At 71.2% G+C, this 461,373-nt stretch carries 365 protein-coding genes, 1 tRNA gene and 14 pseudogenes (2 of these 380 running past the window's edge); 178 read left to right on the forward strand and 202 right to left on the reverse strand.

Features of this window, described 5'->3' with window-relative positions:
• Together J2S42_RS07455 and J2S42_RS07460 are read left to right on the forward strand one after the other, a co-directional pair.
• Positions 1–281, forward strand: the 3' end of a protein-coding gene (locus J2S42_RS07455; RefSeq protein ID WP_307236617.1) for a hypothetical protein. It extends 406 nt beyond the left edge of the window; 281 of the gene's 687 nt are visible here — the last part of the coding sequence; the start codon falls outside the window, past its left edge; the stop codon is at positions 279–281.
• Positions 278–1,093, forward strand: coding sequence for a HoxN/HupN/NixA family nickel/cobalt transporter (locus J2S42_RS07460; protein ID WP_307236620.1), 816 nt, complete (start codon positions 278–280; stop codon positions 1,091–1,093). The genes J2S42_RS07455 and J2S42_RS07460 overlap by 4 nt, the downstream gene beginning before the upstream one ends.
• A 5-nt stretch (positions 1,094–1,098) precedes the next feature.
• Here the strand turns inward: J2S42_RS07460 and J2S42_RS07465 are convergent, their stop codons facing one another.
• Both J2S42_RS07465 and J2S42_RS07470 read right to left on the reverse strand, forming a co-directional pair.
• The gene (locus tag J2S42_RS07465; protein WP_307236623.1) at positions 1,099–2,349 is read right to left on the reverse strand and encodes a glycoside hydrolase family protein; all 1,251 of its coding nucleotides are present in this window, start codon (positions 2,347–2,349) and stop codon (positions 1,099–1,101) included.
• A 79-nt stretch (positions 2,350–2,428) separates the two neighbouring features.
• Positions 2,429–5,626 (reverse strand): GH92 family glycosyl hydrolase, encoded by a 3,198-nt coding sequence (locus J2S42_RS07470; RefSeq protein WP_307236626.1) that lies wholly within the window; start codon positions 5,624–5,626, stop codon positions 2,429–2,431.
• 97 nt (positions 5,627–5,723) lie between these two features.
• Here J2S42_RS07470 and J2S42_RS07475 point away from each other — a divergent pair, with 97 nt between their 5' ends.
• Positions 5,724–7,304, forward strand: coding sequence for a sensor domain-containing diguanylate cyclase (locus J2S42_RS07475; protein ID WP_307236627.1), 1,581 nt, complete (start codon positions 5,724–5,726; stop codon positions 7,302–7,304).
• Between the two features lie 177 nt (positions 7,305–7,481).
• Here J2S42_RS07475 and J2S42_RS07480 read toward each other — a convergent pair whose 3' ends face one another.
• From J2S42_RS07480 to J2S42_RS07490, 3 genes are all read right to left on the reverse strand, one after another.
• Complete coding sequence (locus tag J2S42_RS07480) at positions 7,482–8,414, reverse strand: GntR family transcriptional regulator (protein ID WP_307236630.1); 933 nt, start codon at positions 8,412–8,414, stop codon at positions 7,482–7,484.
• 68 nt (positions 8,415–8,482) lie between these two features.
• Complete coding sequence (locus J2S42_RS07485) at positions 8,483–9,010, reverse strand: GNAT family N-acetyltransferase (RefSeq protein WP_307236632.1); 528 nt, start codon at positions 9,008–9,010, stop codon at positions 8,483–8,485.
• Between the two features lie 49 nt (positions 9,011–9,059).
• Positions 9,060–10,940 carry a hypothetical protein gene (locus tag J2S42_RS07490; protein ID WP_307236635.1) on the reverse strand — a complete coding sequence of 627 codons (1,881 nt, stop codon included), beginning with the start codon at positions 10,938–10,940 and terminating at the stop codon, positions 9,060–9,062.
• A 125-nt stretch (positions 10,941–11,065) separates the two neighbouring features.
• Here J2S42_RS07490 and J2S42_RS07495 point away from each other — a divergent pair, with 125 nt between their 5' ends.
• Both J2S42_RS07495 and J2S42_RS07500 read left to right on the forward strand, forming a co-directional pair.
• Positions 11,066–12,547: a hypothetical protein gene (locus J2S42_RS07495; protein ID WP_307236638.1), complete on the forward strand. Its 1,482-nt coding sequence runs from the start codon at positions 11,066–11,068 to the stop codon at positions 12,545–12,547.
• Positions 12,548–12,564: 17 nt separating this feature from the next.
• A complete protein-coding gene (locus J2S42_RS07500) occupies positions 12,565–13,593 on the forward strand; it encodes an FAD-dependent monooxygenase (RefSeq protein WP_307236641.1) in 1,029 nt (342 codons plus the stop codon).
• An 863-nt stretch (positions 13,594–14,456) separates the two neighbouring features.
• Here the strand turns inward: J2S42_RS07500 and J2S42_RS07505 are convergent.
• The gene (locus tag J2S42_RS07505; RefSeq protein ID WP_307236644.1) at positions 14,457–15,881 is read right to left on the reverse strand and encodes a tetratricopeptide repeat protein; all 1,425 of its coding nucleotides are present in this window, start codon (positions 15,879–15,881) and stop codon (positions 14,457–14,459) included.
• Between the two features lie 304 nt (positions 15,882–16,185).
• On the opposite strand from J2S42_RS07505, the gene J2S42_RS07510 reads away from it, so the two are divergent.
• The 4 genes from J2S42_RS07510 to J2S42_RS07525 all read left to right on the forward strand — a co-directional run bounded on the left by J2S42_RS07510 (position 16,186) and on the right by J2S42_RS07525 (position 19,560).
• Entirely contained in the window at positions 16,186–16,737 is a 552-nt protein-coding gene (locus J2S42_RS07510; RefSeq protein WP_307236646.1) for a hypothetical protein, read from the forward strand.
• 151 nt (positions 16,738–16,888) lie between these two features.
• A complete protein-coding gene (locus tag J2S42_RS07515) occupies positions 16,889–17,881 on the forward strand; it encodes an endo alpha-1,4 polygalactosaminidase (protein ID WP_307236649.1) in 993 nt (330 codons plus the stop codon).
• Between the two features lie 88 nt (positions 17,882–17,969).
• Positions 17,970–18,503 carry a SigE family RNA polymerase sigma factor gene (locus J2S42_RS07520; RefSeq protein ID WP_307236652.1) on the forward strand — a complete coding sequence of 178 codons (534 nt, stop codon included), beginning with the start codon at positions 17,970–17,972 and terminating at the stop codon, positions 18,501–18,503.
• Positions 18,496–19,560 (forward strand): hypothetical protein, encoded by a 1,065-nt coding sequence (locus tag J2S42_RS07525; protein WP_307236655.1) that lies wholly within the window; start codon positions 18,496–18,498, stop codon positions 19,558–19,560. Before J2S42_RS07520 ends, J2S42_RS07525 begins: the two co-directional genes overlap by 8 nt.
• 38 nt (positions 19,561–19,598) lie before the next feature.
• On the opposite strand, the gene J2S42_RS07530 is transcribed toward J2S42_RS07525, so the two are convergent.
• Positions 19,599–21,575 (reverse strand): AfsR/SARP family transcriptional regulator, encoded by a 1,977-nt coding sequence (locus J2S42_RS07530; protein WP_307236658.1) that lies wholly within the window; start codon positions 21,573–21,575, stop codon positions 19,599–19,601.
• A gap of 236 nt (positions 21,576–21,811) precedes the next feature.
• On the opposite strand from J2S42_RS07530, the gene J2S42_RS07535 reads away from it, so the two are divergent.
• Positions 21,812–23,137, forward strand: a complete 1,326-nt coding sequence (locus J2S42_RS07535) for a glycoside hydrolase family 16 protein (protein ID WP_307236661.1) — start codon at positions 21,812–21,814, stop codon at positions 23,135–23,137.
• Here the strand turns inward: J2S42_RS07535 and J2S42_RS07540 are convergent.
• The 5 genes from J2S42_RS07540 to J2S42_RS07560 form a co-directional block, all read right to left on the reverse strand.
• Positions 23,125–23,637, reverse strand: coding sequence for a response regulator transcription factor (locus J2S42_RS07540; RefSeq protein ID WP_307236663.1), 513 nt, complete (start codon positions 23,635–23,637; stop codon positions 23,125–23,127). The two genes, J2S42_RS07535 and J2S42_RS07540, sit on opposite strands and share 13 nt — an antisense overlap.
• Positions 23,638–23,696: 59 nt before the next feature.
• On the reverse strand, positions 23,697–25,907 hold the full coding sequence (locus J2S42_RS07545) for a glycoside hydrolase family 65 protein (RefSeq protein ID WP_307236666.1): 2,211 nt from the start codon (positions 25,905–25,907) through the stop codon (positions 23,697–23,699).
• Positions 25,908–26,274: 367 nt separating this feature from the next.
• Positions 26,275–27,987, reverse strand: coding sequence for an ABC transporter ATP-binding protein (locus J2S42_RS07550; protein ID WP_307236669.1), 1,713 nt, complete (start codon positions 27,985–27,987; stop codon positions 26,275–26,277).
• On the reverse strand, positions 27,984–29,531 hold the full coding sequence (locus J2S42_RS07555) for an ABC transporter transmembrane domain-containing protein (protein ID WP_307248654.1): 1,548 nt from the start codon (positions 29,529–29,531) through the stop codon (positions 27,984–27,986). The genes J2S42_RS07550 and J2S42_RS07555 overlap by 4 nt, the downstream gene beginning before the upstream one ends.
• Before the next feature lie 143 nt (positions 29,532–29,674).
• Entirely contained in the window at positions 29,675–29,908 is a 234-nt protein-coding gene (locus J2S42_RS07560) for a transporter associated domain-containing protein (protein ID WP_307248656.1), read from the reverse strand.
• A 182-nt stretch (positions 29,909–30,090) separates the two neighbouring features.
• On the opposite strand from J2S42_RS07560, the gene J2S42_RS07565 reads away from it, so the two are divergent.
• Together J2S42_RS07565 and J2S42_RS07570 are read left to right on the forward strand one after the other, a co-directional pair.
• Positions 30,091–30,354 carry a GlsB/YeaQ/YmgE family stress response membrane protein gene (locus J2S42_RS07565; RefSeq protein ID WP_307236671.1) on the forward strand — a complete coding sequence of 88 codons (264 nt, stop codon included), beginning with the start codon at positions 30,091–30,093 and terminating at the stop codon, positions 30,352–30,354.
• A gap of 28 nt (positions 30,355–30,382) precedes the next feature.
• Positions 30,383–30,847 (forward strand): DUF234 domain-containing protein, encoded by a 465-nt coding sequence (locus tag J2S42_RS07570; protein ID WP_307236673.1) that lies wholly within the window; start codon positions 30,383–30,385, stop codon positions 30,845–30,847.
• A 3-nt stretch (positions 30,848–30,850) separates the two neighbouring features.
• Here the strand turns inward: J2S42_RS07570 and J2S42_RS07575 are convergent, their stop codons facing one another.
• Positions 30,851–31,645, reverse strand: coding sequence for a GNAT family N-acetyltransferase (locus J2S42_RS07575; RefSeq protein WP_307236674.1), 795 nt, complete (start codon positions 31,643–31,645; stop codon positions 30,851–30,853).
• A 154-nt stretch (positions 31,646–31,799) separates the two neighbouring features.
• On the opposite strand from J2S42_RS07575, the gene J2S42_RS07580 reads away from it, so the two are divergent.
• Complete coding sequence (locus J2S42_RS07580; RefSeq protein WP_307236676.1) at positions 31,800–32,198, forward strand: Fur family transcriptional regulator; 399 nt, start codon at positions 31,800–31,802, stop codon at positions 32,196–32,198.
• Positions 32,199–32,223: 25 nt separating this feature from the next.
• Here J2S42_RS07580 and J2S42_RS07585 read toward each other — a convergent pair whose 3' ends face one another.
• Entirely contained in the window at positions 32,224–32,373 is a 150-nt protein-coding gene (locus J2S42_RS07585; RefSeq protein ID WP_307236679.1) for a hypothetical protein, read from the reverse strand.
• A gap of 194 nt (positions 32,374–32,567) precedes the next feature.
• On the opposite strand from J2S42_RS07585, the gene J2S42_RS07590 reads away from it, so the two are divergent.
• Positions 32,568–32,765, forward strand: a complete 198-nt coding sequence (locus J2S42_RS07590; protein ID WP_307236682.1) for a hypothetical protein — start codon at positions 32,568–32,570, stop codon at positions 32,763–32,765.
• Between the two features lie 317 nt (positions 32,766–33,082).
• Here the strand turns inward: J2S42_RS07590 and J2S42_RS07595 are convergent, their stop codons facing one another.
• On the reverse strand, positions 33,083–33,229 hold the full coding sequence (locus J2S42_RS07595; RefSeq protein ID WP_307236685.1) for a hypothetical protein: 147 nt from the start codon (positions 33,227–33,229) through the stop codon (positions 33,083–33,085).
• A 72-nt stretch (positions 33,230–33,301) separates the two neighbouring features.
• Between J2S42_RS07595 and J2S42_RS07600 the strand changes: the two are divergent.
• Positions 33,302–33,634: pseudogene (locus J2S42_RS07600) on the forward strand (response regulator); the annotation flags it as partial.
• A gap of 108 nt (positions 33,635–33,742) precedes the next feature.
• Positions 33,743–34,741, forward strand: coding sequence for an SEC-C domain-containing protein (locus J2S42_RS07605; RefSeq protein WP_307236689.1), 999 nt, complete (start codon positions 33,743–33,745; stop codon positions 34,739–34,741).
• 54 nt (positions 34,742–34,795) lie between these two features.
• On the opposite strand, the gene J2S42_RS07610 is transcribed toward J2S42_RS07605, so the two are convergent.
• The 5 genes from J2S42_RS07610 to J2S42_RS07630 form a co-directional block, all read right to left on the reverse strand.
• A complete protein-coding gene (locus tag J2S42_RS07610; protein ID WP_307236692.1) occupies positions 34,796–35,263 on the reverse strand; it encodes an RICIN domain-containing protein in 468 nt (155 codons plus the stop codon).
• 145 nt (positions 35,264–35,408) lie between these two features.
• Positions 35,409–36,062 carry a hypothetical protein gene (locus tag J2S42_RS07615; RefSeq protein ID WP_307236694.1) on the reverse strand — a complete coding sequence of 218 codons (654 nt, stop codon included), beginning with the start codon at positions 36,060–36,062 and terminating at the stop codon, positions 35,409–35,411.
• Positions 36,063–36,119: 57 nt separating this feature from the next.
• Positions 36,120–36,377: a hypothetical protein gene (locus J2S42_RS07620; RefSeq protein WP_307236697.1), complete on the reverse strand. Its 258-nt coding sequence runs from the start codon at positions 36,375–36,377 to the stop codon at positions 36,120–36,122.
• A 78-nt stretch (positions 36,378–36,455) separates the two neighbouring features.
• Positions 36,456–37,097 carry a response regulator gene (locus J2S42_RS07625; RefSeq protein WP_307236700.1) on the reverse strand — a complete coding sequence of 214 codons (642 nt, stop codon included), beginning with the start codon at positions 37,095–37,097 and terminating at the stop codon, positions 36,456–36,458.
• Positions 37,094–38,206, reverse strand: a complete 1,113-nt coding sequence (locus J2S42_RS07630) for a sensor histidine kinase (RefSeq protein WP_307236703.1) — start codon at positions 38,204–38,206, stop codon at positions 37,094–37,096. Before J2S42_RS07630 ends, J2S42_RS07625 begins: the two co-directional genes overlap by 4 nt.
• A 129-nt stretch (positions 38,207–38,335) precedes the next feature.
• Between J2S42_RS07630 and J2S42_RS07635 the strand changes: the two genes are divergently transcribed.
• The 6 genes from J2S42_RS07635 to J2S42_RS07660 all read left to right on the forward strand — a co-directional run bounded on the left by J2S42_RS07635 (position 38,336) and on the right by J2S42_RS07660 (position 44,119).
• Complete coding sequence (locus J2S42_RS07635; protein ID WP_307236705.1) at positions 38,336–38,908, forward strand: hypothetical protein; 573 nt, start codon at positions 38,336–38,338, stop codon at positions 38,906–38,908.
• Positions 38,909–39,220: 312 nt separating this feature from the next.
• Positions 39,221–42,565, forward strand: coding sequence for a 3-keto-alpha-glucoside-1,2-lyase-like domain-containing protein (locus tag J2S42_RS07640; RefSeq protein ID WP_307236708.1), 3,345 nt, complete (start codon positions 39,221–39,223; stop codon positions 42,563–42,565).
• A gap of 95 nt (positions 42,566–42,660) precedes the next feature.
• Positions 42,661–43,155 carry a hypothetical protein gene (locus J2S42_RS07645; protein ID WP_307236710.1) on the forward strand — a complete coding sequence of 165 codons (495 nt, stop codon included), beginning with the start codon at positions 42,661–42,663 and terminating at the stop codon, positions 43,153–43,155.
• A 34-nt stretch (positions 43,156–43,189) separates the two neighbouring features.
• Positions 43,190–43,621, forward strand: a complete 432-nt coding sequence (locus J2S42_RS07650; protein ID WP_307236713.1) for a hypothetical protein — start codon at positions 43,190–43,192, stop codon at positions 43,619–43,621.
• Positions 43,540–43,887: a DUF4132 domain-containing protein gene (locus J2S42_RS07655; protein ID WP_488193136.1), complete on the forward strand. Its 348-nt coding sequence runs from the start codon at positions 43,540–43,542 to the stop codon at positions 43,885–43,887. Before J2S42_RS07650 ends, J2S42_RS07655 begins: the two co-directional genes overlap by 82 nt.
• A gap of 43 nt (positions 43,888–43,930) precedes the next feature.
• Positions 43,931–44,119 carry a hypothetical protein gene (locus J2S42_RS07660; protein ID WP_307236719.1) on the forward strand — a complete coding sequence of 63 codons (189 nt, stop codon included), beginning with the start codon at positions 43,931–43,933 and terminating at the stop codon, positions 44,117–44,119.
• Between the two features lie 184 nt (positions 44,120–44,303).
• Here J2S42_RS07660 and J2S42_RS07665 read toward each other — a convergent pair whose 3' ends face one another.
• Together J2S42_RS07665 and J2S42_RS07670 are read right to left on the reverse strand one after the other, a co-directional pair.
• Complete coding sequence (locus tag J2S42_RS07665; protein ID WP_307236722.1) at positions 44,304–44,972, reverse strand: hypothetical protein; 669 nt, start codon at positions 44,970–44,972, stop codon at positions 44,304–44,306.
• 24 nt (positions 44,973–44,996) lie between these two features.
• The gene (locus J2S42_RS07670) at positions 44,997–46,418 is read right to left on the reverse strand and encodes an amidohydrolase family protein (RefSeq protein WP_307236725.1); all 1,422 of its coding nucleotides are present in this window, start codon (positions 46,416–46,418) and stop codon (positions 44,997–44,999) included.
• A 188-nt stretch (positions 46,419–46,606) separates the two neighbouring features.
• On the opposite strand from J2S42_RS07670, the gene J2S42_RS07675 reads away from it, so the two are divergent.
• From J2S42_RS07675 to J2S42_RS07685, 3 genes are all read left to right on the forward strand, one after another.
• Positions 46,607–48,091 carry a hypothetical protein gene (locus J2S42_RS07675; protein ID WP_307236729.1) on the forward strand — a complete coding sequence of 495 codons (1,485 nt, stop codon included), beginning with the start codon at positions 46,607–46,609 and terminating at the stop codon, positions 48,089–48,091.
• Positions 48,092–48,109: 18 nt separating this feature from the next.
• Positions 48,110–48,523 (forward strand): hypothetical protein, encoded by a 414-nt coding sequence (locus J2S42_RS07680; protein WP_307236732.1) that lies wholly within the window; start codon positions 48,110–48,112, stop codon positions 48,521–48,523.
• 76 nt (positions 48,524–48,599) lie between these two features.
• Complete coding sequence (locus J2S42_RS07685) at positions 48,600–49,793, forward strand: glycosyl hydrolase family 18 protein (protein ID WP_307236735.1); 1,194 nt, start codon at positions 48,600–48,602, stop codon at positions 49,791–49,793.
• Positions 49,794–49,849: 56 nt separating this feature from the next.
• On the opposite strand, the gene J2S42_RS07690 is transcribed toward J2S42_RS07685, so the two are convergent.
• Complete coding sequence (locus tag J2S42_RS07690) at positions 49,850–50,437, reverse strand: TetR/AcrR family transcriptional regulator (RefSeq protein ID WP_307236737.1); 588 nt, start codon at positions 50,435–50,437, stop codon at positions 49,850–49,852.
• 255 nt (positions 50,438–50,692) lie between these two features.
• Between J2S42_RS07690 and J2S42_RS07695 the strand changes: the two genes are divergently transcribed.
• Positions 50,693–52,216, forward strand: a complete 1,524-nt coding sequence (locus tag J2S42_RS07695; RefSeq protein ID WP_307236740.1) for a cytochrome P450 — start codon at positions 50,693–50,695, stop codon at positions 52,214–52,216.
• A gap of 65 nt (positions 52,217–52,281) precedes the next feature.
• Here J2S42_RS07695 and J2S42_RS07700 read toward each other — a convergent pair whose 3' ends face one another.
• From J2S42_RS07700 to J2S42_RS07720, 5 genes are all read right to left on the reverse strand, one after another.
• Positions 52,282–52,737 (reverse strand): nuclear transport factor 2 family protein, encoded by a 456-nt coding sequence (locus J2S42_RS07700; RefSeq protein WP_307236743.1) that lies wholly within the window; start codon positions 52,735–52,737, stop codon positions 52,282–52,284.
• Positions 52,738–52,802: 65 nt separating this feature from the next.
• Positions 52,803–53,621: a carbohydrate ABC transporter permease gene (locus J2S42_RS07705; protein WP_307236745.1), complete on the reverse strand. Its 819-nt coding sequence runs from the start codon at positions 53,619–53,621 to the stop codon at positions 52,803–52,805.
• The gene (locus J2S42_RS07710) at positions 53,618–54,583 is read right to left on the reverse strand and encodes a carbohydrate ABC transporter permease (protein WP_307236747.1); all 966 of its coding nucleotides are present in this window, start codon (positions 54,581–54,583) and stop codon (positions 53,618–53,620) included. Before J2S42_RS07710 ends, J2S42_RS07705 begins: the two co-directional genes overlap by 4 nt.
• Positions 54,584–54,589: 6 nt before the next feature.
• Positions 54,590–55,879: an extracellular solute-binding protein gene (locus tag J2S42_RS07715; protein WP_307248658.1), complete on the reverse strand. Its 1,290-nt coding sequence runs from the start codon at positions 55,877–55,879 to the stop codon at positions 54,590–54,592.
• 265 nt (positions 55,880–56,144) lie between these two features.
• Positions 56,145–57,074, reverse strand: coding sequence for a PaaX family transcriptional regulator (locus tag J2S42_RS07720; RefSeq protein ID WP_307236750.1), 930 nt, complete (start codon positions 57,072–57,074; stop codon positions 56,145–56,147).
• Positions 57,075–57,277: 203 nt separating this feature from the next.
• Between J2S42_RS07720 and J2S42_RS07725 the strand changes: the two genes are divergently transcribed.
• The 6 genes from J2S42_RS07725 (at position 57,278) to J2S42_RS07750 (ending at position 64,436) form a co-directional block, all read left to right on the forward strand.
• Entirely contained in the window at positions 57,278–58,600 is a 1,323-nt protein-coding gene (locus tag J2S42_RS07725) for an extracellular catalytic domain type 1 short-chain-length polyhydroxyalkanoate depolymerase (RefSeq protein ID WP_307236754.1), read from the forward strand.
• Positions 58,601–58,667: 67 nt separating this feature from the next.
• Positions 58,668–59,945 (forward strand): CE1 family esterase, encoded by a 1,278-nt coding sequence (locus tag J2S42_RS07730; RefSeq protein WP_307236756.1) that lies wholly within the window; start codon positions 58,668–58,670, stop codon positions 59,943–59,945.
• 492 nt (positions 59,946–60,437) lie between these two features.
• Complete coding sequence (locus J2S42_RS07735; protein WP_307236759.1) at positions 60,438–61,376, forward strand: LysR family transcriptional regulator; 939 nt, start codon at positions 60,438–60,440, stop codon at positions 61,374–61,376.
• A gap of 154 nt (positions 61,377–61,530) precedes the next feature.
• Entirely contained in the window at positions 61,531–62,106 is a 576-nt protein-coding gene (locus J2S42_RS07740; RefSeq protein ID WP_307236762.1) for a nucleosidase, read from the forward strand.
• Positions 62,107–62,405: 299 nt separating this feature from the next.
• Complete coding sequence (locus J2S42_RS07745; protein WP_307236764.1) at positions 62,406–63,236, forward strand: helix-turn-helix domain-containing protein; 831 nt, start codon at positions 62,406–62,408, stop codon at positions 63,234–63,236.
• Positions 63,237–63,305: 69 nt separating this feature from the next.
• On the forward strand, positions 63,306–64,436 hold the full coding sequence (locus tag J2S42_RS07750; protein WP_307236767.1) for an acyl-CoA dehydrogenase family protein: 1,131 nt from the start codon (positions 63,306–63,308) through the stop codon (positions 64,434–64,436).
• Between the two features lie 294 nt (positions 64,437–64,730).
• Here the strand turns inward: J2S42_RS07750 and J2S42_RS07755 are convergent, their stop codons facing one another.
• A complete protein-coding gene (locus J2S42_RS07755; RefSeq protein WP_307236769.1) occupies positions 64,731–65,132 on the reverse strand; it encodes a substrate-binding domain-containing protein in 402 nt (133 codons plus the stop codon).
• On the opposite strand from J2S42_RS07755, the gene J2S42_RS07760 reads away from it, so the two are divergent.
• Positions 65,125–66,333 carry an RICIN domain-containing protein gene (locus J2S42_RS07760; RefSeq protein WP_307236772.1) on the forward strand — a complete coding sequence of 403 codons (1,209 nt, stop codon included), beginning with the start codon at positions 65,125–65,127 and terminating at the stop codon, positions 66,331–66,333. The genes J2S42_RS07755 and J2S42_RS07760 overlap by 8 nt on opposite strands.
• 563 nt (positions 66,334–66,896) lie before the next feature.
• Positions 66,897–67,130 (forward strand): hypothetical protein, encoded by a 234-nt coding sequence (locus tag J2S42_RS07765; RefSeq protein ID WP_307236775.1) that lies wholly within the window; start codon positions 66,897–66,899, stop codon positions 67,128–67,130.
• A gap of 38 nt (positions 67,131–67,168) precedes the next feature.
• Here J2S42_RS07765 and J2S42_RS07770 read toward each other — a convergent pair whose 3' ends face one another.
• The 11 genes from J2S42_RS07770 to J2S42_RS07820 all read right to left on the reverse strand — a co-directional run bounded on the left by J2S42_RS07770 (position 67,169) and on the right by J2S42_RS07820 (position 79,154).
• Positions 67,169–68,650 (reverse strand): non-reducing end alpha-L-arabinofuranosidase family hydrolase, encoded by a 1,482-nt coding sequence (locus J2S42_RS07770; RefSeq protein ID WP_307236778.1) that lies wholly within the window; start codon positions 68,648–68,650, stop codon positions 67,169–67,171.
• Between the two features lie 427 nt (positions 68,651–69,077).
• Complete coding sequence (locus J2S42_RS07775) at positions 69,078–70,907, reverse strand: AfsR/SARP family transcriptional regulator (RefSeq protein ID WP_307236781.1); 1,830 nt, start codon at positions 70,905–70,907, stop codon at positions 69,078–69,080.
• A gap of 157 nt (positions 70,908–71,064) precedes the next feature.
• On the reverse strand, positions 71,065–72,357 hold the full coding sequence (locus J2S42_RS07780) for a TrpB-like pyridoxal phosphate-dependent enzyme (protein ID WP_307236783.1): 1,293 nt from the start codon (positions 72,355–72,357) through the stop codon (positions 71,065–71,067).
• A complete protein-coding gene (locus J2S42_RS07785; protein WP_307236786.1) occupies positions 72,354–72,611 on the reverse strand; it encodes an acyl carrier protein in 258 nt (85 codons plus the stop codon). Before J2S42_RS07785 ends, J2S42_RS07780 begins: the two co-directional genes overlap by 4 nt.
• A 25-nt stretch (positions 72,612–72,636) precedes the next feature.
• The gene (locus tag J2S42_RS07790) at positions 72,637–73,788 is read right to left on the reverse strand and encodes a 3-dehydroquinate synthase family protein (RefSeq protein WP_307236789.1); all 1,152 of its coding nucleotides are present in this window, start codon (positions 73,786–73,788) and stop codon (positions 72,637–72,639) included.
• 4 nt (positions 73,789–73,792) lie between these two features.
• The gene (locus tag J2S42_RS07795) at positions 73,793–75,406 is read right to left on the reverse strand and encodes an AMP-binding protein (protein WP_307236792.1); all 1,614 of its coding nucleotides are present in this window, start codon (positions 75,404–75,406) and stop codon (positions 73,793–73,795) included.
• Complete coding sequence (locus J2S42_RS07800) at positions 75,403–76,305, reverse strand: hypothetical protein (RefSeq protein ID WP_307236795.1); 903 nt, start codon at positions 76,303–76,305, stop codon at positions 75,403–75,405. Before J2S42_RS07800 ends, J2S42_RS07795 begins: the two co-directional genes overlap by 4 nt.
• Positions 76,302–76,919: a 4'-phosphopantetheinyl transferase family protein gene (locus tag J2S42_RS07805; RefSeq protein WP_307236798.1), complete on the reverse strand. Its 618-nt coding sequence runs from the start codon at positions 76,917–76,919 to the stop codon at positions 76,302–76,304. The genes J2S42_RS07800 and J2S42_RS07805 overlap by 4 nt, the downstream gene beginning before the upstream one ends.
• Positions 76,916–78,025 (reverse strand): acyl-CoA dehydrogenase family protein, encoded by a 1,110-nt coding sequence (locus J2S42_RS07810; protein ID WP_307236800.1) that lies wholly within the window; start codon positions 78,023–78,025, stop codon positions 76,916–76,918. The genes J2S42_RS07805 and J2S42_RS07810 overlap by 4 nt, the downstream gene beginning before the upstream one ends.
• Entirely contained in the window at positions 78,022–78,276 is a 255-nt protein-coding gene (locus J2S42_RS07815; protein WP_307236802.1) for an acyl carrier protein, read from the reverse strand. The genes J2S42_RS07810 and J2S42_RS07815 overlap by 4 nt, the downstream gene beginning before the upstream one ends.
• 11 nt (positions 78,277–78,287) lie before the next feature.
• Positions 78,288–79,154, reverse strand: a complete 867-nt coding sequence (locus J2S42_RS07820) for a hypothetical protein (RefSeq protein ID WP_307236805.1) — start codon at positions 79,152–79,154, stop codon at positions 78,288–78,290.
• 298 nt (positions 79,155–79,452) lie between these two features.
• Between J2S42_RS07820 and J2S42_RS07825 the strand changes: the two genes are divergently transcribed.
• From J2S42_RS07825 to J2S42_RS07840, 4 genes are read left to right on the forward strand one after another with little or no spacing between them, the layout of a single operon-like run.
• Positions 79,453–80,790 (forward strand): KamA family radical SAM protein, encoded by a 1,338-nt coding sequence (locus J2S42_RS07825; RefSeq protein WP_307236808.1) that lies wholly within the window; start codon positions 79,453–79,455, stop codon positions 80,788–80,790.
• Entirely contained in the window at positions 80,787–82,079 is a 1,293-nt protein-coding gene (locus tag J2S42_RS07830) for a pyridoxal phosphate-dependent aminotransferase (protein ID WP_307236811.1), read from the forward strand. Before J2S42_RS07825 ends, J2S42_RS07830 begins: the two co-directional genes overlap by 4 nt.
• Positions 82,076–82,345: an acyl carrier protein gene (locus tag J2S42_RS07835; RefSeq protein WP_307236814.1), complete on the forward strand. Its 270-nt coding sequence runs from the start codon at positions 82,076–82,078 to the stop codon at positions 82,343–82,345. Before J2S42_RS07830 ends, J2S42_RS07835 begins: the two co-directional genes overlap by 4 nt.
• Positions 82,342–83,517 (forward strand): acyl-CoA dehydrogenase family protein, encoded by a 1,176-nt coding sequence (locus tag J2S42_RS07840; RefSeq protein WP_307236817.1) that lies wholly within the window; start codon positions 82,342–82,344, stop codon positions 83,515–83,517. The genes J2S42_RS07835 and J2S42_RS07840 overlap by 4 nt, the downstream gene beginning before the upstream one ends.
• 4 nt (positions 83,518–83,521) lie before the next feature.
• Here the strand turns inward: J2S42_RS07840 and J2S42_RS07845 are convergent, their stop codons facing one another.
• Positions 83,522–84,700, reverse strand: a complete 1,179-nt coding sequence (locus tag J2S42_RS07845) for an MFS transporter (RefSeq protein ID WP_307236820.1) — start codon at positions 84,698–84,700, stop codon at positions 83,522–83,524.
• Between the two features lie 189 nt (positions 84,701–84,889).
• Between J2S42_RS07845 and J2S42_RS07850 the strand changes: the two genes are divergently transcribed.
• The 6 genes from J2S42_RS07850 to J2S42_RS07875 are packed head-to-tail and all read left to right on the forward strand — an operon-like array spanning position 84,890 to position 91,631.
• On the forward strand, positions 84,890–86,161 hold the full coding sequence (locus J2S42_RS07850; protein WP_307236823.1) for a DegT/DnrJ/EryC1/StrS family aminotransferase: 1,272 nt from the start codon (positions 84,890–84,892) through the stop codon (positions 86,159–86,161).
• Between the two features lie 18 nt (positions 86,162–86,179).
• Positions 86,180–87,265, forward strand: a complete 1,086-nt coding sequence (locus J2S42_RS07855) for a glycosyltransferase family 2 protein (protein ID WP_307248659.1) — start codon at positions 86,180–86,182, stop codon at positions 87,263–87,265.
• Positions 87,265–88,677, forward strand: a complete 1,413-nt coding sequence (locus J2S42_RS07860) for a condensation domain-containing protein (RefSeq protein ID WP_307236825.1) — start codon at positions 87,265–87,267, stop codon at positions 88,675–88,677. Before J2S42_RS07855 ends, J2S42_RS07860 begins: the two co-directional genes overlap by 1 nt.
• Complete coding sequence (locus J2S42_RS07865) at positions 88,674–90,206, forward strand: amino acid adenylation domain-containing protein (RefSeq protein ID WP_307236828.1); 1,533 nt, start codon at positions 88,674–88,676, stop codon at positions 90,204–90,206. Before J2S42_RS07860 ends, J2S42_RS07865 begins: the two co-directional genes overlap by 4 nt.
• Positions 90,203–90,712 carry a flavin reductase family protein gene (locus J2S42_RS07870; RefSeq protein ID WP_307236830.1) on the forward strand — a complete coding sequence of 170 codons (510 nt, stop codon included), beginning with the start codon at positions 90,203–90,205 and terminating at the stop codon, positions 90,710–90,712. Before J2S42_RS07865 ends, J2S42_RS07870 begins: the two co-directional genes overlap by 4 nt.
• A 1-nt stretch (position 90,713) precedes the next feature.
• Positions 90,714–91,631 carry a LysR family transcriptional regulator gene (locus J2S42_RS07875; RefSeq protein WP_307236833.1) on the forward strand — a complete coding sequence of 306 codons (918 nt, stop codon included), beginning with the start codon at positions 90,714–90,716 and terminating at the stop codon, positions 91,629–91,631.
• Between the two features lie 53 nt (positions 91,632–91,684).
• On the opposite strand, the gene J2S42_RS07880 is transcribed toward J2S42_RS07875, so the two are convergent.
• Genes J2S42_RS07880 through J2S42_RS07905 form a run of 6 tightly spaced genes read right to left on the reverse strand, consistent with a single transcriptional unit; the run spans position 91,685 to position 97,414 of the window.
• A complete protein-coding gene (locus J2S42_RS07880; RefSeq protein ID WP_307236837.1) occupies positions 91,685–92,686 on the reverse strand; it encodes an LLM class flavin-dependent oxidoreductase in 1,002 nt (333 codons plus the stop codon).
• A complete protein-coding gene (locus tag J2S42_RS07885) occupies positions 92,683–93,753 on the reverse strand; it encodes a hypothetical protein (protein ID WP_307236839.1) in 1,071 nt (356 codons plus the stop codon). Before J2S42_RS07885 ends, J2S42_RS07880 begins: the two co-directional genes overlap by 4 nt.
• The gene (locus tag J2S42_RS07890; protein WP_307236842.1) at positions 93,750–94,745 is read right to left on the reverse strand and encodes a phosphotransferase family protein; all 996 of its coding nucleotides are present in this window, start codon (positions 94,743–94,745) and stop codon (positions 93,750–93,752) included. The genes J2S42_RS07885 and J2S42_RS07890 overlap by 4 nt, the downstream gene beginning before the upstream one ends.
• Positions 94,742–95,986 (reverse strand): ATP-grasp domain-containing protein, encoded by a 1,245-nt coding sequence (locus J2S42_RS07895; RefSeq protein WP_307236844.1) that lies wholly within the window; start codon positions 95,984–95,986, stop codon positions 94,742–94,744. The genes J2S42_RS07890 and J2S42_RS07895 overlap by 4 nt, the downstream gene beginning before the upstream one ends.
• Positions 95,983–96,240, reverse strand: a complete 258-nt coding sequence (locus tag J2S42_RS07900) for an acyl carrier protein (RefSeq protein ID WP_307236846.1) — start codon at positions 96,238–96,240, stop codon at positions 95,983–95,985. The genes J2S42_RS07895 and J2S42_RS07900 overlap by 4 nt, the downstream gene beginning before the upstream one ends.
• Positions 96,241–96,244: 4 nt before the next feature.
• Positions 96,245–97,414 carry a radical SAM protein gene (locus J2S42_RS07905; RefSeq protein ID WP_307236849.1) on the reverse strand — a complete coding sequence of 390 codons (1,170 nt, stop codon included), beginning with the start codon at positions 97,412–97,414 and terminating at the stop codon, positions 96,245–96,247.
• A 152-nt stretch (positions 97,415–97,566) separates the two neighbouring features.
• Between J2S42_RS07905 and J2S42_RS07910 the strand changes: the two genes are divergently transcribed.
• From J2S42_RS07910 to J2S42_RS07925, 4 genes are read left to right on the forward strand one after another with little or no spacing between them, the layout of a single operon-like run.
• A complete protein-coding gene (locus J2S42_RS07910) occupies positions 97,567–98,946 on the forward strand; it encodes a condensation domain-containing protein (protein ID WP_307236852.1) in 1,380 nt (459 codons plus the stop codon).
• The gene (locus J2S42_RS07915) at positions 98,937–99,935 is read left to right on the forward strand and encodes an ABC transporter ATP-binding protein (RefSeq protein WP_307236855.1); all 999 of its coding nucleotides are present in this window, start codon (positions 98,937–98,939) and stop codon (positions 99,933–99,935) included. Before J2S42_RS07910 ends, J2S42_RS07915 begins: the two co-directional genes overlap by 10 nt.
• Positions 99,935–100,723, forward strand: a complete 789-nt coding sequence (locus tag J2S42_RS07920; protein ID WP_307236858.1) for an ABC transporter permease — start codon at positions 99,935–99,937, stop codon at positions 100,721–100,723. Before J2S42_RS07915 ends, J2S42_RS07920 begins: the two co-directional genes overlap by 1 nt.
• A gap of 1 nt (position 100,724) precedes the next feature.
• Positions 100,725–101,516 (forward strand): ABC transporter permease, encoded by a 792-nt coding sequence (locus tag J2S42_RS07925; RefSeq protein WP_307236860.1) that lies wholly within the window; start codon positions 100,725–100,727, stop codon positions 101,514–101,516.
• Between the two features lie 47 nt (positions 101,517–101,563).
• Here the strand turns inward: J2S42_RS07925 and J2S42_RS07930 are convergent, their stop codons facing one another.
• Entirely contained in the window at positions 101,564–101,938 is a 375-nt protein-coding gene (locus J2S42_RS07930) for a peptidase inhibitor family I36 protein (RefSeq protein WP_307236863.1), read from the reverse strand.
• Between the two features lie 229 nt (positions 101,939–102,167).
• On the opposite strand from J2S42_RS07930, the gene J2S42_RS07935 reads away from it, so the two are divergent.
• Together J2S42_RS07935 and J2S42_RS07940 are read left to right on the forward strand one after the other, a co-directional pair.
• Entirely contained in the window at positions 102,168–106,721 is a 4,554-nt protein-coding gene (locus J2S42_RS07935; RefSeq protein WP_307236865.1) for a glycoside hydrolase family 2 TIM barrel-domain containing protein, read from the forward strand.
• Between the two features lie 153 nt (positions 106,722–106,874).
• Positions 106,875–107,699 carry a hypothetical protein gene (locus tag J2S42_RS07940; protein WP_307236870.1) on the forward strand — a complete coding sequence of 275 codons (825 nt, stop codon included), beginning with the start codon at positions 106,875–106,877 and terminating at the stop codon, positions 107,697–107,699.
• A gap of 312 nt (positions 107,700–108,011) precedes the next feature.
• Here the strand turns inward: J2S42_RS07940 and J2S42_RS07945 are convergent, their stop codons facing one another.
• Genes J2S42_RS07945 through J2S42_RS07955 form a run of 3 tightly spaced genes read right to left on the reverse strand, consistent with a single transcriptional unit; the run spans position 108,012 to position 114,828 of the window.
• Entirely contained in the window at positions 108,012–111,719 is a 3,708-nt protein-coding gene (locus J2S42_RS07945; protein ID WP_307236873.1) for a CHAT domain-containing protein, read from the reverse strand.
• Positions 111,716–113,590 carry a caspase family protein gene (locus J2S42_RS07950; protein WP_307236876.1) on the reverse strand — a complete coding sequence of 625 codons (1,875 nt, stop codon included), beginning with the start codon at positions 113,588–113,590 and terminating at the stop codon, positions 111,716–111,718. Before J2S42_RS07950 ends, J2S42_RS07945 begins: the two co-directional genes overlap by 4 nt.
• Positions 113,587–114,828 (reverse strand): hypothetical protein, encoded by a 1,242-nt coding sequence (locus tag J2S42_RS07955; RefSeq protein ID WP_307236879.1) that lies wholly within the window; start codon positions 114,826–114,828, stop codon positions 113,587–113,589. Before J2S42_RS07955 ends, J2S42_RS07950 begins: the two co-directional genes overlap by 4 nt.
• Positions 114,829–115,180: 352 nt before the next feature.
• Between J2S42_RS07955 and J2S42_RS07960 the strand changes: the two genes are divergently transcribed.
• The 7 genes from J2S42_RS07960 to J2S42_RS07990 are packed head-to-tail and all read left to right on the forward strand — an operon-like array spanning position 115,181 to position 121,630.
• A complete protein-coding gene (locus J2S42_RS07960) occupies positions 115,181–115,624 on the forward strand; it encodes a hypothetical protein (protein WP_307236882.1) in 444 nt (147 codons plus the stop codon).
• 9 nt (positions 115,625–115,633) lie between these two features.
• Positions 115,634–117,421 carry a hypothetical protein gene (locus J2S42_RS07965; RefSeq protein WP_307236885.1) on the forward strand — a complete coding sequence of 596 codons (1,788 nt, stop codon included), beginning with the start codon at positions 115,634–115,636 and terminating at the stop codon, positions 117,419–117,421.
• Entirely contained in the window at positions 117,418–117,579 is a 162-nt protein-coding gene (locus J2S42_RS07970; RefSeq protein WP_307236888.1) for a hypothetical protein, read from the forward strand. Before J2S42_RS07965 ends, J2S42_RS07970 begins: the two co-directional genes overlap by 4 nt.
• A 2-nt stretch (positions 117,580–117,581) precedes the next feature.
• Positions 117,582–118,118 (forward strand): hypothetical protein, encoded by a 537-nt coding sequence (locus tag J2S42_RS07975; protein WP_307236892.1) that lies wholly within the window; start codon positions 117,582–117,584, stop codon positions 118,116–118,118.
• A gap of 17 nt (positions 118,119–118,135) precedes the next feature.
• Positions 118,136–119,707 carry an AAA family ATPase gene (locus tag J2S42_RS07980; protein WP_307236895.1) on the forward strand — a complete coding sequence of 524 codons (1,572 nt, stop codon included), beginning with the start codon at positions 118,136–118,138 and terminating at the stop codon, positions 119,705–119,707.
• A 10-nt stretch (positions 119,708–119,717) separates the two neighbouring features.
• A complete protein-coding gene (locus tag J2S42_RS07985) occupies positions 119,718–120,722 on the forward strand; it encodes a hypothetical protein (RefSeq protein ID WP_307236898.1) in 1,005 nt (334 codons plus the stop codon).
• Complete coding sequence (locus J2S42_RS07990; protein WP_307236901.1) at positions 120,719–121,630, forward strand: hypothetical protein; 912 nt, start codon at positions 120,719–120,721, stop codon at positions 121,628–121,630. Before J2S42_RS07985 ends, J2S42_RS07990 begins: the two co-directional genes overlap by 4 nt.
• A 40-nt stretch (positions 121,631–121,670) precedes the next feature.
• Here the strand turns inward: J2S42_RS07990 and J2S42_RS07995 are convergent, their stop codons facing one another.
• Positions 121,671–122,201 (reverse strand): DUF2510 domain-containing protein, encoded by a 531-nt coding sequence (locus J2S42_RS07995; protein ID WP_307236903.1) that lies wholly within the window; start codon positions 122,199–122,201, stop codon positions 121,671–121,673.
• Positions 122,202–122,408: 207 nt separating this feature from the next.
• Here J2S42_RS07995 and J2S42_RS08000 point away from each other — a divergent pair, with 207 nt between their 5' ends.
• Together J2S42_RS08000 and J2S42_RS08005 are read left to right on the forward strand one after the other, a co-directional pair.
• Positions 122,409–125,153 carry a CHAT domain-containing protein gene (locus J2S42_RS08000; protein WP_307236906.1) on the forward strand — a complete coding sequence of 915 codons (2,745 nt, stop codon included), beginning with the start codon at positions 122,409–122,411 and terminating at the stop codon, positions 125,151–125,153.
• Between the two features lie 16 nt (positions 125,154–125,169).
• Positions 125,170–127,365, forward strand: coding sequence for a hypothetical protein (locus tag J2S42_RS08005; RefSeq protein ID WP_307236908.1), 2,196 nt, complete (start codon positions 125,170–125,172; stop codon positions 127,363–127,365).
• A 207-nt stretch (positions 127,366–127,572) separates the two neighbouring features.
• Here J2S42_RS08005 and J2S42_RS08010 read toward each other — a convergent pair whose 3' ends face one another.
• The 3 genes from J2S42_RS08010 to J2S42_RS08020 all read right to left on the reverse strand — a co-directional run bounded on the left by J2S42_RS08010 (position 127,573) and on the right by J2S42_RS08020 (position 131,763).
• Entirely contained in the window at positions 127,573–129,804 is a 2,232-nt protein-coding gene (locus tag J2S42_RS08010) for a xanthine dehydrogenase family protein molybdopterin-binding subunit (protein ID WP_307236911.1), read from the reverse strand.
• 130 nt (positions 129,805–129,934) lie between these two features.
• Entirely contained in the window at positions 129,935–130,789 is an 855-nt protein-coding gene (locus J2S42_RS08015; RefSeq protein ID WP_307236914.1) for a carotenoid biosynthesis protein, read from the reverse strand.
• A 230-nt stretch (positions 130,790–131,019) separates the two neighbouring features.
• The gene (locus J2S42_RS08020) at positions 131,020–131,763 is read right to left on the reverse strand and encodes an SDR family oxidoreductase (protein WP_307236917.1); all 744 of its coding nucleotides are present in this window, start codon (positions 131,761–131,763) and stop codon (positions 131,020–131,022) included.
• 104 nt (positions 131,764–131,867) lie between these two features.
• Between J2S42_RS08020 and J2S42_RS08025 the strand changes: the two genes are divergently transcribed.
• On the forward strand, positions 131,868–132,497 hold the full coding sequence (locus J2S42_RS08025; RefSeq protein ID WP_307236920.1) for a TetR/AcrR family transcriptional regulator: 630 nt from the start codon (positions 131,868–131,870) through the stop codon (positions 132,495–132,497).
• On the opposite strand, the gene J2S42_RS08030 is transcribed toward J2S42_RS08025, so the two are convergent.
• A complete protein-coding gene (locus J2S42_RS08030) occupies positions 132,489–133,139 on the reverse strand; it encodes a hypothetical protein (RefSeq protein ID WP_488193138.1) in 651 nt (216 codons plus the stop codon). The two genes, J2S42_RS08025 and J2S42_RS08030, sit on opposite strands and share 9 nt — an antisense overlap.
• On the opposite strand from J2S42_RS08030, the gene J2S42_RS08035 reads away from it, so the two are divergent.
• The 5 genes from J2S42_RS08035 (at position 133,020) to J2S42_RS08055 (ending at position 135,944) form a co-directional block, all read left to right on the forward strand.
• The gene (locus J2S42_RS08035; protein WP_488193130.1) at positions 133,020–133,571 is read left to right on the forward strand and encodes a YcaO-like family protein; all 552 of its coding nucleotides are present in this window, start codon (positions 133,020–133,022) and stop codon (positions 133,569–133,571) included. The genes J2S42_RS08030 and J2S42_RS08035 overlap by 120 nt on opposite strands.
• The gene (locus J2S42_RS42180) at positions 133,561–133,731 is read left to right on the forward strand and encodes a hypothetical protein (RefSeq protein WP_488193131.1); all 171 of its coding nucleotides are present in this window, start codon (positions 133,561–133,563) and stop codon (positions 133,729–133,731) included. The genes J2S42_RS08035 and J2S42_RS42180 overlap by 11 nt, the downstream gene beginning before the upstream one ends.
• Positions 133,732–133,952: 221 nt before the next feature.
• A complete protein-coding gene (locus J2S42_RS08045) occupies positions 133,953–134,081 on the forward strand; it encodes a hypothetical protein (protein WP_307236926.1) in 129 nt (42 codons plus the stop codon).
• Positions 134,082–134,223: 142 nt separating this feature from the next.
• Positions 134,224–135,363 carry a zinc-dependent alcohol dehydrogenase gene (locus tag J2S42_RS08050; RefSeq protein WP_307236930.1) on the forward strand — a complete coding sequence of 380 codons (1,140 nt, stop codon included), beginning with the start codon at positions 134,224–134,226 and terminating at the stop codon, positions 135,361–135,363.
• A gap of 14 nt (positions 135,364–135,377) precedes the next feature.
• Positions 135,378–135,944 carry a hypothetical protein gene (locus tag J2S42_RS08055; protein WP_307236933.1) on the forward strand — a complete coding sequence of 189 codons (567 nt, stop codon included), beginning with the start codon at positions 135,378–135,380 and terminating at the stop codon, positions 135,942–135,944.
• Here the strand turns inward: J2S42_RS08055 and J2S42_RS08060 are convergent.
• The 3 genes and pseudogenes from J2S42_RS08060 to J2S42_RS41905 all read right to left on the reverse strand — a co-directional run.
• Entirely contained in the window at positions 135,931–136,536 is a 606-nt protein-coding gene (locus tag J2S42_RS08060) for an Atu4866 domain-containing protein (RefSeq protein WP_307236936.1), read from the reverse strand. The two genes, J2S42_RS08055 and J2S42_RS08060, sit on opposite strands and share 14 nt — an antisense overlap.
• 130 nt (positions 136,537–136,666) lie before the next feature.
• On the reverse strand, positions 136,667–136,834 hold the full coding sequence (locus J2S42_RS41900) for a hypothetical protein (protein ID WP_370879150.1): 168 nt from the start codon (positions 136,832–136,834) through the stop codon (positions 136,667–136,669).
• Between the two features lie 22 nt (positions 136,835–136,856).
• Positions 136,857–137,021: pseudogene (locus J2S42_RS41905) on the reverse strand (LuxR C-terminal-related transcriptional regulator); the annotation flags it as partial.
• Between the two features lie 8 nt (positions 137,022–137,029).
• Between J2S42_RS41905 and J2S42_RS41910 the strand changes: the two are divergent.
• The 3 genes and pseudogenes from J2S42_RS41910 to J2S42_RS08070 form a co-directional block, all read left to right on the forward strand.
• A pseudogene (locus tag J2S42_RS41910) lies at positions 137,030–137,197 on the forward strand (helix-turn-helix domain-containing protein); the annotation flags it as partial.
• A gap of 200 nt (positions 137,198–137,397) precedes the next feature.
• On the forward strand, positions 137,398–138,180 hold the full coding sequence (locus J2S42_RS08065) for a hypothetical protein (protein ID WP_307236939.1): 783 nt from the start codon (positions 137,398–137,400) through the stop codon (positions 138,178–138,180).
• A gap of 37 nt (positions 138,181–138,217) precedes the next feature.
• A complete protein-coding gene (locus tag J2S42_RS08070; RefSeq protein ID WP_307236941.1) occupies positions 138,218–138,766 on the forward strand; it encodes a tetratricopeptide repeat protein in 549 nt (182 codons plus the stop codon).
• Between the two features lie 61 nt (positions 138,767–138,827).
• Here J2S42_RS08070 and J2S42_RS41915 read toward each other — a convergent pair whose 3' ends face one another.
• Positions 138,828–139,193, reverse strand: coding sequence for a helix-turn-helix domain-containing protein (locus tag J2S42_RS41915; RefSeq protein WP_370879151.1), 366 nt, complete (start codon positions 139,191–139,193; stop codon positions 138,828–138,830).
• A 133-nt stretch (positions 139,194–139,326) separates the two neighbouring features.
• On the opposite strand from J2S42_RS41915, the gene J2S42_RS08080 reads away from it, so the two are divergent.
• Positions 139,327–139,617, forward strand: coding sequence for a DUF1330 domain-containing protein (locus J2S42_RS08080; RefSeq protein ID WP_307236944.1), 291 nt, complete (start codon positions 139,327–139,329; stop codon positions 139,615–139,617).
• Between the two features lie 33 nt (positions 139,618–139,650).
• Here J2S42_RS08080 and J2S42_RS08085 read toward each other — a convergent pair whose 3' ends face one another.
• The 5 genes and pseudogenes from J2S42_RS08085 to J2S42_RS08105 all read right to left on the reverse strand — a co-directional run.
• Positions 139,651–140,067, reverse strand: a complete 417-nt coding sequence (locus J2S42_RS08085; RefSeq protein WP_307248663.1) for a zinc-binding dehydrogenase — start codon at positions 140,065–140,067, stop codon at positions 139,651–139,653.
• Positions 140,068–140,769: 702 nt separating this feature from the next.
• The gene (locus J2S42_RS08090) at positions 140,770–142,941 is read right to left on the reverse strand and encodes a hypothetical protein (RefSeq protein WP_307236946.1); all 2,172 of its coding nucleotides are present in this window, start codon (positions 142,939–142,941) and stop codon (positions 140,770–140,772) included.
• Positions 142,942–143,057: 116 nt separating this feature from the next.
• Entirely contained in the window at positions 143,058–148,103 is a 5,046-nt protein-coding gene (locus J2S42_RS08095; RefSeq protein WP_307236948.1) for a hypothetical protein, read from the reverse strand.
• A gap of 208 nt (positions 148,104–148,311) precedes the next feature.
• On the reverse strand, positions 148,312–148,983 hold the full coding sequence (locus J2S42_RS08100; RefSeq protein WP_307236950.1) for a CE1 family esterase: 672 nt from the start codon (positions 148,981–148,983) through the stop codon (positions 148,312–148,314).
• Positions 148,984–149,047: 64 nt separating this feature from the next.
• Positions 149,048–149,545 (reverse strand): annotated as a pseudogene (locus J2S42_RS08105) (glycoside hydrolase N-terminal domain-containing protein); the annotation flags it as partial.
• Positions 149,546–150,037: 492 nt separating this feature from the next.
• On the opposite strand from J2S42_RS08105, the gene J2S42_RS08110 reads away from it, so the two are divergent.
• Positions 150,038–150,523, forward strand: coding sequence for an alpha/beta hydrolase family protein (locus tag J2S42_RS08110; protein WP_307236953.1), 486 nt, complete (start codon positions 150,038–150,040; stop codon positions 150,521–150,523).
• A 325-nt stretch (positions 150,524–150,848) separates the two neighbouring features.
• Here the strand turns inward: J2S42_RS08110 and J2S42_RS08115 are convergent, their stop codons facing one another.
• A complete protein-coding gene (locus tag J2S42_RS08115; protein ID WP_307236955.1) occupies positions 150,849–152,306 on the reverse strand; it encodes a GGDEF domain-containing protein in 1,458 nt (485 codons plus the stop codon).
• 364 nt (positions 152,307–152,670) lie between these two features.
• Between J2S42_RS08115 and J2S42_RS08120 the strand changes: the two genes are divergently transcribed.
• On the forward strand, positions 152,671–153,543 hold the full coding sequence (locus tag J2S42_RS08120; protein ID WP_307236958.1) for a helix-turn-helix transcriptional regulator: 873 nt from the start codon (positions 152,671–152,673) through the stop codon (positions 153,541–153,543).
• 25 nt (positions 153,544–153,568) lie between these two features.
• Here J2S42_RS08120 and J2S42_RS08125 read toward each other — a convergent pair whose 3' ends face one another.
• The gene (locus tag J2S42_RS08125; RefSeq protein WP_307236961.1) at positions 153,569–154,288 is read right to left on the reverse strand and encodes an SDR family oxidoreductase; all 720 of its coding nucleotides are present in this window, start codon (positions 154,286–154,288) and stop codon (positions 153,569–153,571) included.
• 256 nt (positions 154,289–154,544) lie between these two features.
• Between J2S42_RS08125 and J2S42_RS08130 the strand changes: the two genes are divergently transcribed.
• From J2S42_RS08130 to J2S42_RS08150, 5 genes are all read left to right on the forward strand, one after another.
• Positions 154,545–157,307, forward strand: coding sequence for an AfsR/SARP family transcriptional regulator (locus J2S42_RS08130; protein ID WP_307236963.1), 2,763 nt, complete (start codon positions 154,545–154,547; stop codon positions 157,305–157,307).
• A gap of 164 nt (positions 157,308–157,471) precedes the next feature.
• Positions 157,472–159,049, forward strand: a complete 1,578-nt coding sequence (locus J2S42_RS08135) for a cellulase family glycosylhydrolase (RefSeq protein ID WP_307236966.1) — start codon at positions 157,472–157,474, stop codon at positions 159,047–159,049.
• A 171-nt stretch (positions 159,050–159,220) separates the two neighbouring features.
• Positions 159,221–160,381, forward strand: a complete 1,161-nt coding sequence (locus J2S42_RS08140; protein ID WP_307236968.1) for a HesA/MoeB/ThiF family protein — start codon at positions 159,221–159,223, stop codon at positions 160,379–160,381.
• A gap of 97 nt (positions 160,382–160,478) precedes the next feature.
• Positions 160,479–161,648, forward strand: a complete 1,170-nt coding sequence (locus J2S42_RS08145) for a hypothetical protein (protein ID WP_307236970.1) — start codon at positions 160,479–160,481, stop codon at positions 161,646–161,648.
• Between the two features lie 71 nt (positions 161,649–161,719).
• Complete coding sequence (locus J2S42_RS08150; RefSeq protein WP_307236974.1) at positions 161,720–164,836, forward strand: AfsR/SARP family transcriptional regulator; 3,117 nt, start codon at positions 161,720–161,722, stop codon at positions 164,834–164,836.
• Between the two features lie 116 nt (positions 164,837–164,952).
• Here the strand turns inward: J2S42_RS08150 and J2S42_RS08155 are convergent, their stop codons facing one another.
• Genes J2S42_RS08155 through J2S42_RS08200 form a run of 10 tightly spaced genes read right to left on the reverse strand, consistent with a single transcriptional unit; the run spans position 164,953 to position 174,731 of the window.
• Positions 164,953–166,161: a glycosyltransferase family 2 protein gene (locus tag J2S42_RS08155; RefSeq protein ID WP_307236976.1), complete on the reverse strand. Its 1,209-nt coding sequence runs from the start codon at positions 166,159–166,161 to the stop codon at positions 164,953–164,955.
• Positions 166,162–166,182: 21 nt separating this feature from the next.
• Complete coding sequence (locus J2S42_RS08160) at positions 166,183–166,581, reverse strand: holo-ACP synthase (RefSeq protein WP_307236979.1); 399 nt, start codon at positions 166,579–166,581, stop codon at positions 166,183–166,185.
• Positions 166,578–167,780, reverse strand: a complete 1,203-nt coding sequence (locus tag J2S42_RS08165; RefSeq protein ID WP_307236982.1) for an acyl-CoA dehydrogenase family protein — start codon at positions 167,778–167,780, stop codon at positions 166,578–166,580. Before J2S42_RS08165 ends, J2S42_RS08160 begins: the two co-directional genes overlap by 4 nt.
• On the reverse strand, positions 167,773–168,336 hold the full coding sequence (locus J2S42_RS08170; protein WP_307236985.1) for a hypothetical protein: 564 nt from the start codon (positions 168,334–168,336) through the stop codon (positions 167,773–167,775). Before J2S42_RS08170 ends, J2S42_RS08165 begins: the two co-directional genes overlap by 8 nt.
• A gap of 12 nt (positions 168,337–168,348) precedes the next feature.
• The gene (locus J2S42_RS08175; RefSeq protein WP_307236989.1) at positions 168,349–169,164 is read right to left on the reverse strand and encodes a hypothetical protein; all 816 of its coding nucleotides are present in this window, start codon (positions 169,162–169,164) and stop codon (positions 168,349–168,351) included.
• Between the two features lies 1 nt (position 169,165).
• The gene (locus tag J2S42_RS08180; RefSeq protein ID WP_307236992.1) at positions 169,166–169,423 is read right to left on the reverse strand and encodes an acyl carrier protein; all 258 of its coding nucleotides are present in this window, start codon (positions 169,421–169,423) and stop codon (positions 169,166–169,168) included.
• A 3-nt stretch (positions 169,424–169,426) separates the two neighbouring features.
• Positions 169,427–170,710, reverse strand: coding sequence for a type III PLP-dependent enzyme (locus J2S42_RS08185; RefSeq protein ID WP_307236995.1), 1,284 nt, complete (start codon positions 170,708–170,710; stop codon positions 169,427–169,429).
• Positions 170,707–172,068, reverse strand: a complete 1,362-nt coding sequence (locus J2S42_RS08190; RefSeq protein WP_307236998.1) for a preATP grasp domain-containing protein — start codon at positions 172,066–172,068, stop codon at positions 170,707–170,709. Before J2S42_RS08190 ends, J2S42_RS08185 begins: the two co-directional genes overlap by 4 nt.
• Before the next feature lie 9 nt (positions 172,069–172,077).
• Complete coding sequence (locus J2S42_RS08195) at positions 172,078–173,016, reverse strand: 3-oxoacyl-[acyl-carrier-protein] synthase III C-terminal domain-containing protein (RefSeq protein ID WP_307237002.1); 939 nt, start codon at positions 173,014–173,016, stop codon at positions 172,078–172,080.
• On the reverse strand, positions 173,007–174,731 hold the full coding sequence (locus tag J2S42_RS08200) for a condensation domain-containing protein (protein WP_307237004.1): 1,725 nt from the start codon (positions 174,729–174,731) through the stop codon (positions 173,007–173,009). Before J2S42_RS08200 ends, J2S42_RS08195 begins: the two co-directional genes overlap by 10 nt.
• A 180-nt stretch (positions 174,732–174,911) precedes the next feature.
• On the opposite strand from J2S42_RS08200, the gene J2S42_RS08205 reads away from it, so the two are divergent.
• From J2S42_RS08205 to J2S42_RS08215, 3 genes are read left to right on the forward strand one after another with little or no spacing between them, the layout of a single operon-like run.
• Positions 174,912–175,526 (forward strand): GNAT family N-acetyltransferase, encoded by a 615-nt coding sequence (locus J2S42_RS08205; protein WP_307237007.1) that lies wholly within the window; start codon positions 174,912–174,914, stop codon positions 175,524–175,526.
• Positions 175,523–176,479, forward strand: coding sequence for an ATP-binding cassette domain-containing protein (locus J2S42_RS08210; protein WP_307237011.1), 957 nt, complete (start codon positions 175,523–175,525; stop codon positions 176,477–176,479). Before J2S42_RS08205 ends, J2S42_RS08210 begins: the two co-directional genes overlap by 4 nt.
• An 18-nt stretch (positions 176,480–176,497) precedes the next feature.
• Positions 176,498–177,259 carry an ABC transporter permease gene (locus J2S42_RS08215; RefSeq protein ID WP_307237014.1) on the forward strand — a complete coding sequence of 254 codons (762 nt, stop codon included), beginning with the start codon at positions 176,498–176,500 and terminating at the stop codon, positions 177,257–177,259.
• Between the two features lie 16 nt (positions 177,260–177,275).
• Here J2S42_RS08215 and J2S42_RS08220 read toward each other — a convergent pair whose 3' ends face one another.
• Positions 177,276–180,008, reverse strand: coding sequence for a helix-turn-helix transcriptional regulator (locus J2S42_RS08220; protein ID WP_307237017.1), 2,733 nt, complete (start codon positions 180,006–180,008; stop codon positions 177,276–177,278).
• Between the two features lie 234 nt (positions 180,009–180,242).
• On the opposite strand from J2S42_RS08220, the gene J2S42_RS08225 reads away from it, so the two are divergent.
• The 3 genes from J2S42_RS08225 (at position 180,243) to J2S42_RS08235 (ending at position 185,283) form a co-directional block, all read left to right on the forward strand.
• On the forward strand, positions 180,243–182,657 hold the full coding sequence (locus J2S42_RS08225) for an ATP-binding protein (protein WP_307237020.1): 2,415 nt from the start codon (positions 180,243–180,245) through the stop codon (positions 182,655–182,657).
• A gap of 189 nt (positions 182,658–182,846) precedes the next feature.
• Positions 182,847–184,856, forward strand: coding sequence for a DUF8224 domain-containing phage-derived protein (locus J2S42_RS08230; RefSeq protein WP_307237023.1), 2,010 nt, complete (start codon positions 182,847–182,849; stop codon positions 184,854–184,856).
• A gap of 31 nt (positions 184,857–184,887) precedes the next feature.
• Entirely contained in the window at positions 184,888–185,283 is a 396-nt protein-coding gene (locus J2S42_RS08235; RefSeq protein ID WP_307237026.1) for a hypothetical protein, read from the forward strand.
• 101 nt (positions 185,284–185,384) lie between these two features.
• Here the strand turns inward: J2S42_RS08235 and J2S42_RS08240 are convergent, their stop codons facing one another.
• The gene (locus J2S42_RS08240) at positions 185,385–185,951 is read right to left on the reverse strand and encodes a hypothetical protein (RefSeq protein WP_307237029.1); all 567 of its coding nucleotides are present in this window, start codon (positions 185,949–185,951) and stop codon (positions 185,385–185,387) included.
• A gap of 15 nt (positions 185,952–185,966) precedes the next feature.
• Between J2S42_RS08240 and J2S42_RS08245 the strand changes: the two genes are divergently transcribed.
• Entirely contained in the window at positions 185,967–186,194 is a 228-nt protein-coding gene (locus J2S42_RS08245) for an SDR family oxidoreductase (protein ID WP_307237032.1), read from the forward strand.
• A 101-nt stretch (positions 186,195–186,295) separates the two neighbouring features.
• Here J2S42_RS08245 and J2S42_RS08250 read toward each other — a convergent pair whose 3' ends face one another.
• Genes J2S42_RS08250 through J2S42_RS08265 form a run of 4 tightly spaced genes read right to left on the reverse strand, consistent with a single transcriptional unit; the run spans position 186,296 to position 189,697 of the window.
• Positions 186,296–187,510, reverse strand: coding sequence for an ABC transporter permease (locus tag J2S42_RS08250; protein WP_307237035.1), 1,215 nt, complete (start codon positions 187,508–187,510; stop codon positions 186,296–186,298).
• A gap of 20 nt (positions 187,511–187,530) precedes the next feature.
• Entirely contained in the window at positions 187,531–188,211 is a 681-nt protein-coding gene (locus J2S42_RS08255) for an ABC transporter ATP-binding protein (protein ID WP_307237038.1), read from the reverse strand.
• A complete protein-coding gene (locus tag J2S42_RS08260) occupies positions 188,208–189,236 on the reverse strand; it encodes an RND family efflux transporter (protein ID WP_307237041.1) in 1,029 nt (342 codons plus the stop codon). The genes J2S42_RS08255 and J2S42_RS08260 overlap by 4 nt, the downstream gene beginning before the upstream one ends.
• A complete protein-coding gene (locus J2S42_RS08265) occupies positions 189,233–189,697 on the reverse strand; it encodes a lipoprotein (RefSeq protein WP_307237044.1) in 465 nt (154 codons plus the stop codon). The genes J2S42_RS08260 and J2S42_RS08265 overlap by 4 nt, the downstream gene beginning before the upstream one ends.
• Positions 189,698–189,783: 86 nt before the next feature.
• On the opposite strand from J2S42_RS08265, the gene J2S42_RS08270 reads away from it, so the two are divergent.
• From J2S42_RS08270 to J2S42_RS08280, 3 genes are all read left to right on the forward strand, one after another.
• Positions 189,784–190,452 carry a response regulator transcription factor gene (locus tag J2S42_RS08270; protein ID WP_307237047.1) on the forward strand — a complete coding sequence of 223 codons (669 nt, stop codon included), beginning with the start codon at positions 189,784–189,786 and terminating at the stop codon, positions 190,450–190,452.
• Positions 190,446–191,600 carry a sensor histidine kinase gene (locus tag J2S42_RS08275; protein ID WP_307237050.1) on the forward strand — a complete coding sequence of 385 codons (1,155 nt, stop codon included), beginning with the start codon at positions 190,446–190,448 and terminating at the stop codon, positions 191,598–191,600. Before J2S42_RS08270 ends, J2S42_RS08275 begins: the two co-directional genes overlap by 7 nt.
• Positions 191,601–191,780: 180 nt before the next feature.
• Positions 191,781–192,116 carry a hypothetical protein gene (locus J2S42_RS08280; RefSeq protein ID WP_307237053.1) on the forward strand — a complete coding sequence of 112 codons (336 nt, stop codon included), beginning with the start codon at positions 191,781–191,783 and terminating at the stop codon, positions 192,114–192,116.
• Positions 192,117–192,383: 267 nt separating this feature from the next.
• Here J2S42_RS08280 and J2S42_RS08285 read toward each other — a convergent pair whose 3' ends face one another.
• Positions 192,384–192,803, reverse strand: coding sequence for an HIT family protein (locus J2S42_RS08285; protein WP_307237056.1), 420 nt, complete (start codon positions 192,801–192,803; stop codon positions 192,384–192,386).
• A gap of 466 nt (positions 192,804–193,269) precedes the next feature.
• Between J2S42_RS08285 and J2S42_RS08290 the strand changes: the two genes are divergently transcribed.
• The 5 genes from J2S42_RS08290 to J2S42_RS08310 all read left to right on the forward strand — a co-directional run bounded on the left by J2S42_RS08290 (position 193,270) and on the right by J2S42_RS08310 (position 203,553).
• Complete coding sequence (locus J2S42_RS08290; protein WP_307237059.1) at positions 193,270–193,521, forward strand: hypothetical protein; 252 nt, start codon at positions 193,270–193,272, stop codon at positions 193,519–193,521.
• A 549-nt stretch (positions 193,522–194,070) separates the two neighbouring features.
• Entirely contained in the window at positions 194,071–199,743 is a 5,673-nt protein-coding gene (locus J2S42_RS08295) for a hypothetical protein (protein ID WP_307237062.1), read from the forward strand.
• Between the two features lie 711 nt (positions 199,744–200,454).
• Complete coding sequence (locus J2S42_RS08300) at positions 200,455–201,741, forward strand: ABC transporter substrate-binding protein (RefSeq protein WP_307237065.1); 1,287 nt, start codon at positions 200,455–200,457, stop codon at positions 201,739–201,741.
• 1 nt (position 201,742) lies between these two features.
• Positions 201,743–202,729, forward strand: a complete 987-nt coding sequence (locus J2S42_RS08305) for a carbohydrate ABC transporter permease (protein ID WP_307237068.1) — start codon at positions 201,743–201,745, stop codon at positions 202,727–202,729.
• Positions 202,729–203,553: a carbohydrate ABC transporter permease gene (locus tag J2S42_RS08310; protein ID WP_307237071.1), complete on the forward strand. Its 825-nt coding sequence runs from the start codon at positions 202,729–202,731 to the stop codon at positions 203,551–203,553. The genes J2S42_RS08305 and J2S42_RS08310 overlap by 1 nt, the downstream gene beginning before the upstream one ends.
• Before the next feature lie 139 nt (positions 203,554–203,692).
• On the opposite strand, the gene J2S42_RS08315 is transcribed toward J2S42_RS08310, so the two are convergent.
• Together J2S42_RS08315 and J2S42_RS08320 are read right to left on the reverse strand one after the other, a co-directional pair.
• Entirely contained in the window at positions 203,693–205,582 is a 1,890-nt protein-coding gene (locus J2S42_RS08315) for an alpha/beta hydrolase (protein WP_307237074.1), read from the reverse strand.
• An 82-nt stretch (positions 205,583–205,664) separates the two neighbouring features.
• A complete protein-coding gene (locus J2S42_RS08320; RefSeq protein ID WP_307237077.1) occupies positions 205,665–206,198 on the reverse strand; it encodes a MarR family winged helix-turn-helix transcriptional regulator in 534 nt (177 codons plus the stop codon).
• A 46-nt stretch (positions 206,199–206,244) separates the two neighbouring features.
• Here J2S42_RS08320 and J2S42_RS08325 point away from each other — a divergent pair, with 46 nt between their 5' ends.
• Positions 206,245–208,353: an MMPL family transporter gene (locus J2S42_RS08325; RefSeq protein ID WP_307237080.1), complete on the forward strand. Its 2,109-nt coding sequence runs from the start codon at positions 206,245–206,247 to the stop codon at positions 208,351–208,353.
• Between the two features lie 118 nt (positions 208,354–208,471).
• Here J2S42_RS08325 and J2S42_RS08330 read toward each other — a convergent pair whose 3' ends face one another.
• The 4 genes from J2S42_RS08330 to J2S42_RS08345 form a co-directional block, all read right to left on the reverse strand.
• On the reverse strand, positions 208,472–208,903 hold the full coding sequence (locus J2S42_RS08330) for a MerR family transcriptional regulator (protein WP_307237082.1): 432 nt from the start codon (positions 208,901–208,903) through the stop codon (positions 208,472–208,474).
• Between the two features lie 7 nt (positions 208,904–208,910).
• Positions 208,911–209,930: an NAD(P)-dependent alcohol dehydrogenase gene (locus tag J2S42_RS08335; RefSeq protein ID WP_307237083.1), complete on the reverse strand. Its 1,020-nt coding sequence runs from the start codon at positions 209,928–209,930 to the stop codon at positions 208,911–208,913.
• 307 nt (positions 209,931–210,237) lie between these two features.
• The gene (locus tag J2S42_RS08340; RefSeq protein WP_307237085.1) at positions 210,238–211,434 is read right to left on the reverse strand and encodes a mannosyltransferase family protein; all 1,197 of its coding nucleotides are present in this window, start codon (positions 211,432–211,434) and stop codon (positions 210,238–210,240) included.
• Positions 211,431–212,420: a glycosyltransferase family 2 protein gene (locus tag J2S42_RS08345; protein ID WP_307237087.1), complete on the reverse strand. Its 990-nt coding sequence runs from the start codon at positions 212,418–212,420 to the stop codon at positions 211,431–211,433. Before J2S42_RS08345 ends, J2S42_RS08340 begins: the two co-directional genes overlap by 4 nt.
• Before the next feature lie 239 nt (positions 212,421–212,659).
• Here J2S42_RS08345 and J2S42_RS08350 point away from each other — a divergent pair, with 239 nt between their 5' ends.
• Entirely contained in the window at positions 212,660–214,630 is a 1,971-nt protein-coding gene (locus J2S42_RS08350) for a hypothetical protein (RefSeq protein WP_307237089.1), read from the forward strand.
• Between the two features lie 268 nt (positions 214,631–214,898).
• Here J2S42_RS08350 and J2S42_RS08355 read toward each other — a convergent pair whose 3' ends face one another.
• Positions 214,899–215,594, reverse strand: coding sequence for a hypothetical protein (locus J2S42_RS08355; protein ID WP_307237092.1), 696 nt, complete (start codon positions 215,592–215,594; stop codon positions 214,899–214,901).
• Positions 215,595–215,750: 156 nt separating this feature from the next.
• On the reverse strand, positions 215,751–216,245 hold the full coding sequence (locus J2S42_RS08360; protein ID WP_307237095.1) for a GyrI-like domain-containing protein: 495 nt from the start codon (positions 216,243–216,245) through the stop codon (positions 215,751–215,753).
• Positions 216,246–216,396: 151 nt separating this feature from the next.
• On the opposite strand from J2S42_RS08360, the gene J2S42_RS08365 reads away from it, so the two are divergent.
• Positions 216,397–217,218, forward strand: coding sequence for a phytanoyl-CoA dioxygenase family protein (locus tag J2S42_RS08365; RefSeq protein WP_307237098.1), 822 nt, complete (start codon positions 216,397–216,399; stop codon positions 217,216–217,218).
• Between the two features lie 23 nt (positions 217,219–217,241).
• Positions 217,242–218,066, forward strand: coding sequence for a TrmH family RNA methyltransferase (locus tag J2S42_RS08370; RefSeq protein ID WP_307237100.1), 825 nt, complete (start codon positions 217,242–217,244; stop codon positions 218,064–218,066).
• A 762-nt stretch (positions 218,067–218,828) separates the two neighbouring features.
• Here the strand turns inward: J2S42_RS08370 and J2S42_RS08375 are convergent.
• The 3 genes and pseudogenes from J2S42_RS08375 to J2S42_RS08385 form a co-directional block, all read right to left on the reverse strand.
• Entirely contained in the window at positions 218,829–219,734 is a 906-nt protein-coding gene (locus J2S42_RS08375) for a hypothetical protein (protein WP_307237103.1), read from the reverse strand.
• Between the two features lie 38 nt (positions 219,735–219,772).
• The gene (locus J2S42_RS08380) at positions 219,773–220,000 is read right to left on the reverse strand and encodes a hypothetical protein (protein ID WP_307237105.1); all 228 of its coding nucleotides are present in this window, start codon (positions 219,998–220,000) and stop codon (positions 219,773–219,775) included.
• 50 nt (positions 220,001–220,050) lie between these two features.
• A pseudogene (locus tag J2S42_RS08385) lies at positions 220,051–220,184 on the reverse strand (IS630 family transposase); the annotation flags it as partial.
• A 12-nt stretch (positions 220,185–220,196) separates the two neighbouring features.
• Between J2S42_RS08385 and J2S42_RS08390 the strand changes: the two are divergent.
• Complete coding sequence (locus tag J2S42_RS08390) at positions 220,197–220,721, forward strand: recombinase zinc ribbon domain-containing protein (protein ID WP_307237108.1); 525 nt, start codon at positions 220,197–220,199, stop codon at positions 220,719–220,721.
• Positions 220,722–220,889: 168 nt separating this feature from the next.
• On the opposite strand, the gene J2S42_RS08395 is transcribed toward J2S42_RS08390, so the two are convergent.
• The 4 genes from J2S42_RS08395 to J2S42_RS08410 form a co-directional block, all read right to left on the reverse strand.
• The gene (locus tag J2S42_RS08395; RefSeq protein WP_307237111.1) at positions 220,890–222,059 is read right to left on the reverse strand and encodes a hypothetical protein; all 1,170 of its coding nucleotides are present in this window, start codon (positions 222,057–222,059) and stop codon (positions 220,890–220,892) included.
• Between the two features lie 353 nt (positions 222,060–222,412).
• Positions 222,413–222,985, reverse strand: coding sequence for a sigma-70 family RNA polymerase sigma factor (locus J2S42_RS08400; protein WP_307237114.1), 573 nt, complete (start codon positions 222,983–222,985; stop codon positions 222,413–222,415).
• A gap of 12 nt (positions 222,986–222,997) precedes the next feature.
• Complete coding sequence (locus J2S42_RS08405) at positions 222,998–224,014, reverse strand: CapA family protein (protein ID WP_307237118.1); 1,017 nt, start codon at positions 224,012–224,014, stop codon at positions 222,998–223,000.
• A complete protein-coding gene (locus J2S42_RS08410) occupies positions 224,011–224,940 on the reverse strand; it encodes a hypothetical protein (protein ID WP_307237121.1) in 930 nt (309 codons plus the stop codon). The genes J2S42_RS08405 and J2S42_RS08410 overlap by 4 nt, the downstream gene beginning before the upstream one ends.
• A 278-nt stretch (positions 224,941–225,218) precedes the next feature.
• On the opposite strand from J2S42_RS08410, the gene J2S42_RS08415 reads away from it, so the two are divergent.
• The 3 genes and pseudogenes from J2S42_RS08415 to J2S42_RS08420 all read left to right on the forward strand — a co-directional run bounded on the left by J2S42_RS08415 (position 225,219) and on the right by J2S42_RS08420 (position 227,470).
• The gene (locus tag J2S42_RS08415) at positions 225,219–226,514 is read left to right on the forward strand and encodes an FAD-dependent monooxygenase family protein (protein WP_307237124.1); all 1,296 of its coding nucleotides are present in this window, start codon (positions 225,219–225,221) and stop codon (positions 226,512–226,514) included.
• 87 nt (positions 226,515–226,601) lie between these two features.
• Positions 226,602–226,766: pseudogene (locus tag J2S42_RS41920) on the forward strand (cytochrome P450); the annotation flags it as partial.
• Positions 226,712–227,470, forward strand: a complete 759-nt coding sequence (locus J2S42_RS08420; RefSeq protein WP_307237127.1) for a cytochrome P450 — start codon at positions 226,712–226,714, stop codon at positions 227,468–227,470. The pseudogene J2S42_RS41920 and the gene J2S42_RS08420, both read left to right, overlap by 55 nt.
• Positions 227,471–227,571: 101 nt before the next feature.
• On the opposite strand, the gene J2S42_RS08425 is transcribed toward J2S42_RS08420, so the two are convergent.
• The 4 genes from J2S42_RS08425 to J2S42_RS08440 all read right to left on the reverse strand — a co-directional run bounded on the left by J2S42_RS08425 (position 227,572) and on the right by J2S42_RS08440 (position 232,286).
• Positions 227,572–228,369 carry an SGNH/GDSL hydrolase family protein gene (locus J2S42_RS08425; RefSeq protein WP_307237129.1) on the reverse strand — a complete coding sequence of 266 codons (798 nt, stop codon included), beginning with the start codon at positions 228,367–228,369 and terminating at the stop codon, positions 227,572–227,574.
• A 116-nt stretch (positions 228,370–228,485) separates the two neighbouring features.
• On the reverse strand, positions 228,486–229,061 hold the full coding sequence (locus J2S42_RS08430; protein WP_307237132.1) for a Pycsar system effector family protein: 576 nt from the start codon (positions 229,059–229,061) through the stop codon (positions 228,486–228,488).
• 113 nt (positions 229,062–229,174) lie between these two features.
• Positions 229,175–230,068 (reverse strand): pyridoxamine 5'-phosphate oxidase family protein, encoded by an 894-nt coding sequence (locus tag J2S42_RS08435; RefSeq protein ID WP_307237135.1) that lies wholly within the window; start codon positions 230,066–230,068, stop codon positions 229,175–229,177.
• Positions 230,069–230,162: 94 nt separating this feature from the next.
• Positions 230,163–232,286 (reverse strand): MMPL family transporter, encoded by a 2,124-nt coding sequence (locus tag J2S42_RS08440; RefSeq protein ID WP_307237138.1) that lies wholly within the window; start codon positions 232,284–232,286, stop codon positions 230,163–230,165.
• A gap of 198 nt (positions 232,287–232,484) precedes the next feature.
• Between J2S42_RS08440 and J2S42_RS08445 the strand changes: the two genes are divergently transcribed.
• Both J2S42_RS08445 and J2S42_RS08450 read left to right on the forward strand, forming a co-directional pair.
• Positions 232,485–233,924 (forward strand): FAD-binding oxidoreductase, encoded by a 1,440-nt coding sequence (locus J2S42_RS08445; protein ID WP_307237141.1) that lies wholly within the window; start codon positions 232,485–232,487, stop codon positions 233,922–233,924.
• A 118-nt stretch (positions 233,925–234,042) separates the two neighbouring features.
• Positions 234,043–235,551, forward strand: coding sequence for an FAD-binding oxidoreductase (locus tag J2S42_RS08450; RefSeq protein WP_307237145.1), 1,509 nt, complete (start codon positions 234,043–234,045; stop codon positions 235,549–235,551).
• 65 nt (positions 235,552–235,616) lie between these two features.
• Here the strand turns inward: J2S42_RS08450 and J2S42_RS08455 are convergent, their stop codons facing one another.
• A complete protein-coding gene (locus J2S42_RS08455) occupies positions 235,617–236,507 on the reverse strand; it encodes an AfsR/SARP family transcriptional regulator (protein WP_307237148.1) in 891 nt (296 codons plus the stop codon).
• 129 nt (positions 236,508–236,636) lie between these two features.
• Between J2S42_RS08455 and J2S42_RS08460 the strand changes: the two genes are divergently transcribed.
• Complete coding sequence (locus J2S42_RS08460) at positions 236,637–237,563, forward strand: LysR family transcriptional regulator (protein ID WP_307237151.1); 927 nt, start codon at positions 236,637–236,639, stop codon at positions 237,561–237,563.
• A 4-nt stretch (positions 237,564–237,567) separates the two neighbouring features.
• Here J2S42_RS08460 and J2S42_RS08465 read toward each other — a convergent pair whose 3' ends face one another.
• From J2S42_RS08465 to J2S42_RS08495, 7 genes are all read right to left on the reverse strand, one after another.
• The gene (locus J2S42_RS08465) at positions 237,568–238,929 is read right to left on the reverse strand and encodes an FAD-binding oxidoreductase (RefSeq protein WP_307237154.1); all 1,362 of its coding nucleotides are present in this window, start codon (positions 238,927–238,929) and stop codon (positions 237,568–237,570) included.
• A gap of 2 nt (positions 238,930–238,931) precedes the next feature.
• On the reverse strand, positions 238,932–240,152 hold the full coding sequence (locus J2S42_RS08470) for an MFS transporter (RefSeq protein WP_307237157.1): 1,221 nt from the start codon (positions 240,150–240,152) through the stop codon (positions 238,932–238,934).
• A 147-nt stretch (positions 240,153–240,299) separates the two neighbouring features.
• Entirely contained in the window at positions 240,300–241,634 is a 1,335-nt protein-coding gene (locus J2S42_RS08475; RefSeq protein ID WP_307237159.1) for an amidohydrolase family protein, read from the reverse strand.
• Between the two features lie 70 nt (positions 241,635–241,704).
• Positions 241,705–243,099, reverse strand: coding sequence for a phenylacetate--CoA ligase family protein (locus tag J2S42_RS08480; RefSeq protein WP_307237162.1), 1,395 nt, complete (start codon positions 243,097–243,099; stop codon positions 241,705–241,707).
• 111 nt (positions 243,100–243,210) lie between these two features.
• Positions 243,211–245,055, reverse strand: coding sequence for an AfsR/SARP family transcriptional regulator (locus tag J2S42_RS08485; RefSeq protein WP_307237165.1), 1,845 nt, complete (start codon positions 245,053–245,055; stop codon positions 243,211–243,213).
• 40 nt (positions 245,056–245,095) lie between these two features.
• Positions 245,096–247,849: a helix-turn-helix transcriptional regulator gene (locus J2S42_RS08490; protein WP_307237168.1), complete on the reverse strand. Its 2,754-nt coding sequence runs from the start codon at positions 247,847–247,849 to the stop codon at positions 245,096–245,098.
• Between the two features lie 106 nt (positions 247,850–247,955).
• Entirely contained in the window at positions 247,956–250,718 is a 2,763-nt protein-coding gene (locus J2S42_RS08495; protein ID WP_307237171.1) for an ATP-binding protein, read from the reverse strand.
• 128 nt (positions 250,719–250,846) lie between these two features.
• On the opposite strand from J2S42_RS08495, the gene J2S42_RS08500 reads away from it, so the two are divergent.
• A complete protein-coding gene (locus tag J2S42_RS08500; RefSeq protein ID WP_307237174.1) occupies positions 250,847–252,247 on the forward strand; it encodes a phenylacetate--CoA ligase family protein in 1,401 nt (466 codons plus the stop codon).
• 14 nt (positions 252,248–252,261) lie between these two features.
• Here the strand turns inward: J2S42_RS08500 and J2S42_RS08505 are convergent, their stop codons facing one another.
• The 3 genes from J2S42_RS08505 to J2S42_RS08515 form a co-directional block, all read right to left on the reverse strand.
• Complete coding sequence (locus J2S42_RS08505) at positions 252,262–252,870, reverse strand: hypothetical protein (protein ID WP_307237177.1); 609 nt, start codon at positions 252,868–252,870, stop codon at positions 252,262–252,264.
• Positions 252,871–252,986: 116 nt separating this feature from the next.
• Positions 252,987–253,622: a hypothetical protein gene (locus J2S42_RS08510; RefSeq protein WP_307237180.1), complete on the reverse strand. Its 636-nt coding sequence runs from the start codon at positions 253,620–253,622 to the stop codon at positions 252,987–252,989.
• A 31-nt stretch (positions 253,623–253,653) separates the two neighbouring features.
• Entirely contained in the window at positions 253,654–253,797 is a 144-nt protein-coding gene (locus J2S42_RS08515; RefSeq protein ID WP_307237183.1) for a hypothetical protein, read from the reverse strand.
• A 231-nt stretch (positions 253,798–254,028) separates the two neighbouring features.
• Between J2S42_RS08515 and J2S42_RS08520 the strand changes: the two genes are divergently transcribed.
• Both J2S42_RS08520 and J2S42_RS08525 read left to right on the forward strand, forming a co-directional pair.
• On the forward strand, positions 254,029–255,285 hold the full coding sequence (locus J2S42_RS08520; protein WP_307237186.1) for a glycosyltransferase: 1,257 nt from the start codon (positions 254,029–254,031) through the stop codon (positions 255,283–255,285).
• Positions 255,286–255,424: 139 nt separating this feature from the next.
• A complete protein-coding gene (locus J2S42_RS08525) occupies positions 255,425–257,032 on the forward strand; it encodes a thiamine pyrophosphate-binding protein (RefSeq protein WP_307237189.1) in 1,608 nt (535 codons plus the stop codon).
• 50 nt (positions 257,033–257,082) lie between these two features.
• On the opposite strand, the gene J2S42_RS08530 is transcribed toward J2S42_RS08525, so the two are convergent.
• Both J2S42_RS08530 and J2S42_RS08535 read right to left on the reverse strand, forming a co-directional pair.
• Positions 257,083–258,501, reverse strand: a complete 1,419-nt coding sequence (locus J2S42_RS08530; protein WP_307237191.1) for a glucose/sorbosone family PQQ-dependent dehydrogenase — start codon at positions 258,499–258,501, stop codon at positions 257,083–257,085.
• A gap of 390 nt (positions 258,502–258,891) precedes the next feature.
• The gene (locus J2S42_RS08535; protein WP_307237194.1) at positions 258,892–259,341 is read right to left on the reverse strand and encodes a hypothetical protein; all 450 of its coding nucleotides are present in this window, start codon (positions 259,339–259,341) and stop codon (positions 258,892–258,894) included.
• A 486-nt stretch (positions 259,342–259,827) separates the two neighbouring features.
• Here J2S42_RS08535 and J2S42_RS08540 point away from each other — a divergent pair, with 486 nt between their 5' ends.
• Together J2S42_RS08540 and J2S42_RS08545 are read left to right on the forward strand one after the other, a co-directional pair.
• On the forward strand, positions 259,828–260,139 hold the full coding sequence (locus J2S42_RS08540; protein WP_307237197.1) for a transposase: 312 nt from the start codon (positions 259,828–259,830) through the stop codon (positions 260,137–260,139).
• Positions 260,136–261,050, forward strand: coding sequence for an IS3 family transposase (locus J2S42_RS08545; protein ID WP_307237199.1), 915 nt, complete (start codon positions 260,136–260,138; stop codon positions 261,048–261,050). The genes J2S42_RS08540 and J2S42_RS08545 overlap by 4 nt, the downstream gene beginning before the upstream one ends.
• 224 nt (positions 261,051–261,274) lie before the next feature.
• Here J2S42_RS08545 and J2S42_RS08550 read toward each other — a convergent pair whose 3' ends face one another.
• The 3 genes from J2S42_RS08550 to J2S42_RS08560 are packed head-to-tail and all read right to left on the reverse strand — an operon-like array spanning position 261,275 to position 272,169.
• Positions 261,275–261,796 (reverse strand): hypothetical protein, encoded by a 522-nt coding sequence (locus tag J2S42_RS08550; protein ID WP_307237202.1) that lies wholly within the window; start codon positions 261,794–261,796, stop codon positions 261,275–261,277.
• A 9-nt stretch (positions 261,797–261,805) separates the two neighbouring features.
• Entirely contained in the window at positions 261,806–268,756 is a 6,951-nt protein-coding gene (locus J2S42_RS08555) for a polymorphic toxin-type HINT domain-containing protein (protein ID WP_307237205.1), read from the reverse strand.
• Between the two features lie 2 nt (positions 268,757–268,758).
• Positions 268,759–272,169, reverse strand: coding sequence for a LamG domain-containing protein (locus J2S42_RS08560; RefSeq protein ID WP_307237207.1), 3,411 nt, complete (start codon positions 272,167–272,169; stop codon positions 268,759–268,761).
• A gap of 387 nt (positions 272,170–272,556) precedes the next feature.
• Here J2S42_RS08560 and J2S42_RS08565 point away from each other — a divergent pair, with 387 nt between their 5' ends.
• The gene (locus tag J2S42_RS08565) at positions 272,557–273,018 is read left to right on the forward strand and encodes a hypothetical protein (protein ID WP_307237209.1); all 462 of its coding nucleotides are present in this window, start codon (positions 272,557–272,559) and stop codon (positions 273,016–273,018) included.
• Positions 273,019–273,325: 307 nt separating this feature from the next.
• Here J2S42_RS08565 and dnaB read toward each other — a convergent pair whose 3' ends face one another.
• From dnaB to J2S42_RS08620, 11 genes are all read right to left on the reverse strand, one after another.
• Positions 273,326–274,672, reverse strand: coding sequence for a replicative DNA helicase (dnaB, locus tag J2S42_RS08570; protein ID WP_307237211.1), 1,347 nt, complete (start codon positions 274,670–274,672; stop codon positions 273,326–273,328).
• Between the two features lie 140 nt (positions 274,673–274,812).
• Complete coding sequence (locus J2S42_RS08575; RefSeq protein WP_307237214.1) at positions 274,813–276,120, reverse strand: DUF2399 domain-containing protein; 1,308 nt, start codon at positions 276,118–276,120, stop codon at positions 274,813–274,815.
• A 3-nt stretch (positions 276,121–276,123) separates the two neighbouring features.
• On the reverse strand, positions 276,124–280,275 hold the full coding sequence (locus J2S42_RS08580) for an SbcC/MukB-like Walker B domain-containing protein (protein ID WP_307237216.1): 4,152 nt from the start codon (positions 280,273–280,275) through the stop codon (positions 276,124–276,126).
• On the reverse strand, positions 280,265–281,497 hold the full coding sequence (locus tag J2S42_RS08585) for a TIGR02678 family protein (RefSeq protein WP_307237218.1): 1,233 nt from the start codon (positions 281,495–281,497) through the stop codon (positions 280,265–280,267). Before J2S42_RS08585 ends, J2S42_RS08580 begins: the two co-directional genes overlap by 11 nt.
• The gene (locus J2S42_RS08590; RefSeq protein WP_307237221.1) at positions 281,494–283,470 is read right to left on the reverse strand and encodes a DUF2397 domain-containing protein; all 1,977 of its coding nucleotides are present in this window, start codon (positions 283,468–283,470) and stop codon (positions 281,494–281,496) included. Before J2S42_RS08590 ends, J2S42_RS08585 begins: the two co-directional genes overlap by 4 nt.
• 1,257 nt (positions 283,471–284,727) lie before the next feature.
• Complete coding sequence (locus J2S42_RS08595) at positions 284,728–285,168, reverse strand: AlbA family DNA-binding domain-containing protein (RefSeq protein ID WP_307237224.1); 441 nt, start codon at positions 285,166–285,168, stop codon at positions 284,728–284,730.
• Positions 285,169–285,499: 331 nt separating this feature from the next.
• Positions 285,500–288,439 (reverse strand): NaeI family type II restriction endonuclease, encoded by a 2,940-nt coding sequence (locus J2S42_RS08600; protein ID WP_307248665.1) that lies wholly within the window; start codon positions 288,437–288,439, stop codon positions 285,500–285,502.
• Entirely contained in the window at positions 288,351–289,277 is a 927-nt protein-coding gene (locus J2S42_RS08605) for an AAA family ATPase (RefSeq protein ID WP_307237227.1), read from the reverse strand. Before J2S42_RS08605 ends, J2S42_RS08600 begins: the two co-directional genes overlap by 89 nt.
• The gene (locus tag J2S42_RS08610; RefSeq protein ID WP_307237230.1) at positions 289,274–291,226 is read right to left on the reverse strand and encodes a vWA-MoxR associated conflict system protein; all 1,953 of its coding nucleotides are present in this window, start codon (positions 291,224–291,226) and stop codon (positions 289,274–289,276) included. Before J2S42_RS08610 ends, J2S42_RS08605 begins: the two co-directional genes overlap by 4 nt.
• Positions 291,223–292,158 (reverse strand): hypothetical protein, encoded by a 936-nt coding sequence (locus J2S42_RS08615; RefSeq protein WP_307237232.1) that lies wholly within the window; start codon positions 292,156–292,158, stop codon positions 291,223–291,225. The genes J2S42_RS08610 and J2S42_RS08615 overlap by 4 nt, the downstream gene beginning before the upstream one ends.
• Positions 292,159–293,168: 1,010 nt before the next feature.
• Positions 293,169–293,867, reverse strand: coding sequence for a hypothetical protein (locus J2S42_RS08620; protein ID WP_307237235.1), 699 nt, complete (start codon positions 293,865–293,867; stop codon positions 293,169–293,171).
• 392 nt (positions 293,868–294,259) lie between these two features.
• Between J2S42_RS08620 and J2S42_RS08625 the strand changes: the two genes are divergently transcribed.
• The 9 genes and pseudogenes from J2S42_RS08625 (at position 294,260) to J2S42_RS08665 (ending at position 300,873) form a co-directional block, all read left to right on the forward strand.
• Complete coding sequence (locus J2S42_RS08625) at positions 294,260–294,568, forward strand: hypothetical protein (protein WP_307237238.1); 309 nt, start codon at positions 294,260–294,262, stop codon at positions 294,566–294,568.
• The gene (locus J2S42_RS08630) at positions 294,565–295,233 is read left to right on the forward strand and encodes a YdcF family protein (protein ID WP_307237240.1); all 669 of its coding nucleotides are present in this window, start codon (positions 294,565–294,567) and stop codon (positions 295,231–295,233) included. Before J2S42_RS08625 ends, J2S42_RS08630 begins: the two co-directional genes overlap by 4 nt.
• 447 nt (positions 295,234–295,680) lie before the next feature.
• Positions 295,681–295,932, forward strand: coding sequence for a hypothetical protein (locus J2S42_RS08635; protein ID WP_307237243.1), 252 nt, complete (start codon positions 295,681–295,683; stop codon positions 295,930–295,932).
• A gap of 68 nt (positions 295,933–296,000) precedes the next feature.
• Positions 296,001–296,648, forward strand: a complete 648-nt coding sequence (locus J2S42_RS08640; protein ID WP_307237246.1) for a hypothetical protein — start codon at positions 296,001–296,003, stop codon at positions 296,646–296,648.
• Positions 296,582–297,401, forward strand: a pseudogene (locus J2S42_RS08645) (IS5 family transposase). The gene J2S42_RS08640 and the pseudogene J2S42_RS08645 overlap by 67 nt, the downstream one beginning before the upstream one ends.
• A 111-nt stretch (positions 297,402–297,512) precedes the next feature.
• On the forward strand, positions 297,513–297,971 hold the full coding sequence (locus J2S42_RS08650) for a hypothetical protein (protein WP_307237249.1): 459 nt from the start codon (positions 297,513–297,515) through the stop codon (positions 297,969–297,971).
• 136 nt (positions 297,972–298,107) lie between these two features.
• Complete coding sequence (locus tag J2S42_RS08655) at positions 298,108–298,563, forward strand: hypothetical protein (protein ID WP_307237251.1); 456 nt, start codon at positions 298,108–298,110, stop codon at positions 298,561–298,563.
• A 35-nt stretch (positions 298,564–298,598) separates the two neighbouring features.
• A complete protein-coding gene (locus tag J2S42_RS08660; RefSeq protein ID WP_307248643.1) occupies positions 298,599–299,837 on the forward strand; it encodes an IS701 family transposase in 1,239 nt (412 codons plus the stop codon).
• Positions 299,838–300,366: 529 nt separating this feature from the next.
• Positions 300,367–300,873 carry a hypothetical protein gene (locus tag J2S42_RS08665; RefSeq protein WP_307237254.1) on the forward strand — a complete coding sequence of 169 codons (507 nt, stop codon included), beginning with the start codon at positions 300,367–300,369 and terminating at the stop codon, positions 300,871–300,873.
• Here the strand turns inward: J2S42_RS08665 and J2S42_RS08670 are convergent.
• Positions 300,821–302,707 carry a sensor histidine kinase gene (locus tag J2S42_RS08670; protein WP_307237257.1) on the reverse strand — a complete coding sequence of 629 codons (1,887 nt, stop codon included), beginning with the start codon at positions 302,705–302,707 and terminating at the stop codon, positions 300,821–300,823. The two genes, J2S42_RS08665 and J2S42_RS08670, sit on opposite strands and share 53 nt — an antisense overlap.
• A 517-nt stretch (positions 302,708–303,224) precedes the next feature.
• Between J2S42_RS08670 and J2S42_RS08675 the strand changes: the two genes are divergently transcribed.
• On the forward strand, positions 303,225–304,412 hold the full coding sequence (locus J2S42_RS08675) for an HD domain-containing phosphohydrolase (RefSeq protein WP_307237259.1): 1,188 nt from the start codon (positions 303,225–303,227) through the stop codon (positions 304,410–304,412).
• On the opposite strand, the gene J2S42_RS08680 is transcribed toward J2S42_RS08675, so the two are convergent.
• Together J2S42_RS08680 and J2S42_RS08685 are read right to left on the reverse strand one after the other, a co-directional pair.
• A complete protein-coding gene (locus J2S42_RS08680) occupies positions 304,381–305,544 on the reverse strand; it encodes an HDOD domain-containing protein (RefSeq protein WP_307237261.1) in 1,164 nt (387 codons plus the stop codon). The genes J2S42_RS08675 and J2S42_RS08680 overlap by 32 nt on opposite strands.
• A 14-nt stretch (positions 305,545–305,558) precedes the next feature.
• Positions 305,559–307,739 (reverse strand): two-component system sensor histidine kinase NtrB, encoded by a 2,181-nt coding sequence (locus J2S42_RS08685; RefSeq protein WP_307237264.1) that lies wholly within the window; start codon positions 307,737–307,739, stop codon positions 305,559–305,561.
• Between the two features lie 169 nt (positions 307,740–307,908).
• On the opposite strand from J2S42_RS08685, the gene J2S42_RS08690 reads away from it, so the two are divergent.
• From J2S42_RS08690 to J2S42_RS08725, 8 genes are all read left to right on the forward strand, one after another.
• Positions 307,909–309,117, forward strand: coding sequence for a two-component system sensor histidine kinase NtrB (locus J2S42_RS08690; RefSeq protein ID WP_307237267.1), 1,209 nt, complete (start codon positions 307,909–307,911; stop codon positions 309,115–309,117).
• The gene (locus J2S42_RS08695) at positions 309,114–310,289 is read left to right on the forward strand and encodes a response regulator (protein WP_307237270.1); all 1,176 of its coding nucleotides are present in this window, start codon (positions 309,114–309,116) and stop codon (positions 310,287–310,289) included. The genes J2S42_RS08690 and J2S42_RS08695 overlap by 4 nt, the downstream gene beginning before the upstream one ends.
• 25 nt (positions 310,290–310,314) lie before the next feature.
• Positions 310,315–310,692, forward strand: coding sequence for a response regulator transcription factor (locus J2S42_RS08700; RefSeq protein ID WP_307237273.1), 378 nt, complete (start codon positions 310,315–310,317; stop codon positions 310,690–310,692).
• 196 nt (positions 310,693–310,888) lie between these two features.
• Entirely contained in the window at positions 310,889–312,523 is a 1,635-nt protein-coding gene (locus tag J2S42_RS08705; RefSeq protein WP_307237274.1) for a S8 family serine peptidase, read from the forward strand.
• An 83-nt stretch (positions 312,524–312,606) separates the two neighbouring features.
• Positions 312,607–314,790: a sensor histidine kinase gene (locus J2S42_RS08710; RefSeq protein WP_307237276.1), complete on the forward strand. Its 2,184-nt coding sequence runs from the start codon at positions 312,607–312,609 to the stop codon at positions 314,788–314,790.
• Between the two features lie 118 nt (positions 314,791–314,908).
• Positions 314,909–315,319 (forward strand): response regulator, encoded by a 411-nt coding sequence (locus J2S42_RS08715; RefSeq protein WP_307237277.1) that lies wholly within the window; start codon positions 314,909–314,911, stop codon positions 315,317–315,319.
• Between the two features lie 1,503 nt (positions 315,320–316,822).
• Complete coding sequence (locus J2S42_RS08720; protein WP_307237280.1) at positions 316,823–318,058, forward strand: GAF domain-containing sensor histidine kinase; 1,236 nt, start codon at positions 316,823–316,825, stop codon at positions 318,056–318,058.
• 77 nt (positions 318,059–318,135) lie between these two features.
• Positions 318,136–320,154, forward strand: coding sequence for a GAF domain-containing sensor histidine kinase (locus J2S42_RS08725; protein WP_307237283.1), 2,019 nt, complete (start codon positions 318,136–318,138; stop codon positions 320,152–320,154).
• A gap of 57 nt (positions 320,155–320,211) precedes the next feature.
• On the opposite strand, the gene J2S42_RS08730 is transcribed toward J2S42_RS08725, so the two are convergent.
• Complete coding sequence (locus tag J2S42_RS08730) at positions 320,212–321,279, reverse strand: HEAT repeat domain-containing protein (RefSeq protein WP_307237286.1); 1,068 nt, start codon at positions 321,277–321,279, stop codon at positions 320,212–320,214.
• 482 nt (positions 321,280–321,761) lie between these two features.
• Here J2S42_RS08730 and J2S42_RS08735 point away from each other — a divergent pair, with 482 nt between their 5' ends.
• From J2S42_RS08735 to J2S42_RS08750, 4 genes are all read left to right on the forward strand, one after another.
• Complete coding sequence (locus tag J2S42_RS08735; RefSeq protein WP_307237289.1) at positions 321,762–323,072, forward strand: PP2C family protein-serine/threonine phosphatase; 1,311 nt, start codon at positions 321,762–321,764, stop codon at positions 323,070–323,072.
• Positions 323,073–323,473: 401 nt separating this feature from the next.
• On the forward strand, positions 323,474–324,070 hold the full coding sequence (locus tag J2S42_RS08740) for a response regulator (RefSeq protein ID WP_307237292.1): 597 nt from the start codon (positions 323,474–323,476) through the stop codon (positions 324,068–324,070).
• 218 nt (positions 324,071–324,288) lie between these two features.
• Entirely contained in the window at positions 324,289–325,401 is a 1,113-nt protein-coding gene (locus J2S42_RS08745) for a sensor histidine kinase (protein ID WP_307237294.1), read from the forward strand.
• A gap of 390 nt (positions 325,402–325,791) precedes the next feature.
• On the forward strand, positions 325,792–328,581 hold the full coding sequence (locus J2S42_RS08750) for a response regulator (protein ID WP_307237296.1): 2,790 nt from the start codon (positions 325,792–325,794) through the stop codon (positions 328,579–328,581).
• 433 nt (positions 328,582–329,014) lie between these two features.
• Here the strand turns inward: J2S42_RS08750 and J2S42_RS08755 are convergent, their stop codons facing one another.
• From J2S42_RS08755 to istA, 7 genes and pseudogenes are all read right to left on the reverse strand, one after another.
• The gene (locus J2S42_RS08755) at positions 329,015–329,443 is read right to left on the reverse strand and encodes a hypothetical protein (protein WP_307237298.1); all 429 of its coding nucleotides are present in this window, start codon (positions 329,441–329,443) and stop codon (positions 329,015–329,017) included.
• 248 nt (positions 329,444–329,691) lie between these two features.
• Positions 329,692–331,368, reverse strand: coding sequence for a sensor histidine kinase (locus tag J2S42_RS08760; RefSeq protein ID WP_307237301.1), 1,677 nt, complete (start codon positions 331,366–331,368; stop codon positions 329,692–329,694).
• Positions 331,369–331,988: 620 nt separating this feature from the next.
• On the reverse strand, positions 331,989–332,888 hold the full coding sequence (locus J2S42_RS08765) for an IS3 family transposase (RefSeq protein ID WP_307237304.1): 900 nt from the start codon (positions 332,886–332,888) through the stop codon (positions 331,989–331,991).
• Entirely contained in the window at positions 332,885–333,187 is a 303-nt protein-coding gene (locus J2S42_RS08770) for a transposase (protein WP_370879152.1), read from the reverse strand. Before J2S42_RS08770 ends, J2S42_RS08765 begins: the two co-directional genes overlap by 4 nt.
• A 234-nt stretch (positions 333,188–333,421) precedes the next feature.
• Positions 333,422–333,616, reverse strand: a complete 195-nt coding sequence (locus J2S42_RS08775) for a hypothetical protein (protein WP_307237306.1) — start codon at positions 333,614–333,616, stop codon at positions 333,422–333,424.
• A 43-nt stretch (positions 333,617–333,659) separates the two neighbouring features.
• Positions 333,660–334,427 carry an IS21-like element helper ATPase IstB gene (gene istB / locus J2S42_RS08780; RefSeq protein WP_307237311.1) on the reverse strand — a complete coding sequence of 256 codons (768 nt, stop codon included), beginning with the start codon at positions 334,425–334,427 and terminating at the stop codon, positions 333,660–333,662.
• 124 nt (positions 334,428–334,551) lie between these two features.
• Positions 334,552–336,114 (reverse strand): annotated as a pseudogene (istA, locus tag J2S42_RS08785) (IS21 family transposase); the annotation flags it as partial.
• A gap of 490 nt (positions 336,115–336,604) precedes the next feature.
• On the opposite strand from istA, the gene J2S42_RS08790 reads away from it, so the two are divergent.
• Positions 336,605–337,561, forward strand: a complete 957-nt coding sequence (locus J2S42_RS08790) for a hypothetical protein (RefSeq protein WP_307237318.1) — start codon at positions 336,605–336,607, stop codon at positions 337,559–337,561.
• A gap of 27 nt (positions 337,562–337,588) precedes the next feature.
• Here J2S42_RS08790 and J2S42_RS08795 read toward each other — a convergent pair whose 3' ends face one another.
• The 6 genes from J2S42_RS08795 to J2S42_RS08820 all read right to left on the reverse strand — a co-directional run bounded on the left by J2S42_RS08795 (position 337,589) and on the right by J2S42_RS08820 (position 343,911).
• Positions 337,589–338,503: an IS3 family transposase gene (locus J2S42_RS08795; RefSeq protein ID WP_307237321.1), complete on the reverse strand. Its 915-nt coding sequence runs from the start codon at positions 338,501–338,503 to the stop codon at positions 337,589–337,591.
• A complete protein-coding gene (locus J2S42_RS08800) occupies positions 338,500–338,802 on the reverse strand; it encodes a transposase (RefSeq protein ID WP_307237324.1) in 303 nt (100 codons plus the stop codon). Before J2S42_RS08800 ends, J2S42_RS08795 begins: the two co-directional genes overlap by 4 nt.
• 114 nt (positions 338,803–338,916) lie before the next feature.
• Positions 338,917–339,816 carry an IS3 family transposase gene (locus tag J2S42_RS08805; RefSeq protein WP_307237304.1) on the reverse strand — a complete coding sequence of 300 codons (900 nt, stop codon included), beginning with the start codon at positions 339,814–339,816 and terminating at the stop codon, positions 338,917–338,919.
• Positions 339,813–340,115, reverse strand: a complete 303-nt coding sequence (locus tag J2S42_RS08810) for a transposase (protein WP_370879152.1) — start codon at positions 340,113–340,115, stop codon at positions 339,813–339,815. Before J2S42_RS08810 ends, J2S42_RS08805 begins: the two co-directional genes overlap by 4 nt.
• Positions 340,116–340,256: 141 nt before the next feature.
• Positions 340,257–342,239: a dynamin family protein gene (locus J2S42_RS08815; RefSeq protein ID WP_307237327.1), complete on the reverse strand. Its 1,983-nt coding sequence runs from the start codon at positions 342,237–342,239 to the stop codon at positions 340,257–340,259.
• Entirely contained in the window at positions 342,232–343,911 is a 1,680-nt protein-coding gene (locus tag J2S42_RS08820) for a dynamin family protein (RefSeq protein ID WP_307237330.1), read from the reverse strand. The genes J2S42_RS08815 and J2S42_RS08820 overlap by 8 nt, the downstream gene beginning before the upstream one ends.
• A 1,132-nt stretch (positions 343,912–345,043) precedes the next feature.
• Between J2S42_RS08820 and J2S42_RS08825 the strand changes: the two genes are divergently transcribed.
• The 4 genes from J2S42_RS08825 to J2S42_RS08840 all read left to right on the forward strand — a co-directional run bounded on the left by J2S42_RS08825 (position 345,044) and on the right by J2S42_RS08840 (position 346,667).
• Positions 345,044–345,196 carry a hypothetical protein gene (locus J2S42_RS08825; RefSeq protein WP_307249313.1) on the forward strand — a complete coding sequence of 51 codons (153 nt, stop codon included), beginning with the start codon at positions 345,044–345,046 and terminating at the stop codon, positions 345,194–345,196.
• A 99-nt stretch (positions 345,197–345,295) separates the two neighbouring features.
• Positions 345,296–345,685: a hypothetical protein gene (locus tag J2S42_RS08830; RefSeq protein ID WP_307249315.1), complete on the forward strand. Its 390-nt coding sequence runs from the start codon at positions 345,296–345,298 to the stop codon at positions 345,683–345,685.
• Positions 345,682–346,311: a recombinase family protein gene (locus J2S42_RS08835; protein WP_307248667.1), complete on the forward strand. Its 630-nt coding sequence runs from the start codon at positions 345,682–345,684 to the stop codon at positions 346,309–346,311. Before J2S42_RS08830 ends, J2S42_RS08835 begins: the two co-directional genes overlap by 4 nt.
• 119 nt (positions 346,312–346,430) lie before the next feature.
• Positions 346,431–346,667, forward strand: a complete 237-nt coding sequence (locus J2S42_RS08840; RefSeq protein ID WP_307237333.1) for a DUF6328 family protein — start codon at positions 346,431–346,433, stop codon at positions 346,665–346,667.
• A gap of 359 nt (positions 346,668–347,026) precedes the next feature.
• Here the strand turns inward: J2S42_RS08840 and J2S42_RS08845 are convergent, their stop codons facing one another.
• The 3 genes from J2S42_RS08845 to J2S42_RS08855 all read right to left on the reverse strand — a co-directional run bounded on the left by J2S42_RS08845 (position 347,027) and on the right by J2S42_RS08855 (position 349,109).
• On the reverse strand, positions 347,027–347,500 hold the full coding sequence (locus tag J2S42_RS08845) for a PfkB family carbohydrate kinase (protein WP_307237335.1): 474 nt from the start codon (positions 347,498–347,500) through the stop codon (positions 347,027–347,029).
• A gap of 11 nt (positions 347,501–347,511) precedes the next feature.
• Positions 347,512–347,769: a PfkB family carbohydrate kinase gene (locus J2S42_RS08850; RefSeq protein WP_307237338.1), complete on the reverse strand. Its 258-nt coding sequence runs from the start codon at positions 347,767–347,769 to the stop codon at positions 347,512–347,514.
• Between the two features lie 92 nt (positions 347,770–347,861).
• On the reverse strand, positions 347,862–349,109 hold the full coding sequence (locus J2S42_RS08855; protein WP_307237341.1) for a cation:proton antiporter: 1,248 nt from the start codon (positions 349,107–349,109) through the stop codon (positions 347,862–347,864).
• A 193-nt stretch (positions 349,110–349,302) separates the two neighbouring features.
• On the opposite strand from J2S42_RS08855, the gene J2S42_RS08860 reads away from it, so the two are divergent.
• The 3 genes from J2S42_RS08860 to J2S42_RS08870 all read left to right on the forward strand — a co-directional run bounded on the left by J2S42_RS08860 (position 349,303) and on the right by J2S42_RS08870 (position 350,319).
• Positions 349,303–349,524, forward strand: coding sequence for a hypothetical protein (locus tag J2S42_RS08860; protein ID WP_307237344.1), 222 nt, complete (start codon positions 349,303–349,305; stop codon positions 349,522–349,524).
• 79 nt (positions 349,525–349,603) lie between these two features.
• The gene (locus J2S42_RS08865) at positions 349,604–349,768 is read left to right on the forward strand and encodes a hypothetical protein (protein WP_307237347.1); all 165 of its coding nucleotides are present in this window, start codon (positions 349,604–349,606) and stop codon (positions 349,766–349,768) included.
• A 287-nt stretch (positions 349,769–350,055) separates the two neighbouring features.
• On the forward strand, positions 350,056–350,319 hold the full coding sequence (locus tag J2S42_RS08870; RefSeq protein WP_307237350.1) for a hypothetical protein: 264 nt from the start codon (positions 350,056–350,058) through the stop codon (positions 350,317–350,319).
• Between the two features lie 530 nt (positions 350,320–350,849).
• Here J2S42_RS08870 and J2S42_RS08875 read toward each other — a convergent pair.
• Positions 350,850–351,248, reverse strand: a pseudogene (locus J2S42_RS08875) (ChaB family protein).
• 147 nt (positions 351,249–351,395) lie between these two features.
• Here J2S42_RS08875 and J2S42_RS08880 point away from each other — a divergent pair.
• From J2S42_RS08880 to J2S42_RS08895, 4 genes are read left to right on the forward strand one after another with little or no spacing between them, the layout of a single operon-like run.
• Positions 351,396–352,598, forward strand: a complete 1,203-nt coding sequence (locus J2S42_RS08880) for a zinc-dependent alcohol dehydrogenase (RefSeq protein ID WP_307237353.1) — start codon at positions 351,396–351,398, stop codon at positions 352,596–352,598.
• 14 nt (positions 352,599–352,612) lie between these two features.
• Positions 352,613–352,759 (forward strand): hypothetical protein, encoded by a 147-nt coding sequence (locus J2S42_RS08885; RefSeq protein ID WP_307237356.1) that lies wholly within the window; start codon positions 352,613–352,615, stop codon positions 352,757–352,759.
• A 13-nt stretch (positions 352,760–352,772) separates the two neighbouring features.
• Positions 352,773–353,003, forward strand: a complete 231-nt coding sequence (locus J2S42_RS08890; RefSeq protein WP_307237359.1) for a four-helix bundle copper-binding protein — start codon at positions 352,773–352,775, stop codon at positions 353,001–353,003.
• Positions 353,004–353,008: 5 nt separating this feature from the next.
• Positions 353,009–354,106 (forward strand): L-dopachrome tautomerase-related protein, encoded by a 1,098-nt coding sequence (locus J2S42_RS08895; RefSeq protein ID WP_307237362.1) that lies wholly within the window; start codon positions 353,009–353,011, stop codon positions 354,104–354,106.
• A gap of 269 nt (positions 354,107–354,375) precedes the next feature.
• On the opposite strand, the gene J2S42_RS08900 is transcribed toward J2S42_RS08895, so the two are convergent.
• The 3 genes from J2S42_RS08900 to J2S42_RS08910 are packed head-to-tail and all read right to left on the reverse strand — an operon-like array spanning position 354,376 to position 357,687.
• On the reverse strand, positions 354,376–354,834 hold the full coding sequence (locus tag J2S42_RS08900; protein ID WP_307237365.1) for a hypothetical protein: 459 nt from the start codon (positions 354,832–354,834) through the stop codon (positions 354,376–354,378).
• Positions 354,834–357,170 carry a molybdopterin oxidoreductase family protein gene (locus J2S42_RS08905; protein WP_307237368.1) on the reverse strand — a complete coding sequence of 779 codons (2,337 nt, stop codon included), beginning with the start codon at positions 357,168–357,170 and terminating at the stop codon, positions 354,834–354,836. Before J2S42_RS08905 ends, J2S42_RS08900 begins: the two co-directional genes overlap by 1 nt.
• A complete protein-coding gene (locus tag J2S42_RS08910; RefSeq protein WP_307237371.1) occupies positions 357,163–357,687 on the reverse strand; it encodes an HPP family protein in 525 nt (174 codons plus the stop codon). Before J2S42_RS08910 ends, J2S42_RS08905 begins: the two co-directional genes overlap by 8 nt.
• Before the next feature lie 303 nt (positions 357,688–357,990).
• Between J2S42_RS08910 and J2S42_RS08915 the strand changes: the two genes are divergently transcribed.
• Positions 357,991–359,205, forward strand: coding sequence for a cation:proton antiporter domain-containing protein (locus J2S42_RS08915; RefSeq protein ID WP_307237375.1), 1,215 nt, complete (start codon positions 357,991–357,993; stop codon positions 359,203–359,205).
• Between the two features lie 29 nt (positions 359,206–359,234).
• Here the strand turns inward: J2S42_RS08915 and J2S42_RS08920 are convergent, their stop codons facing one another.
• The 3 genes from J2S42_RS08920 to gnd all read right to left on the reverse strand — a co-directional run bounded on the left by J2S42_RS08920 (position 359,235) and on the right by gnd (position 361,754).
• Complete coding sequence (locus J2S42_RS08920) at positions 359,235–359,726, reverse strand: DUF389 domain-containing protein (protein WP_307237378.1); 492 nt, start codon at positions 359,724–359,726, stop codon at positions 359,235–359,237.
• A 365-nt stretch (positions 359,727–360,091) separates the two neighbouring features.
• The gene (locus tag J2S42_RS08925) at positions 360,092–360,613 is read right to left on the reverse strand and encodes a DUF6328 family protein (RefSeq protein WP_307237381.1); all 522 of its coding nucleotides are present in this window, start codon (positions 360,611–360,613) and stop codon (positions 360,092–360,094) included.
• A gap of 121 nt (positions 360,614–360,734) precedes the next feature.
• Entirely contained in the window at positions 360,735–361,754 is a 1,020-nt protein-coding gene (gnd, locus tag J2S42_RS08930) for a phosphogluconate dehydrogenase (NAD(+)-dependent, decarboxylating) (protein ID WP_307237384.1), read from the reverse strand.
• 300 nt (positions 361,755–362,054) lie between these two features.
• On the opposite strand from gnd, the gene J2S42_RS08935 reads away from it, so the two are divergent.
• From J2S42_RS08935 to J2S42_RS08950, 4 genes are all read left to right on the forward strand, one after another.
• On the forward strand, positions 362,055–362,642 hold the full coding sequence (locus J2S42_RS08935) for a DUF305 domain-containing protein (RefSeq protein WP_307237388.1): 588 nt from the start codon (positions 362,055–362,057) through the stop codon (positions 362,640–362,642).
• Between the two features lie 167 nt (positions 362,643–362,809).
• Positions 362,810–362,953, forward strand: coding sequence for a hypothetical protein (locus tag J2S42_RS08940; protein WP_307237391.1), 144 nt, complete (start codon positions 362,810–362,812; stop codon positions 362,951–362,953).
• Positions 362,954–363,187: 234 nt separating this feature from the next.
• Positions 363,188–363,472: a hypothetical protein gene (locus J2S42_RS08945; RefSeq protein WP_307237395.1), complete on the forward strand. Its 285-nt coding sequence runs from the start codon at positions 363,188–363,190 to the stop codon at positions 363,470–363,472.
• A 66-nt stretch (positions 363,473–363,538) separates the two neighbouring features.
• Positions 363,539–364,009 carry a copper chaperone PCu(A)C domain-containing protein gene (locus J2S42_RS08950; protein ID WP_307237398.1) on the forward strand — a complete coding sequence of 157 codons (471 nt, stop codon included), beginning with the start codon at positions 363,539–363,541 and terminating at the stop codon, positions 364,007–364,009.
• Between the two features lie 75 nt (positions 364,010–364,084).
• Here J2S42_RS08950 and J2S42_RS08955 read toward each other — a convergent pair whose 3' ends face one another.
• Both J2S42_RS08955 and J2S42_RS08960 read right to left on the reverse strand, forming a co-directional pair.
• Positions 364,085–364,636: a BON domain-containing protein gene (locus J2S42_RS08955; RefSeq protein WP_307237400.1), complete on the reverse strand. Its 552-nt coding sequence runs from the start codon at positions 364,634–364,636 to the stop codon at positions 364,085–364,087.
• Between the two features lie 262 nt (positions 364,637–364,898).
• Positions 364,899–365,183 (reverse strand): hypothetical protein, encoded by a 285-nt coding sequence (locus J2S42_RS08960; protein WP_307237403.1) that lies wholly within the window; start codon positions 365,181–365,183, stop codon positions 364,899–364,901.
• Between the two features lie 573 nt (positions 365,184–365,756).
• Between J2S42_RS08960 and J2S42_RS08965 the strand changes: the two genes are divergently transcribed.
• Genes J2S42_RS08965 through J2S42_RS08975 form a run of 3 tightly spaced genes read left to right on the forward strand, consistent with a single transcriptional unit; the run spans position 365,757 to position 368,364 of the window.
• Positions 365,757–366,707 (forward strand): ABC transporter substrate-binding protein, encoded by a 951-nt coding sequence (locus tag J2S42_RS08965; RefSeq protein WP_307237406.1) that lies wholly within the window; start codon positions 365,757–365,759, stop codon positions 366,705–366,707.
• The gene (locus J2S42_RS08970) at positions 366,707–367,537 is read left to right on the forward strand and encodes an ATP-binding cassette domain-containing protein (RefSeq protein WP_307237409.1); all 831 of its coding nucleotides are present in this window, start codon (positions 366,707–366,709) and stop codon (positions 367,535–367,537) included. The genes J2S42_RS08965 and J2S42_RS08970 overlap by 1 nt, the downstream gene beginning before the upstream one ends.
• On the forward strand, positions 367,534–368,364 hold the full coding sequence (locus J2S42_RS08975) for an ABC transporter permease (RefSeq protein WP_307237412.1): 831 nt from the start codon (positions 367,534–367,536) through the stop codon (positions 368,362–368,364). Before J2S42_RS08970 ends, J2S42_RS08975 begins: the two co-directional genes overlap by 4 nt.
• A gap of 333 nt (positions 368,365–368,697) precedes the next feature.
• Here the strand turns inward: J2S42_RS08975 and J2S42_RS08980 are convergent, their stop codons facing one another.
• The gene (locus tag J2S42_RS08980; RefSeq protein WP_307237415.1) at positions 368,698–369,492 is read right to left on the reverse strand and encodes a hypothetical protein; all 795 of its coding nucleotides are present in this window, start codon (positions 369,490–369,492) and stop codon (positions 368,698–368,700) included.
• A 740-nt stretch (positions 369,493–370,232) separates the two neighbouring features.
• On the opposite strand from J2S42_RS08980, the gene J2S42_RS08985 reads away from it, so the two are divergent.
• The 3 genes from J2S42_RS08985 (at position 370,233) to J2S42_RS08995 (ending at position 373,231) form a co-directional block, all read left to right on the forward strand.
• Positions 370,233–372,047: a glycoside hydrolase family 15 protein gene (locus J2S42_RS08985; protein WP_307237418.1), complete on the forward strand. Its 1,815-nt coding sequence runs from the start codon at positions 370,233–370,235 to the stop codon at positions 372,045–372,047.
• A 186-nt stretch (positions 372,048–372,233) separates the two neighbouring features.
• Positions 372,234–372,800: a PRC-barrel domain-containing protein gene (locus J2S42_RS08990; RefSeq protein WP_307237421.1), complete on the forward strand. Its 567-nt coding sequence runs from the start codon at positions 372,234–372,236 to the stop codon at positions 372,798–372,800.
• Positions 372,797–373,231, forward strand: coding sequence for a PRC-barrel domain containing protein (locus tag J2S42_RS08995; protein ID WP_307237425.1), 435 nt, complete (start codon positions 372,797–372,799; stop codon positions 373,229–373,231). Before J2S42_RS08990 ends, J2S42_RS08995 begins: the two co-directional genes overlap by 4 nt.
• 157 nt (positions 373,232–373,388) lie before the next feature.
• Here J2S42_RS08995 and J2S42_RS09000 read toward each other — a convergent pair whose 3' ends face one another.
• From J2S42_RS09000 to J2S42_RS09015, 4 genes are all read right to left on the reverse strand, one after another.
• On the reverse strand, positions 373,389–374,267 hold the full coding sequence (locus J2S42_RS09000; RefSeq protein WP_307237428.1) for a class I SAM-dependent methyltransferase: 879 nt from the start codon (positions 374,265–374,267) through the stop codon (positions 373,389–373,391).
• A 142-nt stretch (positions 374,268–374,409) separates the two neighbouring features.
• Positions 374,410–374,544 carry a hypothetical protein gene (locus tag J2S42_RS09005; protein WP_307237430.1) on the reverse strand — a complete coding sequence of 45 codons (135 nt, stop codon included), beginning with the start codon at positions 374,542–374,544 and terminating at the stop codon, positions 374,410–374,412.
• Positions 374,545–374,643: 99 nt separating this feature from the next.
• A complete protein-coding gene (locus J2S42_RS09010) occupies positions 374,644–375,423 on the reverse strand; it encodes a potassium channel family protein (RefSeq protein ID WP_307237433.1) in 780 nt (259 codons plus the stop codon).
• Positions 375,424–375,616: 193 nt separating this feature from the next.
• Positions 375,617–376,171 carry a DUF421 domain-containing protein gene (locus J2S42_RS09015; protein ID WP_307237436.1) on the reverse strand — a complete coding sequence of 185 codons (555 nt, stop codon included), beginning with the start codon at positions 376,169–376,171 and terminating at the stop codon, positions 375,617–375,619.
• 234 nt (positions 376,172–376,405) lie between these two features.
• On the opposite strand from J2S42_RS09015, the gene J2S42_RS09020 reads away from it, so the two are divergent.
• Complete coding sequence (locus J2S42_RS09020; RefSeq protein ID WP_307237439.1) at positions 376,406–376,822, forward strand: PRC-barrel domain-containing protein; 417 nt, start codon at positions 376,406–376,408, stop codon at positions 376,820–376,822.
• Between the two features lie 147 nt (positions 376,823–376,969).
• Here J2S42_RS09020 and J2S42_RS09025 read toward each other — a convergent pair whose 3' ends face one another.
• The gene (locus J2S42_RS09025) at positions 376,970–377,965 is read right to left on the reverse strand and encodes a potassium channel family protein (protein ID WP_307237441.1); all 996 of its coding nucleotides are present in this window, start codon (positions 377,963–377,965) and stop codon (positions 376,970–376,972) included.
• Between the two features lie 531 nt (positions 377,966–378,496).
• Between J2S42_RS09025 and J2S42_RS09030 the strand changes: the two genes are divergently transcribed.
• Positions 378,497–379,846, forward strand: coding sequence for a sensor histidine kinase (locus tag J2S42_RS09030; RefSeq protein WP_307237444.1), 1,350 nt, complete (start codon positions 378,497–378,499; stop codon positions 379,844–379,846).
• Positions 379,843–380,421, forward strand: coding sequence for a GerMN domain-containing protein (locus J2S42_RS09035; protein ID WP_307237447.1), 579 nt, complete (start codon positions 379,843–379,845; stop codon positions 380,419–380,421). Before J2S42_RS09030 ends, J2S42_RS09035 begins: the two co-directional genes overlap by 4 nt.
• Before the next feature lie 99 nt (positions 380,422–380,520).
• On the opposite strand, the gene J2S42_RS09040 is transcribed toward J2S42_RS09035, so the two are convergent.
• The 3 genes from J2S42_RS09040 to J2S42_RS09050 all read right to left on the reverse strand — a co-directional run bounded on the left by J2S42_RS09040 (position 380,521) and on the right by J2S42_RS09050 (position 381,357).
• Positions 380,521–380,817, reverse strand: coding sequence for a BON domain-containing protein (locus tag J2S42_RS09040; RefSeq protein WP_307237450.1), 297 nt, complete (start codon positions 380,815–380,817; stop codon positions 380,521–380,523).
• A 79-nt stretch (positions 380,818–380,896) separates the two neighbouring features.
• Positions 380,897–381,058 (reverse strand): hypothetical protein, encoded by a 162-nt coding sequence (locus tag J2S42_RS09045; RefSeq protein WP_307237453.1) that lies wholly within the window; start codon positions 381,056–381,058, stop codon positions 380,897–380,899.
• Positions 381,055–381,357 carry an iron-sulfur cluster assembly accessory protein gene (locus J2S42_RS09050; protein ID WP_307237456.1) on the reverse strand — a complete coding sequence of 101 codons (303 nt, stop codon included), beginning with the start codon at positions 381,355–381,357 and terminating at the stop codon, positions 381,055–381,057. Before J2S42_RS09050 ends, J2S42_RS09045 begins: the two co-directional genes overlap by 4 nt.
• A 377-nt stretch (positions 381,358–381,734) precedes the next feature.
• Here J2S42_RS09050 and J2S42_RS09055 point away from each other — a divergent pair, with 377 nt between their 5' ends.
• From J2S42_RS09055 to J2S42_RS09065, 3 genes are all read left to right on the forward strand, one after another.
• On the forward strand, positions 381,735–382,067 hold the full coding sequence (locus J2S42_RS09055) for an STAS domain-containing protein (protein WP_307237459.1): 333 nt from the start codon (positions 381,735–381,737) through the stop codon (positions 382,065–382,067).
• Positions 382,068–382,216: 149 nt separating this feature from the next.
• Positions 382,217–382,513: a hypothetical protein gene (locus J2S42_RS09060; RefSeq protein WP_307237461.1), complete on the forward strand. Its 297-nt coding sequence runs from the start codon at positions 382,217–382,219 to the stop codon at positions 382,511–382,513.
• A gap of 55 nt (positions 382,514–382,568) precedes the next feature.
• A complete protein-coding gene (locus J2S42_RS09065) occupies positions 382,569–384,251 on the forward strand; it encodes a serine/threonine-protein kinase (RefSeq protein WP_307237464.1) in 1,683 nt (560 codons plus the stop codon).
• Positions 384,252–384,466: 215 nt separating this feature from the next.
• Here J2S42_RS09065 and J2S42_RS09070 read toward each other — a convergent pair whose 3' ends face one another.
• The 9 genes and pseudogenes from J2S42_RS09070 to rpmB form a co-directional block, all read right to left on the reverse strand.
• Positions 384,467–385,156, reverse strand: coding sequence for an STAS domain-containing protein (locus J2S42_RS09070; RefSeq protein ID WP_307237466.1), 690 nt, complete (start codon positions 385,154–385,156; stop codon positions 384,467–384,469).
• Positions 385,153–385,626 carry an STAS domain-containing protein gene (locus J2S42_RS09075; protein WP_307237469.1) on the reverse strand — a complete coding sequence of 158 codons (474 nt, stop codon included), beginning with the start codon at positions 385,624–385,626 and terminating at the stop codon, positions 385,153–385,155. Before J2S42_RS09075 ends, J2S42_RS09070 begins: the two co-directional genes overlap by 4 nt.
• A gap of 33 nt (positions 385,627–385,659) precedes the next feature.
• Positions 385,660–386,163 (reverse strand): BON domain-containing protein, encoded by a 504-nt coding sequence (locus J2S42_RS09080; RefSeq protein ID WP_307237472.1) that lies wholly within the window; start codon positions 386,161–386,163, stop codon positions 385,660–385,662.
• 321 nt (positions 386,164–386,484) lie between these two features.
• Positions 386,485–386,745 carry a hypothetical protein gene (locus tag J2S42_RS09085; protein WP_307237475.1) on the reverse strand — a complete coding sequence of 87 codons (261 nt, stop codon included), beginning with the start codon at positions 386,743–386,745 and terminating at the stop codon, positions 386,485–386,487.
• 415 nt (positions 386,746–387,160) lie between these two features.
• On the reverse strand, positions 387,161–387,367 hold the full coding sequence (locus J2S42_RS09090; RefSeq protein ID WP_307249317.1) for an ATP-binding cassette domain-containing protein: 207 nt from the start codon (positions 387,365–387,367) through the stop codon (positions 387,161–387,163).
• 261 nt (positions 387,368–387,628) lie between these two features.
• Positions 387,629–388,130 (reverse strand): annotated as a pseudogene (locus tag J2S42_RS09095) (iron chelate uptake ABC transporter family permease subunit); the annotation flags it as partial.
• Positions 388,131–388,206: 76 nt separating this feature from the next.
• Positions 388,207–388,512 carry a 30S ribosomal protein S14 gene (gene rpsN / locus J2S42_RS09100; protein WP_307237478.1) on the reverse strand — a complete coding sequence of 102 codons (306 nt, stop codon included), beginning with the start codon at positions 388,510–388,512 and terminating at the stop codon, positions 388,207–388,209.
• On the reverse strand, positions 388,512–388,679 hold the full coding sequence (gene rpmG / locus J2S42_RS09105) for a 50S ribosomal protein L33 (RefSeq protein ID WP_307237481.1): 168 nt from the start codon (positions 388,677–388,679) through the stop codon (positions 388,512–388,514). The genes rpsN and rpmG overlap by 1 nt, the downstream gene beginning before the upstream one ends.
• On the reverse strand, positions 388,679–388,912 hold the full coding sequence (gene rpmB / locus J2S42_RS09110) for a 50S ribosomal protein L28 (protein ID WP_307237484.1): 234 nt from the start codon (positions 388,910–388,912) through the stop codon (positions 388,679–388,681). Before rpmB ends, rpmG begins: the two co-directional genes overlap by 1 nt.
• A gap of 59 nt (positions 388,913–388,971) precedes the next feature.
• On the opposite strand from rpmB, the gene J2S42_RS09115 reads away from it, so the two are divergent.
• Positions 388,972–390,252, forward strand: coding sequence for a CobW family GTP-binding protein (locus J2S42_RS09115; protein WP_307237486.1), 1,281 nt, complete (start codon positions 388,972–388,974; stop codon positions 390,250–390,252).
• Positions 390,253–390,725: 473 nt separating this feature from the next.
• On the opposite strand, the pseudogene J2S42_RS09120 reads toward J2S42_RS09115, so the two are convergent.
• Positions 390,726–390,953 (reverse strand): annotated as a pseudogene (locus J2S42_RS09120) (IS701 family transposase); the annotation flags it as partial.
• 290 nt (positions 390,954–391,243) lie between these two features.
• On the opposite strand from J2S42_RS09120, the gene J2S42_RS09125 reads away from it, so the two are divergent.
• Entirely contained in the window at positions 391,244–391,897 is a 654-nt protein-coding gene (locus tag J2S42_RS09125; RefSeq protein WP_442320085.1) for an IS701 family transposase, read from the forward strand.
• Here J2S42_RS09125 and J2S42_RS09130 read toward each other — a convergent pair.
• The 4 genes from J2S42_RS09130 to J2S42_RS09145 are packed head-to-tail and all read right to left on the reverse strand — an operon-like array spanning position 391,885 to position 396,003.
• Positions 391,885–393,027 (reverse strand): hypothetical protein, encoded by a 1,143-nt coding sequence (locus J2S42_RS09130; protein ID WP_307237489.1) that lies wholly within the window; start codon positions 393,025–393,027, stop codon positions 391,885–391,887. The genes J2S42_RS09125 and J2S42_RS09130 overlap by 13 nt on opposite strands.
• The gene (locus J2S42_RS09135) at positions 393,024–393,926 is read right to left on the reverse strand and encodes a class I SAM-dependent methyltransferase (protein ID WP_307237492.1); all 903 of its coding nucleotides are present in this window, start codon (positions 393,924–393,926) and stop codon (positions 393,024–393,026) included. The genes J2S42_RS09130 and J2S42_RS09135 overlap by 4 nt, the downstream gene beginning before the upstream one ends.
• 39 nt (positions 393,927–393,965) lie before the next feature.
• A complete protein-coding gene (locus J2S42_RS09140; protein WP_307237495.1) occupies positions 393,966–394,646 on the reverse strand; it encodes a potassium channel family protein in 681 nt (226 codons plus the stop codon).
• Entirely contained in the window at positions 394,639–396,003 is a 1,365-nt protein-coding gene (locus J2S42_RS09145; protein ID WP_307248668.1) for a TrkH family potassium uptake protein, read from the reverse strand. The genes J2S42_RS09140 and J2S42_RS09145 overlap by 8 nt, the downstream gene beginning before the upstream one ends.
• A 491-nt stretch (positions 396,004–396,494) precedes the next feature.
• Between J2S42_RS09145 and J2S42_RS09150 the strand changes: the two genes are divergently transcribed.
• Together J2S42_RS09150 and J2S42_RS09155 are read left to right on the forward strand one after the other, a co-directional pair.
• Positions 396,495–396,818, forward strand: a complete 324-nt coding sequence (locus J2S42_RS09150; protein WP_307237499.1) for a transposase — start codon at positions 396,495–396,497, stop codon at positions 396,816–396,818.
• A gap of 64 nt (positions 396,819–396,882) precedes the next feature.
• Positions 396,883–397,665 (forward strand): transposase family protein, encoded by a 783-nt coding sequence (locus J2S42_RS09155; protein WP_307237502.1) that lies wholly within the window; start codon positions 396,883–396,885, stop codon positions 397,663–397,665.
• An 810-nt stretch (positions 397,666–398,475) separates the two neighbouring features.
• Here J2S42_RS09155 and J2S42_RS09160 read toward each other — a convergent pair.
• The 4 genes from J2S42_RS09160 to J2S42_RS09175 form a co-directional block, all read right to left on the reverse strand.
• Entirely contained in the window at positions 398,476–399,918 is a 1,443-nt protein-coding gene (locus J2S42_RS09160; protein ID WP_307237506.1) for a hypothetical protein, read from the reverse strand.
• Positions 399,919–400,046: 128 nt separating this feature from the next.
• On the reverse strand, positions 400,047–400,331 hold the full coding sequence (locus tag J2S42_RS09165) for a hypothetical protein (RefSeq protein ID WP_307237508.1): 285 nt from the start codon (positions 400,329–400,331) through the stop codon (positions 400,047–400,049).
• A 195-nt stretch (positions 400,332–400,526) separates the two neighbouring features.
• Positions 400,527–401,102: a GNAT family N-acetyltransferase gene (locus J2S42_RS42105; protein ID WP_307237511.1), complete on the reverse strand. Its 576-nt coding sequence runs from the start codon at positions 401,100–401,102 to the stop codon at positions 400,527–400,529.
• Between the two features lie 18 nt (positions 401,103–401,120).
• Positions 401,121–401,294, reverse strand: coding sequence for a hypothetical protein (locus J2S42_RS09175; protein ID WP_307237514.1), 174 nt, complete (start codon positions 401,292–401,294; stop codon positions 401,121–401,123).
• 129 nt (positions 401,295–401,423) lie between these two features.
• On the opposite strand from J2S42_RS09175, the gene J2S42_RS09180 reads away from it, so the two are divergent.
• The gene (locus tag J2S42_RS09180; protein WP_307237516.1) at positions 401,424–402,224 is read left to right on the forward strand and encodes an alpha/beta fold hydrolase; all 801 of its coding nucleotides are present in this window, start codon (positions 401,424–401,426) and stop codon (positions 402,222–402,224) included.
• 218 nt (positions 402,225–402,442) lie between these two features.
• On the opposite strand, the pseudogene J2S42_RS09185 reads toward J2S42_RS09180, so the two are convergent.
• From J2S42_RS09185 to J2S42_RS09210, 6 genes and pseudogenes are all read right to left on the reverse strand, one after another.
• Positions 402,443–402,799, reverse strand: a pseudogene (locus J2S42_RS09185) (IS5 family transposase); the annotation flags it as partial.
• 298 nt (positions 402,800–403,097) lie between these two features.
• Positions 403,098–403,322 (reverse strand): hypothetical protein, encoded by a 225-nt coding sequence (locus J2S42_RS09190; protein WP_307237519.1) that lies wholly within the window; start codon positions 403,320–403,322, stop codon positions 403,098–403,100.
• A 75-nt stretch (positions 403,323–403,397) separates the two neighbouring features.
• Complete coding sequence (locus J2S42_RS09195) at positions 403,398–403,535, reverse strand: hypothetical protein (RefSeq protein ID WP_307237523.1); 138 nt, start codon at positions 403,533–403,535, stop codon at positions 403,398–403,400.
• Entirely contained in the window at positions 403,532–404,329 is a 798-nt protein-coding gene (locus tag J2S42_RS09200; RefSeq protein ID WP_307237526.1) for a hypothetical protein, read from the reverse strand. The genes J2S42_RS09195 and J2S42_RS09200 overlap by 4 nt, the downstream gene beginning before the upstream one ends.
• A gap of 568 nt (positions 404,330–404,897) precedes the next feature.
• Positions 404,898–405,418, reverse strand: a pseudogene (locus J2S42_RS09205) (transposase family protein); the annotation flags it as partial.
• Positions 405,419–405,424: 6 nt separating this feature from the next.
• The gene (locus tag J2S42_RS09210; RefSeq protein ID WP_307237529.1) at positions 405,425–406,030 is read right to left on the reverse strand and encodes a site-specific integrase; all 606 of its coding nucleotides are present in this window, start codon (positions 406,028–406,030) and stop codon (positions 405,425–405,427) included.
• Positions 406,031–406,056: 26 nt separating this feature from the next.
• Between J2S42_RS09210 and J2S42_RS09215 the strand changes: the two genes are divergently transcribed.
• The 3 genes from J2S42_RS09215 (at position 406,057) to J2S42_RS09225 (ending at position 407,654) form a co-directional block, all read left to right on the forward strand.
• Positions 406,057–406,662 (forward strand): DUF3732 domain-containing protein, encoded by a 606-nt coding sequence (locus J2S42_RS09215; protein WP_307237531.1) that lies wholly within the window; start codon positions 406,057–406,059, stop codon positions 406,660–406,662.
• A gap of 414 nt (positions 406,663–407,076) precedes the next feature.
• Positions 407,077–407,358, forward strand: a complete 282-nt coding sequence (locus J2S42_RS09220; RefSeq protein WP_307237534.1) for a hypothetical protein — start codon at positions 407,077–407,079, stop codon at positions 407,356–407,358.
• 2 nt (positions 407,359–407,360) lie between these two features.
• Positions 407,361–407,654, forward strand: coding sequence for a hypothetical protein (locus tag J2S42_RS09225; protein WP_307237536.1), 294 nt, complete (start codon positions 407,361–407,363; stop codon positions 407,652–407,654).
• A gap of 592 nt (positions 407,655–408,246) precedes the next feature.
• On the opposite strand, the pseudogene J2S42_RS09230 reads toward J2S42_RS09225, so the two are convergent.
• The 3 genes and pseudogenes from J2S42_RS09230 to J2S42_RS09240 form a co-directional block, all read right to left on the reverse strand.
• Positions 408,247–409,414: pseudogene (locus J2S42_RS09230) on the reverse strand (IS3 family transposase).
• Positions 409,415–409,452: 38 nt separating this feature from the next.
• A complete protein-coding gene (locus J2S42_RS09235) occupies positions 409,453–410,517 on the reverse strand; it encodes a tyrosine-type recombinase/integrase (RefSeq protein WP_307237539.1) in 1,065 nt (354 codons plus the stop codon).
• Positions 410,518–410,711: 194 nt separating this feature from the next.
• Positions 410,712–410,795, reverse strand: a tRNA-Leu gene (locus J2S42_RS09240).
• 263 nt (positions 410,796–411,058) lie between these two features.
• On the opposite strand from J2S42_RS09240, the gene J2S42_RS09245 reads away from it, so the two are divergent.
• From J2S42_RS09245 to J2S42_RS09255, 3 genes are all read left to right on the forward strand, one after another.
• Positions 411,059–412,030 (forward strand): lipid II:glycine glycyltransferase FemX, encoded by a 972-nt coding sequence (locus tag J2S42_RS09245; protein ID WP_307237542.1) that lies wholly within the window; start codon positions 411,059–411,061, stop codon positions 412,028–412,030.
• A gap of 17 nt (positions 412,031–412,047) precedes the next feature.
• Entirely contained in the window at positions 412,048–413,553 is a 1,506-nt protein-coding gene (locus tag J2S42_RS09250) for a UDP-N-acetylmuramoyl-L-alanyl-D-glutamate--2,6-diaminopimelate ligase (RefSeq protein ID WP_307237545.1), read from the forward strand.
• Between the two features lie 248 nt (positions 413,554–413,801).
• Positions 413,802–414,392: a hypothetical protein gene (locus tag J2S42_RS09255; protein WP_307237546.1), complete on the forward strand. Its 591-nt coding sequence runs from the start codon at positions 413,802–413,804 to the stop codon at positions 414,390–414,392.
• A gap of 45 nt (positions 414,393–414,437) precedes the next feature.
• On the opposite strand, the gene J2S42_RS09260 is transcribed toward J2S42_RS09255, so the two are convergent.
• The 3 genes from J2S42_RS09260 to J2S42_RS09270 all read right to left on the reverse strand — a co-directional run bounded on the left by J2S42_RS09260 (position 414,438) and on the right by J2S42_RS09270 (position 445,137).
• Positions 414,438–414,902: a DUF5980 family protein gene (locus J2S42_RS09260; RefSeq protein ID WP_307237549.1), complete on the reverse strand. Its 465-nt coding sequence runs from the start codon at positions 414,900–414,902 to the stop codon at positions 414,438–414,440.
• A 187-nt stretch (positions 414,903–415,089) separates the two neighbouring features.
• Positions 415,090–443,931 carry a hypothetical protein gene (locus tag J2S42_RS09265; protein ID WP_307237552.1) on the reverse strand — a complete coding sequence of 9,614 codons (28,842 nt, stop codon included), beginning with the start codon at positions 443,929–443,931 and terminating at the stop codon, positions 415,090–415,092.
• Between the two features lie 678 nt (positions 443,932–444,609).
• Positions 444,610–445,137: a YbhB/YbcL family Raf kinase inhibitor-like protein gene (locus J2S42_RS09270; protein ID WP_307237555.1), complete on the reverse strand. Its 528-nt coding sequence runs from the start codon at positions 445,135–445,137 to the stop codon at positions 444,610–444,612.
• Positions 445,138–445,278: 141 nt separating this feature from the next.
• Between J2S42_RS09270 and J2S42_RS09275 the strand changes: the two genes are divergently transcribed.
• On the forward strand, positions 445,279–446,124 hold the full coding sequence (locus J2S42_RS09275; protein WP_307237558.1) for a helix-turn-helix transcriptional regulator: 846 nt from the start codon (positions 445,279–445,281) through the stop codon (positions 446,122–446,124).
• A gap of 153 nt (positions 446,125–446,277) precedes the next feature.
• Positions 446,278–447,105, forward strand: a complete 828-nt coding sequence (locus tag J2S42_RS09280) for a TIGR03621 family F420-dependent LLM class oxidoreductase (protein WP_307237561.1) — start codon at positions 446,278–446,280, stop codon at positions 447,103–447,105.
• Positions 447,106–447,211: 106 nt separating this feature from the next.
• Here the strand turns inward: J2S42_RS09280 and J2S42_RS09285 are convergent, their stop codons facing one another.
• Positions 447,212–448,126: a helix-turn-helix transcriptional regulator gene (locus J2S42_RS09285; RefSeq protein ID WP_307237564.1), complete on the reverse strand. Its 915-nt coding sequence runs from the start codon at positions 448,124–448,126 to the stop codon at positions 447,212–447,214.
• A gap of 142 nt (positions 448,127–448,268) precedes the next feature.
• Between J2S42_RS09285 and J2S42_RS09290 the strand changes: the two genes are divergently transcribed.
• Positions 448,269–449,261: an SMP-30/gluconolactonase/LRE family protein gene (locus J2S42_RS09290; protein ID WP_307237567.1), complete on the forward strand. Its 993-nt coding sequence runs from the start codon at positions 448,269–448,271 to the stop codon at positions 449,259–449,261.
• A 68-nt stretch (positions 449,262–449,329) separates the two neighbouring features.
• Here J2S42_RS09290 and katG read toward each other — a convergent pair whose 3' ends face one another.
• Together katG and J2S42_RS09300 are read right to left on the reverse strand one after the other, a co-directional pair.
• On the reverse strand, positions 449,330–451,621 hold the full coding sequence (gene katG, locus J2S42_RS09295) for a catalase/peroxidase HPI (RefSeq protein WP_370879155.1): 2,292 nt from the start codon (positions 451,619–451,621) through the stop codon (positions 449,330–449,332).
• 52 nt (positions 451,622–451,673) lie between these two features.
• On the reverse strand, positions 451,674–452,351 hold the full coding sequence (locus tag J2S42_RS09300) for an MIP/aquaporin family protein (RefSeq protein ID WP_307237572.1): 678 nt from the start codon (positions 452,349–452,351) through the stop codon (positions 451,674–451,676).
• A 450-nt stretch (positions 452,352–452,801) separates the two neighbouring features.
• Here J2S42_RS09300 and J2S42_RS09305 point away from each other — a divergent pair, with 450 nt between their 5' ends.
• From J2S42_RS09305 to J2S42_RS09315, 3 genes are all read left to right on the forward strand, one after another.
• The gene (locus J2S42_RS09305; protein ID WP_307237575.1) at positions 452,802–455,030 is read left to right on the forward strand and encodes a glycoside hydrolase family 3 N-terminal domain-containing protein; all 2,229 of its coding nucleotides are present in this window, start codon (positions 452,802–452,804) and stop codon (positions 455,028–455,030) included.
• Positions 455,031–455,200: 170 nt separating this feature from the next.
• On the forward strand, positions 455,201–457,015 hold the full coding sequence (locus J2S42_RS09310) for an RICIN domain-containing protein (protein ID WP_307237578.1): 1,815 nt from the start codon (positions 455,201–455,203) through the stop codon (positions 457,013–457,015).
• 149 nt (positions 457,016–457,164) lie between these two features.
• On the forward strand, positions 457,165–458,382 hold the full coding sequence (locus tag J2S42_RS09315) for a sialidase family protein (protein ID WP_307237581.1): 1,218 nt from the start codon (positions 457,165–457,167) through the stop codon (positions 458,380–458,382).
• Positions 458,383–458,453: 71 nt separating this feature from the next.
• On the opposite strand, the gene J2S42_RS09320 is transcribed toward J2S42_RS09315, so the two are convergent.
• The gene (locus tag J2S42_RS09320) at positions 458,454–459,470 is read right to left on the reverse strand and encodes a cation diffusion facilitator family transporter (protein ID WP_307237584.1); all 1,017 of its coding nucleotides are present in this window, start codon (positions 459,468–459,470) and stop codon (positions 458,454–458,456) included.
• Between the two features lie 141 nt (positions 459,471–459,611).
• Between J2S42_RS09320 and J2S42_RS09325 the strand changes: the two genes are divergently transcribed.
• Together J2S42_RS09325 and J2S42_RS09330 are read left to right on the forward strand one after the other, a co-directional pair.
• Positions 459,612–460,535, forward strand: a complete 924-nt coding sequence (locus J2S42_RS09325; protein ID WP_307237587.1) for a class I SAM-dependent methyltransferase — start codon at positions 459,612–459,614, stop codon at positions 460,533–460,535.
• A gap of 115 nt (positions 460,536–460,650) precedes the next feature.
• Positions 460,651–461,373, forward strand: the 5' portion of a protein-coding gene (locus J2S42_RS09330) for a glycoside hydrolase family 5 protein (protein WP_307237590.1). It continues 273 nt past the right edge of the window; the window shows 723 of its 996 coding nt (coding positions 1–723); it begins with the start codon at positions 460,651–460,653; the stop codon falls past the right edge of the window.

The raw sequence follows: 461,373 nt of genomic DNA on the forward strand, positions 1-461,373 counted from the left end.
GCCCCGGGCCGGTCACCTCGGTGACCGTGGCCGTGCGTACGCTGACCGACCTGCACCCGGCGTACCGCACGATGGCCACCGGGCCGGCCGGGCAGCGCGCGGTGTACGAGGGCGCGAACGACACGCACACGTGGTCGCTGACCGGATCCGGTCCCGGGCTCGGGCGCAGTGCGCTGGTGCAGATCGCGGCCGTGTTCGGCGCGCTCCTGCTGACCGCCGTCGCCGTCGTGTTCACGGTGAAGCGCCGGGCGTTCACGGTGAACCGCCGGGTGTCCGCATGAACCCCGGCTCGCTCTCCGACCGCCTCCAGGACCTGATCCACGCGCCCGGGGTGGCGCCGCTGGCGTTCGTGTTCGCGTTCCTGGCCGGTGCCGGGCACGCGCTGGCCCCCGGCCACGGCAAGACGCTGGCCGCCGCGTACCTGGCCGGCTCGCGCGGCCGGATCCGCGACGCGGCCTGGCTGGGCGGCTCGGTCGCCGCCATGCACACCGTGTCGGTGCTGGTCATCGGCGTGGCGTGGACGTTCTTCTCGCTCTCCGACCTGATCCGGATGGAGCAGCTGACCACGTGGCTCCAGATCGCCGCCGGGCTCCTGGTCCTCGGCACCGGCCTCTGGATGCTCCGCCGCCACCTGCGCGGCAGCCACTCCCACTCCCACTCGCATGATCACGACCACGGCCATGATCACGGTCATGGCCATGATCACGGTCATGGCCATGATCATGACCGCGGGCACACGCGTCACCACCAGCACGACGGCGGACAGCGGCCCGGACTGTTCCTGCTCGGCGTCTCCGGCGGCCTGACCCCCTCCCCCGCCGCGTTCCTGGTGCTGGCCACGGGCCTGTTCCTCGGCCGGGCCGGCTTCGCGCTGCTGCTGGTGCTCACCTTCGGCGCCGGCATGGCCGTGGTCCTCTTCGGCATCGGCGTGCTCGCCGTCGCGGGCAGCACCCTGGTCACCCGCAACGCCCGCACCCACGCCACCCTGCGCCTGGCCACCCGCTTCACCCCGATGCTCGCCGCCGGTGGCATCACCGCCTTCGGCGCCGGCATGATCGCCGTCGCCGCCGTCCACCTCGCCGCGCTGGCCTGACCGTCTCAACCCGCCGCGCGGTACGCCCGGCCCGCCTCGGTCGGCGTGGTCGCGTCCCGGTACAGCCCGTACGGGAGCGAGTCACCGACCGCGGGCAGGGAGAACCAGGCGTACCGCTCGACGTACGGTGCGGCCTCCAGCTCCCGGGTGGAGGCGGTGATGAACGCGGTGATCTGCGCGGTGCTCGGGAAGCGCGGCTCGGCGGAGAAGTTCATCAGGCCGTACTCGGTGACCCAGATCGGCAGGCCGTAGCGCTCGTGAACGGCCCTGACGTACCCCATGAACTGGCCGGTGGCGGCCGCGCTGAAGTCGCCGCCGTACCAGTGCAGCGTGATGAAGTCGACGCGCAGGCCACGCTGCCGGGCGCCGGTCATGAACCGGTCCAGCCAGCCGCCCGGCGCGTCGCCGCCCCACGCGACCGCGGGGCTGCCCAGCCGCATACCCGTCGCCTCCAGCCGGGGCCACAGGCCGAGGGCCTGCTCGACGCTCATGTTCGCCTGCTCGGCGAGGTCCGGCTCGTTGAAGCCGAGCAGCGTGTCACCCTCGGCCCGGACCTTCGCCAGGTTCGCGGGCGTGACCACGTTCTCGTCCCAGATCATCGGCACGAACTCCGCCCCGGCCGGCATGGCGTCGTTGTTCGTGCCCCAGTTGTAGTACCAGGACACGCCGGCATCGTCGACGGCACCGGCCAGCCCGGCGAACTCCCAGCTGCTCACGCCCTTCTTGGCACCGTCGCCGCCGCTGTCGCCGCCGGTCGGCGACGGCGCCGGGGCCGGCGTGGAGACCCGCCAGGACTGGTTCGGGTTGCCGGTGCACGACCAGATCTGCAGCCGGGTGCCGCTGGCCGTGCTCATCCCGGTCTCGTCGAGGCACTTGCCCGACCCGGTGTTGACCAGCTGGGAGCCGCGCACCGCCCAGGTCTGCGCGCCGGTGCCGTTGCACGTGTGGAGCTGTACGCGCGCGCCGTCCGCGCGCGACGCCGACGTCACGTCCAGGCACTTGCCCAGCGCCCGGAGGCTCGCGCCCTCGAACCGCCACTGCTGCGCGCCGGTGCCGTTGCAGTCCCACAACTGCACGGCGGTGCCGTCGGCCCGGTTCGCCCCGGCGACGTCGACGCACCGGCCACCCAGGCCGGTGATCGCGGTGCCGTCGGCGGCCAGCACGTCGGTCACCCAGATGCCACCGCCGAGAGCGGCGACGACCGTTGCGGACACGCCGGCGCCCAGGACCCGGCGGCGGACTTTCGATGCGGACATGGCAGCACCGTAGCCGCGGCCGGGCCGGACACGGAGAGAACGCTCCCTGGTCCCGGGATTTCCCTCACTCCCGGCCCGGTCAACGGAGCGTGATGGCGTACAGCTGGATGCGGTTGTCGTCCGGGAGGGTGAGGGAACGGATCTGCTTGCCCGGGGTGAGCGGCACGCTGATCGCGAAGAGGCTGACCGGTGGGCCGTCGACGCCCTGGCCGGCCCTGATCCGGTGGGGCATGGCCAGCGCGGTGGTGGAGCCGGCCGCGGGTGAGCCGCACCAGTCCGCGACCGTGACCGCGCGGGTGTCGGTGCCGCCGTCCGTGTAGCCGATCGTGAACGCGCCGGTGACCGGGCCGTTGTGGCTGGTCGCGACCAGCTCCAGCGACGTGTGTGAGCCCTGCGGCAGCACCAGTGACTGACCGGTCGCGGTGACCAGGTTGGGTGCGGTGCCGGCCGGGTCCGGGGCCTGGTAGGTGACGCCGTTCCAGACGACCGGGCCGGCCGGTGGGAGCAGCGCCGCGTCGTAGCTCCAGCCGACCGTGTCGAAGTTGCCCTCGGTGGTCGCGGTGACGGTGGCGGTGCCGTCCCGCGTCAGTTCCGGTGTCAGGTCGACCGCGCAGGACGTGCCGGCCGCGCAGGTCAGCGCGGGCCGGACCGTGACCGGGACGGTACGCGTGACCGAGTTCGCGCCACCGGCCGTGACCTGCACCGGGTACGTCCCGTCGGCCACGCCGGCGGGCGCGGTGACCGTGACCGTGGCCGTGGTCGCGACCGGCAGGTGCGACGAGCGCAGCACCGGCAGCCGGGCCGGGTCGACCGTCACGGTCCAGCCGGCCGGGCCGGTCGCGGTGACCGTGGGCCGCAGCGTGGCCGGTGCCTGCGCCACGACGTCCACGGTGAACGTGGTGGTGCCGCCGGCCGGCAGCGCGGCCGAGGCCGGGCGCACGGACGCGTCGACGTGCCGGCGGGCGTCCTGCGGCGCCCGGTTCACCGACGGCGGCTCCGCCTGCGGCGCGGTGCCCCACGACGACGGGCGGCTGCCGACCGTGTGGGCGAGCGTGCCGCCGTCCGCGACCGAGTCCCAGGTCACCCAGTTCCTCGTGAGCCGGCCGCCGTCCAGCCGGACGTTCTGCACGTACCGGTTCGGGTCGGAGACGCCCGGCGCGGTGATCCGCAGCGTGCCGGTGCCGGTCCGCACGGTCGCGGCCGGGAAGACCGGGCTGGACACGGTGAGGAAGTCCGCGCCGCTCATCGTCGGGTAGAGGCCGAGCGCGGAGAAGACGTACCAGGCGCTCATCGTGCCCAGGTCGTCGTTGCCGGTCATGCCGTCCGGGCCGGTGGTGAACAGCGTCATCGCGGCCCGGACCACGGTCGCGGCCTTCGCCGGCGCGCCGGCCCAGTGGTACATGTACGGCGCGAGCAGGTCCGGCTCGTTGTTCGGGTTGTAGGTGGGCTTGGCGTAGTAGTCGTACGGCGCGGCGATCCAGTCGGTGCGCGCGGTGCCGGCCGGGTCGGTGAGCAGCTCGTCGTACACGAAGAACTCGTCGAGCCGCTGCTCGGCGGCGTGCCGGCCGCCCATCAGCGAGACCAGCCCGGCCGGGTCCTGCGGGACCAGCCACTGGTACTGGTACGCGCCGCCCTCGTGGAACTGGTGCGACGCCGCGACCGGGTCGTACGGGGTGAGCCAGGTGCCGTCCACGGTGCGCGGGCGGAACCGGCCGGCCGCGGAGTCCCACAGGTTGCGGTACCACTGACCGCGGGCGGCGAACATCCGCGCGTCCGCGGTCTTCCCGAGGCCCTGTGCCATCAGTGCGAGCGCGGCGTCCGCGGCGGAGTACTCCAGCGTGGCGGAGGCCGGGTGCACGCAGTCGTTGTCCCCGCCCTTGTGCACGCAGTCGGTGCCGAGCCGCAGGCCGGACGGGATGTAGCCGCGGCCGGCGTAGTGGTCCTGCCCGGTGCGCCCGTTGAACGGTGAGGAGGCCGGCGGCTGGCTGGTGGCGTTCGCCCGCAGCAGCGCGTACGCCTCCTCCTCGTACCCCTCGAGCAGGCCCTTCGACCAGTTCTCGACCAGGAACGGGGTGACCGGGTCGCCGGTCATGATGTTGGTTTCGCTGTTCGCCAGCGCCCACCGGGGCAGCCAGCCACCGTCCCGGCCGATCGCCAGCACGGAGAGCGCGACGTCGCGCGCCACGTCCGGCGCGATCAGCTCGAGCAGCTGGTTCTGCGGGCGGTACGTGTCCCACAGCGAGAAGTTCTGGTACGGGGTGTAGCCGCTCGCGGTGTGCACCTGCCGGTCGAAGCCGACGTAGCGCCCGTCCACGTCACCGGCCACGTTCGGGTGCAGCAGCGAGTGGTAGAGCGCGGTGTAGAAGACCGCGCGGCGCTCCTCCGTACCCCCGTCGATCGCGATCTTGCTCAGGGCCTCGGACCACTCGGCGCGGAGCGCGTCCCGGACCGCGTCGAAGTCGAAGCCGTCACCGGTCTCCGCGGCCAGGTTCGCCCGTGCGCCGTCCGCGCCGGTATAGGACAAACCGACCTTGACCACCACATCCCGGTCGGTACGGGTGTCGAACGTGACGTAGGCGCCGTTACCGCCCGCACCGGATGCGTCCCGGCCACCGGGAGCGAGGTCCGCGCCGCGCCAGGTGCCGAACGCGGTGAACGGCCGGTCGAACTGGGCCGTGAACCACACCGTGTGGTCGTCCTTGCCGGCGCAGAAGTTGCCCGCGTTCACCCGCCCGGTCAGCGTCCGGTCGCCGATCACGTGGATCTCCGAGTCGAACACGTCCTGGTTCGCCTTACCGGTGTTGAACAGCACGTTCGCCTGCTCGGTAGCCGGGAACGCGTAGCGCTGCCAGCCGGTCCGCGCGGTCGCGGTCAGCTCCGCGTCGATGCCGTAGCGGCTCAGCCCGACCCGGTAGTAGCCCGGGCTCGCCTCCTCGTCGTCGTGCGAGAACGCGGACCGGTACGCGTGATGGTCGGTGCTGGTCACCGCGCCGGTGGTCGGCATGATCGGCAGCTCACCGGCCACGCCGCAGCCGACGCCGGACAGGTGCGTCTGACTGAAGCCGTAGATCGAGCCGGCCAGGTAGTCGTAGCCGCCCTGGCCGCCGGTGTCCGGGCTGACCTGCACCATGCCGAACGGCGCGGCGGCACCGGGGAACGTGTTGCCGAAGTTCTGCGTCCCGACGAACGGCCGGACCAGATCGACGGGCTCGGGCGGTGCGGCCACCGGCGCCTCCGGAACGAGCAGCAGCGCGGCCACCAGCACATTGCGAATCATCGACACTCCCGTCACCGATGTGTGATCACGTTGCCACCATCGAGCGACGAAAGTCAATGATCCTCAGGTCCCGGCCATAACGGCCGATAAGCACCAGGTGGGTACGTCGCGGAGGCGCTGGACCAGCGTCCTGCTCGTCGCGCTCGTGCTGAGCGGTGGCCTGTCCATGACCGCGGCCGCGCACTCGGTGGTCCGGGCCGGCGATGCCCGGTACACCGCCGCGGCCATGGACTCCAGTGCCGGCGACGTCACCGCCGCGGTCGCGCACGCGGCCACCGACTACGGCAGCGTGCTCAGCGACCTCGCCTACTCGCTGGCCTCGCAGACCGACCTGTACCGCAACGACTTCCTCCGGATCACCGCCGGGCTGACCAACGTCCGGCTGCACGGCGCGACCCGGATCGGCTACGTCGTGCCCGCCACCAGCGCACAGATCCCGGACGTGCAACGGCGCTGGCGCGGATACGGCGCCGACGGGCTGACGCCGCGCCCGGCCGCCGGCACGGACGTCCACTCGTTCGTCATCTACGACAAGGTCTTCGACGGCCACCCGAACCAGCAGGGCGTCGACCTGGCCGGCAACCCGGCCGCGGCCGAGGTGCTGCGGCACGCCCGCAACCGGCGCGCGCTGGCGATCAGCCCGGCGTTCCAGCCCGCCCTGGACAACGAGACCGCCACCGGGTCCCGGCGTACGTTCGTGATGCTCGCCGCGCCGGTCTTCTCGTTCGCGGACAGCGCGGACGCGTTCCGCGGCTGGGCCGTGATGATGCTGCGCACCCAGGACTTCCTGGCACAGACCCTGCTCGACCGCGGCGCGAACGCGGTACAGGCCCGGGTCGTCGACCCGGCCGCCGGCCTCGAACTCGCCTCCGTCGCCCCCGGCCGGCGCGCGACCGGCACCGCGCTCGACCGACGGCACGAACTCACGGTCGGCGGACGCCGATGGCAGATCTCGATGACACCGACCACCCGCCTGGTGTCGGACGCCTCCGGCGGCCTGAGCGGACTCACGCTCGCGTCCGGCGCCGCGCTGACCGTCATGCTGGCCGCGATGACCGGCATCCTGGCGGGCAGCCGCGGTCGCGCACTCGACCAGGTGGACCGGGCCACCACGGCACTGCGGCTCGACATCGCGCGGCGCCAGCAGATCGAGGCGCAGCTGCGGGAGCGCGAACAGGAGTTGCAGCACCTCGCGTTCCACGACCCACTGACCGGGCTGGCGAACCGCTTGCTGTTCTACGACCGGCTCACGCACGCGCTGCACACGCACGCCCGGGAGGGACGCACGTTCGCGGTGCTGTTCATCGACCTCGACGGCTTCAAGGAGATCAACGACCGGCACGGTCACCAGGCGGGCGACACGGTGCTGCGTACGGTCGCGGACCGGCTGCGGGAAGGGCTTCGGGTGGCGGACACCGTGGCCCGGTTCGGCGGCGACGAGTACGCGATCATCCTGGAGTCCCTCACCGGGGCGGACGACGCACGGGTGGCGGCGGAGCGGGTCATCGCGGAGGTCCAGGCACCGATCGCGCTGAAGGACGGGACCGCGGTAGGGGTGTCGGCCAGTGTGGGGATCGCGGTGAACCAGCCCGGAGCGAGTGCGGACGACATCATCCGCGACGCGGACACGGCGATGTACACGGCGAAGACGGCGGGGAAGAACCGTTTCGCTTTCTGACCACGGCGGCCAGCGCCGGAGCCCGTTCCGGGGTCCCGGCATCCGGGCGGCTTCCCCGAAACCCGTACCACCCACGAGAGAACAGGCGCGCGCCGGCGGCCCCGACCAGGCCGAAAGCCCGGAGGCCACGCCCGCCCGCGAAGGCCACGCCCAGCCGCGGAGTCGCTCTCCAGCTCGCTACGGCCGGCGCATGGTCGTCTTCGCCAGCTGCAACTCGCGCATCACCTCACCCGCCATCCGGACCGAGGCCGCGTCCAGCACGTTGCCGAACTCGATCACCCGCACCCGCCCCTCCAGCCGCCGGGCCAGTTCCGGGGACTCGCTCGGCACGACCACCAGGTCCACGTCGCGCAGATCCTCGTCCGTCGTTCCCGTCAGTACCTCGATGTTCGACACCCCGGCCTGGGTCAGCGAGTCCCGGATGCTGACCGCCTGGTCCTCGGTGGAGTACAGCAGCCCGACCGTACGGTCCTTCGGCACCTGGGCGATCTGCACCAGCGTCTGGATGTGCGGCGCGGCGACGATCGCGACCACCTCGGTCTCCGGCCGGCGCAGCAGCGTGCGCGCCTCGGACAGGTGGAAGAACGTGGTCAGCACCAGGTCGGGCCGCTCCCCCGCGGCGTCGAACGCGCCCAGCACCAGTGGCTTGACCGCCACGCCGAGTTGCCTGCCCAACTCGGTCGCGAAGTATCGCGCGCGCTCGTCGTTGCATTCGACGAACGACACCGCGAGCGTCTTGTCGGCCTCCCACGCGGCCAGGCCGGCGATCAGGTCGCGAATCTCGGCGGCGGTCAGTCCCAGGCCGAGGCATTCGCGGGCGGCGGCGGAGAGGATCTCGCGCGCCCGGTTGCGGGTCTCGGACGTGGTGCGGGCCCGGCCGCCGCCGACGACCACCATGCCGTTGCGGCCGCGGGGTTCGATCAGGCCGAGTTCGCGCAGTTCACCGTACGCGTGGGCGACGGTGTTGCGGTTGATGCCGAGGTTGCTGGCGAGCAGCCGGGAACCGGGCAGCCGATCGCCGTCGCCGAGCAACCCCATCTCGATCATGAGCGTGACCTGGGAGACGATCTGACGGTAGACGGGAACGTCCGACTGCCGGCTGACACTCATGCTGGAGATCAAAGGTCACTTCCCCGCCGCTGTGTCCTGAGGATGCCGCGAGTGTAGTGGCCCGCTCGTCAGTCCAGCATCCGGCGCATCCGCAGGCTGACGATGTGGTCGTCGACCCGGGACAGCGACGCCTGCACCGTGCTCACCGGCTGGAAGCCGCGCGCGCGGTAGAACGCGATGCCGGGGCTGTCACCGAGGAACACCGACACCCACACCTCCCGGCCGCCGGCCTCGCGGATCTGCGTGACGACCCGGTCCAGCAGCAGCGTGCCGAGGCCACGGCCGCGCGCGGCCGCCTCGAGGTAGACCAGGGACAGTTCACCGGCGCGGGCGCTGATCATGCCGCCGCCGGCCGCGCCGAGCACCCGGCCGTGCTCCTCGACGACCTGGTAGCCGAACCATTGGGACGGTGCCGGGGCGATCTCCCGGGCCACCCGGCGCTCGTCGTAGAACGCGACGACGCTGCGCTCTATGTACCCCTCCGGCAGCAGCTCACGGTAGGTATCCCGGTACACCGTGCTGCAGATCCGGGCGATCTCGGCGACGTCGGCATCGGTGGCTTGTCGAACAACGGCGGTCAACGACGGTCGTGGCACGCCGAACAGATTAGCGGCCGGGGTCACACCGGCCCCGGCCGCCACTGCGTTACGGACGGGAGCGCGGGCCGCTACCCGGCTCCAGCGTGTCGATGAACTCGTGCGGGTTCTCCGCCTTCGCGGACACCCGCATCGCCTCGGCCTCGGCGTGCATGGCGCGGGCCGCGCTCGCCGGGTCGACACCGGCCTTGGCGGCCGCCCGGACCACGCGGTCGTACGCGCTCTCGGCCAGCGTGTAGGCGAGACGGTAGTCGTGCGCGGCGAACGCCTTCTTCGCCAGCCCGATCGTCAGGTCCGCGGCGTGGAGGTCCGCGGTCGCCTTCCGGGCGTCCGGATCGGCCAGCACGTCCGCGGACAGCCGGTTCGCCGCCTCGATGTACGCCGCGGTCAGGAACCGGTCGCTGTTGTCCCGGTCGAACTGGCTGAAGTCCCAGTTCACGTCGATGTAGCTCATCATCGAGTTGGACTCGTCGCCGACCCACGCGAAGTAGTGGTCGCCGGTCGGGACGATCTCGGTCGCCGACTCGCTGTCCCACCCGTCGTGCGGGTGGTGCATGCCGAGGTGGTGACCGACCTCGTGGATCTGCGTGGTGGTCAGGCCGTAGCCGGCCGCCACCACCTGCGGGTTGAGGAACGAGTAGACGTAGCTGGCGGTGCCGTCCACCCAGTTGTCGTCCGCGTAGCCGAGCAGGCCGCTGAGGTTCGCCTCGGTCACGTAGTTGAACAGCGGCATCTCGTAGTCGACCCGGCCGGCATCGTCCTGGGTCCGCTCCAGGTTCTCCAGGTTGTAGAGGTACAGGTTCGCGGACGGCGGCAGCGTCTGGTCCGGGTAGCACGGTTCCCCGGTCACGTACTGGCCGGTGTAGCAGGCCCGGTTCTGCGCGTCGAACGCCAGGTCCTGCTCGTCGAAGTCCAGCCGGTTGCGCCAGCGCAGCTCGGACAGCTCGTCGACCAGCAGCTCCGGCGTTATGTACGAGGAGCCGTCCACACCGGGCCAGCCCTCGTACGTGTTGCTGTCCAGGTTGATCGACTTCGGCAGCCGGGCGGGCAGCTCGACCGGGTAGATCGGCGACGTGGTCATCAGCAGGTCCAGCGCCACGTACCGGGTCAGTCTGGCCAGGTCCCCGGCGAGCGCGCCGGGTGCCCGGAAGCCGCCGTCGGCGTACTCCCAGGAGGTCGGCAGGCGGTAGTCCGGCTCACCGTCGCCGTCCACGTCCTGCTCGTCGACGAGGTAGTTGGTCATGTTCGCGTCCGGGCCGGCGGACAGGTCGGCGAACCAGACCCGGCGGGTCGCGCCGAGACCGGTCTCCTCGTCGTCCGCGGTGGTGCCGCCCCAGGCCATCAGCTTGCGGCTGTCCCGGTTCGCCCCGAAGTCGAAGCCGGTGTCCGGGTCCGGCTCACCGGTCTTGGTGTAGACGTGGAACTTGAAGTCCGCCCGCCCGTACCAGTTGATCAGGAAGACCGTGTTGCGCCGGGTGTCGACGCCGTGCGGCGGGTTGAACGCGAGGTACTTCTCCACCGTCGGCGCGTCGATGTAGTGGTTGTCCGTGACGTCCAGGACGTTGCGCTCCTGCGCGTTGTAGGTCTCCTGGTACTCGGTCAGCGGTGCCGGCGTGGCGAGGCTGGACAGCTTCCGGAAGAACCGGTCCTCGTACCCGCGGTCCGCGTAGGAGACCTTGTAGTCGTAGATGTACGTGATGCCGAGCTTCTCCTGCTCGCCGTACCACCGGCGCGAGGTCACCTCCGGCTCGTACGTCCGGGCCAGGCCGGACGTGAACGCCCGCTGATCCACCTTCGTCCGGTCGAAGCCGAGGAACACCACGTTGACCGGGACCTTCTCCACGAGGTTCGGCTGGCCGCCGGGCACCAGATGAGTGAACCTCGGTGCCGGTGCCGCGGCGCTCGCCGGTGTCGCCGACGCCCCGATCATCGCCGCGATTAGCGCTGTCACTAGCGCTGCTCTCCGTCTCATGCCGCTACGCTGCCACCGGACGGCCGATGAGTAAATGGCCGCATGTGGATATGTCCATTGTTGAATCACGGGGGTAACACGGGGTGAGACGCCTCATCGCGCTCGTCGTCACGCTCGCGACGCTGATCCTGATCGCACCACCGCCCGCGCAGGCCGCGCCGCCGGTGTTCTCCAATCAGGACGTCGGGCTGGGCGGCCCGGACCAGATACCGGACCCGGCGGGCAAGCCGATCCGGATCGAGGTGTCCTGGTGGGGCGTGCAGGACCGGCCGGAGCTGGCCTACGACTGGTCGCGCTACGACCCGGCGATCGAGCGCGCGCACGCGGCCGGCATGAAGATCCTGCTGCTGGTCACCTACTCGCCGCCGTGGGCGAGCGGCGGGCACGGCGCGTCGGACGGCCTGGACCACTGGTTCCCACTGCCCGAGTGGGACGACGAGTGGGGCGCGTTCATGACGGCCCTGACCCGGCGGTACGCGGGGAAGGTCTACGCGTACGAGATCTGGAACGAGCCGAACCACGCCACGTTCGGCAACTACGGCGACGGCTCCGACCTGGCCCGCAGGACCCGCTACTGGGAGGTGGTCCGGCTCAGCAACGCGCGGATCAAGGCGGAGTGCGCGGGGTGCACCGTGCTCGCCGGCGGCTCCGCGGCCGGCACCCGGCCCGCGAACCAGCCGGCCGTGCCGGACACCGTGCCCAACCCGAACTCCCCGGCCGCGTGGCTGACCTGGGCGTACGCGAACGGTTTCGGCGGCACCTTCGACGCGGTGGCGCACCACCCGTACCCCATCTGGCATCAGCGCCAGGGTCCGGCCCAGTCGGACTGCGCGCGCCCGGACCGGGTGCTGTTCGGGCCGCGCTACGTGCCCGGGTCGGCGCCGTGCGGGCAGCTGGCCGCGCTGCGCAAGGTGCTGGTCGACAACGGTCACCCGGACAAGAAGATCTGGGGTACGGAGTGGGGCTACCCCACCGCGTCCGGCCTCGGCGCGAACCACCCGTCGCTGGAGCTGATCCGCGACTTCGACGTCGAGGGCGTGCACATGTGGCGCGAGCTCGACTACGCCGGCCCGCTGTTCCTCTACCAGTTCCGGGACTCGGCCGCGTGCACGGACGCGAACCAGGACCCGGAGTGCCACTACGGCATCGTCTACCGCGACGGCACGCCGAAGGAGCCGCGCTACAGCGAGCTGGTGAACAAGGTGGCGAACTACATGCCGGCCAGCCTGGCCACCGGGCAGAGCATCCGCAAGCTGTCCGCGATGCGCTCTCCGAACGGCCGCTTCTACCTGTGGATGCAGGCCGACGGGAACCTGGTGCTCTACGACTCGTCGAACGGCCGGGCACTGTGGAGCGTGCTGAACACCGGCGGCCGGCGGCTGCTCAACCAGCCGGACGGCAACCTGGTCCTCTACAGGAACCCGGACGCGCCGGTCGCGGTCTGGGACACGAAGACCTGGACGGCCGGCCCGAGCACGCTGCACCTGCAGAACGACGGCAACCTGGTGCTCTACCGCAACGCCACCGGCAAGCCGATCTGGGCGAGCAACACGGTGGTGCGCTGAGTTCTAAGCTGGCCCGCATGGAGCGGACCCAGGCACTGATCATCGGTGGCGGCGTCGCCGGCGCCGCCACCGCGCTCGCGCTGCACCGGGCCGGCCTCACGTCCACGGTCTTCGAGGCGCACCGGTCCGGCGGCGACGACGCCGGCGCGTTCCTCACCGTGATGGCGAACGGCATGGCCGCGCTCGACTCGCTCGGCGTCGCGCAGGCCGTGCGCGACGCGTCCTACCCGGCCGCGGCCGTGGCGCTGTTCGACGCGGACGGCCGGTGCCTGGGCGAACGCCCGATCGAGGGGCCGGCCCGCACGATGCGCCGGGCCGCGCTCTACCGGGTGCTGCAGGAGCAGGTGGCGGCGCGCGGCATCCCGGTCCACCACGGCCGGCGGTTCACCGGCGCGACCGCGGGCGTCCACGCCCACTTCGCGGACGGCGGCACGGCCGAGGGCGCGTTCCTGGTCGGCGCGGACGGCATCCACTCCCGCGTCCGCGGCCTGATCGACCCGGACGCGCCACGGCCGCGCTTCACCGGCCGGCACGTGGTCTACGGCTACGCCGGCGGCAACCCCGGCGACGTGCCGCCGGACACGTACCACATGATCAACGGCAGTCGGGCGTTCTTCGGCTGCACGGCGCCCGGCGACGGCCGCACCTGGTGGTTCGCCCGGATCCCCGGCGAGCCCGGCAGCGGCGGCGCCACCCCGGCCGAGTGGCGCGAGCTGGCGCTGACGGTGTTCCGCGACGACGCCGCACCGGCGGCCGCGATCATCGCCGCGACCGGCGCCGAGGTGGTCGGCGGCGACTCCTACGACATCCCGGCCACGCCCCGCTGGCACGACGACCACATGGTGCTGACCGGCGACGCGGCGCACGCGGCCTCCCCGGCCGCGGCCCAGGGCGCCTCGATGGCGCTCGCGGACGCGGTCGCGCTGGCCGACGCACTCAGCAGACACGGCGGCGACCACCGGGGCGCGTTCGCCGACTACGAGTTGCAGCGCCGCGCCGAGACCGAGGAGACCGTCGCGGCGAGCGCCCGCCTGAACTCCCGCTGAGACAGACCAAAAGCGCTCCCGGCGCGGTGCGGTCCGCCTGCTCCCGGCGCCGTCGCCCATTCCCCCGCTCCGCTCGCCCCGCCCGGCCGTCTTCCGCCAGCCCGACGCCGCGTCGGCAACCCGGCTCCTTGCCGGCAATCCGGCTCCGCCGCGGCAACCCAGCGCCGCGTCGGCAATCCGGCACCGCCGCGGCAACCCAGCGCCGCGTCGGCAATCCGGCACCGCCGCGGCAACCCAGCGCCGCGTCGGCAATCCGGCACCGCCGCGGCAACCCAGCGCCGCGTCGGCAATCCGGCACCGCCGCGGCAACCCAGCGCCGCGTCGGCAATCCGGCACCGCCGCGGCAACCCAGCGCCGCGTCGGCAATCCGGCACCGCCGCGGCAATCCGGCACCGCCGCGGCAATCCGGCACCGCCGCGGCAATCCGGCACCGCCGCGGCAATCCGGCGCTACCCGCCCGAAATATCACGGTATTTCACCCTACGTGGGAAGCACTGCCGTCGGCGAGCATCGCCGCGCAGCCCTGTGTGATCAATCAGTGGAGCAAAATGGATATCAACTTCGCTCGATGATCTCCTTTTCGCTCCACTGATTGATCACACAGGCGCCGGACCGGCGGCGGGTGCGATCACCAGGCGCAAACGGCCGCGAACTTATCCGGAAATTTCGGGCGGACAGCGCGCATGGGCGTCATGCAGGCTGGGTCCGCACCGACGAGGTGAGGCCGCCCGGTACGCGCGGCCGACCTGCGGCCAGCGCCTCGGCGGGAACGCGCACCAGAGTCGCTCCCGCGGGCACCGCCGCGTCGCCGGTCACCACGAGCCACGACCCGCATGCGTGCCCGGGTCACGGCTCGGGCACGCTCAGCTGGTCTTGGTGATCACGACGGAGCTGACCGGGGTCTTGTTGAGGCGGTCGATCGGGGTGGTGACCCCGGCGCCCCACGTGCCGTCCTCGGTGGCCTTCCGCTTGTGGTCGGCCAGGAACGTGTAGTCGGCCTGGGACAGGCGGTCGATGCGCACCGTCCACTTCTCGCCGACGCCCTCGCCGTCCTTGGGACCCAGCGTGACCGTGTAGTCCTCGGCGACGCCGTTCTTGATCGTGATCGGCCCGTCGAGGAAGCACCATTCCTTGACGCAGACGGTCAGCGCGAGCTTCGTGCCGGTCGCGGCCACGTCCGCGCCGGAGAGCGCGACCGAGACCGTGAAGTCCCGGGAGACGCCGTCCCCGTTCTTCGGCGAGACGATCCGTGTGGTGGCCGCCGGCGGTTTCGCCGGTGCCGCCGTGGTCGCCGCCGGTGCCGGTGCGGCCGGGGCGGGCGTGGTGGCGGCCGGGGCGCCCGTCGCGGACGCGGACGGCGTGGCCGACGGCAGCGTGCCCAGCGCGGAGTCGCCCGCGCCGGAGGGCCCTGCCGTGGCAGCCGGCTCGCCGGTCGCGTCGGCCACCGGCGTCACCGGATCCGCACCCGGCCGGACCAGCACGACGACCAGCATGATCACGGCGAACACGACCGCGGCCGCGGCGATCACCCAGGGCGTACGGTTCTGCTTCCGCGCCTCGCCCGGCTCCCCGAACGGCGACGACGGCACTCCGGAAACCGGCGCCCCGAACGTCGGCGAGCCGGACACCGGCTGGCCATAGCCCGGCCCGCCGGAAACGGGCTGACCAGGCCCGCCGGACACCGGCTGCCCGTAACCCGGCTGGCCACCATGAGGTGCGCCGGAGACCGGCTGGCCACCATGAGGTGCGCCGGAGACCGGCTGGCCTACGGCCGGGGTCGCGAACGGCGGCATCGGGGTGGTCGGCGTCTCCGCGGCCGGGACCGCGGGCAGCTGGGTGGTCGGGAAACCGTCCTCGGTCGCGGTCGGCGCACCCGCTGCCACGTACTCACGGGCGTGCGCCACCGCCGGGTGACCCTCGCCGAGCGCGGCCGGCCCGTGCTCCGCGACCAGCGCGAAGTTCTTCTTCGCCACCAGCCGGTTGGCCAGCTCGTCCGCGACCACGGCCAGGTCGTACGCCAGCAGCACCATCACCGGGTCGACCGGCTGGATCCGCTGCTGACCGGCCGCGTACGCCTCCTCCAGCAGCCGCCGCGCGCCGGTGTGGTCGCCGGCCTGCGCGTACAGCCCGGCGAGCTGGCGCATGGTGGTGAGCAGCTCCGGGTCACCCGTGGTAAGCCCGGGCCGGCCCTGGTCGACGGCCTTCTCCAGCAGGGCCCGGGCCGCGGCCGGGTCCCCGCCCTCCGCGATCCGCTGGGCCTGCTGGCGGGCTTCGGGATACGAGTGCACCCGGACATGGTTCCTGATCGCCGCAACGCCCCGCCACCCCGGTCCCGCGGTCCCGCGAGCAGGGCACGATCCACCGGCAGCCCGGCTCGGGGACCGCCGTGGCCCGGTACCGGCGGTCCCCGAGCCACGCGTAACCGGTGGCGCGGGTGGCGTACCGTCCCAGGTCATGATCGCCGTACGCCCCTGGCACCTGGTAGTCCTGCTGATCTGCATGGGCGGCACCGCCGCGCTCGTCGCCGCCGCGGTAGCGCTGAGCCGGCGGCGGTAGCGGCCGGCCGTTGCCGGCCATGCGCACACTGGACCCGTGCCCCCGACGCGGAAGACCCCACCGAGGATCCCCACCCCGGTCGCCTGGCTGGTGGCCGCCGTGGTCGTACCGGTATGGATCTGGTGCTGCGTGGCGGGCGTGTGGGCCTTCGGCAAGGAGTCGCTGGCCCGGGCCGGGTGGATCGGCGACCGCGGCACGGTGGTCGTCGACGGCTGCGCGGACGACCTGATCACCATCGGCATCGGCGCGAAATGGGAGGACTGTTCCGGCCTCTTCACCGCGGCCGGCGGCACCACGGCACCGGAGCCGGTGGTGATCGCCAACTCCCGCGAGCTCGCGACCGGCAGCCGCGTCGAGGTGCTGCTGGTCGGCGACGTGGCGTACCTGCCGCACTGGGGTGACGCCATCGCCGCCGCGATCACCATGCTGGTGTGCGCCGCGTTCGGCGGCATCGTGATCGTCCCGCTCCTGCTGGCGCTCCACGCGCGGGTGACGCGGCGGAACCCGCCGGTCGTGACGCAGCGCCGCCGGATCGGGAGATCCCGCCGCGGCCGCCGGGCGGCGTCGCGCGGCGGACGGCCGAACTGATACGCAAAGTCACCGCAAAACTACCCAAAAAATTCTCGGATCCGGGGCAGCAGCGACGACGGTTGACCGCGTTCAGGGGGTGGAGAACAACCGGCGAGGTCCGAGGAGAACAGCACCGATGGCATCCAAGCGCAGGCGGATCACAGTGGGAGTGACGGTCACCGCGGCCGTGGCCGTGCTCCTCGGGGTCGGCATCGGCACCGCGAACGCGGGCACCCGCCCCTGGTGGGACCGGTGGAAGCCGCGGCCGAAGCCGGTCGCGTCCGCACCGGCCACGCCGACGCCCACGCCGTCCGCCGTCGCCACCACGAAGGCACCGGCGCCGAGCGTGTCGCCGTCGCGCACCACCGCCGCGCCGAGCGTCACCCCGGCCACGTCGAAGCCGGCGGCGTCACCGTCGGTGACCGCCCCCGCCACCGGCGCCTGGACGCCGCCGCCGGCGAACGCGGGCTTCGACTACCAGATCGGCGGGGCGTACGCGCCGCCGTCCGGCGTGACCGTGGTCAGCCGGGACAGCGAGGCCAGCCCGGCCGCGGGGCTCTACAACATCTGCTACATCAACGCGTTCCAGGTGCAGCCGGGCGCGCAGTCGTGGTGGGAGAAGAACCACAACGACCTGCTGCTGCGGGACAAGAGCGGCAACCTCGTGATCGACGAGGACTGGGACGAGGCGATGCTGGACTTCTCCACCGCGGCCAAGCGCGCCGCGCTGACCACGGTCGCGGCCGGCTGGATCGACCAGTGCAAGGCCAAGGGCTTCCAGGCGATCGAGCCGGACAACCTCGACTCGTACACCCGGTCCAACGGGTTGCTGACCCAGGCTCAGGCGGTGGAGTACGCGGCGGCGCTCTCCGCCTACGCACACGGCAAGGGCCTGGCCGTCGGTCAGAAGAACCTGGCGGAGCTGTCCACCGCGAACGCGAAGAAGGCCGGGTTCGACTTCGCGGTCGCCGAGGAGTGCGGGGCGTGGAACGAGTGCGACCGCTACACCGCTACGTACGGTAACAACGTCGTCGTGATCGAATACACTCAGAGCGGCTTCACGAAGGCGTGCAACGGGTTCGGCAGCAAGCTCTCGATCGTCCTGCGGGACGTCGACGTGACGGCGCCGGGGTCGCGTTCGTACGTGTTCAAGGGCTGCTGATCTGCTTTCCCGATTCCGCTACGCCCCCGAGATCTCCGGTGCCCCGCGCGGGCCCGGAGATCTCCGGCGTCGAGGCGAACAGGCCACGATGAGCACCAACGAGTCGACGACGGTCGTCACCGGCCGTGCGGAGGACTTCGACGACTTCGTGCACGGCCGCGGCCGGGCGCTGCTGCGGTTCGCGTACGTGCTGTCCGGTGACGCGCACCTGGCGGAGGACCTGGTGCAGGAGGTGCTGGCGCGCATGCACCGGCGCTGGCACAAGGTCACCGTGATGGAGAGCCCGGAGGCGTACGTGCGGACCGCGATCGTGCGCCAGTTCGTCTCCTGGCGCCGGCGCTTCTCCGCCCGGGAGGCGATCCTCGCGGACGTGCCGGAGCCGGCCGGTGTCGACGAACCACAGGCGCGGGTGGCCGCCCGCGACCAGATGTGGCAGCTGATGGCCGGGCTGCCGCGCTCTCAGCGCGCGGTGCTGGTGCTGCGCTTCTACGAGGATCTGCCGGACGACGAGATCGCCGCGCTGCTGGGCTGCGGGCAGTCCACGGTCCGGTCCCAGGCGGCCCGCGCGCTGGCGAGGATGCGGACCATGTTGAGCGAGAGAGGAGTGGGCGGCGATGGATGAGCTGGACCGGTTGCTGGCGGAGACGATGCACGACGCGGCCGGCCGCGCCCCCTCCGACGACGGCCTGCTGCGCGGCGTGCACACGCGGTCCCGGGTGCTCCGCCGGCGCCGCATGATCACCACGAGCGTTTCCGCGGTGGTGGCCGTGGTCGCGGTCGGCGTGCCGGTCGCGGCCGTGCTGACCACCCGGCCCGAGCCGGTCGTGCCACCGGCCGCCACCGCACCGGCCGTGCCGCCCTCCCCCACCGCCGCGGCCAGCGCGTCCCCGTCCCCGCCGGCCGCGCCGCCGTCGAGCGGCCCGCCGTCGCCGTCCGCGCCGCCGCCGGAGAGCGAGGCGCCGGCCGGCACCGCGGTGACGCTGGCCGAGGGCTGGACCGCGCCGGTGTTCCCGTACACGCTGCCGCCCGCGGACGACCGGCGCACGCCGGTGGCCACGATGAGCGGCGGCGACCTGATCGGCTTCTTCGAGACCACCGACCCGGCGCACGAGGCGGACATCACGGTCACGGTGTCCGGCGTGCGCCCGTCGTTCGGCACGCCCGGCACCGAGACCGCGCGGCAGGTGCGCGGCAGGGCCGGCACGCTGCGGACCGTGGACGTGCAGCCGGCCCGGCAGCTCACGCTGTACTGGCAGGAGTCGCCGGGCCGGTGGATCTCGCTGACCACGGACGACACGTACACGCCGGACCAGGTGGTCGAGTGGGCCGGCGCGCTGTCCGAGGCGTCGATCGCGGTGCAGCCGCCGTTCCGGCTCGGCGTGTCCCCGGCCGGGCTGACCACCACGACCGTCACCAAGTCTCGGATGATCTTCACCGGCCCGGGCGACGTCAGCCTGATCCTGCGCAAGCGGCAGCAGCTGACCGGCACGAACCAGACCATCAACGGGTACGCCGCGGCGCTCACCCGGGACGACGCCGGCGCCCGGCTGACCATCGACGTGGACGACTGGGACGCCACGCTGGAGATCACCGTCACCGGCGGCCTCACCATCACCGACGCCGACCTGCTCCGCCTCGGCACCGGCGTGCAGCTGCTGACCCGCTCCAACCCGGAGTAGCAGGCCGTTTCCCCAGGGGGTCCCGCCCGTCCGCCGGCTCAGCGGGCGGGCGGGAACTGGCCGTAGTCCTGCACGATGCCGGTGGTCAGCGTCATCAGCTCGGGTGACTCGCGCTGCAGGTCCGGGTCCTTGAAACTGAACGCGAACAGGCCGTCCGCGACCAGCCGGGCCAGCGCCTCCGGCGGGAACGTGCGGTGCAGGTCGTCCAGGTAGACGGCGAGCGAGTCCTCGTGCGGGCCGTAGTGCGAGACCATCACCGGGCCGTGCGCGCCGAGCACGCCGACCATCTGCGCGATGTGGTCCGCGTTGCCGTCCTCGGTGAACGCGCCGAAGCTCTGGAAGTCGGACGCGCGCATGACCTCCACGAAATACTGGAACATCGACCGGCCGGCGCCGTTCTCCGGGTCGTCGTGGGAGGCGTTCCAGCCGTCCCAGTTCAGCGCGATGCGCAGGTTCGGTGCGGCGGCCCGCATCACCCGGATCAGCTCGAGGTATCGCTCCTTGAGCGCCATGTAGTAGTTCGTGGTCGCCGGGTCGTCGAGGTAGCCGTTGTCCGCGCAGGTCAGGTGCTGGAGGCCGGAGAACATCGAGATGTACAGCGGCGGCCCGTCCGCCCGGCCCGCGAATGCGGCCGCCAGCCGCCGCATGTCCGGCACGAACTCGTCGGACAGCGGGTAGGGCTGACCGCACGCGTGGCCGAACCGGGTGTCCAGCGACTCGCCGTCCTCCCAGGTGCCGACGATCACGTGCATGGCCAGACCGGACGCGTACGTCTGCGGGATCACGTCGGCCCGCCAGCCCTCGAACCGCTCCAGGTCGCCCTGCTTGTGGTACCAGGTGGTGACCATGCCGATGCCGGACTGCATCAGCGGTGACTTCCCGGCCCGCACCGGGTCCGGCCCGAGGCCGAAGAGGATCCGCGGCGCGGCCGCCACCCCGCCCGCGACGCCACCGGCCCGCTGGAGACCGCGACCGGCTACCGTGGCCGACCCGCCGGCCAGCACCAGCACCCCGGCCAGCACCAGCGCGAGCAGCGCGGCCGGCACCCGCCGCCGGTCCGCCCGCACCGGCCGCCGGGGCGGCGCGGCCGGCACCGGCGACGTCACGGCCACCGCCGGGCCGGGGGCGTGCGACGCAGGCGCCGGGGAGCCCGTCGCCGGGGCCGCGGCGTGCGGGCCTGACGTCGCAGGAGCCGCATCGCGGGAGCCGGAGGCCGCCGGGCCCGTGGTCGGTGGGCCGGCGGCCGGGTCCGGCCGGTCCGCGGTCTCGGTGAGCAGCGCCCGGTAGGCCTCGCGGAGCCGGCTGCCCGGCTCCGCGCCGAACGTGTCCAGCAGCAGCACGCGCGCCGCCTCGTAGCTGGCCAGCGCGTCCACCTGCCAGCCGGCCGCGCGCTGCGCGACGACCAGCCGCTCCCAGGCCGGCTCGCGCAGCCGGTCCTCGGTCAGCATCGCGCGAGCCAGCGCGATCGCCTCGCCCGCCTCGCCGGTCGCGATCAGCGCGTCGGCCAGCGTGTACCGCGCGCTCCAGCGCAGCTCGGTCAGGTGCCGGACGGTGACCGTGTCGAGCGCGTCCGCCTCCGGGTCGCCGCGCCACAGCGCCAGCGCCCGCTGCTCCAGCCGCACGGCCGCGGCCGGGTCGCCCTGCCCGAGCGCGGCCATCCCGGCCTCGGCCAGCGCACTGAACACGTCCGCGTCCAGCTCGCCCTCCGCCACCGTGAGCCGGTAGGCGCCGCCACGGCCGGCCAGGCGTGCCTCCCCGTCCGTACCCGGTGGGAGGATCTTGCGCAGTTGGTGGATGTAGGTCTTGATGCTGCCGCTGACCGAGCTGGGGTAGTCGGCGCGCTCCCAGAGCGCCGCGGCCAGCGTGTCGTTGTCGACCCAGCGGTTGCGCCCGCGCAGCAGCGCGGCGAGCAGCGTGCGGCGGCGGCCGGGCGGCAGCGGCACGTCGGTCCCGTCCGGCCCGGTCACGGCGAGCGGGCCCAGCACGGCGAACGACGGCTCCACGGGATGAGACAACAGACACTCCTGGAAATCGATATCGACCGTCACAGCCTAGGACAAGAGGTGCCGACCGCGTCACCCGTCCGTACCGCTTCTGAACTGCGGTTTCACCATTTGCTCACCGCGACCTGACCGAATCGGCGGGCACAGTGGACGGAGTGCGCGTCCCCTGTTCCCGGGTCATGACGCCCAACCGCACGCGTCCCTAGCGTGACCTGCGCCGAGCTTCACCGCTAGCAGAGGGAGGGATCATGCGGACTCATCTGGCCGCCGCGGCCGCCGGGCTCGTGGTCATCACCGGAACCGGGATCGCCGTGGCACAGGCCGCACCCGCGGCCGACGCCGTGACACGCACCGGATCACTGGTCAACACGTGCGCGAACCCGGTCGTGGACCGGGACGTCACCGGCTGGGGCCGGCACGGCACCGGCGCGGCCGGCGCGCGGGTCGCGATCGGCGCGCACGTCGTGGCCGATCACGCCTATCGCCAGCCGTCCGGGAACGGCGTGAACCCGGAGATGTACCTGCCGCAGAAGGACGTCACCGAGGCCGAGCGCTGGCGGTTCGCGATGGACACCTGGGTCAGCGGCACCACCGCGGCGGTGACCGCGCGGATGCAGGTGGACTGGTACGGCCCGGCCAGTGCCTACCTCGGCCACTCCAACGGCGCCGAGGTCCCGGTCACGCCGAACGCGGTGGAGACGTGGACCCGAGTCGCCGGCGAGTTCACCGCGCCGGGCGGCGCCACCCGCGCGAACGTGACCGCGCAACTGACCGGCCCGGCCGGGATGACCTGGTCCGCGACCGCCTGCGACTACCAGCCGATCTCGTTGCCGGACCCGACGACCCCGCCGGCCACCCCGCCGCCGGGCGGCGCGGACACCGCGGCGCAGCGCTACAACTGGGGCACCCCGCTGCCGGCGTCCGACGAGTTCGACTACGGCAGCGCGGCCGCGCCCGCGAAACCGGACGCGACGAAGTGGACGCTGGCCGGCAGCGAGGCCAGCGGCTGCTGGGAGGGGCACAACGGCAACGGGCGGCGCTGCGAGGAGAACAGCCGGGTGCTGGGCGGCATCATGCGGATGACCGGCGAGGCCGGCGGCGACACCGGCCTGCTGGGCAGCAAGTTCGCGCAGCGGTACGGCCGGTGGGAGGTGCGGGCCCGCTCGCAGGCCACGTCCGCGAACAACGGCAAGCAGTACCACCCGGTGCTGCTGCTCTGGCCGGACGACGAGGAGTGGCCGGAGGGCGCGGAGTACGACTACCTGGAGAACAGCGCGCCCGGCGAGCAGTGCGCCGAGGCGTTCATGCACTACCCGAACCACCAGCCGAAGGTGCAGGAGCATGCGACGAAGTGCAACGTCGACCTGACCCAGTGGCACAACTTCGCGTTCGAGTGGACGCCGCAGCACGTCAAGGGCTTCATCGACGGGCAGCAGTGGTTCGTGTTCAGCGCGGACTGCATCCAGTGCGCGCCCGGCCCGATGTTCCAGACGATCCAGCTGGACAACTTCCACGGCACCGGCCTGCAGACCGCGATCTTCGAGGTCGACTGGGCACGGGTCTACTCGCTGTGAGTCCGGTGGCCGGCGAGCCCGGCCGGGGTGTAGAGCCCGTCGGCCACCGCCCGCACCAGCAGGTCCGCCTTGGTCGGCAGGTGGTGGCCCAGCTCCGCGTACTTCTGCCGGATCCGTTTGATGTACATCTCCACCGTGTGCGGTGAGATGCCCATCCGGCGGGCCACCGACGCCTTGGTCAGCGAGCCGAGCCACCAGCACAGCGCCGCGTGCTCGCGCGCGGACAGGTGCGGGACGATCCTGGGAGCCGTGCCCCGCCCGTGTGGCACGGCCGCCAGGATCTCGGCGATCAACTCGCGCCGGTCCCGGTCCACGGTGAACACCACGACCGGACGGCGGTGCAGGCCGAGGACGCACGCGCCGGAGTCGCACACCAGCACGTCCGCGTCCTCGGCCTCGGTCACCGCCAGCCGTGGGTCCTGCCGCAGCCAGGAGCGCACACCCTCGGCCACCACCGGACGCATGCCGGCGACGCCGACGCGGATCGTCACCACATCCATGACCACCGAGCCTGCGGTACGGCGGTCAGCGGTGGGTCAATCCGCGGTGAAGGTCCGGGTCAGCGCGGTGCCGGTGGGCGCGGTGACGGCGGCGCGGGCCGGTCCTCGACCGGCGTGAGCGGGAACGTCACGCTGTCGCCGTCCGCGACCGTCACCTCCGTACCCTCGTGGCCGAACGTCGCGGCGTCGCCGCGCACCGCGTAGGTCACCTCGCCGGGCGTGACGGTCACGGTCAGCCGCGCCCGCCGCCAGCGCATCCGGAACCGCAGCCGGGACAGGCCCGGTGCCAGCCGGGGCGCGAACGACAGCCGCCCGCCGCAGTCGCGCAGCCCGCCGAAACCCATCACCAGCGCCATCCACGCGCCCGCGCACGCGGCGATGTGCAGGCCGTCGCCGCCGGACTCGCCGCCGCCGCGCAGGTCGAGCAGCGCGGCCTCGGCCAGGTACGCGTGGGCCAGGGACAGGTGCCCGGTCTCCGCCGCGAGCACGGCCTGGACCGGCGCGGACAGCGACGAGTCACGGACCGTGCGGGCCTCGTAGTAGGCGAAGTTACGCCGTTTCTGCTCCGGCGTGAACACGTCGCCGCGCATCAGCATGGCCAGCACCAGGTCCGCCTGCTTGACCACCTGACGGCGGTAGAGGTTCAGGTACGGGTGGTGCAGCATCAGCGGGAACCGGTCCCCCGGGAAGGTCCACTCCTCCAGGCGGGTGAACCCGGCCGACTGGTCGTGCACGTCGTGCCGTTCGTCGTACGGGATCGCGATCCGGTCCGCTATCTCCAGCGAGTGCTGGTCGAGCGCGGCGGCGCGCAGATTCTGCTGCGCCATCAGGTTCGTGTAGACGTTGTCGTCCATCAGCGCGCTGTACTCGTCCGGGCCGGTCACGCCCACGATGTGCGCGACGCCGTCCGCGTCCAGATGCGACACGCTCACCCACAGCCGCGCGGTCTCGTCGATCAGCTCACGGCCGGCCTCGCGCATGAACGTCTCGTCGCCGGTGGCCGCGTGGTAGCGCAGCACCGCACCGGCGATGTCCGCGTTCACGTGCAGGCCCGCGGTGCCGGCCGGCCAGTAGCCGGAGCACTCCGGGCCGGTGATCGTCCGCCAGGCGAACGCGGCACCGGCCAGGCCCAGCTCCCGGGCCCGGTCCCGGGCGTGGCCGAGCGTGTGGTGCCGCCAGCGGAGTGCGCGCTCGGCGTACTCCGGGTGGGTGTAGGTGAGCACCGGCAGCACGTAGATCTCGGTGTCCCAGAGCGTGTGGCCGTCGTATCCGTTGCCGGTCAGGCCCTTCGCCGGGATCGGGCCGGGCACGGACAGCGCACCGGCCTGCAGCACGTGGAACAGCCCGAACCGGACCGCCTGCTGCACCTCCGGGTCACCGTCGATCTCCACGTCCGCGTCCGCCCAGAACGCCTCCAGGTGCCGGCACTGCTCGTCGGTGAGCACGTCGAACCCGGCCGCCACGGCCGCGTCCCGCTCCCGCAGCGCGGACTCGCGCACGTCCTCGTCGCCACCCCACCGGTACGCCACGATCTTGTCGAACCGCAGCTCGCCGTGGCCCTCCGCGGTCCACCGGAGCAGGTCCGGCTCCGACGACACGATGCCGTCCGCGCCGACGTGCGCGACCGCGGCCGCCACCGAGATCTTCGAGCGGCGGGTCCGGTGCACCAGCGCGTCCCGGTCGTGCGCCACCGGCTCGAACGGCCGCGGGATGATCTCGCTGGCCCGCGGGTCGTCCCGCTGCTCCGGCGGCTCCTCGTTGACCCGCACGTCCGACTCGGCCCGCAGCGGCGCGTCGGCCCGGGCCACGTACCGGACCGCCGCGATCGACGGCCGGGTGAACGAGACCAGCCGCTCGGTGCGCAGGCTCAGCCGCACGCCCCGCGGCGAGGTCCACTCGACCTCCCGGACCAGCGTGCCGCGCCGCAGGTCGAGCACCCGCTCGTGCCGGGTCACGGTGCCGGTGCGCACGTCGAAGCGCTCACCGCCGACGGTCAGCGTGATCGGCTTGGCGTTCGGCGCGTCCACGATCGTCTCGGTGCGCTTCGGGAACGCGTATCCCTCCTCCGGGTAGCTCAGGTCCCGCTCCTCGAACAGCGAGTTCAGGTAGGTGCCCGGCATGCCGCAGATCTCCGGCTCGTCCAGGTTGCCGCGCAGGCCGATGTGGCCGTTGGCCAGCGCGAACACGGACTCCCGCTGGCGCAGCTCGCCGTCGTCCGGCACGCCCGTCTCCCGTACCGCCCACGGCTCCGCCGCCCCGATCTCAGACATCCGCACCCTCTCGCCGCTCCGGTATCCAAGTCCCTTACCCAGCTCACCACGGATTGGCACGAGTGATCTCGGTGGCCGGTCGCTACCCTTGATCACCCCGAGCCGACCCGATGATCATCGAGCCCCGCGCATCCGGCGGCCCCGCCGCCGGCGACACGAGGGACATCAGGAGCGACCGCCGATCGGCGCGGTCGGCCCGGCGGCGTACTCACCCTGCCGCATGCCGCGTTCTCCCGGCCCGGCGTCAAGATCCTTTCATGCGTCACGGCCCTTTCGCGGGGGCTGGAAGGGCCGTGACGCATGAAAGGATCTTGAGTCCTGATGCGTGGGTGACGACATGCCGGGCGCGCGGCGCGCGACGACGTCGTCAGGACGACACGTTGGACTCGTCGCCGTGCCAGGAGTGCCAGAGGTCCGCGTACGGGCCGCCGGCGGCCAGCAGGTCGTCGTGCGCGCCGATCTCGATGATCCGGCCGGCGTGCATGACCGCGACCCGGTCCGCGTCGTGCGCGGTCTGCAGGCGGTGCGCGATCGCGATGACCGTGCGTTCGTGCAGAACCGCGGCGAGCGCGCGCTCGGCGGTGCGGGCCGCGGTCGGGTCGAGCAGCGCGGTGGCCTCGTCCAGGATGACGGTGTGCGGGTCGGCCAGCAGCACCCGGGCGAGCGCGAGCTGCTGGGCCTGCGCGCCGTCGAGCGGGGTCGCGCCGAGGTCACGGTCGAGGTCGTCGGCCCAGTCCGCGCCGACCGTGCGCAGCGCACGGTGCAGCTCCTCGTCCGGCGCCGCGGTCATCAGGTTGGCGCGCAACGTGTCCCGGAAGACGTGATGCTCCTGGGTGCAGAGTACGACCTGGCGGCGCAGCAGGTCCGGCGGCAGGTCGGCGATCGGCACGCCGCCGGCCAGCACGGACCCGGCGGTGGGCCGGTCGACGCCGGCGAGCAGACGGCCGAGCGTGGACTTGCCGGCGCCGGAGAGGCCGACCACGGCGAGCCGCTCCCCCGGCCGTACCGTCAGATCGACGTCGTGCAGCACGTCCGGGCCGGTGCCGTAGGCGTAACGGACGCCGATCACCTCGATCCGGTCGCCGTCCGGCACGCCGGCGGTCACCGCGGGCGGCGCCGGGATGGTGGCCACGCCTTCGATCCGGGCGAACGCGGCGCCGCTGCTCTGCACCTGCTCCATGTAGATGAGGATGGTGTCCAGCGGGTTGACCAGCTGCCGCAGGTAGAGCACGGCCGCGGCGACCGTGCCGAGGCTGACCCGGCCGTCCGCGTAGAGCACGCCGCCGAGCAGCAGGACCAGCACCGCGGGTACGGCGTAGACGGTCTCCGCGACCGGGAAGAACACGCTGCGCAGCGCCAGCGACCGCAGCCGGGTGCGGCGGGTCTCCGCGATCGCGGCCCGTCCGGCGTCGAGCCGGCGCCGGTGCAGGCCGAGCGCCTCGACGGTGCGCGCACCGGTCGTGGTCGCGGACAGCTCCTCGGCCAGCCGCGAGTTGGCCTGCCCCTCGGCGAGGTAGACCGCGCGGGCCCGGCGCAGGTAGTAGCGGGCGGTGAACCAGATGCCGGACAGGCCGAGGACGCCGCTGACACCGAGCAGCGGGTCGAGAACGATCACGGCGGCGACCAGGAAGATCATCTGCACGACGCTCAGGAACATGCCGGGCAGCACGTCGCGCAGCGTGGTGGCGACCGTGTCGACGTCCGTGGTACCGCGTGCGACCAGGTCGCCGGTGGGCACGCGTTCGGCGACCGAGGCGGGCAGCGCGAGCACCCGGCGCAGGAACGTCTCCCGGATCCGGGCCGCCGTACGCTCGCCGAAGCGGTAGGCGGCGCCCAGCGCGTACCGGTTGAGCAGGGTCTCTGCGACGGCGCAGCCGACCACCGCGAGCGCGAGCCGGTCGACGTCGGTGACGCCGCCACCGGCCCCGACCGTGTCGATCACCCGGCCGAGCAGGTAGGGCGCCCCCAGCCCGGCCAGCGCGGCCAGCGCGCTGAGCAGCATCATCATCGCGACGGTACGGCGTTCCGCGCCGATCAGCCGGGCGGCGGCCCGGGCCACGTGCCGCTGGTCCGCGATCATGAGTCCTCCCCGAACGCCCGGGTGACGAGCGCGCGGTAGCCGGCCGACCCGGCCAGCAGCGCGCGGTGCGTGCCGCTCGCCGCCACCCGGCCGTCAACCAGGTAGTACACGATGTCGGCGCGGTCCAGCAGCACCGGCGAGGTGGTCGCGACGACCGTGCCGCGGCCGGCCCGGGCCGCGCTGAGCCGTTCCGCGATCGCCGCTTCGGTGTGCGCGTCCACCGCGGAGGTCGGCTCGACGGCCAGCAGCATCTCCGGGTCGGCGTGCACCGCACGGGCCAGCCGGACCCGTTGCCGCTGACCGCCGGAGAGGTTCCGCCCGCCCCAGTCGACCGGCCGGTCCAGGTCGTCGCCGACGTCGTGCGCGACCGCGGTGTCCAGCGCCGGCCGCACGTCGCCGTCGTGCCGGCCGGCGACCACGTCGCGCAGCGGAGCGGCGAACAGCGCGGCGTCGTTGTCCGCGACCAGGATTCGCCGCCGGATCTCGTCCCGGTCGATCGTGGACAGTGGCGTGCCGTCCCAGGTGGCCTCGGACGGCGTGTACCGCCCGAGCCGGTCGATGATCTCGCGCGCGTCCGCGGGCCGGGAGCCGGCCAGCGCGGTCAGCCGGCCGGGTGCCGCGGTCACGCCGGACTCCGGGTCGTGCAGCGCGGCCGGGCGGTCCGGTCCGGGCACCCCGGCCGGTTCGTCCACCGGTACGCCGAGGAACGTGACCACCCGGCGGGCCGCCACCACGCCGTGCGCGAGGTCGCGGCCGCAGAGGATCAGCACGTCGACCGGGATGACCAGCATCGCGGTGTAGCCGTAGACCGCGACCAGCTGGCCCGGCGTCAGGTCACCGGTGACGGCGAGCCGGGCGGCCAGCCAGATGACCACCGCGAGGAAGACGATCGGCAGGCCGCCGCCGAGCGCACCGATCCAGCTGGACGGGCCGCCGACCCGGTAGCCCTGGTCGCGCAGCAGCGCGGACTGGAGTTCGTACCGTCGCTGATGGGTGTCCTTGCCGCCGAGCCCGTTGAGGATCCGCAGGCCGCCGATGATGTCGGTGAGCAGGGTGTTCAGCGCGCCCTGCCGTTCGCGGTAGCGGTCGCCCGCGTCGCGGGTGCGGGCCAGCAGCGGCACGATCAGCAACGCCAGCACCGGCACGCCGACCAGCACCACCGCGGCGAGCAGCGGCGAGATGTCGCGGAGCAGCAGCGCGACCGCGAGGCAGGCCACGACGGAGGCGACGCCGACGCCGGCGACGTTCAGCGCGCGGCCGATCGTCCACACGTCGGAGATGCCGATCGTGACCACCTCGCCCGCGGTGATCCGGCGCGGGAGCGCGGCGCCGAGCCGGGTCGCGTGCCGCAGCACCAGCTCCGCGGTCTCCAGCGCCGCGGCCAGCCGCATCTTCGTCATGCTGCGGTGCCGCATGATGCCGAGCCCGGCGCTGAGCACGCCGACCGCCAGCAGCACCACGGACCAGGTGATCAGCGCGGCCGGCCGGCGCGGTGCGAGGCCGCGGTCGATCGCCTGGGAGATCAGCCACGGCGTGGCGGCCATGCTCAGGAACCACGCCGACCCGAAGAACGCGCCGAGTGCGACGCGCCGTTTCAGCCGCCGGGCCAGCCACCACAAATATCGCCAGGGTCCGCGGGTGTCCACCCACGCATCCTTCCGTACCCGTTCGGCACCGGTCCTCCGATTTATCCGGCCTTCCGCACCCTGACCTGGGTGATCGCCCGGCCTTTGATCTGCGTCACCTCGGCGGTGTGCGCGCCCGGGCCGACCACCCCGCCGGGGGTGGTGGGGATGTGGCCGAGCCGGGACAGCACCAGGCCGGCGAGCACGGTGTCGGCCGCGTCCCGGCGCTGCGCGGCCAGGCCCTCCTCCGCGGTGGACGCGCCGCGGGCGACGTACCCATCGTCGGCCAGCGCCATGGTCAGCGACCGCCGGATCCGGTCGTCGTCCTCGATCGGCGACACGGTGCCCGTACCGGCATGATGCCCGGCCCCGGTTGCACGGCGCGGGTCCGGGTCGCACATGACAGATCGATGACATGCCGCCATCACTTCCGACACATCCGTTTGCCGTGGCCCGGCGGCCGGGAAACCCGGCGGCCATGGAGATCTCCGGCATCCTCACCGCGATAGTCATCGGCCTGGTCATCGGCGCGCTCGGGCGGCTCGTCGTACCGGGTAAGCAGAACATCCCGATCTGGCTCACCATCGTGATCGGCATCGTCGCCGCGATCATCGGCACGTTCATCGCGGCCGCGCTCGGCGTCGCGGAGACCCGCGGCATCGACTGGATCGAGATCGCGATCCAGGTGGCGCTGGCCGCAGCCGGCGTCAGTGTGGTCGCCGGTCTGCGCGGTCGTCGCTGACGGTTCCCGCTCCCCGAGAGCCCGGGCGGTGACCCGTCCGGGCTCTCGATGTGCGCACCTGCCCGAGATCGAACGGCTCCGCGGCGACCTCACGCTGGCGCGCATCCGGCGGAGCTGGACCGGCTGGCGCGGGCGCGTGATCGAGCCGGTGCTGCGCGAGTCCCTGGCCCGGCTGCTGCCCGACGACGTGCTGCCGGCCGCGCCGGTGGTCGGCGCGTACTGGACCCGCAGCAACTCGGTCGAGATCGACGTCGTCGGCGCGGACCGCGGCCCGGTCGCCGAGGAGCTGCTCTTCCTCGGCTCGATCAAGTGGCTGGAGAACTGCCCGTTCGACGCGCACGATCTCGCCGCGCTGCAACGGCACCGCGCCGCGATCACCGGCGACCCGGTGCCGCTGCTCGCGATCAGCCGCAGTGGCATCGACGCCGACGGCCTCCGGGCCGGCTACGCCCCGGCCGAGCTGCTGGACGCCTGGCGGCCGAGGAACCGGTAGCCGTCAGGCCGCCCAGCGCACCGTGCGGTAGTCGTAGGTGCGGGTGAAGCCGAGGCGTTCCAGGTTGCGCAGCGAGGTGTGGTGCTCGCCCGGTTCCGGCGCGCTGGTCTCCGAGACCACCCAGTCGCAGCCGGCGTGCCGGGCCGCGGCGATCCGGGCCGCGATCAGCGCGGACTGTGCGCCACGGCCACGGTGTGAGGCGCGGGTGACGCCGCTCTTCAGGACCCCGGCAGGGCCGTGGGTGAACAGCTGCGCGGCCGCGACCATCTCGCCGCCGTCCCAGGCCGCGAACCGGTGGCCGCGCGGGTCCCGGCCGGGGCCGGGCAGCAGGTCGGCGAGGTGCGGCACCGGGTCCAGCGCGGACATGACCAGGTCGGTCCAGGCCGCTTCCGCGTCCGCCGGCACCGGGCCGACGCGCAGGCCGGTGCGGATCCGCGGCGGTCCGGCGGCCGACCGGGCGACCTTGACCGAGTCCGGCAGCGGTGCCAGGCCGCGTGCGGCGCACAGCTCGGCCCAGTCGTCCGGCAGCAGCGGCGGCGGGAGCTTCAGCACCGCGCTCGGCGCGCCGGCCGCGCGGTAGACGTCCAGGATCCGGTCCAGCAGGCCGGCGGTGACCGGCGCGGTGAACCCGATCGCCCGGTTGAACATCGGGATGCCGGCGCGCACGGTCAGCACGGTGACGCCGTCCACCCGCGTCGCGCGCAGGCCGAGCGTCTCGCGCAGCGCGGCCGGCGCGTGCTCCGCGATCGCGCGGAGGAACGCGCCCTCCACCGCCTCACCGGCCACCGGCAGCTCCATGATCCGAGCGTGGCCGCCGGGACTGTTCACCGTCCAGCCCACTCGATGATCACCGTGCCGGAATGCCGCCGCCGGTGAACCAGCACCATTAGCGGCAATGATAGTCATCTTCTATAGTCGGTTCCTGCTTCGGACCCCGCAGGAGGCACCCGACATGACCAACGGCGACCGGCCGCGCCGGCGCACTCGCCATCGCGCCGCGATAGACGCGCTGCTGCGGGAGTCGACCGAGTTCCTCAGCGCACAGCGGATCCACGCCGGCCTGCGCGGGCGCGGCATCCACATCGGGCTGACCACGGTCTACCGGGCGATGCAGGTGATGGCCGAGGAGGGCACCGTCGACGCGACCCGCACCGCCACGGGCGAGCTGGTCTACCGCCATTGCAGCCCGCGCCACCATCACCACCTGATGTGCCGCTCCTGCGGCCGGGTGATCGAGGTCGAGGGTCCCGCCATCGAACGGTGGACGACCGCCGTCGCCGAACGCCACGGCTTCCGCGACCTCAACCACAACGTCGAGCTCTTCGGCACCTGCCCCTCCTGCGCCGCCTGACCGCCCGGAGCGCGCAGAAGGCCGGTCAGCGGGGGTGGCGGCGCGGGGAACGGCCGAGGATCACGGCGAGGACCAGGGCGGCCGGGATCGCGGGCCACACCGCCCAGATGCCGATGACGGTGGACAGCAGCAACACGAAGACGGCCGCCACGACCGCGACGGCGACGGCGATCACGGCCGAGAGCACCACCACCGGCTCGGCCGGGCGGCGGGTCAGGCCGGCGGCGGCGATCAGCAGGCCGATACCGGCGAAGCAGAGCGCGGGCGTGGCGAGCAGGAAACCCTCGCTGCCGGGCAGGACCCAGCTCCAGAACGGAGTCTCGCCGAGGTCGTATCCCCGCCCCGGCGTACCCGGTGAATCGCACGGTGGTGAGCAGCGCGACCGGCGTGCGGAACAGCGAGGTCACCACCGTGCACAGCGTGAGCAGCGCGCCGGTGAGCGGGCGGGCCTCGGTGCGCCGGCTGATCGCACCGGCGAGGAACCAGCCGAGGATCAGCCCGGCCGGCGCACCGGCGATCGTGCCCGCGGCCACGCCGGGCGGGTCGGTCCCGCGCACCCGGAGGTAGGTGACGCCGCCCTCGGCGGAGCGATGGTCGTCCAGCGTGAGCAGCCGGCCGTCTCGGGTGCCGGCGACCGTCTGCCACGAGTCGCCCAGCTCGACGAGCGGGCTGCCGGGCCGGCCGAGCCGGCCCGGGGCGCGCGGCGCAGCACGTCGAGCGTCTCGCGCGCGGTCGGGTGGCGGCGCCCGCCGGCCGTGGCGGCCATCAGCATGGTGTCCATCAGTTCCGCGCGGCGGTCTCCCGGCGGGTACGCGTGCAGCAGCCGCAGCGTCCAGTGTGGCGTGCCGTTCAAGACATCAGACCCCACGCCCGCAATATACAGATCATCTAACTATGGGCCGAGCGGCCAGCGCGTGTGCGGCGCGCTGTACGGCGACGCCGACGGCGAGCGCGGTGGCGGCGGCTCCGGCGGCGGTGGCGACGACCGGGAACGCGATGACGGCTCCGAGGATGACGAGTTGGCGATGCATGACGTGCCTCCTCTCCTGACCGACGGTAACGAGCGGGACGCTGCACGGGTCAGGGGCGAAGGTCCCGTACGCGTGGGACTACCGTGGCGCCGTGCGAGTCAGATCCTGGTCCGCACCGGCCTCACCACGATCATCGACGCGCAGCCGGACCTGACCGTGGTCGGCGAGTGCGGCGACGGGCAGGCCGCGGTCGAGCTGGCCGCCCGGCTGCGCCCGGACGTGGTGGTGATGGACGTGCGCATGCCGGTGCTGGACGGCATCGAGGCGACCCGGCGGCTGGCCGGCGCCGGCGTACCCGATCCGGTCAAGGTCCTGGTGGTGACCACGTTCAACCTGGACCGGTACGTCTACGACGCGCTCCGCGCCGGTGCGAGCGGCTTCCTGCTCAAGGACGCGCCGTACGCCTACCGCAACGGGCTGGTCACCTGACGTTCTTCCGATACGCCCAGAGCTGAAGTGAGACCCAGATCAACGAATCCGGTGCACCGCGCGCAGTACGGTGGCGGTGTGCCGATGAAAGCTGACTTGACCAGCGACGACCTTCTCCAGATCCGGCAGTCCGCGCTGGGCGCCGCCGACCCGCTCGGCGTGGCCGCCGAGCTGGCCGACGCGGTGGACGCCGGGCGGCTCGCGGACGCGGGTGACGCGGGGCTCGCGCTGACGCTCGCCGCGGAGATCGCCGAGAGCCGGAACAAGATCGATGCCGCGTTGCGGTACGCGGAGCGGGGCCTCGACGCGTACGGGACGCGGGACGACGAGAAGGTCGCCGCCGCCCGCGCGCTGCGGGCGCGGATCCTGTTCCGCGCCGGGCGTGCCGACGAGGCGGAGGCCGCGATCGAGCCGCTGCGCCCGCTGCTGACCCGATACACCGACGCCCCGGCGTACGTGAGCGCCGCGCTGGCCGTGGGCGGCCGTGCCAAGATCGCCGAGCAGTGGCTGACCGAGGCCGTGCAGTCCGCGCTCGCCGAGCGCGGCGGGTCCGCGGACCCGGCCAGCGCGGAGGAGGCGGGCCAGCTGTTCTTCCTGCTGCAGCAGCGGCACCGGCTCCGGCACGCGCTCGGGCTGCCGCACGACGGGCACGACAACCTGGCCGACCGGCTGGAGACCAAGCTGGCCAACGCGGGCGTCGCCGCGACCGCGAACGCGGCCGAGGCAGAGCTGCTGTTCTGGCCGCAGGCGGAGTTCGACCGGCTGGTGTCGCAGTGGCCGGCGCTCGGCGAGGCGTACGGCACCACCTGGGACGAGCACCGCGCCCGCCTGGAGAAGGAGCTGGTCCGGCTGGCCGCGGCCGGCGGCGTCGGCCTGACGCTGGGCGTCGGCTCGGTCGACGCGCTGGTCCGCACGGCCGGTGCGGACGGCGACCCGGCCGACCCGAAGACCCGCGCCGGGTACGCGCGCACGCAGGCCACGCGGTCGACCGCGATCTCCTGGCCGGTGGAGCGCAACGGGCCGTGCTGGTGCGGGTCCGGTCAGAAGTACAAGAAGTGCTGCCTGCCGCGCTCGCGCGGCTGACCGGCCACACGGGGACGGCCGGGCGGATGCCCGGCCGTTTCCCGTGGTGCGATCTCAGTACCAGGCCTGGTTGGCGTTGCCGTGACAGGTCCAGGTGATCAGCCGGGCACCGCGGGCGTAGCTGCCGCCCTCGATGTCCAGGCACAGGTTGTTGAGGCCGCTGCGGATCGTGTCGCCGTACCAGTACCAGCTCTGGTTCGCGTTGCCGTGGCACGGCCACATGATGATCCCGGCGCCGCGGGCGTAGTCGCCGCCCGCGATGTCCAGGCAGAGGTTGTTGAGCCGGCTGCGGATCGAGTCGCCGTCCCAGTACCACCGCTGGTTCGCGTAGCCGTGGCAGTCCCAGGTGATGACCCGGGCACCGGCGGCGTAACTACCGCCCTCGATGTCCACACACAGGTTGTTCAGCTCGCTGCGGATGGTTCCGGGCGGTGCCGCGCTCGCGGCCGCGGGCGCGGCCAGCAGTGCCGCGGCCGTGGCTACCACCAGGAAGAACAGGCGAGCCTTGAGAGAGCCGTTCATGACCAGTCCTTGCGTCGTTCGTGTTGGCGAATATGACGTGCCAGGCCCGGCAGACCCACCATAGGCGACCGCCGGACCGGCCGGAGCCGATCGGCGAAAGGCGAACCGGAAAGCGCTTTGCCCGACATTCGCCCGACTGCGGCGATCACCCGATGCGGCCGGGCGCGGGCCGGCCGCCGGCGGGCGCCACCGTCCACGATCGACGGACGGCCAGGACGACGACGATCAGGGCGATCGACAGCAGCGGCATCGGATGGCCGAGCACGAGGGCGAGGGCGAGGTCGGCCAGCCCGCCCAGCACGGCCGCCACGAACACCCAGGCCGGGCCGGTGTTCCCACCCCGGCGGCGACGCCCGACCGGTCCCCACGGCTTCGCGACGGACAGCCAGGCCTGGAACGCGATCGCCGAGGCCATCAGCGCGGTGGCGACCACCTGCGCCGGCACCGGGCCGGTGACCGCGGACTGCTGCAACTGCGGTGACAGCAGGAAGATGCCGGCGTACAGCTGGACCAGCGTGATCACGAACTTGACCAGGACCCACCGGTGCCGGAAGAAACCCCACGGCGTGGCCGCGGACAGCATGATGCCGGTGAACGCGGACACGTCGGCCATCGGGGCGAGCAGCCGGGCGTCGGTGGCCAGCGACATGGTGGTGGACGCGGCGCGGACGGCCGGGTCGTCGGTGGCCAGCCCGGTGCTCAGCATGACGCACAGCGCCATCGCCTGCGCCATCCACCCGGCGGAGCTGAGAATGTGCAGCCAGACGGTCAGCCGGCGCCAGCGCTTGCGTGTGTCCACGTCGTTCATCGTGGTCCGGCGTGCCGCCGCCGCCATCCGGAATGATATGTAGTCTCCCTACGGGTTGCCCCGGGTGGCACCCTGATCGCAGCGGGTGCGGAAGCGGTCCTCGACCGTGGCGGCCGCGGGGTGCCGCAGCTCGGTGAGGATTCGCCGGGCGTGCCCCCAGGCCGCCCGGGCCGCGTCCGGGTCGCCCTCGTCGCGGTGGCAGTCGCCGAGGTGGATCAGCGTGTCCGCCTCGTGGTAGCGGTCGCCGGCCTCCCGGTGGAGCGCGACCGCGCCGGCCGTAGCGGCCCGAACCACCAGCAACTGCACGTCCGGGTCAACGAACTCGAGGCGTACGCCAACTGAGTCCCGGCCGGTCCGCGGGGTCCCGGCCCCACGGACCGGCGGTCACAGCAGCCCGCGATCCCGGGCGTAGAGCGCGGCCTGGGTCCGGTCGCGCAGGCCGAGCCGGGTCAGGATGTGCGAGACGTGGTTCTTCACCGTGCCCTCGCTGACGTACAGGCGCCGGCCGATCTCCCGGTTGGTGGCGCCCTGTGCGATCAGGCGGAGCACGTCGATCTCGCGTGCCGTGAGGTCCGGCGCCGGCGCTACCGGCGCACCGGGACGCCGGCCCACCGCCTCGGCCAGGCGGCGCAGCGCGGCCGCGTCGTGCTGGCCGATGCCGGCGTGGGCCAGCCGGACCGCCTGCGCCAGATCCCGCGCCGGCAGATCCTTGAGCAGGTAGCCGCTGGTGCCGGCGCGCAACGCGCCCAGCACGTACTCCTCGTCGTCGAACGTGGTCAGCATCAGCACCCGGCAGGACGGCAGCCGTTCGCGCAGCAGGTCCGCGGCGCGCAGCCCGTCCAGCACCGGCATCCGCACGTCCATCAGCACCACGTCCGGCAGGGTGCGCTCGGCCAGGTCCACCGCGGCCCGGCCGTCCGCGGCCACGCCGACCACGGTGATGCCGGGTTCGAGCCCGAGCAGCGACGCGATGCCCTCCCGGATCAGCGCCTGGTCGTCGGCGACGAGGACGCGCACGTCCGTCATGCCGGGCCGCCGGCCCGCGCGGTCACCCGGGTCCCCCGGCCGGGCGCGGACTCGATGCGCACCTCGCCGCCGAGCGCGGCCAGCCGCTCCCGCATGCCACGCAGCCCGCCGCCCTCGGCGGTGCCCACGGTGAACCCCCGGCCGTTGTCGGTCACCTCGACGGTCACGGCGTCGTCGAAGCGCAGCGCGACCCGCACCTGGTCGGCACCGGCGTGCCGGCAGGCGTTGGTCAGCGCCTCCTGCGTCACCCGGTAGAGCGCCTCCAGCGTCGGGCGGGCGTGCCCGATCTCGCTGCCGTCGCGGGTGACCGCGACCCGCAGACCGGTGCCGGTCAGCCCACCGGCCAGCGTCTCGACCGCGGCTACCAGCGAGAACGTCCCGGTGCGCAGCGTACCGACGGACTCGCGTACCTCCTGCAGCGCCCGGGTCGTGGCGGCCCGGGCGTCCGCGACGGCCCGGTGCGCGACGACCGGGTCACGGGCGCGGAACGCCTCCGCCTTCGCCAGCTGCACGCTGATCGCGGTCAGATGGTGGCCGACGCTGTCGTGGATGTCCCGGGCCAGCCGGTGGCGCTCGGCCGCCGCGCTCAACTCCGCGACCTGCCGCTGCGCCGCGCGCAGCTCGCCGACCAGCGCCTCCGCGCGTTCCCGGCCGCGCCGCCGGTCGTCCGCGACCGCGGCGGTGACCAGTGTCAACGCCAGCCCGATCAAGAACATCAGCAGGTCGGAGACGGTCTCCGGGTCGGTGTGCCAGCCCGGCGTGAACGCGGCGGCCGAGACCGCACCGAGCAGGCACGCGGCGGCCAGCACCAGCGCGGCCCGGCGACCGAGCAGCTCGTACCCGAAGAACGGCACCAGGATGAACAGCGCCCGGCCGAACCCACCCGGATCAGAAACCGCGACCACCGCGTAGAGCGCGATGCGCGCGGACAGCAGCACCACCGCACGACGCCGGCCGGTACCGCCGACCGCCTCGACGAGCAGCAACAGGACGATCGCCCCGGCGAACACCGCGACCGGGACCGGCACGCGCCGCACCGGCCCGGCCGCCGACCAGTAGAGACCCGCTGCCAGCACGGCGAGGTAGAGACCGGAGGCCATCCAGCGCATGGTCGTCACCATAGGACGGTGCCGGTCCGCACGCCTACCGCTTCGTCCGGAACCAGCCGTTCGTCATGTGCCGCGGACTGGCCGGCCGGCACTGCCCCGCCCGGTCACCGCGACGGCACGCTGACCGGCATGACCGACACCCTGCTGTACCGCCTCGCCGCGATCGCCGGCCTCGCCGGCGGCACCCTGACCCTGCTCGCCGTCGCCCGCCGCGCCGGCCTGCTGCCGGCCAACGCGCTGACGCACGCGCTCGCGCCACCCGCGGCCGCGCTGCTGCTGTTCACGCTGACCGCGCTCTACCTGGTGCAACGACACGCCGCCGGCCGGCTCGGCCTGGCCGGTTTCAGCCTCCACCACCTCGGGTTGAGCGGCCTGTTCGCGATCGAGTTCCTCACCCACGCGGTCCTGCGCTTCCACGATCCGGCCGTCCTGACCGCCCCCGGCCGCCCGTACTTCCTGGCCGTCGCGCTGACGTTCCTGACCGGCGTGCTGCTGTTCGGCGCGGCATCCTGGCGGGCCGCCGTGCTGCCGCGGGCCCCGCTGGCCCTGTACGTCACCGGCCTGAGCGCCGCCGCACTACGCGGATCCGTCCCGGAATGGGTCTACCTCGGCGGCCTGCTGCTCGGCTCGGCCGGCGTACTGTGGCTGTCGGTCACGCTCCCCCGCACCGCCGCCCGCCGCCCGGCCGTCGCGCTCAGGTGAGATCGACGCGGCTCTCCCCCGGTCCGGTGAGGACCGGGAACGACGTTCTGGATCTTCCCCACCTCCGGCGTGGCCGGGCTCCGCATGCTCCCGCGGGCAGACCTCGCCGCCCGTCAGGACTCCGGCCGAGACCGGCGCCGGGACCACGAACCACAACGCCACGCGGGAGGCGCAACCCGGGCACGCGCGGGACCAGCGGCGTTCCTTACTGGAAACAAACTTTTAGATAATCGCGCGGAAGTTATGGACGAACGAGCAGAAGGGGTCTAGCGTCCGCAGACATCGATTTATGTCGAGGTCTGGGGTGGTTCGATGAAGACACGGACAGTGCTGATCGCCGCCGCCGTGCTCGCGGGCTTGGTGCCCGCGGTGCCGGCCGTCGCGGCGCCGCCGCCGCAGGAGCCGGGGGTGACGTTGCGGACGTTCGATCTGCAGGCGTCACGGGACTCGCTCTGCACGCTCAAGCCCGGCCAGACGCCGAACGTGGACAAGCTGATGCCGACGATCAACTGGTCGGCCGCGGCGGATTTCGGGGTGGACAACTTCTTCCAGTCCGAGGTGATCGGCAACATCAACATCACCACCGCGGGTACCTACGCGTTCCGGCTGACCAGTGACGACGGCTCGCGGCTCAGCATCGACGGCAGCACCCTGATCAACAACGACGGCGCGCACGGGCCGACACCGGTGGAGGGCACGGTGGCGCTGACCGCCGGCTACCACGCGCTGCACATCGACTACTTCGAGCGGGAGGGCGGCCAGCAGCTCACGCTGGACTGGCGGCCGCCGGGCGCGACCTCGTTCACATTGGTGCCGAACACGGTGCTGAGCACGGACGTGGGCGTGGTGCGGGTGACCGCGCCGGGGCGCAAGGAGTGCGAGACCGCGGGCGACTCCCCCGGCGACGGGCTGCCGCTGACCGGCGTGCACCCCGGCTACACGCTGGCGAACCTGCGCCCGGCCGGGTTCCAGCCGCAGGTGAGCGCGATGGACTGGTTCCCCGACGGGCGGCTGGCCATCGCGACCTGGGGCGGCAGCGAGACCACGGCCGGTGAGGTCTACGTGCTCAGCGGCGTGACCGGCGCGAACCCTCAGGTCACCGCTCGGCGGATCGCGACCGGGCTGCGCGAGCCGATGGGGCTGAAGATCGTCGACGGCAAGATCTACGTCTCGCAGAAGCACGAACTGACCGAGCTGAACGACACCAACGGCGACGGCACGATCGACCAGTACCGGCGGGTGGCGACCTGGCCGTTCGACGGTAACTTCCACGAGTTCGCGTTCGGGCTGCTCTACCAGGACGGGTTCTTCTACCTGAACCTGTCCGTGTCGATCAACCTCGGTGGTGCGACCACGGACCCGCAGGGCTCGCCGAACCGGGGCACCACCGTGAAGATCAATCGGTCCACCGGCGCGGTCGAGTACATCGCGGGCGGCCTGCGTACCCCCAATGGCCTGAACTTCGGCCCGGAGGGCGACATCTTCGTGCTGGACAACCAGGGCGGCTGGCTGCCGTCGTCGAAGCTGGTGCAGGTCAAGCCGAACCGGTTCTTCGGCCACTACACCAATCCGGACGGGCCGTTCGACCTGCAGCCGGTCACCCAGCCGGTGCTGTGGCTGCCGCAGAACGAGATCGCGAACTCGCCGAGCACGCCGATCATGCTGAACTCCGGTCCGTACGCGGGGCAGATGCTCTTCGGTGACGTCACCTACGGCGGCATCCAGCGCGGGTTCCTGGAGAAGGTCGGCGGCCAGTACCAGGGCGCGGTCTTCCGGATGACGCAGGGCCTGGAGATGGGCGTGCTGCGGCTGAGCCAGGGCCCGGACGGCGCGCTCTACGTGGGCGGGCTCGGCGCCGGCGGCAACTGGGGACAGGAGGGCAAGCTCACCTACGGCCTGCAGAAGCTCGTCCCGAACAACACCGGCGTGTTCGACATCAAGTCGATGAAGGCGATCGCGGACGGGTTCGAGCTGGAGTACACCCAGCCGGTCTCGGACGCGACCGCGGCGCAGCTGGCCGCGCGCTACCGGGCGAAGCAGTGGCGGTACGTGCCGACGCCGGCCTACGGCGGGCCGAAGGTGGACGAGGAGACGCTGCCCGTCACGTCCGCCACGCTGTCGGCGGACCGGCTGAAGGTGACGCTGAAGCTGGCCGGACTCAAGCCGGGCCGGGTGGTGCACGTGCGCTCGCCGCGCCCGTTCACCTCCACGTCGAATCAGTCACTGTGGAGCACCGAGGCCTGGTACACGCTGAACAGCCTCGCCAACGGCACGATCCTGAAGTCGGGCCTGGTGGAGGCGGAGAACTCCGGGCTGACCGGCAGCACGTCGGTCGCCACCGACCACCCGGGCTACACCGGCACCGGTTTCGCCGCCGGGCACGGCGCGGCCGGGTCCGCGACCACGTTCTCGGTCGACGCGCAGACGGCCGGCACGTACCCGGTCTCGCTGCGCTACAGCAACGGGCCGAACCCGTCCCAGATGACCAAGACCATGAGTCTGTACGTGAACGGGGCGCGGGTGAAACAGGTCAGCCTGCCCAGCACCGCGAACTGGGACACGTGGGCGACGCTGGCCGACTCGGTCACGCTGCGGGCCGGCGCGAACGCGGTGTCGTACCGGGTGGACACCGCGGACACCGGGCACGTCAACCTGGACAGCCTGACCGTCGGCAACGCCTCGGCCGCGGCCACCGGCACCGGCACGATCACCGGGATCGGCGGCAAGTGCCTGGACGTGGACAACGCCGGCATCGCGGACGGCACCAAGGTGCAGATCTACACCTGCAACAACTCGACCGCGCAGAGCTGGACCCGGGAGGGCGACACGCTGCGCGCGCTCGGCAAGTGCCTGGACGTGTCCAACTCCGGCACCGCGGACGGCACCCGGGTGCAGCTGTGGACCTGCAACAACAGCGGCGCGCAGGTGTGGCAGGCGCGGCCGGACGGCGCGCTGGTCAACCCGCAGTCCGGCAAGGTGCTGGACGTGGCCGGTGGCGCGACCGCGGACGGCACCGCGGTGCAGCTGTGGACGTGGTCGAACGTGGCACAGCAGCGCTGGACGCACAACGGTCCGAGCCGGGTCACGCTGTTCGACGGCGGGAGTCTCAACGCGTTCCGCAACGCGGACGGCAGCGCGGTGACCTGGCCGGTCTCCGGCGGCTCGGCCGAGGTGCTGGGCGGCGACATCCGGACCAAGCAGGCGTACGGCGACTTCAAGCTGCACGTCGAGTTCTGGCTGCCGAACCTGCCGGGTGACGTGACCGGTCAGGCGCGCGCGAACAGCGGCATCTATCTGCAGGACCGGTACGAGCTGCAGGTGCTGGACTCGTACGGCAAGGCGGTGCCGGCCGCGGACGACGCCGGTGCGATCTACCTCAAGCGGGCGCCGTCGTCGAACGCCGCGACCGCGCCGGAGACGTGGCAGACGTACGACGTCACGTTCCGGGCGGCCCGCTGGAACGGGACCACGAAGACCGAGAACGCCCGGGTCACCGTCGTCTGGAACGGCGTCACCGTGCACAACGATGTCGCGATCGACGGACCGACCGGGGCCGGTGCGGCGGAGGGCCCGGCCGCACTGCCGATCCGCCTCCAGGACCACGGCGATCCGGGCGCGAACGTGCGCTACCGCAACATCTGGATCGAACCCGCGTGACCTGCCCGCTCGTCCTCCCGGGCGGCCGGGAGGACGAGCGGGCGGAGCCGGCCGGACCGCGGGTCGCGGTCCGGCCGGCTGGGTAAAGCGCGGACATGGATACTCAGGAACCGTTCGAGGGACTGCTGCGGCACGTCATGGACCTGCGGGACGGCACGCACGGGGACGCCGCGGACCGGGCCGCGAAGGAGGCGCTGTTCGGGACGGCGGTCGAGCTGCTCGATCCGTACGCGCGGCAGGTTCTGGCGGAGGCAGACCGGGCACTGCTGCGCGGCACCGGCGAGATCACCGCGACCGGCGTGCGGCGCACCGAGGACGGGCCGCGGGCGGAGTGGTCGCTGTCCTGGCCGGAGCAGCGCGCCACCGGGCTGCCGCCGCTGGCCCTGGCCGCGCACTTCGGCAGCGGCTTCCACCACCCGCACCTGCGCGGCGTGACCGTGCACGACTGGGCGCTGAACGTGTTCAGCGACGCCGACGCGGCGGCGCAGGTGCCGACGCTACGCGCGATCGTGGCGGGCGACCTGCACAACATGGTCTTCCAGCGGGACTACCGGATCATCCCGGCCGTGCTTGTCACACCCGCTCCGTAGACTTCGCCTCCGTTCGATGCCAACGGAGGTATGGATGCGATTCGACCACGGCTGGGACGGGCCGGAGAAGTGGCGGGGCCGGCAGCTGCCGCGGCGCGGCGGGCTGCCGTTCCCGGCGCCGGAGGCCGGCCCGGAGGCGCCGGCCCGGCTGGCGCAGCTGCTCGCCGCATCCGATCTGGACGCGGCGAGCCTCTCGGACTACCACCCGGGGTTGCTCGACGAGGCCCGCCGGTTCGCCGTGGATCTCGGCCGGCCCGGTGTGCCGTCCCCGCGTGGCGCGGCCGCGGCGGCGCTGGTCGTGGCCGCGGAGATCTCCGAGGGCGCATCGAGCTGGACGAGGAGCGGCGGGTCACGCTGTACCACCCGGCGCAGGCCGGCCCGGAGCTGGCGCTGTGGGCGGAGACGTTCGCCGACTACGAGATCCTCCCGCCGTTCCCGCAGCTCGGCCGCGAGGTGCACCGGATGACCGCGGAGCAGGCGGCCGCACGCGAGCTGCCGCTGGACACCGGGCGGGAGGGCGACCTGGACATGCTGCATCCGCTGGCGGCGCGCGGCTGGCGATTCAACCCGAACGGCGGCGTCGAGCGGGACTGGCCGGGCGGTCTCCCGACCCAGATCACGCCGCACGACATCAGCGTCACCGCACCGGCCGGAGCCACGTTCGGTGACCTCGGGCCGGTCGCGGCGTCGGAGACACTGCGCGACGCGTACCGGCTGACGAGCCACGCATAGCATTTCCAGGCACCAGAATGAGGGTGAGGAAAGGACGACGGACATGGTGAGACAACCCAGCGACTCTCTCGGGCGCCGGCCGGGCCGCGGTAAGGACTCGGCGACGCTGGCCGGGCGGGTGGCGAACCAGAGTGAGGCGGCGCAGCGGCGGCAGAGCCTCGCGGAGAAGATGCGTGCCCGCACCAAGGACGCCAACCAGGCGGACGAGACCGGCAGCGCACCAACGGACTGAGCCCCACCGGTCCGCGCCGCGGACTGAGCCCCACCGGTCCGCGCCGCGGACTGAGCCCCACCGGTCCGCGCCGCGGACTGAGCCCCACCGGTCCGCGCCGCGGGCCGGGACCGCGGGCACGGACCGTGCGGTCAGGATCGCGACGGCCGGGCCCGTGCCGGTGGACGTGGCGCTCCGGCCGCGGTCACGCGCCGTCACCGGCCATCACCGGCCGGCGTAGGCTGCCCGCCCGGCCGGTGGTGGCCCGGCCGGCGCGGGCGCCCCGGTAGGCGTCCGCGCGCAGTGCCGCGATCGGGCCGGGCAGCACCAGGCCGGGCAGCGGGTGCAGCACCGGGTCGAACGCGATCGGCTCGTCCGGGCCGGGCGCTCCCAGCACCAGCAGCCCGAACTCGCGCGCCGCCCGGCCCGGCCCGGCCGCGGACAGCAGGAACAGCGGTCCGCCGCGGCGGACCGGGCGCGGCCGGGCGGTGATCGTCACCCGGCGGCGCCCGGCCCGGTACGGGAACACCGTGGTGTACCCGCCGCGGAACGGGTCCCGCCGCACGGCCAGCAGGTGCCGGGTCACCCGCCCGGTGCCGCCGGCGGACAGCAGCAGGTCGTGCCGGGCGCCGCCCGGCGTGCCGAAACCGAACGCGAGCCCGAGCACGTCCGGCAGCGCCCCCGGCAGCCCGGCACCGCGAGAGAGGCGCACCACCCCCGCGTCCTCGCCCGGCTCGTCCAGCCACGGCACGCCCCACCGGCCTCCGCCGCGGCGGAGCAGGCGAGCCTCGTACACCCGGCCGGTGGTGTGTATGGGTTTGCCGCCGCGCAGTCGCGCGAGCCGGTTGAAGACGCCGCCCACTCCCCAGGTCATGACGTCCGCATACCCCGGATCGGCTCAGGCGAACAGGTTCCGCTTGATCCCGGCGGCCTGGAACAGGTGGTCGCGGGACGCCTCCAGCTCGCTGCCGAGCCGGCCGAGGTCCGCGTCGAGCAGCCGGCCCCGCCACTTGCGCACCGTGCCGCCGACGATCACGGTCTCCACGTTCGTCCGGTCCATCAGCGTCACCACCGCGCCGGGTGCGCTGTTCATCGGTGCGACGTTGAGCGCGGTCGCGTCCAGGATGACGATGTCCGCCTCCTTGCCCGGCGTCAGCGAGCCGGTCCGGTGGCCGAGCCCGAGGTGCTCGGCGCCGTTGATGGTCGCGAAGCGCAGCACGTCCCGGTCGAGCAGCAGCTCCGGCGTGCCCGGCGCCGGGGCGGGCCAGAAGTTCTCCGGTGTGCGGCCCGGCTGCGCGAAGACCCGCTCGTGGACCTGCATGCGCTGCAGCGTCAGCGTGGCGCGCATCAGCGTGAACGGGTCCGCGGCCATCGTGGTCTCGACGTCCGAGCTGAGCGACGGCTCCATGCCGAGCGCCTGCACGGTCAGCAGCGGCGGCGTGCCGTGCCGCATCGTCATCTCGATCGGTACGGCGAGCGAGACCCGCACGCCGGCGTCGCGGACCGACTGCCACACCTCGTCGGAGACGTGCACCATGTGGATGAACAGCACGTCCGGGCCGAGCCCGATGCCCTGGTCGCCGCGGGCCAGGCCCTGCATGATCGGGTTCATCATGAAGCCGAGCGCGTGCGCGGCGATCGGCACGTCCAGCTCGCGAGCGAGCGTCCAGACCGGGGCGTACGCGTCGATGCCGCCCATGATCTCGCCGCCCATCGCCATGGTCAGCAGCCCGTCGCCGGAGAAGTACCGGCTGCGCAGCCGCCGGGCGTCGTCGGGGAACCGGGAGCCGGGACGGCCGTCACCGGCCCAGTAGCCGGCCACCGACCGGGCGCCCGCGTCGGTCAGCGCCGCGACCGCGGCGTCGCTGTGCTCGGGCGTGTGGTGGATCTGCGAGGTGTCCAGCACGGTGGTGACGCCCGCGTCGAGCTGGGACAGCCGGCCGTACAGCATGTTGATGTAGACGTCCTGCGGCCGGTACGCCGGGGCGAACCGGCCGATGATGTGCTCCATGTAGGACGGGTCCGCGCTCGGCGAGCCGGACCCGTCGTTGATCAGCAAGCCGTTCGGCAGGTACGAGCGCAGCGCGGTCTCGAACAGGTGATGGTGGGTGTCGACGAAGCCGGGCAGCACGACCCGGCCACGCGCGTCGATCACGTCCGCGCCGTCCGGTGCGTCGACGACGGGCCCGACCGCGGCGATCCGCCCGCCGTCGACCAGCACGTCGGCGCGCTCGAAGTCGCCGACGGCCGGGTCCATGGACATGACGGTGCCGCCGCGGATCACGTACGGCCGGCCGGGTGTGGGAGCAGTGTCGTTCATGCGGCCAGCGTGGCGGGACGTGCTTGCAACTTTCTTACAAACGGCTTGACGACGAAATGGACCGGGCGGGTCGGCGGTGCGCGTGCCCTCTCGCGGTCCGGGTCGCCACTGTCCGCGCCGGTGATCTGCACCGGGCCCGCCGGGACGCCGTAGTAGCAGGCCCGTCCCCTCTCCTGGAGTTCCGTCCGGTGACCCACCCGATGCTCGACGTCGTCTGCCGCGACGGCATGTTCCTGCCGATCCCGGGCGGGGTGTACTTCCACCCCGGGCAGACGCGCGCGAGCGTCGACCTGATGGCGCTGGTCAAGGCCATGAACGCGCCGGCGTCCGCCGCGTACCCGCTGGCCGTGGGCATGGTGGTGACCGGCACGGACGCCGGCTGGGACCCGGCCCGGCTCACCCCGCCCACGGTCGACGAGATCTGGGACCGGTTCGGCGGCGGCCCCGCACCGGAGGACGTGCCCGCGGCGCTGCTGTCCGCGCCCGGCTCGGCCGCGCTGATCCGCACCTCCGGGCGTGCCGGTGCGCCGCTGACCTGGATTTTCGTCGACGGCGGGATGCTGTGGTCGGCCGGTACCGAACTCACCCCGGCACCGGCCCGGCTGCTGGACGCCGTGCGGGCGCCGGGCGCGGCCGTCGCGTTCCTGCCGCCACCGGCGGACCCGGCGATCACCACCGGGTCGGTGCTGGACGGCCCGCCGCAGATCATGATCTTCTCGGACGACCCGCCGATGCCGGACGCGGTCGGCCCGCTGCGCGCCCGCATGCGCCGGGACGCGCCGGTGCACCCGGTGTTCGGGCCGGACTGGTTCGGCGTGCGCACTCAGGCCCCGGCGCCCGCGTTCGCCAGGCCGCCGGGCGACGTGGACCCGGCCGGGGCGGACGCGTTCTTCCGGCGGCTGGATCTGGCGGCACGCACCGGACCGGTGTCGTTGGACGACCTGCCGGCGACCGGTGCGGTGCTGCGGAACGCGGCCGGGCAGCAGATGCCGCTGCACGTACCGATGATCTGGACCGGTTCGCCGATCTCGCCGGACAACCCGGTCGCCGCGGCGTTCATGGCCGGTGCGGCCCAGCAGGCCCGCGCGGTGGCCGGTGCCGGGTACTTCACCACGCTGTGGGTGACCGAGCCACCGACCGGCGCGGGCCTGGCCTGGGCGCGCGAGCACGGCATCCGGCTGATCTCGGTCTGGGACGTCTACCACGCGGCGAACCCGGTCGACGACGAGTTCCTGATCCGCCTCGCCGAACACACCGTGGACGGGTTCGCGGCCGCGGCCGACATCCTGCGCTGGCGGATCATCGCGGGACCCGGGCACGCCGGCCGGGCCGCGGGGCGGGGCCGCGGGCGGGCTGCCGGTCGCGCTGGTGGAGTGGCTGCGCACGCACGAGCCGGACCCGGCCGAGGCGTACCACCGGGCGAACCGGGAGCGGCTGCACGACCCGGCCGTGGCCGCCGCGCTGGACCGGCTGGCCGCGGCGCACCCGGACGACACCCGGCTCGCCGTGTTCCGGACCGCGCTCGAGGTGGCGTGCCGGGCCGGTGGCCCGCTCCCGGCGTCCGGCCCGCGACCGGCCGTCACGTCCGCGCTGGACGTGGAGCCGCCGTGGACGGTGGACCGCGGACCGGTGCCGGCCACGGTCGTCTACGACTACGTGCGGGCCGGTGGTGACCGGCGGGCCCGGTTACCGTGGGACGGCCTGCTGTTCAGCTGCTGCGCGCCGGTGAGCTGACGGCCGGGCAGGTGCTGTCGCTGGTCCGCGCCACGGCGGTGACCGCGCAGGACCGGGCGAACCTGACCATGATGGAGTCGCTCATCGAGATCCGTGACCTGCCGGACGACGAGTCGCTGCTGGACGCGGACCCGATGACGCACCCGCGGCTGCGGCCGATCTTCACCCGGATCGGCAGGATCACCGAGGGCGTGAACGGGTCCTACAAGGACTGCCTGAGCGCGGACGACCGGGTCGCCTGGGTGGGCCGGCTGGACGCCTGGGCGACCGCGCTGACCGCGACCGGCGACCGGTTCCAGCGGATGCGCGCGGCGCTGATCGGCGTCGCCACGTACAAGGCCTCCAATTTGCTGACCTTAGGGAACATTTAGGGCGGCGCACCCTGGACCCCCACTGTTAACAGTCCTAATAATTGGCGAACCCCGATACCCCTGGAGCTGGTTCGCCATGTCACTCCGCCGTTCGTTCGCCGCCGCGATCGCGACCGCCGTGGCCGGGACCGCGATCGCGGCCTCGGTCGCGCTCGCCCCCGGCGCCTCCGCCGCGGCCGCCTGCGCCACCGCCTGGAGCGCGTCCGCCGTCTACGTCAAGGACAACACCGTCTCGTACGCGTCCCGCAACTACACCGCGAGGTGGTGGACCCAGAACGAGCTCCCGACCGCCAGCGGCCAGTGGGGCGTCTGGGCCGACAACGGCGCGTGCGGCGGCACCACCACGCCGACCACGCCGCCGCCGACCGGACCGACCACGCCGCCGCCCGCCACCGGCACCAAGATGGCGTCCGCGCCGTACATCTACCCCGGCTGGGGCAACCCGCCGGCGCCGGCCACCGTGATGAACGCGACCGGGATCAAGGCGTTCACCATCGCGTTCGTGCTGGCCAACGGCTGCAACCCGGTCTGGGACGGGGAGAGCGGGCTGACCGGCGGCGTGCACGCGAGCACGATCGCGGCGATCCAGGCGGCCGGTGGCAGCGTGGTCCCGTCGATCGGGGGCTGGAGCGGCAACAAGCTCGGCCCGAACTGCGCCACGCCCGAGGCGCTGGCCGGCGCGTACCAGAAGGTCATCAACGCGTTCGGCCTGAAGGCCATCGACATCGACATCGAGAACACCGACGAGTTCGAGAACTACGTGGTCCAGGACCGGATCCTCGGCGCCCTGAAGATCATCAAGCAGAACAACCCGTCGGTGACCACGATCCTCACCTTCGGTACCACGCCGACCGGCCCGAACGCGCACGGTATCCGTCTGATCAACCAGGCGAAGGCGCTCGGCGCGAACATCGACGTCTTCACCCAGATGCCGTTCGACTTCAACGGCGGCGCGGACATGTACGCCAGCACCGTGGGCGCGTCCGAGGGCCTGAAGAAGCAGCTCAAGACCACGTTCGGCTGGACCGACGCGCAGGCGTACTCGCGGATGGGCATCTCCGGCATGAACGGCCTCTCCGACCAGCAGGAGCTGACCACGGTCGAGACCTGGACCCGGATCCGCGACTACGCCCGCGGCAACAACCTCGCCCGCTTCACGTTCTGGGCCGTCAACCGCGACCGCGGCTGCGCCGGCGGCGGCGTCGTCTCCGACTGCAGCGGCATCGCGCAGGCCGACTGGGCCTTCACCAAGGTCAGCGCCGGCTTCTAGAACCCGTGCCGGAAGCGCTGCCGGGGGTACGTCGTACCCCCGGCAGCGCTTGTCTCTCAGGCCAGGGACGCGAGGATGAGCTGCGAGGTGGCGCGAGTGGTGGCCGCGACCGTGGCCGGGTCCCGGCCGGCGCGCTCCGCACCGGCCCGCATCACGCCGGACAGCAGCTCGACCGTCAGCGGCACGTCGCCGACGTCGCGGAACTCGCCGCGCGCGATCCCGTCCCGCAGCACGCGCTCCACCTCGGCCACGATCGCCGGGAACGGGCCGCCCGGCGCCTTCGGCGCGTCCGCGCCCACCGGCCGGAACATCAGCTGCAGCACCGGGTCGGTCAGCGCCGCCAGCACCACCTCGACGATCTCCCGCAGCCGCACGGCCGCCGGATCCGCCACCCGCGCCCCGATCCCGGCCACCCGCGCCACCGTGGGCCGGGCGATCCGCTCGGTCAGCGCCGCGATCAGCGCCCCTTTGTCGCGGGCGTAGTTGTACAGCGTGTTGCGGGCCAGCCCGGCCCGGGCCCCGATGTGCCCCATGGTGATCGAGTCGTAGTCGCGCTCGCGCAACAGCTCCCGCGTCGCCTGCTCCAGCCCGGCCCACACCATCTCATGGTGCTCCCCGATGCTGGCTCCCCTGATCCGCGGCATCCGGTCATCCTCCCCCACCGCGGCTGCCACCCCTGCGCGACCCGGCCGCCGTAGCCCCAACCCGCCGGCATCGAGGACCAGAACCGGGACATTTCTTTTCCCGCTTCCGGCGTGCTCGCGTTCCGAGTGCTCCCGCGGGCCCCGGTCGTCGCTGGCGCTCCTCCCTGCCGGTCGCGTGGTGGCCGAGCCGAACCCCCGCGCCCTACCCGGTCCCGGGTGCCGCCGCATTTCCGGGACTCGCTCGTTTCGCACCTCATGGAGGCCGAGCCTCGGACCACGAATCTCCCCTTCAGGAAGAAAGAATCGTTGGCGAACCGGGCGGGTTCGCGGAACCTGAGGAGGGTGAACACCATCGACGACCTTCCTGGGCCGCCCCGGCGTCCGGTCGTGGGCAATCTCCTGGATCTGGTCCGCACCCGGACACCGCACCGGCTGCTGGAGGGATGGGCCGACGATCATGGGCTGACCTTTCGGTTCCGCCCCGGGGGACAGCGGGACGTCGTGGTCACCGCCGATCCGGTGCTGGTGGACCTGGCGCTGCGCCGCCGCCCGGACGACTTCGGCCGGGACACCGGGATGTCCGCCGTGATCAACGAGATCGTCCCGCACGGCGTCTTCACCGCCGAGGGCGACCGGTGGCGGCGCCTTCGCAAGGTCGCTACGCAGTCGTTGAACGCGGCCTACCTGCGGCAGTACTTCACCACGATCACCAAGGTCACCGAGCGCCTCCTGCGGCGGTGGGAGGCGGCTGCGGCCGCCGGCGAGCGCGTCGACGTCCTGGACAGCATGATGCGCTACACGCTCGACGTGACCTCGGGCCTGGCGATGGGCCACGACCTCAACTCACTGGAGAGCACCGGTGAAGGCCTGCACCGCCGGCTCCCGATGCTGTTTCCCGCGTTCGCCCGGCGGATCAACGCGCCGTTTCCCTACTGGCGCCGGTTCAAGCTGCCCCAGGATCACCGGCTGGACGCCACCGTCCGTGAGATCGAGGCGCTGGTCAAGGAGCGCTTCGCGCACGCGAGGGCACGGGTGGCAGCGGGCGAGTCACCGGCCAACTTCCTCGAAGCGCTGGTGAAACCCTTGGAGAACGAGCCGGGGATCACCGACGAGGAAGTCTTCGGCAACGTCCTGACCATGCTGCTGGCGGGTGAGGACACCACCTCGTCGACCGCCGCGTGGGCGCTGCACTTCCTGGCCGAGCACCCGGACATCGCCGCGAAAGTCCGGGCCGAGGCCGACGAGGTGCTCGGCGATCAGCGGGTGCCCGGCGACCCGGCGACGATCGGCCGGTTGAGGTACGCCGAGGCGGTCGTCCACGAGGTCCTGCGGCTCCAGCCGGTCGCACCCATGGCGGGTCTGCAGAACCTCCGGGACATGACCGTTGCCCGCAGCGACGGGCGCGAGTTGTTCCTGCCCGCGAACACGCCGATCGTCGTGCTCACCTCCTACGGTGCCCGCCGCGACACGGCCCGGTTCCCCGACGCCGGCGTGTTCCGTCCCGAACGCTGGCTGGACGGCAGGCTGCCCGCCGAGGCGCTCCCGTTCGCGCCGTTCGGCAGCGGACCCCGCTTCTGCCCCGGTCGTAACCTGGCCCTGATCGAGGCGGCCATGGTCACCTCGGTCCTGGGCCGCCGGTTCGACCTCGCCGGAGACCGCACGGCCGGCATGGTCCACGAGCGAATGTCGTTCGCGGCCTACCCGGTCAACCTGCATCTGCACGTCACGGCCCGGCGCGACTCCCGGGACAGCGCGAACCCGGGCTCAGCGGTCCGGTAGGTCAGGGACCGCCGGGCGGGCCGAGAACCGGGCTCCGCCCCCTGAGGAGTCGGCCGGCGGACGAGTCAGCCGGGCTGGACGGCGGTGCGGGCCAGGTGCGGGTTCTCCTGGTGGGTGGCGGTGAGGCGGACCCGGGTCAGGCGCCAGCCGCCGGGCGTGCGGATCGCCTCGTTGTCGTAGAAGCCGGCGACCAGCCACCGGTCCGGGCCGTCGCCGGCGGTCTCCGGCGGCAGCCAGTGCTCGGCGCGGACATGAGCGTGGATCGTCGCCCGGTCGCCGTCGACCTCGATCACGTGGCCGGTGATCGCGTGGTGGGTGGCGGTGAACGTGGCGAACGAGGCGCGCAGGACGGCGGTGTAGTCGCCGAGCGGCACGGTCATCGGCGGGATGCCGGCGACCGAGGAGAAGTCGAGCGCGACCGGGTCGGCGAGCACGCGGCCGGGCAGGTCGGTGAAGTCCTTCAGGTCGGCGATGTCGGCGTATCGGCCCATCAGCTCGACGAGTGCGGCACGGTCGTCCATGCGAGTCCCCCTTTTAGCGACAACCTGTCGTGAAACATTACGACAGGATGTCGCGAAAAGGAAGCTCAACCTTTGCCGATGCCACTGGTCAGGCCACCGACCAGCTGGCGCTCCGCGAACGCGTAGCAGAGCAGCGCGGGGATCATGGCGAGCGTGACGTAGGCGAGGATGCGCGCGGTGTCGGCGGAGTACTGCGACTGGAACTGCTGGACGCCGAGGGGCAGCGTCCACCAGCGGGAGTCGTTGAAGACGATCAGCGGCAGCAGGTAGTTGTTCCAGCTGCCGACGACCGCGAGCACCGAGACCGTGCCGAGCGCGGGGCGGGACATCGGCAGCAGGATGCGCCAGAAGAACCGGACCGGGCCGGCGCCGTCCAGCACCGCGGACTCCTCCACCTCGGGCGGGATGCCGCGGAAGAAGCCGCGCAGCACCACGATGGTGACCGGCAGGCCGAACGCGATCTGCGGCAGCACCACGCCGAGCGGGTTGCCGAGCAGGCCCATCTCGCGCAGCAGCACGAACAGCGGCAGGATCGCGACCGCGAACGGGAACATCAGACCGATCGCGAACACGGTGAACAGCGTCTCCCGGCCCGGGAACGCGTAGCGGGCGAAGATGTACGCAGCCATCGCGCCGACCCCGACCACGCCCACGGTGGTGGCGATCGCGATACCGACGCTGTTGCCGGCCTGCCGCCAGAACGCGCCGGAGCCGAGGATGTCGGTGTAGTTGCCGGGGATCCACGGGTCCGGCAGCCCGAACGGGTTCGTGAACAGCTGGCCGTTGTCCTTGAACCCGCCGAGCACGCCGAACAGGATCGGGACCACGATGGCCGCGCCGACCAGGATGCTCAGCAGGTGCAGCGCGGCGTGCCGGGCCTTCATCGCCGGTCTCCCATCGTGGTGACCGCGCCCTCGAGGTCGCGGCGCAGGACGAAACGCTGGTAGAGCAGGCCGAAGACGAGACTGATCAGGAAGATCGCCATGCTGAACGCGCTCGCGTAGCCCACGTGGAACCGCTTGAAGCCCTCCTGGAACATGCTCACCGCGAGCGTCTCCGAGGAACGGATCGGCCCGCCGCCGGTGAGCACCCAGACCATGTCGAACAGCTGCACCGTGCCCAGCACGGACAGGAACACGCTGATCCGGATGGTCGGCCCGAGCAGCGGCAGCGTGATGTGCCGGAACGCGCGCCACGGGCCGGCGCCGTCGGTCGCGGCCGCGTCGTGCAGTTCCGGCGGGATGCTCTGCCGGGCGGCCAGGTAGAGCAGCGTATGGAAGCCGAAGTACTTCCACGAGATGACCAGGAACAGCGAGTACATCACGGTGTCCGGGTCGGCGAGCCAGGTCGCTCCGAGGTCGCCGAGGCCGATCAGCCGGGTGATGTGGTTGGCCAGGCCCTGGTTCGGCGAGAAGATCATGGTGAACAGCACCGCGGTGACCACTTCGGACAGCACGTACGGCGCGAAGAACACCAGCCGGTAGACGCGCCGGCCGCGCAACGGCTGGTTGAGCAGCATCGCCAGGCCGAGCGAGACCGGCAGCTGGATCAGGATCGACAGCGTCACCAGCAGCAGCGTGCGCCGCAGGTCACCGACGAAGATCTCGTCGACGAGCAGCCGCCGGAAGTTCTCCAGGCCGACGAACTCGGTGGGTACGCCGAAGCCGTTCCAGGTGAACAGGCTCGCGTAGCCGGCGACCACGATCGGGGCCAGCACCAGCAGCCCGAACAGCAGCAGCGCGGGCGCGAGGAACAGCACGATGGTCGGCCAGGGCCGGCGGCGCCGGGCCCGGGTGCGGACCGGCGGCCGGGCCGGTGCGGCCGGCCGCCGTTCGATGATGACCACCGTCCGTCAGCCCTGCTTCGCCACGGTGGTGATGGCCGCGGCGACGTCCTGCGGGCTCGCCTGACCGGCCAGCAGCTCCGCCACGCTGTCGTTGACCTGCTGGCCGACCGCGGGCGCGAACGCCTGGTCCAGGTAGAGCTGGAAACCGGTCGAGGAGCCGAGGATGTCCGCCACGCTCTTCAGGTTCGGGTCGGTGACCGCGTCCTGGGCGGCCTTGACCACCGGCAGCACGCCCGCGGTCTTCGCCTCGATGCGCGCGTTGTCCGGCTGGGCGATGAAGCGGAGGAAGTCGATCGCCTTCGCCGGTGCGTTCCGGCCGATCGCGAACCCGCCGCCGCCGCCGAACGCGTCGGTGATCCGGCCCCTGCCGCCGTCGACCGCGGGGAACGGGAAGAAGCCGAGCTTGTCGCCGAGCCCGGCCTTGCCGGCCGAGGAGTCCTTCTGCACGGTGGGCGCCCATTGGCCCATCAGTTCCATCGCGGCCTTGCCGTTGCCCATCGTGGCGGCCTGGCCGTCCGCCGTGGAGTACCCCGCGGCGAGGAAGCCGGTCTGGAACGGTTGCAGCGCCACGAGTTCGGACAGCCGCTCGCCGGCGGTGACGAAGTCCGGTGCGGCGAAGCTCTTGTCGGCCGCGGCCTGCCGCATCAGGTCCAGGCCGCCGATCCGCAGCGCCAGGTAGGCCCAGTAGTAGTGGCCGGGCCACTTCTCCTTGCCGGCCAGCGCGATCGGCGTGACGCCCGCGCTCTTGAGCCTGCCGACCGCGTCGAGCAGCCCGGCCCAGGTGTCCGGCGGTGTGGTCACGCCGGCCTTGGCGAACAGTTCCTTGTTGTACCAGAAGCCGACCATGCCGGTGTCCACCGCGGACGCGTAGACCTTGTCGTCGATGGTGTAGGCGTCCAGCGCGGCCGGGATCAGCTGGTCGCGCCAGCCGCCGACGTCGGCCGTGAGGTCCTTGATCATCCCGGCCTCGGCCTGCTGGGCGAGTACGCCGCCACCCCAGGTGTGGAAGATGTCCGGCGGGTCACCGGCCTGGATGTTCGTGGTCAGCTTGGTCTTGAACGCCTCGTTCTCCAGCGCGGTGATCTCGATGGTCACGCCGGGGTTCGCGGCCTCGAACCGGCGGGCCATGTCCGCCCACGCGGACAGCATCGGGTCGGTGTTCGCGATGTGCCACCACCGGATCGTCCCGCCGGCGGCGCCGCCGCTCCCGCTCCCGCCGTCACCGCATGCACCGAGCGCCAGGCCGGCGGCTCCGGCACCGGCCAGGCCCAGCAACGACCTGCGACTGATTCGCATCACCAGGGACCCCTTTCCGCAAGGGCGTATCGGAACGGCCGGCATCACGATTGCCGAAACTTTCGCCCACCGACCGGAATTTGCGAAGCTGCATGCGCACGTTACGAGACGGTGATCGATGGGTCAAGAGGATGAATCGCCCTGTCAGATGGCCTGCGACCTGCCGATCCGGCTGTTAGTAACCCTTTTTCGACGGTACGTCGTGCGGGCGCTGTGCACGGAGCGCGCAGCCGCGCAAATCGGTACGTAGTCTGAAAGTTTCGGACTAGCCGGTGAGTCCGGCGGCCATCTCGGCCACGGTGTGCGCGTGGATGCCGGGCCACGGCGCACCAGCGACCCGCTCCGCCACGTCGCGCACGTGCCGTTCGGCGGTGTGCGCGAGCCCGTCGTAGACGGCGGCGAACAGCTCGCGGGCGGGCTCGCGCGGCCAGTCCGCCGGGAGCAGCCGGGCCGGCAGCGCGGGGTCGAGAACCGGCATCCGCCGGTAGTCGTCCATCACCTCGGTCCGGATCCGCACCGCCTCCGCACCGGACGCCGGCCGGGCCGGCGTCGCGTGCCAGCGCGCCACGAACGCGGCGTACTCGCCCGCGATAGCCGCGACGTCCCACGCCTCGAGCGGCGCGCGGCCGTCCCCGGCGTGCCGGGCCCGGAACACGGTCAGCGCACCGGGCGCGAGCCGCTCCAGTTCCGCCTGCGCCGGCGCGTCGAGCGCGCGCGGCGAGACCCACAGCCCGTCGTACAGCGGGGCGTACCCCATCCACCGCAGCTGCGTGCGGAGCCCGCGCCGGCGCGTGGTCTCGGCCTGCGGCAGCGAGAACGCGACCAGCGTCCAGTGCTCGTCCCACGGCTCCACGCCGGCCGGCGAGACGATCGCGCGCCCACCCACGGTCAGGAAGGCGGCCGCGGCCGCGGTGAGCCGGTAGGAGCTCTGCCGCCCGCGCCGGGCGCCCTCCAGCACGCCGCGGCGGGCGAGCCGGCTGATCGCGGTGCGCGCACCGGCCGGACTCACGCCGGCCTCGCCGAGCAGCGCGACGACCGCAGCCGACGGCAGCCAGGCCCGGGTGCGCAGCGTGTAGTCGGCCAGCAGCGTCACGGCCAGGCCCTGCGGCGAGTTGCCGTTCTGGCGCCGCGGCAGCCGCACCGCACCGGCCGCGTCCTCCGGAAAGATCTCCTCGATGTCGTACGGGCTGGTCACGCGACGCTCCGGCGGGCTGCTGAGGACGGTCGATCTTCACTTTAGACCGCCGCGGCACAATTTAATTGATATGCGTCGATTGACAGTTCGGTGGCCGCGGAGCAAGCTAAGTGTCACGCGTCGGTCCACGCGAGCCGACACGTCCGGGCGATCGCCGGCTCCGTGCCGCCGCCTCCTCTCGCCTCCCTCGAGGAGATGCCACCATGAGATTCAAGAAGACACTGCTGCTCGGTACGGCCGCACTGACCGTCCTCGCCGCACTCACGCTGCCGGCGGGCCGTCCCGCGTTCGCCGCCTCGCTGACCGAGGTGACCTCGTTCGGCGACAACCCGGGCGGCATGCGCATGCACGTCTACGTCCCGGACTCCCGACCGGCGAACCCGCCGATCGTGGTGGCCATGCACGGCTGCGGCGGCTCCGGGCCCGGCTTCTACAGCGGCAGCGAGTTCGCCGCGCTGGCCGACCGGCACGGGTTCATCGTGATCTACCCGTCCGCGATGCAGGAGGCCGGGTTCGGCAAGTGCTTCGACACCTGGTCGGCCGCGGCGAAACGACGCGGCGGCGGCAGCGACCCGGTCTCGATCGCGTCGATGGTCGCCTACGCCGGCCGGCAGTACGGCGGCGACCAGAACCGGGTCTACGCCACCGGCAGCTCCTCCGGCGGCATGATGACCCAGCACCTGCTGGCCGTCTACCCCGACCTGTTCCGGGCCGGCGCGTCGTTCATGGGCGTGCCGTACGACTGCTTCGCGAACGCGGCCGACTACCCGCCCGGCGCCAGCCGGTGCACCGGCGGCGCGATGAACCGCACGCCGCAGCAGTGGGGCGACGCCGTCCGTCAGGCCTACCCGGGATACACCGGGCCGCGGCCTCGGGTGCAGCTGTGGCACGGCACCAACGACACGCTGGTGCCGTACTCGCTGCTCCAGGAGTCGGTGGAGCAGTGGACCGACGTGGCCGGGCTGTCCCAGACCCCGACGTCCACCGACACCCCGCAGGCCGGGTGGAACCGCCGCCGGTTCGCGGACGCCACCGGCGACGTACGGGTCGAGGCGTACGCCGTCCAGGGCGCCGGCCACACGCTGCCGAGCACCGGCATGGCCGCGGCGGCCGTCGCGTTCTTCGGCCTCACCACGCCGCCGTCCACCCCGCCGTCCACTCCGACGCCCACGCCGCCGAACACCCCCACACCCACGCCACCGGTGACCGGGGCGTGCCGGGTCACCGACGCGATCAACGCCTGGAACACCGGGCTGACCTCGGCGATCACGATCGCCAACACCGGCACCGCGCGCGTCGACGGCTGGTCGCTGTCGTTCACACTGCCCGCCGGGCAGACGATCACGTCGGGCTGGAACGCCACGTACACGCCGTCCTCCGGCCAGGTCACCGCGCGCAACGCCGGCCACAACGCGGCGATCGCGCCCGGAGCCTCGGTCTCCATCGGCTTCCAGGCCACGCACACCGGCAACACGGCCGCACCGTCGTCGTTCAGCCTGAACGGCGCCGCCTGCACCGTCGCCTGAACCTCCGTTCCCCGCCACCGTCGCGCCCGGCCCCGGGCCGGGCGCCTCACCGCAGGAGTGACCTCAGATGACCGGACAACCGACACGGAGACACCGGATACTCGGCACCGCCGTAGCCGCCGTACTGCTGGCCGCCGCCGGAGCGATCGCGCTGACCGGCGGGACCGCCACGGCCGGGCAGACCGGCACGCTCGCCGCCACCGCCGGGTGCGGCAAGAACCCGACGCTGCGCGACGGGACGTACACCATCCAGAGCGGCGGGCGGGCGCGCACGTACCAGCTGCGGCTGCCCGGCAACTACGACAACAACCGGGCGTACCGGCTGGTGGTCGGGCTGCACTGGCTCAACGGCAGCGCGAGCGACGTGGTCGGCAACGGGTTCTACGGCCTCCAGGCGCAAGCCGCAAACAGCGCGATCTTCGTTGCGCCGCAGGGCCTGGACGCCGGCTGGGCGAACACCGGCGGCCGGGACGTCACGCTGGTCGACGACATCCTGCGCACGGTCGAGAACGACCTGTGCGTCGACACGTCCCAGCGGTTCGCGCTCGGCTTCAGCTACGGCGGCGCGATGAGCTTCGCGCTCGCCTGCGCCCGGCCGGCCGTGTTCCGGGCGGTGGCGCCGATCGCCGGTGCGAACCTCAGCGGCGGATGCTCGTCGGCGTCGCAGCCGGTCGCGTACTTCGGCATCCACGGCACCCGGGACAGCGTCCTGAACATCTCCTCGGGCCGGTCGATCCGGGACGTGTTCGTCCGCGCGAACGGCTGCACCGCACAGAACCCGCCGGAGCCGGGCCAGAACAGCGGCACCCACATCACCACCGCGTACACGGGCTGCCGGTCCGGGTACCCGGTGCAGTGGGCGGCGCACGACGGTGACCACGTGCCGCTGCCGACCGACCGCAACGCCGGCACGTCCTGGGTCGGCCCCGAGGTGTGGCGCTTCTTCAGCCAGTTCGGCAGCGTGACCCAGCCGACCACGCCGCCGCCCACGACCCCGACCGGCACGCCGCCGACCACGACGCCACCCGCTGAGACCGCGTGCCGCGCGACCGCGGCCGTGAACGCGTGGAACAACGGCTTGACCGCGAACATCACGGTGACGAACACCGGCGGCAGCGCGCTGAACGGCTGGACACTCGCGTTCACGCTGCCGGCCGGCCAGACAGTCACCAACGGCTGGAACGCCACGTACACGCCCACGTCCGGGCGGGTCACCGCGACCAACGTCGGCCACAACGCCCAGCTGGCACCGGGCGCGTCGGTCACCTTCGGCTTCCAGGCCACGCACACCGGCGACAGCGGCGCACCGGCCGCGTACGCGCTGAACGGTTCGGCCTGCGGCTGACGTCGGCGCCGGGGGCGGCACCCGGGCGAGTGCCGCCCCCGGCGTCAGAGCGCGAACCGGCTCGGCCGTCTCGCGATCCGGGCCGGAGCGGTCGTCACCGAAACCGTCGGTGACGACCGCTCCGGTTCATCACTGGGCGGCCTCGTTCCGGGTGGAGAGCAGTTCCCGGGTGTACCGGTGCAGGCGGGTGGCGTCGGTGGGCGAGGACACCGCGGGGTCGAGCGGAACGGCCCGGCCCTCACCGACAGCGGTGATCCGGCCGTGGTCGGACGACTCCAGGAACGGCGCGATCTCGGTCAGGTCCGCCGCAGCATGGCGATCTGCCCGGTCACCACCGGATCGTGGTGGTAGTCCCCGGCGAAGCTGGTCGCGACGGTGCCGGGGAAATTGAGCACGTAACGGGTGCGCGACCACTCGTCCGATGACTCTTCCGCATCCGCTGATACGCGTTTCGTATTACCGGCGGGCGACGGCGCGATCTAGGTTCATCATGTGTCCTCACCCTTCCCGGCGCTTGTCGACCTGGATCTGCGGCTGGTGCAGTGCTTCACGGTCGTCGCCGAACATGGGCACTTCGGCCGCGCCGCCGAGGCGCTGCGCACCACCCAGCCTTCACTGAGCAGGCAGATCCAGCGCCTCGAACAGCAGCTCGGCGTCCGCCTGCTCGACCGCACCACGCACGGCACCCGGCTCACCGACGCCGGCGAGGTCTTCCTGCCCTTGGCCGCCGGACTGCTACGCGCAGCGACGGAGGCGATGGCGCGCACCCGCGCCGCGGCCCGGCCCGCGGCCATCACCATCGGCTACACCAAGGGCCTCATCATCACCGACGGCGTACGGGCGATGCGCCGCCACCACCCCGACGCCGAGGTTCACACCAGGCTCCTGGCCTGGAGCGAGTCCCGCGGCGCGCTGGTGGAGCACCTGGTCGACGCGGTGGTGACCCGCCTGCCGTTCCGCACCGACCGGCTGCGCGTCACCGTCCTCCACGACGAGCCCCGCGTGCTGGTCGTCTCCCGTGACCACCCCCTCGCCGGCCGGCAATCGGTCACCCTCGACGACATCGCCGAGGAACCCATCCCGTACGTACGTCAAGGCGACGCCCAGCTCAACGCCTACTGGCGCCTCGACCCCCGCCCCGACGGCCGGCCCGCGCCCGCGGGCCCGCTGGTCGAGGCCCTGGAGGACAAGCAAGAACTCATCGCGGCCGGCCAGGCCGTGGCCATCGGCCCACCCCTCGACCCGGCAACCGGCCTGCACCCGGGCCTGACCACCGTCCCGCTGCACGGCGTCGAGCCCAGCCAGATCGTCCTGGCCACCCGCGCCGGCGACCGCAACCGGCTCGTCACCAGCTTCCGCAGAATCGCCGAGGCCACCCTCACCGCTGTCGCCCGGCCACCCGGCCAGCCGGCTGCATCGCTGCGGACGTGACTCCTCTCGGCGACCGCGTCACCAGCGACTGAGGTGTCATGCGGGTCCGCGGCCGGCGTCATGGGCGGCACACCAGCGGGATTTCGACGTGGGAGTCCGGCTCCGCGGGCCACGCCCCCGGCCCGGCCCGTCGCGCGGCGTAAACTTCCGGCCCGTGGAGATCCGTGGAGCAATCAGCGCAGACCGTCCGCTTCTGGTCATGGCGATCGACCTGGAGGCCGAGCACCTCGACACCGGCCTGCCGATCCTCTTCACCGGGATGGGCAAGGTCAACGCGGCCGTCGCGGTCGCCGCGGCACTGTCCGCCGCCTCCCGCCCCCGCGAGATCATCAACCTGGGGACCGCGGGCGCGCTGCGTGCCGGGCTGTCCGGCACGCACGAGATCGGCACCGTCGTCCAGCACGACTTCGACGAGGACACGCTGTTCCGCCTCACCGGCGTGCTCAGCAGCCCGCCGCTGACCGTCGGCCCGGACACCGCGCTCACGCTCGCCACCGGCGACTCCTTCATCGCCGACGACGCGGTCCGCGCCCGCCTCGCCGAACACGCCGCCCTGGTCGACATGGAGGGCTACGCGATCGCCGCCGCCGCCCACGCCGCCGCCGTCCCGGTCCGCCTGATCAAACACGTCAGCGACGAGGCCGGCGCGGGCGCGGACCGCACCTGGCGCGAATCGGTCGCCGACTGCTCCCGCGCCCTCGGCGCCTGGCTCGCCCGCCAGGCCGCCTGACCCCGGCATCCGGAAAAGCGGACCGGCCCATCCCAGCCGACCCCATCCCAGCCGGCCCCGTCCCGGCCGGTCGTCCACTCCCGAGCCCCGGCCGGAAAGGCCCGGTGGGCGATTCGCCCCCCCGTCGCTGGTCTCGCCGCGGGCAGGGAGCGAGTCGTCCGGTGCGTGGCTCGCGGTCGCGCGCCGGGCAACGGTCAGCGCTGCCAGCTTGGCGGCGCCGGTCGCCCGGCGCGTCCCGGTGGGCAGACTGGTACTTTTCGGGCCACGCTGGATCGCCGAAGATGAGTAATCATTCCTGGGTGCCCTCAGGTAACGATCTTGGAGTCGCGCTCCGGCGCTGGCGGGAGCGCGCGACCCCGCCGAGCGGGTTGCGTTCGGCGGCACGCCGGCGTACGCCCGGGATGCGCCGGGACGAGCTGGCCGCCGTGGCCGGTGTGTCCGCCGAGTACGTGAAGCGCCTCGAACAGGGGAACGGGCGGCCGTCCGCCCAGGTGCTGTACTCACTCGCCCGGGCCCTGCGCCTGTCCAGCAGCGAGTACGAGTATCTCTGCTCGCTCGCCGGGCACGTGCCGTCACTCGCGGGCCGGGTGCCGCACGAGGTGGGTTCCGGCGCGCGGCACCTGCTCGACCGTCTCGGTGACGTACCCATCTGCGTCCTGGACGCCGCCTGGACACTGCTCGCCTGGAACGCGGCCTGCGAGGCGATGTGCTACTTCTCGATGCTGGTCGACGGCCGGGATCGCAACCTGGCCTGGCGTGCCTTCACCGGCATGGAGGGATGGACCGAGGCGGGGTCCGAGGCCGAAGCACGTTTCCAGCAGGCGATCGTGGCCGACCTGCGGGCCACCGCCCGGCGGTATCCGGACGACGACTGGGTCGCGGACCTGGTCGCCGATCTGCGGGCGGAGAGCGACATATTCGCCGCCATGTGGGAGTCACCCGCGGATCACCAGGACCGGCACCATCGGCTCATCAAGCGCCATCCGGTCGTGGGGGACTTCACGCTCGACTGCGACATCATCACGATCCACCAGGGTGACCTCCGTGCGGTCGTGTACACGGCGGAGCCCGGCTCGGTCGACGCCGCGCGCCTGGCCGCCACCCGCGCTCAGCGTGCCCATCAGGGCTGACGCCCCCTCACCCCAGCGCGCCCGTCCGGGCTGACGCTGTTGCTCACCAGAAGGACGAGATTCACTGCTATGAACGAATCGTTGCTGGATGCTGCCCGCAAGACGGTGCCGACACTGCTGGCGAACGCGGAGCGCACCGAGCGCGACCTGACACCGGCGCCGGACAGCGTGGCGGCGGTGCGGGCCGCCGGACTGTTCGCGCTCACGGTGCCGCGCGCGGCGGGCGGGTCGGAGGCTGACCTGGTCACACAGGTGGAGGTGCTCACCGAGCTCGGACGCGGCTGCGCCTCCACCGCGTGGGTCGTCGGCCTGAACGCCGCGAACAAGGCCGTGGCCCGGCTGGCGCTGCCGGACCCGGCCCAGGAGGCCGTCCTGGCCGACCCGGACTCGGTGTTCTGCGCCACCCAGGTGGTGTCGCCGGGCAGCAGCGGCGTGCGCGTGCCCGGCGGTCTGCGGGTCTCCGGGCGGTGGTCGATGGCATCCGGTGCGGAACTGGCGTCCCTGGCCATGATCGCGGTGCCGCTGCCGGACGCCGGGACCCCGATGCCGGCCATGGCTCTGGTGCCGCTGTCCGACCTGTCGGTGGACCGCACCTGGCGTGCGGCCGGTCTCGGCGGCACGAGCAGCCACACGCTGGTGGCCGAGGACGTTCTCGTACCGGACGGTTTCGTCACCTTCCCCGAGGCCGCCCGGCCGATCCCGCCGGAGGCGATGTTCGCGGGCGGCCTGACGGTGCTCGCGCCGATGATCGGGGCGACCCACGCGGCGCTGGACCTGGTCGCGGACGCGATCACCGGCGGCCGGGCCCCGTACATGACCACCTACGCCCGGGTGGCGGACTCTCCGCTCGGGCGCTACTGGTTCACCGAGGCGCGGCGGCGCACCGATACGGCGATGCGGCGTACGCTCCGGGTGGCCGAGGTCGTCGACGGGCTGCCGGCGGGCAGTGAGCTGCCGGTGACCGACCGGGTCGAGCTGCGTGTCGAGTTGTCGACGGCGGCCCGGGAGTGCCGCGAGGCGATGGACCTGCTGCTCGACCTGCACGGGGCGAGCGGGTTCGTGGACGGCAACCCGCTGCAGCGATACTGGCGGGACGTCGCCGTCGGCACCCGGCACCCGTTCTTCACGCCGTACATCCTGGCGGAGGACTACGGCCGGCTCGAGTTCGACGTGCTGCCGACCGCGTCGTTCGCGCTCTGAGCGGCCCGCCTCCGGCCGGGGAGAGGCCGTACGCCACCCCGGCCGGAGGCACACCCACCTCGGGCCGGGGTGAGAAGCGCTCAGGAACCGGCCGGACGGCGACCACGCGACCCGGTTGACCGGGTGTTCCCGGCGCTCCTCGGCCAGCACGTCACCGGTGCGCGTGCCGGTCACGCCGATCCGGCCGGAGAACGTGCCGTACGCGATCCGGTCGCCGGCCGGGCTGACGCCGATCGTGTTGATCAGGCTGCCGTCGCCGGACCGAGGTCATCGGCGGGGTGGTGCAGACCGCGATCACACTGTCGTCGAAGCCCACGATCGCCACGTCCCGCGGCACCCGCCGGCCCGCGGCACCCGCCGGCCCGCGTCGGCCAGCGCCTGCATCGCACCGGCCGCCACCGCGTCGCTGGCGGCGAAGATCGCGTCGAGGGCCGGCTCGCGGTGCAGCAGCCGGCCGGCCAGGTCGTACCCGGAGTCGCGGTGGAACACACCGGTCTCCGCGAGGTCCGGCAGCCCCAGCTCGTGCACCGCGCGCCGGTATCCGTCGCGCCGGCCGTCGGCGTCGGTGTGGCCCCGCGGCCCGTGCAGCGCGGCGATCCGCCGGCGGCCGGTGTCGAACAGGTGCCGGACCGCCGCGTACGCGCCACCGGCGTTGTCCACGCCGACGAACGGCACCGCCGGGGCGCGCGTGCCCATCCTCGGCCCCCGCTACCTGGAGGTCGGTCCCGGCTGCTGGGGCGCGAACGCGGCCGCGCACGAACTCGGGCACCTGTTCGGCGCGGTGCGTGACTCCGCGCCGCACGCGGACGGGGCCGGGCACTGCGTCGAGGAGTGGGACCTGATGTGCTACGGGTCCGCGGTCAGCGCGTACACCTGCGGGGAGAAGGACGACGACCGGCTGCTCGACTGCGGCAACGACGACTACTTCCACACCGGTCCGCCGGCCGGCAGCTACCTGGCCACGCACTGGAACCCGGCGAACAGCGAGTTCCTGATCAAGGGCAGCACGCCGGACAACGACGACGGCCACCTGCGCGGGGGCAGGTCGTACGTGATCACCAACGCCGCGACCGGGCACGCGCTGGAGCCACTGAACGGCAGCACCGCGCCGTTGACCGAGATCAGCCAGCGGCCGGTCTCCGGCGCACAGACACAGCGCTGGCTGCTCAACTACGCCAGCGGGTGGCGGCTGGTCAACGTGGCCAGCCAGCTGTGCCTGGACGATTACTACAGCCAGACCGCGCAGGGTACGACGTCGCTGCAGTACTACTGCGAGCAGTCCAACGGTATGGCGTGGGCGCTGCAGCCGGTCGGCAACGGCCGCTACGCGATGATCAACTATCTGACCGGGTATGCGCTGACGAGCCAGGGCGTGCACCCGGCGAAGCTGGCCCAGTACCCGTACACCGGCGACGTCACGCAGCAGTTCACGCTCACGCCGGTGACCGAGACCCCGCCGGCGGCGAACAGCACGTACACGTTCACCAGCCGGCACGGCACCAACATGTCGGTGCCGAACAGCACGTCCGGCACGTTCGTCACGCACGCCGCGATCAGCACCGCGACCATCCAGCGGTGGACGCTGCAGGCCGGCAACGCGGCCGGCCGCTTCCGGATCGTCAACGCCGCCACCGGCCTGTGCCTGCGGCCGGAGACCACCGCGACGACCGCCGGGCTGCGGCTGCAGCAGGTCACCTGCGGCACCGGCAACGAGCAGAACTGGACCGTGCGCCGGTACGCCGACACCCGCTACGGGTTCACCAACGTGGCCACCGGGCAGGCCGCGTCGCTGCTCACCGGCGCCGCCGGAGCCAACGTCACGCAGCAGCCCTACCAGGGCGGTGACTCCTCCGGCGGCCTCGCCGACCGGGTCTGGGACCTGATCAAGGTCTCCTGACCCACCCCGCCGGTCCTCGCGGCACGCCCCCGTCGCGAGGACCGGCCCGGCGTGGCGCGCAGCCGGTCAAGGGCCCGCCGCCCGAACGCTCCCCGGCCCGCCTGCGCGGCGTTTCACCACGCCTTGAGCAGTCTGCGCGCGCTATGGCACACGGACCGCCCGACGGCTTTCGACTCGGCGGTCTCCCGCAGCCCTTGCCGCAGACTCTCCGGCTGCGTCTCCATCTGCTGAATTCGGTCCAGCGCCAGCCGGACCCGGTAGGTTCGCGCTCTACGCGGCGCGGAGGCCACGACGGCCTCGATGAGCTGGTCCGGTGATTGCGTGGTGCGGCTGGAGAACTCGGTCCAGACGTCGCTCAGCTCGTCCCGGATCCGTAGGCGGCCGGACTATCGGCCCGCGCCGGCGCCGGGTTCGTGGTGAGCGGCGTCGGGACCGCGGCCCGCGGGAGCAAGCGGGCAGCACCACACCGGGAGCGGGAAGACGGATCTCCCGGGTTTTGCATGTCCTACCGGGATGGACGGCGGGCGTCGCCGGCCGGGGTACGGCCATAGCGGCGCCTTGAGGTGCGGCGAGGTGGCTGGCGCGGCGGCCTCCGTGGTGCTCGCGCCGAGGTCGGTGGCGAGGCGTGGCACGCCGGAGACCGCCTTCGCGAGCGCGGCCTCGTCGGCGGCGTCGCCCTGGACGTAGGTGACGCTGGCCGCACGCTGCCGGAGCCGCTGCGCGCGCTGTGGCGGTGGTCGATCGAGCACGTCGGTGACGTGACGGCGGCGCAGCGGGCCTACGACCACGCACGGTGACAGGCCCGGCCGGGTGGCCGGGCCTGTCCTCGCGTCGGTCAGCGCTGCAGGGTGAGCAGCCCCGGCCGGTACGGCAGCAGCCCGTAGTCGCCGCCGGAACTGGGCGAGCGGCCCTGGTAGAGCAGCTGGAGGTTGCACGGGTCGACCGTCATGGTCTGGTCCGCGCTGACCCGCAGCAGCTCACCGTGGCTGATGTCGTTCGTCCACGTCGCGCCGCTGTTGGCCTTACCCGCGAACGGGTTGCCCTCGGTCGCCGCCTGCGGGGTCCAGGAGCCGCCCAGGCTGGAGGAGGTGAACGACCGGAAGTACCGGCCGTTGGCACCGATCGCCTCGACGATCATCAGGTACTGGTTCTGCCCCTGCACCTTGTACACCTGCACCGCCTCGAACAGGTTGTTCGTGGTGTCGCTCATCACCACGGTGGAGGTGGAGCCGAAGCTGCCCGGGAAGTTCCCGATCGGCATGCCGGCCCGGTAGATCTTGCCGTTGTCCCCGGCGAAGAACAGGTACATGTTCGTCCCGTCACCGATCACCGCCTGGTCGATCGGCCCGGTCCCGGACCCGGTGATCGTGCCGGAGAACAACGTCTGCGGCGCCGACCACCCGTTCGGGTTCGTCGGATCACTCGACGTCCGGTACGAGAACGCCGGACCACCCCACTGATACGCGAGCACCCAGATGTTGCGCGGCGCGAAGTAGAACAACGACGGCGCCACCGTCGCCGACGACATCGCGTTCTGGCTCGCCGAGCCCATCTCCGAGTAGTTCGTGAACAGACTGAAATTCATCGAACCCCAGCTGGTGCCGAAGTCGTGCGTGGTCGCATAGACCAGCTGCCGGCCGTTGTACGGCGCCACGGTGAAGTCCTTCAGCGACACCCAACCGGACCGCGGCTGCGCCAGCGGACCCGACGAACTCCACCGGTACGACGACGGCAGCGTGCACGAGCCGCCGGGCGGTGGCGTGGTGGGCGTGCCGGCGCCGACCCGGACCATCTGCCACTGCTGGTTGGTGCCGTTCCAGTCGGCGTACTGCACGACGTTGCCGCCGTCCGCGGTGGACGCGCCCTGTACCTCCAGCGCCTTGCCGCTGTTGCGGTTGATCAGCTGGATGTAGCCGTCGACGTCCTGCACGCTGAACTGCTGGTTGGCCGCGTTGAGGTCGGTCCACTGCACGATCGCGCCGCCGTCCGCGGTCGACCAGTTGTAGACGTCGAGCACCTTGCCGGACAGCCGCGACTTGAGCCGGTAGTTGCCGCCGCCGGAGTCGACGAACTGCCACTGCTGCTGGGTGCCGTCGTTGCGGGCCCACTGGGCGATCCGGGCGCCGTCGGTGGTGGCCAGGTTGTAGACGTCCAGCGCCTTGCCGCTGTTGCGGTTGACCAGCACGTACCAGGCACTGGTGTCGATGGTCGCGGCCGAGGCGGCGGGCGCGGTCACCACGGCGGTGACGCCGCCGGCGAGCGTGGCGGCCAGCGCGACCGCCAATGCCAGCCGCGGTCTCAGGTTGAGCCGTTTCATGCCAATCGTTTCCTTTCGGGTACGGGTCGCGGGTGGAGCGGCCGCGACGGAGAGTCATGCCGACGTCCGGTGCGGCGGGTGGCCGCCGACCGCCATGAGAGCGCTAACATCTCCGGCCGTCAATGTTGCCAGTTCATTTCGGCACAATCAAGACGAGGAATGCGCGTAAACTCCGTACGAGCAGCTGGGCGGCCACTCGGAACTGTCGTTCACCGAGTCCGCGACTCGGCGGCAAGCGCACTCATAACGGTTTTCCGCAAGAAATTTCTCGCGTCATTCCGGGAAAGCTCCCAGCCACGGAGGCCAGCTACGCAGGGTGATCGCCGCGCTCGCCGTGAACCTCCGGTCACCGTCACCGCCCGCACCGCCGAGGCTGTCGGCCCGGCTTGCCGCCCGTCACCGTCGTCGACAACACCGGCCGTGCCGGTCAGGCGGATCCGGCGGTCGAGGAGCGATGCGTCGAGGCCGGCACGGACCGCCGGGCCAGATCCCGGGCCAGGTCGTGGAAGAGCCGGGACATCCGGTAGGTCGGATCGGCACTGTGCGGCCGGCCGTGCAGGATGCTCTCGTCGGCCAGCCGCTCCAGCAGACGTCGGATCCGATGCACCGGCAACGGCAGGTGCGGCTGGACCTCGGCCGCCGTGACGCGGCGCGGGTCGATCCGGCCTAGGGCCAGGAAACACCGCCGCTCCTGCTCACCGAGGTTCCGGTACGCCGACTCCACCACGGCCCGCGCGGACAGGTCCGCGGTCTGCAGTTCCTCCAGTGCCGCGTGGCTCAGCCGGCGGGCCAGCACGCCGAGGTCCTGCTCCGGGTGGGCCGCCAGGCGGGCGCCGATGATGCTGATCGCCAGCGGCAGGTGGTCGCACATGTCGAGGATGCGCGCCACCGCCTCCGGATTCTGCCGCACCCGGTCAGGCCCGACGATGTGGGTGAGCATGTCGGTGGCCGCGTCGGCGTCCAGCGGCTCCAGCGTGAGCCGGTCGTCCGCCTGGATCCCGGCCAGCGAGCGCCGGCTGGTGACCAGCACCATGCCGGCGCCGAGGCCGGGCAGCAGCGGACGCACCTGGTCGTCGTCGGCCGCGTCGTCGATCAGGATCAGCGCCCGGCGGTGGGCGAGCACGGACCGATACAGGTTCTGCCGCTGGTCCAGACCGTCGGGTACGGCGGCCGGGTCCACGCCGAAGCTGACCAGCGCGTCGGACAGCAGGGCGCCGGAGTCGCGCCGGCCCGGTGTGCTGCCCCGCGCGTCGAGGAAGATCTGCCCGTCGGGGAACGCCTCGCGGAGCGTGACGGCCGCGGCGACCGCGGTCCGGGTCTTGCCGATGCCGGGCATGCCGGTCAGCACGGCGACACCGACCCGGTCGGCACGCCACCCCCGGGATCTGGTCACCAGGTCGGCGATGCGGCGCAGTTCCTGGCCGCGACCGGAGAAATTCGGGCTGGTCGGCGGCAGCTGCCGGGGCACGGACACGGTGACCGAGAGCTGACCGGCCGATCCGGGCGCCTCCGGCAGTGAATTGCCCTGCAAGATGGCCGCGTGCGTCTGCTGAAGCAGCGGGCCGGGTTCCACGCCGAGCTCGGCCACCAGCATCCGGCGGGCGGCGGCGAACGTGGACAGTGCCTCAGCACGACGGCCGGCGCCGTGCAACGCGACGATCAGCGACTGCCACAGTGACTCGTCCAGCGGCCGCTCGTCGAGCAGGGTGCGCAGTTTCGGAAGCAGATCCGTGTGTTCGCCCAGCCGCATGCGCGCGCCGATCCACGCATGTTGCGCGGACCGGCGCTGCTCCTCGAGAGCGTTGGTGCGGATCTGGAAGGACGGGCCGAGCTCCAGCCCGGCCAGCGGGCTGCCCCGCCAGAGCCGCAACGCACGGTCCAGCAGGTCGGCGCCGCCGCGGTCGTCGCCGCGCCGGATCGCTCGCCGCCCGGAGCCGGTCAGCTCGTCGAAGCGCAGGAGGTCCAGCTCCTCGCTCCGGGCGTGCAGACGGTATCCGCCCGGCGCGCTCTCCAGCCGGTTCCACTGCTGGAGCGACTCCAGCTGGGTGCGCAGCTGGTGGACGTAGGTGCGCACGTTCTGCACGGCGGACGGCGGCGGGGCGGCCCAGATGCCGTCGACGATGCTCTCCAGCGGCACGACGAATCCAGGATTGAGCAGAAGGATGCCGAGCAGCGTTCGGGCGCGCTTGGATCGTATCTGCACCGGATGGCCGTACGGGTCGATCAACTCCAATGGTCCCAGCACGCCGAACTTCACTGACCGCTCCCCGTGTAACTCATGATCAGTTGCGAGGTGGAGCAGGCGCCGTTTCGGAGATCATTTCGACTCGGTGATCACATTGACGTCCGCTACTCGCGATGTTAATTGCTCAAACGCTAGTTTCCTTCCTTCGGAGGAATATTCCACGACCGGCTCAGGAAGTGGCGAGGGCGCCCACCAGATCCACACTGTCCGGTGCGGTCGCCGCGAGTTCCTCGTCGCTCGGCACCCGGCCGGCCAGCCGGCCGGAGAGGTAGGCCTGGTACGCGTCCGCGTCGTAATAGCCGTGGTCGGAGACGCAGGCGACGATCGGACGGTCCCGGTTGCCCGGATCGCGGGCCTGCTCGCACGCGTCGTGCACGGCGTACGCCGCCTCGGCCGACACCAGGATGCCCTCGGTACGCAGCAGCAGCCGGGCACTGTCGAAGACCGGCTCCTCCGGATACGCGACCGGCTGCACCAGCCCTCGCTCACGCAGCGCACTGAACAGCGTCGGCGCGGCGCGGTAGCGGATACCCTCCGCCTGGATCGCAGAGCCGGTGAATCCCCGGCCGAGCGTGTACATGGCCGCGCGCGGCGTCAGACCGGTGTCGTCGGTGTCGTCGTAGGCGAACGTGCCCCGGGTCAGCACGGGGAACGCCGCCGACTCGACACTGCGGATCACCGGCGTGCCTCCCCCGGCCAGGAACGGCAGCCCCAGCCCGCCGACGTTCTTGCCGCCGCCGAGATAGCCGATCAGCACCGGCGGCCCCACCTCGCCCACCGCTCGCAGCTGCTCCTTCGCCTCCTGGCCGATGACCGTGCTGTGCAGGATCGCGAACGACTCGCTGCCGCCGAGGATCCAGCGTGCATCGGACATCTCCGCGGCTCTGGATACCGCCTGGTTCATCGCCTCGCGCAGCGCGCCCGGGTCGGCCCGGATCACCTCGGCGCCGAGCATCTCCATCACCAGCCGCCGTCCCGGCTTCCGGTCGTAGCTGCCCGGCACCATGTAGATCACGCAGCCGAGACCGAACCGGCGGGCCGCCGCGGAGATCGCGGTCCCCCACTGGCCGGCTGCGGTGCTGGTGATCAGCGTCCGGACCCCGGCCGCGCGGTAGTAGTACGCCTGGGCGAGCGCGGTCAGATACTTGTGGGAGCCGGCCACGTTGCCGGTCTCGTCCTTGAGGTAGATCCGCGCGGTGGTGCCGAGCGCGGCCTCCAGCCGGGTGGCCCGGCGCAGCGGGGTCGGCCGCCACTCCCGGTACGCCTCGCGCAGCTCCTCCGGGATCGGCACCTCGGCCTGCAGTGGCATCGCCTGACGGACCAGGGCCTTGGGAATGTTCGGCCGGATCGCACGCGGTGCACCGCCGGTGGCCCGTCGCGGCGGCCGGGGCGGCGGCAGATGCACGTCGCGGTCGGCCAGGACGTTGTACCACGCGGTGACGGGTGGAACGGCGGCGGTCACGAGCGCACCCCCGCCGTGCAGCCCTCGACCGCGGCGACCAGGTCGTCGACCGTGCGCAGCTCCGCGGCCAGCACGACCGCGTCGTCGAGCTCCCGCCCGGTCTCGTCCTCCAGCCGGACGAAGACCCGGGTGAGCCCGAGCGAGGTGAGTCCCAGGTCGTCCTCCAGCCGGGTGGTGCCGATGATCGGCACATCCGCCGACGTCTCCTGGGCGAGCACCCGTCGTACCGTGCTCGCGATGTCGCTGCCGGACATGTTCTCCTCCGAGGGTGCGATGGGATCAGGCACCGCGAACCGGTTCGCGGTTGACCGAGCGGATGACGGTGTCGAGCGCGGCGAGCGGTAGGTCGATCGGCACGGGGACCAGCGGGTAGCCGCCGTCGCCGGTGAGGACATGGCCCGGGGCGTCGAGCAGCACCATCGCGATCTGCCCGGCCACGTGCGGCAGGTAGCCGCGCTTGTTGTCCTTGGCCAGGATGCCGCGCACCGCGTCCGGGTCCATCCCGCCGAGCCGCGTCGCGGCATCGGGCAGCCGTAGGCAACGGATCAGCTGGTAGTGCCGTTCGACGTCACGGCTGTCGAGGTGCCCCAGCATCCGGCTGACCTCGGCGGCGACCAGCATTCCCCAGGCGACGGCCTCGCCGTGGCTCATGGCGCCCCGGGCCACGAACTCCAGCGCGTGCCCGGTGGTGTGCCCGTACTCGAAGATCAACGCCTCTCGGCGCTCGCGCGGGTCGACGCGCAGGAACGGCGCCTTCGCCTCCCGCCCGATCTCCAGCAGGTCCAGCAGCGCCGATTCCCGATCCACGGACAGCCGGTGCAGTGCGTCGATGAGTACGTCCTGCCGGGCCGGAAGCACGGCCAGCACGTTCTTCACCATCTCGGCGAGGCCGGTGAGCATCTCGGCGTCCGGCACGCCGGCCAGCCACCGCAGGTCACAGGCGATCAGCGAGGGCGCGTAGTACGTACCGCACAGGTTCTTGCCGCCGCTGAGGTTGACCGCCTGCTTCACCGACAGCACCGAGTCGAACGCCGCGACCGGGGTGGTCGGCAGGTGCACCAACCGGGTGCCCCGGTACATCAGCGCCGCCACCAGCCCGGCCACGTTGCCGACCATGCCGCCGCCCATGCCGATCACCACCGAGCCGCGGGTCGCGCCCCGGGCGATCGCGTGCTCGAGGATCTCCTCGACCAGGGGCAGCCGCTTCTGCCGGTCGCCGGCCTCGACGTCGTACCGGGTCACCGGCAGGACCGCACGCAGGCGAGCGGCGATCACGTCGGCGTGCCCGGCCACCCTCCGGTCGGCCACCAGCACGGCCGAGTCCGCCCGGTCCATCATGGTCGTGATCGCGTCGGCTATCTCGCCCGCACAGTCCATGCCGTACAGGTACGGCACGTCCTTGCCGTCCAACGGCACCAGTCGCTCATGCAACGGACTACACCTTCCTCTGGGATGGGATCGTCGGCCCGGCCTCGGTCGCCCATGCTGACAGCGCGACCCGGTCGAGCTTTCCGTTCTCGGTCACCGGCAGGCCGTCGACGACCCAGATGCGGCCGGGAACCATGTACGCGGGCAGGGCGGTGCGGCAGAACGCCGCCGCCTCGGTGGGGTCGAACGGGCCCGCGTCCGGCGCCTGCACGATCATCGCGGCCAGTTCGACGTCACCGTCGGCCTGCGGGATGACGACGGCCGCCGCTGCCGCGACCCCGGGCAGGTCGAGCAGGCGGCGCTCGACCTCGGCCAGCTCGACACGGTTGCCCCGGATCTGCACCTGCCCGTCGGCGCGTCCCGAGAAGTACAGCTCGCCGTCCGGACCGAGGCAGCCGAGGTCGCCGGTGCGCAGCACGACCTGGTTGCTGCGCGGGTCGGTCGGATCGGGCACCAGCGCCGACCGGGTCGCCTCGGGATCGTCCCAGTACCCGGTGAACAGGGCCGGACTGCGCAGGTACATCTCACCGTTGGCGCCCGGGCCGGTCACCGGCGCACCGTCCGGCCCGATCAGCAGCAGTTCCGCGCCCGGGTGGGCACGGCCGATGGGCGGCTGGTCCAGGTCATCCGGCAGCGGCCGGGGCACGTCCGCGAACGCGCAAGCCATCGATTCGGTCGCGCCGTAGCAGTTGACGATCCGGGCCTGCGGCAGGGCGGCCTGCAACCGGCGCAGCTCGGGCATCGGGAACCGCTCGCCGCAGAACAGCACGCCACGCAGTCCGTGCAAGGCGGCCAGGCCGTTCCACGAGTGCCGCAGAACCTGACGCCAGATCGACGGCACGCCGTTGACCTGTGTCGTGCCGGTCTCCCGGAGCACCGTGAGGAAGCGTGACGGCCAGCGCAGCAGGTCTCGGGGCACCGGCACCACCGAGGCGCCGCTGCCCAGCGCGAGGCCGATGTCGAGCAGGGAGAAGTCGAACTGGAACGGCGAGGTGCTGGCGACCCGGTCGGCCGGGCCGACGAGACCCTGAGTGAGCATGCCGTGGTAGAAGGCGACGACGGCCCGGTGGCTCATCACCACGCCCTTCGGCCGGCCGGTGGTGCCGGACGTGAAGATCATGTAGGCGGTGTCGGCCGCCACCACCTCGCGCCGGTGCCGGACCCGGCGCGCGGGCCGGCGCCGCAGCCGCAGCCCTTCGGGAGCCAGCGTGCCGACGCCACCGGCGCCGGCCAGGAACTGCCGCGGCTCACCGGCGCTGAGGTAGAGCGCAGGCTCGGTCGACGCGGCGATCGTGGCCAGCCGCACGTCCGGCGTCTGCGGGCTGACCGGGACGAAGGCCACCCCGAGCCGGCCGCACGCCAGGAACGTACCGATCGCCGCAGCCGAGGTGTCGGTCTCCAGCAGCACCCGGTCGCCGGGGCCGAGGCCCGCGTCCGCCAGGGCCGCGGTGGTGTCCCGTACGCGGGCGGCCAGTTCACCGTACGACGTGGTACGCAGCTCGCCGTTCCCAGCGAACTCGATCACCGCCGGTCGCGCCGGTGTGGTCCCGGCAGCGGCCAGCAGGAAGTCGGGCATGGTCTCACCGGGCGCGTGCACCGGCGGTGGAACGGTGGTGGTCATCGGACCTCCCGGATCGCGGTGGTCATCGTGGCGGTCAGCTCGCCGAAGGCCCGGGCCACCAGACCCGGCCGGGGATTGCCCCGGGCGGCGGAGTCCGCGGCGAACCGAAGGGTGCGCGGCAGCGCCGCCCAGCCGCGCGCCGCAGCCTCGGCCGGTGCCGGCGGCACTGCGCCGTCCTCGGTCAGCCGGAGTAGCCGATGACGCTGGTGGCGGGCGACCGCCCACAGGTCGTCGACGTGACGGGCGAGCGCTGCGGGGTCGGCGGAGAACCGGTCGGCGAGGTAGCACAGAGCCTCGGCCGGGTCGTCCAGCCACCGCCCGGGACGCGGTGCCGGCGGCCGGGCCTGCTGCCGGGCCAGCCAGCGGTACCGGGCGGCGGACGGTGTCGGCACGGGGTGGCCCAGCGCATACGTGTCCCTGGCGCTCACCTCCGGTGGCAGGGTGCCCGGCGGGCTGAGCGCACGGCGCAGCTCGTCATCGCTCATCCGGCCGCGGTACGGCAGTTGCTCGCCACGCGGCAGCAGCGCCTGGAAGTCGTCGCGGACCTCCCACCGGCCGTCGTGCAAACCGTGCAGCAGCAGCCAGTGCGGCACGTCGGCCACACCGTGGTTCGGCGACCAGGGCAGATACCGGGTGTTGCCGACGGCCAGCACAGCCGCGGCCTCGCGCAGCTCGCCACGCAGTCCTTCCCGGGCGGCCGCCCAGCTGTCCGCCGCGCGGTAGCCCAGCTCCTGTCCACCGGGGAGAGTGTCGAACCGGTCGTGGTGACAGAACCCGGGAACGCCGTCGGCCCGCACCCGCAGCCGGACCGCGTGCGCCAGGCGCCCCCGTACGTCCGGCACCTCCGATTCCAGCAGGGCGACCAGGTTCGCCGTGTAGCAGCTCAGTTCCGCGGTCATCGTTCCTCCGTCCAGGCGCAGCTCAGTGGCGTGTCGGACAGGTCGGGCAGGCGGTGCCAGCGCAGGTGCCGCCACCGGCCGCCGTGGGCGTCCAGCGGCACCTCGACGGCCCACGGCCGTCCGGCCAGGCCCGCCCCGGTCGCTTTCACACACGCCTCCTGCACCGTCCAGATCCAGGCGAGCGCGCTGGCCCGAGCGGCTGGTTCCAGTGCGCGCAGCCGAGCGGCGTGCGTGGGTGCACAACGGCGGACCAGCCCGTCGCCGGCCTCGGCCGGCGGGGACTGGACGTCAACGCCGACGGCCCGGCCGAGACCGACGCAGGCGGCGACCGTGCCGTCGTCGTGCGAGATGTTCACGCCGATGCCGGGGTGCCCGGCGAGCGCGGGTTTGCCGTTCGCGGCGGCCACCAGTGCGACGCCGGCCACGGCTGGTTCCACCACGGCCAGTAGCCGTCTCAGCAGGGCCCGCCCGGCCAGTCTTTCCAGGGCGCGCCACGCGGGCAGTCCGGCCACGTCGGGGTGGTCGACCGAATGCGCCGGCGCGGTGTCCACGATCGCGGCGTAGCCGTGCGCCGTGGCGACGAACACGCCGGGCGTCACCTCGACCGTCCTCATCGGACGCCCATCTCGGCCAGCACGCGGTCGGCGGACTCCGCGACGATGGAGAGCACCACCTCGTCAGCGCCGCCACCGATGCCGAACAGCGCCGCCTGCGCCCGCAGCGTCTGCAGCCCGCCCCGGGTGAAGCCGTCCGCACCGTGGAACTGCGCGCACTCGCGCAGCACGTGTTCCACGGTGGTCGCGGCGGCGCTCTTGACCAGGGCCGCCGACACGGTGTCCCGGCGGGCGACGATGTCGTCGCCGGCTGCCCGGGTCAGTGCATCCAGCTGACGGGCCCGGACCAGGCAGGCGGCGAACCGCTGCCGGACCGTGTCGGACTGCCAGAGGGTGTCGCCGCCGGGCCGTGCCGCGGTGAGCCGCGCCCGGGTCCGGCGCAGCACCCGCCGGCACAGGGCCACCGCCCACAGACCGCCGGCCAGCCGTTCCACCGCGATGTGCGCGGCGAACCCGGACATACCGCGGCCCGGGCGGCCCGCCAGGTAGGAACGGTGCAGGTGGACGTCGTCGAGCCGGACGTGCCCGGTGCCCGAGCCGTCGAAGAGGTCGGTGTCGGCCGCGGTGACGGTCACACCGGGTGCGCCGACCGGTACCAGAACCCAGGTGAAGCTGGTGAAGTGCCGCCCGGGGCGGTGCCGGGCGAGGACGAGCACGTGATCGGCGTGAGTGGCATTGGCGATCCATCGTTTGATGCCGGTGACCCGGATCGAGTCGCCGTCGATGGACACCTCCGTGGCGAGCGCGGCCAGGTCGGTGCCGGCGGTCTCGTCGGTCGCGGCGAGCGCGATCGGGCCGGCGCCGGCCAGCGTGCGGGCCAGCACCTCGGCTGGGTGGCCGCCGTCGGCACCGGCGAGCAGCGGCACCGCGCTCGCCACGCTGACGCAGACGCCCAGCGTGGCGCCGAGGGAGAACCGTTCGTCGACGACGGTGAGCACCGTGCGCAGTCCGTCGGGGCGCACCCCGGCGCCCGGGTCGCCGTCGCGGTAGGCCTCCCGCAGCAGTCCGTCGGCGGCCAGCGCGGACCAGATCTGCCGGCTGTCCGCGTCGGCGGGCAGCACGGCCAGCCGGCCGGTGTGCGCGGGCGATGGCAGGACGGCGGTCATGAGCGGCCCGGCGCGACCGCGTCCCGGCTGACCCGCACGGCCTCCCACAGGCTGCCCGCGGTAGCGAAGGTCTCGTCGTTGAGGTAGTCGTCGGGCAGTGTCACCTGCAGTGCGTCCTCGATGGCGAAGAGCAGATCGATCGAGTGCATCGAGTCGAGTCCGAGATCACGCAGGCGGCTGTCCGGAGTCAGCGGCCGTCCGTCGAGGTAAGGCAGGTATCCGGTGAGCAGCTCGGTGAAGCGGGGGTCCATCGTCGACTCCTTCACGGTGCCGGGTCGGTCCGCGGGCGTGCCGCGCCGGCCTCGTCGGTCAGCAGGTGCTCCAGTTCGGTGAACAGCCCGGAGGGTTCCGGGTGGCCGCGGGCGACCCGGCGCAGCGCCACGAACGCCCGGCCGGCGAGCGCGTCCCAGCGCTCCAGTTGCGCGGTCAGCCCGGCGTGCGGCGTACCGGTCCGTTCGCGGAACGCGTGGTGCAGCTTGCGGGACCGGGCCAGCAGCCACGTCTCCACCGCGAAGCGTTCCGTCGCGGCGGTCCGGTCCGGGTGTTCGGCGTACGCCCGCGGGTAGTCGCCGGGCGGTGCGAGGTCCGCCGCGGGCGCGGCGCTGGGCGGGCCGGCCGGATCGGCGGCCAGGACCCGTACGGTCGCGTCGGGTGGCAACTCGTCCCAGGCGAGGTGCCAGCGGCCGGGTGCGGCCGTGCCCCAGGGCGTCTGGTTGTGGTAGGCGTCGGTGACCATCGCCGCCGGCCCGGACGGCTCGACCAGGTAGCTGTGCTCCATGTGCCGGCGCCGGTAGTACGGCAGCCACGGCATCGCCGCCGAGTCCGCCACCACGTAGAGCCGGCCGTGTTCGGCGGCCAGCGCCCGGATGCCGTCCGGCGCCACGTTCGCGTACTCGGCGACCGTGTACAGCCCCAGCCGCCGGCCGGCTTCGGCGAGTTGCGGTGCCAGCGGCGGCTCCACGGTGGGTAGCCCGCCGTCACCGGGAAGCGGCCGGAACCTCAGCACGGCGCCCATCGCCAGGTGCGTGCCGGGCCCGTGACGGTGGTCGGCGAGCACCGCGAGATTGGCCTGTATGCAATCGAGTAATTCCGCTCGCACGGTGGCCGGATCGCTAATGACGGGGTTCATTTTCCCTCCTCGTCGACGACACGGAACAAGTGAACGAGCAACAGCGTATCCGCCTTTTCAGCTATTCGCGCACGTCATGAGCCGAATACCGATAGAGGATCTCTATGGGAGGATCAGCCAACACTTCCGGCCGTGGTTTAAAAATGAGAACGTCCACAGATCAGGCATTCTTCGCGATGCCTATCGGGTCATTTCGCGAGCTTATCGGAGATGCTTGCGCCAACCGGGCCCGCATCGGGGAAGCGACGATACGGTGAGCCAGGCCGCCGCTCCTCACTCGACACCGGAGGAAAGTCGTATGACCCAGTTGGTCGCCAGCTCCCCGGAAACCGGTCGCTTTCGCGCATTCGGGCCGCGGCACATCAACGAGATCGCCGCACGATACCGGCTGCCCGAGCAGGCGCGGGAAACCGTGCGGCTGCTATCGAGAGTATTGCCGTTCCGGGTGAACGAGTACGTACTGTCCGAACTTGTCGACTGGGATCGCGTACCGGATGATCCGATATTCCGGATGGTCTTTCCGCAGCCGGGGATGCTGTCCGATGACGACGTGCGGATGCTGGCGGCGGTGGACGAGCGCGACCGGGCCCGGATGGCGGAGGTGGTGCGCGACATCCGCGGGCGGCTCAACCCCCACCCGTCCGGGCAACGCGAGCACAACGTGCCCAGCCTGGACGGTGAGCGGCTGGCCGGCCTGCAGCACAAGTACCGCGAGACGGTGCTCTATTTCCCGGGCCAGGGACAGACGTGTCACGCGTACTGCACCTACTGCTTCCGGTGGGCACAGTTCATCGGCGATGCGGACCTGCGGTTCGCCGCTCCCGGACCGGAGCGGCTGGTCGCCTATCTGCGCCGCCATCCCGAGGTCACCGACGTACTGGTCACCGGCGGCGATCCGATGGTGATGTCGACCGAGCGGCTGCGCGAGCACCTGGAGCCGATCCTGGCCGTCGACACGGTGCGCACGATCCGGATCGGCACGAAGTCCATCTCGTACTGGCCGCACCGATTCGTCGGCGACCGCGACGCCGACGACGCCCTTCGGCTGTTCGACCAGGTGGTCGCCAGCGGCCGGCAGATGGCCGTGATGGCGCACTTCAGCCATGTGCGTGAGGTGGAGACCGACACCGCTCGCGAGGCCGTGTCCCGCATCCGGTCCACCGGAGCGTCGGTGTACTGCCAGGCACCGATGGTGGCGAACGTCAACGACCAGGCCGGCGTCTGGACCGATCTGTGGACGGCGGAGCTCGGCCTCGGCGCGGTGCCGTACTACATGTTCGTCGAGCGGGACACCGGGCCGTACGAGTACTTCAAGGTGCCGCTGGCCCGGGCGGTCGAGATCTTCCACGCCGCCTACCGCCGCCTGCCCGGCCTGGCCCGCACGGTCCGCGGGCCGGTGATGTCCGCCACCCCGGGCAAGGTGCTCGTCGACAGCGTCGAGCAGACCCCGCAGGGCCGCTGGTTCCGGCTTCGGCTGGTGCAGGCCCGCGACCCCGCCCTGGTCGGCCGGCCGTTCCGGGCCCGGTTCTCCACCAGTGCCGCCTGGCTCAGCGACCTGGAGCTCGATCCGGCGACCCCGGCCGACATCGCGGCGGCGGTCGGCCCGCACACCCGAGCAACCGGAGGTTCCCGATGACCGCTCTCGCCGCACCGCCCCGCCGCTGGCGTACCTCACCCAATCTGGCGATCAACGAGATGGTGGCCCGGAGGCGTGCCGCCGGTGAGCAGATCGTGCACCTCGGGTTCGGCGAGGCTCGGCTGCCGGCCTCGGAACCGTTGCTGCGGCGGCTCGTCGACGGGGCCGGCCGCAACACGTACGGCCCGGTCGCCGGCACGCCGGAGCTACGCGCGGCCGTCGCGGGGTACTTCGGCCGCCGCCGGCTGGCGACCGATCCGGAGCAGGTGGTGGCCGGGCCCGGCAGCAAACCGCTGCTGATGGCGCTGAACCTGGTACTGCCGGGCGACGTGCTGCTGCCCCGGCCGTGCTGGAACTCGTACGCGCCGCAGGCCGCGCTGGCCGGCAAGCGCGCGTTCGGGGTGCCGATCCCGGCTGAGTGCGGCGGGGTACCGGATCCGGACGGCCTGCGCCGGGCGATCCAGGCGGCCCGCGCCGGTGGCGGCGACCCGCGCACGCTCGTGCTGACCGTCCCGGACAACCCGACCGGCACGGTCGCTCCGCCCGCCCTGATCCGCCGCCTGTGCGCGATCGCCGAGGAGGAGGACCTGCTGCTGATCTCCGACGAGATCTACCGCGATCTCGTGCACGACCCGCACACCACGCCGGTGCTCAGCCCCGCCGAGGTGCTGCCGGAGCGGACCGTGATCGCCACCGGGCTGTCCAAGAGTCTCGCCCTGGGCGGTTGGCGGATCGGCGTGATCCGGGTGCCGGCCGGCCCGCGCGGTGAACAGCTGCGCGACGGGGTGGTCTCGGTGGCCAGCGAGGTGTGGTCCAGCCTGGCCGGGCCGATGCAGGAGGTCGCGGCGTACGCCTACGGGGAACCACCGGAGATCCGCGACCGGCTGCACACGTGTGCCCGGTTGCACGGCGCACTGGCCCGGGCCGTGCACGGCCTGCTGGTGCGCGCGGGCGCCGAGTGCCGGCCGCCGACCGCGGGTTTCTACGTCTATCCGGACTTCGCACCGATGCGGGCGACGCTGGCCCGGCGCGGGGTGACCGACTCGGCTTCGCTGCAGCGGTTCCTGCTCGATGAGGCGGGCATCGCGGTCCTCGGCGGTGCCCAGCTCGGCGACGACCCGGCGGCACTGCGGTTCAAGGCCGCCACCAGCACGTTGTACGGCGAGACCCGCAACGAGCAGGAGGCGGCACTGGCCGCGGCCGACCCGGCCGCACTGCCGCACATCGCCACGGTCCTGAACCGGATCGAGGCGGGCCTGGACCGGCTCTGCGCGGGCGGGATCCGATGAGCGCCCCGGCCGCCGAGGTACGGGACGCCGTGATCCGCACCGTGAGCGCGGTCCTGGCGGTCGACGAGCGAACCGTGGCCGGCACCGCGAGCCTGACCGACATCGACCGGTTCAACTCGTTCCGCATGGTGGAGATCGTCGAGCGGCTGGAGTCCGAACTCGGCGTGGAGATCGACGCGGACGACCTGATCCCCGAGAACCTGCGGCACGTGGACCGGCTGAGCCGGCTGTTCGCGGCCGCCCGGCAACGAACGGAGCGATCATGACCGTCGCACCGGCCCGTACCTCGGCCGCCGACATCCTGTCGCGTCTTCCCGGCGTACGGGAGGTGGTCCGCGAGCACGCCGCCCGGTGCGATCGGGACGCGGTCTTCCCCGAGGCGGCTCTGACCGCGTTGCGCCGCAGTGGGCTGCTCGGCCTGACCGTGCCGGCCGGCGACGGCGGGCCCGGTGGCACGCTGGCGCAGATGCTGCACGCCTCGGCCGAGCTGTCCCGGGACTGCACGTCGGTCGGAATGATCTTCACGATGCACTGTCAGCAGGTGGACGCGCTGGTCCGGTACGGTTCGCCGCGGCTGCGGGCCGAACTGCTGCCCCGGATCGTGCGCGGAGAGCTCTACCTCGGCTCGGTGACCACCGAGCCGAAGGGCGGTGGTCACCTGCTCACCTCCTCGGCCCGGCTGCACGGCGACGCCGCGGCACTGACCGTCGACCGGATCGCGCCCGTGCTGACCGGCGGCGGATACGCGGACGGTTTCCTCATCACCATGCAGGCCCCCGGTGCACGCTCGCCCGGCGAGGTGTCGCTGGTCTACGCCGCCCGGGACCAGCTGGCGGTCACCCCGGCGGGCGGCTGGGATCCGCTCGGTATGCGCGCCACCGCCAGCGGTGCCATGCGGCTGTGCGGCGAGATACCCGGTGATCAGGTCATCGGGGAGCACGGCCGGTTCCGTGACATCGCGGTGGCGGTGTTCGGCCCACTGGCACACCTGGGCTGGGCCGCATGCTGGCTGGGCGCCGCGGACGGCGCGCTGGCCCGCACGGTTCGGCTGCTGCGCAGCCCGGCGGAGCGTGGGAGGACCGGATCGGAGACCGCCCGGCGCCGGCTGTCCCGGGTACGTCAGCGGCTGGACACCGTGCACGCGCTGATCCAGCACGCCTGCGGGGTACTGACCGCCGGCGTCGAGAACGTCACCGCTCCCCCCGCCCAGCTGCTGCTCAACGCGGTCAAGCTGACCGCGTCGGAGCAGTGCCTGGCCGCCGTCGACGACCTGGTGGAGCTGGCCGGGCTGCGGCACGGCTATCAGCGCGGGTCGGAGCTGGGCCTGGAGCGGACACTGCGGGACCTGCGGTCGGCATCGCTGAATTACAGCAACGACCGGCTGCACGACGCGGACGGAGTGCTGGTGATGCTGGACCGGGAGGTCCGCCATGTCTGAACGGTCAGCGCGCGGCGGGCTCGGTCACGTGGTGCCGGATACCGCCGCCGGCCAGCGCCAGCAACGCGGACGCGACGACCAGGGTCCACAGCGCCCAGCGGAGGCCGAACTCCCCGGCCAGCAGACCGATCAACGGCGGACCGATGAAGTACGCGGGCCATTGGCCGAGCACCGCGACGGAGACGCCCTCCTCGGAGGTCAGGCCGGGTTGCCGACCGGCATAGCTCATCACGGTCGGAGTGACGCAGCCGAGCCCCAGCCCGAGCACCGCGAATCCGGCGAACACCGCAGGCGCGTGCGGCACGGCCAGCGCCAGGGCCAGCCCGGCTCCCGCGACGGCCACCGAGAGCCGGAGGAAACGCAGGCGTCCGATCCGGTCCGCGATCCGGTCACCGAAGAAGCGCGCCGCCGTGATGGCCAGCGAGTAGCAGGTGAACGTCACCGCACCGGCCGCGGCCGCCGCACCGACCGAGTCGACGGTGTAGATGGCGCTCCACTGCCCGGCGGCGCTCTCGGTCATCGAGGCGAGGAACGCCATCCCGGCGAGCAGCCCGAGCTGGGGCGTGAGCCGGTCCCGCAGCCGGCGCCGGCGACGGTCGTCCGCGGGGCCCGGCGCGGGGTCGTCCGGCAGCCGGCGCCCGGTCGCGACGAGCAGCACGCCGAGCACGACGGTGTTGAGCGTGAACTGCACCTGCGGTGTGATCCCGTTGGCGGCTGCCACGCTGCCGAGCAGGCCGCCGGCCAGCGTGCCACCGCTGAAACAGGCATGGAACGTGGACATCAGGGCCCGGCCGTACCGCCGCTCCACCTCCACGGCCTGCGCGTTGACCGGAGTGGCCAGCAGGTTCGCCGCGAAGCCCCAGACGAACAGCGTGCACACCAGCGCGGCGGGCGCGGTCGAGCCGGCCATCAGCGGGCCGTTGACGAGCAGCAGCGACGCACCGGCGAGGGTGAGCCGGCTCTTGCGTACGCGCCCGACCAGGACCGTCACCAGCACGAGGGAGAGCAGCTGCCCGGCGGTGGTCGCGGTGGTCACGAGTCCCCAGCCGGTGTCGCCCAGCCCGACGGCACGCCGCACGTCGGGAATGCGGGAACTCCAGTTACCGATGATCGAGCCCATGATGCAGAAGCAGACGGCCACCGCGAGCCGTGCCCGTCGATCCACGGCCTGCTGAACGTCCATGTCGGTCTCCCGGGCGTAGCGGGCGGTATGCCGGGCCGACGGTACCGGCGATCGACGCGGCGCGCAGAGATCAACCCACTATGGCGGCACCGAAGGCTGTATCTAGCAGCCGATGTATGTCCGATGTATGCCCCATATATCGGCACAAAGCAATGTCCGAGTCGTTGATACCCGATGGGAGACGCCCCCATGGTTCAGACCACCAGCGTTGCGACACTCGCCGTGGACGGCGGCGATCCGGTGCGCGATCCGGCACGGCGATGGCCGGAGTGGCCGGTACCGGCGCCGGGCCTGCTCGAGTCTCTGGGCACAGTGGTGCGCAGCGGCCGCTGGGCGATCAGCAGCCCCGGCCACGGCAACCTCTTCGAGCGCCGATTCGCCCGGCTGTGGTCGGCGTACGTCGGCACCCGGCACTGCGTGCCCACCGACCACGGGTCCAGCGCCCTGGTGATCGCGCTGGAGTCACTCGGCCTCGATCCCGGCGACCGGGTGCTGGTGCCCGCGCTGACCTGGACCGCGTCGGCGACCGCGGTGCTCCGCGCCGGCCTGCTCCCGGTACTGACCGATGTCGACCCGGCCACCGGCACCATCGGCCCGGAGCACCTCGACCCGGCCGTCGGCGCACGCGCGGCGATCGTGGTCCACTGGGCGTGCGCGATGGCCGACGTACCGGCGATCACCGCGGTCGCGGACGGCCTCGGCATCACGGTGATCGAGGATGCCGCCCAGGCGCACGGCGCACGGTGGCTCGGCCGGCCCGCGGGTTCTCTGGGCCGGCTCGGCTGCTTCAGCATGCAGCACGCCAAGGTCCTGACCTGCGGGGAGGGTGGCGCGGTGGTCACCGACAGCGATGAACTGGATCGCCGGCTACAGGAGCTGCGGGCCGACTCGCGCCGTTACCGCGCGCCGCACGAGACAGGTGCGCTGGAGCTGGCCGAGACGGCCGGGGTGATGGGCGCGAATTTCTGCCTCAGCGAATTCGGTGCGGCGGTCCTGTGCAGTCAGCTCGGTCTGCTCGACGATCAGCACGAGACCCGCAACCGCAACTACCGCCTGCTCGACGATCTGCTGTCCGGGATAGACGGCGTCCGCCTGCTGGCGCACCGTCCCGAGCAGGACCGGCTGTCGCTCTACGAGGTGCCGATCGTCTTCGAGGACCTCCCGCCCGGACGGGACAACCGGTGGGTCGCCGCGGCACTCGCCGCCGAACTGGGTACCCGGGTCTATCCGCCGCGGGTGCCGCTGCACCGCAGCCCGCTGCTGCGGCCGTCGACCAAGCCCGCCCTGGCTCCGCTGGCCGCCGAGTTCGGCCGGCTGCACGCCGGACGCCGGTTCCCCGGCGCGGAGCACCTGGCCGGGCACGCCGTGCTGCTGCACCACAGCGCTTTCCTCGGTCCGGCGGAGGACATGGTCGACGTGGCGGCGGCGGTCGGCAAGGTCGCCGCCGGCCGGCCGCTCTGAGGAGGGACGGTGAACCCGATGGTGGAGCACGGGGTGTCCGTGGTCGTCCCGGTCCGCGGCCGGGTGCCACAGCTGCGCCGGTTGCTGGACAGTCTGACAGTGGCCGTACGCCGTTGCCCGGAGCCGGTCGAGGTGATCGTGGTGGACGATTCGGCGGCGGCCGATGCCCGGCGGCATCGGGAGTCCTGCGATCGGGCGGATGCTCGGTACCTGCGCGGGCCACGGCACGTCGGCGCCAAGCGCAACCTCGGCGTCCGCAACGCCCGGTACGACCTCGTACTGTTCATCGACTCGGACTGCCGGGCCAGCCCGGACCTGATCCGCCGGCATGCCGCGACGCTGCGAGCGGCGCCGCCCGGCATCGGCGGCGTGACCGGCCCGTCCGCACCGGTTCCCGGCCGCGGATATCTCGACCGGGTGATGGCAGGCTCGGAGGTGCTCAACGGCGACCTGTCGCGGCCGGCGCGGTACGCCCAGCTGACCTGGGCGACGACCTGCAATCTGGCGGTACGCCGGGCCGCCTTCGACGCCGCCGGCGGTTTCCCGGAGCGGTCGCTGACCGTGGTCGCCGGCGAGGACGTCGAGCTTGGCGTGCGGCTGTCCGGCGCCGGCTACGCGATCCGGTGCGACCCGGCGGCCGGCGTCGAGCACGACCCGCCCACCAGCGGCGGCGTACGCGGCCTGGTCCGGCGGCTGTACACCTACGGCCGTTCGGAGCAGTGGCTGTGCGCGATTCACCCGGAGCGGCGCCGTTTCGTGTGGAACCCGGCGACGGTGCTCGGCGTGGCCGCGCTCACCGCCGCCACGGTACCGGCCCGGGTGCGCGGGCCGGTCCTGCTCGGTGTGCCGCTGCTGGCCGGTGCCGTGCTCACCGTGCGGCTGCGCCGGGAGCTGGCCCGGGATCGGACCGGGCCGGTCACCGAGGCGCTCACCCGGGTGGTGCTGGAGCTGTCGTTCGACGTGGGCGCCGCGGTCGCGGCCGTGCAACTGGGCCGGCCCGCGCTGTTGCTCGGCGGGCTGCATCCGGTCGACGAGCGGGACGTCCTGCGGACCGCACCCCCGGGCGTGACGGAGGAGTTCGCCCTCGTGGAAGGACAGGCCTGATGGCTCCGGTCACCGAGACCGCCGTACGGCGGCTGGCCCCCGGCCAGGAGACGCTCTGGCACTTCATGCGCGCACTGTCGCCGCACGACCCCGGCGACTCCCGGGTGACCGTGCTGGACGTGCGCGAGCTGACCGGCGACCTCGACGCGGGCCGGCTGCGGGACGCGGCGGCCGTGCTGACCCAGCGGCATCAATCGCTGCGGCTCGCGTTCGACGGTTTCGGTCCCGACCCGGAGCTGCGGCTCACCGGAGCGACCGCGGTGCCGCTGACCCGGATCGACCTGACCGGCGCCGCCGGCCGGCCGGACGAGCTGCGCCGGCTGGTCAGGCTCGAACGCGTCCGCTCGTTCGACCTGTGCAGCGGCCCGCTGTGGCATCTGGGCCTGATCCGCACCGCACCGGACCGGCACACGCTGACGCTCAGCCTCAGCCACGTCATCGCCGACCAGTGGGCGGCCGACCTGTTCGTCGAGGACCTGTTACGGGTCTATTCCGCCACGCCCGCGGAGGCGGCACGGCTGGCCGAGCCGGCCGTCACGCTCGACGAGATCACCGCGCTGCACCGGGCGGTACTCCCCGGCGGCGAGAATCGGCTGCGGTACTGGCGGGAGAACCTGACCCCGCTGCCGGACCGGTCGATCCTGCCGGCACTCGACGCGTCACCGGAGGTGGACCTCGGTGACGAAGGGTCGCGGTCGTTCACGTTCGGCGTGGCCGTGGCCGGTGACCTGCCGCGGCTCGCCTGGCGGGCGCGCACCACACCGTTCGTCGCGCTGCTCGCCGCGTACCAGCTGACGCTGGCGCTGCGCACCGGCCTGGACCGGATCGTGCTGGGCACCACCACCCTGGGCCGGGACGCGCCGGCCGCCCGGGAGGCACTGAGCCAGTTCACCAACAACGTCTACCTGAACCTGCCGCTCGACCCGGCCATGCGCCTGGTCGACGTGGTGGCCGCGGCCGGCCGGGCGATGTCCGACGCGGTCGGCAACGTCGCCTCGTTCGGCCAGATCCGCCGCGCGGTCGGGCCGGGCACCCCGTCGTCGTTCCTGGAGCTCTACCACGGCTGGTTCCAGTCCTGGGGAGTGCCGCGCCCCGACCCCTCCGTGCCGGGGCTGCTGGTGCGGCGGTCCGGGAACGAGGCGGACGGTCCGGCGGCACGCGCGCCGAAGACCGAGGCCACCCACCCGGGTACGCGCGCCGCACACCTCAAGGCCGGCACACCGCACGTGATGGTGGCTCCGGACCGCGGCGGCGGCCGGTGCATCTATCACCCCGGCTTCTTCGCCACCGAGACCGTCGACCAGCTGATCGAGGACTACGTGCACGTGGTCGCGGCCGTCGTGCACGCGCCCGAACTGCGCGCCGGAGAGCTCCGGTTGCCCTCCCGACCGACCGCGAAGGAGACCCGATGAGCGGCAGCACCCTGTTCGGCCTGGTCGCGGAGAGCGCTCGGCGGTGGCCCGGCCGGGTGGCCCTGGAGGTCGGCGGTGAGTCGGTCACGTATGCGGAACTGGCCGGGACCGCGGCCCTGCTCGCCGCCCGGCTGGGCGAGCCGGCACCGGCCGCGGTCGGACTGCTCGCCTCACGCAGCGTGGCCGCGTACGCCGGATATCTCGCGACGCTGCTGACCGGCGCCACGGTCGTGCCCCTCAACCCCCGCGCGCCGGTGGCCCGCAACCGCCTGATCTGCCGCCGGGCCGGGGTCACCCGCGTGGTCGCGGACACCGCGAGCGCGGCGCAGGCTTCCGAGCTGCTGCCGGACGGCGATCCGGTCCGCCTGCCGGAGGGCTGGCGCACCTCGCTGCCCGGCCCGCCCGGTGCCGGGCCGGCCGGCCCGGACGACGTCGCCTACCTGCTGTTCACGTCCGGATCGACCGGGGAGCCGAAGGCCGTGCCGATCCGGCACCGGCACGTGACCGGCTACGTCGGCCACTGTGCGCGGCGGTACGCGGTCGGGCCCGGGAGCCGCCTGTCGCAGACCTTCGACCTGACGTTCGACCCGTCGGTGTTCGACATGTTCGTCGCCTGGAGCGCGGGCGCGACGCTGGTGGTGCCCGAGCCCGACGAGATCCTCACCCCGGTGCGGTTCGTCAACCGGGCCGCGATCACCCACTGGTTCTCGGTGCCGTCGGTGATCTCGGTGGCGGCCCGGTTCCGGGCGCTGCGCCCGGACAGCATGCCGACGCTGCGCTGGAGTTTGTTCGCCGGCGAGCAGCTCACGCTGGACGCGGCACGGGCGTGGGCGCGGGCTGCGCCGCGGAGCACGGTGGAGAACCTGTACGGGCCGACCGAGCTGACCGTGACCTGCACCGGGTACCGTCTGCCGGCCGATCCGGACGCGTGGCCGCGCACCTCCAACGGCACGGTACCGATCGGGGTGCCGAACCCGGGTCTGGCCGCCGTGCTGGTCGGCCCGGACGGCACCGTCACCGACGACGGCGAGCTGTGCATGCGCGGCCCGCAGCGGTTCGACGGCTACCGCGACCCGGCCGACGACCGCGGGCGGTTCCTGCGCCGCCGCGCCGAGCGGTATCTGCCGGTCGAGCACCCGGAAACCGACGCCGACTGGTACCGCACCGGCGACCGGGCCCGGATGGAGGACGGGGTGCTGGTCCACTGCGGGCGCCTCGACGACCAGATCAAGATCCGTGGGTACCGGGTGGAGCTGGCCGAGATCGAGTCGGTGCTGCGCCGGCATCCGGGCGTGCTGGAGGCGGTGGTCCTGGCCGGCACCGGCGCTGACGGTGAGGTGCGGCTGCGGGCCGTGCACACCGGCGTACCGGTGCCCGCCGGGGAACTGGCCGGCCTGGCCGGGGAGAGCCTGCCCTGGTACATGGTGCCCGAGTCGTTCGCCCATCGCGACGCGCTGCCGGTGAACGCCAACGGCAAGATCGACCGGCGACGGCTCGCCGCCCTCGACCTGGAAGGAGCACGCGCATGACGACGACCGTCGACTTCCGTACCGTGGCGTCCCGCTTCGCCACCGGCGTCGCGGTGGCGACCAGTACCGCGGGCGGGGTGCCGTTCGCCACCACGGTGAACGCGTTCACCACCGTGTCGCTGGATCCGACGCTGCTGCTGGTCTGTCTGCGGACCGGGTCTCGGCTGCTCGGCGCGATCGAGCGGTCCGGGGTGTTCGCGGTGACCGTGCTGTCCGGCACCCAGCGCGACTACGCACAGCGGTTCGCCAGCTCCCGGCGGCCGCCCGGCGAGGCGGCGTTCGCCGGGATCGCCGCCGAGCCGTCCCCGGTGACCGGCTGCCCGCTGCTCAGCGACGGGGTGGCCTATTTCGACTGCCGGATGCACCGCACGTATCCGGGCGGGGACCATGCGGTGCTGATCGGCGAGGTCGCCTCGTACGGGCTGCTGAAGCCGGAGGCACCGCTGGTGTTCGTCAACCAGCGCTACGCCGATCTGGACCTCGAACCCCTGTCCCCGGCGCGGTGACATGGAGCTGCCACAGCTGGAAGCGTTCGTCACGGTGGCCGAGGTGGGCAGCTTCACCCGGGCCGCGGCGCGACTGAGCGTCTCGCAGCCGACCGTCACCAGCCGGATCAAGACGTTGGAACAGCAGCTGGAGACGCGGTTGCTGGAGCGGCTGCCGGCGGGCGTGCGGCCCACGTCCGCCGGCGTACAGCTGCTGCCGTACGCCCGGGAGATCATGTCCCTGACCGCACGGGCCCGGCGTGCGGTCCGCTCCGACGGTGAGCCGCACGGCCGGGTGCACGTCGGCACGGTCGGCGCGCTGACCACTCACCGGCTGCTGCCCGTCGTGGAGTACCTCTACCTGCGCTATCCGAAGGTGCAGGTGTCGATGCACGCGCTCGGCGGGGACCCTCTCGGCGAGGTCCGGGACGGCCGCCTGGACTGCGCGTTCTTCGTCGACACGGTGCAGAGCCGGGAGGACGTCGAGGTGCGGGTACTGTGCCGGGAGCCGCTGCTGCTGGTGGCCGGGCGAGGGCACTTCCTGCTCGGGCCGGACACCGTGACCGCGGCGCAGCTGGGCCGGTCGACACTGATCCGCTGTGACCGCAGCGCGAGTCACCAGGTCGATTTCGAGCGGATGCTGGGCTGGACGGACGGCGCCGGGGACAGCGCCCGGCTGATCGAGCTCGACTCGATCGACGCGGCCAAGCGCGGGGTGGCCAACGGCATGGGGATGGCGCTGCTGCCGGAGGTCGCGGTGGCCGAGGAGCTCGCCTCGGGTGAGTTGCACCGGGTCGCGTGGACGTCGCCGTTCGAGACGTTCACGCAGATCGCGTGGCGAGCCGAGGGCCTGGGCAATCCGGCGCTGGACGTGCTGGTGGGCGCGGCCACCCAGGCGATCTCCGAGCAGCTCGGCGACGACGAGCTGCTCGCCGCCTGATCCGGCGGGCGCGGCACCGCGCCGCCGGAGCGGTCGATGTCGGTGAGCGACGGTCAGCGCACCCGGTCGAGCACCACATCGCAGTGCGCGAACTCCTCCTCGTCGAGTACGCCGCCGAGCAGCAGCTCGCGCACGCCGAGTGCGAGGTAGCGGCGCAGGTAGGCCGCGACCCGTTCATAGCTGCCGACGAGCTGCGGCATCAGTGCCCGGTCCGACCGGTACGCGCCGGTCCAGTACACCTCGTCGTGGACGTCGGCGGCGACGGCGAGCCGGGCGATCCGGCGGTTCCAGTCCGATTCGGAGCGCGTCTTCAGGGCGGTCATCGCCATCGCGCGGCGGTCCGGTGGATATCCGCGCCTGGCCACGTCCCAGGCCTCCTCGTCGGTGGGCCGGGCGATCAGGCCGACCCGGATGCCGATCCGGGGCCGGTGCCCGTGGCGTGGGGCGGCGAAGCGTGCGGCGAACGCGTCCACCGGTTCCGGATGGGTGATCGTCGCGTCGGCCACGTCCAGCGCGGCCCGCAGGTTCGCCGCGGAGGAACCGGCGACGAAGACCCGTGGGCGCAGGTCCTCCGGCAGGACCGCGTGGGCCAGCAGTTTCCGGGTGCGGTAGTAGGTGCCCTCGTGGGTCAGCGGCTCGGGTGAGGAGGTGAGCCGGCGCACGATGGAGATGTGCTCGACCGCACGGTCGTACCGGCCGTCGTGGTCGACGTCGTCGCCGACCTGGCCGAGTTCGCCGCGGATGCCACCGGTGATCAGGTTGACGTCGATCCGCCGCCGGTAGAGCGTGGCAAGGTCGTGGAGTGTCTTCGCGGCGGTGATCGGCGGAACCGCGTACGGCTGCAGCGCGACCAGCGGTACCAGGGACCGGGTAGCCTGCAGCATCACCGCGGCCACCACCCACGGGTCGATGTTCTCGTGGTTGTAGAACGCCAGCAGCCCGGTGTAGCCGTACTTCTCCGCGCGCCGGGCCAGGCCCCGGATGCTGTCCGCCGTGTTGGCGTCGGTGGCTCGGCCGGGCAGCGCGGTTCCGTAGACCCGCAGGTCGTCGGTCATCGCTTCTCCTTCGGTGCGGTGGCGAGCGTGCCGGCGTAGTCGCGCAGCGTCGGTGCGAGCGTGCGCAGGTTCTCGTGCAACGGGGCGAGGGCCGCTGTGGCGAAGCCGCCCGCCCGCCACTCGTCGAACGGGATGCCGAGGCCGAGGCGCCGCCAGAGCGTGGCGTTGCCGTGTTCCGATTCGGTCCACGGTTCCAGCAGCACGAGCGGGGTGGCCGACCAGAGGGAGTCCAGCAGCGTACCGGCGCCGGGTTTGCTGACGATCGCGGTCGCCGTCCGGGCCAGGCCGAACGCCTGCGGGTGCGCGTCGGCGCGGGTGAACCGGGGCGGTGAGCCGTCGTGCGGCACCGGCGCCCACGGTGGGAAACCGTCGTCCTGCCACGGGTGCCAGTCCGGGTCGAGCATGAACCGGCGGGCGCCGGTGACCTCCTCCGCCGGCTCGTAGACGACCAGGTCCACGCCGATGCCCGCGGCCACGATCTCGCCGGCTCGCTCGCGGTAGGTGCCGAGCCCCCAGCCGCCGCCGTGCACCAGCACCGCCGGTCTGCGGTCCGGCCATGGCACCGGTGGCTCGTCGGTGACCGGGATCGTCCACGGCAGGCAGTTGCCCGGCAGGTCGGCCAGGTTGACCTCGCGGGCGTCGCGGATCCCGGGCACGCCACCGGTCAGGAAGGACTGCATCGGCAGCGCGTCGCCCCGGCACAGGTCCACCGGAACCGGGACGCGGGTGCGTTCCTGGTAGCGACGGACCAGGTCGAGCCAGTACCCGGAGAACACCACGAACCGGGACACGCCCCGGTCGTTCCAGCCGGCGAAAAGGGCCTCCGCCGCATCGGCCGGCACGTCGGTGCCGGTGTTGCCGCTGAGCTTCCGGCTCGCCTGCGCGAAGCGGTAGCTGCGGTGGTAGGCGCGTTTCAGGCCGGCCACGACGGTGCGTTTGTCGTCCGGCAGCAGCGCCTCGAGGACGTTCACCCGCGCGGGTACGCCGAGGGCGCGCAACCGGCGGGACAGCAGCAGCCCCGGGACGTGCACGCCGTAGGTGGCGCCCGAGGTCAGGATCTCGATCACGGCGGAGCCTCCCGTGCCAGCGTCGTCAGGTCGGTGATCAGCGCCGGAACGATGCGCTGCCGGAGGAACCAGCGGTGGTCCGCGGGCAGGTTCCGCGGCACGGCTTCGACCAGCATGATCAGGTGCAGGTAGACCCGGTACAGCGCCAGGCGCAGCCGGGCCGGCGGGTCGAGTACGGAGATGCCGTACCCGTCCAGGAACGCCGTGTCCTGTTCGACGTCGCCGGCCAGCGCGACGGAGACGAAGTCGGCGATCGGGTCGCCCCAGAACGCGCGCTCGGCGTCGATCAGTGCGGTCAGGCGGGCGCCGTCCGTGCCTCGATCGACGAGGATGTTGCCGTCCCACAGGTCGAAGTGGACGAGGACCGGCGTGGTCACCGCGGCGAGCGCGCCGGCGTGTGCGGTGACGACGTCACGGATCTCGGCCGCGGGGCGGGGCAGTCGCGCGCCGAAGCGGGCGGCGTCGGCCAGCACCGCGTCGATCATCTGCCGGAAGGCGGTGTCCCAGCGGGGTTGAAGCGGGCCGAGCGCGCCGCCGGGATAGCCGAAGCCGGTGCCGGTGACGGTGTGCAGCCGGGCGGTGAGGCGGCCCAGCCGGTGCCGTACCGCTCGGCGGTTCGCGTCGGTATGGGTGGCTGGCCGCCACGGTACGCCCGGGCACCGGCCCAGTACGAGTACGTCGCCGTCGAGCAGCGCGTTGTGCTGTTCGGTGTGCAGCACCGGTGGGACCGGCACACCGGCTGCGACCGCCAGTTCGTCGAAGAGGGCCTCGGTGGCGAGCAGGCCGTGCTCGTAGGAGAGCACCGGCGCGGCCGGCCCGGGAGAGACCTTGACGATCAGGTCGCCGGCACGCCGGTCCAGCCGGTAGACGCTGTTGTACGTGCCGCCGCCGACCGGGTGCGGCACGCCCGGTGCACCGTCGATGAGCCCGGCGTCGGCCAGTACCCGCACCAGCAGGCCGGGATCGAGGTGACGGGGGTAGGCGTGGCTCATCGCAGGACGGCCGCCATCCGCCCGGCCGCCGTGCGGAGCCGGTCCCGCCATCGGCCGGTCTCCTCCGGCGGGCAGAACAGGGCGCATTCCAGCCGGGCCCGTGGCGGTCGCAGCGCAGCGCCGGTGAGCGGCAGCACGCCGGGTTCCGGGCCGCCCCGGTAGAGGAGCCCGTCGCGGTGCAGCTCGTCGAGCAGGTCGTCGACGCCGGCGCCGTCGGGTACCGCCAGCCGGGTGCGCCACAGGCAGGCACGCAGGCCGTGCTCGCGGGCCCGGTCGTCGAGCGCGGCGGAGAGCATGCCGACGGTCACCCGCGCGTTGATCTCCAGGATCGGGATCAGGCCGCCGTCGTCGCACAGCAGGGAATCGAAGCCGGCCGGCCCGGTGTAGCCGGTGGCGGCGAGTTCGGCGGCGGCGAGCAGCAGTGTCTCGGTGTACCGGTCGGCGTCGAGGAGGCCGGCCGGGAGCGGACCGAATCCGGTGTGGCTCAGGCCCTGGTGGTGAGCGACCTGGATGCCGATCGGTGTGACCTGTCCGGCCCGGCTGATCCGCACGTAGCCGGAAAGGTCGGCGCGTTTGGGCCATCTCGGCTGCACGACCAGCTCGGTCCGGCGCCCGGCCTGCCGTTGCAGGAAGCCGATGACCGTTTCCAGGACCGCCGGGGAACGGATCTCCAGGATGCCGCGGCCGCCGACGCCGTACGGGTCCTTGACCATCGCCGGGCCGCCGATCTCCTCGACGGCCCGGCGCAGCTCGGCCGTCGAGGCGACCACTCGGCCGGCGCCGGGCAGGCCGAGCCGGTGGACCAGGTCGTCGGAGAACGCCTTGGAGTTCACCCGGGCCACCGTCGCCACCGGGGGCAGCGATCCGGTGTGCCCGGTGGCGGTGGCCAGCGCGGCGGTGGCCGGCAGCACCGCGTACGGCGCGACGGCTGCGCTGCCGGCCACCACGGCCAGGGCCTCGGGATCGGTGAGGATCGCCGTCTCCGCCGTGGCCCCGTCCCCGCGTACCTGATGCCAGCTGGGCCGCAGCCCGGCGTCGTGCCAGGCCTCCCGCAGCCGTTGCGGCACCGGATGCCGGGTCAGCAGCGGATCGCCGGGCGCGCACAGGCAGACCAGCAGCTCGTCCATCGACTCGACCTGGAGGCGTCCCTGCCGGTTGCCGACCGCGGGCAGTTCCGCGAGGTCGCCCGGGCGCCAGTGCGCCTCCGCGTCGAACGTGCCCCAGTGGGCGGTGACCGTCACGGCGTCCCGACGAGCATCGTCTCGACGTAATCGCAGAACCGGCCGACCGATGTCAGGTCGTCCAGGTCGAGACGCCCGTAGTCGAGCGAGATGCCGAACGCGTCCTCGATGCCGAGCAGGAACGAGATCGCCTGCAGGGAGTCGAGCCCGTACTCGTCGACCAAGTCGCTGTCGCGGTGGACGTCGTCGACGGTGAGCCCGTTGTCGAGCACCTGGACCAGGACCTTCTTGACCTTCGCCTCGATGTCGTCCACGCGTCTACACCCCATTGAGATAGAGCAGAATGCACTTCGAGCAGATCGGCATCATGCCGTTCTCCGCCAGGATCGACCGGACCCGGCGGAAGTTCTCGCTCTGCCACAGTTCGGCGGCGGGCGTCTCGTACAGGTTGCCGACCGTGAACTCGGGGAAGAACTTGCACGAGCTGACGTTGCCGTCGGCGTGCACCTCCATCCGGTTGGACACGGCCAGGCAGCGGCTGCGGTGCTGCACCGGCTCCGGCCTGCCGAGGATGAAGTCCTCGACGTCGTCCAGGCCCACCTGCGGCTGGTACCGGATGCGGATGTTCCAGGTGCGCTCCGCGAGCCGGGTCATCGAGTCGCGCAGCGTCGGTACCAGCTCCGGTGGCAGCCGGTACGTGTACGAGTGCCAGGTCGCCCGCGTGGTGTCCGGCTTGCGGCCGAGCCACTCGAAGCACTCGGCGTAGAGCCGGTCCATCGCCCGGGCCACCTCAGGGGTGATGTACCAAGGGAACTGGAAGTAGACGGTGTTCACGCCGAGGTCCTCGGCCCACTCCATGAACTCGTACATCCGGTGCACGGTCGCGTGCGACACCATGCAGTTCAGCGACAGCTCACCGCGGAACTCACCGGTCTCGCGCAGCGCGAGCATCGCCTTGATGTTCTTCGTGGTCCGCTCGAACGAGCCGGACCCACGCAGTGCGTCGTGGTCGTCCTTCAGCCCGTCCAGGCTCACCAGGATGTTCATGTCCTCGATCGCGGTCAGCGCCTTGACGTGCCGTTTCATCAGCAGACCGTTCGTGCACATCACCACGGTGCGCGGATAGCGCTGCAACAGTTCGGCGACCTTGTCGAACTGCCGGTACATCAGCGGCTCACCGCCCCAGAGGAACAGTTTCGACCGTTGCGGCGCGGTCATCTCCAGAATGTCCTCGACGATTCCGATATCGAGGCTGGTCCGCTGCTTGTCGATGCTGTAATCGCGGAAGAAGCCCTGTTCCGACCATTGATAACAATGCGTGCACCGCAAATTGCAGGCGTAGGTCAGCTGGAGGCATACCTCCCGGGGCAGCGGCGCCGCGTACGCGGAGTCGCCCTGCATCTCCTTCCGCGCCTCGGACTTCAGGGACACGATGTGCTTGATGTCGGCGAATTCCTTGAGATTCAGCGTCCGTGTCGTCTGCGGCATCAACACTCCTCTTCGCCCGGAACGGCCGAACTCCATACAAGCACGGTTCGGAGCGTGTCGCGCCGACGCCGCATCCGCGTTTCCGATCGACCCATAAACGCCGCCTATGACCCATTCGCCGGTGCGATGAATGCTCGATAAAATCGGTGATCATGTCGTCCGGTGAGCAATTTCCGCTGCTGGAGAGCCAGCAGACGCTGTGGGAATTCGTCAGGTTCTACGCGCCGGCCGATCCCGGCCGGGCCCGGATGAACCTGGTGGAGACGGCCGTGCTGCCACCCGGTACCGCCACGGGCACGCTACGGGCGGCGTTGTGCGACGTGGCCGCCCGGCATGAGTCACTGCGCATGCTCTTCACCGGCCTGGGCGACGACCCGGTGCTGCGCCTGGAGCCCGCCACCGAGCCCGGCTGGACGCTGCACGATCTGCGTGAACTGCCGCCGGCTGAGCGCGGGCCGGCCTACCGGGCGATCCTGCGCCGAGCCAAACATCGTGACTTCGACCTGCTGTCCGGTCCACTCTGGACGGCGGACGCGGTGCTGCTGCCGGGCGACGCCACGATACTGGTGGTGACGGTCTACCACCTGGTCGGCGACGGTGCGTCCATGCGGGTGCTGCTGGCGGACCTGGCCGTGGCGCTGCTGGCCCGCCGCGGCCTCCGCCCCGCACCGGAGCAGCCGCCGGTCACCTACCGGCAGGTGATCGCCGGGCAGCGGGCACGCTGGCGGGCGAACGCCGAGCGCACCGCGCGGTGGGCGGACTCCCTGCTGCCGCTGGCCGATCAGCTGCCGTTCCCGGTCCGGGAATCGGCACCGTCCGCCCCGGCCCGTGGCGGCACCAAGCGCCCGTTCCGGTTCCCCGCCGCCGCGATGCAGGAGCTGGCCCGAGGCTGCCGGACCACGCCGTACGTGGTGGCGATGGCGGCCTGGGCGGCGACCGTGATGTCGGCGGCCGGCTGGGACCGGCTCGTGATGGGTGGCACGTCAGCCGGGCGGAACCTGCCCGGCGGCCGTCACCTGGTCGGGCAGTTCACCGCGAACTGGTATCTGGAGATACGGGACCGGCCGCGCGGGTCGTTCGCCGAGCTGGTCGCGGCGGTCGACGCCGGACTCCGCGAGGCACTACGGGCCGCGGCCCCGTTCCAGCACGTGGCCCGGCTGGTTCATCCGGGCTTCGACCGGGAACGCCCGTGGCCGTTCGTCCACCTCTTCCACGCCTGGTTCCAGGACGAGCCGCCCACCCGGCGTACCCCGGCGTCGGATGTCCTCTCGGTCTTCCCCGAGCTGCGGACGGGCACGCCCGAGGAGCGCGCGCCGGCGGCGCCGCCGGCCGTACCGCGCACGCTCACCCACATCCGGCGGCACGCTCCCGGCATCACGATCGGCGCGGATCGGGCCGGGGGGCTGCTCGACTACGAACCGGCGTTCTTCGACGACGCCGTCGTCGGCGACCTGCTGGACCGGTACGCGCGGCTGATCGGTGTGGTGCTGCGCGATCCCGGCGTGACCATGAGGAGCGGTGCATGGCGCTGATCGAGGCGGCCGGACTGCGTAAGGTGTTCCGCCGGCCGGTGAAGGATCCTGGACTGGGCGGGGCGCTGCGGCACCTGGTCACCCGCCGGTACACCGATCTGGTCGCGGTCGACGAGGTGGACCTCTCGATCGAGGCGGGCGAGTCGGTCGCGTACATCGGGGCGAACGGCGCCGGGAAGTCGACCACGGTGAAGCTGCTCAGCGGCATCCTGGTGCCCACCGCCGGGCAGGTGCGGGTCGGCGGCACCGACCCGCACCGGCACCGGATCGCGAACGCCCGCCGGATCGGGGTCCTGTTCGGGCAGCGCAGCCAGCTCTGGTGGGATCTGCCGGTCCGCGACTCGCTGGCACTGCTGCGCGACATCTACCGTGTCGGCGACGACGACTACCGGCGGCGCCTGGAGCGATTCGACGAGGTACTCGGGCTCGGCGAGCTGCTGCCGGTCGTGGCCCGCAAGCTGTCCCTGGGCCAGCGGATGCGTGCCGACCTGGCCGCCGCGCTGCTGCACGCGCCGGACGTCGTCTACCTCGACGAGCCGACGATCGGTCTGGATCTGGCCGTCAAGGACCGGGTCCGGGCGTTCCTGCGCGCGCTGCGGCAGGACGGCACCACGATCATGCTGACCACGCACGACCTGGGCGACATCGAGGACGTCTGCGACCGTCTGGTGATCATCGAGGCGGGGCGGATCGTGTACGACGGCGCGCTGTCCCGGGTGAAGGACGAGTACGTGCGGGAGCGCCGGATGCGGCTGTCGCTCGACCGGGACCCGGCCGGCTGGACCCTGCCGGGCGCGGTGGTGACACCCGGCGCCACCGGCCGGGAGATCGTGGTGACGTTCGACCGGCTGACGCTCACCGCCGGCGCGGTCATCGCCGCGGTCTCGGCGCATGCGGAGGTGCTCGAGGTGCACATCGACGAACCGACCATCGAGGACCTGGTCCGTCGCCTGTACGCGGGCGACCTGACGCTCGCGGCGCAGACGTGATGAGCGCCTACGCCGCCGTCACCCGGACCGCGGTGCGCGCCATCCTCACGTACCGCCTGAACTTCGTCCTCGGTTTCTTCGGCTCGGTGGTGCAGCTGCTCGCGATGTACGCGGTGTGGCAGGCACTGCTCGCCGGCCGGGCCGAGGTCGGCGGGCTCACCTGGCCGCAGATGAAGGCGTACCTGATGGTGGTGTTCCTGACCGGTTCGCTGGTGTCGGTGGTGTCCGATTTCGAGATGGCGGACCGGATCAGGGACGGCATGGTGGCGCTCGACCTGACCAAGCCGCTGTCGTACCAGGCGGCCCGGTTCGCCGAGACGGTCGGCGCGGCCGGGCTGGAGCTGTGCACCGCCGCCGTGATCTGCCTCGGCTACGGGATGCTGGCCGGCCCCATGGCGATGCCCGGCGGCGGCATGCTCGCGCTGTTCGCGGTCAGCCTGCTCGCGGTGGTCCCGGTCAAGTTCCTGTTCAGTTACCTGGGCAGCCTGGCCTGTTTCTGGACGCAGAACTACTTCGGGGTGCTGTGGGCCCGGCAGACGCTGGTGCTGCTCTTCTCCGGTGCGCTGGTCCCGCTCGGGCTGATGCCGTCGCTGCTGCGTGACGTCGCCGAGGTTCTGCCGTTCGTCGGTGTCGCCGCGACCCCCGCACGGATCTTCGCCGGTGACGTCGCCGGACCGGCCGCGGTCGTCCTCGTACTCCAGCAGGTTCTGTGGGGTGTGGCGCTGTGGCTCCTGGCGCGTGCCGCCTGGCGTGGGGCGCTGCGCCGGCTGACCGTGCACGGAGGCTGACGTGATCTGGACGGTCCGCATCTACCTGCGCAGCCTCGGCGCGCACATCCGGGCGATCCTGGAGTACGAGGCCGACTTCTGGGTGCTGGTCGCCGCCGGGCTGCTGCACCAGATCGCCGGTCTGGTATTCCTGAGCGCGGTCTTCGCCCGGGTGCCCTCGATCAACGGCTGGGGATTCCACGGGACACTGCTGGTCTACGCGTTCACCACGTTCGCCGCCGGCACGGTGCCGCTGGTGGCCGACGGCATGTGGCGGCTGGCCGGGCTGATCCGCAAGGGCGAGCTCGACTACCGGCTGGTCCGGCCGTACCCGGTCGTGCTGCAGGTGCTCAGCAGCAGCGTCGGCCTGCAGTCCTTCGGCGAGCTCACCGGCTCCAGCATCCTGATCGTCTGGGCCCTGGCCGGCCTGGACGTGGACTGGTCGCCGTGGCGGGTCGCGGCCGCGCTGGTGCTGTTCGTCAGCGCGCTGGTCATCCGGGTCGCGATCGGCGCCGCCAGCAACGCCGTCGTCTTCTGGCTGGGCAGCGCCAACTCGCTGTTCGCGTTCTCGCTGCAGTCGGTCGGCGACATGGCCCGCTATCCGCTCACCGTCTACAGCCTCGCGTTCCGGATCGGCCTGACGATCGTGGTGCCGTTCGCGTTCGTCAGCTTCTTCCCGGCGGCCTGGCTCGCCGGGTATGCGCCGGCCGCGCCCTGGGCGCTGGGCGCTCCCCTGGTCGCCGCGTACTGCTGTGGCGTCACCGTGTGGGTGTTCCGCCGGGGTCTGCGCCGCTACGACAGCGCGGGGCATTGACGGCGCGGCACGGGGATCCGGGTGGCGCCCCGGATCCCCGTGCGCGCTCAGTAGACCAGGATGCTGTTGGAGGCGAACGAGATGCTGCTGTAACCGCCCTGCGGGATGAGCTGATAGGAGCTGCCGGTGCAGTTGGTCCCGGTGTACAGCACCGCGGTGCGAGTGCCGGTGTTGGTGCCGGACTTGGCACGCCCGTTGCCCCAGCCGTGTCCGGCGAGGTCGACGCAGGTGGCGACGCTCGGGTTGAGCGACTGCACGGTGAAGCGCGCGCCGGTGTAGTCGGTGCCGTCCCACAGGCAGACGGTCCGGGTGAACTCGCACGACGGTGCGGCAGCCGCGGGCGCGGCGGCCGACGCCGTTGCGGGCAGGGCGACCGCGCCGATGGCGGCCGTGGCGGCGAGCGCGATCAGGTGTCGTTTCATGAGGTGACCCCGTTCGTGGTGGAGACGGCCGGCGACCCGGCCGCGTGCGGTGACCGTCGTGCACGGTCGCGGGTCTCACCCCGCATATGCCCCGTGCAGCCATAAAAGGTTTTTCACGGACAAGGTTACATCAATGGCCGCAAATGTATAGCGTTGACGAGCAACCCGCTGCCATAGAAACATGCAAGGAGTTCGATCGCTTGGTCTCCGCTCACACAGGAGTGCCCCGATGCGTCCACTCGCCCTCGTGCTCGCGCTCGCCGTCGTGCTGACCCCGGGCACCGTGGCCGCCGCCGCTCCGGGCGCCCGGCCGGAACCGGCACCGGCCGGCGCGACCGCGGCGACCACGCCGGTGGACCCGGGCGGCGGGCCGCACACGCCCGAGGAGCTGTACCGCTACCTGGAGGATCCCGCGCTGGTCGGCGAGGGCCAGCAGCCGCCGCACTCAGATCTGCGGCCGTACCCGGACGCGCGCGCCGCGGTCGCGGACCTGACCGACCGCAGCGCCCGCAACCCGCACGTGCTCTCGCTCAACGGGGAGTGGCGGCTGAAGATCCACGACCGGCCCGCGGACGTGCCGGCCGCGTTCCGCACGGACGGCTTCGACGCGTCCGGGTGGCCGACGGCGAGCGTGCCGCACACCTGGCAGTCCGACTTCACCGATCATCCGATGTTCCGCAACATCCCGGAGGAGTTCCCGGACGACCCGCCGCGCGTGCCGCGCGACGTCAACCCGACCGGCGCGTACGTGCGCACGGTCGACCTGCCCGCCGACTGGGACGGCAACCGGGTGTTCCTGCGCTTCGAGGGCGTCACCAGCGCGTACCTGGTCTGGGTCAACGGCGGCTACGTCGGCTACGACCAGGGCGGCTACACGCCGGCCGAGTTCGACGTCACCGACCGGCTGCGCCCGGGCCGGAACCGGATCGCGGTGCAGGTGCACCGCTGGAGCGCCGGTTCCTACCTGGAGGACGTCGACCAGTGGCGCTACAGCGGCATCTTCCGCGACGTATGGCTGTACCGGACCGCGCAGACCCGGCTGCAAGACGCCTACATCGTCACCGACCTGGACGCGGACTACCGCCACGCCACGCTGCGCGCCCGCGTCGACGTGGCCGGCCCGGCCGCCGGGCACACGGTCCGCGGCACGCTGTGGGACGCGCGGAACCGGACGGTGGCGACCGCGACCGTGCCGGCCGGCACCGCACTGAGCCTGCCGGTGACGGACCCGGCGAAGTGGAGCGCGGAAGAGCCGAACCTGTACGCGCTGGTGCTGGAGTTGCTCGCCCCGGACGGCACCGCGCTGCACACCACGGCGCAGCCGGCCGGTTTCCGCGAGGTCGAGGTGCGTGACCGGCAGGTCCTGGTCAACGGCAAACGCATCCTGATCAAGGGTACGAACCGGGCCGAGACCGATCCGGACACCGGCCGCTACAACACCCCGCAGCGCCAGCGCGACGACGTGTTCCTGATGAAGCGGCTGCACCTGAACGCGGTGCGCACCTCGCACTACCCGTCCGACCCGTACCTGTACCGGCTGGCCGACCGGCACGGGCTGTGGGTCGACGACGAGGTCGACATCGAGACGCACTCGCACGAGAACTGCCCGTCGAACTGCCTGGCGGACCGGCCGGAGTGGCAGGCCGCGTTCGCCGACCGGTTCCAGGCGATGGTGGCCCGGGACAAGAACCACCCGAGCGTCATCTTCTGGGACACCGGCAACGAGGCCGGGCTCGGCGCCGCGCACCACGCGATGGCCGCGTGGGCGGACGCGAACGAGCCGACCCGGCTGCTGTACCACCAGTCGAACAGCCCGGACGGCGACGCGCCGTTCGCCGACGTCGACGGCCCGCGCTACCCGACACCGGCCCGGCTGGAGAACCGGGTCGACGCGTCCGCGAAACCGGTCGTGATGGGCGAGTACGCGCACGCGATGGGCAACGGGCTGGGCAACTTCGACCAGTTCTGGGCGCTGGCCCGGCGCAACCCGCAGCTGCAGGGCGGCTTCATCTGGGACTGGGCCGACCAGAACCTGCGCCAGCCGCTGATCCTCACCCCGTCGGCGCAGGGCATCCAGGCGTTCCTGGTCGGCAAGCCCGAGCCGGCACCCGGCCGGCGCGGCCAGGCGGTGTCGCTGACCGGCCTGGACGACTTCGTGGACGTGTTCCGGGACCGGCGGCTGGACCTGACCGGCCCGCTCACGCTGGACGCGTGGGTGAAACCGGGCGAGTGGGCCGGCAGCTTCCCGATCCTGACCAAGGGGCAGGGCTACGCGCTGCAGATGCGCGACGCCGGCACGGTGGAGTTCGGCGTCGACGCCGGCGGCTGGACCGCCGTGGCCGCGGCCGTGCCGGACGACTGGTACGGGCAGTGGCACCGGGTCACCGGCGTCTACGACGGTGCGGCGCTGCGGCTGTACATCGACGGCGCGCAGGCCGGCAGCGTGCCGCGCACCGGCGCGGTCGACCCGGGCCTGTTCGAGGTGAACGTGGGCCGCAACGCCGAGACCCAGCAGGACAACGACCTGTGGAGCGTACGGCTCGGGCGCGGCCTGGTTGACGACGCGCGGGTCTACGGGCGCGCGCTGAGCCCGGCGGAGCTGGCCGCCGACCCGGCCGGGCAGGCCGTGCTGGCGCTGGACTTCGACACGTACCAGCGCACGGGTGATTTTCTGAGTCTCGGCATCAGCCTGTCCGGCACGGACGGGCTGGTCGGCTCCGACCGCTACCTACAACCGGAGACCGCGGAGCTGGCCTGGGCGCAGGCACCGATCCGGTTCACCGCCACCGATCCGGCGCGCGGGCGGGTGAGCGTCCACAACGAACAGCAGGCCGGCGCGTACGAGCTGCGGCTGGACTGGAGCCTCACCGAGCAGGCCCGCACGCTGCGCTCCGGCAGCCGGACGCTGCGGCTCGGGCCGGGCGAGACCGTCGCGCTGGACCTGGGCGCGGCGCCGGCGAACCCGCACGACCGGGAGCGGATGCTGAACCTGACCGCGGTCACCACCCGCGACGTCGCCTGGGCGCGGCGCGGCTGGACCATCGGCTACGACCAGTTCTCCGCCGGCGGCCGCGCGGTGCCGGGGATCCTGCCCGCGCCGGTGCGCGGCACGCCCGCGGTGGCCACCCGCGGTGACGCGATCACGGTGTCCGGGCCGGGCTTCGCCTACCGCTTCGACGCCGGTGCGCTGGTCTCGATGCGCGCGGACGGGCGGGAGCTGCTGGCCGGGCCGCCCACGTTGGACGTGTGGCGGCCGCCGACCAGCAACGAGACGTACGACTGGGGCACCGACGACCGGCGGATCTGGCACGCGCTCGGCCTGGACCGGCTGCGGACCACGGTCACCGGCGTGCAGACCCGCACCGAGGCGGACGCGGTGGTGGTCGAGGTGCGCAGCACGGCCGACGGGACCGGCATCTCGTTCGCGCAGACGATGCGCTACCGGATCGACCGGGCCGGCACCGTCACGCTCACCCAGGACGTGGCCGCGACCGGCAGCGGCGTCAACATGCTGCCGTACCTGCCGCGGGTCGGGATCTCGCTGCGGCTGCCGGACGAGATGCAGAGTTTCGCCTACTACGGGCGCGGGCCGCACGAGTCGTACAACGACCGGCGCAGCGGCGCCCGGCTCGGCGTCTACCGCAGCAGCGTGGAGCGGGAGTACGTGCGCTACTCCCGGCCGCAGGCGTACGGCAACCACACCGACACGCGCTGGGCGAGTCTGCACGACGGCCGGGCCGGCCTGCTCGTCGGCGGGGCCCGGGACGTGAGCGTGACACCGTTCGACGATCTCGACCGTGCCGAGTACGACCATCAGCTGCCGCTGGTGCGCAACGACGGCTGGGTGACGCTGCACGCGCTGGCCGGGGAGACCGGCATGGGCGAGACACCGAACTCGGTGCTGGACCCGTTCCGGCTGTCGCCGTCCCGGCCGTACTCGCACGAGCTGGTGCTGCGCCCGCTGACCCGGGCCGAGGTGCGGGCCGGCGGCGTACCGGACTCCGGCGTCGCGGCACCGTGCGCGCCGGACGTCACCGCGGCCACCGACGGCGCGATCGAGGCCGGCACGCCGGAACGGGTGGAGGTGAGCGTGGCCGCGCGGTGCGCGGACGGCCTGCGCGCGGCCGGTGTGGATCTCGCCGTGCCGGACGGCTGGACCGTCACGCCGGCGCACGCCGACCTCGGCACGGTCGTGGCCGGCAGCCCGGAGACGGCCGCGTTCACGGTGACCGCGCCGCCGGGCACCGACCTGGGCCGGTACGAGCTGACCGCGACCGTGACGTCGCGCGACGCGGCCGGTTTCCGGACCACGGTCACCGCGGTCACCGCGACGGAGGCACCGCTGCCGGCCGGCTGGGAGTGGCTCAGCGACCGGCCGTGGGAGCAGGCCGCGAACGGCTGGGGCCCGGTCGAGAAGGACCGCAGCAACGGCGAGCAGGGCGCGGCCGACGGCAACCCGATGAGCATCGGCGGTGTCCGGTACGCCAAGGGCCTCGGCGTGCACGCCTACTCCAGCGTGCTGGCCGATCTCGGCGGCACGTGCACCCGGTTCCGCGCCGACGTCGGCGTCGACGACGAGGCCACCGGCTCGGTCGAGTTCGAGGTCTGGGCCGACGGCACGCTACGCGCCCGCAGCGGCACCGTCACCGGCGCCGGCACCGCCGTCCGGATGGACGTCGACCTGACCGGCGCGCACCAGCTCGACCTGCGCGTCACCGACGCCGGCAACGGCAACGGCATGGACCACGCCGACTGGGCCGCCGCCCGCCTGGCTTGCAACTGATCCATAGCCGCGAGTTACCGAGGCATGGTTCGGCCGGCGCGATCGCGTTGCCGGCCTGACATTCCCGTGCGGCGTGTGGGCATGCACACCCTTGCCCCGGGTGCTACCCGAGGAGAATAGTTGGCAGTGCCAATAGACATGAGGAGGCACGCCATGAACCGCTCCGCGCTCCCCCGCCGGATCGTCATCCCCGCCGTCGCCGTCGCCGTGCTGGCCGCCGCGGCCGGCGCGGTGGCCGCCGGCACGAACGCCGCGCGACGCGACGACGCACCGGCCGCTGAACAGGTGGCCGCGACCGCGCACGATCACGGCACCCACATCACCTCCGCGAGCGGCAACACCGAACTCGCCCCGTTCGACCTGGTCGAGACCTCGGTCCGCCGGGAGGGCGACGCCGTGGTGTTCACCGAGAAGGTCCGCGGCACCGCCGGCGACAAGACCCCCGACCCGGTCGGTACGTTCGGCGGCAGCTCCGTGCTCAGCTACGTCTGGCCGATCTCCCTCAACGCCGCCACCGTCGGCTTCACCAAGGACAGCGGCACCCTCGCCCTCGCCGCCACCAGCCACCCCGACTTCGACGACACACCGCTGGCCGACGAGAACAACAACGGCAAGAAGGACGACGACGGCGGCCTCTGGCACGCCCACTGGGTCATCCTCGTCCCGGACACCACCCGCCCGGACGGGGCGCTGAAGGTCCGCGACATCGCACCCGGTGAGACACCCGCGCTGCCGGCGACCTGGCCCGGCGTGCCGATCTACATCGACAGCCCCTCCTACCCCACCGAACTGACCGGGCAGACCGTCCGCATCGACGTACCCATGCAGGTCCTCGGCGCACCCGACACGTTCTCCTACGACGGCGTCACCGCGGCCCTCAAGGTCAACGCCGACCTGCACGACCCGCTGCTGCGCGTCGAGAACGTCTTCGACGTCGCCTCCGGCGACCTGTCCCTGCCGGGCCGCTTCGAGAACTGAGCAAGGCCGACGGCCGGCCGGGTCGTGGTGCACCGCGACCCGGCACCGGGGGAAGACCCGGTCGTGGTCGGCCGGGCTGCGCGGCAGCACCCCGGGCCCGGTGCCGCCGGGCTCCGGCCGGCGTTGAGCAGCACCCGGACACCCGGCCGCTCGGCCGTGCGGCGCTACGCCAGGGACGCCCGGCTCAGCGCGCTCATCTCGGCGCCACGGATGGCCAGCGCCGGCTTCGCCCGGCTGGGGGACGGCCGCCCGAGCGCCGACCTGGGCGACGGGGTTCGGATGCGGATGCCGCAACGTACGACGCGACCGGGCTCAGCGGCCCTGGTGGGTGAACGCTGCCCAGGAGACCGGGTCGGCGGCGCGCGGGCCGGCGCAGCGGGACGCCAGCGCGGGCGGCATGCCCGGCAGTGGGAGCCGGTGCGGATCGAGCATCCAGAGCTGGGCGGCGTGCAGCGCGTCGGCCGGCTCCCGGCCCGCCACCTCGAGATGGTGGTGGATGAGGTACATCAGCAGCGAGGTCTCCGCGTCCGGCACCTCCCACAGCGACCCGAAGACGGTCCGGGTCCCGGCCGCCAGGAACGTGCTGGCCAGGCTGAACGCCTCGTCGTGGGCGGTGCCGGTGATCCCGGTCGCGCACGCGGCCAGGAACACCCGCTCGATCGACAGTTCGGCGGTCCGGGACGCGTCGAGCAGCCGGCGTGCGGTGAGCGCGCCTCCGGCGAGTTCCAGCCGTGCCTCCGCCGGGCGGGCCCGGTCCGCGCGGCCGTGACAGGCCAGGTGCAGCAGGGACGGGCCGGGTGCGGCCGCGGCCACCCAGTCGAGCACCCGGTCCGGGGTGCCGTCCGTACCGCCGAGGTAGACACCGCCGGGGTAGAACGCCTCCCGGATCGCGCGGGCCTCCAGGCCGGCGAACGGCAGGTTCCCGGCCGGGTCGCCGACGACCAGGGCGGACCGGACCGGCCGCACCGGGGCGTGCGCGGTGGCGGTGAACGCGCGGGCGGAGACCGCGTAGGAGACGACGGCATCGTGCACGAGGTAGCGGCCGCCGTGGCGGGCGGCGTGCCACGGCACGAGCGCGAGGATGCCCATCGGGATCAGTACCAGGCGGACCGGCCGGCGCAGGCTCCACCGGGCGGTGTGCCGCAGCAGCGGACCGGCGGCGGCCGCCCACGCCCACCGGCAGACCTCCTCAAGCGGCGGGCCGCCGTCATCGTCCGGTTCGGCGTCGCGCCCGGGTCCCGGCCGGGTGCGCCGGCCGCGCGCGCGGGAGCGCGCGTCGGCGGCGGCGAAGCGGGCGAGCAGCGAGCCGGGCGGCGCGGCCAAGCCGGGCAGGTCGAGCGTGACCACCTCGCCGGTGACCGGCACGACGACCGCCGCGCCGGTCTGCTCGGCGGTGGCCGGGGTCAGGTAGACCAGCGCGTCCGCGCCGGCGGCGGTCAGGGCCGCCCGCAGTTCCGCGGGCGTGACCGGCTGCGGCTCGCGGACGTCCAGCGCGCGGAACACCTCGGCGCGCAGCGCGTCCGGGGCCTCCGGCCCGCCGCTGACCGCGCCGAGCAGCGCGCCGGTGACCTCGTCGCTGCCGTAGCCGTCGGTGGTGCGCCAGCGTTCGGCGAGATCGGGGCGGCCGGCCGCGACCAGCCGGTCCGGGATGGTGCGGGAGGCGGTGGCCGCCTGCAGCACCAGGCCCCGGCCCGCGTCGAGCGCGGCGACCAGGTCGCCGGTGGCGCCGTCCTGGCGGCACCAGGCGGCCACGCGCATCGCGGTGGCCGCGGCCTCCCCGGCGGCCGCGACGGCGTCGTCGGTCCCGGACTGCAGCAGCACCTGGGCGGCGTGGCCGTGGACGGCGGTCAGCCCGAGCCGGCGGGATTCGGCGCGGTCGCCGCCGGTCATCCGGATCGCCTCGGCGAGCCCCATCCGCACCTGCGCATACATCTCGGTGTACACACCGGGGCTCTGCGCCACCGCCTCCGACGACCAGTGCAGGGCCAGGGCCGCGTCGGCCGGGTCGCCACCGTTGCGGGCCAGCCCTTGGGCCGCGGTCATGCCGAGCCCGGCGATGACGGGCCGCAGCCTGTGCCCGTCCGGTACCCGGGCGCGGATCTCGCCGAGCCGGCGCAGGCACTCCCTCAGCACGCGCGGATCGTGCCTGGTGCGGGCCGCGATCAGGGGTCCGGTGACCGCCATGAGCGCGTCGGCCGCGGCGCTCGTGTCGCCCTCCCGCAGTGGTGAGTCGCCGAGCCGGAACGATCTGGTGCCGTCGGCCCCGTCGAGGATGTCCTCGAAGAGACCGATCAGCGGGAGGACCGTCTGCTGCACGGTGAGGTTCGGCCCGGCGTCGCGTACCTCGCGGGCGAACCGGCGGACGTCGTCGGCGGCACCCAGGCCGTCCCGGCGAGCGCGGTCGATGAGGTCCATGGCCCGGCTCATCACCCTCAGGTCGGGATCGTCGGACTCGACCAGCGACGCCGTGGAGGCCCGCCAGGCCCGGCGGTCGCCGTCGTTGAGTGCGCGCAGCATCAGCGCCATGCCCAGGGCTTTCCGCGCATCGGCACTGATGTCGGCGGTCGTGCCCGGTCCGGTCATCGCCCGCACCGCCGCGGCCACGACGGGGGCCGGGTCGGCCGAGGTCCGGGCGGCGGCGGCGAAGCCGGTGAGCGCATCCGCGGAGTCCAGCAGCCGCTGCCATTCGGGCGTGGGATCGGAGATCGTGTGCCCGGCCCGCATCAGCGCCGTGATCCGGTCCATGTCCACGGACTCGGGCGTGGCCACGCCCGACCTCATCTCGGACAGGGCGACGACGGTGGCCAGCATGGCGCGGGTGTCCGGATCCCCGGTGCCGCCGCTACGGTCGAACACGGCCCTGGCCTCGGCCGCCCGGTCGCCGATGATGCGGGCGCCGGGTGGCACGACGTGGGGATCGGCGGCCGACTCCGCCTCGATGCGGCTGTTCGTCATCAGCAGCCGCCTGGTGTGGATCTCCATCAGCTGGTCGTCGTCGGAGGCCGCGGCCGCCTCGTGCAGCGCCCGGTCGAAGTAGGCGTCCGCCCGGTCGAGGTCCTCGGGCGCGTGCCCCTGCTGCCAGCGCACGACGTGGGCGCGGGCCAGGTCGTACCAGGCATCCGAGCCGTCCAGCAGTGCCACGGCCCGGCCGGCGTCCTCGACGGTGCCGCGGATCTCGGCGCGTTCGCGCAGCAGACGCCCGCACGCGACGCGGGTCTCCGGTGCGACGGCGAGGAGCCGTTCGTACCGGGCGATCGCGGCGTCCAGATCGGCCGGTGCCGCGCCGGTCTCCCACCGGTCCCGGAACGCCTCGGCCAGCCACTCGTGCAGCATCGGCAGTGCCGGATCGTCCGGATCCACGGCGAGCGTGTCCGCGCGCAGGCCGGCGGCGATCGCCGCGTCGAACGACGCCGGGTCCTCGTCGAGCCAGGCCCGGCGACGCAGGCAGTCGCACAGCAGCGCCCCGGCCAGCACCAGATCCGGCAGGTCCGGGGCGAGGGTGTCGAGCGCGGCGGTGAGGTCGTCGATCCCCTGGTCCAGGTGGGCGCGCTCGCCGGCCAGGTCGAACAGCACGAGCAGCAACAGGCCGCGCGGCAGCCGGACGTGCGCCAGCAGGCCCGGGTCGTCGATGCCGGCCCGGGCCCGGTCGATCTCGGCGAGGGCGCGGCGCGCTTCGTCCTCCGGCCGCAGCGGTCCCGGGCCGGCCGGCCCGAAGCAGACGGTCCGGGCCCGCTGCCAGTGCGCGTCGATCAGCAGGAGCAGATTCTCCGCCCGCAGCGGGCCGGGGAGCAGGCCGGACACCACCAGGCTGAACGCGTCGATCGCCGCCTGCCAGTCGTCGGCGGAGCCGGTGCGCCCGCCCCGCTCGGCGTAGGCGCGGGCGAGCTGGTGCCGCCACCACAGTCGCTCCTCCTCGCCGTCGTCGACGGCCAGCGCGCGCAGCTCCCCGATCGCCTCGGTCAGCGTGGCGAGGTCGCCGTCCTCCTCGTAGCGGGTGAGCGCCTCCTCCGCGGCGTTCACGGCACCACCGTCCGCAGCTCGACCATCGTGGTCGTCCAGTCGCAGGCGGCGTCGGGCTCGTCCTCTCCCGCGTCGCGGTGCAGGGCGGCCCGGCCGAGCCGGTCCAGCACGCCGCGCAGGCCGAGCGGGGCGCGGTCGCCGGCCGGGACCGGGTCGCCGAGGGCGGGCAGTTCGAAGGCACGGCTGCCGAACTCCTCCTCGGCCGCGATCAGCTTCAGCCAGTCGCGGGCCTCACGGCCGGGCTCCGGCGGGGTACCGGCGGGCAGGCTGAGCCGCACCCGGCGGCCGTTGACGGCGGCGCCCCACCGGCCGGCACCGATCAGTTCGCCACGCAGCAGGCCGGCGTGGATGCGGTACCGGCCGGTCAGGTCGAGCAGCGCGCAGTGCAGGTCCCGGTCGGTGGTGTTGCGGACGCGGATGAAGACCGCCGGCGGTGTCCAGCCCTCGGGGCCGTACCGGTACGCCAGCGTGATCGCGCCGTCCGCGCCGAGCGGCAGCGCCGGGCGGTCCAGCGGCACGATCCGTTCCCCGGGCAGCGCCTCCACGATCTCCAGCCGGACGCCACCGGCCAGCGCGGAGAACGGGTTCGCCAGGCCGTGCACCTGCCGCCACCGGGCGATGTGCTCGCCGGTACGCACCGCGGCGTGCGCGAGCGCGGCCGCATCCGCGCCGGTCACGTCCGCGGTGAGCGGCACGCCGTCCGCGCCGAGGATCCGGGCCCGGCCGGGCTCGGTGACCTGCACCCGCAGCTCAGGTGCGGCGTCGCCGGGCGGGCGCAGGTGCACCGACTCGGCGATCCGCGCGGCGATCAGCGGTTCCTCGGCCGCGGCGGTGAGCGGCGGCTGCGGCAGGCCGGTGAGCACCACCGGGTACTGGCGGCCGGGGTCCGGCGCCCACCCGACCGGCTCGACGATCGTGTGCGTGGTGCGCACCTGGACCGCCCGCACCGTCCGGGCCGGACGGCTGCCCGCGACCGCGGCGGTCAGCGGCCCGGCCGGCGGCAGCCCGTGGCAGGTACCGCCGTCGATCTCCCAGCGCCCGTGCAGGCCCCGCAGCACCATGCCGGCCGCGGGTGGCCGGCTCGTGCCGCCGAGGAACTGCCGGTCGGCGTCCGCGTCGCCGCCGAGCTGCGGTGTCTGCCGGCCGACCCGGCCCTCGACCCGGCACCGGACCGCGGCCGCCAGCTCACGGTAGGTGGCGTGCGGCCCCAGTTCGGCGATCGCGCGCAGCAGCGCCCAGCTGAAGACGCCGCGCACCGGCCCGCCGTCCTCCATCGCGTGCTCCTGGGCCAGTTCGTCCGAGCGGCAGGCGGCGAGCGCGACGTGCCGGGCGGTGCCGGGCAGCGCCGACCAGCCGTCGCGCAGCTCCGGGATGAGCGTGCCGGCGCGCGGTGGCACGGTGGCGGACGGGACCGCTCTGCCCCGGGCGGACGGCAGCAGCCGGGTGGCGCCGCCGGAATGGCAACTGTCCAGCACGGCGACGACGTGGGCGCCGTTCGCGGCGGCCGCGTCCAGCAGCACCGACACCTCCTTGTCGATCAGGTCCGGCACGCCGCCTCGCCGGCTGTCCGCGCAGACCAGCGTCTGGAGCCGGCCGGTCGGTTCGAGAAAACACAGCTCCGGGGGTACGGGTGCGACCGAGCCGTGCCCGGCGAACCAGAACAGCGCGGTGTCGCCCGGCCCGGCCCGGCCGAGGTCGCGCAGGCCGGCGATGACCGCGTCCCGGCCCGCGGCCCGGTCGGTGAGCAGCCGGGGCTCCACCGTCGTACGGGTGCGCACAAAGGCGGCGGCGGCCTCCGCGTCGGCGCGGGCACCGCGCAGCGGTGCGTCCGGGTAGTCGTCGATGCCGACGATGAGCGCGTGGACGGTCACTGGACGTAGATCCAGGCCTGCTCCTGGAAGCCCTTCGTGGGCAGGTCCACGGTGATCCGCCGGAACGCGGCCGGATCGGGTGGCCCGGCACCGTCGGCGACCGCGTCCAGGAACAGCGCATCGGGTACGCCGAGCGCGAAGTCGGCGTCCGGGTGGTCGGCGAGCGCCGCGCGCAGTGGGGGCGCGTCCAGGATGCGATGGACCGCGATCGCCGCGCGGCCGACCCAGCCGTTGTCCGCCTCGCGGACCAGGCCCCGGTGCAGCGCCATGCGCAGCCGGATCCGCTCCACGGCCGGCGCGGCGGCGTTGCGCGCGGCGAGCTCGGCGGCCACGCCGCGGACCAGCCGCGGGATCACGTCGGCCTCGTCGATGCCGGACGGCAGCACGGTGAACTGGCCGTCACCCTGCGGCTGCGGCGCGACCTGATCCTCGCCTATCCCGGCGGTGGTGCGCGCGGCGGCCAGCAGCCGGACCAGGTCGTGCTGGATGCGTGCGGTCTCGCCGGTGCGGCGGGTGCTGTATCCGGCGACGTCCGCGGCCATGCACAGCCGGACAGAGGCGTGGTGCGGGCCCGGCGGCGTGCGCGGCACCGGCGCGGTGAACGGCACCGCCTCGCGGGTGGACATCCGGCGCAGCACCAGCCCTTTGACGTCGGCCTGCACGGACAGCGTGCCGTGCAGGGACGTCACGTCCGGCGGGATCTCCAGCAGCGCGTGGCAGCCGTACCCGCGCGGCAGTATCGGCGCGGTACGCCGGTCGGTGTAGCCCCAGCCGAATCGGGCGCTGTGCACGCCGGAGGTGTGCGCGCGTGGCCGGCCGGTGCGGGTGCCGAGGCGGGGCAGCAGCCCGGGCCGGTCCGCGGTGGCCGCACGGGTGCGCCCGGCGAGCGGGGCGGTGTCGTCGTCGCCGAGTCCGAACTGGCCGCCGTCGGCGTGCACCGCGACCGCGATCACCGGCGAGTCGCCGAGGTCGACGGTGAGGCGGGCGGCCGCGTACCGATGCCCGGCGGGGAGGTCGCCCAGGTCGAAGGCGAACAGCGCACCGAGGTACGCCGCACCGGTGCTGCGCGCCCGGCGGCGCAGCGGGACCGGCAGTTCACCGGCCGGCACCGGGTACAGCAGCGGGCGCCCGCACCGGACCACCGGCCGTGGTCCGCCGTCGCCCCGGCCGTCCGGTGCCGTGAGCTCGGCGTCGGCGAGCGTCTCGTCCTCGCGTAGCGATTCTTCCTGACCGATCACGGCCGCCACCATCCCTTTTTCACCATTGCCGGATCCCGCATTCTTACCATCCCGAACCGAATTGATAACCGTGCGCCGGTACCGCCGCGATCGTCCGAACAGGCCAGTCGTTCCGGACCGGGCGGAGCGGTCCGGACCGGAACGAATGGGCCGTTCGGACGACCCGATTCGTCGAACATCGGCCCAGTTCACCGATGCGTCGACCGCCCGATGTCATCCAGCCACAGCGGACCGTGCGCGCGGTTCGATCGCCTTTCGCGCGCTGGCAGTCGGCAGATTCGCATTGTTAGGCTCCGCTCGCCGGGCGACCCGTTCCATTCCATTCCGAATGGAACGCCGAAAGGGGAAGCGAATGGATTTCACACAACGGCGGCGGGTGCAGACCGGGTTCGGCCAGGCCGCGCCGCAGCGGCAGCAGCAGGGCCTGGTGCGGTCCACCCGCGCGGGCCGGGCCCGCCGGCACGCCGGGATCTTCGAGGCGGTGCACCGGCTCGACGCCGGGCTGGACGCGACGGCTCGCGCCGAGATCGCCCGGTGGGTCCGCGACGAGTACGAGAAGGAGTTCGGCGACGTACCGCTGGGCTTCTTCGCGCAGTGCCACCTCGGCCCGCCCTATGTGGACCACCGGCTGGACCTGTGGCAGTCGATCACCGATCACTACGCCCCGGCCGACTTCGTGCCGGAACCGTTCGTCGGCGCCCGGCCGCTGGCCCGCAGCGGCGCCTACGACTTCATCGAGGTCTACGCGAGCGGGGAGCTCAAGCCCGTCCTCCAGGACGGTTCAGTCGTCGCCTAAAGGAGCACGATGAGCAGCAACTTCAGCGAGGCGGCCATTCTGCGCCGGATCGACCACGTCGGGGCCAAGGTCGAGCAGGTCGACCAGGGCCTGATCGCGGTCAGCGCACAGGTCGGCCAGGTCGGGCAGCGCGCCGACGAGACCCAGACCGAGCTGCGCCGGCTCGCCGCGGACTTCCAGCGGTTCGTGCTGGACGCCCAGCGCACCGCGAACGTACAGCGCGCCGAGACCCGCGTCGGTGTGGTGGAGGCGCAGATCGAGCACCAGTTCGGTCACCACAACGTGGTCCGGCGGACCGCGACCGGCATGCTGCAGGGCTTCGACGTGGGCCTGGTCTCCGAGGAGACGGTCCGCGCGGTCAGCGAACAGCTCATGGTGCAGAACCCGCGGTACTGGCTGGCGCCGGTGCTGGTCGCACTGGGCGCCTGGGCGGCCGACGAGCCGGAGCTGTGCGAGCGGGCGGTCCAGGAGGGCTTCCGCCGCTCCCCCGGGCGTACCTCCCTGTTCATGGCCCTCGTTCTTCGTCGGCAGGGCCGGCGCGAGGCGTCGGTGCGCTGGCTGCGCCACTACCTGGCCGCGCAGGACCCGACGGCGCTCGGCCGGGACTTCGCGATGATCCTGGAGTGCGTCTCGCAGGGCGCGTTCGGGCCGGCCGGCGTGGACCTGGTGAGGGAGCGGCTGGACGCCTGGCGGGCCCGGCTGCTCGACGACGACGCCCGGCAGGACGCCCAGGTCACCCGGTGGCGCGCGGAGCTGGACCGGTACATCGCCGGCTCGTCCGGGCAGCGGTTCCCGTTCCTGGCCGGGGTGTCGCCGCAGTGGCCGCAGATGGACCGGGCGTTGTCCTGCGCGGCCGCCAACGGCGCGCTGATCGACACCTACCGCGCGCTCGCCGCCGAGACCCCCACCCCGGCCGCGCAGCTGGAGGACCAGGTCGACGACATCCTCGACCGGCTGGTGCGCGAGTACGACGAGGAGGAACTGCCGCTGCGCCGCGAGCACGCCCAGGCCCGCGCGATCATCCGGCACAACGGCGACATCAACGCCGCGCAACGCGACCTCGCCACCGACCTGACCGCGCTGGAGCGCACGCTGGACTACCTGACGATCCAGAGCGAGTCGGCGCTCAACCCGGCCGCGATCGGGGTGTCGCGATCCACCCAGCGGATGGCGGTCTCGTCCTGCCACGAGTGGTTCGCCCGCGCGCACGGCATGTTCAGCCGCGACTACCGGGCGGCGCTGCCGACCGACGTGCACGCGGTCTTCCAGGGCAACCACAACGCGGCCGGCGTCGTCTTCCAGCTCCCCCGCTGGACCGGCTCGTTCACCCGGCCGGTCCCCGACCTCGAGCGCGACCTCGCCGCGCACTGGGACCGCGCGGCGGCACCGTTCATCGCCAGCCTCGGCTGGGACTGGCGCCGGCAGGGCGTCGGCCCGCTGATCGGGATCGTGGCCGCCGCGCTGGTCGTCATGTTCTGCCTCGGGCAGGGCAGCCCGTTACTCGGCGTACTCGCCGGCGCCATGATCGGCGGTGGCGGCGCGCTGTTCCTGTGGTCCCGGCAGCGGGCCGGCGCGAAACGCCAGCAGGAGGCGCGCGAGGTGCTCGAACGCGGCAAGTACGACTCGATCCGGCAGCTGCGGGCGGCCGGCGCCGAGCTCGTCGACTGGAACACCGCATTCCGTGCCGCCGACGGACGCGAACCCGAGGTCCGCGCGATGATCGCCGACCTGGCCACGATCGGCAGCCCCGCATCGCCCTACGAACGCCGCGTCGCCGAGAACGGAGCCACCCGATGACCACCCCCGCCAACCCGGACGTGCCCTGGGCGAAGCAGGCCGCAACCCCACAACCCCACGCCACCCAGCGGGTACGGCGGATGGTCCGCACGCTGCCCGGCTGGGAACCGCTGCCGCCCGGCGAGATCCTCGTCCAGCGACACCGCCGGGAGGCCTGATCGTGCACGTCACCGGCGGCCACTACGCGACCTGGGCGCAGTTCCTCGACCGGTGGGCGGCCGGCGAGCCGCTCGACCCGGCCGCCCTGCCCCCGCTGACCCCGGACGACCTGACCGGCGACAGCTGGGAGCGGCTCGCCACCCGGATCGGCGACGCGCTCTCCCGCCGCCTGCAGGCCTGGTCCGACGTGCTCACCAACGACATGTCCACCGCCGTCGACGACTTCGGGTACGGGCGGGCGCTGCAACGGGCCCGGGCGCCGCTGGCCGGGATCCGGGGGCTCGCCGCCACGCCCGCGCTGCCGCCGGAGCTGTCCGCGAAGTTCCTCGCCGCGGTCGACGGCAAGATCCGCGACACCCAGCGGCAGCTGGAGGAACAGGTCGAACGCCTGCGCCGGGACGGTGTGCCGCGCCCGATCGTGGAGGCCCGGCTGCGCGCGATCCGGGACAACCAGCTGACCACCGCCACCCACGGGCCGCCGGTGGCCGGCGACCCGTGGGCGGCCGCCCACGGCGCCCGCCGCCGCATCGTCTCGTAGCCCCGGAGGACACCCCCATGTCGAACTACGCCGAGTCAGTCAAGGACCTCGACAGCTACCTCTCCGCCCGGGTGCCGGTCATCGCGGTGCACAGCCAGGAGCAGGTCCGCGCGCTGCGCCTGGTCCGGCAGGCCGCGTCCAGCCCGCGCCGGGCGAACCTGCCGTTCTGGATCTACACGCGCGCGACCGGGCTGCGCGACCTGCGCACCAACGCCCCCGCGCAGGAGGACCGCTCGCTGACCGGGGCGATGGACTTCGCCGCGCAGCAGTTCGCGAACCGGGCGCAGGCCACCGTCGTCTTCGTCGACCCGGAGAACCTCAGCGACGACAACACCGCCGCCCGGCACTTCGCCGAACTGGCCCGGCTCGCCGACTCCAACTCCGGCAGCATCGTCATCGTCACCGACACCCCGCTGTGGACGGGGCTCGGCCGGCTCGGCATGGGCGTCACACTCGACCTGCCGGACACGGACGAGATGTACGAGGTGATCATCGAGTTCCTGCGCGACCACCACGGCGTCGTGCCGATCGCCTGGACCGAGTCCGACGCGCGCCGCGCCGCAGAGTTCATGGTCGGCGTACCCGAGGGCACCGCGATCAACGTGCTCGCCACCATGGTCGCCAAGGGCTCGGTCGAGAAGGACGACGTCGCGCACCTCGCCGAGTTCAAGGACAAGCACTTCGGCGCGCTAGCCGGCCTGGAACGCGTGCGCGTCAACCCGGACGGCCCGCAGGTCGGCGGCCTGTCCAGCCTCCGCTCGTGGCTGCGCCGCAAGCAGCGGCTGATCTCCTCCGACCTGCGCGGCACCGCACTGCGCCCGCCGCGCGGCGTGATGCTGGTCGGGGTACCCGGCTGCGGCAAGTCCCTGTCCGCCAAGGCGATCGCCGCCGAGTGGCGGCTGCCGCTCTACCGGCTCGACCTGGCCGCGATCCTCGGCCAGTTCGTCGGGCAGTCCGAGACCCGGCTGCGCGAGGCGCTCGACACCGCGGACCGGCTCGCGCCGTGCGTGCTGTGGATCGACGAGATCGAGAAAGGGCTCGCCGGGCAGAACGACAGCACCGGTGTCGGCCGGCGGATGGTCGGGCAGTTCCTGTTCTGGCTGCAGGAGTCCCGGCAGCGCGTGTTCGTGGTCGCGACCAGCAACGACGTCCGCTCGCTGCCGCCGGAGCTGCTGCGCAAGGGCCGCTTCGACGAGCTGTTCTTCGTCGACCTGCCGGACGAACAGGACCGCGCGGAGATCATCGGCATGTACCACCGGCGCTACGTCGGGACCGAGCCCACACCGGAACTGGTCGACAAGCTGGTCGGGCTGTCCGACGGCTTCGCCGGCTCGGACCTGGAGTCGGCGCTGCACGAGGTCGGCGAGGAGGTGCACCTCAACGGCGGCGCCGAGGCACTGCGGACCGACTTCGTCCTGGACACGTTCACCAACACGTTCCCGCTGAGCCGGACCAACCCGGAGCAGATCGAGGACATCCGCAGCTGGGGGCGGGAGCGGGCGGTGCCCGCCGGCCGCGCCTTCGGCGCCGGCCACACCGGCGGCACGGCACCGGGCCAGGGACGCCGCGTCGTGGTCTTCGGGGAGTGAGGTACGGGCGATGAGCGACGCCGAGCCACTGTGGAACCCACGGTCCCTGCTCTCCGGCGGGACCTCCGACGACGCACCACCGGCGCCGGTGTGGCAACCGCCGACCGCTCCCCGGGCCACGGCACCGCCGCCGGCCGCCGCCGCACCGGCCCCACCCGCGGAGCCACCGTCGGCTGCCGGGCCACCGTCACCACCCGGCACGCCACCGCCCGCTGCCGGGCCGCCGTCACCGCCCGGCGCCACGGACGCGGTACCGGTGGCCGGTTCCGGGACCGGCTGGCCGGTTCCTCCGCCCGTGCGGCCGGGATCCGGCGGATCGGGCGCCGCCGGACGGAACCGGAGGCTGGCGACAGCGGCCGGCGTCGGCCTGGTGGTCGTCGCCGCGGTCGGCGGGCTCACGCTGGCCGCCGGAGCCGAGGACGAGCCGGCCGCGGGACCGCCCGCCGGCCCGGCCGCGGCAGAACAGTCGCGCACCGGCCCGGCGGCCGCCGAGCCGCTCCCCACCGGCCCGGCCGCCGGCACGCTTCCGGCCTGGCCCGGTGATCCGGCCGGGACGCGGCCGGATGCCTCGTACCCCCGGCCGGCCACACCGGCCCTCGACGAGGCGACCGAGGACACGCTCGCGCTGAACGCGCTCGCCCGGCAGCATGCGAGGGACCGCGGCGCCATCGTCTTCACCGGGCAGCACGTCGCACAGCTCGCGTCGAAGATCCCCGGCATCGAGGACCCCCACCAGTACGCCGCGGACGGATCACACACGTTCCGTGCCACCGACATCCTGGCCGAGCACGAGACGCTGCGCGCCGGGCCGAACCCGGGCGCCACCGTGCTTCTGCTCAAGAGCACCGAATACGGCATCCGGCAACTCTACGAGGGCGAACCGCTCTGGGTCACGGTCGCGGTCGGTGACTTCGCGGACCGCGACGCGGTGCTGACCTGGTGCAGCCACCGCTTCCCGGACCTGACCGGCGTGCAGCTGGAGAACCGCTGCGCCGCGCGCACCCTGGAGCCGTGATGGCCGAGGACACCCGGCCCCCGTGGGCCCGCCCCCGCGAGGAGTCCACACCGGACGAGCCGCCCGCCGGCGACGAACCGCTGTTCGGGCCGGCGGCCGGCGACCGGCCGCTCTTCCCGCCACTGCCCGTGGCCCGGCGGCCGGCGGTACCGGCCGCACCGCCGTACCGGGATCCGGTCCGGCGCCGTTCGGCCGGCCCGCACGCGCCTGTCACCGCACCGCCCGTCTCCTTCGGCGCCGCTCACACGCCGGCCGGCCCGCCGCCGGGCCGGCGCCCACCGCCGACCGCGCCGGTGCCCGGCCCGGACGCGGACGGCCCGTCCGGGCCTCCCGGCGCCCCGGAGCGTGGCTCGCACGCCGGTGTCCTGGTGGGCACGCCGGTGCCGGTCACCGGCCGGCGTGCCGCACGCGGGGTGCCGGTCCCGGAGTATCCGGTGCTCGTGCTGACCGCGGTGGTGACGGTCGCGGCCGTGGCCGGCCGGGCGCTCGCCGGCGGGCTGCCGCAGGGCGTGCTGGCCGCGGGCGTGGTCCTGCCGGCCGTGACGGCCGCGGCGGCCGGTGCCGCACTACTGCGGGCGTCCGCCGCCGGCGTCCCGCTGCACACGTTCCGCGTGCGCACACCGGACGGCCGGACCGACTCCTACGCCGTCAAGGGGACGTTCCCGGCCGGGGTACCGGCCGGCGGCGAGATCGTCCGGGTCCGGGCCGGCCGGTTCCGCCGGGCCGCGCCGAACGCCCTGGCGCACCGGATGGTCAGCGCGGTCGAGATCCTGGCCGCGTTCGACGGCCCTGTGGTCCGGGTGGTCACCGCGCGCCTGCCGCGCGCGGTCCGGGTGGCACGCCTGCTCACCCGTACCGGCGTGGTGGTTCTCTCCGGGTTTCTGCTCTGGGTCATGCTGGCCGTCTGATGGGCCGCCGGGAAGCCGGAGCCTCCCGGCGGGGGCGCCGTCACAGCGGGTCGACGGCCTGTACCGCGCCGTTGGCGACCAGATGGGTCCAGCGGGTGCCGTCCCAGTACCGGTGCGTGTACCGGCCGGTCGGGTCGCTGTGCCAGGCCGGCGGCGTGCTCGCCCGCCGCTGCGGCATCGCCGTGGCCACCGGTGCCCGGACCGGGTCCGGTGCGGCACCGGAGCCGGCTCCGCTGAAGCTGGGGCGGCGTCCGGTGTTGCGGTTCTGCCAGAGCAGGAAGATCAGCATCCACACCAGGCTGAGCACCTGGAATCCCACCCAGGAAATCACCTTCAGCATCATGAGGAACAACCAGAGACCGAGCGGTACGCGAAAGTACCAGACCCCGCCGCCGTCCGGCGGATCGAGAAACGCGGGCGCGCTCACCAGCACCCCCAACACCAGGGCGAACACCCACAGCAGTACGGCTCCGAGCAGCGCGGAGCCGTCCCCGGAGAACACCGTCAGGGCCGTCACGATCGTCGGGCCGCCGACACACATGGTGGCGATCCAGAGCAGAAACTTGCGCATCGTCCTTCTCCTCACCGGCGCGAATGCCCTGATGCTTCAGCGTTCGCAGCCGGATCGGTCCCTCTGCGCAGGCTTTGTCCCGCACCGTTCGCCCGCCCGTCCCCGGCGATCACCCGCGGCCCGATCGCCGTTCGGGCCGTACGCCGCACCGATCATCCGGTTGGGGACACCACCGACCGTCAGCACACAGCGAGCAAGGGAGGCCCGATGACGCCCGACGACGAGGCGATCCACCAGCGGTGCGCCGCGGTGGTCGGCCGGATCCGGCACGGCGTGTCCGACGCCGAGATCGACACGCTCGCCGCCGATCTGCACCGGCTGCCCGGCGGCCCGCGGACCAGCGCACTGGCGGCCGACGCCGCGCACGCGCTCTGCCGGACGCTGCCGCCGGGCGGCTTCGAGCGGCTACGGCACCTGGACGCGCTGCTCGCACTCGCCGACCGGCATCCGCCGGCCGGCCCGGACTGGCCCCCGGCCCGGCTCTGCGCCCGCGCCTTCTCCCTGCTCTGGGCCGTGGCCGAGCAGCGGGTCACCGACCTTCGCGCCGCTCTCACCGGGCTGGACGCGCTCGCGGCCGAGGGTGGCGGCGATCCACGGGTGGAGCAGGCGGTGGAGCTGGCGCGCACGGCGATCCGGCACGTCTACGCCCTGCAGAACGGCGACAGCTCCGGCGTGCACCGGATGGCGGCGCAGGCGGCCGGCACGATGCCCGGCGATCCGATGACCGGCCTGCTCGCTCGGCTGACCGACGTCGCCACCGCCGCCGACCGGGGGGAGGACGTCGGACCGCTGCTGGACCGGGTGCGGGCGGACGTCGCGCGGCTGCCGGCCGGTCACCCGATGCACGCCGCCATGGCGGAGATGAACACGCTGCTCGGCCCGATGCTGGCGGTGCGGGACGCGGGCGGCGCCTACGAACCCCCGGGCGAGGATCAGATAGCGGCGATGCTGGCGCAGGCGGAACGGCCCGGCGCCGGCGACGGCGAGCGGGCGCTGGCCTACGCGGCGGCGGGCGGCACGCTGATGGGTGTCGGGCGCGAGTCCGGCCGGGACCGTGTCGCGCGCGGCGTGGACTGCTTCCGGCACGCCGTCGCACTGACCCCGCCCGGCGACAGCCGCCGGGTCCTGCACCTGGTGGGGCTGGCCACCGCGCTGTTTCGCCGCAAGGAGATCACCGGTGCGGTGGCCGACCTGCGCGAGGCGCATCCGCTGCTGGTCGAGGCGCGGGAGCTGGCCGGCGGCCCGCACCACCCACAGTGGTCGCAGATCAACGAGATGCTGGCCCACACCCGGCTCCAGGCGGACCGGTCGGTGCCGGAGGACGGCGCGGACCGGGCCGGTGACGTGCGGCGGGCGCGGGACAGTGCGCTGGACGGGCTGCGGCGGCACGCCTACAACCTGCTGCTGCAGACGGATCGCCGGGTCGCCCGGCTGGCCGCGCTGGACGCGGTCGACGCCGCGCTCCACGCGGCACACATGTGCCTGGTCGACGCCGACCCCGCGACGGCGGTCCGGGCGCTGGACGGCGGCCGGGCGCTGAGCCTGTTCGCCGCGACCCGGCTGCGGCAACTGCCGGAACTGCTGGAACGAGCGGGCCGCGCGGACCTGGCCGCGCGCTGGCGGGCCGCGGACCCGGGCACGGCGCCGATCGAACTGCGCCACGACGTGCTCACCGCGCTCACCGACGGCACCGGCCTGCTCGACCCGCCCGGCTTCGCCGACATCCAGCGGGCGCTGCGCCGGCTCGACGGTGACGCGCTGGTCTACCTGATCCCGTCACGGCCGCCGAACCCCGGATGGGCGGTGGTGGTGCCCGCCGACGGCAGGCCCGGCTACATGGCGCTGCCCGACCTGCGGATCGACGCCGACGACATCGAGCTGTTCCTGACCGCGCTGCGCTCCCGGAACCTGGTCGCGGGCGACGGTCCCGCACCGGCCGCCGGCTCACGGCCACGGGACCTCGAGCCGGAGGACGAAGACGGTGAGTCCGGCTTCGGCGCGCGGCTGGACACGCTCTGCGACTGGGCGTGGCGGGCCGCGATCGGGCCACTGCTCAGCTCCGGCGTCCGCCGGCCGGCCGGGCGGCTGCCGCACGTCTATCTCGTCCCGATGGGCGACCTGAGCCGCGTGCCCTGGCACGCCGCCCGGCCACGTGGCGGCGAGTACGCCGTGCTGGCCGCCGCGTTCTCGCAGACCGCGTCCGCCCGGATGCTGATCGACGCCGCCGCGCGGCCGCCGGTACCGCCGTCCCCCACCGGCCTGATCGTCGGTGACCCGCGGACCCCGCCGCACATCCCGGATCTGGCCGCCGCCGGCGCCGAGGCGCTGGCCGTGCACCGCGCGTTCTACCGCGGTGGCCGGTACGTCGGCCGGATCGGGTCCGCGACCGCCGCCTCCGGTGCCGGGACCGCGGCCGAGGTACGCGCATGGCTCACCGGCGACCGCCCTGGCGCGGGCACCACCCTGCACCTGGCCTGCCACGGCTTCACCGACATCGCGACCGCCCGGTCGTTCCTGCAGCTGGCGGCGGACCCGGGCACCGGCGAATCCGAGCTGGACGCCACGGAGCTGGTCGACCTGATGGGCTCGGCACCGCGGCGCGACGTCGGCCTGGTCGTGCTGGCGGCGTGCCGGACCGGCCTGGCCATCAACGGCTACGACGACGCGTACAGCCTCGGCACCGCGTTCCTGGCCGGCGGCGCCCGGTCGGTGCTGTCCACGCTGTGGAGCATCCCGGACCGGGACACGTCGGTGCTGATGTTCATGTTCCACCACTACCGGATGACCGGGCGGCTGCCGGTCTGGGAGGCGTTGCGGCGCGCGCAGGCCTGGATGCTCGATCCCGGCCGCGAGGTGCCCGCCACCATGCCCGGCGCGCTGCGCGACCAGCTACGGCAGAGCGACCCGGCCCAGGTGGCCGCCTGGGCCGGCTTCGTCCACGGCGGACAGTGAACCGGAGGGATACACCATGCAGGACACCACCACCGCCTCGCTGCGGGCGGAGCTCGCCGGGCTGACCGGCGCGGAGCGGGTACGGCCGCTGCTGCAGCTCGGCCAGCAGCTGATGAACGACTACTGGCGGAGCGGACCCGGGCAGCCCGGCGCGCTGCCGTACCTGAATCAGGCGATCGAGGTGGTGTCGGAGGCGTGCGAGCACCTGGAGACCGGCGACGCGCACCGGGGCAGCGCGGTCGCCATGCTCGGCGTGGCGCGGGCGATGCGCGGCCTGGCGCACGCCGGCCCGCCGGCCGACTGCGACACCGGCGTCGTCCTGCTGGAAGAGGCGCTCAGCGCCGGCACGCTGCCGCCCGGCCTTCGGATGATGTCGCGGATGACGCTCGGGCAGCTCTACCTCACCCGGGCCGTCCGCGGCTCCGCCACCGGCGACGACGCCGGCCGGGCAGCCGCCTGCTTCCGCGCGGTGCGCACCGAGAACCTGGTGCAGGCCGAGATGCGCGCGGCCGCCGAGACGATGCTGGAGCTCGCCGAGGCGCTGCAGGCCGTGCGCGGCGGGCCCGGTGGACCGGCCGGGCTCGACTTCGCACGGATCACGCGGATGATGTCGGCGCTGCAGGACATGCAGGATCGGATGCGGGCCGGCACGTCGGCGTTCGGGACGATGCCCTCCTTCCTGGACGCCGACGACCTGGCCCGGCAGGACCCGCTGGACCGCCCCGTCCCGTTCGTCGAGGTGGAGGTGGAGGTGGAGGTGGACGCCCCGGCCGCGGAGCCCGAACGGGCGGCCGCGCCGGCGCCGGACGCCCACCCGCTCGCCCTCGCCCTGACCGGTGCCACCGACGTCTTCGCGGCCGCCGCGATGCTGCTGAGCCCGCAACCGCCCCCGGCCTCCATCGCGGACATCGACGACCTGGCCGGCCTGGCCGCGACCGCCGTGTACACCGCCGACCCGGCCGACCCGGCCGACCTGCTGCTGCTCGCCGCCGCACTGCACACCCGCGCGCGGCACGATGACGCCGATCCGGACGACCCGGACGGCGACCACCGTGTCGCCGGGCGGCACCTGCTGGAGGCGCTGGAGGCGCTGCCGCCCGGCCATCCCGCGGCCGTGACGGTCCTCGGCTGTCTCGGCGCGTTCCTCGACGGCGAACCGCCGCTCGGCGGGCTGGCCGGCCGGTTCGCCGACCGCGCGGACGCGATCATCGCGGCCGGTGCGACGGACGCGGCCGCACCCGTCCTGCGCGCCGTCTGCCGCGCCTGCGGCGGCGGCGACCCGGTATCGCCGGAGTCCGTTCCGGACACCCTGCCGTGGGCGGCCCGGGCCCGGGAGGTCATGCGGGCGGCCGGCCGTACCCGGGCCCGGCTCGGCGGTGCCGCCCCGGCCGACATCGCCGCGGCCCTGCGGCGGCTGCGGGTGGACGGCCTGGCCGGGCCGGACGGGCTGTTCCTGCACGCCGCGGACGGGCGCCTGCTCGCGTCCTGGCCACCGGACTGGCGGCGTGCCCTGATCATCGACGGTACGGACACGGCACCGCCACCCGGCGTGGTCGTCTCCTATCTCGCGTCCACGGACCGGGTGCCGGCCCTGCTCGACCGCGACACGCCGCCGGTGAGCGCGCATCCGGTCTTCGTGGCGAACCCGCGCGGCGACCGCGACGCCGCCAGCGTCGACACGATGATCCTGCGCCGGCTGTTCCACCCCCGGTCGGTGGGTTTCGGGCGGACCGCCGAGCACAGCGCCGGTGCCGGCACTCCCGCCGAGGTGGCCGCGCATCTGGACGCGTCGCTGCTGCACCTCGGCTGCGACGCGGACGACGACGGCCTGCGCCTGGCCGGCCCGGCCACGCTCGGCACCGCCGAGATCCGGGCGCACGGCGGGCGGGCCGGCGGCGTCGCGATCCTGCCCGCCTCCGCCGGCGCGGCCTGCGCCCGCCTGGCCGGTGCGCTGCTCGACGGCGGTTTCGCCGGGGTGGTCGGCTGGAGCCGGCCGGTGCCGGCCACCGCCGAGTCGCTGGCGCTGTTCATGCTGCACCTGAAGCTGGTCGACGGCGGGCTGCCGCCCGCGGACGCGGTGCACGACGTCCGCGGCTGGCTGGCCGACACGGCCCGGACCGCGCCGGCCCATCTGCCCGCCGGATACGCGCCCGCGCTGCGCGACCCGGCAACGGCCGGGGCCGCCGACAGCCTCCGGTACTGGGGGCGCTGAGCCCAGGATCGGCGTTCTCGCGCACGCGGACGCGCTCCGGTCACCACCGGCTCGGCACGTCGCCGGCAGAACCATGGCGAACAGCGGGCCAGGATCCTGGTCCGGCGCGCACCGTCGCGGTGCGTCCGGCGGCCGGGCGCGGTACCGCCGGCAGTGGTGAGCGGCCGGCACGATGCCGGGACCACGTCCCGGCATCGCCGCGCGGCCTCACGGCAGCAGCTTGTCCAGTGTGATCGGCAGGTCGTAGCGGCGGATGCCGGTGGCGTTGTAGATGGCGTTGCCGATCGCGGCGGCCGAGCCGACCGCGCCCAGCTCGCCCAGCCCGCGGGTGCCGAGGGCGCCGACGTTCGGGTCCGGCTCGCTGAGCAGGTGCACGTCGATGTCCGGGACGTCGGCGTTGACCGGCACCATGTAGTCGGCCATGTTCGACGCGGCCAGCCGGCCGGTCGCGGTCTCCAGCGGGTTCTTCTCCAGCAGGGCCTGCCCGATGCCGAAGATGACGCCGCCGACGATCTGGCCGCGGGCGGCCTGCGCGTTGACGACCCGGCCGGCGTCCACCACCGTGGTGAAGCGGCTGACGCGGGGTTCGCCGGTGAACCGGTTGACGCGCACCTCGCAGAAGTGGGCCCCGAAGCTGTGGAACTCGTACTGCGCGATCGTCTCGGGCGCGAGCGCCGTCTGCCGGTCCACGAGCAGGCTCTTGCGGCCGAGCGCGGCGAGCAGACGCCCGAAGGTCATCGTCCGGCCGGCCCCGCTGAGGCGCCCGTCGGCGTAGGTGACGTATGCGGGGTCGGCGCCGTGCCACGGTGAGGCCGGCTCGGTCACCGCGAGCCGCCGGAGCTCGGCGATCGCGCCCTCGGCCGCGGCCACGACGGACGGCACGGTACTGGAGGTCGCCGCGGACCCGGCGGCGGTCGCACCCGGCGGCAGCTTGGAGTCACCGAGCCGCGGCGTCACCTTCCGCAGCGGGATGCCGAGCTGGTCGGCCCCGACGATGGCGATCACCGTGAGCGCGCCGGTGCCCATGTCGCTGGTCGCGGTGGACACGATCGCGGTGTCGTCGTCGCGCAGTTCCACGCTGGCGTTGACCGGCATGCGGTTACCGGGGTAAATGGCGGTGGCCATGCCCATGCCGATCAGCCACTGACCGTCGGTCCGGCTCCGGGGTTCGGCCCGGCGTGCCGACCAGCCGAAACGCCGTGCGCCGATGCGGTAGCAGTCCCTGAGGTGCTTGCTGGAGAAGGCCTTGCCGGTTCTGGGGCTGACGTCGGCGTAGTTTCGCAGCCGCACCTCGACCGGGTCGATCCCGGCCCGGACCGCGATCTCGTCCATCAGCGTCTCCAGCGCGAACGCGCCCGGTGCCTCGTTGGGTCCGCGCATCGCCCAGGTCGGCGGCATGTCGAGCGTGACGAACCGCTGCCGGATGTGCAGGTTCGGGGTCTTGTACAGCGAGTCGGTGGTGTCGGTCGCGGGCAGCATCGGCCATCCGCCGACGGCCGGCACCTCGGCGTCGCTGTCGTGGCTGACCGCCTGGAGCACCCCGGCGCGGGAGGCGCCCAGACGTACCGTGTGGTTGATCTGGCCTCGGTGGCCGACCATGGTGAACACCTGCTCGCGGGTCATCACCAGTTTCACCGGGCGGCCCAGCTGGTAGGCGGCACCGGCGGCGAGGATCGAGTCGTTCCACGTCCACACCCGGCTGCCGAAGCCGCCGCCGGTGTAGGTGCAGATGACGCGGACGGCCTGCAGCGGCAGATTCAGCCGGTCCGCGAGCAGCTGCGCGGCTACCATCGGTGACTGCGAACCGGTCCAGACGGTCACCTCGGTCCTCGCCTCGTTCCACTGGGCGACGGCGGCGTGCGGCTCCATCGCGACGTGGTGCTGGACGGGCTGGTGGAACGTCGCCTGGACGACCAGGTCGCTGGCGGCCAGGGCCGCGTCGATCGAGTCGACGCCCGGCGCGAGCACCGTGACGGCCGCCGGGCCCACGGTGGGCGGCAGCGGCGGGGTCACGCCAGGGCTGTGCGCCTCCAGCGAGAGCCTCGGGCTCGCGGTCTCGTAGGTGGTGGCGATCAGCGCCGCGGCGTCCCGCGCCTGCTCGAACGTCTCGGCGACGACCACGGCGATGGCCTGCCCGTAGTATCGGACCTCGCGGTCCTGCAGCGGCAGGTAGTTCTCCACGGTCAGCGCCTGCGAGCCGGCCGGCGGCGGCCGGAAACCCAGGTTCCGGTCCGGGTTGAAGACCGCGAGGACGCCCGGGGCGGCCACCGCCGCGGCCGTGTCCATCCGCGCGATCCGGCCTTTCGCGATCGTGCTGGTGACGACGTACGCGTACGCGACATCGGTGACCGGGTGGTCCGCCGCGTACTGCGCCACACCGGTGACCTTCGACCGGCCGTCGACGCGGTCGATCTCGCGGCCGAGGGGTGAGACGGGCATGCGTGACTCCTGACTGTGGACGCTCTACTGGCCGAAGGTTCGGGCGTCCGTCCACTCTGGCCGCCGGCGTCGTCGGGCTGCCACGGACTGCCGGTCCCCGGATGGGGCGACGGGGACCGGCGCCGGTGGGTCAGACCGAGGGCCGCGACCGGCCCACCAGCAGCGTGCTGAGCAGGGCCACGAAGTACATGGTGAAGACGGAGACCAGCACGGTCGTCTCGCCCAGGTCGGCGAGCTGCCAGGACTGCCCGGCGGGGTCGGTCACGACGCCGTCCTCCCGGGTGAAGAAACGCGCGGTCAGGACCAGGGCGACGCTGACGTACGGCACGATCGCCTGATACCAGAAGGCGTCACCGACGGTCTCCGCCTCGGGACGGACCGCGGCCGGGCCGCGCCGGGCGAGGTAGAGCGCGAAGAGCTGGAAGATCGTGTAGACGCACAGGAACCAGCCGGCGAAGTTGGACAGCGGCACGCCGAAGTAGCCGCCGCCGTTCTCCCAGATCCAGGCGCCGCCCGCGGTCGCCGCGTTCGGGTCCATGACCAGGTCCCACATCACCATCACGAAGCTGGCGATCAGCGGTACGAGCACGACGTCCCGGCCACGTGGCCGCGCGTCCCGGATGCCGAGCAGGATATGCGCGATCTGCCAGGAGAAGTATCCGGTGGCGAAGTACGCGGGTGCGATCACCAGCGGGACCAGGAACAGCTTGAGACCGAGGTTGTCCGAGTAGTAGTAGTCGCCGAACGGGAACCCGGTCACGATGCTGAGGTTCTCGTAGACGTTGCTCACCACGAACGTGATCAGCGCGAAGACCGCGAACGAGGCGAGCGTGTAGCGGCGCAGCGCGTGCATCGCCACGACCGCCACCAGCAGCACCACGTTCAGGATGGGCTGCGGCCACCCGGCGAGCGTGGTGCCCACCGCCAGCACCAGCTGGGCGGCGATGACCCACCACAGAATCGTTGTCCGACGGTCGGTGCGCATCCTTGGAACTCCTCCTGACGGGAACACTGAACGACGCATTCCCCGCCCGGCGCGGCCGGCCCGGGAATGCGTGCTTCAGGCTGCACCGCACCGGCCGCCGCTACCACCGACTGCCGATCCGAGGCTCGCCCCTCCGTCCCCGGGTCAGCGCACGTCGACGCGGAGGATGCGGTGCGGCGCGGGCGACGCGAGCCGGCCGATGCCGGCGCCGGTGATCGGGACGACGGACATCAGGCCGCACCGCCGTTGGTGAACAGCACCTGGCCGTTGACCCAGCGCGCCGGGCCGGCCAGGAACGCCACCGCCTCGGCGATGTCCTGCGGCGTGCCGAGGCGCTCCATCGGGTTGGCCGCGGCGATCGTGCTGATCGCCTGCTCGGTCTTGCCGTTGAGGAACAGCGGGGTGGCGGTCGGGCCGGGCGCGACCGCGTTGACCGTGATGTCCCGGCCGCGCAGCTCGCGGGCGAGGATGAGGGTCATGGCCTCGACCGCGCCCTTGGACGCGGCGTACGGGCCGTACGTGGGCGGCTGCAGCCGGGTGATCGACGTCGAGAAGTTGATGATCGCGCCACCGGTGCGGACCTGCTGGGCGGCGAGCTTGCTGACGATGAACGTGCCGCGCACGTTGGTGCGCTGGATCCGGTCGAAGGTGTCGAGGTCCATCTGCGCGATCGGCGCGAGCGGCATGATCCCGGCCGTGTGCACGACCACGTCGACGCCGCCGAACGCGTCCGTGGCGTGCCGGAACAGCGCCTCCATCGCGTCCGGGTCGGCGACGTCGCCGCCGGACGCGGTGGCCCGGCCGCCCGCGGCGACGACGGCCCGCACGGCCTCCTGCGCCTTCGCCTCGTTGCTGCTGTAGTGCACGACCACGGCGATGCCGTCCGCGGCCAGCCGCTCGACGACCGCGCGGCCGATGCCGCCGGATCCGCCGGTGACGATGGCGACGCGGGCGGGGGTGGAAACGTCGGACATGGGAACTCCCGATTATGTGGACTTGATGTCCATATAACCGTAGCGAGATAAAGACGGCTTGTCCACTAATCTGGGGCGGAGGCTCCGGGACGAGAGGAACGACCATGGTCGAGGTGACGCCACCACGGCGCGGACGCGGACGCCGGCCGGCCGCCGAGGTGCGCGCCGGCGTGCTGCGGGCCGCCACCGGCCTGCTGCTCGGCGAGGGGATCAAGGCGGTCACGTTCGACCGGGTCGCCGCCGCGGCCGGCTCCAGCAAGATGACGCTGTACAAGTGGTGGCCGTCGGCCGGCGCGCTGGCCGCGGAGGCCTACTTCACCCACAGCGAGCAGCAGCTGGAGTTCCCGGACACCGGCGACATCCGCGCCGACCTCACCACCCAGCTGCGCGCGTTCGTCCGGCTGCTGACCGGGGGCGGCGCCGGGCCGGCCATCGCCGGGCTGATCGGCGTGGCGCAGACCGACCCGGAACTGTCCGCCGCGTTCTCCCGGTACTACTCCGCGCCCCGCCGGGCGCTGGCGATGGCGGCGGTGCACCGGGCCCGCGACCGCGGCCAGCTGCGCGACGACATCGACCTCGGCATCCTGGTCGACCAGCTCTGGGGCGCCTGCTACCACCGGCTGCTCATCCCGGACGCGCCGCTGACCGAGGAGTACGCGACCGCGCTGGTCGACAACGCACTCGACGGGGCCCGGCCGCGTGACACCGCACCGCCGGGGCGCCACTCACACTGAGCGGCCGAGCAGCCGCTCCCCGGCGGCGACGTCCTGGGCGAGCGCGAACGACCGTACGACCGGATGCAGCCGGTAGCGCCCGGCGGTGACCGACCCCAGCAACGCCAGGTCGACGAGCTCCTCCAGCACGTCCTCGCTGTCCGGCTCGGACCGGCCCAGCACGCGCGCCGCGACCGGCAGCGCGACGTCCGGCAGGCCGGTGCCGGCCAGCAGGACCAGGGCCCGTCGCTGCTCCGGGCTGAGCCGCCGCCAGCTGGACCGGAAGGTCGCGCCCAGGTCGAGATCGCCGGCCCGCAGCGTGCCCAGCCGGCGCCCGCCGGTGAGCCGGTCGCGGAACGCGCCGATCGACCAGCCCGGCCGGGCGGCCAGCCGGACCGCCACGATCCGGACCGCCAGCGGCAGCAGTCCGCAGGCCAGCACGAGTTCCCGGGCGGTCTCACGCTCAGCGGCCACCCGGTCGGGGCCGATCACCCGGCTCAGCAACTCCATCGCCTCGGCCTCGTCGAACAGCCCCGGATCGACGTGCACCGCGCCGCTCAGTCCGGCCGGCCGCGACCGGGAGGTGACCAGCACACCGCAGGTCGCGGCGCCGGGCAGCAGCGGGGTGATCTGCGCCGGGCCGTACGCGTCGTCCAGCACCACGAGCTGTCGGCGGCCGAGACCGTCCTCGGCCGGCCGCCGTTCCTGATCGACATGACCAGCGACCTGGGCGTACCGGCGATCCTCGCCTACCTTCCCGCGCCGGACGGCGAACCGGCCCGGATCCGCGGCTGCGGCACCTCGCTCTCCCGCCACTACGCGATCGCCCGCGCGGTCAGCGAGCTGGTCCAGGTCCACCTGGCGTCCTCGCTCGGCGACCTGCACGCCGCGTTCGCCGCCATGGCGCCCGACCGGCACGACTGGACCACGCCCTATCCCGCGCTCCACGCCTGCTACCTAGCCGACTTCGGCACCCGGCTGGCCGGTGCCGTCCCGGTGCCGTACCGGGACACGGACGCCCCACACCGCCGCCGGCCATCTCGGCCGGCTGATCGAGGCCCTCTCCAGGGGCGGCTTCACGCCGTTGCAGCGTGACCACTACGTCACCGGCGACGTGGCCGTGGTCGACGTCTTCGTCCCCGGCCTGGAACGGTTCATGCTGGTCACCGACGGGCAGGTGGTGGTTCCCGGAGCGCGGGGCATGGCGGTCAGGAACAACGGAGTACGACACCGCTCCACGCACGGTGCCCGGTGACTCGTCGAGGCCGCTGACCAGCGGCATCCCGGCTGACCGGGCCGCCGCTCGCACCGGGGGATCCCGCCACCGGCCGACCGTCCGCAGGGCCGGCTGCGATTCGGGCGGCTCACACGTCCGGTACGTTGACGTGCGTACCGACACGTACGGCATCGGCCACCCGCACCTGCGCGCGACGCCAGCCGGCCGACGAGGGGCCACAGCGATGAGCGGGTGGAAGGATGAGCGGGTGGAAGAGCGCCGCCCCGGAGGCGGCCGTGCGCGTGCTGGCGGCCGCCCGCGACGTGTCCTGGCCTTGGCAGGACCTGCTGGACCAGATCGACGCGCAGGCGGCTCACGCACGAACCTGACCTGGACCGCGCCGGAGTATCGGCCGGCGGCCTGACCGCGCCCCGGCGAACACGCCCGTTTGCCCCGCGCTGCGCGGGGTAGCCGACCGGTCCGGAAGGCGCACGCCGGCCGGTGCGTGCGGGAGGGCACATCATGCGAGCAATGGTCTATCGCGGTCCCTACCGGGTCCGGGCGCAGGAGAAGGACCGGCCGAGGATCGAACACCCCAACGACGCCGTCGTACGGGTGACCCGCGCGGCCATCTGCGGCTCCGACCTGCACCTCTACCACGGAATGATGCCGGACACCCGGGTCGGGATGACGTTCGGCCACGAGTTCGTCGGCGTGGTCGACGAGGTCGGCTCCTCGGTGCAGCGGCTGACACCGGGCGACCGGGTGATGGTCCCGTTCAACATCTACTGCGGCACCTGCTTCTTCTGCGCCCGCGGGCTCTACTCCAACTGCCACAACGTCAACCCGAACGCGACCGCGGTCGGCGGCATCTACGGCTACTCGCACACCACCGGCGGCTACGACGGCGGCCAGGCCGAGTACGTGCGGGTACCGTTCGCCGACGTCGGACCGAGCCTCATCCCGGACTGGATGGACGAGGAGGACGCGGTACTGCTCACCGACGCGCTCGCCACCGGCTACTTCGGCGCGCAGCTGGGCGACATCGCCGAGGGCGACGTGGTGGTGGTCTTCGGCGCCGGCCCGGTCGGGCTGTACGCCGCGAAGTCGGCCTGGCTGATGGGCGCCGGCCGGGTGATCGTCATCGACCACCTCGACTACCGGCTGGCGAAGGCGCGCACGTTCGCACACGCCGAGACGCTCAACTTCACCGAGTACGACGACATCGTCGTACAGATGAAGAAGATGACCGACCACCTCGGCGCGGACGTGGCGATCGACGCGGTCGGTGCCGAGGCCGACGGCAACCTGCTCCAGCACGTGACGGCCGCCAAACTGAAGCTCCAGGGCGGCTCCCCGGTCGCGCTGAACTGGGCCATCGACTCGGTACGCAAGGGCGGCACCATCTCGGTGATGGGCGCCTACGGCCCGGTGTTCAGCGCGGTCAAGTTCGGCGACGCGGTCAACAAGGGGCTGACCCTGCGGATGAACCAGTGCCCGGTGAAACGGCAGTGGCCGCGGCTCTTCGAACACGTCCGCAACGGATATCTCAAGCCGAGCGACCTGGTCACGCACCGGATCCCGCTGGAGCACATCGCCGAGGGCTACCACATCTTCTCGGCCAAGCTCGACGGCTGCATCAAACCGCTCATCGTCCCGGCCGCGGCCTAGGAGAAGACCACACCATGGCGTACACCCCGGACAAGCCGAAACTGCCCGAGTCCGTCGACGAGCTGCGCGCCCGCATCCCCGGCTGGGGCGCCGACCTGGACCCGAAGGACCGGCCGTCGGTGCCGCGGGAGGTCTTCGACCCCGGCTTCAGCGGCGCACACTGGGAGTTCCCGGAACGGCAGCCGGAGCTGTGGCCGCGCGAACGCTCGATCGAGCACGCGTTCCTCACCCCGGTCTTCGGCACCTCCACCCCGCCCCGCGGCCTGTCCGGCGTGATCCGCCGGTACTCGTACGCGACATACAGCGAGGGCCGGGCCGCGCACTGGCTGCTGCTGCTCGCGGCCGACCGGGTCGACGTGCTGGAGAGCACGCTCCGATCGTTGTTCACCACGCACCCGGACAACCCGATCACCCAGACCGGGGTACGCAGCGAGCTGTCCCACCACGGCCCCGGCTCACGACTCGGCCGCAACCGCGCGGACGTGGTCCATCACCCGCTCGACCCGGTGATCGTCCTCGCCCCCTGGATCATCGGGGCCGGCATCGCCTACGTGGTCGCCCGCCGGCTCACCCGCCGGTAGCCGTAGGCGGCATACGCCGCCGCAGCACGAAATCGGCGTGGAACAGCTCGTCGCCGATGAACTCGCCGAAGGCGTAGAAGCCGGAGTCGTCGAGATAGTCGATGCGGTCCCCGTCGAGCCAGTAGCGGCCGGTGTAGGCGTGCCTGCGCCCGCCGCGGGTCTCGTCGTAGCGTCCCTGCGGGAGAAGTTCCTGATGCAGCCAGTCGTTCCGGTCAACCCACACGCCGATCCGGGCGTCCTCCGGGTTCGCCGGCCGGTCCAGCGGCTCGCCGTCGCGGATCACCAGCTGACCGCGGGTCAGCAGTGCACGGACGTCGCGGCGGGTGACGACGACACGCCACCAGGGCGTGCCGAGGTCCGGCATGGCGTCCCGGGGTACCAGGAGCAGGTCAGCCGGAATGCCCGGTACGACACGCCCGACCATGTGCCCCCGGCCGCCCGCGGCGGCCGGGACCACCGCGACCAGGCCGAGGCCCGAACCGTCGATCACGTCGGAGTCCGGCCCGGAGCCGGTGACATGGCCGTCCTTAACCCGCACATCAGTGACCAGGATCCCCGTGGGGCCGTGGACCGTGACGTTCGTGAACAGCATGGAGCCTCCTGAGGGCGCAGTAGCCGCCGTCGGCGTGGTCCGGGCCGAACACGCCTGCTGGGACATGACCGTCACGGCCACGACGATGACGGCAAGCGCACGCAGGCCTCCGCGCACCATGGTTCTCCTCTCAGCCGGATCGGATCCGGTAACCAGGATCGGACGTCCGCGGCGGGTTGGGATCGGTGGTCGTCGCCGATGACCGCCCGCCGTCCGCGGCCTCCCGGTACATGTCGCGCAGTTCGCGGCGCGATCTGACCCCGAGCTTGGCGAAGATGCTGTGCAGGTGCGTGTCCACCGTACGCGGGCTGATGAGTGTCCACTGTACGCGGGCTGATGAACAGTTCCGCCGCCGCTGCCTTACTGGTCGCGCCCTGCGCGACCAGACAAGTGACCGCTCGTTCCTGGGCGGTCAGCGCCGCCTCCCCGGCGTTGTGGTGCCGGACCACGCCGGTGGCGGCGCGCAGCGCACGGCCGGCCCGCACTCGGTCCGCTGCTGCGCACGCTCCGGCTGAACGCCGGCCTCGCCCTGGAACAGCTGTCCGAGGCCGCCGGTGTCAGTGACCGTGCCATCGGTGACATGGAACGCGGGGTGAGCAGAGCGCCCCGCGCGGGCACCAGCAACGCGCTCGCCGAGGCGTTGCGTCTCGACGACGAGGGTCGGCGGTCATTGGCCGGGGCCGCCCGGGCCGGCCGGCGGGAAGCCCTGGCACCCGGTGGCGTCCTCACCGGCCTACCGCTGCCTCGCGCCGTCGCGGACTTCACCGGGCGCACCGCGGAACCGCGCAGGATCAGCCACCACGCCGACACGATCAGTTCCGGAACCCGGTCCTCCGTGCTGCTGATCAGCGGGCGCCCGGAATGGGCAAGACGGCGCTCGCCGTCCACGCCGCCGCCCGGTTGTCCCACTCGTTCCCCGACGGCCATTACTTCGTCGACCTGCGAGGCCTCTCGCCGCAGCCGTTACCCCCGATCGACGTACTCGCTCAGCTCATCCGGGCGGTCAGCCCACGGACCCGGGTGATCCCGCCGAGGCTCGCGGAGGTCACGGACCTGTGGTGCGGTGTCAGCCACGGCAAGCGCGTCCTGCTGGTGCTCGACAACGCCGCCGGCCTGCGGGTGAGCGCGGCGTTCGCCCTGTCGTACGACCTGTTGTCGCCCGACGCCCAGCGGCTGTTCCGGCGCCTGCCGATGGCGGCCGGCGACACGACCGGTATCGAAACGGCCGCGGAGATCAGCGCCACCGGGCAGCGCTTGCGTACGTGGTTGTTGAGCACCACCATCGCCGCCGGGCGGTGGTTCGAGCCGGACCCGGCCGCCGCCGAATCCGCATGGCCGGAGACCGTCCCGTCGGCCGACGCCGCCGAGGCATGGTTGCCGGCGGAGGCGGACGCATGGCTGGCGGCTCTCCGTGAGGCAGCACAGGCCGGCGAACATCGCATGGTGGTCGACGTCACCGAGGCCCTGCACCGGTATTCCGACCGATGGCTGCACGGGCACCGGTGGCACGACGTCTTCACTCTGTCGGTGAACAGCGCCCGTCGCCTCGGCGACGCCCACCTCCAGGCGACGCAGCTGGGATACCTCGCCTGGACCCCGGCTGGTCTGCGTCGTCGACCACGATCTGGCGCTGCGGCACGCTGACGAGGCGTTCGGCCTGGCTCAGAGGATCGACGATCAGATGGCATGGGCACGTCTCTACGCCGCGTGGGCTCTCGGGGAGCAGGGCCGCAACAAGGCGGCGCTCACGGCATCGGAGCAGGCCGTCGACCTGTTCGACCGGGCCGGCAACCGAACCGGGGTCGCGAACGCGCTGATCGGGTTGAGCCTCGCGTGGCAAGCGCTGGGCCGCCACGCAGACGCGCTCGCCGCCCTGGAACGCGCCGTTGCCGTGTTGCGGGATCCGGCGGCCGGTCCCGCCGGCTCGATCACGACGATCCCGGTGACCGGAGCGCTGTGCCTGACCGCAGAGATCCACCTGGTGCTGCACGCGGACGAAGCGGCCGTACAGGCCGCCACGGCCGCGTTGCGGACACCGGGCCTGCCGATGACGGCACCTGCCCGCAGCCGCACACTCCGGGCCCGGGCCCGCGCCTACCAGCAGCTCGGTGACATTTCCGCGGCCCGGGCCGACCTCGATGCGGTACTGGAGATCAAGAAGGTGGACCGCGACGAGACCACCTTGCGGAAGGTGAAGGACCTGCTCCGCGCCCTGCCGGCCGCTGGGTAGCGAACGTCCCGCGCGCTTCGGAGTGGTGGCCACGGATACGGGAGTGCACGGTGCGGGCCGGTCAGCCGGTGTTCACCCCGGCGAGGTCGTAGTCGTGCTGCACCGGTTCCTGACGCCGGATGCGGCGGAACCGGCCCGGCGACACCCCGAACCGCCGTTTGAACGCGTTGGCGAAGGCGAACTCCGAGGCGTAGCCCACCCGCCGGGCGACGGATGCCAGCGCAGCGTCCTCGGACGCCGGGACGCCTCCTCCCGCAGCCAGGCGCGCAGCACGTAGACGAGCAGCAGGTCGAGCAGGGCCGGCCGGGCCGCGTCGGGCGCCCGGCTCCGGGCCGAACCGGTTGCCCCACGCGCCCAGCTGGCGGGTCCGGGCGAACTTCGCCCGGCCGGTCCGCAGGGTGCCGATCGCCTCACTGAAGACGTCCACTCATCGACCGTATCGCGTAGTGGTACGCCGGCGTATGAACAGGGCCTGATTCAACATGGATGCGCTCATTCTACGGATCTAACGTGGAGTTCGCGGCGGCGACCACGCCGCCGGCGAGATCGGAGGAGCTGCCATGCCCGCATTCGTCGTCATCGACCTCGACATAGCCGACCCGGACGGGTTCCGGCAGTACGTCGAGGGCGTCGGTCCCCTGATGCAGCGATTCGGTGGCCGCAACCTCATCACCGACGGGGACGCCCTGGTCCTGGAGGGTGACTGGAAGCCGTCGACGCTGGTGATCCACGAGTTCCCGGACCGGGAGACCGTCCAGCGGTTCTGGGACTGCCCGGAGTATCAGCCGCTCAAGGACCTGCGCCGCAAGCACTCCACGGTGAAGGTCGTCGTCGGTGAGAACCCGTCGTGAGCGGTCCCCCGGGCGGCACGCGAGAGGGGCAGTTCAGGTGGCGGGTAGCGCGGAGCGCCGCTGCGGCGACATCACGTGCAGCACCCGCTTGCCGCGGACGTGGCGGGTGCCCAGATCACGGTAGGCGTCCTGGACCCGGTCCAGCGGATAGGCCCGCGCGATCGGGATGACGATCCGCCCGGCCGCGGCGAGACCGGCGATCCGCTCCCCGATCTCCGGGGTGTCCGCCTGCGCCTGGGCCGCGGAGCGGACACCGTACCTCCGGACCCCGTTGCCGTCGGCGGTCGTGTTGATCCGGTCCGGTGGCACCCCGGGCGAGACCGCCACGTCGACGTTGCCGGCTCCGAAGGTGTCCAGGTAAGCATCGACCCCTCGGGCGCCGCCTCCTGAAGACGTTCGAGCAGGCCGGGCCGTACCGGACCGGAGTAACGCCGAGGGAGGCCAGGAAATCGAGGTTGTCCGCGCCCGCGGTGCCGATCACGCGGGCTCCGCGCAGTGCCGCCAGCTGCGCGGTGACGACGCCGACACCACCGGCCGCCGTGGACACGACCACGGTCTCGCCGTCCCGGGGAGCGACCGCCTCCACGCCGGCCCACGCGGTCGCACCGGCGCCCGCGATCGTCGCCGCCTCATCCCAGCCGAGCCCCGGCGGCACGATGGCGAGCGCGGCGGGGTCGGCCACGACGAACTCGGCCTGCGCGGCCCGCGGCGCGAATCCGAGCACCGGCTGGCCGGGCCGGAACCCCGGCACGCCCTCCCCCACCTCGACCAGCACCCGGCCCGGTGGGGTCTCCGGCCGCGGGACGTCCACCACCTTCAGTACCTCGGGTTCGCCGTACCGCTCGAATCGCACTGCTCGGGGCACTGTTGTCCTTCAGATGGTCGTCGGCGCGGCGATGTCCGCGTCACCGATTCTGCACATCGGGCCGGATCCTGGTATCCGGGTGAATCGCCTAACCAGCGCGAGCCGGGAGCGCAGTTCCTGACGGATACGGCGGTGGCCGGGCCGCTCGGTGCGGCCCGGCCACGACTCGTCAGGCCCCGGGCGGAAGCGCCCGGGTGCTCAGCCGATGTGTCCCGTCCCCGTTCGAACGGCCGGGCGGCACCGGATGCCGGAGTCGGCAACCTCGGCTCCCGGCGCCACCCGGTGCTCTACTGCCGGTTCGCCGCGATACCGGCCCGGTAGGCGGCCGGTGCGTTCGGACCCAGCGGCGTCTGGATCAGCGACGACTGGATGTAGAGCGCCGGTTCGTCGAAGTAGGACTCGAACGCCAGGTCCTCGGCGTTCGCCGCGAAGAAGTCCTGGTACAGCTCGATGTAGGCGGGGTTGTCGCCGCCGGCGTTGCCGGCCCAGTCACAGTCGCGGTCCGGCTCCGGGTAGATCGACACGTTGCACGAGATGCCCCACTCCGGGACGGCGAACTTCTTGCCGTTGTCGAGCGCGTACCGCAGCGACTCGTTCAGGTAGTCGTTGAGGTGGGTGGCGCGGCCGGCGGCGGTGTCGGCCGCCGGGTACGAGTCGTAGGAGTCGATCGCGTACACGTCGACGTAGTCCTTCACGACCTGGAACGCGTCGCGGGCACAGTCCGGGTCGTTCGGGCAGGTCTGGTGGTCGTCGCCCTTGTTCGGGTTCCAAACGATGCGCAGTCCCGGCGCGACCCCCTTCATCCACTGCACGGCCTGGATGAACGCGGCCTGCCACGCCACCCGGTTGGTGTCGGTGAGCGCCCACTCGGAGCTGGGCAGATTCATCTCCCAGCCGAGCCGTACGTACGCGTTCGGGTCGATGTCGGCCATGCGCGTGGCGAGCAGCTCCCACTCGGCCTGCGTACCGAACGTCTCCAGGGTCCGGTCCTCGGTCCACAGCGGGATCGTCATGACCAGATCCTGTCGCTCCTTGTCGAACTTGTCCGGCAGGCTGCGTTCCCAGAGCTTGTAGTCGATCATCCAGTCCCAGTAGTCGCGCGGCGGGAACAGCACCACGTTGTCGACCGGCGCGCCGCGTTCGGTGGCGAAGACCTTGATGAAGCCCTGGTCCATCGGCTGCACGGCGGCGCCGGAGTTCCACGGCAGCAGGCTCAGCCGGTCGGGCAGGTAGTAGCCGAGCACGTCGGTCAGCAGCCGCACGGTTCCGCCGCCCGTGTTGCGCAGCACCACCCGGCCGTCCGCGCTCAGCCGCGAGACCTGCTGGGTGGGCCAGCGGCGCGCGTCCGCCTGGTACGACAGCTGCCGTGCGACCGGCGGCGAGGCGCCCGCGGCGTACACGTTGACGGCACCGGCCTCGTACGTGCGGTCGTCCTTGATGACCGAGTTCGCCGTCAGGTTGAAGACCACGGCGGAGGCGCCGGACTCGGGCACATCGGCCTGGCCCGCGAAGGTGACCACGGCGGTCGGGTCCTCGTCCGCGGCGATGATGTGCTCACCACCGATCCGGGCGGGCTTCACCGGCCGGTACACCGATCCGATGGCCGTGCCGGAGGAGTCCTGGAAGTAACCGGCCACCTCGACCCAGACGGTCGCCGGGGTGGTGGACTCCAGCAGGAACGTCCCGTCGGCACCGATCGGCACGGTGATCTGGGTGGTGTAGCGCGCGCCGGAGCCGCCCGGGTACTTCAGGTCCCAGGACGTGGCCGGCTTCCGCACACCGCTCGGGTAGGCGACGAGCTGACCGGCGGTCGTGCTGCCGGGCAGCACGGACACGGCCGCCACGACCGCCGTCACCCCGCTGCCCGGGATCCCGCCCTTGCCGAGCGGCGCGATCGGCGCGGGCGTCGAGGCCTTGAGCGCGGTGCCGGCGGGGACGAGCCGCGCCGGGTGCAGCGGCACGAACGTCGAGTGCACGGTCGTCGCCGCGTCCGAGGTGTAGTAGCCGACCACGTCGACGGACACCGACGCCTCGGCACCGGTGGTGGAACCGTTGTAGACCGCGATCCGGCCGTCCGGGCCCAGCCCGGAGATCACGGCGTTGTCGGCCGGCTGACCGGCCACGAAGTTCACGGTGGACGTACCGGCGCGGGTGGCACCGCTCGGGTAGACCTGCAGCAGGCCGTTGCCGGTGCTCTGCGCGTGCAACTGGAACGCGATCGCGGAGACCCCGCTGGCCGGGACGCCGCCCTTACCGAGCGGGCTGAACGTCGTGGCGGTGGCGGCGGCGAGCGAGAACGTCTCGATCCGGGCCGACACCAGCGGCTGGTACTGCCCCGCGGCCGGGGCGTCGGCAACCGCAGCCGGAGCGATCTCCGCGGCGTGGGCGGGTATCGCTGCGGAGGCGGTGAGCAGTGAGATCACCACTGCGGAGGCGAGCAGCGGACGTAAGTGGCGCACGTGTCTCCCATGGTTCAGAGTGACGCATCGGAAGCAGGCTATAGACCGAACGTGAACCGGGCACGGTTTACAGTGGACTAGTGCGGTAGCTAACACCGCGGCGCCGGGCAGCCACCTCAGCAGTTCGAGAGCAGGTCGGCGGCGACGCGGATCAGCCGCGAGCGCCTGTGCGACACCGCGGTTCCCGCCCTTTCCAGCGTCGCGCGATAGGCGTCGAGACGGCCGATCCAGGAGATCCGGTCGACCGGGTCGACACAGTCGGCGTAGGAGCCGTCGGCGGCGCGCGTCACCCGGTCGATCCGTTCCATGATCGGCCGCACTCGCGGGTGCGTCATCGGGTCCGCGTCGAGCAGGTGCGCGGGCAGATCGCGCAGGGCCAGGAAGACCTCGGCGACCGCGAGGTTCGCCCGGTCCGCGGCGGTTACCGCGGTGGCGCGCAGCAGCGCCAACGCGTGCCCGCCGGTGAGCTCGCCGGCCAGCAGGAGCTGGAACAGCAGGCCGTCCCAGGCGAACCGCTCCCGCCGTCCGCCGGTCACCGCCAGATAGTCGTAGACGAACGACACCGGGAGCCGGCCGCGCCCGGCCGTACGGTAGGCCGGTTCGACGTCCAGTGTGGAGGTGGCAGCCGGGCGCAGCCGGGTTCCGGACAGTCCGCCGGTCCGCCGGCCGACCTCCAGGGCGGTGTGGAACGCGGCCAGGCGCGCGTCGTCCGGGTCCGCGGCGGCCAGGCGGCGCAGCGCGTCGCCGACCGGCCCGGTGTGCAGCAGGGCGGCATGCGCGCGGTGGTATGCCTCCGCCGGGACCGGGTCGTAGGCCGACAGCCAGCCGATCAGCGGCGCCGGGAGTTCGCCTGTCGGCGGACGAGCCGCCGGCAGCGCGGCGGCCGCCCGGAACGCCCCGGCCGTCGGTGCCGGGCCCTGATCGGTGAGGGAGACCGAGGTGCCGTCGGCGCCGCGCAGCCGCCATACCCGGTCGAAGCCGGCCGGTTCGGGGGCCAGCACCGGCGTCCGCCGGTGCGCGCGCGTCCGTTCGAACAGCCGCCGGCCGTACGCGGTCGTCTCCGACGCGACCACCAGCGGCGGCGGGCCGATGCGGGTGTACCAGCGCAGCGCGCGGTCCAGGTCGCCGATCACGGCCGTGACCACGTCCGGGGTGCCGGACAGGTCGACGGCGATCACCGGCCGCCCGGCCAGCGGCGCGAGCGCGCGGATGCGCTCCAATGTCGCAGCGTGCCACCGCCCGAACGCCAGCACAGGCACCGGTGGCCTGACCGCCTTACCGGGCGGCGTCGTGCCGCTCGTGGCGCTCGGGCGGTGCGCGACGGCGACGCGGCCGGGCTCCCGGCGGGTGCGTACGGGGTCGAGCAGGGCGTCCTCGGTCCGGCCGGTGACCGAGGGGCGGGCCGTGCCTGGCGGGCCGGCGACCACCTCCTCGGTGGCGACGATCACCTGGCGCAGCGCGCCGTCGGCGTCGGTGACCACGCGCAGCGCGCCGAGCAGGACGTCGGCCGGCTGGTCGATGGTGAAGTCCTCGAACCGGCCGTCGCCCTCGAGCTGGGTCTCCACCAGCGTGAACTGCTGCTCGTCGTGCCGGTAGACCAGGACCATGTGGGCGCGTGCGGCCGGGTTCGCCGCGGCGATGTCGGCCGTGGCGTGCTCCGCCGTCAGCGGCTGCACCCAGACCGGCGTGATCGCCCCGACACGCAGCCCGGCGAGTGCGTCCCGGCCGGCCGGCGGGCTGAACCAGCCGCCGAGCCGCGCGGCGAGCGCGTCCCGGCCGCGCAGGCCGCCGGTCTCCGCGGACGTCAGCGGCGTGCCGATCGTACGCAGCACCGCGCCGACCCGGTCCACGCAGTCCGGTGCGCCGTCCCACGGTTCGGCCTGGGCCAGCGCATTGTGGATCTTGAAACGGTCGGACGGCAGCATGCGCGCGAACAACGCCCGCAGGTGCGGCGCCACCGCCTCGGCCCGCTCGGCCAGCCGGTCCAGCGCCACCTCCGCGAAATCCAGCGCGGTGTGCGCGGTCCGGGCGTCGCGCAGCTCGACGACCACGCCCGCGTTCTTGACCGCGCGCCGCACCGACGACCACGACGCGCGGACCGCGCGGGCCGCCGTCCCCTCCCCCGCGGAGGCCTCGAGCACGGCCGGGCCGATCGCCCTGACCACCCACTGCAACTCCGCCAGCCGGACGGCCGGATCGTCGACCCGCCACCGCGCGTCACCGACCGGGCGGGCGACCTCGTCCGCGCTGCGCCGGGTCAGCTCCGGGCGCGGCGGTGGTTGCGGCGGTGTCCCGCCGTCCTCCAGCCACGAGATCGCCTCCAGCAGCCCGCCCTGCTGCTCGTTCCAGGCACGGGCCCGCTGCGCGGCGTGGTGTGCCTGCTCCGACAGGTGCAGCACCCACTCGAACGTGGTGTCGAGGTCGTCCAGCGTCGTCCGGTTGTCGCCGCCCGGCGCCGGGTTGCGCATGTTCTGCACGTGCCGCAGCTCCACCGGGTACTGCCGGCCGACGCCGGGCGGGCCGGGATGCGACGCCACGGCCTTCATCCCGCCGTAGATCCGCGGTTGCGACAGCCGGGAGCGGCGGTCGGCGGAGAACAGCGATTCCAGTCGCTGCCGCGCGGTGTAGTCCGGCTGGCCGTCGGCGCTGGCCTCCAGCCGGTCCAGCGGGTCCACCCCCCGGTCCCGCAGGCCCTTGAGCCGGGCCGCCAGTTCGTCGCGGACCCGCGTGACGATCCGGCCGGCGTTGCCGGTCATCCAGTTCAGGGCCAGCTCCGGCAGCCGGGCGTAGTCGATCAGATCGGCGCGGCTGAGCATCAGCGCGCCGTTCTTCGGGTTGAACCGGCCCTTGCGCGCGAACGACATCGCGAGTGCCTGGGTGACACCGAAGGCGACGGTGCCCTGCAGCGCGGTCGCCTCCTCGGATTGCATCAGCCAGTCGATCTCGTCGTCGCGGAGCGGCCGGTCGGTCAGCGACCGCAGGAACTCCTCCGCGACGCGGCCACCGACGCCCAGCGCCTCGATCTGCACCAGCGCCACGTCCTCGGGCAGCGAGCGGGTGCCGGCCTGATCCAGCTGGGTCATCTGCAGCATGGCGGGCAGACCGGTTAGCTCGACGTCCGGCGTCGCCTGGTAGAAGTACGACGACGGGTGCACGTTCGCCGGCAGGTGCAACGGCAGCCCGGCCGTCAGGCCGCCGACGCGCACGTCGCCCGGCCGGGTCAGCGCGGCCGCCAGCGTCCGCGCGTCCGCCTCCGCCCGGTCCCCGCGCAGCGTCGCGACCCAGTCGCTGAGCATCCGCTGCCGGTTACCGGCCCGGGGGTCCAGTGCCTCCTGGACGGTCAGCCCGTGCCGGCCCGCGTGCTCCAGCCAGCGGACGGCCACCTTCAGGTAGGCGTGCTGTCGCGCCGCGGTGAGCCGGGTCCCGTTGCGCTCCTCGTCGAGTGCCGCGCCGGGCTCGGTCACCACCTCGACGATGTCCCAGCCCTCGACGTGATCCAGCGTGTCGCCGGCCTCCGCCAGATGCTGCACGGTCGGGTACCAGCGCCCCGACGTACCGCGTGCGACCTCGGTCTCGTCCGCCTTGATCTCCAGGCCGAGCGACCAGATGGTGGCGAGCGTGGCGCTGGAGAGGTTGCCGCGGGGGATGATGCCGGTCCGGGGGTCGGGCAACCGTGCCGCGCCGATCCGGATCATCGTCTCCAGCTCCTCGCCGACCAGCCCCGGATCGCGTGGGCCGGTGCGCGGGTCGGCCAGCGCGTCCCGCAGCCGCGCGCCCGGGTCGAGCGTGATCGGCTCGCCGGTACCGGCCCGTCCGGTCGCGGTGGTCACCTGCCGCAGCCTGCCGTCCGCGCCGGTCACCAGCCGGGCCATGCCGGTCAGCGCGGCCGGCGGGGCGTCGAGCGTGAACGGCTCGATCCGGCCGGGCTGCGTCTCCACCAGCAGGAAGTCGCGCGCGGAGACCCGGTGGACCAGCACCAGGTGCGGTGTCGCGGGCCCCGGCGGTGGCTCGATCCAGACCGGGGTGATCGCGCCGTGGCTCAGCGCCGACAGCGCGGAGAACCCGCCGGGCGGGCCGAACCATCCGCCGGCCAGGGCCGCGACGCGGTCACGTGGGCGCAGGCCGTCGTCGGTGACGGCGGCGGCGCCGAGCTCGCGGAGTACGGCGGTCACCCGGTCGGCGCAGTCCGGGTCGCCGGACCATTCGCCGACCCGGTCCAGGGCGTCGAGCAGCACGGCCCGCGCCCGAGCGGTCCCGGGGCCGGCCGGGCCGCGCGGCGGTGTGGTCCCGGCCGGGGCGGCGGCCGGTGGCGGTGGTGCGGCGGGCGGTAACAGCGACACCGTCGCGCCGGGCGTGCCGGCCCGGGCGAGATCCGCCGGTCCGGCCGGCGCGAGCCCGCCCGGACCGGCCGCCCAGACCGTGCCGCCGTCCGGGATCAGCCAGCGCAGCCGTCCGGCGGCACGGACCAGCGCGGCAGCCCCGGACCCGAGCGCCGCGGCCACGTCACCGGTGAACGGGGCGCCGCCGAACCGGTCCCAGATCTCGTCGGCCGTGGGCGGGGTCAGCCGGCCCGGGTCCCAGTCTCCGGCCGTCCCGGTGAGGATCATGCCGACCGCCAGCGGGTACGCGGCCGACGACGACGCGCCCAGCTCCCGTACTCGCTGAAGGGGTGTCCTCGACGCGTCCGCCGCGAGCCGCGCGGCCGCACCGAGCAGCTCCCGGGCCGCCGCGTCCGTGGGGGGCAGGACCCGGACCGCGGCCGGCGTGCCGGTGGTCTCCCGGCCGGCGGCGTCGACCGGGACGACGCGCGCGGACAGCGGCATGTCCGCGCGGTACGGCAGGCGGGCCTGCGCGCCGGTCGCCTCCGTCGCGGCGAGCCAGGCGTCCAGCCGGGACGGGCCGCCGGGCATCCCGGTGAGCACCGCACCGGCCGGCATCGACTCCAGCGCGGTTCGCACCGCCCGCAGCGCCGCGGGCCGGTCCAGCGCCACGTCCGGCAGCACGACGGTGCCGCCCCGCCCGGCGCGGGCAACGTTCATCGCCCTGGTCAACGCGAGCAGGTCGACCGCGTCGGCCATCGTGCCGGGATGGAAGTACACGCCGCCGGGCACGGGGACGAAGCGTCCGTCCCGGCACAGCTCGGACATGGGCGTAACGGCCACGGTCTCTCCCCCGGACGCAGTCGTGGCCCTGAACAACGAGACGCCGGTCGATTCGGTTCAGCACCGGATCTTCCGGCACACCGATGGCACGGGCGACGGACGGTGCGTGGCACGGGCACGTGGGCTGTGGGATGCGGGCTCATCGCACCCCACAGCCCTCGTACCGCGAGGAGGTGGTCTATTGCGCGGACTCCACCGCCGGCCGGGGTCAGGAGAACTGGGCGAAGAAGCGCCAGATCTCCACCTTGGTCCAGGTGGTGATGCCGCTCTCGGTGTAGGTTCCGTCCACCGGGCCGGGCAGGTGCCCGTTGTCGAACGCCGCCCACTGCCCCGGATAACCGGCCCGGCATCCGGCGTAGGCGGTGGTGACGTGGGTGCGGCTGCCCACGCCCGGTTCCGGTGGGTTCTGCGCCGCACATCCGTTGTTGCGCACGAACGTGTCGCGCAGCGCCCGCCCCTGGGCGACGGGCAGCACGGTGTCGCTGATGCCGTGCGGGCCGAAGTAGGCGACCGGCTGCGTGCCGCCGCTGCATCCGCTGATCTGGCCGCCGGCGATCACCGCGACCGCCCGGAACACCCCGGGCCGGGCGCAGGCCAGGGCGTAGCTCATGCCGCCGCCCCAGCTGAAGCCGGTCGCGAACCGCTGCGCCGGGTTCACGCACAGCTCGCCGTCGAGCCGCCGGATCATGTCGTCGACGAAGGTGACGTCCTCGCCGCCGGCGTTGCCCCAGCCGTTGCCCAGCCCCTGCGGCGCTACCAGGACGGCGCTGTCGGCGGACTGCTCCTGCTGGCCGTAGTAGGACCAGGGCGTGCCGCTGGTGCCGCCGGAGGAGATGTCCTGCATGGTCCCGCCGCGCCAGTGCAAGACCCGCTCGTACACGCTGCGCGTCCCGGCCGGCTACGACCCGGCCCGCCGGTACCGGCTGATCCTCGCCTTCCACGTAGGTCAGGGCGGCGGTCGCCGTGGTGAGGTCGAGGGTGCGCGCGTACTGCGTCACCGTCCCGGACGACGGGAAGGCCAGCCGCAGGTTGCCCACCGGCTGATAGGCCAGCTGCCCGCCCGGGCTGCCGATCACCGTCTGGTTGATCAGGTTCTGTGCCTGGCTCCACTGGTCGGCGAAGACCAGCCGCCGGATGTCGGCCAGTGCCGCCGCGCCGCGGGGATTGCCGGAGTCGTACGGGCCACCGGCCCAGACGGTGTCCTCGTTGAGCTGGAGCAGGTCGGCGTCGACGTTGCCGAACACCATGGCGCCGAGGCGGCCGTTGCCGACCGGCAGCGCGCGCAGCCAGTCGGTGCCGGCCGGGCCGTCGTAGCGCAGCATCAGCTCGCCGTCGGCCGGGAGCGCGTCACCGCGGGCGGCGCTCCACCCGGCGGGCGCCAGCGTTGCCCCGGCACAGGCCGCGCCGGCCGCGAGCAGGTGCCGTCGTGTCACTGCGCTCATCACGATCTCCAACCTATTGGCTGCGATCGATGTTATCCCTCACATTCCCGCCGTCAAATCTGGTTCTCCATGGGTGAGAAACGGACCCGAAACGGTGACCGGAAAAGTGTTACCGGCAGCACGCCGACGCGGTCGAACGGCGTACAACAAGATGCCTTTATGCAGGTCGAGCAAACCCTCGGAGCACCGGCTCACCACGGGACATCCACACCGGCAACGTTGCACGCAATTGACGTTCCTCATGACCGGTGGGTGCGTGTGAGCGTTAACTTGCGAACATCAGCCGATCCCCGATCTCGCACGCGGGTGCCGCGCTCGGGGGCCGCGCTCGGCACCACCGCGCCGCCCCGGGCCAGCCGGACGGTGGAAGGATCAGGCAAGAGGATGCGAATGCGTGCCCTGCCCGGCCGGCACCGGCATCCGTAGCGTTTCTCCTGTTCCCAGCGCCCTGGGGCACCCGTCGAAGGATGACGACAACAGACAGGAATTCGCATGGCAACGCCGCCGAGCACCACCGGCCAGCAGCTCGCCACCGCCGTCAACGCCTTCGCCGAAGGGCTCGACTACCAGGACGTGTCCTACCCCTCCGCCGACGGTGTGCCGCTGGAGGCCTGGTACATCCCGCGCCGGGGATCCAGCAAACTCATCGTGTCCATGCACGCCTTCGGCTTCAACCGCTACGGCTTCGCCTCGCACGTCGAACCGTGGAAGTCGATGTACGGGCCCGGCAACGACACCGAGATCAGCTTCATCAAAGATCACCGGATCCTGCACGACGCCGGATACAACGTCCTCGCGTTCGACTTCCGCAACCACGGCCTCAGCGGGGCCGCGAACGGCGGGCTGTCGCTGAACAACATGTTCGAGGCCCGTGACGTCATCGGCACCATGACCTGCATCCGGTCGCGGGCCGACCTCGCCGCGATGGACCTGGCGGTGATCTGCGGGTCAGGACCAGCGCCTGGGCACCCGCCGTGACGATGCCGCCCCTGACGTACGCCGTGCGTCACGACTCGATCCTCAAGGCCGGTGACGTGGAGGAGTCGTACGCGGCGATCGGCGCGGACGACAAGGGCATAGGGGGGGGGCGGACACCATCCAGCAGATCGCCGCCTCGGTGGGATTCGCAAGCCGTCACAGTTCACCCGCGACCACCGGCGTTCCTTCGGCGCGTCGCCCCGGGCGGACTCTCCCAGCGCCCGCGGGCCGCGACCGTACCCCGGCCGCGCGGCAACCGGCCGAGCCCGCACCCCGGAGCAGCCCCCGGCCGGTACCGCCGGCTGACACCGGCCTCGACCATCCATCAGGCGGCCGCCGGCGTCCCGGCGGCTCCGATGTGGTCATTGAGGACCCAGCGGCGGCGTCCCCGGTGCTTGGCCTGGTACATGGCCGCGTCGGCGGCGCGCAGCACGGTCGCGGCGCTGTCCGGCAGGTCGTGGCCGTAGGAGGCGATGCCGATGCTGACGCCGACGGTGAGGCCGGTGCCGCGGAACGGCACGGGCCGGGCGACCTGGTCGAGGACTCGCTCGGCGAGCTGCGTCGCGGCGGTGGCGTCCAGGCCGGGGCAGAGCAGCACGAACTCGTCGCCGCCGAGCCGGGCGACGAGGTCGGTGCCGCGCACGGTCTCGCTGAGGCGTGCGGCGATCGCGGTGAGCACGGCGTCGCCGGCCTCGTGGCCGTGGGTGTCGTTGACCTCCTTGAAGCCGTCGAGGTCGCAGTAGAGCAGGGCGACGGGCCCGCCGGTGAGGGTGCCGGTGAGCCGGTCGTCGAGCACGGTACGGTTCGCCAGGCCGGTGAGCGGGTCGTGGTGGGCCTGGTACGCCAGCTGCGCCTGGGCGTGCTCCTGCTCGCGCACCGCGATGGTGAACCGGGCGAGCACGAAACCGGCGCAGACGGCGGTGGCGATCAATGCGATGAGCCGCTCCCGGCTGACGCCGCCCTCCAGCACGGTCAGGGCGGGCGCGGTCATCAGCGCCAGGCCGAGGAACACCACGCGCGCCGGGTGCAGGGCGGACACCGCCGGGTTCGGGCGGGTCAGCTCGGCGTGGCCGGTGTGCAGCCGGGCGGCGACGATGAGCGCGACGCCGAACATGATCAGCGGGGTGCCGATCCGGGCGACGTCGAAGTCGGGCAGCCAGGCCGGCACGACGTTCAGGCTCAGGTCCACCGTCAGGTACAGCATCGGCAGCGCCAGCAGCAGACGCGTGGGTACGCCGCGCGCGCCCGGGGACAGGGCGATGATCAGGGTGGCGGCCAGCAGGACGACGTCCCCGAGCGGGTAGAGCGCCGGGATGACGTTCTCCAGCACGCTGTAGGCGGGATCGAACAACGGCTCGACGATGAACCGCCAGATCGCCGCGGCGGCGGCCATGGTCAGCGTCAGCGCGTCCAGGACGGCCCCGCGCATCCGCCCGGCCGCGCGCCGGCGGGCCATGCCGAGCAGGGCGGCGGCGATGACCGGGTAGCCGGACAGCCAGAACAGGTGGCCCAGGTACCGCCAGACGCCGGACTCGTACAGGTAGGAGACGGTGTTGGCGACGTCACCGGCGAACCACAGGGTGGCCGCCACGGCGACCAGGACCCACGGGCGGCGGGGCGTGCCGCTCTCCCGGCGCAGCGCGGCGATCCAGGCGACGGCGCACAGGGCGAGGTAACCGATCAGGTAGACGACGATGCCCACGGTATGGTTCCAGAGGGCGATCGACGCCGATGCCAGGATCGCCGCGGTCGCGACCAGCCCGTACGCCGACTTGTTCTGCACAGGTGAGGCTGTCGGCGGAAACAGCGGCCGGCTGAGCGGATGTGACCGGCCGCACGGCCGGGGCCGGGCCTCGGCTCGGGCGGGTCGGCGGTCTCCAGCAGGCGAGCCGGTTGTGCAACGGTGGTGAGTGCCGCGGGCGCGAGGGCGGTGACAACGGCTCGGCGTAGCGTGATTGCGCTCCCGGTGCCGGTGCGTGGGGACCCCGGTTCATCGGCCGCGACGGCCCGGGGAAAGCATGTGGCGTGCCGGTCTCCGCCCGTTTGGGTGGACACGGTCCACCGGGTGGTTGGCCGGCCCGCGGGACGCTGTGGTTCCCTCGTGATGGTCGTGACCGCACTGAATGGTCCGCCGCGGGGGGAGGAGCATGACGACCGCGTTCGACGCGTTCCGGCGGCGCTGGGACGAGATGATGGGCGAGGGCTACCGGCTGCCGGCGTTCACACCGGCGACCGTCGCGGGCTGGCGCGGGGTGGACCCGCTGGCCCGGATCGACGACGTCATGGTCAGCCGGATGGACCGTGCGCCCGTGATCAGCACCGTGGGCATGCCCGCGGACACCACGGACCGTGCCCGGCTGTGGATCGTGCGGCACGGCGGCTGGACGCTGCACGATCCGCGGCGGGAGACCGCGCTGACCGTACGAACCGGGCAGTTCCTGCTGCACCACGGCGCGACGAGCCGGTTCGTCTCCGCGCCCGGCACCAGTTCGCTGCACCTGACGTTCCCGGCCGTCGGCTTCGATCCGCGTCCGGTGCGCGGCTCGGCGCTGACGCCCGAGGTCCGGCTGGTCGCGGCGCACGCCGAGATGCTGCACCTGACCTTCGCCGGCCTCGGGCCCGCCGGGTCCCGGGCGGCCCGGGACACGCTGGTCGAGCTGGCCCGGGCCGTGCCCCGGGGCGGCTTCGACGACGCGGAGCCGCGGCTGGCGCCCGCGCTGGCCGAGGCCGCGAAGCGACTCGCCGACGAGCGACTGGCCGATCGCGGCCTCACCCCGGCGATGCTGGCCCGGGAGTTCCACGTCTCGCTGCGTACCCTGCAGCGGGCGTTCGCCGGATCCGGCACGAGCGTGGCCGGGTACATCCGGGACCGGCGGCTGGAACGGGCCCGCGGTGACGTCATCGCCGGCCGCCTGACCGTCACGGAGATCGCGGCACGCTGGCACTTCACCGACGGCAGCCACCTGACCCGGGCGTACAAGCGGCGCTACGGCCACGCGCCGAGCGCTGTCCGCCGGTGACGCCGTCGATGTCCCGGATCAGCCGTCACCGGCTCGGCGCGGTGTACCGATCCGAGAGCCGCACCGGGCTGTCGTCGAGGTCGTGGTAGTAGATGTCCGCCTCGGTGCGGTCCGTGTGCGCCGACCAGTACTGCTCGGCGATGACGTCCGGCGCGGAGCCGGCCCGGCCCTGGCCGATGTTGGCGGCGATCGACACGTGGGCGGCGTGCACGCCGGTCCCGGCCAGTCCGGCGTGCAGGTTCAGGGCGTAGCTGCGCAGCGCGGTGACCGCGATGCTGACGTTCGCGATCTGCGGGACGATCATGCGGCTGGACACCGCGCCGGCGGTCAGCAGAATGGTGCCGGAACCTCGCGCGATCATGCCGGGCAGCACCTGCTGTACGGCCGCGACGCTGCCGTACAGGTGCAGTTCGATGTGCGGCGCCAGCGACTCCACCGAGGTGTCCGCCGCGTCGGTGAACGGCGCGGCGGCAAGGTCGGCCGGGCGCGGCGTCGGCGAGAACTCCAGCACCTCGATCGGCCCGAGCTGCTCCTCCGCGTCGGCCAGCGCCCGGGTCAGTGCCGCCCGGTCGGTGATGTCCGCCGGGAAGACACCCACCCGGACGCCGGTGATGCCGGCGGCGATGGCATCGAGCGCGTCCCGGTCCCGGGCGATCAGGGCGACGTCGAGACCTTCGGCGGCGAAGCGCGTGGCGATGGCGCGGCCCAGCAGGGAACCCGCGCCGACGATGGCGATGACACTCATGGCCGGAAATCTAGAGAGCCGGCCGGGGTGCGGGCTTGGATCCGCGCGTCAGGCGCCCGGCACATTCGCGACAGCCGCCCGGCGGGACGCCGCCGCGGACCGGGGCGGGCCGCCCCCGTCTGACCTGTGCCGGCCCGTCCACGGTTCGCGCTGGAAAGCGTGATCAGCGTGGTGTCGAGTGTGGTCCCGTACCGTTAACGAAAAGTTGTCGCCCGGCGCGCGACGACCTGACGGCATACGTGGACGGGAGGTCGCGGTGGAGGTCCGCCTGCTGGGTCCGGTGGAGATCTGGGCGGACGGCCGTTCGGCCGAGCTCGGTCCACCGCAGCGACGGCACACGCTGGCGGCCCTGGCGGTCGACGCCGGGCGCCCGGTCACCATCGAGACGCTGGCCGCGCGGGTGTGGGACGAACCGCCGCCGAAGGCCGCCCGGGTCCTGCAGGTGCACATCACCCATCTGCGGCGGCTGCTGGCCTCGGCCGCGGGCGAGCCACCGGCCCGGCTGGTCCGGCGCTCCAGCGGCTACGTCCTCGACATCGCGCCCGAGCGGGTCGACGTCCACCGGTTCGCCGACCAGGTCCGGCGTGCCCGCGACGCCGCACCGGCCGAGGCGCTGACGCTGCTGCGCACGACCCGCTCCTGGTGGCGCGGCACACCGCTGACGGGGCTGACCGGGCAGTGGGTGGAGCGCTTCCGGCACACCTACCGGGAGCAGTATCTCGCCGCCACGGTGGCCTGGGGGCTGGCCGAGCTGCGCGACGGCGACCCGCTCGCGGTGCTCGGGCCGCTGGCCGAACTCGCGGCCGAACACCCGCTGACCGAGCCGCTGGCCGACGTGCTGATCCGTGCGTACGTCGCGGCGGGGCGGCCCGCCGACGCACTGGCCTACTACGCCGAGTTCCGCGGCCGGCTCGCCGACGAGCTGGGCGTCGACCCGAGTGCCGGGCTGCGGGAACTGCACCGGGCCGTCCTGCGCGGCACACCGGTGGAGCCGCAGGAGAACGCCGCGACGCCGGCTCAGTTGCCGGCCGACGTGCCCGGCTTCGCCGGCCGCACGCCGGCCATGCGCACTCTGGACGAGCTGCTCAGCGAGACCGCGATGGCCGTCGCGGTGGTGTCCGGCACGGCCGGGGTGGGCAAGACCGCGCTGGCCGTGCACTGGTCGCACGCGGTGCGGTCCCGGTTCCCGGACGGCCAGATCTTCGTGAGCCTGCGCGGCTTCGGCCCCACCGGGCAGGTGGTCTCCCCGCAGGAGGCGCTGCGCGGGCTGCTCGACGCGCTCGGCGTGGCACCCGGGCGGGTACCGGCCACGCTCGACGCGCAGGCGGCGCTGTACCGCAGCGTGGTGGCCGGCCGGCGGATGCTCGTCGTGCTGGACAACGCCCGCGACGTCGAGCAGGTCCGGCCGCTGCTGCCGGGCACCGCCACGGTCGTCGTCGTGGTGACCAGCCGGGCACAGCTCACCGGCCTGCTGGCCGACGGCGCGTCCGCCGTACCCCTGGATCTGCTGTCCCGGGCGGAAGCCGAGGAGCTGCTGACCAACCGGCTCGGAGCGGCGGCCGTCGCGCAGCGCGACGCCCTCGACCAGGTCATCACGGCCTGTGCCCGGCTGCCGCTGGCACTGAGCATCGCCGCGGCCCGCACCCGGCAGACGAACTTCCCGCTGAGCGCGCTCGCCGCCGAGCTCGACGAGGCCAGCGACCGGCTGAACGCGCTGGAGGTCGGCGATCCGGCCGGTGACGTCCGGGCCGTCCTCTCCTGGTCGTACGCCGCGCTGAGCGAACCCGCGGCCCGGCTGTTCCGGCTGCTCGGGCTGGCCGTCGGACCCGACATCGACACGCCCGCCCTGACCGGCCTGGCCGGGCTGCCCGAACGCGGCCTCCGCACCCCACTGCGCGAACTGACCAGGGCGAACCTGGTGACCGAGTACGCCCCCGGCCGCTACACGCTGCACGACCTGCTGCGCGAGTACGCCGCCGAACTCGCCCGCCGCGACGACGCCGAGGACGTCCGGCGCGCGGCCACCGTCCGGCTGCTCGACCACTACACCCATTCCGCGTACGCGGCCGACCGCCTGCTCAACCCGCCTCGCGAGGCCATCCTGCTGCCCCTCGGCACGCCCGCCGCCGGTGCGTCCCCGCAGCGGTTCGCCGACCTCGACGCGGCGATGACCTGGCTCGGCGAGCACCACGCCGTGCTGGTCGCCGCGCGCCGGCACGCCGCCGGGACCGGGCTCGACCGGCTCGCCTGGCAGCTCGCCTGGGCGCTGGACACCTACTCCTCCCGGAAGGGCCACCTGCACGACCAGCTCGAGTCGTGGCAGACCGCCATCGGGTGCGCCGCCCGCCTCGGCGAGCTCCCGGCCCGCGCCTACGCGCACCGCAACCTGTCGCAGGCCGATATCAAGCTCGGCCGCTGGAGCGAGGCGAACGACAACCTCACGCACGCGCTGGAGCTGTTCACCACGCTGGGCGACCGGATCGGCCAGGCCCGCACGCAGCACCACCTCGCGTACCTGTGGGGCCAGCGCAAGGAGCCCGCGCCCGCGCTCGGCCACGCCAAGCAGGCCCTGGCCCTGTTCGCCGGCACCGGCGACCGGGCCGGCCAGGCCGAGGCGCTGAACGCGATCGGCTGGTACCACGCGATGCTCGGCGAGTTCGCGGACACCCTGACGTACTGCCGCCAGGCACTCGACATCTTCGAGGCCGACGGCGACCTGCACGGCGCCACCGGCACCTGGGACAGCCTCGGGTACGCCCACCACCATCTCGGCCACCACGCCGAGGCCATCGACTGCTACCGGCAGGGCATCACGCTGGCCCGTACCCTCCAGCACGACTACTTCGTGGCCGAGCTGCTCGTCCACCTCGGTGACACGTACCTGGCGGACGGCCGGCCCGCGGACGCGCGGACCGCGTGGACGGAGGCCGAACAGCTGTTCACCGCGCTCGACCACCCGGGCGCCGCGGCCGTCCGCGACTCACTGCGCCATCTCGACGGGCAGGTGGGCACCGGCTGAGCGGGCTCCACGCCGGCCCCGGCCGGTTGCGGCACCACCCACCATTATTTTGATGTTCATCGATTGACACCCCCGCATGCGGTGGCGAGACTCGTGGTCAGGCGCGCACCGGATTCCCACCGTCCGGTTCCCGCGCTTCGTGCCGTACGAGAGGGGAACCATCCATGAGATCGCAAGCACGGAGGGTGGGGCTGGCGTTCGTCGCCGCCTCCGTGGCCTTCGCCGGCGCCGTGTACGGCGTCACGAGACCGGCCGCCGCCGACGAGGCGGCCCCGCTGAGCGCCGCCGCACTTGTCGCCGGCATGGGCGCCGGCTGGAACCTGGGCAACCAGCTGGAAGCCAGCAACAACGGCATTCCCGGCGAGACCGCCTGGGGGAACCCGGTGGTGACCCAGAACCTGATCAACCGGGTGAAGGCGTCCGGGTTCAAGACCATCCGGATCCCCGTCTCCTACCTGGGCAAGATCGGCCCGGGCCCGGACCACACGGTCGACGCCGCGTGGCTGACCAGGATCGGCGAGGTCGTCGACTACGCATACGGCCAGGGCCTATACGTGGTGATCAACATGCACGGGGACGGCTACAAGACCGTCAACGGGTCCTGGCTGATCTGCGACGCGGCGGACCAGACCACCGTCCGGGCCAAGTACCAGAAGGTGTGGCAGCAGGTCGCGACGAAGTTCCGGGCCTACGACGAGCGCCTGATCCTGGAATCGATGAACGAGAACTTCGACGGCCAGTACGGCGCACCCACCCAGCCGTGCTATTCCAACATCAACGCCTACAACCAGATCTTCGTCGACACGGTACGCCGTACCGGCGGCAACAACGCCTCCCGATGGTTGCTGGTCCCCGGCTGGAACACCAACATCGACTACACCGCGGGCAACTACGGTTTCGTCGTCCCCACCGACGCGTACCGGTCGCCCACCGTCCCTGCCGGCGAGCAGCGGCTCATGATCTCCGTCCACTACTACGACCCGTGGGACTTCACCGGGCAGGAGGACGGCGTCATCACGCAATGGGGGCCGCAGGCGACCGACCCGGCCAAGACGTCGGCCTGGGGCCAGGAAGACCACCTGGACGCCCAGCTGAAGAAAACCCACGACGCCTTCGTCACGCGCGGCTATCCGGTGTTCGTCGGCGAGTACGGCTCGATCGACAAGACCACCTACGACGCGGCGAACAACACCTACCGCGCGGACTTCGCGCGCACGCTGGTGGCGACCGCGAAGAAGTACGGCGCGGCGACCGCCTACTGGGACAACGGCTGGAACGGGCAGCACGGGTTCGGGTTGTTCGACCGCAGCTCCGCCACGGTCACCCAGCAGGGCATCATCACGGCCATCATCAGCGCCGCCGGCGGCACCCAGCCGACACCCACCGCGACCACGTCACCCACGCGCACCGCCTCGCCGACGGCCGCTCCCGGCGCCTGCCGGGCGGTCAGCGCGGTCAGCGCGTGGAACACCGGGCTGACCAACAGCATCACCGTCACCAACACCGGCAGCACCGCGATCAACGGCTGGGCGCTGAGGTTCACCCTCGCCACCGGACAGACCATCGTCGCCGGCTGGAGTGCCACCTACGCCCCCGCCACCGGCACCGTGACCGCCACCGACGCCGGCTACAACGGCACACTCGCGCCGGGCGCCTCCACCACGATCGGCTACCAGGCCGGCCACACCGGCAACGCGGCCGCCCCCACCGCCTTCGCCCTCAACGGCGCCACCTGCACCTGACCACGGCGACGGGCCGGCGCCGGCACCACGGCACCGGCCCGTCCCGCCGGGCGCGAGTCATGCGCGGCCAGTGGCTGCGCCCCGGTCAACGCGCGGCCAACGTTCTTCCAACGCGTCGCTGGCAAGGTCATCCGCGGAGATCACCGGGGAGATCGGCAGAGCGGGGGAACGATGCGGCCACGCCTGAAGGACGCGCTCCACCAGCGGGACGGCGCGGACCTGCGACTGGTCTACGACAGGCGCTTCCAGCTCCTGATCAACGATCCGGACGGTGCCGTCGAGCGGCTGGTGAGGCTGCTGGCCGAGGGCGGCCGCACCGTCGCGGAGCTGGCCGCGGCGCTGTCCGTGCCGGAGGCGGACGTGATCACCGCGATCGGCGCGCTGGACCGGCACGGGATGCTCGAGGACGGCGACCGGCTCGGCCGGTACGGGCCGGACGCGGCCGAGCGGCACCACAGCAACCTCGCGTTCTTCGAGTCGTTCGCCTCGCTGGCCACCAGCCGCGAGGACCTGCGGCAGAAGCTGGCCGGCGCGCACGTCCTGGTGCTCGGCACCGGCGGCCTGAACTCCAACGTCATCCCGCACCTGGCCGGTCTCGGCGTGGGCCGGCTGACACTGCTGGACCGTGACGTGGTCGAGACCCGCAACTTCGCCCGCCAGTTCCTCTACCGCTGGGACGACCGCGGCGCCCGCAAGGTCGAACGCGCCGGCGCCTGGGTGCGCGCGTTCGACCCGCGAATCGAGGTGCACACCGTCGACGGCGAGGTCGACGGCCCGGAACGCGTCGCCGAACTACTCGACCGGTACGCCCCGGACGTGGTCGCGTCCGGCATCGACCGGCCCGGCGACGTCGACCGGTGGGTCAACGCCGCCTGCGTCCCGCGCGGCGTGCCGTGGGTGCGCGGCGGCATGTGGGTCACCCAGGGCGTGGTCTACTCCGTCGACGCACGCCGCGGCGCCTGCCTGGAGTGTTTCCCGCCCGGCGCGGACGGGTCGGTGCCCGGCGAGGAGAACGATCCGGACGCCGCGCATCTGCGCGCGGCCCGGCTGCTCTACCGCAGCCGTCCCTCGGTCAACCGCGGCATCGGCCCGGTCGCCGGGCTGCTCGGCGCGTACGCCGCGTTCGAGGTGCTGCGCTACCTGACCGGTTTCGAGCCGCCCGCCTACGCGGGCCGGCCACTACTGATCGACTTCGCCGACGGCTGCACCACCAGCCGCGTCGACTGGCCGCGCGACCCGGACTGCCCGGTCTGCGGCGGCTCCCCCGGCTCCGTCGCCGTGACCGGCGGCGACGGCATCGCGCCGATACGGGAGGAGGTGACCACACCATGACGATCGAGATCCGTCGCATCGAGGACGCTCGCCTGACCAGCCAGCCCAGCGACTCCTGAGCACGCCCGTCGCACGACGAGGAAGGGACCGGCCCGGCATGCATCACGACCGCCTCGTGGTCACCCACGACGGATCCGCGTACGTGCTGGGCCGGCCCGACCTCGGCGTCTACGTCGCGGTCCCGGAGCCCGGGGCCGTGTTCGTCCGCACGCTGCAGGAGACCGGGTCGGTCGAGGACGCGACCGCCCGGGCCTCCGAGGTCGCCGGCGAGCCGGTCGACGGCGCCGCGTTCCTGGAGGGCCTGGCCGGGGCCGGGCTGCTGGACCCGCCGCAGGTCACGCGGGGCAGGTGGATCGCGGGTGTCGACCCGGCCGTCGTAGCGCCGCTGTTCGGCCCGGTCGCCTGGTGCGTCTACGGCCTGGCGGCGGTGACCGCGATCGGGCTGCTGATCGCCCGGCCGGAGTTGCGCCCGTCGTTCGCGGACGCGCTTTTCCTGCCCGACCCGGTGCTGTCCACACTGATCTTCCTGGTGATGGGTCACCTGGTGGTGGCGATGCACGAGACGTGGCACTGGCTGGCCGGCCGCGCCGCCGGCGTCCCGGCCGCGTTCCGGGTCAGCTACCGCGGCTTCTACCTGGTCTTCGAGACCGATCTGAGTCACCTGAACGCGCTGCCGCGCCGCAGCCGGTACGGGCCGTTCCTGGCCGGGATGGCGCTCGACGCCACCGTGCTCGCGGTCGCGCTGCTGCTGCGGCTGGCCCACCACACCGAGCTGCTCATGCTCGCCCCGCTGGCCGACCGGCTGCTCGCCGCGCTGGTCCTGATCACGGTGTACGCGCTGGTCTGGCAGTGCGCGGGCGTGTTCCTGCGCACCGACGCCTACGCGGTGCTGGCCAACGCGCTGCGCTGCCACAACCTCTACCGGGCCACCCAGCTCGTCACCAAGCGGCGGCTGTGGCGGCTGACCGCGGACGAGGCCGCGGAGCTGGCGGCCGTCAGCGCGCACGATCACCGGGTGGCGCGCTGGTTCGGGATCGTCCACCTGGCCGGCGGCGCGGTCCTCGGCTGGGCGCTCGTCACGCTGGTACTGCCGTACCTGGTGACGATGAGCGGCTGGCTGCTGACGAATCTGCGCGATCCGGACCCGGCGGGCCTGCCGTTCTGGGAATCGATCGCGGTGCTGCTCATCCTGCTGTTGCAGTGGGCCGGGCCGCCGCTGCTGGCCGTGCGGGAGCGCCGGATGCGACGCGCCGGCGCCCTGCACTGACTGGCACCGGACGTTTACCTTGAGGACTTCGTCGATACGGGGTCCATAAGGGAGACGATGTGCGCTTTGCGGTGCTCGGACCACTTCTGATCACAGGACCGGCCGGGCAGCCGGTCGTCGTCGCACGGCCGCAGCAGCGGACGGTGCTGCACGTGCTGCTCGCCAGGGCCGGTGCGGCCGTGCCGCCGGACACGCTGGCGGGCGCGCTGTGGGGGCCCGCGGCCGGGCGGCGCGCACCAGGCGCGCTGCGCGTGCTGGTCCACCATCTGCGCCGGGTGCTCGGCGCGGACCGGATCGTGCGGGAACCGGGCGGGTTCGTGCTCCGGGTCGCGGACGGTGAGCTGGACGCGCACGAGTTCCTGGCGCTGCTCGACGAGGCCGGAGGCGGTGAGCCGGAACGGGCCCGCGGGTTGTTGCGGCGGGCGCTGGGATTGTGGCGAGGAGCGGCCTTTCAGGACGACGACTCCGGGGACCCGGTCCGGGCGGTGGCGGCGCGGCTGACGGAGCGCCGGCTGACCGCGTACGAGGACCTGTTCGACCTGGAGCTGCGGCGTGGCGCGTACCGGCAGGTGTGCGCGGAGACGCTGGCGGTGGTGCGCGAGCATCCGCTGCGGGAGCAGTTGGTGGCGCAGGCGATGACGGCGCTGGCCGGCAGCGAGCGGACCGCGGAGGCGCTGCAGCTGTACGAACGGACCCGGCTGCTGCTGGCGGAGGAGCTGGGCACAGACCCGGGAGCCCGGCTGCGGGACCTGTACGCCGAGCTGCTGGCCCCGTCCCGCACACACCTGGGCATGCCCGCCACGGACGTCCCACCGGAACGAGACCCGCACACCGGGTGCCGGATCGTACCGGCGCAGCTGCCGCCGAGCACCGCGCACTTCACCGCGCGCGGCGCGGAGGTGGCCCGGCTGAGCGCGCGGCTGCGGGCCGCCGGTGCCGGGCCGGTGCGGTGCGGGGTGGCCGGGATGGGTGGGATCGGCAAGACGGCACTGGCCGTGGAGGCGAGCCGGCGCGTCGCCGCCGCGTTCCCGGACGGGCAGCTCTTCGTCGATCTGCGTGGCGGCGAGCCGGAGCCGGCCGACCCGGGCCGGGTCCTCGGCGCGTTCCTGCGGGCGCTCGGTGTGGCCTCGTCCGCGGTACCGGCCGGTGCGGAGGAGCGGGCGGCGCTGTTCCGCAGCCGGGTCGCGGACCTGCGGATCCTGGTGGTGCTCGACAACGCGGCAGGTGAGGCGCAGGTTCATCCGCTGCTGCCGGCCGGGCCCGGCTGCGCCGTGCTGATCACCTCGCGGGCCCGGATGACGGCACTGGACGGCGTCGACTGGACCGACCTCGGCCTGCTCGACCCCGCCGACGGCGCCCGGCTGCTGCACGCGGTCGCCGGCCGTGGCACGGACGAGCCGGCCGCGACCGCGGAGGTCGTCGACCTGTGCGGCCGGCTGCCGCTGGCGATCCGGATCGCCGGCGCCCGGGTGCTCGGCCGTCCGCACTGGGACGTCGCACGGCTGGCCGACGCGCTGCGCGACGAGCGTGGCCGGCTGGACGAGCTGACCGTCGGTGATCTGGCCGTGCGTGGCTCGCTGCGGCTGAGCTACCAGGCGCTGCCGGACGACGCGGCCCGGTTGCTGCGCCGGCTGGGCCTGCTCGGCGGCGACGACCTGAACGCGTGGGTCGCCGCGACGCTGCTGGACACGCCGATCGCGGAGGCGGAACGACTTCTCGACCTGCTGGTCGACGCGCAGCTGGTGCGGATCACCGGCGCCGGACCCGGATCACATCTCCGGTACGGGCTGCACGACCTGGTCCGGCTCTACGCCCGCGAGCGTGCGGATGCCGAGGAGAGCACCGCCGGCCGGGAGGCTGCGCTGGCACGGACCTGGACCACACTGGCGGACATCGCCACCGAGGCCGACCGGCGCGCGCCGCTGCGGGTGCTGACCGCGGTCGCCGCCGTCACCGGCGCCGCGCCGCCGGACGAGCCGTGGATCGACGCGCTGCTGGCCGACCCCGCAGCCTGGTACGACGCGGAACGCAACCGGCTGATCGAGGGCGCGCACACCGCGTCGGGCGAGGCCGCCTGGCGGATCCCGGCCGCGTCGATGCTGGAGTTCCAGACCCGCGGCCTGTTCCGCGACTGGCGTGACACGCACCGGCTCGGGCTGCGGGCGGCGGTCGCCGCCGGCGACCTCACCGCCCGGGCGCTGATGCACCGCAACCTCGCCCAGCTGGAGATCTTCGGCGGTGACGGTGACTGGCAGCGGGGCGCCACCGAGGCACAGGCGGCGCTGGAACTGTTCCGGCACGCCGGGATCCCGCTCGGCGAGGCCGACGCACTGCTCCTGCTCTCCGCGGCCGCACTGCGGCAGGGTGACCTCGGTACGGCGCTGCCACCGGCGCGGGAAGGGCTGCGGATCGCACGGGCCGCGGGCGACCGGCGGGCCGAGGCGAATCTGCTGCACCAGGTCGGCTGGATCCACCGGATGAGCGGTGACCTGGACACCGCACGGGAACGGCTCGGCGAGGGCCTGCGGCTGGCCGGGGACGGCGGCTTCACCCGGCTGCTGATCTGGCTGTCGATCGCGGTCGGCATCGTGCACCGCGATCGCGACGACCTGGTCGCGGCGGATCATCACCTTCGGCAGGCGCTGACCGCCGCGCGCGAGGCCCGCCTCGACGGTGACACCGCCAGCATCCTCACCCATCTCGCCGCGCTCCGACGGCGGCGCGGCGACCCGGCCGGCGCACGCGCGACCGCCGAGGAGAGCCTGCGGCTGTGCCGCGCCGTCGGACTGGTCTTCAACGAGGCCCAGACGCTGATCACGCTCGGTGAGATCGCCATCGACCTCGGCGACGGCACCCACGCCCACGGACTTCTCACCGCCGGCCGCGACCGGATGGAGCGACTCTCCTCCGTCCACGGCCGGGCCCAGGCCTGGAGGGCCCTCGGCGACGCCGAGTCCCTGCGCGGCCGTCCGGACGCGGCCCGCGACGCCCGCGTCGAGGCGCGACGCCTGTTCCACCGGGCCGGCGACGCCGCGGCGGCCGGCGCGCTCGACTCCCTGCTCACCGGCCCGCCCGGTACGGACGACGCTCGCGGTCCACAGGATCCCGGACACACCGTGCCGGAGGACGGACGGGGAACCCGCCACAGCGATCCTGACGAATATCGAACCCGTCACGCACCTGGTTAGAGTTCCTGTCGACGTGGGAGCCGGAGCGAGGCGCGGCCCCGTCTCCCACGTCGACACAGGCTCTGGCCGAGCCGGACCGTCCTCGACGTTGCTGGGGCACCGGCCGGGCGACGATGTCAGGCTGCGGCACCCCGGCGCCCCCAGCGGTCGTCGGTGATGGTGAGCAGTGCCCACAGCCGGTTCGGGATGAGCAGAGCGGCGTGCAGCACCCCGTACAGCGCGAAGCGGGTGAACCGCAGGTCGCGAGTACGCCAGACGCCGTATCCGCAGTACGCCACCGCCGCCCCCGCGTATCCGGCGAGGTACCACGGCAGGCCGGAGGTACCGGCCAGCGCGGCGTGCAGTACCACCAGTAGCGCCGACGAACCGAGCAGCAACGGCGCGCACACCTGCATGGCCGCGTCCAGGACCAGGTACGCACCGAGTCTGGGCAGCTGTCCGGCGATGCCGAGCGTGTCGCGGTAGGTGCACCGGTTCCACCGCAGCTGCTGACGCAGGAACGGCCGGATGCGGTCCGGCGCCGTGGTGACCGCCCGGGCGCGGGCCGCATAGACGGTACGGCTGCCGACCTGCAGGATCAGGTTGGTCAGGTAGCGGTCCTCGCCGTAGGTGCTGCGCCGGCCCAGGAACCGCTGGTTCACATAGTCGTCGAGGACCTTCTCCAGCACCGAGCGCCGGTACGCGGAGAACGGCCCGGAGCAGCACAGCACCGCGCCGAACAGGGACTGGGCGGCGCGTTCCTGGTTACAGGCGTACCAGTAGCGCACGTCGATCAGCCGGGTCAGCCAGTTCTCGTCGCGATTCGCGGCCGTCATCTCGCCCATGGCGGCGCCGACGTTCGGCTCGTCCAGGGCGCCGACGATGTGCCGGATACCGTCCGGCGCGATCATGGTGTCCGAGTCGACGGCGACGATGACGTCACCGTCGGTCTCGTTGATCACATGGACCTGTGCGTACCGTTTGCCTCTGTTGCGCGGCAGTAGGAACACATGGAATCCGCGGTCGAGCCGGAAGCGCTCGAAGACCGGCAGCAGTGCGGCGCGGTTGGGTGAGCCGTCGTCCACCACGTGCACGGCCAGACGACCCGGGTAGTCCTGCGCGGCGAGCGACTCGAGGCACGCGGCAAGCGTCGCCGGTTTCTCGTTGAAGCACGGGACGATCACGTCGACGGCCGGGTACAGCCGTTCCGACCCGCGCGCGGGTGTGTGCCGCCGAGCGCGCTCCGCGAACGCGACCTGCAGGGTCAGGTAGCCGAGCACGGCCACCAAATAGGTGCCGAAGACGAGCGGCAGGGCCACGTCGAGCGCCCCGGCGACATTGGACACGGTGATCTCCTTGTCTGACCGTCACCAGCCGGCGGCCACAGCGGCGACCAAGCTGTCCTTGTGTGTGATGGAGACGCTGATCGCACGGATGCCGGCCCTGGTGGCCGCAGCGGCGGCACTGGCCACCAACTCCACCTCCGGTGCTCCGCCCGTGCCCCGTGGCAGGCGGATGTCACGTGGTAGGACGCCCTGGAACAGGCCGGTGCCCAGGACCTTGAGTACGGCCTCCTTGGCCGCGAACCGGGCGGCCAGGTACTCACGCCGGCGGCTCGCGGCCATCGTGCCGGCCTGGGACCGCTCCTGCGGTGCGTACACGTAGTTCATGAACCAGGCCCGTTCGGTGAGCTGGTCCAGCTCGGACAGCGCCAGCAGGTCGAGGCCCAGGCGCAGTGCCGGTGGGTCCGGGGGCCTGCCGGTCACGCCGCTCGTTCCGGGAAGAACGTGCCCTTGAGCAGGCCCTGAAAGATCGACTGCCGGTGTACGTTCGTGGTGCCCTCCATGTACTCGAAGCCGCGTACGTCCCGGCTGGCCTTGGCGAGCCACGGGTGCTCCAGCAGCGACCCGGGGCCGAGCAGGTCCACGGCGAGCATCGTGGCCTCCGCGCCGACGTGGCCGGCACGCATCTTCACGGCGCCCACCCGGTGCGCGTTCACCACGCCCGCGTCGATGTCCGCGGCGACCTCGTACACCAGCCGGCGGACGGCGCCGATACGGTGACGCATGGCCTCGAGCCGGGCCCGCTGCCCCGCCGGCAGGTGCGGTCGCTGCCGGGCCGCATAGTCACACGCCGCCTCGCCCACGCCGAGAGCCATTCCGGCGATGGTGGGCCGACAGCGCAGCAGGGTCGTCATGGCGCCGTGGAAGCCGCGCCGGCTGGGTGGCCGGTCGAGCCCGAGGACCTGTGCCGGCGCGACGCGTACGCCGTCGAACCGGAGGTGGCTCAGCCGCGCGCCGCGCAGGCCGACGGTGGGCAGCAGCTCACCGCGGAAGCCCGGGTCCGACGTGTCGGCCAGCACCGCCTCGATGCCCCACGGCCCGGGTGCCCGGCGGCAGAACACCACCCCCAGCTGCGCGCGGGCGCCGTTGCCGACGAAGCGCTTGGCGCCGTTGAGCAGCCAGCCGTCGCCGTCCGGGGCGCGGTCGAGCCGGGTCTCCAGCTCCAGCACGGCGCTGCCCTTGTTCGGCTCGGTGAGCGCGAAGAAGGTCCACGTCGGGCCGGCCATCCGGGCGAAGTAGTCCGCACACTGCGCTTCGCTGCCCAGGGCGGCAACCGCGGCGCCGGACAGGGACGGGCCGGGGCCGGCCAGCACCAGACCGGGATCACCGTACGAGACGGCCTCCAGCACCACCGTCCATTCCAGGCAGGACGTGCCGGTGAGCGTCACACCGTCCAGGTCCGGCGTCTCGTACTGGTAGCGCTGCGGGGTAGCCGCCGCGCGCAGTACCGCCACGGCGGGCAGGTCCAGCAGGGTGACGATGGCGTCGGGGTCACGTTCTATCGCCGCACCCGCCGCCCGGATGTCCGGCGCCATGTCGCGACAGTGGCGCAGCACCGTGGTCAACCGGGCGTCGAGCAGATCCGTGCCGAGTGGCGGGCCGGCGGTGGTCAGGTCAGGCATCCTGATTCTCCGTTCCGGGATGCAGGTAGACATTGCTGGTCACTTCGGCCAGGAACAGGTCCACCGCGGGACCGTCCGCCAGGAAGCCGCGCGCGCCGAACAGGTCGAGCAGGCGCCGGCCGGTGGCGATCAGCCGTTGACTGATCAGCCAGTCCTTGGCCACGCCCGGCGGCCCCGGCATGAGGTACATCTGCTCGCACTCCCGGATCTCGGCGGCCGCGTCCGCGAGCGCTCCCTGGATCAGCTGCCGCGACAGCAGGCTCGTACCGTCGGCGGTGCGGCCGTCCAGGGTCGCCATCGCCTTGGTGACGGTGTCCCGCAGCAACGCCGTGTGCAGGCGCAGCAGGCCGAGCCGGAACTGCCCGGCGGCCGGCTCGGTGTCCTGGCCGGCGGTGGCCCAGGCAGCGCCGAACCTGGACAGGTCACCGTCGACGAGCGGCAGCGCCGCCGACGACGCGACGACGTGGCCGCCCGCGGAGGCGACCAGCCGCCCCGGTGCCGTGGCCTCGTGCAGGGCGTCGAGTGACGCCGGGTAGCCGATGGAGCTGTCCGCCATGGGATGCCTCCTCTATGGGTGGGAGTCGGCGCGCAGCAGGATCGCCTGGCTGCGGCCGGAGCGTGGGTCGGTGTCGCAGAGCACGACGGCGCGGTACTGCCCGGCCCAGAGCTCGTGCTGCCGGGCCAGTTCCAGCCAGACGCTGGTGCAGTACGAGCCTGCGGTGACCCGGAGCACCGGGCCGCGGCCGGCGAGCGCCCCGGGATTCGTCCAGGGACCGGCGACCACGAGCGTGCCGGCTGCCGGCATCGACGCGACGGCCCGGTCGAGCACGGTGCCCAGCGGCTCGTCCGCGAGGCCGGCGTACACGCTGTGGACGTGGAAACCGCCGGCCGCGCCGAACCGGAGCAGCACGCCCGAGTCGGCCAGCGGCGTGTCGTGCACCAGGGGTTCGTGGTAGGGCAGCGTGCCCTGTTCCAGCACCAGCAGGGCCATCGTGTCGCAGCGTCCGGACCGGGCGTACGCCGAGGCGATACGCAGCGCGGTGAACGGTGCGCACAGCCCCTGCTCGGAGACCGCGAAGCAGCGCGAACCGCCGCCGAGCAGATGGTCGACGTGCGCCGCGACGGTCATGAACGGGTACCAGTCGGGCAGCGCGTAACTCACGATGATCATGTCAGGCACCCGGGAAGGAAACGGTGTTCGGTCGAGCAGCAGCTCGGCGAGGTGGGTGAACGTGACGTTCGTTCCCTCGGCGAGCCGCTGCTCCCGAACCTCGGCATCGAAGGGCGCGGCCAGGTCCCGGTGGTACACCAGCAAGCCCTCGTCGCGGTGATAGGGCCTGGCCTCGGCGGTGACCACGGCCGCGGCCTCGAGGGTCAGCGCCATGTCAGGCCGTCAGCGGAAGGCTGGCGCCGATCCAGTTCGCGAACGTGTGGACGGTCCGGAAGTCGTCCATGTCCAGCGCCTCCGGGTCGGCTTCGATGCCGAGCGCGTCCTCCAACGCCATCAGCAGGGTCAGCACCGAGGTCGAGTCGAGGTGCAGGTCCTCGAACAGGCGCGTCTCCTCGGTGATCTGGATGTCGTCACGCTGCAGCACCTCGGCGAGCGCGTCCTGAATCGCGGCGAGAACACGGGTACGTTCCATGGGTCAGCCCTTTCCTGTGTGGTGGTACGACTGCGGTGCGAGTACGTGCCGGTCGATCAGGTCGGCGGCCGTGTCCCGGCGGCGTACCAGGTGCGGTGTGCCGTCCAGGACGAGGACCTCGGCCGGGTGTCCGTGGCTCAGGAACAGCACGGGCGAGGCGGATGGTCCGTACGCGCCGGATCGCTGCACGCCGATCAGGTCACCGGGCCGGATCTCCGGCAGCTTCACCTTCGCGCCCACCACGTCGTTGGGGGTGCAGAGCGGGCCGGTGACCGTGTACTGCCGATCGGCCGGCGCGTCGTAGTGCGTCAGGGACCGGATCGGGAAGTTACGTTTGACGAAGCTTCCGATGCCGACCGCGGCCATGTGGTGGTTGGTGCCGCCGTCGGCCACCACGAACCACTCACCGCGGGACTGCTTCACGTACTGGGCGCGGACGACGTAGGTGCCGCACCAGCCGGCCAGGTAACGGCCCAGTTCGGTGATGAGCCGGCAGTGCGGGTGGCGCCGGCGGAACCGGGCGACGACGTCGTTGATGCCCGCCGTGGTGGCGGCCAGGTCCAGCGGACTCTCGTTGTCGAAGTAGGGCACCCCGAAGCCGCCACCGAAGTCCACCGTGGCCAGCGGGACGTCGAGCTCGGCACCGAGCCGCTCCGCGACGTCCAGGACGCCCTGGGTGTTACTGACGATGTCGGCGGCGTCCAGGATCCGCGTGCCCAGATAGGCGTGGAAGCCGATCACGCGCACCCGCCGCAGCTGTCGCAGCAGCGGCCCGGCGCCCAGCAGGATCTCCTCGTCGATGCCGAACTGGCGCGGCTTTCCGCCCATCGCCAGCCGCGATCCCTTACTGCTGAAAGCCGGATTGACGCGCAGCAGGACCGGCATCCCGGACTCCGGGGCGATCGAGTCGAGGAGCTTCAGCTCGTCGAGGGACTCGCACACCACCGCGTGGATGCCGAGTTCGGCGCAGGCGTGCAGTTCGGCCACGGTCTTCCCGGGCCCGAGGAAGATGATGTCCGCCGGGTCGACACCGATGCGTTGCGCCACCATCAGTTCGGCGAGCGACGAGACCTCCATGCCGGCTCCGAGCGAGCGCAGCACGCCGCAGACGCTCATGTTCGGGTTCGCCTTCGCCGAATAGAACACGTCGATGTGCGGATCGAGCAGGTCGCGCAGACCGGTGTAGGTGGAGCGCAGCACGTCGCCGTCGTAGACGTACAGCGGGGTCCCGTACCGCTGTGCCAGGTCGGAGACGGGAATGCCCTGCACGGTCAGTTCGTCGGTCATCGGACCTCCAGTACCTGCGGGATGCGGCCGAGCGCCTGCCGGACCGCGCCGTCCAGTGCGTCCAGGCTCGGTCTGCCGGGGGCGAACAGCATGGCGTAGAGCCGGCCGTCGAACGGCTCGGCCGTGCTGGCGGACGGCGCCGCGGCGTTGAGCGTGCCGAAGCTGGTGACCACGATCCGGCCGCCGGTTCCGCGCTGCGCGCGGTCGAGGGCGGACTCGACCGCGTCGAACGGACAGGTCGCCCGCAGCCGCAGCGTGTAGTGGCGGGCGAGGCCGATCCCGTCGGGCGGCTGGTACCGTTCGACGACGCCGCCCTGGTAGGTGGACATGTTCAGCCGCGCATTGATCTCCAGGACGGGGTAGAGCTGCCCGTCGGTGTCGATGATCGCGTCGACGCCGGCGACGCCGGTGAACCCGTCCCGGTACAGCGCCGCACCCACCGACTGCGCGGCATGCTCGATCTCCGCGCGGTGCGCGCCGGTCAGCGCGGCCGGCATCAGGTGACCCTTGTGTACGCCCGCCTCGGTCAGCGCCTGCTTGACGAAGTCGAACCGCACGCCACCGTCGCGCGTCACGGTCAGTTGATAGTTGAGGTCGTGCCGGCGGGGCAGCCACTGCTCCACCACCACCTCGATCCGGTCGTCGCCGGTACGCTCCGCGCGCCGGCGCACCAGACGCATCAGTTGGCCGGCCCGCGCCGGGGTGTCCACCACGACGAGGCCACGTCCGGAGACCCCGTAGGCGTCCTTCACGACCAATGGCCGGCCGACGGCGTCCAGCGTGCCCAGCGCCTCGGCCAGCTCGTCGACGGTCTCGCAGCAGTGGCCGGGCACCTCACGCAGTCCCGCCCGCGCGGTCAGCCGGCGGCCGTACACCTTTCCGTTGACCCGTTCGGCCACATCCGCGCCGGCGCCGGCAAGGGACAGCCCGCAGCTGTCGGCGAGCTTCTGTTCGCCCACCGCGGCGCCCATCGGCAGCAGCCGGGCGCCCGGGCTCAGCCCGCGCAACGTCCGCAGCAGGTCCGGCGAGTCCAGCGCGTCCTCGGTGGTCGACCGGTCCGGGTGGGTCCGCTCCGGGCACAGCACGGCCGGCACGCGGAACCCCAGCCGGGTGAGGTAGTCCAGGTAGCCGGTGTCCAGCGGATGCTTGAGCAGCAGGTGGTCCGCCGGGCCGGCGAGCAGCACGCCCAGTTCCTCCATCCGCTGCACCACCGCGGGAGCCGAGGCCACCGCGACGCCCGGCAGTCCCACGTGGCCGGTGGCCCACTGCCGCTCGACCTCGAAGTTGCAGACGAACACCAGTGTTGTGTCCGCGGCACCGGTCACCGCTTCCTTGAGCTGGCTCAGATATCGGCTCATGCCTCTCCCTCAGTGCTCGATGACCATGGCCGCGTAGGTGGAGCCCAGGCCCACCGATGTCAGCAGGTACCGTCCGCCTTTGATCAGCCGTCCGCCGTCCGCGAGCGCCGCCAGGTTGAGCAGCGGATCGGCGCACCAGCAGTGGCTGTACTCGGCGATGGTGTCCAGGAAGATCCGGTCCTGGCCGAGACCCAGTTCGGCGATGATCCGGGTCCAGAGCAGCCGGTTGACGTTGTGCGGCACGACCATGTCCAGGTCGGTCAGCCGCAGTCCGGCCCGTTCGACGGTCTCGATGATGACCGCCGTCAGGTCACGCGCGTAGCTGTCGTTGAAGTCGCGAAGCTGCACCGGCGTCAACCGGATGCCGTGCGCGAACCGGCCCTGGGTGCGTGCGACGTAGGAGCAGACGCGGTTGCTCGGGCCGTCGATCCCGACCAGGCAGGCCGCGGATCCCTCTCCCATGATCGTGGTCTCGGCGATGAACCGGGTGACGGGCGTGAACGCCTTCTCGCCGGTGACCACCAGCGCCTGCGCGCCGGGCACGCCGTCGGCCCGCAGCAGCTCGCCGGCGATGTCGATGGCGGCCAGTCCGCTGGCGCAGTTCTGCTGGGTGACCGCGAACGCCTCGACACCGGTCAGGCCGAGCCGGGCTGCCACCTCCTCGGCCACGTTCAGGGTGGACGGTGCGACGTCCGGGATGGTGTGCGCGAACAGCAGGTAGCGGATCGCCGACGGGTCGGGTGTCTGCCGCAACAGGTCGGCGGCGGGCGGGACGACCAGGTCGAGGACGGTGCTCTGCGGGTCCTGGCGCAGCCGGTCCAGTCCGTGGAACTTGCGGAACATGCGACCGGCGTACCGGCTCATGCCGAGTTCGGCGGCGACCTCTTCGACCGGCACCGACCGCTCCGGTACGTAGGTCGCGATCCGGTTCAGCGTGGTCAGCGGCACGGCATCTCCTCGGGGCGACCGGCGGGCCGGTCGGCACGCCGCCCGGTGCCGGAGGCCAGCACCGGCAGGCTCCGCCAGGCGGCCGGGTCGTCCGGGTGGCCGGGCCGGGCGGCGTGCAGGTGGTAGAGGTGCGGCGCCATCGCGGTGTAGCGCCCGCGGAGCCGGGCCACCGCCGAGAGGTGAATGTCGAACAGGCTCGTCGTCGGGTCCGCGCACACCAGATGGGCGACGACCGAACCGTCCCGGACGTACGCCACGGCGTCGGTCACCCCGGGCACGTCCAGCAGCAGCCGGCGTACGGCGTCCGGGCGGATCCAGCAGGAGTCGATCAGGTGCCAGCCCGGTCCACGTACCGGCGCCGCGATGCCGCTGACCGCCGCCAGCTCGGCCGCCTCGACGTCGCGGTCGGCGGCGGCCATCAGCAGCCGCTCGATGCCGCGGAGGAATCCCTCGATCTCGCACGACGGCAGCAACCCGGTGTCGGCCTGCAGCACCAGCGTGACCTGCTCGTCCAGCTCGTACACCTGAAGTTCGCACAGCACCGGCAGGTCCCGGGCGGTGATGAACGTGACCCGCGTCCGCGACGCCGCCTCCCGCATCTGTGCGAGGGTCGAGGTGCGTGGCTCGGCGCCGGGCATCCGGCGGTGGACGGAGATGTCGGTGAACACGCAGTCGCGATGGAACCGGGTGCCCCGCTCGTACTCCATCCGGCCCATCACCTCGTACAGGCGGGCGGTGTCGTACTGCCCGAACCGGTACGTGCTCATCAGGGACGCCCGGGAGTCCTGGATCACGCCGTCGAGCGCGGCTGCGATGTCGAGCCGCACGAACGCGTCCTGGGCGATCGTGCCGACGTAGTCCCGGGCACCCAGCCGGAACCGGTTGCCGGACACCGCGATCATCGCGCAGCTGTCATGACCCGTGCGATGGGCGAGCAACATCGCGTACGCGGCGAAGACGACCGTGGACCGGCTCGCACCGGTGCGCGCGGTCACGTGATCCAGTGCCAGCGCGGCCGCCGGCGAGTACAGCACGGCCTGGCGTGGTCCGGACTCGCCGGCGGTGGCGGGCGCGATGGAGAGCATGCATTGCGGCGCCTTGCGCATCGCACGGTCCCAGGCGCGCAGTCCGGCCTCGGCGCGGCGCCGGCCCGCCGGCGAGGTCTCGTCGGCGGCCTGGTCGCGGGGCTGGCGTGCCTCCGGCAGGTGATGCTGCGGGTCCGCGAACATCGCTTCGAGCTGGTGAGCCAGGATCTCCCGGGTGGCGAAGTCGCCGGTCACGTGTGAGATCGCGAACTGCAGCCGCACCGGCCGGCCGGCGCCGGTGATCACGGCGAACCGCACACCGAACTCGGCCGACAGGTCGAACGGCCGTCCCCACCACCGCGGATCGATCTCGCTCTCGTCCGGATACACCTCGATGACGAGCTCACCGTCCGGGTGCACCCGCTGGATCCACTCGCCGGCCGCGTCGGTCGTGAACGTCGTACGCAGGCCCTCGTGCCGGACCAGCAACGTGCGAACGGCGTCGACGATGCCGGGGAGCCGGACTCCCGCGGGGATCTCGACGGAACGGGTGAGCACGTCGGAACGTTCGGTGTGCTGGCGAACGATCCAGGCCAGCACGTTGCGCTGCCCCAGCGTCGCCGGCGCGGTCCCGGCCGACGCGCCGCCGAACCGCGCCGCCAGGTGCTGCGCGCTTCTCAGGTCCTGCATCCGCCCTCCCGGCCTCGGCTGTGGTGACGCTGCGAACAGGACCAAACGGTAGGCAGCGCCGCAGGCCGGAACAGCGGGGGAATCCCTGACATGCGCCCGTTTCGGGGTGCCGATGTCTTTACGGCTGCGCACGCCGGTGCGCAGGATGTGCCGCATCTGTCGGTGACACGAGGGGCGGCCATGCAAGCGATGACGGTGCGGCGCTACGGCTCACGAGGGGCCGGCCAGTTGACCGAGACGGTGGTGGATGTGCACGCCGAGGTGCATGCCGGGGTGGCCTGGGGCGCCGACCCTTACTTCTCCGCGGCGGCGTTCCGGCAACGGTGGCGGCTGGCGATCCGGCAGCCCGGTTTCGAGCTGCTCGTGGCCGAAGTGGACGGTACGGTGGCCGGACTGTTGTACGGCTGGCCGCTACCGTTCTTCACCCGCTGGTGGCAGCCGCTGGCCGGGCGGCTGCCCGCGGAGATGACCGTGGAGACCGGGCGGCGGTCGGTGTTCATCCAGGAGATCATGGTGCGTGCGCGGTGGCGACGCCGCGGGATCGGCCGGCGCCTGCACGACGGTTTCCTGCTCGGCCGGCCGGAACAGCGGGCGTTGCTGTGTGTGCTTCCGGAGAACCAGCCGGCACACGCCGCGTACCGGCGCTGGGGGTGGGGTGCGGTGGCGCGTGCCGCGACGGGCGCCGGTGAGCCGACGTTCGACTGGATGCTGCGCGAGCTGCCGGAGCCGCGGCCGGGCCCCCGGGATTTCCCCGATGCTTCCGGTCCGTCGCGCTACCTAGAGTCGGCGTCATGACCACCATCGAGGCACGCGGACTCGCCCGGAGGTTCCGTTCGGGCAAGTCGGACGTCAACGCGGTGTGTGGGGTGGATCTGGACGTCGCGGCCGGGGAGATCATCGGTTTCGTCGGACCCAACGGCGCGGGCAAGACGACCACCCTGCGGATGCTGACCACTCTGCTGCGACCGACCTCCGGCACGGCGCACATCGCCGGAATCGATCTCGTCCGGGATCCGGCCGGCGTACGCCGCGCCAGCGGCTACGTCGCGCAGTCCGGCGGTGTCGACCCGAACGCCCGGGTCGCCGAGGAGCTGTGTCTGCAGGGCCGGCTGTACCGGCTGTCCCGCGCCGACGCTGTGTCCCGGGCCACCCGGCTGCTGCACGACTTCGACCTGAACACCGTACGGGACCGGCAGGTCCGCACCCTGTCGGGTGGCCAGCGACGCCGGATGGACATCGCGATGGGCCTGATGCACAGCCCGTCCGTCCTGTTCCTCGACGAGCCGACCACCGGTCTCGACCCGCAGAGCCGCGGCAACGTCTGGGACCACGTACGCGCGCTGCGCGAGGACGCCGGAACCACGGTGTTCCTCACGACCCACTACCTGGACGAGGCCGACGCGCTCTGCGACCGGCTGTTCGTCATCGACCACGGGCGCATCGTCGCCCGCGGCACTCCGGACGAGCTGAAACGCGGCATCTCCGGTGACCTGGTGACCATCGAGGTCAGCGGCGACACCGATGCCGCGAAGGTCGCGCTGGCCGGCCGGCCGGGGATCCACGAGCTCGCCGTGACCGACCGGTCGGTACGCCTGGTCGTCGACAACGGAGAGCGGGCGGTGGTCGACGTGATGCAGGCCCTGCAGGCGCACGGCGTCGGCATGCGCTCGATCCGGCTCGCCCGACCGACCCTCGACGACGTCTTTCTCACGCTCACCGGGCGGTCGCTGCGTGACGGCGACGCCTGACCCCGCCGGAGGAGAGCCATGCACACGGTCCGCGACACCGCTCTGATCTACCGGCGGCAGCTGCAACTGTCGCTGCGCAACCCGCTGTGGGTCCTGTTCGGGCTGGCTCAGCCGGCGCTCTACCTGGTCCTGTTCGGGCCACTGCTGACCGGGCTCGTGGGCAGACCCGGCTTCCCCTCCGGCAACGCCTGGCAGATCTATACGCCAGGGCTGCTGGTGCAGCTGTGCCTGTTCGGCTCGGCGTTCGTCGGGTTCGCGCTCATCGCCGACTGGCGGGCCGGCGTGCTGGAACGGTTGCGGGTCACGCCGGTCAGCCGGGCCGCTCCACTGCTCGGCCGGCTGCTACGCGACGTCACCGTCACCTCCGTCCAGGCGCTGATCCTGATCGGTACGGCGTTCGCGCTGGGGCTGCGGGTCTCGGTCGCAGCAATCGCGGTCGCGATGGCGTTCGTCGTGGCGATCGTGGTCGCAGTCTCCGCGCTGTCGTACACACTGGCCATGACGACCCGTAACGAGGACTCGTTCGCCCAGGTCATCAACCTGCTCACGGTACTGCTCCTGCTGCTGTCCGGGATCCTGCTGCCGATGGCGCTGGCCCCACGGTGGCTGGCCAACATCTCGGCGCTGAGTCCGCTGCGATACATGGTGGACGCCGTCCGCGACGCGTTCACCGGCCACCTGCTGACCCCCACGGTCATGCTCGGCGTGGGGCTGGCGGTCCTGTTCGCGGCCGGCGCGGTCGGCATCGGCTGCTACACCTTCACCCGCGAGGACCGGTGACCCGAGACGGACCCGCTCAGCTCGTCCGGGAGGTCGGATCCAGGCACACCCGGGCCATCTCCACCCGCGATCCGACGCACAGTTTCGCGAAGATCCTCGACAGGTGTGTCTCCACCGTCTTCTCGGTGACGTGCAGCCGCTGGGCCACCCGCCGATTCGTCAATCCTTCGCTGACCAGCATCGCCACCTGACGCTCGCGGCTGGTGAGCGTGTCCAGGCCGGACCGCGGTGCGGCGGTGCCGGTACGGGGTGCCCGGCCGGCGAGGCGGCGCCGTTCGGCCACCGCGTACCGCGACCAGCCGTGCGCCCCGGCCGCATCGAAGACGGCCTGCGCACGCCGCAACTGGGCGGCCGCCTGCTGCGGATCACCGCCGGAGGCGGCCGCGACACCACCGGCCAGCCAGGCGCGCGCCGCATCCAGCCGCAGGCCGGAGGCGTCCAGCAGCCGCGCCGCGGTGGCCGCATGGCACTGCGCGGTGACCGGTTCCTCCGCGGCGAGTGCCTCGGCGATCGCCAGCTCCGCCATGCCGGCCCGCTGGGGCGGGCCGGATGCGGTGACCGTACCGCCGGCCCGGATCGCCCATTCCATGGCATCGGCCCGGCTGTCGTCCGCCAGTTCCATCCGTGTCAGGAGCTCGTACGTGTACGGCCGGGACCATCGGTCCAGCTCGGGCAGGTCGGCTCCGCCCAGTGCATCGGTCAGGGTGCGGCTGCCCTCACGACCACCGCCGGCCAGGCGTGCCTCGGCGTACATCCGGTGCGCCAACGCCGTCACCCATCGGCTGGGCCGCCGCGCCCGCCACCCGGTGGCCGCGGCGCCGGCGCGCAGGGCACCGTCCCGGTCGCCGGTCCAGGTGGCGACGCAGCATCGCGCGGCGAGCGCCAGCACCAGCTGCTCGTCACTGCCCGATGTGGTCGCCAGTTCGACGGCCTCGGCGGCGGCCACGGTCGCCTCGGTGAGCCGGCCGAGCGCGCGCAGCACGAATGCGCGCCCGGCCTGGAGGTGCGGCACGGCGAGCAGGGTTCCGGACGCGTGGGCCACGGTCAGCGCCCGGTCCAGGTGCCGCAGCGCGTCGACCGGACGGCCGAACATCATCTCACCCAGGCCGAGTAGTCCGGTGGCACCGAGGTTGCCGGCCAGTTCGCTGTCGACCAGCCCGTCCACCATCGCGGCCAGCGCGTCCAGCCGGGGCGCGGCGTCGTCCGCTCTGGCATCCAGGCAGTCCGCCACGAGCATCAGCCCGTGCCCGACGCCGGCGAGCGCCCGGTCACCGGAGTGCTCAGCGCCGGTCAGCGCGTCGGCTGACCACCGACGGCAGCCGTCGAGGGAACCGTCAGCCAGGTCGATGACGGCCAGCGCGAGCGAGCGCGTCGGCCGGACCGCGGTGGACGCGCCCGAGGTGGCGCCGGCCGCCCGGTCCAGCAGTGCCCGGCCCTCCGCGCCGCGGCACAGCAGCCATTCCACGATCGCGCCGAGGCCGGCGACCAGGTCGTACGTGCGCGAATGGTGCGCAACAGCCGCCGGCCACGCCCGGTGCAGCGTCACCCGGCTCTCCGCGAGGCGTCCCTCGGCGGCGAGGGCCGCGGCGAGCGCGACCATCAGGGTGGCCGGGCGGGGCGCCTGGCTGTCCGCCGGCAGCAGCCGCAGTGCGGCGCGCAGCCAGCGCGACCTGGTCGGCGTCATGGTTTCACCGTCCGCGCGGGCGGCCGCGACGAGCAGGGCGATCGCCTCGCGGTCGCCTACGGCTGCCGACCGTTCGACGTGGTGGGCCATGGCGTCCGGCGACGTGCCGATCGCCCGCAGCGCCAGCGCGGCCCGTGCGTGCGCTGCCAGCCGCCAGGCCGGGGCCGCGGCCGCATACGCCACCGTGCCGACCACCGGGTGCCGGAAGACGAACCGGCCGTCTGCCTCGACCGGCCGGACCAGGTCCTGCCGGGCCAACTCGTCGATCGCCGCATGCAGCTCCGGTCCGGTGAGCTCGGCCACGGCGCCGACCACGGCCAGCGCGAACGGATCGCCGAGTACGGCGGCCGCCGACGCGGCCAGCTGTGCGGCCGGCGACAGGTCGGCCAGTTCCCCGGACAGTGCCCAGGTACCCGGAGCGATCCCGGTCCCCTGACCCGCCAGCACCTGCAGATAGCGGGGATTGCCGCCGCTGTCGGAGTGAAGGGCAGGCCGCCACGACAGCAGGGGATCCGCAGCGACCAGCCGGGCCGCCTCGTCGCCGTCCAACGGGGCCAAGGGCAGCCAGTCGACCGCACGGGGATGGCTGCCGCCGGTGACGTACTGGTGCAGCCACGCCGCGACCTGCCGGGGCCGGTATGCCATCAGCATCAGCACCGGCGCCTGCGGCGGCCGGCGCAGCAGCCGCAGCAATTCCACGACCGCGGCCGGGTCGGCGCGGTCGATGTCGTCGAGAATCAGGACCAGACCCGGTGCGGCGATACGGGCGAGAAGGTCACGCGGGGATTCTGCCCGGTCGATGCCGTAACGATAGTCGTGCAGTGCGTCGGACAGCGGATCGGCCGGGCCTCGACTGCCGTACGGCACCCGCCCGGCCAGCACCGGGTGGCCGTGCACGCCGGCGAGGCGGGTGGCCTCCTCCAGCAGGCGGGTCTTGCCCAGGCCAGGGTCACCCGTCACCGTGATCACCCGGGCCGAGCCTACCGTGAGCTGGGACAACGCCGTCGATATGACGGCGATCTCACGCTCCCGGCCGATCATCGGGGCCGGCTCCGCTGCACTCATCGCATCCTCCACGCCGCGCCTCCGCGCACTCATCCGAACCACTGTGGACAGACTGCTGGTGCTCGGATCTTGGCAGCGGTAGAAAGGAGAAGCGGCAGAATGCAGACGCGTCCAGAAATCGGCAGACGCTCCGATCGCCGGAGTTGACAGCCGCGAAGAAATCAGTTCTGGCGCCCGTACGCATTGTCTGTGGTGATTTGCTCCGTATCGCAGCGATCGACAGGAGACGAAGGCATGCCCCACGATCGCGGCCGAGCCGGCAGCCGCAGCCTCGCCGACGCGGCGGACGTCCGGACGGTGGCTCAGCTGGCACAGTTGCTGCGCCGGCTCCGGCGCCGACACGCGCGCGACCGGCTTGACTCCGAGCTGACGTACCGCGAGCTCGCGGCGGCGAGCGGATTCTCCGTGGCGGCCATCGCGGAGTACTTCACCGGCCGGACGCTGGCCCCCACCGATCGCTTCGACGTCCTGATCCGGCTGCTCGGCGCGACGGCCGAGGAGTGCGGCGCGCTGGCCACCGCCCGGGACCGGGTGGCCGAAGCCCGGCGCGGGCCCCGCACCGGGCGCGGCACCCCCACTCCGGCCGGTGGTGCCACGCGGACCGCGGTGGTACCCCGTCAGCTGCCCGCCGCCGTGGCGCACTTCACCGGCAGGTCACGGGAACTGGCGGAACTCGACCGGCTCGCGGACGGCCCCGGCCCGGAGTCCACGTTCGTCATCTCCGCGATCGGCGGTACGGCCGGCGCGGGCAAGACAGCGCTGGCGCTGCACTGGGCGCACCGGGTCGCGGACCGTTTCCCCGACGGCCAGCTGTACGTCAACCTGCGCGGATTCGACCCCAGCGGGATGGCGATGCCGGTCGAGCGGGCGCTGCGCGGCTTCCTGGAGGCGTTGGGCGTGGCCTCCTCCCGCATTCCCGCCGAGCCGGACGCGCAGGCCGCGCTGTACCGCAGCCTCGTGGCCGGCAAGCGCATGCTGATCATATTGGACAACGCTCTCGACACGGCACAGGTGCGCCCCCTGCTGGCCGGTACGCCGAGCTGCCTGGTGCTGGTCACCAGCCGTAACCAGCTGCCGAGTCTGGTCGCCTCGCACGGCGCGAAGCCGATCACGGTGGACCTGCTCCCGGCGGACGACGCGGTGCACCTGCTGACGGCCCGGCTGGGTGCCGCCCGGGTGGCCGCGGAGCCGGTGGCGCTGGACGACATCGTCGCCCGCTGCGCCGGGCTGCCGCTGGCGCTCGCCGTGGTGGCCGCCCGTGCCGCGGGACGGCCCGCGCAGTCGCTGTCGAGGATAGCGGCCGAACTGCACGCCGCCGGCGATCGGCTCGATCCGCTGACGACCGACGACGACCCCGCCACCGACGTACGCACGGTGTTCTCCTGGTCCCACGACGCCCTGACGCCTGCCGCGGCGCGGCTGTTCCGGCTGCTGGGCATGCACCCCGGGCCGGACATCTCGGTGGCCGCCGCGGCGAGTCTGGCCGGCGTCCACCCGGCCCACGCGGAACGCCTGGTCCGGGAACTCGTCCGGGCGCACCTGATCACCCGGCACGGTCCCGGCCGGTATGTCATCCACGACCTGCTGCACGCCTTCGCCGCCGAGCGCGCCCGGCAGGTGGACGACAACGCGGGCCGCCACAGCGGCGCAGAGCGGCTGTTCGACCATTACCTCCACCCGCTCTACCGCGCCGCGATGCTGGTGGAGCCCAACCGCCGCCCCGTTCCGCTCGCCGCGCCCACCGTCGGCGTGACGGTGGAAGAGATCGTCGACGTCGAACGTGCCGATGCGTGGGTCGGCACCGAGTACCCGGTACTGGTCGCCGGGGTCCACCGTGCCGCGGAACTGCACTTCGACCGGCACGCCTGGATGCTGGCCTGGGCACTGTGCGATTTCCAGGACCGCCGGGGCCGCTGGCACGATCTCACCGAATGTCAGGCCGTGGCACTGGCCGCGGCCCGCCGCGCGGCCGACCTCGCCGGCCAGGCCCACGCGCTGCGCTACCTGGCGCGGGCACAGGTCCGGCTCGGGCTGCTCGAGGCCGCGGTGGCCAATCTCGGACGTGCCCTGGATCTCGCGGACCAGGTGGACGATCCGCTGTTCGAGGCACGCTGCAACATCGACCTGGCGTACCTGCTGGCCCGGCACGATCCGCACCGTACGGGCCTGGCTCACGCCCAACGCGCGCTGGAGCTGTTCGCCGCGGCCGCCGACCGGGTCTGGGAGGCCCGAGCCCTCAACGCCGCCGGCTGGCACCACGTGCTGCGCGGCGAGTACGAGCCCGCGGTCGGCTGCTGCGAACGGGCCATCGCGCTGCTCACCGACCTCGACGACGTTCCGGGGCTCGCCGCGACCTGGGACAGCCTTGGGTACGCGCATCAGCACCTCGGCCGGTACGCCTCCGCGATCGCCTGTCACCGACGGGCGATCGGACTCTTCCGGCAGCTGGGTGACCGCTTCCAGGAGGCCGAGACGCTCACCCACCTCGGAGAGGCGCTGCGCAGTGACGGCAGCCCGGAGCCGGCCCGGCAGGCGTGGACGGACGCGCTGACGATCCTCGACGACCTGAACCATCCCGACGCTGCCGCGATCCGCGCGAAACTGGCAGCGCTGCAACCGGCCGGCGCCGACGCGGCGTCCGTACCGTGACCGGTGTTTCCGGCTGTTCGGTCAGTGGGTTTCGGCGGTCGGGTACGGCCGGCGCGTCCGCCGCCCTCGCCGCACTCACCCTCGCGCTCGGCGACACCGTTCCGGCGTGAAGCAGCTTCCTCGGCGGAAATGCGTTTTCCCGATTGCGTGTGCTTCCTAAGATCTCCGGAGGTCAAGGAGGTTGGCACGGTGAGTGATTTCCAGCGATTCGTAGCGGATGTGACGACACGTCTGTCCGCGATGTCCACGCGCGAGTTGTACGTCGTCGGTGACCGTCTCGACCGGGACTCGCTCTGGCTCACCTTTCTCGACTCCTTCCCCGCCGGCACCAATCGCCGGTTCCGTGAGCGTTCCGAGTACGACTGCTCGACCTGCCGTGGTTTCATCAAGAACGTCGGTACCGTCGTCGAGATCCATGACGGACAGGTCCGCACCGTCTGGTCCGGGGTGTCCGCCTCCGACCCGGTCTTCTCCGTCGTCGCCGCCGCGATGGACGAGTTCGTCCGTACGCTGCCGTTGACCGGCATTTTCCGGACCGCGGAGGCACAGTACGGGGCGAAGACGACCCGGACGCTGCGCGACGGCCAAGTCGAGGTGTGGCACCACCTGCACGGCCGGGTGGACAAGCGGCACCGCACCAGGGACGCAGGGGCGGCACGGGGCGACTTCGACGCCGCCGTGCAGGTGCTCGAGCGTGGCCTGGCCGAACTCGCCCCGCAGGCCCTGGACACCGTCGCCGACCTGATCGACGGCAACGCCCTCTACCGCGGCACCGAGCATCGCCGGGCCGTGGCCGAGTTCCGGTCGTTGCAGAACCGGTGGGCGCAGGCCGTCGACCGGCGGGCTTTCGTGTTCGCCAACGCGACGAGTCCCGCGGCCCGGTTCCGCAACACGGTGATCGGCACCCTCGTCCAAGACCTCTCCGCCGGTGTCGGCCTGGAGCAGGCGGTCCGGTCGTTCGAGGCGAAGGTGGCGCCGCAGAACTACAAGCGCCCCACCGCGCTGATCACCCCGGCCATGGTCAGGGCCGCCATGCGGACCATCGACGACCTGGGCATCGAGGAGTCGTTGCAGCGACGGTTCGCCCGGCTGTCCGACGTCTCGGTCACCAACGTGCTGTGGGTCGACAACGACATCCAGCCGCGGATGAAGGACGGCCTCGAAGGGCTGCTCATGCGGGCGGCCACCACCAGGCCGTCCGGTGCGGGCCCGCGTGACGGGAAGCCGGAGGAGATCCCCGTGGTCGCCTTCCTGAAGGACGTCCTGCCCGGCGCCGCGAGCATCGACCTGTGGGTCGCCAACAGCCACGAACCGCACTTCGTCAGTCTCACCACCGGCCGGCACCCGGACGCCCCGCGGCTGTTCACCTGGGACAACGATTTCGCCTGGTCCTACGGCGGCAACGTCACCGACTCGATCAAGGAGAGGGTGAAGCGGGCCGGCGGCAACGTCACCGGCAAGCTGCGGGTGAGCCTGTCCTGGTTCAACCACGACGACCTCGACCTGCACGTGTTCGAACCCAACGGCGACCACATCTGGTACCAGGAGAAACGCAACAAACTGGACGTCGACATGAACGCCGGCGGTGCGTTCTCCCGCGAACCGGTGGAGAACGTCACCTGGACCGGCATCGTTCCCGACGGTGAATACCGAATCGAGGTCAACCAGTACAACAAGCGGGAGAGCACCGACGCCGGCTTCGTGATCGAGACCGAGAGCAACGGGAAGATCGAGCACTACCGTTACGATCGGGCGGTCGGCCACAAGGAGACCGTCGAGGTGGGCCGGATGACGGTCACCGGCGAGGTGATCACCGCTTTCCGGCCGGGCAAGGACATGCAGGCGGGCAGCGTGGGCAGGGACCTGTGGGGTATCACCACCGAACAGTTCGTGCCGGTGTCGACCGTCATGTACTCGCCGAACTACTTCGACGGCAACGAGGTCGGCAACCGCCACTACTTCTTCATGCTGAAGGGCTGCGTGAACGACCAGCCGACCCGGGGAATCTACAACGAGTTCCTCCGCGGCGACCTGCAGCCGCACCGCAAGGTCTTCGAGGTTCTCGGCGACCGCACCAAGTGCGAGCCGACCCCGGATCAGCTGTCCGGTCTCGGCTTCAGCTCCACGGTCCGCGACTCCGTCCTCGCCAAGGTGACCATGACCGGCGGGCGGCGTCGCCTCATGAGCATCCAGTTCTGATCTCCTGTAACCGGACACCCGAGGAACCATCATGACCATTTTCGAGAAGGCCACGCGGGAGAAGTTCCGCTACCCGTCGACCAAGGGCCAGCTGACCACGGAGCAGCTGTGGGAGCTTCCGCTGACCGCCAAGTCCGGCTTCAGCCTCGACGACGTGGCCAAGGCCGTCCACGCCGAGCTCAAGGCCATCGACACCGAGTCGTTCGTGGCCACCGAGACGAATCCGGCCAAGGCAACCCTGGAGACCAAGCTGGAGGTCGTCAAGCACGTCATCGCCGTCCGCCTCGCCGAGGACCAGGCGGCGAAGGCGGCGGCGGCCAACAAACTGGAGAAGGAGAAGCTGATCGCCATCCTCGGCCGCAAGCAGGACGCAGCCCTGGAGAACCTGACCGAGGCGGAGCTGCTCGCCCGGATCAACAACCTGTAGCGCAGGTCAGCGCCGCGTCACTCGCGGCGCTGACCCGCGCCGAGTTCGCCAGAGCTTGTTGAGCCTGTCGAGAGATCGGTCCGTGCGCGTCGGCGAGCTGCTCAGTTGACGGTCAGGTGGTAGGTGACGGTCACCGAGAAGCCGGATCCGAAGCCACCGGCGAACCGGATGACGTGCTCGCCCGGCGGCAGCGGGTCCACCCGTTTCCACAGCCCCGACACGGTCGCACGGGTCGGCCCGTGACCGCCGGTGGCCGGGTTGCCCTTCGCGCCGACGACCGTGAACGGCGTCGGCGTGCTGATCGGGTCCGGCGTGACGTCCTCGCCGTCCACGATCAGCACACCGTACGCGTCGTGCGGTAACGGGCGGCCCGGCTGGCTCGTGTTCCAGTACCAGACGTTGACGACCGGGAAGAACAGCGGCGTGTCCGCGGGCACCACGCACCGCCGATCGGCCTCGCCGCCGAACGTGCCGGCCAGGAAGAACACGTCGTCCGGCTGTTGCTCACCGGCGAACTGGCCGGTCCGGTCCGAGATCGGGTGCCGGGCGCTCTCGATGGACGCGACCCAGCGCATCCAGCGGACCGCGAGCCCTTCCGGCGACTGAGGATCGTAAGACGGCTCCGGCTGTTCCCGGCCACCGCCGAAAATACGCGAGAAGATCGACACGGCTGCCGACTCTAGATGATCACGAGCCCGGCCGTGCGCCCGGTTCGGCGACCGCGCGGCCCGGCCGCATCCACGCGCGGGTCACGCCAGAGGCACCGGCAGCCGGACCTCGTCCGCACCCCGATGCGCCGCGCCGGACGCCCGGACGAGGTCGCCACCGCCATGCTCTTCCTGGCCGGCGACGAGTCGTCCTCCATCACCGGGACCGAACTCGTCGTCGACGGCGGACTCACCGCCCACTGAGCGCAGTCCGGCCCGTCGGGTGAGTGCCCGTCGCGCCACCATCGGCGTCCGGGTGCCGCCCCGGCCGCTCGAAGAAAGTCCGGCGGCCGGGGCGGCGTGACTCACTGGGTGTTGAGGGCGGCCGTGGGCGGGATGCGGGCGGCGCGGACCGCGGGGTAGAAGCCGGCGAGGGCGCCGATGACCAGCGTCGCGGCGAGGGCGGCCAGGACCGGGAGGCCGGGCAGGGCGAACGGCCAGCGGTTGAGGATCGCCATGGCGGCGGTGACGGTGGCGCCGAGGGCGCAGCCGGCGACGCCGCCCAGGGCGGAGAGCAGCAGCGCCTCGGCCAAGAACTGCCGGCGGACGTGGCGGCGGGTGGCCCCCAAGGACCTGCGCAGGCCGATCTCGCGGCGGCGCTCCAGCACCGAGATGATCATGGTGTTGGCCACGCCGATGCCGCCGACCAGCAGCGCTACCGAGCCGAGCGCGACGAGCAGGCCGGTGAAGGCCCGGTCGGCGGCGTTCCGCGCGGCCAGCGCGTCGGACGGGCGGCCGACCTCGACCTCGTCCGGGGACTCGGGCGAGATGGCCGGGCCGAGCAGCGAGCGGACCCGTTCGACGGCCGCGTCCGCGGAGCGTTCGTAGATGGTGGTCGGGCTGCCGTCGAAGCCGAACAGGCGGGTGGCGGCCGGGGCACCGATCAGGGCGGCCCGGTCCAGTTCCGGCGCGAGCGGGACCGGGTCGAGAACGCCGACGACGGTGAAGTACATGCCGCCGAGCCACACCTGTGTGCCGGGGGTGAGCACCCCGAGCCGGTCGGCGGCAGTGGCGCCGAGCACGACGGCCGGGTGTTCGGCCGTCGCCGCGTTCAGCCAGGCGCCGCTGCGCAGCGTCGCGGTCACCACACCGGGCAGGCGCAGGTCGGCGGCGAGGACGGACAGGCCGCCGGTCTCGGCCGGGTCGGTCAGTGGGCTGCGGTAGACCGGCACGTCGAGTGCGGCCGTGCTGCTGGACGACTCGACGCCACCGATCCGGCCGACCCGGCCGAGCGCGTCCGGCGGCAGCACCGCCGGCTCGCCGGTGAACGTCGATCCGGCGGTCGCGGTGAGCAGGTTGGTGCCGAGACGGTCCAGTTCGGCGTCGAGGCGGGCCCGGCTGGACGCGGAGATGCCGACGACCGCGATCATCGCGGCGATGCCGATCGCGATACCGAGCGCGGAGAGCACCGCCCGCGCCGGCCGGGTCCGCAGCCCGCTGGTGCCGAGCCGGGCCAGGTCCGCGGCGCGCAGCCGGGACCGGTCCACGGCTGCGGCGCGACGTTCCCCGGGTCCGGTCATGTGCGATCCTTCGTGGTCGGTCATGCGGCGGTGTCCTCGACGATGCGGCCGTCGCGAATGGCGATGCGGCGGGGCAGACGGGCGGCGAGCGCCGGGTCGTGGGTGATCACCACGACCGTGGTGCCCTGCCGGTGCAGCTCGTGCAGGAGGGCGACCACGGCCGTACCGGAGGCGGTGTCCAGGTTGCCGGTCGGCTCGTCGGCGAGCAGCAGCGGCGGATCGCCGAGGACGGCGCGGGCGATCGCGACCCGCTGCCGTTCTCCGCCGGAGAGCTGGTGCGGGCGGTGGTGCAGCCGGTGACCGAGGCCGACGCGTTCCAGGGCGGCGACCGCGCGGCGCCGGCGCTCGACGCGGGGAACGCCGGCGTAGAGCAGGCCGTCGGCGACGTTGTCCACCGCGTCGACACCGTCGGCGAGGTGGAACTGCTGGAAGACGAAGCCGATCCGGTGCGCGCGCAGGCCGGAGAGCGCGTCGTCGTCGAGCGCGCCCACGTCCCGGCCGTCGATCCGGACGGTGCCGGCGGTCGGCCGGTCCAGCGTGCCGATCAGGTGCAGCAGCGTGGACTTGCCGGAGCCGCTCGGGCCGGCGATCGCGCACAGCTCACCCGGGCCGATGCGCAGCGTGACGCCGGCGCAGGCGTGCACGGGTGGGTCGCCGTACGAGCGGTGGACGTCGTCGAGGATCACGATCGGGTCGGTCATCGGCCGGGCACCACCACGCGCTGACCGGCCGCGATGCCGTCGCCGCTGATCTCCACCCGCCCGGCGGCGAACAGGCCGGTGGTCACCGGCACGGTCCGGGTGGCGCCGTCCGCGCCGACGACCTCGACGCCGAAGCGCTGCGGGTCGATGGCGAGCAGCGCGCCGACCGGGACGGAGAGCACGTCCGTGCGGTGCTCGCTGGGCAGGTCCACGGTCACCGACGCCTGCTGGAGATCGCCGGCGGCGGCCGGGTCGGCGAGCGTCACCACCACCGGGATGATCGTCTTCTTCGCGTCGGGGCGCTCCGTCGGCGTACCCACCGAGGAGATCCTGCCCTTGCTCGTCCGGCCGCCGGGTAGCGCCAGGCCGACCTCGGTGCCGGTGACCGCGAGCCGCTGGTCGGCGAGTGGGACGTCGGCGTCGACCACCCGGGTGGTGCCGGTCGCCTCGAACAGTGGCGTGCCCGGCGCCACCCGGTCGCCTGGGCGCGCGGTGACCGTGCCGACCCGTAAATCCTCCTCGGCGAACATGATCGTGTCCAGCGGGAGCGTCGCGGCGTCGCGCCACTTCTCGAGCGCGTCCGCGGTGGGCCAGCCGAACTCGTTGTCCGGCGCGTGGTGGAGGAGGCCGAGCGTGCGCAGGCTCTCCTCGAGCTGGCGCACGTCGGGGCCGTCGTCCATCCCGATCCGGAAGTCGCGCCAGGCGGGTTTCCGCCCGCGCAGCAGCACCACCGGGGCGTTGTCGACCGCGTAGAGTGGCTTGCCCAGCGTGATGACCGTGCCGGGCGCCGGGAGCTCGGTCAGCACGCCGGACCGGGCGGCGTGGATCGTGCGCGCGCCGGTGAACCGCAGCGTGCCGGCCACGGCCGTGCTGCCGCGCAGATCGCCGCGGACGATCTCCGCGGTGGTGCCGGAGAAGACCGGGGCCAGGGCCGGGCCGGCGGAGGACGCCGCGACGGCGCGTACGCCGGCGCCCGCGGCGACCGCGAGCAGGCCGCCGGCGCCGAGCAGCAGGCGGCGCCTCATTCCGGCTTCCCCGGCATCGCCGGCTGCACTCCGCCACCGATGCCGCAGGCCTGCGCCGCGGCCTCCGGCAGGTCCGCGGGCAGCTCCATGGCGCCGCCCGGGACCGGATCCTCGGCGTCGACGCCGTGCTCGCGCAGGCACTGCGCGATCTTCAGCTGATCGGCGAGGCGTTCCTCGCCGGTCTTTCCAGGTCCGCCGTCGGCTGCCGGTGGCGGGCCCAGTCTCTGCTGGCAGGCCTGCGCGGCGGCCTGTACCGCGGCCATGTCGAGCCCGGAGACGTCGAGGGCCACGCCGGCGTTGCCCTGCGGGTCGGGCATGTCGACGCCCTGCTCGCGCATGCAGGCGGCCATGTCGAGCTGGTACTGCTCCAGGGTGGCGGGCTTGTCCGCGGTGGGCGGCGGGGTGCTGGCGCAGCCGCTCAGCGCGGCCATCAGGGACAGGACGGCAAGTGATTTCCGCATGCCGCTACCCGACCAGCCGGCGGGTAACCCGGGCGTTCAGAAAATCCTTTATGCGTACGCAAGGCCGGGCGTGGCAGGCTGCCGGGGTGCGTGTGCTGATCATCGAGGACGAGCCGTACCTGGCCGACGCCATCCAGCTGGGCCTGCGCCGGGAGACGATCGCCGCCGACGTGGCGTGCGACGGCGAGACCGGGCTGGAGTCGATCGAGGCCAACGACTACGACGTGGTGCTGCTCGACCGGGACCTGCCCGGCATGCACGGCGACGAGGTCTGCGCCCGGATCGCGGCCGGCCGTCCCGAACTGCGGGTGCTGATGTTGACCGCGGCCCGTACGCTCGGCGAGCGGGTCGCCGGGTTCGAGCTCGGCGCGGACGACTACCTGGTGAAGCCGTTCGAGTTCCCGGAGCTGGTGGCGCGGCTGCGGGCGCTGGAACGCCGGACCCAGCCGGCCCGCCCGCCGGTGATCGACGCGTGCGGGATACGGCTGGACCCGTTCCGCCGGGAGGTCTACCGCGACGGCCGGCTGGTCCGGCTCAGCCGCAAGGAGTTCGCGATCCTGCACCTGCTGATGCTGGCCGACGGCGGCGTGCTCAGCGCCGAGACTCTGCTGGAGAAGGCCTGGGACGCCAACGCCGACCCGTTCACCAACACCACTCGGGTCACCATCTCCAACCTGCGCAAACGACTCGGGGAGCCGTGGGTGGTACAGACCGTGCCGGGCGCCGGGTACCGCTTCGGGCGGGCAACATGCTGACCCGCCGGCTGACGATCCGGGTGCGGCTGACGCTCAGCTACGCGGGCCTGGTCACCGGTGCCGGCGGCGTGCTGATCACGCTGGTCTACCTCTACATGCGATTCGTGCCCAGCTACCACCTCATGCCGATCCCCGACGTCGAGGACGTACGTGCGGTGTCGGCGTCCCCGGAGGCGGGGGTGGTGGCGCCGGACGGCGGGATCGCGATCACCAGCGCCGAGGACTTCCTACGCAACCTGCTGATGGCGTCGCTGGGCGCGCTGGTGCTGCTGGCGGCGGCCGGGGCGGGCGTCGGGTGGATCGTCGCCGGACGGATCATCGCGCCGCTCGCGGTGATCAACGCGGCCGCCACCCGGGCCGCGACCGGCGCGCTCGACCACCGGGTCGACCTCGACGGCCCCCGGGACGAGATCCGCGACCTGTCCGACACGTTCGACCGGATGCTTGCCTCGCTGGAGCGGTCCTTCGACGCGCACCGCCGCTTCGCCGCCAACGCCTCGCACGAGTTGCGCACCCCGCTGGCCACCACCAAGACCATGATCGACGTGACGCTGGCCGACCCGGCGGCCTCGGCCGGTCAGCTGCGCGCGCTCGCCGAGCGGGTCCGCGAGGTCAACCGGGCCAGCATCGACACGGTCGAGGCGCTGCTGGACCTGGCGGACGCGGACACCGGCACGTCCGCACGCGAGCCGATCAGCCTGGCCGGGATGGCCGGCGCCTGCGCCGGCGAGCTGGCCGCGGAGGCCGCGTCCGGCGCGGTGACGCTCGGGATGCCGACCGGCGAGGCGGTCGCTGCCGGGGATCCGGTGCTGGTACGGCACGCGGTGTCCAACCTGCTGCGCAACGCGGTGCGACACAACCGGCCCGGCGGGCGCGTGACCGTGCGGCTCTCCGCCGGCGACGGCATCGCGCGGATCACGGTGGCCAACACCGGAGAGCCGATCGGGGCCGAGGCGATCGCGACGATGACCGAGCCGTTCAGCCGCGGTCGCGGCCGGTCCCTCACCCGCGGTGACGGGCACGGGCTCGGGCTGGCGATCGTCTCCGCGGTGGCGGACGCCCACGACGGGACACTCACGCTGCGGGCCGATCCGGACGGCGGACTGACCGCCGAACTAGCGCTCCCCGCGGCCTCCGGCGAATCCTGACAACGCAATGCCCGGTGCGGGCACGACCGCCCCAGCATTCGGTCAATGGCAGGTCGCGGCATTCATGTCGGCGGCGGTTCGCACCGGCCCCGGCCGGGAGAGGGCGCGGGCATGATCGCTCAGATGATGACGCGTTCCCCGTGACCATGACGGAGAGGCCGGCGTGGACGAAGGACAGGCGTGCACCCAACCACCAGCCGGACCCGGGTCGTCATCGCCGGCCTCGGTGACACCGGGCTCATCGCCACGACCGCACTCGCCCGCCAGCACCGCTACCTCGACCTGGTCGGCATCTCCACGAGAAGCGCCTGGATCGCCGGCCGCGACGTCGGACTACGGACCGCCCGTCCGGAACGCTGGGCCGATCAGTACAACATCGCATTCAGCCGGCTCCGTGTCCTGGACCGCACCCGGATCGTGCACGGCGCTGTCACCGGACTCGACGAGACCGCCCGCACCGTCACGGTCCGGGCGCCCGACGGCACGCAGACCGACGAAGCGTACGACGTGCTGTGATCGCCACCGGCGTGCGCAACGAGCGCAACGTTATGCCGTCGGCTGCGATCACTCGCCGTCACTGCAGGACTCTCTGGGGTGTAGAGCGCTACGTGACCTCACCCCACAGAGGCCACACAGCCCGCAGATCCGCGGTTCGGAGCGTGCCATCAGGCCACGCGACGGCCCCGGCCGGCAGGGCAACCGACCGGACCGGCCGGGGCGGTGCCACAGCAGACATCCGGCCGGCGGCAACCGGACCCGGCGGACGATCGGAGTGCCGGCCCGTCAGCCGTTCAGGGCGGCCCGGATGCGCTTCAAATCGTCGTCGAGGCGCTCGGCGGGAACGTTCGTCTCGATCCGGCTGAAGTCGAAGTCCTCCATCCCGAACGCCGGGAATACGTGCACGTGTGCGTGCGGCACCTCGAAGCCGGCGATCACCAGTCCGGCCCGGGGCGCATCGTAGGCCCGCTTCAGCGCCGCCCCCACCAGGTGACTGACCGTCATGACGTGCCCCAGCAGCTCCGCCGGCAGCTGCGTCCAGTCGTCGATCTCCGCCCGCGGCACGACCAGCGTGTGCCCCGCGGTCAGCGGCGCGATCGTCAGGAAGGCCGCTACCCGCTCGTCGGACCACACGATCCGCCCCGGCAGATCCCCGTTCATGATCTGCGTGAACACCGTCGCCATCGCCATCCACTCCGTCCACATGAGACATGCATAGTATCCCCCATCAAACTCAGGACATTACGTGCCAGTGGGTACGAAGGGAGCTGGCTACCGGTCCCGGCGGCCTCGGGGGGCGGTCGAACGCCGTGCGGAGCTGGTGGGTATCCGAGGTGATCAGGACGGCACGGCGGCCCGCCCCGCCCGCGTACGGGCGGCGGCCGGGCCGCGGTGGGGCGCTCAGTACACGTAGACGCTGTTGGAGCCGAACGCGATCGACGGGATCGAGGCACCCGGCGGGATCTGGTACGCGGTGCCGCCGCGGGCGGTGCCGGTGTAGAGCGTCGCGACGCGGTTCGCGGTGTTATGGGCCGACTCCGCGCGGTCGGCACCCCAGCCGTGCCAGGCCAGGCCAGGTCGACACAGGTGCCGACGGCGGGGGGATCGACCGGTCGCGGACCGGCGTGGATGCGATGCACGGCCGGCGCGAGGTCGAACGCACGGTGGAGCGATGGGAGGCGAACGAGCGGCGGCGGGCTTGCCGTCCCGGATGCTCGGGTCGAGCGCACCTCTGGGCTGGCGATCGGTCGAGGCGGTGACGTACGCCGATCGGCCCCGCGCCGAGGAGTTCGCGTTCCGGCCCGGCCGGTCGATGCTGGTCCTGATCACCAGCGGCCAGTTCCTGATGGAGCGCCGGGACCGGGACAGCTGGCCCGCGACTCCCGCGGTCCCGGCTCTTCTGCGTCGTCGCGTCCGGTCATGACGCGGCGGGCCACCTCGGCCACGCCCATGCGGTCGCTGCAGCTGCACCTCTCCCCCGGTGCCGTGGGCGTCGCTTGCATCCCGGACGAGGCGACGCTCAGCGACCAGTTCCTGTCCGCCGGTCCGGTCCGCGCCACCCCAGCTCCGTCGCCCGCCGCTCGTCGTACGCGCCGAGGCTCCACTCGCGGGCGGGGCACCACAGTGGTCCGCCGCCGGGCGCGACGAGGCCGGCGGGCGCTGGGCATACGTTTCCACAGCGGCACATCATTCCGGCGGGAACGACCGGGCCTGTCGCCAAGGCGCGGAAATCGGCGGCATCGAATCACCCGATCTTCACGCCGAGGGTAAGGGTGCAGGCAGATCCACCATTTCTGTGAACCGGTGATGAACCGAGACGGACGGTGCCACGTCAATCCGGCGTCGGCGCGGCGGCTGTCCTTGCGCGCCTGGTGAGGAGTGTGACGTGGCCGGTGCCGGGGATACCTTTCTGATCTGCGCGGATGGTCGCTTCATCGCGGTGCCGGGCGGCGTTTTTTACCACGACGGCGCGATGTCCGACCCGGTCGACCATGCCGCGCTGACCGGCGCGATGCAGTCGCCGCGCGTCACCGGCTCGATCATGGTCTACGTCCAGGCCACGATCGGCATCGGCGCGCTCGACCGGGTCCGTCGCGCGCTGGAGGAGATCCCCGCCCCGATCCGCGACCGGTTCATGCTCGGCACGCTCCCCGGCGAGCGCGTCGACCCGGCCGCCTGGATGGACCTCGCCGACGCGCTCGACCTGCCCGCACACGCCACGTTCGGCCCCGGTCTGACGCCGTCCGCCCGCCTCGTCCCGCTCGGTGTCACCGGTCTGGAAACCCAGACAGATCCGGCCACGGTACGGGTGCTGCCGCGCGTCCAGGCCGCCGCGCGCGAGACGCTGCGCACGGTCCTGGACGGCGGCGAGCCGTCCTGGACCCGGCTGGAGGAGCTGACCGCCGGCGCGGCCGCGATCCGTGACGGGCTGCGCATCCCGCTGAGGCTGCGTGGCGACGGGCAGCGCGGCCGGTCCGGTGCCGCCTATGCGCTCGCGGCCGGCATCGCGCTCTACGGTCCGCCACCCGGCGCCGACCCGGCCGCGTTGCTGCGCGGCGTGCGCCCGATCGGCGCGGACGACGTGCTGCGTGCCTGGGGCGGTCCCGCGGTCGCCACCGAGCCGGGCGCGCTGGTATCCGCGCTCGTCGCCGCCCCGGGCTCCGGTGCACTGGTCACGACGGACCTGGCCGGCGGCGGACGGCCCGGCCTCGGCTGGCTGGTGTCCCGCCCGGACGGCCTGGCCTGGATCGACCTGGAGCTGGACGGCGACGCCTCGATCCGGGCGATGACGGCACCGGACGCGGTGTCTCTGCTGGGCGCGCTGCCCGGCGGGCGCCCCGCCGTGCTCCGGGTGGACGCAACCGGCCAGCCGGCCACCGGCCTACCGGGGCCGGCCCCGGCCGCTCACGTCGTGGCTCGGGACGTCACGCCGGCCGGGACGCCGGCGCGTGCGGCGCTGAGTGAGGGGCAGATCCATGAGCTGTTCGGCCGGGTGGTCGAGTCGGGCGAGCATGCCGCGGCCGTACACGGCGATCGGACACTGGCGGAGTGCCTTGCGCTGATCCAGGACCTGGTCGGACGGCTGCACCAGGACGGCGTGCGCGTCCTGCACATGCGTGAGGAGCCGGGCGTCGGCCGGGCCGCCGAGTCATGGCTCGGCGACCGGCAGGACTGGCAGCGGTTCGGCGGCTGGGACGAGCTGACCGGCCGGCTCACGGACGAGCCGGGACTGGGCCCGGGCTCACTGGCGGTCGTGCTGACCGAACGGACCAACGCTGCGGCCGGTCATGTCTACGCGGCCTACCACACGTCCGATCGGGGCGTGCTCTGGATCAACCTGACCAGCGCCGGTACGGCACCACGGGTGGGTGCGCCCGCAGAACTTCCGGCGGAATCCGCCGCGTACACCCGGGCGATCATGATCGATCCGACCGGAGTGGTGTCGGCCGGCACACGTGCAGCAGCACCGGAATCGCAGTCCACGGCACGGTCCGTCATCGACGCCCCGATCAGCCGCGGATACCGCGGGGGCGGCATCGAGGCCGAGCGCACCATGCCGCTCGAACTGCCCGCGCGCGAGGAGGACGAGGACGGTGACATCATCCTCGCGCACACCGCGGACCACAGCATCGACCTGCTCATCGAAAAGAAGTGGCTGTATGAGCGGGACGGCGCGTACCACCTGACGGCGAAGAGCTCGGACGAGGAGTCGGAGCAAACCGCCGTCGTGGAGGTGCGCGCCGGTGTCCTCGGCATCCTGCCCGGCGAAGAGAACCGCATCCAGGACACGGACGGGTTCTGGGACCGGCTGATCGCGCTCGAGGAGCGCTTCGAACAGGTCGACACCGAGCCCGGAACCCCCGACACCCGCCTTCAGTTACTGCTCTCCGGGCTCGGGTTCGGCTTCACCCCGCTGGCCGCCGGCGCGACGATCGGCGCCCCGCCGGTGGGCGACGCCGGCGGCAACCACGGGCACATGTCGTTCGGTGTCGCGCCGGCGATCATCAAACCGGTGCTGAAAACCGTCACGGACGGGACCTGGCGTGACGACAGCATCACCCACGAGAGCTTCTTCGGCCCGGTCCCGTACCGGACCAAGGCGGGTCAGGCGGAAGGCGCCACGTTCGGCGCCGAGATGGCCGGGCGGCTCGACGAGTTCTTTGCGTCGCACGGCCTGGCCGGCACGGCGTACGTGTCCGAAGCCCTCGAAGGCGTCCTGACACTCGTCTACTCGCACACGTCCGGCTACCTGGATTCCTGGGTACCGAGTGACACCGTCGAGAAGGCGCACATCGCCACGCTGTCCCGACAGGATCATCGGTTGTACTGGGCCGACCTGCCCTGGTGGGAGGCATTCGCCCTGGCACTGCACGCGACCGAGGTCCGAGACGGGATCGGCCGGTCGTATCTGCGGAACAACCCGGCATTCCTGGGCCGGATGCGGCAGGTCGGCAAGCTCAAACCGGATCGGGCCGGGATCACCGCCGAGAACTGGAGCGGCTATCGGACCGGGACCGCGCCGACGGCGGACGAGTACGTGCGCGCCTCGGTCACCGGCCGGACGCTGGACCCGCGCGATGTCTTCGGCCCGATCACCCTCTTCTCCGAGCTGGACACCAACGGCGGCCGGCTCCGGCACGGTCTGGCGATCCTGGAGGTGCGTTCGTTCGGCGCCCGCCGGGTCACGATGCGCGAACTACGCGACTACTTCCGGACGATCGCCGACGTCATCCGGACCGAGTACGCGCGGATAGCGGACCAGCCGCCACTGCACACCGTGCGGCTGCGGGTGACCGACCCCGGCGTGGACAACCCGACGGCCGCGATGTTCCGCGCGGTTGCGCTGGCGCAGGACGGTGACCTGGACGGCTCGGCCCGGCAGACCGCAATCGCGAACGCCGGGCTCAGCGACACCGATCGGGAGCAGTGGACCAGCATGCTGACCCGGCGTGCGCCGATGGAGCAGGACGAGGCCTTCGGCGGGCAGATGCGGAAGATCGCTTACGAGATCGCACCGCCGGACGCCAGGGCCTGGTTCGACGCCGTCACGGACGACAGATGGGCGACCGCCGACGACAGCGGCTCCGCGCCCGGTACGACGTCGCCGTGGTACGACGTCGGCCTCGCGCTCATCGAGGAGCAGCAGTACGAGGCGGCCGGGGCGCTGTTCCGCGCGCTGGAGACCTCCGCGCGCGTCACGGCGGCGGCCGAGCACGCGCTGGCGCTCATCCAGGCGAACACCATGACGGCTCGGCTCGAAGCGCTGCGGGATCTGCTGAGCACAGCCGGCCCTGACGGATTCGGCGCGGCGCAGGCCGTGCTGCGGGCCGTCGACGTGCCGGCCGATCAACGCCGCATGGTGGAGGCGCTCGGCGCGATGCTCCGCGACGACCTCGACGGCGCGTTCGAGATCGTCGATTCGCTCTTCGCGCGTCTGTCCCAGGAGTCTCGGGGCCACTGGGCGCGGTCCGCACACGACCTCACCGGGTCCGGGCCGTTGCCGGATCGTCTGGTCGAGCTCGCCGTCGAGGCCTGGGCGTCCGTGACCGACCCGACGACCGCCTACTTCGCGCAGCTTGGTCTGGCCTCGTTCGTGGAGGCCGGCGGCCCCAAGATCCGACGGCTGGTCGACGACCGGATCTCCGCCCTGTTCGACAAGGCCCAGACCCCGATCGACGTGCGACGCAAAGCCATGGCCTGGGCACTGGGCGATCTGGGCATCACGCCGGAGATCTACCAACTGCTCGACGCGGAGAACGCGACCGACCGTCAGCAGATCCTGCGGCACATGCTGGACCGCTCGCCGGAGTCGGACTCCGACTCCGACTCCGACGCGCCCAGGCAGCCGGCGGATCCGGGCCCGGTGATCGAAGCGCGCGCTGTCGCGGACCTCCAGAGTCTGCTCGCGCTCGTCGACGACGCCGAGCCGCTGGACATCGTGCTCCGCGACACGTTGGGGGCCGTGGCCGCGGTGGCCTCCGGCGACGAGAGCGGGGTCCCGTCGACGCTACGCGACGTGCTCGCCGGCAACCACAATCACGTCGAGCACGTGGGGTGGCTGCTGGAGGGGATGCGCAGCCGGAACCTGGCCCCCGACGTGCGAGACGCCGTCGAGCAGGTCGACGCGATCGTCGCGAGCAGCTCGGAGAACCCGGCAGCGCCCGCGGTCGGGACGGCCCACCGGCCCGGTCCGTCGTCCCAATGGGACCACCACCAGACCTACCTGGCCCGGGTCGAATTCCAGAACCCGCCGGGAATCCCATCGGCACTGCGCGGCCTGGAGACCAGTCACCGGCTCGATCAGCTGCGCAAGCACGCCCGGGCCGCGGAGCCGAGAGTCAACGCGACGCTCGCGCGGTTCCCCAACTCGGACGAGGCCGCACGCTGGCGTGCCGCCGTCGCCGGCCTGAAGACCGCGACCGCGGACTCCGGCCAGGTCCGCGACCTCGTCGCCGCGCTCGACCATGCCGCGTCCGGACTGCTCCGGCTGGATCCCGGCGCGATTGGCGCGCTCGCACCACTGTGGACGGGCAGGCTCACCGCAGCGCGGGAGACGCCCGCGCTGCGTACCATCGGGACCTGGCCGTTCGGCGATCTGAACGCGCTCACCGCCGGTCTGGGCCGTCCGGTGCTGACCGTGAACCTGAGCGGGTCCGCAACGCACACGATGGACGAGCTGGAGAGCGCGCTGCGCGAGCACCGGCTGTGGGGCGAGACACCGATCGTGTTCGCCACGCTGGGCACCACCGTGACCGGCGCGCGATTCACGGCGTTGCACAGGCGGTTCCGGCCGATCGTCGTCCAGCAGGCCATGACGGACGACGTCGAGATGGTGTGGCGCCTGTTCCAGCAGGACGGCAAGCTGGCGACGCAGACCGGCCTGATCAGCGCGGAGCTGCTGCGGGAGGCGGTCGCGCTGCCGGTCGTCACATGGGGGCGGTTCGTGCCTCCGGTGCTGGCCGGCCTGCTCACGGCAGGGGACGGCGTGGAGCGGTTCCACCGGGAGAACGAGCAGAAGCTGACCGATCCGGGGGTACGGGACGTGCTGCGTGCGCTGGTCGACACGGAGCCGGACGGCGCACGGCTGGCCGGCCTCCAGGTCGCGCTGGGCATGCCTGCCGCGCCCACCGATCACCCGGTCCCGTCCACGACCTCGGTGCTCGACATCGAGCCGCCCTGGACCGGCGGACCGGTCCCGGCCGCGTTCGCCCACGACTTCCTGGCTCAGAGCGGCGGCCGGGCCGAACGGTACCGGATGGACGGCCTGCTGTTCGAGATCGTCATGGCCGGGCGGATGTCGCAGGCGGACGCGCTCACGCTCCTGCGTGCCACCGCGGCGACGAAGGCCGACCTGGCGGTGATTCAGGTCTTCGAGTCGGTGTTCGACGTGCTGAACCTCTCCGACGAACGCGCCGCCGCCGACCCGCACACCGACCCGGAGCTGCTTCGCATCCTCGGCAAGACCAGCGCAGTGTCCAGCACGGCGCGTCCGGCCGGCACGCCACCACCGGACTGTGTGGACCGGACAGACCGCACCTCGTTCGTCGGCCGGCTCGACGCGCTACGCGACCGGCTACGGGCCGAGGGGCGCTTCGCGCACGCCGACTTGATCGAAACCCTCAACTACATCGTCGCCAATTGCTGAGCCGGGCGCCTTTTGACCACGACCGATTGCCTGCACCATCCGCGAACCGCCCCCGCAGTGTTGCCACGGGCGAAGCCGATACCGACGTGCAGGTTTCTTCGCCGACGAACTGCTTGCGGCTCCGGGCAGGACCGCGACCGTGCCGGCCTCGCCGAGTCGCCGGCTGTGAACTTCACAGTTCTCGCGCAGTTCGGATCGGAGGATGCGCTCTTCACCTTCATCGGCAACGGCGATGTCAAGATCGAGCTCATCTCGGCCGGGCGAGGACCCGTGACCCCCTCCCGCCGCGACCCTGCCGGCCGGTCACGACGCACCGTCCGCCAGGCGCTCAGTTCACCGATCCCGCCGCCCCGCAAGCCACGTCGGGCCGGAAGCTCTCAGCTCGTCCCATGGCTCACCGTCGAGATCATTTACGCCCGGACAGGCCATCCGGGGCTGGGGTCGATGACGGCACCGAGGTGATCAGCGCGGCTACGGGCTGCTGCCCTGCCGGTGGGCCTGCCCGCCCGCCGGCGCTGAACCGGGTGCTCGGGCGGGCCCGTCCGGCCCGAGCCCCTCAGGCGCGACGTGGTCGCTCTGGCCCGGACAACACTTTTTCCGCCCGCCATTCTAATTTCCATCGATGTCTTGACGTGCTGCGGAACGGCTCGTAACTTAGCGCCATCTTCCGGAAACACTCCGGAACTTTCGGTGTCGAGAGGCGAGGTTTCCATGGCTCCGAAGAGGACCGTCGCAGTAGCCGCCGTGATGGTGCTGGCCGCCGCCGGCCTGGCCGCCTGCGGGGGCGGCGACGGTGGGTCCGGGCCGGACGGCAAGGTCACGATGCAGTTCTGGCACAACGCCACGACCGGGCCCGGCGCGGCGTTCTGGGAGAAGACCGTCGCCGACTTCCAGGCCGCCCATCCGAACGTCACGATCGAGATCCAGCAGGTGCAGAACGAGGACCTCGACGGCAAGCTTCAGACCGCGCTCAACTCCGGCTCGGCGCCCGACATCTTCCTGCAGCGCGGCGGCGGGAAGATGGCCGCGATGGTGGAGGCCGGCCAGCTCAAGGACATCACCGGCGAGATCAGCGCCGAGACCAAGCAGGCCGTGGGGGACGCCGCCCTGGGGACCGGCGAGGTGGACGGCAAGACCTACGCCGTACCCGTGTCGATCATGCCCGGGGGTTTCTGGTACAGCAAGAACCTGTTCGCCGAGGCCGGGATCACCACGCCCCCGACCACGATCGACGAGCTGAACACCGCGGTGACCAAGCTCAAGGCGATCGGCGCCCCGATCGCTCTCGGCGGCAAGGACGCCTGGCCCGCGGCTCACTGGTACTACTTCTTCACCTTGCGCGCGTGCAGTCAGGCCTCGCTCGACACCGCCGCGAAGCAGAAGGACTTCAGCGATCCCTGCTGGACCAAGGCCGGCAACGACCTCAAGGCGTTCGCCGACACCGATCCGTTCAACGACGGCTTCCTGACCACCTCCGCCCAGCAGGGCGCGGGCAGCTCGGCGGGCCTGGTCGCCAACTACAGGGCCAGCATGGAGCTGATGGGCGCCTGGAACCCGGGCGTGCTCGCCTCGCTGACCAAGGATCAGAAGCCGATGCCCGATCTGGGCTTCTTCCCCTTCCCGGCGGTCCCGGGCGGTCAGGGTGACCCGGCGGCCATCATGGGCGGCGCGGGTGGCTACTCCTGCTCGGCCGAGGCGCCCAAGGAGTGCGTCCAGTTCCTCGACTACCTCGTCACCAAGAACGTGCAGGTCGAGCAGTACAAGGCCTTCAACTCGCTGCCGATCACCAAGGAAGCGCAGAGCGCCGTCACCGAGGACTATCTCAAGGCGGTGCTCGACGCCTACAACAAGGCGCCCTACGTCTCCCAGTGGCTCGACACCGTCTACGGCCAGAACGTGGGCAACGCGCTGAATCTCGGTGTGGTGAACCTGCTGGCCGGCAAGGGCGACGTCGCCGGGATCATCACGGCCGTCAACGACGCGGCGAAGAAGGACTGAGGTGACGATCACCGAGACCGGTGGCCGCGCACGGAGCGGGGGCGGCGACGTGCAGGCGCCGCCCCCGCTCCGTCCCCGCCGGCGCGGCATCGGCTGGGCGCAACGGCTGGAGATCGTGCTGCTGTCCGGTCCGGCGATCCTGATGTTCGTCGGCTTCGTGATCTTCCCGGTCCTGATGGCCGCCTACTACGGCTTCTACCGGTGGAAGGGTTTCGGGCCGCCGACCGACGTCGTCGGCCTCGACAACTACGTCACCATCCTCCAGGACGCCGCGTTCCGCGAGGCGCTGTGGCACAACGCCGTCATCGTCGTGCTGTCGCTGGTCCTCCAGGCGCCGGTGGCCCTCGGCTTCGCCCTGCTGCTCAACCAGAAGATCCGCGGCCAGTCGATCATCCGGGTGCTGATCTTCGTGCCGTACGTGATCGCCGAGGTCATCGTGGGCACGGCCTGGAGCCTGATGCTGCAGACCACCGGCGCGGTCAACGACGCGCTCCGCTCGATCGGGCTGGGCCGGTTCGCCGCGGACTGGCTGGCCGACCCGCGGCTGGCCATCTGGTCCCTGATGCTGATCCTCACCTGGAAATACGTCGGGTTCGCGGTGATCCTGTTCCTGGCCGGCATGCAGAACATCCCGCAGGAACTGTCCGAGGCCGCGGCGGTGGACGGCGCCTCCTACTGGCAGACCCAGTGGCGGATCACCCTGCCGCTGCTCGGGCCGACCCTGCGGATCTGGGCGTTCCTGTCGATCATCGGCTCGCTCCAGGTGTTCGACCTGGTCTACATCATCTGGGGCCAGTACGTCGCCTCGACCGCCGGCACCTCGACGATGGCGACGTACATGGTCGTCGAGGGCCGCAACGCGGGCAACTACGGGTTCGGCAACGCCGTGGCGGTCGTACTGTTCCTCATCTCCATGCTCATCGCGCTGCTCTACCAGCGTTTCGTGCTGCGCCGGGACACCGAGGGCGCGCTTACCGAGGGGCGATAATGGCGCAATCCCGCTGGGGCAACCCCATCGTCTACGCCGCCGCGCTGATGCTGATCGGCGTCATGCTCGGGCCGGTGCTCTACATCATCATCGGCGGGTTCCGGACCAACTCGCAGATCACCACCGACCCGGCCGGCTTTCCCGACCCGTGGGTGCTCAGCAATTACACCGACGTGCTGACCGGCGACACCTTCTGGCGCCAGGTCGGCAACTCGACGATCGCCGCGCTCGCCACCACCGTCGGCGTCGTCGTGCTCGGCGTGATGGCCAGTTACGTCCTGGCCCGCTACCGGTTCCGCGGCCGGGCAGCGATGTACGCCCTGTTCGCCGCCGGGCTGATGTTTCCCGCGACGGTCGCCATCACGCCCCTCTACATCCTGGTGAAGAACCTCGGGCTGGTGAACACGCTGCCCGGCGTCATCCTGCCGCAGATCGCCTTCGGCCTGCCCACGACGATCATCATCCTGGTCCCGTTCCTCCAGGCGATCCCGAAGGAGATCGAGGAGGCCGCCGCCATCGACCGGTGCAGCCGGCTGGGCTTCCTGTGGCGGATGGTGCTCCCGCTCTCGGTGCCCGGCCTGATCACCACCGGGATCCTCGCGTTCATCGGCAGCTGGAACAGCTATCTGCTGCCGTTGTTCATCCTCAACGACCAGGACGGCTTCACGCTGCCGCTGGGCGTGCAGGCCTTCTCCTCGCAGTATTCCGTGGACACCGCGAAGGTACTGGCCTTCACCTCGCTGTCGATGATCCCGGCACTGGTCTTCTTCAGCCTCTTCGAGCGCCGCATCGTCGGCGGGCTCACCGGCGCGGTCAAGGGGTGAACCCCGCCGGGCCCGCTGGACGAGCCCGGCGGCTCACGGGTGAGACCGCAGAGAATCCGGCGCCCTCCCCCGCCATGCGGGCCGCCACCAGCACGGCCGCCAGGAGCCGGATCGTGGCGGACCTGTAGGCGCGAGACGGCTACGACATCCGGACGACGCTCTTGTAGTCCCCGACGACGACGTTGCGGAGCGGGACGGCGGTGATCGTGTACTTGCCGGCGACCAGCCCTTCTATCGGCACCACGATCGACGAGTCGCCGGGCCGCACGGTCACCGCATGGGAGGTGCGGGTGGCGTTCGGCCCCGAGGCGGTCACGAACACGACGCCGACGCCCGTGCCGGCCACCCGTGCCGGGACGGTGAGCTGTCCCGCTTCCACCGAGCCGTTGGCGTCCTGCAGATCGACCCGGAGTGCGGTGGGCGTGCCCGGATCGGGGATGCCCGGCCGCCAGCCCCAGGCGTCGAGCAGCCAGAGCCGGCCGTCGGCGTTGCGGGGCACCAGTTCCAGGGAGGTGATGCCACGGCGGTCGACCGCCGGAGTCAGCGGCACGCGCACCTCCTGCGCCCAGGCCGACTTGGTCAACTCGGTGCCGGGCAGTCCGTTCAGCTGGACCCGGCCGAGTGTCGAACGCCGTCCGGCACGATCGCTGACCGCCACGTCGAAGGTCGTGCCGATGGAATTCGGCGGCACGACGACCCGCATCGTCAGCGCGGTCGCGCCGTCGATCACGGACGGGTGCGCCGGGCGGAGGATCACCGGACGGCCCGGGGAGGACCACGAGACGGATACGCCGAACCGGCCCGGATCGGCGCCGGACAGCACGTGCGGGGAGTTCACGAGCCCGCACGCGCTCAGCCGGCACAGCGAGCCGTCCCCGGTCACGCTCAGATCCGCGGCCGGAATCACCAGCGGAGCCCGGGAGCCGCCGAGCGCGTGGCTGCGGGCCGGAGCCCCGGGGGCCGTACCGTCCAGGAACGGGCGCATCCGGTCGTCGCCGTCGAGGAAGAGCCGGGCCGCGGCCACGAAGGAGGCGGCCGCCGCCGCACGCTGCTCCGCCGCGGTCATGCGATGCGGCGACCCGGCCGAGCACCGCGGGTCGGTGGTGTCGGTGACATCGTCCGCCCCCGGACCGGCCGACTCGCCGGGCGTCCACTCCGAGTTGAAGAAGTTGTGGTTGGCTCCGGGCAGGAAGACCGCACTGTGCAGGGCGACTCCCGCGCCGACGTCGCGTGTCCCGTCCACGTACACCTGCGACGCGAGATCCTTGGCGTCACCGTCGCACTCGGGCAGGATGCTCAGCGACGGTACGTCGGCCACCGGGTTACGGCCGACGGCGGTGGCACCGAGCAGGATCGTCCCGCGGATCCGCCACCGCACCGGTACGGGCGCGTTGTCCAGCTCGTCCGGCGGGGCCACGATGCTGTCCATGGCGGCACGGTTGGCGGCGTCCCCGCCTCGGGAGTGACCGATCAGCAGGACCCGGGAGAGGTCGGCCGGCGGCGCGGCACGGACCGCCTCGGGCGACTGGTCGCGACCCGCGCCCGACCAGTCGGCCCACCGGGACAGGTGCAGTCTGATCAGGGCGGCACGGGTTCGCTCGTCGACGAGGAGGTCGATGGCCTGGTTGGTCACGCCGTTGGCGGACAGCGACACGGTGACGTAACCCCACGACGCCAGCTGCTGCGCAATGGCCTCGTACCCGCGGTAGCTCATCAGCTCCGAGGAGCCTTCGGGGCACGGCCACAGCTGAAGCACGCTGCCGTCGCCGTAGCACGTAGGGAAGAAGCCGTGCACGAGCACGACCAGCGGGGCCGGCCCGGTGACCCCGCGCGGGGCGACCACCTTCGCGCGCATCTCCACCGGCTCGTCCAGTTCCGGCAGCACGACCGGCGGCAGGTCGTATTCACCCGCGACCGTCGCATAGGGGCCCGGCACGGCCGGGTCGGGACCGGAAGAGGAGGCTTGCGAGGGCACGGCTGTCAGCACCCCGGCGCACAACCCCGCGACGATCGCCTTGACGAACCGCATCCCGCGCACCCTTCGCTCATATGGTCCGGCATCGCACCGTCACCGCCGGGTGATCACCCTAACCACGAGCGGAGTCCGAATTTCAACGCTGCCGTTGCGCGACCGCTGGGCCGGCCGACGACGCTTGGACGGCGCTGCGGGCGCCTTCGACGGCGGTGATCATGCGCCGGACCACGTCGGTCACCCGGCGCAGGTCTTCGCCGTCGACATCCGCGACCGTATCGTGCATCAGCCGCCCGAGCGGGACGAAGAAGTCGGTCGCGAGCTGCATGGCCTGGGGCTGCATGACAATGGTGACTTTGCGACGGTCACGCGGGTCACGTACGCGGCGTACGTGGCCGGCGTTCTCCAGCCGGTCCACCAGCCCGCTGGTCGAGGGCGCGCCGAGGCCGAGCCTGGTCGCCAGTTCGCCCGAGGTTATCGGATGTCCGCTGCGGGTGCCCTGACTGATCCACATGATCGCGTTCAGGTCGTTGCGACCGAGGCCGTGAGCGCGGGCGAACACGTCGACGAACACGTCGCTCTCGACGGTGAACAGGCGCAACGCGTCGATGAGGTCCTCGACGAGCTCGACACGCTCGGCATGGGGAGAAGGTTGCGTCGTCACATCACACATTCTATCGTTTCGTTTGACGAATATTTCGGCAAACGAAGGATCTATCATGGGTGCTCGCTGGGCAGCCGCCGTCACCAGCAGGATCGGCGCTCTGGTTATCGTCGTGGCCGCCGTCGCGCTGACCGCGCTGGTATGGCTCACATCGCCGGCCCAGCCGGCGGCCGAGCCGACCGACGGGCTACCCGCCGGCAAACAGTCGACCCGGGTGACCGAGCTGGCGGACCGTTTCCCCAGCGGCCGCACCGATGCCGCCGTCGTCGTCTACGAACGCCGCGACGCGGCACTGAGCACGGCCGACAAGGACGCGATCGCCACCGCAGCGAAGGCACTCGCCGCCCGGGCGCCGGGCGGGATCGTGCCGCCACCGACGGTCTCCCGCGACCAACAGGCAGCCCTGCTGATCGTCCCGGTGCCCGGCGACCTCGACGACGACACGCAGGCGACCACGGTCGACGGCATCCGCGCCACCGTGCGCGACGGACTGCCGGCCGGACTGACGGCGCAGGTCACCGGTGGCCCGGCGTTCAGCCGCGACATCGCTGCCGCATTCGACGGCGCCGACGTCACCCTGCTGCTGACGACCGCGGGCGTCGTCGCCCTCCTGTTGCTGGTCACCTACCGCAGCCCGATTCTCTGGATCGCTCCGCTTCTGGTCATCGGCGTCGCCGACCAGGTGGTCGCCAAGCTGCTGCCCTGGATCGCTCGCCTGGTCGGCGAACGCACCGACGCCTCGGTCAGCGGTATCGTGTCCGTCCTCGTGTTCGGTGCCGGCACCGACTACGCGCTGCTACTGATCTCCCGCTACCGCGAGGAGCTACGCCGAACCCCGCATCGGCGCGTCGCCATGACCAACGCCCTGCGGGCAGCCGCGCCGGCGATCACCGGAAGTGCCGCCACGGTGATCCTCGCCCTGCTCACCCTGCTCGCCGCGGTCCTGACCAGCAACCGTACGCTCGGCATCTCCGCCGCCCTCGGGGTCGCCGTGGCGCTGCTGTTCGGCCTGATCGTGCTCCCAGCCGTGCTGGCCTGTCTGCCGCGCGGGGTCTTCTGGCCGGTGGTGCCACAGACAGGTTCAGCCGAGCCGAGCGACACCGGCTGGTGGGCGCGCACCGCGCGCAGCGTCGGCCGGCGGCCCACCGCGGTGCTGGTGGTCGCGCTACTGATGCTGGGCGGCCTCGCCGCCGGGCTGACGACGACGAAAATCGGGCTGTCACAGACCGAGCAGTTCCGCACCACGGTCGAATCAGTCACCGCTCAGGACGCCCTCGCCCGGCATTTCCCCGCCGGTAGCTCACAACCGCTCACCGTCATCAGCACGAGCGCCACCGCCGACGTAGCCAAGGCGAGCATCGCCGCCGTGCCGGGCGTGGCGTCCGTCGGCCGGCCCGAAACCTCGGATGACGGCCGGCTCACGCAGGTCTCGGTCGAGCTGACCGCCGGGCCCGGCACCGCCGAGGCCGACCAGGCCGTACGCGACATCCGCGCCACTCTGGCCGGCATCCCTGGCGCCGAAGCCCTCGTCGGTGGCGCCTCGGCGGCCGACCTCGATCAGCGGGACGCCAACATTCGCGACGACAAGGTGATCGTGCCGCTGGTGATGGCCGTGGTGCTGCTCGTACTGATGGTGCTGCTGCGCTCGCTGCTCGCCCCGGTGCTGCTCCTGCTGACGGTGATCGTCAGCTACGCCGCCAGCCTCGGCGCGGCCACCCTCCTGCTCACCCACGGGCTCGACATGCGCGCGCTCGACGCGGGAGTGCCGCTGCTGAGCTTCCTGTTCCTGGTGGCCCTCGGCGTCGACTACAACATCTTCCTGGTCACCCGGGCCCGGGAAGAGACCGCCGCGCGCGGTGACACGCGTACGGCCATGGTCCACGCGCTCGGCGCGACCGGCGGCGTCATCACCTCGGCCGGCATCCTGCTCGCCGCCGTGTTCACCGTGCTCGGCGTCCTTCCCGTCATCGTGCTCACGCAGATCGGAGTCATCGTCGCCATCGGTGTCCTGCTCGACACCCTGCTGGTGCGCACGCTGGTCGTGCCCGCAATCGCCCTGCTGCTGGGCGAACGTTTCTGGTGGCCCGCACGGCCCGCCCACCGGGGGCCGGAGTCATCCGGCGAGGCCACAGAACTGCGTGATTCCGCTGCGCCTGTCGCCTGACGTCCCGCACGATCATCACGGCGGGGTTGACCTGAAAGCCGTATCTCGCGCCTTCGATCAGGAACAGGCCGGGTGCTCAACGAGCCGTCGCTGGGTGGTTTCGGTGTGGTGGGTGGCCTCAGAGGCCCCGGGCATGCGGAAAGTCCGTCAAGACGTCGGACTCGCAGTCCCGGCCGGACGCGATGATGTCGTGATAGTCGTCGATCTTGGCGCGCAGCACCTCGAGGTCGCCGTGCAACTCGGCCAGGCGGCGGTGGAGTTCGCGCTCCTGCCGACGCAGCACCTCGATGCGCCGGCGGGTGTTGGCCGGCGTGCCCGGACCGAAGCTCACGAAGGTACGAATCTCGGCGACCGGCATGCCGGTGCGGCGCAAGGCCTGAACCAGCCGCACCGCCCGCACTGCCGCCGGGCCGTAGCGCCGGCGGCCGTCCGCGGTACGGCCGACCCCCGAGAGCAGGCCCTCGCGTTCGTACCAGCGCAGGGTGTGCGCGGTCAGCCCGGTGAACTCGGCGAGCTCACGAATGCCGAGCGTGTCGGTTTCCGACGGCATCACGAGATCATCCCAGGTCGGTGAGGTCCAGCACGAAGCGCCAGCGCACATCGTTACGGGCAAGCCGGTCCAGCGCGGTGCCGACCTCGCGGGCCGGCACCTTCTCCACGTCGGCGGTGATCCCGTGACGGGCGGCGAACGCCAGCATCTCACGAGTACGCGCCCGGCCTCCGCCGGCGGACGCGGTGAGCCGCTTGCGGCCGAACGCCATCGCCAGCGGCTCCGGCTCGTAGCGGTCCGGGATGCCCAGCATGCACAGCGTGCCGTCGATCCGCAGTGCCCGCAGGTACGGCGTCGGGTCGTGCTTGACCGGCACCGTGTCGAGGATGAAGTCGAACCGGCCCGCCTGCTCCGCCATCGCCTCCGGGCTGGTGGAGGGCACCACGCCGGCCGCGCCCAACTCGCGCGCGGCCTCCTCCTTGCCCGGTGACGTGGTGAACACGGTCACGGCCGCGCCCAGCGCCGTGGCGAACTTGACCGCGAGGTGCCCGAGCCCGCCGAGTCCCACCACGCCGACGCGCTGCCCGGGCCCGACCCCCCAATGACGCAGCGGCGCGAACGTGCTGATGCCCGCGCACATCAGCGGGGCCGCGCCCGCCGGGTCGAGACCGGCCGGCAGCGGATACGCGAAGGACGCCCGGAGCACGTACTCCCTGGCGTATCCGCCGTGCGTGCCGCCGCCGTAGGTCTCGGCCGGGTATTCGGCGCAGAAGACCTCCTCGCCGGCGCGGCAGGCCGCGCACACGCCGCAACTGTCCACGATGCCGCCGACCGCGACCGGATCGCCCACCCGGAACGCGGTCACGTCGGTGCCGACGGCGGCGACCTCGCCCACGAACTCGTGCCCGGGCACCAGCGGCGGCGCCCCCTCGGCCAGCCCTTGCGCCGCGTGCAGGTCCGTGTGGCAGACTCCGCACCAGGTGACCCGGACCGCGATGTCGTCCGGGCGCAGGTCGCGACGCCCGAAGGTGAACGGCGCCCACACGCCACCGGGGCTGAGCAGCGCCATTCCAGTCGTTTCACGCATGAATCGCACGCTATCCGTTAGAGCGCACTCGAACGCAACCGCGCTACGTCCAGCGCTGGCCCCCGCACCTCGGTGCTCCAGATCGTCGTCGCGGTTCTGCCGGGACACCGTCGGCCGGACCTGGCGGGGCCAGCACCGGCCGTGCGATGACGCCGGACATGGCGCCGGCCAGGACGCGCTCGGTCTCGGCGTCGAGGTGGGAGACCGGCTCCTCGAGTACGATCCGCTGACGCTTGCCGCCGGAGAGCCAGGCGCCGCGCTCCCCGGTCCCGCGATGACGGCGTCGGCACGCGGCACCGCGCCCATGTCAGGCCACCAGGAACGTACCGGCCATGAAGACGGCGAGGAACACGGCCTGCAGGGCGGTACCGGTCACCAGCACGGTGCGGTCGACCGTCTGATCCGCGCCCATCCGCGCCAGGACGAGGAAGATCGCCACCGCCTCCATGACGTAGCGCGCCGACGACTGCATCGCCCGGCCCCCGACCTCGGTCGACGTCAGCATGACGAGTGTGATGCCGGCCTGCACCACCAGGTATGCCTGGTCGCGCCGGAACCGGAACGGTCCTCGCACGGACAGGATCAGCAGGATCACCGCGAGCAGGACGGTGCCGGCCTCCAGCACCGCGCCCAGGGTGACCGGGTCGAGGGGCCCGTGCCCGGCGATCTGCCCGACCGATGTGAGCCACGCCCCGCCCGGCAGGGTGTAGCGGCGGCCCCACTGGTCCTGGGCGATGCTGAACTGCAGCGGATCGCCCAGCTCGATCAGGCAGTAGACGCTGTACGCGGCCACCCCGAGCGGCACCATGGCCAGCGACAGCACGTCGAGCCGGATCGCGCGTGGCCGCCAGCCGATCTGCCGCAGGTACTCGACGGCCAGCGGGAGGATCAGCAGCAGGCCGAACAGCCGGGTGGCCGAGGACAGCGCGCCCAGCGTTCCGGCCAGCCACCAGTGCCCGCGCCGGCCCGCGTAGAGGGCTCCGATCGCCAGCAGCATGAACAACGACTCGTTGTAGCCCAGGGACAGGAAGAAGCCCATCGGGAAGAAGGCCAGGTACCAGGCGGCGCGCTGCGCGACCCGCGGCCCGAACTCGTGGTCGGCCAGCCGGTGCAGCATGACCAGGGCGCCGTACGCGGCGGTGTTCGCCACCACCAGGGCGCTGATCACGGCGTCTCCCGGCAGCACCGGGTCGAGGACGCGGATCAGGATGGGGTAGAGCGGGAAGAACGCCGGGAAGCCCGGCCCGAGGTGGTAGCCGTGCTGGGCGATCGCGACGTAGTGGCCGGCATCCCAGCGGTTCCAGTCCAGCAGGATCGACGACAGTGCCGGGGCCGGGGTGCCGGCCCGGTAGGTCAGCCACGCCAGCGCGCTCACCGGGAGGCGGACGGCGACCGCGGCGGACCACACCGCGAACGCGGTCAGCAGCGCCGTGCGCCACGGCCGGTGGACCGGCGTGACGGACTCGGACGGTGCGGCGAGTTCCTCGGTGATCGTCGCGGTCACGACGGCACCCGGACCGGCCGGCGGCTGCTCGGGGCGGCGGAGTCGAAGGTCACGACGTACGCCGGGCGGTTCTGCATCGATGTGAACACGCGCGCCACGTACTCGCCGAGCAGCCCGAGGCACAACAGTTGCAGCGCGCCGAGGAACACCAGCGCCACGAACATCGACGTCCAGCCCGGCACGACATTCCCCCACAGGTAGGCGGCCAGGACCGCCCCGCCCATGACGAAGCAGAGCGCGATGCCCACGCAGCCCAGCCAGGTCGCGACCCGCAGTGGCGCGGCCGAGAACCCGGTGATGCTGTCGAACGCCAGCCGGACCATCTTGGCCAGCGGATACTTGGACCGGCCGGCGGCGCGCTCCGCACGGGCGTACGGCACCTCGCCGCTCGGCAGGCCCAGCCACGGAACGAGCAGCCGGTAGACCGGCCGGTCCTCCGGCAGGTCCAGCAGGGCGTTCACGGCGTTGCGGCTGAGCATCCGGAAGTCACCGGCGTTGTGCGGCACGGCGGTGCCGGTCAGCCGCCGCATCAGCCGGTAGTACGACTCGGCGGTCCAGCGCTTGAACAGGCTGTCGGTGCCGCGATCGGCGCGTACGCCGTAGACGACGTCGAGCCCTCCACCCTCGGCCGCGGCGAGCATCCGGGCGATGACCTCGGGCGGGTCCTGCAGGTCGACGTCGATGCTCACCACGTACTCACCGCGTGCCCGGTGCAGGCCGGCGGTGAGGGCGTTCTGATGCCCGGCGTTGCGGCGCAGCCGGACGATCCGCAGCTGCGGCCACCTGCGGCGCATCGTCTCCAGCACCACCGGTGTCGCGTCCCGGCTGCCGTCGTCGACGGCCACCACCTCGTACGTCACGAGCAGCCCGTCGAGCACCGGGCGTAGCCGCTCGGCGAACAGCGGCAGCACGTCCTCCTCGTTGAATACGGGGACCACCACTGACAGTCTCGGGTACATCCCGCCGTATCCCTCGTCGATCGTCACCGGGACAGAGTGTCGAAGCCCTCATAAGCGCCGGATAAGCATGGCCGGTGAACCGGCTCGGGCCGGTGGGACGTCCGGAGATCGTCGTGCCCCGGCCGTAGAGCAGCCGACACCGTGGCCGCACACTTGTCGTAGCCGCCCGTGTCACTCTCGCAGCCGAGCGGAATAGATGTTCTTGGACACCGATCTGCCATACAGCCGCCCGCCTCGTTACTGCTCGCCGAACTAGCATCCCGGTCGTGGGAAATGCGTGGGACACGATCGACTGGGCGGCCTTCGACGGCGCCTACGGGCCGGCGACCGAGACGCCGGGCATCCTGGCCGCGATCGCGTCGGAGGATCCCGAGGTGGCCGACGACGGGCGGTTCGAGTTCTACTCGTCTCTGCATCATCAGGGAACGGTCTACGCGGCGACCGTGCAGGCCGTGCCGTTTCTGATCGAGCTGGCCGTGCGGCCGGGCGTCCACCAGCGCGATCACCTGCTGCGGACGGTCGGCGCGCTCTGCGACCCGCAGCAGACCAACGGCGAGCAGCGTGCGGTGCACGCGGCCGTCGCGCGGCTCAGTGGGCTGCTGCTGCCCGCACTTGACGATCCAGATCCGGGGGTACGGGAGGCAGCCGCCTACGCGCTCGCCCACGCGGACTCCCGGCACGTACCCGCGCTGGCCGCCCGCCGGGCTTCGGAGACCGTCCCGGTCGTGCGCGCGTCGCTGCTGCTCGGCACGGCTCCCCACCCACCCGGGTTGCTGCGGGACGCGCTGACCGAGCCGTTCCCGGTCCCGGCGGCGGCCGCCGTGCTGCTCGCCCGCGCCCGGCATCCGCTCACCGCGGACCAGCTGACCCGCGTGTACGCCACCACCGCCACCTGGCAGGGCCCCTGGTCCGACACCGTCTCCGGACGGCCGGGCGACCTGACCCGGTTCCTCGACCTCGACGGGCTGACCACGCTTACCGACGCGTTGACGACCGGCCCGGCCCGCCGCGATCTCGCCCATGGGCTGGCCGACCGTTTCCGCTCCTCGCGCGCAGCGGCGTCCGCGCTGGCCGGCCGGCTCGCGCCGCTGCTGGCCGACCCGGAGCAGGACGTCCGGTCCGCGGCCGTCGACGCGGCGCTCGCGGCGGGCACCGCCTGCGCCGTGCTCGCCGACGCCCTGGCCACGCTGGCCGCCGACCCGGTAGGCGATGCGCCGGACGAGGCGCTGGGCCTGCTGATCCGGTTGCGGGATCCGCGCTGGTCCGGGCTGCTGGTGTCGGCGTGGGAGCGCGGCCGTGATCCGCAGGTGACCACGCTGTTCGGCGACATCAGCCCGCCGTACGACGCGGAGATCCTGCATGCGGTCCGGCGGCGGTTGCGCATGCTCGCCGGAGAACCGGAAGCCGGGAAGTGGGCCGCCGCGCCGCAGGTAGGCCTGGTGCAACTGCTCGGCGGCTGGGGACCAGCGGCAGCGGACGCGGTGCCGGAGATCATCGCGGCATATGAGCGGGCCTTCGGGGTCGCGGCGGACGCACTGGCGTCGATCGGGCCGTCGGCGCTCTCGGCCGTATCCATGCTGAAGGATCGTGCTCTTGGTGGTGATCTTCGGGCCGGGCACGCGGTGTGGCGGCTGACCGGGGAGACTGAGGCGCTGGTCAGTGCGGTACTGGCGAAGCGAGGGCGGGGAGCGGCGTGGGATCTGCGGCGGGCGGGCGAGGCCGGGACCGCGCTGGCACCAGCTGTCCCCCGGTTGCGTGAGTGGCTGGCGCAGGCCGGCGACGCGGACGAGCGGATCATGGTGGCGCGGGCGCTGTGGCGGGCCACCGGTGACCCGGCGGAGGCGCTGCCGACGTTGACTGAGGTGCTGGCCGGTGGCCATCCCGGCGCCGGGGCGGGACTCGCGGCGGAGATCGGCACGCCGGAGCACCGGCCGCACCTTCGCCGGATGCTGCGGCACCAGCCCTGGCACGTTCAGGTCGACGCGATCCGTGCGCTGCACCGGCTCGGCGTGCCCGCCGAGGAGCTGACGGCCCCGTTGCTGGACCTGCTCGACCGGGCCTCGGACATCCAGGTGAACCTGCTGGTGGAGATGCGTGCGGTGACCGCCATCCCGGCGCTGACCGCGCTGGCCGAGCAGCCCGAACGGGTGGTCCGCAGCGGCTTCCGGGACTACCCGTGGCAGGACGACGCGCTCCGCGAGCGGCTCCGGGCCGCAGTGGCGGCGCTCAGCGCGTGACCGTCCGGGCCGGTTCGCTGTGCGGAGATGCAGGACGCGGCGGTCGACCGGCCGGGGTGCGCGCCGCGGGCTGTGACACGGACCGGCCGTAGCGATCGCTCATCCCGGCCGGTCCGTGGGCGGGCAGGTCCGGTTCGCGGTGCGGCTGATGGCATGTGGACGACCTCGATGCGATGGTTGCGCGGGTCCCGCAGCACGACAGGCGCCGGGAACGTCACGCTCAGCACGATGCGCTGGACTTGATTCGTACCCTTGAAATTTGGGTGATCTACGAGGTGTCTGCACGGTAGAACTTGATGATCCGTTTGCCGTGCTTGAATGCGCGCAGGGACTCTGGCAAGTCCTCGAAGTCCGCACGGCGGTTCGAGCACAGCACGATCACGGCGTGGTCCTGGAGATGAAACCTGAGCTGTTCCAGCATCTGTCGCGAAGGATTTCCGGCGTCCGAAGTCCAGACAGTCTGGCTGCCGTAGGGCAGATCGGCGATGACGACATCGATACCATCAAGAGCGACCAGTCGCACATCGACCTCACGCGTCGCGTCGATGACCGAGACTGTTGTTGTTATCGGCTGCACGCCTCGTCTGAGCTTGCAAAGTCGTGCGGCGGCCTCGGCCCGATCATCGGAACGTTCCGCGAGGAACCGGGCTCGTCGTCGCAAGCCGTCGTCGGTGAGAAGTCCCAGGTTCTTTGCCGCCAGGGTCGTTGCGGCCTCGCTGATATCGGTGGCGAGGACTTGCGTGATCGCCTCGCCTCGCGCGAGCCCGAGCGTCGTGACGATACTCCCTGCTCCGCACAGTGGGTCCCATAAGCCAACGCGCGATCTTCCCGTGAGGAGACGTGCGCGCTCGAACAGTTCCAACGAGAGTCGTACCGGGAAAGCCGGATGCCCGGGAGCCGAGTACAGAACGTGGCCGCTAGCGAAGTCGGCGTAGTTGGCTCCGGGCGTGTACTCGAATTTCATTCAAACGTCCCGCATCTGCTCTTGGTGCCAGGCTGTCTTTCGTTGGTCTAGGCGGCGGCTGACGGCCATTGCGTGAACCGGCTCGGTTGCCGCGACCGGGCCACCCCGTTGGCCGCCGGGCCGGACCCTGATGCCGTCTGGATGCTCGCTGGAGCGTTACGCTGGTTCGACGGGCAGCCAGAGTTCACAGGTCGCGGTGCTGAAGTCGTTCGTACGCTCGAGCGCCGCGACGATCTCCGGGCCTGGCCGCAGACACCATGGGTGGGACGGGAACCACGCGGCTGCGGCCGTGGCCCAGGCCTTCTGCACGGTCTGCGGATGCGGCCCCGTGGTCCGGATGACCACCCATGTGCCGGCCGAAACGTCGATGACGTCGAGGCTGCCGGGGATCGGCGTACCCGGGGACACGGCGACCCCGTGAAGGTAGGTCATCTCGCTGCCCTCGGCGTAGTCGGAGTCGAGATCGTCGCTGACCGCGAGCAGGCCGCTCGGCTCAGTGTTACCGAGGGCCTTCAACCGCCGGTGCTCCTCCGCCGGCAGTGCGGTGATGTGCCGCTGGATGTGCGGGTTGACACCGTGACGGACCAGCGGGACGCGGGCCGCGTGCCCCACCAGCCGGAACTGGGGACGGTCGATGATGCGGGTGTCCACGGGTTCGCTCCCTTCGACGTCAGCCGGAGTGCCGAGATCATCGAGCCGATCTCCAACGTCCAGCTTGGTTGCAGCGCATCGGTGGGCACCCGACAGAAGCGGCGCAGAATAGGTCGGGTGATCGAGTCCGGCACCGTCGCACGATGGGGGCATGGACGACACGACCTTGGTATCCCGCTTTCTGCGCGACGGCTTCGTGAAGCTGGAGGGCGCGGTCGCGCCGCGCGTGGCAGCGGACTGCGCGAGTCTGCTGTGGCGGGAGACCGGCTGCGACCCGGACGATCCGGCGACGTGGACACAGCCCGTGCACTGGGTGCCCGGCATGGCGCAGGGGCCGTTCGCCGCCGCTCCCAACTCCCCCCTCCTGCATCACGCCTACGACCTGCTCGCCGGGCCAGGACGCTGGGAACCGCGTTACTCGCTGGGCACCTTCCCGCTGCGGTTCCCGCACGAGGAGGAGCCGGACGACGCGGGCTGGCACATTGAGGGCAGCTATCTGCCGGAGGCCGAGAGCTGGTACTTCACCAATCTGCGCTCCCGCGGCCGGGCCCTGCTGATGCTCTTCCTGTTCAGCGAGATCGGTGACAACGACGCCCCGACCCGGATCCGGGTCGGCTCACACCTCGACGTACCGAAGGTGCTGGAAAAATACGGGGAAGACGGAGCGAGCGGACTGACCCTCGCACCCGACCTGGCGACGGCGTCCGCGCACCGGCCGCTCGCCCTCGCGACCGGATCTCCGGGCGACGTCTACCTGTGCCACCCATTCCTGGTGCACGCGGCGCAACCGCACCACGGAACGCGTCCCCGCTTCATGGCCCAACCGCCGCTGATGCCGGCCGCACCGTACGAACTGGAGCGTGCCGACGGCACGTACTCACCCGTGGAGATCGCGATCCGTCGAGGTCTCGGACAGGACGCCTCCGGAACGGACGGAGACGGCACCGACGCGACTCGCTCGGTCCGTTCCTGAGCGCCTGGCCGGAGGGGGCGGTAATGGTTCTGCGAGTGAGTGGCCGCAATGCGCGGTTCCAGCAATGGAAAGCTCTCCTCGGTAATCGGACTAAGCGGCAGCGACACGGCGAGTTCCTCGTGCAGGGCGTACGTCCGATCACCATGGCCATCGAACATGGCTGGCAGATCCGGGAGCTGCTCTACGACACCAGCGCTCCGCTGTCCGGCTGGGCACGCGAAGCCCTGGACAAGGTCCCGGCCGAGAATTTCGCCGTCTCACGTGAGCTGATGCACGACCTGGGCGGTAAGGCAGACACGGTTCCGGAGCTGCTGGCCGTGGTCGCGTTGCCGGAGGACACCCTGCGCCGTATCCCGGTCGGTCCGGCCATGCTCACCGTCGTGTTCGATCGGCCCACCAGTCCCGGCAATATCGGGACCCTCGTTCGGTCGGCGGACGCCTTCGGCGCCGTCGGCGTCATCGTCACCGGCCACGCCGCCGACGTGTACGACCCGAAGGCGGTCCGGGCGAGCACCGGCTCACTGTTCGCCCTGCCCGTGGTCCGGGTGCCCTCCCACCAGGCCGTACTCTCCTGGGTCGCCGACGTCCGCGCCGGCGGCATCGACATGAGCATCATCGGAGCCGATGAGCGCGGCACCCTCGATGCCGCCGAGTACGACTTCACACAACCCACCCTGACGTTGATCGGCAACGAGACCAACGGCCTCAGCTCCGGCTGGCGCGAGGCATGTGACCAGTTCGTCCGGATCCCCATGTTCGGGTCCGCCAGCTCCCTGAACGCGGCGACCGCCGCGTCTGTCGTGCTGTACGAATCGGCACGCCAGCGGACCGCCGCCACCCGGCAGTAGCCGCGTACACGGCCTCCAACGCTGCGGACAATGAGGCGAGATCCGGAAGGCGACCACGACGCGACCCCCCGCGAAGCCCTGAGCTCTTCTCGGCTAGATCCGACGTTGTCGCGGTTCGCCGACACAACGCCACTCCACCCGGTACCGGGTGACCTTTCCATTCCGCGTCTTCCGCGGTTCGATCGTCGCCATGCCAGCTCCCCTGAGCTCATGACGGCAACCCGGCTCAAACTCAGTCACGCACCATCCGGCACTGCCCTCGTGCGGCACTGCCTGAAGGCCCGTGTTCCCACGGGAGGCAGAGGAAGCTCTGAACGAGAAAGCCGCCGACCATAAACTGCCTGGTCAGCGGCTTGAGAAGTTCATTTAGAACATGTGTCCGAGGATCGACTCGAACTCGTAACAGACACCCCGGCACTCGATGCGTGGTCGACGTGGATCGAGCTGTCTGGCGCGGGGCGGTGATTCCAGGGATCCGTTCCTCAGCAATCCCTGGGCCGCTCACCGTCGCATCAGCAGCGCCGCCCCCGCGCTGCCCCAGACAAATCATCGACACAGCGGTCGAACTGTCCCGACTCGCATGGAGGTCCTGCTGCGCTGATCCCACAAGCCGGTCGTTCTTGACCGCCTTAAGAGTGAGGATCGGCCAGCTCGGCGAAGCAGGCCGGAGCCCGGTCCAGCAATGGATGCGGCCGGCGGGTTCGGCCGACGATCGTCGGCCGAACCCATTGCTGATTGCCGCTACGGGTACGTATTTGCCTGTCAGAACGTCACGACGCGCGGCGGGTCATCGCAGGGATAGCAGGTGAGCGAGACAGATCGGCCGTCCGGCGTGAAGGCGGGCTGGTCAATGTCGTCACTGATCCGCGTCTCCGCGCCGGAGGTGATATCGATGACCCAAACTCCGCTCTCCTTGCCCCGCGTACCGGATTGGACCAAGCGGCGACCGTCCGGACTCAATGCCAAGTACACCGTTCGATCGAGTGAGCGGGCACGGTACGCCACCTCACCTGTAGCGGCATGCAACACCACCAGGTCACCGCTGTGTCCACCGCTTATCAGAGCGTCACCGCCGAACGCGAAAAGCGCGCCGTCAGCGCTGACCACAAGATGCCTCAGGTCGATACGACGACTGCCACACGGATAACCGGCCGTCAGTTCCTCGAGCGGCGGCTCTTCCACCCACGCAGGAAGGTCACCCTCCCACAGCATGAAACGGCTCGGTCCAGCACCGCTGGTAACCCGAATGCCGAAGCACACTTCTCCGACGGCCTCCACCAGCAGGCCGTTGTCAGCGCTCCACGCCGCCTTGCTGGCGCCGGCGCCAAGGTCCCGGCGCACGGCACCCGAACCAGGCGTGACATCGAATCGATACAGCGCGGGCTCCCCGTCACCTCCGCGGCAGGTAGTCCACAGCCCGAACGTCGTGGCATTCAACGGCTGCAGCCCGCCTAGGTGCGACTGCACGCAACCAGGAAGAGCAAACGCCTCCTGCCTGACCTCACCGTCCGGCCCCATCGAGATCAGGCGGGGTGTGGCCTTGTCAGCTCCGGCGATTAGATAGGTGCGGCCACCGGTCATCACCGGCAGGCTATCGACGTACTCCTTCTCCTTCTCGACGCATCCGGCCAGCGGCAACGCCGCCGCGGCAACCAGCAGCACCGCCACCGCGCGGCAAAGCCGCCTCACGTACACCCGACGCATCGTCACTCACCCTTGTTGTTAGGCACGCCGGGCAGTGTCGCACTATGCGGCTGCTTCCTGAACAGCGGATCGCGCTGGTTCCAGGACAAGTGCAACGGCTGCTGGTTCCGTACGGCGTCCGTTAGCTGTCCATGGTTGGCCGCCACCACATCGATGACGTCTGGCACCCGCTCACGCCATTCTGGCCGCATAGCCAGGCCCAGTTCCGCGCCGATCTCGTTGTTATTCATGTCGATGACGCTATTGTTGCTACCCCGTTCATGGTCCGGAGCATTTACGTCTAGTGTCGTGAGTCGTTAATGCGTGTGCAGTAACGGGCGATGGATTCGAGGATCTGTCGGCGGTTTTGGTCCAGACGTAGGGCCGTGGGTTGTCGTTTCAGGTTCCGATCCAGTCGCGGATGTCGCGGTTGAGACCTGACGGGGTGTGCCGCAGCACGTTGCCGGACTCGTGCCGGGTACGCGTGCCGGCCAGGACGATCCGCCGTGCCAGCCTGATGACGGGAATCAGGCCCGCTACCGGCTCACCGGACTGATCATCTGCGGAATATGCGGCCGCCGCGCCGACGGGCATTGGGTCCACGGCCGGGCCGGCTATCGCTGTCGACACGGTCACGCCAGCGCCCGCGACGCCGCATCCGGCAGGCCCAAGAACCTCTACATCCGCGAAGATCACGCGCTCACTGCCGCTGCTTCCCAGTACGCGCAGCTTGTCGGTGGTCCCGCCGAGCGTGATCCCGCGGTGCTCGTCACCCGGCTACGGAACGACGGCGTCACGCTCGTCTGCACGGCAGACGGCATCACCCTCGACGGCGTCAACAACCCGCGAGATCACCCGGTCGATCCGGACAAGCCTGCAGACACTGACCAGCACTTCACCACAGACGTCACACCTGACCTGCCCCAGAAAGCATTCAACCCCCACCAAAATCATCCGCCGAAACGTGAATAATCTTGGTGGGGGTTAACGTGTCCGACTCGCAACACACACGCCGGCGCTCGATGCGTGGTCGACGTGGATCGAGTTGGCGGGCGGTCATTGAACCCGCTTACCACTTTGCAGCTGACCTCGCCCAAGGACCGAGGTCGGCATTGCCACGCAAGTTACGACCGGACACGGTCACGACATTTGTTCGTCCGTCTGCGATTTGCGGAAAGGGTGTTGGCAGGGTGGCGCCGAATCGCGGAGGACGGGCCCTCTTGGATAGATACTGCCAGCCGAACTCAGGTTCAGAGGTTTGGCCGCACCCGGTCCAGAATCTCGTCTGAACAGGGTGCGGCTGGTGCCGCCCTTGCCGTTGACGCCGCCGATCATCGCCTTCTTCGCCGTGCGCAGCGCGTCGGGGGCGTGCGGCGCGAGCCGCTCCAGGTCGAGGTTGACCGGTTCCTCGCGGCGTACGCCGGTGCCGAGCAGGGTGGACGCGACTCCTGGAAGAGACGGGAAGCCATCCCCATCCGGGATGGCTTCCCGAGCCACTGCACACGACGCCTGAGGACTAGTCGATCCCCATCTCCGGGAAGTCCTCCCGGCGCCAGGCCTTACCGCTCGGTGGTCTTCTCGACCTCTCCGTACGCGTTGTAGGTGGTGGTCGTGGTCCCGGCGTCCGGGTCCTTCAGCGAGGTCTCCCGGCCCTTGATACTCGTTGCCCGCGGCGTCGGTGACCCTGGCGAGATGTCCCTTCCGGTCGTAGGAGTAGGACGTGGCGGAGAATGCGCCGTTGACGCCCGCCGCGGTGGTGTGGCGGCGGAACTCGGTGACGTGTCCCTGCAGATCGGTGATGGTGGTGGCCACCCCGCCGCGGGGAGGGGTGACCATGGTCCGGTCACCGGCGTAGACGGTGGTGGTCCGGGACTTCTCGACCTGGTTGGTCTCGCCTTCGCCGGCGAGGGAGATCGCGGCGGTGAGCCGGCCGGCCCGGTCGTAGACGTTCCGGGTCACCGACGGCACCGACCACTGCGGCTCGTACCAGTACGCGCCCGAGGGGCTTCCCGGCTCCGCGTGCGCGCCGTACACGGTGGCGGTGCGGCCGGCTTCGTCATAGTTGGTATCTGAGATGACCCGGGTGCCGCTGCCGTCCTGCGCCGGTGTCCGGGACTGCTGGATGCGCAGGAAACCGTCGAAGATGCCGTAGGAGACGTGGTACCCGCCGCCGGCGTGCAGGGTCTCGGTCTTGGTGTACGGGTAGCTGCGTCGATCGCTCGCGTAGACGTACTCGTACCTGCCCTGCGGGGCATCGGGGTGATCGGCTTTCGTCCAGCCGGCGTCCCATACCCGGCTGATCCGGCCCATCGGGGTCGTACTCGGTGGTCGTGACCCGGTTGTTCGCGTCGACGGTGCCGACGCCCGGGTTCCAGCTTTTGAGCCCTTCGGCCTCGGTCACCGTGCCGTAGGCCGGCGCGGTGTCCGCGCTCGTCGCGCCGTCGTAGTAGACCCGGGAGTCGCTCAGCATGTGGTCCGGGCTGGACGGGGCCACGTCGCAGGTCGTGGCCGTCCGGGTGACTGCAGTAGAGCCGTCCGGCGACCATCCCGGCCCGGTCCGGCAGCGCCCGGCCCGTTCGCACGTGTGGTGCGGCAACGACGCCGGTCCTGATCGGGCGATGACCACTACACCGGACCGCCGCACCGCGGGTGCCTCCAGCTACTCACTCGGCCTCCACGGTGCCGATGACGGCCCGTAGCGCCCGCAGGCCGTAGTGCGCGCGGGACTTGACCGTTCCCTCCGCGATCCCGAGCCTGACCGCGACCTCACCCATGCTCAGGCCCTGGATGTAGAGCGCGACCAGGATCGTGCGATGCTCGGCACTGATCCCGGCCAGCGCGCCCCGGATGGTCTCACCCGCCACCACGGCCTCTGCGGGGTCTGCCTCGTCCGGTACCCATGTCAGGTCCATCGTGCCGACTTCCGCCGGCCGGGAAGCCCGGGCGCGTGCCGCGTCGATCGCGACCCGCCGCGCCACCGTGAACAGCCATCGCCGCTGGCTCACCCGGCCCTGCGGGACACCGTCCAAGTTCCGCCACGCCCGGAGCATCGTCTCCTGCAACTGGTCCTCGGCCACCTGCCGCTCCCCCTTCGCAAGGCTGAGCAGAAACCAGAAGAGCGAATCGGCGTGTACGGCGTACAGGTCCTCCAGCCGCGCGTCCGCACTCGCACCCGGCTGTCGCCGCTCGTCCGTTTCAATTGCCTTCTCGGTCCCGGCCGTCACCGTCGCGGTCATCCTGGCCACGGCTCAGTCCAGCTCCGCGCACCGGCGCAGCGCGCGGAAGTTGTCGGTGGCGACGTCGGCCTGCCACCCGGTGACCGCTTCCGGCTGACCGGTCCGGGTGATGCGCAACGGAAGGAACTCCGCGTGCGTCACCTGTCGCCGGTGCACGGTCAACCGCAACAGCCCGGACCGGGAACTGAACGGCTGGTACAGCGGGTGGTAGTAGAAGAGCAGGTTCCCCAGCCCGTACGCGACGTAGACGTCGCCGGACCGGCCCGCGCCCTGGAGCACGTGGGCGTGCGCACCGACGATGACGTCCGCTCCCGCCTCGATCATCCGCGCCGCGAAATCCTTCTGCACCGGCGTCGGACACGGGTTGCCCTCCACCCCCCAGTGCGGCATCACCACCACCAGGTCACTGTCCGCACGCGCGGCCGACACCGCCGCGCTCGCCCGGGCGACGTCGGTGGCCATCGCCATCCCCGGACTGTCCGCGGTCGCGGCGGCCCGGCCGTGCAACTCGTCGATCTGGTCGAAGCCGAACACCGCGATCCGCACCCCACGCACCGTGATTCGCCACGGCGCGTACGCCTCCGCGGCGTCGCGCCCGGCTCCGGTGGTGCCCACGCCCTGTGCGCGCACCGCGTCGATCGTGTCGGTCAGGCCCTCCGGCCCCCAGTCGTACGTGTGGTTGTTCGCCAGCGACACCACGTCGATCCCGGCCGCCCGCAACGACGTGGCTGCGACCGGATCCGCGCGGAACACGTAGTTCTTGTCCTGCCGCTGTCCCCTCCTGGTCAGCGGCGTCTCCAGATTGATCAGGGCCAGGTCACCACTGCCGAGGAGCGCGTGCACCGGTGCGAGAACCGTCTCCGGCGAGGCGAGCAGGCCGGCGACCTCCGCGTGGAAGTGCGCGTCGCCGCCGAAGACGAGCGTGACCTCCCCGGCCGGATGCCACGTCGCGTCCGAACTCCCGGTGAGGGTGCAGGCCGTCACGGGAAGCAGCACGGCGAGCAGCGCCGCGGTCAGGCGTCGCCTCATGCCACGCGTCCCGTCCGCGTCATCAGCCCGTGGATCAGCATGGCGCCGGCCACGAACGCCATGGACAGCAGCAGCGGCCCGGTCACCGCCAGCAGCGTCTGTACGCCACCGGTCATCACCGAGAGCCGCGGCAGCGCCACATGGTTCACCACCGCGATCGCGGGGACCAGTGCCGCGCCGATGAGGATCGGCAGGGTGCCCACCGCCCGCAGTGGACCCCGGACGCCCAGCACGCCGACGCACAGCACGCCCGGCGGGATTACCGCGAGACCGGCGAGCAGCGTGAGGAGCGGCGCGATCGGGGCCGGGGCCAGCATGGTCGCCGCGAGCCACCCACCCGCGCCGGCGACCGCCAGCGTCCTGCCGGGCCGGCGGCCGCCGACGAGGATCCGCTGGCCGATGACGAAGTAGAGCAGCGCGGCCGCGACGAATCCGGCGCCCTGCGGCGTGACGGCGGTACCGGCCAGCGCGATCGCGGCCGCGGTGACGACGACGAGATTCGCCGGCAGCGCCGACGTCAGCCGTCCCAGCACCGTCACCACCGCGAGGGTGTACGGCACGGCAAGCTCCGGTGGAGGTAGCAGCAAGGCCGCCAGGATCTCCGCCGGCTCGTAGAGCGCCACCGGAGCGAACGACGAGCTGAAGCGGCGCAACACCCACGCCGTGCCCACGACCGTCACCGCGTGGAGCATCAGGTACGGCGCGCCGGTCCGCAGGAGCAACCGTGCCCACGACCGATGCGGCGCGCGACCGGCGGCCAGACCGGCGCCGGCGAACAGCAACGGTACGCCCGCGGCCCCGGCCGCGACCCCGAGCGGCTCCCACAGCACCGGTATCGGCAGGCCGGTTCTCCATTCGACCTGCAGGTAATGATTGGAGGTGACATACGCGAACGCGACGAGCAGCATGCCCGCGCCGATGAGCATGCGCACATCGGCGAACGGGCGGCCAGGAGAGAAAGATTCGTGATTCTCAGGCATTTTTCCTCATTCGGTCCGGCCGCACGACGACGTGACCCGGCCTGGACGTGACGTACGGGTCTTCGACAAAGACCCACACGCAATGCGATAGCCCGAAAATCAACAGGTCATAGGGACGGCATAGGCGCGATCGTCAACGGATCGTCATTCGGCGGGCGACGGAATAATCGGGTCGTCGACCTGTCGTCGCGCCGTTGTTGACCTCTGGCTGATGTGCTGTACGGATGGACACCGACCATGCCGTGATCATCGGCGCGGGCATCGGCGGACTTCTCACCGCGCACGTGCTCGCCGACACCTTCGACACCGTCACGGTCCTCGACCGGGACTCGTTGCCGGACACGCCGGCCTCCCGCCGCGCCGTCCCCCAGGATCGCCAGGCGCACCTGCTGCTCGCTCGCGGCCTTGACGCATTCGAAGCGATCATGCCGGGCTTCCGCGCGGACCTGGAGGCCCAGGGAGTCCCGTTCGGTGATGACCAAGCGGATGTGCGGTACTACGCAAGCGGGCGCCGGTTACCGCCATCGGCCTCCGGCCACACCACCGGTGCCGTCAGCCGGGTCCTGCTGGAGCACCTGACACGCCAACGGGTGGCGGGCCACCCGCGCATCCGGGTCGTGTCCGGCCGGACGGTCTCGGGCTTGACCGCGTCGGCCGGCGGAGCCCGGATCACCGGGGTACGCACCGCCGACGGGACCCTGCCGGCGAGCATCGTGGTGGACGCGGGCGGACGCGGCGGGCACAGCGCGCGGTGGCTGGCCGAGCACGGCTACCCGCCGCCGCCGGTGGAGACGGTGCGCATCGGTATGACCTACGTGTCCCGGCGCTACCGGTACGATCCCGCACTGCTCGACGCGCCGCTCGGCGTCATCGTCCCGTCATTCCCCGGCCAGCCCTACGGCGGTGCCGCGGGCCGGGAGGACGCCGACCGCATCGTGCTCGGCCTGCAAGCCATGCTCGACGCCGACCTGCCGACCGATCAGGAGGGACTGCTCACGATCGCCGGCCGGCTGCCGGACCCCGCCCTCGCCGGCATCCTGCGACACGCGGAGCCGGTCGGCGAGCCCTCCCGGATGCGTTTCCCCGAGAGCGTCCGCCGCCGCTACGAACGCGCGCGACGCTTCCCGGCGGGATACCTGGTGATTGGTGACGCGCTCTGCTCTTTCAACCCCATCTACGCCCAGGGCATGACCGTCGCCGCGCTGGAGGCGTTGCTGCTGCGGGAACTGATGCACGCCGGACCCACCGGAGACCTCGCGCGACGGTTCTTCCGCGGCGCCGCCCGGCTCATCGACGTCCCCTGGTCCGTGGCGACCGGCGGCGACCTGCGCTTCCCCGAGGTCGACGGTATCCGGACACCGGCGACCCGGCTCGCCGGCGCCTATCTCGGCCGCTACCAGCGCGCCGCGCACACCGACCCGGTACTCAGCGCCGCTTTCCTCCGCGTCGCCAACCTGATCGATCCACCGGCTCGTCTCTTCGCCCCCGCGCTGCTGCTCCGGGTCGCCCGGGCGGGCTGAGACCGCACGGCGAGTCGCTGTCGACCCGCCGTTGATGCGGTACGGGTGCGGTGGAGCGGTACCGCAGGCACCGCTGGAGGAGTGTTCGTGAGTCCCGTTCGTACCGTCGATGATCTGATCGGTCCCCGGCCGCTGCCGGTGGTCGGGAATCTGGTGCAGATGCGCACCGACCGGGACGGCCACCGCGTCTACGACCGGTGGGCGCGCGAGTACGGACCGACCTACCTGCTGCGGTTCGGGAAGATGCCGATCGTGGTCAGCGGGGGACGGGCCGATCGTCGAGGCGGTGCTGCGCGACCGGCCGGACGGCTTCACCCGTACCCGGGTCGGGCCCGTCCTGGAAGGACTCGGCGTCGATGGTGCTGACCATGATGCTGGCCGGCCAGGACACCACCTCGTCCCTGATCGCCTGGACACTGCACCACCTGGCCGGAGACCCGGACACCCAGGAACGGGTACGCGCCGAGGCGGCCACCGTGCTCCGCGAGTTCGGCCCGCCCGCCGATCCGGCGGCGCTGCGCGGGCTGCGCCACACCGACGCGGCGATCCAGGAGTCGCTGCGACTGCGGCCGGTCGTACCCGTCATGGGGTTCCGGCCCACCCGCCACACCGTGCTGCACGGCACCGGCTACGACCTCAGCCTGCCCGCTGGGCAGTCGATCCTGCTGCTGCTCTCGCACGGCGCCCGCGCGGTCCCGGACCCGGACGAGTTCCGCCCGAGGCGCTGGTTCGGCACCATGACGGCCCAGCCGTTCTTCCCGTTCGGCGCCGGTCCACGCTTCTGCCCCGGCCACAACCTCGCGCTGCTGGAGGCCACCCTGGTCGTCGGCCTGGCCTGCCGCGACTTCCAGCTCGCCCCGGACGGCGGGAAGGTCGGCGAGAAACTCGCGTTCCCGACCGGGCTGCGCCTGCGCCCGCAGCTACGGCCGGGAACCGCGGGCGCCACCCGCCGGTAGCGAGTCGACGCTGCCCGCGCTCGCACGCGCCTGCGGGCGGCGATGTGGGACGACGCCCACCGGGAGTCCTCGGTCACCGGTGGGCGCCGCCGTCTACGGGGTCAGGCCGTACGGAACGCCGCCCGCACGCTGGGCAGGTACCCCAGCGCATGCCCGGCCGCGTTCGGGTGCAGGGCGCCGTCGGCCACGATGCCGTGGATCCAGGGGTCGGCGCCGCATACACCGTGGCCGTCGAAGGCCGGCCGGACATCGGCGAACGCGAACCCGGCCGTGGCGGCCCGGCCGGCGATGACACCGTTGAGGGTGTCGGCACCGGCGTTCATCACGGTGCGCTTGGTCAGGTTGAGCGGTGCGGTGGTGCACACGCCGGTCAGCTCGAAGAACCGTGGGTAGCCGGCGACCACCACGTCGGCGTACGGTGCCGCCGCCCGGATCGCGGCGAACAACGCGTCGAGCCGGCCCGGCAGCACCTCCGTCGCGGCGGTGTTGCTGGCCTGCGCCGCGGCGAGGCAGTCCGCGTCCGTACCCCGTAGGCAGATCGCGACGCCGGTGCCGAAGCCCACGTCGTTCCCGCCGACCGTGATGGTCACCTGCCGGGTGAAACGCCCCAGCCTGGCCAGCTGACCGGTGACCGCCTCCGTCGTGGCGCCGCTGCACGCGACGGACGAGTACAGCCGAAGGCGCTGCTCCGCGGCGAACAGCACCGGGTATGCGACGGTGCTGCGCTTACAGGTCGCCTCCGCGTACGGTGGATTGCCGACGCCTGAGGAGTAGGAGTCGCCGAGCGCGACGTAACGGAAGCCACCCGCGGCCGCCCCGGCCGGCGTGGCTGCGAGGACGGCGGTGACCGCCATGGACAACGCCGCGGCGGCGGCGAACAACGATGATCTACGGCGCAAGGCCGCACCTCCCGGTTGACGTTGGCGAGGCCCGGACCGGCCTCCGCTGTGCAGTGAAAGCGGCCGACGTCAACAGCTTCTGGACGGCACGTCGACGGGCACGGTGCCGGCACCGGTCACCGCGAGGCCAGGCCGCCCAGCAGGCAGAGCATCAAACCGGCCGCCATGGTCACCAGCCCCCACGTGAGCAGCCGGCGTTTCCGGCTGATCCGGCGGCGGATGCGCATCAGCCGGGACGCCGCGTCCTCCCCGGGGGCGGTGACCACTGCCGCGGCCCAGCGCCACACCGCAGCCGGGTCGCGGGGAAGGGCGGGTTCGTGCCAGGACCGGTATCCCACGGTCAACGCGGCGGCACCGGCGAGCGCCAGCGCGCCGAGGACGCAGAGCGCGCCGCACCACCAGATCAACGCGCCCACGGCGGACAGGCCGGCCGGTGACCAGCGGCCGGCGAGGAAGCCGGTGACCAGTGCGCCGGTGGCGACGGTGAAAGCAGCGGTGATCCGGCCCGCCTTGTTCTCCTCGTTGGTGAGTTCGGACAGCGCCTCGTCCAGCAGACGCAGCACCGCCGCTTCCGAAGGCAACGCCTGCGCCGAGGGCACGGCGGGCGGCGGGAACACCGGCTCACCGTCGAAGTGCCTGACCCCTCCGCTACTCTCCGGATTCGCCGGCCAGACCATCCGCGAGTCAGTCATTGCCACACATCCCCTTCCGCACGTCCAACTGTGCCGGTAGGCACCATGAACAACGACGGGCGAGCGTCGGGATAGTTCATCGGCCCATATCGGGAACAGCGTCACCGAGCGTCCTATCTCTCGGGATTGGCCAGCGCACGGTAGGCCGCCCACGGGATAGCCGGCCGGGGAAGCCGGCGCCGTTGCAGATAGGCGCGGGTGCTGCGGCGTGTCGCGCGCAGCAGCCGCACGATGCCGGCCGGCGAGTCGGACGGGCTGGGCTCGATCAGCGTGGCCGGGCGTAGCCGCCAGGTGTCGCCGGAAGCGCTCAGTGTGCCGCGCAGCAGCACGCTCCGAGAGCCGGACAACGCCTCGTCGTGACGGTGGACGAGCAGGCCCGCGGGACCGGGCACGACGTCGCTGCCGGCCGGCACGTGCAGCGCGTACCCGTCACCGTCCGGGGCCGGCACGGTACGCATAAGAACCGGCGCACCGGCGGCGTCGACGGCGCCGAGCACCGCGGACGGGAAGGCCCGTATCCGCTGCGCACCGAGGGGTGTGGCACCGCTGTCCGGGCGCGGGGCCGCGTCGAACGGCGGGCGGCGGGAGACCCACTCCGGCGTGACGGTGATCAGTAGCCGCATGTGGTACCAGTCCATCAGCCACGTCGCAGGCCACGACACGTACGCGCGGCTGCCCGGCTGACGTTCGTAGAGCAGCCGCCAGTACGGTTCCAGCCCGGCCGGGTCGACGACGATCTCGTCCGGGCACGTCGCGGTGCCGCGCACCAGCACCTGATCCGGGCGTTCCAGGCCGCTGCCGGTCGGATCCGAGAAGAGCAACGCCACCCGCGGGTCGCGGCGGACGTTGATGGCCTTCTGCGGGAAGCCCAGCGAGGTGGTGATCAGGAATGTGCCGTCCGGCTGCCGGAGCGGCACGGTCGGCCAGAGAATCGGTGTGCCGTCCCTGGCCAGCGTGGCGAATTCGCAGGTGCGGTAGGCGGCGATCAGGTCATCGAGGTCGGTCACGGCGGGGACCCTGGCGGACCGGCGTATACATGAGATCAACGGGAGTAAGGTGGCGCCGTCCCGCCCCACGGCGGGGGACGGGGCGGCGCGGGAGTCAGCCGACCGGCGCCGGTGCCGGATCGTCCTCCCGGTGCACGTACGCCGGCCCGCGGTCCCGGCCGGGAAGCAGCCTGCCGAGCCAGCGCGGCAGCCACCAGTTGGCCCGGCCCATCAGTACCATCGCCGCAGGCACCAGCACCAGCCGGACCACGGTGGCGTCGACCAGGATGGCGGTGGCCAGGCCGAGACCGATCATCTTCGTCACCAGGTCGCCCGCGGCGACGAAGCCGGCGAAGACCGCCACCATGATCAGTGCGGCGCTGGTGATGGTCCGCCCGGTCGAGGCCAGGCCCCGCACCATGCTGCCGACCGGGTCGCCCGACGCCTGCCAGTACTCACGGATGCGCGAGATCAGGAACACCTCGTAGTCCATCGACAGACCGAACAGCACCGTGAAGAGCACGAGCGGAACGAACGTCGACACCGGGACCGGCCGGTCCACGCCGATCAGGCTCGCGCCCCAGCCCCACTGGAACACGGCGGTCAGCACCCCGTACGCGGCGGCCACGCTGAACAGATTCACCACCGCGGCCTTCAGCGGCACCAGAATGCTCCGGAAGACCACGATCAGCACGATCAGGGACAGCGTGACGACCATGCCGACCGCCCACCACAGGCGCTGATCCAGCAGGTCGGCGAGGTCGATGTAGACCGCGGTCGTCCCGGTCACCTCCACCCCCTCGGGCAGCACGACGTCTCGCAGGGTGGTGACCAGCTCGGCCGACCGCTCGTCCCGCGGGGCGAAGTCGGTCTGCACGGCCAGCATCGCACCGGTCCCGTCCTCGGAGACCAGCGGCGGGGACACGGCGGCGACACCCGCTTCGGCGGCGATCCGGGCACCCAGGCCGGGCAGCTCCACCGGATCCATCGAGGACAGGTCCACGGCGACGACCACGGGGGCGTACGCGCCGGGCCCGAATTCGGCCGCGATGAGGTCGTAGGCCCGGCGAGCCGTGGTGTCGACCGGGCCGGAGCCGGCGTCGTCCGGCCAGGTCCGCATGCCGAGCGTCGGCGCGCCCAGCGTCAACAGGACGAGCAGCGCGCCGAGTCCCCAGAGCACGGGCCGGCGAGCCACCCGTCGCGCCCACCGCTGCGCTCCGGCCGGCGCCGCATCGCCCGGTGTCCGGTTGCGGTGGCGCCGGCCGACGATGCGCGGCCCGGACAGAGCACAGAGCGTGGGCACCAGGGTCAGCGCGGCGGCCATCGTGGCCAGGACGACCAGCGCGGTGGCATAGCCGATCGACCGGAAGTCGGGCAGCCCGGAGACGAGCAGGCCGGACAGGGATACCAGCACGGTCGCGCCGGCGGCGAGCACGGAACGCCCGGCCGTCGCCGTGGCGGTGATCGCGGCCAGCCGAGGCGGCAGACCGTTGTGCAAGTCCTCCGCGTACCGGGTGACGAGCAGCAACGCGTAGTCGATGCCGACTCCGAGGCCGACCATCGTGGCCACGGTCGGAGCCAGGGAGCTGACCTCGGTGAACGCGGCTATCAGCAGCGTCAGCGCGGAGCCGGCGCCCAGGCCGAACAGCGCGGAGACGATCGGCAGCCCGGCCGCGAGCACCGACCCGAAAGCGATCAGCAGTACGACGAGGGCGATCAGCACGCCGATCGCCTCCCCTGCGCCGCCGCCTGCCTTCTCCTGCTCGCCGACCTGACCGGCGACCTCGACCCGCACACCCGCATCGGATGCGGTCGAGGTCGCGTCGCGGAGTCGCTGGACGACGTCCTCGCCGAGCTCGGTGACCGGTTTCCGGTAGCGGACGTCGATGAGGACGGTGTCGCGGTCGCCGGAGAACCGGGGTGTCCCCACATGCCCGACGTCCGGAACCGCACGCAGCCGGCCGGTCACGTCGTCGGCCAGTTCCTGGGCGACCGGCTGTCCGCCGGGCGCGTGCAGGACGACTCGTGCCTCGGTGCCCGACAGGTCGGGGAAGACACGTCTCAGCAGCTCGGTGCCGGCCTGGGCGCGCAGGCCGGGCACGTCGTAGTTGTCCTGCGGCACGCCACCGGCCGCGTTGGCGAGGGCGAAGGCGGCGACCAGCACCAGCACCCAGCCGGTGATCGTCCGCCACGGATGGGCGACACAGGCTTCGCCGATCCTGGCCAGAAATAACGTCATGCGCTCGGAATTCCTTTCGAACCGGTGGCTTCCCGGCCCACGACGGACCGCGACCGGACTTTGTTCACGCCGAGCCACCGAATGACGCAATCGCGACTCACGGTGAACAAAGCCGGACCCGGTCCCGTCGTGGGAACCGTCGGACGGGACGCGGTCGCATCCTCCGGCGCGTGAGCCACCAACGAAACGGAACTCTCGATGAGGCACCTACCTGTCAGCCGTCGCGCTCTGCTGGGCGGCGGCGTCGCCCTGGGCACTGCGGCGCTGCTCGCCGGATGCGGGACGGAGACGGCTCCGGCCGGCGCCCGGCTGCTACGGCCCGGCGATCCCGGATACGACGCCGCGGTCAGCTCGTTCAACCTCAACCAGATCCCGCGGCCCGGCACCGTCGTGCAGGCCCGGACGGCGGACGACGTACGGACGGCGGTGGGCGACGCCGCCGCCCGGCGCGCACCGGTCGGCGTCCTGGCCACCGGTCACCAGCCGTCCTCGCCGATCGGCGAGGACGCGGTGCTGATCACCACCCGTGCGATGCGCGGGGTGACGATCAACGCCGGCCGGAGAGTCGCCCGGGTAGAGGCCGGCGCGCTGTGGGGCCATACGCTCACCGCCGCGCTACAGCAGCAGCTGGTCCCGCTGCACGGTTCGACCGGCACGGTCGGTGTGGTCGGATACACGCTGGGCGGCGGGCTCAGCCCGCTGCTCGGCCGGGTGCACGGATACGCCGCCGACCACGTACTCGCGATCGATGTCGTCGGCGCGGACGGCGAGCTGCGGACGGTCACCGCGAGCAGCGACCCGGAGCTGTTCTTCGGCCTGCGCGGCGGCAAGAGCAATTTCGGCATCGTGACGGCGATGGAATTCGGCCTGTTCCCGGTGCCGCCGCTCTACGGGGGCGCGATCATGTTCGACGGCGCGGACGGCGCCCGGGTGCTGCACACCTACCGGGAGTGGGTTCGCACGGTGCCGGAGACGATGTCGTCCTCGGTGGCGCTGCTGCGCCTTCCCGACCTGCCCCAGGTGCCGGAGCCGCTGCGCGGCAAGCTGGTCGCCAACGTCCGCATCGCTTTCACCGGGCCGGCGAGCGAGGCCGCGGCACTGATCGCGCCGTTGCGCGCGGCGGCCACCCCGCTCCGCGACCAGGTGGCGCAGATGCCCTGGTCCGGTTACGCCGCTATTCACAGTGATCCGACCTCGCCGACACCCGCCTACGAGCGGACCGCGCTGCTGCGCGACCTGAGTGAGGACGCGGTCGATGCGCTGCTCGCGGCCGCCGGCCCGGACGCGCCGGCCCCGGTCACCGCGGTCGAGATCCGGCACCTCGGCGGTGCGCTCGCCAGGCCGCCGCAGGCGGAGAGCGCAGTCTCGCACCGGGACGCGGCGTTCACGCTGTTCATCGCCGGCGTCGGCGGCCCGGAGCAGGCCGGCTCCCTGAAGGAGGCCGCGGCCGGCATCGTGCGGGCGATGCAGCCGTGGAGCACCGGCGGCATGTACGTCAACTTCATGAACACCGACGACACGTCTCCGGAGTCGGTGCGGCAGGCGTACCGGCCCGAGGTGTACGGCCGGCTGCTGGCTCTGAAGAAGCGGGTCGATCCGGACAACATGTTCCGGCTCAACCACAACATCGTGGACTGACCGCCCGCCCTCGCCCGCAGGCCGCTACCTCGTCAATCCCTCGGCGACCCTCCGTTGACCTCGGCACGTTGTGCTGTGAGACAGGGAAACCGCCTCGAGACAACCCGGAGTAACGCATATGCAGCACTCGTCAGCCGGCCGGCCGATGCTGAACCGCCGTGCCGTCCTCGGTGCCGGCGTCGCCGTGGGCGCCACGGTCACGATCGCCGCGGTCGCGCCCGGCACCGCCGTCGCCAGCCCCGGAAAGGCCGGCCCGATCCGGCGGGGTGATCTGCCTAAGGGCGTGCAGGGCGCGGTGCTGCTGCCCGGTGATCCCGGCTACGACGCCGCGGTCAGCCCGTTCAACCTCAACCAGATCCCGCGCCCCGGGGTCGTCTTCGCCGCGGCGGCCGCCGCCGACGTCCAGGCCGCGGTCCGGCTCGCCACCGGCCGCCGCGCACCGGCCGGCGTCCTCGCCACCGGTCACCAGCCGTCCGTGCCGATCGGCCCGGACGCGGTGCTGGTCTCCACCAAGGCGATGCGTGCGGTGCACATCGACCCGCGGCGACGTACCGCACGGGTCGAGGCCGGCGCACTCTGGGACGACGTGGTGAGCGCGTCACTCAAGCACGGTCTCGCTCCGCTGACCGGATCCACCGGCACGGTCGGGGTGGTCGGGTACACGCTCGGCGGCGGGCTCAGCCCCACGATCGGGCGTAAGTACGGGTACGCCGCCGATCACGTCCGCAGCATCGACCTCGTCAGCGCCGACGGCCGGCTGCGGACCGTGACCGCGCAGAGCGACCGGGAGCTGTTCTTCGGGCTGCGCGGCGGGAAGAGCAACTTCGGCATCGTCACGTCGCTCGAATTCGACCTGTTCCCGGTCACCACGCTCTACGGCGGCGCGATCGTCTTCGACGGCCGGGACGCGGGGCGGCTGCTGCACGCCTACCGGCGCTGGGTCAAGACCGTGCCGGACGCGATGTCCTCGTCGGTGGCGCTGCTCCGCCTGCCCGACCTGCCGCAGGTGCCCGAGCCGGTACGCGGAAAACTCGTCGCCAGCCTGCGCATCTCCTACACGGGCCGGCCGGACACCGGGGCCTCGCTGGTCCGGCCGCTGCGTGCGGTCGCCACCCCGCTGATCGACTCGGTCGCGGAGATGCCCTACGCCGCGTTCCCCGCCATCCACAGCGATCCGACCACGCCCACGCCCGCCTTCGAACGCACCGCCCTGCTCCGCGAGCTCGGCGCGGACACCGTCGACGCGCTCCTCGCGGCCGCCGGTCCGGGCAGCACGGTGCCGCTGGCCGCGGTCGAGATCCGGCACCTGGGCGGTGCACTGGCACGACAGCCACGCCACCCCAACGCGGTCTCGCACCGGGATGCGGCGTTCACGCTGTTCATGGCCGGCGTCGGTGGCCCGGAGGCCGCGCCGGCCATCCGGAAGGCCACCGCGGACGTCATCCGCGTGATGCGGCCGTGGAGTACCGGCGGGATGTACATCAACTTCATGAACGTCGACGACACCTCGGACCGCTCGGTGCGCAGCGCGTACCGGCCGGACGTGTACCGCCGGCTGGAGGCGCTGAAGCGCCGTGTCGACCCGCGCAACACCTTCCGGCTGAATCACAATATTGAGCCTTGCTGAGGGTGGGGAGGCCGTCCGCCCGCTCCCCCGGCGGGCGGACGGCCTCGGCCCGCCCGCCGTGCGCCTCAGCGCGGAAGGCGGCGGTGAGATCGCCGGACGACACGGTGCGGCAGCGGGCGCGCGGGCGGCCGGCGGTGCGCCGGCGCGGTGGCCGGGAGCGGTGCGCCGGCCAGTGACGGATCGTCGACGAGGATCCGCTGGTGGGCCTGGCGTAGCGAGATGCTCGGCTCGACGCCCAGCTCGTCGACGATCCTGCGCCGCGCGCGCTGGTACTGCATCAGCGCCTCGGCCACCCGCCCGGCGGCGTAGAGCGTGGTCATCAGTAGTGCCTGGACGTCCTCGCGCAGCGGATGGCCGGCCGCCAGTGCGATCAGCTCGGGCAGGACCTCCCGGTGCTGGCCGAGGTTGACCCGGGCGTGGAGCAGTTCGAGCCGGGCGGCCATGATCTGCTGTTCCAGGCGGACCCGCTGAATGTGCGCGTACGGGCCGGGCAGCCCGGCGAGTGGCTGCCCGTGGCACAGCCGCAGCGCCGCGCTCTTCTCCTCGGTGACGGTGCGCCAGTCGGCGTGGCGCGCCGCGATCGCGCCCCGCGCGTCGTGCCGCGTGAAGTGCGACAGGTCCAGGGCGTCCCGCGGCAGGCAGAGCGCGTAGCCGCCGCTGGCCGAATCGATCCGCACGTCGTTGCCGGCGCCGGCCCGTTCGATCATCGCTCGCTGCCGGCAGATGTAGGTGCGCATGGTGGTCAGCGCGGTCCGGGGTGGTGCGTCACCCCACATCCCGGCGATCATCTCGTCGGTGGTCACCATCGCACCCTCGCGCACCGCGAGCATCGCCATGATGCCGCGCTGTTGCGGTGATCCCAGGTCGAGTTCGGCGCCGCCAACCCAGGCCCGGACCGGGCCGAGCACGGCGAATCGTGTGCCGGGATGGCTCGGATCTTGCGGTTCGACGGTCACGTCACTCCTCACGGTCTGCGGCGCGCGGCCGGCCGGCGCCCGGTGTACGAGATCAGCATGGCCGTCGTGCGGGCCGTTGCATCCCGGACGTTGCGCTGTTGTCTATCTCGATCGGAGATGGTCCGGGGTATGGAACTTCGCCAGCTGGACTACTTCGTCGCCGTCGCCGAGGAGGGTAGCTTCACCAAGGGTGCGCGGCGGGTACGGGTGGCACAGTCCGCGGTGTCGGCGACCGTGCAGAAGCTGGAGCGCGAGCTCGGGGTGCCGCTGTTCGCCCGGGAGGCCGGTGGCGTCGCGCTCACCGACGCCGGCACGGCGCTGCTGCCGGAGGCCCGCGCGCTGCTCAGCGCGGAGCGGCGGGCCCGGGACACGGTGGACCAGGTCCGCGGTGGGCTGCGCGGCACGGTACGGATGGGGACGCTGGTCATGATCGGCGTCCGGCCGGCCTCGCGCGGGCTCCTGGTCGTCGACCTGCCACAGGTGCTGGGCCGTTTCCACGTCACCCATCCGCTGGTGAGGTTCCAGCTGCGGACGGCCCGGCGGGGTTCGGCCGGTCACCTGTCCGCGCTGCTGGCCGGCGATCTCGACCTGGCGCTGGTGGGCACCGTCGACCGGCCGGACGGGATCCGGCTGCATCGCCTCGGCGGAGTGCGGCTGTCGCTGGTCTGCCCTCGGCGGCACCGCCTCGCCGATGCCAGCTCGGTGAGCCTGGCGGACCTCGCCGACGAGACCTGGGTCGACTTCCCGCGCCTGTGGGGCAACCGGGCCATGACCGACCGTGCGTTCGCCGCGGCCGGCGTGCCGCGCGCCGTGCCGTTCGAGGCCGCCGACCAGGACACCGTGCTCGGGCTCGTCCGCAACGGTCTCGGCGTGGCGCTGCTGCCACGCGCCGGCGTCGACGACGAGGAGGTCGCCGTCGTGGACGTGGACGACGGCGACCTCGAACTGCCGGTATCGATCGCGCTGCCGAGCGACCGGGAGCCGTCGGCGGCCACCGCGGCGCTGCTCACCAGCATCCTGCGGGCCGCCGGCCGCCCGGTGTCACGTCATCGCTGAGCGGTCAGCGGTGCGGGCGGATGTTGTGGTTCACCCGGAACATGTTGTGCGGGTCGTACGCCTGCTTGATCCGGGTCAGCCGCGCCCAGGTGTCCGCCGGGTACGCGGCCGCGATCGTCCGCGGCGCGACGTCGTACCCGCCACGGAAGTTGATCTGTTGATGGCCGGCCGACCACGGTGCGAGCGCGTCGACGACCCGGTGCAGCGCCGGCCGGAACCGCTCCGCCGCGCCGGGCCCGCCGGTGGCGCTCGCGAGCAGCTGGAACGCCGCGTCCCGGTGCCCGGCGGCGCGTGGCGTCCCCGCCTCGCGGGCCAGCGCACCGCCGAGCTGTCGCAGCTCGACGAGGCCGGCCGGGATGCCGGCGTCCGGGCCGGCGGCGGTAAGCAGCGCCTCGGCCGCCTCCGCCGGGAAGCCGGACAGGTTCGCCGACAGCTCGTAGACCGCCTCCGGCGCCACCGGGTCGGCGTGCAGCGCGGTCGCCGCGGTGAACGGCATCTGCCCCACCTCGTCGACGAGCGCCGGAGCCGCGTCCCGCAGACCGGCCAGCAGCCGCGCGCCCTCCTCGGCCGGCCCCGCGTAGGCGGTCCGCACGTGCACCACGAGTCCGTCTCCCGGCGTCAGCCGCACCAGGGCCAGCGACACGGACAGCTCCTCCGGCGGGTCCGCGACCAGCGCCCGGTAGGCGGCGACGACCTCGCTGACGTGGTCACCGGAGTAGATCAGCCCACCGCCGTAGAAGCCGGTGACCGGGAACAGGCTGACCGTGAGCGAGGTGACCACGCCGAAGTTGCCGCCGCCGCCGCGGACCGCCCAGAACAGATCGCTCTCATGCCCGGCGTCGGCGCGCCGCAGGCGTCCGTCGGCGGTGACGATCTCGACGGCGTGCACGTGGTCGGCGGCGTAGCCGTAGCGGCGGCCGAGCACCGGGCTCACCCCACCGGCGAGCGTGAACCCGACGACGCCGAGGGTCGGCGCGGAGCCGGTCAGCGGCGCGAGCCGGTCCTCGGCCGCCTCCAGGATCAGGCTCTGCGTCTCGGTGCCCGCGCCCACGGTGGCCGTGCACCGCTTCGCGTCGACGACCACGACGTCCATCCGCCGCACGTTGATCAGCACGGCGCCGTCCGCCGGGACCACGGCACCGTGTCCGGTGGCGACGACCGCCACCGGCAGCTCGTGCTCGGCGGCGAAACGCACGGCGGCCTGCACGTCGGCCGCACAGGTGGCGCCGACCGCGAGAGCCGGGCGGTGCGGGTGTGCCCGGTTCCAGGTGGCGGTCTCCTCGGCGAAGCGTTCGTCGCCGGGCACCAGCACCGGGCCGGCCACCCGCGTGGTGAGCCGGGCGAGATCTTCCGAGTCGAAGTCCATCGTCATCCTCGGCGCGGCCGGGAAACCCGGAACAGCGGACGTGCCGCGGCCACCAGCAGCACCATCAGCCCGGCGGCGAAGCACAGCACCGCGGCGCGCGAGTCCAGCCGCTGTGCCGCGAGCCCGAGACCCAGCACCGGCAGCGCCAGGCCGAGATAGCCGACCAGGAACAGCCCGGCGAGTGCCTCACCGCGGGCGTGCGGCTCGGCGAGGGTGAGCGTGGTCGCCACCGCGCCCTTGAACGCGGCACCGGCGCCGACGCCGGTGAGGAGGCCGCCGGCGATGAAGAGGGCGAAGGCCGGCAGCCAGATGCCCGCGATCAGCATGCACAGTCCCGCCGCGAGCGTGGCGAATCCGGTGCTCAGCGCGGCCCGCAGGCTCAGCCGCAGCATGGCGAGCTGACCGGCGACACCGGCGGCGAAGACGGAGAACGTGACCAGGCCGGCGATCGCGTGCGAGCGTTCGCCGAGCACACCGGCGAGGAAGCCGGGCGCCAGCGACGTGAAGAGGCCGAAGATCGCGAAGGACGCGAACGCGGTGAGGCAGGCCGCGACGTACCGGCCGCGGTCACCGGCCGGCACCGAGACGCGCTGCGGGCGCCAGGGCACGTCCCGGCGGGAGACGGTCTCGGGCGCGGCGAGCACGCCGAGCAGTGCGATCCCCAGCAGGATCTCGAACACCACGAACGGCACGATCAGCGGGTACGGGACGAACTCGGCCAGCAGGCCGGCCAGCAGCGGGCCGAGACCGATGCCGCCGATGTTCGCCGCGGTCGCCACCAGGTCGGCGCGGCGGCGGTTCGCTCCGGGCCGGTGCGCGAGGTGCAGCTCCATCAGGTAGGCGGTCGCCGTGGCGGTGAGCAGACCGACGCCGACGCCGGACAGGAAACGGCCGGCGAGCAGAGCGGGCAGGCCGGGCAGGAAGAACAGCACGCCGGAGGTCATGCTGATGACCAGCGCCCAGACGAGGACGCGGCGGCGGCCGAGCCAGTCGGAGACGTGCCCGCCGCCGAACACGCTCAGCACCACGCCGGCCGCGTAGACCGCGAAGACCGCCGTCACCATGAACGGGCCGAACCCGTCGCGTTGCTGGTAGAGAACATAGAGCGGGGTCGGCGCGGCGGAGAACGCCATCATGACCGCGAATGCGTAGGCGATCAGCCAGAATCCGCGGCCGTGCGCGCCGCGCACGGTGGGGACCGGGGACACGGTGGTGCCGGACACGAGAACTCCTTCGGGAGGGAACGTTGCCCGTCAATCGTTGCGGCCGTGATCGCCACCGGCTCCCGAACCTGACGCTGGTGCCGATCGCAATCCGCGATACGGCGCGAGCCCTCGTCCCGGCCGGCCGGGACGAGGGCTGGGAAGGCGTCAGGCGGCCAGTTCCGCCAGCAGCCGGTCGCGGGAGGTCTCCGCGTGCCGGCGCGCCGCCGCCATGTCGTGGCCCATCAGCACGCCGTGGTACTTGCGGAACTCGCCGTCGACCAGCACGGTGTCGACGTCGCGCGCATCCGCGGAGACGACCGCGGCGGTGACGTCCCGGCCGGCCAGCCGCACCGCCGACCGAGCCACGTCGACGAGGATGATGTCGGCGCGCTTGCCCGGCGTCAGCGATCCGATCCGGTCGTCGAGGCCCAGGGTGCGGGCGCCCTCGACGGTGGCGAACTCGATCGCCTGCCGGCTGGTCAGCGGCACCGCGGCCGGCTGCTCGCCCCGGGCCAGCAGCGCGTCGTACCGGCGCAGCCGCTCGGCCTCCAGCACGGCACGCATCTCGTCGAAGAAGTTGGCCGGCACACCGGCGACCACGTCGACCGACAGGGCCGGCCGGATACCGGCCTCGAGGAGGCGGCCGGTGGCCGGGAAACCGTGGCCCATCATCATCTCCACGCGCGCGGACACCGAGGCGTGGCCACCGGTGTCCGCCACCAGCTTCAGTTCGTCGTCGGTCGAGGTGTTGGCGTGCAGGAAGATCAGGTCGGGGCCGAGCAGGCCGTGGTCGTGCAGCTGGGTGATCGCCCGCTGTCCGCCGAGCAGGCCGATCCCGACGTGCATCGACGCGCGCACGCCGAGGTCGCGGGCCAGCGCGAGGTCGTCGGCGACGGTGTCGATGGTGGACATCTCCGGGCCGCGCAGCGCCAGGGCCAGCGTCACCAGCTGATCCGGCGTGTTGAAGTACCGGGTGGCGAGCCGGCGGACGTCGTCGGGGTGCCGCCGCCGGCTGGCGTAGTACCAGGATGGGTCCGAGGTGGGGATGCTGTGGCCGAAGACCGCGCGGATGCCAGCGGCGCGCAACGCCTCCACCGACGCGTTCGCATGCTCCGGGGTGTTCATGATGTGCGCCCAGTCGAAGAGCGTGGTCACACCGCTGTCCAGTGCCTCCAGCGCACCGAAGGCGGTGCCGGCCCGCACGTCGTCCGGTGTGAACAGCGGCGAGAACCGGCCGAGCAGCTGGGTGAAGTACTCGTTGAGCGTCCAGTCCGTGGCGATCTGCGCGAGCGCGCCCTGCCAGGTGTGCCGGTGGGTGTCGATCAGGCCGGGCATGACGACCATGCCGTTCGCGTCGATGAACTCGGCGTCCGGCACGTCGAGCGCGGTGCCGACGTCGACGATGACACCGCCCTCGATCAGGACGTCACCGTGGGGGTGGTCGCCGATCGACGGATCCATGGACAGGACGTGACCACCGCGGATGAGTTTGCGAGACATCGCTTTCCTTTCGTCGTGTTCCAGAATGTCCGCGTGCGGCGGTCCCGCCGAGCGAGACCGCCGATGGTGGTCATCGGGATTCGCGATGGCCACGGGTGTAGCGGTGCTTGACGCCGGCGGGGAAGAACTCGGGGTCGCCGGCCGGCCGCAGTTCGATCCGGGGTGTCCGCCGGTCCGCCGGCACGTAGTGCGCGAACTCGCTGTTGAGTCTCAGCAGTTCGGCGCGGATCGCCTCGCCGGCGAGCCGCTCACGGTGCGCGGACGGTTTCTCGCCCGGTGCCAGCTCGACCACCACGGACAGCACCCGGTCCCGATCGGCGTCCTCAGCCGTGCTCAGCACGAACCGGCCGGTCGCCCAGTCGCTCACCGGTGGCCGTTCCAGACCCGCGGTGACGTTCTCCGGGTAGACGTTGGCGCCGAAGAACGACACGGTGAACATCGACCGGCCGAAGACGTACACGAACGGCAGGTCCGGGCCGTCGCCCGGATCGAACCCGTGCGTGCGGCAGAGATCGATCAGGTCGCCGTGCGGCAGCACGCCGCCCTCGTCGGCGATGTGGTAGCGCACCAGCGGCACGGTGCCGTCGGCGCTGAACGTCAGCGTCCGGTCCGGGCCGGACTCGAACCGGCGGGCCGACGGGTCGTACTGCACGAGGGTCGGCAGACGGGAGTCGCCGAACAGCGGCGAGGCCACGTCCGGACGGCTGTCGAGGAAACGGCGGATGCGTACGCTCAGCGGGGTCTCGTTGCCCAGCACGCCCGCGTCCGCCGTGCCGTACAGCGACACCACCCCGCTGACCGAATCGTCGATCCCGGCCCGCTCCCCCATCAGGTCACGCCACTGCTCGCTGAACACCTCGCCGGCCAGCACGAGTTTCAGCCGGTACGCGGGCCAGTCCACCCCCCAGGCGCGGCCCGCGTCGATCACGTTCTTGATGAACGGCGGGTAGCCCAGCAGCACCGTCTGGTCGTACAGGCTGCCGAGTTCCTCGACCACCCGCACGATCTCGTCGACGTTGTTGCCCGGTGTCGCCACCGTGACCGGCCAGCCGTCGTCGGCCAGCCGGCGGCAGGCCGCGGTGGTGTACATCCCACCGACCCAGTTGCCGAGCGCGAAACACACCACGGCGAGCGTACGGCGTGACCCGGCGTGCAGGCCCGCGCCGAACACCTGCGCGAACCGTGCCATCACCGGCTCCTCGTCACGGGCCCCGCGCGGCCACACCGTCGGTGTGCCGGACGAGCCGGACGACAGCGCGACGGTCGCGGCCGCGTCCAGCCGGCCGTTGCGGCAGCGGTCGGCCAGTGGGTAGCGCTCGAGGTAGCCGGGCTTGGTCATCAGCGGGATCGCGGCCGGGTCCCGGACCGTTTCCGGGTCGATCCCGTGGTCGGACAGGAAACGCCGGTAGGCCGGAACCGAGCCGGCCACGTCGTGGAACAACTCCAGAACTGCGAGGTCGTGCATGAGAGCTCCTGTCTCGTCGCGGTGGCACGGGTACGGCCGGCCGTTCGCCCGTGCTTCACCAGGACACCGGCCGTTGCTGGACGTACGGTCGACATCGCATGGCCGGGCCGGTCAGGCAACCGCTCCCGAGACGTCGTCCATGGCGACCAGCCGGTGTGCCACGTCCGGGCTGCGGCGCAGCGCCGCGTACCGGCGGACGAGGTGGTCGATCCGGTAGCGGCCGGGCTGCAGCGCCTCGACCAGGAAGCGTTCGGCGAGCGTGTCCAGCGCCGCCTCCGCCTCCCGCTCCATCAGTCCCAGCAGGTAGCCCACCTGGCCGGCGGTCACCATGCCGCCGGCGGCACCGGCGAGCGTGGCGAGCACGTCGGCCGACGCACAGTCGAGCGTGCCGCGCACCGGGTCGAGCCGGCGGTACAGTTCGGCCGCGTCGTCGTCGGCGCTCAGCCGGCTTCCGGCCTCGGCCAGCGTCCAGGCCGGGCGCGCGGCGAGCCTGGTGGCGACCGCGCGCAGGGCGAGCGGCTGACACGCGCGCGCGGTGACCAGCGCCGCCGCGGCGGCTGGTTCCGCGGCCACCCGGTCGGGCCCGATCCGCCGGCCCAGGTATTCCAGCGCCTCCGCCCGGGTGAACGGCCCCACCCGGTGCCACTCGGCACCGGCCGCGACCGCGCAGAGGCGGCTGGTGGTGAACAGCACCGCGCAACCGGGAGCGGCCGGCAGCAGCGGGTGCAGGTCCGCGTCGCCGTCCGCCGCGCCGTCGACGGTCACCAGGATGCGGCGGCCGGCCAGCGTGGTACGCCAGAGGGCGGCGCGTTCCGGCAGGGCGGCGGGTACGGCGGAGGCCGCGACGCCCAGCGCCCGCAGCCATCCGGCCAGCACGTCGCCGGGCGTGGCCGTACCGCCGCCGAGGTCGGTGTGCAGCACGCCGTCCGGGAACAGGTGCGCGACCCGCTGCGCGACCGTTCCGATGACTGCGGTCTTTCCGCTGCCCGGCAGACCGGCCACGCCGACCACTGGCACGGCGCCGGGCCGGTCCAGCGACGCGACGATCCGGCTCACCAGGGCGGCGCGGCCGGTGAAGTCGGACGGTGGCGCGGGCGCCTGGGCCGGCACCCGGATGACCGGGCGCGCCTCGGCCTGCACGGGTGTGTCGCCGGCCAGGATCTCGGCGTGCAGCCGCCGGAGTCCGGGACCGGGATCGACGCCGAGCTCGGTGGCGAGCACGGTGCGCGCCTGGTGGAACGCGACCAGGGCCTCGGCCTGGCGGCCGTCGCGCCACAGCGCCAGCATCTGCAGCTCGCGCAGGCGTTCCCGGAGCGGTTCCGCGGCGATGCGCAGGCAGAGGTCGGCCAGCGTGACGGCGTACCGGCCCAGTTCTATCTCGGCGGCGAGCCGGTCCTCGTCCGCCGCACCGCGCAGATGTTCGATGCGGTCGCGCTGGGCGCTCGCGTACGGGCCCGGCGCTCCTGCCAGCGTGATGCCGTCGAACAGCGCCAGACCGTCGCCGAGCCGGCGGGCCGCATCCGCGAAGCGCCGCTCGGCGGACGCGGTGGTGGCCTCCGCGACCAGTGCGCGGAAGTCGGCGAAGTCCAGGCCCACCCGGTCCCGCGGCAGGCGGTAGCCGCCGCGCCCGGAGACGATCAGCCCGTTGTGCCCGTCGGGGCACAGTGCCCGGCGCAGCCGGGAGATGTAGGTGCGCACCGTGCCGACCGCGGCGGACGGCACGTCCTCCCCCCACAGCCCGTTGATCAGTTCATCCAATGTGGCCGGGGCGCCCTCGCGCAGCAGCAGCATGGCCAGCGTCGTGCGTTGCTGCGGTGCCCCGAGGTCGATCTCCCGGCCGAACCGCCACGCCCGTACGCGCCCGAGGACGGCGAACCGCCACTCCGGCCCACCCGCCGGGCGCACCATATGAAGTCTGGACCGCGGTGCGGCGGTCCGCAGATCACTGACTGTCATGACCAGAACGGTAGGTGCGGGTGTGACCTACGCGCTTACGTCAGGTGACCCATATTCCGTTGCCGCCGTCAGTGGCCTGCACCACCTCGGCCAGCTCGGCGCGGGAGGAGACGCCGAGCTTCGGGAAGATGTTGTACAGATGGTTACGCACCGTGCGCGGTGAGACATACAGCCGGTCACCGATCTCCCGGTTGGTCAGCCCTTCCGCCGCCAGCTGTGCGATCTGCAGTTCCTGCGACGTCAGCGTGTCCATCGCGGGACGCGCCAGGCCGGACACGTTCTCACCGGCGCTGCGCAACTCCTCGGCGGCCCGCTCGGCCCAGGCCTGCGCACCGATCGACTCGTACGCCTCGTAGGCCGCCCGCAGCGGCCCTCGGGCCTCGGTCCGGCGTCGTTGCCGGCGCAGCCAGCTGCCGTAGTGCAGCAGCAGCGAGCCGCGCTGCCACGGCCAGTCGTGCAGTCCCGAGGCGAGGGCCCGGTCGAACGCCGCCTCCGCCGTCCCGGCCGCGGCCAGCAGCGGCGCGCTCGCCGCGGTCGCCGCCGTCAGCTGTGGCGATCCGGTGCGCGCGGCCAGTTCCGTCATCTCGGCGTGCAGGTCGCGGACCGCGTCGAGCCGCCCGGTCAGCGCCGCCGCGTCCATCAGGTCGGTGAACCCCCACCCGCGCAGGTTGCGGTTGTAGGCGCCGCCGTGCGGGTCGAACATGCGCAACAGCGCGTCCAGGGCCGCCTGCGGGTCGCCGGCCGCGAGACCCGCGGTGCCGCGGACGAGCTGCACCAGCGCGACCAGCGGGGTAGCGCGCTCATCGGTCAGGGTCGCCTCGGTCCGGTCGGCCAGCGCATGGGCCGGCGCCACCTGGCCGCGGCGTGCCGAGACGGCCGCCTCGGCCAGCGCGGCCCCCATCGCCCAGCGCGGGGTGCCGCCCTCGCCGGTCAGCCGCGTGCACTCGCCGGCGGCGGCGATCGTGGCCGGATGCCGGGCGAGCAGCGCGCACGCCCACGCCTGATAGGCCAGTGCCCAGGACAGGTTGGCGAAGTTGCCCAGCGACCGCAGGCCGTCGATCCCAGAGCGAAGAAACCCGGTCGCGGTGGGCAGGGCGCCCACGAACAGCGCGGCGAGGCCCAGCGCCAGGTCCGCCTCGGTCGTGGCGTCGCCGGGCCGCCGCCCGGCCAGCGACGCCAGTACCGCCGGGCCGCGCTCCCACGGGGAGATCTGTGCCATCAGTGTGGTCCGGCGGGGATCGCCGGGCTCCAGCGGCAGCGTGTCGAGCGCCGCGAGCAACGCCGTCCGGGTCGGCTCGTCCAGATCAGCCAGAAAGGCCAGGTTTCCGACGCTCTCCAGCAGGCGCAGCGCCTTGGCCGGGTCGGTGGCGCCGTGCCGGGACACCACCCGGGCCACGTGCGTCAGCGCCGCGGGCGCGCCGGTGAAGCGGTCCGGGGTCTCGGCCCGGGTGAGCATCTCCAGCACGCACCGTGTCATCGGGTCCACGGCCGCGGGATCCGCCCGCTCGATGGCGAGGCGGAGCAGCGGCGTGGCCGGCCGGCCGTAGCCGTGCCCGCTGACGGCCGCGAGCGCGCGCCGGATCGCGTCGTGCGGGTCCGGGCTCAGCGTCACGGACCGTTCCAGCAGCGCCTCGGCGGTGAAGCCGGCCCCGCGCCGCACGGCCCGCACCGCGAGCCGTTCCAGGCTCGCCGCCACCTCCTCGTCGGTACCGACGGTCGCGGCGGCTCGGTGCCGGACCCGCCGTTCCTCGTCGCCGGCGAGGTCGGCCAGCGCGGCGTGCACGGCCCGGCGCAGGTCCGGTGCCGCGGACCGGTCCACGGCCGCGCGCACCAGCGGATGCCGGAAGACGAGGCGGCCGCTCACGGTGCGGATCAGCCCGGCCCGCTCGGCCGGCGCGAGCTCGTCCAGCGTCGTCGGCGTACCGGTGACCCGGCTCGCGGCGGCGAGCATCTCCGCGACGGTGTCGCCGTCGTTGACGGCCATGACCAGCAGCAGCGTCCGCGTCGCCACCGGCAGCCCGGCGGCACGGTCCCCGAACGACCGGGCCAGGCGCTCGGTCAGCGGCAGCGCGGGCGTGGCCAGGATGTCACGCTCCTCGCGGATCGCCAGCGGCAGCTCGGTCAGCGCGAGCGGGTTACCCTCCGCGGCGTTCAGCAGGTGTTCGCGGACCAGTGGCGGCAGGCCGGGGGCCCGCGCGTCGAGCAGGACGGCGGCGGCGTGCTCGTCGAGCGGATTCACCGGTACGACCCGCAACTGCGACTCGGCCAGCGGATTGCCGCCCAGGTCTCCGGCACGGGCCGCGGCGACCATCAGCACCGGGTCGTCGGCCAAGCGCCGGACCACGAACGCCAGCACGTGGCAGGACGCCGCGTCCAGCCACTGCACGTCGTCCGCGATAACCGTCAGCGGCGCCCGCTGCGCGGCGTCGGTCAGCAGTTGCAGCGCTGCCAGCCCGACGCGATGGGCGGTGACCGGTTCGTCACTGTCGCCCAGCGCTGCCCGTAGCGCCTGCCGGGTGGCCGGGAGCGGTGCCTCGATCGTGCCGAGGACCGGCGTCAGCAGGCGGCGCAGCCCGGCGTACGGGCGGTCGCTCTCCGAGGGGGTGCCGACACAGCGCAGCACGCGTGCCCCGCGTTGCCGGGCCTGCTCGGCGGCGGCGTCCAGCAGGGCGGACTTCCCCACCCCGGGGTCGCCGGTGAGCAGCAGCCCACCACCGTGGCCGGCATCCGCCCGGGCGATCGCCTCGGCCAGGACAGCGATTTCGGCGGTACGGCCGACGAGCGACGATGGCACGGGAGTCCATCGTAGTCAGCCGGCCGCCGCGGCGTCCCGGCCCGTTCCGCCACGCGGGACACCCGGCCTTCGGGTGCCGCACCGGGTGGTCCGGAGCACCGGCCGGTCACGTCCGGTCGTACGCCTCCAGCGCCCGGGCGAGGCCGGCTCGCGCGGTCACGCCCAGTTTCGGGAAGATGCGGTACAGGTGGGTGCCGACCGTCCGGTGTGACAGCAGCAGCCGGTCGCCGATCTCGCGGTTGGTCAGGCCGGACGCGGCCAGCCGGGCGATCTGCAGCTCCTGCGGGGTCAGCGCGTCCGAGCCGGCGAGGGCGCGCACGCGGACGTGTTCACCGGAGGCGCGGATCTCTGCCTCGGCGCGGTCCGCCCAGGGCACCGTGCCGAGCGCACGGAAGATGCGGTGTGCCTCGCGCAGCGGCCCGCGCGCGTCGGCGGCCTGACGTTCGCGGCGCAGCCATTCGCCGTGCGCCAGCAGCAGCCGGGCCCGGTGCCACGGCCACGCCGCCAGGTCCGCGGCGATCGCCGCGTCGAACGCGGCCGCCGGATCGTCCGCCAGCAGCGGAGCAGTGGCGGTCACCGCGGCCCGCAGCAGGGGTGATCCGGTGCGCTCGGCCAGCGCGGCCAGTTCCGCGTGCAGCGGTCTCAGCCGGGCCAGCCGGCCGCTGCGTACCCCGGCCTCGATCAGTTCCGGCAGCGCCCAGGCCCGTACCTGCCGGTGGTGGGACGGCGACGCCGGGTCGACGATGCGCCAGAGCCGGTCGAAGGCGAGCGCGAACTCCCCCGCCCCCAAAGCCGCCGTGCCCCGGGCCAGTTCCACCTTGGCCAGCAGTGGATGTGCCCTGGACCGCAGCAGCACGGTCTCCGCCGCGGCCGCCGCGGACTCCGCGGCGTGCCGGTCGCCGCGCCGGCCGGCCACGATGCCGGCGGCCAGGCTCGCCATCACCGCCCAGCGCGGCTGGCCGACCTCCTCGGACAGCCGCCGGCACTCGACGGCGGAGGCCTCGCTCAGCTCCAGCTGTCCGAGGTGGAGGTGGGCCCAGGCATACGAGGAGAGCGCTTGGGCGAGCAGTCCGAGGTGCCCGCGTGCCCGCAGCGCCGGGATGGCGCGGTCGAGACTGCGGATCACCGCCGGCATGTCCCCGGCCGCGCCCGCGGCCTGGCTGAGGCGTACGTCGTCGGCCGGCTCGCGGGGCTCGTCGCGTGCGGCGGCGTACCGGTGAAGGAACGGGGCCGAATGCTGCTCCGGTGCGATCAGGGCGAGCAGTGCGGCGCGGGTCAGTTCGTCGGCCCGTAGATCCGGATGCCGGACCGTGTCGGCCAGCCGGTGCAGCACCGTCCCGGTCGGACCCACCCACCAGGCGCGGACCGCGGCGGAGGCGAGCGTGGAGAGTGCCTGCTCGGCGTGGCCGGCCGCCAGCTGCCGCCGGGTCAGCTCGATCGCGGCGACGACACCGGCGTCGCCGGGCCAGTCCCGCCGGAGCAATTCCTCCTGCCAGTACGCGAGCCGGGCGCGGTCGACCGGGTCGATGGCGAGTATCTCCAGCTCCGCGATCAGCCGCGCGAACCGGGGACCGCCGCCGGCGCCGAAGCCGATGTCCGCGGCGGTGACCAGGCGCCGCACCCGCTCGGCGGTGTCCGGGCTGAGCCGGGCCGCCCGCTCCATGGCCACGGACGCCGCGTCCGGCGCTCCGCGGCGCATGGCCCGGGAGGCGGCGCGTTCCAGCTCCGCGGCGACCGACTCGTCCGGTGCCAGGCACGCGGCGGCCCGGTGCCAGACCCGCCGGTCGGGGTCCGCGGCAAGAATCTCCGCCAGGGCCGCGTGAACGCCGTGCCGGTGCGCGGCGGTGGCCGCCCGGCGCACCGCGGATCGCATCAGCGGGTGCCGGAACCGCAGCGTGCCGTCACCGACCTCCAGCAGCCCGGTGTCGACCGCCTCGGCAAGGTCGCCCGGCCGGATCGCGCGGCCGGCGGCGCGGCCGGCCGCGGAGACGATCTCGTTCTGGTCGTCGCGGTCGTGCAGAGCCGCCGCGAGCAGCAGCATGCGTGTGTCGTGCGACAGTTCACGGGCCCGCATGCCGAACGTGCGCTCCAGCCGGTCGGTCAGTGGCAGGTCCTCGCCGTACGAGTCGTCGTGGTGCCGCAGCACGGCCGGCAATTCGACGAGCGCCAGCGGGTTGCCGCGCGCGACCTCCAGCGTCCGCTGCCGCCATCGCGGCGGCAGGTCAGGTGCGTGTGCCGCCAGCAGCCGGCTCGCGGTGTCGCCGTCCAGGCCGCCGAGCATCAGCTCGCGGGACGCGGGCACGTCCCCCAGCGGGCCGGCCGGCTCGGTGTCACGCTGTGCGGCGATCACCACGACCCGGTGGCCGGGCAGCCGGTGCGCGACCGACGCCACCACCTGCGCCGTGGACCGATCCAGCCAGTGGGTGTCGTCCACGGTGACCAGTACCGGTGCCACGGCCGCCTCCCCCGCCAGCAGCGCCAGGACAGCCTCGCCGACCTCGTGCCGGGAGATCGGTTCGCTGTCGCCCAGACCGAGCGCGTTCAGCAGTGTGTCCCGCTGGGCCGGGGACAGTGCGGTGGCGCTGGCCAGCATCGGGTCCCGCCGGATGACAGGACGCAGCAGCTGGTGCAGGCCCGAGTAGGGCAGGTCGGACTCGATCGGGACACCCGCGCAGGCGAGGACCCGCATATTCCGGGCGAGGGCGCGCTGCCGGGCGGCGGACAGCAGCGCGGTCTTGCCGATGCCGGGCTCGCCCCGCACGATGACGACCACACCCCGGGAGACCGCGCCGGTCAACGCCGCGTCGATGACGACCAGATCGGCATCGCGGCCCAGCAGCGCTGGTTCCGGTGGTCGTCGCGTCACCATCGAGGCGATGGTACGCCTCCGGTCCCTCCGGCACCGGTCAGCCGCTCACGTATCGTCGACCCGGTGTTCATCGGGGTGGGACGAGATGTCCCGGACACCGCGAACGTGGTCGGCAGGAAGGCGCAAGGATGGGTGATGGCAACCCGATGGACGTGCTGGCGTTGTTCCGGGACGCCGCGGCCGAGGTGCCCGCGTACCGGCGGTTCCTGTCGGAGCAGGGGGTCGATCCGGCATCGGTGGTCAGCGTCGAGCAGATTCCGCTGACCAGCAAGTCGGGTTACCACCAACGTTACCCGTTGCCGGAGCGCTGCCGTGGCGGCCGGATCACCGGCGGCGACATCGTCGCGCTGTCGTCGGGCTCGTCCGGCACCCCGACCGTCTGGCCGCGGTCGGCCGCGGACGAGCACGGCGGTGCCGCCCGTATGGAGCACATCCTGCGGGACGCGTTCCACGCGCACGAGCGCAGCACACTCGCGGTCGTGTGCTTCGCGCTCGGCCACTGGGTCGGCGGCATGTACGTCGCCGGCATCTGCCGGCGGCTGGCGGCGCGCGGCTACCCGATCACGGTCGCCCCCGCAGGCAACGACATCGACGAGGTGCTGCGGGTCATCGACGAGCTCGGTGACTTCTACGACCAGATCGTGCTGCTGGGCTATCCGCCGTTCGTGAAGAACGTGGTCGACTCCGGGCTGGCGCGCGGAATGGACTGGACGTCGTACCGGATCAAGATCGTGATGGCCGGCGAGGTGATCAGTGAGCAGTGGCGTGACCTGATCGGGCTGCGCACCGGGATGACCGACCCGACCGCCGACGTGGCGAACATGTACGGCACCGCGGACGGTGGCGTGCTCGCCACCGAGACGCCGCTGAGCGTGCGCATCCGCCGGTTCCTCGCCGGTCGGCCGGACCTCGCCAGGGCCGTGTTCGGCGACACCCGCCTGCCGACGCTGGCCCAGTTCGACCCGGCCACCCACCGGTTCGAGGCGCTCCCGGGCGGGACGCTGGCGTTCAGCACCGACGGCACGGTGCCGCTGGTGCGCTACCACATCGCCGACGAGGGCGGCGTCATCGCGCACGACAGCCTGATCGCGCTGTGCCGCGAGCACGGCTTCGACCCCGGCGAGGGTACGGACCTGCCGTTCGTCTTCGTCTTCGGCCGGTCGATGTTCACCGTGTCGTTCTTCGGCGCGAACGTCTACCCGGAGGACGTGGCGGCGGCGCTGGAACGGCCCGCGGTCGCCGGCTGGGCGACCGGGCGGTTCGTGCTCCGCACGCTCGAGGACGTGGACCGCGACCGCCGGCTGAACGTCGTGGTCGAGCTGGCCACCGGCGAGGCGGCCACCGACGAGCGGCAGCGGGCCGCCGCCGAGGCGATCCGGGCCGAGCTGCTGCGGGTGAACAACGAGTTCGCGCATTACGTGCCGGCCGGGTACCAGACGCCGGATGTCGAACTGAGGACCGCGGACGACCCGGAGTTCTTCCCGCACGGCATCAAGCACCGCTACACCCGGCCCGGCGTGGAGCACTGACATTCTCCCGGGCCTCAGCGAACGTCGCCCCACCGCAGCGCGGTGCCGAGGTCGAGCGCGCGGTTCACGCGCTCCTCGAGGAGCAGGGCGAACACCAGCACCGCCGCGGTCAGCGGCGGTAGCGCCACCACCGGCGGTGACAGCTCGATCAGGAGCAGGGTGCGGCCCGGGCCGGCGGACATCCCCATGGTCCTCAGCCGGGACAGTGCCCGGCCGCACGCGGCCGTGTCCGCGACGGCCGTGACCGCGACCGCCAGCAGCGCGATCAGGACGCCGCCGGCGGCACCGGCCGAGTAGACGAGGGTGAGCAGACCGTTCGCGCCGCCATGTCCGAGCACGGCCCGCTGTTCGCCGGCCATGACGACGATGGCCGGCACCGGCAGGCCGGCCGGGCCGAGCGTACGGCCGAGCTCCGCCGCGAGGGCCTCCGCCTGGCCGTCATCGCCGGTACGGTGCAGGGCGGCGGGATCGGCCGAGGCACCCGCGATCAGGTAGCGGTTGATGATCGGCGCCACCGGCACGGACTGACGGGGCAGTACGACGAACTCGCGGGTGCCGGGATCGAGGCCGGGGAACGTCTCCGCGACCGCGGCGACCCGGAAGGCGAATCGGCGGCCGCGCACGTGCGCTGGCACCCACGTGCCAGCCAGCCATCCGGCGGCGACCGCGGGCGGCACACACGACGCCTCGGCCGCGCAACGGACCGCGATCGCGGCGCCGGTACCGCCGCGCGCCCGCATCAGGCCGAATGCGGCGCGTCGCAGACGCACCGCCAGCCGCACGGGCGAAAGATCAGCTCGGTGAGCGCGGCGGCCAGCCCGGTCAGGACCATCGCGAGCAACGCCGACACGTACATCCCGACGATCCGGGTCGGTGCGGAGCCGGCCAGCGTGAACGCCTGTCCGAGCCGGGCGTCGATCGCCTCGGCGGCAGTCCGCGACAGCACCACCTCGGCGTCTCCGCCGGTGCGCGCGGACGCGCGTCCGCCGACCATCCGCGGTGCCGCGAGCGCACCGGCCTGCGACCGCAGGGTCACCGGTGGCGCGCACCGGCCGTCCACCGGGGTGCTCATCCCGGCCGGGCCGGCCTGGGCACCGAACCAGCCGGCCGCGAGCACGGCCGGCAGCGGTTCGGGAAGCGTGGTGCGATACCAGGACAGGTGCGACTCGAGGGCCGCCACGTCCACCGTCTCCCCGGGAACGCTGTCGTGCACGAAGCGCAGATCACGCGCGCCCGATTGCGGGCCGGTCACCAGGCCGGCGTTCGTACGCCCGGCCACCGCCCGCAGCAGCCCGGTGATCAGCAGCACGGCCAGCAGGCACAGCAGCGCGAGGCTCCCCCACGGCCCGGCCCTGAGCCGGCGGATCAGTGCCATCCGTACCCCGTTCTCGTCCTCGCCGCGGGAGTCAGCCGCGGCACAGTATCGGGGTGGCGCACCAGCTCGCCGTCGCCGCACCCGGACCGACCACGGCCGCCGCGAGCAGCCCCGCACCGACCAGGACGGCCACGGTCACCGTGACGGCCAGCGCGGCCGTCCTCTCCTTCGCCATGACGCCCAGCGCAGCGCCCGGGCATCAACGTGACATCAGCACGGCGCAGACGCGCAGGCCAGACACCCCGGCTCGGGGCGCACCGGCCGCCGACGGCATGTTGATCGATCGTCGATCCGCCGCATGTGCGGTGGACCCATGCCCCGCTACGAGTGTTCGCGAGCGAGTGGAGCCGGGAGCACAGCGGCGCGAGGGCCGGTGCCCGGGCGTCGGGCCGAGGAGAGGAGCGGTGTGAAAGCCGTCTGTTACGCGGTGGGCACTCGTGGGGACGTGCAGCCGTTGGTCGCGCTGGCCGGGGCGCTCGCCGCCCGCGGCCATCAGGTCGTCGTCGGCTTGAACAGCGATCTCGTCGGATTCGCGCGGCGGGCCGGTGTGGACGCCCGGCCGCTGAGCGTGGACGCACGCCGGTTCCTGCAGTCGCCGTCCGGGCAGCGGTGGCTGGCCGGCGGCGACGTCCGCGCATACCTGAGGGAGCTGATCGCGGAACGGCGACGAGTCATCCGCGGCGTGCAACGGGACATGGGGTTGCTCGCCGGGGGCGCGGACGTGGTGATCGGCACCCGCCTGATCGAGGAGGAGGCGTCCACGCTCGCCGAGTGGCAGCGTGTGCCGTTCCTTGGCCTGCACTACGCACCGGTACGCCCGAACGGCCGCTTCGCCTCCGTCATCGTCACGTCCCGGCGGCTGCCCCCGCCGCTCAACCGGCTCACCCACACCATCTACCAGCGACGGCTGTGGCGCAGCGGCCACGCCGACCTCAACGCCTTCCGGGCCTCGCTCGGCCTGCCACCGGCCACCGCGCCGGCCGACGTACGGCTGACCGCTGCCGGCGGAACCGACATCCAGGCCTACAGTCGCTTCCTGCTACCGGAACTGGCCGGGTGGGGCCCGGCCCGGCCGCTCGTCGGCAACCTGCGGCTGTCCCCGGCACAGCGCGCCGCGCTCGGCGAGGACGAGCCGGGCCTGGCGGACTGGCTGGCCGCCGGGGAGCCACCGGTCTACTTCGGATTCGGCAGCATGCCGGTACAGGAACCGGCGCGGGTGCTCGACCTGATCCGTACGGCGGCGCGCCGGCTGGGTGTCCGGGCGCTCATCGGAGCCGGCTGGAGTGACATGACGGCGCACACCCCGCAGGATCCGGACGTCCGCGTCGTCAGCACCATGGACCACGACGGGGTCCTACCCGCCTGCCGCGCCGCCGTCCACCACGGCGGGGCCGGCTCCACCGCCGCGTCGCTGGCCGCGGGCCTGCCCACCGTGATCTGCTCCGTCTTCTCCGACCAGCACTTCTGGGGCCGCACCGTACGGCGCCTCGGTGTCGGCGACACGTTCCGCTACACCCAGCTGTCCGCCGAACGGCTCGTCCGCACCACCGCACCGCTGCTCGCCGGCGGCCCCGCCGACCGGGCCGCCGCACTCGCCGGCCGGCTCGCCGGCGAGAACGCCACCGACACCGCCGTGGCCCTGATCGAGCGGGCTGTCCGGTGAGCGGGCGGCGACCCGCGCGGCGTACCCGCCCTTCGTGCCGCGAACGGCCCTGGTCCGCGGTCGACGAGTTGTTGAGGCCCTGTCTACGTACCCGCGTTGCGCTTGACTCGCACGCCGTACGTTCTCAGGAGGAACCACGATGAAGCTGCACGCGGCACTGGCACGCGCGCTGGCCGGGCACGGCGTCGACACGATCTTCGGATTGATGGGCGACGCCAACATGTTCCTGGTGCACAGCTTCGTGCACGAGATGGAACGTAGATACGTCGCCGCGGCCCACGAGGCCGGCGCGATGTTCATGGGGTTCGGCTATGCGAGCCTGTCCGGCCGGCTCGGCGTCGTCACGGTCACACACGGCCCGGCGCTGACCAACACCGTCACCGGCCTGGTCGAGGCGGTCCGCGGCCGGGTACCGATGCTGCTGATCGCCGGCGACACCGCCACCACCGCCCGGGGGAACATCCAGGACATCGCGCAGCGCGACGTGGTCCTGCCCACCGGCGCGGGGTTCGAGCAAGCGCGCACGCCGGACACCGCGCTCACCGATCTCGCGATCGCGATACGCCGTGCCGTGGTGGAGCGGCGCCCGATCGTGTTCAACGTCCCGTCCGACCACATGTGGCGGGACGTGCGCTACGACGAGGTTCCGCCGCGGCTGCCGCCGGCCCAGACGCCACACCCGGATCCCGCCGCGGTCCGGCACGCCGCCGCGCACGTCGCCGCCGCGCAGCGACCGCTCGTGCTCGCCGGGCGGGGCGCCGTTGCCGCCCGGGCCGAGGTGCTCGCGCTGGCCGCCCGGATCGGCGCGCCGGTCGTCACCACGCTCAAGGCCACCGGCCTGTTCGACGGCGAGCCGGGTGCGCTGGGTCTCGCGGGCGGGCTGGCCGCCGCCACCGCCCGGCAGGTGATCGAGGAGTCCGACCTGCTGATCGCGGTCGGTGCCGGGCTGAACCGGTACACCACGGACAACGGCGCGCTCCTGACCGGGCGGCGGGTCGTCGTGGTCGACACCGCGCCGGAGGACCACGTGGCGTACGACGCCGTGGTCCGCGGCGACGCCGCCGTGGTGGCCGCGGCACTGATCGAGCGGCTCGACGCGGCATCGGTACCGGCCACCCGGTTCCGGGACACCGTCACGTGGCGCCTGGACCGGCTCGGCCGGCCGGCACGACGCCGGCCGGACACCGCACCCGGGACGGTGGACGCGGAGACCGCGCTACGCCGCCTCGACGAGATCCTGCCGGCACAGCGCGTGGTGGTCAGCGACGGCGGCCGCTTCATGATGGAGTCGCTGCGCCACATCCGGGTCCCCGACCCCCGTGGTTTCGTGTTCCCGGAGAACTTCGGGTCGATCGGCACCGGCATGGGCGCGGCGATCGGCGCCGCCACCGCGTGCCCGGCCGGCCCGGTCGTGCTCGTCTGCGGCGACGGTGGCTTCATGCACGGCGGGATCGGCGAGTTCGCCACCGCGGTCCGCGAGAACCTGGACGTGATCGTCGTGGTCTGCAACGACGGCGGGTACGGCGCGGAACACGTCCAGTTCGCCGACCGTGGCCTGGACCCTGGCCTGTCCCTGTTCTCCTGGCCGGACCTGGCCACCGTCGCCGACGCGCTCGGCGGCGACGGGGTGACCGTGCGGTCCGCCGACGACCTCGCGTACGCGGAGAAAGCCATCGCGGACCGGACCCGCCCGCTGCTCATCGACGTCCGCCTCGACGTACGGCAGATGACCCCGATGCCGCACTGAGACGGTACGGCGCCCGCCGGTCCCCGTACCGGCGGGCGCCACCGCACGCGTCAGGCGAGGGTGAACTCCAGGATCGAGCCCGGGTTCGCCAGGCCCACGGTCGGGGTGCCGGCCAGGTCCGCCGCGATACCGGACACGTCCGTCGAGACGTAGAACGTCCGGCCGTTCGCGCCGAACGCGAGATCCCGGTAGCGGTTGACCGTCCGCCACAGCGCGACCGGCTCACCGGCGGTCAGCCCGTCCGCGCCGACCGGCACCCGGTAGACGGTGCCGTACTTCAGCGACGGGACCAACACGGAGTTCTGCCAGCCCGGTACGCCCGCCGACGCGTAGAAGGCCGCGCTCGACGGTGCGATGGTCGGCCAGCACATGTGATACACCGCCTGACCGTTCACGATGCAGCGCGGATCCCGGAAGTTGAAGCCGTCGGGCACGGTGTAGAACGTCCGCATCGGCGCCACCAGCCGGGCATCGATGAACGACGTCTCCCGCTGGCGCGGCACAGAGGCCGGCGTCTCGAAGTCGCTGTAGGGCAGGCTTTCACAGTCCGGCGCGGCCGACCAGTTGTCGTAGGTGTAGGCCTGATCGTCGCGGTAGCCGTTCACGTGCGGCCAGCCGTAGTTCCCGCCCGCCCTGATCAGGTTGAGTTCGTCGTCGCTCTTCGGGCCCTGCTCGCTGGAGTAGAGCAACCCGGTCGGCCCGAACGCGAGCCCCTGGGCGTTGCGATGCCCGTACGAGTAGACATGGCTTCTTACGCCGTCGATGACCGGGTTGTCGAACGGCACCGTGCCGTCCAGGTTCAAGCGCAGCACCTTGCCCTGATAGGCACTCCAGTCCTTGGTCACCACCTGCCGCAGCGTCGGCAACACCTGCGAGCGGATCGGCTCGCAGTACAGGGTGGCCTGATTGTGCCCGCCGTCACCGATCGTGTAGTAGATCTTCGAATCCGGCCCGATCACCAGCCGGCCGGAGACATGATCGATGGTGACCGGCAGATCGGAGATCAGGGTCAGCGGCTCGGTGAGCGTCCCGGCCGGGCGCTGATAGGTGTAACGGACGATCTTCTGCCGGCGCAGCAGCACGGCCGGGTCCGGGTCGGCGTCGTAGGTGTAGGACAGATAGACGTACGGGTTGCTGCTCGCGCCCTCCAACAGATCCGGGTGCAGCGCCATGCCGAGCAGGCCGTCCTGCGGGCCGCCCGGCGTGGCCACCACATCCGGGATCGTCACCGCGGGCTTCTTCTCCCCGGTCACCATGTCGACCCGGGTCACCCGGCCGGCCGACTTCTCCGTCACCCACAGATGCCGGTCCGGGCCGGTGAGGATCTCCCACGGATTCGCCAGCCCAGAGGCCAGCACACGTGACGTGAACTGCGGCTCCGCAGCGCGGGCCGGGCTGACCCCGCCGGCGGTGACGCCGACCATCGCCCCCAGCATCGCTGCCAGCGCTCGTGTTCGTACCGTCGTCATGATTCTCCTGTCGCTGTCCCGCACCCTGCGGTCACTGCACGGCAAGGCAACAGCGCGCATGCCTACATCCGATCAATTCGGCATCTACTGCATTCCTCCATCGACCGGTACGTGCGGAGCACAAGATCACGGATGCAGGCCTCAGAGCAGGTACTCGGGTGATCCGAACACGACAGCGGGCGATCCGTGGCGGATCTTCAAGCCCACACGCTTGTCTCGATCCCGGCCCTGGCGGCCAGCAGCGGGTGTGCGGCCGCTCGGCGGAGACCGCTGGTGAGCTGGAGAAGACGCCGTGCCAGCTCGGTCGGAATGCGATCTGCGGCGTCGCTGGTTGGCAGTGCGGCGGCCGCGGTACCCGGGCGGTTCGCCATGGGAGCCTTGACGTTCCCGTCAGTCGCAGACGCCGAGGTGAAGCAGCCAGAGGCGGTCCTCCACCCGTACCGCGAGGTCGAGATAGATGTTCTCGTACACCTTCGACTCGTTGACACGGACGGTCCAGCAATCGGCGTCAGCCGGCCACAGGTGCACCAGGTGAGCCATGATCCAGTCGGTGAGGCCAGCCGCCAGCCGCCGGGGCCCGGCACCCTCGGCCCATGCCTGCGGCCGGCGCCACGAGGCGGCGAACCGCATCGGTAACGCCTCACCGACGATGCGCGACCAGTCACCAGCCGCGGTCAGCGACTCGGCGTGGAACGGGTCGGCGATCAGCGTGTTCAGCGCCGGTTCCACGCCATCGTCACCGATGGCGGCATCGGTCAGCGTGAAAGTGCAGAAGTGATCAGTGTCCTCCAGCAGATCGGCGAGGACCCGCAACGCGCGATTGATGACCTCGCGCGCCACGTCCGGCCCAAGGTGTTCCACCGCCCAGCCGTACCCAGTCATCAGCCCAGCCTAGGCGCAGCCCGACGGTACGGAGCCCACCTCCAACCACGCGCCAGTACGCCATCCGCGCAGAGCGCCGCAGGCACAGGGTGGGCGTGTCCATTCGGCCACCGATCCGCGGGCAGGTGGGCCGATAGCGGTGGCTACTTGATGGAGGTAGCGGCCGCTGGAGCAGATAGGTCGCCGACGGCGCAGGCGGTTCGGACAGATCACGCGCCATGGGGCTGATTTCCTGAGGTTGGTAGATCAGTCGAAGCCCGATGCAGTGCATGGTTAGCTCCCGCACCACCTCCATGCGCCGGGCGTGACGGAGGGATCTCCAGCACGACGGCCGCTGACTGTCGGGGTGTCCGGCATGATGCCGCAGTGGCTTGCGATCTGAGTTCCCCCCGGTTTGGCGGAGCTTCTCAAGCATGATCGACTGATCATGGGGAGGAAGTATCCGTGGCCGCACCGAAGAAGTACCCCGACGAACTCAGGGCACGTGCCGTGCGTCTGTATCGCGAGTCGGAGCCGAAGCCGACGATTCGCCGGTTGGCCGAGCAGCTGAACGTGCATCACGAGGCGCTGCGTAACTGGATCCGCCAAGCCGAGGCCGATGCGGGCGAACGTCATGACCGGCCCACCACCGAGATGGCCGAGGAGAACCGCCGGCTGCGCGAAGAGGTCGCTGAGCTGCGCCGGGTCAACGAAATCCTGCGTGCCGCCAGCAGTTATTTCGCGTCGGAGCTCGGCCCGACCCGGCGACGGTCATGAGGTTCATCGACGAACACCGTGACCGCTTCGCGGTCGCGCTCCTGCTACGGGTCCTCAACATCGCCGAGTCGACCTACTACCAGTGGCTCAAGCAGGCGGAACAGCCGTGTGACCGGGACCTGGTCGACCGCGGGCTGATCTCCAACATCTATGAGACCTGGGAGGCCTCCGGCTTCACCTATGGCGCCGACCGGATCCACCGGCAACTGCGCCGCGACGGAATCCGCGTGGGCCGCAAACGCGTCGAGCGGCTGATGGCCGGCCAGGGCTGGCACGGGGCGTTCCTGCGCCGCGGCTGGCGCGGCGGCTCCACGAAGCAAGACCCGCGGCACACGCCGGCGCCGGATCTGGTCAACCGCAACTTCACCGCAGCCGGCCCGAACCAGCTGTGGGTGGCCGACGCCACGCGGATCCCGTGCGGTGAGGGCGTGTTCTGGCTGGCCGCCGTCCGCGACGTGTTCTCCCGCCGGATCGTTGGCTGGAAGACCTCCGACCGGTGTGACACCGATCTGATCCTGGCCGCCCTCGAGTACGGCATCTGGTCGCGTGACGTCCGCGACGGACAACTCATCCATCACAGCGACCGCGGCTCGAACTATACGAGCTTCCGCTTCTCACAACGCTTGCAGGACAACGGAATCCGGCCGTCCATGGGCTCGGTCGGTGACTCCTACGACAACGCGCTGATGGAGAACTTCTGGTCCACGCTGAAGATCGAACTGGTCTACCGAACGTCGTGGCGGACCCGCGACGAGGCCGAGAACGCGATCTTCCAATACATCGACGGCTGGTATAACTCCCGCCGCATCCAGAAGGAGCTTGGCTACCTCAGCCCGGACGAATACGAGGCGGCCTGGCACGCCCAGACCGAGCCAGATAACCTCACCCCTGCCCCGACCGGAAGCAGGTAACCACCGCTCCGTCAAAGCGGGGGGAACTCACCTCTGTGTTATGAAGTCCTATAGAAACTCCATGATCACCTTGAGGGCTTCACCCGCTTCACCCGCCTCCACAGAGGCCCTCACACTATGGGACCGCTGGTCAGAGCACTGTTCCGCGAGAACGCAACGGCCCTGACCCTGGGCCGATCGGGGAAGATAGTTAGCCAGCTAAAGCGTGTTCTGCTAACCAGCGCTTAAGCCCGAGGCCCGGCAATGTTCATAGCGCGGCGGATCGGTTCTGCGTCAATGGGACTTAAAAGTCTCATAACGCTCATAAATCCATCCCATGTCGTTGCACCTATAAGCACACGCTCATCGAGCGACATCATCACAAAGCCCGGCCGCCCCCTCGGTCCACCAAGAACACCGCATTCAGTCCCGACACCCATAACATCCCAACACTCATTGAGCCGCACTCGGGCCCAGTGCGGCCTCACGGGATTCTCTCCATCCACGGGACCGACGGAAACTAAAAACTCCCGATTCTCATTAAAGAGGCCACCGCTGGTCGCGAAATCGAACCACGCCGCATTGGCCTTTTCAATGATGCGTGGGTCGTCGAACATCACTTCGAAATCCACCCTGCCGTCAGCGATTGAGCATGCGGAGAGCATCCATGCCGCCGCAGCAGGCACTGTCGTCCCATTCCAGACATAATCCATAACCTCGATTCCCGCAGCATACAAAGAATCGACAGTAGAGGCTTTATCTATCACGTAAACTCATCACCCGCACGGTTGATATGTAGTGATTCGATCATAATTGTGACCGGCCCCAGCACGCCCCCCCTTAGGACCTACCCAGCCAATCTTACCGTCACTCTTTACAAGAAGGCGGTAATCGTTTCCACCGCCGGGAATCTCATAGATCGCTGCCCCCCGCCAAAATTCACGCGCCCCAATGGGACCGGATCGACCCTCGTAGAAGTCATCAATCTGGACCGTTCTTCCATTAACCCTTACCGGCTTGCCGTTCTCCATTTTCGTGGTCTTTCGCTGAGTCAGCTCGCCACGGTTATATGCATCGATTCCCGCTTGAACTATTGCGGGCGGGGTAACACCGTCGTTGTGGACGAGCACCGGCGTATCGCCAGCAAGCACATAATACGTATGGACATCATCAACCGTGAGATTCCACATCAGTCGTGCGACAATGCGGAGGGCGACGCTTCGGACAACGACCGAGTTGTCACTTGGCGTGCTAAGGCGTTCACCTGAGACCAGTTGCCCTGCCCTAACCCAATCATGCCGCGTTTCGCTCCAGAACCGATGATCCGCGGTTGTCTTCACGACCTTGCCCAACAAGCGGCCGTCCAGCGTGACATCCACTAGCTGCCGATCGACATGGATGAGAGTCGCCTCGACCAACTTAGCGGCGGTCTCGCCGGTTTCGGGATCGGTGGCAAGCACCTCATCGCCGATACGGACCTGAGAGATGGGTTTGGTGGTGCCGTCAGCCATCACGACCTGAGTGTCTGGGGTGAAGCTGTTGCCGTCGCAAGACTCGTACGTCGGCCTCTTGGAGGCTTTGCGGCCGCCCCATGCGAAGCCCGCTCCCAGGCCGAAGTTCGCTAGGGCTAAACCGGGATCACAGCCTTGGTCAGTGCATGTCTGCTCGCTGACATATTGATATAGCTCTAAGGTGTACCAGCTCTCGCAGTCCATCTGGCTGCAGGCCTCGGCCATCAGATGAGCGGTGTCCAGGTCGCAGGTGTTGCCCTCCAGAACGTCGCCACAGTTCGACCAATCCGGAAACACGGTTGGTTGGAGCCGGTCGACGGCGGCGGCGAGAATATCAAGTTCGGGGCCGCCCTCTGGAACGGCCAGATCGTTGATGTAGTTGCGGCCATTCTCACGCCGGAATGTCGTACCGTTGGGCAGCGCCGTGTTCGCGATCGGCTGGCGGCCCTGGTAGGTGTCCTTAGCGGTGAACTTTTTCTTACAGCCGCTCCAGCATTTGTCGCTGTTGGCCCTGCGGAAGTCGTCATAGCCGCCGGCGATTTCTTCGGGAATGAAGCCGGTGGGGTCGGAGAAGGTGATTGGGCTGTTGTTGGCGTAGGAGTAGGCGGTCCATTGCTGGGGATCCGCGAGGTCCATCAGCGGGTCGACGGAGATGAAGCGGCCGATTCCTGAGTCGTACTCGCGGACGCCGAGGTGGATCAGGCCAGTGGGATCGCTGTCTCCACCGACGAAGCCCTTCTGATTCGGCCAGGACGGTGCGGTGCCGCGGGGTGTGCCGTAGGGGGTTTGGCGGCGGGTGGTGACGGTTTGGTCGGCGGCGTAGGCGTTGACGGTGAGGTTCTGGCTGTCCTGGTGGTCGTTGTAGAGCCAGGACAGGTTGTCGAGTTGGGTGCCGGTGCGGGACGCGACCATCTGGCCGGCGAAGGTGTAGTAGCGGGTGAAGGTGACGGTGGTCGCGCCGGTGGCGCGGCGGATTTCGGTGCCGGGTAGGTAGAGGGTGGTGCCGGTGGGGTCGCGGCGGATGAGTCGCCCGCCGTTGGCGTCGTACAGGTTCTTGTACGCGCTCGCGCCTTCGGTGGTGCTGGCGAGGCGGCCTTCGGCGTCCCAGGTGAGGGTTTGGCCTGCGCGGGTGAGGGTGTTGCCCGCGTTGTCGTAGGTGTAGGCCTTGGTGGTCGGTGTTCCGCCGGGTGTGGTCGTGGTGGTGCCGGTGACGGCGTGCGGGCGGACCGTGGTCGGGCCTGAGGCCGGCAGGTGGTAGTTGGTGGTGGTGTCGCCGGTGCTGGTGTGGCTGGTTTCGGTGGCGCGGTTGCCGACGGCGTCGAAGGTCCAGTCGGTCCAGTACGGTGCCGGTCCACCGAGGTTTCCGGAGCTCGGGTCGGTCTCACAGGAGATGCTGGTCTTGGGTGTCCAGGCCGAGGTGAGGCGGCGCAGGCCGTCGTAGCGGAAGCACTGGCTGTCAGCGGTGCCGACGGCGGGTGTGTCGGCGATCTTGAGGATATTGCCGGCTTCGTCGCGTTCGTACTCGATGCTCGCGACGGGACCTGCCGCGGTCTGCGGCTGAACGGTGGTCTGCTTGACCCTGCGGGTAGAGCGCTCGTAGATCGTGTTGCTGTCCACGTATCGTCCGCCGACCATGCCGGTCATCTGTCGGCTATTGAACGTCGGTTCACCGTAGGCGGTGTACTGCTGGTTGGCGACGTAGGAGCCGACCGAGTTCAGGTTGGTCTTGAGTTTGTTCGGCAGGCCGTTGCTGGGGTGGAATTCCGTGGTGACCTGCTCGGCGCCGATGCCGGGAACCGCAGGGTATGTAGCACCATTCGGTTCGCCGGTCGTATCGACGTAGGAGTTGCTGGAGGGCCAGGTGCCGGCGAGGCCTTCGCCTTCCTCGGCCGGGATGACGTAGTGCGATCCGACGACCTGGTAGCGCTCGTTGAAGGTGCGGACCTGCCACTTGTAGGCGGCGCGGGTACCGGCGGGGTTGCTGTTGTCGTAGCGGATGGCTTCGGTGAGCTGGCCCTTGAACGGCTGGCTGGTGTAGAGCTTGTCGTACTTCCACTCCGCGCGCAGGTTCCCGGTGGCGGAGTCGTCACGCAGTTCGGTCTGTCGTCCGAGCAGGTCGTAGGCGCGGTAAAGGACCTCACCGGCGCCGTTGGTCGTCGTCTCGACTTCGTCGTAGGCGTTATACGTGGTCGTGGTGGTGCCGGCGTCGGGGTCCTTGCGGGTGATCTCGCGGCCCTTGAGGTCGTAGCCGATCGTCCACTCGTTGCCACCAGCGTCGGTGATCTTGACGAGCTGGTCCTTGCGGTTGTACGCGTACGTCGTCGCGGTGTAGTCCCCCGCGACACCGGCGGCGGTGGTGTGCTGCCGTAGTTCGATCGTGCGGCCCTTGAGGTCGTTGATCGTGGTGGTGGGCGTGCCGCCGCGCGGTAGGGTGACGAGTGTCCGGTCGCCTTCCGGGACCGTGGTGGTGCGCCACTTCTCGACGAGGTTGCTGTCGTTCTCGCCGGTGGTGAGGAAGACGCTGGCGCGGCCGCGGCCGGCCTGGTCGTATTCGGTGCGGGTGACGGATGGAACGGACCAGGGGGCGTAGTACAGGTATTCGCCGGATGGTGTCGCTTCTTCGGCGTGCGGCGCGTAGACGGTGGAGGCCCGTCCCCACTCGTCGTAGTGGGTGTCGGTGATGACCGCGTCGCCGCTGTCGTTCAGTGCAGCGGTCTGTGTTTGCCTGGGGCGGAGGAACCCGTCGTAGATGTCGTAGGTGGTGGTGTAGCCGCCGCTGGCGTGCAGGGACTCGGATTTGATGAAGGGATATTTCTTACGGTCCGCGTTGAAGGTGTAGGTGTAGCGGGCCAGCGGGGTGGTGGGGTTCTTGGCCTTGGTCCAGCCGATGTCCCAGACCTTGCTGAGCCGGCCGAGCGCGTCGTACTCCTGGGTGCTGATCCGGTTGTTCGGATCGGTCGAGATGGTCGGCGTTCCCCAGTACGGGTTCGCCTCGACCGAGCTGGTCCAGCCGAGTGGGTTCTTGACCGTGACCTTGGTGACCGGGCTGCCGGCGGCCGGCGTGTACGTGGTGGAGGTGACGCCGCCCTTGCGGTCGGTGCTGGTGTCGAGGCGGCCGAACGCGTCATAGGTGGCGGTGCTGAGCTTCTCGAACTCGGTGCCGCCGACGGCGGTCCAGTTCTTCAGCCCGTCGACACGGGTCGCGGACCCGTACGTCGGCACGGTGTCGACGCTGGTGGCGCCGTCATAGTAGGTGCGGGATTCGCCGACGATATGGTCCGGGCTCGTCGGGTTCGTCCCGCATGGCAGGGTCGTGGTGGTGACCTGCTTGAACAGTCCAGTCAGGTTTTTGGCCGTGTTGCGGTTGTAGACGTTCTTGACGCAGGTCTCGTCACCGGTGACGGCGATGTCGCCGTTGTCCTGGACGGAGGTGACGGTGCCGTAGATGGGGTCGGTGACGGTGTGAGTGCTGGCGGTACGCCACCCGCGCTCGCCGTTGACGCCGAGAGCGGTAGCGGAGTAGGTGGTGCTGACGCCGACGTAGCGGGCGTGCGCGGTGTCGCCGTTGATGGTGCGGCTGGCGGTCGGCGCGGACTGCCATGGGACGTTGACGGTCTTGGCGATCGGCTTGTCGAGGCTGCCGTTGTAGGTGATCGATTCGCGGGTCATGCCGGCGAACGCGTCTTCGTCGTAGACGGTCTCGGTGCCGATCGAGGCGCCGACCGTCACGGGGGCGGTCGCGCCGTGGTCGCCGTGCATGCCGCGCATGAACGTGCTGCGGGTCAGCGACTGGAACGTGCTCGCGCCGACCCGGGTGGTGACGGCCGCGTACCCGCGGAACTGGCTCCAGGTCTTGCGTTTGGGTTTGACTAGGCCGTCGTCGTCGGCGTAGTGCCAGGCGGGTGCGCCCTCGTAGGTGTAGCTGGTGACCATCGGCGGCGACTGTCCGCCGTCCTTGAGTTGCACGTCGGTCTCCGTGACGGAGTCGACGACGTACTTGTGCCACCACTCGGTGAGGTCCTTGTCCGGGTTCGCCGGATCCGGGCTGATCACCGGATAGCAGCGCTTCGTGTTGTGCTGCGGCGAGGCTGGCAGGTTGCCGGCCGCGCAGTCGCGCTGCGAGTAGGTGACGTGGGTGGTGGCGCCGAACTCGTTGACGATCCTCGATAGCCGCTGCCAGTTGTTCGTCGTGTTGTGCTTGGTCAGCACCCGGTTCTGCAGCGCCTCCGGTTCGAACGTCACCGGCGGCAGGGTGATCGCCGTGCCGGCCTCGCCGGTCTTCGTCAGCGAGGACAGCCACAGGCCGGGGTCGCCGCCGTCGCCCGGCGACGGGAAGCCGTGGCTGAGCGCCCAGGAGGTGACATTTTGCCAGGCCGGCGTGCTCTTGGTGGTGTCCCACACCCGCGTCGTGATCTTCTTGAGGCGCTTCGTGGACCAGAACGTCGGCGAGTACTTGCCCTCGCACGCGGTCGCGGTCAGCGCGCATTCCTGGTCCCACGGGACGTCCGGCCAGTCCGGCTTGTCGTGCGTGCTGCAAGAGGAGGTCAGGCACCGGTCGCCTGTCTCGAACAGCACCTGGATCTTCGCGTCTACGGACCGGTCGGCGGTGCCGCGGTCCCAGGTGCCGTAGTCGATGCGCTGCAGCGTGCCGCCGCGCACGTAGCCGACGTTCTCGGAGTCGGTGGCTCGGGTGGCGAACTGGTTGAGTTCCTTGGCGTACCAGTAGGACATGGTGTTGCCGCGCACGTCCACGACGTAGTCGAGGTTCCACCGCCACGCCTGGTCGCACATCGACGCTGCGAACGCGCCCGAGGCGGCCCGGCACGGCTCGTTCGGGTGGTTGCCATAGATCGGGACGGTGAACACCGACTCGGTCTTGTCGCTCTCCCCCGGTAGCGCGTGCCGGCCGAAGTAGTACTCGGTGCCGTCGGTGCCGGTGACCTTCCAGTACTCGCCGTCGTTGTCGCCGTTGGTGTTCGGCCCGCCGACCACCTTCTCGATCTTGTAGCCGTTCTCCGTCCGGCCGTGCCAGCCCTTCCCGGACTGCCAGATCAGCTCCGTCGAGGAGCCGTTCAGGCTCATCGTGGCGTTGTCCGACCGCCAGCACAGGTCGCCGGTGACGAAGTCCTCGCCGTTGCTCGCCCCGCCGTCGGTGTCCTCGGAACAGTCGATGTAGCGGCGCTCGATGTACCCGGACTCCAGCTCGAAGCCCTCACCGATCCACGACGGCTGGTTGTTCGACGCGGAGGAGCGCCCGTCCACGCTCGACGACGAGTACGACAGGCCGATCGACGGTGTCGGGCCGGCCGCGGACGGGGGCGTGTTGATTTTGTATGACCAGTTGAAGCCGCCGGAGTTGCCGCCGGCGCTCCACGTCGACGATGGTGACAGCGTCGTGGCCGCGTAGTCGCCGGACGGACCGGAGGGGCCGGCGGCGAGCGCCAGCAGTGTCCCGGCCGTCGTGGCGATCGCCGCGTCGCCTGCCAGCTGCGCGCGGGTCGTCGCGGCACCGGTGCCGCCGATCGGCTGCACGATGGCTTCCGCCGAGACCGTCGCTTCGGTCGTGTCGTTCGCGGTCTCCAGCTGCCGCGCTGAACAGCGCGGAAGGTTCGGCGTGGTCAGCGCGCACGATGGCAGCTGCCACAGGCGCAGCCTCGACGACCAGCCGGCACCGTACGCCTCACGGAACCCGCTGTAGTCGACCTCGACCTCGGCGACGCCCGCGGTCGTTGTGCCGGGTGCACCGCCGACGCGCAGGACGACGCCGTCCCGCCATGCCGCCGGAACCCGCGTGCGATCCAGCACCTCGACCGTGAGATCCGACGGCAGCTGGGCTCCGGCCCCGCCCGCCGCTCGGGCGACGGTCACCGGTAGCGCGCCAGCCTTCGCCGGTGCATCGCTCTTCAGCGTCGCGCGGGCCGACGCCGCGGTCGGCCACACCGGATCAAGAACGTCCAGCGGCGGGATCTCCTTGACCGCGGGCGGCAGACCGGTGACCTGCCGGCCGGCCGTGCCGGCCTTCTCCACCTGGCCACGCAGCCGCTCAGGCTCAGCCGCCGGTACGGCGAGCGCCGGTGGCACCGCCAGCAGCGTACTCACCATGACCGCGCCCAGCGTGGACGCCAGCAGGCGGCCGGGCCACCTGAACACACCGACAGTCGACCTGCCCACGTTGCTTCCCATCCGTTCCACGTCGGTGCTCGCCAGCTCAGTCATCGTCAGCCGGCCGCAGCCGCGCTCTGGACAGTGAAGATGTCTTTCACCCGGGCGTCGGTGAGGGCGCCCTGGTAGACGTTCAGCTCATCGATACCGCCGTACCAGCGGTCGGTACGCACACCGCCGAACAGCGCAGCGCCGACGACCAGCGGCCCGGATGCCTGCCACACCGGCATGAGGTTGGTCGTCGCGCCCTGCAGGACGCCGTTGACGTACAGGCGAAGCTGCTTACGGGCGCTGTCGTAGACAGCGACCAGGTGAGTCCACCCGGCGGCGTCGTCGTAGGCGACCGGCTTCGCCGACCGCACCGAGTCAGCCCCGTCACCGGCCGTTGGCAGCATCGAGAACGTCCAATAGTCGGACGTGACACCGTCCACCGTCCTCGGCCGCAACGACAGCGCGAACGGCGTGCGGTCTGGACCGTCCTGCGACACGATCGTGTGTGCACCAGTACCGATATCCAGCGGGTCGACCCACGCGGACACGCTGAATGACTGGTCCGTGCGCAGGACCGGCGCATCCTGCCAGACCGGCGCGCTATGGCTACCGAAGTTCTTCTGCGTCCTGCCGTACTCCCGGGTCGGCGTGTTCGGGGTGGTGCCGTCGGCTAGATCGGTGTCGAGGAACAGACTTGAGTTCATCCAGCCCGCGTCAACGACCGATCCGTTCGTGAGAGCGAGCCTGCGTCCGAACGCGTCGTCCGCCGAGGCCTCGCAGTTGTCCGGGACCGTCTCGTCGAAGCACGAGATCCCGAGGTCGAACGACCAGCGACCGACCTGGGTATGGCTGATGATGCCGGGCTCGTCGACCTCACCGTCTGCGGTCCGGACCGCGATCGCGCCGGTGAAGTCGTCCGCGACCAGAACACGGTCGAAGATCTGCACCTCGGCCACGTTGCCGCGCAGCCGCTCGACCGAACCGGTCGAGCCAGCGTCCCGACCGCGACCGATGACGACCGGATCGGTGTTCGTCGTCGGTGCGTTGAAGCCAGCTGAGGTTTCGACGCCGTCGACCCAGACCTTGATCCGCCGATCCGCGCTGTCGAAACCCGCGGCGACGTGTGTCCATCGTCCAGCGGTATTCAGGGTGCTGGAACAAACCTCGGTGCCAGCAGTTGTCGTGGTTGACGGGATGAGCAGGCACCAGGAGTTGCCCGAAGTCAGCGGGCGTGCCCGCAACCGGAACGGATTCGACACCCCGGCTGGAGCTTCCTTGGCGATGACGGTCGACGTCGTGGTCAGGTCGGTCAGCCGCACCCAGGCCGCGACGGAGTACGACTTCGTCGTGTCCAGGGCTACGCCGGTGGCCACCGCGCCTTGAGTGGCGGTGCCGGTAAAGGTTGCCGCCTGTCCGCCCAAAATCCGTACGTCGTCGGTCCAGGTAACGTCGGTGGCGGCGAGGGCGTTCCCGGCGCCGGGATCCATACTGTTCTGCAGTGCCGCGGACTGGGTGACGCCCGCGTAAGTCTGGAGGCCGTAGCTGGCCAGCGGGCCAGCCGGCTTGGTCACCAGCAGCGAGATGCTGGTGGCACGACCGAGGTTCAGTGTCTTGTCGATGCCGTACGCGGTGAAGATGTTCTCGCCGTACTTGACCGTGGACAGCTTCACCGACGCCGTCATCGACTTGCTGCCGTCGGCGGCCGTCGTCAGCGTCGCCGCGATCTCCTTGTCCGGCGGGTTCTTCCACCCGTACCGGAACTTCGTCACGTCCAGCGACGGCGTGCTGATTGTGAACGCCGCCTCGCCACCCGGCCCCGGGACCCCGGACGTGCGCGTCACCGTCGGCTCGGCCGGCACGGTCGTGTCCGGGTAGAACTCACACCACCCCGACCACGGGCTCGACTGGTTGTACGGCGCCGGATCCTTTGTCTGTACCCGGAACGCGTACCGCTTGCCGTTCTGGATCGTCACCTGCACCGGCGAGGACTGCGCGTTCGCGGACTGGTTCACCACCGTCGACGTCGACACCGGGAATGTGCCGTCGTTGACCTGGCCCGCGGCCGGGATCTGCTTCCACTGGAACGTCGCCGTCAGCTTCTGGGTCGTGTCCGCATCCGGCAGCCGCGCGTACAGCCGCGGCGTCAGCGTCCCGGTCGAGATCGGCACACTGCAGTCGGTGTTCGGCTCGACCATCAGCCGCTCCGGCGTACCCGGAATGCTGTCGTACTCCACCACCAGGACCGCGGCATCCGCGAAGAACGTCTTCCAGCGGACCGCGTAACCCTCCATCGCGCCGCTGAGGTCACACGCACAGAACCCGAACGTGATGTCCGTCTTCCGGCCGGTCGCGAATGACTGCACCTGGTTTTTCACCGCGGCGTTGTCGAACTGCACGACCATGTCCAGCTGCTCCGGGCCGCAACCGCCGGCGTCGTTCGCGTGTGAGGACGCTGCCACCAGCCCGGTGCGCAGGATCGTCCACCACGTCACCCGGTCGCCGTTCTTCTGCGCGCCGTTGATCGCATCCGACACCCACATCGACGTCGGCGTGTGATCACACGACCACGAGTGGTCCAGCTTCATCTGCACCCGCGCCGAGTACACATACTTCCCGGCCAGGTCCGTCGTCATGAATTTGAAGAACGACCTGTGCAACGCCTTGGAGTCCGGGTTGTAGCCGACCCGAGCCCGGTCATTGTGGTCGTTGGCCTGGTTATTCGTCGCATATGCCCACCTGGCCGGCTTCTTGTCCCACGCCGGGTCGATGAACAACGGGAAATGCTGCTCCGGCGCGCCCAGCATGTCCGCGTCCGGGATCAGCCGCAGATCACCCTGCGCCGTCACCTCGGCCCGCACCGCCGCCGTGTTCGACGCCTCCCCCGGCCCGGCCGGCGACGACGGCGCACCCGAGGCTGCCATCCGCGCCATCAACGACAGCGGCGGCGCCGCCGAATCCCACATCGTCGGCGCGTCCGCGGTCGCCAGCACCGTACGGCCCGCGACCGCCCGCAGCCCGCCGTCCGGCAGCGCGGTCACCGACGCGTCACCGCCGACGTCGATCGTCACCGACCGGACCGACTCCGCCGCCTTCGGCGTGTGCACCACGAGCACATGCGTGAAGCCACCCCATGTCGCCCGCAGCACCAGATCAACATCCGGGAGCACGCCACGGTACGTCGCGGAGTCCCCGCTCAATTCCGGCGCCGGCAGATCCCCCGGCCACGACAGCGTCAGCGTCTTCCCCGCGTCGACCAGCGTCACCATCGGCGCATCATCACCACCGGAGAACCGCACATCGGCAACCGACGCACCGGGTCGCACCGTGCCGTCCGGCCGTACTGACAGATCCAGGTCCGTCTCCGACCACGAGCCGTCCGCGTGCCGCACATGCTTGGGCACCACCGTGGACTCCATCACGAGCCGCCCCGACGGCTCGGCGAAGACCTGCGAGTATTCGGTACGCTCCGACAGCACTTCGACTCGCTCGCCGGTCTGCGCGGCGCGCTCCACTTCGGGCCTGAGTCCGAGGGCTGACGCGGGCTGTGCCAGCAACGGATGCAGCGATAGACCCACCACACCGGACAGCAGCAATGCGAACCTGCGCCGCGACGACAAACCAAACACGCGCAGCATGACGCCACGTGACACAGCAGTCTCCCCCGGTGATCGAGATCAGCCGCAGGGACTTTAGAGGGCGACACCCAGGAAGTAAACAGGGATTACAAAGCGTATTCGCAGAACGGACGAATCGAGTTGATCATCACCGTCCGTCACCTCCCGCCATAGCTCCCTACAAGATGTAGGCGCTCGAACGATCCGCCGGCAAACGGCCCGGTCCGGGCACTGTGCATAATCTGCGCCGTGAACGCGAACGATCCAGCCCTGAACAGCACCTCCACCCAGAACATCACCGACGGCCGATCGTCCTTCCTTCGGCACCGATCCGCCCTGCTGATCGGTGCCGCCGTCATCGGCGTCCTCGCGGCGGCGACGGCCGTCGCGTTTGCGTTCTATCCACGGGAGGACTCCGGCGTCATCGCCTGCCGGCGCATCGCCACCGTCGCGGCAACCGGCGACCGGCCCACGATCAGCCTCGACGAGATGCGCGAGGTGACCGACCTCCTCGCCGACTCCGGCAACCCCGATCTCGCCCGTACCGGCGGCACCTACCAGGATGTGTTCGAGGTCCATGACTCGGGCGAACGCGATGCCACCGACGTGCTCTCCGGCTTTCCCACCTCCCTGACTCTGATCACCCAGACCTTCCAGGCCTGTGGCAGAGTGGGAGTCGAGGTGCCCACACCACACCTCAAGCCCCGATAGCGCCCCCCGATCCGCCGGAGGTTCGGTCCGAGCACCGACGCCATACTCGCTCCCCGCGCTACCGCCCCTTGACGGGCATGGAGCGGTCCATCACCAACGTCTGGATGTAGCGCCTACTTGAGGCCTCCGCGGTCTCGGCGCGTTCGCTGAGGTCCGCACGGAGCGCCTGGCGGTTGCCACGGACACTGTGGGTCTTCGACGCTCTCGGCGTGCGCCGCGCGCACCAGCCAATAGCAGCATGCTATTGGGAGTCTCGCCGCCTTCGGCGCCGTACCGCACATGCGGCGTCGCTGCGGTTTGCTCTCCGTCAGGCGGAAGGAAAGACGATGTCGACGAACCTGCTGAGGTGCAGCTGCGCTGCGACTGTGACGACATCTGTTGGCCCGTGACGGTGCTTGGCGACGATGAGGTCAGCTTCGCCCGCTCTTGGTGATTCCCGGTCGTAGTGATCTTCCCGATACACGAGGATGACGAGGTCGGCGTCGTCCTCCACCGTTCCTGAGTCTCGGAGGTCGGCGAGCTGGGGCCGGTGGTCTGTGCGTTGTTCGGGACCGCGGTTGAGCTGCGATATGGCCAGAATGGGTATGGCTAGTTCGCGTGCGAGGTCCTTGAGGTCGCGGGTGATGTCGGAGAGCTCGCGGTAGCGTTCGTGGTATCCGTTTGCGAATAGTTGCAGGTAGTCGACGATGATCAGTTCGAGGCCCAGGCGGGCGTGCATGCGTCGCGTTTTGGCGCGGATCTCACCTATCGTCCGGGCTCTGTCATCGATGTACAGCGGGATCTCGGACGTGTCCGAAAGCGAGTGAGCGAGTTTGGTCCAGTCGTCGTCGGAGAGTTGACCGGAGCGCAGGATGTGAAGGGGGACACGCGCTTCTGCGGCAGCGATTCGTCTGGCGATCTCGTTTTTGCTCGTCTCGCGCGTGAAGTAGAGAGTGGTTCTGTTCAACCGCGCTGCGACGTGGCGTGCGATGGTGAGCGCCAGGGTCGTCTTGCCGATGGAAGGGCGGCCACCGATGACGTTCAGCGTGCCGGGCCAGAGCCCTCCTGTGAGCCTGTCGAGGTCGTCGATTCCGGTGGACATGTGTCCGCGCGTGGCCGGCTCGGGCTTTCCCGTGCTCTCGATGTCGTCCAGCAGTGGCTGGAGAAGTTCGGGGTAGGTGAACGGATCGCCATCCCCGTGTTCGGCAAGTTCATGCATGGCCGCCTGCGCCAGTTCCACTGCCGTGCGGGCATCCGTGACATCGTCCGCAGCAGCGATCTTGATGATCTTGTGCCCGACGTCGAGTAGCCGGGCGCGGAGGCTGGAGTCCGCGACCGCGCGGGCGAGCGAGATGGGTGAGGCGCCCACGGGGACGGCATCGATCAGGCTGACCAAGTATGGCGCTCCCCCACACTCGTCCAGTTCTCCCAGGCCGTGGAGCGCGGCGGCTACTTGTACGGGGTCAACGCGCTCGTCGTGTCCGAACAGCGACAGTGCCGCTCTGTATACAAGCCTGTGGCGTGGCTCACGGAAGTTGTCTTCTTTGACGATGTCGGCTATCTCGGCGATGGCGTCCTTGCTGAGCATCATCGCGCCCAGGACGGCCTTCTCTGCCGCTATCTCTTTCGGCAGGAGATCGGCAAAGATGCTGCCATCTCCGGGCTCGCTTCCCATGTGGACACTTTATCGGCGGTCGAACCGGAGGCGGTGTCGGGGCGTACGTTTCGGCTGGCTCAAGCCTCCGTGCCGATAGACACGTTCCACATTTTGTCCGGAGAAGTCGATCTCGTCGTTGATGTTCGGATCTCGCGTGGTCAGCCTTCTATCGCGTGTGCCGTCGCTGCGCCAAGAAGGTCCTCCAGCAGCGTTTCGATGAGGGCTTCCTCATAGGCTGGCCGTCGACTATCTGTCATCGCTCTGCGGAGGCTGGGGTCCCATGGGGTCAGGGGCAGTTCTCGCTCGGACAATTGGAGGTCGATGGCCTCAGGGCTGCGTGCGAGGCTGGTGAGATACGTTTCCGCATCCATCCTCCAAGGCCGCGCGCCGGGAACACCGTCGAGCGCGGCGCGGACGTGGTGGAGTCCGGCGGTGTCGAAGTCGGCGCGTACGGCGATCTGCCATCCGACATCCGCGAGTCGTGCCACCGCCGCGATTTCCCGTGCTGAAGGTGTGCCGACGGTGCAGAGGAGGCGTATCCCGGGGTGACGGAGGTCAGCGGCGGCTGAGACCACGGACGGGTTCTCGGTGATGAAGACGCACGAATCCGGCCGTGGGGGTGCCGGCCAGGTGCAGGTGACGAGTTCTCTGGGTGGGATGGTGACGACGGCCGCTGTGGGGAGTGACCAGCCGGTGGGATGGACGCCGAGGGTCAGGAGGCCCCCGGTGAGATCGTCTCCGTCGACGCCGAGCGCCGCCCATGCGGCCCGGACGGCGAGTCCCGGCTGCAGTGCTCCGGCGGCGCCGAGGATGGCGAGCACGAGGCCGGGCAGTGTGCCCGTGTCGAGGGCGTGCGGGTATCGGGTGATGTCGTCGGCAAGGCGTCGGCGGTCGCAGCGACGTCCGGCCGGCGGCAGCGCGCCGATGACGGCGGCGGCTTGGTTGACGAGTAGTTCCGTGTTGTGCCTGGCGAGGAGCCGGGCCACCCATCCGTTGCGTTGCAGGGCCGGCCAGATGCGGTCGATGGCGGGCTGGAACGGTGCGGCGGCGGGAATGCGGTCGAGGGCCTCGGCGACCTGCCGGCGGAGTTCCGCGGTGGCATCGTGGCGTTGAGCCCGGTGCCGGGCGCGTTCGGCGAGTCTGCGCCGTGTGGCGTGTGCCGCTACCAGTCCAGGGTGGAGGTCCGGGTGATGGCGTCGTAGTCCCTCGGTGAGTTTGCCGAGGTTGATCCGGATTGTCTGTCCCGGTGCGGGTGCGCGACCGCCGAGCAGGCTGGTGGTGGCAGCGCGCTGTATGGCGTCGTCCGGTGCGGTGACGGTGGTGGTGCCGGTGCGCAATGCCGGGTCGCCTCTGCGGTCGGCGGTGTCGGCGAGTTGCTGCCAGAGCCAGGTGGTGTGGGGGTTGAGCAGTGGGGTGAGGTCGATGTCGGCGCAGTGGGTGGCACACCAATCGCATGGTTCTCCCATCGGCTATGCCCCCATAGGATCGCCGGGTAGCGGCTCCGGTCCGCGGACGAGCATGGGGAAGGCGACAACGGTGGTGTCGGGTCCTGCTTCGAGGTCCCATGCGTCGATGCCGTCCCAGGCGCCTGGGGCGCCGTCCCAGAGGTAGCTGGTGCAGATCAGGTCGAGGTCGAGGTCGGCGAGGTAGCGGGCGAGTCCTTCGCGGCCCCGTTCGTCTACTTCGGCGGGTACTTCATCGAGTGCGGTGAGGCGCAGTCCTGCGGTGTCGAGTTGGTCGTAGTAGGCGGCGACGGCGGCGAGCATGGGGGCGAGGACGACGAGTCGTCGTTCTCCACCGGAGAGGCCTGTCTTGGAGGTCCATCTGTTGATCTGGCCGTCGGGCCGGATTATTTCGTAGGAGATGTCGAGCCAGCGGCGGATGTCGACGGCATTGGTGAGGCGCTCGGTCATGGTGGCGCCGTCGGCGGCGGCGATCAGTGCTTGGAGTGCGTCGCCGACCTCGGTCTGTTGGGCGGCGGTACGGGTGCTTTCCTTGCAGGCGAGGCGGTAGACGGTGAGTTCGGCGGCGTTGAGGTCTTTGAGCAGGGTCTTGCTGATGCGCACACCGACGCCCGAGGAGGCGGCGGCTTTCTGCATCTTGCGGTTGACGTCGCGGATCCAGTCGTCGATCTTGACCCAGGCGGTGCCGATCGCCAGTGGCAGCCGGCCGATGACGAATTCCTGTAGTGCGGACTCCTCTGCTCTGCTCAGGGCGGCTTGGGCGCGTTCTCGGAGATAGCGTCCTTCAGCGGCGGCCGCGGGCGGGGTGTAGGCGACGGAGTCGTGGGTGAGTACGTAGGTGTCGAGGGCGTCGACGGGCTCGTCCGGGTCGAGCGTCCAGAGCCCGGCGAGGTCTGCGCGGCACGTGTCGTACCGTTCCCGCAGCAGTTTCCGGCTTGTTGTCCGCCGCCCGTGGAGTGCCTTCTGCGCTACGTCTGCCAGCGCGTGTGCGTCGTCGGGCAGGTCCGCCATGGCGGGGTCCGTCAGGAGTGCGTCGGGTACACCCGGGGCGGCGAGCAGGGTGCGCAGCCCGGTGCACGCGTCGTTGACCGGCTGTGTGGCCTCGGCCGCTCGGCTGGTGGCCGCACCCGCCTTTTCTTCGGCCTGGATACGTTCCCTGTCCGCTGTCTGGAGGAGCCCGTCGACGCGCCGGATCTCTCTGCCGACGTGATCTCGCTGTGTCTTGGCGAGGCTGTGCTTCCGTAGTGCCTCGTTGCTGTCGAGGCCGACGGCGTCGACAAGTTCTCGGTGCAGGGTGGCCAGGGACCTTGCCTCGTCGGCGATCGTGGCTGCGGCGGCGTGTTCGGCCGGCAGCGTCGCTGTCGCTCGGGTGTCCTCCGCGGCTGATTGTGCGAGTCGGCGGAGCCGGTCGCGGTGACGGCCGGTGAGCTGGCTGGTCAGGTTTTCGAGTGTGCCGGCACTGCCGGCTGCGGTGTCACGGAGCGTCTCGAGTGCCGGCACGGCGATCGGCAGGTGCTGCGCGCGGGTGCGTAGTTCCCATTCGAGCCGCAGTGACCTGGCGAGTTCTCGCTGTGCGGCGGCGTCTTCGGCGGCGGTCTTGGCCGTTTCCTCGGATTCTGCGGCTTTGGAGGCAGCGGCGGCGCGGCCGGCTTCGGCGGTGGCGGCGTGGACGCGCGATGGATAGGCGTGCAGGGCACCGGAAATCTGTGCTGCTTCGTGTTGTGCGCGGCTGGCGGAGGTGTCGTGGTTGCCCGCGTCGTGGTCGAGGGTGTCGGCGTCGGCGTCCAAGGCGTCGGCGTGGCGGAGGGCTGCCTGGCGGCGTTGCTTGGCGCCGATGTATTCGGCGGGTCGTAGTTGCCCGGGGTCGTCCACGCCGGGTGGCCGGCCGTGCAGTGGGCCTGTGGCGTACGTGCCGTCGCGGCCGATCACCAGTCCTGCGGGTCCTTCGGTGCTGGTGGCGGCGAGCGGTATCCGGCGGAGGATCTGTTCCGCGAGGTGTGAGTGCGGGTGCTCCGGGTCGACGGTGAGGACATCGGCGAGACTGGCCGGTGCGGGCTGTGCGGTGGCGTGCACGGACCATGCCGGGGTGTGCAGTGCGTCGGCTTGCAGCGTGGCGCCGAGCAGGCCGCTGGCGGCGAGGCCGTTCTCCAGCCGGGCGCGGACGTCGGGGTCGGTGATGTCGGGATGCCAGTCGAGGGCGTCGGCGAACGTCTCGCCGTTTTCTGCCGGTCCGGCCCACTCCGGTCGGGGTATGGGTAGTAGCCGGCCGGTCCGGAGAGCACGGGCTCGCTCGCGCAGCTCCTTGCTGCGGGCCCGTAGCCGTTTCGCCTCCTGGGCGCTGAGGTGGCTGTGGTGGCGCAGCACCGAGACAGCCGTACGACCGGCGGTGGTGACGGCCGCCGCGAGCTGCTCAGCCTCGGTGAGTACCTGCGCGATCTCCAGATCGCGTAGCTCGTTCGTGCCGGGCGGGTACCAGGCGTCGGTTGCGTCGCTCGTTTCCTCCCGGCAGGCGGCCTGGACGGCGGGAGCGAGTGCCCTGTTCGTGTCGTGCCAGGTGTCTATGTCGTCGAGGAGATGTGCAGCGGCGGTCCGTGCGGCCTTTGCCTTGAGGTCGAGTTGTGTCTTGTCCCGGTCCGCGTCGGCTCGTCGAGCGCGGGACACCCGTTCACACCGTTCAGCTTCGGCCTCTGCCGTGGTGGTTTCCACGCGGTCCCGGATCGCCAGTAGCGCGGCGTCGCCGCGGCGGCGGTACTCGCCCGCGAGCCTCTTCCAGTTCTCGGCCGTGTCGTCGAGGATCTGCTCGTCATAGTCGATGGTCGTCTGCGGGCCGGGATCCGCGGTCTCGTCGCCGATGTCGAGGAGCGGCCTCGGCCGGGTAGTCCAGGTCAGCGGCGACCGGCCTGGCATGGCATCCGCATCGACGGCTCGGGCGGAGGCGGACAGGGTGGCCAGATCCTCGGCGAGGTCTTCGGCTGTCGTGCGCAGCTTCGTCGCTCTGTCGGCGGTCGCGCTCACCTCACGGCGGAATGACCTGACGGCGATGTCGGCCGCCCGGTTCTGCGCGGCGACCTTCTCCTGCATGTCAGCTAGCCGGCCGGCGTCCTTGTAGGGTTCTGACTCCTCGAGCGCGTGCAGTTGGGAATCGAGATCCTTTGCCTCGTTTCTGAGGTTACGCGCTTGTTGATCGAGGTCTTGCCATGCTGTCTGTGCCGCTGCGTGTTTCGTTACGGCAGCACGCGCGTCTTTGACGGCCTTGTCATGCGCGCTGATGTTGTGGCGCAGTGCCGCGAGGGCATGTCCCGCGATCTCCACGATGTGCCCGCTCCAGGCTTCGGCGAACCTGTCGAGTGCCTCGGCGGCCCTGCGGTCCTTCTCGAACGCGGTGCGGGTGGACTCTGACTCGGCGAGTGCGTCGGCGGTCGCGGACACGATGTCGTCGGAGACGCCGGGCAGCGCGTCGCGCAGATTGTCGGCTGCGGCTCGTGGTGACACGTCGCCGAGCAGCGTGGGGTTGCGGACCGCACGGATGCGGTTGGCGAGTTCCACGACCTCCCGCTCCCGGGTAGCCCACAGCCGGCTGGCGAGGTGTGCGACGTAGGCGTCCTCGTCGGTGAAGACGATCCCGCCAGCAGTGGCGATGTTGTCGCTGAACTGCTCCGCGGAGGTGAAGCCCCGGTCCGGGCCGTACAGCGGGACATCGCGTAACGGGACGCCGGGAATCGTGAACGGTGTGACCTTCACTGCCGGTGAGGCGCTTTCGCTGTAGAGCAGCCGGACACCGTAGGAGATGACGCCCTCACCCTGCGGCGCGGCCAATGTCAGCCATACGTATCCGCATCGGCGTTTGCTGCCGTTGGCGCCTTCGCGCATCAACAATGCCAGCGATGTCGGTCTGGCCTTGCCCGCTGCGAGCCGCTGGGCGTTCAGGTCGAGCAGGTACGGCCAGAGTGTCTCCAGCGCGGTGGTCTTGCCGGTGCCGTTCGGGCCGCGCAGCAGCAGTCTGCCGCTGGGCGCGTCGAGGTGAAGGTCTCCGTAGCGCCAGACGTTCGACAGGCCGGCACCGATAAGCCGCCAGCGGGTCGTAAAGCGGTCGGCGTTACCGGCGGGCCGGACCAGGTCGTCCTCGCCGAAGAGGGTGAGAGCCATCTCAGTGGTCATGCGGTTCCTCTGGTGCGGCGGCTGGAGGGGGGTTCCGGGGCTTGGAAGATGGTTCCGGTGGTGGTTCCCAGCGGCCGGCAGCCGGCGCGAACCACCACATGTCGTCGTGGATGCGGAGCAGGTTCACGTCGGTGAGCAGGGCCGCCACCTCGTCGGCAAGGCCGGGCAGGTTGGCGATGTGCTCGGCTGACCAGCCGCGTCCGGTGTACCGGGGTGCGAACTCGCCAAGGTGGCGGAGGACGTCGTCGCGGTGCAGTCCGCGCCATCCCGGCCGGTCTTCGTCCACCATGCCTTCTGTGCCGGCCGCGTCGCAGGTCAGCAGGGCGGCGTGCGGGATGGTGCCGCCTGCCGGGAATGGCCGGTCGCCGAGGTCTGCTCTGGTGCGGAAGGCGCCATCGGGGACGACGAACGCGGCTCCCTCGACCCGGCGTTCGAGATGGAGGCCGAACGCTTCGGCCAGCGGCTGGCCGTCGTCGCCGCGGACTCTGCGGGACATCCAGTCCGCCTCGTCCGTGTCGAGGTCGACCGTGTAGACGGCGGTGTCGTCGACGAGTCGTCGGCGCATGCGTCGTGCCGGGTCCGGTTCACGTTCGGCCAGGTCGAGCCAGTCGGCCGGATCGGTCACGGGATCGGCGGGCGGGAAGTTCGCGATGACGTGGACGAGGCGGTGGTGGTGTACGGCGAGCAGGACCGGGGCGTCGTCGCCGCGGAGGAACTCGTCGATGTCGCCGTCGATGGTTTCGACGACGCCGCGGGCGTCGAGCATCTTCAACGCGGCGAGGATCGCGTGTCGTTCGGGCCTGTCGTCGCGGGCGGGGACGCCGGCTTCCGCGGCGGCGGTGCGTGCAGCGGTGACCAACTGGCCGATACCGACGCGGGATGGCATCGACTCGGCGGCGGCTACCAAGAGGAAGAACCATGCCCCGGTCAGTGGTTTCGGTCCGGTCGCCGCCCATGCGTCCCGTCGTACGGGCGGGGTCTTCATCAGCCGGACGAAGTCACGGTCGACGACGAGCAGCCAGCCCAGCCGGTGCAGGGCCTCTCGTACCGCGGTTTCGTGGCGTCGTACGGTGGCGATGGCGGCGTCGTCGCGGCCGGAGACCAACCACGGATGGACCATGAGCAGGCGCAGGACGGCGGCGGTCTCCTGTGCGGCTTCCGGTTCGCGTGCCCGGCGCGGTCGCCATGCCTTCGACGTCGAGGTGGTGGGCGGGTCGGTCACACGGCCCTCATCGGCACGAACACAGCCTCGGCACGGCTCGCGGGATCATCTGTGGTGCGCCGTGGGGCAGGCATCCAACGCCCTGGGAGATGAAACACCGGTTCCCGGCCCGGGAGAAGGACGCGCCAGGTGGGTGCGCTGAGGGTGCCGATGCCGTCTGCGGTGTGGAACAGCGTGCACGCCAAGCCGTCCCGGGCCGCGATGCGCCGGTCGCGTGCGCCGGGTGCCGGGCCGGTCCGGATGGCCGCCATCAGCGATGCCAGGGCGATTCGTGCGGCTCGGGGTGACAGCTGCTGCCCAGGCGGTGCGGAGAGTATCTCCTCGATCGCTGCCGCGTGCTCAACGCGCCGCTGCGTACGGGCTGCCTCGACCGCGGTACGGGCGTGAGAGTCGTCGCGGGCGGCAGGAGCACGTCCGCGGGCTCCGGTACGCCCCGTGGAGCGCAGCAGGTCGGGCAGCGATACCGAAGGGCCGTCACGCCAGGCCGGGTTGTTATTCAGATCGGTGTCGTCGGCTTCACCAGGCAGCTTCCGCCACGGGTGGTCGCCGGTGGCGGCAAGCAGGATCGCCGTACCGTAGGCGGGGTCGAGGCACGCTCGTGCCAGTCGCAGCGCCCTGGTCCGGCTGGTGGCGTGCCCGGTGGAACTGTGCAGGCGCCGCAGATTGGCGTGCATACCGGGTAGTGCCCGGATCAGCCTCAGCGCGAACCGGCTCGACCGGCCCGTGTGTGGATCACACCAGGCGGTGAGCCCTTCCCAGTCCGCTACCCGGCCGCCCTTGGAAGCGGTCAGCGCGCCACGCGCGATCAGCGCCCTTGCCTGGGATCCCGCCACCGATATCGCGGCGAGATCGGCGAAATGCGGTCGCAGATGCCGGTGCAGCACGTCGTGGGCCTGTTGCGTCCCGCGCTCCAATTCGGCGGCTACATGCGTGGCGTAGTCGACGAGCAGACCCTTCAGCTCGGCGGTCGACTCCCGGTCCAAGTCGAATCGTTCCGCGAGTCCGGCGAGACTGTCCTCGGCGCCCACGAGGGCGGTGTCGAGGTCGTCATGGCTGGTAAACAACCGCCCGACCAGCTCAGCTATCCGATCGTCATCCCGTCGCGGCATGTTGATCGCCGGCGCGAGCCCCTCGACCGAGTCGACGATGCGGGCGAGGCTCGGCAGCGGGATCTCGCGCATCGCTGGTGTGGCGGCGAGAACCGAGGTGTAGAAACGCTGGACCTGTCTGCCGGCCGGGGTGGCAGTCCATCGCCAGTTCCGGGCCAGGATGTCAGCGTGCCGGCGGATGCGTGACGGGTCGCTGCGGCCGGTCGCCGCGAGCCAGTCCTTGAGCTTGTCCAGCCGCTGCTGCACGACCGCGTCCGATATCGGCGGGCCTGTCGCCGACACCGCGACGGCGATCTCGGATGGAGTCATGTCGGTCACCGACGACTCCAGGACCACCATGATCCGGATGTACTCGTCCGATCCCGGCGCCACCAGATAGGCCATGGCTCGACGGGAGTCGGCCACGCCGATCTGGAAGTTCGTCGTATCTTCGCTGTCCAAACCGTTCGCGCGGCTCGGCGCGTCGACCACCGTGACTCCCTCCGGCTCGTTGCTGGCGCGTCCTGCGCGGTGTCCGGATAGAGAGTAACCGCTCGGTGTGACGATCTGTTGCCACAAAGTAGCGCTTTGCGTCCACAAGGAGGTCACCCAAACAGCCACGGGACGGATACGGACCTCCCACGCCTGCTCGTCGGGCCCCAGCAAAGTCCTGAATGTGTCGAGTGATGCCAGGGTCTGCGCCTGCATCGGCCAGCAGACGGCCCGAGCCGAGCTGCAAGTCGCGCCCTCGATGCACTGCTGCGCCAACTGCCGACGCTCGACCTGGCGGCCGGCCCTGACCAACTGGCCGTCGAGGACGGTCTTGTCCTGGGCCGGCTCCCCGAAGGCCCCGTCACCTGCTGACTGCAATCCGCTGAGGAGCACCGATGAAGGCCCTCCCGGAACAGGAAAGTGCGTCGCGGCGGGTCAGTGCGTGATGGCGGCACCTCACGCCTTCGACCACCGTGACGAGGCCGGCATAGCCGTACTGCTCGACGCCGGTCCTGGTCTCAATGGGGTTAACGTGTCCGAGATCGACTTGAACTTGTAACACACACGCCGGTCCTTGGCGCGTGGTCGACGTGGATCGAGCTAGCAGGCAGCGGTCGTTGAACCGGCCTGCCAGCCCTGCAGTAATCTCACAGTCCGGGAAGCGCACAAGCGGCTGGCGGACCGCGGAACATCACCTCACCGTTGTTGAGCAGCACGTTTAGCGGGGTGGCTCCCGGCGATCAATTCGTTGCAGAAGTCAGCCGGTGCTGACGCCCTGCTCAGCCGCCCAAGCCGCTACCTGGGTTGCGTCTGGCCCCCATGCCTGAGTGATCAGCGATCCGTCACGGGCAATCTGGGCTGGCTCGACGATTCCGAATTCCTGAAGCAGGAGGCGAGAGCATGGTGGGCCACCGCGAGTCGCTCCTGTGCGGTCGCGGTCGCGCTGAGGTCCGCGCTGATCTCGGCACGTGGAAAGTCTTCAAGCGTGCGTGCGCGCTGCACTCGGGCGAGGTCGCTGCTTCCAGCAGGGACGGCGACCAGCTCGACGGGCCGGGTGGCCTTACCTCCCTCGCCGGCTGGATCAATCAAACCGATCAGAACGGTCGCGGCGCCCCACTCTCCTACCTGACGGGCGCACCATCGCAGCGCTACATCGGTAAGGAGCACGGCATCATCGATGAGCGTACGGTATCCCACGCCTGTACTCGATGGGTTGCCGCTGGTGTTCCACTCGACCGCGGTCGCTGCAAAGGCTGCACCATCGATATATACAGCTCAACAAGCGACCCGAAGGTACCGACCGGATCTCCACCAACGCCTGACGGCTGCGCGGTGAACGTCATCCGCCGAGGTGCGGGGATCCCCATCGGGGCGGTGGTCAGAGTCCGGCCTAGGGGCGACGTCGGCGCATCCTTCCGATACCAAGCCTCTGCGTCACGCGCGGTCTCCGCGCTCAGGGACGTTTCGAGCGGGACCTCGGGAATAACGGCGGCGTAGCGCCAGATTCCGTCCGGCGCGGCACGGCGAAGTTGTGCCGCGCCGGCTCTGACGACCTCGGCAACGCGCGTCTTTCCCTCCGTCTGCGCGGTAAAGCGACGCTGGAATCGGTCCGCTACCTCCGGGTCGCTGAGCCATCGGGTATCTTGCCCGCTACGCACCGGATACCGCAACGTACGCTTTAGGATCGCTAGACGGGGCGAGCACGGCATGTGGCCCTCGACGAGATGGAGGAACGACCACACCCAGATAGAAACCTCCCGTAGCAGCAGGGATCGAGAGGAAGAAGGTCTCGGTACTCGGTCCCAGATAATTCACCAAAGCCATCCGCAGTCTCTGCTCTTCAGCTTCCGAAGCCACCGACGTGATCGGGGCCAGACTCGAAGCCTTGCCACCCGCTTCTGCAACTCCGATCAGTAGAAGTCCACCGCGGGCATTCGCAAATGCCGCGACGTCTTTGGCGAACTCCTGCTCCGTGAGCCAGTCACCTCGCGGTCCTCTCGTGGCCTGATACGCTCCACCAGCCTTGAAGTCAAGTTGATCAGTCTCCGAAACCTGGCCAGCTACCAGTGCGTCAAGCACGTCCTCAGTCACGTACCCACCCTCAACCGGTACGCCAAGCAGCGCCTCCAGCTCTGGGCTTCTCCATCGAGCCATCCCCGCACTGTGCCATAGCCGGAGCGAACCGGCAGCCGTTACGCAGGCAGGTTCAGGCCAACGTGTACCCAGAGAAGTCCGCTGGTCGCGGCTCACAAGTGTCGACGGCGGCCTGAAAGGAAGCCTGCCGGTTCGGCCTACCGCCAGGCGGTCAGTCAGAATCGCGAAGAGGGCGAATCGTCGTAATCCGCTCGGATCGGACTCACCGTACTGGCCGGGGCGATATGTGAACCGGGCTCCACCTGCACTCACCCCAACAAACGTCCGGTCAGACCACTGCGTTGATGTCCGGAGCTTTGACCAGGCGCGATCCGGCAAGGCCCACAGTCCACCGTCGCCCCGCCGCTTCGAAGGAGGGAGCGGGGTTTGCGGGGGAGCTGTACGTAACTCTGATGCTCATGAAGTGCTGCTTTGGGAGGTGGTAGTGGAGTTCTTCGGCGATCCGGCGCCCGACGGCGGTGGAGCCGCTTAGGACAAGGATTCCTTCGGCCCGCAGGAGCGTGCCTGCTTCGCGAACACGACGGGTAGCGTCACGTTGCTGGCAAACCGTGTCGATGGCGACCATGTCGATCGGGGTGCCTCGAACACGGCGTAGCAGCTCGCGCACACGGGCCGCACCTGACGGCGGACTCATAACCGCATCGACGACTTCAGCCGGCAGCCGGGAGAGAAGATTGGCTGGGATGGGCACGTTGCGATGTATCCACTGCATGGCCGCGCGCCCAGACGCCGACAAGGTTTGCTTTTGGTCCCTGTTCGGCCTGCTGGCGAGCAGATCCGAAGTCGCTCGCACCACGGCCACGGACATGACTCCGCGCTCGTCGTCGGCGGTGACGAACATGTGAATGGCGGGATGCCGATGCCGCGACACCATGAACAGTCTTTGTGTAGTCACGACGAACTCGAACTCCACACCTGCCAGCCGAAAATCGTGTCTTTCGCCGTAGGCCAGATCGAATTCCTGAGCCAGCTCCGTCTCGGCACGTTTTCCCAGAGCGTGTTTCTCTTCTTTCAGTAGCTGGCGCCAGGCGAACCGGCCGGTGCGTGCGCCGTCGTACAGATAGTCGAAGGTCCTGCGTAGGATCAAAGCGAGGCGGGCACCGTCCGGATCGAGGCGGAGCAGCGCGGCGGTCAGATTCTGCATCTCGAGATCGGCCAGCCGGACATCACCGTCAACCTCGTCGACCCTGTTGAACTCCAGCTCTGGTCGCCTGGCGGGTTCCCTCCGATAGCTCCAGCTCAGCCTGCACGGGTCACCCGGGTCGAACAAGACCCGGGAGTAGTGATCGTTCCAGTCGACTTCCAGGATGCGGACATCTTGGTAGTCCACATCACTCTTGGGCACCAGCGCCACGAACGAAACGGTCGCCTCGACATGGACCAGCCCGATTTCAGTGTCGCCGTCAAAGGTCTCGCTGGGTGACCACTCGATCGTGCTCAGGTCCGGCATGACCTCCTCGACCCAGGCGCCACCATCGGCCCAGCGAACAAATAACGCGAATGCGTCATCGGCCTCAAGGTTATGGAGGTCGTCGCAAGCGCTCTGCACGGCATCGCGGAACAGATCCATCAAGGGCACATGTACGGCGGCCGAGACGCTTTGTTCCTCGATGTCGGGCGTCTCCGTCGGCATGGCTGGCTCAACACCGAGGGCTCGCAGAGCCTCCCGCGAGGCGCTGGCGAACGCCACTGACTCCAGCGCATGCATGTTGTCCCCGTCCGGATTCGCGACAAGGGTACGAAGCGCGCCCGGCATGGATGCTGACTGCTCGGCAATCAAGTCGTTTAGCTGTCGAATATCGTCGATGCGCAGCCCACGCAGAAGTCGCTCGCGCACACCTCTCCGAAACCGCAGCACCGGCGTTCGGTCGTGGAGGGCGACGTCGTACAGACCACCGCCGATCACCTCACCCGCTGAAGCAGGATCCCCTTTAGGCAGCGCGTGTACGGACAGCCAGCTCAGCATGCCGACCGGCAGCTGTTCCCAGGTCGCCGTCAGGGTGGCGAGCCGACCGGCAGCGGGTGAGGCAAGCCGCAGGAATGCCGTTGCCAGCGCCTCCCCATCCGGCGCGGTCTCGTCCGGGTCCTCATCGATTCGGCCGACTGCTGTGGTCAGCACCGCCTCGCAGCCGGCCGGGTCGGTCCGTATCAACGCGCTGGCCAGGCGTCCCAGCGACGACGGGGTCAGGCTCGCTAATGGAACTGGCAACCAATTCTCATCCGTCGAGGCCAGCAGGCGCAGGAGCGGTGAAAGGGTGTATCGCAGGGCCGTATTGGCTGCGCCTGGCACTGGCGCATGAACCCGAACGGCGGGCAGATCAAGGCCCGCATGGGCCCACAGCGCCGCGGGCAACGGGTCGATGGCTATCGTCGGACTTTTCTCCGCCCATACGTGAATCGTGCTCCACGGCAGGCCGTGCTGCCAGGCGCGGGCGGCGAAGTCGCTCCAGACGATGACCAGGCGGCGACTGTCAGGCGCTCGGAGTAGCCGGCCGGTGTCCTGCGGACGGCCTGAGCCGTCGCTTACGACTGCTCCAGCGACCGGGTCGAGCCGCAGAAGTCGGATTTGTCGGAACGCTCCCACCTGGTGCAACACCCGCAGGAAGTCCTTCAGGGCGTTGTCCCAGACCACCATGCCCGGGGAGTTGTCGGCCACCACAACTGCGTCGAACCAACGCTCCGGCGCCGGCATCACTATGGGGATGAGTAGGCCGGTCATCGCGTACTGGTCGACGGTGGCGTGCAGATCCAGCTGTGCCCGCCGGCCTCGGGGCCACGGCCGCTGGAACGGGCGCAGGCTACGCGCCAGCTCCATGGACTGGGGAAGTGCCCGAACCGGCCGGACACCGACAATTCGAGTCGCTGCGCCCGTAACGTCCCCGAACGTCGTCGCATCGTCCGGAGACGTGTGTTGCTCCTCGTCCGAAGCTGCGGACGTTGCCGGTGGCTGCGGCGGCGCTGTGCCGGGACCCTCCGGTTCTCCGGACCGGAGAATCCCGGGTCCGGGACCCGACCCTGTAGTGGGCATCTGGTGCGCGGCCAGCCAGATCGCCTCGGCCAGGGCGAATGCATCCGGCCCCGGGCCGGAGGTTCCGACCGCCCGCCTCATCGCGGCCCGCTCAGACACCGCTGAGTTCACGCAGCAGCAGATCGAGCAGCCGGTCTCGCTCGACAGCGGGAAAGCCGCCGTCGAGTAGGTGGATGGCATTGAGTAGTTGATCGACGGCGAGTTGCTCGCCAGCACGGAGGCGGCGTACGAAGGTCTCGATGAGCGCCGCCGCGCCAGGGGTGACTGTATCGCCCTTCAGGTGCGCCGCGACGATCCGGCCGAGAGTCTCAGTATCCGGCATGGACATCACAAAGCGGATGCAACGGCGCAGGAAGGGCGCGGGGAACTCACGCTCGCCGTTGCTGGTCATCACGATAAACGGGAACTCGCTGCAGGCGATTCGACCGTGCTCGGCTTGGACCTCCGCGTTGCTGTTCCATTCGCGGACACCGACCGGATCGCCGCCCAGCCGCGCCAGTTCGGTGATCTCAAACTCGCCGCGTTCGAGGACGTCAAGCAGGTCGCTCGGCAGGTCAAGATCACTCTTATCGATTTCGTCGATCAACAGCGCCCGGGGCCTCTCGGCCGGCGCAAGCGCGGTTCCCAGCGGGCCGAGCTGAAGGAACGGGCCGATGCCCGATTCCTCGGGTCCGGGTCGGCCGTCCAGCTGCTGAGCGTGAATGCGGGCGAGCACATCATAGCGGTATAGGGCATCGGCTAGGGTGCTGCGCGAGGTGACGTGCCAGCGCAGCACCCGGCCGAGCCGCAATTCGGCGGCGACCGAGTCGATGAGCGACGACTTTCCCGACCCCGGCGGGCCGGTAACCAAGAGCGGTCGGCGTACTGCAATAGCGGCGTTGACCGCCTCTACGAGGCCATCTGGCGGCTGGAACTCAGTCGCCTGGGACGGACGGGGAAAAGTTCGCCACGGTGGCGGGTCCGGCAGTTCGACCTCGCGGGGGATCCCGTCGCCCCGGTACACCGACTCCCAGCTCATGCTGCTTCCTCCCGGTCGGACCGCGCCGGCTTCGCGCGGCAGAAGCCCAGCCAATGCTCGTCGTCCCACACCGCGCGTAGACCGGCAATCGCCGCCAGCTCCGGCTGCCCGCTCCATCGAGCCCGGTATGCAGCGCTGAAACCGGTGGGCAGCTTATGCCAATACTTGTCCAGGTCCGCGGATGAGGCCCAGTTCTTTCCGGGCTCGGCGGGCCAGATCACGTATGGCGTGCGGAGAAGTAGCAACGTCAGAAGTTCCTCGGCGTCATCAGGCAGATGCCCCAGGACGACAGCGCTGCTCAGATTTTGGTTGTACAGCCGGACACCCAGAGTGGCGAGGTCACCGAGGTCGTCGCGCTCGAGTCGGCTGAAGCGCGGGGATCCAGGCGGGCGCTCGTGCAATAACGCGAGCAAGCGGCTCATCCGGCGGGACTTTTTGAGGCGCTCACTCCAGTGCAGGACAAAGTCGTGGTTCGCGCCGAGGCGCCCTTCGTCATCGATCTCCTCGGGCCGCCAGCCGAGCAGAAGTCCAACAGGTGCCGCTACGTCGATACGACGACACCGCAAGTCCCGATCTTCGGCAGCTTTGTCTGCATCGAAGACGGCATCGGCGATTGCCGAGCTGACCCCGTCCGCAGTGGGGGCACAAGCGTACCGTTGGTAATACAGATCCTGGCCGTCGAGCTGCAGGCAGGCGCTGACCGATTCTGGCCAGTCGCCGGTCACGCTGGCATGAACGCTGACGACGAGCCGCATCGGTTCAGGCGCCCGCTCCAGATCGGCCTTAAAGTCGTTGACCATCGCCGGTGCAATCCTCATCGTGTCGATCCACTGCTTCAGGGTGCTGTCCCCGAAATCGATGCCGCACGTGTGAGCCAGCCGCAACACGAACCGCATGAGGTCACCCTGACCGTCCTTCTCGTCAGCCGCCGGGTTTAACACCAGGTAGGCGACCACATCGGCGTCGATCTGCTCGGCCGTGAAGTAGTCGGGGAGCACGAAGCCAGCGGCCCGCCGCAATCTCTCTGTAGTGATCAGAGGGCGTAACGGTGGGCTTCGCAACAATGCCACCGTGCGCTGCACGGTGACGAACATCTCGGCCCGGGCCAGTCCGCTCGCATTCCCCTGTTCCTTCAGCAGCCGAATCGCCACATCCAGCGGCGGGAGCCCGCCCGAGTCAGGCAGCGCTTGACGGACGAACTCGCGGTATCGATCAGCACCGAATATGCCCATACCCTTTTCTGGGGCGATAGCCCGGCTATTATGGCTGATCCATAGGCGCTTGCCCTCTCCGTGATATGCGTTGTAAGCCGGTGCCTGTCCCTCGATCCGGTAGGTCAGGTCTGAGATCAGTTCGTTGAGGTGGATGGTCCCGGCTTCCCCCCGCCCTTCAACTAGCAACGCGCACAAGGCAGTGGTCAACCGGAAGTTCACTGCGGCCTGCCTGGAACTGCACGCCATCAACACCTCGACTGTGGTTCGGCCTCCCCTGGCGCCGTTGGCCACCGCGCCTGCCGGCGGCGCCGCGCCACCGGCGTGGCAGGTGTCGACCAGCACGATGATGCCGCCGACGTTTGGCTCGTTCGCCGCGACGGCCAGCAGTCCCGGAATGTCGACCGCGGTACTCGCCACGTCTTCCAGCGACTGTGCCGCCATCAGGTACAGGTTGGTGTTTCCGTCCGCCAGGAAGCCGTGGCCGAGGAAGGCGAGAACCAGAGTGGCACCCTGCTTGCCGGCGTAGCTCAACGCGTTGCGCACCGCAGTCTCGACCTCGGCCTGGGTCTTCTCGCCGACGACTAGCGCGCTGTCGGGAAGGCCGGGGCGGCAATCACCGAGATCCGGGTCGAGCAGCACTCTCGCCAGCTCTTCAGCAGCCGGCTCCATCTGATCGAGGCGGTTCATGTTTTGGCACTGAGTGGCGATGATAAGCGCGTGACGATGCGCGGTCATCCGGGCCCGTCCGGGAGGGCCGCCTCCGCGATCGGTCCGGCCACTTGTGCCTGCCGTAGGTACTTGGTTGCCGTATGCACCCAGAAGCCGTCCGAGTCCACCCGGGCACTCACCGGCTGATTCCCATCCGCGTTCGGTTTCACGTCGCGCTCCAGCCGCCGTCGGGCGACGATGATGTCGTCACGGTCCCAGAAGTTCAGCCAGCGAGCCACGCCGGGCGGCGTCGACGGCGGCTGCGGCCGCAGAGACGGCCACACCACGCTGCGCATGCCCAACGGCGAGCCGAGCGTCATGAAAAGCGGTACCTCGACGCCAGACTCGTGCAAAGTTTCCCAGGCGACGACCGAACCGAGTGAGTGCGCCACCAGCACCTGCGGCGAGTTCGCCAATGCGAAATGCAGCCGTCCCCGGATACGGTCATCGAGGGGATGCCCGGCGGCGTCGGGTTCAGCGCGGGCGAGGTAGCGGGCGACCTGAGCGAAGTCTCGCACCAGGAGTTTCGCGCTGAGCCATTGACCTGCCCGGCTCAAGCCGGGAATGCTGAGCAGCGTGGTGGCCGCGTTGATCGAGCGGCCGACCGGCTGCAACAAGCCCTGCTCCGGGCCATTTGGCACGAGTTCGGCCCGGGCGTTGCGAAGAACGCGAGCGTCGTCGCCCTCGGCGTCTTCCAGTTGTTCGTCGATGATATCGGTCATGAACTCCGCGAGCAGCCGCCCCTCGTCCTCAGTGAGGTCGTCGGCAGTTCCCTGCGCGCCGGGGACGCTGAACAGGTCGCCGTAGTGAACAAACACCGTCTCGGCGGCACCGGACTTCAGGTCACTGGCGAACCGCGAGTGGCCGGCAGCGAGGGCGCCTTCGGCCAGTGCCGACGTCCAGGCGGAGCGCTCCTGCTCGACTTGTCGTGGCGCACCGATTCCATGGATGAACACCACACGCGTTCCGATGTCGCACCTCCGAGCCGCACCAAACGGCCATCAGAATACCGGCCGCCGTTGCCGACGCCCGGCCCACAATGCCGAGAAGTCATCCATCCGGGTATGGGTCAGCCATGGCTGCGGGACGGGCCTCACCGATCAGGAAATCACCCTCCTAAGGCCCGGAGACCTGCCGGTCTTCGGCCTCGGCAGGGCGTTCATCGCGGTAGCGGGCTCGCGAATCCGCGGCCAGTCCCGGACCAATTATGCCTGCAGGGCGTGCTGTCCGTGCTCCATAACGGGATCGGTTGGGAGGGCTGCTGCAGGAGCTCAGGTTCGGCTCGGGGATGACGTGCTGGCGCCGGCTGCGGCGGTGGACCGACGCGGATTTCTTCGACCGGCTGCACCGAATCCTGTTGGCGGAGTTGAACGCGGCGGGCCGGGTCGACTGGTCGACGGCGGTCATGGACGGCTGGCACATCGACGCGAGGAAGGGGTCTCGGCGCAGGTCCGTCGCCGGTCAATCGCTGCAAGCCGGTAGTAAACACCATCTGATCACCGCTGGCGAAGGCACACCGTTGAAGGTGATCAGTGATCGCACCCAACACGAATGTGCCGGACATCAGCATAGCCATCACCCTGCTCGACTCCGTACCACCGATCGATGGCCGGGCCGGACGGACATGGTTCCGGTTCCTGGGCTGCGGGCAGACAGGGGTCACAACAGCGAGAATTTCAGGGCCGAGTGCCGACGACGCGGCACCGAACCGATCATCTCGCGACGCGGACGCAAGCCCATAAATGGACTCGACTGGCTCCGCTACGTGGGGTCGACTGGGAAACGCCCTGCTCCACTAGTTCGGCCGTCTCGCCATCCGCTAGAAACGCCACCTCGAACTCCACGAAGCAGTCGTCCTCGGCTGAAGCGGTGCTGGTTCGGGTCGCCGACCGCGAGCGGTCGGCGCTGGACTGAGCGGGGCAATGCCCTTCCTGTACTGAAAGTTGAGACCCGCGCGGACGGCGATCCGTCAACACTGGTGCGAGTGCCTGATCGCGGACGGGTGCAGGTCGACGGTGAAGCGGGCGTGCTCAGCGACCGTGCGCGCGTCCACCGGCGTGGTGCCGCCGACGTGGTGCGGGCGGGTCGCGGCGGCCACGCCGGCGTCGACGAGCATGGCCAGCACGGCGCGCACGTCATCGACGTCGACGGCGAGCTCGCCGGCGATCCGGAGCAGAGTCGTGGGCGCCGGACTGCCCGCGGAGGTCGCCGCCAGGCGCGCGAGCAGCTGCGCGACGCGGGCGTCCGCGGCCGCCGCCGGCGGGCCCGGAACCGGCCGGCGGGGCGCCGGTGCCGGTCCAGTCGGGAGGCGCTCGAGCGCGGCTGTGACAGCGTCGGTGGCGGCGCGGAGCCGGTCGTAATGCCACCACGCGATCCGGCCGTCGCTCAGCTGCGCGGCGAGTTCCTCCAGCGCCGTCGCCCATGCGGCCGGGGTGCTCGGGTGCCGGGGCTGCACGACGCGTTCGACGACCCGCTCGGCCGGCGCGGTCCGCACCACGCCGGCGTCGACGTCGCGCTGGAGCCGTCGCTGCGCGGTACGCACTTCGTAGGCGCGCTGGCGGCAGGAACGGTCGCAGTAGCGCAGCCGCCGGCCGGTCGGCGGCTGGGCGATCGGGTTACCGCACCAGCCGCACGGCGTCTGCAAGTCCCGCTCGCGTGGCGTCGGCATCGCCTTCCTCTTTCGAAGGTCATCAGAGGTGCGCCCACCGTAGCTCGCGTCACTGACGTTCCATGATCAGAGCATCTGCAAGAGGCGTGTCGGCTTCGGTCTCGGCCCTGCTGGTGCGTCACTGACGTTGCGGTCGCGCGAGGAATGCAAGGGGGTGTGTCGCGGTGGCGCGATAAATCTGTGACGTGGCCGATCAGGTCAGGATGATCGATGCGGGTGAGTGCGCTGGTGGCGCGGCCGGTAGCGGCGTGGCAACGCCAGCACGGCGGCGCGGCCGGGCTTTCGTGGCGGCTACGCCCCGAGTGGCGTGGTCAGTACCGGCGAGCCTCGTCGCCGGCGCGTTCGACGTGTCGTTCCTGAGGCGCCCGGGCCATGGTTTCTGCGCTGGGCAGATGACTGGCACCACGCGTGATGCCACCGCCGCGGACGACCTCGACCAGCGACACGAGCCGGTGCTCTTCACGGAGCCGTTGCGGGGCGACGCGATCGACGACGGCTACACCGGGCAAGAGAAGATCACCGCGGTCCAGGGCGACGACGTGCTGGACCGGCTCAAGACGTCCGGCTTCAGCTCAGGCTGCACCATCCTGACCCAGGAGCCGCAGGGCACCGAGAAGGTCGCCGCTGCGTACGCTATGAGGCACCATCTGCGCAGCATCGCACGCCTTCAGCAGGCGACCGACCCGGGAGACCCACAGTGACGGACAGGGCACCCCGACTCACCGACGCCCAGCGCGCCGACGCCCTCACCATCTGGCACTACCACCAGCTCGGACACCCCCTGCGCCACTGCGACATCGCGATCGGCCTCGGCAGCCACGACCTCGGCGTACCCGCCCACACCGCCAAACTCTGGCGCGAGGGCTGGTTCCCACGCATGCTGTTCACCGGCGCCGTCAACCCGATCCGCGCCGACCAGTTCCCCCGCGGCGAAGCCGTCCACTTCCAGGAACACGCCATCGCCCTCGGCGTCCCCGACCGAGTGATCCTGGTCGAGCCACACGCCACGAACACCGGCCAGAACATCACCCTCGCCCGGCAACTGCTGCAGGAACACGAGATCAGCGTACGGTCGGTGATGCTCGTCGCGATGCCCTACATGCAGCGCCGCGCCTACGCCACCTGCCGCAAGCTCTGGCCCGCCGTCGACGTAGTCTGCGCCTCCCAGCCGCTCGCGTTCGCCGACTACGTCTCCGAGATCGGCGACGAGCGCATGGTTACCGACATGCTCGTCGGCGACCTCCAGCGCATCATCGTCTATCCCGGGCACGGTTACGCCGAACCGCAGGAGGTCCCCGACGATGTCCACGCCGCCTACCGGCGCCTGGTCCGGGCCGGCTTCACCACCCGTCTGCTGGCCGTCTGAGCCCACACGGCCCCCGCGAACCTGCGCGATCCACCAGCCCAATCTGCTGCCGCGGCTGACCACACTCGCCAAGATCTACGCCGCGGACTGCTGGATCGTGCTCGACAACGTCCAGTCAACCGCCGCGACTACCAGCACCGCACCCGGCTCGCCCGGCTCCACGCTCCCGGCCGGCAACAGTGGCTGTCAGTACCCTGCTCGCCAGCGGGCGCATCGCTGCTTCCGTGAGACCGCGGTTGTGCTGCCCGACCCGTCCCGGGTGCTGAGTGATCTGGTGCCGGGACGGCGACAGAACTCAGCCCCGTCGACGTTTCGTCGGAGGATCAACCGTCACCGTCGGTCAGGTTCATCGCCAGCCGAAGGTAGAGCTGTAACGGGATGGCATCGGCGAGAAGGGTTGAGTGTGGCGACTTCCCGTGCGAATCGATCCGTAGCCTGCTGTATGACATGTACGGCGAGGTGGCGTTGGCCCACGGGGTGCTGCAGCAGGTCGTGGACGCGCTGGGCGTCGCCTCACCGTCACGGCCGTTGCCGGACCTGGCGTTCCCGCCGGAACCGATGGACCTGACCGCGGCGGTGTACTACACGGATCAGGCGGTGCTCGCCAGGGTCGAGGGTGTTCTCGCCGGCAGCCCGGAGCCGCCTGCCGCCCGAACGCGGCGTGTTCCCGGACCGGCACCCCGCCGCCGACGGCGATAGCGCGTGGCCGTGCCACTGGCACGGCCACGTGTTCTACCAGGTGGACGGCGGCGCTTTACGGTGTATAGATGCGCCGGCGTCGGTTCGATCCGCAGACCGCGGCCGCGAGCGTGGAAGCCCTCGCGGCGGTCACGGATGAACAGCTCGCCGCCGCTGTGTGCGACGCGCTGCGGGCCTTGGCGGCGCTGCACGCCACCGGGACCTGGCCGGCCAGCGATTTCGACACGCGTGCCGTGGAGGCGTTCAACTGCGCGCAGCGGTTTCGCGCGCTGCGCGCCGCGGCTGTGCCGGAGCTGGAGGCCTCCGTCGAGGTGGCCGGGCCGATGTTGGGGGTTTGGTGGCCGGACGGGTCCGTCGAGGCGAACGCCGTCAGGGACGCGGTAGAGCAGGTCCGGTACGCATCGATGGTGCTACCCGGTCTGGCCGTGGCATCGCGGGGATTCACGCTACCTCGCAAGCACTCAGCAGCGGCCAGCATGATCCGCGCCGAAGGCGCAATGAGAGGCCCGAGCATCGCCCCGGCCGGCCGCGGGCAGCCGGGTCATCGCGACCGTGGCGTTGCGGCGTCGGCGTTCGGCGTCGGGCTTAGACCACATCTCATTTGGGCGTGTTGGGGTGCAACATCGTTCGTTGTACGGGTGTGGGTGATGTGGAGAAGTACTGTCCGGATGCGTTGTGGCGTCTGGTCGCGCCGTTGTTGCCGGTGCATCCGGTAAGGCATCAGGGTGGTGGCCGGCGGCGGATCGATGATCGTGTCGCGGTAGCGGCGATCACGTATGTGTTGCAGACCGGGTGTGCGTGGGAGGCGTTGCCCGGGTCGTTCCCGATCTCGCGGGCGACGGCGCACCGCAGGTTCGCCGAGTGGGTGCAGCAGGGTGTCATGGAGGCGTTTCATCAGGCGGTACTGGATGTTCTTGGTGCTGCCGGGCAGATCGACTGGTCGCGGGCGAGTGCCGACGCGATGCAGGTGCGGGCGGTCAAAGGGGGCACCTGACCGGGCGCAGCCCGGTGGACCGGGGCAAGCCCGGTACGAAGATCCACGCGATCAGTGACCGTAACGGGCTGCCGCTGACGGTGGTGTTGTCCGCCGCGAACGTCAACGACCACCTCGTCTTCGAGGATGTGGTCGAAAGCCTGACAGCGATCCGGCAGCCGATCGGGCGGCCTCGCCGGTGGCCGGGCAGCTGCACGGTGACAAGGCCTACGACTACCGGTGCTGCCGCAACACGCTGCGACGGCGGCGGATCATCGCGCGAATCGCCCGCCGGGGTATCGAGTCCAGTAGCCGGCTCGGCCGGCATCGCTACGTCATCGAGCGATGCCTGGAATGGGTCAGCAGGTTCAGGCGCCTGGCCCGCCGCTACGACCGCAAGGCTTCCCACTTCCTCGGATTCCTGCGCCTGGCCTGTGCTCTGATCTGCTACCGCCGCGCCACCCGCCTCAACCTCCTGACCAGCAACAACCCCTAATGAGATGTGGTCTTAGGCGGCGGACCCATGCCTGCCATATTGATCATCCTCTCGCGGCATCGCGCCGCGTTCGGGAACCAACGCCTCGCGCGTATGGCCTAGATTTGTTCTGTGACGTGGTTGAAGGATCTGGTACCGCTTCTCGCAGCCCTAATCGGTGCGTGCGCTGTCCTTGGTGGCCAGCTGTGGGCTGACCATCGCCAGCAGAAGTCGCGGCGAGCGGAGCGTTGGGGCGCTTTCCAACACGAAACGCTTCTAGACCTGCACGAAACCGCTACGAAGATCTTCGAGCTCAAGTGGCGCTTGGAGCACAAAAATCCAGCCCTGATGAAGGACTGGACTGACGACGAGCGCAAACAACTGGATCTCGCCATGCTGGAGCACAATGCCCGCATATCGAAAACGCTGTCACGCCTCGACAACCGGGAACTCGCAAAAGCGGCCGCCTCGGTTATCAGCCGGGTGATAGACGACGATGTGGTGGTGGAGGAGGCGAAGGCGCGCGATGAGTTCTTCGACCTGCTTGACTGCATTGGGCAAGAGGTCCGACTCATCAACCACGCAGCGTAGCTGCTGGCTCTCCAGACCCGTACGCATCGGGAGCGCCCTCCCCGGCGGTCCTCCTGCCAGTGGATACGAGAGGGCTGCCCCCACCCCGCGGTCACACAATGTTTGTAGGGGTGGCGCGACCTCTTACCGTGACATCATGAATATCGCAATCGCCATATCGGCATTCAGCGTAGCCCTCAGTGCCGCGTCACTGGGCTGGCAAGCTGCGACCTACCTTCTAACTGGTGGACGGATTCGAGTCACGCTGGAACTGGGAGCAGTAGGAAACGCAGGACTGGTATCGGCGCCGCCCAAACTGGTTACCTTCCGAACGATGTGGAGCGTGCGCGAGCAAGGGTTCGACCAACCTGTGGTGGTCGTCAAGGTGGCGAACATCGGCCGACAGCCCGTTACCGTGCAACGCTGGAGCCTGCGCAACGGCTCTGGCCTCTCGGCAACTGTGGACGGGGCGACCCTAATACTCCAGCAGGAGATCCGTTCTGAGCTGGGTGACTGGTGTGGTTTTGTCCGTGTACGGCAAGCAGCCACCGTCGAGGCTCAGCGGTTGTGTGGACTACTGAGAACACGGCGGTGGCTGCCGCCTACAGAGTAGACGCCCGGCGTTGGTCGGAGCTGTTCGAGACGTTGATGGACACGATCGAGACCCGCTTCGTCCGGCCGGAACCGCGACGCCGGGTCCGCGACTTCGTGGCCGGGCTACTCGCGCCGTTGCCGGTTAAGAACTGCTGGACGATCGCGGAACACGCCGGGGACGCCGGGCCGGGCGGTATGCAGGATTTGATCGGTCGAGCCAGCTGGGACGACGCTCTGGTGCGTGCCGACGTCCGTGATTTCGTCGCGGCCCGGCTCGGGCATCCCGACGGGATCCTGGTGATCGACGAGACCGGGGATCTGAAGAAGGGCACCCACACCGTCGGTGTCCAGCGGCAGTATTCCGGCACCGCGGGGAAGATCGAGAACTGTCAGCTCGCGGTGCACCTGTCCTACGCCTCACCGTTCGGGCACACGTTGGTCGATGTCGCTCTCTACTTGCCGAGGTCCTGGACCGAAGACCCCGCGCGGCGCCTCGAAGCGGGCGTGCCGGACACCGTCGGCTTCGCCACGAAGCCGCAGTTGGCGCGTCGGCTGGTCGCCTCGGCGGTGGCTGGTGGACTGCCCTGCCGGTGGGTTGCCGGCGACGAAGCCTACGGCAGCGACCCGAACCTCGCCACGGCGTTACGCGGCCTGCGGATCGGCTATGTCCTCGCCGTTGCCTGCTCGCACCGGGTCCCCACCGGCCTCGGCACCTACCGCACCGATCAGATCGCCACCGGCCTGCCGAGACACGCTTGGCAGCGGATCTCCGGCGGCTCGGGCGCGAAAGGACAGCGCTACTACGACTGGGCGTTCATCACGCTGCCCCTTGCCGCTGACCAGCACGCAGGTCACCACTGGCTGCTGATCCGCCGCAACCGCACTACCGGTGAGCTGGCCTTCTACCGCTGTTGGAGCCCTGAACGTGTTGCCCTGCGCCAACTTGTCACCGTCGCCGGCCGCCGCTGGAGCATCGAGGAATCGTTCCAGGCCACCAAAACCGGCCTCGGACTCGACCAACACCAGCACCGCCGCTGGAAAGCATGGCACCGCTGGACCACCCTGGTCATCGCCGCCCACGCCTTCCTCGCCGCAGCCGCAGCAGTCAGCACAGCGAGCCCGGACGGGCTGATCGACATCACCGTCAACGAACTCCGCCGACTGTTCCACGCCCTGATCCTCGACCCCGCACGACGCAACACCGACGTCATCGCTTGGTCCATCTTCAGACGCCGCCACCAGGACTCAGCCAAAATCAGCCACTACGCCAGACAAGCACTCACAGAACCGTAAAACGGATCTCCTGCTGGAGTACTAACCACGCCCGTTCCGTGCGGGCTGGAGGTCGGCGAGTCGCAGACCTGGTGGACGGATGTATCGACCGCTCAAGGCTTGAAGGCTGCGGCGAATCCCGCGGGTGACTCTGGTACGTCCTTGTGGAGTCGGCTCTCGGCCAGCAGGAAGCGGCGAGTGTGGGCAACGGTCGAACTAGGGGACGGTCGAGTGCGCCGGTCGCGGAACTCAATCAAGTAGACCGATGCGCCGCTCGTCCGCCCGCACTGCGATTGCACGTCGCGCGCTCCGGCCCGGTCCAGCCGCGCCGGTCACCAAGTCCCAGGCCTGCCCTCGCTGGATACGGCGCATGGGCATCCGGCACTCCGCGGCGTGGGATCACTGACCATCTCGGCGGCCATCCGGGGAGTGCGCCGCTGGGTCTGGCGGCGAGGTCGGCGGGCCGCGCGACCGGTACGTAACACAGTGGTCAGCTCGCGGCGTCGCGCGCCGCGGCCTTGCACGTAGAGCGCTGCCGGCCACCGCTGCCGTGACCGCCGACCTCGCCGCCGTCAGACGCGAGCTCGACGCGGCCCGGCCCGAGCCGCCGCAGGAACGGCCGCCGCAGCGGCAGTACCCCGAACTTTCCCACCTTTTGCCGGCTGGGCAGGTGCTGCACTACCGCGCCGACGTCTACCGCCAGCACTTCGGAGAGATCTTCGACCGCGTTGACGACCTCTACGCCCGGGGCCTGGACGCCGCCTGCAACTGGCAGCGCAGCCGGCCCGGGCCACCCGCCCGGGAGGGGGCCACGGTCAACGCCGCGCTGCAGCGGCTGCTCACCGCGCTGGTCCACGACAGCCCGACCCGCCAGCACACCCTGGCGGTCCTGCGCGACGTCACGGTAGACCGTAACAGTCACCGCTGGTGGATGGCGCGGCCCGGCCAGCCCATTCGCTCATCCGGCAGCAACTCCACCCGGTGGGACAGCCGAGTGGGCGAGACTATTCGCTCTTCGCGACCGAAGCAGGCACTCCCTCGTCTCGTCCGGTGCTGATATGACCTCTGCCAGCCGGCGCCTGATCAGATCCTGGGGCAGGCGGCTGGTCGGGGATGGTGAAGTGGAAGCGGCTGCCGCCGCCGTCGTTGTCGGTGACGGCGATGGTGCCGCCGTGGCGGGTGACGATGCGGTGGCAGATGGCTAGGCCCAGGCCGGTACCGGGATAGCCGTCGCTGCCGGTCGCGCGGGTGAACGCGGCGAACACGCTCTCGTGCTGGCCGGCGGGAATGCCGATGCCGTGGTCGGCGACGTCGATACGCCAGAACCCGTCGTCGAGGCGCCGGGAGCTGATCTCGACCTGGGCGGGGCGCCCGTACCGGGTGTATTTGATGGCGTTGCCGATCAGGTTGTCCAGCAGCTGGCGTAACATGCCGGGGTCACCGGGCACGGTCGGCAGCGGCCCGGCTTCGATGTATGGCCGGTCGGTGGTCAGGGGCGCGAGGCGCTCGGTGATGATGTCGTCGACGAGCGCGCCGAGGTCGACAGGGCTGCGATGGATGGCGCTGTTGTCGGCGGTGGCGTAGGCGAGCAGGTCGTCGATGAGGGTGCGCATGCGGTCGGCACCGGCGCGGATGCGGCCGAGCAGACTCTGCTGGGCCGGGTCGAGGACATCGGTCGTTTCGTCGGCGAGGAGGTCGGCGTAGGCGGTGATCGTCGACAGCGGGCTGCGCAGGTCGTGGGCGACCACACCGGTGAATCCGACCAGTTCGGTCTCCCGCTGCCGTAGCTCGGCCTCCACCTTCTCGCGGCGGGCGATGTCCTCGTGCAGGGCGGCGGTCGCCTCGTCGACCCGGCGCAGGATCCGCGCCCGGGAGAGCAGTACCAGCCCAACCAGGGCGGTGAGCAGGACCGTGACCACGGACCCGGCCCCGACGGCCGCGTCATCGAGACGGGTCTGGGTGGCGTCGAGCAGCCGGTCGGTGGCCGTGACCGTCAGCTGCCAGGTTCGTGGCGGGATGTCGATGTCCGCGGTGCGGGCGTGCGGCTGGTGCCGGCGGCCGGTATCCCAGGAGGCGACCGGCGCCGGAGGGCTGGTGGCGGTGTCGGTGAGCGTGACGGCGGTGGCCGGCCCGGCGACCTCACCGATGGTGTCGGCCAGGAAGTCCCCGGCCCGCAGGCCCAGGATGAGAACGCCACGCAGCCGGCCGGCGTCCGGGGCGCCGGGAGGCGCCCACACCCCGGCGGCGAACACGAACGCCTGCTGCCGCAGCCGTACCGGCAACTCACGGTCCTTGAGCAGCACGTAACTGCTGCTGACGGTGACCTCGCCGGTGCGGCGCGCCAGCGCGATCGCCTCCGCGGCCGGCGCGCTGGCGGACAGGTCCCGGCCGAGACGCGGCCGGGTGCCGTCGAACGTGCGTGACAGCACCACGAACAGGTGCTCGGTCTGACCGGCGGCGGGCTGCAAGGTCAGACCCGTACTGGCCCGGGCGCGCCACTGCCGCTCGACCTGGGAAACCTGCGCGGTCGCTGCAGGAACGACGAACGCGACGCCGCTGGCCCCCGGCAGCCGGGCGGAGTTGAGCGGGGCGGTGATCGCAGCGAAATCGTCGCCGCGCAGATCCTGCTGCGCGGCGACACCCGCGGCCAGATCCTCCAGCGCGAGGGTGTACTGGCGCAGATAGCCCTCCACCGCCCCACTGACCCCCCTGGTGCGCTCCTCCAGCGCCTGCACCGCACGATCATGCTCGACGCTGCGCAGCGCCCAGACCGTCAGCACGGTCCCCGTCCCGCCCAGCAACACCACCACGGCCAGCAGCGCGACCGCGCGACGGTCGAGTAAGGACCGCCGTCGTCCGTCGACCGGCGATGCGGCTTCGATGTTCCGCATGAACCCACCCTAGGGACCGCACGTTGCCTTACAGCCGAAACAGCGATCTCATTGACAGGGTGGGCGGGGCGCTTGCCCGGCTGTGGGCATTTCGCTCTTCTGGTCATTACGCGGACGGCTGCGCTGGTCAGATCGGCAAACCGGCCCTGAAAGATGCGGTGCTGGCCGAAACTGGACACATGATCGAGACCATGCGGCGTTCGCGCATCGTGACGCCCGTGAGGTGGGACGTGCTCGGGTCCGCCAGTTTGGTGGCGCTCCCTGGGACGGGGCTCGGCGGCCGTCCGGTGTCTGGCAGGCCAGCTCGGGCCTGCCGCACCCCGGATGTGAGACATGCCGTCAACTCCACCGGCCGAGCGGACGACATGCTACCCGAAGCCGTTGCCCCGGGCCGGAGGCCGATCCGGCCCGTAGGAACAGCGCGCGCTGGATACCCGGACGTCGCGACCAGCACCTTGAACGCCGACGGTCCCGCTGTCAGTACATCCGCCGCATCCGCTTTCGGCCGGGAGCTCCCATGAGCGGATCGGGTGATACGCCACGAATCCTGCTGGTCGACGACGAGCAGGATCTGCTGGACGGCCTACGCCGGCAGTTGCGGCGTGAGTTCGACGTGGTGACCGCGGTGGGTGCGGCGAACGGTTTGTTCACGCTCGGGAAGGGCGCGCCGTTCGAGGTGATCGTGTCCGACTTCATGATGCCGGGGATCAACGGCGCGCAGTTCCTCTCCGCCGCGCGTAAGGCGGCACCGTCGGCGACGCGGATGCTGCTCACCGGCCATACGAATCTCGCTGACGCGGCGATCACGGTGAACCAGGGTGGTGTCTTCCGGATGCTGCTCAAGCCGGTCGATACCGAGACGATGATCGCCGCATTGCGCGACTGCGTGGCCCAGCACCGCCTGGTGGTGGCCGAACGCGAGTTGCTGGAACAGACGCTGCGCGGCAGTGTGCAGGCGCTGACCGACGTGCTGTCGCTGGTCAGCCCGGCGGCGTTCGGGCGCGGAACGCGGATGCGCCGGGTGGCGTCGGCGATCCTGGACACCATCGATGTCGAGGATCGGTGGGCGATGGAGCTCGCCGTGCAGATGTCCCAGCTGGGGGTGGTGTCGTTGCCGCCGACGGTGGCCGACCGGCTGGTCACCGGCGCTGAACTCAGTGCTGCCGAGCAGGCCATGGTGGATCGGATGCCGGAGGTCGCCGAACAACTGATCTCGCCGATTCCACGGCTGGGTGCGGTGGCGGAGGCGATCCGGTACTCGCGGAAGGGCTTCGACGGGTCGGGCGCTCCGCAGGACGGCACGTCCGGAGAGCGGATCCCGTTCGGCGCGAGGCTGCTACGGCTTGTGGAGGATCACGATGCCTTGCTGGCCGAGGGGGTCTCCGCAACGGTGGCGGTGGCAACGTTGCGGTCCTTCGCCGGCCGATATGACCCTGTCCTGTTGGAGGCGCTCGCCGCGGTTGCTGCGCCGGCCGGTGGGGTACGCGGCGTGAAGATGACGGAGTTGCAGGTCGGCATGGTGCTGGCTGCCCCGGTGACCAGCTTGTCCGGGGTGCTGCTCGTCAGCGGGGGTCAGGAGGTCAGCGCGGGTTTGCTGACCCGGCTGCGCAACTTCGCCGAGTTGGAGGACGGGGTCCTGGAGCCCGTGATGGTGCTGGACACGTCACTGGACGTCAGCGTGCCCGTTCGCGACGCCATCGACTGATGGCGACTCGTACGTCGTCGTCGAGCAGATTCTCGTCGATCGCGGCGGCGTCGTGCGGGCCGCAGACAGGCTCAAGATCTGCCTCCGTGATGTGGTGGGCCAGGGACACCACGGAGGCGGGATCCATGGGCGAGCCGGACACCGGAGCCGTCGTGTGACCGGCGACCGCGTCGATCACGGCGGTCGGGAGTCCCCAGAGGCCGAGCAGGCTCACTCCCACCGGGAGATGTGAGGTATCGAAGGCGGCGTGTTCGTAGCTGTCCAGGCCACCGCCGCCGGACCTCCAGTCGTCGAAAACCTTCCGGAACACCGCGGGCCGGGCCGACGCCAGTACGAGCTGACCGACCTCGTGCAGCAGTCCCGCGGTGAAGGCGTGGCTCTGCCAGTCGGTGCCGGCGCCGAGCAACCGGGCCAGTCTGGAGGTCTCGACGGCGTGCGTGGTCAGCCGTTCGATCCACGTCGGTGGCAGGGCGCCGCCGGTGTCGAAGACCCGGATCAGGTCGTGCATCATGACGAGGCCACGCACGGTGTGCAGACCGAGCAGTGTGACGGCCTGCGCCACGTCGCTGACCTTGTGGCCCGCGGTGTAGGCCGATGAATTGACCACGTGGAGCACCTTCGCCGTGGCCGCGGGATCCTTCTCGATCACGACACTGACGGATTGTGCCGAGGCCTCCTCCGCCTCGAGCGCCGCCAGCAGCTCGGCGAACGTGTGCGGCGGGCTCGGCAGGGATTCGACGAACGCCACGGCGTTCTGCTGCCCGCTACCGGTCCTCAGCCGCGCCTCCAGCAGACGTTCGATGACGGCGATCAGTGCCTCGGGCGTGGTGGGTTTGCTCAGCATCTCGTGGGCCAGCACCATGATGCGCAGCAGGTTGCTCTCGTTGGTCTGACCGGACAGGATGACGCGGACCATGCTGGGAAACTCGGTCCGCACCTGCTCCAGAAGCGCCGCCCCGTCCATTTCCGGCATCCGATAGTCGGTCACCACCACATCGCATGGCCGGGACCGCATGATGTCGAGAGCCGCCGCGCCGCTCTCCGCGAACGACATGGTCCAGCGATCGCGGCAGATTCGCAGCATGCGACGCAGGCCGTCGATAATCATCGGCTCGTCGTCGACGAACAGCACGTGTGGTCGCTGCGTCACCGCTGTACTCCCATCGGCTTTGCGGACATGTCTGCCATGTCACTCGGGGAGATCGGCAGCCGGACGGTGAACGTCGTGCCCACGCCCACCTCACTGGTGAAGTCGACCGTGCCGCCATGCCGATCGGCCACCAGGCTCCGTACCAGCGCGAGACCCTGGCCCGTACCGGTCCCGACCTCTTTGGTGGTGAAGAACGGCTCGAAGAGCTTGTCGGCGATCTCGGCCGGAACCCCGGTACCGGTATCGGCGATGTTGATCACGGCATGCCCGCTCTCCACCGTGGTGGAGACGCGGATCGTGCCCCGGCCGCGATCCGCCGCGGTGATCGCATGCGCGGCGTTCACCAAAAGGTTCAACAACACCTGGTTGATGTCGCCGAGGTGGCAGTAGACCAGTGGCAGGTCGGCCAGGTCGGTCTCGACGTCGGCGACGTACTTGATCTCATTGTTCGCGACCACGAGCGTGTTCTGGATCGCCTCGGTGAGGTTCGCCGGTGCTTTCTGCTCCGTACCGGGATGACCGAACGCCTTCATCGCCCGTACGATCCCCGCCACGCGGTTGACGCCCTTGAGCGTCTGCGCGATCGCTTTCGGGACCTCCTCCATGAGGTAGTCCATCTCGAGTTCCTCGGCCAGCTCGTCGATTCGCCGCCTGGTCTCGGTCAGGTCGTCCGGTCCGGTCGCCTCAGCGGACAGTTCCCGGTAGGTCGCCCACAGCCGCACCAGATCAGCGAATGAGTTCTCCATGAACCGGACGTTGTCCCCGATGAACTGAATGGGCGTGTTGATCTCGTGCGCGATGCCGGCCGCGAGCCTGCCGATCGACTCGAGTTTCTGCGCGTGCCGCAGCTCCAGCTCCAGGCGCTGTCGTTCGGAGATGTCGCGCGCGGTCAGGACGATGCTGCGGGAACCGTCGTGTTCGGTCGCGTGTTCGAGCACCGCCTCCACCTCCACCCACGGCAGGTCGTCGCTGCCACGCATGCGGCATACTCGGAAAGAGGGGGCATCCGCCCTCGTCTGGAGCAGGGAACCCACATCGTGGGGATGGACTAGGCTCCATACGGGAGTGCCGACGAGTTCATCGCGGCTCCGGGCGAACATGAGCTCCGCCGCCGGATTGGCGAACCGGATGGTGCCGGCCTCGCTCGCCAGCAGCAGCGCGTCCGACAGATGTTCGACGACCACGCTCATCCGGGACCTGACCAGCATCTGGTCCAGGGTCAACGCCGTCTCGCCGGCCAGGGTGAGGATCGCGGCCGAGAGGTCATCGATGGGGTGCCGGTCGAGCGCGATCACCAGCATTCCAAACGGGCTCTCGTGCGCGACCAACGGTGCCATCGCGATGGCGCGGTGCCGGGGTAGCCGCAGCACATCGGCCAGCGAGTCGGCCGCATCGTCCGTGACAAGGGTGTAGCCGCCAGAGCGGAGCGTGTCACGCGCCTGAGGAGGCAGCCCGTCGAGTTCGGTCACCCAGCCGACCGCCTCGGGACCGACGTGCCCGGCGGCGGCGACCACATGCAGCGCCGGCCCGGCGACGGTGAAGATCAACGCGGCGTTCACCTGACGATCCAGGGACAGCGCGGCGCCGAGGGCGACGTCCAGCACGTCCGCCCGGGTGGTCGATGCCGCGAGTCCCGCTCCGGCCGAGGCCATCGCGCTCTCCCGGGCGGCGGCGCGATCCCGCGCCCGGCTGACACGGGCGAGATAGTGACTGACGGTCAGCGACAGCAGGGCGGTGAACATCAGCGACATGGTGCTGCCCGAGCCGGTGTGGAACACCTCGGACCCGGTCACCATGATGCCTGACACCACCGCCGCACCGAGGAGCTTTTCCCGCGCCTGGCCGTAGAGGGCGCGAAAGCTCACCCAGATGAAACACAGCCCGACCGCGGCGAGGAAATCTGAGGCGCCCAGCACGAGCAGGACGCACAGGCCTTCGGGAATCCAGCTCCAGAAGGGGAATCCCTGCCGACGATACCCGGTGTACGACCATGCCTGCAGGGCAACGATGAGGACGACCACCATCACGGCACGGTTCAGGTCGCCGTGTGCCTCGACGCCCCACAGCCCGAAGGCCGGCCACAGCATCAGCAGCGCGAGGAACAGGGTCCGGATCTGTCCGAGCATCGTATCGGTCCCGGAAAGCCACCGGTGCACGAACGTCTCCCTGGACAGCATCGTCGCCTCCTGCACCGGCCGAGACCGAACACACCCCTTCCGGTGGCATCGGCACAACAAGGGCTGTAGCTGAGACAAACCGGCCGATCAGCGAACTCAACTGTCACCCGTACAGGCCGATGGGTTGCGAAGGGGTCGGCTCACGATGGTGTGTCCGGAGGGGGTCCGCATGTCGAAGCAGGCGGAGGAGTTCCGCTCCGTCGTCATGGACAACATGGCAGACGGCCTGTACGCCACCGATGAGCAGGGCCGCCTCACCTTCGTCAACCGGGCCGCGGCGCGGATGCTGGGCTGGGCGGAGCAGGAGCTTCTCGGCCGGGACGTGCACGAGACGGTGCATTCGTGCGCCTCGGTGTCTCCTTCGGCCTGCCCGCTGATGCGGGTGGGTTCCACCGGCGAGCCGGTCGAGGTCGACAACGGGTTGCACGTTCGCAGGGACGGGTCTGTCTTCCCCGTTCGATACACGGTCGCGCCGCTGTACGTCGATGCGGCGGTCGCGGGCCTCGTCGTGGTTTTCCGGGACACCACGGACCGGCGCCGCCGCCGGCAGCGCGACGTCGAGGACCTCCATGATCAGAAGCTGGAGTCTCTCGGCCGGCTCTCCGCCGGACTGGCCCATGAGATCAACACGCCGATCCAGTTCGTCGGTGACAACACCCGGTTCCTGGCCGAGGCCTATCAGCAGATGCTGGAGCTGTTGCTGGTGTACCGCGAGTGCCTGGGGCCCCAGCACGGGCAACTGCCCTGGGAGGAACGGAAGCGCCGGGCGACGGAGGCCGAGGAGGCTGCGGACATGGAGTATCTGACGTCCGAGGTCCCGAGCGCGGTCGCGCAAAGTCTGGAAGGCATTCAGCGGGTGGCCTCGCTGGTGAAGGCGATGAAGGCGTTCAGTTACAAGGGAACGGCGGACCGCGCGTACGCCGACATCAACGAGGCGTTGCGGACCACCCTCGCGGTGGTCCGCAACGAGGTCAAGTACGTCGCGGACGTCGTGCTCGACCTGGCTGAGGTCCCGGAGATGCTGTGCCACGTCGGAGACCTCAATCAGGTCTTCCTGAACCTGCTGGTGAACGCGGCCGACGCCATGGAGGGCCGGGAAGGGCGTGGTGAGATCCGGGTGAGCACCCGTGTCGAGGACCGCACCGTCGTGATCACTTTCGCCGACAACGGGGCCGGCATTCCCGAGGAGATCCAGAAGCTGATCTTCGAGCCGTTCTTCACGACCAAGGAGGTCGGTAAGGGCACCGGTCAGGGTCTCGCGCTGGCCGTGGCGCTCTGCGAGAAGCACGGTGGCACGATCGACGTCGTCTCCAAGCCCGGTGAGGGTGCCACGTTCACGCTCCGGCTTCCGATCGTCGGAAGGAACCCCGCGCCATGAACGCGCCTGGCATCCTCTTCGTTGACGACGAACCGCACATCCTCGACGGTCTGCGCCGCTCGCTGCGCGCCAAGCGGAACGAGTGGGACATGTCCTTCGCTGCGGGTGGGGAGCCGGCGCTGGAGATCCTCGCTGGGCGCCCGTGCGACGTCGTCGTGTCTGACATGCGTATGCCTGGTATGGATGGGGCGCAGCTGCTGACCGAGGTCAGCCGGCGTCACCCGGCGACCGCCCGGGTCGTACTTTCCGGGCACACGGATCGGGAGGCTGCGATCAAGGCGGCCATCGCCGGTCATCGCTTCCTGGCGAAGCCGATCGAGGGCGAAGTCGTCATCGACCTCATCGATCATCTCATCGTCCGTACGTCACCGGGGCACGGTGAGCAGGCCCGTCAGGTCGCCGGGGCCGTACGGTTGCTGCCCGCACTCCCGCAGCAGGATGCCGAACTCGCCGACGCCCTCGGCGCGGCCGAGGTGGATCAGGACCGGCTGGTCGGCGCCGTCGTGCGGCACACCGGGCTGTGCGCCAAGCTGCTCCAGCTGTCCCACTCGGGGTTCTTCGGGCCTCGGCCCAAGAACGCCTCCATCACCGCGGTGATCAGCGCGCTGGGGATCCCGGCCGTCGAAGCCCTGGCGCGTGCCAGCGCGGCGCAATGGGAGCCGGTCACCTGGCGTCCGGCGGCGATCGCTTCCGCTCAGTCGGCCTGGCGGCACGCGGTGGCCACCATGCTGCTCGTGGAGCAGATTGCCTCACCGGCGCACCGCCCGCACGCGCAGGCCGCGGCCATGCTGCAGGACGTCGGGCGGCTCTCCGTGATCGGCATGCCGCACGAGACCGCCGACGGGACCGTGACCGGCTGCGCCGGTGTGCCGTTCCGGGACATCGGCGTGGAACTGCTGCATCTGTGGGGACTTCCCGCACCGATCGTCACCGCGATCGCCGCACGCGACGTGCCGCATGAGCCGGCCGAGTCGGGCCTCGGCGTGGCCGGAGCCCTGCGCGCCGCCCACCTCCTGGTGCGGCAGACCGGATCCGGCGACCCGGCTGGCGGTGATCATGAGGATGAGCTGGTACGGCTGCTGTCCCACCCGCAACTGGCCGCCCGCGGAGTCGACTGGCACCGGGCGGCCCGTGCGGCGTACGCCCGGGCCGCAGAGCCCTTCAATCCCTGACCATCGCGCAGACGACGGAGACGACATGGCGACGATCCTGGTGGTGGACGACGACCCGGCGATCCGGCAACTGCTCACCGACGTGCTCGAGATGGACGGTCACGTCGTCGCGGTGGCCGTGGACGGCCATGACGGCCTGCGGGCTTTCGAGGTTATCCGGCCCGACTTCGTGATTCTGGACGTGATGATGCCGGGCCTCGACGGGTACGGCGTTCTGCGTGACATCCGCGGCCAGGAGGGCGATCCCGTGCCGGTCCTGATGCTCACCGCCGGCGCTGACGGGGACTCCGCATCCCGCGGCTGGGCCGGCGGAGTCGACTATTACCTGGCCAAGCCCTTCGCCGCGGACGACATCCTCGACCTTGTCGAAGATGCCCTCGGGGCATCACACTCCGGCCTGTGAGCCAGCGCGTCCCGGCCCGTCCCGCGCGGATAGCGCCGCGGTTGCGATCCGGGGGTTTCCTCAGACATCGCATCGGGCCGCCGATGCTCAGCTCACCTATCTACCTCAGCACACCCCCGAAGGTGGCAGGAGCATGGAACGTAGCGATCGTGCGCAACGGCCCAGCGCAGTGCTGTCCCGGCGCAGCGGGGCCCTCATGGCGGCGGCCCTCATCATCTCGTCCACCGCGGTCTGCCTGACGGCCGCACCTGCCGGCGCCCGAGCGACAGCGGGCTGGCGCGATGTCGTCGTCACCGGCCCGCCGGGAGCCGCGGACGCGGTCGCGGCCGCCGGAGGCGAACTCATCGCAAACCTGCCGGTCGCGGGCGGAGTCGCCGCCCGGCTGCCGCACGATGCCCGGCTCGACGCCCGGTGGGTCGTGGCTCCCCAGCGCGAACTGCGGGTCGCTGCCGCGTCCGGCAACACCACGACCACGGCAGCCGCCTCCCTGCGCGGCACTCTCGGCCTGCCGGACGACGCAACCGCGGGTGCCGGAGTCACCGTCGCGGTGGTCGACACCGGCATTGCCGACGTGCCGGACCTCGCCGGCCGAATTTCCCGGCGCCTGGACTTCACCGGAACCGGCGACGGTGACGGCTACGGGCACGGCACATTCATGGCCGGCCTGATCGCCGGCTCCGGCGCCGCCTCCGGGGGCTCCTACCGGGGCGTCGCACCGGCGGCATCACTGATCGACGTCAAGGTCGCCGACGCCGCGGGCAGCACCGACCTCATCACCGTCCTGCGCGGGCTGCAGTGGGTCAGCGACCACTCCACGCAGGTGCAGGTACTCAACCTGTCGCTGTCGTCCGGGAGCACGCTGCCGTACCAGGTCGACCCGCTCAACCAGGCGCTGCGATCACTGTGGTTCCGAGGGGTCACGGTCGTCGTCCCCTCCGGCAACGACGGCCCGGACGCCGGCACGGTCACCGCGCCGGGCAACGATCCGTTGTTGCTGACCGTAGGGGGCCTGGACGACGGCGGAACCACCGCCCGTGACGACGACGTCGTCGGGACATGGTCAGGACGCGGACCGACCGCTCAGGGCGACGCCAAACCCGACCTGGTCGCACCGGGCGGCCACGTGGTGAGCCTGCGCTCGCCCGGCAGTGTCGTCGACACCACCGCGCCGCAGGCTCGGGTCGGTGAACAGTACTTCAAGGGCTCCGGCACGTCGATGGCCACGGCGGTCGCCTCCGGTGTCGTCGCAGCCGCACTCGGCGAGCAGCCGAAGCTTCGTCCCGACTCGGTGAAGAGCTTGTTGACCGGCACCACGTACGCCGTACCGGGTCTGGCTAGGGCCGCGGGTGGCGGGTCCGGCGGCCTCGACGCCGCCCGGATCCTGAAAGAAGCGCCCAAATGGCGGCCGGGCGGGCTCGAGCACGCGCAGACTCGGGACATGGCGACCTTGGCCCGCGACGCGAAGCGGTGGGCGGCCTTTGAGACCGCGTTGCTGAAGGGCGACGCGGTCGCGTCCGCCGCTGCCTGGGAGAAGCTCACTCCCGCCTCACGGGAATGGGCCGCCCGCGCCTGGGCGCAGCTCGACCCGACCGCGCGTGCCTGGGCGGCACGCGCGTGGGCGGCGCGGGCCTGGGCCGGTGCCGACGACGAGGAGTGGGCCGCCCGCGCCTGGGCGGCACGCGCGTGGGCGACACGCACCTGGTCGTCCGACGAGTGGGCCGCACGGGCCTGGGCCGCGCGCTCCTGGGCCGGTACTGACTGGTCCGCACGTTCCTGGGCTGCTGATCGCTGGAGTGCCCGCTCCTGGGCCTGGATCTTCGCGGATCGGTGACACCGACACCGACACCGACCGGCCACCCGGGCATGTTCGCCCGGGTGGCCGCTGCCGTACGCGAATCGAGCAGAGACCCGGTCATGCGCCGGGTCGCCGCGGTGAGCTTGCTCGGTGCGGTCCTGACGGCCGCGGCGCTGTCCCAGACCGCGGAGCGCGTCAGCATCGTCAGCGGTGTAGGCCTGCCCGACGGGTGGCTGCTGCTCGGGCTCACCGTGCTGACCTGCGCGTCGGAACTGACCGTGGTGAGGCTGCGGCACGGTGACGCGGTGGAGGAGCTCAGTCTGTACGAGGCCGCGCTCGTCGTCGTGGTGCTGCTTCTCCCGCCCGGACAAGCGCTGCTTGCGGCCCTGTCTGCTCTGGTCGTCGCCAGCGCGATCCAGCGCCGCCCGCTGGTCAAGGCGGTGTTCAACCTCGGCACGTACGCCGCGGCCGTCTCCGGCCTGATCCTGGTGGTCTATGCCGTGGCCGGAACACCGGGCCAGATGACGGTCCGGGTACTCCTCGGCGTTCTGCTGGGCACGCTCCTCTTCACCTTGATCAACCTCGGGTGCCTGGCTCAGATCCTCGGCGTGGTCAGCGGCGCATCCCCGTGGCGGATCATCCGGGACGAGGCGCCACTGTCGGCGTACATGGCCGTCGGCACGGTGGCCACCGGCCTCACCACCGTCGAAATCGCGCGGCACAGCCCGATGCTGCTGCCGTTCATGGCCATGCCGGCACTGGCGCTCACCTACGCATACCGGGCTGCGGCGCAGGAGGCGGACGAGCGCGCGCGGTCGGCGCGCCTGCTGGAGTTGTCACAGGTCCTCGCCGAGCGCGAGGATCTGGTCCGCCGGTTTCTGCTCCTGCTGCGGGAAGCGTTCGGCGCCGACCTCGCCGCCGCCGACCTCACCGATACCGGCGAGCTCGTGAGTGTCGACGTGAACGCGCCCGCCGAGGTCGCCATTGGCCCGGTACCGAGTTATCTCGCCCGGCTCCGTCACCTTGACCGGCCGGAGCACCTGAGCAAAGGGCTCCCCACGGATCTGCGCCATCTGCTGGTCGTGCCGATCGAGGCCGGCGGCCACCGTTTCGGCACCGTGGCCCTGGGCAGTCGTATCCGCGGCGGGCGGCAGCTGTCGATGCGGGACATGACGTTGCTGGCGCCGCTGGGTGACGCCTTGGCGGTTGCCCTGCGCGGCGCTGAGCACCTGGATCGGCTGGTGGAGGAGTCGAGCAAGCTGCACGCCGTCGTCGAGCAATCCTCGGCCGGCATCGTCATGGTCGAGGGCGACGGCATCGTCCGGATGTGGAACGAGGCCTTCGCCGACCTGACCGGTGTCGCAGCGGCTGAGGCCGACGGCCGGCGGCTGGCCGACCTGCTCGACGTTCCCGGCGCCGACGACCGTGCCGGGCTGTTGCCGGTGACGCCGCAGTCACCGAAGACGACAGCCGAGATCACGATTCGCCGTGCCGACGGCGAGCTGCGCCGGCTGCGGCTGGCGCACTCCGCGGTCTTCACCGGTGAACGGCTCGTCCGCGATGTCATCGTGATCACCGACCTGACTAGAGAACACCGGGTGGAACGCCTGAAGTCCGACTTCATCGCTACGGTGTCGCACGAGCTGCGCACGCCGCTGACGCCGATCATCGGCTATCTCGATCTGCTGCGTACCCGCGGCGCGAGGATGGCGCCGGAGAAACGCGCGCAGGCGCTGGAACTCGTCGCCGACCGGGCCCGGCACATGTCCCGGCTGGTCGAGGACCTGCTTCTGGCGTCGCGGGTAGGCGACGGCCAGGACGAGCCGGCGCTGCGGGTGGACCTCGGCACGCACGACCTGGTCACCCTCGTCCATCAGGTTGCCGAAGACATGGGTGGCGCAGAGGGCCGCGTCGTGACGCACCTGCCCGGCGAGCCCGTCGAGGTCCGGTGCGATGCCGGGCGCACCATCCAGGTGATCGGCAACCTGGTCGGTAACGCCCTCAAGTATTCGCCGAGCACGGAGCGGGTTGACGTGCGGCTGGGTGTGCGTGACGCGCGAGCGTGGGTGGAGGTCATCGACCGGGGGCGGGGCATTCCGGCGGACCAGCTGACGAAGGTGTTCGAGAAGTTCCACCGGGTCGAAGATCCGATGACGATGAGTACCGGCGGCACCGGTCTGGGGCTGTTCATCGCGCGCCGGCTGGCCCACGCGATGGGCGGGGACATCTCGCTGATCTCGGCCCTCGGCACGGGTACGACCTTCACGCTGACGCTACCGCTGGCTCATGCTCAGGTCCCGTAGGCCCGCCCGCATCGCTCCGCCGTGGCCCGCGCCTGCACCGTGACTGCTCTCCACCGTCGACGCCGTAACAACCCACGGCGGTCAGCATTTCGTTATCCGACCTCTGAGAGAAGGTGCCATGGCGACGATAGTCATTGCCGACGACGATCCGGATGCCGCTGACCTGGTGGCATACGCCTTCGAAGGAGCCGGGCACTCGGTACGGACGGTGCTCGACGGCGCGAGCGCGCTCCGCCTCATCACCCAGCTGCAACCGGACATCGCCGTGCTCGATCAGAACATGCCGAGGATGACAGGATCGGAGGTCGCCTCCGCAGTCCGAGCACACTCGCCCGTCCTGACGACGAGGATCTTGATGATCACCGGCAGGAGTGAGCGCACGATGACGGCGCCCGTCGACCGTTTCCTCAGTAAACCCGTCACCCCCCGCCAGTTGACGCTCGTCGTCGCCGACATGCTGCAGGATCCGGCGCCCGGCGGCACCGCTGCTGACTCGCCCCGCAAGGAACACGACGATGACGTCCGGTGACGTCTCGCACGCAGGCCGCCGGTGGCCGGCGCCCACTCCTCCTCGGCCCGGACGTCCGTGGCCGGACCGCTATGGCGTGAACGTCGCCGTCGGTGCCAGCCCGGAGGGTTTGTGAAGAGCCTGCAGTCCACGACCACACCATGGCCACCGGACGGAATCGCCGCGAGCCAGCGCATTCGCCCGGAGCGGCTGAAACCGAGGGAGTCCGGACGTCGTAGGACTGTGTCGCTGACTCGGCCTGGATCGCCCGGCTGATCGAGCACGGTCTCGGCCTCCCGGTGACGTCCGTGGCCACGCATACCGGGCGGTGGCCGGGTTACAGGAGCGCGGGCACGGACGTGGCGTACGAATCGGCCGGCGTCGTGCTGGCCTCCTCCGGCCCTCGGGCGGTGACCGGCATGATCCGCGTGTTGCAGGCCTCGTACCGGAAGATGCTGGGTGTGGTGCACCGTGGCTGCTCCCGGCGGGAACGAAGCCCCGGTGCTGTGGCGCCGATCGTGATGGGTGTCGGTTCTGGTGCGGTGAAGGGTGGTCGCTGGGTGGCGGGTTCGCAAGCGGTGACGTATCTGCTGAGCGCGGCCGTGGTACTCGGGCTGGCGGCCTCGGCCGCCGCCGGTGACGTACTGGGCCTGGTGAATACGGCACCACCGACCGCGCAGGTCGCGCCGGCGCCGGCTCCGGGCACGCCGGTCGTCACGGTGCTCCGCCAAGACCCCTCGTCTACCCGGACCGCGCCCGCTGACGGTGCCGTGTCCCGTCCGCAGGCCTCTCGCCCCTCCGTGACCGCCCCGCCCCGGCCGTCGCCACGGCGGTCGCCGCGGCGGCGGTAGCGTGCGCGGGCGGCCGGTGGCAGCGCGACATCGAAGTCGCTCTCGCCCGTACGGGCAGTTACGGCCCGGTCAGCGTCGACGGCCGATCCTCGCCGGCCGACTGCGCAGCGGCTGACAGCGCGCAGGCCTATGCCGTCAGTAATCATCAGCGGATCGGAACAACAGAAGCGCTCAGCGCTATGCAGATCCATCGGGGCGGCCAGCGATTATATGAGTGCGGCACCGAACCGCAACCGATACACACCAAATTTGCCTTCACGGCCCCGAATATTCGCCCATTCACTTATCCATGGACGCCCGAACGAATTCTCCGCCCACCTCGCGGGCGTAGCGCGCCAGCTGATCGTGGCGTGCAGGCGCCTGCCATCTCACGCTGGAGGCGCATGTGAATCGACCGCCCTTCCGGCCGTGAATGCGCGCAGGACCTTTCCAGGCCCGCATGCGGGGATAGGCAATCCCATCATCGATGGGTGCGCCCGATGTGGAGCTACCTGGCTGGATGTACCAGCTGACAACGGCAGCTGGACCGTTCGTCAACACGATCGACGTCAGGCACTCCGGTGGGCGGACGTCGCGGCACTGTCACCGCCGACGATTCGGACAGTTCCCCTTTTCCGGTGGATTGCCCTGTCGATAGAGGTATGAATGGTGGGTGCGGGGCCTGGGGTCGGATGTGACGACGGAGAGCGCTGTGATGAGCGGCGGTGGTGAAGCCGGCGCAGTCGCCTCCGAGCGTGAGCGGCTGGTACGGCTTCATGCCTACCAGGTGCTGGACACTCCCCCCGAGGGCGAGTTCAACGATATCGCCGCGCTCGCAGCGGAGCTGTGCCAGACACCGATCGCGCTGGTCAGTTTCGTCGACGCGGATCGGCAGTGGTTCAAGGCCCGGGTGGGTCTGGACGTGTGCGAGACTGCGCGCAGCAGCTCGTTCTGCGCGCACACCATGCAGCAGGAGTCGGTTATGCAGGTCCCGGACGCTCTGCTCGACCCGCGGTTCGCCCAGAACCCGCTGGTGCTCGCCGAGCCGCACATCCGCTTCTACGCCGGGGCGCCACTGCGGTCCGCCAGCGGGGCCTCGCTGGGCAGCCTCTGTGTGATCGACCGGCGGCCGCGGCTGCTCTCGCCCACGCAGTCGGCGGGACTGACGACGTTGGCGCGGCATGTGATGGTCGCACTCGAGCTGCGGCAGTACCGGCGCAGCGTCTCGGAGGTGTCGCAGCGGCTGCATGACGCGGAGCGGATCAAGGACGAGTTCCTCGCCCGGGTAACGCATGAGTTGCGTACCCCGCTCACGTCCATCCATGGTTATCTGGAGGCGCTGGACGGTGACGACCTACCTCCCGGGGTGACGGCGCGGTTCCTGGCCACCATCCGCCGTAACTCCGACCGGTTGCTGCATCTGGTCAACGACATGATGCTGGCGGCCGAACTCGGGTGCAACGCCGTACAGCTGGACAGGGAGCGGGTGAGCCTGACCGAACTGGCGACCGGGGCTGTGGACCGCAACCAAGGCCTGGCCGTCGCCAAGGATCTGTGGATACGGGCCGACGCCCTCAGTGACGTCGACACGATCGGTGACCGTGTCCGGCTGGCGCAGGCGATCGACCGCCTCGTCCTCAACGCCATCAAGTTCACCGCCGAGGGCGGCATCGTGATCGGCACGACGACACACGAGGGGCAGCCGGTGCTGACCGTAACCGACACCGGAGTGGGGATACCGGAGGAGGATCGCGACCGGATGTTCCGCGCCTTCCGCCGGTCCGCGGCCGCCGAGCAGGCCGAGGTGCAGGGCGTCGGGCTGGGACTGACCATCGTCAAGTCGATCATCGACGGTCACGGCGGCACGATCGGTATCGACAGTGCTCCCGGGCGCGGAACCACGGTCACACTGACTCTTCCATCCGTATGACGCCGGCCATGATCCCTCTTTCGAAAGACGCGCCGTGCCGGTCGTGCGGCGACGCCCGATGCGAGGAGTGTGCCGGCATGAGCGAAGCCGCTCGGCTGGCCGCCCTGCACGAGTACGGATTGCGGGACGCTCCGGTCGACGAAGAACTGACCTCGATCGTGCGGGCCGCCGCCATGGTGGCCGGGGTGCCGACGGCCACCCTCAACCTCATCGACGACAAGCTGCAGTGCCAGCTGACGACGGTAGGTTTCACTCCCCACGATGCACCGCGCGAGGACTCGATGTGCGCGGTCGTGTTCCGCGACGGACGGAGCACCGTCGTGCCGGACGCCAGCCGAGACCCGAGGTTCGCGAACAACCCGTGGGTGACCGGGCGGCTGGGACACATCCGCTTCTACGCCTCCGTACCGCTGGTGAACGCCGACGGGCACGCGCTCGGCACCCTGTGCGTCTTCGACACCACGAGCGGCGCGTTGAACGACATCCAGATGCAGGCCCTGGAAGGGCTGGCAGGCGTGGTGGTGTCGCTGTTCGAACGGCACCGGGACGTACGCCGGCAGGCCGTCCTCGCCACCGAGGCGCAGGAGCAGCAACAGCGTGCCGAGGCGTATCTGCAACTGGCACAGGAACGCCAGGAACTCATCGACGCGGTGCACGACAGCATGCAGGTGGCGATCGTCGCCTGCGATGCGCAAGGACGGCTGTCGCTGTTCAATCGTGCCGCCCGTGACCTGCACGGCTTCGATGCCGACCCCCGCGTCGACCCAGCCGACCTCGCCCGGCGCTACGACCTCTATGCAGCCGACGGCACGACTCCGCTGGCCACCGAGGACATCCCGCTGCTACGGGCCCTGCACGACGGCAAGGTCGATGGCGCGCAGATCGTCATCGCACCCACCGGCCGCCCCCCGGTGCGGGTGTTGTGCTCCGGTCGCGTGATGTCCCACCCGGGCGGCTGCCGGCTCGGCGCCGTCGTGACGATGACCGACATCACCGCCGATCAGCAGCAGCGGCAAGAGATCGCCGACCGTGAACGTCTGCTCAGTGCCGTCGTCGAGACCGCGCCGGACGCGTTCGTCATCGCCGACTCCCAGGGGCGTGTCACCGCCTGGAATCCGGCCGCCGAAGCGATGTTCGACATCCCGTCCGCCGAGGCCGTGGGACGCTTCCTGGAAGATCTGATCATTCCCGCACGCCTCGGCGTCGCGCACGCACGCGGACTGTCGCGTCGCGCCACGACCGGGGAGGTACGGCTGACGGACGTCGTGCAGGTTCCCGCCGTACGCCGGGACGGCAGCGAACTGCTCGCGGAACTGAGCCTCGGCTCCTTCACCTGGCGGGGCGCACCTCACTTCCACGCCTTCCTCCGCGACGTCACCGACCGCGAAGCGGCACGGCTGAGTCTGGCCAAGGCCAACGCCGACCTCGCCGCCGCGAACAGCGAGCTGGACCGATTCACTGCCATGATCGCCCACGACCTCAAGGGACCGCTGACCGCCATCGCCGGCTACACGGAGATCCTCGAAGACCTCAGCCAGCAGCGCACCCCGCGTGAGGAGCGCGCGCTCGCGGCCATCATCCGGGCCACGACCCGAATGACCGCTATGTTGAACGATCTCCTCGCCTACGCACACGCCGCCAACGAACCGCTCGACCGCGAGGAGACCAGCATCGACGCGATCGTCACCGAACTCGCCACCGACATGCACGCCGCCGCTGCCCAGCCACTGCGCATCACCCACGACGCGCTGCCCGTCGTGCACGCACAGCCGACGATGCTGCGCCAGGTCCTGGCGAACCTGCTGAACAACGCCGTCAAGTACGTCGCCCCCGCTACCGAGCCACACGTACACGTCGCCGCCGAGACGGAGAACGACACGGTGATCATCAGCGTGATCGACAACGGCATCGGCATCCCGGCCGAGGCGCGCGACCGCGTGTTCGCCATGTTCCACCGCGAGCACGCCCAGGACTATCAGGGCAGCGGCATCGGGCTGGCCACCTGCCGCCGAATCGTCGAACGTCACGGTGGCCGCATCTGGATCGACGACAGCACCCCGGCCGGCACCACCGTCAAGCTGAGCCTCCCTCGCTGAGCCGGCCTCAGCTCCACCGCAGGGAATCACCATGCCGCTGGTGGGCGCCGAAGGCGGTCAGAACGAGTGGTTCGCCTCACCGCGTTCGATCGCCGCGCTGGCAAGGGCTTCGCGCGCATGCATCCCGACATCGTTCGGGGAGTCGATGGCCACTGCCTGCAGGCTGGTGAAACCGGCGGGCCCGCACCGGCGCAGCGCGTGGGCGCACTCGTGAGCGACCCGGTATGCCTTATCCGGCAGGGCTCCGGTCAAGGTCTGTACGGCGGCGGGCGCACCGATCGCGCCGAGCGCCCGGGCCGACGCCGCCCTCAGCGCGACCGGCTGCTCATCGTTTGCGAGAACGGTGCTCAGGGGCAGCACACCATCACGGCTACCGAGCCGCCCCAGAGACCCCGCAGCGGCGAGCCGGACCTCGAGGACGTCGTCGTCGAGTAGCAACCGGGCGATCGCCTGCATCGTCAGCCGGGCTGCGGACTGCAGGAGCCCGAGTGCGTCCAGGGCGGTGATGCGCACCAGCGGTGCCCGGTGGTCCAGAGCCGCGCGCAGCGCCGCCTCCGTGCCGGCTCCGCATTGCGTCAGCGCGAGCGCGACCATCTGCACCGACGTCGGCTCCGCGCGCGCCAGGCTGGCCAGCAACCGCCAGGCGGCGGCCGGGTCGCCGATGCGGCCGAGAGCGCGTACCGCGACCAGCCGTACCTCCGCGTGCGGGTCATCCAGCAGACCGCACAGTCCTTGCACCGCGTCCGCGGCGCGCAGGTTACCCAGCAGCTCCGCAGCGCGCGCTCGACGGACGTGGCTGCGCGCACCCAGCTCCGTTAGAGCAAGATCGGCCAGACCGCGGCGGCGGAACACGGTGACCAGGCTGGTGTGTGCGTCACCGCGTACCTTCCCGAGAAGCGCCGTGGCGGTCGGCTCGACGGCTCGCCACGACACTGCCGGCAACCGAGCGAGCTCCTCGACGCCATCCGGGTCAGGATCGGCGATCAAGGCCAGCATGAGGCGACGCGGCCCGGCGGCGATCCGGGTTCTCTGCCGCACGCGCCACCGCCGCACGACACGAACGATGACGACCGCGACGGCCAGCAACGCCAACACGCAGGCCATTACGATGATTGCCGCGGACATCCACCGTACCATCGCCTCACCGGACGTCATCGCGTTCCTCACCATCCGGGCCGCTACAGCAACCGAGAGCACACGATTGGCCCAGCCGGCGAGCAATGAGCCGACGTGTCATGCCAGACGGTGGCTGACAGGTGCGGCTCATGCCGGATGCATTCCGATCCGTGGTGGCTCCTGGCCGACGATAGCGCCTTCTGTGTCGTCGCGGCCCCTGCCTCACGTAATAGTCCTGAACAATGCGGTCGGCCGCACATAGAAATATCTTCAGGAAATACGCCAGCTCCTTTGGGCCACATCACCGCGGAGACGGCGAGAGTGAGGCGGCCTCCCGGAACCTGGTGCGCGCCGAACCCTCGCGGCAGAAGGCGGGCGAATGGACGGACTGGTCACACCCCCTCCTCCGGAGCCGGACCTCCGTCATGGACCTCCGGGCAGGGAGACAGACGCAGATGGGACATGTGCTGTTAGTCAACTAAACTACGGAGGTGACTGCCCGCGAGACAGCAAACATCGACGGCCGCTCGGCTCTTCAGCCGACGCCGGAGGTCTCGCTGTCGCGCCTCGGCGCCGACGCCCGCTTGGATCAGCTGCTGGAGCGAGCTCGGAAGCTACTGCGTGCGGACACCTCGGCGCTGCTGCTGGTCGACCCGCATGCACGTCAACTGGTCTCCATCGCCGCCAAAGGCCTCGAGGAGGAGGTCGACGACGGTTTCCGGATCTCGGTCGGACGCGGCTTCGCCGGCCGGGTCGCCGGCGAACGCCAGCCGGTAGCCCTGGAGAGCGTGAACGCGGACAACGTGCTCCACCCCCTGCTGCTGAAGAAGGGGGTGCGGTCGCTGCTCGGCGTCCCGATCTTCGCCGCCGAGGAAGTCCTCGGCGTGCTGCACGTCGGCACGCTGACATCACGCGAATTCACCGAGCCGGACGTCGACCTGCTGCAGCTACTCGCCGAACGAGCTAGTGAGATCATCAAAGCGCGGGCGCGCGGCATCGACGAGACTGCCGCGCTGGCATTGCAGCGCGGGCTGATGCCGAGCCGGATGCCGGAGCTACCCGGTGTGCAGCTTGCCGCCCGGTATGTTCCCGGTCATCACGCCGGGCTCGGCGGCGACTGGTACGACGTGTTCGTGTTGCCGTCCGGGTGGCTCGGTGTGGTCATCGGCGACGTGTCCGGTCACGGGCTCACCGCCGCAGTGATCATGGGCCGCCTACGCAGCGCCCTCCGCGCTTATGCCCTCGTCTGCGACGACCCCGCGCAGGCCCTGGCACTGCTCAACCAGAAGATGCAACATTTCGAGCCTGGCAGTCTCGCCACTGCGCTGTACGCGATGCTGCCCCCCGATCGCGGCAGCATCACCCTGTCGGCCGCCGGTCACCTGCCGCCGGTCATGGCCGCACCCGGCGAGCCCGCCGCAATCGTGCCGGTGCTCGTCGATCCGCCGCTCGGCTTCAATGACTCCGACGTTGAGCGCCGCACGATCACCGTGCCGTTCCCCGATGCCGCGGTGTTCGCGGCGTACACGGACGGCCTCGTGGAGCGCCGGGATGAGATCATCGACACCGGCCTCGCCCGGCTCGCCGCGGCAATCGAGGCGGACGATGCCGAAGAAGTCTGCCGGAAGGTGATGGCGGCTGTGGGGATGGAACAACCACGTGACGACATCGCGCTGCTGACGATGCGCAGAACGGCGAACGACGCCATCAGCAGTCCCGACGAACCGCTCGCAATGAAGCCCGGCCACGATATCCGGCCAGTTCCTGCACGGCAGCGTGTGCCTGATCCCATCCGGCCATGAGGGTGGCGGCAGAAGCCGCAGACAAGCCCACGCGCCGCAACTGGTCGATGATCGTGAGCTGCGCCTCAAGGCATTGTTTTAAATAGATTGCGATTTGCGCATACTCCATTTCGCCGGGCATGACGCTGCCCGGCGGCCAGGCTGACCTGTCCACGCCCTCACGATACGTGCCCATAGGTCACGTCCCACTGTTTCGCGGAGATCCCGCATCGCCAAAATACCGGACTTGACTCCTCGTGAACCCCCGGTGACGCCCGCAGGTCGCGGTCCGATCGGCGGACGAGCCACCTGCCTTGGCCGTCGCTCACAACCGAATGGCTACCACGATGCTTCAGGTCTGCACCGTGGCGTATCGATAGTCGCAGAAGCGAGCCATCCGCAACGCGCAGCCAGGAGAACCTATGCTGCAAAGCCCCACGCTTGATGACCATCGTCCATTGATTCTGATCGCCGAAGGTGACGACGACTTCCGAGAGCTATTGGCCCTTCTGGTGCACTCGTGGGAATTTCGGGCCGTCGCCGTTGCCGACGGCCGCGAAGCGGCGGCCGTACTCGACCGCACGCGTCCGGACCTCCTCATCACCGAACTCGCGGTTCGCGGCGTCAACGGGTTAGAACTGTGCCGCCTGATCCGCGCTGAACACCGGCTGCGGACCGTTCCGGCCCTCATCATCTCGGTGCACTCGAGCCCGGACGACATCGAGGCCGGCTACCGGGCCGGCGCCGACGGTTACCTGGTGAAGCCGGTCAGCGTCCACGAGTTGCAGGGCACCCTGCGCGATCTGATCGAGGACCGTCACGAGGCCGGTGGCGGCCTCGGAACGGGTGACGAAGGCACCCTGCCCTCGATGCCATCATCGATGGTGATGCCCTCGCAGCTCCGAGGGAGCGTCGATCCGGCCGCCGTCTTTGCTCACCTGGGTAACTCCGCGATCGATTGGATGGCCGAAGGCCGGCGCCGCTCAGGCGGCCGGAGAGAGCGAAACCTCGCCTGGTAATAGCTGTATCGGTTGGGTCCGGCGGGCACGCGTGGTCAGAGGCGCCGGTCCCGGAGCCGGGTCCCTCATCCCATACACGCGCACGTTTGCCTCATTTCCCGCATACCGTACTTGGCGCACATATCTGTCATAGTGTGACCTCTGTGCCGGAGTTCTTGGGCCGGTGGCGCCGAGCTGTGCTAGCCGACGGGCCCCGTGCGTCTGCCCGGCAGGCCGCCATGCTGTTCGCGTTCTCCGGTCTGCTAGGTTTCGTCGGCCTCGCATCCGGCTCGGGCGACGCGGCGATGCTGTGGGTCGTCATCGTCGCCGATGTCGTCGTAGCGGCAGCCGCCCTGATACTGCCCTGGCAGCGCTGGCACTCGCTGGCTCCGGCGCTGCTGAGCCTGCCGGCACTTGCGATCCTGGCGCTGTCGACATGGGCCTTCGGCGGTATCGCGGCAGGGACCGGGCCGTTCTTCGTGGTGCTCTTCGGCTGGGTAGGGCTGCGTTTTCCCCGCTGGACGGCAGGCCTGCTGGTGGTGCCCGCCGCGGTCGCCTATGTCGTTCCGCTCGTCGCAGCGGGTCAGCCCGCCCAGGTGATCAGCAGCGTCGTGCTGCTGATCCCGGTGGGGTGGGGGATCGCCGTTCTGATCGCCGAGCAGCAACGGGCGCAGCGGGTGGCGTACCAACGCCTGGAGCAGCTGGAGCGGCGGCGCGCGGACGTGGCCGCCGCGCTGGCGCACGACGTGCGGTCGCCGCTCAACAGCATCCAGCTGGTGCTGGAGACCGTCCGGGACGAACAGCTGGCGAGCGATGAGCGGACACGCTTTCTGGATGCCGCCTCCCGCCAGGTGGAACGGGTGGTAGCTCTGTCCGAATATCTGCTGGACGTGGACATGCTGGACCAGAGCGGGCAGATGCGGCTCGCGCGTCAGCCGATGCCGCTGCGCCCAGCGTGTCTGGCCGCGATGGAATTCGTCGATAGTGCCCAGATCTCTCTCGTCGTCGGGGAGGACCTCACCGTCTTCGCCGATCCACAACGACTCCAGCAGATGCTGGTCAGTCTGTTGATCAATGCGCTGCGTCAGGGACGCGGGCCCGTGACGGTCTCGGCGTACGGCGACGCTGCCAAGACCCACATTCGGGTGTGTCACCAGGGCACCACAACCGCGGATGAACGGCCTGCCGAGGCGATCCGCCCGGAGAAACGCCCGCCGGTCGCGCCCGAAGCGCGCCGGCCGAGCATGTCGATCGCCCGGCAGCTCGCACAGGCTCACGGAGGGGATCTGCGATATGAACTCGGCACCGCCGGTGGGTGCTACATCGTTCACCTGCCAGGACTTCCCCGCTGACCAGCCGGACACCGAACACCGCTCGCGGACGACGTGGCCAATGCGCCGCACGGCGGATGCAGCCAACTCGACCAGCGCAGAAGCTGCCGGGGCGTGGATGCCGCCGTGGCCGGACGGCTCGAGCGCTTGCGCCTACAGGAAGACGCGCGGTGCTGCGCGATTTAGTCCTTGGCATGCCGACATACTCGGCAGCCGGGCGGACATCGGCCGACGCGTCACCGCACCAGGGCGTCAGCGAGACGGTGCCGGCGTGAGCGTCCGCCGGCCGTGATCCCGCCTGTTGTGTACCTGATCGGCTGAGCCGCATCACATCACGAGCAGAACTCCTCAGCAGCGACGCGGAAACGCCGATAGGAGCACGGCAGTGACAGAGGCGACGAGGTGCCTGGCGTGGGATCGAAGAACCTGACTGCAGCAGGCGGCGTGCCGACCTCGGAGACCTGGAGGTGGACGTTAGGTCGCCTGCTGACCGTCGGGTGTCTGCTGACCATCGGGCCGCTGCTGCTGGTCACCACCGTCTCCTACGCGCGCATCACCACCCTGCTCGCAGATCGTGAGCGCATGGACCACAGCTATCACATCCTCGCGACGCTCAGCGAGTTACGGCACGAGCTGCAGGACGCCGAGCGCGGGCAACGCGGATACATCATCACCGGCGAACCCGACTATCTGCGGCCTTATCAGGAGGCGATCGGTAAGATCGACGCCACTTTGAGCGACCTGCAGTCACTGTATGCCACCAGTACCCAGCAGGCGGATACCCTGCGATCCCTACGTCAGTCCATCGACGACAAGCGGGTGGAACTGGCCCGTACCATTGCCCTGCGGCAGGAGTCGGGCTTCGCCGCAGCACAGAGCATCGTGGCCACCGGTCAAGGCGCGAAGGTCATGGAACGCATCGAGGCGCGGTTGACGGCAATGAGCCAGCAGGAGCAGCGTCTGCTGACCGCGGGCGAGAGCGCCACCCGACGGCAGGCCCGGCAGACGACACTTTTCATCAGCTACGGCACGGCCGTCGCCGCCCTGGTCGCCGCCGTCGGCGCGGTGTGGGCAAGCCGCAAGATCACCCGGCCGATCCGGGAGGTCACCGTCGTGGCACGTCAGATCACCGCGGGCGACCTGAGCCGCCGGGCACCGGTCCGTGGGCCGGCTGAGGTCGCCGAGATGGCCGCCGCGGTGAACGCCTCGACCGCAGCGGTCGTCAGAGCGCGCGACGACGCCGTCGCCGCCGAGGCGGCCACAGCGGCCTTCCTCGCCACCATGAGCCATGAGATCCGCACACCCATGAACGCCGTGATCGGCATGACCGGGCTGCTGCTGGACACCGAGCTGACCCGCCAGCAACGCGACTTCGTCGACACCGTCCGCGACAGCGGCGAGGCTCTGCTGGTCATCATCAACGACATCCTGGACTTCTCCAAGATCGAGGCCGGTCAGCTCGAGCTGGAGGACGCCGCCTTCTCCCTGCCTGACTGCATCGACGGCGCGCTCGCACTCGTCGCGGTACCGGCAGCCGCCAAGGGTCTCGAACTCGTCAGCCACATCGACCGATCATGTCCCACCGTCGTCTGCGGCGACGTGACCCGGCTGCGTCAGATCGTCGCTAACCTGCTCTCCAACGCGGTGAAATTCACCAGCGACGGAGAGATCGTCGTATCGGTCACCGCCGAACCCGCCGGCACCGGCGAAGCGATCCATCTGCGCGTCGACGTCCGCGACACCGGCATCGGTATCCCCGCGGACCGCCTGGAACGGCTGTTCCGGCCTTTCACCCAGGCCGACACCTCGACCACCAGGGAATATGGCGGCACCGGTCTCGGCCTGGCCATCAGCCGCCGCCTCGCCCACGCGATGGGCGGCACGCTCACGGTCACCAGCACCGAAGCCGCCGGCTCGACCTTCTCCCTCACCGTCCTGGTGCGCCCCCACCCGGAAACAACTGACACCGCGCAAACCAACGGTCCGTTGTACGGGCAGGAGGTGCTCATCGTCGAGGACAACGCCAGCGCACGCGAGGCACTGGACGCCCAGCTGACTGCGTGGGGACTCCGATGCACAGCTGTCGCGACCCCGTCTGCCGCGTTCGACGCAATCGACAGCAGAGACGACCTGCGCGTCGTGCTCATCGATCACACCCTTCCCGGCATCAACGGCGTGGACCTGGCCGCGATCCTCCGTGAACGTCATCCGGCGGAGGACCTGCCGCTCGTGCTGCTCACCAGCGTCAACATCCAGCCCAGCTCGGACGAACGCCAACGCTTCAACGCCGTCCTGACGAAACCCACTCGTTCCTCGACGCTGCACACCACGCTGATGCGCCTCCTCAGCCCGGCCACGGACGTACCGGCCGACACCACCGACGAGCCGAGCACGAACCCCCGATCGCCGCTGAGAATCCTCTTGGCCGAGGACAACCAGGTCAACCAACGAGTCGCCAAGCTCATGCTCGCCAAACTCGGGCACCGCGTGGACACCGTCGCCGACGGCGCCGAAGCGGTGCACGCCGTACACCGGGCCCCCTACGACGTCGTCCTCATGGACATGCGCATGCCCGTCCTCGACGGCCTCGCCGCCACCCGCATCATCCGGGCCGAACTACCCGCCGACCGGCAACCGCACATCATCGCCATGACCGCCAACGCGCTCGCCGAAGACCGCGCCCAATGCCTTGCCGCCGGCATGGACGGCTATCTCGCCAAACCCGTCCGCGCGGCGGAACTCAGCGCCGCGCTCGCTCCCCTGCTCCGGGATGCGCCCCCGCCACCGGACACGGACGTGCGCAACAGCGCCGACGACCCACAGCACGCTCATACCAGTACGGACGCCGGCATTCGCGAACGCCTCCGCGACATCACCGGACCCAACCCACCGGCCGAAGAACGCGCACTGATGGCTCGCCTCCTGACAACGTTCCCCGCCAAGACACGTGCGGGAATGGACAAGGTGGAAGCGGCACTGGCCAGCGGTGATACCGCCGCGGTACGCGACGTCGCCCACGGCCTCAAGGGCTCGGCGCTCAATGTAGGGCTGAGGGACCTCGCGAAGCTGTTCGCCGCGATCGAGGACCATAGGAACGACAGTAGCGAGTCCGAGGTACACGAGCTCCTCGACGCATGCCAGGAGACGCTGGCCGACGCGGTTCCGGTCCTGGAGCAAATCGCCGGCGACTACTTGCCGTAGCGCTACGTGCCATCGGCGGCACCCATCCCGGCCACCGGAGCAAGCGCCAGCCAACAGTAAGCGTGGTCAGCATGCCTCATGCGATTAACCACGGTGAACCCTGCTGCCATCATTTCTTTTGCCAGAGGCAGCCCACAGGAGATCATTGACAAGCTCATACGTCAGCGAGAACTGCTCGGCGGCTACGACCGGTTCATGGCCCAGATCGACCTCGGCGGTCTGCCAAGTGAGGAATCCGGTCCACGAACCATCCGCTCTCATGGCTGGTGAGGAATTGGACGGTACCGGCCAGGTGACGCAGACTGGGGCCGATGCTCATGCACATAGGAAGTGCTCCTTGGGTGCGAGACCGGACCCTCGATCGGGTGGACGGTCCCGACTGCGGATAGCGGCGCATCACAGATCAGCGGCGTCGTAGGCGCCGGGTGCGTGCTCATGCGCCGAGGGCGGCCGGCAGGCGAGCGTTGTCGGGGATGCACCATACCTGGGCCGGCCATCTGCTGTCGTGCTCGTCCGGGGCGCACGGGACGACGTCCACCAGATCTTTGCGGTTGTGGTCCGCGGCGATGACGCACCGCGCGGGCTCGTCGGTGGTCTCGATCCGGAAGGTCCGCCACTGCTGATCATCTGGATCGGAGGGCAGCGGCAGCGCAGCGGCGGCCGCGCCCGCCGTGCGCAGCATCCAATCAGGCGCGTCATCGCAGGCGGTCTGCACAGCGCGTTCGCCGGCTATGCCGAGGCATCGGCCGCTGAAGGCGAACTGCAGCCGATACGTCGCGCGCTCAGATCCGGGTGAAGCGATCACCTGTTGTTCCGGCACTCGGTACGGCCACTCCTGGCACTGCTCCTGGATGATCTGCACGCCGTCGCGCAGCCCGTCCTCGCCCGCCTCTGTTGACGCTCAGCTAATTCCTCTGGCTTGCGCTCACCTAATGGGACTGGTCATGTCACTTGTCGGTGGCAGCATGCTGGGGGCGTGCGCGTGGTCAGGGGAGTCTCGGTTTCGGCCCACCCAGGATGCGGCGGCCAGGGTGAGGGCGGCCAAGGCCGTTGAAGAAGCCCGTCTCCGTGCGTCGTTCGGCAGACTGGCTTTGGGCGCGTCGTTCAGCCTCATTCGGTTGGTGATTTGGTGGGTAGGTGAATGGTGAAGGTGGTGCCCGGGCCTGTGTGTTCGCCTAGGGTGATGGTGCCGTGGTGGCGGTCGATGATGGTGCGGGTGATGATCAGTCCGAGGCCGGTGCCGGGTATTCGCCGCTCGAGGGCGGTGGATGCGCGGTAGAAGCGGCGGAACAGCCGGGGGCGTTCGTCGGGTGGGATCCCGATGCCGGTGTCGGCTACTGACCAGGTGATCCATTGCTGACCGCTCGCGTCGGGGACCGCGTCGGCGGTGGCGGTGATGGTGATGGTGCCGCCGTTTGGGGTGTACTTGATGGCGTTGGTGAGCAGGTTATCGGCGACTTGTCGGAGCCGGTCGGCGTCGGCGTGCATTGGCAGCGCGGTAGGGACATCGACGGTGATAGCGAGGCCTTTGTGTTCGGCTTGCCGGGCGAGGGCCTCGTGGCAGGCGGTGATGACCTCGCGAAGGTCGGTGGCGGTGGGGGTGATGCTGATGTGGCCTGCTTCGAGGCGGGCCAGGTCGAGTAGGTCCTGCGACATGACGGTGAGTCGTCCGGCGCTGCGGGCGATGACGTTGAGGGTCGTCTTGAGTTCGTCGGGGCTGAGGGTGTCCAGGTCATCGAACTCGCCCAGAGCAGCGGTGATGACCGACAGCGGGTTGCGTAGTTCATGCGTTACCAGTGCGATGAATTCGTCCTTAGTGCGGGCGAGTTCGACGGTGAGTTCCTCGGCGCGGCGCCGTTCCCAGTACTGGCCGATTTGCGCGGCCAGGCCGGTGAGGAGGCTGACCAGTGTGTCCTCGGGGTCTTCGGCCCGGTCTCCGTAGACGCACAACGCGCCCAGCCGATGGCTCCCACTGGCGATCGGCACGCCGACAGCTACGTGCAGGCCGGCCTGTGCCGCAGCTCGTGACCGTGGGGAGACTGTGTCGGCGGCCAAGTCGGGGATCCACCATGGCCGGTTGGTCTGATGCACGCGGCCGGGGAGTGCGACACCGAGTTCCAACTCATCAAGGGCGAAACGGCCGAGCACTTGTCTCGGGCCGCTGTGCCGGGCCGCGCAGTACAGCAACTGTCGGGCCTCGTCGGCGAGCCACAGCTCCGCGACCGGCCATCCCATCGTCACTCCGAGCGCTTCGACGACCCGGGCGGCGGCGGCTTTCGAGGAGCCGGCCTCGGCGAGACCACGGGCCACTGCCTGCTCAACCGCACCGAACCGGGCTGCTCGCTGAACGATCGTTATGTCCCGGGCGAAGATGTGAAGAATTGGCCCTGCGGGCCCGGTGGTGACGGCCAGGCTCACCTCGATGGGGAACTCGTGACCGTCGGCATGCCGGACCACTCGTTGCAGCCGGCGTCCGGCAACAGGTTGGCCGCCGGCGGCCAACCTGGCCAGGGTCTGCTGGAAGGCCGTCGCGTACCGCTGCGACACGATCAGCTCGTCCAGCGTGCGCCCGCACGCCTGGGCCCGCGAGTAACCGAAGGTCGACTCGGCCGCCGGGTTCCAGCCGACCACCCGACCTGCCGCATCGATCGCCACATAGGCCTCGACCGCGGCGGCCAGCAGGTGTTGCGGGTCACCCACTTTCGCCCGGTCGCAGAACACTGCCGTCGGCGCCGACCGGTGCGTCGCGGGTGGCTCCAAAGCGTCGGAATGCAGGTCGGAGGGCATGGCAGCCTACCTTCGTGTTAACTCTGGCACTCCGGGTGAACGCGATCAGTCCCCGGCCGGCAAACGGCGAACGGCAGAGGATCACCGCGGCGTTGTGGACGCTATACCCTGCCGGTTGCACCGACCCGGCAATCACCGATGTGCTGACCCCTACGCCAAACATCTGAACATCTACCCACGGCCGGGGGCCCGAACTGTTGCTGTGTCGGAAGCGCGCCGGGGTGTGTGGGTCCGTAACGCGAACGGGCACAGCTCCGCGCGGTGATTGCGACGATGTCAGCTGGGTTCTGGCCCCGGGCAGGCGTTGGGCGCCAACCGGCGCTGTGATCGCCTGGCTACGACGGTTGTATCTCGCACCGTCGTAGCCAATCGCCTGAAACTCGGAAACCTCGAGCCAGGACTGAGCGCCGCGGTGAGATCTCCCGAGGCCGCTGGGCACGGGAGGCTCCATTCCGGCTCAAGTAATGGGACCGGTGGAGGCGCCGGTCGGTCGCGGTTTGCCGGGCCATTTTCGGGGTAAGCGGACGGGGTGGATGAGGATCAGTCGCGGTCGAGTTGGTTGAGCGCAGAGACGCTGTGGGCTTGACCCGTTTTGACGGACAGGGTTGATGAGTTGATCTTCAAGCTACCTTGAGGGCTGGCAGCAGGCTGATGACGGTGCCGCCCTCGTAGGTGGCCGGGCTCAGGTAGCCGAGGCTGGAGTGCCGGCGCCGGGTGTTGTACCAGCCCTCGATGTACTCGAATATGGCCTGTTGAGCGGCTTTGCGGGTGGGCCATGCCTGGCGGTGGATGAGTTCGGTCTTGATCGTGGAGAAGAACGATTCGGCGACCGCGTTGTCCCAGCACTGCCCGCGCCGGCCCACGCTCAGCCGCACGCCGTGCCGCTTCGCGAGGCGGGCGTGCTGGGCGCTGGTGTATTGACAACCGCGATCGGAATGGAAGACGAGACCGTCGGCGGGCCGGCGCCGGGCAAGGGCGTCGGATAGGGCGGCGTTGACGAGGTCGGTTCTGAGATGGTCGGCGACCGCCCAGCCGACGACGCGACGTGAGGCCAGGTCGATGACGGTGGCCAGGTAGAGCCAGCCTTCCCAGGTGTTGATGTAGGTGATGTCGCCGCACCAGCGGGTATCGACCGCGCCGGCGTTGACGGTGAAGTCGCGGTCGACCAGGTCCGGCCGGTCGCCGGCGTGCGGGTCCGGGACGGTGGTGGTCTTCCAGCGGCGTGGACTCTTGCCGCGCACACCGGCGGCGCGCATCCGCCGGGCGATGCGTTTACGGCCGTGCCGCAGCCCGGCCGCGGCCAGTTCAGCGTGGATACGCGGCGCCCCGTAGGTGCCATTCGATGCGGCGTGCACGACGCGGATCTGCGCGGTCAACCGTTCGTCGACCCGGTCCCGGGTGGACTGCTCGCCGCGGGCGTGCTGGTAGTAGGCGGACCGGGAGACCTTCAACAGCTCGCACGCACGCTTGACGTTGTGCTTACCGGCCTGCTCCGCCGCGATGAACGGATACACGTTCACCGGGTCTCCCTCGCGAAGAAAGCCGTGGCCCGCTTAAGAATGTCGACGTCCTGCTGCAACCGGCGGTTCTCCGCCCGCAGCCGGGCCAGCTCGGACCGCTCATCACTGGTCAGCCCGTCCGCGCGGGCGCCGGCGTCGAGCTCGGCCTGTTTGACCCACGCCCGCACCGCCGTCTCGGTCAGGTCGAAATCCCTCGCAACCTGCCCGACCGTGCGGTCACCACGCTGACACAACTCCACGATCTCAGCCTTGAACTCCGGCGTGAACGCCCGCCGCGGCCTCGATCGCTTCTTCCCCACGCTCTCCATGATGCTGGACATCCTCCCGGAGACCCCAGGTCCCCTGATCTTGGATGTCCGTCAAAACGGGGCAGGCCCACTGGCGGAGGTTGCCGCGAACAGCCGATATCTGTGTGAGCGTGCGGCCCGGGCGGTGGCGGAAGCTCGGCAGATGTGCGAGAGAGCGCGGGCTGCGTCCATGCGACGGTCCTTGAGTCAGGGTTCCGCGTCTCGTCGTCCGGTCTGAGCCCTGCGTTAGAAGGGCGGCTGAGCGGAGTCGTGGTCGTGCTGGCAGGCGTCGAGCGTCCAGTTCTCGATGTCGTCCGGCCAGGGCACGGGGCGGCCGAGGTCGTCGAAGAAGCCGGTCTCGGTGTTGTCGGCGAACAACCCGGCGTTGAGTGCCTCGCGTTCGGGCCAGGACGGGAGGTTTCGTGGTGCCGGACCGGTCATGGTGCGGGCAGGGCGCTCGGCGCGGCAACAAGGCCGTGGGGGATCATTTGCCTGGGGCTGGGGCTGGGGCATTAGGTCGTTTGTTCGGCCGGTAGGACGGGCCGTTCATGAAGACCTGGTGGCTGTTGTTGATCAACCGGTCCAGCAGTGACTCGGCGACGACGGGGTTCGGGAACAGCGGATACCAGTCCTGGGGCGCCCGGTTCGCGGTGATCGCGTTGGAGCGGCCTTCGGCGATGCGCTGGGAGATCAGTTCGTAGAGGTCGTCGGCTTGGCCGGGGGTGAACTCGCGCATCGCGAAGTCGTCGAGGATGAGCAGGTCGGCTTTGACGTGGGCGGCCAGGCGTTTGTCGAAGGTGCGGTCGGCGTGGCCGCCGGCCAGATCGGCCAGGATGCGGCTGGTCTTGTGGAAACGAACCTCGGCGCCGGCGCGGATGGCCAGGTGTCCCATGGCCTGCGCGACGTGAGTTTTCCCGACGCCGACGGCGCCGTAGAGGATGATCGATTCTCCCGCTTGCAGCCAGCGCAGCGCAGCGAGGTCACGGATCTGCGCGGCGGGCAGTTTCGAGTTCGCGGAGAAATCGAAGCCTTCGAGGGTGGTTTCGGTGTCGAAGCGGGCGCGGCGCAGCCGGCGGCTCATGGCGACTTGTTCGCGGCGGGTGATCTCGTCGTCGCAGAGGATCTGCAAGAACTCCAGATAGCCGAGGTCGCCGCCTTGGGCTTGGGCGAGGCGGGCGTCGAGGGTCTCGAGCATCCCGGACAGTTTCAGGGCCCGGAGGCTGTCGGCCAGGGCGGGGCGCAGGATCGTCATCGTGTCGTCTCGGCCTTCGTCGCTTCGGCTGGGGTGAGCAGGGTGGGGGTCATGACGCGGCGTCGTGTGGCGCGTCGGCCTGACGAGCGGGCTTCGGCCCGCTCGTCGTGTCCGCGCTCGTCGCGGCGGCCGGGGTCGGGACGGGGAACGGGATGATGTCGGCGAACAGGCCGGCGGGGCCGTGCAGGAACGCGGGCGCGCCGCCGTCGCCGGTGGGGCGGTCGGCTTCGATGTCCTCGAGCCCGGCAGCCAGGATGTTGCGGATGGTGCGGTAGGACGGATCGTCGGCCGTGGCGGCCTTGCGGCAGGCTGCTTCCAGGCGGTCGTCGGAGTACTTGCCGGCCAGGTTGAGGATCGCCTGCGCCGAGCGCAGCCGATGCAGCGCCGGCCCGTCCAGCAGCTCGGCGACAACGGCGGCGGTCGCGGGCCCGGTCTGCTCGGCCCGGTCCCGGCACCACTGCGGCGTGCGCGTGTGGAACGCGATCTTCTCCGGCGGATAGTCCGCGACGTCCGTGGCCCGGCCCCTGTCCGTGCGGACGTGCGTCTTGACCAGCTCACCGTGGTGGAAGACCTGCACCATTGTCGCGGTGGCGCGGATGTCGACCAGCTGCCCGATCAACCGCCAGGGCACCGAGTAGAGCGCCTTGCCGCACTTGACGTGAACGTCCGAGCCGACCTTGGCCCGCGACCACTCCGCCAAGGTGAACGCCGCGACCGGCAGCGGGGTCAGCGTGCCCGCCTCGGCCTGGTCGAACACCTGGATCGGGGTGCGTCCGTCCAGGCCGCGGTGCTTGCGTTGCCCGGCGACCTCCCGGCACCAGTGCAACGCGGAAGCCTGCATCTCGACCAGCGAGGTGAACTCCCGGCCCTTCCACCACGAGTCCCGGATATAAGGCATCTGCCGCTCGACGCGCGGCTTGTCCTTGGGCTTTCGGGCCCGCGCCGGGTCGACCAGCACGCCGTAGTGCGCGGCGAGCTCGGCATAGGCCCGGTTGAGTTTCGGGTCGTAGAGGTCGGGCTTGTCCACCCCGGTCTTCAGGTTGTCCGGGATCAGCCGAGCCGGACTACCGCCGAAGAACGCGAACGCCTCGACATGACTGGCCGTCCACGACGCCTGATCCATACTGATCACCGGCCGCACGAACATGTGCCGCGAGTGCGACAACACCATCACGAACGCCCAGACCCGCTGCGAACGGCCGGTCCGCGGATCCATCCACGAGCCCAGCAGGCCGTAGTCGATCTGCCCTTCCAGCCCCGGCTCCGGGTCGGCACGCAGCACCGTCACCTTGTCCCGCGCCGCGTCCTCAGCCAGGTTCGCCGTGACATACCGCTTGAACGAGGCCAGCGACCCGGCAACCCCGTGCTCGTCACGCAACCGCTGATGGATCGTCGCCTTGGTCACCCCGGCCCGCAGCATCTCGACGATGTAGTCGTGATGCTTCGCGAACTCCGGCCAGGTCACCTGCCGAAGCCGGGTATCGGTCAGATGCGGAAACCACTGCCTGACCAGCGGCGCCCAGTCCTCCTGACTCATCGGCGGCGTCCCACCCGGCACGAACCCCGCCGCGACCGCCGCCTCGACATACCGCCGGATCGTCTTGCGGTCCACCCCCAACGAGCCCGCGACGTCGTACTGAGACCGGCCCGCGTACCAGTGCGCCAGGATCTCGGTTATATCGATCACGTGGAACGTCCTCCTCGCCATCCGCTCCCCAAAGGGCATGCCGACGTGAAGATGATCTACGCGACAGAGCGATGATCTTGGCAACTACGGCGGAACGCTCGCCGTCCCCTTCACGAACATCACGAGCGGCCCGGTAGTCCATGACGAGCGCGCACCAGGGGAATTACGTGAGCGGATCACGGGCCCTTGGGGGAATTACGTGAGCGCTGACACACCCCCAGCGAGACTTGCTCACGTGTCGTCGGCTGGGCATAACCGTGCACGTAGGGTGACGGCTGCCTGAGGCAGCGCATACCTTGTCTGCGGCAGATGAGTACGTTGCGGTGGGTCTTTGTCGTACCCCCATGCGAACATCCGTGCATCCCGGAGAACGTGTGGAGGTCAGTTGACGCCCGTACCCGCCCCGTCCTTACCTTCGTGGGTAGCCGTGGTCCACGCGCTGCCGCTCGGCCCTGGTGGTCGTGTCTTCAGGACTCCCCATGTCACTTACGTGCTGGAGGAAGACGCACTGCACATCCTCTTCGAGCCGGGCGACCGCCCCGGCCGCACCGGCATCCGCGACGCTACCGAGGTCGAGGTGTACGCCCCGTTTCCACCCGAGATCCATGCTGTTCTCTGGCCACAGTGTTCTTCCCGCCGACTTAGTCGACCCGTGGCCGGGTACGTCCGCGTCGCCGGTGGTTACCTGCCACTCGGCCGACTCGTTCAACGTGGCGCCGCCTACCTGGGCACGACGCTGTATCGCATGACGTATCAGCTGGAGACGCCGATCTCGTTTCGCGTGCTGGACCGGGTGCGTGCTGCTCCGGTCGATCAGCCGTGTCCGGGTGCAGAATGGCTGCGGCACCTGCCGCATGACCCGGTCAGCGCGCTGCGCGGCTTCGTGACGGAATGGTATGCAGACCTCGCCCCGCCACTCGGCCCGCTGTCCAGCGCTGTGATGCCGACTCCGCTGGCCGTCGCGTATGAGGTGATCGCAGGGCGCGACGTCTTCCGACAGGATGGCCTGTTCCCGCCACATGAACTCAAGCAGGATCACGCCGGACGGCTGGTTTTCGGTTATGAGAATCAGGGCTGCTTCCGGCTGCTGACCCTGCCTGAAGGCGACGACCCGCCGGTCTGGATCCACTGGGACGACGAGGAGCCCTTGCTCAGCGCTTTGCCACTGAGCTGTTTCCTGCTTGCCACGCTGCTGTTCGAGGCGCTGCTGACCAGTGAATACCGGATGCACGGCCGGGTCTGGCGTGAGGACAAAGAGCGGGCGGTCGCTGGTCTGAAACGGGTGCCACTGGCCGGCCGGGAGATCCACGACGACAATGCCGAGACATATGTGGGGCGGGGTTTGGTGATACAGGCCCAGCCGTGGGACGAGGACACCTGGACGATCTCCGCAGCAGCGAGACACCGCGCGGACCTGCTTCCCGTGGAACGGTTCCGGAACATGTGAGTTCCCCCCGTTTCGACGGAGCGGTGGTTACCTGCTTCCGGTCGGGGCAGGGGTGAGGTTATCTGGCTCGGTGTGGGCGTGCCAGGCGGACTCGTATTCGTCCGGGCTGAGGTAGCCGAGTTCCTTCTGGATGCGGCGGGTGTTGTACCAGGTGTCGATATACTCGAAGATCGCGTTCTCGGCCTCATCGCGGGTCCGCCACGACGTTCGGTAGACCAGTTCGATCTTCAGCGTCGACCAGAAGTTCTCCATCAGCGCGTTGTCGAACGAGTCACCGACCGACCCCATCGACGGCCGGATTCCGTTGTCCTGCAAGCGCTGTGAGAAGCGGAAACTCGTGTAGTTCGATCCTCTGTCGCTGTGATGTATGAGCTGGCCGTCGCGGACGTCACGCGACCAGATGCCGTACTCGAGGGCGGCCAGGATCAGATCGGTATCGCACCGGTCGGAGGTCTTCCACCCGACGATGCGGCGGGAGAACACGTCGCGGACGGCGGCCAGCCAGAACACGCCCTCGCCGCACGGGATCCGGGTGGCATCAGCGACCCACAGACGGTTCGGGCCGGTCGCGGTGAACTGGCGGTTGACCAGATCCGGCGCCGGCGTGTGCGCGGGATTCTGCTTCGTTGAGCCGCCGCGCCAGCCGCGGCGCAGGAACGCCCCGTGCCAGCCCTGGCCGGCCATCAGTCGCTCGACACGCTTGCGGCCGACCCGGATGCCGTCACGACGCAGCTGCCGATGAATGCGGTCGGCGCCGTAGGTGAAGCCGGACGCTTCCCAGATCTCATAGATGTTGGAGAGCAGCCCGAGGTCGACCAGGTCCCGGTCACAGGGCTGTTTGGCCTGCCTGACCCACTGGTAGTAGGTCGACTCGGCGATGTTGAGAACCCGTAGCAGGAGCGCGACCGCGAAGCAGTCACGGTGTTCGTCGATGAACCTCATGACCGTCGCCGGGCCGGGCCGAGCTCCGATGCGAAATAACTGGACGCGGCACGCAGGATCTCATTCACCCGGCGCAGCTCAGCGACCTCTTCCCGCAGCCGGCGGCTCTCCTCCGCCATCTCCGTGGTCGGCCGGTCATGACGTTCGCCCGCGGCCTGCCGGATCCAGTTCCGCAAAGCCTCGTGATGCACGTTCAGTTGCTCGGCCAGCCGCCGGATCGTCGGCTTCGGCTCCGACTCGCGATACAAACGCACAGCACGCGCCCTCAGCTCATCGGGGTACTTCTTCGGTGCGGCCACAGAACTTCCTCCCCATGATCAGTCGATCATGCTTGAGAAGCTCCGCCAAACCGGGGGGAACTCACTGCAGCTGGGCTTGACCCGTTTTGACGGACAGGGTTGATGAGTTGATCTTCAAGCTACCTTGAGGGCTGGCAGCAGGCTGATGACGGTGCCGCCCTCGTAGGTGGCCGGGCTCAGGTAGCCGAGGCTGGAGTGCCGGCGCCGGGTGTTGTACCAGCCCTCGATGTACTCGAATATGGCCTGTTGAGCGGCTTTGCGGGTGGGCCATGCCTGGCGGTGGATGAGTTCGGTCTTGATCGTGGAGAAGAACGATTCGGCGACCGCGTTGTCCCAGCACTGCCCGCGCCGGCCCACGCTCAGCCGCACGCCGTGCCGCTTCGCGAGGCGGGCGTGCTGGGCGCTGGTGTATTGACAACCGCGATCGGAATGGAAGACGAGACCGTCGGCGGGCCGGCGCCGGGCAAGGGCGTCGGATAGGGCGGCGTTGACGAGGTCGGTTCTGAGATGGTCGGCGACCGCCCAGCCGACGACGCGACGTGAGGCCAGGTCGATGACGGTGGCCAGGTAGAGCCAGCCTTCCCAGGTGTTGATGTAGGTGATGTCGCCGCACCAGCGGGTATCGACCGCGCCGGCGTTGACGGTGAAGTCGCGGTCGACCAGGTCCGGCCGGTCGCCGGCGTGCGGGTCCGGGACGGTGGTGGTCTTCCAGCGGCGTGGACTCTTGCCGCGCACACCGGCGGCGCGCATCCGCCGGGCGATGCGTTTACGGCCGTGCCGCAGCCCGGCCGCGGCCAGTTCAGCGTGGATACGCGGCGCCCCGTAGGTGCCATTCGATGCGGCGTGCACGACGCGGATCTGCGCGGTCAACCGTTCGTCGACCCGGTCCCGGGTGGACTGCTCGCCGCGGGCGTGCTGGTAGTAGGCGGACCGGGAGACCTTCAACAGCTCGCACGCACGCTTGACGTTGTGCTTACCGGCCTGCTCCGCCGCGATGAACGGATACACGTTCACCGGGTCTCCCTCGCGAAGAAAGCCGTGGCCCGCTTAAGAATGTCGACGTCCTGCTGCAACCGGCGGTTCTCCGCCCGCAGCCGGGCCAGCTCGGACCGCTCATCACTGGTCAGCCCGTCCGCGCGGGCGCCGGCGTCGAGCTCGGCCTGTTTGACCCACGCCCGCACCGCCGTCTCGGTCAGGTCGAAATCCCTCGCAACCTGCCCGACCGTGCGGTCACCACGCTGACACAACTCCACGATCTCAGCCTTGAACTCCGGCGTGAACGCCCGCCGCGGCCTCGATCGCTTCTTCCCCACGCTCTCCATGATGCTGGACATCCTCCCGGAGACCCCAGGTCCCCTGATCTTGGATGTCCGTCAAAACGGGGCAGGCCCAAGCGCGTTGCGTCAAGCCTGGCAACGACTCGGCCCGGCCCCGCTGACTGAACGGTGTTGGTACTAGGCGTTGGCCAGCATGCGGGCGGCCAGCTTGCCGGCCGTCTCCTCGATCGCGGCGAGCGAGGCCTCCCACCTGTGCAGCTGAGACCGCATATCCTCGACCTTCGTGGCATCCTGCTTTGCGGCCGCAATGGCGTTTTCCACTGCGGTGATCGGCTCCCGAAAACGAGCCTCCAGTTCGCGATAGAGCGAGTCGGTGGAGCGCCTCAGCTCGCTGTGGAGCTTGCCGGCATACTCCTCGGCTATCAGGCCGGCATTGTTGGTCAGCTCCTGCCGGAACTCCCGGACCGCGTCCTGCTGGACGCGCCGGTTCGTGAAGTGACGGATTACCACCGGAATCGCGACCACGGACAGCACCAGGGGGGCGGCGACGGCCGCCACCGCCGTGGTGCTGGCCACCCCAACCGCAGCGAACACTCCCAGTGCGGCTCCTGCGCCGGTGCCGCCGACCAGGATTCCGAGGCCGGCGTTCTGCGCGGTCTTCGGGCTCGCCTCGACCCTCGTCACCGCGGATGTGGTCATGTTCGTCAGCCACCGGCGCAGCGTGGCATCGTCGATGGTGCGCGGTGTGCTGAAGAGCCCTTCTTCCAGTTGCTCCATCTGGATCGCGTAGTCGCGCAGCACCGGCAGCAACTCACCCTGCAAATGGTCCTGGCGCTCGGCGATGAACGCGTTCAGCTGGTCCAGGGTGAAGGCACGCATCTGCCGATCCAGTTCGGTGGCCAGACGCTCATTGAGCTTGACCGCGGCCGTCCGCCGGCCAGCGGGAAGGATCCGGCTGATGTGCACGTCGGTCCGACCACGGGCGGCCCACGCGTCGACCTCCTCTGACTTTTTGCGAAGGAAGGTCTCGGTCTGCTGACGAAGCAGGGCGGTCGACTGATCGGTCCAGTTTTTCAGGGTGAGTTCTATCAGCCGGAGTGTGTGCTCAATGTTGTGCCGTACCTCGCCCTTGCTGTCGAGGATAGTGCGCAGGTCCTTCGCGTTGCGATCCAGCACCTCTCGCTGCCTGCGGACCTTCTCTCTCAGCCTGAAGATCTCTTGGCGGACAACCTCGGCTGGCCTTTGTAGCTTCAGCCGATCGCGGCCTTCGCGGAAGAACGCCCGCAGAGCATCCTCCAGCGCCGGTACGTTGGAGCCCGCTTCCAGATCCGCCTTCGCGGGGTCGGTCCGGGCTAACAGCGCCTGTTTCGCACTGGTGAAGTAGATCCTGGGGTCGGACCGGCGATTCATCTTCCGCGCGATGGCGCGGCACCGGCTCTCTACGTCCGCGCGATCCCGGTCTTCGATCTCGTCGACCTGGTTGACCACGAAAAAGATGTCGTCGTGCCCATGCTTGCGCAACAGGTCGAGATAGTAGTTCTGGTCCTGCTGCTTGAACGCAGCCTTCGCCAGGGTCACGTAGATGACCGCATCGACCAGCGGCAGGTAATTCATCGTCACCCGCTCGCGTTCCGGGTCCTCGTTCACACCAGCGCTGTCGATCAGTTCCACCCCCGCGCTCAGGATCGGGAACGGGCCGTAGACCGCGCCGTGCACGTATGGGCTCCGCATGGTCTGACCCTCTTCGTCCAAGCGAAGCTCGACCTGGCGCTGAAACTCCTCAATGGAGACGACATCGACCATCTCCGGGCTGTTCTCGATGTCCCGGCTGAGCCGCGCGGAGCGCTCATCCGCGCGGGAGACCACGGTGGTGAACGCGGTCGTTGGGTTTGCGCTGCGCGGAAGAATGTCTTCGCCAAGTAGCGCGTTGATCAGCGTGCTCTTGCCGCTGCTGAAGTCGCCAAAGACCATCACCCGGAACGCCTCGCGGTGAATGCTATTGCGAGCCGCTTCGAGTATCCGCGACTGCGTGCTCGGCAGGTGCTCGTGGTCAATGCCGCGTTCTACGCCGTCAGCGATGGTCTTGACCCGCTCGAAGATCTCAAGCAGTTCACTGCGCCACGTCTGCCAGCGCTCCGGAATGATTCTGCGATCATTCATCAATCTCTCGTAGCCTCTCCGTGATCTGACGCTTCGCACGTGCGGCGTCCGAGCGCAGTGCGGTCCATCGGTCGATCGGCACGCTGTCGTCCCAGGCCTGCTCGCGCGTCCGCCACCAGGTGTCATGCCGCTGCTCGCCAGCCTCGACCAGGCGGGTGAACAGCTGTGCGGTCTGGCTGGCCGCGCCACCGGTGATCGCGGTCGTCCAGTCGTCCACGAACCGGTTGAGCGCGCCCTCCGCGGCGCGCAACTCGGACTGCTGGACACGCTTTTGCAGGAACTGTGTCGCACCGCGGCTGAGCAGGCCGCCCAGAGCGTTGGCCGCCGGGATCACCGGCGGCGCGGCCAGCGCGAGCCCCGCCGATGCAACGGTCCGCACGGACTCCGCGACCGCTTCCGCAATGAGCTCGATGGTCGCGGCGGACAAGGCACCGCCCGGCCGTGACGGTGCCGGCGCCTCGCCGAGCGGCCCGTCGCAAAGTGGTGTCTCGGCCAACTCGTCCAGCGTGTCGTCGTCGCTCAATGCGCGGCCGGCCAGCCGTCTGTCAACCCATTGCGCGGTCTCGGCGAATGCCTCGTGCAGCAGCCGACCCATCGCCGTGTCATGCGCCGCGAACTGCTCGTTGATCTGCGCGGAGATCTCGGTCCATCTGGCGGCCGGGGAAGGGCTGCCAGCGAGCTCTTGGGCGTACTTTTCGGCAAGTGTCCCACCGAGCCGATGCGTGTCCTCGGTGATTCGGTCGACAAGCTGGCTGGCCCGCGGCTCAAGCTCCGTCTTGAGCATTGCCCATAAGGCCCGGCTCGCACCTCGCTGGGCCCGAATGCGTTCCAGGATCACTGTTCGCTGCGGGGTCTCCAGAGTGGCGGCACGCAGTCCTTCCTCGGCGACCTGGTCCAGGTCGCTGCAGGTCTGCAACAGCACGTCACCGACCGGTCGGCCCTGGCGCCGCCGGTGACCCGCGAGCACGGACAGCCGGGACCGCAGCGCCTCGACCCGGTAGGAGAAGCCGCTATCGGCCAGGTCGACGCCCGGACCCTCGAAGACCTCGACGCCCGGGCCAGCCGCGCGACCGATCCCGCGCGCGCGGCGCAGCACGAGGTCGTCATTGACCCCGTCGAGCATGGTGATCACGATCAGCGGTGGGTCCGGCCTCCGCATCGCGGCGAGCGTCGACAGCAATGCCCGTTCCCGCAAATCGAATCCACCGACCGCCCGGACGACCAACACCGCCACGTCGCTGGCGGCCGCGGTGGTCTCAGCCGTGTGCGGCCGGTCAACGCCGACCTCGTCGCTGTCCAGACCCGGTGTGTCCACGAGTTCCAGCCCCCGGGTGCGCAGCCACGGTGATTCGACCGGAATCACGCGCTCGACCACCGACGGCACGTGACCGCTGTCGTCCGGCACGACACTGCCGGCCGAGTCCCGCTGCCCCGACCGGATCAGCGTGACCCGCTCGTTTGTGGGCACCGCGCGAACCCGAAGCAGCGGAAAGCCGAGCAGACTGTTGATCAGGCTTGACTTCCCAGCCGAGGAGTGGCCGAGGAAAGCCACGCGATATGCGCTGCGGGACAATTCCTCACGCAGGTAAGCGAGGTCCTCTGAAACATGGCTCAGTCCGAATCTTTCAGCGATCTCGATGAGATCGCTGATCTCATCAGCCCAGTCTGACACTGCTGCCCCGCAATTATGTCGTGGTGAATGTCGGCTTCCGCGATACTAGTGACGTGGCGCTCCGCATGGCCTCCGGAAGAGAGCCGGGAATGTCGACCTGTCCGTCCACCAGGTGGGCATAGTCGGCGCGGAGCGCAGCACATCGGACGAGGCCGTTCCGGCTCTTCAGCCCGGAGCAGTGGGCCGACTGACACAACATCCCAATCGATGTATTCCCCGTATCGGGGCGAGACGTCCCGCTCGACGGCCGGTTCTGACCGGAGACGCCGACGAGGCCTCTGAACACTTCGCTCGCCCTGGACAGCCGACAGCGGCGGCTCCTGTCCGGCGGCCTCACCACCGCCGACCCGCCGGAGGCACGTTCCGGAACCCAGCCGCTACCGCAGCGACATCAGCCTTGAGCGCAAGGCGGATTCGACAGGATGTCGTCTGTGAGTCCCCGCCGGTTCACATCCTGCGAGGGAGCGGTCATGTCTACGCCTGCCCTGCATCCAGTCGAGGCGACGCGCCGATCGTGTCGGCGCACGCGGCTCTCGACGGCCTGTCCATCCGAACGCTCGCGTCTTCGGCTACGCCATGGATGACCTGCATGGCCACAGCGCGAGCGAACACGACGAGCCGATCCCCGAGAATGCCGCCCGATCGGGCCCGCCTGCGCATGCCGCTTCAGTCACCAGGCCTGCCGCCGGGTCAGCGGCGTCTACACCTTCGGGGCCACCGGACAGTGGCGCGTCACGATATGATTCTCGCCTCGGCCAGCAGGAGGAATCGCAGCCGATCCGCAACGAGGTACGGATTAATGGCAGTCCGGAAGGACACGAGCCTAAAGCACCCGCCCACGCGGAAGACAATGCACCCGCCAGCCGGAGCCTGCGTGTCACTACACCGGCCGAAGCGCCCGACCTCACGCCAGGCGCAGCCCGCGCGTTGCTACGCGTCCTGCTCAACGCGGCCGGCAAGCAAGGAATCGCACCACCCGACTCCGCCAATCGGCACGAGAAGTAGCGAGGTAGGCATAAACTTCGGTTTCTACGGCCGCGTCTCGACCGAGGACCAACAGGACCCCGCCGCTTCTCGCGGTTGGCAACTGTCCCGGGCGAAAACGCTCATCGAACCGGCCGGTGGCCAGATTGTGCACGAGTTCTTCGACATCGGGCCCTCAAGGTCGATCCCCTGGAAGCGACGTCCCGAAGCAGCACTGCTGGCCGCGTTGAAGGACCCGCACCGCGGCTTCGACGCGATCGTCATCGGCGAACCCCAGCGCGCGTTCTACGGCAACCAGTAAGGCCTGACGTTCCCCCTCTTCGTCCACTACGGAGTCCAGCTCTGGGTCCCCGAGGTCGGCGGCGCCATCGACCCGGAAAGCGAAGCCCACGACCTGGTCATGTCCGTCTTCGGCGGCATGAGCAAAGGCGAACGCACCCGCATCCGCATCCGCATCCGGGTCCGCTCCGCCATGGCCACCCAAACCGTCATGGAAGGCCGCTTCCTCGGCGGCCGACCGCCCTACGGCTACCGCATCATCGACCTCGGCCCGCACCCCAACCCCAGCAAGGCCGCCATCGGGCACCGCCTCCACGGACTCGGCCTCGACGAGCAGGCAGCACCGATCGTCGTCCGCATCTTCACCGAATACATCTCAAGCGCCGGCTTCTTCGCCATCGCCCAGGGCCTCACCCACGACGAGATCCCTGCCCATCAGCACACGACCGCGACCGCAACCGGCACCGCAGCGGCATCGCCTGGTCCAAGGGCGCCGTCCGCGCCATCCTGACCAACCCCCGATACACCGGCCACCAGGTCTGGAACCGCCAGCGTAAACAGGAGGTCCTGCTCGACGTCGACGACGTCGCCCTCGGCCACGAAACCGAAATGCGCTGGAACGACCCGAACGTATGGCTCCGCTCCACCACCCCCAGCCACCCGGCCATCGTCACACCGGAGACCTACCAACTCGCCCAGGACGTCTTCGCCGCCGGCGGCCGCGGCAAACGGAAAATGCCCCGCACCACCCCACGCCCGTACCAGCTCAGGGGCCTGATCTACTGCGGCCTCTGCGAGCGCCGCATGCAGGGGAACTTCAACCACGGCCTGCCGCACTACCGGTGCCGCTTCCCCAACGAGTACGCCCTGGCCAACCACGTCGAACACCCACTCACGGTGTACCTGCGCGAGAACCCGGTGGCGGGTGCCCGACCCTGTCTCAAGACCGAAGTGTTCCGGTATGCCGCAACCAATCTTTTGATCTGCGGTCCACCAGCGATTTCCTGCGGCGATGCCAACAGCACACGTTTCAATGAACCACACGGTGGTATGCGTGCTGCCGACGCTCGAGCGGTGCCGACATCGTCGTCGGCCGCAAACGCCGCCTTCGGCGTCGCCGGGGTGTGCGGACCATGAGTCGCTGCCGGGGCGATATCGACTCGTCCGATTCGCACACCTCGGACAGCCGCGACCGCCCGTCTCGCAGGGGTTCTCATGACCGCCGGTGTCCGCTATCCGATTCCTATGCGACGTTGATGGAGACGCGCGCTCGGGAGTCCGAGAAGCAGCGGTGGGATCGGAACTTCACCGATCTGCTGGGTGAATTGCGGATCACGCAGAACGGTATGCATATCATGTTCGCGTTTCTGCTGGTCCTGCCATTCGGGACACGATTCGGCGCGGTGACCGCTGCCGAGCGGCCCAGTACGGTACGCGCCCGCAGCAGCTGGGCGATGGCCACGGTCGACCAGGGGCAGGCGATGTCAGTGTAGACGACGATCGTTGTGGGCTCAGCCTGCGGACGGGTCATATGGACGGCTCCCTCCCTGGACGCTGCTGGGCGTGTACTCCGTTACGCCGGATGAAACCACCCGAACGGCATCACCCGCGGGCGGCCCGTACGCCGACCCGGTCCATCAGGGCGGCGACCGCGGCCGGCCGCAGCGCTCCGGGATCATCCACCGCCGCGGCCCGCGCGATGATAGCGGCGCTACACCGCACCGCCGTGGTCCGTCTGTCCGCATTGCCGGTTGATCGGTCCGTCACCGTTTCAGGGTGGTCAGTTCCACCCGGCCGACGAGTTCCTGGATCGTCTCGGCGCGTCCGGTGTCCAGCCCGTGGCGAGTGACGTTCAGCGCTCCGGCCGCGGCGCCGGTCCGGACTGCCTCGTGCAGGTCACCGCCTTTACAAGCACCGCCGCGATGCCGGCGGTCATGGAGTCACCGGCTCCGTGGTGGTCGACGACCTGCAGCTGCGGCACCCGCACCTTGAGCACCTCATCGTCGAGCAGGGCCGGGCCCGGCTGGTCGGCGTGGCCGATCATCACCGCCGCCGCGCCCTCCTCGCGTAGCCGGTAAGCGGCTGCCGTCAGCGCGTCGACGCTGTCGTCCTCGGCCCGGCCGGCATCGATCAGCTCCTCGTGGCTGACCTTGAGCACCGCGACACCACCGGCGAGGACCGCGGACAGCTGGTCACCGGCCAGGTCGTCCACCACCTTCACGCCGTTACCGGTCAGGTCGGCGGTGCCGCTGAACACCGCCACCGGCGCCCGCAGCCCTTCGGTCAACGCCATCGAGTACAACTCGTCGATGTCGTGGCGTGCCATCGGCGCGCCCGTCACCGCGGCGATCTCGCTACGGGAACCGTCGCGGCGGTCGTGCACGTACAGCCACTTCCCGACTGCCGGGTCACCATCCGCAGCGTCACCTGCTCGTCGGCGAGCAGCTTGCTCAGCAGGTCGCCGGTCTCGCCGCCCACCGCCACACACAACGTGGCCGACGCCCCGATCGAGGTGATCATCCGGGCCTGCCACACACCCTGCCCACCCGGATGGACGTGCAACTCGACCGCGTCGGCCTGCTGCTCGATCGTCACGGTCAGCCGGGGTGCCGGGCGAACACCATCACACGAGATTGTCCATGCCGTCACGTTCCCCCACCGGCGTCATCGCAACCCGGCGAATCGGGTTACTCGCCACGGTCGTCGGCCGGTGAGCGACGGGGTTGTCCGCGCACCGCGCGTACGGTGCGGCGCACGACGCCGTACCAGCCGGGGACCTCGGCCTGCTCGTCGAAGGCACGGGCGACCACCACGTCGGTCGAGGAGTGCAGCAGGATCGACAACACGATGGTCACCGCGACCAAGTGGAAGATCTCGTTCGCGGCGAGGATGCCGGATTCCAGTACGATCAGTCCGTACACCACGGAGGCGAAGCCTTTCGGGCCGAACCACATCGCTGCGGCCTGCTCCCGCATGCCCAGGCCGGATCGCAGGAACGACAGCCACAACGCGACCGGCCGGGCCACGAAGATCGCCAGGACGGCGAAGATCCAGCCGGTCCAGGAGATCTCGCCCAGGAACGCCGGAGAGATCAGCGCCCCGAACACCAGCAGCGCTGCCAGTTTGAACAGCTCGGCGATGTTCTCCCCGAAGTGCTCGAACGCAGCCCGTTGCCGCGGGCCGAAGGTGGCCACGGTGATGCCGGCGGAGAACGCGGCCAGGAACAGGTTCGCGTGCGTGGCCTGCCCGACGGCGAGGACCAGCAGGCCGATGGCCAGTCCGTTGAGCGGCTCGTAGGCCGGGGAGGCGGAGAAGAAGCGGCTGCGTTCCAGCAGGATCGCGCCGAGCGGGATCAGCACGCCGATGATCAAGCCCAGCGAGACTTCCAGAGCGAGCTCGCCCAGGTGCAGATCGGCGGAACCGGCCGCGATGGCCAGGAAGACGATAACGAACGGCAACGCCAGGCCGTCGTTGACGCCGGACTCGACGTTGAGTAGATGCCGCAGCCGGGCCGGCACCTTGTCGTTGCCGACCAGCGCGGACGCGAACACCGGGTCGGTCGGTGCCAGGATCGCCCCGATCAGCAGCGACTCGGCCCAGCTCAGCCCGGCCACGTAGTGCGCGAGCAATGCGGTGACCAGCAGGGTCAGTGGCAGGCCCCAGCCCAATGCCCGGCCGGGCAGCCGCCACGCCGAGCGCAGATCGGCCCAGCCGACCCGCATGCCGTCGGTGAACAGCACCGCGAACAGCGCCAACTCGGCCAGCGTGCCGACGATCGGCGAGTCGGCGTGCACGTCCAGCACGTCGGTCACGCCTGGTCCGAGCAGGAACCCGGCGGCCAGGAACAGCACGGCGGTGGACAGGATCGTGCGGCCGGCGAGCGCGGACACGAGGACCGCGAGTAGCAGAACGCAGGCGAAAGCGAGCAGCAGCACCGAGATCTCCGGTCGAATGGCAACGGTAAGCCTGACTGCCGATCAGACTTCCCGGCGCACCCCGCACGCACACCACCGGATCCCGCGCTTCGATGCTCGTCGCGTGACCGCGGACCGATCAGCGTGGGCATAGCAGGCCGATATGCGGGTACGCGCCGCCGGACACGACGTCGACTCTGTGGAGGTGGGACCCGTGCCGGACAGCCCGGTCAAGGACAAGAACTACAACCTCATCAACATCTTGCACCTGTCGCTGGAGAACGCCTGGCGCATGGAGCAGTTCATCGCCGACGCCGAACGCGAGGGTGACACCGAGCTGGCGGACTGGTTCTGCGCGATCCAGCAGAACAGCCAGAAAGCCGGCGAGCTCGGCAAGCAGCTGCTCGCCCAGCGGCTGCAGACTGAGAACGCCTGACCGCCCCGGCCTCTCGTGGCCCCACCCAGGGCCGGTGCGGCCACGCACCGCCGAACGAACAACGAAGAGACCACTTTCCATGGCGATCGAGAACCGCCCTGACGACCGCAACAACGAAGACGCCACGGGCAAAAGTGAACGGCCGGACGGACCGGTGAAACGCGCCGACGCGCGGATCGGCTCCGCCGGAGGCGGACCGTACCCGCTGGCCGACCCCGAACGCGACGAAGCCGAGGAGTCATGACCAGCCCGGCCGCCAACGCACGCCGGGATCCGCGCCGCAAGCCGGTCCAGGCCGTAGCCGCCCGGGTCGTCTGGTTGCTCTGTCTCGTCGGATCCGCGGTCGCGGCCACTCTCGCGGCGATGTCGCTCAGCTCCGGCCGCACTGACCGCGGTCACCTCCTGGTTTGGACAGCTGCCGCGGCTCTGGCCATCGGTGCCCTCATCTGGTGGCGATGGCGACGAGCAATCGATGACAAACCGCGCCGATGACATGTGGTTCGGCGTGGCACGGCCGGGTATCCGTTCGTCATGCCGCTCAATGCGCAACCACCGAACCGGCGGGGATCTGTCGGCCATCCCTATAGCGCGCTCAACCTGCGCTTGGCGCTGGCCCTGTTCGGCCTGATCACCTCGGCCGTCTTCGCCGCGCTGCTGTTGCGCTCCGACCTTGTGGCCTTCGGCTGGCTCTTCGTCGCCCTGGCGGTGATCGCCGCGGTCGATCTGGTCGTCATTCAGTTGCGACGCCGATCGCGCCGCCGGAGCGGCGACGACAGTGGTTCCGTCTTCGAATGACCGCCCGCCGCCACGAGAGCGGCGAGGCGAGACCGGGTGCGGTCCGGCCCCTGTCGTCGGGATCGCCAGTGAGCGGTTCGCGCCTCTGCTGATCGCCGGGATGGCGCCTCGTTCGTGACCTTGATCCCCGCCCAGGCCGCCCGATCAGACTCCAGAGGGGTACGTTTCCGGTTCGAGCGCGTCGCCGGTGCAGGTGCAGGGGGCCGGACAGCCTGCGTCCGGTCGAACCAGCAGAAGGCGTCGTAGCGCTCGCCCGAGCACGGTCGGCACATAGTTGCCGTACCTTTCCCGGTCGGGGTGATAGCCGGCACCGCAGGAGCTGCCCGGTGACACCGCCGAGGCTTGTGCACACCGTGATCGCGGCACCGAGCGCCGCCAGCGCACGCGCCTGCCACATCCCTGACCGGCCGCAGGCACATGCAGCTCCGGGAAGCGGGCCGGCTGCTCCACCGTGACGGCGAGCGAATCCAATGGTGCGAAAACGACGACCCTGCCCGGCAACCCGGCGACCTCCGGCAACCTGACCTCGGCTAGTTGCCGCGGGACTTGCCGGTGCTGCTCTTGTTGGCCTTTCGGATCGCGTCGACCAGCTCCGGCTTGGTCATCCGGGACCGGCCGCTGATGTCCAGCTTCTTCGCCACGTCCATCAGATGCTGCTTGCTGGCGTTCGCGTCGACTCCGCCGGACGTCTTGGCCTTGGTGTCCCGGCCACCGGCCGCCTTCTTGTCGCTGGGGCCCTTCTCGGCTTTGGGCTCCCAGTGGTCGCCGACCTTCTCGAACGAGTGCTTGAGCGCCGCGAACGCCGTGCGGTGCGCCCGCTCGCCCTCGCCGTACTCCTCGACCGCGGAGTCGTGCGCCTTGACGTAGGTGTCCTACGCCTTCTTCGGCGAGCGTCCGATCGTGCTTGGCATGTCCTTACGCGCCGGCATGGCGGCCTCCTTCACGACGATGACACCCCTTGCGTGCCCGACGGCGCGACGCTGAAACCGGCGCAATCCGGCGTACCGCCGATCGAGTAAAGCCCTCACATCCGGGTAGGCCGTCGACGACAGCCGACAGCCCTCGGGAGTGAGCCCATGAAAGCAGTCGTCTGGCACGGCATCGGCGCCATCCGCCTCGACGACGTGCCCGAACCCAAGATCCAGGCATCCACCGACGCCATCGTCAAGGTCACCACCAGTGCGATCTGCGGCACCGACCTGCACCTGGTCCGCGGCACCATGCCCGGCATGAAGGAGGGCACGATCATCGGCCACGAAGCCGTCGGCGAGGTCGTCGAGGTCGGCACCGGTGTCCGCAACCTCTCCCGCGGCGATCGGGTGGTGGTGCCGTCCACCATCTCGTGCGGCTTCTGCTCCTACTGCCGGGCCGGTTACCAGGCGCAGTGCGACAACGCCAATCCCGGCGGCAAGCTCGCCGGCACCGCGTTCTTCGGCGGCCCGGAGGCCGCGGGCGCCTTCGACGGGCTGCAAGCCGAGTACGCGCGAATCCCGTACGCGAACGCCACGCTCGTGCCGCTGCCCGCTGACGTCACCGACGCCCAGGCCATCATGCTGTCCGACATCTTCCCGACCGCCTGGTTCGGTGCGAAACTCGCCGAGATCCGCACCGGCGACACCGTCGCGGTCTTCGGCGCCGGACCGGTCGGCCAGCTCGCCATCCTGTCGGCCTACCTGCAGGGCGCCGGCCGGGTCATCGCCGTCGACCGGCACGCCGACCGGCTCGCCCTCGCCCGCGCCCAGCACGCCGAGATCGTCGACTTCGACAGCGAGAACCCGGTCGAGGCCATCCAGGAACTGACCGGCGGTATCGGCGTGGACCGCGTCGTCGACGCCGTCGGCATCGACGCGCAGCGGCCGGCGACCGGCGTCGACGAGCAGCAGGCGATGCAGTTCGACGCCGAGCAGGCCCAGATCGCACCGCAGACAGGCGTCGACGGCGACAACTGGGTGCCCGGCGACGCCCCGAGTCAGGCCGCGCAGTGGGCGGCGCAGGCGGTCGCCAAGGCCGGCACCATCGGCATCATCGGCGTCTACCCGCAGACGTTCGACAGCTACCCGATCGGTGTGGTGATGAACAAGAACGTCACCGTCAAGGCCGGCAACTGCAACCACCGTCACTACATCCCGCAGCTGGTCGAGCTGGTCACCAACGGCACCGTCGACCCGGCCCTGCTGCTCACCGGACACGAACCCATGACCGACGTGATCGCCGCCTACCGCGAGTTCGACCGGCGTGAACCCGGCTGGATCAAGGTCGCCCTCAACCCCACCACCTGAAAACGGAGAAACCGATGCCGAACGAACGAGACGGACCGCACGACGGCGGCAGCATCGTCGACATCCCACAGGCGAACTCCTTGACCGAACAGATCGAGAAAGACGACAAGGTCCGGCAACAGGAGAAACACGACGACCAGAAACACCCGACAAACCACTGATCAAGGAGATCGCGTGACGACCACAACCTTGCCGATGCTCGACAGCTACCCGCAGACCATCGACCTGGACCGGCAGAAACTCGCCGCGGCCATCGACACGCTCAACGCGTGCAGCCAGGCGTGCACCGCCTGCGGCGACGAATGCGAGTCGCACGCCGGCATGCACGAGCACTGCCGGATCTGCGCGGACGCGTGCCGTGCCTGTGAGCAGGCGTGCCGGGACCTGCTCGCGGAGATGAGCTGACCGCGATGGCCTTCAGCGACGAGCCGATCGGCACCCTCGAAACGGTCGCGACGTTCGACGGCCCGATGCCCACCGGCGTCACCGTCTCCCGCAGCGGCCGCGTCTTCGTCAACTTCCCGAAGTGGGGCGACGACGTACCCGCCACCGTCACCGAGTTGCGTGACGGCAAGCCGGTGCCGTTCCCGGACCAGCGGTGGAACACCCCCGACGGCGACGATGACGAGCGCGCCTTCGTCTCGGTGCAGAGCGTCGTCGTCGACCCCGCCGACAGACTCTGGGTTCTCGACACCGGCTCACCGATGTTCCAGCCCACCCGCACCGGCGGACCGAAGCTGGTCTGTGTCGACCTGGGCACCGACACCGTGGTCCGGACGATCGTGTTCCCACCGGACGTTGCGCTGCCCACCACGTACCTCAATGATGTTCGTTTCGATCTCCGCCGTGGTGGTGACGGCATGGCGTTCATCACCGACTCCTCCGACCAGGGCCCGAACGGGATCATCGTCGTCGACCTGGCCGCGGGCGAATCATGGCGGCGGCTGCACGAGCACCCGTCGACGAAGGCCGAACCCCTCACCACCTTCCGGCCGGTGGTCGAAGGTCGCTACCTCATGCAGCGGCCGGCCGGCGGCGACCCGCAGCCGGTCACGATGGGTGCCGACGGCATCGCCATCTCCCACGACGGGCAGCGCCTGTACTACTGCCCGCTCGCCTCCCGGCGGCTCTACAGCGTCTCCGTCGACGCCCTGTGCGATCGGTCGCTCGACGATGACGCGGTGGCCGCCACCGTGATCGACGAGGGCGACAAGGGCACCGGCTCCGACGGCCTGGAGACCGATGACGCCGGCAACCTCTACCTGACCGCCTACGAGCACAACGCCGTGCTGCGGCGCCGGCCCGACGGCAGCTACGAGACGATCGTCCACGACGCGCGACTGCTGTGGCCGGACACCATGTCGGTCGCCGCCGACGGCCACCTGTACGTCACGGCCAACCAACTGCACCGCCAGGCCACCTACCAGAACGGCAAGGATCTGCGGCATAAGCCGTACGCCCTGTTCCGGACCCGCATCGACGCCGGTCCGATCCAGCTGCACCCATAGGTCCGCGAGCGGCCCCCGGGTGATTCGGGGGCCGCTCGCTGCGGCGATACCGAAATCAGGCCAGCTCGGGCGGGAGCCGGTCCAGAGATCGGCAGCCGTGCGGATCCGGATGCCGGTCGCATGGGTGACGACGTTGTAGCGGGCCCGCTGGCACCGAAGCAGGCCGACCATCGCCTGTCGGCACCCTGTCGGTGCCGGCCCGGCCTCGCCAGGATGCGGACCGCAGTATCGGATGAGGCGGCAGACAACCGGGTCCATTTCCCTCGGCTCTATTCGGCGACGACCAGCGCCTGCGGGGCGGCGGCCTTCATCCGGGTACGCAGCCACTGCAACTGGATCGCGGTCTCGCCCTCGCACTGCTGGACGACCTGCTGCAGGCCGTGATCGCGAGCGCCGCGGGCGGCCTGCCCGACCACGGTCCAGCACACGTCGCACTCGGCGGCCATCAAATACAGGTCCTGAAGATCCCGCAGCAGGCCGATGCCACCGGTCCGGGTGCCGGAGAACAGCTCCGAGTGCAGCCGCTCGGGTTCGTCCGGCGCCTCCTCGGAATAGCGGCGGGCGAAGGGCTCCAGCAGACCGGCGTGCCTGTCGCACACCCCCGCCTGCTGGTGACAGAGGTGGAAGACGTCGGGCTCGTCGGCATGCGCCTCGCCGACCTGCCGGAAAGCGTCAGCGAGATTGCTCTGGGCACGATGCAGCAGGCCGAGATAGTGGGCGAGGTGCATCAGCGTCCTCCGTCCGCGTCGGCGAGCTTGACGATGCGTACCGCGGCGACCTTGAAGATCGGTTGTTTGGAGACCGGGTCCCAGGCCGTCACGGTGAGCTCGTTCGCGGCCCGCGGTAGCCGGTCGGGCCGGTCGATGTCGAAGTAGCCGTAGTGGAACGGCACGAAGATCACGCCGGCACGGATCCGGCCGATGCGGGCCGGCCCCTGGATGGCGCCGCGCGGTGCGGCGATGCCGACGAGATCGCCGTCGGTGATGCCGTGGCGAGCGGCGTCCTCGGTGCTGATCTGCACCCAGACGTCCGGTGCCGCGGCGTCCAGCTGTCGGGCACGGCCGGTCTTGGTACGCGTATGAAATTGGTACACGGTCCGCCCGGTGGTCAGCAGCAGCGGATACTCGTCGCTGGGCACCTCCGGCGACGGCTGGAAGTCGACCGCGTGCAGAAAAGCCCGCCCACCCGGTTCCTTAGCCCGGTACTGCTGCTCGCTGAACTCCGCGCCGGTGGACAGATCATGACCGTACGTCTCGCAGTAATCCGGATCGGTGTTGAAGACGCCGTCGGTGTAGAGGCGCTCGGTGCCCTCGGGATGCTCGTCGTCGCACGGCCACTGGATACCGCTGCCGCCACGCAGCCGCTCGTACGTGATGCGGGTGTAATCGCACGGCCGGCCTCGGGAGCACTCCTTCCACGCCTCGAAGACGTCCTCCGGCCCGGTCCAACGGATCAGCGGTTCGCCGTCGCGGTCCCGGAAATCCATCCGGCGCGCGTAGTCGAGGAAGATGTCCAGGTCGGCGCGCGCCTCGCCAGGCGGGTCGACGGCCTTCTCACTCAGGTGCACGGTGCGGTCCACGCTGGTGAACGTGCCGAGCTTCTCGCCCCAGGTGGCGGCCGGCAGGACCACGTCGGCCAGCTCGGCGGTCTCGGTGAGGAACAGATCCTGGACGACGACGAACAGCTTCGGCTTCGCCAGGATGCGGCGGATGCGTGCCAGGTCGGGCAGCGACACCGCCGGGTTGGTCGCCGAGATCCACAGCAGTTTGATCGAGCCCTGCTCGGCGTACCGGAAGATTTGCATCGCGTGCGTCGGCGGCGCCCAGTGCGGGATGGTGTCCGGTTCCACGTTCCACAGCTCGGCAAGCTCGCGGATGTGCTGCTCGTTGTCCCAGTTCCGCAACCCCGGCAGGTCACCGTCGGCGCCGGTCTCGCGAGTGTTCTGCGCGGTCGGCTGCCCGTTCATCTGGTAGATGCCGGCCCCCGGACGGCCGATCATGCCGCGCAACAGGTGCAGGTTGTTCACCGCACACGCTGCGGCGGTGGCCTGATTCGACTGGTAGAAGCCCTGCAGCACGGTCGACAGCAGCCGCTGGGACGTGCCGATCAGTTCGGCGGCGCGTTCCACGTCAGCGGCCCGGATGTCACAGATGCCGGCGACCCGCTCGGGCGGGTAGCCGTCGACGATTCGGCACAGCTCGTCGAAGCCGATCGTGTGCGCGGCCACGTACGCCTCGTCGTACCAGCCGCGCCGGATGATCTCGCGTAGCAGGCCGTTCATCAAGGCCACGTTCGTGCCGGCCCGCACCGCCAGGTGCACGTCAGCCTCCCGGGCCACCGGGGTGTCACGCGGGTCGACTGCCAGCATCGCCGGCGGGTTTGTGCCCCGGCGCCGGTCCAGCATGCGCATCCACAGCACGCTCTGCGTCTCGGCGACGTTGTGCCCCCACAGCGCGATCGCGTCGCAGTGATCCACATCGGTGTACGAGCCGGGCTGCCCGTCCGTGCCGAAACTGGCCTTCATCGCCGCCGCCGCGGTGGCCGTGCACAGCCGGGTGTTGCCGTCCATGTGCGGCGTGCCGATACCGGCCTTGCCGATCACCCCGAGCGCGTAGTACTCCTCCAGGAACAGCTGCCCGGAGGTGTAGAAACCGAAGTGCCCCCATCCGCCCGGGCCGTCCAGCAGCTCCCGGGACCGGGTGACGATCCGGTCCATCGCGGTGTCCCAGTCCGCTTCAACGAGGCGGCCGCCGTCGCGGACCAGCGGACGGGTCAGCCGGTCCGGGCTGTTGTTGGCCTGCCAGCCGTACATGTCCTTCACATCCAGCCGGCCGTGATTGACCCGGTCCACGGCACGTCCACGTACCCCCGCGATCCTGCCGTCCTTGACGGCGATGTCCATCGCGTCACCGTTGGAGTGCAGCACCGACGCGGACTGGTACCAGCCGTCGACCTCGTCCTCGGACAGGCCGTCGCCGAGGAACATGTCGACGCGCTCCGGCCACGCGGCGCCCGGCGCGTACGGTGTGCGCGGCCCCCACGGGTCGGCGATTCGATCAACCACGATGGGCCTCCTGACGCAACTGAGCCGGTGCCGACCAGACCGGCATGGGGCGACCGGTCGCCCGGTTGAACAGCCAGTCGACCACGGTGACCAGCAGCACGCCGGCCATCGCGATCACCAACTGGGTCGGAGTGTGCAACAGTCCGAGGCTGACAATCAGCGTTGTCGCGCCGGCCGGTGGATGTGAGGCACGCAGGAACAGCAGCACCGTCGCCGTGATGGCCAGCGAACCGGCTGCGGCCACGATCCGGGCCACACCCACCCCCTCCTGCAGGACCGACCGGTTGTCCGCCAGGCCGCACAGCAACAGGAAGCCGTAACCGGTCAGCAGCGCGACCGCATGCCCGATCACCGTGTTGCGGGGCGAGGACTCCGGGGCGTCCGGCTTCTCCACGTGCAGCATCACCGCCGGCCCCAAGCTGGGGAACAACCACGGCTGATGCGTCAGCGCCGCCACCGCGCCAGCGATCACCATCGCCAAGCCGCCACCGGCGAAGGTGTACAGCCACCGTCGCACCACAGGCTCCCCACCATTCCTATTGCCGCGGTCCGGGCCTCGCCGGATTGCGATTGGACTGACGGTCTACCCGATCGGATGCCCATTACGCATCACATGGATGCCGCGGTGTCCTTTCCGCAGCTATTTCGCGGCGATGGTGGGTAAGCAGCAAATCGGCGTCTTCGGCGCTGACGTGGCAACACATGCGGATCAGGCCTGCATTTCGACCGGTCAAGGTGTCGGCACAGCGGGCGACGACGGGCATGGCGAAGGTGCGACAGCCGGCGCCGCACGGTGTCACTGCCGTGAGCGGAGGTGTGAGTGGATCGGCTGCATCTGTTCTACGCGACGGTCGGGACGTGCGCTGCCGTTCTGGCGTTGGTCAGCAGGCAGTTGCGCAGGCTACCCGTGCGTGAGCCGCTGGTCGCCTTACTCGCCGGTGTTGTCCTGGGACCGCAACTGACCGGTCTGGTCGAGATCGACGATCCGGTCCGTGATGTGCTGTTGCTGGAAGGCGCGCGGTTGTTGCTGGCGGCCTCGGTGATGGCCGCCGCGCTGCGTTTCCCGGTCACGTCGTGGCGCCCGCTCACCGGCCGTCTGGTGGTGCTGCTGCTGGTCGTCATGCCGGTGGCCGCCGCAGTCGCCGGCGCCGCGGCCCTGCTGCTGGGCGTGCCGGTCGCTCTGGCCGTGCTCATCGGGGCGTGCCTGTCACCCACCGACCCGGTCCTCGCCGCGTCCGTGGTCACCGGGGAGCCAGCCGAGCGGGACCTGCCTGGCCGGCTGCGCCGGCTGCTGACGGTGGAGAGCGGCGCCAACGACGGTCTGGCTCTGCCGTTGGTGGCGCTGGCGCTGGCCGCCGCGCTGCCGGACGAAGGGGTGGCGGGTGTGGCCGGGACTCTGGTGTGGCAGGTCCTGGCTGGCACGGTCATCGGGGTGGTCGCCGGCGCGGCGGCCGGGTGTGCGATCCGCGCGGCGACCGGGCAGCACAGCTTGAGCCGTGGGCCAGAACTGGTGTTCACGCTGCTGCTGGCCGTTGCCGTACTGGGGGTGGCGCGGCTGGCCGGCACCGACGGGGTACTGGCGGTCTTCGTCACCGGTGCCGCCTACAACCGCGTCGTCGGCGACAACGTGCGCGGTCCGCAGGACAGCATCGACGAGGCGGTCAACCGGTATGCGGTGCTGCCGCTGTTCGTCCTGCTCGGCATCGTGCTGCCCTGGCACGATTGGATCGCGTTCGGTCCCGCGGCGGTGGCGTTCGCCGCAGCCGTCCTGCTGGTGCGCCGCCTGCCGGTGGTGCTCGCGCTGGCACGCCCGCTGCGGCTGCCGCTGCGCGAGGCGGTGTTCGCGGGATGGTTCGGCCCAATCGGGATCAGCGCTCTCTTCTATCTGACACACAGCATCGACAAGGGCGTGCAGGACCCGCGGGTGTTCGCAGCCGGCACCCTCGCCATCGCCGTCAGTGTGATCGCTTTCGGTGTCAGCGGCACACCGCTGCGCAAGGCGTACGCCGATTCCGGTAGCCGTGACTCCGAGTGACGTCGGCACAGCCAGCACACCGACAACTGTCACATCTTCAGTCCCCGGCGCCGGTAGACGCGGATCGGCATCAGCACGGCGGTGGCCGTGATGAGCACGATGCCGGCGTCGTGCAGCCATCGCAGGCCCGCGCGGGTGGCCAGGTCGAGGTCGCCGGTGACCAGGCCGACGCCGACCAGCGCCGCGGTGGGCACCAGGGCGAGCGCGATCATGACTCCGGCGGTGAGCACGGCTCGGTTGGCGGCGATCAGCAGCGCACCGGCGACCCCCGCTACGACGGTGACCAGGGTGGCGGTCCATGACAGGTCGTCCCAGTAGTCGACGAGGATTCCGCTGGGCAGGTAACCGCCGGAACCGCCGAGCGGGTCCGTGCCGAGAGTTTGCAGCAGCAGGGCGGTGAGCGCGGCGGCCGGAACCAGCACGGCGTAGCCCTTGATCACATCGAGCAGGCCGCGCCACCAGGCCCGGCTGCCGCCGACGAACCCTACAGCTTCAGCAGCAACGCCAGCACCAGCGCCCACAGCAGCGCGTAGCCGTACTGCGCGCCGACGCGCGGGGTGAACAACAGCTTGCCGGTCGCCAGTGCGGCCAGGGCCCACAACACGCCCGGTCCGATGTAGCGAAGCCGATCGCGTCCCGTCGGCGGGTCAGGAATCCCGACCGTCCCGGCCCGTCCGGTCGTCTCCGGCGCACTCATACGATCTACCTTCCCGGTACGCGGACGATGCCGTGCCGCCTACCCGCACGCGACGCCGGCAACCACGACGCATCTTGAAGAATCGGTGACAAACGGATCGTGGCCGGACGCCGGGGTGTGGGTGGTCGGCTACAGGCGCCGACGGGGCCGATTCCCTCAAGGAACGTGCTGGCACAAGAGTATTGTGGTTTATCGATCGGTTTTGGCGTTGACCCGCTGCGAGACCTCCTGCGCGGAGAGATGCTCATCCGGATCGTTATCGCCCCAGCTGCGCCGGGCCAGCGGCAGCACACCCCACAGCCCGAGGAACCAGAGCACCGCCACCGTGGTCAGCCCGAACGCCACCGGTCTCGGCAACAGGAAATCGGTGATCAACAGTACGGACGTCGCCATCGCCACCAGCATGCAACCCAGGCCGACGATGGCCATGCGGTGCGCGAACCGCACCAGCTGCGGCTTGCGGCCCCGACGGAACAACATCCGATGGAACGCCACCGGTGAGATGATCGCCCCCGTGGCGAACGCGGCCGCCAGCAACGCCACCAGATACATGCCCCGCTGCACCAGGGTGGTCTGCTCGAACTGGGCGGTGACAGGCAGCATCAGCAGGAAGGCGAACAGGATCTGCACACCGGTCTGCGCCACCCGCAGCTCCTGCAACAGGTCGGCGAAGTTACGCTCCCACCGTTGCTTCTCCGTCTCGTGACCCATCACCACCCGCCCTCCTCGATCGTCGGTGACGGATGCCCGACGTGAGCGTGACCAAACGGCATCGCCTGCTGTCGCGAAAGGCACCGCCGCTCTCCCGGTCCACGGCGCCCGGCTCAGTGCGTCAACCGGCCGGTTTCTCGGCGTGGCCGCCGAACTGCTGCCGCATGGCCGACAGCGTCTGGCTGGCGAACCGGTCGAGGCCCCGCGAACTGAACCGGGAGGTCAGCGCCGTCAGAAGTACGGGTGCGGGCACGCCCTCCTCGATCGCGGCGATGGCGGTCCAGCGGCCCTCGCCGGAGTCCGACACCCGACCGGAGTAGTCCTTAAGGTCCGGGGACTCGAGCAGAGCGGCGGCGGTCAGGTCGAGCAGCCAGGACGAGACGACGCTGCCGCGGCGCCACACCTCGGCGACCGCGGCGATGTCGAGGTCGTAGCGGTAGAAGTCAGGGTGGGCCAGCGGCGCGGTCTCGGCGTCGGCCTCCCGGGTAGCGGCGCCGATACCGGCGTTACGCAGAATGTTGAACCCTTCGGCGTAGGCGGCCATGATGCCGTACTCGACGCCGTTGTGCACCATCTTGACGAAGTGCCCGGCGCCAGCTGGGCCGCAGTGCAGGTAGCCGCGTTCGGCCTCGACGGGCTCCGCATCGCGTCCGGCGGTGCGCGGGGCCGCGTCCACACCCGGGGCGATCGCGGCGAACAGCGGAGCCAGCCGTTGCACGGTGGGGGCGTCACCCCCGATCATCAGGCAGTAGCCGCGCTCGCGTCCCCAGACCCCGCCACTGGTACCGACATCCACGAAGTGGATGCCCTTCTCGGCCAGCGACGCGGCGCGGGTGATGTCGTCACGGTAGTAGGAGTTCCCCCCGTCGATGATGGTGTCGTCCGCGGCGAGGACATCGGACAGGCTGGTGACGACCGCGTCGGTCGGACCGCCGGCGGGCACCATCACCCAGACGGCTCGGGGCTGCTGCAGTTTGCCGGCCAGGTCGGCAAGGGAGTCGCTGCCGGTGGCACCTTCGGCGACGAGCGCCTGAACTTTGCCGGGATCGGTGTCGAAGACGACACAGTCGTGACCGGCCGTCGTCAGCCGGCGTACCAGGTTGGCGCCCATCCGCCCGAGCCCGATCATTCCGAGTTGCATGTGCTATCCCATCGACGGACATGAGGCGTGCGGTCGTGTGCCCCGGTTCCCGCAGCGCACGGCCTGAAACCCTCTTCCGGAATGTGCCGTCACATCCGGCGGCTCGCCCCGGACTTCGCCGCTGGTCGACGCGTACCGCCCAGCGGCGGCCACCGCCACTGACCGGTGACACCCGTATCGATCGATTGACCCGTCGAACGTCGGGTATCCGCGACCGAAGCCCGCGGATCACGGAAGTCGAAGCGCGTGCTTCGTGGGCCACAACGGAAATTTGCGACGGACGATTGAAGGTCGGAGCGGATGGACAAGCAGAACTCGGGCGCGGCTGGTCACGTCGGCGGACAGTCGCACGACAAGAAGATGTATCTGCGGTTCGGGGCAATGATCCTCACCGCCATGGTCGTCATGTACGCCGTGATGTTCGTCAGCAGCTGGCAATGGAGCCACATCCGGTTCAGCGAGAGCCGGGTGTTCATGGCGCTCACCATGGGCGGCACCATGGGCCTGATCATGCTCGGCTACATGCTCAACATGTACCGCAACACCAAGGCAAATCTGGGCGTCGTCGCGGCGAGCCTGCTCCTGCTGGCCACCGGCGTGTTCCTCGACCGCAGCCAGACCACCGTGCAGGACAGCGGGTGGATGAACTCGATGATCCCGCACCACTCGATGGCCATCACCCGCTCGGAGCACGCCGAGATCACCGACGTACGGGTCTGCGAGCTCGCGAAGCAGATCAGCAAGGCCCAACGCGAGGAAATCCTCGAGATGAAATGGCTCATCGAGGACATCGAACGCAACGGCGTGGCCGCCACCCCGCAGCAGGCGCAGGCCCGCCCGGTCCCCACTTTCGAGGAGTCCGCCGACCGCCAATGCGCCACCGAGTGAACATGAATCGGGCAGAACAGTCGATTGCGCCCCACCGGCCGAATCGCTGGGCGCCGACGTCTTCACGCCGTGCACGGAGGTCTTCCGGCCAGGTCGGATCATCATCCGCGCTGACCGCGTGCGCCGCGACCGGCGGCGCGTCCCGCACGCCCCAGTACATCCGCCGCGTGGACGGCCGCCGGCTCTGGCGCATCGATGACACGGTGAGCCCTCAGCCCGGCTGGGGCTTCGGTGGCGGCCCGTTCACCGCCGCCGCCGACCTGGACTCCGATCCCGGCCTGGCCGCCGCTCTGGTCCGCTGCCGCGGCTGACCGTCACCAGCTTCCGAACGGGTGCGCCGCGAAGCGCGGCACGAGCGCCGTGCCCCAGGCAGCCGGCCGGCGACGTACATCATGCCGCCGGTACGGGTGCCAGAGCTTGCACAGTGTCGTGACGAACCGGTGACATCGCGAATGCGGCCGGTGGGCGCGGGTATGCCGGACGCGGTCAGGGACGTCCGACCATCGCACCACTGGGAACCGCGCCGACAGAAGGGATCGCACGCCATGACGTACACGGGAATCCTGATCGCGGTGGCGATCGGCCTGCTCGCAGGGATCGCCGGCCCGGTGCTCTTCAAACAGCGCCCCCGCCTTCCAGGGGTCGTCGCCCTGATCGCCGCGGTCGCCGGGGCGATGCTGGGGACGGTCCTGGCCGACCTCAGCGGGCTGGGTGGCCCGGGCTACGGGTACCGGCATCTGATCCTTCAGACGCTGCTGGCGGTGACCGCCGTGACGCTGACCATCGCCGCCGGACGAGGCCGGACCCCCGACCGGTCCGACCCACGCTGACGATCCTGGAGGCAGACGATGACACGACGCCGAGCCGCCGCGGTCCTCGCGGCGATACTGACAGGCATGACGGCCGCCTGCGGCCAACCGCAGCAGGTGCTGCAGAGCGGCGCGCACGGCCGGGAGGCACAGACCGGCGACATCCTCATCCGGGGACTGCGGGTGCAGGGCCCGGAAGGGCCTCGGCTGGAGTCCGGCACGGACGCCCCGGTCTGGCTACGGCTGCTGAGCGAGCGCGGCACCGACACACTGCTGGCGGTCAGCAGCGGCACCGCCGCGCGCGTCGAAATCCGCTGGGACCGCGCATGCGACGGCACCGCGGAGGTGGTCGAGCACCTGCCGCTGACGGACGAGGGGTCTCGCTTCGCCGACGCCTACCATCTGCGCATAGTCGACCTGAACCGAGACGTGCCGGTCGGCATGTCGATCCCCTTGACGTTCGACTTCGCCACTGCGCCCACCATCACGATGGACGTCCCGGTCGTACCCACCACGGAGGTGTCGGTCTATCCCAGTGTCGCATGTGCGGCCGGCTGATGACGGCACCATCGGCGTCCGCCGCGCGGCCGGCCAGACCCGGCCGTGCGGCGCGGTGGGAACGCGGCCGGTGGGTCAGGACGGCCCGCGGCGCCAGCGACGCCGTTGGGCCGGCAGGAGCTGGGCCGGCAGCAACCACAGCACTCCCGCGACGATGACCAGGACGATGATCGGCCATCCGAACTCGACGGCGGCCACCAGCAGCACCGACCAGACCACGGCGGCCAGCAGCGCGGCGAACAACGGGGCCCAGGTGCGCAACGTCACCTGCGCACCGCCGTGCTCGTCGGCGCGGAGTTCAGCCACGATGTCGTCGAATCGACGGCGCTCCAGGGTGATGGCCGAAGACCGCTCGTCGGGCACCTGGACGCGGTTGCACACGTCCCGCACGCCCTCGCTCTCACGTGCGGTGTGGCCGGCGAGCTCGCGTGTCTCCGGATCCGCGCGTCCGGTGAGGATCACGACCCCGTCCTGCACTGATATCGCGATCCGCTCATGCCGGATCCGCTCATCGATGATCAGGTTCTGCGCCACCCGACAAGCCAGCTGCACATCGGGCCCGTCGGGGTCCATGAAGCGACGAGGTCGTTCGCCGTTGCCGTCCTCCGGCAGGGGCAGTGTCGGCATAGCGGTCGTCCCTCCGATCGGTGCCGCTGACGATGTCCGCGGTCATCGTCGTCCCGGTGTATGGCGTCGCCTGCGCGGCCGTTTGACGGTTCCGTGACGACTTCAGCAATGGTCGCCAGCACCACGGTGAACTCTGTCCACCTGGCGCCACGGCCGGCCTCTGCCCGCGAGGACCACACTGGCCACGTCGAATGTCGCGCCGCGTCTCCGTGGCTACCACGTCGATCGCGCTCGTCGATGGCGGTGCACCGGGCAACAAGTGTCAGTCATGCACCTCGATGTGCTCCGCCCGGAGTACCTTGGCCGTCTCGAAGGCGCGGTAGGCGTCCGGATCGCGCAGCCCGTAGCCGGGCGCGTGGGCGCCGTACGCGAAGCGACGGACTATCCCGTGCACGGTGACCAGTTGCGGCGCGGCGATCGGGGTCGCGGCGGGGTCGAGCACGAGCACCCCGGCGGCGGGCAGGTCGACGTCGCGGATGATGAAGGCGCGGGCGTCCAGCCGCTGGTCGACCGCGGCGGTGATGATGATGCGATCACCGGCCTCCACGGTGGCGGCGCCGGAGGGGTGCGGAACGGCGTCCGGGCGTGGAGGTCATGACCGTGGCGGGACACGTGGCGCACTGTTGCGGCGCGGTCGTGCCGGCCGGTGGCGTTGCTGGCTTCGGGGCCATGTCATCACCGATCCGTCATCGAGTGCCTGGAGCGATCTTCGACCTCCACCGTGCCTCGTGCCGATGGCGAGGTATCCGCAGCCTCGCGTCATTCCGGTGACGATCGGCAGGCAGGCCGCGTGAGCTGCGTCGTGCCGGCCGCGCCGGAGTGTGACGGTCCCGTGAAGCGTTCTACACGTTCGCGACAAAATACGCGGCGATCTCATCCCTCATAACGACATAAATGCTACTAAGTCCGGTCAGAGCAGCCGGCCAGGAGGCGAGCGGTGTGCTGTGATGGTCGCTGCTCCCGGCACCGGGACGTGCGGCCCGGGCCCGGCCGCCCGCCGATTCCGGCCGCTCTCTCGCGTCGCCTGAGGAGCAACCACCGGCCCGCACCGCCGCTTCCGGCGGCCGGCTGTGGACGCCTCGATCGCCTGTCGGCCGATCACACAGCGAAAGACGAGGACATGCTGAGAAGAATGCTCGCCGCCGTCGCGGCCGTACTGACCGGGGTCGCACTCGCCGCGTGCAGCGGTGAATCCGGGGACGATTTCGCCGCCGGCACCGACGACGGTGACCACCTGGCGCGTTTCGTACAGCAACCATGGGCGGACCTGGTGGTCGAGACCCGGATCGCGATGCAGCTGCTCGACCGGCTCGGCTACCGGACCAGCACTCAGGAGGTGTCCGTGCCCCTGGCCGCAGAAGCGCTGTCCACCGGCCAGGCCGACGCCTACCTCGGCAACTGGTGGCCCAGCCAGCAGGAGACGTTCCAGCCGGTGCTCGATGACGGGCGCGTCGAGGTCGCCGGCACCCTGCTGACCGGCACCGAGTACGCGCCCGCCGTGCCCGGGTACGTCGCCGAGGAACTGGGCATCCGGTCCCTGGCGGACCTGGACGCGCACGCCGGCGCGTTCGGCCGCGAGATCCTGGGGATCGAGCCGGGAGCGCCCGGCAACGCCACCATCCGGCAGGCCATCACGAACGACGCCTACGGGCTCGGCGACTGGAAGCTCACCGCGAGCAGCACCGAGGCGATGCTGGCCGAGGTCACCCGGCGCGCGGAGCAGAAGCGACCGGTGGCGTTCCTCGGCTGGAGCCCGCACTGGATGACCGTCGCCTGGGATCTGCACTTCCTGGAAGACCCGGAGAAGGTGTGGCCGGGCGCCGGCGAGATCCGGGTGCTGACCCGGGCCGGGCTGCGCGCCGAGGACGCCAACCTCACCAGATTCCTGTCCCAGATCACCGTCGACGCGCAGACCGCTTCACGCTGGATCGACCAGGTCGACAAGGACAAGCAGGACCCGGCCGATATCGCCGCGGCCTGGATATCCGCCAACCCGGACACGGTACGCACCTGGCTGGCCGGGGTCACCACCGCGGATGGGAAACGGGCCGCCGACGAGGTGATCGCCTGATGATCGAAGTATCGAACCTGACGAAGGTCTACGGGCTGCCGGCCGACGCGGCCACCGCGCTGCTGGCCCGGCCGGACGACGATCCCGGCACCCGCCGAGCGGCGGTCTCCGCTGCCGGCGGGTTCCTCGGCGCCGACGATGTCGGTTTCCGCGTCGCCGAGGGCGAGATCTTCGCCGTCATGGGGCTGTCCGGCTCCGGCAAGTCGACCGTGCTGCGGATGCTGAACCGGCTGGTGGAGCCGACCGCCGGCACGATCCGGGTCGCCGGTCACGACGTGCGCGCGCTGGACGACGCCGGGCTGCGCCGGCTGCGCAACCACTCGATCGGCATGGTGTTCCAGCACTTCGCCCTCTTCCACCACCGGTCCGTACGCGAGAACGCCGCCTACGGCCTGCGGGTGCGCGGCATGCCGAAGGCGGAACGGCTGGCCCGCGCGGATGAGGCGCTGGCCCGCGTGGGGCTGGCCGACCGGGGCGACGCCGCCCCGGCCCAGCTGTCCGGCGGCCAGCGCCAGCGGGTGGGGTTGGCCCGTGCCCTCGCCACCGAGCCCGACGTGCTGCTGATGGACGAGCCGTTCTCCGCGCTCGATCCGCTGATTCGGCGGGAGATGCAGGAGCTGCTGCTGTCACTGCAGGCCGAGCGCCGACGGACGATCGTGTTCGTCACGCACGACTTGGTCGAAGCGCTGCGGCTCGGCACCCGAATCATGATCATGCGCGACGGGCGGGTGATCCAGTCCGGCACCGGAGCGGAGATCCTCGGTGATCCGGCCGACGACTACGTCGCCGCGTTCGTGGCCGACCTGCGCGGGAACGAGGCCGCCGCATGATTCCCGACGTGCCGATCGGCGCCTGGGTGGAGACCGCGATCGAGTGGCTGCGGCTGCACCTGGGCGGCTTCTTCGACACCGTGGCCGAACTGCTCCGGCAACTGCTCAGCGTGGTCTACCACGTACTGGTGCTGCCGCATCCGCTGCTGCTGACCGCGGTGCTGGCCGGCATCGCCTGGCTGACCCTGCGCGGTTGGCGCGCGCCGACGGCGACGGTAGCCGGGCTGCTGCTGGTGCAGGCGATGGAGCTGTGGCGGGAGACATTGCAGAGCCTGTCGGTGGTGCTGGTCGCGTCCGTGGTCGCCGTGGCGGTGGGCGTCCCGATCGGCATCTGGGCCGCGCGCAGCGACCGGGTGCGCGCGGTCACCCGGCCGGTTCTGGACTTCATGCAGACCATGCCGGTCTTCGTCTACCTGCTCCCGGCCGTGTTCTTCTTCGGCATCGGCGTCGTGCCCGGCGTGGTCGCGACCACGATCTTCGCGGTACCGCCCGCGGTCCGGCTCACCGAACTCGGCATCCGGCAGGTCGACCGGGAGGTGGTGGAGGCCGCCGTCGCGTTCGGCGCCCGGCCCCGGCAGATCCTGCGCGACGTCCAGCTCCCCCTGGCCGTACCGTCGATCATGGCGGGGATCAACCAGGTCATCATGCTCGCGCTGTCCATGGTGGTCGTCGCCGGCCTGGTCGGTGGCGGAGGCCTCGGCGCCGTCGTGGTCCGCGCGATCACCCAGCTCGACATCGGACGCGGATTCGAGGGCGGGATCGCCGTCGTCGTTCTCGCGATCTACCTGGACCGGGTGACCGCCGGAGCCGGGCGCCGCCTGGCCTGACGCACCGGCGCGGCCGGACAGTGACCACGTACGTCGCCGCTGCCGCACGATCCGGCCGCGCCGGCGGACGGGTGCGCCGCACCGTCATGGATCCGGGCATGATCCGTCAACCATGCCGGGCACAGTCTTCTCCGGGCGGTTCGCTGCGGTTCTGCCCGGCCCGAGCGGCGTGGGCCCGCCGGGCATCCGTACGCCGGTCTCCTGGTTCAGGGGCCGGCGTACGGATGCCCGGCGACGCCGCCGGCCGGCCACAGGTTGCATCGATGCCGGCAGCCGGACCGTCAGACGTCTCACCGCAGCCGAAACCGCCGGGTCACAGCCGCTCCGGCGGCCTCAGCCGGCCGGCTCCAGCACCCAGCCGACATTCTTGGCGCCTTCGAAGAACATGATGAGAGTGCGCCCGTCGCACAGGTACCGGCCGTCATCGAGCAGCGGCTTGACGTCGACGACGTCGGCCGTGCGCGTGGCACCGGAGCCGGTGTATTCGCTGAGCGGCACGGCGTCGAACAGCCGGGTCTCGGCGGGAGCGGTGAGATCGACCGTGAGGCGCACCCCGGACCAGTCGACCGGACCGTCCACGAGCCAGGCCCCCGAGACCGGTCCGCTCGGGTCCGCCGCGACGCTCGATGCGGGCGCGGGCCCGGTGGAGGCCGGTGCCGGCAACGGGGTGGGCGTGGGCGGCGTACCGGCCGGTGGGGTCGGGGTGGGCCCGGTGGTCATGATCCCCGTGGCGCGGCCCGTGTAGCGGAACTGCCCGTTCACGGGCGCACCGGCGACCGGAACGCTGAAGACGACCGGTTGCATCCCGGTGAAGTCGGCGACGACCGCACCGTCGTCGGCAACGGACAGCCGGACGTCGCGTCCACCGCTGATGCTTCCGCCGCTCACCGGCCCGTTCCCATGCCAGGCCACGGTGGTGGTGCGCCAGTCTCCGCGTACACAGGTGGCGACCGGTTCCCTCGCCGGCAGCGAGGCGACGCTCCTGGAGGGGGACACTGAGGGTTCGGTCTCGTCACCGGCGCATCCGGCCAGCACGGATCCGAGACAGGCCGCAACCAGTAGAGCCCCGTACCGACGCATGCCGATCTCCTTTCGCTCCGGCCGCGCGCAGGAGGTGCGCCGCGGCACGTGTGAACACCGGCTGTCCGTCGGCTACCCGTCCGGCTCGGGTGGAAACGGAAGCGCGGCACGCGTGCCGAAGCCGTCACGGAAACGACACATGGACATCAGCGAGCCAGAGGCGAACGAGGCCGAGATGGCCTGGCAGACCTATCGGACGGCGTCCCTGGACCCGGCCGTGCATGATGAGCCCGGCTCCACTCCGCTCAGCCAGTTCGTGGCCGATCCGGGCGATCCGATCACGGCGGCCGTCGACGGCGTCGCGCGCGTGAGGCTGTGGAACGGCTGTCACCGCGACTCAAGCACTGGTGATCCGGTCCTACTTCGGCGACCTGGCCCAGACACAGATCGGCACCGTACCGTCCGTGTGCAGGATGCAGGTCTCGCGCCGGCTGGCACAGGCCCTCAGCGAGTTGCGGGAACGGCTCACGGAGGCAACGCTCCCGGATGGTCAGGGACCCACGGCACCGCCGGAGCGAACCATGACCAGTCACGAACGGAACGACCCCCTGAGCGGATCGCATCGCCGACGGCCGGGCACGCCGTTCCAGGCGAAACGTGCTGGACCTGTCATCGGAGCGCGGAGGTTCCGATCCGCGATCGTCATACGGCGAAGGAAGGATAGGCGAAGCACGCGCCGCCGTGCGGATCGATGGTCACCGAGGAAAGGACGAACACGGTACGGCACGCGGTAGGCGGTCCGCCTGGACCACGTCACGGTCGTGCTCACTGCGTTGAAGGGAACGCGTATGCCGGGCAGAATCGAGGACTACGCCGTCATCGGTGATCTGCAGACGGCCGCGCTGGTCGGCCGGGACGGGTCGATCGACTGGCTCTGTCTGCCCCGATTCGACTCACCTGCCTGTTTCGCCGCCCTGCTGCACGACGACTCGGCCGGCCACTGGCGGCTCGGGCCGGCAGGCGGGGGTCCGGCGACCCGCCGCCGCTACCGCCCCGACACCCTGGTCCTGGAGACCGAGTGGGACACCGCGGACGGGTCGGTGCGCGTCACCGACTGCATGCCGCCCCGCGGCGAGGCCGCCGACCTGGTCCGGGTGGTGGAGGGACTCTCCGGCGCCGTACCTGTGCACATGCGGTTGGTGTTGCGTTTCGACTACGGGCACGTCGTGCCGTGGGTGCGCCGGCACGACGGCGACCTCGCCGCCATCGCCGGGCCGGACACCGTCTGGCTGCACACCGACGCGCCGGTCCACGGCCAGGACCACAGTACGGTCGCGGACTTCACCGTCCACGCCGGGCAGAAGGTCTCGTTCGTGCTAACCCACCAGGCATCGCATCTGCCGCGGCCGAAACCGGTCCACGCGGCGCATGCCGTTACCGGCACCGACCGGTTCTGGCGGGACTGGATGAGCCGCTGCACCTACGACGGACGCTGGCCCGAGGCGGTTCGACGGGCGCTGATCACCCTCAAGGCGCTCACCTATGCCCCGACCGGTGGCATTCTGGCGGCCGCGACCACCTCGCTACCTGAGCAGCTCGGCGGGCCACGCAACTGGGACTACCGGTACTGCTGGCTGCGCGACGCCACGTTCACCCTGCAGGCGCTGCTCGGTACCGGTTACCGGGACGAGGCGAAGGCCTGGCGGGAGTGGCTGTTACGCGCCGTCGCCGGCGATCCGGCGAAGTTGCAGATCATGTACGGCCTGGACGGCGCCCGGCGGATCCCCGAACAGGACCTGCCCTGGCTGTCCGGATACGAGAAGTCCGCGCCGGTACGCACCGGCAACGCCGCCGCCGACCAGCTCCAGCTGGACGTGTGGGGCGAGGTCCTGGACGGGCTGCACCTCAGCCGGGAGTCCGGCATCGCCGCCACCGACGCCGCCTGGGACCTCCAGCGGGCACTGCTCGACTTCCTCGAAGGCAACTGGCAACAGCCGGACAACAGCCTCTGGGAGGTCCGCGGGCCACGGCGGCACTTCGTCCACTCCAAGGTCCTGGCCTGGGCCGGTTTCGACCGCGCGGTCGCCGCCGTACGCCGCCACGGCCTCGACGGACCCGCCCGGCGGTGGGCCTCCGTCCGGGACCGGATCCACGCCGAGGTCTGCGCGAAAGGCTACGATCCCGAGCGCAACACCTTCACCCAGTTCTACGGCTCGGCCGGCCTGGACGCCGCGCTGCTGCTTCTTCCCCGCGTCGGCTTCCTGCCCTGGAACGACCCGCGCGTCGTCGGCACCGTCGACGCGATCCGCCGGGAACTGTACGTCGACGGTCTCGTGGTCCGCTACCACCCCCAGCACGACGACAACGTCGACGGCCTGCCCGGCACCGAGGGCGCGTTCCTCGCCTGCAGCTTCTGGCTGGCCGACGCCCTCGACGCGACCGGACGCCGGGATGAGGCGGTCGCGCTCTTCGAGCGGCTACTGGACCTGCGCAACGACGTCGGCCTGCTCGCCGAGGAGTACGACCCGGTCGCCGGACGGCAGCTCGGCAACACACCACAGGCGTTCAGCCTCGTCGGGTTGGTCAACACCGCACGGGAACTCTCCGGCGCGGCGACCCGCACGAGTGCCAGCGCCACCGACCAGCACACCCGCCCCGACTAACCCGTCCGGGACGGTACCCGACGACGAGAAGAACGCGGAGGTACATGACATGGAATGGTGGGTGTGGCTTCTGCTCGCCATAGCGCTGCTCATCCTCGCGGTGGGCGCGATGCTGATGACACAGTCCCGACGGCGGCGCGGTGGCGTCGTGGTCGTGGACGCACGGGCACGGCGAAGGGATCGAACATGACCGGCCTCGTACGCGCCACCGATCTCATCGGCCGGCCGGTGGTGACCCTGTCCGGCGAGAACGTCGCACGGATCAAAGACGTCGTGTTCGCCGCACCGGGCGGTCGCATCCTCGGCTTCACACTCGCCGCCCGAGGAGCCTTCGGCGGGCGTCTGCACCAGGCACTGCCGTGGAGCCGCGTCCGCGGCGCCGGGAACGACGCCGTCATGATCGACGACGGCGTGCTGCCGGACCGTGATGACCTGGTCGCCCGCGCCGAGATCCATGACGGCGAGGTCCTCGGCGACCTTGTGCTCACCGACGCCGGCACCTCGCTCGGCACCGTCACCGACGTGATCGTCGAGTTCGGGACCGAGCCGCAGGTGGCCGGCTACGAGATCCGCACGGGCGACGCGCTGCCACCGGCGGGCCGCACAGTTTTGATCCCGCGGGCCGACACCATGGCGGCCTCGGGCGAGGCGGTGATCGTGCCGTCCGCTGTCACCGAGCACGTCGCGGATGACCTCGCCGGCCTCGGCGCGACCATCACCTCGATCCGCACCAGCCCAGGAGGCCGTCGATGACCCGGTACACCGACATTCACCGCCGCCCCATCGTCGACACCGGCAGCGCCACCACCGTCGCCGAGGTGGATGGCATCGTCATCGACCCGGCGACCGCAACCGTCGCAGCGCTCGGGACGCATGGCCGCCGCGACCACGCCGTCGTGCACTGGCCGGACATCACCGGCGTCGGCGACGCGGTCACGGTGGCCTCCTCCGCCGCGGTCCGGACCGCTGACGGCCGCGCCGCCGAGCTGAGTGGCCCGCAGCACGACCCGCTCCGGAAGCGGCTGCTGACCGAGGCCGGCAACGAGATCGGACGCGTGGTCGACATCGACTTCGACCCGCGGTCCGGCCGGATCGTCGGCCTCATGACCGAGTCGGGGACCGTCGACGGCGAACGCCTGATCGGTTGCGGCTCCTACGCCGTCGTCGTACGCGGCGACGGCTGACCGGCGGCGGACTGCCGGACCCCACCGGCACGGGCCGTGGCGGTCTCGACCGCGTCGGCCATGAGGATGATGACCTCCTCGGCGGCGCCGGCCGGCCCCGGATCGAGGATGGCCGTAGTCGATCCCACCGGACGTCGTCACCGCGGGTCCGGTGGGATCACGGCGCGCTCCGCCGAGACGAACCGTTCGATCTCGGAGATCGGCAGGTCATGGCCGGCAGGGCTGAGGTAACGGCCGGTGTATTCCGCGGCGCCGACCTGTTCGCAGACGGTCCACCGTAGGGGCGCAGGAAGGCGGCCACCTCTGCCGGGTCCAGGCCGAACCGCCAGACGTGCTGCCGGTCGACGAACTGGCGGCGGGCCGGTGCGGCGTCGTAGTCGGCGGCGCCGCCGAGGTAGTCGGCGCGCAGGTAGGTGAAGACGATCCGGCTTCCGGGCGCCGCGGCGCCGAGTGCGGTCAGCGTCCGGCGGACGGCGTCCTCGGTCAGGTACTGGGTCACGGCCTCCCAGACGAACATCGTGGGCTGTCCGGACGCGAGCCCGGCCGCCTCCAGTGTGGTCATCAGGTCTTCGGCGGCGAAGTCGATCGGCACGAGCGTCGTGCCGGCGGTCAGACCGGCCGGCAGGGTGCGCACCCGTCGGCGTTTGACGGCGATATTGGCGGGCAGGTCGAGCTCCCAGGCGCGGCAGCCGGCCGGTGCGACGAGCCGGTAGGGTCTGGTATCCAGTCCGGCGCCGAGCAGGACGTACTGCCGGATGCCGGCGGCGAGCGCGGACCTGATCTGGTCGGTGGCGTACCGCTTACGGCACAGCACCGCGGCCCAGAGGCCGCGCGCCCGGGCGTCGGTGGCGCCGACCAGCATCCGGTAGGCCGGATCCCATCGGCAGGCGCGGGCGATCAGGCGTTGCACGGCGGGCAGCATCCGGAGGGCGAGCGGATCGTCGTACACGCGCCGGCCGGGTGGGCGGAAGTGCGCGGCGGCGGCGATCACCATCGGGCCGTACGCGGTTTGGGGGGCCGGGTCGCGTGTCACCATGGCGGTGCTCCTTCACGGTACGGGGCGAGGTGCGGTCACCCGGTTTCCGACGGGGCGTCGGGCGGGGGCGAAACCACGACGGCCGGGGTTCGACGGCGCCGGCGGGGACGTTCCCACCGGACTGCCGTCGGCCGTACTGCAGTCACTCGTCGTCGCGCGGTGTCACCACGGGTGCGGCGGAGCGGGCGGGGTGGCGGGCGAGCCGCCGCCGGATGCCGGCCAGCCGGCTGCTCCAGGCCGGCATCCGGGCGTCGTCGAAGGTACGGGCGACGAGCACATCGGTGGAGGAGGAGCGCCTCTGATTCGAGAACGGCCCGCCGCTGGTGCGGGATCTCCGTCGATCGGGGCAGCCGTGAACGGCCGCCGGAGGGCGGGATCATGCGCGAGGGCTGGAATTGTCGGGCGGTGGGGGCGTGCCCGTGGCGACCATGCCGCGCAGATCGGCGACCTCGTCCCTGAGGCGGCGGATCTCATCGAGCAGACTGGACACGTCCTGGCGTGTGGCCTGCTCGGCCGCCTCGCCGGCGGCGATGCGGTCGACGATCCAACTGGTCACCGAGCCGGTCACGAACCCGAGGAGACCGATTCCGCCGATCATCATGGCCAGGGCGACCAACCGGCCTTCGGCGGTGGCGGGAGCGAAGTCTCCGTATCCCACGGTGGTGATCGTCACCACGGCCCACCACAGGGCCTCCGGATAGGTCTGAATGGTGCTGTCCGGCTGCCCCCGTTCGGCGTCGAGCACGGCAAGCGCGGCCACCGCCACCAGGAGTACCGTCGTGCCACCGACGTAGACGGCCAGCCGGCCACGGGTCAGGGTCTCGGCGCACTGGTTGAGTACCTTCAGCGCGAAGACCAGCCGCAGTGCCCGCAGCGGCCGTACGACTGGAACGACCAGTACGAGCAGGTCGAACCAGTGCGAACGAAGGTAGCGCCGCCGGTGCGGGGCGAGGACGAGCCGGATCAGATAGTCGGCTCCGAACAACGCCCAGATCACCAGGTTCGCGATCTGGCAGATGTGCTGCCAACGGGGATCCAGGCCGGGCCACAGGATCGGTATGGCGTAGACCGCGATGAACAGCACCGACAGCGTGGTGAGGTGATAGGCGCCGATGCGTTCCCACCGGTCGAGCCGGCGCCCTGCCGACTTCTCCATTCGCGTTTCCGCCTCCGCTCCCCTGCCGCCCGGGCCCGGCGACGACTGCGCGCGCGGCTCCGTCGGCCCCGTGCCGACCGCCGTACGACGCCGAGATGCGCCACCTCATCGTGCACCGACGCTGTCGCGAACAGCGCGCTGTCCCGTGACAGATCCGTGACGCGGGTACGGCGAGGTCACATCGCGAGCCCGGCTATGCATCCCGCTGATGGTGGTCCCGGTTCGCCTGTGCGCGCCGAGGGGTGGGGTGGACGTCGCGCAGCGCGCTGCGGGCACCGGCCTGTTGCCGCGGAATGACGCTGAAGCTGCCGTCGCTCTCCAGCACGACGGCGGCCACCGAGGTCAGATCCCCGATGCCCTGGGCGCGTACGGCCTGAAGGATCTCGCCCTCGGTGATCCGCTGACGGCGTAGCGTGCCGTCGAGCAGCTCGCCGTCGAGCAGCAGCAGGGTCGGATCCGATTTGACCAGTTCTCGCAGCTTACCGGACCGCACCGAGACCCAGCTGACCGCGAACTGCAATCCGACGAGCACCGTGAATGCGACCAGACCCTCCAGCAGCGCCACGTCCCGGGTCAACAGGATCGTGGCAAGAGTTGATCCGAGAGCGACGGTCACCACCAGATCGAAGGCGTTCATCTTCGCCAAGGTGCGTTTGCCGGAGAACCGCAGAACGGTGATCAGAAGCAGGTAGGTCAGGACGCCGACAGCAGCGATACGCCACAGGTCGTAGAAGGTGTCGAAGAACATGCCCGCTGGGTACCCGGTGCCGACGTCGTCACCCTGAGCACCTCGACGGCACTTTCCCGTGGCTGCCCGCCTCGCACAGTCGCCCGCAGGCACCGCGCCGACCCGCACGAACGCCCTGGATGTGATCGGCTCTCGGGTCTCGGACCAGATCTACGCACCGCCCAGGCGAGTCGTTTGCGGGTCCGGGCAGCGGGTAGACGGCTCAATCCGGCGAACCGAACGTGAGAGGAAATCATGTCCGATCGGGCACACACACTGACGAGGCTGAGCGACACCGACAAGGTCGTCGCGAATCCCGACCGCGACATCCGCGGCCGCACGGTCGTCGACCGCAACGGCGACGACCTCGGCAAGATCCATGACCTGCTGATCGACACCGGCGAGGAAAAGATCCGCTTCCTGCGCGTGCAGCACGGCGGCATTCTGGGTATCGGCGCGTCCGAGTCGTTCATCCCGGTGGATGCGGTCCGCGAGGTCACCGAGGACAGGGTTCACGTCGACCTCGCCTCCGAGCAGGTCGCCGGCGCTCCCCGCTACGACCCGGAGCTCATCGATCAGAGCGACTATTACTCCGATATGTACCACTACTACGGATACGCCCCATACTGGACTCCGGGCTACATCTATCCGGCGGGCATGTACCGGATCTGAGAACGCGTCGCGTACGGCGGAGCCGCAGGATGGAGACGGTTGACCGGTGCACTCCCGGGCGGGCGGCGATGACACGCCACCCGCCGCCGCACCTCCACAGACGCGGCAGCATCCGGACCGGCCGGGTGACCGCGGCAACGCCGCTCCTCACGACCGGGTGCGGACCTGGATCAGCCGGTCTCCGGCGGCGAACACGCCGATCCGGTCGAATCGGATCAGAACCTCATCCCGCACCACAGCCAGGACCACGTCGCCGCACTGAGCGGGTGAGAGCCCGACCTCGTGCTCCGCGACCTGCCGATCCACCAGATGCAGACCATGCCCCTGCACGAGCAAATCACCGATCACGTCGCTCGCCGCCGGGCTCTGCGCGGACAATCCCAGCAGCCGGCCGGCCGCATCCGACGACGTGATGACCGTCGTGGCGCCGCTGCGGCGCAGTAACGGCACGTTCTCGGAGGCACGGACCGCCACGGCGATCGGAGCATCGGCGTTCAGTTGCCGCACGCTCAGCGTGACCAGCGCGGCGGTGTCGTCGCGGTCCGCGGCGACGACGACCCTGGCGGCGGAGCCCACCCCGGCCTGCGCCAGGATCATCGAGCGCGTCGCGTCGCCGATGACGGCGGCATGGCCGTCCTCGATCGCCTCCCGCGCGGTGGCCGCCGAGGCGTCGATGACGACGAACCTGTCCCCCGGTGCGGCGCCTTCCCGTAGAGCCTGGATCGCCGCTCGGCCCTTGATGCCGTACCCGACGACCACCGTGTGACCGTGCAACCGGGACCTCCAACGGTTCAGTTTCCACTGCTGGCGGGTGCGTTGGGTCAGCACCTCGAACGTGGTCCCCACCAGCAGCGCCAGGAAGAAGACCCGCAGTGGCATGATGACCACGACGTTGACCAGGCGAGCGGGGTCGGACACCGGCACGATGTCGCCGTAGCCGGTCGTGGACAGGCTGACCCCCGCGTAGTACACCGCGTCGAGCACCGATACGGAGCCGTCGTGCCCATCGCGATAGCCGTCCCGGTCGAGCAGCACCGTCACGCTCATGGCCGCCACGGTCGCCAGCGCCAGCGCCAGACGACGGCCCATCGTCGCCACCGGGCCGATCCGGCTCGGTGGGAGTCGCACGCCGTCCTGGTCCACCCACGCACTCTAGCGCCGGAGCATCCCGGGCCGGGCCTGTCAGGCCTCGACCGAACCGCCGGTGCCCGGCCCTCGGCGCGATGTCGCGCTGATCAGCCGGCGCCGGAACTCCGGTGCGGCGCGGCCGTCCGGCTCCGTCTCACCGCGGCCTCACCAGCGGGCCCCACCACGGACACCGGCGGTGGCCGCCGGATCAGCCGCGCGGCGGGCACGGTCGTCACCACGAACCGCTGGTCCGGCACCGGTCGCGGTCGTCCCGCGGTGACACCCGAGGATCGGCTCGTCCGTGGCCGGTGGGTCGGCGACACCGGTCGGTCACCACAGCGCGAACGGATCCCCGCCGGCGCCCTGTGTGGCGGACGGCAGGTGCCCTCCGCCACCGCGTAGGCGCGCTTCCTCATGGAATGGTCCGAGCGGTCGCGTGGGGGCAGTGTGTCCATCGGCGCGCGACGAATTGACGATTGGGTGACATGTCGGCCGGAAGGCGCTCCGATGACGCCGTACGGCCGGGGCAGGAGTGACAATGGCCGGATGAGGCGGGCAGGGCTGAGAATTCGTGTGATCACCGCCTTCACCACCGGGGCGGTGCTGCTGTCGGCCGCGGTCGCGCTCATCTCTTACCAGTTGATTCGCGACTCGCTGCTGACCGAACGCGAGCGCACCGCGGTCCGCGCCGCGTACTTCGACGCCACCGTGGTCCGCGCCGAGGTGGTGTCCGGGCGCGGCGACATCCTGGAGGTGCTGCGGCTGCTGGACACCGGTGGCAACCGGCGCGCGATCGTGCGCATCGACGGCGACTGGCACGCCCGCAGCGCCGACGGCGGCATCACCGACGCCGTCCCGGCCGCGCTCGTCGCGCAGGTGGAGGGCGGCCGGGCCGGCATGCAACGGGTGCACACCGGCGGCCGGCCGGCCGTGGTGATCGGCATCCCGCTGTCGTCCTCGGCCGGCTTCTACGAGCTGGACTCCCTCGACGAGTTGGACGCCACGCTGCGTATCCTCGCGCTGATTTTGACCACGGTCGCGGTGCTGACCGGCGCCGCAGGCGCGCTGCTCGGCTGGTACAGCACCCGCTACCTGCTCCGGCCGCTGCACACGGTCGCGGGCGCGGCGAAGGACATCGCCGCCGGGCACCTCGACGCCCGGCTCGACGAGGCCGCCGACCCGGATCTGACCGCGCTGACGTCGTCGTTCAACGACATGGTCGACAAGCTGTCCGCGCGGATGGCGCGGGACCGCCGCTTCGCCGCCGACGTCAGCCATGAGCTGCGATCCCCGCTACAGACGCTCGCGGCCACCGCCAGCGTGCTGCGTCGCGGCCGCGATCGGCTCGATGACCGGATGGCCATGGCGGTCGACCTGATGACCGGCGAGGTCGACCGGTTCCAGGCACTCGTCAACGACCTTCTTGAGCTGTCCCGCGACGACCGGCCGGCCGACCGCACCACGGTCGACATCGCCGAGCTGGCCGCGGAGGCGTGCCGGCTCTGCGCCGTGCCGGAGAGCATCGTCACGGTCACCGGCGACGGTTCCTGGCACGTCGACCGGCGCCGGGTCCTACAGATCATGACCAACCTGCTGCACAACGCCGTACGGTACGGCGGGGGCCCGACCGCGCTGCTGCTACAGCACGTCGACGGCCGATACGAGATCGTCGTCGACGACGAGGGCCCTGGTGTCCGGCCCGCCGAGCGCGAGGTCATCTTCGACCGGTTCGTCCGCGGGCGGCCGGCCCATGCCCGCGGCAGCACTGACGGCACCGGGCTCGGCCTGGCGCTGGTCGCCCAGCACGCGGCCGCACATACCGGAACCGCCACGGTCGAGGACTGCCCGGACGGTGGCGCACGGTTCCGGGTCCGGCTTCCGGAGGCCCAGGCATGAACACCCGACGGCTCGCCGTGGCCGTACCGGCCATGCTGTTGACGGCTACCGCCGCCTGCGGCATTCCCGCCGAGGAGGCGCCCCGGGGCATCACCGCGCCCAACGGCCGCTACGACGCCGCCGCGTCCGCGCGGCCGGCCACCGGCGCACCCGGCAGCATCGCCGAGACGGTGTACTTCGTCGCTGACTCCCGGCTGACCGCCATCACCCGCAGCGTCGGCACCTACCCCGACCTCGCCACGCACCTGCAGCACCTGCTCAGCGGACCGACCATCCAGGAGGCCGCCGCGGGACTGTCCAGCGCGCTGACCGGCACCACGACCATCGGCGAGGTTCGCCCCAACGGCGCCGAGGCGATCGTCTCCGTCGGTGACTCGCCGGAGGGCAGCAGCCGCAGCGACGAGGCCCTCGCCTTCGGGCAGATCGTCTGCACGCTCGCCAGCCGCCCCGGTACCGCGGTGGTTTCCTTCACCCGCGACGGCCAGCCACTCGGCGTGCCGCGCGCCGACGGCTCGCTCTCCGAGGGCGCCCTCACCTGCGGCGACTACACCGGCCTGCTGACCGACGGCGGATGACTCCGCCCGTCCGGCGGCACACCGCCCGGCACACGTCGCACCGAGCGGCCCGGTCCCGCGCCACTCGATCGGCGGGCGCACCGGAACACGTCCGCCGGCTCACGGCAGAGCGTCGTCCCAGCCGCCGGGGATCGCCAGCGCGTTGCACACGTCGAGAACGCCCGGGGTCCGCCAGACCTCCGCGCCGATCTGCGCCGCCAGGTCGGCGGTGTCCACGTCACCCTCCAGGATCACGACCCTATTCTGCACGGACACCCTCGCGGGCTGGGTCCGCAGGTGCGCCACCCGCAGCAGCCGGTGGATCGCCATCCGCCGGATGCGCTCATCGGTGGGCGCCGGGTACTCGCCCTCGTACGGCCCGAGGTGATCGTCGTCGTCCGGGTACGGAATGCCCATCCCTCTCCCCACGGCCCGGCACGGTCGCCGCGCCGGCCGATCGATCCAGTTGCCTACCGGCACGGCGCCGACCGTCGCATCACACCAGGACGGTACGGGTGCGGCCGGTGTCGCGACGCGGGTGCGACGCCGGGCGGCCGGCCCAGCTTCCCGGGGCGATCAGCAGCACCGAGGCGACCGGCCAGGGACGCCCGGTACCGGTGCGCGACGGCCGGGTACGGCCACGACCCATGCCCCTCATCGAATGTCTCCCTCCTCGGGCACGCGCCGCCCGGTGACGCTGAAGGTGACGGTCCCGTCGTCCGCGTCGACGCTGGCGTCCAGCGTCCGTCCGTCCAGCGGCGCCGAGATCTCGCGGGCCAGGAAGACCGCCGCGCCGTCCCTCTCGACGATCTCGTCGCCGTCGGCCGGAGCGTCCGTCACCACCACGTCCAGCGAGCCGTCCGTGTTGCCGCGGCTGATCCGCAGCCCGCTCGTCGCCTTGTGGCCGGCGGTGACCTCACGGATGATCGTGGCGGCGTAGTCGGTCAGGACCAACATGTCGGTGGACCTCCAGGTCGGCGGGAAGGTAGCGCCCGGTCACGCCTACTCTGCGCCGCAGGCCTCACGCCGGCCGATCGTTTCCATGTCGATCCCGTGACACTCTGCACGTTGCTGTGATCCGGGGAGCGGCTTTCCGTGCGTGCGCGGGCGGAATCATGTGCCTGGATACACGATCCTGGCGTCGGGCTCCGAGACACGCCGGCGCATTCGCCGATCGACGGGTGCCGGGAACCAGCCTGCGGCGGCTCGGCCAAGAACGTCTTCGATCCGTCATCGGAGCGCGGGGGTTCCGCGCCGCGATCGTCATGGAAGCGAGCAAACGTGGAGAGGTAGGACCGCCGCGAGATCGCGCGGCCGACCGGAAAGGACGAACGATGACCTTCGTGATCGATACTCACCGCATGCCCGAACCGGACGTGGTGATCGCCATCGAGCCGCAGGGCGAGATCGACTCCTCCGACGCCGCCCGCCTGCTCCGCGAGCGGTTCACCATGGTCCTGGTGGCGACACGGCCCGCCCGCATCGTCGTCGACCTCAGCGCCGTGCCCGCCATCTCCGACAGCGGCCTGCTCGCGCTGCGCACCGGATGCGACAGTGCCGCGGCCAACGACGCCAGCGTTGCGCTGGTCGCCGCCGCGCCACAGGTTCGCGACCGGCTGAGCCGGCACGGCCTGGGCAGGCTGCTCGACCGGCCCGGCTCCCGTTAGACCCACTCCAGTCGGCGGCGCGCGCCCCGCGCAGGCGGCCCGCGGCCCCAGGTACGGGCTGTCCAGCGCGGCGGAGTCGCCGCCCGCCGCCTATCGTGACGTGCCGCTCAGGTTCGGCGCTCGATGCGCCCGAGTGAGAGGAAGACGGGATGCTCCTCCTTGCGTGGTTTCTGGCCGTGGCGATCGGACTGCTCGTCGGCGTTCTCGGCCGGCTCGCCACCCGGCGATACCGCACGGTCTCCGGCCGGGTCATGATCGCCGTCTCGGTCGGCGCCGCATTGCTGGGCGCGGGCACGGCCGAGATGAGCGGCAGTAGGGATCTCGGGCGGTTCGTGCTACCCACGCTACTGGCCATGATGGGAGTCGGGTTGACCGTCATGATGACGGCGCGCCCCCGCGCTGACCCGCCCGGCGCGATCCGGACCGGCCCGGGACGAAAGTCATAGGTCCGTCACGTGGATGCAGGAGGTCCGTGACGGTGATCCGGCAACGTGATCCGGGATGAGACGGATAGCGGACCGGTACCGGTTGGACGCGCAGGTGGGACGCGGCGGCATGGCCGTCGTCTGGCGCGGCCACGATCTCGTGCTGCACCGTACGGTCGCGGTCAAGGTGTGGTCGCCGGCATCGGACCCGGAGCCGGACTCCGCGCGACGGATGCGCGACGAGGCCGCCGCGGCGGCCCGGCTGAACCATCCACGGGTCGCCCGGATCTTCGACTACGGCGAGGACGACGCGTGGGGACAGGCGACGCCGTACCTGGTGCTGGAGTTCATCGAGGGCGAAACGCTGTTCAACCGTCTGCGCCGCGGCCCGATGCCGTGGGCGCAGGCCGCCCGGGTCTGCGCCCACGTCGCCGAAGGACTGGCCGCGGCGCACGCCGCCGGGCTCGTCCACCGGGACATCAAACCCGCCAACATCATGCTGACCGCGGACGGCGCGAAGATCATCGACTTCGGTGTCGCGTCCCCCGCGGGCCAGGAGACCCTTGACCCGGCAGGCCGCGTCTGGGGCACCCTCCGCTACCTCGCGCCGGAGCAGATCCACGGCGGACCGGCCGCACCGTCCTGCGACGTGTTCGCACTCGCGGTAACGCTCGGCGAATGCCTGACCGGATCTCGCCCGCGGCGGGAACGTCGCCGCCGGACCGAGCCGTCCACGGCTGCGCCGGTCGTGCGCGGCCTGCCCGCCTCGATCGCGGCGCTGCACCGGCGGTGCGTCGCGGACGATCCGCGGGTGCGGCCCACCGCGGCCGACGTCGCACACGAGCTGCGAACCGCGGTCGCCGCTCGCTCGGACGCGGCCGGCCGGCCTCGTGCGGCACACCCGAGACGCGTCGCGGGTGTGCTGGCCGGCTCCGCCGCGGCCATGGCGGCCGCCATCGTGGCGGCACCGATCGGCGGCCACACTTCCGACGAGGTGCAGGCGGCGGCACTCGACGACGCGCCTTCGACCCCGGCATGCGCAGCCCGGTACGAGACCCGGCGCGGAACCGACGGCACGTTCGCCGCGACGCTGACGTTGACCAACACCGGCCGTACCGCCCTGCGCGCGTGGGAATTGACGTTCGCCGTGCCGCGTGGCCACCGGGTGACCGAGGTGCGGTCCGCGACCGCATGGTCGCAGCACCAGCGGACCGTGCGGGTCGTCCCATCGGACGGTCTGCCAGCGGGTGCCGCGACCGCGGTGGGGCTCGGCGGCCGGTTCGATCCGGCCGCGGCCACACTGCCCAGCGGGTTCGCCGTCGACGGTGTGCCATGCGACGGCGTGCGCGTCGAGGTGCGTCCGCTGGATCCGGGTGCTCAGGTGCCGCCGGTCCACACCACGGAGGACCGGGCGGCTCCCGGACCGTCGTCCGCGCCGGTCGGCGGTCCGTCGCCGGCGGCTTCGCCGGCGACGTCACCGGAGGTCTCACCGCCCCCGTCACCATCCACATCGCCGTCGCCATCCACGCTGGCGCCATCGCCATCCACAGCGCCGTCGTTGCCATCCGCATCGCCGTCGTCGCCATCCGCATCGCCGTCGCCACCCACGCCACAGCCGACGGTGCCCGAGGCATCCGAGTCGGCACCGATGTCGTCCGCTCCCCCGTCACCGGTGGCCGAGCCGATGGTGACCGCGAGCGGGTACCGGTCGCCGGCCGGCTCCAAGGCGGCGACCCGCACGGTGCAGGCAACGGCCTGATCGCCGCGAGGGTAGTCACCCCCGACCACGGCATGCCCTCTGCCGCTACGGCGTATGCGGGGCCGGTGCTCTGGCCTTCGGACCCGGCGATGAGCGACCCCCGCCCGGACGTCGCGCGCTTCGCACGTACCGTGGAGAGAATCTGCGTCCTTCAGGGCGCGGTCACGATCATGAAGTCCGGCCGGATCACGCCAACCCTGGCACCCGCGGTCCGGTCATCCCCGCCGACGGCCGATCCCGGAGGTCGCCCGCCGGTATCCTCCGACACGCGCACCGCCGGGGCGCGCGCGACCCGCGGCATCGCCGGAACGGCCGCTCACACGCTCGGTGCCCGGTGTGGACGACCGGCTCCAGGCCAGCGCGGCCGACCGGTCGGGGAAGCAGGGAAACGCCTCGGTGAGGCGCATGGTGTGCAGCACGGCCAGGACGAACCGCGACGGCGCGGCCAGGCACACCGTCCCGCGGCGACGCCGGCACACCTGGCGCACGCGGACGAGTCCGGACAGTCCGTTCGGGTCCACGGTCGCGACGCCGCCCAGATCCAGGACCACGTGGGCGCAGCGCCCGGCCGGGTCCTCGAGCGCGGCCTGCACGGTGTCCGTCACGTGCCGGTCGAGGGTGCCGGTGACCTCGGCGACGAGCGCCTCCCCGGCGCCCCGGGCGACCACCGCGCCGGGCGGCCCCGACGGCGGCACCTCAGCCGACGGCGGTGCCGAGGTGGCCGGGCAGGCCGGGCAGAGATGACGTCCGGTGGCGAAAGCGGAGCCGGACCAGCCTGCCTCACTGATCACCGGCCAGACCAGCTCTTCCTCCCGTACCAGATGATCCGGCTGGTCCAGCGCGTCGCCGCACGAGTCGCAGATGAGCCGCACCGTTCCGGGAACCCGGCCAGGCACCGCCGTCATCGCGTCTCCACCCTCGTCCCGGGCCTTCCGGACGCGACAGCGGCCGGTTCGGCGGCGCGTTCCACCTCGACGACATCGGTGACGTGGGCGAGGTCAAGAAGGCGGTGGACCCGGCAGGACGGGGCTCGCAGCAACAGCCGGCCGCCGTCATGCCAGAGCCTGCGGTGCGTGGCGAGCAGCAGCTCGACCGCGGATGCGTCGATGGCCGTGCAGTCGGTCAGGTCCAGGACGAGCCGGTGCGGCCGAATCGCGTGCGCACCATCGAGAACGTCCGCGACCGACGCGATCGTGTGCTGGTCGAACCGGTCCCTGATCTCGATCTCGATCAGGGCCGCAACCGGTGCCGTCATCGCCATCGCCGCGCCTTTCTCGTAGCGGAACTGTGCTGTGGTCAAGCCTGCCCACACCGCTTGACGGAAGATTCCCGTGCGCATGTCGGTCCGATGACGTTCCCGCCCCGTGCGGCTCACCGGCGCCGAACCGGCCGTGGGCCGTGTGGTGAGCTATGCCGCAGGACAGCCGCGGCCAGGGCGGTCGTCGCCGACGACCGCACTCCTCACCAGCCGGCCACCACCACGGCGGCCAGCAGCGACCAGAACCCGGTCGCCACCAGGACCGCCGCTATCAGCGCTGGGGGTCCGCAACACGGCCGGCGGCGGGCGATCCCACCGCGACGCCTCCGCGACCAGCCCGGCCACGATCGTGTCGAACCGCTGCCGTTCGAGTCTGACACCGGTGTCCGGCGCGTCGATACGGTTGCACACGTCACGCACCCCGTCGCTGCCCAGGGCGATGCCGCCCGCCACCTCACGGGCCTCAGCGCCCGCACGGCCACTGAGGATGGCGACGCCGTCGCGCACGGAGACCACGATCCGTTCCCTGCGTGTCCGATCGTCCACCAGCAGGTTATGCGCCACCTGGTAGGTCAGCCGCGCGTCGAGACCCGAAATCCTCCGGGGCCCAGGCACTCCCGAGCCTTCACGGTCGTGCGGCAGCGGCGTCGCCATGTCTCACTCCTACGGGTGCCGCGCGTCGTACGGAACGGCGCCGCTGGACGGTCGTGGTAGCCCGTCGCCGGTAAACCGGCACGGAATGTGCCGGGCGTCCGGGCACCCGTGCGCCGGCGCCCGAACCAGTACGCCGCCGCATGGGTGCCCGTCCGGCCCCGGCTGCTCGGGCCGGGCGGCGGAGGTGGCCACCGCACGAGGAGCACTCTTCCGTGCGCGTTTGACGGGCGCTTCCCTGGACGATGACGGACCGATGACGTTCGCCGCCCCGCACCCCGGTCACCCGTGGACCACGACACGCCTCCACGACCGACGGTGCGCTCAGTTCGCCCGGTTCAGCAGAAGGTGACTGGCGAGGACGGCGTTCGCGGTGGCGTCCAGCCGGGCGTCCTCGAGCGCGTCCGCGGCCGGCCGGTCCAGGTACACATTGGCCCGGGGAATGGTGATGTCATTATCGGCGGGCGCCGGGACGATAGACAGCGAGAATTTGTTGTCGGCTATTTTCCGGATACTCAGCCCAGCCCGCGGATACACATCAGTGTTGGTCATTCGCCGCAGGGCCGCAGCGGCGTTGTCGGTCACGTCTATCACGATGCGCCTCCTTAGCTCCATCCCCTACACTCACCGAAATAACCGCAGCGGGCAACCCGATCGGCGCGGGAGTCACGATATCTTCACGCAACCGCGAACATTGTCATACAACCGTCGGAGCACCGTCCCTTTTATGCCTCGACCAGTAATGCATTCCCCACCGATGACTATTCGGAATGGTAGCCCTCGACGTCCTCGGCCGGGGTGGGCGGCAGCGACTGGATGACGATTGTTCAGCGCGATCCGCGGGTCGTGAAATAGCCGGCCGAACAGGGATTCCGTCGCACCGTCACGCGGCGCACCCGCCGTACGGCCGGCTGAGGCGCCACCGCGGGCGACTCGATCGGCATCGAGACGACGGCGGGGCCTCTGCACCGTTCGCGTACACGGCGCCGGGCAGGCCCAGCTATCCGTACCGTTCGTCCGCGGGCGGCCGATGAGGCGCCGTGTGCGGGCGCAGCGCGCGGTAGGCGGCGCCGATGAGTGTGGACTTCTCGCTGCCGTTCGAGCCGAGCACGCCGGCGAACGCGCCGTCGGGCACGTCGACGTCGACACCGTCCAGCACGATGGCGCCGCCGAGCGCGACGGTGAGGGCGGAGGTGCGCCGGTTCATGTCGCTGACCTGCGCAGCAGCAAGAGGAAGAACGGCACACCGATCACCGCGCTGACCGCGTTCAGCGCCCGCCACTGGATCAGCAGCGCGACCGTGCCGGTCACGAGGACGAGCACGGGGATGCCGAGGTTGGTTCAGCGAGCGCCGGCGAGGCTGCCGAGCAGCCAGAACAGCAGGACTGGGCGGCGCGGGCGGCGTCGCCTGCCGCAGCACGAACGAGTGCCCGGCCTGGAACGGATACGCCAGCGCCACCCCGGCGAGCACGAGGCGGCCGGCAGTGAGCCGGCCGCCGGAGTGGGCGAGGACGTAGACGGCGAGCATCGCGGTGAGCGCGCCGGCGAACGCGGCCCCGGCCAGGCCCAGCCCGCCGAGCGTGGTCCCGGTGACGATGACGAGCACCGAGCAGGAACGGGTCCGCGAGCGGGTTGCGGACCACCGCATGCAGGACCGCGCCGACGGGCGCCGGCCCGGCACCGGCGAGCAGCGCGAGGACGGCGCGGGGCGCCCGGTACTCCCAGACGATGCGGTCCTGCACCGCGCCCGCGTCGCCGTGCGTGCCGGGCAGCAGGTGGTCGGCGAGGAGACCGAGCGCGGTCCCGGGCTCGCCGCCCGGTCGCAGGCGCTGAGGCACGCACCGCGGAGGAGAATCGCGCGCCGATTGACGCGGGCCTCTCCCGCAGGACGCCCAGCAGGGTGACGGCTTTGCCCTCGGCGACACCGGTGTCGATGCGGCTCTGGAGGGCCTGATACCGGTGCGCAGCACAGATGATCACCGTTAGTCCCGGTTGATCTCTCTCGGTTCGTATGCCGCCCCTTCTCCCCGGCCGGGCGCCCGATGCCTACCAGGAGGCCTTGCGGACCCCGGGAAGCTCACCGCGCAGGGCCAGCTCACGGAAGCGGACCCGGGACAGGCCGAAGCGGCTGAGCACGCCGCGGGGCCGGCCGTCGATCTGGTCGCGGTTGCGCCGCCGGCTGGGGCTGGAGTCCCGGGGCAGGGACGCGAGGGTACGCGCGGCGGCCGCCCGGACGTCCGGGTCGGTGTCCGGCGCGGAGATCGCGCGCTTCAGATCGGCGCGCCGCTCGGCGTAGCGCGCGGTCAGCGCGGTCCGGCGCTTCTCCCGCTCGGTGAGGCTGCGGCGGGCCATCAGCGTTCCTCCCGGAAGTCGACGTGACGACGCACCATCGGGTCGTACTTGCGCAGCACGAGGCGGTCCGGGTCGTTGCGCCGGTTCTTGCGGGTCACGTAGGTGTACCCGGTCCCCGCGGTGCTGCGCAGCTTGATCACGGGGCGAACCTCGGTACTCCTGGCCATCAGAGCTTCACTCCCCGGGCACGCAGCCGGGCGACGACCGAGTCGATGCCGTCCCGGTCGATGATCTTCAGCCCGGTGGTGCTGATGTTCAGGCGGACGGTGGTGCCGTCGGCGAGGCGGAAGCGGCGGCGCTGGACGTTGGGATTCCAGCGGCGCCGGGTGCGGCGGTGGGAGTGCGACACGGCGTTGCCGAAGCTCGGCTTGGCGCCGGTCACGTCGCAGATGGAAGACATGCCGCAACTCTATACTGAAAATCGTTGTCATTATCAATTGGGTGCGCCAGGATGGCCGGGTGAGTGCCGAACCGATCACCTCCGCCGTGTCCCCCGCCGTGGACCGCCGGCCTGCCGTCACCGTGTTGTCCGGCTTCTCCGCCGGTGCCGTCCAGGCCGCCGCCCGGGCGCTGCTCATCGCGGACGACAGCCTCATCGCGGTCCGCCACGACCTCACCGGCCTGCGGCACGGACTCATCGGCCGCACCGTCGAGACGGCCGCCATCGTGCTGGAGCACACCGCCGTCGACCTGGCGCACGGCTGCGTCTCCTGCACTCTGCGCGAGGACGCGCTGCCCACTCTGGCCCGGCTGGCCCGCGAGCGCCCGGACGGCGACCTGCTGCTGGTCCTCCCGCCGGTCGTGGAGCCGGAGGCCGTCGCGTCCGCCTGCGCGCACTGCACGATCGACGGCACACCGGTGACCGACACCGTGCGATTCGACAGCTACGTCACCGTCGTCGACGCCGACAGCTTCCTCGACGACCTGTCCAGCCCCGACAACCTGCGCGACCGCGGCATGCACGCCGCCGACGACGACCACCGGGCCGTCGCCGAGGTGGTGGCCCACCAGGTCGAGTTCAGCGACACCGTCATCATCTGGAGCCGCCCCGGCACCGACGTGCTGGAGCTGGACCGGCTGGACACACTCGTGCACCACCTCGCGCCATGGGCGGTACGGGTCCCCACCGGCACGGCCCCCAGCCTCGACTGCACCGCGCTCGCCGCGCGCGTGCGCCGCACCGGCCGCCACGACCCGCAGCGCCCCGGCGTCCTCGGGCTCGCCCTCGAGGGGAGGCCGATCGCCGTACACGACACCGACGGCGGCCACAGCGTCACGTCGATCGTCTTCGACACGCGCCGGCCGTTCCACCCGCAGCGGCTGCATGACGCCTTGGAGGAGGTGACCGAGCACGCGTTACGCGGCCGCGGCCAATTCTGGATCGCCAGTCAACCCGACACCGCCGTCGCCTTCGAATTCGCCGGCGGCGGCGTGAGCGCCGGCAGCCTCGGCTACTGGCTCGCCGCCCTGCCCACCGGCCGATGGGCCGAGGCCAGCGACGATCGCCGGATCGCAGCCGACCTCGACTGGGACCCGTACTACGGCGACCGGCGGACCGTACTCGCCCTGATCGGGCTGGACCTCGACCACGAGGCCATCACCGCGCTACTGAACAGCTGCCTGCTCACCGACGCGGAACTCGCCGACGGATTCGACGCCTGGCGTGCCCTGCCCGACCCGTTCGCCGGCTGCTTCCCTCCGGCCGACGACGACGTCATCGCCGAGGAGACGCGAGAGTAGGACGCGGCATCCACCTCGCCGGGCGTCCATCGACATCGCAGCGCCGGCTTCGCCCTCACCGGATCAAACCATGATCGGCGATGCCAGGTCGAGTGGGGCACCGCGATGCCAACCCGCTCCTCGGCCCGCCATTCGTTCCGGACCCGCAAGCCCCGCATGCCGGGGACAGGAGTTCCACGGCGCACCCCGGGCAAATCGATGTGGATGAGTGCGCTGGTGGCGCGGCCGGCAGCGGCGTGGCATCGCCAGCACGGCGGCGCGGCCGGGCTTTCGTGACGGCTATGCCCCGGGTCGTGTGATCCGTACCGGCGAGCCTCGTCGCCGGCGAGTTCGACGTGTCGTTCCCGAGGCGCCCAGGCCATGGTTTCTACGCTGGGCAGATGACTGGCACGACGCGTGATGCCACCGCCGCGGACGACCTCGACCAGCGACACGAGGCGGTGCTCCTCATGTCTCGGGTGCGGTGTAGCCGATCATCTGCCCGCCGTTGCTGCTGGTTCCCCTTTTGTCGTGGCGTTTCTGGCGACGACGATCCAGGCGAGAGCGGCCATGGACAAGGTGATGTGGGCGTGCCAGGCACGCCAGTCACGGACCTGGTACTCATCCAGGCCGGCCTGGCCTTTGGCTTGCTGGAAGCATTCCTCGACCGCCCAGCGGGATCCCGCGATGCGGGTGAGGTCCATCAGCCGGGTTGTGCAGGGCCTAGTACGGCAGCCGCCATTCGTGAGGTGACCTCGGATCCCGCGGGTACGGGGACGGCCACCGCATGATCGTCTGTGCGTTGTGGACACGACATCAGACCTTGCGGTGGCCGAGAGCCACAGCGTAGAGCCTACCCAGTGGCGACGAACCATCGACCTGGTCATCGACTCGTTCGCCGGCCGGTTCTGCCGGGTCGAGCCTCGCCGGGCAGCGGCCGGGTTCGTCACCGGACTGCTCGCCGACCTGGAGATCAAGACTTGCTGGCAGGTCGCTGAGCAGGCCGGATGCGATGCAACGGTTGCTCTACCGAGCCAGGTGGGACGCCGACGCGGTGCGTGACGACGTGCGTCAGGTCGTCGTCGACCGGCTCGGTGACCCCGACGGTGTCCTCATCGTGGACGAGACCGGCGATCTGAAGAAGGGTGTGCACTCGGTCGGTGTCCAGCGGCAGTACACCGGAACCGCTCGGCGGATCGAGAACGCGCAGGTCGGAGTGTTCCTCGCCTACGCGAGCAGGCACGGTCACGCCATGATCGGCCGCAGGATCTACCTGCCGAAGTCCTGGACCGACGACCGTGGCCGGTGCGAGCAGGCCGGAATCCCGGACACGATCGCGTTCGCCACCAGGTCCGAGCTGGCCGACGACATGATCACCGCTGCGGTGAATGCCCTGGTCCCGGCCCGGTGGGTCGCCGCGGACGAGGCGTACGGCAACAACACCCGACTCCGCGGTGAGTTGCGCAGACTGCGCCTCGGTTACGTCCTGGCGGTCTCCTGCGATCACCTCGTGCCGATCGACAGCGGGAAAATCCGCTGCCGCGCTGACCGGCTGGCCGACGGTGCGGCCCACCGTGAGCCCCACCGTAGCTGGTGCGGGTGCCGCTGGGCCGGGGTGCCTGCCGTGACGACATCCCTGCCCGGGACCGTGGATCAGCCCGGGTAGAGATCAGCCGGCAGGGCTCGGATCGGGTCGTAGGGGATCGTTTCCACGGCGAGTACAGGGCCCAACGGCGTACGAATCGCCTCGTCGATCTGCACCGTGCACCAGGCGCCGGGCCGGGGCTCGCCGTAGAGGGTTGCCCGGGTGCTGCTGGGTACCCGGTTGCAGTCGTGCGCGGTGTCCTCCGTGTCGGTGAGGGGAAGGATGAGTTCTTCGGCGGTGCGGGCCGGTCCTGGGATGAGGATGGTGAGGCAGTCGCCGTCGTCGACGAGACGGGCGTCGCGGACCGGCTGGGCCGTGGTGAACAGTGCGTGCATGCCGCGGTCCCATGCACGGGCCAGTGACAGCAGCGCCGCTCCGGCACCGGCCGCTACGGTCGCGACGACGAGCAGGAGCGTGATGTCGTACGGCTCGGTGCGAAGCTGCCGCAGCCCGGCCGCATCGACGAGGACCGGCACCGTAGCGCCGACCGGATAGTCGGTAGCGGCCAGGACCTCGGCGTTCCACAGCTGGCCATCAGGCAGCTCTACCTCGATGGTGTCCTCCGCCACCTGGGCGCGCACCACGGCGGTGACGGTCTCGGCGCTGTTCTCCCGGGCGGTGGCCGCGTGCTGCCGCCAGACGGTCCCGCCTCCGAGGACGACGCCCGCGATGAGGAGCAGGATTCCGGCCAGCCCTGCCAGCGCGTGTGGCCGGGGCAGCTGCGCCGGGCGTGGTGGTGTGCGGTGCCGGAGCGCGGCACCGGTTGCCGGTGCCGGGCGCAGCCGTGCGACGCCCGTGGTGATGGCGACCAGGGCGAGCGGCAGCGCGGCCCGCCAGCCGAGGCCGCTGTCGTCGGTGATGATGCTGAGCGGCCACAGGACGGCGCTGGCCGCCGCGGCCCAGACCGCGGCCGGCCGGTGCATGTAGGCCATCACCGCGGCAGCGCACAGGGCACCGACCGCGGTCGCCGTCACGGGTTCGGGCCCGCACGGGTCGGCGGCGGTGCACGGCTGCTCGGGCACGGTGAACACGGTGATCAGGAAGATCGACGCGGCGACCGCGGCGATCACATGATCCAGGTAGGGCCGAGGGCGTGCCGCCCGGTTCGTCCGCACGACCGCCGACGGCGACAACCGGCCCGGGCCGATCATCGGGGTTCCCCGGCGGTCGCGTCCTGGCGCTCGGCGAGGACGAAGCGTTCGATGCCGGAGACCGGCAGGTCGCGTCCGGTCGGTGCGAGATACCGGCTCGTGTACTCCTGCGCGCCGACGTGCTCGCGCACGATCCACCCGTAGGGTCGCAGGAGTGTGGTGATCTCGGCGGGGTCGAGACCGAACCGCCAGATGTGCTGCCGGTCGACGAAGTCGCGTCGGGCGGGTGCGGCGTCGTAGTCGGTGGTGCCGTCGAGGTAGTCGGCGCGCAGATAGGTGAAGATCAGGCGGCTGCCGGGTGCGGCGGTACCGAGGAAGGCCAGCGTCCCGAGAACGGCGTCCTCGGTGAGGTACTGGGTCACCGCCTCCCAGATGAACATCGCCGGCTTCGCGGGTGCGAATCCGGCCGCCCGTAGCGTGCCGGGTAGGTCGTCGGTGGCGAAGTCGATCGGCACGAGCGTGGTGCCGGCGACCAGGCCGGCCGGCAGAGACCGGGTCCGCCGGCGTTTGACGGCGATGTTCGCGGGCAGGTCGAGTTCCCAGGCGTGGGCGCCGGCCGGGGCGATGAGCCGGTACGGGCTGGTGTCGAGGCCGGCGCCGAGGATGACGTACTGCCGGATGCCGGCGTCGATCGCCGCTTTGATCTGGTCGGTGGCATACCGTTTGCGGCACAGCACGCCGGCCCACAGGCCGCGTGCGCGGGCGTCGGTGGCGGCGACCAGCTGCCGGTAGACCGGTTCCCACCGGCAGCTTCGGGCGATCCAGCGCTGAGCCGTGGGCAGCATGCGGACGGCGAGCGGATCGTCGTACAGGCGCTGACCGGGCGGCCGGGCGTGTTCGGCGGCGGCGATGACCATCGGGCCGTACGCGGTCTGTGTGGCGGGATTGCGTGGCGTCATGGATGCGCTCCTTCACGGTGCGGGGTGAGGAGGTGCGGGTCAGTCGGTTTCGGCGAAGCGTTCGACTTTGTCGATGGCGCCGACGACCAGGACGATGTCGCCGTAGGCGAGCACGGTGTCCGGGGTGGCGTAGGTGAAGCCGCGTGGTGCGCCGGGTGCGGGTGCCTGAGGTTTGACGGCGACGACGGTGACGCCCCAGCGGCTGCGCAGCTTCGATTCGCGTAGCGGGACGCCGACGACGTCGCGGGGTGGGGTGGTCTTGATGACGGCGAAGTCGGCGTCGACTTCGACGTAGTCGAGGATCCGGCCGGAGAGCAGGTGGGCGACGCGTTCGCCCATGTCGTTCTCCGGGAAGACGACGTGGTGGGCGCCGACGCGGGAGAGGATGCCGGCGTGCTGGGCGTTGACGGCCTTCGCCCAGATGTCGCGGATGCCGAGGTCGGACAGCAGCGCGGTGGTGAGGATGCTGGCCTGGATGTCGGTGCCGATCGCGACGACCGCACGGTGGAAGGCGGTGATGTCGAGCTGGTGCAGGGCCTCGGCGTCGGTGCTGTCGGCAGTGACCACGTGCGGCAGCCGTCCGGCGAGTTTCTGCACGACGGCGGGGTTGCCGTCGATGGCGAGGACTTCGGTGCCGCGACGGTCGAGTTCGACGGCGAGGGCGGTGCCGAACCGGCCGAGTCCGATGACGACGACGGGTGCGGTGGGTGTGTCAGCCAACGATGGTTCTCTCCTCGGGCAGTTCGTAGCGCTGGTCGCGGTCGCGGAGCGCCAGTGCGGAGGCCAGGGTCAGCGGGCCGATCCGCCCGGCGAACATCAGCGCCACCAGCAGTAGCTGCGCCTGCGCGGGCAGGTCCGCGGTGATGCCGGTGGACAGGCCGACGGTCGCGAACGCCGAGATCGTCTCGAACAGCACCGCGTCGAGGGTGTGGCTGGTCACGGCGAGCAGGGTGAAGGTGGCGGCGATGACCGCGCCGACGCTGAGCAGGGCGATCGCGAGGGCCTGGCGCTGGTTGGTGGCGGGGATACGGCGGCGCCCTGCGTTGACGTGAGTGCGGCCGCGGATCTCCGACCAGAGCATGAACGCCAGCACCCCGAACGTGGTGACCTTGATCCCGCCCGCGGTGCCGGCGCTGCCGCCACCGACGAACATCAGCACGTCCGTGGCGAGCAGGCTCTCCGGCCGCAGCGCGCCGATGTCGACGCTGTTGAAACCAGCGGTCCGTGCCATCGCGGACGCGAAGAACCCGGCCAGCAGTCGGTCACCCGGTGCAAGGGCGCCGATGGTACGGGTGTTCGTCCACTCCGCCGCCGTGAACACGGCCGTGCCCGCGGCGAGCAGGACGGCAGTCAGGGTGACGGTGATGCGGGTCATCACCGACCAGCGGCCCGGGCGCCGCCATCCGCGGGCGAGCTCGAAGACGACCGGGAAACCCAGACCGCCGACGATGACCGCCGCGGCCACGGTCAGGCAGACCCACGCATCACCGGCGTAGCGGACCAAGCCGTCGGCGTGCAGGGAGAACCCGGCGTTGTTGAACGCGGAAATCGCATGGAACACACCGCTGTAGAGGGCGTCCGACGGTGCGATCCGGTAGGCGGTGATCAGCCGGACGGTCAGCACCACCGCGACGATGGCTTCGGTACCGAGGCTGAACAGCACGATGCGGCGCACCAGCCCACGCACGTCGTGCAGGCTGAGACTCTTCGTCTCCGCCTGCGCCAGAAACCTCGCGCGCAGCCCGAGCCGGCGGGACAGCAGCAGGGTCAGCATCGTCGCCAGCGTCATGATCCCCAGCCCCCCGGCCTGGATCAGCAGCAGGATGACCGCCTGCCCGAACGGCGACCAGTGGGTGCCGGTGTCGACCGTGGCCAGGCCCGTCACACAGACCGCGGACGTCGCCGTGAACAACGCGTCGACCAGCGACGCAGGTTCATCCGACGCGGTCGCCCACGGCAGGCTCAGCAACCCGGTGCCGGCCGCGACCGCCGCGCCGAACCCGACCGTGATCACCTGGGCGGGATGCCGGAACCGGTCGGCTCGCCGCCGCCACGCGCGTGCTGGCCCGGCTAGGATCTCGCGTCCGCGCCGGGTCAGCATCCGGTGCGGCGTGGTGATCGCAACGGCAGCCTCGCCCGCCCCGGCACGCACCGCGGCTCAAGTCGGCCCGAGGCGGGGTCACGGTAGACCGGTGCCGGTGATATCGGCGTACACGGTGGCGGCAGAGACATGGTGACGGGGCTTCCTGTAGGCACGATGAATCGAACATCGCCGACCAGGCTTCCCGGCACACCTGCGCGCAGCGTATCAGCGGGACGCCTCCGAGACGGGCAGCATGGCATGCCGGCGGGACCGCGCTCGGGGACGCCGCGCGGTGAACCGCCCGACACGAATCCGGCCGGCCGCGCTGTCACACAGCTCAGTGACAGGCCGCCCGGACGTCAGCGCCGCGTGCGTGATGACGCCGTCGTCGGGCCGACCGCGAGGAGTCGAGTCGGATTCTCAGTCGCAATGAGGTTCCCCCTCGGGACCGGACATCTCGAAACCGGACAGCGGTCTGGGGAAGGATGTCCCGGTGCCTCGTCCCTCGAAGTATCCCGAGCAGTTCCGTAAGGACGCCGTCGATCTGGTCCGCGCCCTGGGGCCGGACGATCCGTGACGTCGGCCGTGAGCTCGGCGTCAACCACGAGACCCCGCGGAACTGGGTCGCCGCCGCGAAACGCGCCGAGCAGGGCCCCACAGCCGGCGACAGTGGCGCGGGCGGGCAGGTCAGCCCGGCCGAACGCGAGGAACTGAACCGGCTGCGCAAGAAGGTCGCCGAACTCGAACTGAGCCTTTTTCAACCTGATATTGCTGGTCAGTCCGTTTCGGTGGGGGTCGGTGATCGATGAGGGCGAGGCTCCAGGTAGGACAGCAAATCGACCAAAACCCGATGCCCCGACCGGGAGCCTCGCCATGCTGTCTTACCCGTCCACGATCTCGCTGTCCAGCCGGACCCTGCACCACCTCGCCGACCGCATCCGCGACCACCGCCAGCAGCGCAATTCCCGATGGCGCCGACTGACCCCGGGCCGCCAGGCCCTGCTCGCCCTGGCTCACCTTCGCAACGGTGACACCTACGCCCGCCTCGCCGCCGGGTCCGAGATCGGGATCGCGACCGCCTGGCGCTACGTCCAGGAAGCAATCATGCTGCTCAGCGCCGCTGCTGACGACCTGAATACCGCGATGCGGCGCATCCGACTGCTCGCGTACGCGATCCCGGACGGCACCCTGATCCCGATCGACCGCGTCGCGGACCAAAAGCCCTACTATTCCGGCAAGCACCAGCGTCACGGCGTGAACGTGCAGGTCATCGCGGACGCGGCCGGGCGCCTCGTCTGGGCGTCGGCGGCGCTGGCCGGTGCCGTCCATGACCTGACCGCCGACCGCACCCACGGCATCATCGACGCGCTGACCAGAGCAAACCTGATGACCTTCGCCGACAAGGGCTACCAGGGCGCCGGTGGCGCCGTCCGGACACCGCTCAAACGACACCGCCGCCGGCCGAAGCTGACACGCAGGCAGAAAGCCGCCCACCGAGCCCACGCCAAGATCCGCGCCCGCGGCGAACGCGCGATCGCCACCCTCAAGACCTGGAAAGTCCTGGCCAAGCTGCGCTGCTGCCCGCGCCGAGCCACCTCCATCGTGCAGGCCATCCTCGCCCTGCACCACGTCGAGGCCAACCGCCACGCAGGATGAAAAAGGCTCTTTCATCGAACCGGTCGATTCGCCAGGTGCGACGACCGATGCCTCGATCGAGTCGCCGCGGGGGTGGCTGACCTTGCGACCACGGTGAACGATGGATGCGGTGACCGCGCGGCGCGGCCGAGGAGGTACACGACATGTGGCGACGGCTGTGGCCGTGGCTGATCTTGCTCATCGCCTCAGGAACGGGCGGCGCGTTCGGTGTGCTCGCGGCCGTCTGGCTGCCGCGATCGTCGGTACTGCCGCCGCGGGTGTGGCCGGCATCTTCAGCGCGCGGGCGCAGGAGTCCATCAACCGCAGACCGATCACCGCCGGCACCGTGACGCACGTACGCGACCTGACCAACCCGATCGTCCTCGGTGTCCATCCGGCCGCGAAGGCAAGAACCGGGACAGGGGAAGCCGACCGTGTTCCCCAGTTCGTGCGCCGCGATGCGTACGCCGCGCTCCGGCGGTCGGCCCCGACTCCTGGGACTCCACCGGTGAATGGAGAGGCCGTGCCAACAATCCCTCACGCTGACAAGCGCTAGCATGGACTTGCTACCACTGTCTGGTCGACGATCGCGATCTGCCGCGCTCTTATCGGTCTTCGACACCACATCGATCAACCTAATCGATTAGGTAGCGCCACGTTGCTCCGGTCGCCCGGAGCGACTACGCGCCGTCAGCGCCACAGATCAATCGCGCGGAGCCAGTCTCTTCCGGGCTGACTGTTGGTGACGGGCGCCCCGCCTCCGGGATCGCAGCAGTCGCGACACTCTGAACGCCTCCATGGGTGACCGATCCCTTGATCGAGGGAACCGCATCACTCCGCTGGAAACGGCTCCCCGGTCTCCGCGTCCCAGCGACGCACTGTCGCAGCGCGCTCGCGCGAGGCGTGGATATCCAGGGAGAACAGCACCGGCCTGCCGTCCACAACCCCCGCCGCGATATCACGCAACTGCGGGCGGTGGCCGTGTAGTGGTGGTCCGAGCGGCTCGCCGGTCTCCGCGTCGAAGCGCAGCACCTGCCGATACGCGGCGACGGCCAGGCGGTCCCGCCCCTGCCACTGGTAGATACACAATGCCGCGGGCCGTTCCGCCACGATCGGCGAGCCCACCTCCTCGCCGGTCGCCACATCGTACCTGCGGATCTCGCTCCGGCCGTTCACGCCGGTGATCGCCGCGATCCGGGCGTGCCCGTCGGCGGTATAGAACGCTGGCTTCTCCCAAACGTGCTCCTTAACGCGAAGCCCGGTCGTGACATCCGGGATCAAGCCGAGCCGCAGCACGGCAGCGACCCGGCCAACGCCAGTACTCAGGTCCAGGCTGTGGACGGTCTTACCCAGGGTCAGCGGCGGGCCGACCGAAACCCCGGTGTGGCTGTCGAACCGGGCGATCATGCCGTCGCCGTATCCGATGACGCACTCTCCGCCGCCCGCAGCCATCGCGCGCACCCGCCGGGCGGACGGCCGCAGGCTCCGGCCAGGCCGGATAAGTCGGATCGGTCGCCACCTGTCGCCGTCCAGGCGCCACAGCCAGGCGCGGGGACTGCGCTGTTCCGCGACGAGCACACCTGGTCCTTGGTCGTCGATGAATGCTTCGGACCAGCGGACCGGGAGCCGCACCTCACCGCTCGGCGGCGACACCCGGACCCTTTGGTGGTGTGCCGGGTTCGGGAAGGTCAGCGCCGCCACTACCGTGCCGTCAGCCGCCGAGTGGAAGACCACCTGGGTCTCCTCATTCACAGCCAAAAGGTCGCCGTGCGCGGTCAGCTGCGACGATACGGTACGCAGGAACGGCAGGGCGACGCCACGCCACCGGGGCTCATCCGCGCCGCCCGGCAGGATCCCCGCGTCGATACCCGCCAGCAGGCGCACGATCACCGGCGCGAGTTCCGACGGGTGCCTGGCCGCCTCGGCGAGCGCCGGACGTGCCTCGATCAGCGCCGCACGAAGCCCGTCCACCCGCGCGTCCATCTCCGCGCCGGATCTCCCTGCGCGCTGCACCTCGCTGTGCGCGATCCGGTCGATCAGCTCGATCACGTCCTCGCGGACGATGGCGCCCGGCTGCGCGACGATCCGGGCAAGGAAGACGAGCGCGGGCACGGCCGCGTCCCGGTAACCGAATCCCTCGTCCACGGTCCCACACGGATAGCTGTAATCCTCGTCGTCGAGCAGGTCCGTGACCGTGTCCGCGTTTCCGCCTTTCGCGGCCAGACGGGTCAACGCATCAAGGAACGGCGCGGTGTCGTTGCCAAGCAATTCCATCCATGGCACCTCGTCAATCCCCGCCAGCGGGCGATCCCAATATGATTCCATCGGCGTGGCCCTTTCCGGCACGAAACTGGGTGGCGGGGCTCGGAAGCCCCGCCACCCAGTACTACTCAACGGTATTATCAGAACAGGTCCGCGATGAAGCCACCGGCCTTGCGTCCGGCCCAGTTGCCGACCGCGCCGAGCGCGACCGCACCGACCGCGCCGAACGCGGCGGCGCCAGCAATACCGCCGACCGCTTCTGCCGCCACGTGCACACGTTTCGCCGGCGGCGCAGTGGCCACGTCGTATACGTCGAGTGCGGCGCCGGCTACGGTACCTGCCGGTCCAGCAGCGCGGAATGCGCGGCCTGCCAGAGCCTTGTTGCGGCCCAGGCCCTCCATGACACCATTCGCCTTGGAGAGCACCGCACCAGCTTTGTTTCCCTCCAGGACTCGCTCCAGGGCCGACGTGCCGGCTCGGGTATAAAGCGAGGTCCGTGTGTAGTCGTTGCTTCCGTCCTTAGTGCGTGTTTGAGATAGGTTGGTTAGCTCCAGTCGAAGGTGCGGCGGGCTTGCCGCTGCGCGGGTTTGCCGCGGGCTATGAGAGGGCGGTTCGTGAGGTTATGCCTGTTTCCCGGTAAGGGTGAAGAGGCCGGGTTGTGCTTCGGTCAGGATTTGTCGGTTGACCAGGCGTTTCAGCTTGGCTCGGATGCCTTCGACGTGGTTGGGCTCGGTGCCGATACTCAGCGCGAGGCAGACGTCTTTCGCGCACAGGGTGCTGCGGCCGGGGGTGAACACGGCAAGGATCTGCTGGTAGGGCTCGCTGATGACGGCCGGCTCTGCTGTGGTCACCTCGTCTTCGAGTGACGGACTCCGGCGGTCCCGGCGGCGTCGAGCAGCGCGGCGATCAACCGTGAGCCGACGCCGCGACCGGTGCAGGCCGAGTCCAGGTAGATGATGTCCTCGGCCGTGTGCCGGTACACGGACCGGCACAGGCGTACCCGGCGATCCGGACGCCGTCGTCCGCGACAGGAACGGCAGGCCACGGGCGGCCAGGTCGGCGCGGCGGGCCTGCCGGCCGGACGGGGACGGCACAGTCTCTTCGGACGTGGCCACGCTGTCCGTCACGTGCCCGGCGAAGATGGCCGCGACCGCCGGCAGATCACGTGCGGTCGCGGCCCCGATGATCGGAGTCATCCGGTCACCGTAGAAGGGTCAGGCAGCCGCGCCGCGCAGTGCCCGGACGGACCGTTCCAGCGACGCCGTCGGCGCCTCGCCGCCGCCGGCCCGCGCGGTCCGGCACCGCCGCAGCTCCCGCTCCGCCTCGTTCAGGCGCTCCGCTCGGGCGGCACGGCCGGCCGCGGCCTCGTCGCGCAGCAGAGCGCACATAACCCGATAGTCCGGACGACTGCGCCCGTCCTCGCCGACCGGCGACCACCTAATGTGTCTGTCACCATCGGGCCGGGCTCGACGAGGACCGCTCCCCGCGGCCCATTCGGCCCGTGCAAAGGAGTCGATGTGACCGCAGTTCTCGTGCACGGAATCCCGGAGACATCCGTCGTCTGGAACGGACTCCGCGCGCATCTCGGCGACGCCGTCGCCCTCCGCCTCCCCGGGTTCGGCACGCCTCGGCCCGCCGGTTTCGGCGCGACGAAGGAGGACTACACGGTCTGGCTGGCCGAACAGCTTCGCGACATCGAGGGCCCGATCGACCTGGTGGGGCACGATTGGGGTTCCGGCCTGGTGCTGCGGGCGGCTATCGCGTATGACATCCCGGTCCGCAGCTGGATGATCGACAGCGCCTCCACGGCCCACCCGGACTACGTCTGGCACGGCATGGCACAGGTGTGGCGGGCACCCGGCCGTGGCGAGGAATGGATGGCCGAGTTCGTCGCGGGCGCGCCCAGCGAGACCGCGGCCCCGGGCGAGCCCGCCTGGCTCAAGCACTGGCTCCTGGCGTCCTGCTCGAACCCGGCCGATGCCGCCGAGCTGGAGGCGGCCATCGACACCACCATGACCGACTGCATCCTTGCTCTCTACCGCTCGGCCACACCCAATCTGTACGCCGACTGGGGCCCCGAACTGTCCCGGCCGGCTCCGATCCCGGGCGCCATCCTGCGCGCCACCGGGGACACCACCGATGACCCGGCCGCCTCTGCCGAGGTCGCAGCCCGGCTCGGCGTGCCCGTCCTGCCGCTGGAAGGTCTCGACCACTGGTGGATGATGCAGGACCCCGCGGCTGCCGCGGCCGTGCTCCGCTCCTTCTGGGCGTCCCTCGACCAGCGCGAGTCCCACCAGCTACCGCAGGATCTGGGTTGACCGGGATGCGGTGGCCCTGGCGGTGAGACACCGGGCCACCGCATCGGGCGATCAGGATCCGGTGGCGGGTAGCGGCGAGGTCGGCCAGTTCGACCTCGACCGCGGCGATTTCGTCGGCGAGCTTGGCCTGTTGCTCGCGCAACTGGTCGCGGGCGGCGGATGCGGCGGCCTCGCGGGCGGCGATCAGGTCGAGAACGGTCGTGGTGTTCACGCGCGGGTCACCGCCAGGACGGTGTGCTGGTGCCGGTCAGCCGGCGCACCAGGTTGGCCGCCGAAGCCCACAGGGTGCGCGACACCGATGACTCGGGGCGGCTGTCGTACTCGCGGACCAGTCGGCGGTGCAGCATCAACGTGCCGTTGACCTGCTCGACCACCCACCGTTTCGCGACAGGCACGAACCCCGGCCCGGTGTCGGATCGCTTGACCACCTCGACGTCCACTCCGAGCACAGCGCCGTGGATGCCCAGGTCGTGCTTGAACCCGGCGTCCACCCACGCCCGGGTAACGGTCGGGGTGTGCGCGATGACCTTGTCCAGCAACCGGATGCCGATCGCGGTGTCGGTCACCGCGGTGGCCGCCGGGACATCGGCGCGGCTCGAAGATCACGACATCAAGCAATGACGAACTACGGAAACCCACAAAACGCCCTCTGAGGGTCTCGACGGCACGAGCTAGACGCGCAGGATCCGGAACAACTGCCCCAAGTCCATTGGCAGGGGCGGAGGGCATGTCTTGGCGACTCACATGGCCTCAAGGGCCGTTGCCTGACTGTTATGGCAGCACGGTCCGGTGCGGTGTAATGGGCCTGCGGTACCGCGGGTGCGGGCGCGACATCTCCTCGACGAGACCGTGGCGGCGAAGTAGCGTCATGCTTCACCGGTTCTCCTCGTGCACGATGGCGAAGACGCGCGCGTCACGCGGCGGCACCCGTCGTGCGACGTCGGTGAGCACGGCGGACATGAGCACGTCGCTGGCCCGTTCACCGGTGGTGAAGCTCCGGCCCTGCCACGCGGTGGCGATCGCGACGACTTCGATCTTGGCCGCCGCGAAACCCGTTCCGCTGTCGCCCTGGAGGATGACCTTCTCGTGCGCGGCCACGCCGAACAAGTCACCGTCTGCGGTGAAGCCGAGCAGCAGGCGCGGATCATCATCAACGGCGCCGGGCGCCGACGCCTAGTCGAACAGCTGTTTCTGAATGAAGTTCTCGACCTCCGCCTGCCACGGATGGGCGCGATCGGCGCAGCGGAAGCCTGCCAGAAGGGGGCCGTCGCTGTCGCGGCCGGGGCGGATGCGCCACTCCGGCAGCGTCATGACTCGATGGTCACCGGGACGAGCACACGCAGCGGCTCCGGATCCCCCGTGAGCAGCCGCTCATCGCCCGCGGTGATGGCAAGCGCACGTGTGTCGCCGCGGCCGAACGGGGTGAACGGTGCGGGCTCGCCTTCGTCCCCGACGTCCAGTGCCGGGATGACGTCGATGACGGCGCTGGCTTCGCTGAGCTTGTCCGTGACAAGTGCCAGCAGCGATCCGACGTGCGCCCGGTTGGCAGCACCGGCAGCCATCCAGCGCGGGAGCAGCGTTTCCGGGCCATTCATCGGCACGATGATGACGTAGCCATGATGCACCTCTTTGACCCGGCCGGTGAGGAAGACAACCGGTTCGGTGCCGGCGAGCTCACGTGCACGGATCTGCTCCGTCAGACGCGCGACGACCTTCAGCGCATCGAGGAGCTGCACGGGCGGGTCTTCGGGGATCACTCCGTCGATCACTGCTTGCGCGACCGCAGTCGGCAGGTCTGCGAGGATCGTGCCCAGATGTCCGAATTCCGGGCGGGACTCCAGTTCTGTGGCTGCGGCTGCGACACGGACGGCGGCGGTCTCGTTGCCGTGACGGGCCAACCGCGCGGCTTCCGTGTTCAGCGAGCTGAACACGGTGAACTGGCCGGCGAGGCGGGAGCCCTGCCGGGACGTGATCTGCACACCGCTGGTCGCCCAGGAATGCTTCCGCAACGTCCGGTACCGGGACTCGGACTTCGACCGCTCCCCCGGCTTGAACGCGTGCACGATCTGACTCCGTCGAGCTACAGGCCAGGCGGCGATCGTCATACATTCATCCTAGCCAGCCCGAGACAGCATTTCAACGCCTCGACGCTGATGCCGCAGGCCGTAGCGGCCTCCGCGTGGTAGAGCACGACACGAGGTCAAGACATGCGAGGCGACGCCGGCCAGCGGCACGAGGGCGCCTGGACCGCGAGATCTGCAGCACCAAGCCGAGCACGGGCGGCCGGTGCCGGCCACGGCGAGCCTCTTGATCGTGGTGCGGGAGTCCCTGCCGCGACCCCTTCGCCAGGAACTTCTTGTAAGCGCCCCGGGGGGGCGTCGCTGGGGGTACGAATACATGATCACGCTCAAAAGACGTCCGGATCCGGTGCTCAGCTTCGGCGACTTCCAGGTCCCGATGGGCAGTCCGAGCAGGTCGCGGACGCGGACGCGTCCGGCTACCGTGCCGCCGTGCTGCTGGAGACGCGGCGGTGATGCGCCCATAGACTGCGGCATCCCTGACTGGGCCTTCAGCCTGTTCTGTGGCGCCCCGGCAGCCCGATCGGCGTTTACGTCGGCCGTTTTGGTTTTCTTGTACGCGCCCACGACCGTGCCGGCCCAGGCTTTCGTAGCCGAGGGCGGGCAGGATCTCGGTTTCGGTGCGAGCGGCGGTGGTGTCGTGTTCCCGGCCGGGGCGCACGTCGGAGGTCCAGATGGGCCAGCCGTCCGGCACGCCGATGACCTGGATGTTCCCGCCGCGGGTGTGGTGCTTTCCCGACCACCATAGATCGACGCCTTCAGTCGTCCTGGGGTGCTGCAGCGGTCGGTGGCGATCAGGGTGCCGTCGATGGTGACGTAGTCGTGGCCGGCGGCTTTCGCCGCGAGCAGTGCACCGTGCAGGCTCGGAGAGCGGGCGGCGAGCACGTCGATGCCCTCGTGGAGGTAGTCGTAGCCGGTCGTGTTGCTGATCGCGTCGTCCCGGGCCAGCTGACTCATCGTGGTGCTGTCGCAAAACCAGCCCAACACCAGGATCGCCTGCCCACGGCAGGTCAAAGCCCTGACCCCGGCCCGGGTGCCCCGCCGCGCACGTTTGGCGTCCATCAGGTCGGCCAGGAACGTCACGGTCTCCTCGCGCAGCGGCAGGACCGCGTGTATGACACTCTACTCCGTGTCCAAGTCCGCGAATCGCAGTGCCAGTGCACCACCGCGGCGGCACGCTGTCTCCGTGTGCAGCCGTAGCAGCAGGCTATCGAGAACGGGATCGTTGCCGGTCGTCGAGGCAACCTCGTAGATCTCTTCCAGACGTGAATCCGGCAGCGCCCGCCGCAGGCTCGGCAGGCGCCGAGGCTTCGGGACCTGCAACGCTGGGTTATCCGCGGCGGATATGTGCCCGTCGCGGATAGCGTGCTTGTAGAGGCATCGCAGCGCGCCGATCAGGTGCTCAGCGGCGCTCTGCCCGCCCCTGGAATTGCGTCGCAGCACGAGGTGCTTCTTGATGTACTCCACCAGCGTAGAGATTTCCGAGGGTGTAGGTTCGTCGATTCGGCGCGATCCCCACTGCTCGACGATCCGGTTCCAGTATGAGCCGTACACTCTCCGAGACCCGACCGAGACCGCCGCCGACACGACCGGCACGTACTCAGCGAACGTCGGCACCGGCGCGTGCTCCACAGACTGTCCCGCAAGATCTTCCAGTGACACGCCCATGCTCTTCAGCAACAGTCGGGCCGCCGCCAACTCCGCCTCACCCGGATGTGACACGCTCACGAGCCATCACCGCCCAGCGCAGCACGATGGGCCGCAATGACCATCGCGTCCATCCCGGCCGGCGGGTGCACGAACAAGCAGCCGGCCTCCGAATCCGCGACAAAGCAGGACCCCGGTCACCGGTAAGGAGCCGGCACCATTGCCGCGCGGCATACGGCAGCAGAAGCATCATCGCGGACACCGACGCCCGGCCCGTACGCCTCAACGAAATGGGCGGCGGAGGGAACTGGCTGGGCTACCACCTCGCCACGCTCCTGAGCCTGCACGAATGGTTCGCCGAACACGACCTACCCGTCCCCCGACTCCTCATCCTCGACCAGCCCTCACCGGTCTACTTCCCGTCCGACTACGAGAACGCCGGCCCGGAACCTGAACGTGAAGCTGACCGCACCTCGCTGAGACGAGCTTTTGAAGTGATCACCGAGGTCATCACGAACCTGGCTCCCGGACTGCAAGTAATCGTGATGGAACACGCCGACCTGCAGGCCCCTGTCTTCAGTACGGCCGTTGTCGAGCGGTGGCGCCGCGGCCAGGGTGCCCTGGTCCCGCGCGAGTGGATTGACGGCGGCACTGCCGCTGTCGATCCGACGCCTGATGACGGCGACGCATTCAGCGACGGCAGGCTGTTCTGACATGGCCTCACCTACGTCTTCGACAGCCGACCGGCCTGGCCGTCGCAATTGAGCGCTGACTGGTGGGAAGCGCACACGCCAGCCTTCCGTCCGCTGCTGGCTCAGGGCACCTAACTGCGCGATGGGCTCGGCCTCGCCAGCGCGCTGACCGGCGTGGATGCAGGCGCACGCATATCGATTCAGTAAGTGGCTTTCTTGGTCGACGGCAGCACGGCTGCATGACCCGGATCGCCATCGGTACGCCGCCTCGGCGACATCGGTGACGATCCGAGCCCTGCGGCAACGTTCGCCGTGAGTGACCGGGCTAGACGGGAAAGCCAGGTCCAGGCAGCTCCTCTGCTCGCGAATAGGTCGGTGGCGGGATGCCCGAAAGGCCGATCTCGGCATCGTTTACGCGACGTTTACACTAGGCTGGTGGAGGAGAGCTACGAGTTCAGCGATGACAGCTACACCGCACTGGGTGCCGCCGGGGTGGCCTGGCAGGACGCGGTGTTCGTGCTTCGTCAGAGCAGGCCCGTGGTTCGCCGGCACATCGGGGCGGTTCTCCAGGTCGCGGGCGCGGACCGGCAAGGGCGCTGGCTCGCCGTGGCGCTGATCGAGATCACCCCGGAGCACGACGACCAGTACACGGTCGTCGGAGGACGGTACCTCGACGACCTCGAGGTCGCATCGATCATGCGGATGCTGAAGGGGTAGTGATGAGCGCTAACAGTGACATCCAAGCGGCACTCGACAACCACGACTGGAGCGACGCTGAGGTCGCCTCCGAGCGGCCCCGCGCCAAGATCGTGCACTCCGTCCGGCTGCCTGCGGAATGGTCCGAGGCGCTCGAAGCCGAAGCCGACCGGCGTGGAACGACACCGTCCCGGCTCATGCAGGACTTCATCCTCACCGGCCTGCAGCAAAGCTCCGCCGCACCCGAAGGAACCGTCGTCACCACTAGGGCAGCCCTGCACCGGGCTCTCGACGCCGCCTTGTCCAACGCCGCCTGACGCGACACTCGGCGAGTGGCCGCGTGAACGCCCGCAGCACCTCAGGCATGAGACATCAGCGATCCGTAGCCGCTGGCGTTGCAGCAGCCGAGCGAGGTTTTCTTGTTCGGCTGCCGCTCCGTCCTTCGTGCGCTATACGCGGCGCCTCAGCAGCCGTTACGCGTTCTCGTCAGGCTTAGGCCGACGAGGGCGGCGGGGTCGGCTGGCAAGCCAGGAGCCGATCGCGGCGACGGCGGCGATGACGCTCGCGATGTCTGCTGCGGCGTTGAGGATGTGTCCCATAGCTGGTGCTCCAGGAGGTCCACGCGGATCGTTCCCTGGGTACCACCAGTGAGCTGGCGAGGATATGGCGCCGCAGGCGCCAGAGATACCTCCGCGAAACTCACCGGCCGTACGCATAGGCACGATCGGCTGTTCGACGGAGGTCTCCCTCGCCGCCTATACGGCGGTGGCCATCCGGGAGCCGCGTCGGCGGCCCGTACTGACCGGAGTAGCGCTTGGTGAGGTACTCCCCTCCTGGCTACCTGTCACCGTAACGCCAGCGCATGACGGCTGAAAAGAGGGTCTGCTGCACCGATAGGTGACAGGCAAGTCACGCGGCCTGACTGGCCGGTGGGGTCATGATGGTCTCGTACTCGATAGGGGTCAACCGGGACAGGCCTCGTTGGCGTCGGCGGCGATGGTAGGTCCGCTCGATCCAGGTCACGATCGCAGTCCTCAGCTGCTGCCGGGTGGGCCAGGTCCGGCGGTCGAGGACGTTGTTCTGCAGCAGGCCGAAGAACGATTCCATCGCGGCGTTGTCGCCGGCAGCGCCAACACGACCCATCGACCCGAGCATCCGGTGCTGATGCAGAGCACGAACGAATTTCCGGCTGCGGAACTGCGATCCGCGGTCGGTGTGCAGCACGCAGCCTGCGACGTCACCACGCCGGACGACGGCATTGTGCAGGGCGTTGACGGCCAGCCGCGACTTCATACGCGAGTCGATGGAGTAGCCGACGATCCGGTTCGACCACACGTCCTTGATCGCGCACAGATACAGCTTGCCCTCACCAGTGCGGTGCTCGGTGATGTCGGCCAGCCACAACCGGTTCGGGCCACCGGCGGTGAAGTCGCGCTTGACGCGGTCGTCGTGCACCGGCGGACCCGGCCTGGTGCCCTTGCCGCGGCGCCGCTTGCGGCTGACCACACTCCACCAGCCCATACCGGAGCAGATCCTCCAGGCGGTGCGCTCGACCATCGGCTGTCCGGCGGCACGTGCCTCGTCGGTCAGGAACCGGTAGCCGAACTCCGGGTCGTCGCGATGGGCGTCGTACAACGCGTTCGCCCGGTAGGCCGCAGCCAGGTCGGCGTCGGTGACCGGACGGGCAAGCCACCGGTAGTAGGGCTGTCGAGCAAGGTTCAGCACCCGGCACGTCACCGCGACGGGGATCCCGTCCGCGGCGAGCTCGTTCACGAGCGGGTAGAGCCTTTTCCCGGCAGGTTCGCCTGCGACAGATACGCCGCCGCCCGGCGCAAAACCTCGTTCTCCTGCTCCAGCAGCCTGATCCGCTTACGGGCCTCACGCAGCTCGGCCGCCTCAGTGCGGCTCACCCCGGGCTCGGCGCCGGCGTCGATGTCGGCCTGGCGCAGCCACTTGAACAACGTCATCGGGTGAACCCCGAATCCTTCGCGATCTGCTCGACCGTCACGCCGGGGTCCCTGTCACGGGCGACCCGCACGACGTCATCACGGAACTCACGAGGGTAGGGCTTGGGCACAGCAACATCCTCCCAGCTCACCGTCATGGCAAGCCATCTCAGATGTCACCTATCGGTGCAGCAGACCCCCCGTACATCGTCATCCGCTTCTTCAGCCCTTTGCGCTCCGCCATATCACGAATCTTGACCCAGCGGTCCTCGTAGAACGTCTCATACACCCACGGGCCACCCCGCGGCGCCGTGAAGACGAACGCGTCCGGAGCCCTTCCCTCACACCGGGCCCTGAGCATCTCGAGGACGGGTGCCGGCACTGGAATCTCCCGGTAGCCGTCCTCAGTCTTCGGCTTCAGCACGAGAACCCACCGGAAGTGCTCGCGGCGCATCACCTGCTGGATGCTGACAGTCCCGCGGTCGAAGTTCACCGATCGCACCGGCACAGCGGTCGCTTCCCCCCACCGCATCCCCGTGGACAACAGCATCACCATCAGGTCGGCCGCCTCCGGATCGACCTCATAGGCAGCCTCAATCACTACCCGCGCCTCCGAACGATCCTCCACAATCTCCCTCGGTGCACGCACCTTCTCCGGCAACTGAAGGCCCTTCAGAGGGTTGTAGGACCGCAGCGGCGGCTCATCATCCTCACCAGCGAGGCACGCCGCATCGAAAATCGGCGAAACCGACTCTCCTCGAATGTTCTGAATCGTCTTCGGGGACAGCTTGCCGATCAGCCCGTTCTGCCAGCGCCGCATCTCGCCGCGGGTTATCGCGGCGATGGGCCGATCACCTATCACCGGGAACACGTGCGTGACGAGACGTTCCAGATACTTCCGCTTCGTCTCACGATTGGGCCGCACAAGCCTGTCGATGTAGCCGCGCGCGTACTCCTCGAAGGTGATCGCCGGCGGCGCCTCCTCCACGGCATCGTCCGCATGCAACACCTGCACAGTCGCCGCGAGGTAGCCGAAGCCGCGCGCGACGAGCACCTCATCGGGAGGCATTGTCTGCCCGTAAGCATCTACCAGGGCTTTGAACGTCTTGGCCTCGGCATGGGAGTCGAAGGTCCTTCCGTCCCATTCACCGGCCCGGGTTCCACCCGTGCGCCACTTCACCCGATACCGGGTGACCTTTCCGTTTCGTGTCTTCCGGGGTTCGATCGTCGCCATGCCAGCTTCCCTGGACTCATGGCGGCAACCCGGCTCAGAACGCAGTCACGCACCCTCCAGCACTGCCACGTGTGACACCGCCGGAAGGCCCGTGTTCCCACCGTGTTCCCACGGGGAGAACCGAAGCCCTGAACGAGAAAGCCGCCGACCATAAACTGCCTGGTCAGCGGCTTGATAAGTTCGATTAGAACAAGTGTCCGAGGGGGGACTTGAACCCCCACGCCCTATACGGGCACTAGCACCTCAAGCTAGCGCGTCTGCCATTCCGCCACCCGGACTTGCACTGCGACCCCGCCACTGCGGTCCGGCTTCCCGTTCCGCGCCCTTCAGCGCCGCACAGGAGAGAACTTTACACGGCCCCCACCCCTGCCTTCACCGGGGGCCACCCCCTCCGCCTCATCACTCCAGGTAACCACCGATCGGTCGGTGGCGGGGAGGGTATGGCGGTGCTCTGATAGCACGGTAGGGAATGCTTGGGCGTCGACACCGCCGAAACGTGTGGGCGGCTCGTCTTCGACACAGGGACCGGACGGCAGGGTTTATGTCACAGACAACATCGGGAACGTGGCAGAGCGTTACTGACGAGGAGGCGTGGGACCGGGAGCTGTTCGCGCAGCCGCGGGACGGGCACTTCCTGCAGAGCAGTCACTGGGCAGCGTTCCAGCGTGCGAACGGGCGTGAGGTGTATTTCGGCCGGGGTGACGGCTGGCAGTGTTTGGCGATCGTGGAGCGGGCCGGGGACGCCTGCCGGCTGTACTGCCCGTACGGGCCGGTCGCCGACGACCTGACGGCGCTCGAGCGGGCGGTCGAGGCGCTTCAGGAGCTGGGCAAGCAGGAAGGTGCCGGGTTCATCCGGGTCGAGCCGTGGGCGCCGGTCACCCGGGACGATCTGGTCAAGCTCGGGCATTTCCCGTCGAAGCGGAACATGCAGCCGGGTCTGACCTGGGTGCAGGACCTGCCGGGTAAGACGAAGGACCAGCTGGTTCTGGAGTTCGCGCCGAACGTACGCAATCGGTGGCGTAACGCCTACAAGAAGGACATCTCCGTCGTTTCCAGCACGAACCCGGACGACGTCGAGATTCTTCTTCAGATGATCCACGACGTGTCGAATCACACGGGCATGATCCCGCACGACGACGACTACTACCGGCGGCAGACGAAGACGCTGCTGGAGCGCGGTGCGGGCACGATCTACATCACGAAGCACGGCGAGCAGCCGATCGCGGCCGCGATCGTCTACGAGAGCCCGACGACCCGCTACTACGCGCATTCCGGCAGCCTGCTGGAAGCGCGGAAACTCCACTCCGGAACCGTCATGCTGGCGACAATGGTGCTGGAGGCGCAGGAGCGCGGGCAGCAGGTCTTCGACTTCGTCGGCGCGGCGCCCAAGGACGAGCCGGATCACCCGTGGGCCGGGTTCACCGAGTTCAAGCAGTCGTTCGGCGGCCGTTACCGGCAGTATCTCGGCACCTGGGAGATGCCCTGCCTCGGCCTGGCCCCGGCTCAGCAGTGACCGGCAGGGCAGCAACAGTGAGGACAACGACGGTGCACCTGGAAGAGGTTCTCGCGGAAGTCCCCGCCGCCACGCTCGTGCAGGGCGACGCCACCCGCGAGGTGTCGGGCATAACGCACGACTCGCGGCGAGTGTCACCCGGTGACCTGTTCGTGGCGATCCCGGGCGCGAACCACGACGCCCGCGGGTTCGTCGCACAGGCACTGGAGCGCGGCGCGGCTGCCGTGGTCACCGAGGGCCCGGTCGAGCTCGACGGCGACGCCGCCGTGGTGCGGGTGCCGTCCGCGCGCGCGGCGCTGGCCGATCTCGCGGTCGCGGTCTACCGGCACCCGGGCGAGCACATGAAGATGGTCGGCGTCACCGGCACGGACGGCAAGACGACCACGTCGCACCTGATACACGCGGCGCTGGAGCAGGCCGGCATGCGTACCGGCCGGCTCACCACCGTGGGCATGACCACCGGCGGCGGCAACCCACCGGTCTACTACGGGTTCACCACGCCGGAAGCCGGCGAGCTGCAGCGCATGCTCGCCCAGATGGTCTCCGACGGCTGCCAGGCCGCGGTGACCGAGGTCAGCTCGCACGCGCTGCAGCTGGACCGGGTCCGCGGCGTGCCGTTCTCGGCCGCGGTGTTCACCAACCTGACGCCGGAGCACCTGGACTTCCACGGCACGATGGAGAACTACGCCAAGGCCAAGGCACACCTGTTCGCGATGGCGGCGATGCGCGGCCCGGACTCGTTCGGCGTGGTCAACGCGGACGACCAGTGGTGGAAGCTGATCGCCAGTGGCGGGCCGGAGACGCTGTACACGTACGGTCTGGAATCCAAAGATCTTGATCTGTGGGCCGAGAACCTGCGCGTGGACGCTGACCGCTCCCGGTTCACCATGTTCACCCCGTGGGGCCGCCGCGAGATGATCTCGGCGATGCCCGGGAAGATGAACGTGATGAACTGGCTGGCCGCGACCGCCACCACGGTCGGTCTCGGCGGCGACCTCGACGCGGTCGTGGCCGCGGCCGAGTACGCGACCGTCGAGGGCCGCATGCAGACCGTCGCCGCCGGGCAGCCGTTCGAGGTGTTCGTCGACTTCGCGCACACGCCGCACGCGCTGGAGACCGTGCTGCGCACGCTGCGCGCCCAGACCAAGGGCCGGCTGATGGTGCTGTTCGGTCACGCCGGCGGCCGCGACTCCGGCAACCGCCGCCCGATGGGCCGGATCGCCGCGAGCATCGCCGACGTCGTCATGGTCACCTCGGACAACCCCGCCCACGAGGACCCGGCCGCGATCTCCGCCGAGATCGTCGCCGGCACCCGTGAGGCCGAGTCCGGCACGTCCGACGTCCGCGTGGTCATCGACCGCGGCGACGCCCTCCGCGAGCTGCTCGCCGACGCCACCCCCGGCGACACCGTGCTGCTCGCCGGCAAGGGCCACGAGGAGTACCAGGCCCTCGCCACCGGCAACATCGACTGGAACGACGCCCGCGAGGCCCGCACCGCCCTCGCCGGCCTCGGCTGGTCCTGACCCACGCCCTGGCGGCGGGCATCCGATCCCGCCGCCAGGAACGGAATACCGTTCAAGAAGCGGATTTTCCCGCTCCCGGCGGCACCGGCCGGCGTGCTCCCGCGGGCAAACCGCGCGGAGGCCTCCGGCTCCGCTGGCGCTCCGCTCCGGCCGCCGCGACGCAGCCGGTCCCGCGTCACCCGGACACCCGGCTCCCGCCGCACCGAATCCCGCTGGCCCCGATCCGGGCGATGGGCCAGGATCGGCGGGTGAGCAGCTTTCCCGCGCAGTCGCGCCGCGCCCGCGACGACACCCTCGCACCGGTACGCCGGCTGCGCGCGCTGCGGGAATGCGCGCTGCACTTCGCGCCGTACGGATTCCATGCCACCTGGCACCACCTGATCGTCTCCGCACGCATCCCGGAGCACCTCGACGACGACCCGCGCTCGCTCACCCGCGCGATCGACGAGCTGCAGGCGGCCCGCGAGCTGGTGCTGCCGCTGCGCGCCGCCTACGCCGAGACCCGCCGCCGGGAGAAAGCGGCCGGGCACCGATCCCCGCGCCGGCCGGTGCCACCCTGGGACACGCCGCCGATGATCGGCTTCGCGCACTGCCCGGATCCGTGGCGCCACCCGGCCGAGCCGCTCCCGATGGTGGTGCGGAGAATCATCACCCATCATGCCGCCGGGTACGACCCGGCGGTGCGCTGCCTCGCCTGCGGCACCGAACGCCCGAGCCCGCACGGCGCCTGCCGCACCTGCGGCGTCGGGCCGTTCACGCCGCGCCGGGACCCGTTCGCCGACGACCCGGGACGCGAGCGGTGGAAGCGGATCTGGCGGCGGGCGTTCCCCCGCTGCTGACCGCCCCGGATGCGATGCCGACGGCGAGGGCCCCACGTGTCGGTGTCAGCCTCGTGGTCCGTTATTGATGCAGTTCAGCCAGTCGTCGTCGATACCGAGATACACCGAAACCTCCTGCGTCCGGGAGCCCGAGGTGACGCGCACCGTCAGCACGAACTCGGACTTCACCGGGATCGGAGGCATCCAGGCCGACGCCGCACCCACCGAGCCGGGCCCGTCCGAATGGCCGGGCGGGACGTTCGGGCCCGGCGTGGGCTCGAACCCGGGCGGAGTGTCCGCGAGCCTGACCCGGAGTTCCTGCGACCAGGTGCCGTCGATGAAGACGGGGAAGTAGATGATCCGCCCGAGATCGGTGGGCGTACAGAAGCGCTGATGCAGGTCGATCAGCCGCCACGTGGCCGGCGACGCACCCGCCGCCACCGCGGCGGTGGGCGGGCCGATGGTCACGGCCAGTGCCAGCCCGGCCGCGACGCCGATGACCGAACGGGCGAGGTTTCGACGTCCTGTCACGGTTACCTCCAGATAGGACCGAACGGGGTGCGGCACCGCACCCCGGGAACGTAACCGGAAATTCTCAGCCCGGATTCAGAGCACGACCCGGTGCATCGGTCGCCACCGAGGTGCGTGGGCCGGTCGGGTGCGGCCGTCGCGCGCGCTGGTGTGACCGTGCCGGCAGCGATAGCCGGCCCGAGGCGCGTCAGCAGTTGGACGCCGCGTAGATGATCGTGTCGATCAGCTTCGCCCGCATCTGCGCGAGCTCGTCCCCCTCGGCCAGGCCGTCCTTGAAAGCGGTGAGCCGGGTGGTCCAGGACACCCGGTCGTACGGATCCAGACAGTCCTGGTAGGAGCCGTTGACGCCCTTGGTGATCTCGCCGATCCGGTCGAAGATCGGCTTCAGCCGCGGGTGGGTCAGCGGATCCGCGTCCAGCACGGCCTTGTCGTCGGGAAGGGCCAGCAGCTCGATGACCGCCTCGGTCATCGTCGCGCTCGCGCGATCCTTGCTCGTGACGGCGGTGATGCGCAGCATGGACAGGACCTGCGGACCGGTCAGGGCCCCGGCCACCAGCATCTGGAACAACAGACCGTCCCACGGGAACCGAGCCTGCCGGTCACCGGTCACCCGCACGAAGTCGTAGACGAACGTGGCCGGCACCCGGCCACGTTCCGCGCTCCACGCCGGCTCCACGCCCAGAGTCGTGACCGTCACCGGCTTCGGGCCGTCCTGCGGACCCACGCCACCGAACTCGCGTGCCACCTCCAACACGGTCCGGAAGACAGCCAGGCGTGCATCGCCCGGGCTCGCCTCGGCCAGCCGGGTCAGCGCCGCGACGGTGGCCGGCTCGTGCAACCGCTGCCAGTTCTTCCGGTGATATGCCTCCGCCGGGCCCGGATCCCGGGTTCGCAGCCACTCCGCCAACGCCGTCGGAAGCCCGCCGACCGCACCGCGGGACACGGTCCGGGCCCGGTCGAACACCGCGACGGACGGCTCGCTCTCCAGATCACCGACGGTCTCACCGTCCGCATTACGCAACCGCCACGCACTACCGGAACCGGCCAACTCGACGGCCAGAGTGACGGGCTGCAACTGCCCACGCACCTCGTCGAGGAGCCGCTGACCATAACCGGTCGCCCGGGCAACGACCACCAGCGGCGCTGGACCGATGCGCTGGTACCAGCTCAGCATCTCGGTCAGCTCCTCGACCACCGCCTCGGTCGCCTCCGGCGCACCGGCCAGGTCCACCGCGATCACCGGCCGGTCGGCGTGCCGGGCGTTCGCACGTACCGCATCGAGGATCTGCCGCGGCTGCGACGTCCACGCGCCGAGCGTGAGCACCGGCATCGGCGCCGGCCACCAGGCACCCGGGAAGACACCCGTCCGTACTGCCGCGTCCAGCGCCAGCAGCGGCCGCACCACCGGATGGGTCTCGTCCGGGACCAACCGGGCCACCTGCCGGATCGCATCGCTGATCCGGAACTGCGCGTCCGGCCCGGCCGGGTCCTCGATCGCCCGCATCGCCTCCGACCAGGCCCGTCGCGCGGCGGGTTCGGTCCGGGTCAGCTCGTCGACGCCCGGCCGGGCCAGCGCGGCAGCGACTCGGACATCGTCCGGCTCCGCCGGGGCCGGAGCCAGGATCGAGTCCAGCGACGGCCGGGGGACCGCCAGCACCGGGAAGGCCATCGGAGCGTCGAACGAGGCGGCCACCCGGCGGACCGTCTCCGCGACGGCGTCGACCGCATCGGCCACCTGGCCGGACAGAGGCCTGCCGCGCAGCGCGTACAGCACCGCGTCGGCGTCGGCGAGCTGTGCCCGGTGTTCGACCAGCATCCCGGTGTACTCATGGAGTTGATCGATCGGGATGCCGGTCGACACCGCCAGTACCGCACGCAACGTGTGCTGGACGATGACGTCCCGCGGTCCACCGCCGGCAGCGGGCCGGGTGAGCAACCAGAGATTTCGCACGGTCCGGGCATCCAGCACCGGAAGGTCGTACATCTCCGAGTCGGAGTCAGAGCCGGGGTCGATCAGTTGCAGCAGCCGATCCAGGCGAACGCCGGGATCGCTCGCGCCGAGGTAGTCGTACGCCCTGGTGTCGATGTCCAAGGCGGTCAGCTCGAAGGCGGCGGCGTAGGCACGGGCTCGCGGGCCGGCGCCGGAGTCCTGCAGGATCGCGTTCACCCGGGCTCGGGTCAGCGTCTTGACCATCGGCCCGGTGAGGACCGCCAGCTCCTGCAGGCGCCGCTGCGCCTCGTAGGCGAGATGCAGGTCCGATGTCGCAAGCCAGGCTCGGATCGCGCCGTCGATCAGCGCCTCTGACGGCGCGGGCACCGCGGCGGCCTCCGCCAGCCGATGCATGGCCGTCACCCACAGTCCGGCCTGGTCCGCGTCCATGGCCGCGACCGCCGCTCCAGCCATCTCACCCGCCCGGGCAGTGTCCCGGACGAGCATCAGGCCGATGGCATCCGCCATGCGCCGCTCGGACACCGGCAGGCCGGGTGTGCTGAGGAGCACCGCGTGCGCCACGCCGAAGCCCTCCGGCGTGACGGCGCCCACCAGTGTTCGCAGGGCATTCGTCCACTCTGCGGGCCGCGTCTTCCGCAGCAGAGCGACGGCCTGGTCCGCTCTCAGTCCGTGGGAGTCACGTTCCAGCGCCGTCACCAGCCCGCCGAGTTCGCGGATTCGCCGGCTGGCGACGAGTGCGTCGCCGACTGCGGCCCAGTCTTTCCACCGGCCGGATCGGTCCTCGGTCAACCAGCGGCGCGCCACCGGCTGTGCGATCGCCGCGGCGATCCGCCACATCCTGCCGCCGAGCTCGCGATTACCGGCCGCAGCCTCCATCGGCGCACGAAGCACCAGCATCGAGGACCACTGGTCGCGCTCCGCATCGGTGATGCCCGCCGCGACGGCGGCGGACAGCTGCTGAGCGGCCTCGGTGATCTCCCCCGCGGCAAGATGCGCGACCGCGCGGAACATCGCGCGGTGGACCGGGGAACCGGTCACCTCGCCGCCGGTCTCCGTCAGCGGTACGGTGCGCAGCGGCTCCAGGTCCTCGATCTGCGCGTACCTCGACCGGATTCCGTCAGCCAGGTGCCGGTACAGATCCCGTGCCTGCCGCATCGTCATCCAGGGCTCGCCCGCGGAGCGGACCTCCTGCACCGCGAGTCGGTGCTTCACCCGGCCACCGTTCGTATCCAGCGCCGGCAACGTGGTGGTGCTGCCCCACACCAGTTCTGGCGGCATCACACCGCCGGTGAGCGCGGCATGCAGGTATTCACCGACGGCCGGCCCCGTCCTGGCACCGAACTGTGCCCAGTTTCCGCCGGTGATCCCGGCCAGCTCCGGATGGTTCTCGCCGGCCCGCCGCATCCGGCCCAGGAACTCACCGTTGTGCTGCAGGTACGTCCGGCCGAACTCGTCGTGGATCTCGTCGGCTTGCAGTGACATACCGAACGCCGTCCACCAGGGCAGATCGCCCCACAACTGCCGGTGGTCGTGCCGGGACAGCGTCGCGACGTGTGCCTTCACGACCTCGGTGCCGGGCGTCCAGGAGTCCATGTATCCGGCACTGTGCGAATAGAACTGCGCCACAACGCCCTCGACCGCGGTCCCCACCCGCTCCGGCGTGGCGAAGCCCAGCGCGCGGAGGAAGCCTGCGAGACCAGCGGCCGTCCGCGTGCCGAACTCGGCGCCCTCCTGCTGTCCCAGCTTGGTCCGGTACGGCACCGGCCCCAGCTCCGTATCGTAGGTGAGGGTGGAATCCCGCCACGTCACCTCGGTGACGTCGGCCAGGAAGTCCTTGAGCTGCTCGGTCGGCGAGCCCAGCGACAGGTGGACACGGTTACCGCTGGTGGCGCCCTCGGGTGGTGATCCGACGATGACGTCCCCGACGCCGGGCACCATGACGAGGGCGGTGCCGTCGATGACGTGGGCGAGGTTCTCGCCGGGCCGGCCCGGCTCGGTGTCGACGTCCCCGAATCTCCGATCGAGGACATCGAGCTGATCCCAGAAGTCATCGGTGTCCGGTATCCGGTTCTCCTCGCCGGGCAGGATACCGAGGACGCCGGCACGCTGCTCGACGATGTCGGTGCTGGCCGTCCACTCGTCCGCGTCCGCCGGGGTGAGGTGATACGTGCCGTCCCGCTTGTAGAGTTCCGTCGTGTCCGAGATCAACTCGATGCTCTGGTCCGCCGTGGCGGCGAACACCGTGCCGCTGTGGGCGTCCCGGGGCAGCACCATCGGCATGGTCCGCTCGGCCTCCAGGCCACCACCGAAGTAGCCCCTGCTGGCCTTCGGGTCCAGCACGGGCGCTGTGCGGGACTGCGACTCCAGCGGTGCCGCGGCCGCGGCCCGGACCGCACCGTTCGGATCGATCACGATCGCCCGGGTATACGTACCCGCCTCGTCCGGCACCTCGTCCGGCTCCCCGGCTCGGGGCGGTGACCCGGGGTCGGTCAGGTTGAGCCAGATCACTCCCGCATCGGCGGTGTGGTACGCCGCGTACACATGGCCGTACGCCGTGCCCACACGCTCGGTCAGCACCACGGCCGTCGATCCCTTGCCCAGCCCCTGGCCGGCGGCCAACCGGGTGCTCAGGTCCGTCCAGCTGCCGAAGCGCTGCCAGTCCTCGCGGTCGCCCAGCCAGGTCTCCGCGTCCCGGCCGGGTATCGGCTCCTCACGGGTGCGCGGAACCCGCACACCGTGGCCCAGCCGGCCGCCCGGATGCAGCCGGCGCACCAGGTCCTGCACCAGCGCAAGGCACTCGGGGATCGTCCGGTCACCGGCGGCCCCGACCGCCTCCTGCCACAGCACCCGCAACTCATCGGCGGTCATGCCCCGCCCGGCGTCTCCGGCCCCGTCCGGGGCCGCGTCCGCGGGAGACCCGGCCGTCCGCCCGGCGACGGCCGTCCATGCCCGGCCGATCACGGTCGCGGCGTCGTCCTGCGGCCCGTTCACCACGGTGGCGTCGTGCAGCAGCGGCGCCCACACGCGCGCGAACACCGACGACAGTTCGGTGGCACGCACGGCCGTCACCTCGGCCAGTGCCGCGCCCGCCGTCTCCCGTACCGACGGCGGCAGCGCGGCCCGGCCGGTCAGCACCGCGCGCAGTACGTCGCCACGTGTCCAACCGGCGAACGCGGCGAACACGGACGCCGGTTCGACCAGGCTCAGCAGCAACTCAGGGGCGGTAAGGCCCGCGGCAGTACCCAGCTCCGCGGCCCGCAGGTACAGCTGATCACCGTCCGGCACGATCTCCGGCAACCGCAGCGCCGGATCGGTGCGGACCGGGCCGGGCCCGACCGGCACCGACGCGCCGGTCAGGCCGGCCGGCGCCGGCTCCTCGCCCGCACGGTGGAACAGCATCGCCAGCTGGGCCCGCGCCGAAGCGTCGCCGACCAGCGAGAACAGTCGCCGTGCGGCCAGATCCTCAGCGGGTTCGCCGGTACTGACGAACAGCAGCTCGTCCAGGCCGGGAAGCCGGTCCGGGTCACGGGCCGCGTCCACCATCGCGTCGAACAGCAGCACCGCGGCTTGGAGCTGGCCGGTGCCGACCGCGTTGAGGTCGAAGACGACCGCATCCGTGTCCCGCCAGGCGAGGTCCAGCCGCATCACCCGGCTCGGCGTCCGGTGGTCGGCGACCAGCTCGGCGAAGGACGCCCAGCCCGGCCGGGCGCCGTGTGCCGCTTCGGTCCCGGTGACCGGTGGGACGAGACCGAGACGATGCAGCACCGGAAGATGCGTGTAGAAGAGCTGGGCCAGCCGGAGGTACGCGGCGGCGTCACCGCGGTAACCGGTACGGATCCGGATCGCGGCGAGACCCGGCTGTGGCACCTGCGCGTGCTTCGCACCGAACACGCTCTCGGTCAGCGCACCGAGTGATCGCCAGCCGTTGCTGAGCGCCGCGACGGACGCGGTGACCGTGCCGGCCGTCAGGTCTCCGCGGGCGGAGCGCGCCGCGAGACGAACCCCGTCGCGAATGGTGTCGGGGTGCGCGCCCGGCGGGATCGACAGCACGATCTCGGTGTTGCCGGGCAGCGGAACGTCCAGCAGGACCGGTACCTGATCGGCCGTGAACGTGCCCGTCTGCCGCCTGTCCCGGTTCGGCGCGGCGGCCGCAGCCGCGGCGGCGCGAATCAGGTCGTACGCGTCCTCCGGGTGATCGCGGGCGAGATCGCCGATCGCGGCCAGGGTGATCCGGCCGGTGCGCATGCGATGGCCGAGGACGAACTCGCGGGCCGCACGTGGCGTCATCGTGGTCAGCCGCTGCAGTCCGACGTAGTTGCGCACCTGGCGGATCAGTTCATTGGCCCAGACCAGCTCGTTCTCACCGACGTGGGCGTGCCGGCTCAACCGGTCGACCCAGGGCCGGTAGCCGTCGAGCAGCCGTTGACGCGGATCGGAGGACTTGCTGTCGGTGGTGAGGTATTGCGCGGCGAACACCACCCGGTCCAGCGTCAGGCCCAGCTGCGCACCGATGTGTGCCAGGTCCCGCATGTCCATCCCGGACCTGTCGGCCAGGTCGGCCAGGTTGCGGGGCAGCGCGCTCGACCGGAATCCGTGGGAGCGGAAGATCGACCAGAGGGATTCCGTGATCGGGGTGAGCACGGTGCCCTGCGGCTGCCAGACATGGTGCGGCACTGCGCCCGGCCGCCGCCGGATCTGGGCGATGCCGGTGCTGCCGAGCCGCTCGATCATGCGGTCGACCGGACCGAACCGGCGCTCATCGACGACTTCCGTCCTGAGCGTGCGAAGTCCATCGGCGTCGGTGAAAGCTGAGGGACGCACGCCGATCCGCTGCGCGAGCGCGAGCAGCCAGCCGGCGTCTCGGACACCCAGGTTCCGTGCTTGTTCCGGCAGATCCGTCGGAACCCGGCCGAGCTGGATGCTGACCGTCCGCACCCACGACGGCGGAACGAGCAAGTCGGCCGCCAGCACGGCGATCTCGTGCTCGTCGAGACGGAGCACCGCGGCCAGCTCGGTCAGCATGGTGTACCAGCGGGTGACCAGGGGTTCGATGTTGCCCCGGCCGAGGGCGAACGCGCGGATCTCGTCGACGCCGACGCCCATCAGGGCGGACAGCACCTCGGGCCGCTTCCACAGTGACTCGTAACTGTCCTGCCGCTGAGAGAAGCTGTACCCGGCCGTCGCCAGTGCGTCGATGTACTTCTCGACGCTCGCCTCCTCGGCCGTCGCCCGCTGTTTCACCTCCCGTTCGATGGCCGCGACGGCATCGTTCATGCCGACCGTGTTCACGTCGAGGACGCTCAGCCGGGTCGGGTCGATCCGCCAGCGGAGGGCCAGGTCGAGCACCGTACCCGGCCGCTGCCGGGCCAGCCGCGCCACGTCCGATACGCCGGTGGGCAGCCGGTTCGCCCGCGCCGCCACCGCCCGGATCTGGGTCGGTGTGCGATTGAGCTGTGCGGAGAGGTCCAGCACGCGTCGTGGCTCGAGCCAGGGCCGGTGCAGGAAGTCGTAGATCAGCAGGGATGACTGGATGTCCAGCTCCGCGGGCCACGCCGCACGCACCCACAGCTCGCCCGCCCGGTCGATCTCATCGCTGGTCAGCCGTGCCGCGTTGTCGTCGTCGAGACCCGTCAGGTACTGGCCGATCTCGGCATCGGTGAGGGTGTCCGCGGCGCGCTGCACCGGATAGAGCCGGACTCCGCGCGCGTATACCTCTACGAGCTCGTCCAGCCGGTCGGCCAGCGTGCGCAGCGGGCCCGGGCCGGCCGGGCCCGGCTCGGTGCCCGGCCGCCGGTCCCCCGTGGGATCGCCGGTTCCCTGCGATGTTCCGGCCACCTGCGGGCCGGCTGCACGGAGCACGGCACCGGTGGAGGCGCCGAGCGCCCGTACGTACGCCAGATGCTGGTTGAGCGCGGTCGAGAACGCCTGATTCCCCGCGCTCAGTGGCAGCCCGCCGGGGCGTCCGGCCACCCTGCCGGCGGCATCGAGCGCCTGATCGAAGGCGGCATCGAGTGCCTGATCGAAACGCGACTTCGCCTCATCGAGCGCCGTAGCCAGGTGTTCGGGGACGGCCGCGTTCCCGGCGACGGCCTCGTGCAGGCCGGCCGTCTGCGTTCCCAGCGACCGCAGGCGTTCGAGCGGCTCTTTCAGCGGCCATTGCATCGGGATCTCGGCCTCCCGGACCGACTCCAGATCCTCACCGATCGTGTATCGCAGCGCCCCGGCCCACCGGGTCACCGTGCGGAGCAGCTCACGCGCCGGGTCCCGCCCCAGCCCTTCCCGCGCGCTGCTCGCCGCGGACTCGAACAGCATGAGAGCGTCGTCCAGGTCCAGTCCGTACTGCCCGAACTCCTGCAACGGCGCGAAGGGCAGCTGACTGAGCCGGGTAGCCAGCCGAAGCACGTCGATCCGGCCACCCGACCTGGGGGCACTCCACCGTGCGGCCTGCCGGAACAGCCAGGCCTCGCGGAGCCACGGGTCGCGTACCGGCGAGTACTCCCGCGCGGTCTCGATCAGCTGCCGGGCCAGGCTGCCCGCTTCGATCCGCGGCCGGCCGGCGGCGGCTTCACCGACGACGGCGTTCGCGACGGATCGGCCGAATGCGGCCAGGTGGAACGGGTCGATGGCGAGCGGGTCCCCGGTGGCCACCTGGAACAGCTGCCGGCCGGTGACGTTCAGCCGGAACGCGATGCTGCCGAGTTCGACGCGGACCCAGCCGATCTGGGCCGACAGCCGCACCAGGCCGGGAAGGTCGGTCTCGTCGAGCCCGGCCCGCCTCATCATCTCGATCAGCTGTTCCGGATCGGCCGTCGGCAACGCGAGGAAGTCCGCGAACAGGTCACTCTCAACGTTGAGCCGCAGGCGCCACCGCTCGGCCTCCTCGGCAGTCCAGTCCCGCCTGGGCAAGCCCCGTAGCAGGTCGAAGCTGGGCGTGGGCGCCTCGGGCAGCAGCAGGCCCCACTGATCGCGCATCAGTTCCAGCGGCACATCGCCGAAGAACTCGTGCGACAGCAGCTCGACGTGCCGGGACGGCAGCAGGAACTGCAGGTCGGTGACCGGGATGCCGAGCCGGGCGGAGAGCGTGACGTACCGGCCGACGGTCTCGTCGCTCGTGCGGCCCGCGGCGTTCAGCAGCCGCTGAACCTCGGCGGCCACCCTCCGGCCCCGCGCTTCCCACTGGGCGGCGAACCCGGCCTGCAACGACTGTGCCTGCTCGCGGTCCTGCGGCAGGGCTCGCCATGGTCCCCATTCACCGGCGGCGCCACGCTCCCGGTACTCACCCGGCCGCGACTCCAGGCGGTCGCCGGCCGGGCCGGCGTAGGGATCGCCGAGCCCGGCGAGCGCGCTGCGGATCTCCGGGACGACCGCGGCCAGGTGCCGCTCTCCCACGCCGAGTGCCGCGGCGATCGCGCTCACCTCGGCGCGGTCGCGCAAGCCGAGCGTGGCCGCCCCGCGATCCGCACCCGTGGAGATCTGAACCCGCTGCCGAGCGGTGTCGACGGCGACCGTCAGCGACGATTCCGGCAGCGCCAGCAGCAGCTCCAGCGGCACGCCCTCCTCGATGAAGGACGTCAGGGCGGGCAGATCGGCCTCGTCCAGCCCGAGCCGCGCACCGATCTGGCCGAGCTGCACGATCTCGTCCAGGCTCCGGACGTTGTACCGGGTCAGCCGGCTCAGCAGCCGGCCACCGTCCGCGGGGCCCACCCCCGCCATCTCGCGCACCTGCGCGCCGAAGACGACCAGCGCCTTCGGGTCCATACCGAGGCTGACCGCCAGGTCGAGCAGCGGGCCCGGCATACGCAGACCGATCCGGGCCGCGGTACCGGCGATGTCGTGCGGAGTCTCGCCGAGCGTTTCGATCCAGTGCAGCAGCCGTTCGCTCGGCACCCCGGCCGAGCCCGGCAACGCGCGCAGCATCTCCAGCTGGGTGCGCGTTATCCGGGGCGATCCGGCGCCGGTCATCCGCTGCCAGCGGTCCGCATCCACGTCGCCCGGTCCCGGCGCATGACGTGTCCAGGCGGGTGGTGCCGCGACCACCGTCCACTGATCCCGTGCCGCGGCCGCAGCCGGCAGATCCAGCAGCACCTCGGCCGTACCGCGGATCGGCTGCGAGGCACGCTGACCACGCTGGTCGACGGTGTCGACCGTCATCGAGACATGGACCGCGAACCTCAGCTGATCACCGATACGGACCAGTCCCGCCGGGACCGGATCGTGCAGGGAAACCCGGGGATAGGCGTTGTCAGTGGCGGCCACCCGGCTGGTGAGCAGGTAGCGGTTCGCCAACATGGGTGGCAACCCGACCGCGCTGACCCCACCGAGGATGGCATGCTCCTCGCTCCAGACGCCCGCGGGCAGCGTGAAGGGACGATCCGCAGCGCCCGTCCGGTCCGGGCCGGTGATCAGCAACCCCGGGTCGGGCGGCGCAACGGTGTCCGCGAACAGGACCGGCCCGGCCGCACCGGTGAAGCCAAGCGGCTGCTGAGCCAGGCCGGTGACGCTGACGGTGACCGGCAACGGCCCGGTGAACTCGACGCCGTCGGTGGAGATCCCGGACGGCCGGTACGGACCCGCTCGCCGGGCCCGCACCTCGAGCGTGACGTCACGTAGCGTTGCGGGGATCTCCGTCTCGCCGTCGCGCGGCGCCGCGACCAGGTTGATGTCGTCGCCCAGCAGGGCCACCCGGTTCGTGTCGAGCGACCGGGCCGACAACAGATCGGACAGCGGCCTGCCCGGTCCGGTCCCGCCCGCCAACCGCCAGCGGTCCCAGGAGCCCTCCGGGCCGCCGAGTTTCTGCAGCTCCGCTACGACGGCCCGGGTGAGCGTCCCGTCCGGGTCCCGACCCGGCTCACCGGCAGCCACGGCGAGTCCCCGCGACGGCAGATCGTCGTCGAGATCGGCGCCCTTGAGCACGGTACGGCTGGTGCGCGCGGCGGCCGGCACGAGCGGTTGATACCCGGTCTCGCCGGCCGGACCGGTGCGCCGCACCAGGAAGACCTCCGGGGCACCCTGGCGTCCGTACCGCCGCACCGTGCCGTCCGTACCCCAGACGTGCAGCCGCAGGTCGTGCTGCTGCGCGAACGCGCCGGGATCGTCCTGCGCCGCACCGGCGCCGGCGAGTCCGGGACGGGTGACGGCCACGGCCGAGGTCAGGTCGGTGACCTCGGAACCCGCCGCGAGCCCGACCACCGCGACGTCCGGGACCGCCGATTCGTCCGGTGCCACCGGCGCGGGACGTGGGGCGAAGCCTGGCTCGCGAGACCGGGCGAGGTGCGGGTCGAGCAGCGCCGCGACCGTGCGCGAGCCAGCCGCCGTACCCTCGGCGCCGGCGACCGGGACGCCGGACGCGGCGTCCAGCTGCAGCAGCCGTCCCTCCCCGTCCGTGACCAGGTGCACGGTGCCGGCCAGCCGCTGCAGCAGCTCCCGCAGGCTGTACTCGATGATCGTCTTGTGCTGCGTGTCCAGCAGCCGGTAACGGTCCGCACCGACGCGGTCGACCGCGACCATGTGCGCCGCCGCGTTGTCCGGCGTCCGCGCGCCCTCGGGCGGCGGCTCGATCCAGACCGGCGTGAGGCTGCCGATGTCCATCCGGGACAGACCGAACGCGTCGGCGGCCGGACCGAACGCGCCGCCCAGCAGCTCCGCGACCCGGTCCCGCGGCCGGCGAACACCGTCGAACTCGGAGAAGACGGCCAGACCCGGCGCTGCGATGGCGACCAGCAGGGATTCGATCCGGTCCGCACAGTCCGGTGCCGTGGCGTCCCAGGGCGGGAGCGCGTTCATCGCGGCCCGCAGTCGCTCGTCCGCGCCGTCCGGCGGCTCCGGCGGCTCCGGAGTGACGACGATCCGTGGCAGGCCGATGGCAGACGGCGTGCGGACACCCCCGGACACGTCGTCGGCCGACAGGCCGGAGTCGGTACGTTCCAGCGACCACGGGCGGCCCGCGGCTTCGCCGAGCGCCACGGCCGGCTCGGCTTCGGCGGTCTGCAGCGGACGGAGGTCACCGGACGGATCGCGCTCGAGGTGCAGCGTGCGCCCGGCCTGGGGCCCGTACGCCGTCTGAAGCCCCTCCTCGGACAGCACGATCCGGATCTCCAGCGCGATGGCGATCGCCCCGAGCAGCTCCGGCTGGGCGACGCTGTTTCCGGTGAAGAAGTGCGCCAGCACGTCGGCCAGCAGCTCCGGGAGGTTGGGCAGGGTGGCCGGCTCGTCCTTCAGCCGGTCGGAGAGGGCGCTGAGCACCGCGTCGATGTCGTCGTCCTCAACGCGTTCGGCGACCGCCCGGCCCACAATGTCGATCATGAGCCGGTCACCCCGATCGAGTCGCGCGGCGACGTCCCGGCGCAGCCGGACCCGCTGTTCCTCCGCCCACCGCTGCTCCGCCGCGGCGTCTCCGGCCACAGCGGCCCATTGCGCACGCTCGGCCCGGTCCGGCTCCGCCGGCCGGAAGCCGGGGCGCAGAGCCAGCAGCGCGCCGATCGGCAACGCCTGGGCGACCAGCTCGCCGATGGTGCGCCCGGGCATCGCGGCGAACCGCTCGGGCTTCGTCCGCATGACGCGCAGAACGTAATCGACGGACGCGGACATGGACGCCCGCTCCCCGTCCGTCATCGCCGCCGGCAGCACGCCCTGGGCGCGGGCGAACCGCAGCACGGATTCAAGCTGCTCCTCCGGCAGCGGATCACCGGCGATCAGATCCGGCCGCGGTACGGCCGACGGCACCAGCGTCCCGGCGGCCTCGGCGATCCGGCGCCGCAGCTCCGTCCGCTGCTCTCGCCCGGGCCCGTCCGGATCGAGTGCGGCGAGCTGCCGCTCCAGGTCACGCAACACGTCGAGGCCGGGGTCGGTGGCCAGCACCTCCGAGACCCACCCGGCGACGTCCGCGGGCCCGTCACCGGGAACCGGCAGCACGCTGCTGTCGGCGTTCGGCGTCTCGCCGCGCTCCGCGTACCACGCCTTCCACCACCCGGGTGACCGGAGGCTCCGCGCCGGTTCCGCCCAGGTGTGTTTCGCCATCCAGTCGCGGTATGCCAGCTCCTGCCGGCCGCCGCCGGGGTAGGCGAGCCGATGGGCGAGTCGCGCCCGTGCCACGAGGCCGTGCAGGTAGCGCGCCGGCAGTAACGTCGCGGCGTCGGCGACCGGTCCGTCGCCCAGGACGGCCGTCGCGAACGCCGGATGCTCCCGCATGATCAACTCTTGCGGGCTGTCCGGCCAGGGCGCCGGCCAGCCCAGTGCCTCCGCCTCGGCGGCGGAGACACCGGACGGCAGCCCCGCGTGATCGTCACCCGGATGCCACGGCGTGGTGACGAACAGCGCGTGCGCCTGCCAGCGATCGTCGGCATCCGGGAACAACAGGTCCAGGAACCGCTTCGTCCGATCGTCCGGCGGCGCGAAGGTCCACCACCGGTCGCCGAGTGGCGTGCCGCCGCCGGGCTCGTGCGCGGCGGCCGGTTCACCGGTGAAGCCCTGCTCGGCCGCCCGAACCAGCCCGAGCACCGTCTTGAGCTGTGTCTGCACCACCGGTAGGTCACGGGCCAGGTCGAGGCCATCGAACACCAGCTCGCCGTCCGGCCGCCGGTCGACGGTACGGCCGGCCCGCGACCGTACCCGGTCATCGGCGGGATCGGTGGTCAGCCGGTGCAGGACGTCCTCGTAGCGGGTCATCAGTTCCCGTAGGGCGCCGAAGGTCCGCTCGCCGACCGGGCCGACGCGGACGGACAGCGAGCCGCGCACCGGCTCCGCACCGGCGTGCGTCAGCGCGTCCAGTACCGCGGCGACCTTCTGCCAGTACCGTTCCGGACCGTTCAGGTCCTGCACGGTCAGCCACCAGCGTCCCCCGGACTCGTGCAGCAGACCGGGGAACGGCGCACCGGCCAGCTCGACAATGCGACCGGCCCGTTTCCCGGCCGGCACCGCCGTCCACGGGTTGGCCGTCCGGCGAACCGGGAACGTCAGCTCCGCCGACACGGTCAGTGCCCGGTCCGGGCGTGCCGTCCCGTCGCCGGTGTGCGGCACCGGGTGCAGGCCGCTCTCGACGCGTTCGCGGAGCCAGCGCTCGACAGTGCCACCCGCGGGCCGGTTCCGCACCGGTGGCTGCCATCCAGTGCCGGTCACGGTGCCCTGTCCGAGGACCGGCCCCATACCGACCGGCGGCCGGACGGCCGGCGCCCGCTCACCGGATGCCCAGCCGACGACCTGGAAGACAGTGAACGCCTGCAGGCGCGCCGCCGGATCGGTGATCAGCTCGAACAGCCGCCGGCCGGTGTCCTCGTGCCGGCGATGCAGCGCGACCGAGTCGTCAGCATACGAGCCGGCCTCCGGGAACTCCCATGAATCGAGGTCTTCGACCCGGCCGGGTCGCCGGGCCGCCTCGACGAGTGCGGCGAAGACCGCGACGGCGGCCTGCAGCTGAGCGCGGGTCACCGGGCCCAGGTGGAAGACCACCGCGCCGTTACGCCGTTCGGGGTTCTCCACCAGCATGCCCCGGCCCGGATTCGCGTGGTCCGCGGCGAAGTCGGCGAAGTCCGTCCAGCCGGCCCGGACGGACCCCGTGCCGGGGCCGGCCGTTGCCAGCAGGCCCATCCGGTGCAGCACCGGCAGACCGGCGTAGAAGAGCTGGGCGAGCCGCAGGTACGCACCGTCTTCCCGGCCGAAGCGGGTGTGCACCCGGATCGCGGCCCGGGGGACGGTTCTGGTCGTCTCGTCGACCATCGGCTGCATGATGCGCTTGAACGACGCCCAGCCATGGCGGAGCGTCTCCAGCGGAAGCACCACGCGGTCCACGTCGAAGAGAGCCCGCGGTGCCTCCACCGCGATCCGGTCCCGCACACGCCGTCCTGGGCGAGGCAGGATCACTTCGGTACCGGCCGGCAGCGGCAGGCCGGACGCCATCGGCGGCGCGATCCGGTGGGTGAAGCTCCGGTCGCCGACGGCGGTCCGGATCATCTCCGTCGCCTCGCCGGGGTGGTCACGGAGCAACGCCTCGAGTGCGCTCCCGGTGAGCCGGGCGAACTCCAGACGCAGCTGAAGCATGAGTTGCCGGGCGTCCCGCGGCTCCGTCGTGCCGAGCGTCCTCAGGTTGCCCTGATCCCGGTGGGCGCGCAGCGCCTCGTTGGCCCAGACGAGTTCGTCCTCGGTGAGGTGCGCGTGGGCCCGTATCCGGTCGGCCCACGGCTGGTATCCGGCGAGCAGCCGGGCTCGGGCGTCACCGCTCGATTCGACGTCGGCGGTGGACATGAACCGTTCGGCCAGGGCCACCACCCCGACCGGCCTGCGCAGCTGCTCCGCGATCAGGATCAGATCCCGCGGATCGGTCCTGCTGAACTCGAAAAGGGCGTGCAGGCGCACCGGTACGTTGCCGGTGGCCAGGGCGATCCGCCACAGTGACTCGGTGACCGGCGGCAGCGATCGCGGGCTCGCCGGCTCGGCTCCACCGGCCGGAACCGGCTTGTCCCAGCCCACCCGCCCGCCCGGCGAGACGCGCCGGCGGAGTGCTTCGAGACGTGCCTCGGAAAGAGCCTCGATCGCCCTGGTCGCCGAGGCGAACCGGGGCCCGGGGACCGGCTGCCGGAGCAGGGCGGTTCCGTCGGCCGGCGTCAGGACGGCCGGGTCGGCGGGAATGCCGGCGGCGAAGGCGAACAGCAGGTCGGGCCTCACGCCCAGACGACCGGCTATCGCGGGCAGATCCGCGGGGACACCGAACCGGACGCTGAACGACAGAACCCACGACGGTGGGATCCCGAGGCGGGCGGCGAGCACGGACATGGCGTGCCGGTCCAGCTGGCGTAGCGTCGCCAGCTCGTCGAGCACGCTCCGCCAGTCCTTGCGCAGCTTCGGGGAGTGGCCCCCGTCGGCCAGAGTCGTCCGTGCGACGCCAGTCCAGGCGGACAGCACCTCCGCCGAATCCCAGTGTGGCGCTCGGTCGCGGGTGCTCCAGGTGTACCCGGACACCGCGAGGCTCTCCAGGTACGTCGCCACGTCGGTACCGGCGGCGCCGGCCGCTTCGCCGACCATGCGCTCGACCGCGTCCACGTCCACGGTGTTGCCCGTTCCGGGAACGACGTCGAGCACCCTGATCAGCAGCGGGTCGACCGTCAGCCGCACCGCGAGTTCGACGACCGTGGCCGCCGGCACGCCGGCACGCTCGGCGTTCCCCGGCGCTGCCCCGTCGATCCGGATCGTGCGGGCGATGTTCGGCAGCTCGTCGGCGGGGATCCGGTGGTGCCGGATCGCCAGCTCACGCATCTCACCGGCCGGCCGGCCGGTCAGCCGGGACAGTCTCGACAGGGACGTCGGGTTCAGCCACGGCCGCTCCTGCACGTCACTCATGATGTTCGCGACCGTGATGTCCGTCAGGTCCGCCGACCATGAATCGGCCACCCAGGAGTCCGCGATCAGGCCGACCTCGTGATCGGCGAGCGAATCCCGGCCGGGACCCGGCGGGGCGCTTGCCAGCATCTGGCCTATCTCGCCGTCGGTGAGCTTCTCCACGGTCCGGTTCACCGGATGGAACGCCTTCGCCGACCGATACGTCGACACCGCCTCGGACAGCGAGTCCGCGACCGCCTCCACCTCAGGCGATGCGGAGACCGACCGGAGGACCACGCCGGTGTACGCGGCAAGCGCCTCGGTGAACTCCAGGTCCCACTGGATCATCGCCGTCTGGAGCGCCCAGGTGTGACGGCTGTGGGTGGCTTCGGGCGCCCGGTGGACCGTGCTGAACGTGCCGATCGCCCGCTGCCGTTCCGCTCCCGCGGTGCGCAGTCGCTCGGTAACCGCCTCCGGCACCTCCGCTGCGGCCAGCAGGGCCAGGTGGGCCACCCTCTCCTCGATGCGCACCCGGCCCTGCTGGCGGTCGATCTCGTCGCTCCGGTCGTACTCCAGCGGACCCCTCCCGGCCGTGGCGATGACCAGTGTTCCGAGGTCGGACTCGAAGTCGGCACGGATGCGGGCGAACCAGGTGCCGATCTCGGTGAGCAGGGCCCGAAGCTCCCCCGGCACGCCCGGGGACTCCAGTGCGGTCTGCACGGCCGCCTTCAGACGGCTCTCCCGGTCCCTCAGATCGGATCCGAGAATCGTGTACCGCTCGACGGGCAGTCTGGGAATGTCTCGCAACCGGGCGGGTAAGACCCCGGTGTCGATCCATCCGCTGCCCTGGTCGTGCATCCACCGGAACATCTGCCGGAACAGCCACGGCAGCTGCATCCGTTCATCGAGGACGGGTGCGTGGAATCGCATCACTCCCGTCATCTTCCCGGCCAGCAGGCTCGCGCTCTCGTTCTTCCTGGCCGGCGCCACGAAGCGGTTCAGCAGCGCCTGGAACGGCATCAGGCCGGCCGGGTGTACTCCACCCTCGATCCGGGCCGCAACCAGCAGCACCACCTCCGGCTCGACCCCCCGCCAGACGGACATCCACCCCAGTTCGAACGGGATGGTGCCGATCTGCAGTGACAGCCGGGTCAGCATCGCCCGGCCGGCCCGGTCCAGGCCTGCCCGGTTCGCGACCGCCAGCACCCGCTCCGGATCGCCCCACGGGAAGCGCAGCAGCTCCTCGATCGTCCCGCCGGGCACACCCAGCTCGTCGCTCCATCGGGCGCGTTCCGCGTCGCTGACCGGGCGGCGGTAGGGCGGCGGGGCCGAGTCGGTCAGCTTCCGCAGATAGCCGGGGACCCCCGCCAGCGGGACGTCCGCGAAGAACTCGTGCAACAGCAGCTCCGCGTGCCGGGAAGGCAGGAGCGCGGCCAGCGCGCCGGGATACACGCCGAGCCGGCCGGTCAGCCCCATCACGTCGCGCACGGCGCGCACCCTGGTCCGGCGGGCATCATCGGAGCCCGCCGCGACGCCCGATCCGTCCTCGCCCGGTGAGGTGGTGACCTCGGAATACGCCGGGACGGCCAGTCCGTCCTCGACCAGCGACGCGGCGACCTCGTCCGCGATCCGCTGGATTACGTCCGGTGCCGTGCCCGACTCTGCGCTGCGGACCCTCGTGGCCGCCAGCAGAACACGGGACGAGATCCCGGCCAGGTACACCGGCCGTACGCCCAACTCGGCGGCGAGTGCGATCACCTCACCCCGATCCCGCAGTCCCAGCCGCTCAGCACCGAGATCGGGGCTGGACGTCATGACCACCCGCATCCGCGCGGTAGCCATCGCCGCGGTGAGGTCGTCGTCCCTCAGCATGGCCAGCAGCTCCGGCGCCACCTGCTCACCGGGGAAGGTGAGCAGCGCCGGCAGATCCGTCTCGTCGAGGTCCAGCCGACCGGCCACCTCGGCCAGCCAGACGATGTCCGGCACGGTACGGACACCGAAGTCGCGCAGGCGATCCAGCAGGTCGGTCGCCCGAACCGTACCGGCGGAGGCGAGTGCCCGCAGGTGCGGCCCGAAGACCACCAGCCACCGCGGATCGACGACGAGTTCAGCCGCGAGCCGGAGCAGCGGTTCGGCGACGGTGAGCCCGGCCCGGGCCGCGATGCCGGACGCGTCGTCCGGAACCCGGCGGATCACCTCGATCCAGCGGACGAGTCGCTCCGGGCTGACCACGCCACTGCCGAGCAGGCGGATGAGCGATTCCAGGCGATCCGGGGTGAACGCGACCGCGTCGTCGGCCTGCAGCCGGCGCCGACGGGCCTCGTCCGCGACGACGGGCGCTCGGTCGGGCACCGACCAGCCCGGCATCTGCCGCGCCACGTCCGGGTCGAGCAGCACCTCCACCGCGTTCCGGTACACCGTGACGGCATCGTCCGGCCGGCGCTGGATCACGAGGTCGCCGCGGAACACCACCCGGGACAGATCGCCGAGGCGGACGATGTCGACCGGTGCCACGCCGCTGAGACCGATCCCCGACCGCGCGCTGTCCGTGAGCCCGCGCGTGATGAACTCCCGGGCATGCGGCATCCCCTGCCCGGCGAACCACTGCCGGGCTTCGGTCGTCACCTCGCCGATGAGTGCGCGGCCGTCAGCCCACATCTCGGCGTCGATCGGCTGCGCGGGGCCCGGCCGCCCGGGCAGGGCGGGTATGCCGGGGAGCATCGCGGACGGGGCCGGCGCGATCGCCCGTTCCCACAGCGCAACCGGCCCGATTCGCACGGGCCTGTCGAGGCCGTCGAGGCCGGCCGCTCCCACGACGAGCTGGAGTCGTCCGTCGTAGTGGAGCTGCCGGCCGGAGACCGACTCGGGCCGGTACTCGCCTTCGCGCCTGGCGAACACGGTGAGGGAGGCATCGCGGAGCATCGGCGGCACCGGCCGGGACGCGTCCCCGGCCGGCACGATCCGCAGGCCGGGTCCGAGGAGCGCGGTCGCGTACCCGGGCAGCATGTCCGTGCTGAGCAGCTCGGCGATCGGGGCACCGGCGCCGGCCCGGCCCTCGATGCGCCAGCCGTCCCAGGAGGCCGCGTCGGCATCCGGCAGCGTCGTGCGCCACGCGGTCACCGCGTCGGACACCGCGTGGCGGCCGTCCCGCCCCGGTTCGATCGCGATCGGGCGCACCGTCACCATCATCGCGCCGGGGCCGGCCAGCCGCGCGGCCGGGAGCCGGCCCGTGGACGTTCGGCCGCGCCGGGGCGTCAGATCGGCGGCGGCCTGCTGTCGAATGGGCGCGGGCCGCCGCATCATGCCCGGCCGGCCGCCACCGTCGAGCAGCGCCTCCACCGTGCGGTCCGCGGGCGGCGCGGCCGAGCCGGAGGGCCCGGCGATGATCCGCTTGTCGACGAAGTCCACGCCCAGCACGGCCGCGTCCTCGTTGCCGAGGAGCCGGACGGTGCCGGCCAGCGCGGCCGGCAGTCCGTCACCGCGCCTGCTGAGCGTGAACGGCTGCACCCGGTCAGCGCCGTTCGCCTGCGTCTCGATCAGTGTGAAGTTCTCATCGTCGTGGCGATAGACCAGCACCATGTGCGCGCGCTCGACGATCCACACCGGAGTCACCGTGCCGATCGGCAAAGCGATCAACGCGGCCCCTCTGGTCGGCTTCTGGAACCGTCCGCCCAGGCGCGCGCCCAGCAGGTCGAGGCTGATCGTGTCCGTCGTGGCCACGTGCAACAGCGGAACGTCCAACAGGATGAGCAGCAGCTCGACCCGATCGACGCAGTCCGTGGCCGTCCCGTCCCACAGCGCCGGGACGGCGGCCGCCTCGGCCAGAAGCCGGCGCGGATCGGCCAGCATACGGAAGCCGTCCACCGGGTCACGCTCGACGTGCAGCGTCGATCCGCCGCCCGGCCCGTACGCCGTCCGCAGGCCGTCCTCGGCGACCACAACGGTAGTGTTCAGCGCCAGACTCACCGTCCACAGCAGCTCCGGTACGGCGACGCTGCCGTCCGGGCTGTAGTGGTCGATCAATGTGGTCAGCACCGCAGTACGGGTGGGCAACCTGGCGGGCTCACCGTCGAGCAGCTCCTTCACCGCTCTGATCAGCCCGTCGGTGAGCAACTCGTCGTCGTCACCGAGCACCCGGTGCAGCAGATCGATCAACACCGGATTACCCCGGTCGAAAGCGGCTGCGACCTCACTGCGCAGCCGCAGGCGCTCGTTCGCCAGCGCGAGCTCCAGCGCCGCACCACCGTCATCGGCCCGTTCCGGGACGGACAGCCGGAACCCCGGGTCCAGGCCCGTCAGCACACCCACCGGCAGCGCCTCGGCGAGCAGCTCACCGAGGGTACGACCGGCCATCCGCTCGAACCGGCCAGGACTGCCTCGAAGAGCCTCGATCACATAGCTCTTCACCACGTCGAACGTCTTCGCGCCGCTACGCCCCACGTCCGGGGGCAGAACACCCTGGGCGAGGCCGGACCGGAACACGGACACCAGCAGCGGATCGAGCCTGGTATCGACCCGGATCGGACGAAGGCCGGCAGGCGGGCCCGCGGGCTGCACCGCCGGTCTGAGCCGCTCGCGAACCTCGCGCCGCTGCTGCCGTGCGGCCTCGTCACCACCGTGCGCGGCCAGCCACCGATCAAGGTCACGCAGTACCTCGGCACCCGGATCCGCGTCCAGCAGGCGAGACACCCACCCGGCCACGGCCCGGTCCTGGGCCCGTACCACCGGAAGATGTCGTTCCTCGCCGGTCCCGGGGGACATGCCCAGCTCCGAGTACCACGCCTGCCACCAGCCAGCCGGCCGCCTGCTTCCCGTGACGTCGGCCCACGCGGCCCGCGCCACCGATGCCCGGTGGCTGACCGCCAGCTCGCCGTCGCCCGGATAAGCCAGCAGGTAGGTGGCACGTGCCCGCTCCACCACCTCACGCGGGAAGCGCGCCGGAAGCTCGCTGACCGGCAACCCGAACACTCCGGCGGGCAGCGCGGTCATCGCGAAAGCCGGGTGCTCCCAGCGCAGGACGCCGGCGGGCTCCTGCCCCCATCGGGACAGGCCCAGCAGCGTCGCCTCGGCGACGGACAGGCCGTACGGCAGGCCCACGTGGTCATCACCGGGGTGCCACGGCGCGAGGACCCACAGCGCGCCCGCCTGCCAGCGATCCTCCGGGGTCTTGAACAAGATGTTCAAGAGCCGGTTCTCCCGGTCGCCGGGAAAGGCATACCCTCGCCACCGGTTGTCGAGCGGCTGCCCGGCCTCGGACGGGTGCCGGACGGCCGTCGCCTCGGCAATTCCGGTGAAGTCACGCTCAGCCGCTGCGACCAGGCCCAGCAGCGTCTTGATCTGTACCTGCAGCACCGGCAGGTCGAGAACCGGGTCGAGGCCGGAGATTCCGAGACCGCGATGACTCAGGGCCGCCAGGCGGCCGGCCCGCGACCGTACCCAGCCATCGGCGGGGTCGGTCAGCAGGCGATCGATGACGTCTCGATGCATCTCCATCAGGGCCCGCACGGCGGGTTCGGTCCGCTCGCTCGCGACCCCGACGTGCACGGTCATCGAGCCGTCGACCGGCTGCGCGCCGAACCGTTTCAGGGTGTGCAGCAGCGCGCCGAGATCCCGCCAGGGCCGGGCCGAGCGGCTCAGATCGGCCGACGTCAGCCGCAACGCCTCGTCCCGCGGGCGCAGCGCGCCGGTCGCACCGAGCGCGGTGAGCCGCTTGGTGACCTCATGGGCTCTGGATCCGGACGAGACCGCGGTCCACGAGTTGGCCGTCCGGCGGACCGGGAACGTGACCTTCATGGACAGCCTGAGCGACCGGGCGAGACCGGCGTTTCCGTCATCGGTGTGCGGCACCGGGTGCAGGCCGGCCCGCACCCGGGCCGACAGCCACTCGACGAGCTGCTGCGGCGTCGAGCCGGCCGGCGCACCGAGCTCGGCGCGCGGCCACGCATAGGACGGCGGCGGGGTCCGGTCGAGGACCGGCCCCATCCCGGCCGGCGGCCGAACCTCGGTGGCCTCGGCCGGCCGGCCGTCGATCATTCGTTGCGACGGCTGATCAACGACGTGGAAGAGGGCTGCTACCTGCCAGCGCGCCACCGGATCGGAGATCAACGGCAGGATCCACCGGATGTCCTCGTCGTTCCGGCGCCGCAGCGGGGCCGGCTCGTCCGGGTCGGCATGTGCCTCCAGGAGCGCCCACCGGCCGAGATCCGGGATCCGGTCGGGGGTCCGTGCCACCGTCAGGAAGACATCGAGGATCGTGACAGCCACCTGCATCTGGGCCACGGTCACCGCGTCCAGGTGCAGCAGCGCCACGCCGGCTTTCCGGTCCAGCTGCAGGACCCGTCCCGTGTCCCGGTGAAAGCGGAAGAACTCCTCGGGGGTGATCCAGCCCGTTCCGGGCCAGGTCAGGGACGGGCCGGACGGAGCGAGCAGGCCCATCCGGCGCAGCACCGGCAGGGTGGCGTAGAAGATCTGGGCAAGCCTGAAGTACGCCTGCTGGTCCTGGCCGAATCGGGTCTTCATCTCGATCGCGGCGGCATAGGGCCGGGGAACCGCGTCGTTCTCGTGCAGTCCCCGCACGATCCGGTCGAGCGATTCCCAGCCGTGGGTGAGCGCGGCCAGTGGGATCGTGGCGTATCCCCCGGCCCGTTCCGCTGTCGGCGCCTCGGCATCGAACAGCACGTCCACCTCGTCGGCGTCATCGAGCGCCTGCATCAGCAACTGCGCATCGGCCGGTATCGGCACCGCGGCGGCCAGCGGCACAATCCCATGGGTGCGAGACTCGCCGCCGAGCGCGGTGCGCAGCATGTCCGACGCGTCGTCCGGGTGACTCCTCGCCAGCGCGGTCAGCGCGTCGCCGGCGAGGCTCCCGCTCGCCAGGCGCACCCGGAGCATCAGCTCCCGGGCCGCCCGCGGCTCCATCGCGAGCAGCTTCCCCAGATCACTGCGGTTGCCATGCTTGTGAAGCGCCTCGTTCGCCGAACGCAGCTCCCGTTCAGCCACGTGCGCGTGCTCGGCCAGCCTGCGAACCCAATCCGGGTACCCGTCAGACAGCCGGCGGGCGAGGTCATCGTGTCCCTTCTCGGCGAACGGCATGTACCGATCAGCCAGGATGATGCTGCTCATCCGCGTGTTGTGGGCGGCCGCGGCGGACAGCAGCAATCGGGGTGGAATCCTGGTCGCCGCGAAGTACTGCGTCAACGCCGCGGGGACGGCGCCGGATTTGATGGCGATCGTCATCAACGATTCGGTCACCACCGGCAGTGACATCGGATCGAACGGCCCCGTCGTCGCCCGGCCCGGCCTCGGTCGCCGTCGGATCGTCTCCGCGGCGCCGTCCGGCAGACTGGCGATGACGCGATCGACCGAACCGAAACGGGAAAGTCCGTCGCCGGCCTGAGGGGCGAGCGCAGCAAGGAAACGATCGTCCCGGGTCAGGACGGCGGTATCGACGGACAGCCTCGCGGCGAACGCGAAGAGCAGGTCAGCGCGCACACCGAGCCGCTCGGCGTCCTCCCGCAGACCGGACGGGACGTCGCCGATGCGCACCGCGTAGGACAGCACCCAGATGGCGGGCACTCGCAGGCGGGCGGCAAGGTCGGCGATCCGATGGAGGTCCAGCTCGAACTGGTCCGCCAGCTCGTGCAGCGCCCGCCGCCAGTCTTCCGCCCACGACACCGGCATGTTGTCGGGGAGGGAGTCCGGATCGATACCCATCCACAGGGCCTGGACCTCGTCTGCATGCCACGCCGGTGCTGCGTCCCGGTGCCGCCAGCGGAATCCGGCCAGTGCGAGGCCTTCCAGGTAGGTGGTCACGTCGGTGCCGGCCGCCGCAGCCGCATCCCCGACCTCTTGCGCCAGCCGGTCCGCCGTCGGCACGTTCTCGTGCGATGCGAAACGGAACACGGTCGAGACGAGTGACGGATCGACGGACCAACGATTCGCCAACCCGGCGATCAGGCCGATCGGCATGCCGGATGCTGCGCCAAGGGCGGGCAGCTCGGTGGGGACGCGGTGAATCGCGATCGCGAGGGCACGCAGGTACGGGACCGGCTGATCGTTCTCGTCGAGCAACGCGGCCAGCAGGCGAGGGCTGAGCCAGGGGCGTTCGCGGAAGTCCGCCCGGAGGTCATCGGCCGAAACCGCGGGGAGCCGGCCGGCCCAGGAGCCGGCGAGCCAGGAGTCGGCGAGCCCCGCGATACCCGCGGGGCTGAGTGCGGCTCGGCCGAAGGCCGGGGGCGCGTCGCCGAGAGCGGTCAGAATGTCGCTGTCCGATAGGCGATCCGGCGTGCGGTTCGTCGGATGCTCGGCCATCGCCGCCCCGTATCCCGCGGCGAAGTCGGCGAGCCGATCCGCGGCCTCCCGGTACAGGCCGCGTACCGGCAGCGGAACCCGATCCGAGCGCAGGTACTCGTTGGCGTACCGGAAGACCTCTCGAACGTAGTCCACTGTGGCGCGGGTCAGGGTGGCCTGCTGCGCCCAGCCGGCATGAGCACCGAGGGCATTTTCCGGCGCCGATGGCAACTGGAGCGCCAAGCCGGCCTCCAGATGCCGTTCCCCAGCGGCATCCACCCTCTCCCGGGACTCCTGCGGCTGCGGATGGGCCTCGTCCAACGCCCCCAGAATCCGGTAACTACGCCTCACCAGCAGGTTCCGGTTTCTCCACTCGCCGATCGAGTCGTAGAGCAGGGGAGGGTTGCTTGACGGCCGGCTCAGCGGATACAGCTCTGCCACGAAACCGAGGCGGAATACCTCTTTCGACCAGTCCGACAGCTCTTTGAGCATCCTCAGGTCCGGTCCGGACGACGACTGCGCGGCTGCTGACCCGAGGGCCAGTTCCAGGCGGTCCGCCTGCTGATCCAGGCCGTCGAGAAGTTCTGCGTACCGGTTCTCGGACAGGCGCGGTATCCGGTTCAGCAGCTCGGTCATGTGCGCGGTGTCGATCCAGGCGCCACCATGGCCGTGCATCCACCGGAACACCTGCCGGAACGTCCAGGGCAGCCGCATCCGGTCGTCGAGCACGAGCGAGATGCGCGTCGCCGTCTCGGTCAGCGCCGCGGCCAGCGCGTCCGGATCGCCCTGCACGTCGCCGAGCAGGGCGGCGAACGGCAACAGGTGAACGGGGTCCACCCCGCCCCTGATCCGCGTCGCCACCCGGAGCATCTTCGCCGGGTCGAGTCCCCGCAACAGGGCCGCCCAGGGCAGGTGGACCGGCACGCAGCCGATCCGCAGCGACAGCTCGGTCAGCGTCCGAAGGTCGGACCGGTGCAGCCCGGCCCGGATCGCGGTACTCCGGATCGCGAACGGGTCACCCCATGGCGTGTCCAGCAGCCGGTCGAACGTCGCCTCGTCGACCCCCAGCTCGGCCAGCCACCATGCGCGGTCCGCGGCGCTGATCACGCGGTCCGACGGCGCCGGCGGGGAAAAGCCGGCCAGCTTCCGCGTGTGGTCAGCGGTCATCATCAGCGCGACGTCGCCGAAGAACTCGTGCAGCAGCAGTTCGGCGTGCCGGGACGGCAGCAGCCCGGCCAGCGCGCCCGGCTCGACGCCGAGCCGCCCGGCCAGCCGCACGATGCGGCGGGCGGCTCCCACGTCCCGTCGCGACTGCTCGGCAGCGTCCGGGCCGGCCAACGCCGGAGCGAGGACACCGGCCCTGCGCATTATCGTGACGAGCCGGTCCACGATCCTCGTGGACCAGCGCCGATACTGTGCGGCCAGCTCGTCGCTGAGCAGCTGCGCCGCGGCGCGCATCTGCTCGGCCTCCGTCTCCGTGGCCCCTTCGGCGGGCTCGGGCCATGCCTGCCACGGTCCAGGAACGCCGGCCACGTACCGGCGCCACCGATGTTCCTGACCGATCCGTTCCTCGTACTCGTCCGCCTCGGCGCCCTCGTACGGGCTGCCGAGTTCCCCGACGGCAAGCCGCACCCATGCCGCGACGCCGGCCAGGTATGCCGGAGCCACACCCAGGCCGTTGGCGAGCGCGGTCACCTCCGCCGCGCTCCGCAACCCCAGCTCCGACGCGCCGAGATCCGCGCTGGACGACATGCGCACCCGCAGCCGCGCGGCGTCCATCGCGGCCCTCAGGTCGGCGTCACGCAGCGTGGCCAACAGCTCCGGTGCCACCTGCTCGGCGGTGAACGTCAGCAGCGCCGCCAGATCCGTCTCGGTCAGGCGCAGCCGGCCGGCCACCTCGGCCAGCCAGGCGATGTCCGAATAGGTCCGCACGCCGGACGGTCGCAGACGCTCCAGCAGATCGGCCGCCCGCAACGTGCCCGAGACAGCGAGCGCCCGCAGGTGCGGGCCGAAGACCACGAGTAAGCCGGGATCGAGCTTCAGGTCAAAGGCGATCCGCAGGAGCGGACCGGACACGGCCAACCCGATCCGGCCCGCGGCGACCGCGACGTCGTCCGGCACCCGGTCGATGACCTGGATCCAGTCGACCAGAGCCGCCGCACTCAAATCTTCGGCTCCGGGCTGATGCTGCAACGCGGACAGCCGGGCCGGGGTAAGCGCGATCTCCGCATCGTCCCGCAACCGCTGCCAGCGACCCGGGTCGACGCCGTCCGGTGCGGGCGCGGACTCGCGGTGGTCGTAGCCGGGCGGGGCGGTCGGGACGGACCGGAGCGGGACGAGCACACGCACCGCCGTGGCCACGTCGAGCAGCACCTCGACCGCGCCGTCCGTCTTCATCACCGTACCGTCGGTCAGCGTGACCTCAAGGTCACCACGGACCACCGCCCGATACTGCCCACCGATCCGGACCATGACGAACGCAGACCCGACGCGCAGCCGGAACACCGAACCGGCACCTGAATCCATACCGGACAGTCGTTCGGTCAAGAAGCGCTGGGCTTCCTGACGCTGCCGCACATTCATCAGAGCCAGCGTCTGTGGCGCGACGGCCCCGACGACAGCCTGTCCGCCCGCCCACACCTCCGGGTCGAGCACGACGGTGTCGTCGACCGGGAAAGCCGGCGGTTCCGGGCCGGTCAGCAGCGTGGGCGGGTTCTGGACCGTCACCTGCTCCCACACACCGAGCGGGCCGATCTCCACCGGCTCGCCAAGGCCCTCGATCCGCACGCCGAGCTCGAGCCGGCCGCCGTAGCTGACGTTGCGCGCGGTGACCGATTCGGGCCGGTAGGTACCGACACGCCGGGCCGACAGCACGATCGAGGCGCCACGCAGGGCTTCGGGTACCCCCGTTCCGGCACCTCCGTCGGGCAGCAGCCGCAGTCCGCCGTCGAGCAGCGTCCCCGCGAACCCGGCCAGTTCGTCCGTGGCGAGCCAGGCGGTGAGCGCATCGCCGGCCGCGTGGCCCGCGGGCCGCCAGCCCGGCCACGCCACTTCGGCCGGGCTCAGCAGTGCTTCGAGCCGCTCGATCACGGCATCGGCCAGCAAGTCCCGGCCGTCCGTACCGGGTGCGACCGCGATCGGGCGCGTCACCAGGGTCTCCGCACCGGCGGCATCCAGCCGGCCGGCCCGGATGCCGGTGGTAGGCGGCCGGCCCGCCGGGGTCAACGGCTGATACCGGTTCGCCGTGCCCGTCTCCGTCCGCACCATCGAGACCCCGACGAAGACGTCAGGGGCGTCGATCCGCCCGAACTGCTCTACCGAGCCGTCCTGGTGCACGAGGTGCAGGTGCACGTCCAGCATGCCACCCGCATCCGGCGCACCGGCGGCGACGGCAACGGCCGCACCGGCGGCGATGGCCCGGTCCCGGGAGTCCTGCGGAGCGCCGACCGGTTGCAGGCCGACCAGGAGCTCGGGCGAGACGCGTGGGTCGCGGCCGGCCGCCGGCCTGGTCTGCTGGACGCCGCCCCGGTAGCCGCGGCTGACCGGCCTGTCCAACAGCGCGGCCACCATCGATGCGGACTCCGGCGGCACGCCTGCCGGGCGCAGCACCACGCCGTTCGGGTCGATCACGACAGCTCGCGCGTACGTTGCCGGGTCGTGCCCGAACGGCGCGGCTCCGGTCCGGACCGTCCCGTCCGGATCGACCAGGTTGGTCCAGGCGATCTGTCCACCCAGGGTGTGGTAGGCCAGATAGACGTGGCCGAACGCGGTGTGCGGCCGGTCGACCAGCACCACCGCGGCGGACTTCGGGCCGGCCGCGGACAGCCGGTCGTGCAGGTCCTGCCAGCCGCCGATCCGGGTGAAGTCCTCCCGGTCGCCGAGCCAGCGTTCCGCCGCCGAGCCCAGAGCCCCTTCCTCACGGGTACGCGGCACCCGTACCCGGTGAGCGAACACGCTGTCCGGGAACAGGCGGCCGGTCAGGTCACGGACCAGGGCGAGGCACTCGGCGAGCGTGCGGTCACCGGTGCTCTCCGCCCGGCGGGCGCCGTCCGACAGCACCTCCCGGAACAGCGCATCCAGCTCGGTGACGGTGGCCGCGCGGCTTCGCGGATCGGTCCACGGATGCCCCGTCTCGGGCGACTCCGGCAGGACCGCCTCGATGCCGGACAGGCCGGCCAGGTCGTGCCAGTGCACCGGGTCGATCCGGTCGCCGGGCACCGGCACGAACGCCAGCTCATCCGGCCGGTCCAGCAGGCCCAGCGTGCGGCCCAGCGCCTGCCGCGTGGTCGTGCTGTCCAGCGCGGCCCGCGGCACCACGACCGCGCTCCGGCCGTTCGGTACAGGTGCATCCCACGCCCGCAGGTACGCCGCCAGGTCAAGGCTTGCAGGTGTGTTACCGGGGTGGTAGTAGACCCGCGCCCCGGGCAGAGGCATGAGCATGCCGTCGCGGCAGACGATGTCGAACAGGGGCGCGATGGTCAATGGATGACTCCTAGGCGGACGACCGGTATACAGCTGACGTCACAGCCGTCCGCCGGGTTCATTTTCTGATCAGGGACATGTGGTGACGTCAAGCGCGGCCTGACCGAGCACGTCGCGGTGCCCCTCCAGCTGCTGCGCCCAGCCCTGCGGCACCCGGACGTAATCGGTGCGGCTGCCCTTGCCCGGCAGGTAGTCCTCCGTTCAATGCCGGTGCGGCAAAACAACCCGGCCTCCTCATGATCGATCGCGCTCGACCGACCTTCGCCGGGTCCTCGGCGATCGCGTCCGCGGCAGCCGCACCAGGTCGATGGCCGCTTCGAAGACCGCCCGGCGCCCCGGCCGACCGGCGTGACCGTCCTCGCCGGCCCGCTGCCGGCCGCCGCCGGCTTCGTGCTCCGGTCCTCGCCGGCGCCCTTACCCACGTCGCCCACCGGCAGCCGGTCCGGCGCCGGTGGCGGAGCGCGTTCGCGCTCCCCCGTGCGACCTGCGACCGAGACGCGACCGCGGTCCGGCCCGACGCGTCGGGCACGGTGACTGTAACGCCGCGCCCGACGCGCTGCCGCAGGGGGGACGACCGCACATCCGGCGGTCCCGGCACCGCAGGCTGAGCCGGTCAGCACCGGCCCACACCCACGACACCGCGTACGCCGGTGCCTCCTACCCGGCACCGGCAGTGCGTCAGGCGGCCGGGGTCTCGGCGGTGGCGACGACGGTGGCGCGGGCCAGGGTGTGCCCGCCCATGGTGAAGCTCAAGTAGGCCGGGGTGCTCTCGGCGGGCACGCCGAGGTCCTCGACGTCCAGGGCGTGCACGGTGATGAAGTAGCGGTGCTCGCCGTCCCCGGCGGGCGGGGCGGCGCCGATGTACTGCGGCAGCCGGGCGTCGTTGGGCAGCTGGACCGCGCCCTGCGGCAGCCCGTCGCCGGAGCCGGCCCCGGCGGGCAGCGCGGTCACGGCGGCGGGGATGTCGAAGACGGCCCAGTGCCAGAAGCCCGACATCGTCGGTGCGTCGGCGTCGAAGACGGTCACCGCGTAGCTCCTGGTGCCCGCCGGTGCGCCGGACCAGGTCAGGTCGGGCGAGACGTCCTGGCCGCCGGGGACGCCGAAGGCGCCGGACCGCTGGGCCAGGGGCAGGGGCTTGCCGTCGACGGCCACGGCGCTGGTGACGTCGAAGGCCGGCACCGGGGGAAGACGGTCGAACGGGTTCATGGTGTGGCTCTCCCGAGGGAAGTGGTGTGCCTTGCGAACACCGGTAAGCCTGCGACCCGCGGCGCCGGGCAGGGAGGTCCTCGGCAAACTGGTACTCGGAGTACCCCCGTGCAGGCGCACCGATCGCGCAGACTGAAAGGCGTGCCCTCGCCCCGCTCCGCCAGCCGGCCTGAACTGTCCGCCTTCCTGCGGGCCATGCGCTCGCGCGTACGGCCCGCCGACGTGGGACTGCGCGAGTTCGGCCGGCGTCGCACGCCGGGTTTGCGGCGTCAGGAGGTCGCGGAGCTCGCCGCGGTGAGCATCGACTGGTACATCCGGCTCGAGCAGGGCCGGGTCGGCGTGCCGGGCGCCGCCGTGCTGGACGCGGTGGCGCAGGCCCTGAAGCTGTCCGAGACCGAGCGGCATCACCTGCACCTGATCGCCCGCGGCGAGGCCCCGCCGGGCCGGCACGTGCCCGCCCCGGCGAGCGAGTCGTTGCGCACGATGCTGCACAGCATGCCGATGACCCCCGCCTGGATCGTCGACCTCCGCTTCGACATCCTGGCTCACAACGCCGCCGCGGCGGCCTTCTTCGGCCCCGGCTTCGGCGTCGGGAAGAACGCGACGTTGCCGCTTTTCCTCGACCCGGGCGCCCGGGAGTTTCAGCTGGACTGGTCCCGGATCGCCCGCGAGCACGTCGGCAACCTGCGCGCCAACCTGGCGCGGCACCCCGGCGACCCGCGTCTGCTGGAGCTGGTCACCGAGCTGCGCCGGCAGAGCGGCGACTTCGCCGCCTGGTGGGACGACCAGACCGTGCAGGAACGCACGAACGGCACCAAACGCATCCTGCACCCGACCGGCGGGGTCGTGCACGTACGTTATGACGTGCTGGCCGTGCAGGACGGCTCCGAACAGCGTCTCTCGGTCATCACCCCGGCCGACGCGCAGGCGGAGAACGCGTTGCGGGCCATCGTCTTCGCGCAGAGCGGGCTGCGCGCCGTGCCCTGACGCGGCGGCTGACGGCCGGTCCCCGTCCGAGCGCTACGCCTGCCCGGTACGCGGGGCGGCCTCGAAACCGGAACACTCCGCACAAACAATGCGCTTCCGACTGTATCGATGATCAAACATTTGCACCGTCAAAGGCCTTCCGTGACGCACCCCATGCGCTTCAGTGTGAACGTGAGCGGCTCGATCCCCGAGTTGCGGAAGAACGCCCGCCGCGCCGAGCAGATCGGGTTCGACGTCGTCGTCACACCCGACCACCTCGGCATGGCCGCCCCGCTGCCCTCGCTGGTCGCGATGGCCGAGGCCGCGCCGACGCTCCGGGTCTCGACCCATGTCCTCAACACGTCGTTCTATCGGCCCGCACTGCTCGCACGCGACCTCGCCGCCGTCGACTCGGCCACTGACGGGCGGCTCATCATCGGTCTGGGCGCCGGCTACAGCGGAGCCGAGATCCGGGCCGCCGGTCTGCCGTTCCCGGCAGTGGGCGCTCGCATCGACCACCTCGTCGAGCACGTCGACGAGATCCGCCGCTGCCTGTCCGACCCCGGCTACGTCCCCGCACCGGTGCAAACTCCGCCGCCGATCCTGATCGGCGGCAGCGGGGACCGCCTGCTGACGGCGGCCGCCCAGCACGCTGACATCGTGGACATCTCGTACGTGGGCGGACGCGACCAGCTCGCAGAACGTGCCGGCTTCGTCCGGGAGCAGGCCGGTGCACGCGCCAAGGACGTCGAACTGGCGTACACCTTCGTACAGATCGGTCTTGACGACCCCGATGATCTGTCCGTGCTACGCGCTGTCGCGCCGCACCTGCCGGACGAGGAGTTGTACGCGACGCCGACGCACCTGGTGGGCCCGATCGACGCCGCTGCCGATCAGGTGCGGTCGCTTCACGAGGAACTCGGCTTCAGCTACTTCACCTTTCTCGTACAGCCCACGGTGAACTGGCACAGTCTCGAGAAGCTGCTCGCGGCGCTCCGGTAGTGGCGGTACCGGTCACCGAGTGAGCTGCCGGCCTCCTGGCAGAGACCCCGGCGGGTGACAGATCGTCCCGCCACGGCAGGCCGACCGGTCCGGCGGCGCTCGCGTCTCACCGACGCTGATCGGCCGGGGCACCGGCCCGCGGCGGGTGCGGTGCCGCCAGGCTGGCGAGCAGGGTCAGCTTGTCCTCGTCGGCCGAGCCCGGTTCGGCGGTGCAGACGCACATCTGCCGGGCCAGGCCGACGGAGACCGGCAGGCCGAGCGAGTGGTAGCTCACGCTCAGGCGCCCGGCCTCCGGATGCCGGAAGATCTTGGTGCCGCGGGCGTGGAGGAGAATGTTGTGCGTGTTCCACCGGGCCCGGAAGCCGGCGCTGGCGGTGGTCAGCTCACCGACCAGCTCCCGCGTTTCGATGTCGTGCGGGCTGCGTCCGGCCTCCGTGCGCAGCGAGGCCACGAGCATGTCACCCGTGAGGTTCCAGTTGCCGTAGAAGTCACGAGCACCGGGATCGAGGAAGTGGTAGCGCACGAGGTTCGGACGGCCGCTCTCACGCGTGGTGGCGCTGCTGAACATCGGTGCGTAGAGCGCGCGGGCCAGCGAGTTCGCCGCCAGGACGTCATGGCGCTCGTCGGTGACCAGCGCGGCGGACAACGTCATGCTGTCCAGCAGCCATTGCACGGTCGACGGCAGAGGTGACGCCGCGGCCACGGTGCGGTTCGCCGGCCGGGCCGCGTGGGCCAGGTCGAACAGGTAGGACCGTTCCTCGTCGTCGAGTTGCAGGACGCGGGCCACGGCGTCGAGCACGGTCTGGGAGACACCGCGGATGTGGCCCTTCTCCAGGCGGGTGTACCAGTCGACGCTGACCCCGGCGAGCATGGCGACCTCCTCCCGCCGAAGCCCCGGCACGCGTCGCTGTCCGCTGACCGGAAGCGCGACCTGGTCCGGGCTGATCCGCGCGCGCCGGCTGACGAGGAACTCACGCACGTCAGCGCGATTACCGGACGGGGACAGGCGGTGGTCGCTCACGTCGTCAGTCTAGGAACGCCATCCGGCTGGAAGGGGGTCGAGATTCTCCCCCCGATGAACCGGCCCTGCCGCCGTCCGGAACAAGGCACTTGTATGGCTTTCGTCCCCCCGTACGCTCGATCATCGGTTTGGAGCGCGACCCATGTTCACCACTCGTGCCCGTTGGCTGGCCGGCGGCATCGTCGCCGCGCTGGTCCTCTCGCCGTCCGTACCGGCCGGCGCTCACTACCGCAGGCCCGTAGGCCGCTACGTGGTCCCCGGCGACCGGGCCTACCCGGAGGGCATCGTCCGCGAACCCGGCACGCCGTACTTCTACGTCGGCGGCATGACCGACGGAACGATCTGGCGGGGCCGGATCGACCAGCCGCGCCTGGAGGTCTTCCTGCCGGGCGGGCAGGACGGCCGTACCAGCGCGGTCGGCATGAAGATCACGCAAGGCCGGCTGGTGGTGGCGGGCGGTACCACCGGCAAGGTCTTCGTCTACCGCACCCGAGACCGGCAACTGCTGCACGTCTTCGACTCCGGCGCGCGCGACGGTCTGGTCAACGACGTGGCCGTCGCGCCGAACGGGGATGCCTACGTCACTGACTCGTTCCGCCCGGTCCTCTACCGGATCACCGCGGCCCAGCTGGCGAAGCGGGAGATCGATCAGCCGCTCAGAACCCATGTGGACTTCGCCGGTACGCCGGTCCGGTACGACACGGGCGTCAACGAGGAGGGCATCAACGGCAACGGACTCGTCGTGACCCCGGACGGGCGATTCGTGCTCATGGCCGACACCAACTCGCAGGCGTTCTACCGGATCAGCACCCGCACCGGGGCCGTCGATCCGATCGACCTCGGCGGAGTGACCGACATCGGCGCCGACGGGCTGCTGCTGCGCGACGGCACGCTGTACAGCGTCACCAGTGTCTTCCACCCCGAGGGCGAGATCAGTGTCCTGCGGTTGAGCAAGGACTACTCGCGGGCACAGGTGCAGCGCCGGATCAACGGCCGCGGCATGGACTTCCCGTCGACGGCGGCGTTCGACGGCGACGACCTCCTCGTGGTCAACTTCCAGTTCCAGAAGGCCGAGCCGGCCCTGCCGTTCACCGTCGTACGCGTGAGTCTCTGCACCACCGCAGGGCTCCGGTGAGCAACGGTGGCGGGGCCGGCCCGCCGGGTGGTCCGGGTGATGTCCAGGACCACCCGGCGGGCCGGCCGTCAGCGGGATCGGGTCAGGTCGTACCGGTCCAGGTTCATGACCTTGACCCAGGCTGCGACGAAGTCCCGCACGAACGCGCCCAGCGCGTCGTCCGCGGCGTAGACCTCGGCGAGCGCGCGCAACTCCGAGTGGGAGCCGAAGATCAGGTCCACGCGGCTGGCGGTCCAGAGCGGCGCGCCGGTGACCACGTCGCGGCCTTCGAAGCCCGTCGCGTCCGGCGAGGTCGGTGTCCAGACGGTGCCCGGGTCGAGCAGGTTCGCGAAGAAGTCGTTGCTGAGCACGCCGGGCCGGTGGGTCAGCACACCGGCCGGGGACTGCCGGTGGTTGGCGCCGAGTACCCGCAGGCCGCCGACCAGCACGGTCATCTCCGGCGCGCTGAGGGTGAGCAGATTCGCGCGGTCGACCAGCAGGAACTCCGCCGGGAGCGGGAGGCCCTTGCCGAGAAAGTTGCGGAAGCCGTCCGCGACCGGCTCCAGCGGGGCGAACGACGCCACATCGGTCTGCTCCTGCGTCGCGTCCGTCCGGCCCGGCGTGAACGGGACCTCCACCGGTACGCCGGCGTCCGCCGCGGCGCGCTCGACCGCGGCGGACCCGGCCAGCACGATCAGGTCCGCCAGCGAGATTCGCCGGCCGCCCGGCCGCGCGCCGTTGAAGCCGGCACGGATCTCCTCCAGGACGCGCAGCACACCGGCCAGGCCGGCCGGGTCGTTGACCTCCCAGGAGCGCTGCGGCTCCAGGCGGATCCGGGCGCCGTTGGCGCCGCCGCGCTTGTCGCCGCCGCGGAACGTCGACGCCGAGGCCCACGCTGCGGCCACCAGCCGCGCGACCGGGAGGCCGGAGGCGAGCACCCGGCTCTTGAGGGCGGCGACGTCGGCCGCGTCGGCCAGCTCGTGGTCGACGGCCGGGACCGGATCCTGCCACGGCAGGGTCTCGGCCGGCACCTCCGGTCCGAGGTAGCGCACGACCGGGCCCATGTCGCGGTGGGTGAGCTTGAACCAGGCCCGGGCGAACGCGTCCTCGAACGCGGCGGGGTCCTCGCGGAACCGCCGTGCGATCGGCTCGTAGACCGGGTCGGATCGCAGCGCGAGATCCGTGGTCAGCATGGTGGGGGCGTGCCGCACCGCCGGGTCGTGGGCGTCCGGCACGGTGCCCGCGCCACCACCGTTCGCCGGCTTCCACTGGTGTGCGCCGGCCGGACTGCGGGAGAGCTCCCACTCGTACCCGAGGAGGAGGTCGAAGAAGCTGTTGTCCCAGGTGGTCGGCGTGGCGGTCCAGGCGCCCTCGAGCCCGCTGGTGATGGTGTCGGCGCCCCGGCCGGTACCGAAGCTGTTCCGCCAGCCGAGACCCTGCTCCTCGAGGGGAGCGGCCTCGGGCTCCGCGCCGACGTGCTCGGCCGGTCCGGCGCCGTGCGTCTTGCCGAACGTGTGGCCCCCGGCGATCAACGCGACCGTCTCCTCGTCGTTCATGGCCATCCGGCTGAAGGTCTCGCGGATGTCGCGGGCCGCCACGAGCGGGTCCGGCACGCCGTTCGGGCCCTCCGGGTTGACGTAGATCAGACCCATCTGCACGGCGGCCAACGGCTCCTGCAGTTCCCGGTCGCCGCGGTACCGCTCGTCGCCGAGCCAGGTGGTCTCCGGGCCCCAGTAGACGTCCTCGTCCGGCTCCCACACGTCGGGGCGGCCGCCGCCGTACCCGAAGGTGCGCAGTCCCATGCTCTCCAGCGCCACGTTGCCGGCCAGGATCATCAGGTCGGCCCAGGACAGGGCCCGGCCGTACTTCTTCTTCACCGGCCAGAGCAGCCGGCGTGCCTTGTCCAGGTTCGCGTTGTCCGGCCAGCTGTTGAGCGGCGCGAACCGCTGCTGGCCGGCACCGGCCCCGCCGCGGCCGTCACTGATCCGGTACGTGCCCGCGCTGTGCCAGGCCATCCGGACGATGAACGGGCCGTAGTGACCGTAGTCGGCCGGCCACCACGGTTGTGACGTCGTCAGCACCGCGGCGATGTCCCGTTTCACGGTCGGCAGGTCGAGCGTCCGGAACGCGGCGGCGTAGTCGAACTCGGCGCCGAGCGGGCTGGCGACCGCGGGGTTCTTCGCCAGGATCCGCAGGTTCAGCCGGTTCGGCCACCAGGCGTCGTTGGTGGTTCCGCGGGCCGGGTGCGGCGCCCGGCCGTGCGCGACCGGGCAGGCGGACGCGGCGCCGGTCGTGGCGTCGTGGTCGATCGGCGCATGCGCCTGCGACGGGACGGACGGGTGCGGGCCGGCGTCATGGTGCGCGGACATGGTCTCCTCCATGGTGGTCGGTGCGGTACCGCCGAACGGGACGGCCGATGACCGGCCCAGCGGCTCAGAGGTGTGCGGGCGCGGCGGCGGCGGGCTCGACCGGCGTCACGCCGGGCCGGTCCGCGGGGTTGAGCGCGAGGAAGACCGCGCCGGCCGCCGCCCCGCCGAGCAGCGTCGCGACCAGATAGATCCCGACCGCGGACCAGGTGAACAGCCCAAAAACGGCGCCGCCGACCGCGACGGCCGGATTGAGGACCGCGCCGGAGATGCCGCCGATCGTCACGGCGCCGGCCATGACCGTGCCGCCGATCGCCAGGCCGTAGAACGAGTTGTCCGGGTGGTCACGGCTGGTCGCGACGTTCAGCACGACGTAGGCGAGTGCGAACGTGAACAGGAACTCGGCCAGCGCCGCGACCGCGATCGCCCGGCCGGTGAAGGAGAGTGCGGTCAGGTCGGCGGGCCGCGCCATCCACCGCGCGGTGAGCGCCGCGAGCAGGCCGGCGGCGGCCTGGGCGACGACGTACCCGGCGGCGTCCGTCCTCGTGATCGCGCCGCGCACCAGCGCGGCCAGCGTGACCGCCGGGTTGAAGTGCGCCCCGGAGATGTGCCCGGCGGCGTAGATCATCACGGTCAGCACCCCGCCGATGGCCAGCGGTGCCAGATCACTCATCCCGGAAACGGCGATCGACACCGTCATCATCAGAAAGAACGTGCCCACGAACTCCGCTGCGAATTTGCGCATCACTTCTCCCCTGCACAGGGACCCGCTCCGGCGGGCGGGTCCACGGCGATCCCGGCGGCCACCGGACGCCGAACATCTACATAGGACTTACGAGGGTCGATCCGGCCGGCCGACCTCAGCATATGGACGACAGGCGGCCGAGGACCTTACGAAGCGCGGACGGGCTCCGTCGCCACTCAGGACCGCCGCGGTGACCCCGGCATCCGGCGCCCCGATCGGCACGGCGGGCAAGGCGCTGGAGAACGCTCATGTCCCGAAGGCACGGTGTGTATCCGGCGGTAGCGTGCCTGCCGTGGCTGACCGACCGCTGATCTTCCTTGACGTCGACGGACCGCTGATCCCGTTCCGCGCCCGTCCCGGCACCCCGCCGGGCCGGCGGCTGCTGGCTTCTCGGGCGCGAGTCCGGGAGGGTGGGGGGACGGCTGACCCCGCGACACGGAAGAAGACGAGATGACGACGCTGCCCTACCGCGATCCCGAGCTGCCCGTGGCGGACCGGGTCGCCGACCTGCTGTCCCGTCTCACGCCGGAGGAGAAGGCGGGGCAGCTCACCCAGCACTTCTACTTCGGTGCCCCGCAGGTGCCGGACGGCGCCGATCTCGCGTCGCTGCCGCCGGAGCAGCAGGCGCTGGTGCTGGTGGAGGACGCGGTCCGGGACGGGCGGGCCGGCTCGCTACTGTTCGTCCGGGACGCCGCCACCGTGAACCGGATGCAGCGGACGGCGATGGAGAGCCGGCTCGGCGTACCGCTGCTGTTCGGTTTCGACGTGGTCCACGGGATGCGCACGATCCTGCCGGTGCCGGTCGCGCTGGCCGCGAGCTGGTGCCCGGAGACGATCGAGGTCGGACAGGCGGTGGCGGCGCGGGAGGCGCGGGCGCTGGGCATCCACTGGACGTTCGCCCCGATGATCGACATCGCCCGGGATCCGCGCTGGGGGCGCATCGTCGAGGGCGCCGGTGAGGACCCGTACCTGGGTGCGGCCGTCGCCGCGGCCCAGGTGCGTGGCTTCCAGGGCGATCTCGGGCCGGACCGGCTGGTCGCCGGGCCGAAACACTTCGCCGGGTACGGTGCGGCCCGCGGCGGCCGTGACTACGACGACGCGGACATCTCCGACTCCGAGCTGTGGAACGTCTACCTGCCGCCGTTCAAGGCCGCGGTGGAGGCGGGTGCGCTCAACGTGATGAGCGCCTACATGGACCTCAACGGCATCCCGGCGTCCGGCAACCGGTGGCTGCTCACCGACGTACTGCGGGAGGCTTTCGGTTTTACGGGTTTCGTCGTCTCGGACGCCAACGCGGTCCGGTCGCTGGAGGTGCAGCACTTCGCCCGCGACCTCACCGACGCCGGCGCCCGCGCGGTCGGCGCCGGGCTGGACATGGAGATGTGCATGGCCGACCCGGCGTTCGCGCGGCTGCCCGCGGCCGTCGCCGCCGGCCTGGTCACCGAGGAACAGATCGACACCGCGGTACGGCGGGTGCTGACCGTCAAGTTCCGGCTGGGCCTGTTCGAGAACCCGTACGCCGGCGACGGGCGCACGCTCGATCTGGCCGCGCACCGGGACACCGCGCGGGTCGCGGCCGAGCGCGGCATCGTGCTGCTCAGGAACGACCGTGGGCTGCTGCCGCTGGCCGCGCCGGGCCGGGTCGCGGTGATCGGTGAGCTCGCCGACGCGAAGCGGGACACGCTGGGCCCGTGGGTCTTCGGGCACGACACCGCCGAGACCGTCACGATCCTCGACGGGCTGCGCGCCCGGTTCGAGGTCACCCACGCGCCCGGGGCGCACATCCCCGGCCGGATCTTCCCGTCCATCTTCGACCGGATGGAGCCGCCGGTCACCGCGCCGGCGGACCAGGACGACGAGGCCGAGATCGACCGCGCGGTCGCGCTGGCCGCCGACGCGGACGTCGCGGTGGTCGTGGTCGGCCAGCGGCAGAACCAGATCGGCGAGAACGCGTCCTCGGCCACGCTGGACCTGCCCGGCCGGCAGCTGGAACAGCTCCAGCGGATCACCGCGACCGGTACGCCGGTGGTGCTGGTCGTGATGTCCGGCCGGCCGCTGGACCTGCGGTGGGCGGACGCGAACGTTCCCGCGATCGTGCAGGCGTGGTACCCCGGCACGTCCGGTGGGCACGCGGTGGCCGCGGTCCTGGCCGGTGACGTCTCCCCCGCCGGGCGGCTGCCGTTCACCTGGCCCCGGCACGCCGGGCAAGTGCCGATGATCTACGCGCACCACCGTACGTTCGCCCCGCAGGACCAGGACAAGCGCTACTGGGAGGAGGAGAGCACGCCGCTCTACCCGTTCGGGCACGGGCTGTCCTACGCGTCCTTCGGCTACGCGAACCTGCGGACCGCGGCCGGCAGCGTCGCGGTCGGCGAGACGACGGAGGTGTCGGTGGACGTCACCAACACCGGGTCCCGCGCGGCCGACGAGGTCGTCCAGATCTACGTCCACCAGCGGTACGGCAGCGCCTCCCGGCCGGTCCGCGAGTTGAAGGGCTTCCGGCGGGTGACGCTCGCCCCCGGCGAGACCCGGACGGTCACGTTCCCGCTCGGCCCGGCCGAACTCTCCTACTGGAACGCGGCCACCCGCACCGTCGTCCAGGACCCCAGCACGATCGACATCTGGGCCGGCGGCTCCTCCACCGCGACCACGACGACGCGGCTGGAGGTAACGCCGTAGCCCCGATGCTCCCGGCCGCCCGTAGCCGCCGGCCCGGCGCGGTACGGAAGCGCGGCCGCCGTGTCCACCATGGACGGCCGTGCCGTTGATCACGGGCCGCACCACGTACCCCCGCCACGGTCTTGACGTTAGATTTAGATCTTCTGATGTCCCGACCGAAGTGAGTGGGCATGTTCGTGCGACGAATCGCCACGCTGGGGCTGGCGATACTGGTGACGATCGGTTCGGCGGCGAACACCGCCACGGCCGAGCCCGGCGGGGCGGCTGCGGTGGTGAACGAGGACGTCTTCCCCGGTGCGGTGCTCGGCGGTCCACGGACCGGGCCGCTGGCCACGTCGGTGCCGGCCGCGGGCGGTGACTCGCTGCGGGCTCTCGCGGCCGAACCGATCGCCGGCTTCACCTGCGACGGGACCGCCGGGCCCCGGGTCGAGGTGCTGTACGTGCGTGAGGCGTCGATGCCGGACCGGTACGCGGCGATACAGCCGCTCATGCAGGCCTGGCTGATCAACACGGATGCGGCGTGGAACGACGGCGCCGCCCGTCACGGCAACAGCCGGCACATCAGGTACCTCACCGAGACCGTGGACGGCACGTGCCGGGCCGTGATCCGCAATGTCGTGGTGCCGGCGGGCGCGCTGGCGACGTTCGACGCGTCGATAGCCGCGGTCAAGGCGCTCGGCTACAACGCCGCCTCGAACCGCAAGTACCTGATGATCACCGAGGCCACGGTCATCTGCGGGGTGGCCCAGGGCACGAACGACGACCAGCCGGGTACGGCGAACGTGGCAAACACGGCCGTACGGTACGCCCGGGTCGACGCCGCCCCGAACTGCCTCGGCGCGAACGCGATCGCGCACGAGTTCGGGCACACGATCGGCGCGATCCAGGACAGCGCGCCGCACTACAGCGAGCCGGGGCACTGCAACCAGGGTTTCGACCTGATGTGTTACGCCGACACGTTCACGCTGGACTGCCCGCAGTACGACCACAAGCGGCTACCCGACTGTGGCTTCGACGACTTCTTCAGCACTCAGCCGGCGGCGGGGACCTACCTGGCCACGCACTGGAACACCGCCGACAGCGTGTACTTCCGGGCCGGCACCAGCGCGGACAATCAGAACTACCCGCGCTCCGGCTGGACCTACTCGGTACGGAACGTGGCCTCCGGCGCGGCGCTCGACATCGACCCGGCCGGCGGCACCGTGCGGGATTCGCTGAAGTACCTGCACGCCACCACGGCGTCGAGCACGGCGCCCAGCCAGAAGTGGCTCGTCTCGTACGACACCGGGCTGCAGCTGCAGAACCGGGACAGCTTCTACTGCGTTGACACCGCCTACAGCGGCGTGACCGCGGGCACCCGCGTCCTCCAGTACCCGTGCAACGGGCAGGACGGCATGCGGTGGGCCTACCTGCCGCACGCCGACGGCTCGTTCACGATCCTGAACTGGCGCAACGGCCTGGCGCTGACCCAGCCGTCCACCGCCGGGGCCCTCGTCGACCAGCAGGTCTACACCGGTGAGGCGAACCAGCGGTGGTCCTTCACGAGGATCGCCGACCCGGCCGGGCCGGTCGACAACGCGGTCTACAACATCGCCGCGCTGAGCAACCGGGCAAGCCTGGTGGCGCCGGTGGGCGCCGAGGTGGGCGAGGTGATCAGCCACGCCGCGCGCAGTGCGAACACCACGCAGCAGTTCCGCCTGGACGCGATCGGGTCGTACTGGCAGCTGGTGCACGTGCGCAGTGGCCTGTGCGCCGCGAACACACAGGACGCGACGGAGGGTCTCGACCTGACGCTGCGGACCTGTAGCACCAATCCCCTGGGGCAGCAGTGGACGCTGCGGCGGGTGGCCGACTCGCGGTTCATCCTCGTCAACCGGCACAGCGGGAAGGTCGCGACGATGACCACAGGGCTCGGTTCCCCCATCGAGCAGCAGACCGGCACGCCGAACAACGAGGCCCAGATCTGGGCGTTCGAGCGGGTGTGACCACCGCCTGACGTGCGGCGCCCCGTCGCGTGAGCCCGGGGCGCCGCACGCGCGCACGGCAAGCGCGCGTGTGCGGAGAATATGCACGCTCTCTGATATCGACGCGACGTGACCTCGACGTCACTGATCACGCATACGGAAAGGGCCCCATGCGACATCATTCCCGGCTGCTCGCCGCCGGCCTCAGCCTCCTGCTCGGCGCGGGGCTGCCGGCGCCCGCCACCGCCGCGTCGGCGGCGGATCCCAAGGCCAGCGCGCTGCTGCTCTTCGACGGCGGCGGCGAGACGTTCAATGACGTCAGGTACCACTCGTTCCGGATCCCGTCGCTGGTGCGCACCTCGCGGGACACCCTGCTCGCCTTCGCCGAGGGCCGGGTCGCCTCCAACCGCGACTACGGCAACATCAACATGATGGTGAAGCGCTCCGAGGACAACGGGGCCACCTGGTCCGGGCTCGGCGAGGTGACCGGCCAGGGACCGGGCACCTGGGGCAACCCGACGAGCGTGGTCGGCGCCGACGGCACCATCTTCCTTTTCCTGTCCTGGAACGCGGCCGGCATGAGCCAGTTCGGCGACGAGGGCACCACCCGGATCAGCGCGTGGGGCGAACGCCGGGTCAAGCTCTTCACCAGCAGCAAGGCCGAGGACGGCACGGTGTGGCACGGCCCGGTCGACCTCACATCGGCGGTGACCCCGAGGACGCACGCGGACGGCTCCGTCTGGGACTGGGACGCGGTCGGGCCGGGCGCCGGGGTCCTGACGGCGTCGGGGCGGCTGATCGTGCCGGCCACGAACCGCAACATCTACAGTGACGACGGCGGCGTGACGTTCCAGAGTGCCCCGATGGCGGCCGGGCAGGAGGTCACCGGCGAGAGCACGCTCGTCGAGCTGACCGACGGACAGCTGATGCGCAACGACACCCCGAACCGGTCGGTCTGGTCGACGGACAAGACCAGGTGGGTCGCGCGGGGCACCATCGAGGGCGGTTTCGGCCCGTACGCCCCGGAACCGGCACTGCCGGACCCGCACGCGGAGGCGTCGATCCTGCGGTACAACCGCAACGCCCCCGCGCGTCTGATCTTCCTCAACTCCGCGAGCACCGGCACGCGCACGGCCATGCGCATCCGGGTCAGCCTCGATGAGGGAGAGACCTGGTCGGCCGGCCGCGCCCTCACGACCGCCCCGCTGCCGGCCTGGCCGCAGCTGGGTACCGGCCGGGTCGCGGAGGGCGGCTACTCCAGCATGGCAAAGACCGCCGACTTCACGGTGGGCGCGCTCGTCGAGGTCAACGAGGACACCGCTGACAGCCTCACGTCACACCGGTCGATCGTCTTCCGCAAGATGAACCTGCCCTGGATCACCGGCTGAGCGGCGTGGCCGGGAACGCGCCGGTGATCGTCCACGGGATCCTGGCGCCCCGGCCATGACGGCTCGATGACTCAGACCCGGCGGTGGTGGGACAGCTCGCGATGGTGGGCGGCGCCGGGGTGGGTGGCCGGGTCGGTGTGGACGGTGACGCGGTCGAGGCGAGGGACGGCGTGGGTGAGGCGGTGCTCGGCGTCGGCGGCGATCTCGTGGGCGGCCTGGAGGGTCAGGTCGGCGTCGAGAACGATGTCGGCCTCGGCGTGCATGCGGTGGCCGATCCAGCGCAGGCGCAGGCCGGTGACGTCGCGGACGCCGGGGACCTGGCGCAGCGTGTGTTCGGCCGTGTCGACCAGGGCCGGGTCGACGCGGTCCATCAGGCGGCGGTAGACCTCGCGGGCGGCGTCCTTGAGGACGAACACGATCGCCACCGCGATGATCAGGCCGACGACCGGGTCGGCCCAGCGCCAGCCGAGCGCGGCACCACCGGCGGCGGCGACCACGGCCAGGGAGGTGAAGCCGTCGGTGCGGGCGTGCAGGCCGTCGGCGACCAGCGCGGCCGAGCCGATCCGCCGGCCGATCGCGATCCGGTACCGGGCGACCAGTTCGTTGCCGAGGAAGCCGATGACGCCGGCGGCACCGACGAACGGCAGGTGGGTGATCGCGGCGGGGTGCAGCAGCCGGTCGATCGCGGTCCAGCCGGCCAGCGCGGCGGAGCCGGCGATGACCAGCACGATGACGATCCCGGCGAGGTCCTCGGCGCGGCCGAAGCCGTAGGTGTACGCCCGGGTGGCGGCGCGCCGGCCGATCAGGAACGCGATGCCGAGCGGTACGGCGGTGAGCGCGTCCGCGACGTTGTGCAGCGTGTCGCCGAGCAGCGCGACCGAGCCGGACGCCACGACCACGGCGGCCTGGGCGAGCGCGGTGGCGCCGAGCGCGGCCAGGGAGATCCACAGCGCGCGCATGCCCTCGCGGGACGCCTCCAGCGCGGCGTCGACCTTGTCCGCGGTGTCGTGCGAGTGCGGCGTCAGCCGGTGCCGCAGACCCGGATGACCGTGGCTCGGATGACCGTGGTCTGCATGGTGCCCGCTCATGGCGCCGCCTCCGGAATCCGCCGTCGAAAGACCACGCCGATATTAGGTTCGCATGTACGCACGCGACAACGCGGCAGCAGCCAATCCGGTGCAACAGCGGAATCGCGGAGATCCGACGGTGGACGCATTTATCATCGGCCCATGAGCCGCAGAACCGCGGAGGCCGTCGCGTGGCTGCAGACCGATCCGGACCTGGATTCGCTCGTCGACGCGTATCCGGCGGAATGGCAGCGGGTGCGCCGCGATCTAGACGCGATGATCGCCCGGGACGACGCCGAGGAGCTGAAGGCGTACATCACCCAGGTGTCCCGGCCGGAAGCGGCCCGGCCCGGCCGGGCGCGCTCACAGCGCGACCGGCTGCTCGCCGAGGTACGCCGTCAGATGGCCATTCACCTGCTCAAACAGCAGATCCTGAGCGCGTCGACCGGCGTCACCGAGGGCCGGGTGCGGTTCGGGCTGGTCAACGGGTTCGTCGCGCAGCGGCTGCTGTTCCGGCGTGCGCTGGAGCGCAAACCCGTACCGTTGGGACGGTTTCGGTTGATCTGGCCGTTGCTGACCCAGCGGCGGCGGCTGATGCCGCTGGTGCAGAAGCGCGGCATCTGGTGTTTCTATTCGAAACCGCTCGTCCGGCGGCTGGCGCGGCTGATCGACGGCCGTTCCTGCCTGGAGATCGCGGCCGGTGACGGCACGCTGTCGCGTTTTCTCGCGGCCGAGGGCGTCGATGTCGTCGCCACCGACGACTACAGCTGGAGCGGCAGCGTCGACTTCCCGGCGGACGTCCTGGAGGAGGACGCGCGCACCGCGCTGAAACGCCATTCGCCGAAGGTGGTGATCTGTTCCTGGCCGCCGGCCGGAAACGCGTTCGAACGATTCGTGTTCAGCACGCCGAGCGTGGAGCTGTACGTCGTGATCGGGTCGCGGCACCGGGAGAGCACCGGCGACTGGGACGCCTACGAGCGGCAGACCGGCTTCACGATGACCACGGACGCGCGGCTGTCCCGCTTGGTCCTGCCGCCGGAGGTGGACCACGCCGTGCACCTGTTCCACCGGCGGGAGCCGGGATAGACATGTTCGTCCATGTCCTTTTCTGATCGAGTCGGCACGGGCGATCGCGCGCCCGCCTGCCCGGATGAACACTGTGTTGCATCGGTGTTACGGGGTCATCAGGAAGGACACGACAGTGCCGAACCAGCTGCAACGCCTCCTCGCCGGCGCGCTCGCCGCGATGACGATGGTCCCGGCCGCCGCGGCGGCCAGCCAGTTCCGCGGCATGAACTGGGCTGTGCTCGGTGACAACTTCAGCACCGGGCCGCTGGTGCTGCACGGCCTCAGCCAGTCCGACAGCAACGCGACCGGGCGGGCCAAGGCGAACGCGCTCTACGACGACATGGCCGCGATCGGTGTCAACACGGTCCGGCTGCCGATCAACACGCACACCGTCGGCACCACCTGGCGGAACGCCTACCGGGGCGCGATCGACGCGGCCACCGCGCGCGGCTTCAAGGTCATCCTCGCCTACTGGGAGGACGGCGCCGCGTCCGGCGGCCGGATCACGAACCTGGCCGCGTGGAACACCATGTGGTCGAACGTGACCTACACCTACGGCGCTGACACCAACGTCTACTTCGAGCCGATGAACGAGCCGCACGGCTACACCTCGGCCGAGTGGCGCACGGTCGCGGCGAACTGGATGAGCTACCACTACTCCGCGGTCCCGGCCCGCACGCTGATCGGCGGCACCGGCTACAGCCAGGACCTGCGGGACGTGTGCAACGACAGCCGGTTCAGCGGCACGCTGCTGTCCTTCCACCACTACGCGTTCTTCTACAGCCCGATGACGTACGACGCGTTCCGCGGCCACGTGCAGACCCGGCTCGGCACCTGTGCGTCCCGCGCGGTCGTC

The sequence above is a fragment of the Catenuloplanes indicus genome (assembly GCF_030813715.1).
Classification (GTDB): Bacteria; Actinomycetota; Actinomycetes; order Mycobacteriales; family Micromonosporaceae; genus Catenuloplanes; species Catenuloplanes indicus.

Excerpts from the sequence above, each read along its gene's own strand:
- J2S42_RS07670 (WP_307236725.1), bottom strand. The coding sequence starts at position 46,418 with ATGAACGACACTGCTCCCACACCCGGCCGGCCGTACGTGATCCGCGGC.
- J2S42_RS08400 (WP_307237114.1), bottom strand. The coding sequence starts at position 222,985 with ATGACCGCGACGGTGACGGCCGGGACCGAGAAGGCAATTGAAACGGAC.
- J2S42_RS07805 (WP_307236798.1), bottom strand. The coding sequence starts at position 76,919 with ATGAGGACGGTCGAGGTGACGCCCGGCGTGTTCGTCGCCACGGCGCAC.
- J2S42_RS08715 (WP_307237277.1), top strand. The coding sequence starts at position 314,909 with ATGGCGACGATAGTCATTGCCGACGACGATCCGGATGCCGCTGACCTG.
- J2S42_RS08020 (WP_307236917.1), bottom strand. The coding sequence starts at position 131,763 with ATGTCCGACGTTTCCACCCCCGCCCGCGTCGCCATCGTCACCGGCGGA.
- J2S42_RS09035 (WP_307237447.1), top strand. The coding sequence starts at position 379,843 with ATGAACACCCGACGGCTCGCCGTGGCCGTACCGGCCATGCTGTTGACG.
- J2S42_RS08460 (WP_307237151.1), top strand. The coding sequence starts at position 236,637 with ATGGAACTTCGCCAGCTGGACTACTTCGTCGCCGTCGCCGAGGAGGGT.
- dnaB (WP_307237211.1), bottom strand. The coding sequence starts at position 274,672 with ATGGGAAGCGAGCCCGGAGATGGCAGCATCTTTGCCGATCTCCTGCCG.
- J2S42_RS07705 (WP_307236745.1), bottom strand. The coding sequence starts at position 53,621 with ATGAAGGCCCGGCACGCCGCGCTGCACCTGCTGAGCATCCTGGTCGGC.
- J2S42_RS09030 (WP_307237444.1), top strand. The coding sequence starts at position 378,497 with ATGAGGCGGGCAGGGCTGAGAATTCGTGTGATCACCGCCTTCACCACC.
- J2S42_RS07875 (WP_307236833.1), top strand. The coding sequence starts at position 90,714 with ATGGAGCTGCCACAGCTGGAAGCGTTCGTCACGGTGGCCGAGGTGGGC.
- J2S42_RS07855 (WP_307248659.1), top strand. The coding sequence starts at position 86,180 with ATGGTGGAGCACGGGGTGTCCGTGGTCGTCCCGGTCCGCGGCCGGGTG.
- J2S42_RS08070 (WP_307236941.1), top strand. The coding sequence starts at position 138,218 with ATGGCATGGGCACGTCTCTACGCCGCGTGGGCTCTCGGGGAGCAGGGC.
- J2S42_RS08610 (WP_307237230.1), bottom strand. The coding sequence starts at position 291,226 with ATGACCGCGCATCGTCACGCGCTTATCATCGCCACTCAGTGCCAAAAC.
- J2S42_RS08970 (WP_307237409.1), top strand. The coding sequence starts at position 366,707 with ATGATCGAAGTATCGAACCTGACGAAGGTCTACGGGCTGCCGGCCGAC.
- J2S42_RS07750 (WP_307236767.1), top strand. The coding sequence starts at position 63,306 with ATGAACGAATCGTTGCTGGATGCTGCCCGCAAGACGGTGCCGACACTG.
- J2S42_RS07480 (WP_307236630.1), bottom strand. The coding sequence starts at position 8,414 with ATGAGTGTCAGCCGGCAGTCGGACGTTCCCGTCTACCGTCAGATCGTC.
- J2S42_RS08395 (WP_307237111.1), bottom strand. The coding sequence starts at position 222,059 with ATGGGCCGGATCAGCCGGGTATGGGACGCCGGCTGGACGAAAGCCGAT.
- J2S42_RS08190 (WP_307236998.1), bottom strand. The coding sequence starts at position 172,068 with ATGAGCCGATATCTGAGCCAGCTCAAGGAAGCGGTGACCGGTGCCGCG.
- J2S42_RS07635 (WP_307236705.1), top strand. The coding sequence starts at position 38,336 with ATGACCGACACCCTGCTGTACCGCCTCGCCGCGATCGCCGGCCTCGCC.
- J2S42_RS08815 (WP_307237327.1), bottom strand. The coding sequence starts at position 342,239 with ATGAATGATCGCAGAATCATTCCGGAGCGCTGGCAGACGTGGCGCAGT.
- J2S42_RS08935 (WP_307237388.1), top strand. The coding sequence starts at position 362,055 with ATGGACAAGCAGAACTCGGGCGCGGCTGGTCACGTCGGCGGACAGTCG.
- J2S42_RS09050 (WP_307237456.1), bottom strand. The coding sequence starts at position 381,357 with ATGTTGGTCCTGACCGACTACGCCGCCACGATCATCCGTGAGGTCACC.
- gnd (WP_307237384.1), bottom strand. The coding sequence starts at position 361,754 with ATGCAACTCGGAATGATCGGGCTCGGGCGGATGGGCGCCAACCTGGTA.
- J2S42_RS08200 (WP_307237004.1), bottom strand. The coding sequence starts at position 174,731 with ATGCAGGACCTGAGAAGCGCGCAGCACCTGGCGGCGCGGTTCGGCGGC.
- J2S42_RS08840 (WP_307237333.1), top strand. The coding sequence starts at position 346,431 with ATGGAGACGCGCGCTCGGGAGTCCGAGAAGCAGCGGTGGGATCGGAAC.
- J2S42_RS09040 (WP_307237450.1), bottom strand. The coding sequence starts at position 380,817 with ATGGGCATTCCGTACCCGGACGACGACGATCACCTCGGGCCGTACGAG.
- J2S42_RS07960 (WP_307236882.1), top strand. The coding sequence starts at position 115,181 with ATGGATTTCACACAACGGCGGCGGGTGCAGACCGGGTTCGGCCAGGCC.
- J2S42_RS07850 (WP_307236823.1), top strand. The coding sequence starts at position 84,890 with ATGGTTCAGACCACCAGCGTTGCGACACTCGCCGTGGACGGCGGCGAT.
- J2S42_RS07830 (WP_307236811.1), top strand. The coding sequence starts at position 80,787 with ATGACCGCTCTCGCCGCACCGCCCCGCCGCTGGCGTACCTCACCCAAT.
- J2S42_RS08575 (WP_307237214.1), bottom strand. The coding sequence starts at position 276,120 with ATGGGAGAACCATGCGATTGGTGTGCCACCCACTGCGCCGACATCGAC.
- J2S42_RS09155 (WP_307237502.1), top strand. The coding sequence starts at position 396,883 with ATGCTGTCTTACCCGTCCACGATCTCGCTGTCCAGCCGGACCCTGCAC.
- J2S42_RS07795 (WP_307236792.1), bottom strand. The coding sequence starts at position 75,406 with ATGACCACCACCGTTCCACCGCCGGTGCACGCGCCCGGTGAGACCATG.
- J2S42_RS08355 (WP_307237092.1), bottom strand. The coding sequence starts at position 215,594 with ATGAAATTCGAGTACACGCCCGGAGCCAACTACGCCGACTTCGCTAGC.
- J2S42_RS07815 (WP_307236802.1), bottom strand. The coding sequence starts at position 78,276 with ATGGACCCCCGCTTCACCGAGCTGCTCACCGGATACCTGCCTTACCTC.
- J2S42_RS08110 (WP_307236953.1), top strand. The coding sequence starts at position 150,038 with ATGGCAACGCCGCCGAGCACCACCGGCCAGCAGCTCGCCACCGCCGTC.
- J2S42_RS08975 (WP_307237412.1), top strand. The coding sequence starts at position 367,534 with ATGATTCCCGACGTGCCGATCGGCGCCTGGGTGGAGACCGCGATCGAG.
- J2S42_RS08900 (WP_307237365.1), bottom strand. The coding sequence starts at position 354,834 with ATGCACCTCGCCCACTATCTCGGCCTGCTGCATCGTGCCCAGAGCAAT.
- J2S42_RS08925 (WP_307237381.1), bottom strand. The coding sequence starts at position 360,613 with ATGGGTCACGAGACGGAGAAGCAACGGTGGGAGCGTAACTTCGCCGAC.
- J2S42_RS07500 (WP_307236641.1), top strand. The coding sequence starts at position 12,565 with ATGGAGCGGACCCAGGCACTGATCATCGGTGGCGGCGTCGCCGGCGCC.
- J2S42_RS08725 (WP_307237283.1), top strand. The coding sequence starts at position 318,136 with ATGAGCGAAGCCGCTCGGCTGGCCGCCCTGCACGAGTACGGATTGCGG.
- J2S42_RS07965 (WP_307236885.1), top strand. The coding sequence starts at position 115,634 with ATGAGCAGCAACTTCAGCGAGGCGGCCATTCTGCGCCGGATCGACCAC.
- J2S42_RS07715 (WP_307248658.1), bottom strand. The coding sequence starts at position 55,879 with ATGCGAATCAGTCGCAGGTCGTTGCTGGGCCTGGCCGGTGCCGGAGCC.
- J2S42_RS08310 (WP_307237071.1), top strand. The coding sequence starts at position 202,729 with ATGGCGCAATCCCGCTGGGGCAACCCCATCGTCTACGCCGCCGCGCTG.
- J2S42_RS07630 (WP_307236703.1), bottom strand. The coding sequence starts at position 38,206 with ATGCGCTGGATGGCCTCCGGTCTCTACCTCGCCGTGCTGGCAGCGGGT.
- J2S42_RS07825 (WP_307236808.1), top strand. The coding sequence starts at position 79,453 with ATGACCCAGTTGGTCGCCAGCTCCCCGGAAACCGGTCGCTTTCGCGCA.
- J2S42_RS08880 (WP_307237353.1), top strand. The coding sequence starts at position 351,396 with ATGAAAGCAGTCGTCTGGCACGGCATCGGCGCCATCCGCCTCGACGAC.
- J2S42_RS08670 (WP_307237257.1), bottom strand. The coding sequence starts at position 302,707 with ATGCGGAACATCGAAGCCGCATCGCCGGTCGACGGACGACGGCGGTCC.
- J2S42_RS07575 (WP_307236674.1), bottom strand. The coding sequence starts at position 31,645 with ATGGAGCTGCCGGTGGCCGGTGAGGCGGTGGAGGGCGCGTTCCTCCGC.
- J2S42_RS07920 (WP_307236858.1), top strand. The coding sequence starts at position 99,935 with ATGAGCGCCTACGCCGCCGTCACCCGGACCGCGGTGCGCGCCATCCTC.
- J2S42_RS08175 (WP_307236989.1), bottom strand. The coding sequence starts at position 169,164 with ATGGCGCTGACCCTCGAGGCCGCGGCCGTGGTCACCGCCGAGGCCAGG.
- J2S42_RS09080 (WP_307237472.1), bottom strand. The coding sequence starts at position 386,163 with ATGGCGACGCCGCTGCCGCACGACCGTGAAGGCTCGGGAGTGCCTGGG.
- J2S42_RS08555 (WP_307237205.1), bottom strand. The coding sequence starts at position 268,756 with ATGACTGAGCTGGCGAGCACCGACGTGGAACGGATGGGAAGCAACGTG.
- J2S42_RS09000 (WP_307237428.1), bottom strand. The coding sequence starts at position 374,267 with ATGGTGACACGCGACCCGGCCCCCCAAACCGCGTACGGCCCGATGGTG.
- J2S42_RS08300 (WP_307237065.1), top strand. The coding sequence starts at position 200,455 with ATGGCTCCGAAGAGGACCGTCGCAGTAGCCGCCGTGATGGTGCTGGCC.
- J2S42_RS07880 (WP_307236837.1), bottom strand. The coding sequence starts at position 92,686 with ATGACCGACGACCTGCGGGTCTACGGAACCGCGCTGCCCGGCCGAGCC.
- J2S42_RS08740 (WP_307237292.1), top strand. The coding sequence starts at position 323,474 with ATGCTGCAAAGCCCCACGCTTGATGACCATCGTCCATTGATTCTGATC.
- J2S42_RS08865 (WP_307237347.1), top strand. The coding sequence starts at position 349,604 with ATGGCGATCGAGAACCGCCCTGACGACCGCAACAACGAAGACGCCACG.
- J2S42_RS07970 (WP_307236888.1), top strand. The coding sequence starts at position 117,418 with ATGACCACCCCCGCCAACCCGGACGTGCCCTGGGCGAAGCAGGCCGCA.
- J2S42_RS07940 (WP_307236870.1), top strand. The coding sequence starts at position 106,875 with ATGAACCGCTCCGCGCTCCCCCGCCGGATCGTCATCCCCGCCGTCGCC.
- J2S42_RS09160 (WP_307237506.1), bottom strand. The coding sequence starts at position 399,918 with ATGGAATTGCTTGGCAACGACACCGCGCCGTTCCTTGATGCGTTGACC.
- J2S42_RS08545 (WP_307237199.1), top strand. The coding sequence starts at position 260,136 with ATGAGGTTCATCGACGAACACCGTGACCGCTTCGCGGTCGCGCTCCTG.
- J2S42_RS08145 (WP_307236970.1), top strand. The coding sequence starts at position 160,479 with ATGCATCACGACCGCCTCGTGGTCACCCACGACGGATCCGCGTACGTG.
- J2S42_RS07695 (WP_307236740.1), top strand. The coding sequence starts at position 50,693 with ATGGAGGCCGAGCCTCGGACCACGAATCTCCCCTTCAGGAAGAAAGAA.
- J2S42_RS08695 (WP_307237270.1), top strand. The coding sequence starts at position 309,114 with ATGAACGCGCCTGGCATCCTCTTCGTTGACGACGAACCGCACATCCTC.
- J2S42_RS09215 (WP_307237531.1), top strand. The coding sequence starts at position 406,057 with ATGGGCCGCAATGACCATCGCGTCCATCCCGGCCGGCGGGTGCACGAA.
- J2S42_RS08660 (WP_307248643.1), top strand. The coding sequence starts at position 298,599 with ATGGACACGATCGAGACCCGCTTCGTCCGGCCGGAACCGCGACGCCGG.
- J2S42_RS08445 (WP_307237141.1), top strand. The coding sequence starts at position 232,485 with ATGAGGCACCTACCTGTCAGCCGTCGCGCTCTGCTGGGCGGCGGCGTC.
- J2S42_RS07905 (WP_307236849.1), bottom strand. The coding sequence starts at position 97,414 with ATGCCGCAGACGACACGGACGCTGAATCTCAAGGAATTCGCCGACATC.
- J2S42_RS07490 (WP_307236635.1), bottom strand. The coding sequence starts at position 10,940 with ATGATCGGGGCGTCGGCGACACCGGCGAGCGCCGCGGCACCGGCACCG.
- J2S42_RS09320 (WP_307237584.1), bottom strand. The coding sequence starts at position 459,470 with ATGAGCGGGCACCATGCAGACCACGGTCATCCGAGCCACGGTCATCCG.
- J2S42_RS08005 (WP_307236908.1), top strand. The coding sequence starts at position 125,170 with ATGCAGGACACCACCACCGCCTCGCTGCGGGCGGAGCTCGCCGGGCTG.
- J2S42_RS07930 (WP_307236863.1), bottom strand. The coding sequence starts at position 101,938 with ATGAAACGACACCTGATCGCGCTCGCCGCCACGGCCGCCATCGGCGCG.
- J2S42_RS07525 (WP_307236655.1), top strand. The coding sequence starts at position 18,496 with ATGGATGAGCTGGACCGGTTGCTGGCGGAGACGATGCACGACGCGGCC.
- J2S42_RS08845 (WP_307237335.1), bottom strand. The coding sequence starts at position 347,500 with ATGGCACGCCACGACATCGACGAGTTGTACTCGATGGCGTTGACCGAA.
- J2S42_RS07845 (WP_307236820.1), bottom strand. The coding sequence starts at position 84,700 with ATGGACGTTCAGCAGGCCGTGGATCGACGGGCACGGCTCGCGGTGGCC.
- J2S42_RS07980 (WP_307236895.1), top strand. The coding sequence starts at position 118,136 with ATGTCGAACTACGCCGAGTCAGTCAAGGACCTCGACAGCTACCTCTCC.
- J2S42_RS09125 (WP_442320085.1), top strand. The coding sequence starts at position 391,244 with ATGCAACGGTTGCTCTACCGAGCCAGGTGGGACGCCGACGCGGTGCGT.
- istB (WP_307237311.1), bottom strand. The coding sequence starts at position 334,427 with ATGACGATCCTGCGCCCCGCCCTGGCCGACAGCCTCCGGGCCCTGAAA.
- J2S42_RS08620 (WP_307237235.1), bottom strand. The coding sequence starts at position 293,867 with ATGCCGACGCCACGCGAGCGGGACTTGCAGACGCCGTGCGGCTGGTGC.
- J2S42_RS08065 (WP_307236939.1), top strand. The coding sequence starts at position 137,398 with ATGGGCAAGACGGCGCTCGCCGTCCACGCCGCCGCCCGGTTGTCCCAC.
- J2S42_RS09305 (WP_307237575.1), top strand. The coding sequence starts at position 452,802 with ATGACGACGCTGCCCTACCGCGATCCCGAGCTGCCCGTGGCGGACCGG.
- J2S42_RS08415 (WP_307237124.1), top strand. The coding sequence starts at position 225,219 with ATGGACACCGACCATGCCGTGATCATCGGCGCGGGCATCGGCGGACTT.
- J2S42_RS08180 (WP_307236992.1), bottom strand. The coding sequence starts at position 169,423 with ATGGAACGTACCCGTGTTCTCGCCGCGATTCAGGACGCGCTCGCCGAG.
- J2S42_RS08410 (WP_307237121.1), bottom strand. The coding sequence starts at position 224,940 with ATGCTCATCGGCGCGGGCATGCTGCTCGTCGCGTTCGCGTATGTCACC.
- J2S42_RS07595 (WP_307236685.1), bottom strand. The coding sequence starts at position 33,229 with ATGCATCGCCAACTCGTCATCCTCGGAGCCGTCATCGCGTTCCCGGTC.
- J2S42_RS09195 (WP_307237523.1), bottom strand. The coding sequence starts at position 403,535 with ATGACGCTGCCGGAGTGGCGCATCCGCCCCGGCCGCGACAGCGACGGC.
- J2S42_RS08730 (WP_307237286.1), bottom strand. The coding sequence starts at position 321,279 with ATGTCCGCGGCAATCATCGTAATGGCCTGCGTGTTGGCGTTGCTGGCC.
- J2S42_RS07935 (WP_307236865.1), top strand. The coding sequence starts at position 102,168 with ATGCGTCCACTCGCCCTCGTGCTCGCGCTCGCCGTCGTGCTGACCCCG.
- J2S42_RS08335 (WP_307237083.1), bottom strand. The coding sequence starts at position 209,930 with ATGCGTGAAACGACTGGAATGGCGCTGCTCAGCCCCGGTGGCGTGTGG.
- J2S42_RS08215 (WP_307237014.1), top strand. The coding sequence starts at position 176,498 with ATGCACACGGTCCGCGACACCGCTCTGATCTACCGGCGGCAGCTGCAA.
- J2S42_RS08000 (WP_307236906.1), top strand. The coding sequence starts at position 122,409 with ATGACGCCCGACGACGAGGCGATCCACCAGCGGTGCGCCGCGGTGGTC.
- J2S42_RS08600 (WP_307248665.1), bottom strand. The coding sequence starts at position 288,439 with ATGCCATCCACCTACTCGACGGCGGCTTTCCCGCTGTCGAGCGAGACC.
- J2S42_RS08255 (WP_307237038.1), bottom strand. The coding sequence starts at position 188,211 with ATGACCGACCCGATCGTGATCCTCGACGACGTCCACCGCTCGTACGGC.
- J2S42_RS08625 (WP_307237238.1), top strand. The coding sequence starts at position 294,260 with ATGACTGGCACCACGCGTGATGCCACCGCCGCGGACGACCTCGACCAG.
- J2S42_RS08045 (WP_307236926.1), top strand. The coding sequence starts at position 133,953 with ATGAGCGGGTGGAAGAGCGCCGCCCCGGAGGCGGCCGTGCGCGTGCTG.
- J2S42_RS07550 (WP_307236669.1), bottom strand. The coding sequence starts at position 27,987 with ATGATCGCGGACCAGCGGCACGTGGCCCGGGCCGCCGCCCGGCTGATC.
- J2S42_RS08515 (WP_307237183.1), bottom strand. The coding sequence starts at position 253,797 with ATGGCGAAGGAGAGGACGGCCGCGCTGGCCGTCACGGTGACCGTGGCC.
- J2S42_RS08710 (WP_307237276.1), top strand. The coding sequence starts at position 312,607 with ATGCGCCGGGTCGCCGCGGTGAGCTTGCTCGGTGCGGTCCTGACGGCC.
- J2S42_RS08605 (WP_307237227.1), bottom strand. The coding sequence starts at position 289,277 with ATGAGCTGGGAGTCGGTGTACCGGGGCGACGGGATCCCCCGCGAGGTC.
- J2S42_RS08050 (WP_307236930.1), top strand. The coding sequence starts at position 134,224 with ATGGTCTATCGCGGTCCCTACCGGGTCCGGGCGCAGGAGAAGGACCGG.
- J2S42_RS09135 (WP_307237492.1), bottom strand. The coding sequence starts at position 393,926 with ATGACGCCACGCAATCCCGCCACACAGACCGCGTACGGCCCGATGGTC.
- J2S42_RS07650 (WP_307236713.1), top strand. The coding sequence starts at position 43,190 with ATGCGATTCGACCACGGCTGGGACGGGCCGGAGAAGTGGCGGGGCCGG.
- J2S42_RS07700 (WP_307236743.1), bottom strand. The coding sequence starts at position 52,737 with ATGGACGACCGTGCCGCACTCGTCGAGCTGATGGGCCGATACGCCGAC.
- J2S42_RS07985 (WP_307236898.1), top strand. The coding sequence starts at position 119,718 with ATGAGCGACGCCGAGCCACTGTGGAACCCACGGTCCCTGCTCTCCGGC.
- J2S42_RS08205 (WP_307237007.1), top strand. The coding sequence starts at position 174,912 with ATGCAAGCGATGACGGTGCGGCGCTACGGCTCACGAGGGGCCGGCCAG.
- J2S42_RS08210 (WP_307237011.1), top strand. The coding sequence starts at position 175,523 with ATGACCACCATCGAGGCACGCGGACTCGCCCGGAGGTTCCGTTCGGGC.
- J2S42_RS08430 (WP_307237132.1), bottom strand. The coding sequence starts at position 229,061 with ATGACTGACTCGCGGATGGTCTGGCCGGCGAATCCGGAGAGTAGCGGA.
- J2S42_RS08510 (WP_307237180.1), bottom strand. The coding sequence starts at position 253,622 with ATGGCACTGATCCGCCGGCTCAGGGCCGGGCCGTGGGGGAGCCTCGCG.
- J2S42_RS07820 (WP_307236805.1), bottom strand. The coding sequence starts at position 79,154 with ATGAACCCCGTCATTAGCGATCCGGCCACCGTGCGAGCGGAATTACTC.
- J2S42_RS08795 (WP_307237321.1), bottom strand. The coding sequence starts at position 338,503 with ATGAGGTTCATCGACGAACACCGTGACTGCTTCGCGGTCGCGCTCCTG.
- J2S42_RS08245 (WP_307237032.1), top strand. The coding sequence starts at position 185,967 with ATGATCACGAGCCCGGCCGTGCGCCCGGTTCGGCGACCGCGCGGCCCG.
- J2S42_RS07460 (WP_307236620.1), top strand. The coding sequence starts at position 278 with ATGAACCCCGGCTCGCTCTCCGACCGCCTCCAGGACCTGATCCACGCG.
- J2S42_RS07565 (WP_307236671.1), top strand. The coding sequence starts at position 30,091 with ATGGAGATCTCCGGCATCCTCACCGCGATAGTCATCGGCCTGGTCATC.
- rpmB (WP_307237484.1), bottom strand. The coding sequence starts at position 388,912 with ATGTCTTCCATCTGCGACGTGACCGGCGCCAAGCCGAGCTTCGGCAAC.
- J2S42_RS07540 (WP_307236663.1), bottom strand. The coding sequence starts at position 23,637 with ATGGATGTGGTGACGATCCGCGTCGGCGTCGCCGGCATGCGTCCGGTG.
- J2S42_RS09055 (WP_307237459.1), top strand. The coding sequence starts at position 381,735 with ATGACCTTCGTGATCGATACTCACCGCATGCCCGAACCGGACGTGGTG.
- J2S42_RS08745 (WP_307237294.1), top strand. The coding sequence starts at position 324,289 with ATGCTGTTCGCGTTCTCCGGTCTGCTAGGTTTCGTCGGCCTCGCATCC.
- J2S42_RS09090 (WP_307249317.1), bottom strand. The coding sequence starts at position 387,367 with ATGAACCGGCGCACCTCCGCCCTCACCGTCGCGCTCGGCGGCGCCATC.
- J2S42_RS09065 (WP_307237464.1), top strand. The coding sequence starts at position 382,569 with ATGAGACGGATAGCGGACCGGTACCGGTTGGACGCGCAGGTGGGACGC.
- rpsN (WP_307237478.1), bottom strand. The coding sequence starts at position 388,512 with ATGGCCCGCCGCAGCCTCACCGAGCGGGAGAAGCGCCGGACCGCGCTG.
- J2S42_RS08140 (WP_307236968.1), top strand. The coding sequence starts at position 159,221 with ATGCGGCCACGCCTGAAGGACGCGCTCCACCAGCGGGACGGCGCGGAC.
- J2S42_RS07725 (WP_307236754.1), top strand. The coding sequence starts at position 57,278 with ATGAGATTCAAGAAGACACTGCTGCTCGGTACGGCCGCACTGACCGTC.
- J2S42_RS08325 (WP_307237080.1), top strand. The coding sequence starts at position 206,245 with ATGGGTGCTCGCTGGGCAGCCGCCGTCACCAGCAGGATCGGCGCTCTG.
- J2S42_RS09270 (WP_307237555.1), bottom strand. The coding sequence starts at position 445,137 with ATGAACCCGTTCGACCGTCTTCCCCCGGTGCCGGCCTTCGACGTCACC.
- J2S42_RS07810 (WP_307236800.1), bottom strand. The coding sequence starts at position 78,025 with ATGACCGCCGTCCTGCCATCGCCCGCGCACACCGGCCGGCTGGCCGTG.
- J2S42_RS09010 (WP_307237433.1), bottom strand. The coding sequence starts at position 375,423 with ATGGAGAAGTCGGCAGGGCGCCGGCTCGACCGGTGGGAACGCATCGGC.
- J2S42_RS08295 (WP_307237062.1), top strand. The coding sequence starts at position 194,071 with ATGTCCGACCCGGTCGACCATGCCGCGCTGACCGGCGCGATGCAGTCG.
- J2S42_RS08165 (WP_307236982.1), bottom strand. The coding sequence starts at position 167,780 with ATGCCTGACCTGACCACCGCCGGCCCGCCACTCGGCACGGATCTGCTC.
- J2S42_RS08265 (WP_307237044.1), bottom strand. The coding sequence starts at position 189,697 with ATGCGGAAATCACTTGCCGTCCTGTCCCTGATGGCCGCGCTGAGCGGC.
- J2S42_RS07465 (WP_307236623.1), bottom strand. The coding sequence starts at position 2,349 with ATGTCCGCATCGAAAGTCCGCCGCCGGGTCCTGGGCGCCGGCGTGTCC.
- J2S42_RS09290 (WP_307237567.1), top strand. The coding sequence starts at position 448,269 with ATGTTCACCACTCGTGCCCGTTGGCTGGCCGGCGGCATCGTCGCCGCG.
- J2S42_RS08655 (WP_307237251.1), top strand. The coding sequence starts at position 298,108 with ATGAATATCGCAATCGCCATATCGGCATTCAGCGTAGCCCTCAGTGCC.
- J2S42_RS08135 (WP_307236966.1), top strand. The coding sequence starts at position 157,472 with ATGAGATCGCAAGCACGGAGGGTGGGGCTGGCGTTCGTCGCCGCCTCC.
- J2S42_RS09070 (WP_307237466.1), bottom strand. The coding sequence starts at position 385,156 with ATGACGGCGGTGCCTGGCCGGGTTCCCGGAACGGTGCGGCTCATCTGC.
- J2S42_RS07610 (WP_307236692.1), bottom strand. The coding sequence starts at position 35,263 with ATGAACGGCTCTCTCAAGGCTCGCCTGTTCTTCCTGGTGGTAGCCACG.
- J2S42_RS08685 (WP_307237264.1), bottom strand. The coding sequence starts at position 307,739 with ATGCTGTCCAGGGAGACGTTCGTGCACCGGTGGCTTTCCGGGACCGAT.
- J2S42_RS07730 (WP_307236756.1), top strand. The coding sequence starts at position 58,668 with ATGACCGGACAACCGACACGGAGACACCGGATACTCGGCACCGCCGTA.
- J2S42_RS07785 (WP_307236786.1), bottom strand. The coding sequence starts at position 72,611 with ATGTCCGGCAGCGACATCGCGAGCACGGTACGACGGGTGCTCGCCCAG.
- J2S42_RS07660 (WP_307236719.1), top strand. The coding sequence starts at position 43,931 with ATGGTGAGACAACCCAGCGACTCTCTCGGGCGCCGGCCGGGCCGCGGT.
- J2S42_RS08495 (WP_307237171.1), bottom strand. The coding sequence starts at position 250,718 with ATGGTGACGCGACGACCACCGGAACCAGCGCTGCTGGGCCGCGATGCC.
- J2S42_RS08405 (WP_307237118.1), bottom strand. The coding sequence starts at position 224,014 with ATGAGGCGACGCCTGACCGCGGCGCTGCTCGCCGTGCTGCTTCCCGTG.
- J2S42_RS09060 (WP_307237461.1), top strand. The coding sequence starts at position 382,217 with ATGCTCCTCCTTGCGTGGTTTCTGGCCGTGGCGATCGGACTGCTCGTC.
- J2S42_RS08700 (WP_307237273.1), top strand. The coding sequence starts at position 310,315 with ATGGCGACGATCCTGGTGGTGGACGACGACCCGGCGATCCGGCAACTG.
- katG (WP_370879155.1), bottom strand. The coding sequence starts at position 451,621 with ATGGAGGAGACCATGTCCGCGCACCATGACGCCGGCCCGCACCCGTCC.
- J2S42_RS07645 (WP_307236710.1), top strand. The coding sequence starts at position 42,661 with ATGGATACTCAGGAACCGTTCGAGGGACTGCTGCGGCACGTCATGGAC.
- J2S42_RS08225 (WP_307237020.1), top strand. The coding sequence starts at position 180,243 with ATGCCCCACGATCGCGGCCGAGCCGGCAGCCGCAGCCTCGCCGACGCG.
- J2S42_RS08185 (WP_307236995.1), bottom strand. The coding sequence starts at position 170,710 with ATGACCGACGAACTGACCGTGCAGGGCATTCCCGTCTCCGACCTGGCA.
- J2S42_RS09045 (WP_307237453.1), bottom strand. The coding sequence starts at position 381,058 with ATGAGGGGCATGGGTCGTGGCCGTACCCGGCCGTCGCGCACCGGTACC.
- J2S42_RS07835 (WP_307236814.1), top strand. The coding sequence starts at position 82,076 with ATGAGCGCCCCGGCCGCCGAGGTACGGGACGCCGTGATCCGCACCGTG.
- J2S42_RS08500 (WP_307237174.1), top strand. The coding sequence starts at position 250,847 with ATGGGTGATGGCAACCCGATGGACGTGCTGGCGTTGTTCCGGGACGCC.
- J2S42_RS07755 (WP_307236769.1), bottom strand. The coding sequence starts at position 65,132 with ATGGGCACGCGCGCCCCGGCGGTGCCGTTCGTCGGCGTGGACAACGCC.
- J2S42_RS09325 (WP_307237587.1), top strand. The coding sequence starts at position 459,612 with ATGAGCCGCAGAACCGCGGAGGCCGTCGCGTGGCTGCAGACCGATCCG.
- J2S42_RS08025 (WP_307236920.1), top strand. The coding sequence starts at position 131,868 with ATGGTCGAGGTGACGCCACCACGGCGCGGACGCGGACGCCGGCCGGCC.
- J2S42_RS08775 (WP_307237306.1), bottom strand. The coding sequence starts at position 333,616 with ATGACCGGTCCGGCACCACGAAACCTCCCGTCCTGGCCCGAACGCGAG.
- J2S42_RS08690 (WP_307237267.1), top strand. The coding sequence starts at position 307,909 with ATGTCGAAGCAGGCGGAGGAGTTCCGCTCCGTCGTCATGGACAACATG.
- J2S42_RS08485 (WP_307237165.1), bottom strand. The coding sequence starts at position 245,055 with ATGACAGTCAGTGATCTGCGGACCGCCGCACCGCGGTCCAGACTTCAT.
- J2S42_RS09175 (WP_307237514.1), bottom strand. The coding sequence starts at position 401,294 with ATGTGCGCTCTGCTGCGCGACGAGGCCGCGGCCGGCCGTGCCGCCCGA.
- J2S42_RS07890 (WP_307236842.1), bottom strand. The coding sequence starts at position 94,745 with ATGAGCCACGCCTACCCCCGTCACCTCGATCCCGGCCTGCTGGTGCGG.
- J2S42_RS08365 (WP_307237098.1), top strand. The coding sequence starts at position 216,397 with ATGGACGACACGACCTTGGTATCCCGCTTTCTGCGCGACGGCTTCGTG.
- J2S42_RS07470 (WP_307236626.1), bottom strand. The coding sequence starts at position 5,626 with ATGATTCGCAATGTGCTGGTGGCCGCGCTGCTGCTCGTTCCGGAGGCG.
- J2S42_RS08440 (WP_307237138.1), bottom strand. The coding sequence starts at position 232,286 with ATGACGTTATTTCTGGCCAGGATCGGCGAAGCCTGTGTCGCCCATCCG.
- J2S42_RS08985 (WP_307237418.1), top strand. The coding sequence starts at position 370,233 with ATGCCGGGCAGAATCGAGGACTACGCCGTCATCGGTGATCTGCAGACG.
- J2S42_RS08675 (WP_307237259.1), top strand. The coding sequence starts at position 303,225 with ATGAGCGGATCGGGTGATACGCCACGAATCCTGCTGGTCGACGACGAG.
- J2S42_RS08330 (WP_307237082.1), bottom strand. The coding sequence starts at position 208,903 with ATGCCGTCGGAAACCGACACGCTCGGCATTCGTGAGCTCGCCGAGTTC.
- J2S42_RS07800 (WP_307236795.1), bottom strand. The coding sequence starts at position 76,305 with ATGACCGCGGAACTGAGCTGCTACACGGCGAACCTGGTCGCCCTGCTG.
- J2S42_RS07865 (WP_307236828.1), top strand. The coding sequence starts at position 88,674 with ATGAGCGGCAGCACCCTGTTCGGCCTGGTCGCGGAGAGCGCTCGGCGG.
- J2S42_RS08060 (WP_307236936.1), bottom strand. The coding sequence starts at position 136,536 with ATGCTGTTCACGAACGTCACGGTCCACGGCCCCACGGGGATCCTGGTC.
- J2S42_RS09150 (WP_307237499.1), top strand. The coding sequence starts at position 396,495 with ATGTCCCGGTGCCTCGTCCCTCGAAGTATCCCGAGCAGTTCCGTAAGG.
- J2S42_RS08250 (WP_307237035.1), bottom strand. The coding sequence starts at position 187,510 with ATGACCGGACCCGGGGAACGTCGCGCCGCAGCCGTGGACCGGTCCCGG.
- J2S42_RS08260 (WP_307237041.1), bottom strand. The coding sequence starts at position 189,236 with ATGAGGCGCCGCCTGCTGCTCGGCGCCGGCGGCCTGCTCGCGGTCGCC.
- rpmG (WP_307237481.1), bottom strand. The coding sequence starts at position 388,679 with ATGGCCAGGAGTACCGAGGTTCGCCCCGTGATCAAGCTGCGCAGCACC.
- J2S42_RS08015 (WP_307236914.1), bottom strand. The coding sequence starts at position 130,789 with ATGCGCACCGACCGTCGGACAACGATTCTGTGGTGGGTCATCGCCGCC.
- J2S42_RS08450 (WP_307237145.1), top strand. The coding sequence starts at position 234,043 with ATGCAGCACTCGTCAGCCGGCCGGCCGATGCTGAACCGCCGTGCCGTC.
- J2S42_RS07665 (WP_307236722.1), bottom strand. The coding sequence starts at position 44,972 with ATGACCTGGGGAGTGGGCGGCGTCTTCAACCGGCTCGCGCGACTGCGC.
- J2S42_RS07840 (WP_307236817.1), top strand. The coding sequence starts at position 82,342 with ATGACCGTCGCACCGGCCCGTACCTCGGCCGCCGACATCCTGTCGCGT.
- J2S42_RS09300 (WP_307237572.1), bottom strand. The coding sequence starts at position 452,351 with ATGCGCAAATTCGCAGCGGAGTTCGTGGGCACGTTCTTTCTGATGATG.
- J2S42_RS08320 (WP_307237077.1), bottom strand. The coding sequence starts at position 206,198 with ATGTGTGATGTGACGACGCAACCTTCTCCCCATGCCGAGCGTGTCGAG.
- J2S42_RS07605 (WP_307236689.1), top strand. The coding sequence starts at position 33,743 with ATGAAAGCTGACTTGACCAGCGACGACCTTCTCCAGATCCGGCAGTCC.
- J2S42_RS08965 (WP_307237406.1), top strand. The coding sequence starts at position 365,757 with ATGCTGAGAAGAATGCTCGCCGCCGTCGCGGCCGTACTGACCGGGGTC.
- J2S42_RS09310 (WP_307237578.1), top strand. The coding sequence starts at position 455,201 with ATGTTCGTGCGACGAATCGCCACGCTGGGGCTGGCGATACTGGTGACG.
- J2S42_RS07860 (WP_307236825.1), top strand. The coding sequence starts at position 87,265 with ATGGCTCCGGTCACCGAGACCGCCGTACGGCGGCTGGCCCCCGGCCAG.
- J2S42_RS07685 (WP_307236735.1), top strand. The coding sequence starts at position 48,600 with ATGTCACTCCGCCGTTCGTTCGCCGCCGCGATCGCGACCGCCGTGGCC.
- J2S42_RS08220 (WP_307237017.1), bottom strand. The coding sequence starts at position 180,008 with ATGAGTGCAGCGGAGCCGGCCCCGATGATCGGCCGGGAGCGTGAGATC.
- J2S42_RS09200 (WP_307237526.1), bottom strand. The coding sequence starts at position 404,329 with ATGACGATCGCCGCCTGGCCTGTAGCTCGACGGAGTCAGATCGTGCAC.
- J2S42_RS08530 (WP_307237191.1), bottom strand. The coding sequence starts at position 258,501 with ATGACGACGGTACGAACACGAGCGCTGGCAGCGATGCTGGGGGCGATG.
- J2S42_RS09235 (WP_307237539.1), bottom strand. The coding sequence starts at position 410,517 with ATGGCGACGATCGAACCCCGGAAGACACGAAACGGAAAGGTCACCCGG.
- J2S42_RS08885 (WP_307237356.1), top strand. The coding sequence starts at position 352,613 with ATGCCGAACGAACGAGACGGACCGCACGACGGCGGCAGCATCGTCGAC.
- J2S42_RS08480 (WP_307237162.1), bottom strand. The coding sequence starts at position 243,099 with ATGCACGACCTCGCAGTTCTGGAGTTGTTCCACGACGTGGCCGGCTCG.
- J2S42_RS08170 (WP_307236985.1), bottom strand. The coding sequence starts at position 168,336 with ATGGCGGACAGCTCCATCGGCTACCCGGCGTCACTCGACGCCCTGCAC.
- J2S42_RS08125 (WP_307236961.1), bottom strand. The coding sequence starts at position 154,288 with ATGAGTGTCATCGCCATCGTCGGCGCGGGTTCCCTGCTGGGCCGCGCC.
- J2S42_RS07535 (WP_307236661.1), top strand. The coding sequence starts at position 21,812 with ATGCGGACTCATCTGGCCGCCGCGGCCGCCGGGCTCGTGGTCATCACC.
- J2S42_RS08950 (WP_307237398.1), top strand. The coding sequence starts at position 363,539 with ATGACGGCCGCCTGCGGCCAACCGCAGCAGGTGCTGCAGAGCGGCGCG.
- J2S42_RS07690 (WP_307236737.1), bottom strand. The coding sequence starts at position 50,437 with ATGCCGCGGATCAGGGGAGCCAGCATCGGGGAGCACCATGAGATGGTG.
- J2S42_RS08705 (WP_307237274.1), top strand. The coding sequence starts at position 310,889 with ATGGCGGCGGCCCTCATCATCTCGTCCACCGCGGTCTGCCTGACGGCC.
- J2S42_RS09280 (WP_307237561.1), top strand. The coding sequence starts at position 446,278 with ATGCGCTTCAGTGTGAACGTGAGCGGCTCGATCCCCGAGTTGCGGAAG.
- J2S42_RS09130 (WP_307237489.1), bottom strand. The coding sequence starts at position 393,027 with ATGATCGGCCCGGGCCGGTTGTCGCCGTCGGCGGTCGTGCGGACGAAC.
- J2S42_RS07580 (WP_307236676.1), top strand. The coding sequence starts at position 31,800 with ATGACCAACGGCGACCGGCCGCGCCGGCGCACTCGCCATCGCGCCGCG.
- J2S42_RS07560 (WP_307248656.1), bottom strand. The coding sequence starts at position 29,908 with ATGGCGCTGGCCGACGATGGGTACGTCGCCCGCGGCGCGTCCACCGCG.
- J2S42_RS08830 (WP_307249315.1), top strand. The coding sequence starts at position 345,296 with ATGTCCGTCTTCGGCGGCATGAGCAAAGGCGAACGCACCCGCATCCGC.
- J2S42_RS08315 (WP_307237074.1), bottom strand. The coding sequence starts at position 205,582 with ATGCGGTTCGTCAAGGCGATCGTCGCGGGGTTGTGCGCCGGGGTGCTG.
- J2S42_RS08955 (WP_307237400.1), bottom strand. The coding sequence starts at position 364,636 with ATGCCGACACTGCCCCTGCCGGAGGACGGCAACGGCGAACGACCTCGT.
- J2S42_RS08370 (WP_307237100.1), top strand. The coding sequence starts at position 217,242 with ATGGTTCTGCGAGTGAGTGGCCGCAATGCGCGGTTCCAGCAATGGAAA.
- J2S42_RS07545 (WP_307236666.1), bottom strand. The coding sequence starts at position 25,907 with ATGTCTGAGATCGGGGCGGCGGAGCCGTGGGCGGTACGGGAGACGGGC.
- J2S42_RS42105 (WP_307237511.1), bottom strand. The coding sequence starts at position 401,102 with ATGACTCCGATCATCGGGGCCGCGACCGCACGTGATCTGCCGGCGGTC.
- J2S42_RS08945 (WP_307237395.1), top strand. The coding sequence starts at position 363,188 with ATGACGTACACGGGAATCCTGATCGCGGTGGCGATCGGCCTGCTCGCA.
- J2S42_RS08120 (WP_307236958.1), top strand. The coding sequence starts at position 152,671 with ATGACGACCGCGTTCGACGCGTTCCGGCGGCGCTGGGACGAGATGATG.
- J2S42_RS07640 (WP_307236708.1), top strand. The coding sequence starts at position 39,221 with ATGAAGACACGGACAGTGCTGATCGCCGCCGCCGTGCTCGCGGGCTTG.
- J2S42_RS07995 (WP_307236903.1), bottom strand. The coding sequence starts at position 122,201 with ATGCGCAAGTTTCTGCTCTGGATCGCCACCATGTGTGTCGGCGGCCCG.
- J2S42_RS09020 (WP_307237439.1), top strand. The coding sequence starts at position 376,406 with ATGTCCGATCGGGCACACACACTGACGAGGCTGAGCGACACCGACAAG.
- J2S42_RS08870 (WP_307237350.1), top strand. The coding sequence starts at position 350,056 with ATGCCGCTCAATGCGCAACCACCGAACCGGCGGGGATCTGTCGGCCAT.
- J2S42_RS07910 (WP_307236852.1), top strand. The coding sequence starts at position 97,567 with ATGTCGTCCGGTGAGCAATTTCCGCTGCTGGAGAGCCAGCAGACGCTG.
- J2S42_RS08640 (WP_307237246.1), top strand. The coding sequence starts at position 296,001 with ATGCGCCGGCGTCGGTTCGATCCGCAGACCGCGGCCGCGAGCGTGGAA.
- J2S42_RS08760 (WP_307237301.1), bottom strand. The coding sequence starts at position 331,368 with ATGCCCTCCGACCTGCATTCCGACGCTTTGGAGCCACCCGCGACGCAC.
- J2S42_RS09015 (WP_307237436.1), bottom strand. The coding sequence starts at position 376,171 with ATGTTCTTCGACACCTTCTACGACCTGTGGCGTATCGCTGCTGTCGGC.
- J2S42_RS09245 (WP_307237542.1), top strand. The coding sequence starts at position 411,059 with ATGTCACAGACAACATCGGGAACGTGGCAGAGCGTTACTGACGAGGAG.
- J2S42_RS08465 (WP_307237154.1), bottom strand. The coding sequence starts at position 238,929 with ATGGACTTCGACTCGGAAGATCTCGCCCGGCTCACCACGCGGGTGGCC.
- J2S42_RS08475 (WP_307237159.1), bottom strand. The coding sequence starts at position 241,634 with ATGTCTCGCAAACTCATCCGCGGTGGTCACGTCCTGTCCATGGATCCG.
- J2S42_RS07915 (WP_307236855.1), top strand. The coding sequence starts at position 98,937 with ATGGCGCTGATCGAGGCGGCCGGACTGCGTAAGGTGTTCCGCCGGCCG.
- J2S42_RS08580 (WP_307237216.1), bottom strand. The coding sequence starts at position 280,275 with ATGACCACTGAGATGGCTCTCACCCTCTTCGGCGAGGACGACCTGGTC.
- J2S42_RS08010 (WP_307236911.1), bottom strand. The coding sequence starts at position 129,804 with ATGCCCGTCTCACCCCTCGGCCGCGAGATCGACCGCGTCGACGGCCGG.
- J2S42_RS09225 (WP_307237536.1), top strand. The coding sequence starts at position 407,361 with ATGAGCGCTAACAGTGACATCCAAGCGGCACTCGACAACCACGACTGG.
- J2S42_RS08080 (WP_307236944.1), top strand. The coding sequence starts at position 139,327 with ATGCCCGCATTCGTCGTCATCGACCTCGACATAGCCGACCCGGACGGG.
- J2S42_RS08525 (WP_307237189.1), top strand. The coding sequence starts at position 255,425 with ATGAAGCTGCACGCGGCACTGGCACGCGCGCTGGCCGGGCACGGCGTC.
- J2S42_RS08235 (WP_307237026.1), top strand. The coding sequence starts at position 184,888 with ATGACCATTTTCGAGAAGGCCACGCGGGAGAAGTTCCGCTACCCGTCG.
- J2S42_RS07520 (WP_307236652.1), top strand. The coding sequence starts at position 17,970 with ATGAGCACCAACGAGTCGACGACGGTCGTCACCGGCCGTGCGGAGGAC.
- J2S42_RS07770 (WP_307236778.1), bottom strand. The coding sequence starts at position 68,650 with ATGAAACGGCTCAACCTGAGACCGCGGCTGGCATTGGCGGTCGCGCTG.
- J2S42_RS09315 (WP_307237581.1), top strand. The coding sequence starts at position 457,165 with ATGCGACATCATTCCCGGCTGCTCGCCGCCGGCCTCAGCCTCCTGCTC.
- J2S42_RS08995 (WP_307237425.1), top strand. The coding sequence starts at position 372,797 with ATGACCCGGTACACCGACATTCACCGCCGCCCCATCGTCGACACCGGC.
- J2S42_RS07625 (WP_307236700.1), bottom strand. The coding sequence starts at position 37,097 with ATGACGGACGTGCGCGTCCTCGTCGCCGACGACCAGGCGCTGATCCGG.
- J2S42_RS08635 (WP_307237243.1), top strand. The coding sequence starts at position 295,681 with ATGTACGGCGAGGTGGCGTTGGCCCACGGGGTGCTGCAGCAGGTCGTG.
- J2S42_RS08380 (WP_307237105.1), bottom strand. The coding sequence starts at position 220,000 with ATGAATAACAACGAGATCGGCGCGGAACTGGGCCTGGCTATGCGGCCA.
- J2S42_RS08285 (WP_307237056.1), bottom strand. The coding sequence starts at position 192,803 with ATGTGGACGGAGTGGATGGCGATGGCGACGGTGTTCACGCAGATCATG.
- J2S42_RS07870 (WP_307236830.1), top strand. The coding sequence starts at position 90,203 with ATGACGACGACCGTCGACTTCCGTACCGTGGCGTCCCGCTTCGCCACC.
- J2S42_RS08990 (WP_307237421.1), top strand. The coding sequence starts at position 372,234 with ATGACCGGCCTCGTACGCGCCACCGATCTCATCGGCCGGCCGGTGGTG.
- J2S42_RS08290 (WP_307237059.1), top strand. The coding sequence starts at position 193,270 with ATGGGAGGCGAACGAGCGGCGGCGGGCTTGCCGTCCCGGATGCTCGGG.
- J2S42_RS08895 (WP_307237362.1), top strand. The coding sequence starts at position 353,009 with ATGGCCTTCAGCGACGAGCCGATCGGCACCCTCGAAACGGTCGCGACG.
- J2S42_RS07555 (WP_307248654.1), bottom strand. The coding sequence starts at position 29,531 with ATGGCCGCCACGCCGTGGCTGATCTCCCAGGCGATCGACCGCGGCCTC.
- J2S42_RS08055 (WP_307236933.1), top strand. The coding sequence starts at position 135,378 with ATGGCGTACACCCCGGACAAGCCGAAACTGCCCGAGTCCGTCGACGAG.
- J2S42_RS08275 (WP_307237050.1), top strand. The coding sequence starts at position 190,446 with ATGCTGACCCGCCGGCTGACGATCCGGGTGCGGCTGACGCTCAGCTAC.